The organism is Pseudomonas sp. Con_6 (assembly GCF_059379395.1).
The window spans coordinates 3147697-3609069 of sequence record NZ_CM182011.1; the positions used below are offsets into that span (position 1 = coordinate 3147697).

General features: G+C 63.8%; 386 protein-coding genes and 11 pseudogenes (2 of these 397 cut by a window edge). 187 read left to right on the forward strand and 210 right to left on the reverse strand.

Features of this window, described 5'->3' with window-relative positions:
- From AC5QPF_RS14045 to AC5QPF_RS14060, 4 genes are all read right to left on the reverse strand, one after another.
- On the reverse strand, window positions 1–46 hold the 5' portion of the coding sequence (locus AC5QPF_RS14045; RefSeq protein ID WP_494964171.1) for an FAD:protein FMN transferase. Its footprint begins 920 nt before the window's first position; the window shows 46 of its 966 coding nt (coding positions 1–46); the start codon lies at window positions 44–46; the stop codon falls past the left edge of the window.
- Complete coding sequence (locus tag AC5QPF_RS14050; RefSeq protein WP_494963796.1) at window positions 36–2216, reverse strand: PepSY domain-containing protein; 2181 nt, start codon at window positions 2214–2216, stop codon at window positions 36–38. The genes AC5QPF_RS14045 and AC5QPF_RS14050 overlap by 11 nt, the downstream gene beginning before the upstream one ends.
- 26 nt (window positions 2217–2242) lie before the next feature.
- Window positions 2243–2713 (reverse strand): DUF2271 domain-containing protein, encoded by a 471-nt coding sequence (locus tag AC5QPF_RS14055; RefSeq protein WP_494963797.1) that lies wholly within the window; start codon window positions 2711–2713, stop codon window positions 2243–2245.
- Window positions 2714–2804: 91 nt separating this feature from the next.
- Complete coding sequence (locus tag AC5QPF_RS14060; RefSeq protein ID WP_494963798.1) at window positions 2805–3128, reverse strand: PepSY domain-containing protein; 324 nt, start codon at window positions 3126–3128, stop codon at window positions 2805–2807.
- A gap of 131 nt (window positions 3129–3259) precedes the next feature.
- Here AC5QPF_RS14060 and AC5QPF_RS14065 point away from each other — a divergent pair, with 131 nt between their 5' ends.
- The 3 genes and pseudogenes from AC5QPF_RS14065 to AC5QPF_RS14075 all read left to right on the forward strand — a co-directional run bounded on the left by AC5QPF_RS14065 (window position 3260) and on the right by AC5QPF_RS14075 (window position 5987).
- Entirely contained in the window at window positions 3260–3919 is a 660-nt protein-coding gene (locus AC5QPF_RS14065; RefSeq protein WP_489079307.1) for a response regulator transcription factor, read from the forward strand.
- Window positions 3916–5277: an ATP-binding protein gene (locus tag AC5QPF_RS14070; protein ID WP_494963799.1), complete on the forward strand. Its 1362-nt coding sequence runs from the start codon at window positions 3916–3918 to the stop codon at window positions 5275–5277. Before AC5QPF_RS14065 ends, AC5QPF_RS14070 begins: the two co-directional genes overlap by 4 nt.
- 90 nt (window positions 5278–5367) lie before the next feature.
- Window positions 5368–5987, forward strand: a pseudogene (locus AC5QPF_RS14075) (tyrosine-type recombinase/integrase).
- A 155-nt stretch (window positions 5988–6142) separates the two neighbouring features.
- Here the strand turns inward: AC5QPF_RS14075 and AC5QPF_RS14080 are convergent.
- From AC5QPF_RS14080 to AC5QPF_RS14090, 3 genes are all read right to left on the reverse strand, one after another.
- Window positions 6143–7357: an MFS transporter gene (locus AC5QPF_RS14080; protein ID WP_494963800.1), complete on the reverse strand. Its 1215-nt coding sequence runs from the start codon at window positions 7355–7357 to the stop codon at window positions 6143–6145.
- A 238-nt stretch (window positions 7358–7595) separates the two neighbouring features.
- Window positions 7596–8606: a proline racemase family protein gene (locus AC5QPF_RS14085; protein ID WP_494963801.1), complete on the reverse strand. Its 1011-nt coding sequence runs from the start codon at window positions 8604–8606 to the stop codon at window positions 7596–7598.
- A 3-nt stretch (window positions 8607–8609) separates the two neighbouring features.
- On the reverse strand, window positions 8610–10178 hold the full coding sequence (locus AC5QPF_RS14090; RefSeq protein WP_494963802.1) for an L-serine ammonia-lyase, iron-sulfur-dependent, subunit alpha: 1569 nt from the start codon (window positions 10176–10178) through the stop codon (window positions 8610–8612).
- Window positions 10179–10324: 146 nt separating this feature from the next.
- Here AC5QPF_RS14090 and AC5QPF_RS14095 point away from each other — a divergent pair, with 146 nt between their 5' ends.
- Complete coding sequence (locus AC5QPF_RS14095) at window positions 10325–11362, forward strand: helix-turn-helix domain-containing protein (protein WP_494963803.1); 1038 nt, start codon at window positions 10325–10327, stop codon at window positions 11360–11362.
- A 259-nt stretch (window positions 11363–11621) separates the two neighbouring features.
- Here the strand turns inward: AC5QPF_RS14095 and AC5QPF_RS14100 are convergent, their stop codons facing one another.
- Both AC5QPF_RS14100 and AC5QPF_RS14105 read right to left on the reverse strand, forming a co-directional pair.
- A complete protein-coding gene (locus tag AC5QPF_RS14100) occupies window positions 11622–12071 on the reverse strand; it encodes a GNAT family N-acetyltransferase (protein WP_494963804.1) in 450 nt (149 codons plus the stop codon).
- Between the two features lie 45 nt (window positions 12072–12116).
- Complete coding sequence (locus tag AC5QPF_RS14105) at window positions 12117–12608, reverse strand: DUF1543 domain-containing protein (RefSeq protein ID WP_494963805.1); 492 nt, start codon at window positions 12606–12608, stop codon at window positions 12117–12119.
- A 181-nt stretch (window positions 12609–12789) separates the two neighbouring features.
- On the opposite strand from AC5QPF_RS14105, the gene AC5QPF_RS14110 reads away from it, so the two are divergent.
- The 3 genes from AC5QPF_RS14110 to AC5QPF_RS14120 are packed head-to-tail and all read left to right on the forward strand — an operon-like array spanning window position 12790 to window position 14943.
- The gene (locus AC5QPF_RS14110) at window positions 12790–13137 is read left to right on the forward strand and encodes a metalloregulator ArsR/SmtB family transcription factor (protein ID WP_494963806.1); all 348 of its coding nucleotides are present in this window, start codon (window positions 12790–12792) and stop codon (window positions 13135–13137) included.
- A gap of 21 nt (window positions 13138–13158) precedes the next feature.
- Window positions 13159–14442 (forward strand): arsenical efflux pump membrane protein ArsB, encoded by a 1284-nt coding sequence (locus tag AC5QPF_RS14115; RefSeq protein WP_494963807.1) that lies wholly within the window; start codon window positions 13159–13161, stop codon window positions 14440–14442.
- A 27-nt stretch (window positions 14443–14469) separates the two neighbouring features.
- Complete coding sequence (locus AC5QPF_RS14120; protein WP_494963808.1) at window positions 14470–14943, forward strand: arsenate reductase/protein-tyrosine-phosphatase family protein; 474 nt, start codon at window positions 14470–14472, stop codon at window positions 14941–14943.
- A 41-nt stretch (window positions 14944–14984) separates the two neighbouring features.
- Here AC5QPF_RS14120 and AC5QPF_RS14125 read toward each other — a convergent pair whose 3' ends face one another.
- The 3 genes from AC5QPF_RS14125 to AC5QPF_RS14135 all read right to left on the reverse strand — a co-directional run bounded on the left by AC5QPF_RS14125 (window position 14985) and on the right by AC5QPF_RS14135 (window position 17196).
- Entirely contained in the window at window positions 14985–15818 is an 834-nt protein-coding gene (locus tag AC5QPF_RS14125; RefSeq protein WP_494963809.1) for a helix-turn-helix domain-containing protein, read from the reverse strand.
- Window positions 15819–15820: 2 nt separating this feature from the next.
- Window positions 15821–16039, reverse strand: a complete 219-nt coding sequence (locus AC5QPF_RS14130; protein WP_494963810.1) for a hypothetical protein — start codon at window positions 16037–16039, stop codon at window positions 15821–15823.
- 83 nt (window positions 16040–16122) lie between these two features.
- Entirely contained in the window at window positions 16123–17196 is a 1074-nt protein-coding gene (locus AC5QPF_RS14135; protein ID WP_494963811.1) for a zinc-binding dehydrogenase, read from the reverse strand.
- A 195-nt stretch (window positions 17197–17391) separates the two neighbouring features.
- Here AC5QPF_RS14135 and AC5QPF_RS14140 point away from each other — a divergent pair, with 195 nt between their 5' ends.
- A complete protein-coding gene (locus AC5QPF_RS14140) occupies window positions 17392–18318 on the forward strand; it encodes a universal stress protein (protein WP_494963812.1) in 927 nt (308 codons plus the stop codon).
- Between the two features lie 28 nt (window positions 18319–18346).
- Here the strand turns inward: AC5QPF_RS14140 and AC5QPF_RS14145 are convergent, their stop codons facing one another.
- On the reverse strand, window positions 18347–18895 hold the full coding sequence (locus AC5QPF_RS14145) for a GNAT family N-acetyltransferase (RefSeq protein ID WP_494963813.1): 549 nt from the start codon (window positions 18893–18895) through the stop codon (window positions 18347–18349).
- A 183-nt stretch (window positions 18896–19078) separates the two neighbouring features.
- Between AC5QPF_RS14145 and AC5QPF_RS14150 the strand changes: the two genes are divergently transcribed.
- Entirely contained in the window at window positions 19079–20005 is a 927-nt protein-coding gene (locus AC5QPF_RS14150) for a universal stress protein (RefSeq protein WP_494963814.1), read from the forward strand.
- Window positions 19996–20217 (forward strand): annotated as a pseudogene (locus AC5QPF_RS14155) (MBL fold metallo-hydrolase); the annotation flags it as partial. The gene AC5QPF_RS14150 and the pseudogene AC5QPF_RS14155, both read left to right, overlap by 10 nt.
- Window positions 20218–20254: 37 nt before the next feature.
- Here the strand turns inward: AC5QPF_RS14155 and AC5QPF_RS14160 are convergent.
- Window positions 20255–20818, reverse strand: a complete 564-nt coding sequence (locus AC5QPF_RS14160) for a GNAT family N-acetyltransferase (RefSeq protein ID WP_494963815.1) — start codon at window positions 20816–20818, stop codon at window positions 20255–20257.
- 248 nt (window positions 20819–21066) lie between these two features.
- On the opposite strand from AC5QPF_RS14160, the gene AC5QPF_RS14165 reads away from it, so the two are divergent.
- From AC5QPF_RS14165 to AC5QPF_RS14210, 10 genes are all read left to right on the forward strand, one after another.
- Entirely contained in the window at window positions 21067–21492 is a 426-nt protein-coding gene (locus AC5QPF_RS14165) for a YeeE/YedE family protein (RefSeq protein ID WP_494963816.1), read from the forward strand.
- A gap of 1 nt (window position 21493) precedes the next feature.
- Complete coding sequence (locus tag AC5QPF_RS14170) at window positions 21494–21913, forward strand: DUF6691 family protein (RefSeq protein ID WP_494963817.1); 420 nt, start codon at window positions 21494–21496, stop codon at window positions 21911–21913.
- An 86-nt stretch (window positions 21914–21999) separates the two neighbouring features.
- Window positions 22000–22677, forward strand: a complete 678-nt coding sequence (locus tag AC5QPF_RS14175; protein WP_494963818.1) for a thermostable hemolysin — start codon at window positions 22000–22002, stop codon at window positions 22675–22677.
- Complete coding sequence (locus AC5QPF_RS14180; RefSeq protein WP_494963819.1) at window positions 22667–24130, forward strand: AMP-binding protein; 1464 nt, start codon at window positions 22667–22669, stop codon at window positions 24128–24130. Before AC5QPF_RS14175 ends, AC5QPF_RS14180 begins: the two co-directional genes overlap by 11 nt.
- 8 nt (window positions 24131–24138) lie before the next feature.
- Window positions 24139–24819, forward strand: a complete 681-nt coding sequence (locus AC5QPF_RS14185; protein ID WP_494963820.1) for an iron-containing redox enzyme family protein — start codon at window positions 24139–24141, stop codon at window positions 24817–24819.
- Window positions 24806–25612 carry an SDR family oxidoreductase gene (locus AC5QPF_RS14190; RefSeq protein WP_494963821.1) on the forward strand — a complete coding sequence of 269 codons (807 nt, stop codon included), beginning with the start codon at window positions 24806–24808 and terminating at the stop codon, window positions 25610–25612. The genes AC5QPF_RS14185 and AC5QPF_RS14190 overlap by 14 nt, the downstream gene beginning before the upstream one ends.
- Window positions 25609–26250, forward strand: coding sequence for a hypothetical protein (locus tag AC5QPF_RS14195; RefSeq protein WP_494963822.1), 642 nt, complete (start codon window positions 25609–25611; stop codon window positions 26248–26250). The genes AC5QPF_RS14190 and AC5QPF_RS14195 overlap by 4 nt, the downstream gene beginning before the upstream one ends.
- A gap of 2 nt (window positions 26251–26252) precedes the next feature.
- Window positions 26253–26915 (forward strand): response regulator, encoded by a 663-nt coding sequence (locus AC5QPF_RS14200; RefSeq protein WP_494963823.1) that lies wholly within the window; start codon window positions 26253–26255, stop codon window positions 26913–26915.
- Complete coding sequence (locus AC5QPF_RS14205) at window positions 26912–28276, forward strand: ATP-binding protein (protein ID WP_494963824.1); 1365 nt, start codon at window positions 26912–26914, stop codon at window positions 28274–28276. Before AC5QPF_RS14200 ends, AC5QPF_RS14205 begins: the two co-directional genes overlap by 4 nt.
- A 149-nt stretch (window positions 28277–28425) precedes the next feature.
- Window positions 28426–30330, forward strand: coding sequence for a sigma 54-interacting transcriptional regulator (locus AC5QPF_RS14210; protein ID WP_494963825.1), 1905 nt, complete (start codon window positions 28426–28428; stop codon window positions 30328–30330).
- 43 nt (window positions 30331–30373) lie between these two features.
- On the opposite strand, the gene aldA is transcribed toward AC5QPF_RS14210, so the two are convergent.
- The 3 genes from aldA to AC5QPF_RS14225 form a co-directional block, all read right to left on the reverse strand.
- Window positions 30374–31807 (reverse strand): aldehyde dehydrogenase, encoded by a 1434-nt coding sequence (gene aldA / locus AC5QPF_RS14215; RefSeq protein ID WP_494963826.1) that lies wholly within the window; start codon window positions 31805–31807, stop codon window positions 30374–30376.
- A 26-nt stretch (window positions 31808–31833) separates the two neighbouring features.
- Window positions 31834–33984 (reverse strand): PQQ-dependent dehydrogenase, methanol/ethanol family, encoded by a 2151-nt coding sequence (locus tag AC5QPF_RS14220; RefSeq protein WP_494963827.1) that lies wholly within the window; start codon window positions 33982–33984, stop codon window positions 31834–31836.
- Between the two features lie 338 nt (window positions 33985–34322).
- A complete protein-coding gene (locus AC5QPF_RS14225; RefSeq protein WP_494963828.1) occupies window positions 34323–38414 on the reverse strand; it encodes an SNF2-related protein in 4092 nt (1363 codons plus the stop codon).
- 254 nt (window positions 38415–38668) lie between these two features.
- Between AC5QPF_RS14225 and AC5QPF_RS14230 the strand changes: the two genes are divergently transcribed.
- From AC5QPF_RS14230 to AC5QPF_RS14245, 4 genes are read left to right on the forward strand one after another with little or no spacing between them, the layout of a single operon-like run.
- Window positions 38669–39592, forward strand: coding sequence for a metal ABC transporter solute-binding protein, Zn/Mn family (locus AC5QPF_RS14230; RefSeq protein ID WP_494963829.1), 924 nt, complete (start codon window positions 38669–38671; stop codon window positions 39590–39592).
- Window positions 39589–40503 carry a manganese/iron ABC transporter ATP-binding protein gene (locus AC5QPF_RS14235; protein ID WP_494963830.1) on the forward strand — a complete coding sequence of 305 codons (915 nt, stop codon included), beginning with the start codon at window positions 39589–39591 and terminating at the stop codon, window positions 40501–40503. The genes AC5QPF_RS14230 and AC5QPF_RS14235 overlap by 4 nt, the downstream gene beginning before the upstream one ends.
- Window positions 40496–41356, forward strand: coding sequence for an iron chelate uptake ABC transporter family permease subunit (locus tag AC5QPF_RS14240; RefSeq protein ID WP_494963831.1), 861 nt, complete (start codon window positions 40496–40498; stop codon window positions 41354–41356). Before AC5QPF_RS14235 ends, AC5QPF_RS14240 begins: the two co-directional genes overlap by 8 nt.
- On the forward strand, window positions 41353–42198 hold the full coding sequence (locus AC5QPF_RS14245) for an iron chelate uptake ABC transporter family permease subunit (protein ID WP_494963832.1): 846 nt from the start codon (window positions 41353–41355) through the stop codon (window positions 42196–42198). Before AC5QPF_RS14240 ends, AC5QPF_RS14245 begins: the two co-directional genes overlap by 4 nt.
- 9 nt (window positions 42199–42207) lie before the next feature.
- Here the strand turns inward: AC5QPF_RS14245 and AC5QPF_RS14250 are convergent, their stop codons facing one another.
- Genes AC5QPF_RS14250 through AC5QPF_RS14260 form a run of 3 tightly spaced genes read right to left on the reverse strand, consistent with a single transcriptional unit; the run spans window position 42208 to window position 44708 of the window.
- Window positions 42208–43890, reverse strand: coding sequence for a sulfatase-like hydrolase/transferase (locus AC5QPF_RS14250; protein ID WP_494963833.1), 1683 nt, complete (start codon window positions 43888–43890; stop codon window positions 42208–42210).
- Between the two features lie 15 nt (window positions 43891–43905).
- A complete protein-coding gene (locus tag AC5QPF_RS14255; RefSeq protein WP_494963834.1) occupies window positions 43906–44442 on the reverse strand; it encodes a cytochrome b/b6 domain-containing protein in 537 nt (178 codons plus the stop codon).
- Window positions 44442–44708 carry a PepSY domain-containing protein gene (locus AC5QPF_RS14260; protein WP_494963835.1) on the reverse strand — a complete coding sequence of 89 codons (267 nt, stop codon included), beginning with the start codon at window positions 44706–44708 and terminating at the stop codon, window positions 44442–44444. The genes AC5QPF_RS14255 and AC5QPF_RS14260 overlap by 1 nt, the downstream gene beginning before the upstream one ends.
- A 147-nt stretch (window positions 44709–44855) precedes the next feature.
- Here AC5QPF_RS14260 and AC5QPF_RS14265 point away from each other — a divergent pair, with 147 nt between their 5' ends.
- The 3 genes from AC5QPF_RS14265 (at window position 44856) to AC5QPF_RS14275 (ending at window position 48163) form a co-directional block, all read left to right on the forward strand.
- Complete coding sequence (locus AC5QPF_RS14265) at window positions 44856–45521, forward strand: response regulator (protein WP_494963836.1); 666 nt, start codon at window positions 44856–44858, stop codon at window positions 45519–45521.
- Window positions 45518–46891, forward strand: coding sequence for an ATP-binding protein (locus AC5QPF_RS14270; RefSeq protein WP_494963837.1), 1374 nt, complete (start codon window positions 45518–45520; stop codon window positions 46889–46891). Before AC5QPF_RS14265 ends, AC5QPF_RS14270 begins: the two co-directional genes overlap by 4 nt.
- A gap of 210 nt (window positions 46892–47101) precedes the next feature.
- Window positions 47102–48163, forward strand: coding sequence for a type III secretion system effector protein (locus AC5QPF_RS14275; RefSeq protein ID WP_494963838.1), 1062 nt, complete (start codon window positions 47102–47104; stop codon window positions 48161–48163).
- A gap of 16 nt (window positions 48164–48179) precedes the next feature.
- On the opposite strand, the gene AC5QPF_RS14280 is transcribed toward AC5QPF_RS14275, so the two are convergent.
- From AC5QPF_RS14280 to AC5QPF_RS14295, 4 genes are all read right to left on the reverse strand, one after another.
- Window positions 48180–48956 carry a methyltransferase domain-containing protein gene (locus tag AC5QPF_RS14280; protein WP_494963839.1) on the reverse strand — a complete coding sequence of 259 codons (777 nt, stop codon included), beginning with the start codon at window positions 48954–48956 and terminating at the stop codon, window positions 48180–48182.
- A gap of 166 nt (window positions 48957–49122) precedes the next feature.
- Window positions 49123–49482 (reverse strand): cupin domain-containing protein, encoded by a 360-nt coding sequence (locus AC5QPF_RS14285; protein WP_494963840.1) that lies wholly within the window; start codon window positions 49480–49482, stop codon window positions 49123–49125.
- Window positions 49479–50072, reverse strand: coding sequence for a GNAT family N-acetyltransferase (locus AC5QPF_RS14290; RefSeq protein WP_494963841.1), 594 nt, complete (start codon window positions 50070–50072; stop codon window positions 49479–49481). Before AC5QPF_RS14290 ends, AC5QPF_RS14285 begins: the two co-directional genes overlap by 4 nt.
- 208 nt (window positions 50073–50280) lie before the next feature.
- The gene (locus AC5QPF_RS14295; protein ID WP_494963842.1) at window positions 50281–51141 is read right to left on the reverse strand and encodes an alpha/beta hydrolase fold domain-containing protein; all 861 of its coding nucleotides are present in this window, start codon (window positions 51139–51141) and stop codon (window positions 50281–50283) included.
- Between the two features lie 157 nt (window positions 51142–51298).
- Here AC5QPF_RS14295 and AC5QPF_RS14300 point away from each other — a divergent pair.
- Window positions 51299–51405: pseudogene (locus tag AC5QPF_RS14300) on the forward strand (LysR family transcriptional regulator); the annotation flags it as partial.
- Window positions 51406–51683: 278 nt separating this feature from the next.
- On the opposite strand, the gene AC5QPF_RS14305 reads toward AC5QPF_RS14300, so the two are convergent.
- From AC5QPF_RS14305 to AC5QPF_RS14315, 3 genes are all read right to left on the reverse strand, one after another.
- Window positions 51684–52244 (reverse strand): fasciclin domain-containing protein, encoded by a 561-nt coding sequence (locus AC5QPF_RS14305; RefSeq protein WP_494963843.1) that lies wholly within the window; start codon window positions 52242–52244, stop codon window positions 51684–51686.
- A 73-nt stretch (window positions 52245–52317) separates the two neighbouring features.
- Complete coding sequence (locus AC5QPF_RS14310) at window positions 52318–53022, reverse strand: anti-sigma factor domain-containing protein (protein ID WP_494963844.1); 705 nt, start codon at window positions 53020–53022, stop codon at window positions 52318–52320.
- A complete protein-coding gene (locus AC5QPF_RS14315; RefSeq protein WP_494963845.1) occupies window positions 53019–53660 on the reverse strand; it encodes a sigma-70 family RNA polymerase sigma factor in 642 nt (213 codons plus the stop codon). The genes AC5QPF_RS14310 and AC5QPF_RS14315 overlap by 4 nt, the downstream gene beginning before the upstream one ends.
- Between AC5QPF_RS14315 and AC5QPF_RS14320 the strand changes: the two genes are divergently transcribed.
- Entirely contained in the window at window positions 53659–53859 is a 201-nt protein-coding gene (locus AC5QPF_RS14320; protein ID WP_494963846.1) for a hypothetical protein, read from the forward strand. The genes AC5QPF_RS14315 and AC5QPF_RS14320 overlap by 2 nt on opposite strands.
- A gap of 233 nt (window positions 53860–54092) precedes the next feature.
- Here AC5QPF_RS14320 and AC5QPF_RS14325 read toward each other — a convergent pair whose 3' ends face one another.
- The 3 genes from AC5QPF_RS14325 to AC5QPF_RS14335 form a co-directional block, all read right to left on the reverse strand.
- On the reverse strand, window positions 54093–54389 hold the full coding sequence (locus AC5QPF_RS14325; protein ID WP_494963847.1) for a helix-turn-helix domain-containing protein: 297 nt from the start codon (window positions 54387–54389) through the stop codon (window positions 54093–54095).
- Between the two features lie 314 nt (window positions 54390–54703).
- Window positions 54704–55081 carry a DUF4440 domain-containing protein gene (locus tag AC5QPF_RS14330; protein WP_494963848.1) on the reverse strand — a complete coding sequence of 126 codons (378 nt, stop codon included), beginning with the start codon at window positions 55079–55081 and terminating at the stop codon, window positions 54704–54706.
- 87 nt (window positions 55082–55168) lie between these two features.
- Window positions 55169–56083, reverse strand: coding sequence for a LysR substrate-binding domain-containing protein (locus AC5QPF_RS14335; protein WP_494963849.1), 915 nt, complete (start codon window positions 56081–56083; stop codon window positions 55169–55171).
- Window positions 56084–56301: 218 nt separating this feature from the next.
- On the opposite strand from AC5QPF_RS14335, the gene AC5QPF_RS14340 reads away from it, so the two are divergent.
- From AC5QPF_RS14340 to AC5QPF_RS14365, 6 genes are all read left to right on the forward strand, one after another.
- Window positions 56302–57324 (forward strand): zinc-binding dehydrogenase, encoded by a 1023-nt coding sequence (locus tag AC5QPF_RS14340; RefSeq protein ID WP_494963850.1) that lies wholly within the window; start codon window positions 56302–56304, stop codon window positions 57322–57324.
- Between the two features lie 509 nt (window positions 57325–57833).
- Window positions 57834–59231, forward strand: coding sequence for a hypothetical protein (locus AC5QPF_RS14345; protein ID WP_494963851.1), 1398 nt, complete (start codon window positions 57834–57836; stop codon window positions 59229–59231).
- Window positions 59232–59302: 71 nt separating this feature from the next.
- Entirely contained in the window at window positions 59303–60949 is a 1647-nt protein-coding gene (locus AC5QPF_RS14350; RefSeq protein ID WP_494963852.1) for a VRR-NUC domain-containing protein, read from the forward strand.
- Window positions 60946–63204, forward strand: coding sequence for a helicase C-terminal domain-containing protein (locus AC5QPF_RS14355; RefSeq protein ID WP_494963853.1), 2259 nt, complete (start codon window positions 60946–60948; stop codon window positions 63202–63204). Before AC5QPF_RS14350 ends, AC5QPF_RS14355 begins: the two co-directional genes overlap by 4 nt.
- Before the next feature lie 95 nt (window positions 63205–63299).
- Window positions 63300–64937, forward strand: a complete 1638-nt coding sequence (gene pgm / locus AC5QPF_RS14360) for a phosphoglucomutase (alpha-D-glucose-1,6-bisphosphate-dependent) (RefSeq protein ID WP_494963854.1) — start codon at window positions 63300–63302, stop codon at window positions 64935–64937.
- 261 nt (window positions 64938–65198) lie between these two features.
- The gene (locus AC5QPF_RS14365; RefSeq protein WP_494964172.1) at window positions 65199–67586 is read left to right on the forward strand and encodes a UvrD-helicase domain-containing protein; all 2388 of its coding nucleotides are present in this window, start codon (window positions 65199–65201) and stop codon (window positions 67584–67586) included.
- Between the two features lie 95 nt (window positions 67587–67681).
- Here the strand turns inward: AC5QPF_RS14365 and nhaB are convergent, their stop codons facing one another.
- Entirely contained in the window at window positions 67682–69184 is a 1503-nt protein-coding gene (gene nhaB / locus AC5QPF_RS14370; RefSeq protein ID WP_494963855.1) for a sodium/proton antiporter NhaB, read from the reverse strand.
- Between the two features lie 153 nt (window positions 69185–69337).
- Here nhaB and AC5QPF_RS14375 point away from each other — a divergent pair, with 153 nt between their 5' ends.
- Both AC5QPF_RS14375 and nudC read left to right on the forward strand, forming a co-directional pair.
- Window positions 69338–70150 carry a crotonase/enoyl-CoA hydratase family protein gene (locus AC5QPF_RS14375; protein ID WP_494963856.1) on the forward strand — a complete coding sequence of 271 codons (813 nt, stop codon included), beginning with the start codon at window positions 69338–69340 and terminating at the stop codon, window positions 70148–70150.
- Between the two features lie 25 nt (window positions 70151–70175).
- Window positions 70176–71006 carry an NAD(+) diphosphatase gene (nudC, locus tag AC5QPF_RS14380; RefSeq protein ID WP_494963857.1) on the forward strand — a complete coding sequence of 277 codons (831 nt, stop codon included), beginning with the start codon at window positions 70176–70178 and terminating at the stop codon, window positions 71004–71006.
- Here nudC and AC5QPF_RS14385 read toward each other — a convergent pair.
- The 5 genes from AC5QPF_RS14385 to AC5QPF_RS14405 all read right to left on the reverse strand — a co-directional run bounded on the left by AC5QPF_RS14385 (window position 70974) and on the right by AC5QPF_RS14405 (window position 75037).
- Window positions 70974–71753 (reverse strand): TSUP family transporter, encoded by a 780-nt coding sequence (locus tag AC5QPF_RS14385; protein ID WP_494963858.1) that lies wholly within the window; start codon window positions 71751–71753, stop codon window positions 70974–70976. The genes nudC and AC5QPF_RS14385 overlap by 33 nt on opposite strands.
- A gap of 150 nt (window positions 71754–71903) precedes the next feature.
- Window positions 71904–72671: an SDR family oxidoreductase gene (locus AC5QPF_RS14390; protein ID WP_494963859.1), complete on the reverse strand. Its 768-nt coding sequence runs from the start codon at window positions 72669–72671 to the stop codon at window positions 71904–71906.
- Window positions 72672–72694: 23 nt separating this feature from the next.
- Entirely contained in the window at window positions 72695–73762 is a 1068-nt protein-coding gene (locus AC5QPF_RS14395) for a phosphotransferase (protein ID WP_494963860.1), read from the reverse strand.
- Between the two features lie 193 nt (window positions 73763–73955).
- A complete protein-coding gene (locus AC5QPF_RS14400; RefSeq protein WP_036995189.1) occupies window positions 73956–74273 on the reverse strand; it encodes an SCP2 sterol-binding domain-containing protein in 318 nt (105 codons plus the stop codon).
- Between the two features lie 53 nt (window positions 74274–74326).
- A complete protein-coding gene (locus tag AC5QPF_RS14405; RefSeq protein ID WP_494963861.1) occupies window positions 74327–75037 on the reverse strand; it encodes a histidine phosphatase family protein in 711 nt (236 codons plus the stop codon).
- A 198-nt stretch (window positions 75038–75235) separates the two neighbouring features.
- Between AC5QPF_RS14405 and sohB the strand changes: the two genes are divergently transcribed.
- Window positions 75236–76255 carry a protease SohB gene (gene sohB / locus AC5QPF_RS14410; protein ID WP_494963862.1) on the forward strand — a complete coding sequence of 340 codons (1020 nt, stop codon included), beginning with the start codon at window positions 75236–75238 and terminating at the stop codon, window positions 76253–76255.
- Between the two features lie 99 nt (window positions 76256–76354).
- Here the strand turns inward: sohB and AC5QPF_RS14415 are convergent, their stop codons facing one another.
- A complete protein-coding gene (locus AC5QPF_RS14415; protein ID WP_494963863.1) occupies window positions 76355–76849 on the reverse strand; it encodes a DUF934 domain-containing protein in 495 nt (164 codons plus the stop codon).
- The gene (locus tag AC5QPF_RS14420; RefSeq protein WP_494963864.1) at window positions 76833–78491 is read right to left on the reverse strand and encodes a ferredoxin-like domain-containing protein; all 1659 of its coding nucleotides are present in this window, start codon (window positions 78489–78491) and stop codon (window positions 76833–76835) included. The genes AC5QPF_RS14415 and AC5QPF_RS14420 overlap by 17 nt, the downstream gene beginning before the upstream one ends.
- 219 nt (window positions 78492–78710) lie before the next feature.
- Here AC5QPF_RS14420 and AC5QPF_RS14425 point away from each other — a divergent pair, with 219 nt between their 5' ends.
- Complete coding sequence (locus AC5QPF_RS14425; protein ID WP_494963865.1) at window positions 78711–79787, forward strand: substrate-binding domain-containing protein; 1077 nt, start codon at window positions 78711–78713, stop codon at window positions 79785–79787.
- A 281-nt stretch (window positions 79788–80068) separates the two neighbouring features.
- On the opposite strand, the gene AC5QPF_RS14430 is transcribed toward AC5QPF_RS14425, so the two are convergent.
- On the reverse strand, window positions 80069–80284 hold the full coding sequence (locus AC5QPF_RS14430) for a DUF2970 domain-containing protein (RefSeq protein WP_494963866.1): 216 nt from the start codon (window positions 80282–80284) through the stop codon (window positions 80069–80071).
- A 115-nt stretch (window positions 80285–80399) separates the two neighbouring features.
- Window positions 80400–84107, reverse strand: coding sequence for a methionine synthase (gene metH / locus AC5QPF_RS14435; RefSeq protein WP_494963867.1), 3708 nt, complete (start codon window positions 84105–84107; stop codon window positions 80400–80402).
- A 159-nt stretch (window positions 84108–84266) separates the two neighbouring features.
- Here metH and AC5QPF_RS14440 point away from each other — a divergent pair, with 159 nt between their 5' ends.
- A complete protein-coding gene (locus AC5QPF_RS14440; protein WP_494963868.1) occupies window positions 84267–86567 on the forward strand; it encodes a fatty acid cis/trans isomerase in 2301 nt (766 codons plus the stop codon).
- A 169-nt stretch (window positions 86568–86736) separates the two neighbouring features.
- Window positions 86737–87321 carry a Fe-S biogenesis protein NfuA gene (gene nfuA, locus AC5QPF_RS14445; protein WP_494963869.1) on the forward strand — a complete coding sequence of 195 codons (585 nt, stop codon included), beginning with the start codon at window positions 86737–86739 and terminating at the stop codon, window positions 87319–87321.
- A 139-nt stretch (window positions 87322–87460) separates the two neighbouring features.
- Here the strand turns inward: nfuA and AC5QPF_RS14450 are convergent, their stop codons facing one another.
- The 11 genes and pseudogenes from AC5QPF_RS14450 to paaA all read right to left on the reverse strand — a co-directional run bounded on the left by AC5QPF_RS14450 (window position 87461) and on the right by paaA (window position 101402).
- Window positions 87461–89926: a TonB-dependent receptor domain-containing protein gene (locus AC5QPF_RS14450; RefSeq protein WP_494963870.1), complete on the reverse strand. Its 2466-nt coding sequence runs from the start codon at window positions 89924–89926 to the stop codon at window positions 87461–87463.
- Between the two features lie 59 nt (window positions 89927–89985).
- Window positions 89986–92220, reverse strand: a complete 2235-nt coding sequence (locus AC5QPF_RS14455; RefSeq protein WP_494963871.1) for a TonB-dependent receptor domain-containing protein — start codon at window positions 92218–92220, stop codon at window positions 89986–89988.
- 178 nt (window positions 92221–92398) lie between these two features.
- The gene (gene paaZ, locus AC5QPF_RS14460; protein ID WP_494963872.1) at window positions 92399–94453 is read right to left on the reverse strand and encodes a phenylacetic acid degradation bifunctional protein PaaZ; all 2055 of its coding nucleotides are present in this window, start codon (window positions 94451–94453) and stop codon (window positions 92399–92401) included.
- A 32-nt stretch (window positions 94454–94485) separates the two neighbouring features.
- Window positions 94486–95712 carry an OprD family outer membrane porin gene (locus AC5QPF_RS14465; RefSeq protein ID WP_494963873.1) on the reverse strand — a complete coding sequence of 409 codons (1227 nt, stop codon included), beginning with the start codon at window positions 95710–95712 and terminating at the stop codon, window positions 94486–94488.
- 28 nt (window positions 95713–95740) lie between these two features.
- Window positions 95741–97309, reverse strand: a pseudogene (locus AC5QPF_RS14470) (cation acetate symporter); the annotation flags it as partial.
- Entirely contained in the window at window positions 97300–97608 is a 309-nt protein-coding gene (locus AC5QPF_RS14475) for a DUF485 domain-containing protein (RefSeq protein ID WP_494963874.1), read from the reverse strand. The pseudogene AC5QPF_RS14470 and the gene AC5QPF_RS14475, both read right to left, overlap by 10 nt.
- A gap of 112 nt (window positions 97609–97720) precedes the next feature.
- On the reverse strand, window positions 97721–98797 hold the full coding sequence (gene paaE / locus AC5QPF_RS14480) for a 1,2-phenylacetyl-CoA epoxidase subunit PaaE (protein ID WP_494963875.1): 1077 nt from the start codon (window positions 98795–98797) through the stop codon (window positions 97721–97723).
- Between the two features lie 21 nt (window positions 98798–98818).
- The gene (paaD, locus tag AC5QPF_RS14485) at window positions 98819–99352 is read right to left on the reverse strand and encodes a 1,2-phenylacetyl-CoA epoxidase subunit PaaD (RefSeq protein WP_494963876.1); all 534 of its coding nucleotides are present in this window, start codon (window positions 99350–99352) and stop codon (window positions 98819–98821) included.
- Window positions 99339–100106 (reverse strand): 1,2-phenylacetyl-CoA epoxidase subunit PaaC, encoded by a 768-nt coding sequence (gene paaC / locus AC5QPF_RS14490; RefSeq protein ID WP_494963877.1) that lies wholly within the window; start codon window positions 100104–100106, stop codon window positions 99339–99341. The genes paaD and paaC overlap by 14 nt, the downstream gene beginning before the upstream one ends.
- Window positions 100106–100387, reverse strand: a complete 282-nt coding sequence (gene paaB, locus AC5QPF_RS14495; RefSeq protein WP_330077913.1) for a 1,2-phenylacetyl-CoA epoxidase subunit PaaB — start codon at window positions 100385–100387, stop codon at window positions 100106–100108. Before paaB ends, paaC begins: the two co-directional genes overlap by 1 nt.
- A 25-nt stretch (window positions 100388–100412) precedes the next feature.
- Entirely contained in the window at window positions 100413–101402 is a 990-nt protein-coding gene (gene paaA, locus AC5QPF_RS14500; RefSeq protein ID WP_494963878.1) for a 1,2-phenylacetyl-CoA epoxidase subunit PaaA, read from the reverse strand.
- Between the two features lie 202 nt (window positions 101403–101604).
- Here paaA and AC5QPF_RS14505 point away from each other — a divergent pair, with 202 nt between their 5' ends.
- Together AC5QPF_RS14505 and AC5QPF_RS14510 are read left to right on the forward strand one after the other, a co-directional pair.
- Window positions 101605–102180: an NAD(P)H-dependent oxidoreductase gene (locus tag AC5QPF_RS14505; protein ID WP_494963879.1), complete on the forward strand. Its 576-nt coding sequence runs from the start codon at window positions 101605–101607 to the stop codon at window positions 102178–102180.
- 3 nt (window positions 102181–102183) lie between these two features.
- Window positions 102184–102765 carry a TetR family transcriptional regulator gene (locus AC5QPF_RS14510; RefSeq protein WP_494963880.1) on the forward strand — a complete coding sequence of 194 codons (582 nt, stop codon included), beginning with the start codon at window positions 102184–102186 and terminating at the stop codon, window positions 102763–102765.
- Between the two features lie 111 nt (window positions 102766–102876).
- Here AC5QPF_RS14510 and paaK read toward each other — a convergent pair whose 3' ends face one another.
- The 6 genes from paaK to paaF all read right to left on the reverse strand — a co-directional run bounded on the left by paaK (window position 102877) and on the right by paaF (window position 109026).
- Window positions 102877–104196, reverse strand: a complete 1320-nt coding sequence (gene paaK / locus AC5QPF_RS14515) for a phenylacetate--CoA ligase PaaK (RefSeq protein WP_494964173.1) — start codon at window positions 104194–104196, stop codon at window positions 102877–102879.
- Between the two features lie 73 nt (window positions 104197–104269).
- Window positions 104270–105481, reverse strand: a complete 1212-nt coding sequence (pcaF, locus tag AC5QPF_RS14520; RefSeq protein ID WP_494963881.1) for a 3-oxoadipyl-CoA thiolase — start codon at window positions 105479–105481, stop codon at window positions 104270–104272.
- Window positions 105478–105918, reverse strand: a complete 441-nt coding sequence (gene paaI / locus AC5QPF_RS14525; RefSeq protein ID WP_494963882.1) for a hydroxyphenylacetyl-CoA thioesterase PaaI — start codon at window positions 105916–105918, stop codon at window positions 105478–105480. The genes pcaF and paaI overlap by 4 nt, the downstream gene beginning before the upstream one ends.
- The gene (gene paaH, locus AC5QPF_RS14530; RefSeq protein ID WP_494963883.1) at window positions 105911–107428 is read right to left on the reverse strand and encodes a 3-hydroxyacyl-CoA dehydrogenase PaaH; all 1518 of its coding nucleotides are present in this window, start codon (window positions 107426–107428) and stop codon (window positions 105911–105913) included. The genes paaI and paaH overlap by 8 nt, the downstream gene beginning before the upstream one ends.
- A gap of 4 nt (window positions 107429–107432) precedes the next feature.
- Complete coding sequence (paaG, locus tag AC5QPF_RS14535) at window positions 107433–108224, reverse strand: 2-(1,2-epoxy-1,2-dihydrophenyl)acetyl-CoA isomerase PaaG (RefSeq protein ID WP_494963884.1); 792 nt, start codon at window positions 108222–108224, stop codon at window positions 107433–107435.
- Between the two features lie 31 nt (window positions 108225–108255).
- The gene (paaF, locus tag AC5QPF_RS14540) at window positions 108256–109026 is read right to left on the reverse strand and encodes a 2,3-dehydroadipyl-CoA hydratase PaaF (RefSeq protein WP_494963885.1); all 771 of its coding nucleotides are present in this window, start codon (window positions 109024–109026) and stop codon (window positions 108256–108258) included.
- Window positions 109027–109262: 236 nt separating this feature from the next.
- On the opposite strand from paaF, the gene paaY reads away from it, so the two are divergent.
- Together paaY and paaX are read left to right on the forward strand one after the other, a co-directional pair.
- Window positions 109263–109862 carry a phenylacetic acid degradation protein PaaY gene (paaY, locus tag AC5QPF_RS14545; protein ID WP_494963886.1) on the forward strand — a complete coding sequence of 200 codons (600 nt, stop codon included), beginning with the start codon at window positions 109263–109265 and terminating at the stop codon, window positions 109860–109862.
- 75 nt (window positions 109863–109937) lie between these two features.
- Entirely contained in the window at window positions 109938–110861 is a 924-nt protein-coding gene (gene paaX, locus AC5QPF_RS14550; protein ID WP_494963887.1) for a phenylacetic acid degradation operon negative regulatory protein PaaX, read from the forward strand.
- Here paaX and AC5QPF_RS14555 read toward each other — a convergent pair.
- The 6 genes from AC5QPF_RS14555 to AC5QPF_RS14580 all read right to left on the reverse strand — a co-directional run bounded on the left by AC5QPF_RS14555 (window position 110858) and on the right by AC5QPF_RS14580 (window position 119558).
- Window positions 110858–111952, reverse strand: a complete 1095-nt coding sequence (locus tag AC5QPF_RS14555; protein ID WP_494963888.1) for a diguanylate cyclase domain-containing protein — start codon at window positions 111950–111952, stop codon at window positions 110858–110860. The genes paaX and AC5QPF_RS14555 overlap by 4 nt on opposite strands.
- Before the next feature lie 91 nt (window positions 111953–112043).
- Window positions 112044–112877, reverse strand: a complete 834-nt coding sequence (locus AC5QPF_RS14560; protein ID WP_494963889.1) for a DUF4434 domain-containing protein — start codon at window positions 112875–112877, stop codon at window positions 112044–112046.
- Window positions 112877–116026, reverse strand: a complete 3150-nt coding sequence (locus AC5QPF_RS14565; RefSeq protein ID WP_494963890.1) for an NfrA family protein — start codon at window positions 116024–116026, stop codon at window positions 112877–112879. The genes AC5QPF_RS14560 and AC5QPF_RS14565 overlap by 1 nt, the downstream gene beginning before the upstream one ends.
- Window positions 116023–118197: a cyclic di-3',5'-guanylate-activated glycosyltransferase NfrB gene (gene nfrB / locus AC5QPF_RS14570; protein WP_494963891.1), complete on the reverse strand. Its 2175-nt coding sequence runs from the start codon at window positions 118195–118197 to the stop codon at window positions 116023–116025. Before nfrB ends, AC5QPF_RS14565 begins: the two co-directional genes overlap by 4 nt.
- Window positions 118194–119348, reverse strand: coding sequence for a non-hydrolyzing UDP-N-acetylglucosamine 2-epimerase (gene wecB / locus AC5QPF_RS14575; RefSeq protein ID WP_494963892.1), 1155 nt, complete (start codon window positions 119346–119348; stop codon window positions 118194–118196). Before wecB ends, nfrB begins: the two co-directional genes overlap by 4 nt.
- A gap of 84 nt (window positions 119349–119432) precedes the next feature.
- A complete protein-coding gene (locus AC5QPF_RS14580) occupies window positions 119433–119558 on the reverse strand; it encodes a hypothetical protein (protein WP_494963893.1) in 126 nt (41 codons plus the stop codon).
- Between the two features lie 193 nt (window positions 119559–119751).
- Here AC5QPF_RS14580 and ilvA point away from each other — a divergent pair, with 193 nt between their 5' ends.
- The 5 genes and pseudogenes from ilvA to AC5QPF_RS14605 all read left to right on the forward strand — a co-directional run.
- Window positions 119752–121266, forward strand: coding sequence for a threonine ammonia-lyase, biosynthetic (gene ilvA, locus AC5QPF_RS14585; RefSeq protein ID WP_494964174.1), 1515 nt, complete (start codon window positions 119752–119754; stop codon window positions 121264–121266).
- Between the two features lie 79 nt (window positions 121267–121345).
- Window positions 121346–122494: an L-threonine dehydrogenase gene (gene yiaY, locus AC5QPF_RS14590; RefSeq protein ID WP_494963894.1), complete on the forward strand. Its 1149-nt coding sequence runs from the start codon at window positions 121346–121348 to the stop codon at window positions 122492–122494.
- A 178-nt stretch (window positions 122495–122672) separates the two neighbouring features.
- Window positions 122673–123692 (forward strand): HTH-type transcriptional regulator GntR, encoded by a 1020-nt coding sequence (gene gntR, locus AC5QPF_RS14595; RefSeq protein WP_494963895.1) that lies wholly within the window; start codon window positions 122673–122675, stop codon window positions 123690–123692.
- 198 nt (window positions 123693–123890) lie between these two features.
- Window positions 123891–124520, forward strand: a pseudogene (locus AC5QPF_RS14600) (PAS domain-containing protein); the annotation flags it as partial.
- A gap of 162 nt (window positions 124521–124682) precedes the next feature.
- Window positions 124683–125105: pseudogene (locus AC5QPF_RS14605) on the forward strand (methyl-accepting chemotaxis protein); the annotation flags it as partial.
- A 106-nt stretch (window positions 125106–125211) separates the two neighbouring features.
- On the opposite strand, the gene AC5QPF_RS14610 reads toward AC5QPF_RS14605, so the two are convergent.
- The 5 genes from AC5QPF_RS14610 to AC5QPF_RS14630 all read right to left on the reverse strand — a co-directional run bounded on the left by AC5QPF_RS14610 (window position 125212) and on the right by AC5QPF_RS14630 (window position 130662).
- Window positions 125212–126408 (reverse strand): MFS transporter, encoded by a 1197-nt coding sequence (locus AC5QPF_RS14610; RefSeq protein WP_494963896.1) that lies wholly within the window; start codon window positions 126406–126408, stop codon window positions 125212–125214.
- 60 nt (window positions 126409–126468) lie between these two features.
- Complete coding sequence (locus AC5QPF_RS14615) at window positions 126469–127518, reverse strand: heme-dependent oxidative N-demethylase subunit alpha family protein (protein WP_494963897.1); 1050 nt, start codon at window positions 127516–127518, stop codon at window positions 126469–126471.
- Between the two features lie 16 nt (window positions 127519–127534).
- On the reverse strand, window positions 127535–128503 hold the full coding sequence (locus tag AC5QPF_RS14620) for a 2Fe-2S iron-sulfur cluster-binding protein (protein ID WP_494963898.1): 969 nt from the start codon (window positions 128501–128503) through the stop codon (window positions 127535–127537).
- Complete coding sequence (locus tag AC5QPF_RS14625; RefSeq protein ID WP_494963899.1) at window positions 128500–129105, reverse strand: dimethylamine monooxygenase subunit DmmA family protein; 606 nt, start codon at window positions 129103–129105, stop codon at window positions 128500–128502. The genes AC5QPF_RS14620 and AC5QPF_RS14625 overlap by 4 nt, the downstream gene beginning before the upstream one ends.
- Window positions 129106–129237: 132 nt before the next feature.
- Entirely contained in the window at window positions 129238–130662 is a 1425-nt protein-coding gene (locus tag AC5QPF_RS14630; RefSeq protein ID WP_494963900.1) for an aminobutyraldehyde dehydrogenase, read from the reverse strand.
- A 228-nt stretch (window positions 130663–130890) separates the two neighbouring features.
- Here AC5QPF_RS14630 and AC5QPF_RS14635 point away from each other — a divergent pair, with 228 nt between their 5' ends.
- Together AC5QPF_RS14635 and AC5QPF_RS14640 are read left to right on the forward strand one after the other, a co-directional pair.
- Complete coding sequence (locus tag AC5QPF_RS14635) at window positions 130891–131637, forward strand: FCD domain-containing protein (protein WP_494963901.1); 747 nt, start codon at window positions 130891–130893, stop codon at window positions 131635–131637.
- Between the two features lie 47 nt (window positions 131638–131684).
- Window positions 131685–132434 (forward strand): PDC sensor domain-containing protein, encoded by a 750-nt coding sequence (locus tag AC5QPF_RS14640; protein WP_494963902.1) that lies wholly within the window; start codon window positions 131685–131687, stop codon window positions 132432–132434.
- A 129-nt stretch (window positions 132435–132563) separates the two neighbouring features.
- Here AC5QPF_RS14640 and AC5QPF_RS14645 read toward each other — a convergent pair whose 3' ends face one another.
- From AC5QPF_RS14645 to AC5QPF_RS14655, 3 genes are all read right to left on the reverse strand, one after another.
- Window positions 132564–135806 carry an ATP-binding protein gene (locus tag AC5QPF_RS14645; protein WP_494963903.1) on the reverse strand — a complete coding sequence of 1081 codons (3243 nt, stop codon included), beginning with the start codon at window positions 135804–135806 and terminating at the stop codon, window positions 132564–132566.
- A 7-nt stretch (window positions 135807–135813) separates the two neighbouring features.
- Window positions 135814–136428: a response regulator gene (locus tag AC5QPF_RS14650; RefSeq protein ID WP_494963904.1), complete on the reverse strand. Its 615-nt coding sequence runs from the start codon at window positions 136426–136428 to the stop codon at window positions 135814–135816.
- Between the two features lie 287 nt (window positions 136429–136715).
- Window positions 136716–137270 carry an eCIS core domain-containing protein gene (locus AC5QPF_RS14655; protein ID WP_494963905.1) on the reverse strand — a complete coding sequence of 185 codons (555 nt, stop codon included), beginning with the start codon at window positions 137268–137270 and terminating at the stop codon, window positions 136716–136718.
- Between the two features lie 152 nt (window positions 137271–137422).
- Here AC5QPF_RS14655 and AC5QPF_RS14660 point away from each other — a divergent pair, with 152 nt between their 5' ends.
- The gene (locus AC5QPF_RS14660) at window positions 137423–138052 is read left to right on the forward strand and encodes a LysE family transporter (protein WP_494963906.1); all 630 of its coding nucleotides are present in this window, start codon (window positions 137423–137425) and stop codon (window positions 138050–138052) included.
- Between the two features lie 47 nt (window positions 138053–138099).
- On the opposite strand, the gene AC5QPF_RS14665 is transcribed toward AC5QPF_RS14660, so the two are convergent.
- Complete coding sequence (locus AC5QPF_RS14665; protein WP_494963907.1) at window positions 138100–138666, reverse strand: TetR family transcriptional regulator; 567 nt, start codon at window positions 138664–138666, stop codon at window positions 138100–138102.
- 92 nt (window positions 138667–138758) lie between these two features.
- On the opposite strand from AC5QPF_RS14665, the gene AC5QPF_RS14670 reads away from it, so the two are divergent.
- Entirely contained in the window at window positions 138759–139490 is a 732-nt protein-coding gene (locus tag AC5QPF_RS14670; RefSeq protein ID WP_494963908.1) for an SDR family NAD(P)-dependent oxidoreductase, read from the forward strand.
- A 30-nt stretch (window positions 139491–139520) separates the two neighbouring features.
- The gene (locus tag AC5QPF_RS14675; protein WP_494963909.1) at window positions 139521–140123 is read left to right on the forward strand and encodes a DsbA family protein; all 603 of its coding nucleotides are present in this window, start codon (window positions 139521–139523) and stop codon (window positions 140121–140123) included.
- Between the two features lie 32 nt (window positions 140124–140155).
- Here the strand turns inward: AC5QPF_RS14675 and ampC are convergent, their stop codons facing one another.
- Window positions 140156–141292, reverse strand: a complete 1137-nt coding sequence (gene ampC / locus AC5QPF_RS14680; protein ID WP_494963910.1) for a class C beta-lactamase — start codon at window positions 141290–141292, stop codon at window positions 140156–140158.
- 142 nt (window positions 141293–141434) lie between these two features.
- On the opposite strand from ampC, the gene AC5QPF_RS14685 reads away from it, so the two are divergent.
- The 3 genes from AC5QPF_RS14685 to AC5QPF_RS14695 all read left to right on the forward strand — a co-directional run bounded on the left by AC5QPF_RS14685 (window position 141435) and on the right by AC5QPF_RS14695 (window position 143568).
- Window positions 141435–141752: a DUF2388 domain-containing protein gene (locus AC5QPF_RS14685; RefSeq protein ID WP_330074804.1), complete on the forward strand. Its 318-nt coding sequence runs from the start codon at window positions 141435–141437 to the stop codon at window positions 141750–141752.
- Between the two features lie 88 nt (window positions 141753–141840).
- Complete coding sequence (locus tag AC5QPF_RS14690) at window positions 141841–142287, forward strand: SRPBCC domain-containing protein (protein ID WP_494963911.1); 447 nt, start codon at window positions 141841–141843, stop codon at window positions 142285–142287.
- Between the two features lie 81 nt (window positions 142288–142368).
- Complete coding sequence (locus AC5QPF_RS14695) at window positions 142369–143568, forward strand: MFS transporter (protein WP_494963912.1); 1200 nt, start codon at window positions 142369–142371, stop codon at window positions 143566–143568.
- 3 nt (window positions 143569–143571) lie between these two features.
- On the opposite strand, the gene AC5QPF_RS14700 is transcribed toward AC5QPF_RS14695, so the two are convergent.
- On the reverse strand, window positions 143572–144042 hold the full coding sequence (locus AC5QPF_RS14700) for an FAD/FMN-containing dehydrogenase (RefSeq protein WP_494963913.1): 471 nt from the start codon (window positions 144040–144042) through the stop codon (window positions 143572–143574).
- 53 nt (window positions 144043–144095) lie between these two features.
- On the reverse strand, window positions 144096–144896 hold the full coding sequence (locus AC5QPF_RS14705; protein WP_494963914.1) for a helix-turn-helix domain-containing protein: 801 nt from the start codon (window positions 144894–144896) through the stop codon (window positions 144096–144098).
- Between the two features lie 82 nt (window positions 144897–144978).
- Here AC5QPF_RS14705 and AC5QPF_RS14710 point away from each other — a divergent pair, with 82 nt between their 5' ends.
- Entirely contained in the window at window positions 144979–145941 is a 963-nt protein-coding gene (locus AC5QPF_RS14710; RefSeq protein WP_494963915.1) for a bile acid:sodium symporter, read from the forward strand.
- A gap of 128 nt (window positions 145942–146069) precedes the next feature.
- On the opposite strand, the gene AC5QPF_RS14715 is transcribed toward AC5QPF_RS14710, so the two are convergent.
- Genes AC5QPF_RS14715 through AC5QPF_RS14725 form a run of 3 tightly spaced genes read right to left on the reverse strand, consistent with a single transcriptional unit; the run spans window position 146070 to window position 149623 of the window.
- Window positions 146070–147359: an MBL fold metallo-hydrolase gene (locus AC5QPF_RS14715; protein WP_494963916.1), complete on the reverse strand. Its 1290-nt coding sequence runs from the start codon at window positions 147357–147359 to the stop codon at window positions 146070–146072.
- Entirely contained in the window at window positions 147356–149092 is a 1737-nt protein-coding gene (locus AC5QPF_RS14720; protein WP_494963917.1) for a gluzincin family metallopeptidase, read from the reverse strand. Before AC5QPF_RS14720 ends, AC5QPF_RS14715 begins: the two co-directional genes overlap by 4 nt.
- 51 nt (window positions 149093–149143) lie before the next feature.
- Complete coding sequence (locus AC5QPF_RS14725; protein ID WP_494963918.1) at window positions 149144–149623, reverse strand: GNAT family N-acetyltransferase; 480 nt, start codon at window positions 149621–149623, stop codon at window positions 149144–149146.
- A gap of 196 nt (window positions 149624–149819) precedes the next feature.
- Between AC5QPF_RS14725 and AC5QPF_RS14730 the strand changes: the two genes are divergently transcribed.
- From AC5QPF_RS14730 to AC5QPF_RS14745, 4 genes are all read left to right on the forward strand, one after another.
- Window positions 149820–150452: a LysE family transporter gene (locus AC5QPF_RS14730; protein ID WP_494964175.1), complete on the forward strand. Its 633-nt coding sequence runs from the start codon at window positions 149820–149822 to the stop codon at window positions 150450–150452.
- Between the two features lie 18 nt (window positions 150453–150470).
- Window positions 150471–151370, forward strand: a complete 900-nt coding sequence (locus tag AC5QPF_RS14735; protein WP_494963919.1) for an alpha/beta fold hydrolase — start codon at window positions 150471–150473, stop codon at window positions 151368–151370.
- A gap of 96 nt (window positions 151371–151466) precedes the next feature.
- Window positions 151467–152339 (forward strand): pirin family protein, encoded by an 873-nt coding sequence (locus AC5QPF_RS14740; RefSeq protein ID WP_494963920.1) that lies wholly within the window; start codon window positions 151467–151469, stop codon window positions 152337–152339.
- A 310-nt stretch (window positions 152340–152649) separates the two neighbouring features.
- Window positions 152650–152913: a DUF1652 domain-containing protein gene (locus AC5QPF_RS14745; protein ID WP_494963921.1), complete on the forward strand. Its 264-nt coding sequence runs from the start codon at window positions 152650–152652 to the stop codon at window positions 152911–152913.
- A 4-nt stretch (window positions 152914–152917) separates the two neighbouring features.
- Here AC5QPF_RS14745 and AC5QPF_RS14750 read toward each other — a convergent pair whose 3' ends face one another.
- On the reverse strand, window positions 152918–153205 hold the full coding sequence (locus tag AC5QPF_RS14750) for a hypothetical protein (protein WP_494963922.1): 288 nt from the start codon (window positions 153203–153205) through the stop codon (window positions 152918–152920).
- Window positions 153206–153395: 190 nt separating this feature from the next.
- Here AC5QPF_RS14750 and AC5QPF_RS14755 point away from each other — a divergent pair, with 190 nt between their 5' ends.
- The 8 genes from AC5QPF_RS14755 to AC5QPF_RS14790 all read left to right on the forward strand — a co-directional run bounded on the left by AC5QPF_RS14755 (window position 153396) and on the right by AC5QPF_RS14790 (window position 161210).
- Window positions 153396–154181, forward strand: a complete 786-nt coding sequence (locus AC5QPF_RS14755; protein ID WP_494963923.1) for an SDR family oxidoreductase — start codon at window positions 153396–153398, stop codon at window positions 154179–154181.
- 10 nt (window positions 154182–154191) lie between these two features.
- Window positions 154192–154656 carry a MaoC/PaaZ C-terminal domain-containing protein gene (locus AC5QPF_RS14760; protein ID WP_494963924.1) on the forward strand — a complete coding sequence of 155 codons (465 nt, stop codon included), beginning with the start codon at window positions 154192–154194 and terminating at the stop codon, window positions 154654–154656.
- Between the two features lie 10 nt (window positions 154657–154666).
- Entirely contained in the window at window positions 154667–155869 is a 1203-nt protein-coding gene (locus tag AC5QPF_RS14765; protein ID WP_494963925.1) for an acetyl-CoA C-acyltransferase, read from the forward strand.
- 206 nt (window positions 155870–156075) lie between these two features.
- Window positions 156076–157050 carry a YCF48-related protein gene (locus AC5QPF_RS14770; RefSeq protein ID WP_494963926.1) on the forward strand — a complete coding sequence of 325 codons (975 nt, stop codon included), beginning with the start codon at window positions 156076–156078 and terminating at the stop codon, window positions 157048–157050.
- An 80-nt stretch (window positions 157051–157130) separates the two neighbouring features.
- On the forward strand, window positions 157131–158345 hold the full coding sequence (locus AC5QPF_RS14775) for a helix-turn-helix transcriptional regulator (RefSeq protein WP_494963927.1): 1215 nt from the start codon (window positions 157131–157133) through the stop codon (window positions 158343–158345).
- 88 nt (window positions 158346–158433) lie between these two features.
- Entirely contained in the window at window positions 158434–159834 is a 1401-nt protein-coding gene (locus AC5QPF_RS14780) for a DUF1329 domain-containing protein (protein WP_494963928.1), read from the forward strand.
- Between the two features lie 124 nt (window positions 159835–159958).
- Window positions 159959–160999: a Rieske 2Fe-2S domain-containing protein gene (locus tag AC5QPF_RS14785; RefSeq protein ID WP_494963929.1), complete on the forward strand. Its 1041-nt coding sequence runs from the start codon at window positions 159959–159961 to the stop codon at window positions 160997–160999.
- A 37-nt stretch (window positions 161000–161036) separates the two neighbouring features.
- Entirely contained in the window at window positions 161037–161210 is a 174-nt protein-coding gene (locus AC5QPF_RS14790; protein WP_494963930.1) for a hypothetical protein, read from the forward strand.
- A 64-nt stretch (window positions 161211–161274) separates the two neighbouring features.
- Here AC5QPF_RS14790 and AC5QPF_RS14795 read toward each other — a convergent pair whose 3' ends face one another.
- The 4 genes from AC5QPF_RS14795 to AC5QPF_RS14810 form a co-directional block, all read right to left on the reverse strand.
- Window positions 161275–161724: a hypothetical protein gene (locus AC5QPF_RS14795; RefSeq protein ID WP_494963931.1), complete on the reverse strand. Its 450-nt coding sequence runs from the start codon at window positions 161722–161724 to the stop codon at window positions 161275–161277.
- Between the two features lie 106 nt (window positions 161725–161830).
- The gene (locus AC5QPF_RS14800) at window positions 161831–163021 is read right to left on the reverse strand and encodes a DUF8534 domain-containing protein (protein WP_494963932.1); all 1191 of its coding nucleotides are present in this window, start codon (window positions 163019–163021) and stop codon (window positions 161831–161833) included.
- 79 nt (window positions 163022–163100) lie between these two features.
- Window positions 163101–163562, reverse strand: a complete 462-nt coding sequence (locus tag AC5QPF_RS14805; RefSeq protein WP_494963933.1) for a VOC family protein — start codon at window positions 163560–163562, stop codon at window positions 163101–163103.
- A 148-nt stretch (window positions 163563–163710) separates the two neighbouring features.
- Window positions 163711–165333, reverse strand: coding sequence for an aldehyde dehydrogenase family protein (locus AC5QPF_RS14810; protein WP_494963934.1), 1623 nt, complete (start codon window positions 165331–165333; stop codon window positions 163711–163713).
- A 138-nt stretch (window positions 165334–165471) separates the two neighbouring features.
- Here AC5QPF_RS14810 and AC5QPF_RS14815 point away from each other — a divergent pair, with 138 nt between their 5' ends.
- A complete protein-coding gene (locus AC5QPF_RS14815) occupies window positions 165472–167718 on the forward strand; it encodes an EAL domain-containing protein (protein ID WP_494963935.1) in 2247 nt (748 codons plus the stop codon).
- Window positions 167719–167791: 73 nt separating this feature from the next.
- On the opposite strand, the gene AC5QPF_RS14820 is transcribed toward AC5QPF_RS14815, so the two are convergent.
- Entirely contained in the window at window positions 167792–171886 is a 4095-nt protein-coding gene (locus tag AC5QPF_RS14820; RefSeq protein WP_494963936.1) for a dermonecrotic toxin domain-containing protein, read from the reverse strand.
- A gap of 124 nt (window positions 171887–172010) precedes the next feature.
- Between AC5QPF_RS14820 and AC5QPF_RS14825 the strand changes: the two genes are divergently transcribed.
- Window positions 172011–172199, forward strand: coding sequence for a hypothetical protein (locus AC5QPF_RS14825; protein WP_494963937.1), 189 nt, complete (start codon window positions 172011–172013; stop codon window positions 172197–172199).
- Between the two features lie 18 nt (window positions 172200–172217).
- Here the strand turns inward: AC5QPF_RS14825 and AC5QPF_RS14830 are convergent, their stop codons facing one another.
- The 16 genes from AC5QPF_RS14830 to AC5QPF_RS14905 are packed head-to-tail and all read right to left on the reverse strand — an operon-like array spanning window position 172218 to window position 190115.
- Window positions 172218–173024: a ChbG/HpnK family deacetylase gene (locus AC5QPF_RS14830; protein WP_494963938.1), complete on the reverse strand. Its 807-nt coding sequence runs from the start codon at window positions 173022–173024 to the stop codon at window positions 172218–172220.
- On the reverse strand, window positions 173006–174160 hold the full coding sequence (locus tag AC5QPF_RS14835; protein ID WP_494963939.1) for a GNAT family N-acetyltransferase: 1155 nt from the start codon (window positions 174158–174160) through the stop codon (window positions 173006–173008). The genes AC5QPF_RS14830 and AC5QPF_RS14835 overlap by 19 nt, the downstream gene beginning before the upstream one ends.
- 1 nt (window position 174161) lies before the next feature.
- Window positions 174162–174851: a GNAT family N-acetyltransferase gene (locus AC5QPF_RS14840; RefSeq protein WP_494963940.1), complete on the reverse strand. Its 690-nt coding sequence runs from the start codon at window positions 174849–174851 to the stop codon at window positions 174162–174164.
- Between the two features lie 46 nt (window positions 174852–174897).
- Window positions 174898–176817: a hypothetical protein gene (locus AC5QPF_RS14845; protein ID WP_494963941.1), complete on the reverse strand. Its 1920-nt coding sequence runs from the start codon at window positions 176815–176817 to the stop codon at window positions 174898–174900.
- Complete coding sequence (locus tag AC5QPF_RS14850; RefSeq protein WP_494963942.1) at window positions 176814–178121, reverse strand: oligosaccharide flippase family protein; 1308 nt, start codon at window positions 178119–178121, stop codon at window positions 176814–176816. Before AC5QPF_RS14850 ends, AC5QPF_RS14845 begins: the two co-directional genes overlap by 4 nt.
- Complete coding sequence (locus AC5QPF_RS14855) at window positions 178118–179119, reverse strand: polysaccharide deacetylase family protein (protein WP_494963943.1); 1002 nt, start codon at window positions 179117–179119, stop codon at window positions 178118–178120. Before AC5QPF_RS14855 ends, AC5QPF_RS14850 begins: the two co-directional genes overlap by 4 nt.
- 10 nt (window positions 179120–179129) lie before the next feature.
- Window positions 179130–180266, reverse strand: a complete 1137-nt coding sequence (locus tag AC5QPF_RS14860) for a glycosyltransferase (RefSeq protein WP_494963944.1) — start codon at window positions 180264–180266, stop codon at window positions 179130–179132.
- Window positions 180259–181224 carry a glycosyltransferase gene (locus AC5QPF_RS14865; protein ID WP_494963945.1) on the reverse strand — a complete coding sequence of 322 codons (966 nt, stop codon included), beginning with the start codon at window positions 181222–181224 and terminating at the stop codon, window positions 180259–180261. Before AC5QPF_RS14865 ends, AC5QPF_RS14860 begins: the two co-directional genes overlap by 8 nt.
- Window positions 181221–182591, reverse strand: coding sequence for an O-antigen ligase family protein (locus AC5QPF_RS14870; RefSeq protein ID WP_494963946.1), 1371 nt, complete (start codon window positions 182589–182591; stop codon window positions 181221–181223). Before AC5QPF_RS14870 ends, AC5QPF_RS14865 begins: the two co-directional genes overlap by 4 nt.
- Entirely contained in the window at window positions 182588–183685 is a 1098-nt protein-coding gene (locus tag AC5QPF_RS14875) for a glycosyltransferase (RefSeq protein WP_494964176.1), read from the reverse strand. The genes AC5QPF_RS14870 and AC5QPF_RS14875 overlap by 4 nt, the downstream gene beginning before the upstream one ends.
- Window positions 183670–185235 carry a GumC family protein gene (locus AC5QPF_RS14880; RefSeq protein ID WP_494963947.1) on the reverse strand — a complete coding sequence of 522 codons (1566 nt, stop codon included), beginning with the start codon at window positions 185233–185235 and terminating at the stop codon, window positions 183670–183672. Before AC5QPF_RS14880 ends, AC5QPF_RS14875 begins: the two co-directional genes overlap by 16 nt.
- 18 nt (window positions 185236–185253) lie before the next feature.
- Window positions 185254–186279: a polysaccharide biosynthesis/export family protein gene (locus tag AC5QPF_RS14885; protein WP_494964177.1), complete on the reverse strand. Its 1026-nt coding sequence runs from the start codon at window positions 186277–186279 to the stop codon at window positions 185254–185256.
- Window positions 186280–186303: 24 nt separating this feature from the next.
- Window positions 186304–186951, reverse strand: a complete 648-nt coding sequence (locus AC5QPF_RS14890) for a CpsD/CapB family tyrosine-protein kinase (protein ID WP_494963948.1) — start codon at window positions 186949–186951, stop codon at window positions 186304–186306.
- Between the two features lies 1 nt (window position 186952).
- Window positions 186953–187699, reverse strand: coding sequence for a sugar transferase (locus AC5QPF_RS14895; RefSeq protein WP_494963949.1), 747 nt, complete (start codon window positions 187697–187699; stop codon window positions 186953–186955).
- Between the two features lie 2 nt (window positions 187700–187701).
- Window positions 187702–188766 (reverse strand): NAD-dependent epimerase/dehydratase family protein, encoded by a 1065-nt coding sequence (locus AC5QPF_RS14900; protein WP_494963950.1) that lies wholly within the window; start codon window positions 188764–188766, stop codon window positions 187702–187704.
- The gene (locus tag AC5QPF_RS14905) at window positions 188763–190115 is read right to left on the reverse strand and encodes a nucleotide sugar dehydrogenase (protein ID WP_494963951.1); all 1353 of its coding nucleotides are present in this window, start codon (window positions 190113–190115) and stop codon (window positions 188763–188765) included. The genes AC5QPF_RS14900 and AC5QPF_RS14905 overlap by 4 nt, the downstream gene beginning before the upstream one ends.
- Before the next feature lie 396 nt (window positions 190116–190511).
- Between AC5QPF_RS14905 and AC5QPF_RS14910 the strand changes: the two genes are divergently transcribed.
- From AC5QPF_RS14910 to AC5QPF_RS14935, 6 genes are all read left to right on the forward strand, one after another.
- Window positions 190512–192212, forward strand: coding sequence for a sulfatase-like hydrolase/transferase (locus tag AC5QPF_RS14910; RefSeq protein WP_494963952.1), 1701 nt, complete (start codon window positions 190512–190514; stop codon window positions 192210–192212).
- Between the two features lie 216 nt (window positions 192213–192428).
- The gene (locus AC5QPF_RS14915; RefSeq protein WP_494963953.1) at window positions 192429–193616 is read left to right on the forward strand and encodes an acyl-CoA dehydrogenase family protein; all 1188 of its coding nucleotides are present in this window, start codon (window positions 192429–192431) and stop codon (window positions 193614–193616) included.
- Between the two features lie 52 nt (window positions 193617–193668).
- Window positions 193669–194691, forward strand: a complete 1023-nt coding sequence (locus AC5QPF_RS14920) for a 2Fe-2S iron-sulfur cluster-binding protein (RefSeq protein WP_494963954.1) — start codon at window positions 193669–193671, stop codon at window positions 194689–194691.
- Window positions 194691–196301: a FadD3 family acyl-CoA ligase gene (locus tag AC5QPF_RS14925; protein ID WP_494964178.1), complete on the forward strand. Its 1611-nt coding sequence runs from the start codon at window positions 194691–194693 to the stop codon at window positions 196299–196301. Before AC5QPF_RS14920 ends, AC5QPF_RS14925 begins: the two co-directional genes overlap by 1 nt.
- An 86-nt stretch (window positions 196302–196387) precedes the next feature.
- Window positions 196388–198025, forward strand: a complete 1638-nt coding sequence (locus AC5QPF_RS14930) for a DUF1302 family protein (protein ID WP_494963955.1) — start codon at window positions 196388–196390, stop codon at window positions 198023–198025.
- A 61-nt stretch (window positions 198026–198086) separates the two neighbouring features.
- Window positions 198087–199310 carry an oxidoreductase gene (locus AC5QPF_RS14935; protein ID WP_494963956.1) on the forward strand — a complete coding sequence of 408 codons (1224 nt, stop codon included), beginning with the start codon at window positions 198087–198089 and terminating at the stop codon, window positions 199308–199310.
- A gap of 169 nt (window positions 199311–199479) precedes the next feature.
- Here AC5QPF_RS14935 and AC5QPF_RS14940 read toward each other — a convergent pair whose 3' ends face one another.
- A complete protein-coding gene (locus tag AC5QPF_RS14940; RefSeq protein WP_494963957.1) occupies window positions 199480–200460 on the reverse strand; it encodes a ribonuclease T2 family protein in 981 nt (326 codons plus the stop codon).
- Between the two features lie 117 nt (window positions 200461–200577).
- Window positions 200578–201411 (reverse strand): alpha/beta fold hydrolase, encoded by an 834-nt coding sequence (locus AC5QPF_RS14945; protein ID WP_494963958.1) that lies wholly within the window; start codon window positions 201409–201411, stop codon window positions 200578–200580.
- 233 nt (window positions 201412–201644) lie between these two features.
- Between AC5QPF_RS14945 and AC5QPF_RS14950 the strand changes: the two genes are divergently transcribed.
- The 5 genes from AC5QPF_RS14950 to AC5QPF_RS14970 all read left to right on the forward strand — a co-directional run bounded on the left by AC5QPF_RS14950 (window position 201645) and on the right by AC5QPF_RS14970 (window position 207224).
- The gene (locus AC5QPF_RS14950; protein WP_494963959.1) at window positions 201645–202379 is read left to right on the forward strand and encodes an SDR family oxidoreductase; all 735 of its coding nucleotides are present in this window, start codon (window positions 201645–201647) and stop codon (window positions 202377–202379) included.
- Window positions 202380–202388: 9 nt separating this feature from the next.
- A complete protein-coding gene (locus tag AC5QPF_RS14955) occupies window positions 202389–203162 on the forward strand; it encodes a glucose 1-dehydrogenase (protein ID WP_494963960.1) in 774 nt (257 codons plus the stop codon).
- The gene (locus AC5QPF_RS14960; RefSeq protein WP_494963961.1) at window positions 203162–203797 is read left to right on the forward strand and encodes a nuclear transport factor 2 family protein; all 636 of its coding nucleotides are present in this window, start codon (window positions 203162–203164) and stop codon (window positions 203795–203797) included. Before AC5QPF_RS14955 ends, AC5QPF_RS14960 begins: the two co-directional genes overlap by 1 nt.
- 125 nt (window positions 203798–203922) lie before the next feature.
- On the forward strand, window positions 203923–205137 hold the full coding sequence (locus AC5QPF_RS14965) for a hypothetical protein (protein ID WP_494963962.1): 1215 nt from the start codon (window positions 203923–203925) through the stop codon (window positions 205135–205137).
- 119 nt (window positions 205138–205256) lie between these two features.
- Window positions 205257–207224 carry a M66 family metalloprotease gene (locus AC5QPF_RS14970; protein ID WP_494963963.1) on the forward strand — a complete coding sequence of 656 codons (1968 nt, stop codon included), beginning with the start codon at window positions 205257–205259 and terminating at the stop codon, window positions 207222–207224.
- Between the two features lie 6 nt (window positions 207225–207230).
- Here AC5QPF_RS14970 and AC5QPF_RS14975 read toward each other — a convergent pair whose 3' ends face one another.
- Both AC5QPF_RS14975 and AC5QPF_RS14980 read right to left on the reverse strand, forming a co-directional pair.
- Window positions 207231–208430 (reverse strand): acyl-CoA dehydrogenase family protein, encoded by a 1200-nt coding sequence (locus tag AC5QPF_RS14975; protein WP_494963964.1) that lies wholly within the window; start codon window positions 208428–208430, stop codon window positions 207231–207233.
- Window positions 208427–209599: an acyl-CoA dehydrogenase family protein gene (locus tag AC5QPF_RS14980; RefSeq protein ID WP_494963965.1), complete on the reverse strand. Its 1173-nt coding sequence runs from the start codon at window positions 209597–209599 to the stop codon at window positions 208427–208429. The genes AC5QPF_RS14975 and AC5QPF_RS14980 overlap by 4 nt, the downstream gene beginning before the upstream one ends.
- Before the next feature lie 243 nt (window positions 209600–209842).
- Between AC5QPF_RS14980 and AC5QPF_RS14985 the strand changes: the two genes are divergently transcribed.
- From AC5QPF_RS14985 to AC5QPF_RS15040, 12 genes are all read left to right on the forward strand, one after another.
- Window positions 209843–211831: a M66 family metalloprotease gene (locus tag AC5QPF_RS14985; RefSeq protein ID WP_494963966.1), complete on the forward strand. Its 1989-nt coding sequence runs from the start codon at window positions 209843–209845 to the stop codon at window positions 211829–211831.
- A gap of 107 nt (window positions 211832–211938) precedes the next feature.
- Entirely contained in the window at window positions 211939–212835 is an 897-nt protein-coding gene (locus AC5QPF_RS14990; RefSeq protein ID WP_494963967.1) for a VOC family protein, read from the forward strand.
- Window positions 212836–212839: 4 nt separating this feature from the next.
- Complete coding sequence (locus AC5QPF_RS14995) at window positions 212840–213715, forward strand: CoA-transferase (protein WP_494963968.1); 876 nt, start codon at window positions 212840–212842, stop codon at window positions 213713–213715.
- 37 nt (window positions 213716–213752) lie between these two features.
- Complete coding sequence (locus AC5QPF_RS15000; protein WP_494963969.1) at window positions 213753–214550, forward strand: CoA-transferase subunit beta; 798 nt, start codon at window positions 213753–213755, stop codon at window positions 214548–214550.
- Window positions 214551–214567: 17 nt separating this feature from the next.
- A complete protein-coding gene (locus tag AC5QPF_RS15005) occupies window positions 214568–215479 on the forward strand; it encodes an enoyl-CoA hydratase (RefSeq protein ID WP_494963970.1) in 912 nt (303 codons plus the stop codon).
- Complete coding sequence (locus AC5QPF_RS15010; protein ID WP_494963971.1) at window positions 215476–216579, forward strand: nitronate monooxygenase; 1104 nt, start codon at window positions 215476–215478, stop codon at window positions 216577–216579. The genes AC5QPF_RS15005 and AC5QPF_RS15010 overlap by 4 nt, the downstream gene beginning before the upstream one ends.
- Window positions 216576–217328 carry an enoyl-CoA hydratase family protein gene (locus AC5QPF_RS15015; protein ID WP_494963972.1) on the forward strand — a complete coding sequence of 251 codons (753 nt, stop codon included), beginning with the start codon at window positions 216576–216578 and terminating at the stop codon, window positions 217326–217328. The genes AC5QPF_RS15010 and AC5QPF_RS15015 overlap by 4 nt, the downstream gene beginning before the upstream one ends.
- Before the next feature lie 162 nt (window positions 217329–217490).
- Window positions 217491–218636 (forward strand): acyl-CoA dehydrogenase family protein, encoded by a 1146-nt coding sequence (locus AC5QPF_RS15020; RefSeq protein WP_494963973.1) that lies wholly within the window; start codon window positions 217491–217493, stop codon window positions 218634–218636.
- A 9-nt stretch (window positions 218637–218645) separates the two neighbouring features.
- A complete protein-coding gene (locus tag AC5QPF_RS15025) occupies window positions 218646–219704 on the forward strand; it encodes an acyl-CoA dehydrogenase family protein (protein WP_494963974.1) in 1059 nt (352 codons plus the stop codon).
- 3 nt (window positions 219705–219707) lie between these two features.
- Window positions 219708–220859: an acetyl-CoA C-acetyltransferase gene (locus tag AC5QPF_RS15030; RefSeq protein ID WP_494963975.1), complete on the forward strand. Its 1152-nt coding sequence runs from the start codon at window positions 219708–219710 to the stop codon at window positions 220857–220859.
- A gap of 16 nt (window positions 220860–220875) precedes the next feature.
- On the forward strand, window positions 220876–221754 hold the full coding sequence (locus AC5QPF_RS15035) for an SDR family oxidoreductase (RefSeq protein ID WP_494963976.1): 879 nt from the start codon (window positions 220876–220878) through the stop codon (window positions 221752–221754).
- Between the two features lie 119 nt (window positions 221755–221873).
- Complete coding sequence (locus AC5QPF_RS15040) at window positions 221874–222488, forward strand: hypothetical protein (RefSeq protein WP_494963977.1); 615 nt, start codon at window positions 221874–221876, stop codon at window positions 222486–222488.
- 159 nt (window positions 222489–222647) lie between these two features.
- On the opposite strand, the gene AC5QPF_RS15045 is transcribed toward AC5QPF_RS15040, so the two are convergent.
- The gene (locus tag AC5QPF_RS15045; protein ID WP_494963978.1) at window positions 222648–223799 is read right to left on the reverse strand and encodes an acyl-CoA dehydrogenase family protein; all 1152 of its coding nucleotides are present in this window, start codon (window positions 223797–223799) and stop codon (window positions 222648–222650) included.
- Between the two features lie 16 nt (window positions 223800–223815).
- Window positions 223816–224901: a 3-hydroxyisobutyryl-CoA hydrolase gene (locus AC5QPF_RS15050; protein WP_494963979.1), complete on the reverse strand. Its 1086-nt coding sequence runs from the start codon at window positions 224899–224901 to the stop codon at window positions 223816–223818.
- A gap of 340 nt (window positions 224902–225241) precedes the next feature.
- Between AC5QPF_RS15050 and AC5QPF_RS15055 the strand changes: the two genes are divergently transcribed.
- Window positions 225242–226423, forward strand: coding sequence for a porin (locus tag AC5QPF_RS15055; RefSeq protein ID WP_494963980.1), 1182 nt, complete (start codon window positions 225242–225244; stop codon window positions 226421–226423).
- A 171-nt stretch (window positions 226424–226594) separates the two neighbouring features.
- On the opposite strand, the gene AC5QPF_RS15060 is transcribed toward AC5QPF_RS15055, so the two are convergent.
- Together AC5QPF_RS15060 and AC5QPF_RS15065 are read right to left on the reverse strand one after the other, a co-directional pair.
- Window positions 226595–226957, reverse strand: a complete 363-nt coding sequence (locus tag AC5QPF_RS15060) for an MmcQ/YjbR family DNA-binding protein (protein ID WP_494963981.1) — start codon at window positions 226955–226957, stop codon at window positions 226595–226597.
- A complete protein-coding gene (locus tag AC5QPF_RS15065) occupies window positions 226950–227858 on the reverse strand; it encodes a LysR substrate-binding domain-containing protein (protein ID WP_494963982.1) in 909 nt (302 codons plus the stop codon). The genes AC5QPF_RS15060 and AC5QPF_RS15065 overlap by 8 nt, the downstream gene beginning before the upstream one ends.
- 121 nt (window positions 227859–227979) lie before the next feature.
- Here AC5QPF_RS15065 and AC5QPF_RS15070 point away from each other — a divergent pair, with 121 nt between their 5' ends.
- Window positions 227980–228591 (forward strand): NAD(P)H-dependent oxidoreductase, encoded by a 612-nt coding sequence (locus AC5QPF_RS15070; RefSeq protein WP_494963983.1) that lies wholly within the window; start codon window positions 227980–227982, stop codon window positions 228589–228591.
- 97 nt (window positions 228592–228688) lie between these two features.
- Window positions 228689–229720: an alpha/beta hydrolase family protein gene (locus tag AC5QPF_RS15075; RefSeq protein WP_494963984.1), complete on the forward strand. Its 1032-nt coding sequence runs from the start codon at window positions 228689–228691 to the stop codon at window positions 229718–229720.
- On the opposite strand, the gene AC5QPF_RS15080 is transcribed toward AC5QPF_RS15075, so the two are convergent.
- Both AC5QPF_RS15080 and AC5QPF_RS15085 read right to left on the reverse strand, forming a co-directional pair.
- Entirely contained in the window at window positions 229714–230904 is a 1191-nt protein-coding gene (locus AC5QPF_RS15080) for an MFS transporter (protein WP_494963985.1), read from the reverse strand. The two genes, AC5QPF_RS15075 and AC5QPF_RS15080, sit on opposite strands and share 7 nt — an antisense overlap.
- A 135-nt stretch (window positions 230905–231039) precedes the next feature.
- A complete protein-coding gene (locus AC5QPF_RS15085) occupies window positions 231040–232626 on the reverse strand; it encodes an ABC-F family ATPase (RefSeq protein WP_494963986.1) in 1587 nt (528 codons plus the stop codon).
- 140 nt (window positions 232627–232766) lie between these two features.
- On the opposite strand from AC5QPF_RS15085, the gene AC5QPF_RS15090 reads away from it, so the two are divergent.
- The 3 genes from AC5QPF_RS15090 (at window position 232767) to AC5QPF_RS15100 (ending at window position 234287) form a co-directional block, all read left to right on the forward strand.
- Window positions 232767–233099, forward strand: coding sequence for a hypothetical protein (locus AC5QPF_RS15090; protein WP_494963987.1), 333 nt, complete (start codon window positions 232767–232769; stop codon window positions 233097–233099).
- The gene (locus tag AC5QPF_RS15095) at window positions 233096–233560 is read left to right on the forward strand and encodes a hypothetical protein (RefSeq protein ID WP_494963988.1); all 465 of its coding nucleotides are present in this window, start codon (window positions 233096–233098) and stop codon (window positions 233558–233560) included. The genes AC5QPF_RS15090 and AC5QPF_RS15095 overlap by 4 nt, the downstream gene beginning before the upstream one ends.
- Before the next feature lie 439 nt (window positions 233561–233999).
- On the forward strand, window positions 234000–234287 hold the full coding sequence (locus tag AC5QPF_RS15100; RefSeq protein ID WP_494964179.1) for a hypothetical protein: 288 nt from the start codon (window positions 234000–234002) through the stop codon (window positions 234285–234287).
- A gap of 118 nt (window positions 234288–234405) precedes the next feature.
- On the opposite strand, the gene AC5QPF_RS15105 is transcribed toward AC5QPF_RS15100, so the two are convergent.
- The 4 genes from AC5QPF_RS15105 to AC5QPF_RS15120 form a co-directional block, all read right to left on the reverse strand.
- Complete coding sequence (locus AC5QPF_RS15105) at window positions 234406–234915, reverse strand: flavin reductase (protein ID WP_494963989.1); 510 nt, start codon at window positions 234913–234915, stop codon at window positions 234406–234408.
- Between the two features lie 60 nt (window positions 234916–234975).
- The gene (locus AC5QPF_RS15110) at window positions 234976–236004 is read right to left on the reverse strand and encodes a methionine synthase (RefSeq protein ID WP_494963990.1); all 1029 of its coding nucleotides are present in this window, start codon (window positions 236002–236004) and stop codon (window positions 234976–234978) included.
- 28 nt (window positions 236005–236032) lie between these two features.
- Entirely contained in the window at window positions 236033–237016 is a 984-nt protein-coding gene (locus AC5QPF_RS15115; RefSeq protein ID WP_494963991.1) for a putative oxygenase MesX, read from the reverse strand.
- Between the two features lie 255 nt (window positions 237017–237271).
- A complete protein-coding gene (locus tag AC5QPF_RS15120; RefSeq protein ID WP_494963992.1) occupies window positions 237272–237556 on the reverse strand; it encodes a hypothetical protein in 285 nt (94 codons plus the stop codon).
- Window positions 237557–237764: 208 nt separating this feature from the next.
- On the opposite strand from AC5QPF_RS15120, the gene AC5QPF_RS15125 reads away from it, so the two are divergent.
- Together AC5QPF_RS15125 and AC5QPF_RS15130 are read left to right on the forward strand one after the other, a co-directional pair.
- Window positions 237765–238256, forward strand: a complete 492-nt coding sequence (locus AC5QPF_RS15125) for a GNAT family N-acetyltransferase (protein WP_494963993.1) — start codon at window positions 237765–237767, stop codon at window positions 238254–238256.
- 55 nt (window positions 238257–238311) lie between these two features.
- Window positions 238312–238482, forward strand: a complete 171-nt coding sequence (locus tag AC5QPF_RS15130; protein WP_494963994.1) for a hypothetical protein — start codon at window positions 238312–238314, stop codon at window positions 238480–238482.
- A 13-nt stretch (window positions 238483–238495) separates the two neighbouring features.
- On the opposite strand, the gene AC5QPF_RS15135 is transcribed toward AC5QPF_RS15130, so the two are convergent.
- Together AC5QPF_RS15135 and AC5QPF_RS15140 are read right to left on the reverse strand one after the other, a co-directional pair.
- Window positions 238496–238723 (reverse strand): hypothetical protein, encoded by a 228-nt coding sequence (locus tag AC5QPF_RS15135; protein WP_494963995.1) that lies wholly within the window; start codon window positions 238721–238723, stop codon window positions 238496–238498.
- Between the two features lie 86 nt (window positions 238724–238809).
- Entirely contained in the window at window positions 238810–239307 is a 498-nt protein-coding gene (locus tag AC5QPF_RS15140; RefSeq protein WP_494963996.1) for a DUF3016 domain-containing protein, read from the reverse strand.
- A 77-nt stretch (window positions 239308–239384) separates the two neighbouring features.
- Here AC5QPF_RS15140 and AC5QPF_RS15145 point away from each other — a divergent pair, with 77 nt between their 5' ends.
- On the forward strand, window positions 239385–240065 hold the full coding sequence (locus AC5QPF_RS15145) for a metallophosphoesterase (RefSeq protein ID WP_494963997.1): 681 nt from the start codon (window positions 239385–239387) through the stop codon (window positions 240063–240065).
- Here AC5QPF_RS15145 and AC5QPF_RS15150 read toward each other — a convergent pair.
- Window positions 240062–240862 (reverse strand): alpha/beta fold hydrolase, encoded by an 801-nt coding sequence (locus AC5QPF_RS15150; RefSeq protein WP_494963998.1) that lies wholly within the window; start codon window positions 240860–240862, stop codon window positions 240062–240064. The genes AC5QPF_RS15145 and AC5QPF_RS15150 overlap by 4 nt on opposite strands.
- A gap of 190 nt (window positions 240863–241052) precedes the next feature.
- On the opposite strand from AC5QPF_RS15150, the gene AC5QPF_RS15155 reads away from it, so the two are divergent.
- The 5 genes from AC5QPF_RS15155 (at window position 241053) to AC5QPF_RS15175 (ending at window position 246937) form a co-directional block, all read left to right on the forward strand.
- Window positions 241053–242027, forward strand: a complete 975-nt coding sequence (locus AC5QPF_RS15155; RefSeq protein WP_494963999.1) for a zinc-binding dehydrogenase — start codon at window positions 241053–241055, stop codon at window positions 242025–242027.
- On the forward strand, window positions 242024–242959 hold the full coding sequence (locus tag AC5QPF_RS15160) for a LysR substrate-binding domain-containing protein (RefSeq protein WP_494964000.1): 936 nt from the start codon (window positions 242024–242026) through the stop codon (window positions 242957–242959). The genes AC5QPF_RS15155 and AC5QPF_RS15160 overlap by 4 nt, the downstream gene beginning before the upstream one ends.
- Window positions 242960–243074: 115 nt before the next feature.
- Window positions 243075–243596, forward strand: coding sequence for a sigma-70 family RNA polymerase sigma factor (locus tag AC5QPF_RS15165; protein ID WP_494964001.1), 522 nt, complete (start codon window positions 243075–243077; stop codon window positions 243594–243596).
- Window positions 243593–244423: a FecR domain-containing protein gene (locus tag AC5QPF_RS15170; protein WP_494964002.1), complete on the forward strand. Its 831-nt coding sequence runs from the start codon at window positions 243593–243595 to the stop codon at window positions 244421–244423. Before AC5QPF_RS15165 ends, AC5QPF_RS15170 begins: the two co-directional genes overlap by 4 nt.
- Window positions 244424–244501: 78 nt before the next feature.
- Window positions 244502–246937: a TonB-dependent siderophore receptor gene (locus AC5QPF_RS15175; RefSeq protein WP_494964003.1), complete on the forward strand. Its 2436-nt coding sequence runs from the start codon at window positions 244502–244504 to the stop codon at window positions 246935–246937.
- Between the two features lie 158 nt (window positions 246938–247095).
- On the opposite strand, the gene AC5QPF_RS15180 is transcribed toward AC5QPF_RS15175, so the two are convergent.
- Complete coding sequence (locus AC5QPF_RS15180; RefSeq protein WP_494964004.1) at window positions 247096–248001, reverse strand: LysR family transcriptional regulator; 906 nt, start codon at window positions 247999–248001, stop codon at window positions 247096–247098.
- Between the two features lie 84 nt (window positions 248002–248085).
- On the opposite strand from AC5QPF_RS15180, the gene AC5QPF_RS15185 reads away from it, so the two are divergent.
- A complete protein-coding gene (locus AC5QPF_RS15185; RefSeq protein ID WP_494964005.1) occupies window positions 248086–249009 on the forward strand; it encodes a nitrilase-related carbon-nitrogen hydrolase in 924 nt (307 codons plus the stop codon).
- On the opposite strand, the gene AC5QPF_RS15190 is transcribed toward AC5QPF_RS15185, so the two are convergent.
- The 3 genes from AC5QPF_RS15190 to AC5QPF_RS15200 form a co-directional block, all read right to left on the reverse strand.
- Window positions 249006–249485, reverse strand: a complete 480-nt coding sequence (locus AC5QPF_RS15190) for an OsmC family protein (RefSeq protein WP_494964006.1) — start codon at window positions 249483–249485, stop codon at window positions 249006–249008. The genes AC5QPF_RS15185 and AC5QPF_RS15190 overlap by 4 nt on opposite strands.
- Before the next feature lie 216 nt (window positions 249486–249701).
- Window positions 249702–250829, reverse strand: a complete 1128-nt coding sequence (locus AC5QPF_RS15195) for an HlyD family secretion protein (RefSeq protein WP_494964007.1) — start codon at window positions 250827–250829, stop codon at window positions 249702–249704.
- A complete protein-coding gene (locus tag AC5QPF_RS15200) occupies window positions 250826–252481 on the reverse strand; it encodes an MFS transporter (protein WP_494964008.1) in 1656 nt (551 codons plus the stop codon). The genes AC5QPF_RS15195 and AC5QPF_RS15200 overlap by 4 nt, the downstream gene beginning before the upstream one ends.
- 311 nt (window positions 252482–252792) lie before the next feature.
- Between AC5QPF_RS15200 and AC5QPF_RS15205 the strand changes: the two genes are divergently transcribed.
- Together AC5QPF_RS15205 and AC5QPF_RS15210 are read left to right on the forward strand one after the other, a co-directional pair.
- A complete protein-coding gene (locus AC5QPF_RS15205) occupies window positions 252793–253869 on the forward strand; it encodes an MBL fold metallo-hydrolase (protein WP_494964180.1) in 1077 nt (358 codons plus the stop codon).
- A 148-nt stretch (window positions 253870–254017) separates the two neighbouring features.
- A complete protein-coding gene (locus AC5QPF_RS15210) occupies window positions 254018–255397 on the forward strand; it encodes a diguanylate cyclase (RefSeq protein WP_494964009.1) in 1380 nt (459 codons plus the stop codon).
- Here the strand turns inward: AC5QPF_RS15210 and AC5QPF_RS15215 are convergent, their stop codons facing one another.
- The 4 genes from AC5QPF_RS15215 to AC5QPF_RS15230 all read right to left on the reverse strand — a co-directional run bounded on the left by AC5QPF_RS15215 (window position 255398) and on the right by AC5QPF_RS15230 (window position 258201).
- Entirely contained in the window at window positions 255398–256117 is a 720-nt protein-coding gene (locus AC5QPF_RS15215) for a TorF family putative porin (RefSeq protein ID WP_494964010.1), read from the reverse strand.
- On the reverse strand, window positions 256032–256958 hold the full coding sequence (locus tag AC5QPF_RS15220) for a phosphatase PAP2 family protein (RefSeq protein ID WP_494964011.1): 927 nt from the start codon (window positions 256956–256958) through the stop codon (window positions 256032–256034). Before AC5QPF_RS15220 ends, AC5QPF_RS15215 begins: the two co-directional genes overlap by 86 nt.
- Before the next feature lie 4 nt (window positions 256959–256962).
- Window positions 256963–257652, reverse strand: coding sequence for a lipopolysaccharide core heptose(II)-phosphate phosphatase PmrG (gene pmrG / locus AC5QPF_RS15225; protein ID WP_494964012.1), 690 nt, complete (start codon window positions 257650–257652; stop codon window positions 256963–256965).
- A gap of 234 nt (window positions 257653–257886) precedes the next feature.
- Window positions 257887–258201, reverse strand: a complete 315-nt coding sequence (locus AC5QPF_RS15230; protein WP_494964013.1) for a DUF7693 family protein — start codon at window positions 258199–258201, stop codon at window positions 257887–257889.
- Between the two features lie 273 nt (window positions 258202–258474).
- On the opposite strand from AC5QPF_RS15230, the gene AC5QPF_RS15235 reads away from it, so the two are divergent.
- Both AC5QPF_RS15235 and AC5QPF_RS15240 read left to right on the forward strand, forming a co-directional pair.
- On the forward strand, window positions 258475–259494 hold the full coding sequence (locus AC5QPF_RS15235; protein ID WP_494964014.1) for a hypothetical protein: 1020 nt from the start codon (window positions 258475–258477) through the stop codon (window positions 259492–259494).
- A gap of 70 nt (window positions 259495–259564) precedes the next feature.
- Entirely contained in the window at window positions 259565–260665 is a 1101-nt protein-coding gene (locus AC5QPF_RS15240; protein WP_494964015.1) for a metal-dependent hydrolase, read from the forward strand.
- 58 nt (window positions 260666–260723) lie between these two features.
- Here AC5QPF_RS15240 and AC5QPF_RS15245 read toward each other — a convergent pair whose 3' ends face one another.
- The 11 genes from AC5QPF_RS15245 to AC5QPF_RS15295 all read right to left on the reverse strand — a co-directional run bounded on the left by AC5QPF_RS15245 (window position 260724) and on the right by AC5QPF_RS15295 (window position 278457).
- A complete protein-coding gene (locus AC5QPF_RS15245; RefSeq protein WP_494964016.1) occupies window positions 260724–261881 on the reverse strand; it encodes an alginate O-acetyltransferase AlgX-related protein in 1158 nt (385 codons plus the stop codon).
- The gene (locus tag AC5QPF_RS15250) at window positions 261881–263296 is read right to left on the reverse strand and encodes an MBOAT family O-acyltransferase (protein WP_494964017.1); all 1416 of its coding nucleotides are present in this window, start codon (window positions 263294–263296) and stop codon (window positions 261881–261883) included. Before AC5QPF_RS15250 ends, AC5QPF_RS15245 begins: the two co-directional genes overlap by 1 nt.
- An 18-nt stretch (window positions 263297–263314) precedes the next feature.
- Window positions 263315–263980 carry an alginate O-acetyltransferase AlgF gene (locus AC5QPF_RS15255; RefSeq protein WP_494964018.1) on the reverse strand — a complete coding sequence of 222 codons (666 nt, stop codon included), beginning with the start codon at window positions 263978–263980 and terminating at the stop codon, window positions 263315–263317.
- Window positions 263977–264636: an SGNH/GDSL hydrolase family protein gene (locus AC5QPF_RS15260; RefSeq protein WP_494964019.1), complete on the reverse strand. Its 660-nt coding sequence runs from the start codon at window positions 264634–264636 to the stop codon at window positions 263977–263979. The genes AC5QPF_RS15255 and AC5QPF_RS15260 overlap by 4 nt, the downstream gene beginning before the upstream one ends.
- A 21-nt stretch (window positions 264637–264657) precedes the next feature.
- Window positions 264658–268656: a cellulose synthase subunit BcsC-related outer membrane protein gene (locus AC5QPF_RS15265; RefSeq protein WP_494964020.1), complete on the reverse strand. Its 3999-nt coding sequence runs from the start codon at window positions 268654–268656 to the stop codon at window positions 264658–264660.
- Window positions 268632–269828 carry a cellulose synthase complex periplasmic endoglucanase BcsZ gene (gene bcsZ / locus AC5QPF_RS15270; protein ID WP_494964021.1) on the reverse strand — a complete coding sequence of 399 codons (1197 nt, stop codon included), beginning with the start codon at window positions 269826–269828 and terminating at the stop codon, window positions 268632–268634. Before bcsZ ends, AC5QPF_RS15265 begins: the two co-directional genes overlap by 25 nt.
- Window positions 269829–269831: 3 nt before the next feature.
- Window positions 269832–272126: a cellulose biosynthesis cyclic di-GMP-binding regulatory protein BcsB gene (gene bcsB, locus AC5QPF_RS15275; protein WP_494964022.1), complete on the reverse strand. Its 2295-nt coding sequence runs from the start codon at window positions 272124–272126 to the stop codon at window positions 269832–269834.
- Window positions 272123–274348 (reverse strand): UDP-forming cellulose synthase catalytic subunit, encoded by a 2226-nt coding sequence (gene bcsA / locus AC5QPF_RS15280; RefSeq protein ID WP_494964023.1) that lies wholly within the window; start codon window positions 274346–274348, stop codon window positions 272123–272125. Before bcsA ends, bcsB begins: the two co-directional genes overlap by 4 nt.
- Window positions 274345–275382, reverse strand: coding sequence for a cellulose biosynthesis protein BcsQ (gene bcsQ, locus AC5QPF_RS15285; RefSeq protein WP_494964024.1), 1038 nt, complete (start codon window positions 275380–275382; stop codon window positions 274345–274347). The genes bcsA and bcsQ overlap by 4 nt, the downstream gene beginning before the upstream one ends.
- 589 nt (window positions 275383–275971) lie before the next feature.
- Window positions 275972–277963, reverse strand: a complete 1992-nt coding sequence (locus tag AC5QPF_RS15290) for a U32 family peptidase (protein ID WP_494964025.1) — start codon at window positions 277961–277963, stop codon at window positions 275972–275974.
- 113 nt (window positions 277964–278076) lie between these two features.
- On the reverse strand, window positions 278077–278457 hold the full coding sequence (locus AC5QPF_RS15295; protein ID WP_494964026.1) for a Rid family hydrolase: 381 nt from the start codon (window positions 278455–278457) through the stop codon (window positions 278077–278079).
- 140 nt (window positions 278458–278597) lie between these two features.
- Here AC5QPF_RS15295 and AC5QPF_RS15300 point away from each other — a divergent pair, with 140 nt between their 5' ends.
- Entirely contained in the window at window positions 278598–278840 is a 243-nt protein-coding gene (locus tag AC5QPF_RS15300; protein ID WP_494964027.1) for a hypothetical protein, read from the forward strand.
- Window positions 278841–278910: 70 nt separating this feature from the next.
- The gene (locus AC5QPF_RS15305) at window positions 278911–279090 is read left to right on the forward strand and encodes a hypothetical protein (protein WP_494964028.1); all 180 of its coding nucleotides are present in this window, start codon (window positions 278911–278913) and stop codon (window positions 279088–279090) included.
- Here AC5QPF_RS15305 and AC5QPF_RS15310 read toward each other — a convergent pair.
- From AC5QPF_RS15310 to AC5QPF_RS15330, 5 genes are all read right to left on the reverse strand, one after another.
- Complete coding sequence (locus tag AC5QPF_RS15310; protein ID WP_494964029.1) at window positions 279064–279744, reverse strand: methyltransferase domain-containing protein; 681 nt, start codon at window positions 279742–279744, stop codon at window positions 279064–279066. The genes AC5QPF_RS15305 and AC5QPF_RS15310 overlap by 27 nt on opposite strands.
- Before the next feature lie 19 nt (window positions 279745–279763).
- On the reverse strand, window positions 279764–280429 hold the full coding sequence (locus tag AC5QPF_RS15315) for a M24 family metallopeptidase (RefSeq protein ID WP_494964030.1): 666 nt from the start codon (window positions 280427–280429) through the stop codon (window positions 279764–279766).
- Window positions 280430–280538: 109 nt separating this feature from the next.
- On the reverse strand, window positions 280539–281078 hold the full coding sequence (locus AC5QPF_RS15320; RefSeq protein ID WP_494964031.1) for a YbhB/YbcL family Raf kinase inhibitor-like protein: 540 nt from the start codon (window positions 281076–281078) through the stop codon (window positions 280539–280541).
- 45 nt (window positions 281079–281123) lie between these two features.
- Window positions 281124–282431: an MFS transporter gene (locus AC5QPF_RS15325; protein WP_494964032.1), complete on the reverse strand. Its 1308-nt coding sequence runs from the start codon at window positions 282429–282431 to the stop codon at window positions 281124–281126.
- Between the two features lie 236 nt (window positions 282432–282667).
- Window positions 282668–283993: an MFS transporter gene (locus AC5QPF_RS15330; RefSeq protein WP_494964033.1), complete on the reverse strand. Its 1326-nt coding sequence runs from the start codon at window positions 283991–283993 to the stop codon at window positions 282668–282670.
- A 160-nt stretch (window positions 283994–284153) separates the two neighbouring features.
- On the opposite strand from AC5QPF_RS15330, the gene AC5QPF_RS15335 reads away from it, so the two are divergent.
- Both AC5QPF_RS15335 and AC5QPF_RS15340 read left to right on the forward strand, forming a co-directional pair.
- Window positions 284154–285251 carry a sugar diacid recognition domain-containing protein gene (locus AC5QPF_RS15335; RefSeq protein ID WP_494964034.1) on the forward strand — a complete coding sequence of 366 codons (1098 nt, stop codon included), beginning with the start codon at window positions 284154–284156 and terminating at the stop codon, window positions 285249–285251.
- A 257-nt stretch (window positions 285252–285508) separates the two neighbouring features.
- Entirely contained in the window at window positions 285509–286648 is a 1140-nt protein-coding gene (locus AC5QPF_RS15340) for a glycerate kinase (protein WP_494964035.1), read from the forward strand.
- A gap of 63 nt (window positions 286649–286711) precedes the next feature.
- Here the strand turns inward: AC5QPF_RS15340 and AC5QPF_RS15345 are convergent, their stop codons facing one another.
- From AC5QPF_RS15345 to AC5QPF_RS15375, 7 genes are all read right to left on the reverse strand, one after another.
- Entirely contained in the window at window positions 286712–287653 is a 942-nt protein-coding gene (locus AC5QPF_RS15345; RefSeq protein ID WP_494964036.1) for a tyrosine-type recombinase/integrase, read from the reverse strand.
- A 76-nt stretch (window positions 287654–287729) separates the two neighbouring features.
- Complete coding sequence (locus AC5QPF_RS15350; RefSeq protein WP_494964037.1) at window positions 287730–289490, reverse strand: hypothetical protein; 1761 nt, start codon at window positions 289488–289490, stop codon at window positions 287730–287732.
- 79 nt (window positions 289491–289569) lie between these two features.
- Window positions 289570–290298 carry a hypothetical protein gene (locus AC5QPF_RS15355; protein WP_494964038.1) on the reverse strand — a complete coding sequence of 243 codons (729 nt, stop codon included), beginning with the start codon at window positions 290296–290298 and terminating at the stop codon, window positions 289570–289572.
- Window positions 290299–290390: 92 nt separating this feature from the next.
- Entirely contained in the window at window positions 290391–292547 is a 2157-nt protein-coding gene (locus AC5QPF_RS15360) for a TonB-dependent siderophore receptor (RefSeq protein WP_494964039.1), read from the reverse strand.
- Between the two features lie 75 nt (window positions 292548–292622).
- On the reverse strand, window positions 292623–293042 hold the full coding sequence (locus tag AC5QPF_RS15365) for a DUF2946 family protein (RefSeq protein WP_494964040.1): 420 nt from the start codon (window positions 293040–293042) through the stop codon (window positions 292623–292625).
- A gap of 69 nt (window positions 293043–293111) precedes the next feature.
- A complete protein-coding gene (locus AC5QPF_RS15370; RefSeq protein WP_494964041.1) occupies window positions 293112–294470 on the reverse strand; it encodes an ATP-binding protein in 1359 nt (452 codons plus the stop codon).
- Window positions 294467–295189: a response regulator gene (locus AC5QPF_RS15375; protein WP_494964042.1), complete on the reverse strand. Its 723-nt coding sequence runs from the start codon at window positions 295187–295189 to the stop codon at window positions 294467–294469. The genes AC5QPF_RS15370 and AC5QPF_RS15375 overlap by 4 nt, the downstream gene beginning before the upstream one ends.
- Window positions 295190–295367: 178 nt before the next feature.
- On the opposite strand from AC5QPF_RS15375, the gene AC5QPF_RS15380 reads away from it, so the two are divergent.
- The 5 genes from AC5QPF_RS15380 (at window position 295368) to AC5QPF_RS15400 (ending at window position 301324) form a co-directional block, all read left to right on the forward strand.
- Window positions 295368–297701 (forward strand): TonB-dependent siderophore receptor, encoded by a 2334-nt coding sequence (locus tag AC5QPF_RS15380; RefSeq protein ID WP_494964043.1) that lies wholly within the window; start codon window positions 295368–295370, stop codon window positions 297699–297701.
- Window positions 297701–298381: a Fe2+-dependent dioxygenase gene (locus AC5QPF_RS15385; RefSeq protein ID WP_494964044.1), complete on the forward strand. Its 681-nt coding sequence runs from the start codon at window positions 297701–297703 to the stop codon at window positions 298379–298381. Before AC5QPF_RS15380 ends, AC5QPF_RS15385 begins: the two co-directional genes overlap by 1 nt.
- Before the next feature lie 92 nt (window positions 298382–298473).
- Window positions 298474–299505 carry an ABC transporter substrate-binding protein gene (locus AC5QPF_RS15390; RefSeq protein WP_494964181.1) on the forward strand — a complete coding sequence of 344 codons (1032 nt, stop codon included), beginning with the start codon at window positions 298474–298476 and terminating at the stop codon, window positions 299503–299505.
- Window positions 299506–299513: 8 nt separating this feature from the next.
- Complete coding sequence (locus AC5QPF_RS15395) at window positions 299514–300563, forward strand: iron chelate uptake ABC transporter family permease subunit (RefSeq protein ID WP_494964182.1); 1050 nt, start codon at window positions 299514–299516, stop codon at window positions 300561–300563.
- Window positions 300560–301324: an ATP-binding cassette domain-containing protein gene (locus AC5QPF_RS15400; RefSeq protein WP_494964045.1), complete on the forward strand. Its 765-nt coding sequence runs from the start codon at window positions 300560–300562 to the stop codon at window positions 301322–301324. The genes AC5QPF_RS15395 and AC5QPF_RS15400 overlap by 4 nt, the downstream gene beginning before the upstream one ends.
- Window positions 301325–301429: 105 nt before the next feature.
- Here the strand turns inward: AC5QPF_RS15400 and AC5QPF_RS15405 are convergent, their stop codons facing one another.
- The 4 genes from AC5QPF_RS15405 to AC5QPF_RS15420 all read right to left on the reverse strand — a co-directional run bounded on the left by AC5QPF_RS15405 (window position 301430) and on the right by AC5QPF_RS15420 (window position 306228).
- Entirely contained in the window at window positions 301430–303055 is a 1626-nt protein-coding gene (locus tag AC5QPF_RS15405; RefSeq protein ID WP_494964046.1) for a methyl-accepting chemotaxis protein, read from the reverse strand.
- A gap of 229 nt (window positions 303056–303284) precedes the next feature.
- On the reverse strand, window positions 303285–304580 hold the full coding sequence (locus AC5QPF_RS15410; RefSeq protein ID WP_494964047.1) for an FAD-dependent oxidoreductase: 1296 nt from the start codon (window positions 304578–304580) through the stop codon (window positions 303285–303287).
- A gap of 28 nt (window positions 304581–304608) precedes the next feature.
- The gene (locus AC5QPF_RS15415) at window positions 304609–305031 is read right to left on the reverse strand and encodes a Rid family hydrolase (RefSeq protein WP_494964048.1); all 423 of its coding nucleotides are present in this window, start codon (window positions 305029–305031) and stop codon (window positions 304609–304611) included.
- Between the two features lie 63 nt (window positions 305032–305094).
- Window positions 305095–306228: an ornithine cyclodeaminase family protein gene (locus AC5QPF_RS15420; protein WP_375547431.1), complete on the reverse strand. Its 1134-nt coding sequence runs from the start codon at window positions 306226–306228 to the stop codon at window positions 305095–305097.
- Window positions 306229–306508: 280 nt separating this feature from the next.
- On the opposite strand from AC5QPF_RS15420, the gene AC5QPF_RS15425 reads away from it, so the two are divergent.
- Together AC5QPF_RS15425 and AC5QPF_RS15430 are read left to right on the forward strand one after the other, a co-directional pair.
- Window positions 306509–306997 (forward strand): hypothetical protein, encoded by a 489-nt coding sequence (locus tag AC5QPF_RS15425; RefSeq protein WP_494964049.1) that lies wholly within the window; start codon window positions 306509–306511, stop codon window positions 306995–306997.
- A gap of 51 nt (window positions 306998–307048) precedes the next feature.
- Entirely contained in the window at window positions 307049–307738 is a 690-nt protein-coding gene (locus AC5QPF_RS15430) for a helix-turn-helix domain-containing protein (protein ID WP_494964050.1), read from the forward strand.
- On the opposite strand, the gene AC5QPF_RS15435 is transcribed toward AC5QPF_RS15430, so the two are convergent.
- The 13 genes from AC5QPF_RS15435 to AC5QPF_RS15495 all read right to left on the reverse strand — a co-directional run bounded on the left by AC5QPF_RS15435 (window position 307715) and on the right by AC5QPF_RS15495 (window position 322365).
- Entirely contained in the window at window positions 307715–308614 is a 900-nt protein-coding gene (locus tag AC5QPF_RS15435; RefSeq protein ID WP_494964051.1) for a sterol desaturase family protein, read from the reverse strand. The two genes, AC5QPF_RS15430 and AC5QPF_RS15435, sit on opposite strands and share 24 nt — an antisense overlap.
- Before the next feature lie 183 nt (window positions 308615–308797).
- Complete coding sequence (locus AC5QPF_RS15440) at window positions 308798–309847, reverse strand: hypothetical protein (RefSeq protein WP_494964052.1); 1050 nt, start codon at window positions 309845–309847, stop codon at window positions 308798–308800.
- Window positions 309848–309904: 57 nt separating this feature from the next.
- Window positions 309905–312262: a hypothetical protein gene (locus tag AC5QPF_RS15445; RefSeq protein ID WP_494964053.1), complete on the reverse strand. Its 2358-nt coding sequence runs from the start codon at window positions 312260–312262 to the stop codon at window positions 309905–309907.
- A 10-nt stretch (window positions 312263–312272) separates the two neighbouring features.
- Complete coding sequence (locus AC5QPF_RS15450) at window positions 312273–313406, reverse strand: hypothetical protein (protein WP_494964054.1); 1134 nt, start codon at window positions 313404–313406, stop codon at window positions 312273–312275.
- Complete coding sequence (locus AC5QPF_RS15455) at window positions 313385–314830, reverse strand: alkaline phosphatase family protein (RefSeq protein ID WP_494964055.1); 1446 nt, start codon at window positions 314828–314830, stop codon at window positions 313385–313387. The genes AC5QPF_RS15450 and AC5QPF_RS15455 overlap by 22 nt, the downstream gene beginning before the upstream one ends.
- On the reverse strand, window positions 314820–316019 hold the full coding sequence (eboE, locus tag AC5QPF_RS15460; RefSeq protein WP_494964056.1) for a metabolite traffic protein EboE: 1200 nt from the start codon (window positions 316017–316019) through the stop codon (window positions 314820–314822). Before eboE ends, AC5QPF_RS15455 begins: the two co-directional genes overlap by 11 nt.
- Window positions 316016–316900: a TatD family hydrolase gene (locus tag AC5QPF_RS15465; RefSeq protein ID WP_494964057.1), complete on the reverse strand. Its 885-nt coding sequence runs from the start codon at window positions 316898–316900 to the stop codon at window positions 316016–316018. Before AC5QPF_RS15465 ends, eboE begins: the two co-directional genes overlap by 4 nt.
- Window positions 316901–316946: 46 nt before the next feature.
- A complete protein-coding gene (locus tag AC5QPF_RS15470; protein ID WP_494964058.1) occupies window positions 316947–317684 on the reverse strand; it encodes an EboA domain-containing protein in 738 nt (245 codons plus the stop codon).
- Window positions 317681–318568, reverse strand: a complete 888-nt coding sequence (locus AC5QPF_RS15475) for a UbiA family prenyltransferase (protein ID WP_494964059.1) — start codon at window positions 318566–318568, stop codon at window positions 317681–317683. The genes AC5QPF_RS15470 and AC5QPF_RS15475 overlap by 4 nt, the downstream gene beginning before the upstream one ends.
- On the reverse strand, window positions 318565–320433 hold the full coding sequence (locus AC5QPF_RS15480; protein WP_494964060.1) for a 3-dehydroquinate synthase: 1869 nt from the start codon (window positions 320431–320433) through the stop codon (window positions 318565–318567). Before AC5QPF_RS15480 ends, AC5QPF_RS15475 begins: the two co-directional genes overlap by 4 nt.
- 309 nt (window positions 320434–320742) lie before the next feature.
- Window positions 320743–320907, reverse strand: coding sequence for a hypothetical protein (locus AC5QPF_RS15485; protein WP_494964061.1), 165 nt, complete (start codon window positions 320905–320907; stop codon window positions 320743–320745).
- The gene (locus AC5QPF_RS15490; protein WP_458977061.1) at window positions 320900–321568 is read right to left on the reverse strand and encodes a GntR family transcriptional regulator; all 669 of its coding nucleotides are present in this window, start codon (window positions 321566–321568) and stop codon (window positions 320900–320902) included. The genes AC5QPF_RS15485 and AC5QPF_RS15490 overlap by 8 nt, the downstream gene beginning before the upstream one ends.
- 62 nt (window positions 321569–321630) lie before the next feature.
- Window positions 321631–322365: an SDR family oxidoreductase gene (locus AC5QPF_RS15495; RefSeq protein WP_494964062.1), complete on the reverse strand. Its 735-nt coding sequence runs from the start codon at window positions 322363–322365 to the stop codon at window positions 321631–321633.
- A gap of 172 nt (window positions 322366–322537) precedes the next feature.
- On the opposite strand from AC5QPF_RS15495, the gene AC5QPF_RS15500 reads away from it, so the two are divergent.
- The 4 genes from AC5QPF_RS15500 to AC5QPF_RS15515 all read left to right on the forward strand — a co-directional run bounded on the left by AC5QPF_RS15500 (window position 322538) and on the right by AC5QPF_RS15515 (window position 327197).
- Entirely contained in the window at window positions 322538–323569 is a 1032-nt protein-coding gene (locus AC5QPF_RS15500; protein WP_494964063.1) for an extracellular solute-binding protein, read from the forward strand.
- Between the two features lie 57 nt (window positions 323570–323626).
- On the forward strand, window positions 323627–324682 hold the full coding sequence (locus AC5QPF_RS15505; protein ID WP_494964064.1) for a phosphotransferase: 1056 nt from the start codon (window positions 323627–323629) through the stop codon (window positions 324680–324682).
- Window positions 324679–326001, forward strand: coding sequence for an aminotransferase class III-fold pyridoxal phosphate-dependent enzyme (locus AC5QPF_RS15510; RefSeq protein WP_494964065.1), 1323 nt, complete (start codon window positions 324679–324681; stop codon window positions 325999–326001). The genes AC5QPF_RS15505 and AC5QPF_RS15510 overlap by 4 nt, the downstream gene beginning before the upstream one ends.
- 224 nt (window positions 326002–326225) lie before the next feature.
- Window positions 326226–327197: a DNA-binding protein gene (locus AC5QPF_RS15515; protein ID WP_494964066.1), complete on the forward strand. Its 972-nt coding sequence runs from the start codon at window positions 326226–326228 to the stop codon at window positions 327195–327197.
- Window positions 327198–327200: 3 nt separating this feature from the next.
- Here AC5QPF_RS15515 and AC5QPF_RS15520 read toward each other — a convergent pair whose 3' ends face one another.
- Window positions 327201–327704, reverse strand: coding sequence for a GNAT family N-acetyltransferase (locus AC5QPF_RS15520; RefSeq protein ID WP_494964067.1), 504 nt, complete (start codon window positions 327702–327704; stop codon window positions 327201–327203).
- Between the two features lie 110 nt (window positions 327705–327814).
- Between AC5QPF_RS15520 and AC5QPF_RS15525 the strand changes: the two genes are divergently transcribed.
- Window positions 327815–328006 carry a hypothetical protein gene (locus AC5QPF_RS15525; RefSeq protein ID WP_494964068.1) on the forward strand — a complete coding sequence of 64 codons (192 nt, stop codon included), beginning with the start codon at window positions 327815–327817 and terminating at the stop codon, window positions 328004–328006.
- A gap of 2 nt (window positions 328007–328008) precedes the next feature.
- Here AC5QPF_RS15525 and AC5QPF_RS15530 read toward each other — a convergent pair.
- Window positions 328009–328227, reverse strand: a pseudogene (locus AC5QPF_RS15530) (TOBE domain-containing protein); the annotation flags it as partial.
- 490 nt (window positions 328228–328717) lie between these two features.
- Between AC5QPF_RS15530 and AC5QPF_RS15535 the strand changes: the two are divergent.
- Window positions 328718–329446, forward strand: a complete 729-nt coding sequence (locus AC5QPF_RS15535; protein ID WP_494964069.1) for an enoyl-CoA hydratase-related protein — start codon at window positions 328718–328720, stop codon at window positions 329444–329446.
- Between the two features lie 117 nt (window positions 329447–329563).
- Here the strand turns inward: AC5QPF_RS15535 and AC5QPF_RS15540 are convergent, their stop codons facing one another.
- Together AC5QPF_RS15540 and AC5QPF_RS15545 are read right to left on the reverse strand one after the other, a co-directional pair.
- The gene (locus AC5QPF_RS15540; protein WP_494964070.1) at window positions 329564–330862 is read right to left on the reverse strand and encodes an MFS transporter; all 1299 of its coding nucleotides are present in this window, start codon (window positions 330860–330862) and stop codon (window positions 329564–329566) included.
- Window positions 330859–331842 carry a flavin reductase gene (locus AC5QPF_RS15545; protein WP_494964071.1) on the reverse strand — a complete coding sequence of 328 codons (984 nt, stop codon included), beginning with the start codon at window positions 331840–331842 and terminating at the stop codon, window positions 330859–330861. Before AC5QPF_RS15545 ends, AC5QPF_RS15540 begins: the two co-directional genes overlap by 4 nt.
- A gap of 201 nt (window positions 331843–332043) precedes the next feature.
- Here AC5QPF_RS15545 and AC5QPF_RS15550 point away from each other — a divergent pair, with 201 nt between their 5' ends.
- Window positions 332044–333465 carry an aldehyde dehydrogenase family protein gene (locus AC5QPF_RS15550; RefSeq protein WP_494964072.1) on the forward strand — a complete coding sequence of 474 codons (1422 nt, stop codon included), beginning with the start codon at window positions 332044–332046 and terminating at the stop codon, window positions 333463–333465.
- Between the two features lie 17 nt (window positions 333466–333482).
- Window positions 333483–335135: a methyl-accepting chemotaxis protein gene (locus AC5QPF_RS15555; protein WP_494964073.1), complete on the forward strand. Its 1653-nt coding sequence runs from the start codon at window positions 333483–333485 to the stop codon at window positions 335133–335135.
- A gap of 208 nt (window positions 335136–335343) precedes the next feature.
- On the opposite strand, the gene alkB is transcribed toward AC5QPF_RS15555, so the two are convergent.
- From alkB to AC5QPF_RS15570, 3 genes are all read right to left on the reverse strand, one after another.
- A complete protein-coding gene (alkB, locus tag AC5QPF_RS15560) occupies window positions 335344–335994 on the reverse strand; it encodes a DNA oxidative demethylase AlkB (protein ID WP_494964074.1) in 651 nt (216 codons plus the stop codon).
- 40 nt (window positions 335995–336034) lie between these two features.
- Complete coding sequence (locus tag AC5QPF_RS15565; protein ID WP_494964075.1) at window positions 336035–337384, reverse strand: SPFH domain-containing protein; 1350 nt, start codon at window positions 337382–337384, stop codon at window positions 336035–336037.
- A gap of 115 nt (window positions 337385–337499) precedes the next feature.
- Complete coding sequence (locus AC5QPF_RS15570) at window positions 337500–338405, reverse strand: LysR substrate-binding domain-containing protein (protein ID WP_494964076.1); 906 nt, start codon at window positions 338403–338405, stop codon at window positions 337500–337502.
- Between the two features lie 109 nt (window positions 338406–338514).
- On the opposite strand from AC5QPF_RS15570, the gene AC5QPF_RS15575 reads away from it, so the two are divergent.
- Entirely contained in the window at window positions 338515–339123 is a 609-nt protein-coding gene (locus AC5QPF_RS15575) for a LysE family transporter (RefSeq protein ID WP_494964077.1), read from the forward strand.
- Between the two features lie 25 nt (window positions 339124–339148).
- Here the strand turns inward: AC5QPF_RS15575 and AC5QPF_RS15580 are convergent, their stop codons facing one another.
- Window positions 339149–339316 (reverse strand): DUF6026 family protein, encoded by a 168-nt coding sequence (locus AC5QPF_RS15580; RefSeq protein ID WP_494964078.1) that lies wholly within the window; start codon window positions 339314–339316, stop codon window positions 339149–339151.
- A 196-nt stretch (window positions 339317–339512) separates the two neighbouring features.
- On the opposite strand from AC5QPF_RS15580, the gene gnd reads away from it, so the two are divergent.
- From gnd to AC5QPF_RS15600, 4 genes are all read left to right on the forward strand, one after another.
- Window positions 339513–340493, forward strand: coding sequence for a phosphogluconate dehydrogenase (NAD(+)-dependent, decarboxylating) (gene gnd / locus AC5QPF_RS15585; RefSeq protein WP_494964079.1), 981 nt, complete (start codon window positions 339513–339515; stop codon window positions 340491–340493).
- Complete coding sequence (gene zwf / locus AC5QPF_RS15590; protein WP_494964080.1) at window positions 340490–341992, forward strand: glucose-6-phosphate dehydrogenase; 1503 nt, start codon at window positions 340490–340492, stop codon at window positions 341990–341992. The genes gnd and zwf overlap by 4 nt, the downstream gene beginning before the upstream one ends.
- Before the next feature lie 338 nt (window positions 341993–342330).
- Entirely contained in the window at window positions 342331–343908 is a 1578-nt protein-coding gene (locus AC5QPF_RS15595) for an AMP-binding protein (protein WP_494964081.1), read from the forward strand.
- A 20-nt stretch (window positions 343909–343928) separates the two neighbouring features.
- Complete coding sequence (locus AC5QPF_RS15600) at window positions 343929–344357, forward strand: MarR family winged helix-turn-helix transcriptional regulator (protein WP_458977036.1); 429 nt, start codon at window positions 343929–343931, stop codon at window positions 344355–344357.
- Here the strand turns inward: AC5QPF_RS15600 and mobA are convergent.
- From mobA to AC5QPF_RS15615, 3 genes are all read right to left on the reverse strand, one after another.
- A complete protein-coding gene (gene mobA / locus AC5QPF_RS15605; RefSeq protein WP_494964082.1) occupies window positions 344343–344939 on the reverse strand; it encodes a molybdenum cofactor guanylyltransferase MobA in 597 nt (198 codons plus the stop codon). The genes AC5QPF_RS15600 and mobA overlap by 15 nt on opposite strands.
- An 85-nt stretch (window positions 344940–345024) precedes the next feature.
- Entirely contained in the window at window positions 345025–348147 is a 3123-nt protein-coding gene (locus AC5QPF_RS15610; RefSeq protein WP_494964083.1) for a multidrug efflux RND transporter permease subunit, read from the reverse strand.
- 11 nt (window positions 348148–348158) lie between these two features.
- Window positions 348159–349334: an efflux RND transporter periplasmic adaptor subunit gene (locus AC5QPF_RS15615; protein WP_494964084.1), complete on the reverse strand. Its 1176-nt coding sequence runs from the start codon at window positions 349332–349334 to the stop codon at window positions 348159–348161.
- 155 nt (window positions 349335–349489) lie between these two features.
- On the opposite strand from AC5QPF_RS15615, the gene AC5QPF_RS15620 reads away from it, so the two are divergent.
- The 11 genes from AC5QPF_RS15620 (at window position 349490) to AC5QPF_RS15670 (ending at window position 364046) form a co-directional block, all read left to right on the forward strand.
- Window positions 349490–350191: a response regulator gene (locus AC5QPF_RS15620; protein ID WP_494964085.1), complete on the forward strand. Its 702-nt coding sequence runs from the start codon at window positions 349490–349492 to the stop codon at window positions 350189–350191.
- 9 nt (window positions 350192–350200) lie between these two features.
- Window positions 350201–351502 carry an ATP-binding protein gene (locus tag AC5QPF_RS15625; protein WP_494964086.1) on the forward strand — a complete coding sequence of 434 codons (1302 nt, stop codon included), beginning with the start codon at window positions 350201–350203 and terminating at the stop codon, window positions 351500–351502.
- 310 nt (window positions 351503–351812) lie between these two features.
- The gene (locus AC5QPF_RS15630) at window positions 351813–352295 is read left to right on the forward strand and encodes a CS1 type fimbrial major subunit (RefSeq protein ID WP_494964087.1); all 483 of its coding nucleotides are present in this window, start codon (window positions 351813–351815) and stop codon (window positions 352293–352295) included.
- 108 nt (window positions 352296–352403) lie between these two features.
- The gene (locus tag AC5QPF_RS15635) at window positions 352404–354911 is read left to right on the forward strand and encodes a TcfC E-set like domain-containing protein (RefSeq protein ID WP_494964088.1); all 2508 of its coding nucleotides are present in this window, start codon (window positions 352404–352406) and stop codon (window positions 354909–354911) included.
- On the forward strand, window positions 354911–356089 hold the full coding sequence (locus tag AC5QPF_RS15640) for a hypothetical protein (protein WP_494964089.1): 1179 nt from the start codon (window positions 354911–354913) through the stop codon (window positions 356087–356089). Before AC5QPF_RS15635 ends, AC5QPF_RS15640 begins: the two co-directional genes overlap by 1 nt.
- 21 nt (window positions 356090–356110) lie before the next feature.
- Window positions 356111–356842, forward strand: a complete 732-nt coding sequence (locus tag AC5QPF_RS15645) for a fimbrial biogenesis chaperone (RefSeq protein WP_494964090.1) — start codon at window positions 356111–356113, stop codon at window positions 356840–356842.
- A 154-nt stretch (window positions 356843–356996) separates the two neighbouring features.
- Entirely contained in the window at window positions 356997–357623 is a 627-nt protein-coding gene (locus AC5QPF_RS15650; RefSeq protein ID WP_494964091.1) for a response regulator, read from the forward strand.
- Window positions 357624–357628: 5 nt separating this feature from the next.
- Window positions 357629–361249, forward strand: coding sequence for a transporter substrate-binding domain-containing protein (locus AC5QPF_RS15655; RefSeq protein ID WP_494964092.1), 3621 nt, complete (start codon window positions 357629–357631; stop codon window positions 361247–361249).
- 117 nt (window positions 361250–361366) lie between these two features.
- Complete coding sequence (locus AC5QPF_RS15660) at window positions 361367–362536, forward strand: EAL domain-containing protein (protein WP_494964093.1); 1170 nt, start codon at window positions 361367–361369, stop codon at window positions 362534–362536.
- A gap of 104 nt (window positions 362537–362640) precedes the next feature.
- Window positions 362641–363108, forward strand: a complete 468-nt coding sequence (locus AC5QPF_RS15665) for a YbjN domain-containing protein (RefSeq protein WP_494964094.1) — start codon at window positions 362641–362643, stop codon at window positions 363106–363108.
- On the forward strand, window positions 363105–364046 hold the full coding sequence (locus tag AC5QPF_RS15670; protein WP_494964095.1) for a peptidylprolyl isomerase: 942 nt from the start codon (window positions 363105–363107) through the stop codon (window positions 364044–364046). The genes AC5QPF_RS15665 and AC5QPF_RS15670 overlap by 4 nt, the downstream gene beginning before the upstream one ends.
- A gap of 144 nt (window positions 364047–364190) precedes the next feature.
- Here AC5QPF_RS15670 and AC5QPF_RS15675 read toward each other — a convergent pair whose 3' ends face one another.
- Entirely contained in the window at window positions 364191–365513 is a 1323-nt protein-coding gene (locus AC5QPF_RS15675) for an MFS transporter (RefSeq protein WP_494964096.1), read from the reverse strand.
- A 238-nt stretch (window positions 365514–365751) separates the two neighbouring features.
- Here AC5QPF_RS15675 and AC5QPF_RS15680 point away from each other — a divergent pair, with 238 nt between their 5' ends.
- The 10 genes from AC5QPF_RS15680 (at window position 365752) to AC5QPF_RS15725 (ending at window position 376892) form a co-directional block, all read left to right on the forward strand.
- Complete coding sequence (locus AC5QPF_RS15680; protein WP_494964097.1) at window positions 365752–366834, forward strand: oxidoreductase; 1083 nt, start codon at window positions 365752–365754, stop codon at window positions 366832–366834.
- On the forward strand, window positions 366831–368666 hold the full coding sequence (locus tag AC5QPF_RS15685) for a long-chain-acyl-CoA synthetase (RefSeq protein WP_494964098.1): 1836 nt from the start codon (window positions 366831–366833) through the stop codon (window positions 368664–368666). Before AC5QPF_RS15680 ends, AC5QPF_RS15685 begins: the two co-directional genes overlap by 4 nt.
- The gene (locus AC5QPF_RS15690) at window positions 368659–369717 is read left to right on the forward strand and encodes an MBL fold metallo-hydrolase (protein ID WP_494964099.1); all 1059 of its coding nucleotides are present in this window, start codon (window positions 368659–368661) and stop codon (window positions 369715–369717) included. Before AC5QPF_RS15685 ends, AC5QPF_RS15690 begins: the two co-directional genes overlap by 8 nt.
- Before the next feature lie 39 nt (window positions 369718–369756).
- Window positions 369757–371406, forward strand: a complete 1650-nt coding sequence (locus AC5QPF_RS15695) for a DUF1302 family protein (protein ID WP_494958766.1) — start codon at window positions 369757–369759, stop codon at window positions 371404–371406.
- Between the two features lie 52 nt (window positions 371407–371458).
- Window positions 371459–372670: a thiolase C-terminal domain-containing protein gene (locus AC5QPF_RS15700; protein ID WP_494958767.1), complete on the forward strand. Its 1212-nt coding sequence runs from the start codon at window positions 371459–371461 to the stop codon at window positions 372668–372670.
- Between the two features lie 2 nt (window positions 372671–372672).
- Complete coding sequence (locus AC5QPF_RS15705; protein ID WP_494958768.1) at window positions 372673–373614, forward strand: OB-fold domain-containing protein; 942 nt, start codon at window positions 372673–372675, stop codon at window positions 373612–373614.
- Window positions 373615–373663: 49 nt separating this feature from the next.
- The gene (locus AC5QPF_RS15710; RefSeq protein ID WP_494958769.1) at window positions 373664–374239 is read left to right on the forward strand and encodes a flavin reductase; all 576 of its coding nucleotides are present in this window, start codon (window positions 373664–373666) and stop codon (window positions 374237–374239) included.
- A gap of 180 nt (window positions 374240–374419) precedes the next feature.
- The gene (locus AC5QPF_RS15715) at window positions 374420–375088 is read left to right on the forward strand and encodes a PAS domain-containing protein (RefSeq protein WP_494958770.1); all 669 of its coding nucleotides are present in this window, start codon (window positions 374420–374422) and stop codon (window positions 375086–375088) included.
- A gap of 10 nt (window positions 375089–375098) precedes the next feature.
- Window positions 375099–375887, forward strand: a complete 789-nt coding sequence (locus AC5QPF_RS15720) for a PhzF family phenazine biosynthesis isomerase (protein WP_494958771.1) — start codon at window positions 375099–375101, stop codon at window positions 375885–375887.
- Between the two features lie 102 nt (window positions 375888–375989).
- On the forward strand, window positions 375990–376892 hold the full coding sequence (locus tag AC5QPF_RS15725) for an SDR family oxidoreductase (protein ID WP_494958772.1): 903 nt from the start codon (window positions 375990–375992) through the stop codon (window positions 376890–376892).
- A gap of 82 nt (window positions 376893–376974) precedes the next feature.
- Here AC5QPF_RS15725 and AC5QPF_RS15730 read toward each other — a convergent pair whose 3' ends face one another.
- Both AC5QPF_RS15730 and AC5QPF_RS15735 read right to left on the reverse strand, forming a co-directional pair.
- On the reverse strand, window positions 376975–378093 hold the full coding sequence (locus AC5QPF_RS15730; protein WP_494958773.1) for an aminotransferase: 1119 nt from the start codon (window positions 378091–378093) through the stop codon (window positions 376975–376977).
- 125 nt (window positions 378094–378218) lie between these two features.
- Window positions 378219–378833 carry a PAS domain-containing protein gene (locus tag AC5QPF_RS15735; protein WP_494958774.1) on the reverse strand — a complete coding sequence of 205 codons (615 nt, stop codon included), beginning with the start codon at window positions 378831–378833 and terminating at the stop codon, window positions 378219–378221.
- 133 nt (window positions 378834–378966) lie between these two features.
- Between AC5QPF_RS15735 and AC5QPF_RS15740 the strand changes: the two genes are divergently transcribed.
- Window positions 378967–379566: a DUF4142 domain-containing protein gene (locus tag AC5QPF_RS15740; RefSeq protein WP_494958775.1), complete on the forward strand. Its 600-nt coding sequence runs from the start codon at window positions 378967–378969 to the stop codon at window positions 379564–379566.
- A gap of 61 nt (window positions 379567–379627) precedes the next feature.
- On the opposite strand, the gene AC5QPF_RS15745 is transcribed toward AC5QPF_RS15740, so the two are convergent.
- The 4 genes from AC5QPF_RS15745 to AC5QPF_RS15760 form a co-directional block, all read right to left on the reverse strand.
- A complete protein-coding gene (locus AC5QPF_RS15745; RefSeq protein ID WP_494958776.1) occupies window positions 379628–383749 on the reverse strand; it encodes a CheR family methyltransferase in 4122 nt (1373 codons plus the stop codon).
- Between the two features lie 113 nt (window positions 383750–383862).
- A complete protein-coding gene (locus AC5QPF_RS15750) occupies window positions 383863–384093 on the reverse strand; it encodes a hypothetical protein (RefSeq protein WP_494958777.1) in 231 nt (76 codons plus the stop codon).
- Between the two features lie 70 nt (window positions 384094–384163).
- Entirely contained in the window at window positions 384164–385684 is a 1521-nt protein-coding gene (locus AC5QPF_RS15755; RefSeq protein WP_494958778.1) for a DHA2 family efflux MFS transporter permease subunit, read from the reverse strand.
- A gap of 46 nt (window positions 385685–385730) precedes the next feature.
- On the reverse strand, window positions 385731–386381 hold the full coding sequence (locus tag AC5QPF_RS15760; protein WP_494958779.1) for a TetR family transcriptional regulator: 651 nt from the start codon (window positions 386379–386381) through the stop codon (window positions 385731–385733).
- Window positions 386382–386609: 228 nt separating this feature from the next.
- On the opposite strand from AC5QPF_RS15760, the gene hflK (AC5QPF_RS15765) reads away from it, so the two are divergent.
- The 4 genes from hflK (AC5QPF_RS15765) to AC5QPF_RS15780 are packed head-to-tail and all read left to right on the forward strand — an operon-like array spanning window position 386610 to window position 392578.
- Window positions 386610–388580 carry an SPFH domain-containing protein gene (hflK, locus tag AC5QPF_RS15765; protein ID WP_494958780.1) on the forward strand — a complete coding sequence of 657 codons (1971 nt, stop codon included), beginning with the start codon at window positions 386610–386612 and terminating at the stop codon, window positions 388578–388580.
- Window positions 388577–389605, forward strand: a complete 1029-nt coding sequence (hflC, locus tag AC5QPF_RS15770) for an SPFH domain-containing protein (protein ID WP_494958781.1) — start codon at window positions 388577–388579, stop codon at window positions 389603–389605. Before hflK (AC5QPF_RS15765) ends, hflC begins: the two co-directional genes overlap by 4 nt.
- Window positions 389598–390626: an SPFH domain-containing protein gene (gene hflK, locus AC5QPF_RS15775; RefSeq protein ID WP_494958782.1), complete on the forward strand. Its 1029-nt coding sequence runs from the start codon at window positions 389598–389600 to the stop codon at window positions 390624–390626. Before hflC ends, hflK (AC5QPF_RS15775) begins: the two co-directional genes overlap by 8 nt.
- Window positions 390627–390640: 14 nt before the next feature.
- Entirely contained in the window at window positions 390641–392578 is a 1938-nt protein-coding gene (locus AC5QPF_RS15780; RefSeq protein WP_494958783.1) for a heavy metal translocating P-type ATPase, read from the forward strand.
- Window positions 392579–392592: 14 nt separating this feature from the next.
- On the opposite strand, the gene AC5QPF_RS15785 is transcribed toward AC5QPF_RS15780, so the two are convergent.
- Together AC5QPF_RS15785 and AC5QPF_RS15790 are read right to left on the reverse strand one after the other, a co-directional pair.
- A complete protein-coding gene (locus AC5QPF_RS15785) occupies window positions 392593–393498 on the reverse strand; it encodes a LysR substrate-binding domain-containing protein (RefSeq protein WP_494958784.1) in 906 nt (301 codons plus the stop codon).
- Window positions 393499–393575: 77 nt separating this feature from the next.
- On the reverse strand, window positions 393576–394190 hold the full coding sequence (locus AC5QPF_RS15790) for a methyltransferase domain-containing protein (protein ID WP_494958785.1): 615 nt from the start codon (window positions 394188–394190) through the stop codon (window positions 393576–393578).
- A 128-nt stretch (window positions 394191–394318) separates the two neighbouring features.
- On the opposite strand from AC5QPF_RS15790, the gene AC5QPF_RS15795 reads away from it, so the two are divergent.
- The 4 genes from AC5QPF_RS15795 (at window position 394319) to AC5QPF_RS15810 (ending at window position 398639) form a co-directional block, all read left to right on the forward strand.
- Window positions 394319–394540, forward strand: coding sequence for a PA3715 family protein (locus AC5QPF_RS15795; RefSeq protein WP_494958786.1), 222 nt, complete (start codon window positions 394319–394321; stop codon window positions 394538–394540).
- Between the two features lie 352 nt (window positions 394541–394892).
- Window positions 394893–396146: a tyrosine-type recombinase/integrase gene (locus AC5QPF_RS15800; protein ID WP_494958787.1), complete on the forward strand. Its 1254-nt coding sequence runs from the start codon at window positions 394893–394895 to the stop codon at window positions 396144–396146.
- Window positions 396147–396157: 11 nt separating this feature from the next.
- Entirely contained in the window at window positions 396158–397678 is a 1521-nt protein-coding gene (locus AC5QPF_RS15805) for a tyrosine-type recombinase/integrase (protein WP_494958788.1), read from the forward strand.
- Complete coding sequence (locus AC5QPF_RS15810) at window positions 397665–398639, forward strand: site-specific integrase (protein WP_494958789.1); 975 nt, start codon at window positions 397665–397667, stop codon at window positions 398637–398639. Before AC5QPF_RS15805 ends, AC5QPF_RS15810 begins: the two co-directional genes overlap by 14 nt.
- On the opposite strand, the gene AC5QPF_RS15815 is transcribed toward AC5QPF_RS15810, so the two are convergent.
- Both AC5QPF_RS15815 and AC5QPF_RS15820 read right to left on the reverse strand, forming a co-directional pair.
- Window positions 398614–399782 (reverse strand): IS3 family transposase gene (locus tag AC5QPF_RS15815; RefSeq protein WP_494958790.1). Its coding sequence is split into 2 segments (ribosomal slippage): window positions 398614–399521 and window positions 399521–399782, totalling 1170 coding nucleotides; the frame shifts between segments, so codons are not numbered across the junction. The genes AC5QPF_RS15810 and AC5QPF_RS15815 overlap by 26 nt on opposite strands.
- Before the next feature lie 346 nt (window positions 399783–400128).
- Window positions 400129–400410, reverse strand: coding sequence for a helix-turn-helix domain-containing protein (locus AC5QPF_RS15820; RefSeq protein ID WP_494958791.1), 282 nt, complete (start codon window positions 400408–400410; stop codon window positions 400129–400131).
- Between the two features lie 1585 nt (window positions 400411–401995).
- On the opposite strand from AC5QPF_RS15820, the gene AC5QPF_RS15825 reads away from it, so the two are divergent.
- The 4 genes from AC5QPF_RS15825 to AC5QPF_RS15840 all read left to right on the forward strand — a co-directional run bounded on the left by AC5QPF_RS15825 (window position 401996) and on the right by AC5QPF_RS15840 (window position 416662).
- Window positions 401996–408259: a hypothetical protein gene (locus AC5QPF_RS15825; RefSeq protein WP_494964183.1), complete on the forward strand. Its 6264-nt coding sequence runs from the start codon at window positions 401996–401998 to the stop codon at window positions 408257–408259.
- Between the two features lie 2 nt (window positions 408260–408261).
- Complete coding sequence (locus AC5QPF_RS15830; protein WP_494958792.1) at window positions 408262–411039, forward strand: DISARM anti-phage system protein DrmE domain-containing protein; 2778 nt, start codon at window positions 408262–408264, stop codon at window positions 411037–411039.
- A 9-nt stretch (window positions 411040–411048) separates the two neighbouring features.
- The gene (locus AC5QPF_RS15835; protein ID WP_494958793.1) at window positions 411049–414609 is read left to right on the forward strand and encodes a helicase-related protein; all 3561 of its coding nucleotides are present in this window, start codon (window positions 411049–411051) and stop codon (window positions 414607–414609) included.
- Window positions 414610–414715: 106 nt separating this feature from the next.
- Window positions 414716–416662, forward strand: a complete 1947-nt coding sequence (locus tag AC5QPF_RS15840) for a hypothetical protein (RefSeq protein WP_494958794.1) — start codon at window positions 414716–414718, stop codon at window positions 416660–416662.
- Between the two features lie 128 nt (window positions 416663–416790).
- On the opposite strand, the pseudogene AC5QPF_RS15845 reads toward AC5QPF_RS15840, so the two are convergent.
- The 3 genes and pseudogenes from AC5QPF_RS15845 to AC5QPF_RS15855 form a co-directional block, all read right to left on the reverse strand.
- Window positions 416791–416964, reverse strand: a pseudogene (locus AC5QPF_RS15845) (IS5/IS1182 family transposase); the annotation flags it as partial.
- 34 nt (window positions 416965–416998) lie between these two features.
- A complete protein-coding gene (locus tag AC5QPF_RS15850) occupies window positions 416999–418897 on the reverse strand; it encodes a caspase family protein (protein WP_494958795.1) in 1899 nt (632 codons plus the stop codon).
- A complete protein-coding gene (locus AC5QPF_RS15855; protein WP_494958796.1) occupies window positions 418897–419517 on the reverse strand; it encodes a hypothetical protein in 621 nt (206 codons plus the stop codon). The genes AC5QPF_RS15850 and AC5QPF_RS15855 overlap by 1 nt, the downstream gene beginning before the upstream one ends.
- Window positions 419518–419941: 424 nt before the next feature.
- On the opposite strand from AC5QPF_RS15855, the gene tnpB reads away from it, so the two are divergent.
- Both tnpB and tnpC read left to right on the forward strand, forming a co-directional pair.
- A complete protein-coding gene (gene tnpB / locus AC5QPF_RS15860; RefSeq protein WP_256587665.1) occupies window positions 419942–420301 on the forward strand; it encodes an IS66 family insertion sequence element accessory protein TnpB in 360 nt (119 codons plus the stop codon).
- An 18-nt stretch (window positions 420302–420319) separates the two neighbouring features.
- Window positions 420320–421852, forward strand: a complete 1533-nt coding sequence (gene tnpC / locus AC5QPF_RS15865; RefSeq protein ID WP_494958797.1) for an IS66 family transposase — start codon at window positions 420320–420322, stop codon at window positions 421850–421852.
- Window positions 421853–422278: 426 nt separating this feature from the next.
- On the opposite strand, the gene AC5QPF_RS15870 is transcribed toward tnpC, so the two are convergent.
- Together AC5QPF_RS15870 and AC5QPF_RS15875 are read right to left on the reverse strand one after the other, a co-directional pair.
- Window positions 422279–423295, reverse strand: coding sequence for a hypothetical protein (locus AC5QPF_RS15870; RefSeq protein ID WP_494958798.1), 1017 nt, complete (start codon window positions 423293–423295; stop codon window positions 422279–422281).
- A gap of 306 nt (window positions 423296–423601) precedes the next feature.
- Window positions 423602–427252, reverse strand: a complete 3651-nt coding sequence (locus AC5QPF_RS15875; RefSeq protein ID WP_494958799.1) for a YobI family P-loop NTPase — start codon at window positions 427250–427252, stop codon at window positions 423602–423604.
- A gap of 661 nt (window positions 427253–427913) precedes the next feature.
- Between AC5QPF_RS15875 and AC5QPF_RS15880 the strand changes: the two genes are divergently transcribed.
- Together AC5QPF_RS15880 and AC5QPF_RS15885 are read left to right on the forward strand one after the other, a co-directional pair.
- Window positions 427914–429116, forward strand: coding sequence for a M48 family metalloprotease (locus AC5QPF_RS15880; protein WP_494958800.1), 1203 nt, complete (start codon window positions 427914–427916; stop codon window positions 429114–429116).
- On the forward strand, window positions 429104–434560 hold the full coding sequence (locus AC5QPF_RS15885) for a WGR domain-containing protein (protein ID WP_494958801.1): 5457 nt from the start codon (window positions 429104–429106) through the stop codon (window positions 434558–434560). Before AC5QPF_RS15880 ends, AC5QPF_RS15885 begins: the two co-directional genes overlap by 13 nt.
- A gap of 150 nt (window positions 434561–434710) precedes the next feature.
- On the opposite strand, the gene AC5QPF_RS15890 is transcribed toward AC5QPF_RS15885, so the two are convergent.
- Genes AC5QPF_RS15890 through AC5QPF_RS15910 form a run of 5 tightly spaced genes read right to left on the reverse strand, consistent with a single transcriptional unit; the run spans window position 434711 to window position 440505 of the window.
- The gene (locus AC5QPF_RS15890) at window positions 434711–435415 is read right to left on the reverse strand and encodes an NAD(P)H-dependent oxidoreductase (RefSeq protein WP_494958802.1); all 705 of its coding nucleotides are present in this window, start codon (window positions 435413–435415) and stop codon (window positions 434711–434713) included.
- A gap of 9 nt (window positions 435416–435424) precedes the next feature.
- Window positions 435425–437059 carry a nickel ABC transporter ATP-binding protein NikE gene (locus tag AC5QPF_RS15895; RefSeq protein ID WP_494958803.1) on the reverse strand — a complete coding sequence of 545 codons (1635 nt, stop codon included), beginning with the start codon at window positions 437057–437059 and terminating at the stop codon, window positions 435425–435427.
- 2 nt (window positions 437060–437061) lie between these two features.
- Window positions 437062–437889, reverse strand: a complete 828-nt coding sequence (locus AC5QPF_RS15900) for an ABC transporter permease subunit (RefSeq protein ID WP_494958804.1) — start codon at window positions 437887–437889, stop codon at window positions 437062–437064.
- A gap of 3 nt (window positions 437890–437892) precedes the next feature.
- Entirely contained in the window at window positions 437893–438852 is a 960-nt protein-coding gene (locus tag AC5QPF_RS15905) for an ABC transporter permease subunit (RefSeq protein WP_494958805.1), read from the reverse strand.
- A 51-nt stretch (window positions 438853–438903) separates the two neighbouring features.
- Complete coding sequence (locus AC5QPF_RS15910; protein ID WP_494958806.1) at window positions 438904–440505, reverse strand: ABC transporter substrate-binding protein; 1602 nt, start codon at window positions 440503–440505, stop codon at window positions 438904–438906.
- Window positions 440506–440687: 182 nt separating this feature from the next.
- Here AC5QPF_RS15910 and AC5QPF_RS15915 point away from each other — a divergent pair, with 182 nt between their 5' ends.
- A complete protein-coding gene (locus AC5QPF_RS15915; protein WP_494958807.1) occupies window positions 440688–441128 on the forward strand; it encodes an Rrf2 family transcriptional regulator in 441 nt (146 codons plus the stop codon).
- A gap of 114 nt (window positions 441129–441242) precedes the next feature.
- Here the strand turns inward: AC5QPF_RS15915 and AC5QPF_RS15920 are convergent, their stop codons facing one another.
- Together AC5QPF_RS15920 and AC5QPF_RS15925 are read right to left on the reverse strand one after the other, a co-directional pair.
- Window positions 441243–441995, reverse strand: coding sequence for a class II aldolase/adducin family protein (locus tag AC5QPF_RS15920; RefSeq protein WP_494958808.1), 753 nt, complete (start codon window positions 441993–441995; stop codon window positions 441243–441245).
- A gap of 61 nt (window positions 441996–442056) precedes the next feature.
- Window positions 442057–443100 (reverse strand): extracellular solute-binding protein, encoded by a 1044-nt coding sequence (locus AC5QPF_RS15925; RefSeq protein WP_494958809.1) that lies wholly within the window; start codon window positions 443098–443100, stop codon window positions 442057–442059.
- A 205-nt stretch (window positions 443101–443305) separates the two neighbouring features.
- Here AC5QPF_RS15925 and AC5QPF_RS15930 point away from each other — a divergent pair, with 205 nt between their 5' ends.
- From AC5QPF_RS15930 to dapA, 3 genes are all read left to right on the forward strand, one after another.
- Window positions 443306–445258, forward strand: a complete 1953-nt coding sequence (locus AC5QPF_RS15930) for an oxidoreductase (RefSeq protein WP_494958810.1) — start codon at window positions 443306–443308, stop codon at window positions 445256–445258.
- Window positions 445259–445303: 45 nt separating this feature from the next.
- Window positions 445304–445909: a cupin domain-containing protein gene (locus tag AC5QPF_RS15935; RefSeq protein ID WP_494958811.1), complete on the forward strand. Its 606-nt coding sequence runs from the start codon at window positions 445304–445306 to the stop codon at window positions 445907–445909.
- A 344-nt stretch (window positions 445910–446253) separates the two neighbouring features.
- The gene (dapA, locus tag AC5QPF_RS15940) at window positions 446254–447120 is read left to right on the forward strand and encodes a 4-hydroxy-tetrahydrodipicolinate synthase (RefSeq protein WP_494958812.1); all 867 of its coding nucleotides are present in this window, start codon (window positions 446254–446256) and stop codon (window positions 447118–447120) included.
- 29 nt (window positions 447121–447149) lie between these two features.
- Here dapA and AC5QPF_RS15945 read toward each other — a convergent pair whose 3' ends face one another.
- The 5 genes and pseudogenes from AC5QPF_RS15945 to AC5QPF_RS15965 form a co-directional block, all read right to left on the reverse strand.
- Window positions 447150–447644, reverse strand: a complete 495-nt coding sequence (locus tag AC5QPF_RS15945) for a CZB domain-containing protein (RefSeq protein ID WP_494964184.1) — start codon at window positions 447642–447644, stop codon at window positions 447150–447152.
- Window positions 447621–447881 (reverse strand): annotated as a pseudogene (locus AC5QPF_RS15950) (methyl-accepting chemotaxis protein); the annotation flags it as partial. The pseudogene AC5QPF_RS15950 and the gene AC5QPF_RS15945, both read right to left, overlap by 24 nt.
- Window positions 447882–448396: 515 nt before the next feature.
- A complete protein-coding gene (locus AC5QPF_RS15955) occupies window positions 448397–448954 on the reverse strand; it encodes a putative natural product biosynthesis protein (RefSeq protein ID WP_494958813.1) in 558 nt (185 codons plus the stop codon).
- 64 nt (window positions 448955–449018) lie between these two features.
- Window positions 449019–449405, reverse strand: a complete 387-nt coding sequence (locus AC5QPF_RS15960; protein WP_494958814.1) for a DUF2946 family protein — start codon at window positions 449403–449405, stop codon at window positions 449019–449021.
- Between the two features lie 44 nt (window positions 449406–449449).
- Window positions 449450–450358 carry a helix-turn-helix domain-containing protein gene (locus tag AC5QPF_RS15965; protein WP_494958815.1) on the reverse strand — a complete coding sequence of 303 codons (909 nt, stop codon included), beginning with the start codon at window positions 450356–450358 and terminating at the stop codon, window positions 449450–449452.
- Between the two features lie 244 nt (window positions 450359–450602).
- On the opposite strand from AC5QPF_RS15965, the gene AC5QPF_RS15970 reads away from it, so the two are divergent.
- The 3 genes from AC5QPF_RS15970 to AC5QPF_RS15980 all read left to right on the forward strand — a co-directional run bounded on the left by AC5QPF_RS15970 (window position 450603) and on the right by AC5QPF_RS15980 (window position 453482).
- The gene (locus AC5QPF_RS15970) at window positions 450603–450986 is read left to right on the forward strand and encodes a DUF2946 family protein (protein ID WP_494958816.1); all 384 of its coding nucleotides are present in this window, start codon (window positions 450603–450605) and stop codon (window positions 450984–450986) included.
- A gap of 85 nt (window positions 450987–451071) precedes the next feature.
- Window positions 451072–452988, forward strand: a complete 1917-nt coding sequence (locus tag AC5QPF_RS15975; RefSeq protein ID WP_494958817.1) for a TonB-dependent receptor domain-containing protein — start codon at window positions 451072–451074, stop codon at window positions 452986–452988.
- 56 nt (window positions 452989–453044) lie between these two features.
- On the forward strand, window positions 453045–453482 hold the full coding sequence (locus tag AC5QPF_RS15980) for a copper uptake system-associated protein (protein ID WP_494958818.1): 438 nt from the start codon (window positions 453045–453047) through the stop codon (window positions 453480–453482).
- A 194-nt stretch (window positions 453483–453676) separates the two neighbouring features.
- On the opposite strand, the pseudogene AC5QPF_RS15985 reads toward AC5QPF_RS15980, so the two are convergent.
- Window positions 453677–454068 (reverse strand): annotated as a pseudogene (locus AC5QPF_RS15985) (5'-nucleotidase); the annotation flags it as partial.
- Window positions 454069–454221: 153 nt separating this feature from the next.
- On the opposite strand from AC5QPF_RS15985, the gene AC5QPF_RS15990 reads away from it, so the two are divergent.
- Window positions 454222–454665 carry a GNAT family N-acetyltransferase gene (locus AC5QPF_RS15990; RefSeq protein WP_494958819.1) on the forward strand — a complete coding sequence of 148 codons (444 nt, stop codon included), beginning with the start codon at window positions 454222–454224 and terminating at the stop codon, window positions 454663–454665.
- A gap of 225 nt (window positions 454666–454890) precedes the next feature.
- Here the strand turns inward: AC5QPF_RS15990 and AC5QPF_RS15995 are convergent, their stop codons facing one another.
- Together AC5QPF_RS15995 and AC5QPF_RS16000 are read right to left on the reverse strand one after the other, a co-directional pair.
- Entirely contained in the window at window positions 454891–455466 is a 576-nt protein-coding gene (locus tag AC5QPF_RS15995; protein ID WP_494958820.1) for a hypothetical protein, read from the reverse strand.
- Window positions 455467–455544: 78 nt separating this feature from the next.
- Window positions 455545–456462, reverse strand: a complete 918-nt coding sequence (locus tag AC5QPF_RS16000) for a LysR substrate-binding domain-containing protein (protein WP_494958821.1) — start codon at window positions 456460–456462, stop codon at window positions 455545–455547.
- A 105-nt stretch (window positions 456463–456567) separates the two neighbouring features.
- Between AC5QPF_RS16000 and AC5QPF_RS16005 the strand changes: the two genes are divergently transcribed.
- Window positions 456568–458313: an amidohydrolase family protein gene (locus AC5QPF_RS16005; RefSeq protein WP_494958822.1), complete on the forward strand. Its 1746-nt coding sequence runs from the start codon at window positions 456568–456570 to the stop codon at window positions 458311–458313.
- Window positions 458314–458414: 101 nt separating this feature from the next.
- Window positions 458415–459146: a TorF family putative porin gene (locus tag AC5QPF_RS16010; protein WP_494958823.1), complete on the forward strand. Its 732-nt coding sequence runs from the start codon at window positions 458415–458417 to the stop codon at window positions 459144–459146.
- Window positions 459147–459152: 6 nt separating this feature from the next.
- On the opposite strand, the gene AC5QPF_RS16015 is transcribed toward AC5QPF_RS16010, so the two are convergent.
- From AC5QPF_RS16015 to AC5QPF_RS16025, 3 genes and pseudogenes are all read right to left on the reverse strand, one after another.
- Complete coding sequence (locus tag AC5QPF_RS16015) at window positions 459153–459770, reverse strand: dTMP kinase (RefSeq protein WP_494958824.1); 618 nt, start codon at window positions 459768–459770, stop codon at window positions 459153–459155.
- A 3-nt stretch (window positions 459771–459773) separates the two neighbouring features.
- Window positions 459774–460013 (reverse strand): annotated as a pseudogene (locus tag AC5QPF_RS16020) (hypothetical protein); the annotation flags it as partial.
- A gap of 109 nt (window positions 460014–460122) precedes the next feature.
- A protein-coding gene (locus AC5QPF_RS16025) for a hypothetical protein (protein WP_494958825.1) crosses the window boundary here: on the reverse strand, window positions 460123–461373 show its 3' portion. Its footprint extends 90 nt past the window's final position; 1251 of the gene's 1341 nt are visible here — the last part of the coding sequence; its start codon lies off the right edge, out of view; it ends in the stop codon at window positions 460123–460125.

Here is a 461373-nt window from a genome sequence, read left to right on the forward strand (position 1 = left end):
CCATGGTTTCGCCGTTCAGGCTATAGCGCTGCAGCTCAGTAAACATCTTCACGGTAGCGTCCTTGTGCCTTGAGGGTCAGCACGCTGAGGTTAAGAGGCGCCAACACTTCATCAAGAGCCAGCATCACACCCTTGGCCATTTCGCGACTGCCGCATACCAGCACCTGGGCACCTTTTTCAATCAAACGGCGCAAGGCCAGGGCATCGCTGATAAGTCGGTCTTGCACGTAGCTGCGGTCCTGAGCCTGAGAAAAGGCGGCGCGCAATGCCGTCAAGCGGCGGTCTGACAAGTATTGGTTGAGCTCAGGTTCATAGAGGAAGTCCGAAGCCGGGTTGCGTCCGCCCCAATACAAGTGCATTGGATGTCGGGCCTTGTTGTTGCGGATAAAACCGGCCAGAGGACCGATACCGGTACCGGCACCGATCAGGATTACCGGTTGCGTGCCCGATGCCGGACGAAATTGTGGGTTGGGCTGGATGAAAGCGTTGATCTGAGCGCCGATATCCAGGCCATGAAGAAACCCCGAGCACAGGCCACCGTTGTGTTTACGGACACAGATCTCCAGCACGCCGTCCTGGGAACCGCTGGCCAGCGAGTAGAATCGTGGGATCGGGCTGCTCGGGGGCAGAATTCCTACCAGATCGCCGGCCAGAAAGTGAGGCAGTTCACCGCCAGCTTTGAAGCGCAGAACGTGGGTCGGTGCATTCACTTGCTCACCATAGGCAATCCGTTCTATCAGCTCCAATGAATGGGTCTGCGGCTGCTGCGGTGTATGAACCAGGGCCAGCTCCTGCCCCAACACACCGCTCAACGCCTGGCCCCAGCGCGCGAACTCCTGAGGGGACTGTCGGTTGACGGTTTCCAGCGCCAGCAAGGGGGAACCACCGGCCTGCAACATTGCATCGTGGACTTGATGGGCGTACTGACAGAACTGAGCGAATTGACGATCGCCCAGGCCCAGCACCGCAAAGGGCAGGCCTGGCTTGAGACCGGTTTTGGCGAGCCGCGCAAGGAACTGCGAAGCCGAGGCCGGCGCATTACCGTCACCGTGGGTTGCGGTGAGGACGAAAACGCGCTGGGCGTTGCGGTAATCGCCCGCCCATTCATTCATCGCTGCGCTGTGTACCTGATGCCCCTTCTGGTGCAAGGCGTCGTGCAAGGTTTTGGCAAAACCCCAGGTGCTGTTGTTTTCACTGCCTACCAGAATCACGCTGTTCGCGACCTGAGCAGGGCAGTTGTGGCGGATTGCCGGGCCAGCACTGCGGCGACGCCACCATAGCAGCACGCCGGTCACGCTCATCAACGGTACGCAAAGAGCGCATAGCCCGAGCGACAGGCCCAGCCACCAGAGGCCTTCTCCCGTATGTAATTGGTAGATTGACTCATAGAGGTTGTGCATCGAGTCGTAGGCTTGATAGGACAGCCAGGCGCCACTGGCCTGGTCAACGTAGCCTTCGCCCTGGGCCGTGCGCAGTGAAAACACATCTTGAGGGTTGTCGGGGCTCGGGTAGACCAGCTCACGCAGGTCGTTCAGGTCGGTGGCCTGCAAGGCTTGCAGCTTGTCCACCGGCAAGGTCGGGCCGGCGCTGACGTGGGTGGGGAAGGCGGGTTCAGGTTGACTGCCGTCGGCGATCACCCCAAAAGTGCTGGCAGACATGTAGATCCCGCTCAATGCCGATAGCAAAAGCCCGAGCAAGGCCAGTCGCCCGACTTCAGCATGCCAGCGCTGGCTGAACGTGCCCCGCAGCGGCCGCAGCAGGTTGTGCCAGCCACCCAGGCGCCGGGCCAGCAGTAGCGCGCCGGACACTGACAGTACCAGCATGAACAGAGCACCAACACCCGACACGCCATGGCCTGGAGTGCCAAGGAACAGTGAGCGGTGCAGGTCTTTCACCCAGCGGGAGAACGCGGATGGCTCGTAAGGGGCCAGACCTTGTCCGGTCAGTGGATCGACCTTTTCCGCCCCGGCTTGGCCGTTCTGGTTGTAGTAGACGATCACCGTGCCGGACGCGGAACGCTTGATCTGCTCCACGCCGGTAAAGTGCTTGGCAACGCGCCCGGCCAGTTGGCCGACGTTGAGCTCTCCGGGAGAAGTGGATGTGTTGTGCAGACGGTCCATCGTTGGCTCGACAGCCAGGATTGCGCCGCTGATGGCCAATACCATGACCAACAGGGCGGCGATCAGGCCAGGAATGGAATGGAATTGACGAAGCATGTTCAGCCTCCAGACGGTGGCGAGTGCTACAGATCGTAAGTAAAGGCGTCGACGTAGGCATTGCCGGTCGCCGGCTTGCCTGAGCCCGTAGACGTCAGGGGTACGCTGACATCGCCGCGGGCATCTCGTTTGTCCTCGACGGCGCTGTCGATGCGGATCTGATACCCGGCGTCAATCAGGGTGTCTGCCAGTTCCACGCTGACTTTGAGCGTGTTCCCACTGCCGACGCTGGCGCCGCTGACTCCGTCGAACTCGCTCGGGCTCATCCCGCTGCCACGGGCCCAGTCGCCGAGGTGTTTGTAATATTTGGCCTTCTTCCCGGCCAGCCAGAGGGTTTTCTGGTATTGGCCATTGGCGTCGGTTACGTAGATCGCCAGGTACGCCTCGTTGCCGCTGTAGTTCTTGAGCTGCGTGGTCAAGGTCACTTCCCGGGCCTGCGCCAGCGACGGCAGGGTAATGGCGCCGACGAGGCAGATTGCTGCGATGATTTGTTTCATGAAGGTGTCCTCTTGATCGTTACGTCGAGAGCCTGAACCTGCTTGCTGACAACAACCTGAAGCGCAGGAAAACGCAGCGGCAGGTCAGGTGTCATTCGGTGGGCAGCCTGCCGAGGTAATCCTTGACCTCGCCGTCGCTGCGGAAGTGGATCTTGAGTGTGTGCAGGCGCAGCGATGCCGGTGAATAGCTGGCTTCGATGTCATTACCTTTGCGGTCCAGGCCCTTGAGCTCGTAACAACCGTCGTCGACCTTGATGCGCTGCACGTTCCAGCCATATTGCCGCTCTACCTGTTGACGCAAGATTTCGCGAGGTTGCCATTCGCTCATCGGGTCGCTGCAGTCGTCGCCGGCAAAGGCGTAAGCGCTGAGCAGAAGGCTCAACAACGTCGCACTGGCAATAAAAACCGATTTCATGATCTTTCTCCTGCCGGATCGGCGTCTGTGGCATACCCTAAGGTGCGTTCCTGACAACCAGCTGAATCTTCAGATTCATCTCAGGTCAGGTGGTTAAGGTGCGGCGCGACAGTCATCACAGGAGGTGTCGAATGCGGGTTCTATTGGTCGAGGATGCCTCAGGCTTGGGCGATGCGGTGCGTGAGCAGATTGCCGACGACGGCCACGCCGTCGATTGGGTACAGCGGCTGGACCACGCCCGCAACAGCGTCCGCACCACGCCTTACGATCTGATTCTGCTCGACCTGATGCTCCCGGACGGGCGCGGGCTGGACTTTTTGCGTCAACAGCGGTCGGCAGGGGACGTGACTCCGGTGATTATCCTGACCGCCCAGGATCAGATATCCGATCGTATCGCTGGCCTCAACGCCGGTGCCGACGACTACCTGGTTAAACCGTTCGATCTGTTTGAGCTCTCGGCTCGTGTGGCGGCGGTGGCCCGGCGTTATAGCGGCAACCCTAATCCACAGATCAAACTCGGAGACTTGCAGGTCGATATGAGCGCCCGCACGGTACAACGTGGCAGTGCGACGGTGGACCTCACTGCGCGGGAGTGGGCGCTGTTCGAGGCATTTGTGCAACGCCCGAGCGCGCTGCTGTCCAAGTCGCAACTTGAAGAGCGGCTGTACGCCTTCGGTGCCGAAATCGAGAGCAATACCATCGAGGTCTACATCAGTCGTCTACGTAAAAAACTCGGGCGTGACCTGATTGAAACCGTGCGGGGCATGGGCTACCGGTTGGTATCTGCATGAGACCGTCCTCGAGTCTGCAAAAACGTCTCGGTCTAGGGCTGACACTGGGTACGACGTTGCTCTGGCTGGTTGCGACAGTCGGCGCCTGGCTAGTGGTGCAACATGAGTTGAACGAGGCGTTCGACAGTGCGCTGGAAGAGACCGCACAGCGCATCCTGCCTTTGGCTGTGCTGGAGATCAGCAACCGGGACGAGCCACGTACTGCGCAACAGGTCGCGACCCTGAAAATGCACAAGGAATACCTGACGTACCTGGTACGTGATGCCAAGGGCGAGATTCTGATGCAATCTCACGACGCCAACCCGGGGATTTTCAATCAACGACCGACGGAAGGCTTCACCACTTCTGAAAAGTACCGGTTGTATGGCGCCAGTGCATTGCGCCAGACGTTGTTCATCGAGATAGCCGAACCGCTCGCTCATCGTCGTGAAGCCGCAAGGGAGGCCTTGTTTGCTTTGCTCTTGCCTTTAATGGCGTTGGTTCCTGTCAGCCTGTTGGGTACCTGGTTGTTTGTGCGTTTCAGCCTGCGCAGTGTGCTGGCTTACCGGCGCGCCATTGAGGCGCGGGGTGTGGGTGATCTGTCGCCAATCAAGGTGGAGTACTTGCCAGCAGAAATCGATCCGTTGGCTGAGGCGGTCAATCACCTGCTGGAGCGCTTGCGCAATGCGCTTGAGGCTGAGCGCAGCTTTACTGCCAACAGCGCACATGAACTGCGTACACCGCTGGCATCGACTCTGGCACAGATCCAGCGATTACATCACGAAGCGCCTGAAGGCCCGTTGCGAATGCGTGCGCAGAAGATCGAGAGCTCATTGCGTGAGCTTTCGCGGCTTTCGGAAAAGCTCATGCAGTTGGCCAAAGCTGAGGGCGGCGGCCTGCTGTCTGAAACGCCACAAGACCTGATCCCCTTGCTTGCTCATGGAGTGGAGGAGTGGAACCAGCGCAGCGGACAGCGCGTTGAATTGCAGTTGCCAAGCCAGACCGGCGTGTACTCGATCATTGATCCGGACGCCTTTGGCATTCTGTTGCGCAACCTGATTGAGAATGCTCTGAAATATGGTGCAACGGACCAGCCGGTCGAGGTCAGTCTCACCGAACAGGCACAACTACGGGTTATCAATAGCGGCCCGGTGGTGCCGCAGTCGGTACTAGAGCACCTTACCGAGCGATTTGTGCGCGGTCATAGCGAGATCAGCGGTTCAGGGCTGGGCTTGGCGATTGTCAAAACCATCGTGCAGGGGGTAAACGCCAGGATGACGCTTTGCTCGCCGGCAGCAGGCCGACCGGATGGGTTCGAAGTCTGTATCTGGCTACCGCTTGCCCCATTGGACACATGGCAGGGATTCTCCAGAACCTAGGTGGGGTTGGCGATTACCGTCTGTTTCGGGTCGTTAGCGACCGCTGCTCTGGCTCACCATCCTTGTCCTCCCACACGTGGAGGATTTGCCATGAGCATCATCGCAATCTGCGGCCGTCAGCCCTGGAACAAAGGAAAATTGGTCGGGCAGAAAGCCCCGCTCCGACTGAGAGATATCTGGGCTATCCGAGTAAGGCTTCAAATTGGAGAGAGAACCCGTGACCTGGCTCTCTTCGATCTGGCCATCGACAGCAAGCTACGAGCCTGCGATCTGACCAAGCTTCGCGTACGCGACGTTGCTCATGGGGAGCACGTGTCATCGCGAGCGATAGTGATGCAGCAGAAAACTCAGCGGCCCGTGCAGTTTGAGATTACAGAGCAAACGCGGCTGGCCCTACAGGCCTGGATACATCAAGCCCATCTCCACAGCGAGGATTGTCTTTTTACAAGCCGGCTACACGCCTCAGCGCATCTCTCCACCCGGCAGTACGCCCGAATCGTCAAGCGTGGATAAAAGCTATTGGCCTTGATCCAGCCATGTACGGCACCCACACGATGAGACGTACGAAGGCATCACTGATCTATCGCAGGACGAAGAACCTGAGAGCAGTTCAGCTCCTGCTCGGTCATACAAAGCTTGAAAGCACGGTGCGATACCTAGGTATTGAGGTCGATGACGCATTGGAAATGGCGGAGCAGACGGAGGTCTGAAAGCGTATAGCGACGGTCGAGATATGACCGTCGCTAACCGACCCTCAACTGCCCTTCACGAAAGAATGAAATCGGCCAAAAGCAGACATTACCGCTGCCTGCTTCTGACCCCGACTTAAGCGCTTCCCCTGGCCGGGGGCATCACACGCGTTGCTTCAAGCCCGTGCAGGCTCCGGCGCAAACGCTTGGCAGATCACCCCGCCCAGCACCAGCGCACCAATACAGATGCCCAGCGTTGCTTGTACGCCGTGGGTCTCCATCACGATAGGCAGCAGGAAGGTCCCGCCCGCTGCACCCAGCCGGCTCATGGCCACCGAGAAGCCAATCCCTGAAGCCCGCAATTCAGTCGGAAACAGCTCGGGCAGATAAGCATACTCAAGCACCGTACACCCCGACATCACCACCGCGAACGCCGAGAACAACACCACTGCCAGCAACGGTGGCATGCCCGCCCACAGGGTTAGCACCAGCAGCACGGCGGCGCAGAAGTAGAAGCTGCCGATCAGGAAAGCACGACGGCTGATCTTGTCGACAATCCAGAACCCGGCCAGGATGCCGACGAACAGGAAGATGTTGTAGATGATCGAGCCCGCCTCGCTATTCTCCACCTTGATTGCTTCCAGCACCCGCGGAATGAACGTGCCTAGTGCAAAGAACGGTATCACCTGGCAGAAGTAGAACGCAGCGCCCACAAAAGCGTTCTTGCGCCATGTACGGCTGAACAACTGCGCCCAACCGGCCTTCTTCTGTACGGCGCTTTGCTCCGGCAGTGCAATATCGGTGCCCATGTGCTGTTCGACGATGGCCTGCGCTTCCTCCCGGCGACCCTTGGAGATCAGCCACAGCGGCGATTCAGGCGTGCCCATGCGAATCAGCAGAGTGACCGCAGCCGGAACAAAGCTGCTGGCCAGAGCCCAGCGCCATGCGCCTTCCCCCATGTTTTCTATTAGCACACCGGCAAAGTAGGCGAACACAAAGCCCGCTACCCAGGCAATCATCACGGCGCTCATGATACGACCGCGATGGCGCTTGGGTGCCAGTTCGCTGACCAGCGAAAGGCTGACCGCGTAGTCGGCGCCAATCGCCAGCCCTAGCACCAGGCGCAACGCCAGCAACTGCTCAGGGGAAGTGACGAAGAATTGCAGCACCGCAGCAACGGCGAACACCCAGATCGTCAGGTTGTAGATGCCCTTGCGGCCGATACTGTCGACCACCGAGCCGGCCAGCAAGCTGCCGAACAGAATACCGAGCAGGGAGCCAGCGGCAATCAAGCCTGTCCAGAAATTGTTCAGGTGCAGGTCACCGGCGGCCATGCTCAGGGCGATGCCGATCATGCCGATGATGAAACCATCGGTGAACTGGCCGCCCATGCCGCCGGCAATCGCCTTGACGTGTACGCGCCGCAGCGGCGCGTCATCGAAGGGGATCGAGCCGGGTGAAACGGAATCCGAGTATCCAGTAACGACTGTACTCATGGTGTGCCTCGCTGTTTTTATAGTTGGCGTCGGGTCAAAGGGTGTGGATCGGTTTTTCAGGGTTGAGCGAATCCGTCGCCCGGTCACAAGGCCGGCCTGGCAGGTGGTCGTGCTGCGTGTAAGTGGTGGCTATCTAGTCGGCATCCGGCCCCCAGGTGTCTGAGAGCACGTAGCCGCAGGCGTAGGGGTCTTTGGTATCTGCCCAGTATTTCTCGTGGGAGTAGAGCCAGGCCCTGCCGCTGATTTCATGGGTGATGTTGCCGCTGAGGGGTTCGGCCTCCTCGACGATCCGGCACTCGAACGTGCTGCCGATCAGGCTGTGGAAGGTCACGGGCTGGTTCAGTGCCACCAGGCCACGTCGGTGCAGGGTCGCCAGCCGTGCACCGCTGCCGGTGCCGCAAGGTGAGCGGTCGACGCGGCCGGGATGGATGATGTTGCAGTTCAGCCGTTTGCCGTCCTCGTTGTCGGTGAACATCACGTATTCGATCTTGCAGGTGCCCATTTCCGGGCGCTGCGCGAGGTGAATCTGCTCCCGGGCGGCTTGCTTGATGACGGCGGCCAGTTCAACCAGCCGTCGCGCCGCCTGCTTCACCAGGCGCACGCCTAGTTGCTCGGCCTCGACCAGCACAAAGAAGCAGCCGCCATAGGCCACATCCACGTTCAGTTGCCCAAGGCCGGGCACCTCCAGTGGGTGGTCCAGGTGCTCGACGAAGCTGGGCGCCATCTTCACCGTTACCCGTTCACACTTGCCGGCGCGGCACTCGGCCCGCGCCTCCACCCGCCCGGCCGGGGTCTCGATCACCACCGTGGTAAGCGGTTCGTGCATGACGATCGTGCCCATTTCCAGGGCGGCGGTGGCCACGCAGATGCAGTTGGAACCAGACAGTGCGTGGGCGCCGTCGGGCTGCAAGGGGATGAACGCGATGTCCGCCGAAGCATCCACCGGTTCAAGCAGCAGGTTCACGGTCATGTTGGCCGAACCGCGAGGTTCGAAGAGGCAGCGCCGGATCAGGCTGTCATCCACGTGATTGAGGTAATCCATCTTTTCGCGAAGTGTGTGTCCGGGAATAGCGGGTGCGCCCTTGATCAGCACCCGGCCAATTTCGCCTTCTGCGTGTACGCCCGCCAGTTCAATGATTTCCATGCTTCAGGCTCCCAGGTTCTTGACAGCGACCAGGCGCAGCGCCGAGGGCGTGGTCGCGCAACCGCCGCGCGCCGTGCAGCGCAGGTCGGGGTGCATCATGTTGCCTACCTTCACGGTCTGCTCGACCAGTTCATCGAAGGGAATGACCGCATCGAAGCCGCCCAGTGCCGCAGTACTGGCACTCCACGCATGGCCTACGCCGGCGATGTTGCGGGCGTGACAGGGGATCTCCACTTCGCCACCCACCGGGTCGCAGATCAGGCCCAAGGTGTTCATCAGGCAGATGGACGCGGCGGCGAGGATCTGCGCCGGCGTACCACCGAAGTAGTGAGTGATGCCGGCCGCCGCCATGGCTGCCGAGGTGCCGGTTTCCACGGAGCAGCCGCCCGTTTCTGCGGCGTAGGAGCCGCGCACCGCGAACAGCGCGCCAATCAGCGCCATCACTTTCAGGCTGTCGCTCAGCGCATGGTCGCTGGCTCCGAGCGCGCGCAGTGCGTGCAAGCAACCGGGCACGATTCCGGCGCTACCCGCGGTGGGCGCAGCGCAGACGACGCCGCGGCTGGTGGTTTCTTCCATGGCCGCCAGTGCGCCGGCGATCGCGGTCTTGAGGAAGCTGGTTTCCAGCGGCTCCGGAAGAGGGGTGCGGGAAAATCGGCGGGCCGTCGGGCGCAGGTATTTCATGCCGGCGCTGTCTTCCTTGGCCAGGCCGGCGTCCACCGAGGCGGCCATCAACTGCACGCGTTCATCGAAGCGCTGCTGGACGGCTGCCAGGTCCAGCCCGAGCCGGCCGCATTCGTAAGCCATCGCATAATCGGCCAGGTCAGCGTCCGCAGCTATACGTTGCAGCAGTTCGCTGGCGCCCAGCAGGGTACGTTCGCGGTTGTACACCACTTCCTGGGTGGGGCTGGCCAGGCGCACCCTGCGCAGGCCAGCCAGCCCGCGCAGGTCGGCGAGCATCCGGGCCGATGGCGCGACGGTGAGGGCGTAGAGCCTCATGCCTTCGAGCGCGCGCTGCTCCGCAACCTGCGCGCCTTCAAGGTAGGGCAACAGGTCGCCTGTTGCCGCAACTTCGTGTTCGACAATCAACGTGTACGCGGCGCCGTCCACATTGATGTGCTGGCCATTGAGGTGGGTAACCAGAAATGTGCCGCCGCCGAGCGACACGCCCTCGAACACATCGGTGCGTTCCTGGGCATGGATGCCAGTGACGCAGACGTGCAGATCGACCCGGTTCGGATGGTCGTTACGATCCAGCGGCCCAATGCGGATGGCGAACTCGAAGTCTTCCCCTCGGCAAGCGTGTTGCAAGGCCTGCCTGTACGCTTCGGAGGTGATCGCCACGCCCGCCAGCCCGGCCGCAAAGCCTTCATCGCTGCCCTGGTTGTTGTATACCTCGGCGAACGAGCCAGAAGGGTCAAAACGGATGACCACCGATTTCAACCGCTCCCCAGGGCCGAGCGCCAGTTCCCGCACGGTTCGGCCAATCATGTAGGGTGCGGCAGAATGAGAGCTGGAGGGGCCACGCATCACGGGGCCGATGACGGTATTGAGCAGGCTGATGTCTTGGGTCATGAACGCTTCCAGGGGTGCGGTCTTGGATTTATGGCCGGGCTCAGGCTTGCCCGTTGAAAAATCATAGGGGGGAAGGTTGCGGCAGAATGAGTACACAGCCGACATCAGCAGGTATTATCCGGACATCAGGTATGAGGATGCTGACGATGGACACCCCCAAGGTGAATTTCCCCTCTCCGGTGGACGATCATCTGCCGAGCGTGAGCGTGCCTGGCCTGTCGGTGGGGTTTGTGCTGTTGCCGGGTTTTACCCTGATGGCGTTTTCCGGCTTCGTCGAGGTATTGCGGCACGCGGCCGACAAAGGCGACAAAAGTGATCAGGTACTGTGCCGCTGGAGGTTGATGGCTGCCGACCGGTCCATGCTCAAGGCCAGTTGCGGGCTGGAGGTACGGCCGGAGGCCGCGCTGGAGGACCCAGCGCAGTTCGACTACATCGTGGTAGTGGGCGGGCGAGTGCCGCGGCCTCTGGACTATGATCGCCGGGTGCTGGAGTACTTGCGCGCAGCCCAGGCGAGCGGAGCGGTGGTGGTGGGGGCCTGCACCGGTTCCTTTGCATTGGCCAAGGCGGGGTTGATGGACGCCGTGCACACCAGCGTTCACTGGTATCACTACAGCGAATTCCAGGAGTACTTCCCCTGCTCGATCCCCGTGACCGATGAGATATTCATCGTCGACAAAGGCATCATCACCTGCGCGGGTGGCACATCGACAATGGATCTGGCGCTTTATCTGGTCAGCCGGCATTGCGGCGTTGACCGCGCGACGAAGAGCCTGAGGCACCTGATCTCGGACCAGATGCGCGGGGCCAACCATCCGCAGATCCCCTTGCTGCATTCGGACTCGAAGGCCTTTGCGCTAGACGGTAAGGTGCGCAGGGCAGTGTTCCTGATGCATCAATATATCCGTGCGCCATTGTCGATTGCGGAAATTGCCGAGAAAGCGAACATCGGTGAGCGGCAACTGTCGCGTCTGTTCACCAAGCACCTTGGAGTGACACCTTCGGAATATTACCGGCGAGTCAGGCTGGAGCAGGGATGCTGGTTGCTGGAAAGCACGGCGAACCCGGTGACGCAGGTGGCGTATGAGACCGGGTTTACTGACTTGTCACATTTCAATCGGCAGTTCTCTCAAGCGTATGGGATGCTGCCCTCGCAGTGGCGGGACCAGGTGCGTGCTCCGTTGTAGCGAGCTGACAATCCCGGACGCAGCATAAATACCCTTTTAGGCGGCAAAGGAAATGTCTTTTGTTGTAAGCGCGGGCGGGCATCCAGGCTTGGAAGGAAAGGCCAGGTTCATGCGTTGCCAGGATGAATGGAGAGGCTGCTTTCGATTCATAGCATTGCGTCCCAATGTCAGCTTTGGGTCGTGAGTGGCCCTCCAAGAAGGGCCGCTATGGGTCGATTGCTGCCCTTTCGAACATTCGCTTTGGGTCGAAAACACCCCCTCAGCTGACCCGTCGCCTCTCCATCGGCTGATAGACCAGCCCGGCGAACTCGCCGACATCTCCCGCCAAGGCAAAACCGTACCGTTCATAAGCGGCCACTGAAGACAGTGAGGCGCGTACCGTCAACACATCAGCGCTGACGTGCTCAAGGGCGGCATTCATCAGGCGCGTGCCAATACCGCGACGCTGCCAGGCCGGTGCGACGAACAGCATCGCCACGTGACGCCCTTCCTTCAGTTCGATCAGCCCGGTCAGTGCTCCGTCTGCGATACAGACCAGCATCAGGTTGTCACCTGCCATTCGTTCGGCAAACGCTTGCTGCGCGGCCACTTTGCCGAAGGTTTCCACGCCTTGCGCGGAAAGCGAGGGCGCCACTGCCAGCCTGAACGCTTCCAGACACAGGGCGCTGGCGTCCGGGAGGTCATCGTCAGTCATCTTGCGTATCTGCATGCTTGTCGTCCGTGAGTCGAGTGGGGGGGCTGAACGATCTTCTCGTCAGATCAGGATGTAATCGCTGTGCTGCACGATCCCACGATGTTCGCCTTCGACCAGGTGCACATACCGTCCGGCCACCAGGTCGACGGGGAGGCAATCGTCCACATCGAGGACCGCGTCGGTGTGGGGTTTCAACCAACCTGCACCCATGCGTTGCTTGCCCAGCTGCTTGGCCGTGGCTTTATCAGGCGCGATCACCAGCAGGTAGCGATGTGCTTCGCCGAACACCTGCCGCTCGTATCCGCCGAGATTCAGGAAGAACAGGCGCATGGCCCCAGGTGCAGGAGCGGCCTGGCTGAATTCGATGCGATAGCCCTCGACACCGTCGACTTCCAGCCAGGAATCGATGTGTAGTCCCTTCGGGCTGCCGAACCAGTCGGCGCGCAGTTGTGGGTAGGTGTGTTCCAGCGAGTCGGCCTGGGCGAACAGCACGTCGTGGACTTCGATGCTGGCGCGAGGATGGCGTCCTCCCAGCATGACAACGTAGAGCATGGAATGTCCTGCGGTTTCAAAAGGGGTGTAACGGGGCGCATGTTAACAGGGGCTGAGACTGGAACGCCCACGGGAGTGTTCACGTCAGCCGGGACTGCTTCCCGAGCAACGCTGAGGGAGGCTTCTTGCATGAATATATGGATACCCATATATTTGTTTTTCCATATGTTTCGGTACTGCCATGATCACGCCACCCGAAGTCTTCAAAAGCCTGTCCGATGAGACGCGCGCTCGCGCCACCCTGCTGATCGCCAGCCTGGGAGAACTCTGTGTGTGCGAACTCATGTGCGCGCTGGCCGACAGTCAACCCAAGATCAGCCGCCATCTCGCGCAATTGCGCAGCAATGGCATGTTGCTGGATCGCCGCCAGGGCCAATGGGTGTATTACCGCCTCAATCCGGAATTGCCGGCCTGGGTCCACGAGATGCTGCAGGTGACCTTGCAAGCCAACGCGCAATGGCTGGCTGACAACGCCCTGCGACTGAAGTGCATGGATGGCCGCCCCGTTCGTGATTCCGCCTGCTGTTGATCACTACTCAACGAGATGTTCATGCTGGTAGCTCTTGCTGTATTCGTCTTCACCCTCACACTGGTCATCTGGCAACCCAAAGGACTTGGGGTCGGCTGGAGTGCTTCCCTGGGGGCGTTCATTGCCCTGGCGGTCGGTGCCGTTTCCCTGCAGGACATCCCCACCGTGTGGGCGATCATCTGGAATGCCACCGCCACCTTCATCGCCGTCATCATCATCAGCCTGCTGCTGGATGAGGCCGGTTTCTTCGAGTGGGCCGCGCTGCATGTCGCGCGCTGGGCAAACGGCAGTGGCTACCGTCTGTTCGCTTTCTGCGTGCTGCTCGGCGCCGCCGTTTCGGCGCTGTTCGCCAACGACGGTGCGGCGCTGATCCTCACGCCCATCGTCATGTCGATGTTGCTCGCACTGCGCTTCTCGCCCGCCGCGACGCTGGCCTTCGTCATGGCCGCCGGCTTCATTGCCGATACAGCGAGCCTGCCACTGGTGGTCTCCAACCTGGTGAACATTGTCTCGGCCGACTACTTCGGCCTGGGCTTTGCCGAATACGCCTCGGTGATGGTGCCGGTGAACCTCGTCAGTGTGATGGCGACCTTGCTGGTGCTGTTCCTGTTTTTCCGCCGTGATATCCCGCAGCAGTACGCGATCGCTGCGCTGAAGAAGCCGAGTGAGGCGATTCAGGACCGCGCCACCTTCAAGGTCGGGGGTGGGGTGCTGCTGGCGTTGCTGGTCGGCCTGTTTGCCCTGGAGCCGCTGGGCATCCCCATCAGTGCGGTGGCCGCCGTCTGCGCCGTCGTTCTGTTTGCCGTGGCCGCACGCGGTCAGCGCATCTCGACCCGCCGTGTGCTGCGCGAGGCGCCCTGGCAGGTCGTGGTCTTTTCGCTGGGCATGTACCTGGTGGTGTACGGGCTGAAGAACGCCGGCCTCACTGATCTGCTCACCCAGGTACTTGACCGGCTCGCCCAAGGGGGACTGTGGAGCGCGGCCATCGGTACCGGGTTGATCGCCGCGCTGTTGTCCTCGGTGATGAACAACATGCCCAGTGTGCTGGTCGGTGCCTTGTCGATCCAGGCCAGCGGAGCCGAAGGGCTGGTGCGCGAAGCGATGATCTACGCCAACGTCATCGGCTGTGACCTGGGCCCGAAAATCACGCCCATCGGCAGCCTTGCCACGTTGCTTTGGCTGCATGTGCTGGCGCGCAAAGGTGTGCGCATCACCTGGGGTTACTACTTCAAGACCGGCCTCCTGCTGACCCTGCCGGTCTTGCTGATCACGCTTTCGGCCCTGGCTCTGCGCCTGAACCTCTGACGTCCGCCATCAACCAAGGAACCTTCCATGCGAGTCCTCTTCATGTGCACGGCCAACAGTTGCCGCAGCATTCTGTCCGAAGCGCTGTTCAACCACCTGGCGCCGGCGGGTTTCGAGGCGATCAGCGCGGGCAGTTTCCCCAAGGGCCGGGTGTTGCCCCGCAGCCTGAGCACGCTCGAGCAGGCCCATGTTTCGACCGACGGCCTGTACAGCAAGGGCAACGATGCCTTTGCGGGCAATCCACCCGATATCGTCATCACGGTGTGCGACAAAGCTGCCGGCGAAACCTGCCCGGTGTACTTCGGTCCGGCGTTGAAGGCGCATTGGGGGCTTGAGGATCCCTCTGAGGAAGTGGGTGACGAGGCGTCGGTCGACGCTGCCTTCCGCGCTACCCTGGCGCGGATCGAGTCGCGCTGCGTGGCGTTCTTCGCACTGGCCTTCGATCACCTTGATCGCGAGCAACTCCAGCGCGAGCTGAATCGTATTGGCGAACTGCCGTGAGCGGAGCGCTGGACGAGGGACGGCCCGCCCGCGCCACCATGTCATTGCCAAGGCTCAGGGTGTCGGACATGACGTCCTGATGGGGCGTTTGCGCTCCCAGTCGGGGCCCCTAGCTCAATCGCCATCAATGCCGGCAGGTCGAGTATTTCCACCAGCCGGCCGCGGAGCTCGACGATGCCCTGGGCACGCAGGCGAGCGACGCACCGGCAGACGGTTTCCAGGCGCAGGCCAAGGTAGGACGCCATGTCCTCGCGGGACATGCGCAACACGAAGCCATGGGCCGAGTAACCACGGCGGACGAAGCGTCTGGACAGCCCCATCAGAAAGCTGGCCAGCCGTTGTTCGGCGGTCAGGTTGCACAACATCAGTACACGTTCGTGCTCACGCACGATTTCCCGGCTCATCAAGCGGTTGAGGCTTTGCTGGAGGACCGGGAAATCCCGGGCCAGGGCTTCCAGGCGGCGATAGGGGACAGGGCAGACCTCGCTGTCTTCCAGGGCGATGGCGTCGCAGACGTGGCGATCGGTGGCAATCGCATCCAGGCCAAGCACGTCACCGGGCATCCAGAAGTTGATCACCACCCCCTGGCCTTCGGGGGTAGTCAGGCTGGTCTTGAAACTGCCGCAGCGCACGGCGTAGAGCGTGGTCAACGCATCATTGGCGTTGTATAGCGCGGCGCCCTTGCGAATTCGCAGGCGAGGACCGATCAGCGTTCCCAGGCAGCTATTGTCGTGCACGGGCAGGCCGGTGGGCAGGCACAAGCCGTTGACCCGGCATTCCCTGCACAGGGTCGCCAGCGGCTTGAAGTGGATCGGAGGGGGCATGGTCGACGAAGCGGGCTCCTCCAGCAGCGTGACCTTCAGTTGACCAGGCATCTTCAGGACTCCTTCGTATATCGAAGAAGAGCCCAAGCGGCCACGCCCGTGCGGGTCGTACTATGCGCCAGCATGTCCGGCGAATGCGGCGCGTCAAGGCGTGCGTTGAGCCGTTCGACGAACTGCTCGGCCTCGGTGGACGAGTTGAAGCTTACCCGCCAGTCATCCATGCGGACCCACCAGCGGTTGTGTTCGGTGTGCTTCTCGACGTAGATGTTCATCGGCGCCTCCAGAACATGCAGGGACAAGACAACTGCAGATCAATGCAACGCGAAGGCGTCCCTGCCGGTCAGCGGAGCGAAGTTCAGGGCGTGATCGCCACTTTCATCACGCCATCGCGCTGGTGGGCGAACAGGTCGTAGGCAGACTCGATGTCGTCAAGGCGGAAGCGGTGCGTCACCAGCGGGGAAACGTCGACCCGGCCACTTGAGACCACCTCCATCAGCCGGCGCATGCGTTCTTTGCCGCCAGGGCACAGGGTGGACACGATGCGGTAGTCACCCAAGCCTGCGGCGAACGGCCCCAGGGGAATGCTCAGGTCGGTGCTGTACACCCCCAGGCTGGACAGGGTGCCGCCCGGGCGCAGTACCCGCAGCGCCGATTCGAAGGTGGCCTGGGTGCCCAGTGCCTCGATCGCCACGTCGACGCCTCGGCCATCGGTGAGCGCCATGATCTGATCCACCACGTTGCCTTGCCTGAAGTCGACGATGTGGTCGGCGCCCATGCGGCGGGCCATGCTGATCCGTGCGGCGACGGTATCGATGCCAATGATGGTGGTCGCGCCGAGCAGCCTGGCACCGGCGACCGCGCAGAGGCCGATCGGGCCCAAGGCAAACACGGCCACTGTGTCGCCAAGGGTGACGCCGCCCCGTTCGGCGCCGGAAAAGCCGGTGGACATGATGTCGGGGCACATCAGTACCTGCTCGTCGCTAAGCCGGTCGGGAATGGGCGAGAGGTTGGCCATGGCCTCAGGCACTCGAACGTATTCGGCCTGGCAGCCATCGATGACGTTGCCGAACTTCCAGCCGCCGATGGCTTTGAAGCCATGCCGGGTGCCTGCACCGTCCTGGGAGGCGCAGCCGCACAGGCAGGCAGTGCTGTGGCCGCTGGGGGTGATCGCCCCGGCAATCACCCGCTGTCCCTCATGGAACCCTTGAACCTGTGCACCAAGCTTTTCGATCACGCCCACCGGTTCATGGCCGATGGTCAGGCCTTTGGCCACCGGGTATTCGCCGCGCAGGATATGCACGTCGGTGCCGCAGATCGTGGTGGTGGTGATACGGAGCAAGGCATCCAGCGGGCCAATGTCGGGTATGGGCTTTTCGTCCAGCACGATACGGTTCTTGTCGACGAACACCGCTGCTTTCATGAGGACCATGACATGCCTCCGGGGCCGGGATTGTGGTTGCCAGGGGACAGCGTGCGCCCTGCATGCCTCGAAACCTTGATCCGGGTCAAGCCTGCGCGGCATCGGACATACCGTTGGTCTGCAGGGCTCGAGTTGATAAACATCAAGTCGGCAGAACACGGGCGACAGATGCTTGGGGAAGTATCGCAACCGTAGAGGTGTGCCATGGAAACCCCGCAAAGACTGCTACTGATCGCCTCGCCGCTGATGCGCCGAACCCCGGTCTACGACCGTGCCGCCGCGCTGGCCAAAGCCAAGGGCATGGCGCTGCACATCGTGGCGTTCGACTACCTCGAAGGGCTCGCTACGGCGGGCCTGGTGAATGACCAGGCCCTGGCGGCGTTGCGCGACGGGTATGTGCGGCAACACCGCGAGTGGCTCGAGTCCCAGGCGCTGCCGATGCGGCGCACGGGTATTACGGTGACCACCGAAGTGGTGTGGGTACTGCACCCCTTGAACGAGATCCTGGTGCACCTGCGCGAGCAGCCGTTCGCCATGCTGATCAAAGCGTTCGAGCATGAGTCGTGGTGGATGCGCGCCATGTTCACTTCACTGGATATCCAGTTGTTGCGCGAAACCCGCATCCCGTTGCACCTGGTGCACCAGGCCAGCCATGCCTTGCCGCGCAGGATCCTCGCTGCCGTGGACCTGTCCAGGCCCGAAGATCAATACGAAGGGTTCAACGACCAGATCATCAGCGAAGCGCTGAAACTGGCATTGCAGTGCAATGCTCACGTCGATTTGCTCTATGTCTACGACCTGGGATCGATGTACCTCGACGCAGCAGGAGGCCGGGAGCCTTCGTATCTGTTCGACTCCAATCTCGCCCGGACCCTTCATGAAGCCCAGGGCGAAGCCTTCCAGGCGCTGGCCGAGCGCAACGGGATTGGCCGCGAGCAACGGCACATGCGGGTCGGCGATCCGGCCAAGGTCCTGGCGTTGTTCATGGAAAGCAACGAGATCGATGTGCTGGTGATGGGCAGCTATCACCATCGTGGCATTGGCGGGTTCATCGGCAGCACTGCGGAGCGGGTGATGCATCGGTTGTCCAGCAGTGTGCTGGTGGTTTCGCCCGAGCATTCCCAGGGGTGAAGCGCAAGGCCCGCAAGGGCCTTGTCGTTCAAGGGCGCAGGTCCAATTCGTGAAGGATCTCGCTGACGTCGCCGCCCAGGTAATGCCAGGTGAACCCCAGCCCCTTGGTCAACCGGTGCATGGCATAGTTGTTGGCCAGGTCCCTGGAGATCATGCATTCATAGCCATTGCGTCGGGCTGCCGCGATCAGGTGTTGCATCAGCCGCCTGCCCAAGCCTTTACGTTGCCATTGCTCATTGACTGCCACGGCACATTCGCATCGCTGTCTGCCGGGAATACCGGCATAACGGCTTACGCCGATCTGGTGCAATTTGCCGTCTGCATGAGCCAGCGCGACGTAGGCCACGCGCTGATGGTCATCGACAGGCATACCGGATGGATCCAGGTCAGGGAAGCCACCACTGAGCCCAGCGATCAAACGAAAACGTCGAGCCTCATAGGCAATCGTGCTCAGGAAATGCTGGTCCCTGTCGTGGTCTTCATCGCGCAGGGGGCGGATCAGCACTGGCGAGCCGTCATCAAGGCGTTCCACCCGGTGGTCACATGCTTGCGGCTGTTCGGTTTGCTGACGGTTCATGTTGTCTCCCGGTGATCCGACCCGTGCCTGGTGCAACCGTTGTAACCCGGCCTCCCGATACGGTTCTGACAATCGTCAAGTTCAAGCCGGGTGGTGGCTTTCTGATCTGCATCAAGCGCCGTCGGTCGATGCACGGAATAGTGCTTGCATCACACACCAGTGGCGCACGCCCGGAGGTTCACCATGGGTCAATATCGACAACTGCTGGTGTTGCTCACCGACGTCAACCCGCATTCCGCCGCGCTGCGCAGCGCCCTTGCCCTGGCCCATGTCAGCGGTGCCCGCGTGCATGTGTTGGGGCTGTTCGAGCCTTGCGAGGAGCACTTGCTGCGTGAAGAACGGCTGAGCAACGCTGAGATCGAGCGCCAGTACGGCCAGTATCGTGTTCGACTGGCGGAATGGGGCGAGCGCCACCGTGGCAGTGGCGTCACACTGACGGTCGACACCTTGAAAGTCGACGATCTGTGCAGCGAGGCTATCGACTACATCAGCCAATTGCAGCCCGATATGGTCATCAAAGACAGTGAGGCTGCCTCTACGCTACGCCGGCTGTTCGGCAGCCCGCTGGACGTTGCCTTGATGCGGGGCTTCAAGGGCATGGTCCAGTTCGTCCCGAAAGCGGCCGTCTCGTTACCCCGACGCATCCTCATTGCTGTGGATACAGCGTTCAGCGAGACACCAACCGTGCAAGAGCACTTCAATCGTGGACTGATCCGTGCCGCCCGGGCATTGGCCTTGCAGTGTGATGCACAACTGCACCTGCTTTCGGCCTATGACCTGACCGGAGTCATTGCTGCCGATGTGAATGTGACCGAGGCATGGCTCGGCGAGCTGCGTGAAGCAGTGCGGGAGCCCTTCAACGAGCTTGCCGATGCAGAAGGCGTTGCGCCCGATTGCAGACACTTCATTGAAGGCAGCCCGGTGCAGGTGCTCCGTAAGCAGGTTTTCGCCCTGGAAATCGATACGCTCGTGATGGGCGTCGAGCAGCCCAAAGGACTGGCCAAGCTGCTGGGCGATACCACCGAGCGTATCGTCAGCCATCCACCCTGCAATGTGTTGACGGTACACCCGGACGAGGCCGGAGCGTGGGAACCGCAGTCATGCAACTGACCTTTTTGGGTGGCACTGGCACCGTCACAGGCAGCAAGTTCCTGTTGACCCATGGCGGTACGCGGTTTCTGGTGAATTGGGCGCCGTTATCTCCTGCCTTGCGGGCGCTGAATGCCGTGGTGCTGACCCACGCCCACCTCGACCACAGCGGGTACCTGCCGGTATTGGCGCGCGAAGGCTTTCGTGGGCCGATCTCTGCCAGTCCGGGGACGTCGCCGCGCCTGGGGGGGCTTGCACGGCGGTCGCAGATCAAACCAGTGCGAGGCGGTGGATGACCTGGCTCGGGTCATCCGGATCCCTGGCTGTGGTGAAACCTGCCGCCTTGGCCAGGTCACGCATGGGCTGGTTGGCTGCGGAGTCAATCGAGTACATCTGCTGGAAGCCTTTGGCCCGGGCATGATCGGTCAGGTGCTTGAGCAGCAATCGGCCCAGTCCGTGATGTTGCCAACTGTCGAGGACCGTCACGGCGCACTCGCAGGCGGCGTTGTCGACAGCGGCATAGCGAGCGATACCCACTTCCTGCAATTCGCCGTTCTCGTGGGCAAGGGCGATGAAGGCGGCCTGGCGGTTCTGGTCGACCTGCATCAGCTGATCGAGCATGGCTTTGCCGGGCTCCTTGACCTGGCAGAGGAAGCGAAAGTGCCGCGACTGGGGGGAGAGCCGTTCGATGAAGTTCTTTTCCCGTTGCCGGTCCTTGGCGCGTAGCGGTCTGACCAGCACGTGGGTGCCATTCTCGAGGGCTTCGATCCAGTGCTCGCCTGCGGGCGTCGGAAACTGGGGAGAGGGTAGGGGGGAAGTCTCGGTGGGAGTCATTGCGATTTCCTCGACATCGATTGACCAGGGAGCACCAGTGTCGGTGGTGGACCTGGAACGGGTTTGATCATTGTCAAGAAACGGCCCGACACCGATGTTCCATCCGGGCGATGACGGAAAGGGAGCACGCGAGTGCACTTATCTGGAGGGTGGCACTATCATCGCCACGTCCTGCCCAGCCTGCTTCTCCAAAGCAGGTGCCTGGGGCTGGGCAGAGGTTTGGCCTGCGTATTCGATAAGGAGTCAGCATGAACGATTTCACCCCATGGTCGGCGTTGGCTGGAGGCGCCATGATCGGTTTGGCGGCCGGGCTGTTCGCCGTGGCGAACGGGCGTATAGCCGGGATCAGTGGCCTGCTCGGCTCGTTGTTGCAACGCAGCGAAGACGGGCGCGGGGAGAAGGTGTGCTTTTTGCTCGGGATCATCGCCGCGCCGCTGTTGTGGCACCTGTTCTCGACGTTGTCCCCCGTCGATTTCGCGGCCTCGCCCTGGCTGCTCATCAGCGCCGGCTTGCTGGTCGGTATCGGCACACGCTACGGCAGTGGGTGTACCAGCGGCCATGGGGTCTGTGGCCTGTCGCGGTTGTCGCCGCGCTCGGCGGTGGCGACGCTCTGTTTCATGGCGGCGGGGTTCATCACCGTCTATTTCCTTCGGCATGTACTGACAGGTGCCTGATATGAAGCGGATCAGTGGTTTCATGGCCGGGGTCCTGTTTGGCCTGGGCCTGTTGCTGTCCGGCATGGCGAATCCGGCCAAGGTCCTCGGTTTTCTCGACATCGCCGGGCAGTGGGACCCGTCGTTGGCATTGGTCATGGTCGGGGCCATCGGCGCTGCTTTCCTGCTCATGACCTGGGCCCGGCGACACGCCGTGGCATTGCTCGGCGGGAAGATGCGGTTGCCAGAGCGACGTGATATCGATCGCCGGCTGGTAGGCGGGAGCCTGGTCTTCGGTGTTGGCTGGGGGCTGGCAGGCGTGTGCCCGGGTCCGGCACTGGTGCTGCTGGCTGGCGGATTCTGGCAAGCCTGGCTGTTCGTGGCGGCGATGCTGGCTGGCATGCTGCTGGTCAATGCCGTGGAGGCGCGCCGGCGGAGTTGAGATCCCGCCTCGGTCCGGCGCTCTTCAGACTCCCTTCAGATTCACCATCGATACTCCCCCCGACCAACCCAATCGGGGGGAGATCCATGATTCAAAGCCTTTGGAGCAGCCTGCTCCCATTGCCTATCGGCACCCATGCTGACCATCACGCCCGCTTGTCCTTGCATCTGTGGGACGATCCCGGCCGGGGTGAGCTCGAGCACTTCATTCATCGATGCTTCGCTGATGTACACCAAGCCGATGTCCACCATTACTTGCCGGAATTGCTGGCACTGCGGGACAGCCACGGACAACTGATCGCTGCGGCGGGCATGCGCCCGGCCAGCAGTGGCCCGTTGTTTCTCGAACGTTACCTGGACGAGCCTCTGGAACACGCCATCTCACGTGTGGCGAACGTGCCCAAGGCGCGGGAGTGCATGGTCGAGGTCGGCAACCTGGCCTCACTCAGCGCCGGCAGCGCGCGGATCATGATCACTGCCGTGACGTGGCTACTGGCGACGCGCGGCCTGGAATGGGTGGCGTTTACCGGGGCGGCCACGCTGATCAACAGCTTCCAGCGCCTGGGGCTGGTGCCCACCGTGCTGGCGCCGGCCGATCCTGCGCGGCTGGACGAGCCTGCCGGACAGTGGGGGCAGTACTACGCCCAGCACCCGCAAGTGTTCGTCGGTGAGATTCATCAGGGTTTCGAGCGACTCAGCACCGCGGGTGTGTTTCGCCGCCTTGGTTTCCCGGCTCTGGGCGAGGAGACCGGCCATGCCGCATGAACTGGAGCGCTTCCAACAGTTGCTGCTCGCTCATGGGCGGGAGCACGGTGATGCCCTGGCCGTCGAGGGCGCCAACGAGCGATTCACCTACAAGCAACTGCTCGCCGAGGTGTGGAAACGGGCGCAGGACCTGGAGGCGCGACCGCCAGGTGTGCTGGTCATGGTGCTGGATAACGGCCCTGAACTGTTGTTCTGGGACCTGGCGGCACTGGTCTCGCGCCGGGCCTGTGTGATCGTGCCGACGTTCTTCAGTCCGTCGCAGGTGCAACATTGCGTCGAACAGTGTGGCGCACGCCTGGTGCTCTGCCAGCAGGCCTGGGAGGGTACGTTCAGCCAACTGGGCTTCATCGGGCAGGACGGTTTCTGGGTGCGCGAACCGGACGCTCCGGTGACGCTGCCTGAAGGAACCGCCAAGATCACTTACACGTCCGGTAGCACGGGGACGCCCAAAGGCGTGTGCCTGGGCGCGGACACCATGCTGCGGGTTGCCCATGAACTGGAGCAGGCCAGCCGGCCCACCGAGCCCCGGCGCTACCTTGCGGTACTGCCACTGGGCGTATTGCTGGAAAACCTGGGGGTCTATGCGGCACTGATGGCAGGGGCCAGCGTGCTGCTGTATCCCCAGGCGAACCTGGGCATGGGCGGCGCCAGTCAGGTCGATTTCCGGCGCTTGCTGGGGGCTATCGCCCTGAGCGGGGCGCAGAGCCTGATCCTGGTTCCCCAACTGTTGATGGGGCTGGTCACGGCCATCGAGCGAGGACTGACACAGGTCGGCCCGCTACGTTTCGTCGCAGTCGGTGGGGCACGGGTGTCGCCCAGCCTGCTGGCACGGGCCGAGGCCGTGGGCTTGCCGGTGTTCGAAGGCTATGGGCTGTCGGAGTGTGCATCGGTGGTGGCGCTCAATCGGCCGGGGGCAGTGCGCCCGGGCAGCGTCGGCCGGCCATTGCCCCATGTACAGGTGCGCATCGCCGAGGACGGCGAGGTTCTGGTCAGCGGCTCGGTGCTGCTCGGCTATCTGGGCGATCCGCCCGCACCGTCGACCTGGTGGGCGACCGGCGATCTCGGGTACTTCGACGAGGACGGCTACCTGTACCTGAACGGGCGCAAGAAACACCAGTTCATCACCAGCTTCGGACGCAACGTCAACCCTGAGTGGGTGGAAGCCGAGCTGACCCAGGGCGGCGTGATCGCCCAGGCGTTCGTCCAGGGTGAAGGACTGCCGCACAACCTGGCCTTGCTCTGGCCGCTGGACCCGGCGTCAAGCGATGAGGCCATTGAACAGGCCGTGCAGCGCAGCAATGCGACATTGCCCGACTACGCCAGGGTGCATGCCTGGCGGCGCCTGCCCAGTCCCCTGAGCGTCACCGATCACACCCTGACCGCCAACGGGCGGCTGCGCCGCGAGGCCATTGTGCAGCGTTATCACTCCCTTTTGTCCGACATTCCGTCGTGAGGTTCGCCATGTCTTTTTTCGACACCCTTCAGTTGCAAACCGCCCAGGAACGCCAAGCCTTGTTCGCCGTGCCGGTGATCCGCGAGGCCCTGGTCGGCCAGGTCAGCCGGGACAGCTACATCGCCTTCCTCACGCAGGCCTACCACCATGTGCGCCATACCGTGCCGCTGATGATGGCCTGCGGCGCGCGCCTGCCTGCACGCCTTGAGTGGCTGCGCGGTGCGGTGTGCGAATACATCGACGAGGAGTATGGCCACGAACAGTGGATCCTCAACGATATCGGGGCCTGTGGCGGCGACTGGGAAGCGGTGCGGGATGGCCGGCCGGCGTTGTCCATCGAATTGATGGTGGCTTACCTCTACGACCTTATTGCCCGAGGTAACCCGGTGGGGTTGTTCGGCATGGTCAACGTCCTGGAGGGCACCAGCATTGCCCTGGCCACCCACGCTGCCGGTTCGATCCAGACCAGCCTGGGGCTGCCGGATACCGCGTTCAGCTACCTGAGCTCCCATGGCGCCCTGGACCAGGGCCATATGGTGACCTACAAGGGGCTGATGGACCGCCTGGACGACGTCGACGATCGCCGCGCGGTGATACATGCCGCCAAGGTGGTGTACCGCTTGTATACCGAGATGTTCGAAGGCCTGCCACGTGCGAGCCAGGCGCAGGTGCAGCATGCGCTTGTCTGAATCGGTGGTGGTGCTGACCGGTGCCAGCGGTGGCATCGGCCTGGAGCTCGCCGAGCAGCTGTGCGCGGCTGGCGCCCGGGTGCTGGCGGTGAGCCGGAGCTTGGGTCAGTTGGCGAGCCTGATGAGTCGTTACCCGAATCGGCTGCACTGGCAGACCGCCGATCTGCGTACCCCGCAAGGTCGTGAACAGGTCGTCAGCCGGGCACGCGAGATCGGCGGGATCAATGTATTGATCAACGCTGCCGGAGTGAACCGCTTCGCCTTGCTCGACCACCTTGACGAGCACGCGCTGGACGAGTTGCTGGACATCAACCTGAAGGCACCGTTGCAACTGACCCGCGCTTGCCTGCCGCTGCTGCGCGAGCAACCCAAGGCGCTGGTCGTCAATGTCGGCTCCACCTATGGCTCCATCGGCTACCCCGGCTATGCGACCTACTGCGCCAGCAAGTTCGCCTTGCGAGGCTTCTCCGAAGCGCTGCGCCGCGAGCTGGCCGACACCACGGTGGATGTCCTGTACGCCGCGCCACGGGCGACCCGCACGGGCATGAACAGCAGTGCCGCGAACGCACTCAACCAGGCCCTGAAAGTCGGCATGGACGACCCTGCCGATGTTGCCCGGGCCGTGCTTGCGGCCGTGCAGTCCGAGCGCAGCGAACTTTACCTGGGATGGCCGGAGAAGCTGTTCGTCAGGATCAACGGCATGCTGCCCGGCGTGGTCGATCGCGCGCTGCGCAAGCAACTGCCTGTCATTCGCCGCTACATCGGCAGCCATTCCAAGGAGTCAAGCAAATGAAGCGCCTGATTATCGCCAGCCTGCTGGCCTTCGCCCCGTTCACCTGGGCACTGGACCAGCCTGCAACCCAGCGCCTCAGCGACATCCAGCTGCGCTGGGCGCAGATCCAGTATCAAATGCCGAAAGAACGCCGGGCCGATGCATTCGAAAAGCTTGCCGGCGATGCCAGCCTGTTCGTTCGCCAGTACCCCGGTACGGCTGAACCCTTGATCTGGGAAGGCATCATCAACAGCAGTTGGGCAGGCGCCGTTGGCGGCCTGGGGGCGTTGGGCAAGGTCAAGGCGGCCAAGGCCAGCCTGGAGGCGGCGATGAAGCTGGATGCCAATGCCCTGCAAGGCTCGGCCTACACCAGCCTGGGCACGCTGTATGACCAGGTACCTGGCTGGCCGATCGGTTTCGGTGATGCAGACATGGCCGACCAGTTGTTGCGCAAGGCGCTGCAGATCAACCCCGAGGGTATCGACAGCAACTACTTCTGGGCCGATCATCTCTACCGGCACAAGCGCTACGCTGAAGCCAGCGCCGCCTTGCACAAGGCGTTGCAGGCTGCACCGCGGCCAGGGCGTGAACTGGCCGACCAGGGCCGGCGCGGCGATATCAATGCTTTACTCTCCGCCATCAAGGACAAACAGGACTGATCATGAGGCTGCTGCTGGTTGAGGACGATATCGCGCTGGGAGAAGGCATCTGCGACGGCTTGCGCCAGGAGGGCTATACCCTCGACTGGCTGCGTGACGGTGCCAGCGGCTTGCATGCGTTGCAGCATGAAACATTCGACCTGGCGATACTGGACCTTGGCCTGCCACGACTGGATGGCATCGAACTGCTTCGGCGGGTCAGGGCCGGTGGTGACAGCTTGCCGGTGCTGATCCTCACGGCGCGGGACGCTCTGGAGGACCGCATCACGGGGCTGGATGCGGGTGCCGATGACTATCTGGTCAAACCCTTCGACCTGAACGAACTCAAGGCGCGCTTGCGCGCCTTGCTCAGGCGCAGTGCCGGGCGTGCCAAGGTGTTGATCGAACATGCAGGGGTGGTGCTCGATCCCGCCACCCAACAGGTCCACTACCAGGACAGCGAAGTCATACTGACGCCGAAGGAATACCAGCTGTTGCATGAGCTGCTGGCCCAGCCCGGCAAGGTTTTCACCCGGGAGCGCCTGACCCAGTTGCTCTACGGTTGGGACGAAGAGCCTGAGAGCAATACGCTTGAAGTGCACATCTACCATCTGCGCAAGAAGCTGTTCAACGGCCTCATTCGCACGGTGCGCGGGATCGGCTATCTGGTCGAGGTCAAGGCATGAGCTCGCTGCGCCAGCGTACACTGTGGCGGGTGATGCTGTTATTGGTGCTGGGCAACGGCCTGTTGGCGCTCTACAACTACCACGACAGCCGCCATGAAATTAACGAGGTGTACGACGCACACCTGGCCCAGAACGCGCGGTTGTTGCAGGGCGTGATGAGCATGCCGGTGCAGAATGGCTCCCGGGACGCGATGTACCAGGCGTTCAACGCGGCACTGAACCAGGCCGGTCATCATCGGATTGGCCATCCTTACGAGAGCAAGCTGGCTTTTCAAGTGTGGGGGGAGGGGGGCGTGTTGCTCGTCCATACCGCGAGCGCTCCCCGGTTCGCGGCGCCACCGACTGCCCCGGGGTTCTCCGACTTTTCCAGTGACGAGCAGCAGTGGCGTGGTTTCGTGCTGCCGGTGCCGGAACAGCACTGGACCATCTGGGTGGGAGAGCGCGACGACGTGCGTTTCGACCTGATCGACCGGATCGTGCGCCATACGTTGTTCCCGTTCCTGCTCGGCAGCCTGGCCCTGGTGGTGCTTGTCTGGGTGGCGATTGGCTGGGGTTTGCGCCCGTTGCAGAACATGGCCGCGGTGATCCGCGCGCGTCATGCCGAATCCCTCGATCCCTTGCACCTGGCGCCGCTGCCCGCGGAGCTAGAGCCCATGCAGGCGGCGATCAACCGGCTGCTGGCGCAGATCGACGACCTGTTGCAGCGTGAACATCGCTTCATTGCCGATGCCGCCCATGAAATGCGCACGCCATTGGCGGTATTACGCCTGCACGCCCAGAACGCGCTGGAGGCCGTTAACGAGGCGGAGCGGCACAAGGCGCTGGGTTTTCTGATCGGTGGGGTCGACCGGTTGACCCGGGTGGTGAACCAGTTGCTCACGCTGGCTCGTGTCGAGCCCCGACTGGGGCAGCGTCCGGCGGCCGAGGTCGACCTGGCGGAGATGGTCACCGACACCCTGGCCGAGCTGACGCCCTGGATACTCGATCGCGGGCTCGAGCCCTCGCTGGATATTGGCGAGGGCGATCACCACCTGGCTGTCGATGCCTGTGCGCTGACCATTGCCTTGCAGAACCTGGTGTCCAACGCGGTGGAGCACTCGCCTGCGGGAGGACGGATAACCGTGTTGCTCAGGCGCCTGGACAGGTGCTTCGAACTGATCGTCGAAGACGAAGGACCGGGTATCGCAGAGGCGGAGATTTCTCGCGTGTTCGAGCGCTTCTACAGCCGCAACAGCCCCAATGGCGCCGGCCTGGGGTTGTCCATCGTCACCACCATCATCGACCGTCTCGGTGGGCGTGTTCACCTGCAGAATAGGCCTGGCGGGGGGATGGCTGCGACCTTGTCGTTGCCTTTGGCTTGAGCCGGTGACCCTGAAGGGCGGCTAGTCAATGGTCATGGCGCTCTCCCGCTCCAGGGGCTATCTTGAGCCCCTGGCGGCCACGCGCCGCCGCGCCCATAACAAGATCGCCGTGCCACCGCTGCGAAGTGGCACGCTATAGGGAGCCTTTCATGACCCGGCCCGGCACACAGACCCATCCGAGCGAACTCGCTGCCTTCGTCGCCGAACATTTCCCCGGCCGGGGGATCCGTCCGGACCGGGTGATCGCCCAGTCCTGGTATCGCAGTGTCATGCAGCACGGGCTCGATCCCGCCACTGCCACCCGCCTGGATATCCTCTGCGCTGACGATATCCGCCGTCACCAGGAGCAGCACCAGCAGTACCTCGACATTGCCAGCCAGGGCGTCAGCGGCCTGGCCCGTCGCGTGGTGCCGGCGGGTTTCGCAGTGCTGCTGAGCGACGCCCACGGCATCACCCTGGATGCCCGCCTGCCGCGCCAGCACGACCCGTATATCCGCTCCGGCCTGGTGGTAGGCGCGCGCTGGGACGAGTCCATCGCCGGGACCAACGGCATTGGCACCACCCTGGCGGCAGCCGAGCCGCTGATCATCCATCGCGAGGAACACTTCCTCACCGCCAACGCCCGTCTGAGCTGCTCCGTCGCGCCGATCTTCAATGCCCAGGGCCAGTTGCAGGGCTGCCTGAATGCCACCTGCCTGGACAGCGACGGCCCCAAGGAAAGCCAATACCTGACCCTGCAACTGGTGATCCTCTACGCCCGCCTGATCGAGAACGCCCACTTCCGCCAGAGCTACCGCGATCGCCTGACGCTCTCGCTGAAGCCCATCGACGAGATCGCCGATCTGGCCAACGAGCAATTGCTGGCGGTGGATGAAAACGGCCGAGTGATCGGCGCCAACCACGCCGCGTTCAGCGCTCATGAGCGGGCTGACGGTCGTAGTCTGCTGGGCACAGCGATCGAGCAATTGTTACCGATGGGTGTCGACGAATTGCTGCGCCTCACCCACGGCGGCGCCCGCGGTCTGCGCTTGCGCGCCTCGGAGGATGAAGCGCTGCTGGATGTCAGCCTGCGCAGTCCCTCGGCCCTGAGCCGGCCGGCCCCGGCATCAAGATCCGCGCCCAGGGCGCAGCGGCCACGTCACCCCGATCTGGATCGACTGGCCGGCGCCGACCCGCATTTGCAACAGACAGTGCGCCGCTTGCGCAAGGTCATCGACAAGGACATCGCCATCCTTGTCACCGGCGAAACCGGCACCGGCAAGGAAGCCTTCGCCCGTGCCATCCACCAGGCCAGCGCGCGCCAGGCCGGGCCCTTCGTCGCGCTCAATTGCGCGGCGATCCCGGAGAGCCTGATCGAGAGCGAACTGTTCGGTTATCACGCCGGTAGTTTTACCGGTGCTGGCAAGAAGGGCATGAAGGGCAAGCTGGAACTGGCCAATGGCGGCACGTTGTTTCTCGACGAGATCGGCGACATGCCCGCGCACCTGCAGACCCGCCTGTTGCGGGTGTTGGCCGAGCGCGAGATCTCACCGTTGGGCGCGCCGGCGCCGGTGGCGCTGGATATCCAGGTGGTTTGCGCCACGCACCAGGATTTGCAGGGGATGTTGCGGGAGAAGGATTTTCGCGAGGATCTGTTCTACCGCCTCAATGGCATGACGCTGCATCTGCCGCCGTTGCGTGAGCGTAGTGATCGGGGGCAACTGATTGACGGGCTGCTCGACAGCCTGGATGAAGGGCAGGGCATGCAGCTGACTGCGCAGGCCCGCCAGTGTCTGGTGGATGCGCCGTGGCCCGGGAATATCCGGCAACTGCTCAATGCCTTGCGTTATGCGATGGCGTTGGCGGAGGAGGGGATCATTGATCTGGATTGCCTGCCGGCTGAACTGTTGCAGGGTGCTGTACCGGACGCACCGCAAGGTTCGGACCTGGTGACGGTGTTACGTCGTCATCGCTGGAACATCAGTGCGGCGGCGGCCGAGTTGGGCATTGCGCGCTCGACGCTTTATCGGCAGATGAAAAAGCAGAACCTGGTGCAGCCCAACGATCGTCTGTGAACCGGATTGGGGCTGCAAAGCAGCCCCAAAAGCCAGCTGATCCTCAAGCCTGGATATACACCACATGGGTATGGGTGTACTCATACAACCCATGCTTGCCATCCGCTCCGCCGATCCCCGACTTGCGCGTCCCGGCATGGAAGCCCTGCATGGCTTCGAAGTTCTCCCGGTTGATGTAGGTCTCGCCAAAATCCAGCCCGCGGGTGGCGTGCAGGGCGGCACTGAGGTCGCGGGTGTAGATCGACGAGGTCAGGCCATATTCGCTGTCATTGGACAAGGCAATGGCTTGGTCCAGGTCGTCGACGATCTGGATCGGCAACACCGGCCCGAAGATCTCCTTGCGCATGATCTCCATGCCTGCCGAGCAGCCTGCCAGCACCGTCGGCTGGTAATGGAAACCCTGGCCCAGGTCGGCCACCGCGCCACCGGTGATTACCTGCGCGCCTTGCCCGGTGGCGGTACGGACCATCTGTGCGACCTTGTCCAACCCTGCCTGGTTGATCAGCGGCCCCATGTCCAGCCCGCTCTCAGCCAGCGGGTCGCCATAGCGGGTGGCGGCCATGGACGCGGCGATGCGCTCGATGAACGCATCGGCCACCTTGCGCTCGACATAGACCCGCTCGGCGCAGTTGCACACCTGCCCGGTATTGATCACCCGGGAAGCGGTGATGGCCTTGACCGCCAGCTCCAGATCGGCGTCGGCCAGCACGATAGCGGGTGCCTTGCCACCCAGTTCGAGGTTGAGCTTGGTGATGTTCGGTGCGGCGGCGGCCATGATCGCCGAGCCGGTACCGACGCTGCCGGTGAAGCTGACCAGGTCGATGCCCGGGTGACGACTCAGGGCGTTGCCGACCGTGGCGCCGGTACCGCAAACCACGTTGAACACGCCGGTCGGCAGGTCGGTCTCGGCCACCAGGCGGGCGAACTCGAAGCAGTTGATCGGGGTTTCTTCGCTGGGCTTGATGACGATGGTGTTACCGGTCAGCAGCGCCGGCGCCATCTTGCGCGCGATAAGGAAGAACGGGAAGTTCCACGGCAGGATCCCGGCCACCACTCCCAGCGGCTTGCGCAGCAGGAAGATGCTTTCGCCGGGCCGGTCGCTGCTCAGCACTTCGCCTTCCAGGCGCCGGGCCCACTCGGCCATATAGTCCAGGTAGTCGGCGGTAAAGTTCACCTCGACCCGGGCCAGCTCCAGCACCTTGCCCTGTTCGGCGGTGATGGTCCGGGCCAGGCGCTCGGCATGCTCGCGTACCTTGGCGGCGATCTTGCGCAGATATCCGGCGCGTTCGATGGCCGGGCGCGCAGCCCAGGCCTTTTGCGCCTGGCGCGCCGCGGCGATGGCCCTGTCGACATCGGCGTCGTTGCCTTGGGGCACGCGCCCGAGCAACTGGCCGTTGGCCGGGTTGCGTACTTCGAGATGCTCGTCGCTGGCGACGAAGGCATTGGCAATGTAGTTCTGGTAGAGGCTTTCACTCATGTCCGCGTCTCTCTTGTCGGAGGGGGTTAGTGCTTGCTGCTGAACTGTTTCCAGGCGTCGCCTTCGCTGACCAGGTCGTGGGAGCGCTTGATCAGGTATTGGTGGATCTGCTCGACCTGCTGGGGCGTGAAGGCATCGGCGAAGGACGGCATGCCGTCGGGTACACGGCCGCCATAGAGGATGCCGAGGAACATCTGGTGCTTCTCTGCCGTCAGCTTGCGCAGGTCGGGCAGCACGCCGCCGCTCACCGCGTGGATGCCGTGGCACTGCGAGCAGTAACCGTCATACAGCTTGGCGCCGGCCTCGATGGCCGCGACGTCGCTGCTCAGCGGTGGTGGCTTCGGCGTGTCGGGACGTGGCGCCGGTTCCTGCAGCTTGGCCGTGCCGCCGATCTTGTAGGTCAGCACCTGGGAGAACGGCTGCACCCCGGCCCGCAGCGACAGGGCGCCGGCAAAGGTGGAGAAGGCGCCGCCCCAGCCGGCCATGAAGGTCACGTATTGCTCGCCGTCGACTGTGTAGGTGATCGGCGCCGCCATCACGCCACTGGCCGCCGGCTGCTCCCAGAGTTTCTTGCCGCTGTCGGCGGCGTAGGCGATCACCCGGCCATCGGCGCTGCCTTCGAAGACCAGGTTGCCTGCGGTGCTCAGGGTGCCGCCGTTGAAGATGGTGACGTAGGGCACTTCCCAGGCCGGCTGCTGCTTGACCGGGTCCCAGGCGATCAGCTTGCCGGACCAGGTCTTGGCCATGTCCAGCAGGCCGTCGACGTTCTCCGGCATCATCCCGGTACGCAGGCCCAGCTGGTACATGCTCTTGAACGGGTTGCGCGCGGGCGCCTCGGGGATGTGCTCGTAGTAGGCCGACATGATGTGGGCCGGGATGTAGACCAGGCCTGTATTCGGGTTATAGGACATCGGCTGCCAGTCATGGGCGCCCCAGAAGGCCGGGGTCACCAGCTTGCGCTTGCCGTCCTTCCAGTAGGCGGCGCCTTCATCATCGAAGATCGGCCGGCCGGTCTTCATGTCCATGCCCTTGGTCCAGCTCTGCGGCACGATGCCCTTGGCCGAAAGCAACTGGCCGGTGGCGCGGTCGATCACGTAGAAGAAGCCGTTCTTCGGCGCCTGCATCAGCACCTTGCGCGGTTTGCCGTCGATGGGCAGCTCGGCGAGGATCATGTGCTGGGTCGCGGTGTAGTCCCAGGCGTCGCCGGGGGTGGTCTGGTAGTGCCAGACGTACTCGCCAGTATCGGCGTTCACCGCGACGATGGAGGACAGGAACAGATTGTCGCCCTTGGCCTGGCTGCGCCATTTAGGGTCCCACAGCGAGCCGTTGCCGACGCCGATGTACAGCAGGTTCAGCTCCGGATCGAAGGCGAACGAATCCCAGGCCGTACCGCCACCGCCCTGTTCGACGAAGGCGTCGCCGTGCCAGGTCTTGGCGGCGATCTCCATGCCTTTGCCTTCCGGCGGCAGCTTCGGATCGCCGGGCACGGTGTAGAAGCGCCAGGCTTCCTTGCCCGTCTCGGCATCGTAGGCGGTGACATAGCCACGCACGCCGAACTCGGCGCCGCCGTTGCCGATCACCACCTTGCCGTTGACCACCCGCGGCGCGCCGGTGATGGTGTAGCTGCGCTTGTGGTCGGCCCGGGTGTCGACCGACCAGGCGCGTTGCCCGGTCTTGGCGTCGATAGCCTCCAGGCGTCCGTCCAGCACGCCGACGTAGACCTTGCCCTTCCACACCGCCACGCCGCGGTTGACCGCGTCGCAGCAGGCTTCGCCGGCGCGGTTGCGGTCGGATTGCGGGTCGTACTTCCAGATCAGCTTGCCGTTGCGCGCGTCCAGCGCGTAGACCACGGAGAAGGGGCCGGTGGTGTACATCACCCCGTCGACCACGATCGGCGTGGCTTCCACGCCGCGGTCGAGGTCGAGCTTGTAGCTCCAGGCCAGGCCGAGCTGGCCGACGTTCTGGTCGCTGATCTGCTTGAGGGGGCTATAGCGCTGTTCGTCGTAGGTACGTCCGGTGCTCATCCAGTTCCCGGGTTCCTGGTCGGCGGCGATCAAACGCTTGGCGTCGACATTGGCGGGGGTTTCGCTGGCCTGGGCGGGGACGCTGGCCAGGCTCAGGAACATTGCGGCAGCCAGGCATTTCAGGGGAAGGGAGGCGGGGCCAATCTGTCTCATGGGGTCGATCCTGTTCTTATTAGTGGCGAGGTCGGTTCGCTTCGCAACGGGACAGGAGCAACGGGTGTGCCAGGGCGTGACAACAGGGCTGGAGCCCTTTGAAGGCGGGCGCTGGCGTGTTAAGCAAGCGAGCAGGGCGGGGTGTGGCAAGCGCTACAGGTGTTGCATCGGGCGCTACAGTGGCGGGACAGATGGAGCGCGTCATTCCATAGGTCGAATGATCGACGCGGACCCTGTTGGCGCGGGTTCACCGGATCGCCGGACCGCCGCGATTGCGTCGATGAATTCACTATCGCAATCGCGGGTGAGTCCGCTCCCCCAGAGTGTGCGTAGAGCCGCTATTGCGCGCCAGCGAGCAGCGCCAACAACGCATCGGCATCCAGCTTGGCGCTGACTTCACCCCCCTCCAGCAGACTGTCGGCCAGGTCCCGCTTGCGCGAATGCAGCGCGACGATCTGCTCTTCGATGGTGTTCTCGGCAACCAGCCGGTAGATGGTCACGGGGCGCTGCTGGCCGATGCGATAGGCGCGGTCGCTGGCCTGGTCTTCCACCGCCGGGTTCCACCAGGGGTCGAGATGGATCACATAGTCGGCGGCGGTCAGGTTGAGGCCGCTGCCGCCGGCTTTCAGGCTGATAAGGAATATCTCGCCTGCGCCCGCCTGGAAGGCGTTGACCCGGCTTTCCCGTTCCTTGGCAGGCACGCTGCCGTCCAGGTACTGGTAGGCGATGCCTGTTTCATCGAGCCATTTACGCACGATGTTCAACTGGTCGACGTACTGACTGAACACCAGAGCCTTGTGGCCATTGTCCAGCAACTCTTCGGTGATCGCGGTAAAGGCCTGAAGCTTGCTCCCTGGCAGATCCGACTCTGGCACCACCAGCGACGGGTGGCAGCAGAACCGGCGCAGGCGGGTGATTTCCGTGAGGATCTGGAAGGACTTGCCGGTCCCGGGTGCCATCTCGGCGACATTGCTGACCGCTTGCTGGCGAAGGGCTTCGTAGAGATGAAACTCCTCGTCGGAAAGCGGCACCTTGTAGGTGATCTCGGTGCGGGCGGGCAGTTCGTCGAGTACCTGGCTTTTCAGGCGGCGCAGGATGAAGGGCTGGATAAGCGTCTTGAGTGCCCGCCGGGCGGCGGCATCGCCCTGTTCGATCGGCGTGGTGAAACGGCTGTTGAAGCTGTCCTGGCTGCCGAGCAGCCCCGGATTGATGAAGCGGAACAGGTTCCACAGCTCGCCCAGGTGGTTTTCCACCGGGGTACCGGTGGCGATCACACGGAAATCGGCCTGCAAGGCCATTACAGCCTGGGAGCGTTTGGTCTGGGCATTCTTGATGGCTTGGGCTTCGTCCAGCACGATGCTGTGCCAGTGAGAGGCGGCGAAGGCTTCGCTGTCCTGCTGCAACAGGCCATAACTGGTGATTACCACATCGCCGGGACCGAGGTCAGCCAGATTGCGCGCTTGCTGATACAGATGCAGTTTCAGGTGCGGGGCGAAACGCCGGGCTTCAGCCTGCCAGTTGAGGGTGACCGAGGTCGGCGCCACCACCAGTTGCGCCCCCCCTGCGGCGCGCTGCAGCAGCAGGGCCAGGAGCTGTACGGTCTTGCCCAGACCCATGTCGTCGGCCAGGCAGGCACCGACGCCCCATTCGGCCAGGCGGGCCAGCCAGACGAAGCCTTCATGCTGGTAGGCGCGCAGATCGGCTTGCAGGGTACGGGGTAGCCGGGGCTGATAGTCACGCAGCGACTCCAGTTTTTCCACGTGCGCCTGCCAGCTTTTATCGGCTTTGAATTCGCCCACCTCTGCGGCCAGCCCGGCCAGCAGCGGTGTGGTCAAGGGACTGAGGCGAAGGCCCTGGTCCGTGACCCGGTCAGCCACGCGCGCCAGTTCCTCCAGGCGCTTGCGCAGCGTGTCATCGAGCGCCAGCCAGTCGCGCTCGTCGAGCTTGAGGAAACGGCCGGGACTGGCCTTGAGCAACTCCAGCAACTGGCGCAGTTGCAGCACCTTGCCGTCGTCGAAGGCGACCTCGCCTTGCAGGACGAACCAGTCACCCTGTTTGCGCAGACCGAGCTTGAGCGCGTCCGGCTTCAGGCGGCCCTTGATGCGCATGCGTTCGCCTTCCGGCCAGACGCAGTGCAGCAGGTTGCCGTCCACCGCATGCAGTTCGCCAAGCACCTGCAAGGCATCCTGGGGCTGGTCCAGCTGCCATTCCTGGCCATCGCTGTTGGCGTTGGCGAGACCGGGGCAGGCATCCAGCACTTGTTGCAGAGCCCGGCGTTCGCCCGCTAGGTCACGGGAAACCTGCAACGGCTTGCCGTCGCGCTCGCCGAGCACGTTTTGCGCGCCGTGGCCGGGGCGGAACCAACTGCTCTCGGCCAGGGGGCGCACCAGCAGTTGCAGGCGCAGTCCTTCGGCAAGCGGCAGCAAATGTGCGTACAGGCGGGTATCGGCGGGTTCTTGCTCGAGGTGCACCGCGAGTTCCGGCAGGTCCGAATGGATCGGCAGCAGCGGGGCGATGGCGCTGACGGCCTCGAGCAACTGCGCTTTCCCCGAGGGCGGTACGTTCAGTCCATCGCCGATGATTTTGGCGATGTGACGCAGGTCGCTGTTGACCGAGTAGATCAGCAGGCGAGTTGGCGTTTGCGGGTGCAGGTAATAGGTGTCGGCGGTGGCGATCCCCTGTGGCTCGAGGTGAAGATGGATCTGCCCGTTCCGCGTCTCGAGGTGCAGGCTGGCGTGGCCTGCCTGGAGGTCGACAGGCACGTCCGGGGCGTCGTGCCAGAACAGCGCCGGATGACCGATCAGCCTGGGCAGGCCCACGCCGAGCGGCAATTCGTAATCGGCGCTGGAGTAGTAGGACTGGTTGGCCTGGATCATGCTGATCGCCTGGCGGTCCTGCTCGCAGAGAAAGTCCATGCTGTCGCCTTCCTCCAGCAGGCGTTTCAGTGCCACGGGGCGGCCTTTGCTCCATACGCCCTTGGTCCCGAGTTTCTGTTCGCGGGGTTCGAGCTTGCTGGAGTAACTGTGGGGGTTCAACAGCCACGCCAGGCGGCTGGTCTTCTTGCCCGTCGTGGTGGCCTGTGCACTGGCGGGCTTGAGCTGGCTGAGGGCGCTGAGGGCGTGCTGCCAGGCTTCCTGGCGCTGGAGCAGCGAGACCAGGGGTTTCAAACCGGCGTGCTGGTGGAGGTCATCGAGGCGCCGTGGCACGTCGAATTGCACTGCGATCAGGGCATCGAATTCCGCTGCCAGCCAGGCGTAGTCCTGCTCTACGAGTACACCCCGGTAGTCTTCCAGCGCCGTGCGCCAGCTGTGCTCGCGTGCAAAAGGCGTATCCAGCCAGTACAAGGCCAGGGCGAGCAGCAGGCCATCCAGTCCATTGAGCTCGGCCGGACGCAGGTACGACAGCTCCGGCTTATTGCCTTGCAATTGCTCGAACAGCTTCAGGAGTACGCCATAGGCCCTGCCGTAGTTTTCTTTTTCGCCGAGCACCAGTGCCTGCTTGAGTGCGGCGTGGTGCTGGCTGTCGTTCTCGGCGATCAGCGCCAGGCAATACAGGGCGTTGAGCAGTGGTGGCAGGTCGATCTTGCGTTTCTTGGTCTCCCGGCGTTGATGGGTGAGCCAGGCCCGCAGCAGTTGCAAGGCTTCATGGGGTTGGCCGGCGAGCATCCGCTGCACGGTCTGGACGATCAGCGAATAGTCCTCTTCGCCGTAGTCCTGCATCACCTTCCAGTCGGCGCGCCAGAGTGCCTGCTCGATCAATTGCAGGGCCAGGCCGGGGTTCGGCGCGATGGTCATTTCCTCTTGGGCCAATGCATAGCTGCCGCTGGCCGGGCCCAGGACCAAGTTGGTCAGGAGAAGGTGATCCTCCAGCAGCATCCCGCGCACCGTGTCGTCCAGGTAGCCGAATACCTGGATACCGGCTGGATCGGACTGCAAAAGCTGCATGGGGTGCTGGGCGGCCCATTCTTTCATGGACAACACGTGGGCCGTCATGTTCAGTGAGTGCTCCACTCGGCGGCTGTCGCCGTTGAACAGGTCCAGCCAGAGCTCCTGTACTGCCCTTGGCTTGCCAGGTACCTGCCATTGGGTAAGCGGGGGCAAGCTGTCGCTGATCTGCTGCAGTCGCAATGGTCCATCGGCGTCGTTCAACAGGCTCAGCAAAACGCTATTGCGCCGTTGCGGGGGCACGATGAAATATTGCCCTTCGCGACGCTCTTCCACTTCGACCCAGCCTTGCTCCTGCAGCCACTCCAGCTCCGCAGGCAGGGTGTTGGCGTCAAGCAGCCTGCCCTTGTCGTTGCGGATCTCCAGGGAGCGCAGCAACTTGGCCAGCGAGGTTTTCCCTTTGCCTGGGAATGACATTGCCAGTACGTAGAGCAGGGTCTTGCAGTGGTCGGGCAGAGCGTTGATGTTGAGCGGGGTGGCGGACATCCTGAGCCTCGGTGGGAACATTCTGGGCACGGCGGCATTGTTCGAGCCGGCTTGAGGCGGCCTAGTTTCTTAAACTTGGCAGCGGTTTGTCGAGCGCTGCCAATCCTCATGGGGTTTGCCATCCCCGTGACGGCTCTCCATACTCCGATACACAAAGCCAATTGACAGAACCCCGGCCTGATCCGGGTTCTGGATAAAAATGGCATCTCCACCGTGAACCGGCCGTTTCCTCTGACTTCAAGCGGAAGTGACGGATGTTCGATACAAGCAAGTCCCGTTCAGTGTCAGCGCACCTGCTAGGCGTTATGCTCAGTGTGCTCCTGCTCGCCGCGCCGGCTGGCGCTGCAGAGCCGTTCAAGGTCGTCACCACCTTCACCATCATTGCGGACATGGCCAGGAACGTGGCCGGTGATGCCGCGGTGGTGGAGTCCATCACCAAGCCCGGTGCAGAAATCCACAACTATTCCCCGACCCCGGGCGACCTGCGTCGTGCCCAGGGCGCCCAGTTGATCCTGTGGAACGGCCTGGGCCTGGAGCTGTGGTTCGAGAAGTTCTTCCAGCGCCTGGACCAGGTGCCCGGCGCGGTGGTCTCCGAGGGTATCGAGCCCATGGGCATCACGGCCGGCCCCTACACCGGCAAACCCAACCCGCATGCCTGGATGTCACCGCGCAACGCCGGGATCTACGTCGACAACATCCGCGACGCGCTGGTGCGCCATGACCCGGCCCATGCCGAGACCTACACGCGCAATGCCGAGGCCTACAAGGCACGGATCGAGGCCACTACCGCGCCGATCCGCGCCCGCATCGAGCAGATCCCGCCCGCCCGGCGCTGGCTGGTCAGCAGCGAGGGCGCGTTCTCCTACCTGGCCCGTGACTTCGGCCTGAAGGAGCTCTACCTGTGGCCGATCAACGCCGACCAGCAGGGCACGCCGCAGCAGGTACGCCAGGTCATCGATACGGTACGGGCCAACAGCATTCCAGCCGTGTTCAGCGAGAGCACCGTCTCTGACAAACCCGCGCAGCAGGTGGCCCGCGAGACCGGCGCTCACTATGGCGGTGTGCTCTATGTCGACTCGCTGAGCACCAGCGACGGTCCGGTACCGACCTACCTCGACCTGCTGCGGGTGACCACCGAGACCATTGCCAGCGGCCTGAGCGAGGCGAAAACCCCATGAACCCTCTCAGTACGCCCGCCGAGACTCGCGCCATGAAGGCCGCAACGCTTGAGCCCGGCATCGTCGTCAAGGGCGCGACGGTGACCTATCGCAATGGCCACACCGCGCTCCAGGACGCCAGCTTCGAACTGCCCCACGGCACCATCACGGCGCTGGTCGGCATCAACGGTTCGGGCAAGTCGACCCTGTTCAAGGCCATCATGGGCCTGGTCCGCCTGGCGGCAGGTTCCATCAGCGTGCTGGGCATGCCGGCCGAGCAGGCGATGCGCAAGAAGCACACGGCCTATGTGCCGCAGGCCGAGGAGGTCGACTGGGATTTCCCGGTACTGGTCGAGGATGTGGTGATGATGGGCCGCTACGGCCATATGGGCCCGCTGCGCATCGCCCGTCGCGCCGATCATGAGGCTGTGAATGCCGCCCTGGAGCGGGTGGACATGAGCGCGCTGCGCAAGCGGCAGATCGGCGAGCTGTCCGGCGGCCAGCGCAAGCGCGTGTTCCTGGCCCGGGCGCTGGCTCAGGACAGCCGCATCATCCTGCTCGACGAGCCGTTTACCGGCGTCGACGTGAAGACCGAGGACCAGATCATCCAACTGCTGCGCGAACTGCGCGAGGAAGGCCGGATCATGCTGGTGTCGACCCACAACCTGGGCTCGGTGCCGGAGTTCTGCGACCGCGTGGTGCTGATCAAGCGCACGGTCCTGGCCCATGGGCCTACCGACGAGGTCTATACCCGGGACAATCTGGAGCGGGCGTTCGGCGGCGTGCTGCGGCATTTCGCGCTGATCCAGGGCAGTGAGCAACTGCAACCGGGGGTGAGCGTGTTCAGTGACGACGAGCGCCCGCTGATCCTGCGCGACGGTGTGCCGGCCCGTCGGCAAGACGACAGCGATAACGAGGCCCACCGTGATTGAACTGCTGCTGGAACCTTTCGCCTACGGCTACATGCGCAATGCCATGTGGGTGTCGGCGCTGGTGGGCGGGGTCTGTGCCTTCCTGTCCTGTTACCTGATGCTCAAGGGCTGGTCGCTGATCGGCGATGCGCTGTCCCATTCCATCGTCCCCGGTGTGGCCGGCGCCTACATGCTGGGCTTGCCGTTTTCCCTGGGGGCTTTCTTCGCCGGAGGTTTGGCATCGGCGGCCTTGCTGTTCCTGCAGCGCCGGACCCGGCTCAAGGAGGATGTGGTGATCGGCATGATCTTCACTTCGTTCTTCGGGCTCGGCCTGTTCATGGTGTCGCTGTCGCCCACTTCGGTGAATATCCAGACCATCGTGCTGGGCAACATCCTGGCGATCACCCCCGGCGATACGTTGCAACTGGCGATCATCGGCCTGGTGACCCTGGCCGTGCTGCTGGCCAAATGGCGCGACCTGATGCTGACCTTCTTCGACGAGAACCAGGCCCGCGCCATCGGTATCCGGCCTGAGCGCCTGAAGCTGCTGTTCTTTGCCCTGCTGTCGGCCTCGACTGTCGCGGCCTTGCAGACGGTGGGCGCCTTCCTGGTCATCTGCATGGTCATCACCCCCGGTGCCACGGCCTACCTGCTGAGCGACCGCTTCCCGCGCCTGCTGGTGATCGCCGTCGGTATCGGCACGCTGACCAGCCTGGCTGGCACCTATATCAGCTACTACCTGGATGGTGCGACCGGCGGGGTCATCGTCGTGCTGCAGACCCTGGTCTTCCTGCTGGTCTTCGTCCTGGCGCCCAAGCATGGCGTGCTGGCGGCCCGGCGCCGGGCACGGCACGCACTGGAGGTGGCGTCATGAGCGTGATCGAGCTGCTGCTGGAGCCGTTTCGCTTCGACTTCATGGTCAATGCCCTGTTCATCGCCGTTCTGATCGCCATCCCCATGGCGCTGCTGTCCTGCTTCCTGGTGCTCAAGGGTTGGGCGCTGTTGGGCGATGCGATTGCCCACGCGGTATTCCCGGGCGTGGTGATCGCCTACATCGTGCAGATCCCCTATGCCATCGGCGCGTTCCTCGCGGGGATCTTCTGCGCCGTTGCCACGGGTTTTCTCAAGCAGAACAGCCGGATCAAGCAGGATACGGTGATGGGCATCGTGTATTCGGGAATGTTCGGGCTGGGGCTGGTGCTCTACCTGAAGATCGAGTCCAGCGTGCACCTGGACCATATCCTGTTCGGCGACATCCTGGGCGTCAGCCGCGAGGACATGGGGTTGTGCGCCGCCATCGCCTTGCTGACCGCGGTGGTGGTCGCGACCAAGTGGAAGGACCTGATGCTGTACACCTTCGACGCCATTCAGGCCCATGCGGTCGGGCTGCGCACCGGCTGGCTGCATTACGGGCTGCTGTGCCTGATCTCGCTGGCCGTGGTGGGGGCTCTGAAGGCCTCCGGGGTGATCCTCGCCGTTGCATTGCTGATCGCGCCTGGTGCCATTGCGGCGCTGATCACCCGGGAGCTACGGCAAATGCTGTGGGTTTCGCTGGTGATCGCCATCGGCAGCGCCTTCCTTGGGGTGTATCTCTCGTTCTTCCTCGACAGCGCCCCGGCGCCCACGATAGTGCTGCTGTTCGCGGTGCTGTTCATGGCCGCGCTGGCCTATCAATCGGTTGGTCGTACGGCCGAAAAAGCACCGCCGGTTGCATGACAGCGCGGCTCACAATTTCTGCTCGCACCGCCTCTGGTCTGCTGCCAGCAACCATTCACTCAACTGCACCGGGGGCAGATGCACCAGTCCCCGGTCGGTCTCGCACACCGGCTGGATGAAGTTGTCGCTGAACAGCAACTTGCCATGGACGAAATGCTCGTCCTTGCGCAGGTTCGGGTTGTCGATCCGCGTGCCCAGCCGTGCTGCCAGCCACTTGCCGATTTCGTAATGGCTGATCCAGCGCTCCGGTGTCAGCGCGTCCATGGCCTGGCGCGGCGCTTCGCGACTGAGCACGATTACCGGTACATCGCTGACCTCCGGTACCAAATCGTTGTGCCCCCATTTACCGTCCTCGCCCAGACGCTGGCCATGGTCGCCGGTGATGACCAGGTAGCGCTCCCCTTCGAGACGGTCGAAGCGCGCGATCACTTCTTCCAGAAGGCCATCGAGGTAGTGGATCGAGTTGTCGTAAGCATTGGCCTGACCTTGCGGCCCCTGGTCCGGCCAGGGCCGGATGCCGTCCTGATGCACGTAGTTCTGGGCGTAGGGCAGGTGGGCGGTACGCAGGTTGAGCACGACGAAATTGCGCTGGCCGAACCGCTGCTGGTCGAGGATGTCCAGCAGGGCATGGTCCTGGCGCCGGAGGAAGCGCAACGGATGATCCTCGCGGGTGATCGAGACATCCAGGTAGCGGCTGCCAAGATGGGCCAGCAGGCGTGACTCCTGGGACGAAATCCAGTGGGTGCGCATCCCGGCCTCGCGGGCGAAGCGGAACAGGTTGACCTGGCCTTCACGCAGCAGGTGATCCTGGCCCGGCTCGCGGATCGGGTTGAGCAGGTAGGGCAGGCTGACGTCGGTGGCCACGCCCGCGGAGACACCCGGCCGCACCAGGGCGTCGGGGTGTTCGGCCAGGTAGCGTTGCAGTTTCGGCGTGGTCTGGCGGTCGTAGCCGTAGACGCCCATGCGCTCGCTGCGCAGCGAGTCGGCCACCACCAGCCAGACATGCTTCGCGGTGCTGGGAGTCGGGCTGAGCCGATAGGGCGCGAAGGGCGCCGTCGGCAACGCGGTTTCGGTCTTGAAGGCCAGGCGCATGGCCCAGGCGGAAAAGGCATTGAGGCTGTTGTGCAGGCCGCTGCGGGTCGGGCCGGGGGTGAAGGAGTCGAGGTTGCGGTAGGTGGCGCGGTAGGGCTTGGCCAGCAGCACCAAGGCAATCAGCACCAGGGCCCAGCGGCTCGCGGGCAGGTCGACCCGACCGGGCAACCGCCAGTGCAGGGTGATCAGCAGCCCATAGGGCAGCAGCACGCTGAACGCCGCGCTCCAGTGCTGGCCCAGGCTATGGCGGGCGGTTTGCAGCACTTCACCGGGTTCGTGCAGCAGGCCGCGGATATCGATGGCGCTCAAGGGTTCGCCGAAGAAGCTGATGTTGCCCAGTTGCAACAACTGCATCACCGCGAACAGGCCAAGAATCGCTACCACCACCACGCGCAGGTTGCACAGCCACAGGGCCAGGCAGAATACCCACAGCCCGGCGACCCAGCCGCCTTCCAGCTCGGCGCGGTTGTTGCCGGTGAACAGTTGCTGGAGAAAGTCGTCGGCCAGCAGCAACAGGCAGCTCAGGCTGGCCAGCGCGCACAGGCGCAACCAGGCGCCGCTGCGCTCGGAGCGGGGCCGCAGGGTCAGGGACATCAGCATGGAAAGGTCTCGAGATCAGGAGGGTATACGGCGCCGGCGGCGTCCGGTGAGCATCGACAAGGGCAGGTTTTCCCGCAGCCGCAGGCTTTCCACCACGGCGGCCAGCAGGTGGACGCAGACCAGGGCCAGCAAGGTATCGGCCAGGTACGCGTGCAGGTCCATCGGCCAGTCGGCGCCCCACAGGGCATCGACTTCCTCGGCTAGCCAGCCGGTAAGGCCGAGCCCGGCGATACAGCACAGCATCAGCAGCATCACCAATGCGCCGATTGGCGAGTGGCCGAGGTGGTGACAGGGCTGGCCTTGCCACAGGGCCCGGGCGTGCCGGGCCAGGCGCGCCGGTGTTGGCCAGAAATCCGCCCAGCGTGCGCTGGCCGGCCCGACGAAGCCCCAGAACATCCGCAGCACCAGGCAACCGATGGCGTAGTAGCCGAGCCACTGGTGCCAGTCGCCGCCTGCCTCGTTGAAGAAGTAGTTGGCGAAGAACACCGTGGCGAACGACAGGTGGCACAAGCGCAGCAAGGGGTCCCAGAGCTGCACCATGACCCTTTGCATCAGCCCTTGACCTCGCTCTTGACCACCTTGCCGGTGACCGGGTCATGGTAGATCTCGACCTTGCGGCCTTCCTTGTCGAAGCCGTAGATCTCGTAGCAGTTGCCCTGGGTCACCTTGAACTTGTTGATCTTGTAGCCCTGTTCCTTGAGTTGGGCCTGGAACTTGTCCTGGTCCTGCCAGGTGCTCTTGTCGGCGGTGCTGCACTGAGTGGCGGCGAGGGCGCTGGAGCTGCCCAGCAGCAGGGCGATGGCGAGGAGGGTACGCATGGGATCGACTCCGATCGGGATGTGGGAAACGCACCATGCGCCGCGAGTCTTAATGCCAGCTTAGTGAGTCATGCCTGGTTACATTTTTCCCGGTAAAGGCTTCCCTCCAGGGCCCATGATGGCGCCCTCGACTGGAGACCCCGACCCATGCGCGTACTGCTGGTGGAAGATGATCAGGCCCTGGCCCAGGGCATTCGTACCGCCCTGCGCGGCGAGGGCTATACCCTGGACTGGCTGGCCGATGGCCTTGAGGCCGAACGCGCCCTGCGCGCGGAAACCTTCGACCTGGTGCTGCTCGATCTTGGCCTGCCGCGCCGCGATGGCCTGCAATTGCTGCGCAGCCTGCGGGCCGATCCCGAGGCGCAGGTGCCGGTGCTGGTATTGACCGCCCGCGATGCCACCCGCGACCGTATCCAAGGGTTGGATGCCGGTGCCGACGACTATCTGGTCAAACCGTTCGATGTGGACGAGCTCAAGGCCCGTATCCGCGCCTTGTTGCGGCGCAGCCAGGGGCGCGCCCAGCCGCTGATCGAACATGCCGGGGTCAGCCTCGATCCGGCGCGCTTCGAGGTGCGTTACCGCGACCAGCCGGTGACCCTGACGCCGATGGAGTTCCAGTTGCTGCACCAGTTGCTGGCCCGTCCCGGCACGGTGCTGACCCGTGAGCGCCTGGCGGAGATGCTCTACGGCTGGCAGGAAAGCGGCCCCGGCAATACTCTCGAAGTGCTGGTGCACAACCTGCGGCGCAAGCTCGACAGCGGGCTGATCCGCACGGTGCGCGGGGTCGGCTATCTGGTCGAGGACACGCCATGACTGCGATCCGCACGCGAATCCTGCTGCCCACGCTGTTGCTGGTGCTGCTGGGCAGTCTTGCGCTGGTGCTGAGTGTGTCGCGGGATAACCACCGGGATATCGAGAACGTCTACGACGCCCAACTGGTGCAGGCCGCCCGGGTCTTGCAGGGCCTGTTTCGGCAAATGCCCGAGGGCAAGGACTGGCAGGACGTGCGCATGGCACTGGAACAGGCCATGGACCTGTCCGGCACGGATATCCTCAGCCATCCCTACGAGATCAACCTCGCATTTCAGGTCTGGAGCAGTGACGGGCGTCTGCTGATGCGCTCGGCCGATGCGCCGGTACTGGAGGCGCCGCCGAGCCTGGGTATCCATGACCTGTTGTATCAGGGGCAGGACTGGTGCGGGGTGCTGCTCGAAGACCGCCAGCGCGGATTGTTGATCTGGGTGGGGGAACGCGATGACCTGCGGCAGGACCTGATCCAGCGCCTCGCTGACCAGGCTCTGACCCCGGCGCTGATCGGCATTGCGCTGCTGGCGGCGGCGATCTGGCTCCTGCTGGGCTGGGGCTTGCAGCCGTTGCAGCGCCTGGCCCGGCATCTGCGGGCGCGGCCGGTGGACAGCCTTGAAGCGCTGTCGCTGGACAAGCTGCCACCGGAACTGGCGCCGATGGCCCAGGCGCTCAACCATCAACTGCAGCAGATGACCCGCCTGCTGGAGCGCGAGCGGCGCTTTATCGCCGATGCCGCCCATGAACTGCGCACGCCGCTGGCGGTGCTGGCGATTCATGCCGGCAATGCGCGCAATGCCCGGGATGAGCAGGAGCGGGATGAAGCGCTGGGCTTCCTTGAACAGGGCGTGGCCCGAGCTACTCGGCTGGCCAGCCAGTTGCTGACCATGACGCGGCTGGAGCCTTTGACCCAGAACCGTCAACGTGTGCGCCTGGATGCCCTGGCGCGGGAAGAACTGGCGCAACTCGCGCCGCTGGCGTTGCGTCGGCGGGTGGATCTGGTGCTGGACGAGCAGGGTGAGTGCCATCTGTACGCGGATCCCACGAGTGTCACCGTGATGTTGCAGAACCTGGTGGTTAATGCCTTGCAGTTCAGTCGGGCGGGAAGCGAGATCACGGTTGAATTGCGCCAGCGCGAGGGCGATGTGCAATTGCAGGTGCTGGATCAGGGGCCGGGGGTGGAGGCGGATCGGCTCGAGCGGTTGAGTGATCGGTTCTACAGTGCCAACAACCCCGGCGGGGCGGGGTTGGGACTGTCAATCGTGGCGCTGGTGGTGGAGCAGTTGGGCGGCGGGCTGGAGTACTTCAACCGGGTTGGGGGTGGGTTTGGGGTGAGGGTCAGGCTGCCGGCTGCGGTGTCACGCAGGGAACAGTTCTAACGAGCGACTTGGCCCCTGTGGGTTTACCCGCGATCGGCGGCGCAGCCGTCGTAAACCCTGAGTCCCGCGTTTGCCTGACACACCCGAATGAAGCGATTCTGGCTCCCCCTGTATTGACCGTTGGGCCAGCGCCGTCTACAACCATCGGTGTCCTGGATAAACGATGTTATTTCGCCATCCTCATGAGCTCTCACCTGCAAGGACGCAACCATGGTGCAGACAGTCGAATACTGGCGTGAAACCGATCAGTCCTGGCAGCCGGGTCCGCCGGGGATTGCGGTGGTGACGGCTGACGACAACTACATCGGCAACCACCCGGTGACCGGCGCGGCACAGTTCATGACCTTTCCCGCGACGTTCCGCGGCCTGGTCGGCAATGCGCTACGCTACATCCATGCAACCCCGGCGGGTCGGCACATTCTGCTGCCGTTGTCGGCGGCCAGCGTGGTTTCGATCCTGCCGTCGCAGGGGGGCAATACCGTGGCGACGCGAGGCGGTGGAGCGATGAATCTGGTCGCCGAGGAACTGACACCGGCGAGCATGATCGGCGGCGTCACCCAGACGGCGCTCAATCGCATCAATGTGCCGCACTATGCCCAGGCGAGTTGGCTGACCCATATGATCAACAGCTCTCCCGAGCTGCTGCTGGATGCGGTGCCGGGCGCCGGTACGGGGTTCTTCGCCCGGTTGGAAAAGGCCCGTCAGTACGCCAACCAATGGGGGCTGTTGGCCGACCGCCGCTACCTGCGCTGGACCAGTTCCAACGAGGGCTACTTCAATGACCAGACTCTGGGCCGCTCGCTCGACGCAGGGGGCTACAACATCGGCATCACGCTCCATGAAGTCGCCGGCTGGATTGCCGGCAATCCACTGCCTGCACGGCTGTCGCAACGGGCGCAGAACCATGCGCTGGTCGCGACCCTCGCAGCGCTGCGTGATGTTTCACCGTCCGCCAATGGTGCCGAATCCGTGATCGGCTGGAACCCCTATGCCAGCAATCCGCTCAATCTCAGCCGGCCGCCCGCCATCGGTCTGGCCCATGAGCTGATCCACGCCTATTACAGCGGCCTGGGCCAGCAGCTCGGGCGTGATTTCGGGCACCCCAGCACGGTGCTGTTCGAGTTTCTCTGCGTCGGCCTCGGGCCGTGGGATGAGGCGCCGATTTCGGAGAACGGTATTCGCCGGCACTGGTATTCCCATGCGGTGCCGTTGATGGGGCCGGGGGAGAAGCAGAGTCGCAAGGCGATGCCGAAAAGGATCAAGTATCTGTGATAAGTCTGTCTCTTTTCTAAGCACCGCCAAGCCGATGGCTGAGATACGCCTGGGTCTGATAGGGAAACGCGATGCTTTCCTGCCCCCGCAGCGCCGGATGCGTCTGGATGAGTTCGTGCAATTGTCGGGTCACCTCGGCCTTGTCCGCTGGCGCCAGGCTGGCGATGAAACTGACCGACAGAATGCGGTTCATGATCACCGTCTCAGGGCTGCCGACATGGCTGTGCTCGAAGCACGTCAGTTCAGGCGCCGAGAAGCCCGAGCCATCGAATGGGTCTCGCCATTGGCCCTTGTGAAAACGCGGTGCATTGCCCTCGTAAGGGGTGATGATCCGGGTAATCGCCGCAACCCAATCGACCGACTCGTCCCGCACGTTCCACACCAGCCCCAGGCGGCCGCCAGGGGTGAGCACCCGATGGATCTCCGCCAGTGCCTGGGCATCCGCGAACCAGTGGAACGCCTGGGCGCAGAGCACCACGTCGACGCTTGCTGTGGGTGAGGGGATGGCTTGGGCTGTTCCGGCGAGCACCTCGATGCCGGGCAGGCTTTTGGCAAATTCCCGGCGCATCGCGTCAATGGGTTCGACGGCGATCAGCCGGTCAGTCAGCGGTTTCAGCAGGGCGGTGAACTTGCCGGTGCCGGCGCCGAGGTCCAGCACCCGGGTTCGCTGGTCGATCAGCAACTTCTGACGCAGCCAGGAAGACAGGGCCTCGGGATAGGTGGGGCGGCCCTGGGTGTAGGTCTGGGCCTGACTGGAGTATCCGGTCTGCGCGGCGTCATGAACGGGAGGCATGGCGGTGGATCCTGGTATGGCTGGCGGTCAGCGGAGTATAGAAACCATGCGTGGGAGTGATGATGAAGATGTTCCGTTTGGTTCCCGTGCCTGCCAACGCACCTCGAGGCCCTGACCAGGAAAGTCAGGGCTCCCGCGCTGCGCTCGATGGAGCGCAACTCCGTGCCTAGTTCGCGGGCAAGAGGATCACGAAGTTCTTTTTCATGTCTTCCAGCACCGTCCATTTGCCCTTGGCGCCCGGTTCGATAATGAACGTGTCGCCAGCGGCCAGTGTGACCGGGGCACTGCCCTCGAGCTCGATGACGCAGCGTCCACTCAGGACATGGCAGAACTCCCAGACTTTGTAGTCGATGCGCCATGCACCGGTGCTGGCTTCCCATTCGCCGGAAATGCGGCCTTGCTGTTCGTCGTGGTAGTACTTGGAGGTCAGCGTGTGAGGGTCGCCCTCCACGACGGCTTCAAAAAAGGGAAGGTCGCGTACCGGTTGGATATCCAGTTCGCGGAACACGGTCAGTTTCTGGGTCATGGTCTTTTCTCGAGTACGTTATTGGTAGGGCGATACATCAAATAGGCGTCACCGGTGACGGCCAGCATCGGGTGCGGAACGATCTGGCAGGTTTTAACGATCTGGAAACCGTGACGTTCGTAGAAGCGACGTGCACCGTGGTTTTCGGCGTAATCGATCAGGCATAGCCCATCCAGGCCAAGGTCGTCGGCGCGCTGCTGGGCGTGGCGAAGAAACTGGACACCTAGCCCCTGGCTGCGCCAGGCCTCATCCAGGGCCAGGCTGGAGATGTACAAGGTGTCGGGGATTTCCATGTCGGAGTAAGGCGCGAGGACTGGGTCGGTCTCGATAGGCCTGTCTGGGGTTTCGCGCAAGGTATAGCTATGCATCATGCCGATGACGCGGCCTTCGGATGTGGCCATCAGGCAGTTCTTGTAGGAGAAGTCGCCCTGTTCCCTGGCATAGCGGGAGGCGCCGACACTCAGCAGTGATTCTCCAGGTGCGGCGAGCTTGCTCCATATGTAATCGGCCATGCCCTCCGATGTCAGTTGAAAAAAACGCGCAATATCGTGCGCGTCCGAGGCTTGAGCGGGTCTGAAGTCGATAGGCATGTGCGGTGCTTCCGGGGATCGGCTGGTTTTTAGGGATTACGCCTTGGACAGGGTGCAGGGTAGGCGGTTTGAACGGTTGCCATCTTGCTCTGGGCGACACCGTCAGGACGACGTGCGACGTTGCCGCCATGCTCGAATGCATGTGGTTGTAAAGGTCTCAGGCCTGGGGAATCGATCGTGAAACTGCTGCACCAGCCATCAACGAAACTCAATCTTGCCCATGAATGAACGCCACGACCTCATCCAGGACCGGCGCCAGCCATCGCATAGGGCGGGAGAATGCTGCAATCAATGTCCCGTGCCCCGGCCTGGAGAAATAGAGCTCGCGCACGGGCACACCCTGCTCCCGCAAACGCCGGGCCATGCCCCCGGTGTTGCGCTCGGGATTGACCAGCGTGTCGTCCTTCGCGGCTATCAGCAGCGCCGGGGGTGACGCGGCACTGACGTGGTTGATCGGTTGGGAGTCGGGTGGCGAATCCGGAAAGAAGAAAATCGGTTTCACCCCCGGATTTGTGACGGGTAGAAAATCGTAGGGCCCGGCCAGACCGATCCAGCCGCTGAGCATCGAAGGCTCCATGTCCATCGCGGCCAGCCATTTCGGGTCCAGCGCAATCATCGCCGCGTTGTAGGCGCCTGCGCTATGGCCCATCACATAGAGTCGCGCTGGATCGCCGCCGTATTGGCGGATGTGTTTGCGTGTCCAGCCCATCGCTTGCGCACTGTCTTCCAGAAAACCCTGATAGTGCACCTGCGGATAAAGCCGGTAATCGGCGATCACCGCTACGATACCTCGTGCTGCCAGCGCCTCGCCGACAAAGCTGTAGTCACTGCGCGAACCGCTGTTCCAACTGCCTCCATAAAAGAACACCACCACTGGCACGTCGGCTGCGAGATTGACAGGCGTGTAGACATCCAGCCGGTTCCGCGGATCGTTACCGTACTTCAGGTCAGATGCCTTGTTGACAGTGTCTCCCGGGGTGAGGAGGTTTAAAACCTTCAGAGGCGAACAGCCCAGCAACAGGCCCAACAGCCCGCCGACAACACATAGGCGCAAGACTATTCTGATCATGGTTCGCTATCTACAGTGGTGTGGTTTTAAGACTGTGGGCTTGAACAAGAATTCAGCTCTAGACTGACTGCTGTGCACAAGCCGCTTTTTGTATGCGCCGCCCCCGCCAGGGAAGTCGCCGGAAAACCCAACCCCGTATTGATCACCGCCCCCCCAGCGGCGGGGCGACCTTATATCGCTGTTGCAAGCCTGGAATCCCGGTGATCGAGAACCGATTCACGCGGTTTTTGTTGGGGCCCGGCGATGCCAGCGTGGGTGCGGTTAGTCGATCCTGCGGCAACGCTCGTCCGGCCTACCACCCTGCAGTCCTGCTGAAAATCAACAGCTATGGCTATCTCAACCGGGTCTGCCGACAGTTCGTGATGCGCATCAGCTATATGGGCCGCTGACGCGGCCCATATAGCATAAGGCTATGCGCGCTCTGGCCTGCTGATACCACAAACAGTCAGCCCGACCATGAGTTTTCGATGTATTTACTGCCTTTTCACACAGTCTGTGCCCATCGCGCACATTACCCAAAATACCCGCCATGGCCGATATCGTTATTTGGGCATCAGTACCGTATCAACCACATGAATCACGCCATTGGCCTGCATCACATCGGCGATGGTGACCGCGGCCTTGCCGCCCTTGGCGTCCATCACCCAGAGCTTGCTGTCGTGGAGCACGACGGTCAGTGGCTCACCCTGAACGGTTTTGAGCACGACCTTGCCGCCATGTGCCTTGGTGTCGGCCATCAATTGCTTGGCGGTCAGGGTGCCGGGCACCACGTGGTAGGTCAGTATCTTCGTCAAGTCCGCCTTGTGTTCTGGTTGCACGAGAGTATCGACTGTACCCGCTGGCAGCTTGGCGAAGGCTTCGTTGGTCGGTGCAAAGACGGTGAACGGACCTTTGCTGTTGAGGGTGTCCACCAGCCCCGCCGCTTTGACCGCAGCCACCAGCGTGGTGTGGTCTTTGGAGTTCATCGCGTTTTCGACAATCGTCTTGTTCGGGTACATCGGCGCGCCCCCGACCATTGGCGGGCTGGCGGCGAAAGCAGGGGATGCGGCCAGGCAGAGGGCGGCCAGACAGGTCGCCGTAATGCGTTGAAGAAGGCTAAGCATGATGCGTCTCCTCGATTCTTTGGCCTTCGGATGAAGGTGAGGAATATACGGAGCGGCCGCCGGCACGGATGCATCACAATGACGATATTTTTCCCTGGGCGATGATCGGTCCGGTCGGAAGCCCGGTCGGCGAACCGTTCAGTGGTTCTAGCGAGACCGCCAGGACTGCACCGTCGGTGAACGCACCCACCAGTCCCGACGGTACGGCCAAGGCGGCAGCAGCGTTGGCCGGCAGCAAGCCGAGCGAGCGCGGTGTGCCGTCGCTACCGATTAGCCAGACCTGGGCACTGCGGTCTTGCCAGGCGGTGTTCCGCGTCGGAACGAACAGCACAGTGGAACCGCCGGGTTGAACGGTCGCGGCGAACAGCGTGATACCGTCGTTCTGCAGCAGGCGGGCCAGCATCGCTGGCGGCGCGGCGGGTGGTGGCCGGACGAGCGTGATAACACTGGCCAGCAGGCAGGCCGCCAGTGCCGCCGAAGTCCAGCGCCAGAACCCGAGGCTACGCCACCAGACGTCTCGTTCGCGCAGCGGCGGGCCACTTGCCGGGAATAGCTGCGTCTCGATCGCCTGCCAGACATGCGCCGAAGGACTGGCCTCGGGCAACCGGTCGAACCAGCAAGCAAAGTGAGACTGCCATGCGGCGATCGCCCTCCGGACATTGGCGTCCCGGGTCGCCAGGCTCTCGATCTGGGCACGCTCCTCGGTACTGAGTACGCCCAGCACGTATTCGGCAATCAACTGATCGCGTTCATCTGGCGGCAGGCCGTGTCCGCTCATAGGCCTAGGCACCCACGCAAGCGCAACAAGCCGCGACGGATCCAGCTTTTCATGGTGCCCAGCGGGATGCTGTGGCGTTCAGCCAGTTCGGCATACGAGCAGCCCTCGAAAAATGCCACACGGATGTAGCGCTGCTGGTCCTCCTCCAGAGTCGCCAGGCAGCGGTCGATCGCGTTGCCCTGACGTTCGCGCTCAACGCTGTCGATGACCTCATCCTGGGCAACCCATTGCGCGACACCGTCGAGTGGTTCGTGAACATGCCGGGCGCGTCGCCGGTCGATGGCCTTGTGCCGGGCGATTGTCGCAAGCCAGGTGTAAGCGCTGGCTAGCCCTGGGTCGAAACTGGACGCCTTGAGCCAGATGCTGGTGTAGGTCTCCTGCAGCACTTCTTCAGCCTCGGCGCGATTGCCCAGGTAGTACAGACAAATTCCGAACAATCGGCCCGAAGTGGCCCGGTACAACGCCTCGAAGGCCAACCGGTTGCCGCCACCGCAAGCCAGCAGAAGGACATCCTGTGCCTGGGCTTCGGTTTCTTCGGCAGTGGGGTCCGTCGTATTCGGTCTGATAGGCAAGGGGCTGTCTCCTGCGGCGCGCTCAATCACTTTAGCCCGCTTTGCCAGCGCTGCGCGGCCGGTCATGGCGAAATTATCCTCTTTTCCTGCAAGCCTCGTGCTGTCTAGTCTTGATATAGGTTTACACCTGTTGCTGGCGCTTTTGGGCTTTGGGCGGGCGACCGCGAAGATTGCTGGGGTGCTTGATGAAAGGATTGCTGCTCTGGCGAACGACGGGCGTTTGCGGATTGCTGATGGGATGGTGATTCCGGCAGCTTCGTCTTGACCCGATATCGTTAGGGTGATGTGAGCCAGAACCTATTGGTGTCAGTTGGGCTCAAACATCACGCGCAGGCTGCAACCTCCACATGTCACTAACTGTCGATCGCGGAATTCCAGGCTTTTCACCCATAGCTTTCTGTGTCAGCCCTTGCCGCTTGCATTCCTGAACCGCCGCCAGCTTACGAAGCCTCTCACTCGTCCGCGAATTCAAAATCTCGCCAGAGACATGGCCAGACATCAGTTCGCCTCCGCCTGATGCCTCGAACGATTCCACCTCTTCCTGAACCAGGGGCGACACATCAGCACAGGAGCAATGCCATCCCGCAACGCCACACACAACGCAAGCAAAGTAACCGGGCTTACCTGCAACGCCTTCGCCAGCTCATCAAACTTGTTCAACGTCGGCGAAGACTTCGCACTCTCCATCAACCAGAGATGCTTGCGGTCACTGGCATCCCCCAGATCCTGCTGGGACAAGCCTTTGACCGCCCTGACCGAGCGCAACACGGCTGCCAGTTCCTTGCTCAATGACATCAGCTTCCTCCCCAAAAGCGAGGATGTAGCCATGCTGCAATGTCCGGTACGACGGCATATATTCCTCATTCCGGATATTGATTGGCATGTCCGAGCAAATGCTGGCGGTACCCGATTTCAGCCGAGTCGCCTGATCTGGATGCCTGATCCTTCAAATACAAGAGGTGCGGAGCAGGGACGTCCGCCAATCCAGAGAGAGCACTACATGAATAAGGACGAGATCGCGGGATGGCCAATGCGCTGATCGAGGATGTCGCGCATTCAATGATGGTGGCGGAGCAGGCTTGAACAGGTCTTGTGCGGCGTCAGATAGCTCAAGCCGTCCAGGTTTCATGCAAGTGGCGCCACAAGACACGTTCTCCTTCCAGGCTGAACAATGCCGTCGAGATTCTTTTCTTCTCACTCTGCTCAGGGATTTGGTGCGTTTCCTGATACCGAATCACCGCTCCTTCCGGCCACTCCGCCAGGGTTTCCATGTCACTGACCTCGATAGTCAATCCTGGCTGGCTGCCGGCGCGCTGGTTGAACAGGGCTGCTAATTGCTCCAGGCTCACTTGAACCCCGGCGGGAGTGATCATCGAGAAGTCAGGATGGAAGCGCTGGAGCATGGCCTCAGTCCGGCGCTCCCCCTTGGCGAAGGTCGCTTCGATCAGAATATGGAGGTCAATGACTTCCTGCATGTAGCCGTTCATATCGTTTCCTTCAAGAAGACGGTCAACGGTGGCCTGACGGTGCGGGGGAGCTGCCACGCGGGCGGTACTCGATCTTCCGGAAACCCATCACAAACTATCCGGATCCCCAAAGAACATCTGAATCCGCGACCTCAACCACTTCTCCCCCGGATCATTATCCTGCGCCCCCCGCCAAGCCATATGCAGCTCGAACGTCCGCGTCTCCAGCGGCAGTTCCTCCGCCCGCAACCCACCCGCAGCAGTGAGGATATCGGCAGTGTAATCAGGCACCGTCGCCACAATATCGGTCCCGGTCAACAAGCTCCCCAACCCGTTGAACTGCGGCACCGCCAGCACCACATGCCGCTGCCGCCCGACCTTGGCCAGTTCCTCATCGATAAACCCGCTCAGATCTCCTGCAAACGACACCAACGCATGCGGCCGCTTGCAGAAGTCATCCAGGCTCAACGCCCCCGGCACGCTATCCGCCCGCAGCAGCTTCGGCATGCTGCGCCGCAGTACCTTGCGCTTGGCATTGGCCGGCAGGTCATCGGTATAGCTGACCCCCACGGAAATCTCGCCGGAAGCCAGCAGGGTAGGCATCAACAGATAGTTGACCCGTCGCACCACCAGCACCACCCCCGGCGCCTCCGCACGCACCCGCTTGAGCAAAAGCGGCAGCAGGGCGAATTCGGCGTCGTCGGAGAGGCCTATGCGAAACACTGCCGTACTCGTCGCTGGATCAAAATCCGCAGCACGACTGACCGCCGTAGAAATGGAATCCAACGCCGGAGACAGCAGTCCAAAGATCTCCACCGCCCGCGCCGATGGCTCCATGCTGCGCCCGGTCCGCACGAACAGCGGATCATCAAACAACGTCCGCAGCCGCGACAAGGCAGCACTGATCGCCGGCTGCCCAAGAAACAGCTTCTCCGCAGCACGGGTCACGCTGCGTTCATGCATGAGGGTCTCGAAAACGATCAGCAGATTGAGATCGACGCGGCGCAGGTCGTTACGGTTCATCGGCTTCGCTTCGCTGGCGGTGTGGGGCAAGGGATGAATCTTACGGACAAAGGCGTTACCCTGCATCGGTTATGTGGCGGTAGGCCAGTGTACGACAAGGCCCCGGGCATGAGCCCAATCGATGACAGGCATGTCGACTATTAATGACCACTGATGGTCTAACCGTGAAAGCCCCGATAGAGTTCAGGGCATTAGAGGTTCACTAGGCGAGGTTTGCGATGTCCCGCATGATCCGTATCCACAAGTTCGGTCAGGCCGAGGTGCTCAAGATAGAGGAGTTGCCAACGCCCGCGCCGGCTGCCGGGGAAGTGCAGATTCGCGTCCAGGCGATCGGCGTCAGTTGGTATGACGTGCTCTGGCGGCAGAATCTGGCACCGTCCCAGGCGCGTCTGCCGGCCGGTATCGGCCACGAGATGGCAGGCGTGGTGACGGCCGTGGGCGAGGGCGTCGAGGACCTGGCCGTTGGTGACAAGGTCGCCAGCTTCCCGGCCACCAGCCCCAACGAGCATCCGGTGTACGGCGAAATCATCGTCCTGCCGCGCACGGCGCTGACCCGTTACCCGGATATCCTCACACCGATCGAGGCCAGCGTGCACTACACGCCGTTCCTCATGGCGTACTTCGCTTATGTCGACCTGGCTCGGGCCAAGGCTGGGCAGACTGCGCTGATCACCGATGCCAGCCACTGCGCCGGGCCGTCCTTCGTGCAACTGGGCAAGGCCCTGGGCCTGAAGGTGATCGCTGCCACCCGTAACGCCGAGGAGCGCGAGCCGCTGCTCAAGCTGGGCGCCGACAAGGTCATCGTCACCGAGGAGCAGGATCTGCTCATGCAGATCAACAAGATCACCGACAACCGTGGCGTCGACATGGTCCTCGACGGCCTGGGCGGGCCGCAGATGTCGTTGCTTGGCGATGTTCTCGCGCCCCGTGGCAGCCTGGTGCTGTACGGCCTGCAGGGCGGCAACCAGACGCCATTCCCGGCCTGCGCGGCCTTCCAGAAGAACATCCAGTTCTTCGTTCACTGCATCAGTAACTTCACCGGCAAGCCGGAGCTGGGCATTACCCAGGACCAGGTCGCGCTGCATCGCGCCCTGCGCGATATCAACCAGTTCACGGCAGACCGCCAACTGCTGCCGCAGATCATCCAGGTCTATCCGTTCGAGCTGGCGGTAGACGCCCACCGGCATATGGACGAGTGTCCTTGCGGCGGTCGTGTGGTGCTGGAGCTGCCCGACGCCTGACGCACTTTTCCGGCGTATCCCACCAAACCCGAGAGCTCTCTCGGGTTTTTTTGTGAATTTTGCCTTCTGAAATTTCAGAAATTTCCTATTAGTCTTATAGGGACTAAGGACATTGCTTGGGCTATGTTGTTGCTGTCGGAAACAAGGTACTTCGCCGTCTGGAGAATTACCCGGGGCCAAGGAAAAGTGCCTCGGTCTTCGTGGCATGAACCTGTTCGCCGATAGAGAAAGTGTTCTGTCTGCCGTCGTCTCAAGGAGCGAGATATGTTCGTGGAATTACCCGATCGAACCGGGGCCCTGACTGTGCGGGTTTGCGCGGTCCCCGGGAATGCCCCGCCGTGGGCTCCTACAACTTGTCAGTTGGCTCTGTAGGAAAGTAAGAAGTTTCCTGCAAATACAAACGAGGCGCTGAAAATACAGGCGCTGAATGTTTCGATAACTACGCAAATTCACTTTTGCGGGTGGTCCGCAAGTTTTTATTGATTGCGACAAATATCAGGGAATTGAATATGGGTGCGATTCACGACCAAGCCATGCAGTACGTCTACCAGCAAGTATTGCAGCGGGTGCTCGAACGGATGACCCAGGGACAGCGCGCTTCTCTGCAACTGCTGGTCCAGCGTCTGCTGGTGATTGCTGGCGGGCTCGATTGCATCGGCGGGTTGAAGGTGATGCTGGTGCACACCGGCAGCCAGGACAGCACCCAGAGCCTGGCCTTTCTGCGCGCCGCGCAACTGACCCTGGCGGCGCGCTCGCCCGGCACCTTCAACCTGCGCATCGCCGCCGCCCGGCACAGCGACATGCCGGCAGTGGTGCTGAGCAATATCGAGCGGGCCTTCGCTGCGCTGGTGGTGCACGACGATCCGCGGGTCGAGTTGCTGATGCTGGAAGACGGCCAGGTGCGGCCCTTCGACGCCCGCCAGCCGATCTCGCGCCAGCAGCAACAGGCTGATCGTCATGCCGTGCTGATGGTCGGGCATCTCACGGCGGGCGATACGCAGATGTCCCTGGGCCATCGGCAATACCTCGACCTGGCCGACCTGCATCGCCTCGGTGCTTCCTGGGATGGCGGGGTGGATGTGTTGATCAGCGGTGAACCGATCCTGCAGCGCAAGCGCTTTCTTGCCACGGCGTTGCGCATGATGCGCGCCGCCGGGGTGTCGCGGGTGCGTCCTCTGGAAACCTTCCCGCGGACGCTGTTCGAGGTGGTGACGGCGATCCGCGAGGAGTACCGGCTGCCGCAGCCGGTCGAGGCGGCCACGGAAGCGCCCGCCTTCGAGCCTCGGGTGCGTCTGCCAAGGGTCATCGCCATCGACGACCTGACCCACGACCCGGCCTGTGGTCACGGCCGCCTGCTGGCCGAACTGCTGCGTTACGAGCATGACGAGTGGGCGTTCGGCTTTCCCCGTAATGAGGTTGGCAATCCGCTCTTGCGCGCGCACCTGCAAGGGTTGCGCCGGGAATTCATCGAGGAGGGCTGCTATCAGGATGGCCTCGATGGCTGCCTGCAACGCAGTGAGGAGGCGATGAAGCGCCAGCAACTGCCGTCGGCCTTGCGCGAGCAACTGCTCGGGCCCTGGCAGAAGGGCGAGGACCTGCAGCAGGTGAGACGCCTGGCCGGGGATTTCGCCTCCCAGGCCTGGGGCATCAGCGAGACGCAACTGGTGTGCCTGCTGTTCGCGCCGATCGTCAGTCAGGGCAGGGGGCTTGAAGCCTTCCTGCGCCGTTGCCACCCGGGCATGCTGGTGGCGCTGCCGTACCTGCACAAGGCGCTTCAGGGTCATCCTGCCACTGACCCGGTGATCCAGTGGCTGACTGGCACCAGCGGCCTGCCGATGGCCACCCTGCAAACCCTCTACCGCCGCACGCCATTGATGACGCCTGCTACCGAGCCGATCGACCACTGATCCCCCACGGTTGCCAATCGGGCTTATCTGTATGTATAACCAGTGTCCGTTTTCCCCTGGTTATGCGCCCCGTGATCGCCGACTCCCTCAACGACCCGTTCTATTACCTGCACAACTTCCGTCAGGTGCTGGATTGGCTGCGCCTGCGCTACAGCGACCTGCTGGACGACGAGGAGCGGGCATTCATCGAGGGTTTCGAGGGGTTGCCGCAACCGAGCCAGGCCCTGCTGGTGCGTATGGTGATGCGCAAGGGCGTGCTGTTCCGCGGGCGGCGGCTGGCCTATGACGAGATTGGCCCGACCGCAGTGGCGATGGTGCCGCTGCTGGAACTGGGTTGGGTCGATAGCGAAGCGCTGCTGGGGCTGGATGAGTTGTTCCAGCTCCTGCTGAAGGACGAAATCAGCCGCTGCTTCGCTGCCCACCTGAGCCGCCCGAAGGCCGCCAAGCACGAGCTGTTCGAGCAGTTGCAAGCGCTCTTCCCCGAGCCGCGCCCGCTGCGCGACTGGTGGCCCGAGTGCGACGAGGCGATCTACGCGCTGCGCCAGCAGGCGGTATGCGACCGCCTGCGCCTGCTGTTCTTCGGCAATCTGTACCAGGACTGGTCCGAGTTCGTGCTCGCCGACCTTGGCCTGCTGCGTTACGAGCAGGTGGACTTCGGCAGTGACTCCCGGGCCCTGCGCGAGCGCGCCGATGTCGAGTTGTGCCTGGCCCTGCACGCTTGCGCCGAGCAGATGGAAGGCGAAGTGGATGTCGAGCGGCTGCTGGGGCGTCTGGAAGGCCTGGGTACCGCCAACCCCTGGCTGGAGCGGCGCCGGGCGAAATTGCAGTACCAGCTGGCCTACCTGTGCGAGCGCGCCGGTGACTGGTCCCGAGCATTGACCATCTATGCCGCCTGCGCCCACCCACAGGCCCGCGAGCGACATATCCGCGTGCTGGAGCACAGTGGTGACTACCAGGTAGCACTGAAACTGGCGACCCTCGCCGCCGAGCGTCCCGGCAATGCCGCCGAAGCCCAGGCCCTGACCCGCATCCTCCCGCGGCTGCGGCGCAAGCTGGGCGGCCCGCCACAGCCACGGCGCAAGGCCCAGGCCGTCAGCCGCCTGGACCTGACGCTGCCGGCCGACTGGGCCGGGCTTGGCGTCGAGCGGGCGGTGCTGGTGCATTTCGAGCTGCCGGACGCGCCCGTGCACTACGTCGAGAACACCCTGTTCAACAGCCTGTTTGGCCTGCTGTGTTGGCGGGCCATCTTCGCGCCGCTGCCGGGCGCCTTCTTCCACCCGTTCCAGAGCGGCCCGCAGGATCTGCTGGACGCCGGCTTCCACAGTCGCCGCGCCGAGCTGTTCGCCGATTGCCTGGGGCAACTGGACGATGGCCGTTACCGCCAGACCATGCGCGATACCTATACGGCCAAGCACGGCCTGCAATCGCCCTTCGTTTACTGGGAACTGCTCACCCCCGAGCTGTTGGCGCTGGCCCTCGACTGTCTGCCGCCGGCGCACCTGAAGCAGTGCTTCCTGCGCCTGCTGGAGGATATCCAGGCCAACCGCGCCGGCATGCCCGACCTGATCCAGTTCTGGCCCCGGGAAAAGCGCTACCGGATGATCGAGGTCAAAGGCCCGGGTGACCGCCTGCAGGACAACCAGTTGCGCTGGATCGAGTTCTGCACCGCCCATGGCCTGCCGGTGGATGTCTGCCATGTACAGTGGGCCGAGGCATGACCTACAAGGTGGCGGTGCGCAGCCTGTGCGAGTTCACCGCCAAGGTCGGTGACCTGGACCTGCGTTTCACCCCGTCGCCCACGGCCCAGGAAGGCATCGCCGGCCATCGTCGGGTGGTTGGCCGGCGCGGCGAGGGCTATGAGGCGGAAGTGGCACTGGAAGGGCGCTTCGGCGAGCTGGAAGTGCGCGGACGTGCCGACGGTTACCAACCGGCCAGCAACTGCCTGGAAGAGATCAAGACCCACCGCGGCGACCTCGCCAGCCAGCCGGACAACCACCGGCAACTGCACTGGGCTCAGGCCAGGGTCTATGGCTGGCTTATGTGCCAGTCACGCGGGCTGGCGTCGATCAAGCTGGCGCTGGTCTATCTGGATGTCGACAGCGACCAGGAAACCCGTTTCGAATGCAACGCCGGCGCTGCCGAGCTGGAAGCCTTCTTCGACGACCAATGCCGGCGCTTCATCCAGTGGGCCGAAGCCCAGTCGAGGCGCCTGACGCAGCGCGATGCCGGCCTGAATGCCCTGGGCTTTCCCTGGCCGTCCTTGCGCAAGGGCCAGCGCGAGCTGGCGGAAACCGTGTACAAGGCTGTCAGCACCGGACGCTGCCTGATGGCCCAGGCCACCACCGGCATCGGCAAGACCCTCGGCACCCTGTTCCCGTTGCTCAAGGCCATGCCGCGCCAGGCGCTGGACAAGGTCCTGTTTCTTACCGCCAAGACGCCCGGTCGTGCGCTCGGCCTGGATGCCGTGCGCCAGGTCATGGACGCCAGCCCGGAACTGGCCCTGCGTACCCTGGAACTGGTGGCCCGGGACAAGGCCTGCGAGTACCCCGGCACCGCCTGCCATGGCGAAGCCTGTCCGTTGGCGAAAGGCTTCTACGACCGTTTGCCTGCAGCCCGGGAAGCGGCGATGAAACGGTCGCTGCTGGACAAGGCGCAGGTGCGCGAGGTGGCGCTGGCCCATGAGGTCTGCCCGTATTACCTGGCCCAGGAGCTGGCGCGCTGGGTCGATGTGCTCGTGGCCGACTACAACTACTACTTCGACCAGAGCGCCTTGCTCTTCGGCCTGGCCCAGACCGAGCAGTGGCGCCTGGCCGTGGCGGTGGACGAGGCGCACAACCTGGTGGAGCGGGCGCGGCAGATGTACAGCGCCAGCATCGACCAGGGCCAGTTGCAGGCCTTGCGCCGTGCACCGCCGGCAGGCATGGCCAGCGCCCTGCAAAGCCTCAATCGCGAGTGGAATCGTCTCTATAAAGACCAGATTACGTCGTACCAGGCCAGTAACGAGCTGCCGACGGCGTTGCTCAAGGTCTTGCAGCGTTGCGTCGGGCTGGTCCAGGACCTGATGAACCGCACCCCGCAGGCCGTGGACCCGGCGCTGTTACAGTTCTTCTTCCAGGCTTTGCAATTCACCCGGCTGGCGGAGGTGTTCGATGAGCATTTCCTGTTCGATATCAGCCTGCGCGGGGCAGGGCGCAAGCGCCTGGCCAGCCTGTGCCTGCGCAACGTGGTGCCGGCGCCCTTGATCGGTCCGCGCATCACCGCGGCGCGCAGTGTCGTGCTGTTTTCCGCCACCCTCAGCCCCCGGCATTTCTACGCCGACGTGCTGGGCATGCCCGCCGATACTGCCTGGCTGGAGGTGGACTCGCCCTTTGTCGCCGAGCAACTGAAGGTGCGCATCGTCAGCGAGGTGTCGACCCGCTACCAGCATCGCCAGGCTTCGTTGGCACCCATCGTCGAGCTGATCGCCCGGCAATACTACGAGGAGCCGGGCAACTACCTGGCATTCTTCAGCAGCTTCGATTACTTGCAGCAGGTGGCGACATTGCTGGCCGAGCGCCACCCGGCCATCACCCACTGGGCCCAATCCTCGGGAATGGACGAGGAGCAGCGTCAGGCCTTTCTCGAGCGTTTCGTCGAGGACGGTCGCGGCATCGGTTTCGCCGTGCTCGGTGGCGCCTTCGCCGAGGGCGTGGACCTGCCGGGCACGCGCCTGATCGGCGCCTTCATCGCCACCCTCGGCTTGCCTCAGGTCAATCCGGTGAACGAGCAGCTCAAGCAACGCATGGCCAGCCTGTTCAGCGCTGGTTTCGACTACACCTACCTCTATCCCGGGGTGCGCAAGGTAATCCAGGCGGCCGGGCGGGTGATCCGGGGGACCGAGGATCGCGGCACGGTGCTGCTGATCGACGACCGCTTCGCCGAAGCCCGCGTGCGACGCATGTTTCCGTCCTGGTGGGCACCGCAGAAGAATTAAATTTCATGTGGGAATCTTCGCCGTCGCCAGACAGTCGAAGTGCCAGTAAACTGTCGTGTTTTCATCACCCTGAAATTCCATTCTTGAGGTTTTGCATGAAGCTCAGTCCTCTGGCGGGCAAACTGGCCCCGGCCTCCGTGCTGGTCGATATTCCCCGCCTGCTGACCGCCTACTACACCGGCCAGCCCGATGCCTCGGTCGCGACCCAGCGGGTTGCCTTCGGCACTTCCGGGCATCGCGGCAGCTCCCTGGACCTGAGTTTCAACGAGCACCACGTCCTTGCCATCAGCCAGGCCATCTGCCTGTACCGCCAGGCCCAGGGCATCGACGGCCCGCTGTTCATCGGCGCCGACACTCACGCCCTGTCGACCCCGGCGGCGGCCAGTGCCCTGGAAGTGCTGGCGGCCAATGGCGTCGAGGTGATGTTGTCGAGGGACGACGAATACACGCCGACCCCGGCGATTTCCCACGCCATCCTCTGCTACAACCGCGGTCGCACCAGCGGCCTGGCCGATGGCATCGTCATCACCCCGTCGCACAACCCGCCGCAAAGCGGTGGCTTCAAGTACAACCCGCCCAACGGTGGCCCGGCCGACAGCCATGTGACCAAGTGGATCGAGGCCAAGGCCAACGAACTGCTGGCCGAGGGCCTGAAAGGCGTCAAGCGCCTGCCTTACGAGCGGGCGCTGAAAGCGTCCACCACCCATCGTCATGACTATGTAGGCTCCTACGTCGCCGACTTGGTCAACGTCATCGACTTCGACGCCATCCGCGGCGCCAACCTGCGCCTGGGCGTCGATCCGCTGGGCGGCGCCGGGGTGCGCTACTGGTCGGCGATCGCCGAGCATTACAAGCTGAACCTGGAAGTGGTCAACGACGCGGTCGACCCGACTTTCCGCTTCATGTCCGTGGACTGGGACGGCCAGATCCGCATGGACCCGTCCTCGCCGTACGCCATGCAGGGCCTGATCGGCCTGCGCGAGCGCTTCGACGTGGCCTTCGCCTGCGACCCGGATCATGACCGCCACGGCATCGTCACCTCGGCCGGGCTGCTGGCGCCGAACAACTACCTGGCGGTGGCCATCGACTACCTGTTCCAGAACCGTCCGCAGTGGCGCGCCGATGCTGCGGTGGGCAAGACCGTGGTCAGCAGCGGTCTGATCGACCGTGTCACCGCGCGCCTGGGCCGTCGTCTGTACGAAGTGCCGGTGGGCTTCAAGTTCTTTGCCGACGGCCTGTTCGACGGCTCCCTGGGCTTTGGTGGCGAGGAGAGTGCGGGGGCGTCGTTCCTGCGCCTGGACGGCAGCGTCTGGAGCACCGACAAGGACGGCCTGATCCCGTCGCTGCTGGCTGCCGAGATGACCGCCCGTACCGGTCGCAACCCGGCCCAAGCCTATGCCGCGCTGACCGCCGAGCTGGGCGAGCCGTTTGCCACCCGCGTCGAGGCCAAGGCCAATCCGCAGCAGAAGGCCCTGTTGAGCAAGCTGGCGCCGGAGCAAGTGAAGTCCACCGAGCTTGCGGGTGAGCCGATCGAGCAGATCCTCAGCCATGCGCCGGGCAATGACCAGGCCATCGGTGGCCTGAAGGTGATGACCGCCAACGGCTGGTTCGCTGCGCGGCCGTCGGGCACCGAGGACATCTACAAGATCTACGCCGAGAGCTTCGTCGACGATGCGCACCTGCAGCGTCTGGTGGCCGAGGCGCAGGAACTGGTGGACAACGCGATCGCCTGACGGATCGCATACCTTGTGGGAGCGGGTGAACCTGCTCCCACAGGGGTCGCACTGCGCTTGAGTACGTCGACTCTCAGCTCTCTCCGCTAATCCCCTGATTTTCCAGACAATCACCACTGTCCCAGCGCCCCCGAATGGGGTAAAACTTCCGGCTCCTGTGTTTCCCCAGCCGGAGTCGGTGTGTCAGACAAGCTTCCCCCGCAACCCCAGGATCTCACCCCGCCAGCCCAGCTTCCGTGGCTCAGGCGCGTGGCCGCGCGCATGCTCGGCCGTGGCCTCAACCGCCTGAGTGCCCAGCACCGCGATTCCTGGTTCCAGGGCCACGCCAGCGGCCAGCGCACCGGCCATGCCGACGGCCTGCGCGAGGGCTACGAGCAGGGCCGTGTCGACGGCTACGAGGCCGGGCGTCAGGTCCTGGTGATCCGCGATACCCGCCCCGATGCCCATTCTGTGCCCGGCCTGGACGACAGTCTGTTCGACGACTGGCGCCTGCCGCTCACCGCGGAGTTGAAGAAACGCTTCAAGGCCGATGTCGCCCAGCGCCTGCCGGCCCATGCCCAGCCCAGCGCCGCACAGTGGAAGATGATCTTCAGCGAAACCCCGTCCACCTGCGTCATCGCCGGCGCCGGGGCGGGCAAGTCGACCTCGCTGGTGCTGCGCATCCTGCTGCTGCGCCATTACCTGGGCTACGAGCTGGATGCGATGACCGTGGTGACCTTCACCCGCGAGTCGCGCAAGGACTTCATCGCCCGCCTGCTGCAGGTGTTCAGCCAGTGGCAGGTGCCGCTGACGCCCGTGCAGGCGCGGGATCTGGTGCGCACCTTCCACTCGCGGATCCTGCCGCTGGTGCGCAGCCTGCCGGGTTTCAGCCAGGTGCGCGCCTTCGAGACCCTGGGCAGCGAGCTGCCGGCAGGGGCGGAGGCCGATGCCGAGAGCAACCCGTTCGACCTGCGCATCAACGACGCCCAGCGCCAGCAGCTCAATCTCTGCTACCGCGACCTGCTGCGCGTCAGCCCGCGCTTCGCCGAGCTGATCGGCGGCCTGCGCCGGGAGGCGGTACAGCTCAAGTCGCTGGAGCGCGATCACCCGGACGTGCAGAAGCGCGTCGCCGTGACCCAGCTCTCCGCCACAAGGGACGAAGAGCTCTGCGATACCATCGAGGACCTGTGGTTCCGCGCCGGCGTCTGGCCGATCAAGGGCATCGAGCCAAGTCGCGAGACCGTCGAGATCAACGGCAGCCAGTTCCATTTCCACGGTCATATCGCCGAGCTGGACGCCTGGGTGGTGCTTGGTTTCGATCCGGGTGAAAACCAGAACTACAAGCGCCCGGGGGCCAAGCTGCCAGTGTGGGCGGAGTGGGTGATCAAACGCACCCTGTTTCAAGCTTTCTGCGATAAGCCTGTGATTTGGTTGGGAAATTATGCAGAGGCAAGGCGTCTGACTGCCTCCTTGGCGGGCGACGCGGTGGCCGGCCCGGGCTTCGACTACAAGGTCAAGGGCGAGCTGGCGGCGGTACCCCTGCTGGACGCTTTCGTCGCGGCGGCGGGCTTTATCGAGAACCTTGGCCTGGATGTCAGCGTGGCCGTGCAGGGTATGAGTTTCCCCTCGGGCGATACCGACGGGCTGTTCTTCGAGGCCTTGAGCCTGTACTGGAAGGCTCTGGAAAGCCACCTGCTGGCGCAGTCACCGCCGGTGATGAGCTACAACCGCATGTTCGCCCTGTTCGGCGAGAACAACCCGGAGAACCTGCAACTGCTGCCGGACCCGCTGCTGCGGCCGCTGGCACACCTGATGATCGACGAGTTCCAGGATGTCTCGCCGCAGATCGTCTCCTGGCTGCGCGCCAGCCTGCGCGAGATCCGTCGGCGCGGGCCGGCGTTGAATGTCGGGCGCAAGGCACAGCACTCGTCGCTGCTCTGCGTGGGCGATGACTGGCAGTCGATCTACGGCTGGCGCGGCAGTTCGCCGAAGTACTTCATGGAGTTCGCCACGGCCTTTCCGGCGCCGTCCAACACCCGGGTGATGCTCACCGACAACTACCGCAGCCACCAGCACATCATCGATGCTGCCGAGCACATCGTGAAATCCGCGCCCTCGATCAGTGGCAAGAAGGCCAGGGCGGTCGGGCCGGCTGCCGGGGAGTGTTGTCCGGTGCAGGTGCGCGAGCGTGACGAGGTAGCCCTGGCGCAGCAGGTGACGGAGCACTACAACCGAGGTGACTCGGTAATGATCCTGTTTCGAAAAAGTTCTGATAAGTCATTGATATCAATGCATATTCAATCAATTATTAATGTTGATTCTAGATTGCCGCATGGGCAGCGTCGGCTGAAACAGCTGACCTATCACAGTGCCAAGGGGCTGCAGGCGGATGCGGTGTTCATGCTTGGGGACTGCCAGTACGTGACGCGCTCGCCGTACAAAAACCAGGCCTACCGGCTGGCCGGTCTGGGCAGGAATGGCGATCCGGAGGCGTTCGATACGGCGCAGAAGGAAGAGATTTTGCGCCTGGCCTATGTGGCGATCACCCGGGCGGTGCGGTACTGCTACTGGCATGTGGAGGTGCCGGGTGGGGAGCAGGCCAATCTGCCGCGGGCTTCGGTGCAGGTGGATGGGAAGAAGGTGTTCTTCGAGGATCTGCGCCAGGCTTGAGGGCCTCATCGCGGGCAACGCCCGCTCCCACAGCGGTCTGCATACCCCGCGGACCTCGTGGGAGCGGGCGTTGCCCGCGATAGGCCCTCACTGGTTCACAACCAATAGGTCACAGCCCACCAGCCCAGCCCGCCCATGACCACGGTGTATGGCAACGCCATCCACACCATCCGCCCATACGACAGCCGGATCAGCGGCGCAATCGCCGAAGTCAGCAGGAACAGGAACGCCGCCTGGCCATTCGGCGTTGCCACGCTCGGCAGGTTGGTGCCGGTATTGATCGCCACCGCCAGCGTCTCGAAATGCTCGCGGCTCATGCCGCCATTGAGGAACGCCTGCTTGACCTCGGTGATGTAGATGGTGGCGACGAACACGTTGTCACTGATCGCCGACAGTAGCCCGTTGGCAATGAACAGCATGCCTGGCTGCTGGTCCGCCGGCAGCGCCAGCACCCACTGGATCAGCGGAGTGAACAGTTGCTGCTGGTGAATCACCGCAACCACGGCGAAGAACACCACCAGCAGCGAGGTGAACGGCATGGCGTCCTGGAACGCCCGGCCCAGACGATGCTCGTCGGTGATGCCAGTGAACGAGGTGATCAGCACGATCACCAGCAGGCCGATCAGGCCCACTTCGGCGATATGCAGCCCCAGGCAGACGATCAGGATCAGTGCCGCCAGGCCCTGCACCATCAGGTTGGCGCGTTGCTGGGCGGTGCGCTGGGCATCGTCCTCGGCGGCGTAGGCGGCCAGCACCTGGCGCACCGCATCCGGCAGCAGGGTGCCGTAGCCGAACCAGCGCAGCTTCTCCAGCAGCACGCAGGTGACCAGGCCTGCCACCAGCACCGGCAGCGACACCGGGGCAACCTTGAAGAAGAACTCCTGGAAGTGCCAGCCCATCTCATGGCCGATCAGCAGGTTCTGCGGCTCGCCCACCAGGGTGCACACGCCACCCAGGGCGGTACCGACGGCGCCGTGCATCAGCAGGCTGCGCAGGAAGGCGCGGAATTGCTGGAGGTCTTCCCGGGCCAGGTCGGCGATGGCCTGGTCGCTGTCGATCTGCGCGTCACCACGGGGATTGGTCCCGGACGCGACGCGGTGGTAGACCGCATAGAAACCCACCGCTGCGCTGATGATCACCGCCGTCACGGTAAGGGCGTCGAGGAAGGCGGACAGAAACGCCGAGAGAAAACAAAATATCAATGACAACAAAGGCTTGGATCTTATTCCTAATAAGATGCGCGAGAATACGAACAGCAGCAGCTCCTTCATGAAGTAGATCCCGGCCACCATGAACATCAGCAGCAGGATTACCGGGAAGTTGTGCTGCAGTTCCTCGTACAGCGCATCCGGCGTGGTCAGGCCGAGCAGCAGCGCCTCGGCCATCAGCAGGCCGCCGGGCATCAGCGGGTAGCATTTGAGCGCCATGCCGAGGAAGAAGATGAACTGCACCACCAGCACCCATCCGGTGACCACCGGGCCCAGGGTCGCCAGCAACAGTGGATTGAGCAGCAGGAACAGGCACACGATGGCCTTGTACCAGCGCGGTGAGTGCCCAAGGAAATTGTGGGCCAGAGCGCCGGGCAGGGAGCGGGGCATGAAGATGTTTCCTAATAATTCAAAGACCTGCGCACGGTGCCGTAAGCGGCCTGCAAGATCAAGGAAAGTCAGTCCCGGTTTTGGCAAAAGCGCGGGCTGTGGGGTGCGATATAGTCCGGGACTACTTTCCCTCCCTGCTCAAGGAGCGTCGCCGTGACCGACTACACCGCATTCAAGGTCGAGCTGTCGAACAACATCGCCCACGTCCAGATCAACCGCCCGGAAAAGATCAACGCCATGAGCGCCGCGTTCTGGAGCGAGATCGTCGAGATCTTCCAGTGGATCGACGAGACCGACGCGGTGCGGGTGGTGGTGATCAGCGGCGCCGGCAAGCATTTCTCCTCCGGCATCGACCTGATGCTGCTGGCCTCGGTGGCCAGCGAGCTGGGCAAGGATGTCGGCCGCAACGCCCGCCTGCTGCGGCGCAAGATCCTGCAGATGCAGGCCTCGTTCAATGCCGTGGACAACTGCCGCAAGCCGGTGCTGGCGGCGATCCAGGGCTACTGCATCGGCGGCGCCATCGACCTGGTGGCGGCCTGCGACATGCGCTACGCGGCCGCCGACGCGCAGTTCTCGATCAAGGAAATCGACATGGGCATGGCCGCCGATGTCGGCACTTTGCAACGTCTGCCGCGTATCATCGGCGACGGCCTGCTGCGTGAACTGGCCTACACCGGGCGCAGCATCGACGCGGTGGAAGCGCAGCGCATCGGCCTGGTCAACCGCGTCTACGACGACCATGCCGCGCTGCTCGATGGAGTCTTTGCCATTGCCACCGAAATTGCGGGAAAATCCCCGATTGCCGTGGCCGGCACCAAGGAGATGCTCAGCTACATGCGCGATCACCGGATCGACGACGGGCTGGAGTACATCGCCACCTGGAACGCCGCCATGCTGCAATCCACCGACCTGCGGGTGGCGGTTGCCGCCCACATGAGCAAACAGAAGCCGGAGTTCGCCGACTGAGGTGAATGGCTAAGGATAAGGGAACATGTCAGCGCGCTGGACCACTGCGGTACTGGATACGAATGTGAGCGGCGGCCTTGTGGTCGTGCGCAGCGCCGAAGGATTCATGGTGGACGCCAGCGGCGCGCTGTTCCCCCGCGACTGGTTCAAGCGCCAGGAGCCGGATATCCGCTTCGAGCATGGCATCGGCCATTTCGACGGGCAGCCGGTCTACCTGATCGAGCTGCACGGCAGCCAGGCGCTGCCGGGCTGCAGCTGGCGCGGCCTGCGCCAGTTCATGCTGGAAGGCGACTTCGACACCTACACCATCCTCGGCTATGCCGCGCAGATCTCCACCTGGGCTCGCGAGCACCGTTTCTGCGGCAGTTGCGGCCAGCCGATGCGGCAGATCCACCGGGAGCGGGCGATGTACTGCGAGCCCTGCGACCTGCGCAGCTACCCGCGGATCTCGCCGAGCATGATCGTGCTGATCACCCGCGGTGATGAAATCCTCCTGGCCCGTTCGCCGCGCTTCGTCACCGGGGTCTACAGCACTCTGGCGGGCTTTGCCGAGCCCGGGGAGTCGGCGGAGGATTGCCTGGTGCGCGAAGTGCGCGAGGAAGTGGCGCTGGAGGTACGCAACATCCAGTACGTCGGCAGCCAGTGCTGGCCGTTCCCGCACTCGATGATGCTGGGCTTCCATGCCGAGTACGCCGGTGGCGAGATCGTCATGCAGCCCGACGAGATCGAGGATGCCCAGTGGTTCCGCGTCGACGCGCTGCCGCCTCTGCCCGCCGGGCGCTCCATCGCCCGCTACCTGATCGACCTCTACGTGGCCCGGCGCTTAGGCCTGGCCGAACCAGTGCTGCCACGCTAGGCGCACGGTCAGGGCCAGTACCACGGTGATGAACACCGGCCGGATGAACTTCGCACCGCCACTGATGGCGGTGCGCGCGCCGAAGAAGGCGCCGACCATCAGCGAAGAGCCCATCGCCAGGCCTACCGCCCAATCCACCTGACCCGAGAAGATGAACACCGACAGCGCAGCCGCGTTGCTGACGAAGTTCATGCTGCGCGCCACGCCGCTGGCCTTGACCAGGTCGACGGGGTAGAGCAGCAGGGTGCTGACGGTCCAGAAGGCACCCGTACCCGGGCCGGCGACGCCGTCGTAGAAGCCCAGGGTGAAGCCCTGCGGGGCCTGCCATTTCTTCTTGATCGGGATATTCACGTCCAGCGGCGCCTTGGGCGTGCCGCCGAACAGCAGGTAGATGCCGCAGGCGAAGACGATCACCGGGAGCATCTTGTTCAGCCATTCGGCCGGCAGGTAGTGAGCGATCACTGCGCCGATCAGCGCGCCGATGAAGGTGCCGACCAGGGCATGGCGCCATTGCGCCGGGTGGAACAGCTTGCGCTTGTAGTAGGTAAAGCCTGCGGTGGCCGAGCCGAAGGTGGAGCTGAGCTTGTTGGTGCCCAGCACCAGGTGCGGCGGCATGCCGGCGGTGAGCAGGGCAGGCGTGGTCAGCAGGCCGCCACCGCCGGCGATGGCATCGATGAATCCGGCGACGAAGGCAACTGCGGCGAGAATGGCGAGGGTGGTGAGGTCAACGCTGAGTTCGAAAGGCATGGGGGATTTCTTGTGCGACAGGGGCTGGCGAGAAGGGCTCGCCGGAAGCGGGATATGGTACGCCTGTCGTCGGGTTTTGTGTGGCTCTTGAGGGCCCTATCGCTGGCAAGCTGGCTTGCCAGCGATAGGGCCCTCAAGTTCAGCGGAGAATCAGGACAGGAACCCCCCATCCACATTCAGCGCCACCCCGGTGGTATAGCTGGACGCATCGCTGGCCAGGTACAGCACGGCTCCCGCCATCTCCTTCGGATCCGCCACCCGCTTGAGCGGGATCTGCTGCAGCGCGGTATTCAGGATCGCATCGTTCTTCACCAGCGCCGAGGCGAACCTGGTGTCGGTCAGGCCCGGCAGCAGGGCATTGCAGCGGATGCCGAACGCCGCGCATTCCTTGGCGAAGACCTTGGTCATGTTGATCACCGCAGCCTTGGTCACCGAGTAGATGCCTTGGAACACGCCCGGCGACACGCCATTGATCGAGGCGACGTTGATGATGCTGCCGCCACCGTGCTCGCGCATCAGCTTGCCGGCTTCCACCGACATGAAGAAGTAGCCACGGATGTTCACGTCCACGGTCTTCTGGAACGCACTCAGGTCGGTGTCCAGCACGTTGCAGAACTGCGGGTTGGTCGCGGCGTTGTTGACCAGGATGTCCAGGCGCCCGAACTCCTCGCGGATCCGCGCGAACACCGCGGTGATCTGCTCCATCTCGCCGATATGGCAGGCAATCGCAGTGGCCTTGCCACCGGCGGCGATGATGGCCTCGGCGACCTGCTGGCAACCGTCCAGCTTGCGGCTGGAGACGATCACATGGGCACCCTGCTGCGCCAGCAGGTGGGCGATGGCCTCGCCGATGCCGCGGCTAGCCCCGGAAACGAAGGCGATCTTGCCGTCGAGGTCGAACAGTTGGGTCTTGGACATGGTGGATTCCTTGTTGTCGTTATTCAGAGGGCGGACGCGTCGATGACCTTCAAGCTCATGTGCTCCAGCAGCTTGTTCATGTGGATGAACTGGGCGAAGCGCTTGTCCTGGGTCTGGCCATGGAAGAAGCGGTAGTAGATCTGCTGGACGATCCCGGCCAGGCGGAACAGACCGTAGGTGTAGTAGAAGTCGAAGTTGGCGATCTCGATCCCGGCACGCTCGGCGTAGTAGTCGACGAACTGGCGGCGGGTCAGCATGCCCGGGGCATTGGACGGCTGGCGGCGCATCAGTTGCACGGGGGCCGGGTCGTCTGCCTCGATCCAGTAGGCCAGGGTGTTGCCCAGGTCCATCAGCGGGTCGCCGAGGGTGGTCATCTCCCAGTCCAGCACGCCGATGATGCGCATCGGGTTGTCGGCATCGAGGATGACGTTGTCGAAGCGGTAGTCGTTATGGATGATGCCCGGGCGCGGGTGGTCCGCCGGCATCTTCTCGCGCAGCCAGGCGATCACCGCTTCCCAGCGCGGTGCGTCGGGGGTCAGGGCTTTCTCGTAGCGGCTGGCCCAGCCTTCGATCTGGCGCTGCACGTAGCCTTCGGGCTTGCCCAGGTCGGCGAGGCCGACGGCGTGATAGTCGACCTGGTGCAGTTCCACCAGGCGGTCGATGAAGCTCTTGCACAGCGCTTCGGTGCGCGCGGCGTCGAAGCCCAGCGCCGGCGGCAGGTCGGAGCGCAGGATGATGCCCTTGACCCGTTCCATCACATAGAACTCGCCGCCGATCAGCGATTCGTCGGTGCAATGCACGTAGGCCTTGGGGCAATAGGGGAAGCCGGCGTTGAGCTGGTTGAGGATGCGGAACTCGCGGCCCATGTCATGGGCGGACTTGGCCTTGCTGCCGAATGGCGGGCGACGCAGGACGAAGTCATGTTCCGGGTAGGTCACCAGGTAGGTCAGGTTCGAGGCGCCGCCCGGGAACTGGCTGATGACGGGCGTGCCGCTCAAGCCCGGGATATGCGCCTTCAGGTACGGATCGATCAGGGCGGGATCGAGCTCCTCGCCGGGGCGGACCTGGGTGGACTGATCGGTGAGCGTCATGCTTTTCCCTTATTTTGGTAGCCATGGAACATTGGCTAATCTAATTCTCGCGTCCAGACCTGCCAAGCGCCGTCACGCCTTATTGGCGCGGGTGTTGCCGGTCGATCAACGCACCTGATGCCACGCATTCATCGGGCGAAAAAAAACCGAAGCAGGGGACCGGCTTCGGTTTTTTTCGTCACGGCAGTGTCGCTTACGCCGGGAACAGCTCGCTGAGCTTCATCGACAGCATCATGTCGCCTTCGACGCGCAGCTTGCCGCCCATGAAGGCCTGCATGCCGTCGGTCTCGCCGCTGACGATGCCTTTCAGGGTTTCGCTGTCCAGGACCAGGGTGCAGTTGGCATCGGCGTTTTCGCCTTCCTGGATTTCGCAGGTGCCATCCTTGACGATCAGGGCGTAGTGCTTGTCTTCATCGGTGATGTTGAAACCGAAGACCAGGTCCAGGCCAGCAGCAGCGGCCGGGTTGAACTTGGCTTTCATGGCTTCTACGGCTTTGGCGACATCGCTCATGGTGTTTTCCTTGTTGAGTGGTTTCAGTGACGCAGGGTCGTTATCTGCCGGATTCATCGCCAGGTGACGAGATCCGGCACCCTCAGCAGCCGCACGTGGGCTTGGCTGTTGAAGGAGGCCAGGGTCACCTCGCTGCCGCGGAACTTCAGCTGGCTGAGCGAGGTGTTGATGATCTGCCAGTTCAGCGCGAAGGCCTGGCTGGGGCTGACGCCGGTGATGCGGTGGAGCAGGGCGGCGATGGTCCCGCCCGAGGTGAAGATGGCGATGTTGTCGCCGCCGGCAGCTTGCTCCAGCACCCGGTGCAGGCCGGCGCCGGTGCGCTGGACGAAGGCTGCCCAGCTTTCCAGGCCGTCGCGGTCATGCTGGCCGCCGTGCCAGCGCTGCACGATCAGCGCGAACAGGCGCTGGAACTCGGCGCGGTGCTCGCGGGCGTTGCGCAGGATATTCAGGGCTTCTGGCTCGTCCGGCAGCAGGCCTGGGAGCAGGGCGCGAATCACCGCGTCGGCATCGAATTCGTTGAAGGCGGCGTCGGTGTCCACTGCGGGTACGGCGACACCAGCCTCCTGCATGGCGTGCAGGGTCAGGCGTGCGGTGTCCTGCTGGCGGCGCAGATCACCGGCGACACAGCGGTCGAACTGCACGCCAAGCTGGACCAGGTGTGCACCGAGGGCTTCGCTCTGGCGCATGCCGATCGACGAGAGAACGTCGTAGTCGTCGCAACCGAAGGAGGCCTGGCCATGTCGTATCAGGTAGATGCTGCCCACGTCGTACGCCTGGGTGAGAAGGATTGGGCGAGGTTAGGTTGCCACCGACCCAGTGTCAACGAAAAAACATACAAGCGTTTGAAAAGAGCGTTTGAACTGTTCTGTCAGACATTTCCTATGCTGGCAGGGGCAGGTTACCGTCGGTATGCTTGACTATCGTTTTCGCGCCATGAGGGCGCAGGTCAGTAAGGAGTTATCGTGGAGTTTCTTGCAGAGTACGCAAGCTTTCTCGCCAAAACCGCCACCCTGGTGATCGCCGTACTGGTCGTGCTGTCGGCCATCGCCGGCATGCGCGGCAAGGGCCGGCGCAAGGCCGGCGGGCAGTTGCAGGTCACCCGGCTCAATGAGTTCTACAAGGACCTGCGCGAGCGCCTGGAGTCGGGTTTGCTGGAGAAGCACCAGCTCAAGGCCCTGCGCAAGCAGCAGGCGAAGGAGCAGAAGAAGCTGAAGAAGGCACCGGCGGACGACAAGCCGCGGGTCTTCGTGCTGGATTTCGATGGGGACATCAAGGCCTCGGCCACCGAGAGCCTGCGCCATGAAATCACCGCGCTGCTCAGCCTGGCCACGGCCCGCGACGAGGTGGTGCTGCGCCTGGAGAGCGGCGGCGGCATGGTTCACAGCTATGGCCTGGCTGCCTCGCAGCTGGCGCGCATTCGCCAGGCCGGGGTGCCGCTGACCGTGTGCATCGACAAGGTCGCCGCCAGCGGCGGCTACATGATGGCCTGTATCGGCGAGCGCATTGTCAGTGCGCCGTTCGCCATTCTCGGCTCCATTGGCGTGGTGGCCCAGTTGCCCAACGTCAACCGCCTGCTGAAGAAGCACGATATCGATTTCGAGGTGCTCACCGCTGGCGAGTACAAGCGCACGTTGACCGTGTTTGGCGAGAACACCGAGAAGGGCCGGGAGAAGTTCCAGGAAGACCTGGATGTCACCCACCAGTTGTTCAAGGATTTCGTGTCGCGCTACCGACCGCAGTTGCATATCGACGACGTGGCGACCGGTGAGGTGTGGCTGGGCGTGGCGGCGCTGAACAAGCAACTGGTGGATGAACTGAGGACCAGTGACGAGTACCTCAGTGAGCGGGCGCGGGAGTCGAACCTGTATCACCTGCACTTTGCCGAGCGCAAGAGCCTGCAGGAGCGGGTAGGGCTGGCGGCCAGCGGGGCGGTGGAGAATACCGTGCTGGGGATCTGGAGCAGGATCAGCCGCTGGCGGTGATCTTTAGGGCCTCATCGCTGGCTTGCCAGCGATAGGGCCCTCAAGAACGAAAAAGCCCCGTCAGACTGACGGGGCTTTTTCATTTCAGCGGTCGAACGATCAACGCCGACGGAACAGCGGCAGCGGCTCGTCGGTGGCGGCCTGGTAGGTCACCGAGAAGTCCTTCAGGCTTTCCAGCGCATCTTCCGGGCTTTTGTCGGCACGGATGGCGAAGGCGTCGAAACCGCAACGCGCCAGGTAGAACAGCTGGTCGCGCAGCACGTCGCCGATGGCACGCAGCTCACCGGTGAACTTGTAGCGATCCCGCAGCAGGCGCGCATTGGAGTAGTTGCGCCCGTCGGTGAAGGCCGGGAAGTTCAGAGCGATGACCTGGAAATTGGCGACGTCCTCGCCGATTTCCTCGGCTTCCTCGTCGCTGTCCAGCCACACGCCCAGACCGCCGTCACGGGCTTTCAGGGCATGGGCGTGTTCACGCCACAACTGCAGTGGAACGATGTAGTCGTCGCAGTTGGTCAATTGGTCCAGGGTCACGTCCTTTGGCAGCAGGTGCCAGGTTTCGTCGACGATCTGGTTGTTCTTAATGATTCGCTGCATAGACGCGCTCCTTGAAGGGGTCGATGCCGATACGCTGGTAGGTGTCGATGAAACGCTCGTCTTCGGTACGTTTTTCAACGTAGACGGAGATCAGTTTCTCGATCACGTCCGGCATGGCGTCCTGGGCGAAGGACGGGCCGAGGATCTTGCCGAGGCTGGCATCGCGGCTGGCGCTGCCACCCAGGGAGACCTGGTAGAACTCCTCGCCTTTCTTGTCCACGCCGAGGATGCCGATATGGCCGACGTGGTGGTGACCACAGGCGTTCATGCAGCCCGAGATGTTCAGGTCCAGTTCGCCGATGTCGAACAGGTAGTCCAGATCGTCGAAGCGGCGCTGGATGGATTCGGCGATCGGAATCGACTTGGCGTTGGCCAGCGAGCAGAAATCACCGCCAGGGCAGCAGATGATGTCGGTCAGCAGGCCGATGTTCGGAGTGGCAAAGCCGTGTTCACGCAGTTCCAGCCAGAGGGCGTGCAGTTCGGACTGCTCGACGTCGGCGAGGATGATGTTCTGCTCGTGGGAGGTGCGCAGTTGGCCGAAGCTGTAGCGATCGGCGAGGTCGGCGACCTTGTCCAGTTGCTTGTCGGTCAGGTCGCCCGGAGCGACGCCGGTAGGCTTGAGCGACAGGGTCACGGCCACGTAGCCCGGCTTCTTGTGCGCCAGGGTGTTGCGCACGCGCCAGCGGGCGAAGCCCGGGTGCTGCCGGTCGAGTTCGGCCAGCTGTGCGTCGAGGTTGTCCAGGGCCTTGTAGTCCGGGTCGACGAAGTGCTTGGCAACGCGCTGCACTTCTGCCTCGGTCAGGGTGGTCTGGCCGCCGCGCAGGTAGACCATCTCGGCCTCGACCTTCTCGGCGAAGACTTCAGGGGTGAGGGCCTTGACCAGGATCTTGATCCGCGCCTTGTACTTGTTGTCACGGCGACCGTAACGGTTGTACACGCGCAGGATGGCATCGAGGTAGCTGAGCAGGTCCTGCCACGGCAGGAACTCGTTGATGAAGGCGCCGACCACCGGGGTACGGCCCAGGCCGCCACCTACCAGGACGCGGAAGCCCAGCTCGCCGGCTGCGTTGTGCACCGGCTCCAGGCCGATATCGTGCACCTCGATGGCTGCGCGGTCGCTCTTCGAGCCGTTGATGGCGATCTTGAACTTGCGTGGCAGGTAGGCGAATTCCGGGTGGAAGGTGGTCCACTGGCGGACGATCTTGCACCACGGGCGCGGGTCGATCAGCTCATCGGCAGCGACGCCGGCGAACTGGTCGGTGGTGACGTTGCGCAGGCAGTTGCCGCTGGTCTGGATCGCGTGCATCTGCACGGTGGCCAGCTCGGCAAGGATCTCCGGGATGTCTTCCAGGGCCGGCCAGTTGTACTGGACGTTCTGCCGGGTACTGATATGCGCGTAGCCCTTGTCGTAGTCGCGAGCGATCTTCGCCAGCATGCGGGTCTGGCGCGCGGTCAGCTGGCCATACGGCACGGCGACCCGCAGCATCGGGGCAAAACGTTGGATATAGAGGCCGTTCTGCAGTCGCAGAGGGCGGAATTCTTCTTCGCTCAGCTCTCCGGCCAGATAGCGGCGGGTCTGATCCCGGAACTGCTTGACGCGGTCCTCGATGATCCGCTGATCGTACTCGTCGTATACGTACATAGGGGTCCTGTTCTCAAGCTGCTTGCAGCTAATCGCGCGCACGGCCGCGCACTCCGGATGCGGAGCCGGGGAAAGATAGCAGGTTGCATTTATGCGCAAAAGTGATGTTTTTGCATATGAAAAGAACGATTTGGACTAAGTGAGATTGGCTTGCGTTTGTTCGGCATTTAGGAGCGTCTGGTTATAATCCGCGGTTTTATCCCGCAGGAGCATTAGCACATGCTGAGGGCCTTGACGCTGTGCTTGAGCCTGCCCCTGGCAGCAGGGGCGCAAGCGGCATCGGTGGTGTTTCTCAACCCGGGCTATTCCAACGAAACCTTCTGGGTGGACTACAGCCGCTTCATGCAGGCCGCCGCGAAAGACCTTGGCATGGAACTGAGGGTGCAATACAGCGAGCGTCGTGCCGATCTTGCGCTGCGTCAGGCCCGCGCCCTGTTCGCCAGTCCGCAGCGCCCGGACTACCTGGTGCTGGTCAACGAGCAGTACGTCGCTCCGGAAATCATCCGTCTGTCCCAGGGCAGCGGCGTCAAGCTGTTCCTGGTGAACAACGCGCTGACTCCCGGGCAGACCGAACTGATCGCCTCTCATCCGGAAAGGTACCCGCCGATCCTCGGCACCCTGACTGGCAACGATGAACAGACTGGCTATCAGATGCTCAAGGAACTGCTCGCTGCATTGCCGGACGCGGAGCATGGCCAGCCGATCGAGCTGCTGGCGTTCAATGGCATCAAGACCACTCCGGCCGCACGCTTGCGCGAGCAGGGCCTGCGCCGGGCCCTGGCGGAGCATCCCGAGGTGCGTCTGCGCCAGGTGGCACAGGGCGCCTGGCGAGACGACACGGCATACGCCCAGGCTAAGCAATTGGTCGAGCGCTATCCGCAGGTGCGTCTGGTCTGGGCGGCCAACGACGAAATGGCCTTCGGCGCGATGCGCGCCTTCACAGAGGCGGGTCGCGTCGCAGGCAAGGACGTGCTGTTCGCGGCGATCAACAGTTCGCCGCAAGCCTTGCGTGCGCGGATCGATGGCCGTCTCAGCGTCTTGATGGGCGGTCACTTCTCCCTTGGTGGCTGGGCCATGGTGTTATTGCATGATGATGCGCTGAAACTGCCAATCGCTCGCGGCGACCAGGCCCGCCTGCAGGCACCGGTCCTGCTCTCGATCGACCCCGAGCGTGCGCGGCGGTGGCTTGCGCTAGAGAAGGCGGGTGATTATGGGCTGGATTTCCGTCGTTTCAGCGCCGAGGGGCAGAAGAGCGATTACCGCTATCCGTTCCTCAGCGCGCCTGTCGACTATTGAAAGTCCCTGCTTGAGCAAAGGACATTGCTGAACTTAACTGCTCAGGGTGTGCATTCCCATAACCACTACAAAAGAGGCGATGCAATGGGAAACCCGACCAAAACCGGCAAGACGGACAGCAGTGTGGACGCTTGGGCAATTCTCTGCCTGATCGTGCTCGTGGTCGTGACCGCCGTGTACTGGGTCAGTCACCAGTGATGGATCACCCAGACTGAGCAGCAGTAAACCGTGACCTGAAACGAAAACCGCCCGCGGCATGGACCCCGCGGGCGGTTTTCGTTTCAGCGAGCAGTAAGGTGCATGGCGAGCTGGACCAGGCCATAGAGCACAAGGATGAATACCAGGGTGAAGGCGGTGCCCATGGCGATGAAGTGCGAGGGCTTGCCATGGGTGAAGTCGCGGGCGCGGTTCTTCCCGGACTGCACGCCGAAAGCGGCGGCGAGGACGCTGTGCAGGAGTTGCCAGAAGGTCGGGGGCTTGCCTTGAGGGTCTTCCATGGGCTGGGCTCTCCGGGGATGGTTTGTCCAGAGTCTAGCCTGTGGATTTGATGTTGTTCCTGATGGCCTCATCGCTGGCTTGCCAGCGATGAGGCCATCAGCAGCTACCGAGAAATCAGTTCTCGTACCCGAGGTTAGGCGCCAACCACCGCTCGCTCACCGCCACATCCTGCTGCTTGCGCGCGCTGTAGCTTTCGATCTGGTCCTTCTCCACCTTGCCCACCGCGAAGTACTGCGCCTGCGGATGGGCGAAGTACCAGCCGCTGACCGCCGCCGCCGGGAACATGGCGAAGTGTTCGGTGAGGAACACGCCGCTCGGTCCGGTCTCGCCGATGGCGGTGCCGTCCAGCAGGCGGAACAGGGTTTCCTTCTCGGTGTGGTCCGGGCACGCCGGGTAGCCCGGGGCAGGGCGGATCCCCGAGTACTGCTCTCTGATCAACGCCTCGTTGTCCAGGTGCTCGTCCCTGGCGTAACCCCAGTAATCCTTGCGCACCTGCTCGTGCAGCCATTCCGCGCAGGCCTCGGCCAGGCGGTCGGCGAGGGCTTTGACCATGATCGAGCTGTAGTCGTCGCCCTTGTCCTGGTAGGCCTTGGCCACTTCCTCGGCACCGATGCCGGCGGTGGTGATGAAGCCGCCGACATAGTCGGTGACGCCACTGTCCTTCGGCGCGACGAAGTCGGCCAGCGAGAAATTCGGCTTGTTATCCGGCTTGATGGTCTGCTGGCGCAGGTGGTGCAGGCGCGCCAGCGGCTGGCTGTCGGTGCCGTAGACCTCGATATCGTCGTCCGCCACCTGGTTGGCCGGCCAGAAGCCGAACACGGCGCGGGCGCTGATCAGCTTCTCGTCGATCAGCTTGGCCAGCATCTGCTGCGCATCGGCATACAGTGCGGTGGCCGCTTCACCCACCACTTCATCGGTGAGGATGCGCGGGAACTTGCCGGCCAGGTCCCAGGAAATGAAGAACGGCGTCCAGTCGATGTACTCCGCCAGTACCTTGAGATCGATGTTCTCCAGCACCTTCACACCGGTGAACGACGGCTTGACCGCCTGGTAGCCAGCCCAGTCGTACTGCGGCTTGGCGGCGATGGCCTGGGCGTAGCTCAGGCGCTCGGTGCGGGCGCTGCGATTGGCGGTGCGCTCGCGGACCTCGACGTACTCGGCACGGGTCTTCTCGACGAAGCCTGGCTTGAGCTCCTTCGACAGCAACTGGGTCGCCACGCCCACCGCTCGCGAAGCGTCGGTGACGTAGACCACCGCGTCGTTGCTGTAGCGCGGCTCGATCTTCACCGCGGTGTGCGCCTTGGAGGTGGTGGCGCCACCGATCATCAGCGGCAGGTGGAAGTCCTGGCGCTGCATTTCCCGGGCAACGTGGACCATCTCGTCCAGTGACGGGGTGATCAGGCCGGAGAGGCCGATGATGTCGCATTTCTCTTCGCGGGCGACCTGGAGGATCTTCTCCGCCGGCACCATCACCCCGAGGTCGACGATGTCGTAGCCGTTACAGCCCAGGACCACGCCGACGATGTTCTTGCCGATGTCATGCACGTCGCCTTTCACCGTGGCCATGAGGATCTTGCCCTTGGCTTCCGGTTTGTCGCCTTTTTCCTCTTCGATGAAGGGGATCAGGTGCGCTACGGCCTGTTTCATTACCCGGGCGGACTTCACCACCTGGGGCAGGAACATCTTGCCCGCGCCGAACAGGTCGCCGACCACGTTCATGCCGCTCATCAGCGGGCCCTCGATGACCTCGATCGGCCGTGCGCACTGCTGGCGGCATTCCTCGGTGTCCTCGACGATGAAGGCGGTGATGCCCTTGACCAGCGCGTGTTCCAGGCGTTTTTCGACCGGCAGCGAGCGCCATTCTTCGGTTTCCACTTCCTTGGCCGCACCGCCGCCACGGTAGTCGTCGGCGATCGCCAGCAGCGCGTCTGTGCCATCCGGGGTACGGTTGAGCACCACGTCCTCGACCTTCTCGCGCAGCGCGGCCGGGATCTCGTCGTAGATCTCCAGCTGGCCGGCGTTGACGATACCCATGGTCAGGCCGTTCTGGATCGCGTGATAGAGGAAGACCGAGTGGATCGCCTCGCGCACCGGGTTGTTGCCGCGGAACGAGAACGACACGTTGGACACGCCGCCCGACGACAGGGCGTAGGGCAGGTGGTCGCGGATGTAGGCGCAGGCTTCGATGAAGTCCACGGCGTAGTTGTTGTGCTCCTCGATGCCGGTGGCGACGGCGAAGATGTTCGGGTCGAAGATGATGTCTTCCGGCGGGAAGCCCACTTCGTTGACCAGGATGTCGTAGCTGCGCTGGCAGATTTCTTTCTTGCGTGCGGCGGTGTCGGCCTGGCCGACCTCGTCGAAGGCCATCACCACCACGGCGGCGCCGTAGCGCTTGCACAGCTTGGCGTGATGCTTGAAGGACTCGACGCCTTCCTTCATCGAGATCGAGTTGACGATGCCCTTGCCCTGGATGCACTTCAGGCCGGCCTCGATCACTTCCCATTTGGAGGAGTCGATCATGATCGGCACCCGGGAGATGTCCGGCTCACCGGCGATCAGGTTGAGGAAACGGACCATGGCTGCCTGGGAGTCGAGCATCCCTTCGTCCATGTTGATGTCGATCACCTGGGCGCCGGCCTCGACCTGCTGCAGGGCAACTTCCAGGGCCTCGGTGTAGTTTTCCTCGCGGATCAGCCGGGCGAACTTGGCGGAACCGGTGATGTTGGTACGTTCGCCGACGTTGACGAACAGCGAGTTGCGGTCGATGGTGAACGGCTCAAGGCCCGACAGGCGGCAGGCCTTGGGGATATCCGGAATGGCCCGCGGCTTGTACTTGGCCACCGCTTCGGCGATCGCCTGGATATGGCCCGGGGTGGTGCCGCAGCAGCCGCCGATGATGTTGAGGAAACCGCTGGCGGCGAACTCCTCGACCACCACGGCCATTTCTGCCGGGGTCTCGTCGTATTCGCCGAAGGCGTTGGGCAGGCCGGCGTTAGGGTGCGCCGAGACGTGGGTGCCGGCCTTGTTCGACAGTTCTTCCAGGTATGGACGCAGGTCCTTGGCACCGAGGGCGCAGTTCAGGCCGACGGAGATGGGATTGGCGTGGCGCACCGAGTTCCAGAAGGCTTCGGTGGTCTGGCCCGACAGGGTGCGGCCAGAGGCGTCGGTGATGGTCCCGGAGATCATGATCGGCAGTTCGATGCCGTCGTCTTCGAACACCTGCTGCACGGCGAAGATCGCCGCCTTGGCGTTGAGGGTGTCGAAGATGGTCTCGATCAGGATCAGGTCGGCGCCGCCCTCGATCAGGCCGCGGGTGGCCTCGATGTAGTTTTCCACCAGTTCGTCGAAGGTGACGTTGCGGTAGCCAGGGTCGTTGACGTCCGGGGAGATCGAGCAGGTACGGCTGGTCGGGCCGAGCACGCCGGCGACGAAGCGCGGACGGTCCGGGGTTTCCAGGGTCTTGGCGTCGGCCACCTGGCGGGCGATGCGCGCGCCCTCGACGTTGAGCTCGTACACCAGCTCTTCCATGTCGTAGTCGGCCTGGGAGATGCGGGTGGCGTTGAAGGTGTTGGTTTCGAGGATGTCGGCGCCGGCGTCCAGATAGGCCTTTTCGATGGCGGCGATAACGTCCGGGCGGCTCAGCAGGAGCAGGTCGTTGTTGCCCTTCACGTCGCTTGGCCAGTCGGCGAAGCGCGTGCCACGATAGTCGCCTTCCTCCAGACGGTAGCTTTGGATCATAGTACCCATGCCGCCATCTAGAATCAGGATGCGCTCTTTGAGTGCTTGCTGAAGTGCTTGGAAACGAGCGCTGCGGTCAGACATTGGAACTACCTGGGTCAGACAAAGACGAAAGTGGCGGGATGATAACAAAGCTGCGCGCTTTTTAGACGCACAGCACATTTACATGAATTTCATTCATGTTGGCACCGCGGCCCACCAGTAGAATCGTGAAAAGCCTTTTGGAACCAGGACATACGGCACATGGTGCATCGCTTGATTGCCGGCGCCTTCGCTCTGCTCATCAGTAGCGCGGCGCTAGGGCAAGCCCCCCAGAACTCCCCGACGATTTCCTATACCCGGGACATCCAGCCGATCTTCACCGAGAAGTGCGTGGCTTGCCACGCCTGCAACGACGCGGCTTGCCAGCTCAACCTGGGCAGCGCCGAGGGCGCCAGCCGCGGCGCCTCGAAAGTGCCCGTGTACCAGGGCGACCGCAGCCAGGCCGTGACGCCGACCCGCTTGTTCTACGACGCCAGCGGTCCCGCGGCCTGGCAAAAGCTGGGCTTCAGTTCGGTGCTCGATAGCCGCGGCAGCCAGGCCGCGCTGATGGCGCGCATGCTGGAATTGGGGCATGCCAAACCCTTGGTGCCGAACGCGAAGATCCCCGACAACATCGTCCTCGGCCTTAACCGCGAAAACATGTGCCCGCTTCCTGGCGAGTTCGACGCGTATGCCAAGGCTCACCCCCAGGAAGGCATGCCGCTGGCGGTGACCGGCCTGACCGACGCCCAGTACCAGACCCTGCAACGCTGGCTGGCCCAGGGCGCGCCGGTGGAGCAGGATCCGTTACGCCCGAGCGCGAAGGAAGCGGCGCAGATCGCCGATTGGGAAGCGCTGCTCAACCGCCCGGGTTCCACCGAGGCGCTGGTAGGACGCTGGTTGTACGAGCACCTGTTCCTGGCGCACATCTATTTCGTCGGCGGCGAGCCGGGGCATTTCTTCCAGTGGGTGCGCTCGCGCACGCCCAGTGGCCAGCCCATCGACCTGATCGCCACGCGGCGACCCAACGACCCGCCGGGTACCGACTTCTACTACCGCCTGATGCCCGTGCAGGGCGTGATCGTGCACAAGACGCATATCACCTACCCGATGGGCCCGCAGAAGCTCAAGCGGGTCAAGCAATTGTTCTACAGCGGCGACTGGCATGCCGAGACTCTACCGGGCTATGGCCCGCGCCACCGGGCCAACCCGTTCGAGACCTTCGAGGCGATCCCGGCGGTGGCGCGTTACCAGTTCATGCTGGACAACGCCGAGTACTTCGTCCGCACCTTCATTCGCGGCCCCGTGTGCCGGGGCCAGATTGCCACCGACGTGATCCGCGACAACTTCTGGGCGCTGTTCCAGGAGCCGGCCCATGATCGCTATATCACCGACGCGGCCTATCGAGCCCAGGCCACGCCATTGCTGGCCATGCCCGGACAGATCGACGACGTTGGCAGCATTCTCACCTTGTGGCACGCCTATCGTGACAAGCGCAACGAGTACGAAAGCCTGCGCCGCGACACCTACGCCGACCTGCCGCCGCCAAGCTGGTCCACTCTGTGGGCTGGCAACGACAACGCGCTGCTGACCATCTTCCGCCACTTCGACAGCGCCTCGGTGACCAAGGGCCTGATCGGCGACGTGCCGCTGACCATGTGGTTGTTCGACTATCCATTGCTGGAACGCACCTACTATCAACTGGCGGTCAACTTCGACGTGTTCGGCAATGTTTCGCACCAGGCGCAGACACGGCTGTACTTTGACCTGATCCGCAACGGCGCGGAGGTCAACTTCTTGCGCCTGATGCCGGCCAGCAAGCGCGGCGCTGTGTTGAGCAACTGGTACCAGAACAGCGGCAAGGTAAAGATGTGGATGGACTACGAGGAGATCGACACCAGCACGCCGAGCGCACTGAAGCTCGACCTGCACCACCCGGTGCGTGATTTCGGCCTCAAGCTGATCGAGCGCAGCGGCAGCCTGAACGCAGCGCCAGACCCGATCAACCGCTGCACCGGCGCGTATTGCTCGCGTCCGCAGATGAGCGAGGAGTTCCGCGATGTCGAGCAGTCGCTGAGTCGCCTGGCGTCGCGGCCGGCGGCGGGGCTCAAGGTGATCAATCAGTTGCCCGAGGCGACCATGCTGCGCATCGAGGGGCAGGGCGGCAAACGCCAGGTGTACAGCTTGTTGCGCAACCGGGCGCACAGCAACGTGGCTTTCATGCTGGGCGAGGCGTATCGCTACCAGCCGGGGCTGGACACCTTGACGGTGGTGCCCGGGGTGCTGAGCAGCTACCCGAACTTCATGTTCAATGTACCGGCCAGCGATGTGCCGGAATTCGTCGAGGACCTGGAGGCGGCCCGGGACGACAAGGACCGCTTCGAGCGCATTGTCATGCGCTGGGGCGTGCGCCGCAGTCACCCGCAGTTCTGGCAGTATTTCCATGACCTGGACCGCTATATCCAGGAGACCGACCCGGTAGAGGCGGGGGTGCTGGACATGAACCGCTACGAGAACCTCTGAGAAGCGGCTGCAAGTTGCAAGCTACAAGCTGCAAGAAAAAGCAGGCACGCCGGGGTCTGCGCTTTCTTTTGGCTTGAAGCTTGCGGCTTTCTTTTCCCGACTCAATTGCTAGGACTTTGTTCGCCGCCGCGCATGGCGTAAACTGCCGACAAGTCTGTGAGGAAATTCCATGAGCGCCATAACCATTACCGACGCCGCGCACGATTACCTGGCCGATCTGCTGTCCAAGCAGAACACCCCAGGAATCGGTATTCGTGTCTTCATCACCCAACCCGGCACCCAATATGCCGAAACCTGCATTGCCTACTGCAAGCCAGGTGAAGAAAAGCCGGAAGATACCGCGCTGGGCCTGAAGAGCTTTACCGCCTACATCGATGCCGTGAGCGAACCCTTCCTCGACGACGCCGTCGTCGATTACGCCACCGACCGCATGGGCGGCCAGCTGACCATCAAGGCGCCGAACGCCAAGGTGCCGATGGTCAACGACGACAGCCCGATCAACGAGCGGATCAACTACTACCTGCAAACCGAGATCAATCCGGGGCTGGCCAGCCACGGTGGCCAGGTCAGCCTGATCGACGTGGTCGATGATGGTATTGCCGTGCTGCAGTTCGGCGGCGGCTGCCAGGGCTGCGGCCAGGCCGACGTGACCCTGAAGGACGGCATCGAGCGGACCTTGCTCGAACGCATTCCGGAGTTGAAGGGCGTGCGTGACGTGACCGACCACACGCAGAAAGAAAACGCCTACTACTGATCAAGCAGGCGAACAAAAAGCCTGAATGTACCGCGAACCCTGTGGGAGCGGGTTCACCCGCGATTGCTTTAGTGAATTCTCCATCGCAATCGCGGGTGAACCCGCTCCCACATGGTACGTGTCGCCAGGATGGTTTCAGTCAGAAGTCATAGCTCACGCTCGTGTAGTAGAACGCCCCCTGCGCCCCCTCAGGCGATGTGATCGAATACTTCGGCACGCCATACAGTTGAGCCCCTTTCAACTTGTCCGGATGGCTGTCGAACAGGTTGATCGCCCCCACCGACACTTTCAGTCCCAGATCGAAGCGATAGCTCAGGTCCAGGTCCGTCACCCATTGCGGGCTGAAGGTCTGGTCCAGCGCCGGGTTGCTGGCGTTGAGGCTTTTCCACTCGCCGTAGCGACGCTGGGTAACGGTCAGCCCCCAGTTCTCGTAGAGCCAGTTGGCGCTCAGGGTCAGCTTGTTTTCCGGGCTGCCGTGCTCGATCAGGCCCTGGGTCGCCCGGCCGACGATCTGCTCGCCACTGATCCCGCCGACATCGCGCAGATCGGTGATCCGCGTGCGGGTCTTGGCGAAGCCGGCATTCAGGTCCAGCCGGCCATAGGCCGCGAGGTCCAACTGGTACTGGCCGCTCAGCTCGATGCCGTCGGTGCGGGTGTCGGCGATATTGGTGTAGAACGCAGCGCTCTGAATGTTGGCGTAGGGCGTGCCGGCGAAGATCGGCCCGACCACGCTGGACGGCAACTGGTCGGAAAGGGTGATGCGGTTGTCGATATCGATGCGGTAGGCATCGACGCTCAAGGAGGCATTGCTCAACGGCCGCCAGACCAGGCCCAGGGAGTAGTTGGTGGATTCTTCGGGCTTCAGCGCCCGCCCGCCCAGCAGCGCCGCTTCCGGGCTGTCGGCGCGCAGGGTGCGCTGTTGCACCTCGACCCAGTTGCCGCTGCCCGACGGCTGTTCCACCACCTGCACGCTGAACGATGACAGCCCGCTTTGCACCAGCGACGGTGCGCGATAGCCGCTGCTGATGCTGCCGCGTGCAGCGATCTCGGGCGTGAAGTCATAGCGCAGCGACAGCTTGCCGTTGGTGGTGTCACCGAAGTCCGAATAATGCTCGGAGCGCACCGCCAGGCCAGCCTGGAACTTGTCGGTGATCTGGCCTTCCAGGTCCAGGTAGGCGCCGAAGACCTTGCGCTCCAGCTCGGCGGCGTCGACGTTGGTGATGCCCGAGTAGTAGCCGGGTATCCGCCGCCCGGTCACCGGGTCGAGGGTGTTGAACAGCGCGCCGTTCTGCCAGCCAGCGGCCTCGCCAGCGCTCAGGCTGTAGTTTTCCTTGCGCCAGGCCAGGCCGGCGGAAACCGTCAGCGGCTTGGCCAGCAGGTCGGTGGGGAAGTCACGGACCCAGTCCAGGGTCAGGTTGCTCTGCTCGTTCTCGCGCTTGCCGGTGTAGATGTTGTACGGGCTGGCCGTGCCCCAGCTGGGGTTGATCGCGTCACGGTCGGTAGACTCGAGGGTGTCGTTGCCGTAGTTGGCGGCCAGGTCGAACTTGCCCAGTTGCTCGTTCTCGTAACGCAGGCCGCCGGTGACGGCGTAGTCCTCCAGGGCATAGCGGGTGATCGGCAGGCGCCCGTCCGGGTAGCGCGACAGGGCGACGCTGCCGTAGTTGCTGCGCAGGGTGGTGGGTGGGTCGAAGAAGCCCTCGGCGTCGGTGTTCTTGTGCCCGTAGGTGGCGAAACCATAGGCGGTCAGGCCGTCGCCGACGCCGATCTCGCTGTTGGCGACGAAGTTGTACTGGTCGGACACGCCACCCGAGCCCCAGCGCCAGGTGCGGTAGCGGTTGTTCTGCTCGCGCGGCGTGTTCACGCTGGTGTCGCCGGGATAGAAGATGCGGTTGTCCGGGTTGGTATCGCTGGCCGGGTCCTGGTTGCCGGCGTCGAACGACAGGGTGAGGAAGCCGTCGTTGGGCAGGGCGAAGCCCTTCCAGCCGCTGAGCTTGCGTTGCAGGCCATCGCCCTTGTCGTAGCCTCCGAAGCGGTAGCCGATGCTGCCGCCGTCGTCGTTTTCCTTGAGCACGATATTGATCACCCCGGCGATGGCGTCGGAGCCGTACTGCGCGGCAGCGCCATCGCGCAGGATCTCCACCCGCGACACCGCGCTCAGCGGAATCAGGCTCAGGTCCACCGCCGCCGCGCCGCGGCCGTTGGCCAGGCTCTGGCGGGTGACGTTGGCGCTGCTGTGGCGGCGCTTGCCGTTGACCAGCACCAGTACCTGATCCGAGGCCAGGCCTCGCAGCGAGGCGCCCTGGGCGATGGAGCCGGCGAAGGCGCCCTGGGGCGACTGCGGGAAGCTGAACGAGGGCGACAGGGCGGTCAGCGCCCCGGACAGGTCGCGGGCACCGGTTTCTTCAAGGCGCTCGGCACTGAGGACATCCACCGGCGCCGCGCTTTCCAGCGCTGTCACGTCGCTGCGGCGGGTACCGACCACCACCACGGTGTCGAGTTTGTCGCTTTTGGCGCCACTGGCGGCCTCGTCGGCCTGGACGACGGGCACGGCAAGGCTGCCGATGACCAGCGCGATGGCGCCGGCCAAGGGATCAAGACGGAACATGCAAGGCTACTCCTGTAACACGGAAGGGGGCCGGCGCCGCGTGGCGTCGGCTGGCAGGGTCAGAACCGGCTGGTGACGCTCAGACCGACGGTGCGCGGGTCGCCGTAGGTGATCACGTACTGCCCGGCGGTGCCGTTGGGCCGGCCGTGGACCTGGTAGCGGCGGTCGGTGAGGTTGTTGACGAAACCGGTGACACTGAGCTTCTCGTCGGCGCTGAACCAGGTCAGGCGGCTGTTGGCCAGGGTGTAGTGGGGCTGGTTGAGCGGGGCGTCGGCGCTGCTCTGGCGGTCGGCAAGGAAGTATTCCTTGTCGCGGAAACTGACGTCGCCACCGGCCACCAGCTTGCCGGGGATGTCCAGCGGCAGGGTGTAGTCGCCGCCCAGGGATACCACGTAGCGCGGCGAACGGACGAAGCTGTTGCCGCTGTAGTCGGCGGTGACCGCGCCGGTGTTGGGGTTGGTGTTCTTGAAGTCGGTGTACTCGGTATCGAGGAACGACAGCGCCGCGCGCAGGTGCAGGCGATCGGTCGGCTGGCCCTCGATCTCCAGCTCGGCGCCCTTGACCTTGCCCTTGGCACCGTTGGTCAGGGCAGTGGTGAGGATGCCGCTGTTGACCGTCAGCAGGTTCACCTGGATGTCCTGGTAGTCGTAGTAGAAGACGTTGGCGTTGACCGTCAGGCGATGGTCGAACCACTCCGACTTCAGGCCCAGTTCATAGGCATCCAGTTCTTCCGGATCGACCGTGGTCAGCTGCGCCAGGCTGGTGGACAGGCCGGTGTTGAAGCCGCCAGAACGGAAGCCGTGGGCGTAGCGGAAGAACACCCGCAGGTTGTCGTTGATGCGGTATTCCGGGGTCAGGTCGTAGGTCCAGGCGTCCCAGCGCTTGCTCTCCTCGCGGCTGCCGTTGCTGCCGGCGGCGGTCAGCGGGATCAGCGGGCCCTTGGCGGTGGCGCGGGTCAGCTGGGTGAGGTCGAGGTCGATGTCCTTCTTCTCGGTGGTCCAGCGCAGGCCGCCGGTGACCGTCAGGTTGTCGGTGAAGTCGTAGGCCAGGTTGCCGAACAGCGCATAGCTGTCGGTGCGGTGGGTGTAGTCGAGGTTGCGGTAGTCCACGGTGCCGCCGGTCTGGTTGGAACCGGTGCCGTTGGGCGTCGGGCCCGGGATGATGCTGCGCACCGAACTGTTGTCCAGGGTCTCGTGGAAGTAGTGGGTGCCGAGCATCCAGCGCAGGGTTTCCTGCTGCGACGAGGCCAGGCGGAATTCCTGGGAGTACTGGTCGTAGGTGGCGTCGCTGTCGCTGGCGCCGTTGACTTCGTACGGAGTGTAGTCGGCGTCGGTCAGCGACTGGTTGCGGATATGGTCGTAGGCGGTGATCGAGGTCAGGGTGTAGTCGCCGAGGTTCCAGTTCAGGGTCAGCGAGGTGCCGCTGTGGTCCAGCTTGTAGTCCTCGTCGGTGTTCAGCTCGATCTTGCGCCCGTGCGGACGCTCGTAGCCGACGTTGTAGTAGCGGCCCAGGGTCAGGGAGCCGCTGCTGCCGTCGCCCTTGAACTCGCGGCCGTGGATCTTCAGCAGGGCTTCCAGGTCTTCGTTGACCTTGGCCAGGAACTGCACGCGCACGGCCTTCTTGTTGACGTCGCCGTAGGTCTGGTCGTTGGTCAGGTTGTGGGTGAAACCGTCCCGTTCCTCGGAGTACAGCGACACCCGGCCGGCCAGGCGGTCGTCCACCAGCGAGCCGCCGATGGCGCCATTGAGGATGCGCTCGTTCTTGCTGCCGAAGCCGATGGTGCCGTAGCCGTCGGTGTCGAAGGTCGGCTTTTTCGAGATCACGTTGACCGCGCCGGCGGTGGTGTTCTTGCCATACAGGGTGCCTTGCGGGCCGCGCAGGATCTCGATGCGTTCCAGGTCGAACAGTGGGCCGCCGCCGGCCACCGGGGCGTTGAGGTAGACGTCGTCGGCGTAGATGCCCACCGGGTAGACCGTGGCCGCGCCGGTGTCGCCGGTGCCGAGGCCGCGGATGTACCAGCGCGGGCGGCCGTCACCGTCGGGGTTCTTGGCCGAGGCGTTGGGAATGAAGGTGGTGATGTCGCCCATGGCGCGCACGCCGTCGGCGGTGATGTTGGTGCCTTGTACGGCAGAGACGGCTACAGGGACTTCCTGCAGGGTTTCCTCGCGGTGCTGGGCCGTGACCGTGACGGTCTTCAGGGCCGGCGTGGCGGTGTCTTCGTCGGCGGCGTGGGTGGGGCCGGCGAGCAGCAGGCTGAGGCCGATACCCTTGGCGATTGGATTGAGTTTGAACATGGTTGCTCCTCCCCGAGCAGTGCTGATGCAAAGGGTAGAGCAGGGTTTGTGCCATGTTTTCAAGCTGTTGATTTATATGAATAAATCAGGATTTTTGCAGCCGCTGTGCTAGTTGCGCAGCAAGTGGATGGTGAATGCTTGCTGCTACAGCAGCAGGTCACAAGCACAGCGGTCTGCGTCAGCCTTCTTTTTTGACGACGAGGGTCAGGATGTCATAGCTGGCCACCAGCTCCCCAAGCTGGTTGGTCACCTCCACATCCCAGGCCACCACCCCTTGTGGAATGCCCTGCGGGCTCTTCTTGCCCTGGTCGATCTTGCGCTTGCAGGTCAGTCGCGCCTGGATGGTGTCGCCGATCCCCACCGGGTTGATGAAGCGCAGGGTGTCCAGGCCATAGTTGGCCAGTACCGGCCCCGGTGCGGGGCTGACGAACAGCCCGGCCGCCGCCGACAGCACGAAGTACCCATGGGCGATACGCTTGCCGAACTGCGACTCCCGCGCCGCGATCTCGTCGAAGTGCATGTAGAAGTGATCCCCGGACAGGCAACCGAAGTTCACCAGGTCCGCCTCGGTCACCGTGCGGCGGTGGGTCAGCAGCGATTCGCCGATGCGCAGGTCCTCGAAGTGGCGGCGGAACGGGTGTACTTCGGTTTCGATCACCTCGGCGCCACGCACGTACTCGCCCGTCACTGCCATCAGCATGCTCGGCGAACCCTGTACCGCAGCGCGCTGCAGGTAGTGCTTCACTGCACGCAGCCCGCCCAGCTCTTCACCACCCCCGGCACGACCCGGACCACCATGCTTGAGTTGCGGCAACGGCGAACCATGACCGGTGGATTCGACAGCCGCCTCGGCATCCAGCACCAGCAGCCGACCATGCCACGCTGCCGCCACCGGGATTGCCTTGGCCGCCACGGCGCGATCGGCCGTGACCAGGCTCGCCACCAGGCTACCCTTGCCACGGGCGGCGAGCACCAGTGCTTCATCCAGGTCGTCATAGGTCATCAGCGTGCTGACCGGCCCGAACGCCTCGATATCGTGGGCACCGCCTTCGGCATGGGCATCCCGCGCCAGGAGCAGGGTCGGGGCGAAGAAGGCGCCATTGGCCACGCCCTCGCCACGGGGTTCGAAGCCATCGCTGGCGCCGAACAGCTGGTCGCAACTGCGCAGCAACTGTTCGACACGTTCGCCGACATCCGCCTGCTGCGCATGGGAAGCCAGGGCGCCCATGCGCACGCCTTCCACCGACGGATCACCCACCACCACCTTGCTCAGGCGATCCCGCAGGCGGGTCGCCACTGCATCCAGGTGCCGCGCCGGAACGATCGCCCGGCGGATCGCCGTGCATTTCTGTCCGGCCTTGGTAGTCATCTCCCGTGCCACTTCCTTGATGTACAGCTCGAATTCCTCGCTGTCCGGGCTCACGTCCGGGCCGAGGATCGAGCAGTTCAGCGAGTCGGCCTCGGCGGTGAAGGGCACGGAGTTGCGGATCAGGTTGGGGGTGACCCGCAGTTTCGCCGCCGTGTCGGCCGAGCCGGTGAAGGTCACCAGGTCCTGGCCGTCGAGGCGTTCCAGCAGGTCGCCGGTGCTGCCGATCACCAGTTGCAGCGCGCCCGCCGGCAACAGGCCGGACTCGTCCATCATGCGCACCACGGCCTCGGTCAGGTAGCTGGTGGCGGTGGCCGGCTTGACGATGCAGGGCATGCCGGCGAGGAAGGTCGGCGCGAACTTCTCCAGCATCCCCCAGATCGGGAAGTTGAAGGCGTTGATATGCACCGCCACCCCGGCCCGTGGCACCAGGATATGGCTGCCGGCGAAACGGCCCTGCTTGCCCAGCGGGATCGCCGGGCCTTCGTGCACCAGGTTGCCCGACGGCAGTTCGCGGGCGCCGATGCCGGCATAGGAGAACAGCGTGGCATTGCCGCCCTCGATATCGATCCAGCTGTCGGCGCGGGTGGCGCCGCTGTGGTGGGACAGGGCGTAGAGCTGCTCCTTGCGCTCGGCGAGGTACAGGGCCAGGGCCTTGAGTCGCGCCGCGCGCTGCTGGAAGTCCATGGCCATCAGCGCCGCACGACCCTGCAGGCGGCCGTGGTCGAGGGCTTCGGCGAAGTCCAGGCGCTCTTCGTGGGAATGAGCCAGGACATGCCCGTCAAGGGCGCTGCGCAGGGACTGGGCGCCGTGCTGGCCGATCCAGCGACCGGCGATGAAGCTTTGCAAGGTAGGGGCAGCAGACATCGTGTGTCCTCCGATTCTTGTAGGGGGCGCTGTTACCACAGCGCCAGGGTGTAGCCGACGATCAGGCGGTTCTCGTCCAGGGCATTGGTCAGGCCGTTGCCGGAGCGGAAGGTGACGTTGCGCCAGCGCAGGCTGACGTTCTTCAGCGGGCCGCTCTGGATCACGTAGGCGAGGTCGGTGTCGCGTTCGCGCTCGCGGCCGTTGTCGATGCCGGCGGCCTTGGCGTGGCGGCCGTCGGTGTAGCGGGTCATGAACGTCAGGCCGGGGATGCCGAGGGCGGCGAAGTCGTAGTCGTAGCGTGCCTGCCAGGAATCCAGGCCGGCGCGGGTGAAGGTGTTGTAGGTGACCAGGTTGACCGTGTACGGGTCGCCGCCGTTGAGGAACGGGAAGGCGCTGTCACCGGACATCTGCTGGAAGGTGCCGCTGAATTTATGCGCACCCATGGACAGGGTGAACATGCCGTTGAAGTTGCGGTTGTCGATGCGTCCGGCGCGCTCGGCGCCGTCGCCGCGGCTGTCGAACCAGCGCAGGTCGCTGCGCAGGCTCAGGCTTTCGCCCAGGGGCAGGGTGTGGACCAGGCCGACGTACTGCTGGCGGTAGATGTCCTGCAGCTTGGCGTAGTAGTAGCTGACGCTGAGCTGAGGGTTGAAGGCGTAGCTGCCGCCGCCGAAGTCGAAGTGGTCGCTGCTGGCCGCGCCGTAGCCGATATCGTCGTTGCTCGACGAATCCCGCAGGTTGGCCTTGGTCAGGCGCCCGCCGTTGAAGGTCAGGCCGTCGATGTCCTGGCTGGTCAGCAGGCCGCCCTGGAAGGTCGAGGCCAGCAGGCGGGTGTCGTTGTAGGTGACCACCGGCAGCAGCGGCTGCAGGGTACCGAGGCGCAGCACGCTTTTGGACAGGCGCACCTTGGCGGTCACCCCCAGCTCGCTGTAGTCGTCCGCCGGCTCCAGGCTGTTGCGGCCATAGGGCAGCAGGCCGGTGTTGCGCCGGTCGCGGCTGGAGTCGAGCTTGATGCCCAACTGGCCCATGGCATCGACGCCGAAGCCGAGGGTGCCGTCGGTGAAGCCGGACTCCAGCTTGGCGGTAAAGCCCTGGGCCCATTCCTCGGCCTTGGACTGCGGCGCGTTGTCCTGGCGGAAGTCGCGGTTGATGTAGTGGTTGCGCAGTTCGATCTTCGCGTGGCTGTCCTCGATGAAGCCGGCCATGGCCGGGGCGCAAGCGAGGGGCAGGGTGAGCCCGGCGAGAAGGCGAATGGGGTTCATTGTTGTTATTCCCGAGTCGTCGTTGTGATTAGTGTTTGCTGGCGCCGGCAGCGCCGATGCCGGTCATGGAGCGGATGAACTGGGCGAGATAACGGCCGCGTTCCTCGCTGGCCTGGGCCGAGCGGTCGGTGACCGAGAAGACCCAGGCACTGAAGAAGGCCACGCTCATGGAGAACAGCGCCGGGTTGCTGTAGGGGAACAGCGCCTTGTCGTGGTGCAGGACGTTGACCCAGACCACCGGGCTCAGCACCAGCAGGATCACCGCCGACACCAGCCCGCCCAGGCTGCCGGCCACGGCGCCACGGGTGGTCAGGCCTTTCCAGAACATCGAGAGGAACAGCACCGGGAAATTGACCGAGGCGGCGATGGCCAGCACCAGTCCGGACAGGAAGGCGATGTTCTGCGACTCGAAGAGCAGGCCGAGGATGATCGCCAGTACGCCGATCACCAGGGTGGCGATGCGCGATACCCGTACTTCTTCCTGTTCGCTGGCCTGGCCCTTGCGCACCACGCAGGCATACAGGTCATGGGATACCGCCGAGGCACCGGACAGGGCCAGGCCGGCGACCACGGCGAGGATGGTGGCGAAGGCCACGGCCGAGATGAAGCCGAGGAACAGGTTGCCGCCCACGGCTTGCGCCAGGTGCACCGCGACCATGTTGCCGCCGCCGATGATCGCGCCGCTGGCGTCGCGGTAGGCAGGTTCGGTGCCGACCATGACGATGGCGCCGAAGCCGATGACGATCAGCAGCAGGTAGAAGTAGCCGATGAAGCCGGTGGCGTAGAACACCGACTTGCGCGCTTCCTTGGCGTCGCTGACAGTGAAGAAGCGCATGAGGATATGAGGCAGGCCGGCGGTGCCGAACATCATGCCCAGGCCCAGGGATATCGCGTCCACCGGGTTCGACAGCAGGCCGCCCGGGGCCATGATCGCGGTGCCCTTGGCATGGACGGCGGCGGCGCTGGCGAACATCGCCTCGGTGCTGAAGCCGAAGTGCTTGAGCACCATGAAGGCCATGAAGGTGGTGCCGGAGAGCAGCATCACCGCCTTGATGATCTGCACCCAGGTGGTGGCGAGCATGCCGCCGAAGGTGACGTAGAACACCATCAGCACGCCCACCAGGATCACCGCGTACAGGTAGCTGATGCCGAACAGCAGTTCGATCAGCTTGCCGGCGCCGACCATCTGCGCGACCAGGTAGAGCAGGGCCACGGTCAGGGTGCCGAACGCCGAGGTCAGGCGCACCGGGGTCTGCGACAGGCGATAGGAGACCACGTCGGCGAAGGTGTACTTGCCCAGGTTGCGCAGGCGCTCGGCGATCAGGAACAGGATGATCGGCCAGCCGGCCAGTACGCCGAGGGCGTAGAGCAGGCCGTCGTAGCCGTTGAGGAACATCATCGCCGAGATACCGAGGAAGGAAGCGGCACTGATCATGTCGCCGGCGATGGCGAGGCCGTTCTGCATCCCGGTGAGGCCGCCGCCGGCAGTGTAGAAGTCGGCGGCGGAGCGGGTGCGCAGGGCAGCCCAGCGGGTCACGCCGAGGGTGAACAGCACGAACAGCAGGAACATGCCGATGGCGGTCCAGTTCATTGTGCGCACTCCTGCTTGACCTTGTCGTTGAGCGGATCGAGGACGTTGTTGGCGCGGTACACGTAGATGCCGGTCAGTCCGAAGGACACCAGCACGATCAGCACGCCCACCAGCATGCCGACGGTGGTGACGCCGCCACTGAGGGACTGGCCCAGGGTGCTGGGGGAGAAGGCCACGAGCAGGACGAAGCCGTAGTAGATCACCAGCATGGCGGCGGTGAGGCTGCCGTTGAGGCGTCGCTTGCGCTGCACCAGTTGCTGGAAGTCGGGGTGGTTCTGGATGGATTCGATATGACTGGGGGTCATGGGTGTGCGCTCTCTTGATCTTGTTGTAGTTGTTGTGTCGTTCACGCTTGGAGTGTTGCTGTGTTCTTTCGGGCCCTATCGCTGGCTTGCCAGCGATAGGGCCGGTCCTGCCTCAGAGCTGATCGAAGTCCAGCACCACCCGCTCGCTCACCGGGTAGCTCTGGCACGACAGCACATACCCGGCTGCCACCTCGTAGTCCTCCAGGGCATGGTTGCTGTCCATCTCCACCTCGCCCTCGATCACCTTGCACTTGCAGGTCGAGCACACCCCGGCCTTGCACGAATAAGGCAGCTCGGCACCGATGGCGTTGCCGGCATCCAGCACGCTCTGGCTGTTGCGTGGCAGTTCGAAGGACAGGGCGCGACCATCGCTGATCACGGTGACCTGGCTCACCGCCGCATCCACCTGCCGCGCCGCCTCGCGGGCCTGGCGCCGGGCTTCGTTGCCGGCGGCGGCGAACAGTTCGAAATGGATGCGCCCGGCGTCCATGCCGCGAGCCTTCAGGGCATCGCGCACGGTCTCGGTCATTTCCTGCGGGCCGCAGATGAACGCGGCCTCCAGGCCCGCCACATCGACCCAGCGGCCGAACAGGCGCTCGCACTTGTCGGCGTCGATGCGGCCGTTGTACAGGTCGATGTCCTGCTGCTCGCGGCTGAACACGAAGATCAGGTTGAGGCGCTGCAGGTAGCGGTTCTTCAGGTCTTCCAGCTGCTCGCGAAACAACGCCGAACCACTGGCGCGGTTGCCGTAGAGCAGGGTGAAGCGGCTGTCCGGTTCGGCTTCCAGGGTGGTCTTGACGATGGACAGGATCGGCGTGATGCCGCTGCCGGCCGCCACCGCCAGGTAATGACCTTGGCGTGCCGGATCGAGGGGCACGTGGAAGCTGCCGGACGGTGGCATCACGTCGAGCACGTCACCGGCGTTCAGCACCTCGTTGGCGAAGGCGGAGAAGCGCCCGCCGGCGACCTTCTTCACCGCCACCCGCAGCTCACCGTCGTTGATCCCGGTGCAGATCGAGTAGGAGCGGCGCACTTCCTCGTTGTCCAGTTGGGTACGCAGGACCAGGTACTGGCCCTGGGTAAAGCGGAAGGTCTCGCCCAGCTCGTGTGGCACATCGAACAGGATCGACACGGCATCGCGGGTCTCGCTGCGCACTTGCTTGACGGTCAGGCTATGGAACTGGCTCATGGGGAAGTCTCCAGCAAGCGCTCAGATGCACTTGAAATAATCGAAGGGCTCGCGGCAATCGAGGCAGCGGTAAAGGGCCTTGCAGGCGGTGGAACCGAACTCGCTGAGCAACTCGGTGTGCACGCTGCCGCACTGCGGGCAGGCGATCTGGCCCGATTCACCCAGCAGGCTGCGCTTGCTCGCACTGCCCACCGGCGCGGCGATGCCATAGGCACGCAGGCGCTCGCGGCCGCCGGCGCTGATCCAGTCGGTGGTCCAGGCCGGGCTCAGTTGCCGGGTCAGCATCGGCGCGGCAAAACCGGCCCGTTCCAGGGCCTGGCGGATGTCCTGCTCGATCACCTCGGTGGCCGGGCAGCCGGAGTAGGTGGGAGTGACCACCACCCGCAGGTGGCCGCCGTTCCAGTCCAGGTCGCGGACGATACCGAGGTCGACCACGCTGACCACCGGCACTTCCGGGTCCATCACCTGTTCCAGCACCGTCCACGCCTGGCTCAGGTCATCGGCCCGGGGCGCGCGGGCGCCGCGGTCGCTGGCGATCAGCTCACCAGGTTGCATCGGGATAGGCTCGCGGCAGGCACTGCATTTCCGCCAGCAGCAGGCCCAGGTGCTCGCTGTGCAGGCCCTGGCGACCGCTGAGGTAGAAGTGGCTGGCCGGTTGTGGCACCGGCAGGGTGGCGCGCTCGAAGGTCTCCTCGACCTGGCGCTGCCAGGCCAGCGCCACCTGCTCCGGATTGCCGATGATCCCGGCCTGGAACAGGCGCTGCTCGACCGCGTCGGCATCCACCAGCTCGACGGTGAAGCGCCACACCTGGGGCAGGGCGGCCATCATGCGCTGGCGGCTTTCTTCGGTGCCGTCGCCCAGGCGCTCGACCCACTCGCCGGAGCGGCGCAGGTGATAGGTGACTTCCTTCAGCGCCTTGGCCGCGATGCCCTGGATGCGTTCGTCGCTGGAGTGGCTGAGGCCCTGCAGCACGGCGAAATGCCAGGCGTCGTAGAAGAACTGCTTGATGATGGTCACCGCATAGTCGCCGTTGGGTTGCTCCACCAGCAGCAGGTTGCGGTAGGCGCGCTCGTCGCGGCGGAACGCCAGGTGATCGGCATCGCGGCCGTCGGCGCCCAGCTCGGCGGCATATTCCAGCCAGTTGCGCGCCTGGCCGACCAGGTCGAGGCCGACGTTCATCAGCGCCAGTTCTTCTTCCAGCGCCGGGGCGCGGCCGCACCACTGGCACAGGCGCTGGGCCTGGATCATGGCGCTGTCGCCCAGGCGCAACAGGTACTGGATCAGGTCGCCGTTCTCAGGAGCGCTCATCACATGTGCCCCACTTCGGCCGGCAGCTCGTAGAAGCTGGCGTGGCGGTAGATCTTGTCTTCGGAGGGGGCGAACAGCGGGTCCTTGTCGTCCGGCGACGAGGCGGTGATCAGCGCCGACGGCACCACCCACAGGCTCACGCCCTCGTTGCGCCGGGTGTACAGCTCGCGGGCGTTTTCGATGGCCATGGCGGCGTCGGCGGCATGCACGCTGCCGACATGCTTGTGGTTGAGGCCGTGCTTGCTGCGCACGAATACTTCGAACAGGGTCCATTCGGACATGGCGGTATCTCCGGTCAGGCGACGCTCAGGCGGCGTTCTTGTTGGCTTTCTTGCGGGCGTGGGCGACGGCGGCCGCGCGTACCCAGGCACCGTCCTCGATGGCCTGGCGGCGGGTGGCGACCCGCTCCAGGTTGCACGGGCCGTTGCCCTTGAGCACTTCGTAGAACTCGTCCCACTGGATCGCGCCGAAGTCATAGTGGCCGCGCTCGGCGTTCCACTTCAGATCCGGGTCGGGGGCGGTGCAGCCCAGCAGCTCGAGCTGCGGCACGGTCTGGTCGATGAAGCGCTGGCGCAGCTCGTCGTTGCTCTGGCGCTTGATCTTCCAGGCCATGGACTGGGCGCTGTTGGGCGAGTGTTCGTCGCTGGGGCCGAACATCATCAGTGATGGCCACCACAGGCGATTGATGGCGTCCTGGACCATGTCCTTCTGCGCCTGGGTGCCCTCGCGCATCATAGTCAGGAGGATTTCGTAGCCCTGGCGCTGGTGGAAGCTCTCTTCCTTGCAGATGCGGATCATCGCCCGCGAGTAGGGGCCGTAGCTGGTGCGTTGCAGCACCACCTGGTTGACGATCGCCGCGCCATCTACCAGCCAGCCCACCGCGCCGACATCGGCCCAGCTCAGGGTCGGGTAGTTGAAGATGCTGGAATATTTTGCTTTTCCGCTATGCAGTTTTTCAATTTCCGTATCGCGATCGGCGCCCAAGGTTTCCATGGCGCTGTACAGGTACAGACCGTGCCCGGCCTCATCCTGGATCTTCGCCATCAGTTGCAGCTTGCGCTTGAGCGACGGGGCGCGGGTGACCCAGTTGCCTTCCGGCAGCATGCCGACGATCTCGGAGTGGGCATGTTGGGAAATCTGCCGGATCAGCGTCTGGCGATAGGCATCCGGCATCCAGTTCTTGGCTTCGATCTTGATCTCGGCATCGATCCGCTCCTGGAAGGCGCGTTCCTGCTCGGACATCTCTTCGAGGGTCTTCAGGCGCTTGACGCCGGTTTCGACCAGTTGTGCGTACATGTGAGTCTCCCGCCTTTTTGTCGTGGGGGCTTGGGCGTGGAGACAGTTATAAGTGATACAAAATCAAATATCAAACACAAAAATTGGTGTCGTGATTGGTTTTTGTATCGGATTGCGGGTTTACGCGGGGGACTTGTTTTATGTACTAAAAGCAACCTACTGTTGGTACATAGTGCTTTCAGCCAATCCGCAGGAGTCAGCCATGCATGCCTTGATCGTCGTTGCCCATCCGGATCCCCGGTCCCTGACCCATCGCGTCGCCCTCGAACTGACGCAGGGCATTGGCGCGGACCACAGTTTCGAGATCGCCGACCTTGCCGCCGAAGGCTTCGACCCGCGCTACAACCCCGACGACCTGGCGCTGTTCCGCGAGCGGGCGGTGGTGCCGGCGGATGTGCTGGCCGAGCAGGTGCGTATCGATCGTGCCGACGCCCTGGTGCTGGTCTATCCGGTGTACTGGTGGTCGTTCCCGGCGTTGCTCAAGGGCTGGATCGATCGGGTCTTCAGTGGCGGCTGGGCCTACGACGAGCAGGAGCGCGGGCTGTTGCAGCGGCTGCCGGTGCATCTGGTGGCGCTGGGTGGTGCCGGGCCGCGAACCTATGACAAGCACGGCTATGGCGTGGCCATGCATACCCAGATCGAGCACGGAATCTTTGCCTACTGCGGCGCGCGGGTGGCATCCTCGGCGCTTTTGACCCAGGCGGACGAAGCGTTTCCGCAGGGGCATTTCGAGGCGGCGCGGCGTATTGGCCGCGAGTTGTTCAGTCACAGGAGTTGAAACATGGTCGACACCCGCAAGCGCCTGACCCGCGAGCAGCGTCTTGAGCAGTTGCTGGAGGTTTCCCGGCAACTGATTGCCGAGGAGGGCACCGATGCCCTGAGTCTCGGGCGCCTGGCGGAGGCGGCGGGGATTACCAAGCCTACGGTGTATGACCATTTCGGGACGCGGGAGGGTTTGCTGACGGCGTTGTACCGGGATTTCGAGACGCGGCAGAACCTGCTGATCGATGCGGCGATGGCGGCGGGCGAGGCCAGTCTGGAAGGCAAGGCGCGGGCGATTGCCGATAGTTATGTCGAGTGCGTGCTGGCCGAAGGGAGGGAGATTCCCGGGGTGCTGGCGGCGCTGGAAGGCTCGCCGGAACTGGCGCGGTTGAAGCGGGAGTGTCAGTTGGAGTTTCTCGGTAAATGTCGGGGCGTGCTTGGGCCGTTTGCCGGGGAGCTGTCGACGGCGGGGCTATGGGGAATGCTTGGGGCGGCGGATGCCCTGTCCGGCGCGGCGGTGGCCGGGGAGATATCCCTGGAGCAGGGGCGTGAAGAGCTGTTCCAAGTGATTGTCAGCCTGGCTTCGCGTAGTCAGCAGTAGACCGCAGACCCTGTGGGAGCGGGTTCACCCGCGATTGTGGCAGTGAATCCACCACCGCAATCGCGGGTGAGCCCGCTCCCACAGGAGTCCAGAGTCAGTCTCTGGATTGAGTCAGGCTGTCTGCTTGCGCTTGTCATACACATGACAAGCCTTCCCCTCCGATCTCTTGATCGAATACGCCGGCTGCAACACGATCCGCGAACTGATGCCGATATGGGTCTTGATATGCCGGCTCAGTTCCGCGCACACCTCTTTCTGCTGCGCCTCGCCAAAATGCTGGTGCTCGCCGCGCAACTCCACATGGATATCGATGCTGTCCAGGTTGCCGTTGCGATACAGGTGAATCTCGTAGCACTCGGCAAGCTGCTTGACCTTGAGCACCTGCTCCTCGACCTGGGTCGGGAACACATTGACCCCACGGATGATCAGCATGTCGTCGCTGCGCCCGGTGATCTTGTCGATGCGCCGCATCGGCCGCGCCGTCCCCGGCAGCAGGCGGGTCAGGTCGCGGGTGCGGTAGCGCACCATCGGCAGGGCTTCCTTGCTCAGGGTGGTGAATACCAGCTCGCCCAGCTCGCCATCCGGCAGCACCTCGCCAGTCACCGGGTCGATGATCTCCGGATAGAAATGGTCCTCCCACACCGTCGGCCCGTCGCGGCTCTCGGCACATTCCATGGCCACCCCCGGCCCCATGATCTCCGAGAGGCCGTAGATGTCCAGCGCACTGATACCCATGCGCGCCTCGATCGACGCGCGCAGCTCCGGGGTCCACGGCTCGGCACCGAAGATGCCCAGGCGCAGGGCCAGCTGGTGTGGGTCGATGCCCTGGCGCTCGATTTCGTCGGCCAGGTTGAGCATGTACGACGGCGTGACCATGATGATGTCCGGCTGGAAATCGCGGATCAGTTGCACCTGCTTCTCGGTCTGCCCGCCGGACATGGGGATCACCGTGCAACCCAGGCGCTCGGCGCCGTAGTGCGCGCCCAAACCGCCAGTGAACAGGCCGTAGCCATAGGAAACGTGGACCTTGTCACCCTTGCGTCCGCCAGCGGCGCGGATCGAGCGGGCCACCAGGTCGGCCCAGGTGTCGATGTCCTTCTGCGTGTAGCCGACCACCGTCGGCTTGCCGGTGGTGCCGCTGGAGGCGTGCAGGCGCACGATCTCGTGCTGCGGCACGGCGAACAGGCCGAAGGGGTAGTTGTCGCGCAGGTCGTTTTTCACGGTGAAGGGGAACTTCGCCAGGTCGTCCAGGCTGTTCAGGTCCGACGGGTGTACCCCCAGTTCCTCGAAGCGCTGGCGGTACATCGGCACGTTGTGGTACGCGTGGTCCAGGCTCCAGCGCAGGCGTTGCAACTGGTGGGCGCGCAGTTCGTCGACGCTGGCGGTTTCCATCGGGTCGAGCACGGAGGCGGGGGACATCTGCATGTTCATGGATTCACTCTGCATGTTGTTCTTGTGAGTGCATGGCGCCAAGCATAACCCGGCGCCCGGGAGCGTTCTGTATTCAGTCGTCGAGACGTTCGATCACCATGGCCAGGCCCTGGCCGACGCCGATGCACAGGGTGCACAGGGCATAGCGGCCCTGGCGGCGTTCCAGTTCGTGCAGGGCGGTGGTGACCAGGCGCGCGCCGCTCATGCCCAGCGGGTGGCCGAGGGCGATAGCGCCGCCGTTGGGGTTGACCCGTGGATCGTCGTCGGCCACGCCAAGTTCGCGCAGTACGGCCAGGCCCTGGGCGGCGAAGGCTTCGTTGAGCTCGATGACGTCCATGTCGGCCAGGGACAGGCCGGTCAGTTCCAGCACCTTGCGCGTCGCCGGCACCGGACCAATGCCCATGATCCGTGGTTCCACCCCGGCGCTGCTCATGGCCACGACCCGGCCACGGGCCTTGAGGCCATAGCGCGCGGCCACCTTGCGGCTGGCCAGGAGCAGGGCGCAGGCGCCGTCATTGACGCCTGATGCGTTGCCGGCGGTTATGCTGCCGCCAGCACGGAACGGGGTGCCGAGACGTTGCAACTGTTCCAGGGTGGTGTCGGCGCGGGGATGCTCGTCCTGCTCGACCACCTTGGCCGGCCCCTTGCGCTGCGGGATCTCCACCGGAGCGATCTCGGCGGCCAGGCGCCCATTGGCCTGGGCCGCCACAGCGCGCTGCTGGCTGCGCAGGGCGAAAGCGTCCTGGTCGGCACGGCTGATATTGAACTGCTCGGCCACGTTCTCGGCAGTCTCCGGCATGCTGTCGATGCCGTAGTGCTGCTCCATCAGCGGGTTGACGAAGCGCCAGCCGATGGTGGTGTCGAACAGTTCGGCGCTGCGCGAGAAGGCGGTTTCGGCCTTGCCCATCACCAGCGGCGCGCGGGACATGGACTCGACGCCGCCAGCCAGCACCAGCCCGGCCTCGCCGCAGCGGATCGCCCGCGCAGCCGCGCCCACGGCCTCCAGGCCAGAGGCGCAGAGCCGGTTCAGCGTCACGCCGGGCACGCTCACCGGCAGTCCGGCCAGCAACGACGACATGCGCGCCACGTTGCGGTTGTCCTCGCCGGCCTGGTTGGCGCAGCCGTAGAACACCTCGTCCACTTCGTTCCAGTCCACTTGCGGGTGGCGCTGCATCAGGGCGCGTAGCGGCACCGCGCCGAGGTCGTCGGCGCGCACGCTGCTGAGGGTGCCGGCATAGCGGCCGATAGGCGTGCGCACGGCATCGATGATCAGGGCGTCGTTCATTTCAGGGTCTCCTCGGCGAGCACGCTGCCGCGTATCTGGTAGGACTTGCCGCGAAACAGCGCGATCAGCTGGCCGTGCTGGTTCTCGATGCGCACGTCGTAGACGCCGGTGCGCTTGCCCCGGCTCAGTTCGTTGCAGCGGGCGGTAAGGGTGTCGCCGGCGAAGGCCGGGGCGATGTAGTCGATGCTGCAGCCCTGGGCCACGGTGGCGTCGTTATGGCTGTTGCAGGCGAAGGCGAAGGCCGAGTCGGCCAGGGCGAAGAGGAAGCCGCCATGGCAGGTGTTGTGCCCCTGCAACATGTCGGCGCGCACGCTCATGCCCACCGTGGCGCTGCCCGGGCCGCTGGCCAGCAGGCGCATGCCCAGGCCCTGGCTGGCGGCATCGCGGTCGTAGAGGGCCTGGGCGCAGCGGCTGGCCAGATCCAGACGGTCATTCATGAAAGGTCACTCCTTCGGCCAGTTGCCGGCGCAGTTGCAGGGAGGGGCGGTAGCGTTCTTCGCCGTAGACGGCTTGTAGATGGCCGAGCACGCCGACCAGTAGTCCGCTGCCGAGCTGGTCGGCCCAGGCCAGCGGCCCGCGCGGGTAATTGACTCCGGCGCGCATCGCCAGGTCGATATCTGCTGCCGAGGCCACGCCTTGCAGCAGGGCGTCGGCGGCTTCGTTGGCGAGCATGGCTACAGTGCGCAGTACGCACAGGCCCGGGCTGTCGCGCAGCGGGGTGACGGCGATGCCGACGTGGGCGAGCAGGGCGACCACCGGGTCCACGGCCTGCCGCTCGGTGCCGGCGGCCCAGGCCAGGCCCAGGCGGGTACAGCGCTGGTAGTCCAGGGCCAGGTCCAGCAGCACCAGGTTGTCCAGGCCTTCTTCGGCGCTGCGTTGCGCGGCGAGACGGCCATCGCTCAGGGCCACCGTGGCCGCGCCGACCCGCAGCAGGCCACGGCCGGCGCGGTGGCTCACCTTTACGCCAGCAACTGCCAGACGATCCAGCAACCCCCGCAGCGCACCGATTTCCCCTTCGACGATCACGTCCGGTACGGCGGCATTGCTCTGCAGGCTGACCGCGGACGGCCGTTCGGCGCCTTCGCGGTAGTCATAGAAGCCGCGCCCGCTCTTGCGCCCGAAGTGCCCGGCGTCCACCAGTTCCTTCTGGATCTGCGACGGCTGGAAGCGCATGTCCTGGTAATAGGCGTCGAACACCGAGCAGGTCACCGCGTAGTTGACGTCATGGCCGATCAGGTCGGTCAGCTCGAAGGCGCCCATGGCGAAGCCGCCGGCCTCGCGCAGCAAGGCATCGAGGTTGGCGCAGTCGGCCACGCCTTCCTGCAGCAGGCGCAGGCTTTCGGCATAGAACGGCCGGGCCACGCGGTTGACGATGAAGCCGGGCGTGGAGCGGGCCAGCACCGGTTTCTTGCCCCAGGCTGCGGCGGTGGCGAGGACGCACTCCGCCACGGCGGTGTCACTGGCCAGTCCCTTGATCACTTCAACCAGCGCCATGACCGGCGCCGGATTGAAGAAGTGCATGCCCACCAGCCGCTCCGGACGGGCCATGCCGGCGCCGAGGCGGGTGATGGAGATCGACGAGGTGTTGCTGGCGAGGATGCAGTCGTCGCGGCAGATGGCTTCCAGTTGGCGCAGCAGGTCCTGCTTGATCTCCAGGTTCTCGACGATGGCTTCGATCACCAGGCCGGCGTCCGCCAGTTGTTCCAGATCGTTCACCGGCTCCAGTGCGTTCAGGCAGGCCTCGCGGGCACTGGCGGCCAGCTTGCCGCTGTCCACGCGCCGCGCCAGTTGCTTGCCGATGCCGTCGATGGCCTGCGCCGCCGCGCCCGGACGGTTGTCATAAAGGAAGACCCGGTGCCCGGCGCTGGCCGCGACCTGGGCGATCCCGGCGCCCATGGCGCCGGCACCGATCACCGCGACTGCCACATTGGTATTCAGTGCGCTCATCGCCTCAGTACCCCTTGAACGCCGGCGTGCGTTTTTCCATGAAGGCGGCGACGCCCTCGCGGTAGTCCTCGCTGCGCCCGGCCAAGCGTTGCAGGTCGCGCTCCAGGGTCAGTTGCTGCTCGAACGTGTTGTCCTGGCTGGCGTGCAGGCTGCGCTTGATCAGGCCCAGGCCGTAGGTGGGCTGGGTCGCCAACTGGCGGGCGAGGGCGATGGCCTGGTCGCGTAGCTCGGCATCGTCCACCACTTTGTAGATCAGGCCCCATTCCAGTGCCTGTTCTGCTGTCAGGCGTTCGCCCAATAGCGCCAGCGCCTTGGCCCGGGCCATGCCCACCAGCCGTGGCAGCGCCCAGGTGCCGCCGGAGTCGGGGATCAGGCCGATCTTGCAGAAGGCCTGGATAAAGCTCGCCGAACGCGCGGCCAGGACCAGGTCGCAGGCCAGCGGCAGGTTGGCTCCGGCCCCGGCGGCTACGCCATTGACCGCACAAATCACCGGGATCGGCAGTTCGCGCAGGGTACGCACCAGAGGGTTGTAGAAGCGCTCGATGGACAGGCCCAGGTCGGGCATCTCTGCCCCCGGCGCGACATTGCGGTCGCTGAGGTCTTGTCCGGCGCAGAAGCCGCGGCCTTCACCGGTGAGCAGGAGCACGCGCACCTCGGTGTTGTTCTGCACCGCTTTCAGGGCCTCGCGCACCTCCTGGTGCATCAGAGCGTTGAAGCTGTTCAGTTGCTCGGGACGGTTGAGGCTCAGGGTGGCGACCCCGGCCTCGATGGAAAACAGGATGTGCTGGAAGCTCATAAGGCTGCTCTCGGCGTACGGGTAGGCGGGCTCAACGGCCCAGGAATTCGGCAGGACGCTTGTCCTGGAAGGCACGGATGCCTTCGTTACGGTCGGCGGTGCCGGCCAGCAGGGTGAAGGCGTGGCGCTCGAAGCGCAGGCCGCTGGCCAGGTCAACGTCCTGGGCCTTGAGCAGCGCTTCCTTGGCCAGGCGCACCGCCAGCGGGGCCTTGGCGGCGATGCGCTGGGCAACCTGCAGGGCACGCTCGACGGTGAGCTCGGGCGGCGTGATCTCGCTAACCAGGCCAGCGTCCAGGGCGCGGCGGGCGCCGATGGCTTCGCCGCTCAACACCATCTGCATGGCCAGGGACTTGCCCACCGCCCGCAGCAGGCGTTGGGTGCCGCCGGCGCCGGGCATGATCCCCAGGTTGATTTCCGGCTGGCCGAACTGAGCGTCTTCACCGGCGATGAGGATGTCGGCGTGCATGGCCAGCTCGCAGCCACCGCCCAAGGCGTAGCCATTGACCGCAGCGATCAGGGGTTTGGGGAAGCGGGTGATCTGTTGCCAGTGGGCCTGGCGCGGGTCGTCGAGCATGCCCACCAGGTCGCGCTCGGCCATCTCGTTGAGGTCGGCGCCGGCGGCGAAGGCTTTGCGGCTGCCGGTGAGGACCACGGCGCGGACCTGCGGGTCGTCGGCGCAGTGTTGCAGTTCGGCGGCCAGTTCACCGAGCAGCTCGGTGGTGAGGGCGTTTAGTGCGTGCGGACGATGCAGGGTGATCAGGCAGACGGCCTGATGGGCCTGCACCACAAGGGTGTTCGGCATGACGGCTTCCTCGCAAGGCGCACCGGCTCGCAGGCCGGCGTTTTTGTTGGACGGGCTCGATGGCCGTTTCGCCAGAGTATAGGCATAATGCGATACAGAAAAACAATGATGAAAAAGAAAAATGTGTCTAATGATCGATTGATCTGTCGGGGAAACCGCGTTATTCCTTGGCTTCTCAAGGATTTTATGTATTTCTTGAATCTGCCTGTTGCGTATCGTTTTCGAGGGAAATTGTCATGACTTGTTACAGCATCGATGGCCTGACCCCGGTGGTTCATCCCACCGCTTATGTGCATCCGTCGGCGGTACTGATCGGCGACGTGATCATCGGCCCGCATTGCTATGTCGGGCCGCTGGCGGCGTTGCGCGGCGACTTCGGGCGGATCGTCCTGGAGGAGGGCGCCAACCTGCAGGACACTTGCGTGATGCACGGCTTTCCCGCCAGCGACACGGTGGTCGAGCGCAATGGTCATGTCGGCCATGGCGCGGTGCTGCATGGCTGTCGGGTCGGCGAGGACGCACTGATCGGCATGAATGCGGTGGTGCTGGACAACGCCCATATCGCCCCGCGCTGCATCGTTTCCGCTGGTGCCCTGGTCAAGGCTGGCTTCCATTGCGAGGCGCAGTCGCTGGTGCTGGGCTCACCGGCCAAGGTCACCCGGCGCCTGAGCGACGACGAGGTCAGCTGGAAACAGACCGGTACCCGCGCCTACCAGCAACTGACCCGGCGCTGCCTGGAGTCCATGCACGAATGCCAGCCACTGAGCGAGATCGAAGCCGGCCGCGGGCGCTACCGCGACGACGCGGTACGCCCGAAAGTCCCGGGCGGCGCCTGAACCGCCCGTGTGCCCGGAGCATGGTCATGCTGCGGGCGCGCGGGTATATTCCTTCCTTTTCCGACCGGAACGCCTATGTCGTCCCTCACCCCGCTGGACCACCTGATCGAGCGCTTCCAGCAGCAGACCCCGATTCGCGCCAGTTCCCTGATCGTCACCCTTTACGGCGATGCCATCGAACCTCGTGGCGGTACCGTGTGGCTCGGCAGCCTGATCCAGCTGCTCGAACCCATGGGCATCAACGAACGGCTGATCCGCACCTCGATCTTCCGCCTGACCAAGGAAAACTGGCTGACCGCCGAGAAGGTCGGACGGCGCAGCTACTACAGCCTGACCGGCACCGGCCGGCGGCGTTTCGAGAAAGCCTTCAAGCGTGTCTACGCGGCCAACCCGCCGGCCTGGGACGGCTCCTGGTGCCTGGCGTTGCTGACCCAGTTGCCCCAGGACAAGCGCAAGGAAGTCCGCGAGGAGCTGGAATGGCAGGGCTTCGGCGCCATTTCCCCGGGCGTGCTGGGATGCCCGCGCTACGAGCGCGCCGACGTCAATGCCACCCTGCAGGATCTGGGCGTCCAGGAAGACACCATCCTCTTCGAAACCACCGCCCAGGACGTACTGGCCTCCAAGGCCCTGCGCATGCAGGTGCGCGAGAGTTGGAAGATCGATGAACTGGCCGAGCACTACAGCGAGTTCATCCAGCTGTTCCGCCCCTTGTGGCAGAGCCTCAAGGAGCAGGACACCCTCGATCCCAAGGCTTGCTTCCTGGCCCGGGTGCTGTTGATCCATGAGTACCGCAAGCTGCTCCTGCGTGACCCGCAATTGCCCGACGAGCTTCTGCCAGGTGACTGGGAAGGCCGTGCAGCGCGTCAGTTGTGCCGCAACATCTACCGGTTGATCCATGCGGCTGCCGAACAATGGCTGGAAGCCGCGATGGAGACCGCTGATGGCCCGCTGCCGGAAGCGGGGGCGGCGTTCTACAAGCGATTTGGCGGGTTGGTCTAGACGATCGACACCGGCTCGCGCCACAGCACATAGCGGTCCTTGCCCGCGTGTTTGGCGTCATACAGCGCGGCGTCGGCACGGGCGAGAGCGGTGCTCAGGCTGTCGCCGGCGTCCATGCGGGTCAGGCCGATGCTCACCGTCACCGGGTGCTCGCCCGGGGTCTCGCGCACCAGCGCACACAGCGCGGCGACCCGCGCTTCGGTGGCGGCCTGGTCGAGGCCCCAGAGGTAGATGACGAACTCCTCGCCACCCAGCCGCGCATAGACGAACTCGCCCATGCTCGCGCGGATATTGGCGGCGATCCGTTTGAGGACCACGTCGCCGCTGTCATGGCCGAACTGGTCGTTGACCTTCTTGAAATTGTCGACGTCGATCATCGCCAGGTAGCGTCCCGGGCTTTCGCCGCCGTCGTTCATATGGCGCTCGGCCTGGGCGACGAAGGAGCGGCGGTTGGGGATCTCGGTAAGCACGTCGACGTAGGCCTGGTCCAGCAGCAGGCGCGACATGTGGAAGTTCTGCAGCTTGGCCTGGCGCAGCACGATGTAGCTGTGCAGGGTCAGGCCGGTGATGAAGGCGACGTAGCTGATGATCATCAGGCCGCGCAGGTCGTAGGGTTCGGTGCCTTCGGCCTGGAACGGGTTGAGCAGCAGCCAGGTGATCAGCGCGGAGGCGAAGAATGACCAGCGCCGCACCGGCAGCACCGAGATGGAATAGAGGATGCTCGATGCGGCCATGATCAGCCAGCCGGCCTGGAAATCCTCCGGGGTGCCGTCCACCACCAGGCGCACGGCGAAGGCCATGAGGCTGACGAAGAGCAGGTTGAGCAGGCTGAACTGCCCGGCATTGCGCACGAACAGCAGGACCACGGTGAGGATGCCCATGCAGGCCAGCAGTGCCACCGAGCGCCAGGTGAAGCCCTGGGTGCCGACGAAGCTCACCAGCAGGTCGAAGATCACCCAGATGGCGATGCTCAGGCAAAAGATCAGGATGCAGAAGCCGCGCAGGCGCTCGAAGTCGTGCTGGCGGAACTCGGCGCGCACGACGGGGGATGGGAGGTGCTGGCGGACCTGGGCTTCGATGGTCTTGTACATGTCTGTCCTGAGTTCAGTTCTCTTCAGACCGCCGCGGACCCTGTGGGAGCGGGTGAACCCGCTCCCACAGGGTCCGCGGTGGCTTCCAGGGCTATGGCGCGCTGGGCAATACCTTCGCCCACGGCCGGTAGTTCAGGGCGAACACCGCTTCGGCATGGCACCCGGCCCCGGTTCCCGGCTGCATCGGCACCGCCCGAAACGGCTCGCCGTCCTTGCTCACCTGGCGAAACGCCTCGCGGATGATCCCCACCTCGCAGGGTAGCGCCGCCGCATACTGCTGGCGGACCAGCACGGGCAAACGCCCGGTCCCCGCGCCATCCTGCCACCAGAGCATCAGCTTCAATCCGGCCAGTTGCCCGAACCAGCCCGCCTGAACCCCCGGCGCCAGCTTGCCGGCGGTGAACGCACTGAGGTGCAACGGTGCATCCAGCTTGCGGTTGAATTCCTGCAACTGGGTGAACAGCGCCGCCCGCCGGTCCTCGGCCTGGAAGTGCAGGTCGTCCAGTTCCATCGGCAGGTACCAGCCGGCGACCGCCAGGTTCCAGGTGCGCACCTCGCGCTGCTGGGCCAGCGATTCGCCCAGCTGGGCCTTCCAGTAAGCGGCCAGGCCACTGCTGTCCAGTTCGTCGATACGGGTGTAGTACGCACTGTCCAGATGCAGCCCGACGATCAGCTCCAGACCCTGCTCATGGGCCAGGCGCAAGCTGTTGGCCAGCCAGCCATCGGCCCCACCGAAGCGCTCGTCGCCATAGCGCGTCCATTGCACGATCAGGGTCCGCCCGCCATTGCGCACGGTATCGCGCCACAGCTGGCGCCATTGCTCGGCACTCAGCCCGGCATCGCGGGTCAGTGGTTGATAGATAATGCGCTGGTCGGCCAGGGCCGGCAGGCAGGTGAACAGCAGCAATAGCAGAATCCGGCGCATCAGAAGGTCAGCTCCACGCCCAGCAGCACGCCGTTGGCGCGCTCATATAGATTTCCGCCCAGGGACTGCTGGTACTCGGTACGTACCTTGAGCGAGCCCCGGTAGGCGTTGTAGCGGTCGTCGTCGAACCACCATTGCCAACGCAGGCCGATCCCGGCGCGCAGGTCCTGGCGCCAGTCGTTGCTCGGGTCCTGGCTGCCGAATTCGATGAAGCCGTAGGGCATGACGGTCTGCGGCGAGCGGGTATCCAGTTTCCAGGTGTGGCCCTGCTGGTAGCGCGACAGCCACTGGTGATCGCCAGCGCGGGTCCACCAGGCGGCGTCGAGGTAGAGGAAGCGTTCGTTCCAGTCGTCTTCGTCGACCCGCCAGTCGGCGCGGTAGTCGCCCTGGTCGAAGAACGACGCCGTGGCGCGCAGCAGCAGGTCGTTGCTGCTGTTGGCGTGGCTGCGCAGGTCGCGCCAATTGCCGCCGACCCTGGCCGGGCTGAGCAGTTGGCCAAGGCTCAGGCCGTCGTAGTGCGCGTCGTCAATCTGGCGCTGGTGATACAGCTCGGCGTAGAGGTTGAGGTTGGCCTGACCCAGGGGCTTGTAGCGCAGGCCGACGCCGGTACCCATGCTCTGCGCATAGTCGCTGCGCCCACTGCCGCCGAACAGCACGCGGCCGTACACCGACAGGGTGCTGCCGTTGCGGCTCGGTTCTTCGCCGAGGGCGTGGTCCCACATGGCCATCTGCACGTTCTGCGAATGGGCGCGGCGCTGGGTGCCGACGCCGTTGTCGCGGAACACGTCGTTGGTCGAGGTGCCGGCCGGCGACCAGGTGCTGGTAAGGGTCACGGTGTCGCGCCGCGACAGCGCTTCGTGGGCGCGGCGCTGACGGTACTTGCGCGCTTGGAGGCTGCCGTATTCGTCGTCGCCGTCCACCAGGTCCTGCTCCACGTCGAGCACCCGGCGCAGTTCCTGGCGGGCGGCAGCGCTATCTTCCACTTCGTCGTAGCGCCAGGCCAGGGTCTCGCCCAAGCGATAGTCCTCGGGGAAATCGCGGGTGGCGCGCTCCAGGTAAGGAATCGACTGGCGCCGCTGGTCCTTGCCCTTGGAGCCTGCCAGGCGCATGCCGTAGTCGGCGCGATAGCGCGGATTGTCCGGGGCCAGGCGCACGGCTTCGGCCAGCCAGGCAGTGCTTTGTGACAGGTCGCCGTTGCGCTGGGCGAGGATCGAGGCGTCGTAGTAGTGCTCGGCCCGCGGCTGGCGTTGCAGGGCCTGGCGCTGCCGTTCCAGCGCCAGGTGCAGGTCGCCGCGGCGTTGGGCGATGCTGGCGCCCAGTGCGCAGTCATCCGACGCCGGGTGGCCGGCGGCCTTCCAGTGCTGTTCGGCGCGTTCGGTATTGCCGGCGTTCAAGGCGCTACGGGCAGCGGTGAGGCGGGCGTTGTCGGTCCATTCGGCGGCGGGCAGGTGGTCGAAGATCCGGGTGGCGCCCGGAGAGTCGCCGGCGGCTTCGAGGGCGTAGGCCAGGGGCAGGCGGCTGCCACGATCGCCCAGGCGCTCGGCGGCCTGGTAGTAGACCACCGCTTCACCCGGGCGCTCGGGCATGGCGCAACGTCCGAGGGCGCGCAGTTGGCCGACTTCGGTGGGCTCGCCGGGAATCCCCGCACGCACCGCATCGCACTGGCCCGCTTCGGCGAGCCGGGCGAGGAGCAGGGCGCGGCTGGCGGCGTCGACCCGTGGTACCAGGCTGCTGATGCGCCGGGCGTCCAGTGGTGCGTTCGTCTGGCTGTAGAGCCCGGCCAGGCGCTGTAGCAAGGGCGCGGAAAGCCGGCCCTGATGGCGGTCGTAGGCTTGCTCCAGCAGGCTCCGCGCGGTGTCGTTGCGTCCGGCCTTGAGCATCAGGTAGGTGGCCTGGTCCAGCGCGGTCAGGCTGCCGGTCTGCCGGTAGAGATGCTCCCAGGCCGCGCTGGCATCGCTGCCACGTCCGCTGTGCTGCAACAGTTCGGCACGTTGCTGGAGGATCGACGGGGTCTGTGGCTGGGCAGCGAGCCAGGCCATGACCTGGTCGTTGCGACCTTCCTCGCGCCAGACCTCCAGCAGCCGCTGCTGCCGTACCGCGTCCCACGGCGCAGGCAGGCGCTGGGTTTGCAGGAGGTCGGCGGCATGCAGACGCTGGGCCAGGATCAGCCAGGTCTTCGGGTCGTCCTCGGCACGGCATTCGCGCAGTTGTTCCAGGGCATGTTGCGGGGCGTTGCGCGACAGCCATTCGGCAGTGTCCAGGCAGGGCTTGCCGAGGTCGTTGCTCAGTTCCCGCACCAGCACGCCGTCTTCGCTCTGGCGTGCCAGTTCCAGCAGTTGTTCGCGGTGCTGCGGCTGGTCGCGGTCGGCTTCCGGGAGGCTTTGCAGCCAGCGCCGTGCCTGTTGTTCATGGCCCATGGCGACAGCACGGTCGACCATGGCCAGGCGCGTGTCGCGCGCGGCTTCCTCGGAGGGTGCCTGTTTGAGCAGCGCCTGCAGGGGGGCGTCGTCGAGACGTTGCACATAGGCATTGGCCAGACGTTGCCAGTCGTCTTTGTTGAGTTGCCCGCTGGCGGCAAGAGGGGCCAGTTGTTGCACGGTTTCGTCCCAGTCACCGACCTGTTCCGCCCAGGTCGCCCGGGACTGGCGCAGGATGTTGTCGTCGTGGGCCGGGCGCAGCAGGTTCAGCCAGTCCAGCGCCCGCTGTGGCCCATAGTGCTTGCCCAGGCTCAGGCTGTAGGCCTGGCGCAGGCGAATGCGCTGGTTGATCTGGCTGGCGTTCATCCAGCCTTCGACCACGTCGGCCGAGGGCGGGTCTTCCTCGATCCGGGTGAGGCGCAATTCCAGCAGGACGTCGCTGTCCTGGCCTTGCGCCTCGGCCATCTGCTCGGCTTCCTGGTAGCGGCCCTGGTGGGCGATGGCCTGGATCAGCAGGGCGCGGGCCTCGTCGTTGTTGGGCACCCGCTCCAGCAGGTAGCGGGTCAGGCGCTCTACTTCGGCCCAGTTGTCCTTCTTTGCCTCGCGATAGCTGCGATCCATGTACGGGTAGCTGCGGAAACGTTCGAAATCGGTCATTGGCACGGCCACGGCCTGGGCACCGCAGAGGCACAACAGCAGGCTGGTGGCGGCCAGCGGCAGGCGCGTGCTCATGCCACCTCCTGGATGATCCGGTGCGCGGCCTCTTGCTCGGCGGCCTGTTCGGCCAGGGCTTCCTGGAGGATTTCGCGGGTGATGATGCCGCGCTCGATCAGGTAGTCGCCGAGGCTGGTCTGTTCTGGATGGAAATCGATCATGACCTGGTTGAACAGGGTCGCCGGGACCATGCCGCGGGTTTGCAACAGGGTGCCGAGCAGGACCTGGTGATGGCTGACTCGCTCGATCAGTTCGGCATCGTCCTGGTGCCGTTCGAGTACCGCGAGCATTTCCCGGGTTTCCTCCTTCTGCCAGGGGCTGGGGTAGTTGTAGCGCAGGCCGAGAGTGACCCGGCCCTGCGGGGCCAGGCGGCAGCTCACCGGGCGCTTGAGCTGGCGGCTGATGGCGCCAAGGGACACCTGGCTGACTGGACTTTCGCTGGCCAGCACCAGAGTTTCGCCTTCCACGGCCACGGGCAGCACGCCGTAGTGCACGGCGAGATGGCGCGGCAGTTGCGCGATCAGTTGCGGATCGATCCGGAACGGATTCAGCGGCGCCCAGGGGATATCCAGTTGTTCGGCCAGAGTCTCGACCAGTTGCTCGCTACTGATCAATCCGCGTACCAGCAGTTCGCGACCGAGACGGCGGCGTTCCGGGGTAGTGATCGCTGCTTGCAACTGTTCCTCGGTGAGCAGGCCTTTCTCGATCAGGCGCCGGCCCAGCGGCGTGCGTGCCGGGGCGGCGAGAGCAGGGAATTCGTGGGTGGTCTTGTCCCAGGCCACTCGCCGCGAATCGCCCATTTCCAGGACCTGACGCAGGGCGCGGACGTTGGCGAAGAAGTTGACGAAGTTGCTCCACATCATCCGCGGCGCCGACAACAGGCCCTGGAAGATCCCGTAGTAGCGGGTGACGAACCAGCCGCGCTGGAACAGGCGATTGACCAGCAGGAAGCCGTTGAGCCAGAGCAGGGTGCTGAGCAGGGCGCTGTCGGACAGGATGGACGGGAAGCGCCAGGCCTCGGGGAAGACCACGGTGATCAGCCACATGCTTAGCAGCACCAGTAGCAGGAGGTTGACCAGGAAGCTCAGCAGGTAGGCGAACAGGCCGCGGCGGTCGCGCCAGAGGAAGTAGTTGAGCGCACCCTTGCGGCTCCAGCCGAGGTTGGTGGTGCCCTGGAAGACGATACCGACGATCCACCGTGACTTCTGCCGGATCGCATGCTGCCAGTCCCGAGGGAAGTGCTCGCGCACGCAGATCACCTGGGAGAACGCCCGGCTCATGCCTGGCACCCAGGTCTGCGGCAGGGCCAGTTGCGGGTCGCTGATGGAGTAGCGGGCGAAGATGCACTTCATGCCTTTCTGCTTCAGGCGAAAGCCGATGTCGTAGTCCTCGGTCAGGCTCTGCACGTCGAAGGCGATGCCGTCGCCGTCTTCCAGCAGGGCGCCGATGGCGCGGCGGCTGAAGCAGGTGCCGACCCCGGCACTGGGCACCTGGCCGGTCAGGGCCTCGCGGACGATGACGTCCTTGCCGTGGTTCTCGGCGAACTCGTCGACATAGTGTCCGGCGGTGAAGCCCTGCCACTCGGGGGCGAAGGGGTAGACCGGGATCTGGATCATGTCCTTGTTCGGCAGCAGGTAGTTGTACAGGCGCAGTTCCATCGGCGAGATCACGTCCTCGGCGTCATGCAGGATGAAGCCGGCGAACTCGATGCGCGCGTCGCGCTCGAAACGCAGGATGGCGTCGATCACGTTGTTCAGGCAGTCGGCCTTGCTGGTCGGGCCGGGGCGGGCGCAGACCACCTTGTGCACATTGGGATAGTGCAGGCACACGGCGTCGACATCGGCCTGGGTCTGCGGATCGTTGGGGTAGGTGCCGACGAAGATCTGGTAGTTCTCGTAGTCCAGGGTCGAAGCCGCCAGGCGCGCCATCTCGCCGACCACGCCGACCTCGTTCCAGGCCGGGACCATGATCGCCAGAGGCTTTTCCTTGGCCTCGAACAGGCGCTTCTCGTCGGCGCGCTCGTGTTTTTCATAGATGCGGAAACGCCGGATCAGCTTGCGCCCCCAGTAGACCAGATCGATGAACAAGTCATCGAGGCCGAGGAGGAACATCAGGCTGGCGAGGATGATCGCCAGCCACTTCAAGCCGAACAGGATGTAGGTGAGGACATCGACCCAGAACAGGCTCATGCGGCGTCAGGTCCCTTGGTGTTGTCCTCCAGCCAGCGCTGCAGGCGCTCGGCGATGCGATCGCTGGCGTGGCCGTCGCCCACCGGGAAGAACACCTTGCTCATCCGCGCGTAGACCTCCGGGTCATCGAGCAGGTGGCGGGTTTCCCTGACGATCCTTTCCGTGTGGGTACCCACCAGCATCACCGTGCCACCCTCCAGCACCGCCGGACGCTCGGTGACCTTGCGCAGCACCAGCACCGGCTTGCCCAGGGCCGGTGCTTCTTCCTGGACACCGCCGGAGTCGGTGAGGATCAGGTAGGCGCGGTCCATCAGCCAGACGAAGTGCTGGTAGTCCTGGGGTGCGATCAGGTGGATGTTGGGCTGGTTGGAAAGCACCGAGTACACCGCCTTCTGCACCTGCGGGTTGAGGTGCACCGGGTAGACGAACTGCACGTCCGGGTAGCGCAGGGCCAGTTCCGCGAGGGCCAGGCAGATGCGCTCGAAGCCGGGGCCGAAATTCTCGCGGCGGTGGCCTGTGATCAGGATCAGGCGCTGGTCGTTGCGCAGGGTCGCCAGCGGCGAGTCGGCGGCAGGATGCCAGGCCGTGCTTTTGAGGTGTTCGCGCATCCACAGCAGGGCGTCGATCACCGTGTTGCCGGTGACCTCCATGTGCTCCAGCGGCACGCCTTCACGCAGCAGGTTGTCGCGGGCATCCTTGGTCGGCGGGAAGTGCAGGTCGGCGATGACCCCGGTCAGGCGCCGGTTGGCTTCTTCCGGCCAGGGCTGGCGCAGGTTGCCGGTGCGCAGGCCGGCCTCGACATGGCCGATGGGAATCTGCCGGTTGAAGGCGGCGAGGGCGGCGATGAAGCTGGTGGTGGTGTCGCCGTGGACCAGCACGATGCGCGGCTTGAACCGCTCGTAGGCGGCATCGATATGGGCCAGCAACTGTTGCGAGAGGCTGTTGAGGGTCTGGTTCTGGGTCATCACCTGGAGGTCTTCGTCGACCTTCAGGCCGAAATCCTGGAGGACCTGCTGGAGCATTTCCCGGTGCTGGCCAGTGGAGCAGATGTTCAGGTCGATGCCGGGCCATTCACGCAGGACCCGGGCCAGTGGCGCCATCTTGATCGCTTCCGGACGGGTACCGAAGACCATCATGACTTTATACGGCATTCCTTCGCTCATGGTCCGGCCTCTCAATTGAGTGAGTCATACGCGGGGTGCATGGGTGCAGGATTTAGATACAAGCAGTGGAGTTCACCCTTGTCCAATCAGGGGTGGGCTTTTTTGGTGCAGGCTTGAAGGCTTTGCGACGGCGTTCTCGGCAACTTTTTGAATCAATCGTTGACTTGGCAAAAACGTTTCGCTAGTTTCGATCTCCATGAATACCTTCCCGCACTTGCCAACCAGCAGCATTATTACCGCCATTATCGGATTGGCGGGCTAGCTGGCACTTGCACCGAACCCGCCCTGGAGGCGGGTTCTTTCTCTCGACTCCTGGGCTCTTTGAAAAAACCAGGAGTTACCGATGACCAGCCTCACCGCTTGCCCCACCGCACCCGTTGGCGCCCCGAATCTGCTGTCGGATTACGTGCGGCGGATTCTCTCCGCTCCGGTGTATGACCTGGCCATTGAAACGCCCCTGCAGCCGGCCCGTGCCCTGTCGGCGCACCTGGGCAACCAGGTGCTGCTCAAGCGCGAAGACCTGCAACCGACCTTTTCCTTCAAGATCCGCGGTGCCTACAACCGCCTCAGCCAGCTGACCGCCGAACAGCGCGCCCGTGGCGTGATCACCGCGTCCGCCGGCAACCACGCCCAAGGCGTGGCCCTGGCGGCCCGCGAACTGGGCATCACGGCGACCATCGTCATGCCGGAAACCACCCCGGCGCTGAAGGTCGAGGGCGTGCGGTCCCGCGGTGGCCACGCGGTACTGCACGGCGATGCCTTCCCCCGCGCCCTGGCCCATGCCCTGCACCTGGCGCAGCGCGATGGCGCCACCTTCGTGCCGCCGTTCGACGACCAGGACGTGATCGCCGGGCAAGGCACCGTGGCCATGGAAATCCTGCGCCAGCAGCCGGGTGCGCTGGATGCCATCTTCGTCCCGGTGGGCGGCGGCGGGCTGATCTCCGGGATCGCCGCCTACGTCAAGTACCTGCGTCCCGAGGTCAAGGTGATCGGTGTCGAACCGCAGGATTCCAACTGCCTGCAGGCCGCGCTGGCCGCCGGCGAGCGGGTGGTGTTGCCGCAGGTCGGCACTTTTGCCGATGGCGTCGCGGTGGCGCAGATCGGTGCCCATTGCTTCGAGATCTGCCGCCATTACGTTGACGAGGTGATCACCGTCAGCAGCGACGAGCTGTGCGCGGCGATCAAGGACATCTACGACGACACCCGCTCCATCACCGAACCGTCCGGGGCTCTGGCCGTGGCCGGGATCAAGAAGTACGTAGCGGCGCGCGGCGTCAGCGGGCAGACCCTGGTGGCGATCGACTCGGGGGCGAATGTCAACTTCGACCGTCTGCGCCATGTCGCCGAGCGTGCCGAGCTGGGCGAGCAGCGCGAGGCAGTGATCGCGGTGACCATCCCTGAGCGTCCAGGCAGCTTCCGCGCCTTCTGCCAGGCCCTGGGGCGGCGTCAGATCACCGAGTTCAACTACCGCTACTACCCGGGCAAGGAGGCGCGGCTGTTCGTCGGCGTGCAGACCCATCCGGTCACCGACCCGCGCGTGGCACTGCTCGAGAGTCTGCGCGAACAGGGCTACGAAGTGCTCGACCTGACCGACAACGAGCTGGCCAAGCTGCATATCCGCCACACCGTCGGCGGCCATGCCGGGCCTGGGGCAGACGAGCGCGTGCTGCGCTTCGAGTTCCCAGAGCGCCCGGGGGCATTGCTGGGCTTCCTGGAAAGCCTGGGCAAGCGCTGGAACATCAGCCTGTTCCACTACCGCAACCACGGTGCCGCCGACGCCCGTGTGTTCGCCGCCCTGGAAGTGCCGGAGGACGAGCGCGGCGACCTGCCGGGCCTGCTCGATGCCATGGGCTATCGCTACTGGGACGAGACCGATAATCCGGCGTATCGCCTGTTCCTCGGCTGAGGTTGCCCTGGATCAACACGGGCTGTTCATGGTCAGCGGATTCTGGAGATACCGAGATACGCCAGATGAGGTACCCGCCATGAGCAGCACATTTTTCATTCCCGCCGTGAACATCATGGGCATCGACTGCCTGGAGGAGGCGCTGAACGCCATCGTCGGCCACGGTTTTCGCAAGGCCCTGATCGTGACCGACGCCGGCCTGGCGAAAGCCGGGGTGGCCGAGCGCATTGCCGAGCAACTGGCGGTGCGCGATATCGATTCCCGGGTGTTCGATGGGGCCAAGCCCAACCCGAGCATCGCCAACGTCGAGCAGGGCCTGGCGATGCTGCAACGGGAACAATGCGATTTCATCGTTTCCCTCGGCGGCGGTTCACCCCATGACTGCGCCAAGGGCATTGCCCTGTGTGCCACCAATGGCGGCACCATCGCCGACTACGAGGGTGTCGACCGTTCGGCCAAGCCGCAATTGCCGCTGGTGGCGATCAACACCACTGCCGGCACCGCCAGCGAGATGACCCGCTTCTGCATCATCACCGACGAGGCGCGCCACGTGAAAATGGCCATCGTCGACCGCAATGTCACGCCGATTCTCTCGGTCAACGACCCGGCACTGATGGTCGGCATGCCGAAATCGCTGACCGCCGCCACGGGCATGGATGCCTTGACCCACGCGGTGGAGGCCTACGTGTCCACGGCGGCGACGCCGATCACCGATGCCTGCGCGTTGAAAGCCATCGAGCTGATCAGCGCCAGCCTGCGCCAGGCCGTGGCCGACGGCAAGGACCTGCAGGCGCGGGAGGCCATGGCTTATGCGCAGTTCCTGGCCGGGATGGCGTTCAACAATGCCTCGTTGGGGTATGTGCATGCGATGGCGCACCAGTTGGGCGGGTTCTATGACCTGCCGCACGGGGTGTGCAATGCGGTGCTGCTGCCCCATGTGCAGCGCTTCAATGCCCGGGTTTGCGCGGCGCGGCTGCGGGATGTGGCGGGGGCGCTGGGGGTAGAGATCCGCGGGCTGGATGCGGAGCAGGGCGCCAGTGCGGCTATTGCGGCGATCGAGGGGTTGAGCCGGGATATCGGGATTCCGGAGGGGTTGGCGGTGCTGGGGGCCAAGGTGGAGGATGTGCCGATCCTGGCGGCCAATGCCCTGAAGGATGCCTGTGGGTTGACCAATCCACGGCCGGCGAGCCAGGCAGAGATCGAGGCGGTGTTCAAGGCGGCGTTCTGATCTGCGGTCTGCTGGCGACTCAGCTGGCCTCATCGCGGGCAACGCCCGCTCCCACAAGGATCGGTGTCGCCGCGGACATTGTGGAAGCGGGCGTTGCCCGCGATGAGGCCCCCCAAGGTTGCCAGTGTGCCGGGTGGCCACTAACCTACGCGGTTTCCCCGCTTGCGCCCGAGACCCCATGACCCGCACCGGCTCCCGTACCACCGGACGTCCCACCCTCGCCGAAGTCGCCCGGCTTTCCGGTGTCTCGCCGATCACCGTGTCCCGCGCCCTGCGGGGCGTGGCCACGGTGGCCCCGGAGCTGGTGGAGAAGGTCAAGGCCGCCGCCGCCGCGCTGGGCTACGTGGCCAACCCCGCCGCTCGCGCCCTGGCCTCGGCGCAGAGCCAGTCGGTGGTGGTGTTGATCCCGTCGCTGTCCAACCAGCTGTTCGTCGAAACCCTCGACGCCATCCATGATGTGCTGCGCCCCCGCGGCCTGGACGTGCTGATTGGCAACTACCACTACGACGCCGCCATCGAAGAAAGCCTGATCCGCAACTACCTGGCCTACCAGCCACGCGGCCTGCTGCTCACTGGCCTGGAGCGTAGCGATGCCGCGCTGCAGATGCTCGACGCCAGCCGCGTGCCGCGCGTGCACATGATGGAACTGGACAGCCAGGACGGTGCGGTTTGCGTCGGTTTTTCCCAGCAGGACGCGGGCTACACCGCTGCCCGCCACCTGCTGCAGCGCGGCCGTCGTCGCCTCGGCTTCATCGCCGCCCAGCTCGACCCCCGCGTGCTGCAACGCGCCGAAGGCTTCCGCCGGGCCCTCGGCGAAGCCGGGCTGCATGACGCCAGCCTGGAGTTGATGGTCCCTCAGCCGTCTTCCATCGCCCTTGGTGGCGAGCTGTTCAGCCAGTTGCTGGCGCGTCACGGCGACATCGACGGGATCTTCTTCTGCAACGACGACCTGGCCCACGGCGCCATCTTCCAGGCCCAGCGCCAGGGCATCCGGGTGCCGGAGCAGGTGGCCATGGTCGGCTTCAACGACCTGCCGGCCTCGGCGCATATGGTTCCGCGCCTGAGCTCGATCCGCACGCCGCTGGCCGCCGTCGGTCAGCACGCGGCCCAGGCGCTGCTCGACCTGCTCGATGGCAAGAGTCGGCAGAACGCCCCGCGCGACCTGGGCTTCGAGCTGATGATCCGCGAAAGCAGTTGAACATCAGCCGATAAATGGTGCTGGCAACAGGCTTGCTAGGCGCTTTGGCCCATCTATGCTGAGCACAATTCCGCCAATGGAGTGTGCGTAACCATGTTCGACTCCCATCGCAAATCGGATCTGGCAGAAATCGAGCGGTGTAATCGGGCGCTGGCTGAAGCCAACGCAAAAATGGCAGCGATCAGCCGTTCCATGGCCATGATCGAGTTCAGCCCCGATGGAGTAGTACTCGACGCAAACGAGCATTTTTGCAAAGCCATGGGCTACGGCATCGACGAGATCCGCGGCCAGCATCACCGGCTCTTCTGTGAAGATGCCTATACCAAGACCGAGGAATACCGTCAGTTGTGGCGCGACCTGGCCCACGGCCAGCCGCGCAGCGGCACCTTCCTGCGCCTCAACCGCAAGCACGAGGAAATCTGGCTGGAGGCCAGCTACATGCCGGTGCTCGGCGAGCATGGCGCGGTCACCAGCATCATCAAGGTGGCCAGCGACATCACCCAGCGGGTGGTGCATGAACATGAGGCCGACTGCCTGCTCAACGCCATCGGCCGCTCCATGGCGGTGATCGAGTTCACTCCGGAAGGACGGGTGATCACGGCCAACGAGAACTTCCTCAACACCATGCACTACCGCCTCGACGAGGTGATCGGCCAGCATCACAGCCTGTTCTGCCACAAGAGCGAGAGCGAATCGCCGGCGTACAAGGCGTTCTGGGCATCGCTGAACCGCGGCGAATACCATTCGCACCGTTTCGAGCGGGTCAACAAGCTGGGGCAGATGGTCTACCTCGAAGCCTCGTACAACCCGATCTTCGACACCAAGGGCCGCTTGTACAAGGTAGTCAAGTTCGCCAGCGACATCACTCATCAGGTCTGCACCCAGCAGTCCGCCGCCGAGGCTGCCCATGCCACCTCGGTGCAGAACGATGCCTGCGCGCGCAAGGGCTCGGAGGTGGTGCAGCAGACGGTGCATGTGATCGAGGAGATTTCCCATGATCTCAATGAGGCGGCACGCAACATCGATGCGGTGAATCGTCAGTCGGAACTGATCGGCCAGATTGTTCTGACCATTCGCGGGATTGCCGACCAGACCAACCTGCTGGCCTTGAATGCGGCGATCGAAGCGGCGCGGGCTGGTGAACATGGGCGGGGTTTCGCCGTGGTGGCGGAGGAAGTGCGCAACCTGGCGGCGCGAACCAGCAAGGCGACCCTGGAGATCGTCGAAGTGGTGCGGCAGAACCATGATCTTTCGCTGAATGCGGTGGCGAGCATGCAGTCCAGCCTGAGCCGTACGGGGCTGGGGGTGGAGTTGGCCAATGAGGCGGGGGAGGTGATCCTGGAGATCCAGCAGGGTTCACGGCATGTGGTGGATGCGATCAGCCAGATCAACTCGACCCTGCAATTGCATTAGTGTCTGTGCGGGCCTCATCGCGGGCAACGCCCGCTCTCCCAATGTCCGCGGCGACGCCGAACCTTGTGGGAGCGGGCGTTGCCCGCGATGAAGCCAACACGGTCGATCAGACCGCAGCAGCCAGCTGCGCCACCACATGCTCCCGGCGAATCCGCGCCAGCGGCACGCTCACCAGCGCAAGAGTCAGCACCACCGTCACCGCAATCCCCCAGGCTGCCAACGTAAACCCACCCAGAGAAATCAACCCACCGGAAATCGCCGGCCCCACCGCCAGCCCCAGGCTGAGGAAACTGCCGGCCGCCGCCACCACCCGACCTTCACGGTCCAGTTCCGCCGCCAGTCCGGTCAAATAGCTCAGGGCATAGAAGTAGGTGACGCAGATGGTCATCACGCCTGCCGTGTACAGCGTCTTCGAGTGTTCGCCCAACACATAGCTCAGGCTGGTGGCCCCGGTCAGCAGCACCGCGAGGATCACCGGCGTGCTCATGCCGAAGCGCTTGCCGATCATGGCGGCAAGCAGCGGACCGATCAGGCCGACCACCGACTGTACCGACAGCAACACGCCCAGTTCATCACCGCTGTAGCCCACCATGGTCCCGATCCGCTCGACGAACGCCCAGCCCATGGTGTCGCGGGCCTGGAACACGAACATCGCCAGCATCATGCAGATCGCCGGCAAGGTCAGCAGCACATTGCCCTTGCCACCCGTCGAAACCACCAGCGTCTCCACCAGCGGCGCGCGCTGAGCCATGGCCGGGATCGCCAGGAGCATCACGGCCATGGTGCCAGCCATGGCGTAGTACAGCCCGGGCAGGCCATACAGCGCCATGACCTTGGCGTAGCCGAGCATCACCACGATCATCAGCAGCACCGAAAGCACGTTCATATGTCCGGCGATACGGTCCGGCTGCTTGGCGCTGGACACCGCGGCATTGCCACAGGCCAGGGCCAGGCCGGCACCGATACCGGCGACGCAGCGCACTGCGGCCAGCACATAGAGGCTGTCGACATTGGCGCTGACCAGGTTGGCGGCGACCGCCAGCAGGGTGCCGGCGATGGCCAGGGTCCGCCGTGGCGCACGGCCCATGAGCGGCGCAACCAGCAGCGAAGCGAGCATGGTGAAGCCGAATTCCGCCGACATCAGCAGACCGGCCTGGGCTTCGTTCAATTGCAGGTCATGGATGATCGCGCTGATCAGGAACGGCAAGGCCCACAGGCCCAGCAAGCCGACACCGTAGGCGGACGCCGCTGCGGAGAACACCAGGCTCCAGCTCTCGGGGAGGAAGTGACGTATTGTTTTCATTGTGGTTTTCCCGGGGTTGCACGCAAAAAAGCGCGCCATTATCGGCGCGCTGGTTGAGATTTACTGCTGACTTTCGTCGACTGGCGTCCCGTCGTCGTATTGCGACAGCCAGGTCACCATGGCATCGCGGTAACGGGTGAAGCCCTTGTAGTCCACCAGTTCCTGGTCCAGGTCACGAATGACCCGGTGCATGCGCTTGGCCCATTGCGGGGCGAAGTCGGCCAACTGCTGCAGGCTTACCAGGTAGGTGCGCACGGGGAACAGCACGGCGTTGCTGCGCGGCAGACGGTGCAGCGGTTGTAGCTCGATGCGCAGGTTGACCAGCTCGCCGGCGTTCTCGGCGGTTACCGTGGTGCGGTCCGGGGCCCAGTCCGGCAGGGTCTCTGCGGAGGTTTCCAGGCGCGGGTTGACGGTGATCGACCAGTTGGTGCGACGCACCGGGTGGCCCGGACGCAGGCGCAGCAGGAACTTCAGCGCGCGCTGGAGGATGCCCATCTCGTGCAGCTTCGGCACCGGGCCGTGAAACTCCATGAAGCTCATGCCGAGGTTGAAGCGCAGCGAGTAGTCGGCGCGCTGGGTGGCCATGCCGGCACCCATCACCAGGGTGTCGTCGCGCTCTTCGAGGAGGATGAACTCGCCCTGAGCCTGGCGGGTGATGTACTCCATCGGTTCCATCGGCAGGGTGCTGGCGTCGCCGAACACGAAGCGGTCGTCGATGCCCAGCGGGCGGTTGATCCAGTGCCATTGGCTGCCGTTCTTCTCCAGGCTGAAATGCTCGGGAAAGTCGCGGGAGTACGACTCCATCAGCAGCTCCAGCAGGTCCCACTGCGCTTCCATCATGTGCGGCAGGGCGGCGTAATGGATGCCCGGCTGGCTTTCGAGGATCTGCGCTCGGTGATGGCACTCGGAAATGTAGTGCTCGTCGATATCGAACTGGGCGCGCAGGGCGCCGCTGCCGAACGGCACATGGGGCTCGACGTTCATCGAGTACATGTACTGGTCTTCCGGGTAGGGGAAGGGCAGGCGCAGCACCGCCTCGCGGCTGTTGGCGTAGGTGAAGCCCTGGGTGTCGAGGTCGGCGTAGCTTTCGATCGGTTTGAATACGGTCATTTGTTGTTGTCCTGTCTCAGAGGTCCACGACCAGGCGGCTGCAGTTGGCCCGGGATACGCACGGCATGAATTTGCGCTTGCTCAGCTTGTCTTCCTCGCTGAGCCAGTCGTCGCGGTGGTCCAGCTCGCCCTCGACGTCAAGCACTTCGGTCTCGCAGTAGCCGCAGGCGCCGCCACGGCACAGGTACGGCACCTTGTAGCCGGCCTGCTCGGCGGCTTCGAGCAGCGATTGCTCGGCAGGCACCTCGATGGTCACGCCCTGGCGCGCCAGGGTGACGCTGAACGGCTGGCCGCTGGAGCCCTGTTCGACGAAGCGCTCGTAATGGATATGGCTGTCGGTCCAGCCGAGGGCGTGGGCGCTCTCGATGGTGTCGTCGATCATGCTGTCCGGGCCGCAGACGTAGACGTGGCTGCCCAGCGGACGACCGGCGAGTATCGCGGGGATATCCATGCGCGTGTCTTCGCCTTGCACGTAGAGGTGCACGCGGGAACCGTACTTTGCCTGCAGCTCGCGGCCCAGGGCGATGTGTTCCGGGCCGCGCACGGCCAGGTGCAGTTCGAACATGGCCTTTTTCAGGTCCAGCTCTTCCAGCTGCGAATACACCGGTGTGATGCCCACGCCGCCGGCGATGAACAGGTGCTGGCGGGCATGCTTGGCCAGCGGGAACAGGTTGGCCGGCTGGAGGATTTGCAACAGGTCGCCTTCCTTCACCCGGTCGTGGATGAAGCGCGAACCGCCACGCCCGTCGGCCACCCGGCGTACGGCGATCTGGTAGACGCTGGAGTCGTACGGTGAGCTCATCAGCGAATAGGCGTTGCGGTGGGTCTTGTCGCCGTCTTCGAGGACCACCACCACATGGCTGCCGCCGGAGAAGGCGGGCAGGTGGCTGCCGCTCGGGTCGACGAAGGTAAAGCGGGTGATTTCCGGGGTCAGTGGCTCGATGCGCGAGACGCGCACGCTCAAGGTGCCGTTATGGGTATTCATGTGTCGAGTTCCTCGGCGGCAGGCATTTCACCCGGGACTTCGCCATCGGCCTTGATGCCCTGGAAGGCGGCCAGACGGCGGGAATAGTGGTCGCGCACCACCAGCTCGAGCTGGCAACCGGGACAGGTGAAGACGCGGTGGGTGACGTTTTCGGTGTAGGTGTCGCAATGCGCGCACCAGACCCGGCGGACCAGGGTGCCGCTGTGTTCGCGCAGCACCTCGTCGCGATTGAGATCGACCGCGTTGGCGGCCTGCATGGCGGTGCCGATAAAGCTTTCCGAGCCGCTGAGGTACAGGCGCAGGCCCATCTGCGCGGCGCCCAGGCGCTCGCGCAGGGCGGCGATCAGGGCCTGGTTGCTGGGGAACACTTCGAGGCCGTCGGCCTGGACGGTCAGGAGTTCACTGAGGTGGTTGTGTCCGGAGAAGGATTCGGTGGAGTAGAGCAGGGCGCTGTGCTGGCGCTGTTCGGCGGACATGTCCGCGATCAGGCGCAGCATTGCCGCGCCGCCGCTGCCCTGGCCCGCGACCAGGTGGCGCAGGCCACCCGTCATGGGTTGCAGCCGGTCGTAGACCGGGCGGCTCTTGATGCCGGTGATAAGCATGATCGGACCTCGTAAGTCGCCGTCCCGGCGAAGCGGGACGGTCATGGCGGTCAGCGCTAGCGCTTTGGCCATATTGCCTATGGTTTTATATGTTTTGTTTCGGTTGCCATTAGGGCGTTTTCATCAGGTAAATCAGTGCTTGAACATCACGTGCCGGACGCAGGTGTAGTCCTCCAGCCCATACATCGACATGTCCTTGCCATAGCCGGACTGCTTCATGCCGCCATGGGGCATTTCGCTGACCAGCATGAAGTGGGTGTTGACCCAGGTGCAGCCGTACTGCAGGCGTGCGGCGAGGCGGTTGGCGCGGCCGACGTCGCGGGTCCAGACCGAGGAGGCCAGGCCGTAGTCGGAGTCGTTGGCCCAGGCCAGGGCCTGCGCTTCGTCGTCGAACGGGGTGATGCTGAGCACCGGCCCGAACACCTCGCGCTGGACGATCTCGTCGTCCTGGCGGGCATCGGCCAGCACGGTCGGCTCGAAGAAGAAGCCGGGGCCGTCGACCCGCTGGCCGCCGGTGATGACGCGGATATGCGGCTGCGCCTTGGCGCGATTGACGAAGCCTTCGACGCGCTCCAGGTGGTCGCGGGTGATCAGCGGGCCGAGCTCGGTCTGCGGATCGTCCTGCTGGCCCATGCGCAGGGTCGAGACCGCCGAGCCCAACTGCTCGACGAACTGCTCATAAACGCCACGCTGTACGTACAGGCGACAGGCCGCGGTGCAGTCCTGTCCGGCGTTATAGAAGGCGAAGGCGCGGATGCCCTCGACGGCCGCGTCGATATCGGCGTCATCGAAGATCAGCACCGGGGCCTTGCCGCCCAGTTCCATATGGGTACGCTTCACGCTGCTGGCAGTACTGGAAATGATCCGCGCGCCGGTAGCCACCGAACCGGTCAGCGAGACCATGCGCACCTTCGGATGATTGACCAGCGGCTCGCCGACGCTTGGGCCGCAGCCGAAGAGGATATTGACCACGCCGGCAGGGAACAGGCCGGCGATCAGTTCTGCCAGGGCCAGGGCGGTCAGCGGGGTCTGCTCGGACGGTTTGAGCACCACGGTGTTGCCAGCGGCGAGGGCAGGAGCGAGTTTCCACGCCACCATCATCAACGGGTAGTTCCATGGCGCGATGGAGGCGATCACCCCCAGCGGGTCGCGGCGGATCATCGAGGTGTGGCCCGGCAGGTATTCACCACCGGCCGAACCCGACAGGCAACGGCTGGCACCGGCGAAGTAGCGGAATACGTCAGCAATGGCGGGGATTTCGTCGTTCAGCGCGGCTTGGTAGGGCTTGCCGCAGTTCTGTGACTCCAGGCGTGCCAGGTGCTCGGCATTGGCCTCGATCAGGTCGGCCAGCTTGAGCAGCAGGTGCGCACGTTCTTTCGGCGGGGTCTGCGCCCACCCGTCGAAGGCCTGGTCGGCGGCCTGCACCGCGGCGTCCACCTGGGCGCTGCTGGCTTCGGGAATCTCGACCAGCACAGCGCCCTCGGACGGGTTGTATACGGCGTAGGGGGCACCTTGGCCATCGACCAACTGGCCGTTGATCAGGAGTCTGGTTTGCATTGCGTATTCCTGCTTGGAGTTATTGATGAATACAGGTGCGCTGGATCAGGGAGCCTGCGCAAGGCTTAAACATATAAAACCATATCTTAAATTTGCTTGCTAGCCTGAAAAGACAGAATTGGCGTAACCATAAGGTCATAAGGCGCTACCAAGCGGACTGTGCTTCGCTATAAGATGCGAAACCGAATTTTTAGTCCGAGCCCGTCAGGTGCTCGATAGGGAGAGGCAATGACTGCCCTGGACAGTGCACGTAACACCGCGTTCATCCGCCTGCGCCAGGAGGGGCGCACCGATGAAGTGGCCCGGCGCCTGGTGGAAGCCATCGAACTGGGGCTGTTCGCTGAAGGCCAGCAGTTACCCAGCGAATCGGAGCTGGCCCTGCAACTGGGGGTGGCCACGGTGACCCTGCGCGAGGCGCTGGTGGTGCTGCGCCAGCGTGGCCTGATCGAAACCCGTCGCGGGCGCAATGGCGGCAGCTTTGTCTGCGCCCCGGTGGAGTTGCCCGAGGCCTTGCTGTTACAACGCCTGCGTGACATGAGCGGGCCAGACCTGCGCGACCTCGGCGACGAACAGACAGCAATCTCCGGCACCGCCGCACGCCTGGCGGCCAAGCGCAGTTCGCCGGAACAGCAGGCACGTATCGCCCATCATATCGAGATGTTGCGCCAGGCCGGCTCGCGCCTGGGCCGGCACCGCGCCGATGCGCGTTTCCATATTGAAGTGGCGGCGGCCGCACAATCCCTGCGCCTGACCCACGCGGAGATGCGCCTGCAGTCGGAGGTCGGAGAGCTGTTGTGGATGGAGGCGGCCGGGGGCGGCGATATCACCCTGGTCGAGCAGGAACACCAGGCGATTCTCCAGGCGCTGGTCGCCGGTGATTCGGTATTGGCCGGAGCTCTGGCCGAAGCCCACGTCAATCGGGGCATCAAACGGCTGATCAGCCTGCGCCTGGAATTGCTGGCCGAGGCCGAGTGACGCAGCAACCCATAAGAAGAAAAGCCGAACCTGTGTGAGGTAATGCCATGTTTGCTCCGAGCGACAACGCTTCCTTTTCCGCCTGTGCGCAGCAGTTGGACAGTACCCTGGGAAGCATCTTCAGCCAGGTCCGTGAGCTGGTGGAAGAAACCCGTTCCCTGTGGGAGCGGGTCCTGGCCGAGGGCCGCCAGCCCGTGGCGCGGGACCTGGCCTTGCTGCGTCCTGCCATCGACCGGCAGTTGCTGGCTACCGGAGCCTTCGGTTGCGGTGGCGGGGTGATTGTCGAGCCCAAAGGCCTGGCCGACCGTGAAATGCATCTGGAATGGTGGTACCTGGCGGACGCCGGCAAGACCCTGCCGTTGCGTCCCAACTTCGACCGACGCCGGGAGAACTATTACGACTACACCGAGATGCCCTGGTACCGGCGCCCGCGGGATACCGGCAAGTCTGTGGTCGAGGGGCCATACGTGGATTTGTACGGCACCAACATGTACGTGCTGACCTTCACCATGCCGATCCTGGTGCAGGGCCGGTTCATCGGGGTGGCGGGGCTGGACCTGTCGCTGCACAACCTGGAGCGCCTGCTGGTGCGCAGTTTGATGAAGCTGGACCACGAGGCAGTGCTGCTGTCGGCGGACGGGCGGGTGATCGCCTCGAACACGGCGAACTGGATGGTGGGCGACCTGGTGGCGACGTTGCTCAATACCTTGCAGCTGGATGAGATCCGGTTGACCTTGTCGGAGTCGGAGACAGGGTGGTCGCTGGTGCGGTTGCCCGGGTTGCGCAAGCCGGCCTGAGGTTTTTTGCCAGGCATGCCGGCCTCATCGCGGGCAATGCCCGCTCCCACAGGGTTCGGTTTCGCCGCAGACATTGCGGGAGCGGGCATTGCCCGCGATGAGGCCATCAGGTTCAGCAGAGCATCCGGATCAATCCCCGGATGCCAGCCGTTTCAACAATCTTTCCAGACTCCCTTCCAGTGCTTTCTTCAGCCTCTGCAGCTCCTGGTGCCCGGCATTCTCCGCACATCCCTGCTCCAGCGCATCGCAGTGGGCAACCAGACCCCGCGCCTTGAGCATCTTCATCCCCCCGCGAATCCGATGGGCCAGGGCCTTCAGCGCCGGCCTCGGCGAGTCCGGCCCCAGCGCCCGCAGCGCGGCGAGGTCCTGCTCGGTGCTGTCGACCAGTTGCGCCACCAGGCGCTGGATCAACTGCGGATCATCCCGTGTCAGATGACGCAGTTCATCCAAATCGAACCCGCTGTCGTCTTCCTCAACCACGACCAATCCGCCCAGGTGACTGCGCAGCGCTCGCAACCCGATGGGCTTGAACAGGCAGTCATCCATGCCCGAAGCCAGGCAACGCTCGCGTTCCTCGGCCTGGGCGTTGGCGGTCAGGCCCAGGATCAGGCAGCGCCGCCGCTGGCCAGCGGCTTCCTCGGCACGTACCGCCCGGGCCAGTTGATGCCCGTCCATCCCGGGCATGTTGCAGTCGGTGATCAGCACATCGAAATCCCCGTCGCGCCACAGCTGCAGTGCTGCGGCCCCATCGCCGGCCTGGCTGACCCGGTGTCCGAGCACATGTAGCTGCTTCTCCAGCAGCATCAGGTTAGCGGGATAGTCGTCCACCACCAGGATACTCAGGGCCACCGTGCCGGTCGGGGTGTCCGCCCCGTTCAGCGTGGCGGCCTCCAGCGCGCCGGCCCAGGGCAACTGCAAGGCCACTTCGGCACAGGTGCCGTGCCCCGGTTCGCTGGACAGGTGCAGGGTGCCGCCCATCAGCTCGCACAAGGTCCGGCTGATCACCAGACCCAGCCCGGTACCCTGGCGTTCCGGCTGGCGTCCGGCCTGGGCGAAGGGGCTGAACAGCCGGGCCTGATCGTCCGCGCTGATGCCGATGCCGCTGTCTTCCACCAGCAGCCGGACCCGTGCGCCGTCCGCCCGAGCCTCCAGCCGCAAGCTGATGCGTACCTCTCCCTGCTCGGTGAACTTGATTGCATTGCTCAGCAGGTTGGCCAGTACCTGGCGCAGGCGCAGCGGGTCCACCGACAGCGGTCGCGCCGGCGCTGGCAAGTCCAGCCGCAGCGCCAGGCCCTTGAGCCGTGCGCTGCTGTCGAAGACCCGCGCGGTGGCGCGGATCAGCTCGTGCAGATCGGTCGGTTGCGGCGCCAGGGCCATGTGCCCGGATTCGATTCGGGCGATGTCCAGTACATCGCCGATCAGCTGCAGCAACCCGCTGGCCGAGTCGAATGCCACCTGCAAGGAGGTCTGGTCGACACGGCCCTGTCCGGCATCCTTCACGGCCAGTTCCAGCAAGCCGATCACCGCATTCATCGGCGTGCGGATCTCGTGGCTCATGGTGGCGAGGAAGGTGCTCTTGGCGTGGTTGGCGCTGTCGGCCTGTTCCTTGGCCTGGCGCAACTCGTCCAGGAGGCCCTCGCTGATCTTCAGCTGGCGTTGCAGTGCCTGTTCCGCTGCCTCGCGCTGGGCGACCAGACGCCGCAGGTTGCGGTTCCACAGCACCACGGCAAGGATCGTCAGGCCGGCGACCACAAGAATCTGCAGCACCAGCCCGCGGTAGTTGCGCCACGGGTTGTCGCTGATCAGCGCGTTGGTACGCCAGCGGTTGGCGAGCTGGGTCATTTCGTCCGGCTCGATGCTCAGCAGGGTCTTTTCCAGTATGGCGTGCAGCGTGTTGTCGCCGCGGGCCACGGCGAAGGCCGCAGTGGCCGGGCTGTCGTCGAGCAGTGCGGCAATGCGCAGACGGTCCTTGAACAGCCGGCTGATGAAGTAGGCGGCGTTGATCTGGCTACTGATCGCCGCGTCGGCCCGGCCCCGGGCGACGTGCTCCATCAGCGCCAGCGGGTCGTCTACCTCTACCAACTGGATGCCGGGATGTTCGCGGCGCAGGGTCTCGGCGTACGGTGTGCCGCGGATCAGTGCCAGGCGCTTGCCCTCAAGGTCTGCGGCGGTGTCCGGGGCGTCCGGATGGATAGTGGTGACCAGCACCCGCGGCGTGGTCAGGTACGGGCGGGTGAAGGTCAGGCTGCGCGCGCGCTCGCCGCCGTAGGGCAGGGCGCCGATCACATCGGCCTCGCCGCTTTCCACGAGATGGATCATCTGCGCCACGCTCTCGGCCTCGATGATCTGGAAATGCAGACCGGTGCGCAGGCTGATCTGCTCCAGCAGGTCGGCGGTGATGCCGCGAAACTGCTGCTTGTCGTCGAGGAAGGTGAGGGGCGCGAAATACTTGTTGATCACTACCCGCACGCTGGGATGCTGGCGAATCCAGGCCTGTTCCTCCGCCGCCAGGTGCAGCGCGCCGCGGTTCAGTAGCGGGCTGTTGAGGCCGCTGCTCCAGCGCCGGGCGACATTGATCCGGTCGCTTTCGGAAAGGCTGGCCAGGGCCTGGTCGAGAACCCGCAACAGGGTGGTGTTGTCGTGCTCCAGGGCGAAGCTGAAGGAAGAGCGCAGCGGTTTGACGTACCAGGCGATCTGCACGCTGTCGCGGTAGTGGTTGCCGATCAGGTAGTCGGAACTGATGGCGTCGCCGATGAAGGCGTCGGCATCGCCCTGGGTCAGGGCCGATAACGCGGCCATGCTCGACGCGTAGAGTTGCAGGGTCGCACGGGGGTAGACCTGGCGGATGCGCTCCACGGGCAGGTAGTGATCGACCATGGCCAGGCGCACTCCGGCCAGGTCGTCGCCGGGGCTGCGCGGCTTGCCCACCAGTGTGGCGATGATCGCCTGGTCGTCGGCGTAGGGCAGGCTCAGCAGCAGTTCGCTGTTGGCGCCTTCGTAGCCGTTGGCGCTACCCAGCAGGTCAATGTCGCCGCGTTGCAGGGCCTTGATCGCGGCGTGACGATCGGGAAAGTGGCGTACTTCAAGAGGAATCTTCAGTTGCTCGCTGATCAGTCCGGCGTAGTCGGCGGTGAGGCCTTCGTAGTCGCGCTGGCTGACGTTGATGTCGAGCGGCGGATAGTCCGGTGCCGAGGTGCCCAGGCGCAGGACCTGCTTGCGCTCCAGCCATTGCCGGTCGGCAGTGCTTAGATGCGGTGGCGCGCTGCTGCTCAGGGAGCGACCGAGCAGTTCGCGGGGCGCAGCGTCGTCCATCGGCAGGGCCGTGGGCGCCAGCAGAAGCAGGCTGCAGGCGATCAGCAGTCGAAGCGTCATCGGCGCCTTAGATCATTTCGTAGCGGTTGGCCAGGTCCAGCAGTTCCGCCAGCGAGCGAACCTGAAGCTTGTCCATGATGCGGGTCTTGTAGGTGCTGATGGTCTTCGAACTGAGGATCATCGCCTCGGCGATCTCGTGGTTGGTGGCGCCTTTGGCCAGTTGCCGCATCACCTCGAACTCACGGTTGGACAGGCGATCGAGGCGATCGCTCTCCGAGTGCGCCCGGGGCGTCAGGCGCAGGGCGTCGGGCAGGTAGGAATAGCCACTGAGCACCGCCCTGAGCGCGCCGATGAGGATCTGCAAGTCTTCGTCCTTGCGCACGAACGCCGAGGCGCCGGCCTCGATGCAGCGTTTGGCGAAAAGGCGTGGCGGCAGCCCGGTGAAGACCATGATTCGCGGCGGCGGGTCGAGGGCGCGCAGGCGCTCCAGTACGCTGAGGCCATCGAGGCGAGGCAGGCCGAGATCGAGAATGACCACGTCGGGGTTGTGTTCCTGGCTCATGCTCACGGCACTGACGCCATCGTGGGCTTCGCCGACCACTTCGTAGCCTTCGCGCTCCATCAGCAGGCGGGTGGCAAAACGTACGGTGGGATGATCGTCGACGATCAGGATCTTGTGCATCGCTTGGGAACTCCTGCATCAGGAATGGATTTTTCCCGAGTCACTCAGGAGGGGAAACCGCCGCTTCAGACGGGCCGCTCACGATACGTCGAATCAGGTTCGATGAGTACGCAGAGTATAGAGCTGTGGAACAATTCAGGCTGATTAGATGAATAGTCCTACAAGATGTGCTCAAGGTCCTTCGGTAGGACACAGCCCCTGGGTTCAGGGTGGCCGGGTGCTTGGCTGACAAGATGGCGGGAATCATGCTGACGGACAGGGGCCTGATTCCGTGGGAAAAGCCCTGTTCAGTGCCCGGCAATGCGCCCGCCCGGTGCCAGACGCAAAGCCTTGGCCACTTCGGCCTGAATCGCGTAGGCCGGTGCTTCCACCGCCTCGTAGTTTTGGGTGTAGCGCGTGGCGAAGCCTTGCACACCCCATTCCTGGTATTGCTGCACATGCTTGAGTTCATGGGCCCAGAGGGCGACGTTGTCGCGGGCGTCCTCGGCAGTGCGGAAGACGATCACATCGACCAGTGTCACCGCGGCCACATCGGGGTTCTGCAGGAAAGCGCTGGCGGCATCCAGTTGTTGCGAGTCGCCCACCTGGTAGCGCGCGGCGTCCAGTACCTGGAAGTCGTACCAGGGCTCCAGTTGCGCGCGTATATCCAGGGGGATCGGCTCGACGCCCTTGGCCAGCGCGGTGTCCCGTGACAGCGTGAGCCAACTGGCGAGACCGGAGGAGGCCATGCGTGCGACATTGTCGAGCAGGGTGAACAGGTCGTCGGGCTGACCCTGGGTGGCGGGGGCCGGGGCGACGAGGCCCAGGCAGAGCAGCAGGGCAGTGGTGGCGCGGATAGACATGAAACTCCTGCCGATCAGGCGAGTGACGCAATGGATGGGCAGTTTGACCGGTATTTCGCGGTTTGGTTGGCGGCCCGCAAGAATTTCCTGCAGGACTTGAGACGCGGCGGTTGGACAGGCATCCTTCGCGCTTTGATCTGCCTGGAGCCGTCATGGACGCCTCAACCCTGCTGCTTTACGTCATCGCCGCCAGCGCGGTGATGGTCACCCCTGGGCCGGCAATGCTGCTGGCGCTGAACAATGGCGCCAGCCACGGCATGCGCGTGGCCGGCTTCGGCATGGCCGGGGCTATGCTCTCCGACCTGATCCTCATCGCGGCCGTGGGTTGTGGCCTGGGCGCGTTGCTGCAGGCTTCGGAGCATCTGTTCAGTCTGGTGAAATGGGTCGGCGCAGGTTACCTGCTGTATCTTGCGGTGGTGCTTTGGCGGGCGCCGGTCAAGGCGTTGGGGGTGAGTGGCTCGGCGATGGGAGTCAGCGGGCGGTCGACTTTCCTGCGGGCGCTGATCGTCGGGTTGTCCAACCCCAAGGGGTTGCTGTTCTTCTCGGCGTTCCTGCCGCAGTTCATCCGCCCGGAGCAGCCGGTGTTGCAGCAGTACGTGATCCTCGCGCTGGTGACAGCGTCGCTCGATTGCCTGGTGATGATTGTCTATGCCCTTGGCGGGCGGCATGCAATGCGTGCGTTTTCAGCGCGGGTCATGCAATGGATCAACCGTGGTTGTGCGGGCATGCTCGCGGTGTTGGCGGTGGGGCTGAGCCTGTACCGGCGTAACGACCTGCATTGAACCTGGGGCCGCTTGCGGCCCTTTGCAAGCAGCCCCAGCAGTTTGTCTTACGGCGTCTGTTCCAACGCCTTCTGCAAGAACCCCCGGCTGGCCTCCAGCACCGCTAGCTGAGTCTCTTCCCCCGCCAGCATCCGCGCCACCAGCAAGGCACCCACGCACTGGCACAGCATTGCCCAGGCCAGGCTCTCGTCAGCCAGGGTGCTGGCCCACGCCTGGTGCAAGGTCACCAGCCAGTGTTCTGCTTCTTCACGCACGGCGATATCCGCCCGGGCAATTTCCGCCCCCAGGGTCGGGATCGCGCAGCCATTTTGCGGATTGTGCAGATGGGCCAGGCTCAGGTACTGGTCGAGACAGCGCTGCAGTTTGTCGCGGTTCAGTTCACCTGACTGCGCGCGCAGGTTGATGTAGCTGTTGGACAGCTCCTGGCGGACGATCTCGCTGAACAGGTCGTCCTTGGACGGGAAATGGTTGTAGAAGGCGCCGCCGGTAAGGCCGATGGCCTTCATCAACCCGGCCACCCCGGTCGCGGAAAAGCCACCCTGCTTGGCAATGGCGCCGCTGCTCTGCACCAGCTTCTGCCGGGTCTGTTCCTTGTGTTCGGTGGAGTAGCGCACCTGCAAATCCTCGATGACCACGCTTGACGAATGTGCGGATCATAGCATAGCGTTCGTTTACTAAACGATCATTCATCAATGAGGCGACACCCATGACCGAGAACAACAAAGTCGTACTGGTGATTGGCGCCGGCGATGCCACCGGGGGTGCGATAGCCAAGCGCTTTGCCCGCGAAGGCTATACCGCCTGCGTGACCCGGCGCAGCGTCGACAAGCTGCAGCCGCTGCTCGACGAGATCCGTGCCGAGGGCGGCCAGGCCCATGGCTTTGGCTCCGATGCGCGTAAGGAAGAAGACGTGGCGACGTTGGTGGAGCAGATCGAAAGCACCATTGGTCCGATTGAAGCCTTCGTCTTCAATATCGGCGCCAATGTGCCGTGCAGCATCCTCGAAGAGACCCCGCGCAAGTACTTCAAGATCTGGGAGATGGCCTGCTTCGCCGGCTTCCTCACTGCCCAGGCGGTGGCGCGGCGCATGGTACAACGCGAGCGCGGCACCATCCTCTTCACCGGCGCCACTGCGGGCTTGCGCGGCGCCGCCGGATTCGCTGCGTTCGCCGGGGCCAAGCATGGTATCCGCGCGTTGGCGCAAAGCATGGCGCGAGAACTGGGGCCACGGAACATTCATGTCGGCCATGTGGTGGTGGACGGTGCTATCGATACCGCCTTCATCCGCGACAGCTTCCCCGAGCGCTACGCACTGAAGGACCGGGACGGCATCCTGAATCCCGAGCATATCGCCGACAACTACTGGCACCTGCATGCCCAGCCGCGGGATGCCTGGACCTTCGAACTCGACCTGCGTCCGTGGATGGAGCGCTGGTAAGTCACTCCCTCAGCAAAAGGACCTGATGCAATGAGCAAGACTGTCGAATTCTTCTTCGATCTGGGCAGTCCGGCCAGCTACCTGGCCTGGACCCAACTGCCGTGCCTGTGCGCCGAGCACGATGCACGCCTGGTGCTGCGGCCGATGTTGCTGGGCGGGGTGTTCCAGGCCACCGGCAACAGCTCGCCGGCGATGATCCCGGCCAAGGCGCGGTACTTCTTCGGCGACTTGCAGCGCTATGCCCGGCGGTACGGGGTGCCGCTGAAGTTCAGCGAACATTTTCCGATCAACACCTTGGGGTTGATGCGTGCGGCGATCGGCGTGCAGATGCGTGAGCCCGAGCGTTTCGAGGCCTGGCTGGCGGCGATGTACACGGCGATGTGGGGGCAGGGGCGCAACCTGGGGGATGTGCAGGTGGTGGCCGAGGTGCTTGAGGACGCCGGATTCGATCCGCAGGGCTTCGCGGCGCTGGTGGGCGATCCCGAGGTGAAGGCGGCGCTGAAGACGGTGACCGAGGAGGCGGTGAGCCGTGGAGTGTTCGGGGCGCCGACGTGTTTTGTCGGGAGTGAGATGTTCTTTGGGCAGGATCGCCTGGAGTTTATCGTCGAGGCGCTGAAAGTCGGGGACCGCTAGCGCGAAGGCCTGCGGAGCAGTCCCCGAGGACGTTACCTGGCCTGGTCCAGCGCCTCGAACAAGCGCCAGGCCAGCTTCACCCGCTCGGCATTCGGATAGTTCTTGTTCGCCAGCAACACCACTCCACGCTGCAGGTCCGGCACGAAGGCCACATAGGCACCAAATCCGTTGGTGGCGCCGGTCTTGTTCACCCAGACCTTCGATTGCGGCGCCAGCGCAGGCTTCAGCGCCGTCGCCGGGGTTCCTTCCAGCGCATAGCGGTTGTCATTGCCATCGATCAAGTCCTGCAAGGCCAGCGGGTAGTCGTACTGCTCCCAGACCAGGTCCTGGGTCATCGTGCCGCGCTGGAAGTGACCGCGGCGTGTCTCATCCAGTGCCTGCTTGAGCGGCGGCGCCAGTTCTACCCGGCCCAGGTTGGCCTCGACGAAGCGCAGCATGTCACGGCTGCTGCTCTTCACCCCGTAGGCCTCGTCGGCCAGTACCCCGGGATTGACCCGCACCGGTTTGTCGTTTTTGTCATAGCCCCAGGCATAGGACGCCTGCTGGTCTGGCGGAATGTGCACGAACGTGTGCTTGAGCCCCAGCGCCGGCAACAGTTGCTCCTGCAAGGCCTTGGCATAGGGCGTCTGCAGGCGTTTCGCGGTGATCACCCCGAGCATGCCGATACTCGGATTGGCATAGGCGCGCCAGCTGTCGGGCTGGTGCTGTGGCCTCCATTGCTTGAGCCAGGCCAGCAACTGAGTGTCATTCTGGATAGCATCGGGCAGTTGCAGGGGCATGCCGCCATTCGTGTGGGTCGCCAGATTGATCAGGGACAGCGCGCCGAACGGTGTGTCCGCCAGCGCCGGCAGGTAGTCGCCCACCTTGGCCTGCAACGACAGCTTGCCGTCGATCTCGGCCCTGGCCGCCAGGCTGGCGCTGAAGGTCTTGCTGATCGAGCCCAGTTCGAACAAGGTGTCGCGGCTCACCGCCTGGCCGCTGGCTTTGTCGGCAACGCCGAACTCATAGAAATACTGCTTGCCGTTGTCGGTCATCGCGATGGCCAGGCCAGGAATGTCGTTGTCACGCATCACCTGCCGGGCAGCGTCGCGGACCTGGCTGTCGAGATCGGGACCGGCCCAGGCGAGGAGGGGGCAGGTACACAGCAGGAGCAGGGTAGGGATGCGCATGGCAGGACGTCCGGGTCAGAAAAAGACATGCACCCTAGCAGAGCCGGCTTTATAACTGCCAGGGAACTACCGCCCATCCAAATGAATCCTAGACTGAGTAGTACCTGACTATTTCATTTCAGGCTGACCGGAGGATTCCGTCATGCGGCGTACATTGCTCGTTTCTTCATTGTTGCTTTGCCTGCCTTTTGGCTCGGCCCTGGCCCGGGTGGATGCTGGTGATGTCGCCACCTCGGCAGGTGTCTCCGCCTCGCTGTACTCGACCTTCAAGGATGACAAACGCATCATCCCGGCACGTGACGAGGCGTCCAGCTTCGTCGCCAGCGGCGGTGCAATCCGCGGCGCCTATCTGGAAGCGGTACTGCAGAAAGTTCGTGCCGACAACCCCGGCCTGCAGGCCTCCGACGAAGAATTGGCGCGGGCGATCCTGGTCAGCGATCACTTCGGCGACGAACGCTGACAACCTTTGCGCAAAGGGCGGACGGCTGGACGTGAAGGCCAGGCTGGGCTTGAATGCAAATGCCTGAGTAATTCACAAGGATAATCACATGACCAGCAATACCGTCCGCCTGCACCGTGTCTTCAAGGCACCTGTAGAGCGGCTTTACCGTGCCTTCCTCGACGCTGATGCCATGGCCAAATGGCTCCCGCCTCACGGCTTCACCTGCCATGTCGACCACCTCGATGCCCGGGTCGGGGGTACCTACAAGATGTCGTTCTGCAATTTCTCCGCGGGTCAGCGCCACGGATTCGGTGGTGAGTACCAGGAGCTGCTGTTGAACGAACGCATCCGCTATACCGACCGTTTCGACGATCCCAACCTGCCAGGCGAAATCACCGCCACCATCACCTTCAAAAGCGTGTCCTGCGGCACGGAAGTGCATATCGTTCAGGAGGGCCTGCCGGACGTTATCCCGCTTGAAGGCTGCTATCTCGGCTGGCAGGACTCCTTGAACCAGCTAGCCAATCTCGTGGAGCCAGAAATCCCGGGCTGATTCGAGGAGTAGAATGGGGTCGCGTTAAAGTTTTGTTACTGTTTTAATGATTGGATCCAATTTCCAATCGACTCGATCCCCATGCACGATGCCCAGCCGGCCGCCGCTCGCGCTGCCACCGAAGCCTCTCCACGCCGCCGCGCCTTGCTGGCGGCGTGTGGTGCCCACGCCGTCAACGATGGCCTGACCGACCTTATCTATGTCTTGCTACCGATCTGGCAGGTGCAGTTCGGCCTGAGCTACGCCCAGATCGGCCTGATGCGCGGCGCCTATTCGGCGACCATGGCCGGCTTCCAGTTGCTGGCCAGCCGCGCCGCCCGCCGTTTCGGTCGGGAAATCCTGCTGGTCGGCGGGACCGCACTGGTGGGCGTGGCGTACTTGCTGGCCGGGCAAGCGGGTGGCCTGATCGCCTTGATGGCGGCGTTGGTCCTCGGTGGGCTGGGGGCCAGTACCCAGCATCCGCTGGCCTCGTCGCTGGTGACCGATACCCATGAACCGGGTCGCCAGGTCAAGCAGGCGCTGTCGCAGTACAACTTTGCCGGCGATATCGGCAAGACCTTGATCCCGGCATTGGTGGGTGTGTCGCTGACCGTGATGAGTTGGCGCCTCAGCGTGACCCTGGCCGGAGTACTCGGCTTGCTGGCGGCACTCGCGATGTACTTGCTGATTCCGCGCCATGTTGATCGACACGCCACGGCGGCGGGCAAGGCCGGCGTCGGCGAGGGCAGCGGTTCGGCCAGCGGACTGCGTGCGTTGCTTGCCACCGGGTTCCTCGACAGTGCGGTGCGCATGGGCTTTCTCACCTTCCTGCCGTTCCTGCTCAACGACAAGGGTGCCGGCACCGCCGGTATCGGCCTGGCGCTGACCCTGCTGTTCATCGGCGGAGCCTTCGGAAAGCTGATCTGCGGTTATCTCGGGGCGCGCATCGGCCTGCTCAAGACCGTCTGGCTCAGTGAATCGCTGACCGCAGCGCTGATCGTCGCTGCGGTGTTCCTGCCGCTGAATGCGCTGATGATGCTGCTGCCGCTGCTGGGTCTGGTGCTGAACGGCACTTCATCGGTGCTATACGGCGTGGTTCCGGAGCTGGCGGCGCCGGGGCGTCGCGAACAGGCATTCGCGCTGTTCTATACCGGCACCATCGGCGGCGGCGCGCTGGCGCCCATCGTCTTCGGGCGCCTGGGAGACGTCAGCGGAGTGCCGCTGGCGCTGATGGCACTGGCGGCGACCCTGCTGTTGACCTTGCCGCTGACCTGGTACGTCGATCGCGGCCTGCAGGACTGATCCTCAGTCTTGGGGAAGGGCGGCGAGGGCCTTGCGCAGCGCCTCGGCATCGTTGAACGATTGCTTCGACACCACGCTGCCGTTATCCAGTTGCAGCCATTGCACCTGGCCTGGCGCGACAGCGTAGTGCGGCACTACCTTGCCCTCGCGGTCGAGCACTACGCGGTAGCCGTAGTCGCGCATCTTGGGAATGGCAAACAGCTTGCTGATCAGCGATGGCATGCCCTGGATATCGGCGATGAAAATGCCGTGGCGGGCTTCCAGCCAACCCTTGGGCTGCTCGGCCAGGGCGGCTTTGACCAGCTTGGCGCCGTCCATGTCGCCCGCAGCCAGCAGCACCTTGGTGCTGGCGTCGAGGGTGAAGGGCTGATCGTGTTGGTCAGAGAGGGTAAAGGGCGTCAGGTGCTCGCCGACTTCGGCGGCGTTGGCCATGAAGGGCAGCAGGCCCAGTAGCAGTACGCAGGCAGCTTTCACGTGTCGATCCTGATGTCGTTATCGGGGGATGCAGCATAGCAAGTGCTTCTGGTTCAGGCATGCGGCACGCTGCCGCCCCGGCCCAGTTCGCCCGGCGACAGGCCGAACAACTTGCGAAAAGCTGCGATAAAGGCGGACAGCGAGTCATAGCCACAGGCCAGAGCCACATCGGTGACCCGCTCACCGCGTTCCAGCGCGGGCAACGCGCTGACCAGGCGCATGCGCTGGCGCCAGGTGCGGAAGGTCATCCCGGTCTCCTTGAAAAAGCGGCGACTCAGGGTCTTTTCGCTGATGCCAGCCTTGCTCGCGGCGTCGCCCAGGCCGATGCTGGCGTGCGGACGTGCCTGGGCCTTGCGGCACAACGCTCGCAGGCATGGGTCGCGGGGATGCGGCAATACCAGGTCGAGTTCTGGTGCCAGGCGCAGGCGGTCCACCAGCACATCGGCCAGGCGTCCATCGGCACCGTTCAACGCGTACTCCACCGGCAGGTCACCGAACGCGCGGATCAATTCGCGCAGCAAGGGGTCGACGTCGAGTACCCGGCAGCCATCGCCGGGCCACAGTTGTAGCTCCGGGTCAACATACAGGCTGCGGATACAGGCGTCCGCCGTGCTTTCGACACGATGGGCGACGCGTGGCGGGATCCACACGGCCCGGTGCGGCGGAACCACCAGACGGGCGTGGTCGGTGTGGACCTGGAGAATCCCGTGCAGGGCGTGGGAGAGTTGCCCCCAAGGGTGACGATGACGGTAATCCAGGGCGATGTTGGGCAGGCTGGCGCGCTGGCCGTAGAGGAGGCGAGGCAGGCTGGCAAGATCGTCCAGGCGGACCGGGTTCTGTCCATTTGGCGACATTGTTGGAGTTCTGGCGTTAGTCGGAAAGGTCGCAACACCTTATCGTCTCTGCCATACCCCTACAACAAGCCGGAAACGCGCAATGAAACACCTTCGATTACTCTTCGACAATTTCACCCTGGCCCTGCTCGCAGTGATTGCAATCGCCACCTGGTTGCCGGCGTCCGGTAATGGCGCGGCGTTCTTCAACGGTCTGACGCATGCCGCCATCGCGCTGCTGTTCTTCCTGCACGGCGCCAAACTGTCGCGTGCGGCGGTGATCGCCGGGGCCGGGCATTGGCGCCTGCACCTGCTGGTATTCGCGTGCACCTTCGTCCTGTTCCCGTTGCTTGGCCTGCTGCTCAAACCCTTGATCCTGCCATTGGTGGGCGATGCCCTGTACCTGGGCGTGCTCTATCTGTGTGCCTTGCCGGCCACGGTGCAATCGGCGATTGCCTTCACTTCCCTGGCTCGTGGCAATGTCCCGGCGGCGATCTGCAGCGCGGCGGCGTCGAGCCTGCTGGGGATCGTGCTGACGCCGTTGCTGGTCGTGCTGCTGATGGGCGTGGAGGGCGATAGTGGCTCGCAAACGGACGCGGTGCTGGCGATCGTCCTGCAACTGCTGGTGCCGTTCGTGGCCGGGCAACTGGCACGGCGCTGGATCGGCGACTGGGTGGCGCGCAATGCCGGCTGGCTGAAATCGGTGGACCAAGGTTCGATCCTGCTGGTGGTGTACACGGCGTTCAGCGATGCGGTGGTCAGCGGATTGTGGAACGCGGTACCGCCTTCGCGGCTGCTTGGGCTGGCCCTGGTCTGCTGCGTGCTGCTCGCGTTGGTACTGTGGACCACCGGCAGGCTGGGGCGCTGGCTGGGGTTCAGTGTCGAAGATCGCATCACCATCCTCTTCGCCGGTTCGAAGAAGAGCATGGCCACCGGGGTACCGATGGCGCAATTGCTCTTTGCCGGGAGTGCGCTGGGAGCATTGATTCTGCCGCTGATGCTGTTTCACCAGATTCAGTTGATGGTGTGTGCAGTGTTGGCGCAGCGGTATGCGGTGCGGGACTGAAGAGATCCAGATCGACGCGGACCTTGTGTGCGGGTTTACCGGACGCCGGACCGTCGCGATTACGATGGTGAATTCACTACCTTAATCGCGGGTATACCCGCTCCCACAGGGTCGACAGCAGTGGGGGTTTACAGGTCGAGGATCACCTCGTCATACAACACATCCGGCGCCAGCCGATGGGTGTCGTGCAGGTCGGAGTCCTTGTCCAGTTCGTTGAGAAGAGGCACCCGCGGCACCTCGGTGCCACTGCTTTCGTGCTTGCCACCGTACTGGCCGGGCAGGGTGGAGAGCACACTGGTCAGGCGCCCGGCGGTCTTGCTCGTGCCTTTCTTGCTGAAACCGTTCCATAGCGACTTGGGCGTGGCGTTGAGGCTGCCGTGATGCCCGACCTTGTACAGGTCCACCGAACCCAGCAGCGCGACCACGTCCGGCTGGTCCAGGGCGTAACGCCAGTTCTCGATCTGCGCATCGCCGGGAAATAGCAGCTTCTTGCCGCCGGCTTCGAATAGCAGGATCAGGCTGGTGTTGTTCATTGCCTTGTCCAGTGCGGTGACGATGGACAGCCATTGGTCACCGCGGGCCTTGCGCACCCGGTTGGCGATCCAGCGGGTGCTTTGTGGCAGTTTGCTACCGCGTTCGTGGGGCGCCTCGGGGAACGGTGAGGCCGCGGCCTCGGTTCCGGCACTGGCGTCCGGGCCGAACAGCAGGTCGGGTTGGCGCAGCCAGTATTGCGGGTCGCTGCGTGCCTGGCGGCGCACTTTGGTGCTCTGGTTCACCGTGGGCGGACCGAGCACCCGGCTGGCGATGCCCGGGAGTACCTCGGCCAGCGGGTCCTCCGTGCCGAAATGGGCATAGACGGCCCTGGCACCAGGGCGCTGGCCCATAGCGATCAGGTTGTTCACCGCGGCCTTGTTGGCGATGTTGTTCTCGCCCAGGAAACCCAGGCGTCGGGTCAGGTCCGGAGCCAGGCCTTTGGGGCGGGCGTCCAGGTGTCGTGTCAGCTTCAGCGCGACCTGGTTCATTCCTGCCAGGGCCTGGACATGGGCGCTGGCCAGCGGTGCGGTGGCATCTTCCGGCAAGTCCGGTTGCTCGGTCCAAGGCTGCAGAACCACGTCCGGCTCCAGGGCCCGGATGATGTCTCCCGGGCCCTTGCCATTCTTGGTCGGCGCAAAACCGCTGATGTGGTCGGCATGACGGTGGGTGGCGACCAGCACCTGCAGCTTGCCGGCGCACTTGTCCTTGATGTCGCTGGCAATCTTGAGCATCTGCTCGGCCTTGTTGACCCCGTCGGGCATGCCCACGGTGCCGAAGTCGATCAGGACATGGCGGTTGATTCCATCCGGGTAGACGAAGCGCAGCAGGAAACAATCGCCGAAACCGACCTGGTAGGCGAACAGATGCAAGCGGATCGGGCTCATGCTTGCACCTCCGGGTCGATCGCGGGCGCCTGCATGACACGGGCGCGGTGGATGCGTGTGAGATCGGCCGCGGAACCCGGGGCTGTGTCGTCGCTCTCCGGCCCGTATAACCATTCCAGGCGGCGCACCTGCCAGCGCGCATCGTTCAACGGGCGCTGGATGTAGTACTTGATCCGCCCGTACTGGTCGAAGATCAGCGTGCCGGCACCATACACGGTCACTTCTGCGGTGGTCTTCAGCCAGTCGGGGCGCGGCTCGCCGAACACCGAGCGGAACTCGGCGCCGAACAGGTTGACCCGGCTGGTGAACTCGCAGACCGTCTCGCGCAGGATGAAGCCGTCCGGTCCGAAGCGCAGGCTAGGGCGCACCGAGATCACTTCGGTGTAGGCGCGCTCGTCGATGTTCAGCACGTCGCGGTTCTCCCAGAGAAAGCGGAAGACTTCGCTGCTGTCCCGCAGCATCGAGTCGAAGTGGCTGTTCTGGTAGCGCACCTTGTCGTTGTCGGCGAAGGTCAGCCAGCAGCCTTGCTCGTCGGTGCGTGCGGCGGGAACTTCGATACCGTAGGCGGCGAAGGTATCGCGGATGATCTGCCGATAGCTGTAGCGTGAGTCGTCCGGCGCCACTTCGGCATCGACGGTAAGCAGCGCCGCGAGGAAGTCGCCGAACTCCAGGTCCAGCGGTGGCGAGTAGTCCAAAGCGCGGATGGCGATGGTCAGCAACTGGTCGGCGGCCTTGGCGCCTTCGTCGATCACTGCGTCGAGGCTGTACAGGTTGTCGCCGAAGGTACCGAGGGACTGGCGCCGCGCTACCCAGAGTTCAAGCATGCTGCGCAGCATGGCGGCGGCGAATATTTCACCGCGGCTGTGTGGTTCGTCATATTCGACACTGCTCAGGTAGTCCTTGGACGGTGTCTTTTGCACCGAACGGCGCAACGGGTTGGCGCGCAGCCCGGTCATGGCCTGGCCGAACTGCTCGCCGATGCCGAACAGCAGGGTTTCGGCCAGGGCATCGATGCTCAGCGAGGCGCCGTCGATCAGGCGTACACCGTTGACCTGATGGATTTCGACGCCGCGGTAATGGGTCAGGGCGAACTCGACGACTTCGCGCAGGGAAAACACCGAGAGTAGTGCCACCACATCGGCGAAGCCCTCATGGAACGCCGCCTGGTCCGGGCCGGAGGCGCGCATGAAACCGGCACGCAGGCCGTCGAGGATGGCGTGGGTGGTTTCGTGGGCGACGATGTCGTGGGACAGGCAGGTGAACACCCAGTCCTGGTCTTCGTCCTGGAAGTAGCCGAACAGCAGGGCGCGATCTTCTCGGGAGTAGAACGCGTTGGCCTCGACGAAGGCGTGGGGCACCACATGCAACTGGTGACCGTCGAAGCCCCACGCCACCCGCCGCCCCAGGGCCAGTTCGAAGCGCGCCAGCGTTCGCATCACCACCGCGTAGACCTGCTGGCAGTGAAAGTTCGGTTGCCCGAGCAGGCGGGCATCCGGTGGATCGAAGGGGTCCACCGCTTTGTCGTCCTGTGCCTGCAGGTAGCGATGCGGGCGGTAAAGGCGATTGGCCGAGGCGTCGAAGTCGACCACCTTGACCCGGTAGCCGGTGGGGCCGTCGGCCAGGTGCTCCAGGGGCAGGTTGACCCTGGCGAAAAGGGGCACGCCCGGGGCGCTTTCGATGGCCGGATCCTGGGCGATGATGGTGAAGGTCTGGATCGTTGCTTTCACTGCCATGTGAGGGATCTCCTTGTGTTCAGTCCGTTGCAGCTTGCGCCATGGCGCGCTTCAATCGTTCGCGAAAGCGCGCAGGACTTCTCCTTCCATGCGGTAGCGCACCCACTCGGCCTGGGGCTCGGCGCCCAACGATTTGTAGAAGTCGATGGCGGGCTGGTTCCAGTCAAGCACGCTCCATTCGAAGCGACCACAGTCGTGTTCGCAGGCCAGTCGGGCGAGGTGGCGCAACAACAGTTTGCCCGCGCCGGTACCGCGGGCCTGGGGTGTCACGTAGAGGTCTTCGAGGTACAGGCCGTTGCGGCCGAGCCAGGTGGAATAGCTGAAGAAGTAGACGGCGAAGCCGATGGCTTGGCCGTCGCGCTCGCAGATCAGCGCCTTGGCGCTGCTGTCGGCGCTGAACAGGCTGCGCCGGATATCGTCGAGGCTGGCCACCACTTCGTGGCGGGCGCGCTCGTAGTCGGCCAGTTCGGTGATGAAGGCGAGGATTTGCGCGGCGTCTTCGGGGCGGGCAGGGCGGATCTGTGGAGACATGAAGGGTATCCGGTGGGGCGAGGGTGGCGACATCGTAGTCCAGATTACTGCTGGCTGTAATTGGGGGGGCAGGACCCTTGGCGGTGCATGCATTACAGTGTGGTGTACTTGAATAATTAATCAGAACTGTACTGGTTGAAAATCGCACTTTCCCGGTAGGGTTTGAACACAACGAAAACGCTCCGCCCCACCAGGAATACCCGCCATGCTGCTCACCTCCCTGAACCTGCTTTCAGCCTTCGTGCTGTTCGCCTTCGTCTCCTCCATCACCCCCGGTCCCAACAACACCATGCTGCTCGCCTCGGGGGTCAATTTCGGCGTGCGGCGTACCGTGCCCCACGCGCTGGGGGTGAGCATCGGTTTCATGGTCATGGTGCTGGCGGTAGGGCTAGGGCTGGGCGAGGTGTTCAAGGTCTATCCGGCGATCTACAGCGTGCTGCGCTATGCCGGTGCAGCCTACCTGCTGTACCTGGCCTGGAAGATCGCCACCTCCGGCCCGATGGCGGCTAGCAATCCGGAAAGCCGCAAGCCACTGAGCTTCCTCGGCGCCGCGGCCTTCCAGTGGGTCAATCCGAAGGCGTGGGTGATGGCGGTGGGGGCGATCACCACCTACACGCCGGCCCAGGGTTACCTGGTCAATGTGATCGTCATTGCCCTGGTGTTCTGCCTGGTCAACCTGCCGGCGGTGTGCGTCTGGGTGATGTTCGGCAGCGCCTTGCGCCGCTTCTTGCAGGATCCCCGTTGGCTTCGGCTGTTTAACCTGCTGATGGCGACCCTGCTGGTGCTATCTCTGTATCCGCTGCTGTTTGTAGAATCGGGGTTTTCCTGATTCCCGCTGCGAGCTCCGATGGAACTGATCCCCTGGTCGCATGACTGCGCCGAACACTTCACCCTGCGTGGCTGGCGTTCGCCGGCCAGTGGCAAGCCGTTGTTGCACTTCCTGCATGGCAACGGCTTCTGCTGCCTGGCTTATCAGCCGCTGCTGGAACGTCTCGCCGAGCATTTCGACCTGTGGCTGAGCGATGTCCAGGGCCATGGCGACAGTGACCATGGCGGCCGCTTCGTCGGCTGGAACCGCAGTGCCGAACTGGCTCTGGAAGCGTTCGGCGCTGGCCGCGGGGAGTACGGCGAGGTGCCGTGCTTCGCCGTCGGCCACAGCTTCGGCGGGGTGCTCACCGGCCTGATGCTCGACCAGAAGCCGCAACTGTTCCGGCGCGCGGTGCTGCTCGACCCGGTGGTGTTCAGCCGCTCGATGATCGGCGTCATGGGCGTCGCCAGCTGGTTCGGCATGCACCGCCGCCACGGTCTTGCGCGCAAGGCGGCGACCCGGCGCAGTTACTGGCCGGACCGCCAGGCCGCCCATGAATCGCTGCAGGGTCGCGGGATCTTCAGAGACTGGAGCGAGGCGGCGCTGCAGGCCTACGTCGACCATGCCATCGGTGAATGCGGCGAAGGCGTGGTACTGAAATGCCGGCCCAGCCGCGAGGTGGAAATCTTCAGTTCCTTCCCGCAACGCATGTGGGCCTCGCTGTCCCGGGTGCAGACGCCGACCCTGGTGCTGCACGGCGAGCAGACCTATCCCTTCGTGCCGCTTTCACTGGCGCGCTGGGCCCGGCTCAATCCGCGGGTCGAGCCGCGCAAGGTGGCTGGCGGACACTGCTTCATGCAAGAGGATCCGGCGGCCTGCGCGCAGCAGATCGAAGCCTGGTTGCTGCCCGAGGCCGAAGCGCAGTTCAAATCGGCCTGATCGTTCCATCAATGGAACGGTGAAAGCGCTTTTTGCCCTCTACCGCCCTTTTCGTTGCATGGGTATCGTGGTTCCCATGCAACGAGGAGGTTTCTCATGAAGAAGATTCAAGGCATCTACAAGGCGCCGCCGGCTCACTGGGTCGGTGACGGCTTCCCGGTGCGCAGCCTGTTCACCTACGACGACCTGGCCCGGCACATCAGTCCGTTCCTGCTGCTGGACTATGCCGGGCCGCAGCATTTCGAGCCGACCAGCGCCCGTCGCGGTGTCGGCCAGCATCCCCATCGCGGTTTCGAGACGGTGACCATCGTCTACCAGGGCGAACTGGAACACCGCGACTCCACCGGCGCCGGCGGCCTGATCGGTGCGGGCGACGTGCAATGGATGACCGCCGCTGGCGGAATCATCCACGAGGAGTTCCATGCGCCGTCGTTCGCCAAGCGCGGCGGCATGCTGGAAATGGTCCAGCTCTGGGTCAACCTGCCGGCCAGGGACAAGTCCGCGCCGGCGGGCTACCAGACCTTGCTCGATGCGGACATTCCGCGGGTAGCGCTGGCCGACGGGGCGGGTAGCCTGAGGGTGATCGCCGGTGAGTACCTGGGACGGCGTGGCCCGGCCCGCACCTTTACCGAGATGGATGTCTGGGACCTGCAGCTGGGCGCGGGCAAGTCCGTAACCCTGGCCGGCGGTGAAGGGCGCAATGCGGCGCTGGTGGTATTGCGCGGCAGCGTACGGGTCAATGGCGGGAATGCCGTGGGCGTGGCGCAACTGGTGCTGTTCGAGCGTGGCGGCGATGAGGTACTGATCGAGTCCGACAGCGACGCCAAGCTGCTCTGGCTCAGCGGCGAGCCACTGGACGAACCGATCGTGGGCTATGGGCCGTTCGTGATGAACAGCCAGGCGGAGATCGTCCAGGCGTTCGATGACTTCCATGCCGGGAAGTTTGGGCGGATGCACGGAGAGGCTTGATTCCGCGGCGTCCCCATCGCGGGCAACGCCCGCTCCCACAAGGACCGCATGCACCGCGAAATCTGTGGGAGCGGGCGTTGCCCGCGATGAGGACGGTATGACCAGACCTTTCGTCCGAAGTTGTCCATACCCATCTGAACCCGACCTGTCCCAGCACTCTCCCTATCTCAGGACGTACAGGTTCCGACGGCATGCGGTCATGTTCGGGCTCAATGGTGCAAACGCTTGCAAATAGCATTTATCCATTGGATTCCGGAGCCGGGCAGGTTCTGACTTGGACGGCCATCCTTGTCATCCGGAGGGTTGAATCATGCCAATGCACGGAGTGTGCGATCTTGAACTGCGACAACTGATCGAGGGTGCGTTCCTGCCCGACCATTGTCAGGTGAGCTGCGGCGACGGCCTGTCGTTGACCCTGCATTTCCCAGCCGACGCCCGGCGCGCGGCGATGACCGTGAGCGATATCCAGCTCGGCACGCTGCCGGATTGCCGGGCGCTCGCCGATCTGGTGGCCCGGGTACGCCAGCAGCGTGAGCAGCAGCATCCCATGCCGCACCTGATGACCGGCCGCTGAAGCCTTACTGAAGTTCCAGACGCAGCTGCAAGCTGCCGTCATGACACTGCCGGGACGATTGCACGATGCCCCGGCAGGTGTGTCCGCGCCAGGTGAACACCAGCGTATGCGCATGCTCCAGCCGCGGCGGCAGGGGCGGTGTGACCTGCAACTGCACGCCAGGCTTGCCATTGATATTCAAGGCTTCCAGTTGCACCTGGCACTCGGCGCTCTGGGTCGAGACGCCGAACAGGGTGTCGCGGGTGAAATCGATCTGCAGGGGCTGCGGGCGAGGGGCGATAGCCGCGGGCATGGGGATTCACCTCCTTTTGAACGATCAGATGCGGGCTGATGGAGGTTAGACCACGCCGTCAGTTTTTTTCTTCAAAAGATTTCAGCCAGCGTCCATGGGCGCGAAACCGCGCCATACCCCGTTTTGACGATGTGCCTCCGGCCCGCCCGCCGTATACCTGAGCGGGTTATTTCCCCTGGAGGCATTCGCAGTGAGACAAGCACCCCCCTATGTACCCGGTCACCAGTTGCTGGCCGGCAAGTCGGTCCTGATCACCGCTGCGGCCGGTGCCGGCATTGGCTATTCGGCGGCCCGGCGCAGTGCCGAGGAAGGTTGCCGGGCGCTGATGATCTCCGACATCCACCCGCGCCGCCTGGAAGAGGCGGTCGAGCGGCTGAAGGCGGAGACCGGTTTGAACGCTATCCACGGCCAACTGTGCAACGTCACCGTTGAACAAGAGGTACAGGCCCTGGTGGCAGCCGCCGAGCAGAAACTCGGTGGCGTCGATGTGCTGGTCAACAACGCCGGTCTCGGTGGACAGAGGGCCGTGGTGGAGATGAGCGACGAGGAATGGTCGCGGGTCCTCGACGTGACCCTCACCGGCACGTTCCGCATGACCCGCGCCATGCTCCCGCACATGCAGCGTCGCGGCGCCGGCGCCATCATCAACAACGCTTCGGTGCTCGGCTGGCGGGCGCAGAAGGAACAGGCCCATTACGCCGCAGCCAAGGCCGGGGTGATGGCGCTGACCCGTTGCAGCGCCCTGGAAGCCGCCGAGCACGGCGTGCGCATCAATGCCGTGTCGCCTTCCATCGCCCTGCATGACTTCCTCAAGAAAGCCTCCAGCGAGGAGCTGCTGGCCAGCCTGGCCGGGCGCGAGGCCTTTGGCCGCGCCGCCGAAGTCTGGGAAGTGGCCAATGTGATGATGTTCCTTGCCAGTGACTATGCCTCCTACATGGTCGGCGAAGTGCTCTCCGTCAGCTCGCAACAGGCCTGAGGACTCGCCCATGAACCATGTCTTCAGCAGCGCCCGGGCCCTGCTCGATGCCGAGGGGCTGGACCTCGGCCACACCGACTGGCTGCCGGTCAGCCAGGAACGCATCGACCTGTTCGCCGAAGCCACAGGCGATCACCAGTGGATTCACGTCGACCCCGAGCGCGCCGCCAGTGGCCCGTTCGGCGCGTGCATCGCCCACGGCTACCTGACCCAGTCCCTGGCCAACCTCTTTCTGCCGCAACTGATGGCTCTGGAAAACATGGCCATGGGCGTCAACTACGGCTCTGACAGGGTGCGCTTTCCAGCGCCGGTGCGGGTCGGATCGCGGGTGCGCGGGCACGGCGTGATCCTGCGCGTCGAGGAAATCGGCGAAGCAGTACAGGCCGTGGTCCGCGTCAGCGTCGAGATCGAGGGCGAAAGCCGCCCGGGCTGTGTGATCGACACCATCAGCCGCTACACCTTCAATCCCCTTTGAGTGAATAGTCATGAATGAAGTCGTAATCGTCTCGACGGCGCGCACCGCGCTGGCCAAGTCCTTCCGCGGATCCTTCAACGATACCGAGGCCCCGGTGCTCGGCGGCCATGTGGTGCGCGCTGTGGTCGAGCGCGCCGGGATCGAGGCTGCAGCGGTGGAAGACGTGATCATGGGCGCCGCTGTGCAGCAGGGCACTCAGGCCTACAACATCGGTCGGCTCTGCGCCTATACCGGCGGCCTGCCGGACAGCGTGCCGGGCATGGCCCTGGACCGCATGTGCGCCTCGGGCCTGATGAGCATCGGCGTGGCGGCGAAGAACATCCTCGCCGGCGAGATGAGCATCGCCATCGGTGGTGGAGTGGAGTCGCTGTCGCTGACCCAGACCAGGCACAAGAACACCTACCGCGCCCAGTCGCAGGCGGTGCTGGAAGTGATGCCGACGGCCTATATCCCGATGCTGGAGACTGCCGAGATCGTCTCGCGGCGCTACGGCATCAGCCGCGCCGCCCAGGATGAATACAGCCTGCAGAGCCAGCAGCGCACGGCGGCGGCGCAGCGGGCCGGGCTGTTCGACGAGGAGATCGTGCCGATCGAGGTCGAGCGCCTGCTGTTCGACAAGGACGGCCAGCCTGCCGGCCATGAGCGGGTGCGGGTCGAGCGTGACGAGTGCAACCGGCCCAGCACCCGTCTGGAGGATCTGGAGGCGCTCAAGCCGGTGTGGAAGGACGGCAAGTGGGTGGAGCAGGGCGAGTTCATCACTGCCGGCAATGCCTCGCAGTTTTCCGATGGCGCGGCGGCCTGCCTGCTGATGAGCCGGGAGGAGGCCCGGCGCCGCGGGCTGACGCCGCTGGGGATCTACCGCGGGATTGTCGTGGGTGGTTGCGCGCCGGAGGAAATGGGCATCGGTCCGGTGGTGGCTGTGCCCAAATTGCTTGCGCGGCATGGCCTGCGGGTCAGTGATATTGGTCTGTGGGAGATCAACGAGGCATTCGCCTGCCAGGTCCTGCATTGCCGGGATGCCCTGGAGATTGCGCCGGAGCGGTTGAACGTCAATGGCGGGGCCATTGCCATCGGGCACCCGTTCGGAATGTCCGGGGCGCGGATGGTCGGCCATGCACTGCTGGAAGGGCGGCGGCGCGGGGTGAGGTTCGTCGTGGTCGCGATGTGCATTGGCGGCGGGATGGGCGCGGCGGGGTTGTTCGAACTGCCTTAGAGCAGTTGCAAGTTTCAAGCTGCAAGTGGCAAGAAAGAGCTGTCCGCGGCGCCGCTGCTTTAGCTTGTAGCTTGAGGCTTGCAGCTAACCCATTTGGACGATGCCCGCCATGACCACCCGGTCGGATGATCCTCCGACAACCAAGAACAAGAGGATCACCCGATGAAGCCTGCACCGTGCCTGCGTCACTCGCCCGGGAGCCCGTCATGCGCAATCTGATCGGCTACCTCATGAGCGCCATCGTCATCGCTGCTGTGGCCTTCGCCTTCGCCCCCCGCCAACCGCCGGCCCTGGCCGCCACCGAGATCAACGCCGACCGGGTCCAGGTCAACGCCTTGCTTGCCGATGGCCCGCAACTGCTCGGCGTCGGCGAACGTGGCACCATCCTGCGCAGCGAGGACGGTGGTCTGACCTGGCAGGCCAGCCAGGTCGCCGGCGGACGCGCCGCAACACTGACCGCTGTCACCGCCCTCGGCCCCGGCCTGCTGGTGGCGGTCGGGCACGACGGCTGGATCCTGCGCTCCACCGATGGCGGCCTGAACTGGCAGGAAATCCGTTACGACGCCGAACTCGGCGAACCGCTGCTAGGCGTGTGGAGCGGCGATGGCCGGCACGTGGTCGCCTACGGCAGCTATGGCAAGTACCTGGAATCCAGCGACGCCGGCGAACACTGGACGGCCCGGGAAATGCCCGGCGACGGCGCCCATTTCAATGGCCTGGACGGCGGCAGCGATGGCCGCCAGATGCTGGTCGGCGAACAGGGCCTGGTGCTGCGCTCCAGCGATGGCGGTCAGCACTGGCAAAGCCTTGATCCCTTCTACAACGGCTCGCTGTTCGGCGTGGTCCGCCTGTCTGCCGAGCGCTGGCTGGCTTACGGCATGCGCGGGCACGTGTTCATTACCCGCGATTTCGGTGACAGCTGGCAGCGCGTCGACGTCGGCAGCAATCAGCCGATCTACGGCCATGCGTTGCTGCCGGGCAACCAGGGTCTGGTGCTGGTCGGTGCCGGCAGCCGCCTGATCCGCCTCGATGCCAGTGGCGCGGTGCAGGACCGCTCGCAGCGCCAGGGCCTTGGCACCCTGACCTCCGCCGTAGTGCTCGGTGCCCGGCACCTGCTGGTCGCCGGCGAACGCGGCGTCTATCAGGGCAGCGACGCCGGGGCCCTTGCCGCTGCCCGCTGAAGCCTGCTATCACGCCGCACGTCACCACCATAACAACAATGATGCGGGCGCCGGCAGGCCGGGCCCGCGGGGGACTGACCATGCACACCACGATGCCCAACGCCCGGGTCCTGGAAGAGATGGGGCTGGCGCTGGCTGATTATGAACACCTGATTGGCACCATCTACGAAGCTGCGCTGGACACGCGGCGCATGACCGAGGCCCTGCAGCAGCTGCGGGCGCTGTTCCAGGCCAACTTCGTGACCCTGATCCTGCGAGTGGCCGACGAGCCCTTCCTCTCGCCGATGATGGTCGCCGGGGATATCGAGCTGGGTGAGGGCGGAGTCAATCACTACGCCTACTACGCCAAGTCGACGCTGTTCGACAAGCTGCCCACGGACCGGGTCTTCACCATCGACGACCTGATGAGCGAGGCCGAATGGCTGAATTCGTCGTTCTACCTGCTGTACTGCGAGCCCTACGGCTGCCATCAGATGCTCGGTGTCGATATCAGCATGCCCGACGGCGGTGTGCTGCGCCTGCGCATCAACCGCCAGCGCGAGCAGGCGCGCTTCGCCGAGGCCGAGCGGGCCATGTGCGCGATGCTCATGCCACACCTGCGCCGGGCGCTGCACATGCATTCGCTGCTGGACCGCAGCGAGTCCCTGGGCAGCCTCTACAGCCAGACCATCAGCCGCCTGGCGGTGGCCACCATCGTTCTCGACGAGAGCGGCAGCGTGCTGCAGCTCAACCCTGTGGCGCGGGAAATCCTCGACAGCAACGACGGCCTCAAGCTAGTGGGCGGGCGTCTCGAAGCCACCTATCCCAGCGACAACCGCGAGCTCAGTCGCCTGGTGCGCAACGCCTTCACCCGGGCGCGACAGGGCGAGGGCGACAGCGTGGGCGCCGAGGCCATGTCGGTGTCGCGGCCCTCCGGGCAGGTCAACCTGGGGGTAGTGGTGGAACTGATACCGTCCCAGGAACTGCTCGACGGCAAGGGCAAGCCGACGGTGATGGTCTATGTCCGCGATGCGGTGGGCAAATCCTTGGTGAGCAACGTGGTGACCTCGCAGCTCTACCACCTCACCCCGGCAGAAACCGCGCTGGCCCTGGAGCTTGCCAACGGTCTGTCGCTGGAGGAAGCCTCGGAGCTGCTGAACATCCGCCGCAACACGGCGCGGGCACACCTGCGGTCGATCTTCTCCAAGACCGGCGTGCGCCGACAGACCGAACTGGTGCGGATCATGCTCAACAGCGTGGTCGCCCTCGGCCAGGCGGGCTCCTTGCCGCTGCCGGCGAGCGCGGCGGGCGGGTAAAAATGCGTTAGTCCGCACGGACGATGCTGCCGGTTCCAGCCCCTGCCGATACTGGGCTCCCGCTATCGGTAATCCAAGGAGAACAACAATGACCGGCAGTATCCTGGCCCCCCGTTGCCTGACCGCGTGGACGCGCCGCGCCACCCTGGCGGCAGCCCTGGGCAGCGTCTTTATCGTCACGGCCCAGGCCGCCCCTGAAGACGTAGCGCGCCTTGGCAGCGAACTCACCTGCCTCGGCGCGGACAAGAGTGGCAACGCTGACGGCAGCATCCCCCCGTACTCGGGCAAGTGGCTGGGCGTGCCGCCCCAGGTTGACTTCAAGGGCACCGGCAACCATCCGGTCGATCCGTACCCGGACGAAAAACCGCTGTTCGTGATCACCGCGAGCAACCTGGCGCAGTACGCCGACCAGCTCTCCGACGGGCAGAAAGCCCTGTTCAAGCTGTACCCGGCCACCTTCCGGATGCCGATCTACCCCAGCCACCGCGACTTCCGCTACAACGACGCGGTGTGCCAGGCGACCAAGGAAAATGCCGCCATCGCCAAGCTGGTGGACGACGGCGAAGGGGTGGTCGGCAAGACCGGTGGCACGCCGTTCCCGGTGCCGCGCAGCGGCCTGGAATTGCTGAAGAACGCCTCGACCTTCACCTTGCGGGCCTGGACCGAGGAGTACATCTCCGATAACGCCTACGTGCTCAAGGACGGCAACATCAACTGGGGCCGCGTGCACTCGCGCAACCTGGCGCCGGCGCTGGAGCCGGGCAAGATCGGCGACACTACCGGCAACTCCTCCTTCTACCTCAACGAGACCCTGCTGCCGCAGCGCGACAAGGGCGAGATCAACACCGGCACCGAGTTCTGGAACGACAAGACCGAGCCGCGCCAGGCCTGGCGCTACGACCCGGGCACCCGTCGTGTGCGGCAGTCGCCGGGCTACGGCTTCGATATGTCGTTCCCGGGTAGCGGCGGTTCCATCACCGTCGACGAGGTGCGCCTGTTCAACGGTTCCGGCCAGCGCTACGACTGGAAGATCGTCGGCAAGCGCGAGATGTACATCCCCTACAACGCCTACCGTCTGCACTCGCCAAACCTGAAGTACGCCGAGCTGCTGACACCGGGGCATATCAACCCCGAGGCCATGCGCTATGAGAAGCACCGCGTCTGGGAGCTGGAAGGTACGCTCAAGCCCGGTTATCGCCACCTGTACGGCAAGCGCAAGCTGTACATCGATGAAGACACCTGGTTCCCGATGCTGGCCGACAACTACGACAACCGTGGCGAGCTGTGGCGTACCTCGATGGTCAATTACTACTACGCCTACGAGACCCAGGGCCAGCAGGCCGGGGTAGGGCTGTACCACGACCTCAATGCCGGCAGCTACCTGGCGTTCAACCTGATCAACGAGCAGCGCAATGGCTACCAGTTGAACAAGCCCGGCTTCAGTCCGAAGGACTTCGGGCCTGAGGCCGCTCGGCGGTTCGGCCAGTAAGGAACCTGTGGGGGGGCACCGGCCTAGTCCAAATGAAGGATGAAGACCGTGCCCTTCCTGCCCAATCATGCCCTCCATGAATTCCCCCCTTTTTCTTGGGGACTAGCCGAGGAACAACAACAAAATGACCAAACTCGCAGAAATCTCCCTCGACAGCGCCCAGCGCACCCATCGCTATGCCCGTGGCTGGCACTGCCTGGGGGATGCGGCCGACTACCGTGACGGCAAGCTGCACACCCTGAACATCTTCGGCACCCGCCTGGTGGCCTTCGCCACCAGCGAAGGCGCCATCAGCATCCTCGACGCCTACTGCCCGCACATGGGCGCCGACCTGTCCCAGGGCACCATCGAGAACGACCGCGTGGTCTGTCCGTTCCACCACTGGAAATACGACACCGTCGGCAAGTGCGTGGAAATCCCGTACTGCAAGCGCATCCCGCCGAAAGCCAAGACCCGTGCCTGGCTGACCTGCGAGGAAAACAACCTGCTGTTCATCTGGAACAACCCGCAAGGCCAGCCGCCGAAGGCAGGCGTGGTCATCCCGCACCTCGATGTGATGGACAGCGACGAGTGGATCCACGAGTGGAACATCGACACCATGCTGATCGAAACCAACCCGCGGGAGCTGGTCGACAACCTGGTGGATGCCCAGCATTTCGGCCCGGTGCATGGCACCCCGACCAAGTTCTTCTCGAACATCTTCGAAGGCCATATCGGTCACCAGATCTTCCACGGCGACTCCGAGCGCCTGGGCGGCGACCTGATCGCCGAATCGGCCTACTACGGCCCGGCGACCCACTTCACCCACCTGAGCTCGATGTTCGGTGACGTGCGCATCCACGCCATCCTGCTCAACAGCCACGTGCCGGTGGGGCCGAACAGCTTCGAGCTGCGTTTCGGCTGCATGGTCAAGCGCGTGCCGGAGTGGAGCGAGGAGCAGAACCGCGAGGTGGCCAGGGCCTACGTCCAGAGCAACCGGGATTCGTTCTACCAGGACGTGGATATCTGGAAGCACAAGATCCGCATCGACAAGCCGGTGCTGGCCGAGAACGACGGGCCGGTGTACCAGTTGCGCGAGTGGTACGAGCAGTTCTTCACCGATGAAGAGCAGGTGCCGGCGAGCATGGCTGAGCGGCGTGAATTCGTGACTGTCGACGAGCGCTGATCCCCAGCAGCCAACCCGCATCAGGAGAAAGCCGACAATGAAAACAAAAAGCCTGCTTGCCTATTGCATTCCTCTGTTGATCCTCGTGTCCGTGGTGCTGACGGTGCTGCTTTCGGTGCCGGCGGAGCCGCTGAGTATCAAGGCCTGCCGGCAGTTGCCGGGGTGTGTGGCGGTGGTACCGGCGTTTCAGGGCTGGCCGAGCATGCGCTGAGCACAGTTCTCAATCATGACGCGGACCTTGTGGGAGCGGGTCCGCGTCGTTGCTGATTGCTGGGTTACTGACCGCCACCAGATCCGGTGCCAGCTCCCGTGCCGGTGCCCGAACTGCCCGTACCGGAGCCACCCATCCCGCGACCTTCGCCGCCCATGCCGGTTCCTGCGCCAGGGGCTGAGCCGGTGCCTGATCCACCGGTACCGGATCCGCCCATACCGGAACCACTGCTGCCGGTTCCGTTACGCTCGGTGCCGGGTTCCGACCCGGTGCCATTCATCAACGTTTCCGGCCGTTTGCTGCGGTCGGTTCCATCCGTGGTCGCGCCTCCCTGGCGCCCCGGATCACTGCCCTGCATGCGCGGATCGGTGCTGCCCGGCGCGGGAATTTCCGGGGGCACGCCCGAACCCATGCCAGGCGTGGTCGGGTTGGGATTGGTCGGCCCGGTGTCGGCAAGTGCATGGCCACCCAGCAGTGCGCTGAACACCAGGGCGGCAAGCGCTGTACGCTTCATGGTCAAACTCCTTTTTCGCGTGAGATACCTGTCATTGGGCCGCACCTGCCCGGGCAGGTGCGATCAGGTTCTCTCCCGCGGCGACCAATGGCGCTTCGCTATATCCCTATTCCCGCCCACGCATGAAGAAGCCCGCCACGTACTTGCGGAAGGTGTCCAGGCTCTTGAAGTCGGCATAACGGCGGAAGTTCTCCACCTCCGGCTCCGGACCCTGCGGCTGCTCGGTCAATGACACCGAGAGCACCCGGTCCTGGTCCGAACTCAGCACCAGCTCGTCCATCACCTGGCCACCGATCACCGGGCGGCGCATGGTCACCCGCACGCCCTTGCTGGCCATCCAGTCGATCAGCGACACCAGCATCTTCAGCGGTTCCCGTTCCTCGTCGCGATACACCGGGAACAGGTGCCCGCGAGACAGCACCGGCACGCTGGCGACATGGATCAGTTCGTAGAAATGGCTGCCGGCGCTGGCCGGCGAGTAGATGGCCAGGGCCAGCAGCGGGCCCGGGGTGCGGCTGCCGCCCCAGAGCAGATGGTGACCCTGGAAGTCGAAGCCGTCCTCGCTGCGTTCGTTGAATACCTTGCGCCCCTTGATCTGGCTGACGCAGTCCAGCAGCAGGCCATGGCGGCGGTGGTTGCCGAATACCGTGGACTCCCGCAGGCGCGCCTTGAGCATCATCATGTGCTTCATGTCCAGGCGGGTTTCCAGGTAGTTGCTGGCCGGTACCCGCTCCATCAGCGGATAGCGCCCGGCAACGCCGCGCAACTCGGCGAACTGCGCGGTCAGGTCCTTCTTCAGGTGGGTGGCATAGACGTTGAGGCCGCTGGCCTCGATCCAGGTCAGCAGCAGCGAGAGCAGGCGATGCTGTTCGCGCTTGTCGCCGCTGCCGTTGCCCGATGCATTTTCCTCACTGGCACGGCGGAAATCGCCGATCAGGCGCAGCGGCGCATCCGGGGCGAGCCAGGCGGCGGGCGGGATGTCCTGGCTGTCCTGCTCGCCGGCGTCGCGCTCGTCCTTGATGAAGGGACAGTCGGCAGCGTGCTCGGCGGTACCGGGGTTGTTCTTCAGGAACAGGGTGCCGGTGTGGCTGTTGAGGGTGACGTTGAGCACCGGCATGGCCTTGGCCTGGCAGTCGCAAGCGAGCCAGTGGCCGGCGGCGCGGACCTTCATCAGCAGCTGGTTGGCCTGCAGCAACCGCGGGCCTTCCAGGGTGCCGCGGTTGAAACCGCGCAGCAGGTCGTCTTCGGCGGGGGTGAGGCTGCGCACCAGGGCGGCGTTCTTTTCGATGATTCGCATGGATGTCCTTAAGAGGCTGCTTCGCAGCCATCGCTGGCAAGCCAGCGATGGACCGCAACATTACCTCAATTTACGCCGATCAACCGCCGAACAGCTTCGCCGCCCGCGCGCGGATCTCTTCGACCGACAGGTCTTCCTTGTGCGTGGAGATGAACCACAGGTTGCCGAACGGATCCTTCACCGAGCCGCTGCGGTCGCCATAGAACTGGTCCTGCACGGCGCTGACCTCGGTGGCCCCGGCCTTGAGCGCCTGGGCATGGCGGGCATCGACGTCCTCGACGTACAGGTGCAGGCCCACCGAAACACCGGGCTGCGACTGGCTGGCCACCAGGGAGGCCTGGTCGCAAGGTTCGGCGAGCATGATCGAGGAGTCGCCGATCTTCAGTTCGGCATGGCCGATGCGGCCGTCAGGGCCTTCGAGACGGAACAGCTCTACCGCGCCAAAGGCCGCTTTGTAGAAATCGATGGCCTTGTGGGCGTCCTTGATGCCCAGGTAGGGGGTGATGCTGTGTGCACCTTCGGGGATGGGTTTTGCTGCCATTTGCATGTTCCTCCTGTAACGAGCCAACGGACAATCCCGGCGCGATGCGTCGGGCGTAGACCTGTATATTTGTACAGGAATGACGAATGCGCAAATCGAATTGCGCATTCGCTGGACAGGCGGGCATCGGCAGGGCCCGAACGGCGCTTCAGAAGATGTAGTCGGTGGTCAGGAAGCTCGATTCGCGGTTGCGGATGATGTCGCTGATCAGTTCCTTGTTGGCTTCCTGGAAGCGTGTGGCCACCAGGGTGCGGATGGAGAAGGTGCGCAGCGCGTCATGCACCGACAGGGTGCCTTCGGCAGAGTTCTTGCGGCCATTGAACGGGAAAGTGTCGGGACCGCGCTGGCATTGCGCGTTGATATTGATGCGTCCGACCTGGTTGGCGAAGGTGTCCACCAGCAGCCCGATGTCCTTGGAGTTGGTGCCGAACAGGCTGAGCTGCTGGCCGAAGTCGGAATCCAGCACATAGTCGATTACCGTCTGCAGGTCGCGGTACGGCACCACCGGCACCAGCGGGCCGAACTGTTCCTCATGGTAGACGCGCATCGCCGGGTTCACCGGGTAGAGCAGGGCGGGGTAGAAGAACGAGCCGCGGCTCTGCCCGCCGCCTGGGTTGAGCACCTTGGCGCCATGGCCCAGGGCATCGTCCACCAGGCCGTTGAGGTAGTCGATCTTGCCTGGCTCCGGTAGCGGCGTCAGGCCGACGCCCGGGGTCCAGGGCATGCCCGGCTTGAGCGCGGCCAGCCTGGTCTGGAATTTCTCCAGGAAGGCGTCCACCACCTGCTCATGGACGAACAGGATCTTCAGCGCTGTGCAGCGCTGGCCGTTGAACGACAGTGCGCCGGTAATCGCCTCGTTGACCGCGTTGTCCAGGTCCACCTCGGGCAGCACGATGCCGGGGTTCTTCGCGTCCAGGCCAAGGGCAGCGCGCAGGCGGTGCGGGCGCGGATGAAGTTTTTTCAGGTCGCTGGCGGCCTTGTTGGTGCCGATGAAAGCGAACACGTCGACCTTGCCGCTGGCCATCAGCGCGCTGACGGTCTCGCGGCCACGGCCATAGATAACGTTGATCACCCCGGCCGGGAAGCTGTCGCGGAACGCTTCCAGCAGTGGACGAATCAGCAGCACGCCGAACTTGGCCGGCTTGAACACCACGGTGTTGCCCATGATCAGCGCCGGGATCAGGGTGGTGAAGGTCTCGTTCAGCGGGTAGTTGTAGGGACCCATGCACAGCGCCACGCCCAGCGGTGCGCGGCGGATCTGGCCGAGGGTGTCCTGTTCCAGCTCGAAGCGGCTGGAGCGGCGATCGAGCTCCTTGAGCGCGCCGATGGTGTCGACGATGTAGTCGCAGGTGCGGTCGAATTCCTTTTCGGCGTCCTTGAGATTCTTGCCGATCTCCCACATCAGCAGCTTGACCACGGCTTCGCGCTGCTGGCGCATGCGCCCGAGAAAGCCCTCGACATGACGGATGCGTTCGGCCACGCGCATGGTCGGCCAGGCACCGCGGCCCTTGTCGTAGGCATGCACGGCGGCATCCAGGGCAGTCAGGGCGGTGTCGGCATCCAGCAGCGGCGCGCTGCCCAGCACCACCTGCTGCTCGCTGCCGTCCGCCTGTTTCAGCCAGACCGGACTGCGCACCGTGGCCAGCGGGCCATGCCAATGGCGCAGTTCGCCATTCACCAGGTAGTCGCGCTGCTCCAGCGGTGCGCCCAGGCGATACGCCTCAGGGATTTCTTCGGCAGTGGGAAACAGCGAATCCAGCAAACGATCCATGGCACGACACCTCTTTTTCTTTGAATGGGTGAAACGTTTCAGTCGAGCATAACGCCGGCCGATAAAAAAAAGCCAGCCTGCCTCAATATTGTTTTGCCATCGCCGATAGCCTTAAAAACGGACGCAAGCAGCCGGCGTATGACGACAAGAATCCTTGCCCTGCAACACCCCCCTCGCCACTTCCCCACCCGCGTGCGCTCCACCGCTTATCGTCTGTTGCCCATCGGTTTCGCCGTGATCGGCATCGGCCTGTCCGTTGCCCTCGGCCGGCTCGATGTGCAGCGCGAGGAAAGTGAGTTGATCGCCACCGCGAGCATGCGCCTGTCGGGCATTCGCGCCGGGCTGGAGGCACAGATGCGCTCGGCCTTCGGTGAGACCGAAGGGATCGCCCAGTTGCTCAGTGCCGATGGTGACATCTCTACGACGCATTTCCATGACATGGCACGTCAGGCCATGGAGTCGGTGTCCTATATCCGCCATATCTCCCTGGCGCCCAACGACGTGATCGCCGATGTCTATCCACTGGACCGCAACCAGAGCGTACTGGGTCTCGACTACCGCGTGCTGCCGTCCCAGTATCCGTTGGTGCGCCGGGCCCGGGACAGCCAGGAAGCAGTGCTGGCCGGTCCGGTGCAGCTGTACCAGGGTGGCGATGCGCTGATCTATCGGCGGCCGGTATTTCTCAAGGGCCACAAGGGGGTACGCCTGTACTGGGGCAATGTTTCGGTGGTGGCGGACATTGGCAGCCTGTTGCGCGCCGCCGGGGTCGTCGAGGATTCGACCTTCCGCCTGGCCTTGCGCGGCGGCGATGGCGAGGGCGCGGCGGGGGCGATGATCTGGGGCGAGGCGGCGCTGTTCGAGGATTCCGCCGTGACCCTCAATGTCGACGTGCCAGGTGGCACCTGGCAACTGGCGGCGGTGCCGCGTGAGGGCTGGTCGTCGATGAGCCTGTTCGGCTCGCCGCTGTTCCTCTTCGCGCTCTGCACCACGGGCCTGTTCAGCATTTTCGTCGCCCAGTTGAACCGCAGTAACCGGCTGATCAACCAGCGCAACGCCGAGCTCAAGCATTCCCAGGCCCAATTGGAGCGTCTGGCCCATTACGATGCCATCACCGGATTGCCCAACCGGGTGTTGTTCCTGCGTCGCCTGGAACAGGCGCTGCAGACGCCACGTCCGCAGATGGCCGTGCTATTGCTGGATATCGACGGCTTCAAGCAGGTCAACGACAGCCTGGGTCATGCCCTTGGCGACCTGCTCCTTGAGCAGGCCGCCCAGCGCCTCGGTGCGGGTATCGGCCTGGACGACACGGTCTGCCGTCTGGGGGGCGACGAGTTCGCTTTTATTCTCACCCGCGCCGAGAACCTGGACTACGTGGCCAAGGTGGTAGATGGCCTGCTGCGTGCCTTGCAGCGGCCGTTCGACCTGAAGGGCAATGCCGCCCTGGTCAGTGGCAGCATCGGCATTGCTCTGTGTCCCGACCACGGAGACAGCAGCGAAAGCCTGATGCGCCACGCCGACACTGCGATGTATGCGGCCAAGGAAAGCGGGCGCAACGCCTGGCGCCTGTACCACGGCGACATGACCGCGCGCCTGCAACAGCGCCTGGGCATGGAGCGGGCCCTGCGCCGGGCCCTTGAGCAGCAGGAGTTCGAACTCTGGTACCAGCCGCGCATCGACCTGTTCAGTGGTCGCGTCGAAGGCGCCGAAGCGCTGTTGCGCTGGCGCGATCCGCAGCACGGGCTGGTTTCGCCAGGGGACTTCATTCCCCTGGCCGAGCGCACCGGGCTGATCATCCCGTTGGGTGAGCAGGTGCTGGAGCTGGTATGCAGGCAGGTTCGCCAGTGGCGTGACCGGGAAATGCTCCCCGGTCCGATCGCCATCAACGTTGCAGCCTTGCAGATCGAGCGCAGCGACTACGTCGGCAGCCTGACCGCAGCGCTGCAGCGGCATGGCCTGGAACCGTCGTTACTGGAGGTGGAAATCACCGAGAGCCTGCTGATGGAAAGCCAGCAACATGCCTGTGAAGTCCTTGCACAGTTGCAGGCCCTGGGCGTGGCGACGGCGGTAGACGACTTCGGCACCGGCTACTCGTCGCTGGCTTACCTCAAGGCCCTGCCGATCAACCACCTGAAGATCGACCGGGCTTTCATCAAGGATCTGCCCCAAGGTGAAAATGATGTGGCGATCACCCGGGCGATCATCGACCTGGGACACGCTCTGGGCTATCGGATCACTGCCGAGGGCATCGAGACCCATGCCCAGCATCAGTTCTTGCGCAATGCCGGCTGCGACCATGGCCAGGGTTACCTGATCGGTCGGCCGATGCCGGCGGAGCGTTTCGAGCATTGGCTGGCGGGGGAGCGTTTCACTGCCGTGCAATATTGATCTGGCCCAGTGAAGAGGGGCAGATCCCGATGCCTGTGGGGGCGGATGAGCCCGCTCCCACACGGCTTTTCCATCACCACTGGATCTGGGTGCCCTCAGCGATACTGCGGGTCAGGTCGTCCAGCAGCCGCTGGCGCTCGCGTTCCAGTTGCCGACGCAAGTGGTTGGCTTCGTTGAGGTAGTCGCCCTCACTGAGTGTGTGCTCGGCATCCAGCAGTTGTGCGTTGGCCTGTTCCTGCAACTGCTCGAACTGAGCGTGGTAGCGCTGTTCCAGGTGGCGGCTCCAGAACGCTACGACCGGTTCGCCATCGGGCCCTTCGGACAGAATCGCATCGCGTCCGATGGCCGTGGTGCCGTCGATCAGCCGCAACTGGCTGCGAATCGCGCTGGTCCATTCGCCACTCAGGTGCAGCGCCTCTGCTTCGGCGCTCTCCAGGTTGAGCTGTTCGCTGGCGGTCGGGCTGATGCGCAGACGCAGATGCGGATCGTTGGCCAGGCGTTGCAGGGTCAGGACACGCAGGGCTTCGAATTGTTGCGGCGTGACCTGTGGCAAGCGTGCCAGCAACGCCTCGTCAAGGGCCTGGCAGCGTGCGCTGTTCACGGCCACTCGCAGGTAGTGTTCGGTCTTCAGGCGCGGGGTGGCGAAGGGCTCCGGCGCCTGCAGGTCGGCACTCAGCTCGAAGCGCAGCAGCTTGCTGGCATCGAAACGCAGTGCTGAGGCCCGGGCCCGCGGACTCGACTCCAGCCAATGCAGCATGAACCACAGGCGCCGCCGGGTGGTTTGCGGCGCGGCCTCATACATCGGTTCGTCGGCAATGCTGCGCAGGTCGCGACGGTACTGCACGGGCAACTGACGGCTCAGACGCTCCCAGCAGGCCAGGGTTGAGGGCTCGGCATTGAGCATCAGGGTGGTGTAGTCGTCCTCGGCCACCATCAGGTCGATGCCTGTGGCGTTGTAATGCGCCTCGATCCGACTTAGCGTTTCTGCATCCAGCGTATTGTGTTCCAGGCTCAGCGCCCGTTGTGCCGAGGGGGGCAGTGTGCGCTCCAGGGCGACCGGCAAGCGGGTGATCTGGTTCGACGACAGGTCCAGGTGTTCCAGATGCTGCATGCCCGCCAGGTCTTCAGGCATGTGCCGTAGCGAGGTGTCGAACAGGCTGACTTCGCGAAGGTTGGGGGCATCGCTGAGGCGCGGCGGGGTTTGCAGCGGATTGCCGGACAGGTTCAGGTGATCCAGGTCCGGGTACTGCGCCAGGGCTTCCTGGGAGATGGACGACCAGGTGATGTTGTTGTCGGTCAGTTCCAGAATCCGCAATTGCGATCCCAGGCCCGCGGGAAGATGGCGCAGCTCCAGGGCGCTGGCCCAGAGCGTTTGTAAGGGCGGCAATTGCTGGATCAACAGGTGCGGGATGTTACGCAGTGGGTTGGCACTCAGGTTCAGCGCTTGCACATGGGCGAAATCCCCGCCCAGGTGCGGCAGGCTGTCGAAGTCGTGGTCTTCGAGCCCGATCGCGGAAAGGTCCAGTTCTGCCGGATTCTCCAGGTTGCGTTGCCAACTGCGCAGCAGGCGATCCCGCGCCACCGCGCGCAGCGGAAGCTGGTCGGCCCATTGGCCGAGGGTGGTGCGCAGGTATTCGTACTGCTGTTCGAGCCCGCGCAGTTCGACATGAGGCTGCAGGCCGGCGTCGTTCCAGGCTTGCACGGCCTCGCGTGCCTGGGCATCGCTGGCCCGCGGGTACAGGCGCCGATAGCGCGCCAGCAGCGGGTTGGCCACGGTGCTACGCGGCGCATAATGGGCTGGTGGTGGAGGTGGTGTATCGAAGCCGCCAAGCAGGCGCCCGTCGTCATGCCAGCTTTCGCGCACGGCGGACCAGACCCAACTGCGGATATGCCCGGGGTGCGCCAGGGCGTGTTCGACGATGCGGTCTTTCAGATTGGCCATGTCGCTGCCCAGCTCCGGCACCACCTGCCGTATCGCCTCGAACAGGTCGCTGACCGTTGCCTGGACCTCTTCGCCGAGCACGGCGCGGTAGCCGTCCGCCACCTTGAGGATCAGCCGGGAATCCCCGGCGAAGCGATCGCCAGCCCGTTCACGCAAGGGCCCCGAGCGATCGCCGACGCGCAGCTCGAGCGCGCATTCGCTCGGCCAGCCTGGCTGCCGGGGCAGGCTGAGCAACGCCAGGCGCTCGCTGTCCGGACCGCAGCGCTGTGGGCGGTAGAGGCCTTCCAGAGCATTCTCCAGCGGATCGTCGGCCACAGTGCCGGCGCGCAACCGCTGCAGGGTCTGCAGCAGGCGCGGCGGTGTGGGGGCGTGCGTGAGGTAAACGTCCAGCAATGCATCGCGGTCGACGCCACTGATGCGGCTGGCGAGTTCCAGCTCCGCGTCGCTGTAGTCCGCCACCTTGGCGCCCAGGCGCCGCAGCAGGGCCTGGCGCGACCACTCCAGCGGGTATTCGTGGCTGCCATGCCAGGCGCCGTCGCCGTTGGTTTCCAGGTTCGGGCGCAGCGCCGCCGGATCGTCGGGGTGCGCGATGCTCCAGCGCTGACCGTCCGCATGTGGCTGTACGGCGACATGGCCCTCGCCGATCGGGGCATAGTGGCGTTCGCCGGCCACCAGCAAGCCGGGTTCGATGTGCCGGGCTTGGGCCGGCGGTTCGACATGATAGGGCTTGAGGTCGCCATTCCACAGGCGCGTGCTGCCGTCCGGACGCACCACTTCGATCAGCTTCGTGCCGATCTTGCCGGCGTAGTGCAGGGCTACGCCTGTCGCCACGGCAGTGCCGATATCCACCGCCACAGCCTTGGCGTGATCCAATGCGCCGTCGATGTCGCCTTGTTCCCAGGCCTCGACCCCTTCGTAGACCTCACGGAGGATCTGGGCAGCAAAGACCATCATCATCAGACCGCTTGCCGCCGGGATGAAAAAGGCCGCGACCCCGAGCAGGTCCAGTCCCAGGGACTCCCAGTACTGCAGGCGGCGCTGGCGCGCGGCTTCGTCGACATCGGCGCTGGGCACTGCGAGGTGGCGGGCTTCGTTGAGCAGGCGACGATGATGACGGTCCTGCAGGTAGCCAAACAACTCGTCCTCGATGACGGACTCGTGCCAGTGCAGGTCGGTGTACGCCGGGGCTTTCCAGGGGCGGTCGCGATCGGTTGCCAGGGTCTGCCCGGTCAGGTTGCGCTGCACGACACTGGCGAAGTGCTCGACGTGGTCTTGCTGGATATAGCCGAAAAAGCGCCGGCGCAGGTCGGGCTCGCACAACAGGCGCAAGACCGCGCCCTGGCACTCGGCGAGGGTGGCATGCCGGCTCAGGGCCTGGGGCATGCCGGGCAGGTAGAGGAACACCGCCTGGGCGTCAGCTTCGCTGCGCATCAGGAAGGCATCGAGGACATCCACTGCGAACAGGCTCAGGCGTGTGCAGTGCGGAGGGCGGCAAGTCGCGGGGTCGTCCAGCAGACGCTGCACGGGCGGGTAGTCGTCAAGGCCGCGCATGCGCGCGACCAGCAGGTCCAGTTGCAGTTGCTCGCGACGGCTGCAGATCGACAGGCTGCGGACCAGCGGGCGGCCAAATATGCTGTCCAGATGCTCCTGATAGCGCTGGCCGAGGTCGAGGTCATGGCATTGCTCAGCGAACTGCGCGGCGGTGAAGGGCAGGCGGTTGAAGTGGTAGCGTGTCCAGCCATTGATCGTACTGGTGGTCATCGGACCATCGATCGCCACGGTTTCCGGCTGCAGTTCCGGGTCCTTCTCGAAATTCTGCAGCGCGGCCTGCAGCAATGGCTCGATGCTGTGGGTGAGCTCGGTGGCCATCGATGTCCAGCTCCAGTCCCGGCTGAAACGCACGAAATGGGTTTTGCGCAGGTCATCACAGCGCATGCCATAGCGCTGGTGCAGACGCTCTATCAGCAGCGGCTCGGCAAAATCGGCCGCGTTGCGAAGATCGGCCGTGGCCCGGGCCAGGGCGAAGGACAGGTTGCGGTTGCGTTGCTGGCTCTGACGCAAGGCTTCTTGCAGCGACGGGTGGGCAGCATGTAGCCAGGAGCAGTTGCTGTAGTTTTCCTGGTGCTGGATACGGGCGATCTGTCCGGGCTTTAGATCACCGAGCCAGCGCGGCAGGCGTTCCTGGACCAGCAAGTCGTGGGCGGAGGGAGAAGGGGTCGATGACATTCGGTTGCACTCCATGTGAGGGAGTGCAAGGACATCGTGTCCCGCAGCTGCTGCGGTGGCACATAGTTATCCCGGGTCGGGGCTATAGTTACAAACGCCCATGAACTTGCCGAGGAGCGCGACCATGGCCTTGATCAGTCGCGAAGTCTGGTGGTACGAGCCGCCCAAACCAGGGCAGACCGAAGCGGATCTGCACTGGGGATTCCTGGAAGTCTACAGCGGCGGAGAGACACGTTTCGTCGACCAGCGGCCCACCGACCAGCAGATGGCGGAGCGCAAGAGCTGCCGGAATTTTCCAGCGCAGGATGAGTAGTCGCAGGCTTGCCTGCGACTACCACCGGGTGGCGGCCGGCGTTGCCCGCGATAGCGTCCGCCCGGCCAACGCGCCATAGCCGATCCGCTGTACCCCCGGCAGGCGCTGCTCCAGCAGTTCCATCAAGGATTCTCCTCGCTCCAGATAGGCATCGCCGAAGTCCGCGCACCCCAGCGCGCTGGGATGCACCACCACTTCCAGTACTCCGGCCTGCGGCGCTAACCCGTCACGCAGGTCCACCGGGGTGCACACATGGTTCGCACAGCTCCCGGCCAATTGGCGCAGGCGCCGGTTCAACAAGGTCTTGAACGCCCGCTTGCCGGTGCCGATATTGCGCCCCAGATTGCGTGCCAATCGTACCGGCACCCCTTCCCGTGCAGCGAAGCGGGCGACAATCTCGCCAATCGGCCAGACATTGTGCACATGCTGGTGCGAGTCCAGATGGCTGGGCAGCAAGCCCAGGCTCAGGCAGTGCTGCCACTGCGCGGCCAGTTCCAGCTCCACCGCCTGGCGTGTGCGTCGGCTCAGCCACAGGCACTTGCGCGACAGACTGAACTCGAACTCGCCGGCTTCGTTGCACAACGCCGGCTCTTCGAGAACTGCCTCGCTCAATGGGCGGCCATGGCTGAGGTTGAAATGCAGTCCGACCCGCCCGCGCAGCAGCGGTTGCTGCCGGGCCAGGGCGCAGGCGTTGCGGAACGCCGGCATGTTGGCCATGGCCGTGGCCGAGCTGATCAGGCCGCTCTGAAAGGCCCGCAGGATCACCGCGTTGGTGGGCTCGTTGAGGCCGAAATCATCGGCGTTGACTATGACCTTGAGGGACATTGCGCGGCTCCTGCAAGAGGGGGGCGAGGGGCGACCCGGGTGGGTGCCGGGGCCTTGGCCGGCGGCAGCCAGGGCCGCACGCGTCGCCACAGGCGCAGGGCCAGGCCCAGGCACAGGCCGGACAGGCGCCAACTGTAGAAACTGTGGCGCAAATGCTCGACCTGGCCGGTCATGCGCTCATGCAACTGATGGCTGGAGTTTTCAAGGCTGACCCGCGAGGCGTCGATCCACTGCCAGCCATCGTCCAGCCCCCAGTCGATCCACTCCTGCAGCAACGCCCGACCGCTGCCGAGTTCGGCGTGGGCCGGCAGGAACGCCAGGTTGTAGTCGTAGAGCCGGCCCCGTTCCAGCAGGCCGAGGCGGTAGCTGATGCATTCGCCGTCCAGCTCCAGTACCACCAGGCGCAGGCGGTTCTCGGCGGCGAGGCCGGTCATGGCCTGGAACATCCAGGCCCGCGAGTGTGGCGTGCTGAAGATGCCGACACCGTCGTCGCCTTTCCAGCTGGCGTCCTCTACAGCGGCGATGCGTTGCAGCCATTCAGCGATATTGTCGGCATCCGCGACCACCCGGCGTACCTGCGCGCCACAGGCGGCGATGCGTTTGCGGGCGCGGCGCAGCTTGTAACGCGGGTCGCCACTGACTTCCTGGCGGTCGGCGATGCTCAGCCAGTGCACGGGCACGTTGCAGGCGCGGCGGCATTCGTGGGTCGAACTGCGCCAGCCCCAGTGCCGTAGCCAGGGCTCATCGGCGGTGACTTCGTTGAGTTGCAGCAGGGCGTGGGGCAGGTGCCGGCGGATCTCTCGCAGCACCAGCGGCGCATCCTGCTCGGCCAGGTCGATCAACAGGCCGACCCGGTCGCTCAACGGCCAGCCAAGGTGACGCAGCACCACAAAGCCCGGCAGCCCGGTGCGCAGCGGCATGCGCAGCAGTGGCAGGCACAGGCACAGGCGCTCGCCGTCATGGCCGAGCAGTACGTGAAGGCTTTGCCCGGGGCGCAACGCCGCTTCTGCGGCGCGCAGCCAGGCCAGGCCATTGAACGGCGTACTCTGCGGCAGGCGCTGGCGCAGTGCTTCGTACTCGCTCACGGGAAAGGCAGGGGTCGACAGCGAGGTCAACCAGCTCAAGCGCAGCCCCATCTCAGGCAGCCCCCACCGGCGTCGGCGCCACCGCCGGCTTGCGCAGCGCGGCCAGGCGCGAGCCCTCGTAGCGGCTCTGGCGGTAGAACTTCCAGCGCCCGAACAGGCAATAGACATGGGTGATCCGCCCCAGCTCGGTATAGCCCATGCGCAGGTGCAGCTTGAGCGCCGGGATATTGTGGCTTTCGCAGACGTCCACCACCTTGTCGCACCCTTGGGCGCGCATGGCCTTCCACAGGTCCAGCTGCAGGTCCACCGACAGCGTGGTGCCCCAGTAGGCACGGGTCAGCTCACCGCCGAACTCGAAGAACTCGCCGGGCTTGACCGGGAACCAGCAGCCGTAGAAGTGATGGTCGTGGTAGTCCTTCGGGCAGCCCCAGATGAATGCCACGACGTGGCCTTCGGGGTCGCGGTGGATGATCCCGGTGTGACCTTCCAGGACCATATCGCGCATGGTGTCGATGCGGTCTCCGAAGTGACGGGCGAAGGCATGCACGTTTTGCAGGGTGGTCAGCTCGCTGTGGGTCGGCGGGCTGGGCTTGAGGTTATGCGGGGGAACGGGGCTGACCAGGTCGCGCTCCATCCAGAGCAGTTCCCAGTGGAAGAACACGTAGCGCCGGAAGGCGGTGTTCAGGGTCGCGCGCAGTCCTTTGTGCCGGAGGTGGTTTTGCAGCTGGGTCAGTACACGCATGATTGCCTCCTGGATCGGGCAAGGCGGGTGGTCCGGCGCGTCGGGTTCATGACGCGCTCCAGCTCAGGGCGAACAGGGTTCGTCCCGGCAACTCGAAGCCGAACTGCCCGCCGCGACAGGCCAGGTCGGCCTTGCGTGGCTGGAGATCGGGTCCGAAGAAGGTCAATTCGGGTCGTGCCGGGCATTGCCGGGCACCGGCAGCGAAACGCACCTGCTGGCGGCGTTCGCTCTTGTTCACGCCCAGCAGGCTGCGCTGCGGGCCGCGGGCCATGGCCAGGGCGTCGAGTTCGAAGGCGTCGTTGTCCAGTTGCACGACTTCGTCCAGCCAGTGCTGTTGGATGAACTGCTGGGCCAGGCCCACCGGTTTGAGCACGAACTCCCGTGGGCCAGGCACCTGCAGCATGCCTTTGGGGTATTCCGGCTCGTCGGCGGCCTGGAACCAGTTGAGCATGTCCAGCAGACCGTCGGCGCTGGCATTGATCGCCACCGAGGCCCACCACAGGGCACCGTCGAAGCCGTTCTGCTCGTACAGGCTGAGGGTGGAGCCGCTGGACAGGTTGGTCTGGTCCAGCAGCAGCGCCTTGCGTGGCCGACCGCGTTCGTTCAGGCCGACCAGGGCGGCGGCCTGGCGCACCTGGTCGCGGTAGACCCGGGTTGCCAGCAGGTCGCGAACCATCCACTCGTGCCAGGCCAGGGCGTCGACCCGCGGGCCGAATTCGTCCAGCAGGCGTTTCGCCCAGTCCAGGCCGCGGCGCTCGGCGCTGTGCTCGGCCAGCGGACCATTGACCAGCCGCGAACTGGCCGGCAGGGCAATGCGCACCCCGGCTTCGCGGGCGCCGGCATAGTCCTCGACCTGTTGCAGGCGTTGCGCGAAGAAGGTGCGGAAGTCTTCGTAGCGGGCGTAGTTGAGGTTGGGTTCGTCGGCGAAGGCGATGTAGTGCCGGCCCGCGCCGCCCAGTGCCACGCTGGCCGCCAGCCAGGCCTCGAGGCCCTGGCGGCTGGTGCTGTCGTCGCTGAGGTCGGCGCGCCGGCCCGTGGCGGCGAGCAGGGTGATGTCGTCGGCGATGCCGAAGCGTTTGCGGTACAGGCGGCGGAAGGCGTTTTCATACTCGGGCTGGCGTGCCAGCACATCGACGAAACTGTAGAACCCCGCCGCCTGCGGTCGCAGGGCATCGAGCACGGTATGGCTGGCAGGGGGCGGCAGCAGGTATGGCAGGTTGAGACCGAGTTTTGCGGTCGGGCCCAGGTGCCGGGTGCCGAGGCGCAGCTCGACCTGGCCGGGCTGTTCGTGCAGCGGTTGCAGGTCCTCGACCCGACGTGCGAACAGGTTGGCCGTGCCGTCGAGCCAGAACGCCGCTTTGCCGCGCCCCTGCAATTCAAGGCGCCACACCTGCGGCTGCTGGCTGACTGGCAGGGCCGTCTGTTCGTACTGCCAGTAGGCCGGGTGCGGCACCAGGGTCAGGCTCAGGCGCTTGCCGTCGGCGACGCGCACCGCGCTCAGCCCGCTGACGCCGCCATGGTACTTGCCGGCCAGCAGCGCTTCTTCGCCAGCGCCGACGCGGAAGTAGAAGACGCTGTCGGTCTCCACTTGCAGACTGAAATGCACCCGCGCCGGGGCGAATTGCGCTTGGGTACTGTCGCTGAAAGCCGGACGATAGCGGCGGAAGCTGTAGCCAGGAATCTCCAGGCGATAGCTGCCGTGCCCGCTGGACAGTGGCCATTGCTGCTGGCCGCGGACTTCCCGGGCGGCGATGTCGCGGCGGGCGGCGAGCCGGCCCTGGCCGTCCAGCAGGAACACCTGCTCCGGATTGGCCTGTGCCTGCCAGGCGCCGACCCAGTCCAGGCGCAGGGTATCGCTGCGACCCGGGGTCAGGTACAGGGCGCCATCGCGGATATCCGGCCAGCGCTGTTCGGCCGCGCCAGCCAGGCCGCTGAGCAGCAGGAGGGCAGGCAGCAGGGCCTTCATCCGGCGACCCTCCCGGGCAGCATGCGGCGCAGTGGCAGCAGGTCGGCAGGCAGGACGATCAGGGTGCGCCACCAGGCCACGCCGCTGAGCCGGCAGTACAGCACCAGCATGGCCAGGGTCACCACCAGGTAAGCGATGGATGAGGCCAGCGCCGCGCCGACGATGCCGTGACTCGGGATCAGCACGACATTGAGCAACAGGTTCAGCGCCGCGCCGACACCCATCATCAGCGATACGCTGCCGGGACGGTTCTTGCCCAGCAGGTCGAGGCGCAGGATGCTCGCGTAGCACAGGCCGAACAGCCCCGGCAGCAGCGCCAGCAGGGCCGGGTAGGCAGGCTGGTAGGCGGCGCCGAACAGGGTGACGATCAGCCATTCGCCGATCAGGGCCATGCCCAGGCAGGCGCCGAGCATCACCGTGGCGGTCAGGCGCAGGGCCAACGGCGTGATGTGTGCCATGCCTTCGTCTTGTTGCAGCAAGCGTTTCATCAGCGGCGTGGTCACCGCCTCGGGGACGATCAGCAGCAGTTCGGCGGCAGCGGTGGCCATGGCGTAATGGCCCAGCGCGGTACTGCCGAGCAGGGCGCCGATGAACAGGTAATCCGAGCGCAGGATCACCTGCTGGAACAGCAGGTCGGGATGGCTCTTGGCGCTGTAGGCCAGCAGTTCGCGCTGGCCGCTGCGGTCCCAGCACAGGCGCAGTTGCCGGCCACGGCGCAGCCACAGCAGGCCGAGCACCACCACCAGGCCCAGGCCCAGCAACCAACTGGCCAGGGCCGCGGACAGCGCGGCCTGCGGCCAGAGCAGATAGAACCCGAGGAACAGCACGAGTGGTACCAGCGACTCGCTCAGGCGCAGAGCATTGAAGGCGCCGACTCCGCCGGTGGCGTTGTGCAGAGTCAGCAGGCCGCTTTTCAGCACGCTCAGGGGCACGGCCAGTAACAGCAGCCAGGCCAGCAGGCCAAGCTGCTCGGTGACTTCCAGCTGGATGCCGAAACCGTGCAGCACGGCAAGGCAGGCCAGGGTCAGCAGGCCGGCCAGCAGGCAGCCGTAGACCAGCACCTGGGTCAGCAGCAGACCAAGGTTGCGCTGCTGCGCCGCCTGGTAGCCGATCGCACTGTTGAGGCCGCCGCTGGTGGCCGCAGCGATCAGGTCCGGCAGGCTGCTGAGCAAGGCGAACAGGCCACGCTCGCTAGGGCCCAGGAGACGGGCCAGAAGCACGTTGCGCAGCAGGCGCAGGGCAATCATTGCCAGCTTGGTGCCCATGCTCAGGGCCAGGTGGCGCAGGTAGTGTCCGCGGCTCATGGATTGCCTCCACGACTGATGCGCCAGGCCAGCAGCGAGGGCCGGCTGGCGTTGCGCTGGCTGACGCCGATGCGTGGCAGCGCCAGCGGGTCATCGCTGCTCTGGCAGAGCCCGGCGCGGGTGCTCAGGGCCCAGGGGTAACGGTGCGCGGCGAGACGCTGGCGCACCCGCAGGTCATGGTCGCCGTTAGGGTAGCAGTACACCGGTAGCGGGTTGCGGCAGCCTGCAGCCAGGGCGTGGTGGCTACGGCTGATCTCGTCTTCCAGGCGATGGTCGTCGAGGCCCGGGAGCAGGGCGTGGCTAGCGCCGTGGGGACCGAAGCTGATCAGCCCGGAGTCTTCCAGCTGGCGCACCTGGTGCCAGTCCAGGGCCTGGGGCAGCGATTCTGCCGGGCAAGCGTCGGTCAGCAGGTGCAGGGCCTGTGGGGCCAGGCTCTTCAGGCTTTGCAGGTAATGCGCCAGGGCCAGGCTACGGGCTCGCGGTGCGTCGTGCATGAAGTAGGCGGCGGGCAGCGGACGACCGACCCGGCGCAGTTTTTCGATCATTTGGTGCCGTGCCGGCTCGCCATGACTGCCCCACAGGGTCTCGCCGAGGCTTTCCCACCAGAAGCGCTGGCGGCTGCCGATGAAGTCGGTGGAGAGGAAGATGCTTGCCGGCATCTCGTAGCGTTGCAGCAGCGGGAAGGCGTGCAGGGCGTTGTCGCGCCAGCCGTCGTCGAAGGTCAGCGCCACCCGCGGCCGCTTGCCGCTGCCATGGCCTTGCAGCAGGTCCAGCAGCGGCAGGCAGTCGAAGTGTTGGCGCAGCCAGCGCAGCAGGCGCTCGAAGGCTTGCGGACCGACGCACAGCTCGTTGCGGTGTGGCAGGGCGGCGGCGCGGTCATCTGGCAGCACCCGGTGCAGCATGAGGATCAGCCCGGCGCCGCGCAACTGGCGACGCCCGGTCGGGGAGTTGAGGTAGACCCAGCCACGGGCGCGCTTGATGGAGGTCTTGATCGGCATGGTCCTGGCCTCAGCGATTCTGCTCGGGGTTCCACTGCCGGTAGCTGTGCCCGCGCAGGAACTGCCACAGGCCGACGCTCATTCCCGCCAGGGTCACCAGCACATAGGCGGCCAGGCGAAACGGTTTGGGCAGGCGGTGCCCGGTGTCCAGCAGACCGGCCAGGCCGATGGCATAGCCCAGCAGTTGCAGGGTGCAGGTCCACAGGTAGAACACCGGGCCGTCGAGCAGGCACAGGTTGCTCAACAGCAGAGGCACCAATAGCAGCGGGGCCAGGCGGCGCAGCAGCTTGTGGCTGATCAGGGCGATGGCGTACAGGCCGTGGCGGCGTGGGTCGAGCAGCTCGCTGCGTGCAGCCAGGCTCTGCAGGCCGCCGACGGTGACCCGCTGGCGCCGGCGAAACTGCTTGCCGGCTTCGTCGACGCCGCAGTCCAGGACCAGCGCCTCGGGCACATAGACGATGCGCTGGCCGGCTGCGGGGGCACAGGTGCTGATGAAGAAGTCGTCGTTGACCTGCTCCGGAATCGCCTCGAACAGCTCGCGGCGCAAGGCCAGCAGAGCGCCGTCGGCGGAGACCATGCAGCCGTTGCGGTTCTCCACCCGGCGCACCCAGCCTTCGTAGTGGCGGTACAGGCTGTCGCCGAGGCTCAAGCCCTTGCCGGGGCGGGGAATGATCATCTGCCCGGCGCAGCCGCCGACGCCGGTGATGGCCAGCGGCTGCAGGAGGTGGCGCAGCGTGTCGTCGGCCCATTGGTTGTCGGCGTCGGTGAATACCAGAATCTCGCCGTGGCACAGCTCAACCGCGCGGTTGAGCGCGGCACCCTTGCCGATCCGCGGCAGGTCGAGGACCTGGATGCACGGCTCACCGACACTGCGCGCACACGCCACGGTGCGGTCGCTGGAACCGTCGCTGGCGACGATGATCTGCAGGCTGGCGGCCTCGTAGTCCTGGTTCAGCACGCTGCGCAGTTTCTGCTCGATATGGCGCTGCTCGTTGTGCGCGGCGATCACCACGCTGATCGTCAGCGGGCGGGGCTCGCCGGCAACGGGCTGGCGGCGCAAGGGTGCGATCAGGGTCAGTAGCAGCGGGTAACCCAGCCAGGCATAGAGGGGCAGCAGCAGGCACAGCCAGAAGATGAGTTCAGCCACGGGCAGGCCTCCGGGCGGTCAGGTTGAACAGGCTCATGACGAAGGCCATCCCGGCCAGATGCAGGCGGATGAAGTGCAGCCCCCAGAGCTGCACGGTCAGCCACGTGTCACGGTGTTTCAGGCTTTGCCGCAGGCTCAGGGCCAGGGCCGGCAGGCTGGCGATCAGCACCAGCAGCAGGCTCAGGTGCGGGAAACCGTCGAGCAATGCCGACAGGGCCATGGCATCCAGCACCCAGGCGCCCAGCGACAGCGCCGGGAAGCGCAGCAGGCGCAGGCTCACGCCATGGCTGCGCAGCAGCTGCAGGTGACTGCCCTGGCGCCACATTTCCTTGCCCAGCCATTCTTTCCAACTGCCTTCGTAGCCCCAGTGCAGCACCACCGGGTAGCGCAGTACCGCCAGACGGGCGCCGGCTTCGTGCAGGCGTAGGGTGAAGTCCTTGTCCTCGCCGCTGCGCAGGCTTTCATTGAAGCCGCCGACGGCGTCGAACCAGCGGCGGGGCATCAGCAGGTTGGGGCTGGGCAGCCATTGCTGGCGTTGTAGCAGGTCGCCGGCGCGCAGGGTGCGGCGCTGCCAGGCGATGGCGAACCAGGGCGCCTGGCCCGGGGTGTCGCAGTCCAGGGCGAAGATGTCGGCGCGGTCTTCACGGTGCAGGGCCAGCAGACTGCTCAGCCAGGTGCGGGGCACTTCGATGTCGGCATCGATGAACGCCAGCCAGTCGCAGTCGCAGGCCGCCGCGCCACGGTTGCGCAGGGCACCGATGCTCAGGCCCGGCAGGCTCAACACCTCGGCGCCAAGGGCGCGGGCGATGCGCGGGCTGTCGTCGCTGGAACCGTTATCGACCACCACCACCTGGAACGCGACCCCGGCTGCTTGCGCAGCGGCGCCCACGGCCTGCAGGGTACGGCCTATATGCCGGCTCTCGTTGAACATCGGGATGACAATACCGACCCGGTTCATGGCTGCACCACCCGCTGCTGCACGGCTTCTGCCTGGCGGCGCAACACGGCTGACAAGGCCAGCATGATCCACAGGTACTTGTGGTTCGGCGCGCTGAGGAACATCAGGAACAGCCCCAGCGACAGCATGCTCATGCTCAGGTGGGTGAGCAGGTCGGCATGGGCCACGTCATGCTGCTGCAGCCAGGCGCGGCGGGCCATCCAGAAGTTGCGCAGGCCCAGGAGGATCAAGCCGACAAACAGCAGGCCTCCGGGAATGCCGATCTCGCTGAACAGTTCCAGGTAGGTATTGTGGGCGCGACGATACAGGTCAGTGATCTTGCGGTTGGCCGAGAAGGCCTTGGCGTAGCCGGTGTTGGCATAGTGCAGGGGAAAGGTGCCGGGGCCGGAACCGAGTAGCGGGTTCTCGCGGATCATCTTGCTGCCGACCACGATGTACGAGGCGCGGCGGCCCAGGGAGTCGTCCTCGTAGGCGTTGACCCCGGACTTGAGCACGCTGAGCGACTGGATGCGCTCGATGTACTTGGCCGGCATCACCGCGACTGCCGCCGGCAGCGCCAGGGCCAGGGCGAGCATGACCAGGCCGAGGTGACGCGGGCGGATGCGGGTCAGGTGCAGGCGGTAGTGGTACAGGCCGATGCCCAGGCTGATCAGCAGTACCACCAGGCCGGAGCGCGATTCGGTGCGCGTCATGCCGGCCAGGAGCAGGGTGGCGCAGCCCAGCCAGAGCACCTTTTGCCACAGGCCGCGGCTGTTCAGCAGCAGCCAGATGGCCTGGGGCACGGCGAAGGCGATCAGCATGGCGAACACGTTGGGGTCGTCGAGCAGGCCCTGGGCGCGGCCCTGGTCCTGGTATTTGACGGAGAACATGGCCAGGGCGCAGGTGGCGGAGACGCTCAGGGTCACCAGGCGGGCCAGTGCCGCCAGGTTGAGGTCGCGGCCCACCAGCAGGGTCATGACGAATACCAGCAGGCCGATCAGCAGCTCGCGCAGGTGCTGTGCCGACTGCAGCCAGCTTTCGCTGAGCCAGAAGCTCAGGCCGTAGCAGGCGAGGAAGGCCAGCAGCAACGGCCACAGGTTGCTGCGCAGGCGCTGGCCGTCGAGCTTGCCGCTGGCCAGCTGTAGCACCAGGATCAGCGCCAGGCCGGCGCCGATCACCTTGCTGGCGGACAGGTCGCTGTCCTTGAACAGGCCTTCGAACGGCACCAGGGCAGCGATGGCCAGCAGGCCCCAGGCCGGGCGGCGCCACAGGGCCAGGACACCGACCAGGACGAACACCGCACCTGGCGCCAGGTACGGCCAGGGGCTGACCAGCAGGGCCACGGCGGCGAGGCCGAACAGCCCGATCAGGGACAGGGGCAGGATCATGCGCGGACCTCCGTGACAGCGCCCAGGTAAACCTGGGCCCAGCGTTGGGCCAGGGTGGGCAGGTGGTAGCGTTCCCGTTGGGTATGGCGGGCCTGGGCGATCAGCTCGTCGGCCTGGGCCGGGTCGTCGATCAGTGCGGCCAGTTGCGCGGCCAGTTCATCCACCGCCAGCGGTCGGGCCAGCAGGCCGCTGCGCCCGTGCTCGATGACATCGGGGATGCCACCGACGCCAAAGGCCACCACCGGCACGCCGTCCTGCATGGCTTCCAGAAGAATCATCGGCGTGCCTTCGGTGCGCGAGCTGATCACCAGGGCGTCGAGGCGGCCCATCCAGGCGCGCATGTCGTGCTGGAAGCCCGGCAGGCGGATTCGCTTGCACAGCCCGGCGGCCTCGATCCGTGCGCGCAGGGCCGGCAGCTCCGGGCCGTCGCCAAGCATCACCGCGTGCAACTGCGGGTAGCGCAGGCATAGCGGGATCAGCGCGTCGAGGAACAGGTCGGGGCCTTTCTCGCTGCTCAGCCGACCCACGTAGCCGGCCAGCCACTCGCCGTTGCCGGGAGCGCGGGACAGCGGTTGGACGCTGTCCGGCAGGCCGTTGGGAATCACCCGGATCTTGCTGCCGGCCACGCCGGCGTCACGCAGGATGCGGGCGATGCTCTCGGCGACGCAGACCACCTTGTTCACCAGCGGCGAGCGGCACAGTTGCAGGGTCAGCCAGGTGTACAGGCGCTGCTTGTGGCTGCGCGGGGTGAAGCCGTGCTGGGTCGATACCAGGGGCATGCCCCAGAGCAGCGAGGCCAGGCAGCCGAACAGCAGGCCGCGGAAGTTGTGCGCATTGAGCAGCGGGCGTACCTCCTGCCCGCCGCGCAGTGCCGCACGCAGCCCCGTCACCCCGGTGCAGCGCTGGCAGTCCACCCCAGCGTCGCGAAAGCGCGCCAGCAACTCGTCCGGTGCTTCGAGAAACACCACCCGATGCTGCCCGGGCGTGGCCCGGCAGTGGTCCAGCAGCATGCGCTCGGCGCCGTAGAATCCCCCGCTGTTGAGCAGGTGGACGATCGGCTGGCACGGGGCTGCGGCGTTCAATTGCGCACCCAGTGCCACAGGCGTGGCAGCGACCACTGCTTGTGCGGGTTGGGCAGTTCCGGGGTCTGGTCGTTGATCACCAGCAGCACTGGCAGGTTCAGCTCGTGGCCGATCTGTGCCGGATGTTTGAAGCGATGATCGAAGAACTCGCGGACATAGACCAGGGCGATGGCGAACAGCAGGCCGGTGAGCAGGCCGAACGGGATGATCAGGCCCGGCCGCGGGAACGCCGCTTCGGTCGGCTGGTACGGCGCGCTGAGGATGCGGGCGTTGGACAGGTTGTCCAGCTGGCCCTGGCCGCGGCTTTCTTCATAGCGCTGGGTGTAGGTGAAGAAGGCCTTGTGCAGCGCATCGATCTCGGTGTCGAGCTGGCGCGCCTTGCTCTGGGTTTCCTGGAGCTGGTGGATGCGGCCCTTGAGGTCGGCGATGCGCGCGGTCTTCTGGCCGATCACTTCCTGGACCACGGTCAGGTCTTTTTCCCGTTCGCTGATGCGGTTGGCCACCACCTTGAGGAACTGCTGGCGGGTCCGGGTGATCTGGTCGCGCTGGAGTTGCATCGGCTCGCTGTTGGGCTGGAAGATCGCCACGTCATTGCCGTAGCGCGACACCTGGGTGGTCAGTTGCTCGCCCAGTTGCTTGATTTCGCGGTCTTCGAAAGCAACATTGTCCACTGTGGTGGTGAAGGTGAACGGGAAGCTGTAGTCGTTCATCTTCGCCGAGCTGGCGCTGGCCAGGGCCGTCTTCAGGTAGTCGAGCCAGCGTTGGCTTTGCAGCAGGCGATCGCGGTACAGGTTCAGCGCCTGTTCCTCGGTGTTGATCGCGTTGAGGCGGAAGGTGATCTCTTCCTTGGGATCGGACGAGCCGTTGGCTTCCAGCAGGGCCAGGCGCTTGCTTTCCAGGTCGTCGAGACGGGTCTGGTACTGGAGTTTCTTCTGTTCGTAGAAGGATTCCGGCAGCTCGTTGGATTGCAGGTCCTGGCGGTTCTTCAGGTAGTTGTCCAGCAGTCGGGCGACGAAGGCAGTGCCTTGGGCGGGATCGGCGAAGCTGTAGTTCACCGAGATCACGTTGGAGCCTGGCAGGGTGTCGACCTTGAGGTTTTTCACCGCCTGTTCGGTCATGGCGTCGAGCTCGCTGTCACCGGCTGAGGCCACCTTGAGGCCCAGGGCGGTGCGCATCGGGTCGATCACATGCTCGTGCAGCGGGCCGAATACCCAGCGGTCGAACAGGCCGGGCTCCACTGTGTATTTGCCCTCGCTGCGCAACTGGCTGATGGTCTGGCGGATCAGGGTCGGCGAACGAAGGATGTTGCTCTCCGTCTCCATGTCCGCCAGGGAGGGCGGGATGAACTTGTCGGTTTCCTGGGCCAGGGCGGTGTTGGTGTCACTCTGCGACAGCTTTTTCGACTGGACGATGACTTCTGCGCCGATATCGAAGCTTTGCCGCAGCACCAGGGGCAGGAGCAAGGCGATCACCGCGAAGGCGAAGAAGATCCGTTTTACCAACTGCCGGTTGGCGAAGAAGATGCGGAAGAATTCGTGCAGGTAGTTCTCTTTGGGATTCATGTCGCCGTACCCCTGAGGTCAGTTAGTGCTGCCTTTGTTGTCCACGCGGTAGCTGAAGCCGAAGTTGACGCCTTGGAACAGCACCACGTCGGCCAGTTGCCGGGCCAGTTCGCCGGCACTGGCCAGCTTGGTCTTGGGCACGTAGAGCATGTCGTCTGGCTGCAGGTAGGCCACCTGGGCAGCGCTGGCGTCCAGGGCCTGGTCGACGTTGTAGCGCACGGCGTTCACCTGGTTGCCGTTGCGCCGCATGATCACCACCGAGTCCAGGCGCGCCTTGATGCTCGGTCCGCGGGCCAGGGTCAGGGCTTCCAGCACCGAGACCGGACGGCGGATCGGGTAGGCGCCGGGCTGGCCGACTTCACCCAGCACATAGATCTCATTGACCGCGGTGGACTTGAGCATCACGTCCACGCTCATGCGCCCCGGCAAGTCGGCGTAGCGCTTGTTGAGGAAGGTTTCCAGCTGGGTCACGGTCATGCCCTGCAGGGGTACCGAGCCGACTTCCGGGAAGTTGGCGCGACCGTCGCTGTTTACCGTGATTTCCCGGCTCAGGCCGGTGGCCGGGTGGTTCAGTGCACTTTTCAGGTTCTGTTCGTTGGTCAGCGGGCTGATCACCTGCACGGTCAACTGGTCGCGGTTGGGCTGGAACAGGCTCTTGTTGCGGTAGGCCTGCTGGATTGCGGCACGGGCCTGGTCCGGGGTCATGCCTGCCACTTTCACCGAGGTGTTGGCTGCTGGCAGCTCGATGCTGCCGTCGGGCAGCACCAGTTGGTTGCCATTGAGCGAGCCGGCGGAGAGGAAGTTGAGGCCGACGGTATCGCCGGACTGGATACGGTAGGCGTCCGAGCCGGCCGTGCTGATATGAAAGATCACATCCAGCACGTCACCGGGGCGCAGCGCCTGCTCCTGGCTGGTCAGCTCGCTGGCCTGGGCATTGGCTGGCGGCGCGGTCAGGATCTGCACCGGCATCTGGCTGGTTTCCTGGGTGCTGGTGCAGGCCGCCAGCGGCAATAGCGCGAACAGGGCGATCAGGGTGGTTCTCATCATTGTTTCCCTCGCGTGATCGGCTCAGAGGTTGTTGTACAGCCACTTGGGCATGTAGTAGCGGCGCCGGTTGAACACACTGCCGATCAGCAACGCGCCGGCCTGGACCAGGCGCTGGCTGGCGGCCTGGGCCACTTCGCGGCGGGTGTCCTCGGCGTTGATGACCAGGATCACGCCATCCACCAGGGGGCCGATTACCAGGCTGTCAGCACCGGAGTAGATCGCTTCGCCGTCGATCACCACGAAGCGGTAGTCGCTGGCCAGGCGTTGCAGCAGGGTGCGCAGCACCTCGGGATCGAGGCGTTCGCTGCCGCGCCGGTGCACACCAGCGGGCAGCACGTCGAAGCTCTGGTCGGAGAGGCGCACGATGCAGTCCTGCAGCAGCGGCGGGGTCTCGTCATCGAACAGCAGATCGTGGAAACCGCGCAGCTTGGCCAGGCCCAACTGCTGGGTGAGGTTGTTGGTGTCGTTGCTGGCGTCCACCAGCAGTACCGACCCGCCGCTCAACTGCGCCAGCTGGCTGGCCACGGCCAGGGCGCTGGTGCTGGTGCCACTGCCGCGGTTGGCGGCGGTGATCAACAGCAGGCGTCGATCCTGGTCGAGCACGGTGGAGGTCAGGTTGCTTTCGCTGGGGGTCGCGATACTCATGCTTCTCGAAGTAGAACCGTCCATCTCAACTTGCTCCGTGGCCAGTGAAGACTTTGAAGGGGGTCTTGAGCAGGATCTTCAGGTCCAGGCTCAGGCTCTGTTCGGCGATGTAGCTGAGGTCGAGCTCGACACGCTGGTCGAAGTCGATGTCGCTGCGCCCGGAGATCTGCCAGAGGCCGGTCATGCCGGGGTAGATGCTCAGGCGGGCGAGGTGGCTGTCCTTGTAGCGGTAGGCATTGAACGAGGTTGGCCGGGGACCCACCAGGCGCATGTCGCCGCGCACCACGTTGAACAGGTTGGGTAGCTCGTCGAGGCTGCTGCGCCGCAGCCAGCGGCCGATCCGGGTGACCCGCGGGTCGTCGTCGATCTTGAAGTCGATGGACTGGGCGCCGTGTTTGTTCAGGTGGCGCAGGGACTCCTTCAGCGCCTCGGCGTTGGCCACCATGGTGCGGAACTTGAACATGCCGAAGCAGCGTCCACGGTAACCGGTGCGCCGCTGCACGAAGAACACCGGCCCCGGGCCGCTGGCCTTGACCAGCGCGGCGAGCACCAGCAGCAATGGCGAGAGCAGGAGGATGAGCAATACCGCACCGAAGGCGGCGACACAGCGATTGGTTCGTGACAGGGTCCAGGGCCGACCGCCGAGGCGCCCGGTGAACCAGCCACGGCCTTGCTTGTGCACGGCCGAGTCGATGCGCATGCGGTGCTTGGGATCCATGCGTTTGTCCTGGTACAGCGCCTGTACCTGGGCGTCTTGGGGTTGTCCGGTCATGTCTACCTCCGAACTGCAGCGGGCGTGGCCCGGTTACCCTGCGCTGGCGTCCCGAGCAGCGGCAGGTAGTGATCGAAGAACCAGGCGGCGAAGCGCCCGAGCCCGTCGTCGAGGGTGATCCGTGGGGTGAAGCCGGTGGCGGCGGCGAGGTCGGCGGCCTCGGCGCAGGTGTCGAGCACGTCACCTGGCTGCAGGGGCAGCAGTTCCAGGTCGGCCTTGCGGCCCAGGTGCTTTTCCAGCAGGGCGACGTAGTCGAGCAGGGCCACCGGGCGTTGCCCGCCGATGTTGTACAGGCGCCAGGGCGCGTGGCTGCTGGCCGGATCCGGTTCGTAGGCATTCCACTGCGGGTTGGCCTGCGGGGCCAGGGGAATCAGGCGCACCAGGCTCTCGACGATGTCGTCGATGTAGGTGAAGTCGCGCTGGTGCTGGCCATGATTGAACAGACGCAGCGGCCGGCCCTCGTGGATCGCCGTGGCGAACTGCACGGGCGACATGTCCGGACGGCCCCAGGGGCCATACACGGTGAAGAAGCGCAGGCCGGTGGCGGGAATGCCGAACAGGTGGCTGTAGCTATGGGCCATGGCCTCGTTGGCCTTCTTGCTGGCGGCGTACAGCGACAGTGGGTGGTCCACGGCGTCGCTTACCGAGTAGGGCACCCGTCGGTTGGCGCCGTACACCGAGCTGGACGAGGCGTACAGCAGGTGCTGCACCGGATGGTGGCGACAGCATTCGAGTATGTTGAGGAAGCCGGCAAGGTTGCTGTCCAGGTAGGCCCGCGGGTTGTCCAGTGAGTAGCGCACCCCGGCCTGGGCGGCCAGGTGCAGGACCACGTCCGGACGTTCGCTGGCGAACAGGCGGTCGAGGGCCTCGGCGTCGACCAGGTCGAGGATCCGTGGGCTGAACTCGCCGGCCTGCTGGCGCACCCATTCGACCCGCGCCACCTTCAGCGCCGGATTGTAGTAGGCGTTGAAGTTGTCCAGAGCGACCACCTGATGCCCGTCGTGCAGCAGGCGCAGGGCGCAGTGGGCACCGATGAAGCCAGCTGCGCCGGTCACCAGCACTTTCATGATGCCGGTACCTCGGGCACGACATGGCGCAGGCCGATGCCGCAATAGTCCAGGCCAAAGGTGGCGACCTGGTCAGGGTTGTACAGGTTGCGGCCGTCGATGATCAGGCGCTGGCGCAGCTTCTTTGCCAGCAGGGCGAAGTCCACCACGCGAAAGTTCTTCCACTCGGTGCAGATCACCAGGGCATCGGCATCTTCCAGGGTGTCGTCACGGGTGGCGCAGAGGTGCAGGTCGTTGCGGTAGCCATAGATGCGCCGGCATTCGGCCATGGCTTCCGGATCGAAGGCATGCACCGTGGCGCCTTCGGCCCACAGCGCTTCCATCAGGTAGCGGCTGGGGGCTTCGCGCATGTCGTCGGTGTTGGGTTTGAAGGCCAGGCCCCATAGCGCCACCGACTTGCCGGCCAGGCTCCCGGGGAAATGCTGGCGCAGCTTGCTGAAGAGGATCTGCCGCTGGCTGTCGTTGACCTCGCTGACGCATTGCAGCAGGCGCAGCGGCATGCCGTTGTGTTCGGCGGTGTGCAGCAGGGCGCGCAGGTCCTTGGGGAAGCACGAGCCGCCAAAGCCGCAGCCGGGATAGATGAAGTGGTAGCCGATGCGTGGGTCGGAGCCGATGCCCTTGCGCACCGCTTCGATATCGGCGCCCAGGCGTTCGCTGAGATTGGCCAGTTCGTTCATGAAGCTGATGCGCGTTGCGAGCATGGCATTGGCCGCGTACTTGGTCAGCTCGGCACTGCGGTTGTCCATGAACATGAGCTTTTCGTGGTTGCGGCAGAAGGGCGCATAGAGTTCGCCGAGCTGGTCCTGGGCGATGGCGTCGCAGGTGCCGACAATGATCCGGTCGGGGCGCAGGCAGTCGGCCAGGGCGCTGCCTTCCTTGAGAAATTCCGGATTCGAGACCACCCTTGCCTTGAGGTTGAGCTTGCCGAGGCGGTCGAGGGTTTCGCGAGCCAGTTGCGCCACCTGGTCGGCGGTGCCCACCGGTACCGTGGACTTGATGATCAGGGTGCGGTCGGCGTCCATCAGCTCGGCGATCTGCCGGGTCACGCCGAGGACGTGAGAGAGATCGGCGGCGCCGTCCTCGTCGGGCGGCGTGCCGACGGCGATGAACACCAGTTCGGCATGGGTCACTGCGTCGCTGGCCTGAGTGCTGAACAGCAGGCGGCCATCGCGGATATTGTCTTCGAGCATGGCCGACAGGCCTGGCTCATGGATCGGCGGCACGCCCTGGCGCAACTGGCTGATCTTGTGCGCGTCGACATCCACGCACAGCACCCGGTGTCCGACGTCGGCCAATGCGGCCGCCTGTACGAGCCCAACGTAACCAGTACCGAAAACGCTCACGTCCATTCGGGGATGCCTCGCATGGCGTAATGGGGGTGTAACAGAGATGTGTCTTCGGTATAGCGCAGGCCGGGGAAAAAGTGTCAATGGAATGGCATGTTTCGTTGAACTTACAGCGGGAGATCGACAAGTCTTTTTGCTATCAACTCGTTGTCAATCCGTACCTTAGCGGCAAAACATACTGGCAAATCGCCGGGTGGTTTCCCGATTAACGGTCGAAAGCCTCGCTATATAAGGCTTCTGCTGAATCGCGCGGAGTTATTTAGCAACCCCTTATTTGGTGTTAATCCATAAATATCGGCGTCAAAAAATCGCCATTAAATTGGCGATTGATAGCTGGAAAGACCGTCGCAAGCTGGCTACCTTTCGAAGATCCCCGGTGGTCGAAGGCGGAATCATTCGATGCGCGCATACCTCAAGAGCCTGCTACTGATCGCCTATCTGGCCTGTTTCCACGAGGCCATTCTTGAGCGCCTGCAGGCCCTGGGGATCGGTGTGGCGCTGGTGTTGTACCTCGGTGTGTTTCTGGTGCTGGCTGCGGGACTTTGGCTGGCGGCGCAGATTCGCCAAGGGTGGCTGCGCTGGCTGCTGGCCCTGGCGTTCTGCATCAGTGCGGTGTTTTTCGATGCTTATGCGCGGATCACCGCCACTTACCTGACTTACAGCGCCTTCATCTCGTTGGTCTATTCCGGTGGTTTCATCCAGGAGGCCTTCGCCCAGTACCACAGCGCCATTCTTCAGGCGCTGGCCCGGGGCCTGTTGCTGCTGTTCGGCATCGGCTTGCGGCCCGGCGTCCGGCCCCATTTGCCGCGGGTCGTGCCTTGGGCCACGCCGCTGTTGGGCCTGCTGCTGCTGACCGGGATCCTGTTCATTCGCGCCGGGGAGGGCGCTCGCGGTTTGCCGGTGATGTACACGCCGCTGGCCTATCTCAATCTGCTGGCCTACGAGAGCCTGCACGACCGTGTCGGGGTGCGCGAGCCGGTGCGCCTGCCCCGCAGCGGGCCGGCCATGGCCAGGGACATCGTGCTGCTGATCGATGAAAGCGTGTCTGGCAACTACCTCGACCTGAACACCCCGCAAGGCGTGCCGACGCCACTGACGCGGCCACAGCCGGGGCTGAAGATCTTCAACTACGGCTACGCCGCGTCTATCGCCAACTGCAGCGCCGACACCAACGTCACCCTGCGTTATGGCGGCACCCGCGCCGACTACCTGCGGATCAACTCGACCCAGCCGTCGATCTGGCAGTACGCCCACCAGGCCGGGTTGGCCACGGTGTACATCGATGCCCAGCGTAGCGGCGGCAACCTGCAGAACCTGATGACCGACACGGAAAAGCGCGATATCGACCGCTTCATTCAGTTCGACGACACCCCGGTGCTGCAGCGGGACATGGCGGTGGCGGCGAAGCTGGTGGAACTGCTTGCGGATGGCAAGCCGCAACTGATCGTGGTGAACAAGGTGGGGGCGCATTTCCCGGTCCACGACAAGTACCCGGACGATTTCATGAACTGGCGTCCGGCCTTGCCTCGCGGGCAGTACGCCGATGTCACCGACACCGGCAGCCGCGACGGTTTTTCCGGCAGTCCTGACGACTGGGTGCTGTACCGCAATGCCTATCGCAACACCCTGGCCTGGAATGTCGGCGAGTTCTTCAACCGTCTGTTCGCCGGGGCGGACCTGAGCCAGGCAGTAGTGATCTACACCTCGGACCATGGCCAGGACCTGCACGAACGGGGCAATCCGGGTTTGAACACTCATTGCGACAGTGATCCGGTGATCGAGGAAGGGCTGGTGCCGCTGGTGGTGATCCAGGGGGAAGGGGTCAAGGCTGTGGACTGGCAGGCAAACCTGGCAGTGAATCGCGACCGCTCGAGTCACTACAACCTGTTCCCGACCTTGCTGCAATTGTTCGGTTATGACCCGGCGGCGCTCCAGGCGACGTATGGCCGCCCGTTGAGCGTGCCGACTGAAGACGACTTCACCTTCAACACTCGCTTCAACGCGCGGTTGGGGGCGAGCCCGGTGTTCAAGCATATCGACCTGGGGCAGGTGGTGGTGCCCGACGGCAAGGCGGGGTCGATGGTGGGTAGCAGGGAGTAATGCTTCCAGCCTGCGGCGTGGACTCAATGGAGGACGACTCGCCGGACCGCCGTTGCAACAGGAGGCGTCGAGCGGGCGCCTTTCGATCAAGGGGGGCGCGACAGTACCCGAGTCTTGCCCCCTCCAAACCCCGCCTAGTCCGCTTTGACGATGATTCCCCCCACCAGCAATCCGATGATTCTCCCCAGCTTGCCACCCGATCCGGAGAATCGAACGATGTACAGCACCCGAGACAAGAACGAAGAAGAAATCGAGCTGCTCGACCGGGCACGCCGCCTGGTGCCGCTGCTCAAGGAACGCGCCGCCCAGGCCGAGCGCGACCAGCGGGTGCCGGACGAGAGCATCATCGAACTGCAATCGGCTGGCTTGCTGCGCGCCCTGCAACCCCGCGCCTTCGGCGGCTACGAAGTGGACCCGCGGACCTTCTTCGAAATCCAGATGACCCTCGCCGAAGGCTGCATGTCCACCGCCTGGATCTACGGCGTGATGGGTGTCCATCCCTGGCAACTGGCGCGTTACCCGATCGAGGCGCAGCGCGAGGTCTGGGCCAATGACCACGGCGCACTGATCGCCTCCACCTACATGCCGGCCGCCAGGGTCACCCCGGTCGAAGGCGGCTACCGCATCAGCGGCCGCTGGGGCTTCTCCAGCGGCAGCGAGCACTGCCAGTGGGTGTTCCTCGGCGGTATCCTCCCGGCCGACGGCGATTTCACCAGCGAACACGGGACCTTCCTCCTGCCCCGCAGCGACTACCGCATCGAACGCAACTGGGACGTGCTCGGCCTGCGCGGCACCGGCAGCCACGACATCGTGGTCGACGACGTCTTCGTCCCGGCCCACCGGGTGCAGCGCACCAACAACTGGCGCATCGAGGCCACCCCGGGCCGCCTGGTCAACACCAACCCGATCTACGCCATTCCCTTCGCCCAGGTGTTCTCCCGCGCCGTGTCCACCTCGGCCATCGGCGCCCTGCAAGGGGCGATCAACGAATTCCGCGCCAACGCCGCCGCCCATATCGGCAAGCACGGCGCCCGCACCGCCGACGACCCGGTGGCGCAGATCGCCGTGGCCGAGGCCGCCATCACCGTCGATGCCCTCAAGCTGGTGCTGTACCGCAACTACGAACACCTCATGGACCTGGCCCGCAAAGGCGAGTACCCGGACACCGAGACCCGCCTGCTGTACCGCTACCAGTCGTCCTACGTGACCAACGTCTGTGCCGACCGGGTCAACGACCTGCTGCGCAGCATGGCCGCCTCGGGTCTGTACAACAGCAATCCGGTAGCGCGGATCTTCCGCGACCTGCACCAGGCGCGCGGGCATATCGCCAACAACTTCATGGCCTACGGGCGCAGCTTCGGCGCGGTGCAACTGGGCCTGCCCAACCCGGACCCGTTCGTCTGAGCCCCTCCGCCTGCCCGTCGCCGCACGGGCAGGCCGCACCGAGTACCGAACCATGAATGACTATCTTGCCCTGCGCGTGGCGCGGGTGATCGAGGAAACCGCCGATGCCCGCTCGCTGGTGTTCGACGTACCCGAGCATCTTGCCGAGCGCTTGCGCTATCGACCGGGCCAGTTCCTGACCCTGCGCGTACCTTTCGACGGCGGCTGGCTGCCGCGCTGCTATTCGCTGTCGAGCACGCCGCTGCTGGACGAGCCGCTGCGGGTGACGGTCAAGCGTGTGCGCGACGGCCGTGCCTCCAATTGGCTGTGCGAGGAACTGCAGGAAGGCCAGCAGTTGGAAGTGCTGCCACCGGCTGGCGTGTTCGTGCCGCGTTCGCTGGACGACGACTTGCTACTGTTCGGCGGCGGCAGCGGCGTCACCCCCGTGCTATCGATCCTGCGTTCGGCGCTGCTGGCCGGGCAGGGACGGATCCTGCTGGTCTATGCCAACCGCGACGAACGCTCGGTGATCTTCCGTGACGAACTGCGCCAGCTGGCCAACGCCCATCCGCAGCGCCTGCAGGTCATCCACTGGCTGGACGCGATCCAGGGCGTGCCGTCCAGCGCGCAGCTGGCCGAACTGGCGCGGCCCTTCGTCGATGCCCAGGCCTTCATCTGCGGGCCCGGTCCGTTCATGGACGCCGCAGTCGAAGCCCTGAAGAACCTCGGCATGCCCAACGCCCGGGTCCACGTCGAGCGCTTCGTCTCGTTGCCCGGTGAAGGCGAGATACCGGCGCAGATGGCCAGCGAGGCCGCAGTCGCGGCCGAACTGGCGGTGCGCCTCGACGGCGAGGACCACCAACTGGCCGTGGGCAGCGGCGAAACCGTGCTCGCCGCCATGGAGCGCGCCGGTCTCAATCCGCCCAGCGCCTGTCGCATCGGCGGTTGCGCCTCGTGCATGTGCACCCTGGAAAGCGGCGAGGTCGAGCTGCTGATCAATGACGCCCTGGATGCCGGTGAACTGGCCGAAGGCTGGATCCTCGCCTGCCAGGCCGTGCCCACCAGCGCGCAACTGCGTATCCGCTTCCCCGAATGATGAACGAGCCCATGACCGATCCGAGCCTGAATGCCCCTGAAGTGCCCGGCAGCATTGCCCGCCTGCTGTTTGCCAGCGCCCGCCGTTTCGCCGGGCACGCCGCCATCGAGGAGGATGGCCAGCGCCTGGACTACGCCGACCTGCCCGAGCAGGTCATGACCCTCACTCGTGGCCTGATGGCCCTTGGCATCCAGGCCGGCGACCGCGTCGGCCTGTGGGCACCGAACAGCTGCCAGTGGATCCTTGCCGCGCTGGGCATCCATTGCGCCGGCGCCGTGCTGGTGCCAGTCAACACGCGGATGAAGGGTCAGGAGGCCGCCGATATCCTCGAACGCAGCGGTTGCCGCGTGCTGTTCGTGCAGCGCCGCTTCCTCGATGTCGACTATGTCGAGTTGCTGGCGCCGCACCGGCCCACCAGCCTGGAGCACCAGGTGATCCTGGACGCCGACAGTGCGACCGACACCCGTGACCTCGGCTACCGTCAGTTCCTTACCGGTGCTCTGACCATCGAGACACTCACCGCCGAACGCCGTGCCCTGTCCATCGGCCCCGAGGCCATGTGCGACCTGCTGTTCACCTCTGGCACCACCGGCAAGCCCAAGGGCGTGATGAGCGCCCACGGCCAGAACCTGCGGGCCTTCAGCGAGTACGTGCGGGTGATTGGCCTGGTGCCGGGGGACCGCTACCTGATCGTCAACCCGTTCTTCCACGCCTTCGGCTACAAGGCCGGCTGGCTGACTTGCCTGATTGCCGGGGCGACCATCCTGCCTCACGCCGTGTTCGACCCGGACGCAGTGTTCCAGCGTATCGCTCACGAGCGCATCAGCGTGCTGCCGGGGGCGCCGACCCTGTACCTGTCGCTGCTGTCCCATCCGCGCCTGGCCGAGACCGACCTGTCCAGCCTGCGCATCGCCATTACCGGCTCGGCGAGCATCCCGCCAAGCCTGATCGAACGCATGCGCCACGAACTCGGCTTCAGCGTAGTCACCACCGCCTACGGCCTCACCGAATGCGGCGGCCTGGCGACCATCTGCGACCCGGCCGACTCGGCAGAAATCATCGCAGGCACCAGTGGCCGGCCGTTGCCGGGCACCGAGGTGAGCATCCGCGACCCGCACAACCACGTCTTGCCCACCGGCGAAACCGGGGAAATCTGCTTGCGCGGCTTCCACGTCATGGGCGGCTACTTCGAGAACCCCGAGGCCACCGCCGAGGCCATCGACACCGATGGCTGGCTGCACACCGGTGACGTCGGCCGCCTCGACGAACACGGCAACCTGGTGATCACCGACCGCCTCAAGGACATGTACATCGTCGGCGGCTTCAACTGCTACCCGGCGGAGATCGAGGCGGCGCTGATCGCCCATCCGGCCATCGCCCAAGTGGCGGTGATCGGCATTCCCGATGCGCGCATGGGCGAGGTGGGCTGTGCCTGCGTGGTGCTTCGAGAGGGGCGAGAACTGGAGGAGGGCGAACTGATCGCCTGGAGCCGCGAGCGCATGGCCAATTACAAGGTGCCGCGGCGGGTGAGGCTGTTCACGGCCTTGCCGCTGAACGCATCGAGCAAGGTGGCGAAGAACGAACTGCGTGCCCTGGTGGCCAACGGCTGAGTTTCACCAAACGGACGATGTGCCCTTGCCGGCGCTGTTCCAACCTGCGCTGGCAAGTCCGAACAACAACAAGAAAGGAGAGGAGCATGTCATTGCATCATCGGATCGCCCGGCACACCCCGCTGGCCCTGGCCGTCACCCTGGCCAGCGGTGCGGCCAGCGCCGGACCGAGCTTCGAGCTGGGCGAGGACACCACCCTGGACACCTCGCTGACGGTCAACTACACCGCCTCGATGCGTACCGCCAAGCCGGCCCACCAGTACCTGAACGACCTCAACAATGACGACGGCACGCGCAATTTCAAGCGCGGTGCGCTGATCAACAACCGCGTCAGCCTGTTCGGTGAGCTGATGCTCAAGCACGACAACCTCGGCGCGGTGTTGCGCGGCAGCCACTTCTACGACGACGTCTACCACCAGCGCAACGACAACGACTCGCCGGAAACGGTGAACAAGATCGGTCGTGCCGACGGTTTCAGCGACGACACCCGGCGTCTCAGCGGCAGCAAGGCAAGGCTGCTGGACGCCTATGTCTACGGCAACTTCGATATAGGCGAGACCCAGTACCTGTCGGTGAAGGCCGGCCGCCACCTGGTGGCCTGGGGCGAGAGCCTGTTCTGGGCCAACATCAGCCAGGGCCAGGCGCCGGTGGACGCGACCAAGTTCAACGTGCCCGGCACCGAGGCCAAGGACTCCTACCTGCCGGTGGGGCAGGTCTCGGCGTCCTGGTCGCTGAACGAGGACCTGGCCCTGGTCGGCTACTACCAGTACGAATGGGAGAAGACCCAGCTCAACCCGGTGGGCGACTACTTCGGCAGCGATACCTTCGGCCCCGGTGCCGAGTTTTACCGCCTGGCCCCGGGGGTGATCGCCAATCTGCCAGACCAGAGCTTCACTGCGGTCAACTACGCTGGCGAGCTCAAGCCAAGGGACAGCGGCCAGTGGGGCCTCGGCGTGCGCTACCGGATCACCGAGAACACCGAGGTCGGCCTGTTCCACTACCGCTACCACGAGCGCATCGGCTCGTTGTTCTTCGACTTCAGCGGTACCACCCAGTACTCGTCGCTACCGCGTCTGGCACGGCACAGCACAGTGGATGCCGCGCCGCAGTACCGCCTCGGTTACTTCGAGGACGTCAAGCTTAACGGCATCAGCTTCAGTTCGAAGGTTGGCGATTCCGTGCAGTACGCCGGCGACCTCAGCCTGCGCGACGGCGCTTCGGTATACCTGGACAACGGCGCACCGACCCGCGGCAAGATCTGGCAGGGCAACCTCAACGCCTCGTACATCCTCGGTCCGAGCTTCCTCGCCCAGCAGACCACCTTCATGGGCGAAGTGGTGCATCAGCGTATCCAGGATGTCGACAAGCTGGTGGTGACGGGCGGCGGCCCGGGCGTGGATGGGGTCTACGACAACTTCGAGTCGAAGACCCAGACCCGCGGCTCGACCCTGCTGGGTATCGGCGCCTACATGGACTACCCGTCCATCGCCAACGGCCTGGACCTGACCACCAAGGTGGTCTGGACCCAGAACGTCGACGGCAGCGCCTACCAGGGCCTGGGCCGGGACGAGAAGCGCCTGACCGTCGGCGGCGACTTCAAGTACCTGGGCAACTTCCAGGTCGGCCTGACCTACGTCGCCTACCTCAGTTCGCCGGATGTCGCCCAGGGGCGGCTGATGGCCGACCGTGACTACCTGTCGTTCAACGCCAAATACACCTTCTGAGGCAGACCGGCCACGTCCTGGCGACGTGGCCGGATTCCTTGCCCAACCGTCGAGGCCTGTCATGCAATCCACCCCATCGCCGTTCAGCCCGGTCCGCATCGGCCCGCTGACCCTGAGAAACCGTTTCATCAAGGCCGCTACCAACGAGGGCATGAGCGCCGGCGGCGTGCCGTCGAAGCAACTGGCGCTACTGCACGGCAACCTCGCCGATGGCGGCGTGGCCCTGACCACCGTGGCCTATTGCGCGGTGAGCAAGGATGGCCGCACCTTGCCCAACCAACTGATCCTGGAACCGGCCAGCCTGCCGCACTTCAAGGCGCTGACCGATGCCGTGCACGCCAAGGGTGGCTTGGCCAGCGCGCAGATCACCCATGGTGGCTGCTTCACCTTCATCCGCGAGCGCTCGACCAAACGACCACTATCCGCCAGTGGCGGCTTCAACAAGATCGGCATGATGAGCGGCATGTTCTTCAAGCAGGCCATGACCGAAGCGGACATGCAGCAGGTGGTCCGCGATTTCGCCCAGGGCGCGCGGCTGGCCCGCGAGGCCGGTTTCGATGCGGTGGAGATCCATATGGGCCACGGCTATTTGCTTAGCCAGTTCATTTCGCCGCTGTACAACAAGCGTCGCGACCAGTACGGCGGCAGCCTGGAAAATCGCCTGCGCTTCCCGCGCCGGGTGCTGCGCGCGGTGCTCGATGCGGTGGGCCAGGAGATGGCGGTGATCTGCAAATACAGCATCACCGAGGGTGCCCGCGCCGGAAACACCTCCGACGATGGCGCCAGGGTCGCGCGGATGCTGGAAGAAGAAGGTGCGCACCTGCTGGTACTGAGCGCGGGGATGAACGCCGAGTCCATCACCACCATGTTCGGTTCGTCGTTCCCCAAGGAAAATCGGGTGCAGCAGAAGAACCCGGTGATCGCCCTGGCCATGGCCATCCAGCGCATGACTGATCCGGTGGTGGAATTTCGCGAACTGTATCTGCTGGAGCACGCACGCAAGGTGCGGGCGGCGGTGAAGATGCCACTGGCGTACCTGGGCGGGGCGCAGAGCCTGGGCAGTATCGAGCAGGTGATGAGCGAAGGCTTCGAGCTGGTGGCCATGGGGCGGGCGTTGATTGCCGAGCCGGGGTATGTGAACAAACTGGCCAATGGCGAGGGGCGCAGCAACAAATGCACGGCGTGCAACCGTTGCGTGGCGATGATGTATACGCCAGGTGGGACCTCGTGTGTGCTGGGGGCGCCGGGGGATGCACAACTGAACCGGATGCCGGCAGCGGGGTAGGCGCCCCCACAGGATTTGCGGCGAGCCGGAATTCTGCGGCTGGCAGTGATCCTTGTGGGAGCGGGCGTTGCCCGCGATAGCGTACAGCTTGTACAACACCTTCGCCGGTGCCGGCCTCGTTGCTGGCAAGCCAGCTCCCACAAGGGTTGATGTTCAACCATGGTTTCGTTTATGAGCCACTGGCCTCGATGCGGATCCTGTCTCCCCGACACTCACTGCGATCACCGGCCCGGCTGGACAGGAACGCCTGGCCAATCACTCCCTTGATCGAGCGCTCGCCCTTGAAGTCCTTCGGCAACGCTACCCGGACTTCCTTCAGGTAGTCGCCGCTGCAAACCAGCAGCACATTGTTCTGCACGTCCTTGTTGCCGAAATCCGCGGCCAACCGGGCATAGAACTGTGCCTTCGACACCTCGCCACCGGCGTTGTCGCGGATGTAGGCACCGGCAGGGGAGTCATTGAACGACTTCACCAGGTCAACGGCAAAGCGGAAGTAGGTGTCATCGTCCATGGCCGTCTGGCAGACCCCGTGTTTCTTCCATTCGTGATTGCCGAATTGGGTGCTGTAGTTGAAGTTGGGCATCCACGGCTTGATGTAGTCGACGGTGGCGGCACTCAGGTCCAGCGCAGGGCCTTGGCACTTGCCGTAGTCGATCCCGCACGCCTTGCGGTTCGGCCACAGGCCGTGGAGGGTGAAGTGGTTCACTTTCAGTTCGCCCTCGCGCATCGCCTGGCATTCCGGCTTGGCCGGGCCGCCGCGGTCGTGTTCACAGAACCCGGGCTGCCAGGTCACGGCGAGGACGTGGCTGTCGTATTGGTCGGGCATGCGGCAGACCTGGTTGCCCGCCGCCGAGACCACCAGCCCGTCGACCTTGCCGCAGTCGGCGGCGATCCAGCGCAGGTCCTTCTTGCCGCGCCCGACATCGACCCGGATCCACTGGTATGGCTCGCGGTTGACCTCGGCGATGGCGAAAGCCTGCCCGGGTTGGACCGAGAGCTCGCCGGGGTTGCTCCTGTTCTTGAATGATTGAAAGGCTTCGCACTGCTGCGAAACCGTGAAGGTACCGGCGCTCGCGTCGACGGCGAGGGCGCTGTCGACGTGCGACAGGGTGAAGACGCTGAGTGCACAGATAATGGCCAGGCGATCCATGGCGGTGTCCCTTGTAGGCGGGTTTCGATGCGGCGGGAGATTACCCTAGTCGCCGCTGGATGGCGCCTGGAAAGCCTGCCGCAAGCGGGTTTTCACCCGCTTGCGGAGCAACACGACTCAGCCGAACCGGAGGAATTCCAGGCAACTGCGGTTGAACAATTCCCGATGCTCCACCTGGACCCAGTGCCCGCACCGGTTGAGCACGATGAACCGTGCCTGTTTCGCCCCGTCGATGATGCGCTGCGCACCGCTCACCGGGTTGAAATTGTCGTTGCTACCCCAGAAACCGAGGATCGGACACTGGATCTCGCCGAGACGGCTCTCCATGTTCGGCACCATCATGGTACTGAACAGGTTCTTCGGCTGGGTCACCGCCACCGCCACCCGCTCCTGCAGCAGGTCTTCCGGAAGGATCGACGGGTCGAACAGCTGCAGGCTCATCATGCTGCGCATCTGCGCCATGCCGATGGGCCCGGCGTTGAACAGGCTGACCATGCGCAGGATGCCAGGCATCTGGAAGTAGGTTTCCCGCTCTTCCACGCCCCCCGGCGCCAGCAGGATCAGTTTTTCCGCCAGCGGCGGTTGGCGCAGCGCCAGACCGAGGGCAATGGCGCCCCCCAGGGAATTGCCGAGCAAGGTACAGCGCGAGACGCCAATACCTTCGAGGAACGCACCAACGCAGTCGACGAAGAAATCCAGGTTGTACTGCACGTCCTCGGGCTTGTCCGAGCGACCGAAACCGGGCAGGTCGAGAAGGATGTTGCGGTAGCCCGCAGCGACGAACTCCGGGTAGTTGCCCTTGAAGTTGCTGAACCCGCTGGCCCCCGGACCGCTGCCGTGCAGCCAGAGCACTACGGGGCCTGTCCCTTCGTCCAGGTAATGCAGGCGCAGGCCGCTGGGCAGGGTCTGGTAATGGCCGACAGGCAAGGGCAGGTCTAGGGATTGATTCACGGGGATTCTCCAGGTCCGGGGATGGGCGCGCAGACCGGCCGGGCGAGGTGGATGAGCGAAGGGGTAAGCCTCGCCCGGGCCGATATGCGCCTGGTCATCCTCACCCCTGTGCTTGCAGATGGCATCGTCCGTTCAGACCACTAGTCCCGTTGGACGATGCCCGTCGCCCCTGTGCGTCCAATGATGCCGGGGACGGTCCGTGGTCCACGGGTCGCACATCCAGGGAGAACACTATGAAATTGCACAACAAGGTGGCCTTCGTCACCGGTGCCGGGCAGGGCATGGGCCAGGCCATCGTGCGTCGCTTCGTCGCCGAAGGGGCACGAGTGGTCGCGGTGGACCTCAACCGCGAGACTCTCATCGCAAGCCTGGCCGACCTCGGCGATCAGGTACTGGCGCTGGCCTGCAACGTTGCCGACAGCGCCTCGGTGGCCGACGCCATGGGTCAGGTCGAGGCTCGCTTCGGTGGTCTCGATATCGTGGTCAACAATGCCGGTGTGGGTGCCCTCGACAGCTTCCTCGATACCCCGGACGACAGTTGGGCGCGCGTGATCAACGTCAACCTCGGCGGCACCTTCCTCTGCGCCCGCGAAGGTGCGCGGCTGATGCTCAAGGGTGAACGAAAAGGCGCGATCATCAACCTGTCCAGCACCGCCGCCCTGACCGGCGAGGGCCCCAGCCACTACTGCGCGTCCAAGGCCGCGGTGATGGGCCTGACCCGCTCCATCGCCCGTGAGCTGGCAGCCAGCGGCATCCGCGTCAACACCCTGGTGCCAGGGCCGACCAACACCCCGATGATGGCCGGTATCCCTGACGAACACATGCAGGCCCTGCTGAAGAACGTGCCCTTGGGGCGCATGTGTGAAACCGACGAGATCGCCCGGGTCGCGGTGTTCCTCGCTAGCGAGGACGCCAGCTTCATGACCGGGCAGAACATCGCCGTCAACGGTGGCATGGCCTTTATCTGAGGAGTTCACATGAGCAAGCGTCTGCAAGGAAAGATTGCCTTCGTCACCGGTGCCGGCTCCGGCATCGGCGAAGCCACCGCCCTGCGTTTCGCCGAGGAGGGCGCCGTGGTGGTGCTCTGCGGCCGCCGACCCGAACCACTGCAGGCTGTGCAGGAGACCATCCGTGCCCGAGGTGGTCAGGCGGAAATCGCCGTGGCGGATGTCAGCGACGAGGTGGGCTATGTCGCGGCCCTGGAGGACACGGCCAAGCGCCATGGCCGTCTCGATATCCTGGTCAACAATGCCATGGCCTACACCTGGGGCGGCATCGATGGCATGAGTACCGCTGACTGGCATGCCAACTTCAGCACTACCGTGGACGGCACCTTCTGGGGCACCCGTACCGCCATGCGCCTGATGCAGGGCAACGGTGGTGGCGCCATCGTCAATATCGCCTCGATCTGCGGCCTGTTCGGCACGGCCTGGATGGCCGGCTACTCGGCGGCCAAGGCGGCGGTGATCAACTTCAGCCGGGCGGCCGCCAGCGAGGGCGCTCCCCACGGCATCCGCTGCAACGTGGTGATTCCGGGGGTGGTCGATACCCCGGCCACCGCCGGCATGCTCAGTGACGGCAAGGCGCGCGCCAATACCGAGAAGGTCATCCCGATGAAGCGGGTCGGCCTGCCGGTGGAGCTGGCCAACGCCATCCTGTTCCTGGCCAGCGACGAAGCTTCCTATGTCACCGGAGCCAGTCTCAGCGTGGATGGCGGGCGCAGTTCCGACCTGTACACGGTGCTGGACTGATGAACATGGACGACACATCGCTGCTGCAACGCATCGACCGTCTGGAATCCCTCGACGCCATCCGCCAGCTCGCCGGCAAGTACGCCCTGGCCCTGGACATGCGCGACATGGACGCCATGGCCAACTGCTTCGCGGCCGACGTTCGCGTCGGCCGCGAGCTGAGCGGCCGCGCGCACCTCAAGGCGTGGCTCGACGAAACCATGCGCAAGCAGTTCCACGGCACCTCGCACCACCTGGGTCAGCACATCATCGAGTTCAGCGACCCGGACCATGCCACCGGCGTGGTCTATTCGAAGAACGAGCACGAGACCGGCCCCGAGTGGGTGATCATGCAGATGCTCTACTGGGACGATTACGAGCGCATCGATGGTCGTTGGTACTTCCGCCGGCGCCTGCCGTGCTACTGGTACGCCACGGACCTCAACAAGCCACCGATCGGCGGCCTGAAGATGCGCTGGCCGGGACGCGAGCCCTATGCCGGGACCTTCCATGAGCTGTTCCCGTCCTGGGATGCGTTCTGGGCCCAGCGGCCGGGCAAGGACGAACTGCCGCAGATCGCCGAGCCTGCTCCCCTTGAGGGCTTCCTCAGGACGATGCGGCGCGGTGCCGGGGATCCGAAGATCCGCGTGCGTTGAGCGAGCCAGGCCCTCGACCGGCCTGGTTGCTGGCGTACCTGGTATTTCTGTCAGTTGTGACCCAGCGGTACGGATGCTCGAATGGCATTCCATGCGGCTGGGCAAATCGACGGAGGCACCAGGCAATGATTTCCCACGCAACCCGCGACATCGACCTGAAACTGTCGCAGTACGACCTCTACCCACCGCTGTTGGCCAGTGCGCCGGCCGCGGTGGTCATCAGCACGTCCCAGCCACCTGGAGAACACCTCGACTTCGACTTCACCGTCGATGGCGAGGTGGTCGAGGTGGCGGGCATCCGGTTGCAGGCGGGAAGCAGCGGCGGGGTACTGCTGCTCGACCGCGCCTTCATCGCCCAGTACGGCGGTGTCTGGCCGGTCGTGGTACAGATCTCGGCCTATCGCGATGGCCTCAAGCTAGACAGTGCGACCCTGATGTTGCATGACACTCGCGTGCTGCAGGTCCACCGCAGCGAGGTCAGCCTGATGCCAAACCCGGCCAGCATCCCGGTGGAGGAAGACCTGCTGGTTCAGGTCAGACCGTTGTTCTTCGACATCGACGGCGTGCAATTACCCGGCGCAGAGATGTTCTGGGAGGTGCTGTTGCCGGGTTCCGCGCAGGGCGTGACGGTCGAAGGCGGGAACCTGCGGATTACTAGCCTGGCACAGGTGGGAGAGGTGGCGGTGTCGGTGAGGGAGCGATCGGGTGTTGAAAGCCGTGTCGACCTGACCCTGGAGCCCCCGCAGGATATTGGTCTAGGGTTGTGGCCGAGCAATCTTTATCCGCCGCTGAATAGCAGTTTTGCCGGGGTGATCGAGGTCCGCGCCGAGCAATCGCTGGAGGGCGTGAGCTTTTCTGCCACGCTGAACGGCCAGGGTGGCTCGCATCCCGGGTTCTCCGTGCTTTCGATCGGTGGTGGCTGGTTGCTTTATATCGAGCAGCACTTCATTGGCAGTTACCAAGGCAGTTGGCCGATCGAAGTCAAGGTGCGTGCCACGCGCAACCAACAGCTCGTAGGTATTGCCAGCGGCTGGCTGCACGACACGCGCCAGATGGTCTGCACCCGCGTCGACCTGGAATTCACTCCCGCAGACACGGTACAGATCCCGTCGAGCGGCGAGCTTCTGGTGATCGCCGCGCCACGGTTCTATGACGAGAACGATATCAGGTTGCCGCACAACGAACTGCAATGGGGCGCAAAGATACTCGATCCGATGCCGGGGGTGATCACGGTCAAGCACTTGTTGTACATCGGTCCGGACGCCAGGCCGGGGGCCTATCGCATCGCCATTCTCGGTCCCGAGGGGTTGAACCGGGCAAAGGTATTGACGCTGGTCTGACCAGATATCCACCTGGTATTTCTGTCAGTTGTGGAGGGCGCGCGAGGGGTGTTCGAATTGAACCGCGCCCGCCTGATACGTGGGGCGTACCCTTCCAGCGTCTCCCCGAGGCCAGCTGAATGAATACGATCAATACCCCCCTGTATTTCAATGAACGTGTCCTGGGCAATGACCTGACGGGCGAACTGAGCGGAACCGTGCTGTTCGCCCAGGCGTCGGTGCTGCCTTCCCGAGCTTCGCCGATTCCGGGGGATGTACAACCGCGTCTGGTGGGGCGGCGAGATGCCCTGGTCTTGTTCAAGCCCACAAGCGGCAGTCGCCCGTTGAGAATCCAGTTGAAGATAGGAAGCGATCAGACGGCGTGGGTTACGGTGGGCATGAACCCACCGGAGAAGCTACCACCCGTGACCGAGCGAGACAGCGACAGCGAGTACGCGAGGATTGCCTATGGCGAGCAATTCTGGAGCGCGGTGGTGTCTGGCGAGCTCATCCGGCCGGGCAACGACCTGGTCTTCGAGGCCGACGGGCGTTTCGGTACCTACAAGGACTTGAACGTTGGCGCACCGAGCGAACTGCTGTTGCACACCATCGACATCGGCATGCTGACGCCGTATCGCAGCGTGTTCACCGATACCTTCACACCCGAGTTGCAGCGCGAGTATTTCCAGACGCTGCCCTGCAGCCGCCTGATCGTCAACCAGTACGAGCCGATTCATTTCCAGTTCATCGAATTTGCCAACGGCACGGCCTACCACGACCATTCTGCGGGCGAGGGCGGCTATCAGAGTGGCGACATGCGCGAGCGAATCGGCAAGCAGCTGGTGTCGCTGGGGATCAACAATGCCAACCTGGGCATCCATGCCTCGCCCGGCAGTGGCGAGGGCGGCCTGAACAAGCATTTTGTCGTCGCTCAGCTAGCCGCCCACACGTCCGTTGGCAATTACATCAATGGCCGTGTGATCCATGGCGGCTCCGGCGGCGGCAGCATGGTTACGCTGCAGAACATCGCCGGTAACGAATTCAGTCATGAGTTGGGCCACAACTACGGGTTTTCGCACGATCCAGGCGGTTTCGCCGGCTCGGTGCATCGTGCTGCCGATGCGCTTAATTCTGCATGGGGCTGGGACAGCGACAAGAATGTCTTCATTCCCAATTTCCTGAAGAACAGGACCGACCAGGATCAGTGCCATGGTGGGCAGTGCCAGCCTCCCTTTCATGGCCACAGGTACGGGCGTGACTCGATGAGCGGCGGTGCTCCGATGTATCCCGCGACCAACCGGTATACCCAGTACACCCCCTACGTCCAGACGCACACGCAGCGGTTCCTGGAAAACCAGGCCGTGTTCAGCGACAGTTCGCCCACCGGTTTACTGAAGTGGGACGAAAGCGCCAGGGCCATGCAACCTTGGAGCGAGTCGCACCTTGCCGGCGCGGATGAATGGGATCTTGCCTCCATGACCGCATTGTTCTCCCGCTACCGGCGCGTGGAAGTCGACCTGCACGACGGGGCCTGGGCACAGAACATCCATTTGCCCAACGGCTCTGTGGTGGGGCGAGGCAAGGAAGTGCAGATCATCCACCGTGCTACCAAAAGCAGCACCCTGCACCTCAATGGCCGACAGATCGAACTGAAGCGGGGAGACGTGCTGCGCTATGAGTCCACCGGAATCCTCAACCTCTGGGTCCAAGTCGAGGTCTTCTCCAGCAATGTGACACGCAAGCCCGACCAGCAGGGCGTGGCAGTCGCCACCGTGCTGGGTTTCTATGACCCGGAGGTCGAGCGCGGGGGCATCGTTTACCCGGCGCTCCATGCGGCCTACGGGATGACCTATGCCGGTGAACCGAGTGAGATTGCCCTTCAGGCCAGGTGCTATGCCATGGTGACGGGACAGAGCGGTGAGCGACTGTTTTTCGTGCTGGCGTCAACGCGGATGAACAGGGCTGAGCTCAATCGCTTCCATATCAACATCCCGCAAGCCTTCAAGCCGATGTTCATCCATATCTTCTGCGATGGCGTCCAGAACGCTTCACGGAGTATCGATCCCCCGAACGGGACCGCCCGTGTGACCATCACGGGCGGATCCTGACCGCGCTCAGCGCGACACGTTCACCCGCGGCTCCCTGGGCATGCCCAGGGCCCGCTCGGCGATCAGGTTGCGCTGGATCTCGTTGCTGCCGCCATAGATCGTGTCCGCGCGGGTGAACAAAAACAGCGACTGCAGCCTGTTCAGTTCATAAGGGGCGGCGTCAAGGATCTCTGCCTGCGGGCCGAGCACATCCATCGCCAGCTTGCCCAGCTCGGCATGCCAGGTGGACCAGGCCAGTTTGTAGATCATCGCCTCCCGGGCCAGTTGTCCGTCCTGCGGGCCGGAGAGCATGCGCAGCGAGTTGTAACGCAGCACCTTGAGGCCGGCCCAGGCACGGGCGATGCGCTGGCGCAGCAGCAGGTCGCGGCTGGCGCCGTTGTCCCGGGCGATGCGGATCACTTCGTCGAGTTCGTTCTGGAACTGCATCTGCTGGCCCAGGGTCGAAACGCCGCGTTCGAAGCCGAGCAGGGCCAGGGCGATCTTCCAGCCATCCCCTGGTGCGCCGACCAGGTTGGCCATCGAGGTGCGTGCCTGGTCGAAGAACACTTCGTTGAACTCGCAGGTGCCGGTCAGTTGCCGGATCGGCTGGACGCGAATCCCGTCCTGATGCATCGGCACCAGCAGGAACGACAGGCCATGATGGCCGCTGCTGCCGGGCTCGGTGCGGGCGAGGACGAAGCACCAGTCGGCTTCGTGGGCCAGCGAGGTCCAGACCTTCTGTCCGCTGATCAGCCAGTATTCGCCGCTGTCGTCCAGCCGGGCACGGGTCTGCACGTTGGCCAGGTCGGAGCCGGCGCCAGGTTCGGAATAGCCTTGGCACCAGAATTCCGTGCCGGCGAGGATCCCCGGCAGCAGGCGACGCTGCTGGTCCAGGTTGCCGAACGCGGCGAGGGTCGGGCCGACCAGGCCTTCGCCGATATGGCCCATGCGTCCTGGACCACCGGCACGGGCGTACTCTTCGTGGAAAATCACCTGTTGGCTGATGCTCAGGCCGCGTCCGCCGTGCTCAAGGCTCCAGCCGATCCCGGTCCACCCGCCGCTGGCCAGCTCGCGCTCCCAGGCCTTGCGCTCTTCAGGAAAACTATGTTCGTCGCCTGGCCCGCCGCGAAAGCGCAGGGCTTCAAAGGGACCGCACAGGTGCTGGGTCATCCAGCGGTTGATTTGCGCGCGGAAGGCTTCGTCCGCGCTGCTGAATCCGATTTTCATGGCTTTCCTCCCAGCAGGTGTGCGGCCAGGCGTTCAGCATGCCAGGCTGGTGTGCCCAGCCACTGTTCGCTGGCCCGGGCACGTTTGAAATACAGGTGCGGGTCGTACTCCCAGGTGAAGCCGACGCCACCATGCAACTGGATGGACTCGGCGCTGCAGTGGAAGAACGTCTCGCTGGCATGGATCTGCGCAGTGGCTGCGGCCATCGGCAATTCCATCGCCAGGTTGCGGTCGCCGTCGGCGGCCAGCCGTTGGGCGGCCACGCAGGCGCCGTACCAGGTGGCCGAACGGGCGCACTCCAGCTGCAGCATCATGTCGGCGCAGCGATGCTTGATCGCCTGGAAGCTGGCAATGCTGCGTTTGAACTGCTTGCGTTCACTGATATAGGCGAGGGTCAGGTCCAGGCTTTGCTGGGCGCCGCCCGTCTGCTCGGCGGCCAGGGCGATGGCGGCGACGTCCAGCACATCGCGCAGCAGCGGCCAGCCCTGACCGGCGGGATGGAGCAACTGCGCGTCGGCGGCCTGTACGTCCTGCAGTTCGATCCGGGCCAGGCGGCGGGTCTGGTCGAGGGTGGGCAAGGCCTGACGAATGATGCCGGGCGTGGCGGCGGGCAGGGCGAACAGGTTGATGCCATCCTCGCCGTGGCTACCGGGCGCCCGCGCGGCAACGATCAGCAGGTCGGCCTCGGTGCCGTCGGTGACGTAGGCATAGCTGCCCGACAGGCGATAGCCGCCAGCGTCGGGGTGGGCGAGCACCTGTACGTTGTCTGCGCCCATCCCGCCTTGGCAGGAAAAAGCCAGGGTAGCGCGGGTTTCGCCAGCGGCGATCGCCCCTAGCCACTCGGCTTGCAACGGCGGGTTATCGGCCAGTAGCAGCGCCGGAGTCGCCAGGCAACTGGTGGCGAACAGCGGCGAGCTGAGGAGGAAGCGGCCACACTGCTCCAGCAACAGGGCCAGTTCGACAAAGCCCAGCCCCATGCCACCGTGGGTTTCGGGCACCAGCAAGGCCGGCCAGCACAGCTCCTGGGCAATGCGTCGCCAGAGATCAGGGTCGTAGCCATCGACCCGCGTCATGCTTTCTCGCACCGCCGGCGAGTCGCTGGCCTGGGTGAGAAAACGCTCAGCGCTGTCGCGGATCATCAATTGCTCTTCGCTAAGGGCGAACTCCATCGGATCGGTCTCTGTGTCTCGGTTGATGGGGCAGTGTCAGGCGCAACGGCGGCAGGCGAATCCTTGGAACGGACTAGTCTTGATGCCGACCTCGAGCGCCTGGCTAGCTGCAGATCCTCAACCTGGCAACTGACAAAAATGCCAGTCAGCGCGTGTGCCTTGTTATGGGAAATGGGTCTGAGCAGGCCACGGCGCTGAATTAGGCTCATTAAGAGGCGCGCACGCGCACGAGTGCTCATCCCCATGACTGTCGAGACCGCTACCATGTCTGCAGCAGACACTATTGTCTTCAACGATCAGCCCCTGAAAAACGATCTGCATGGCTCGCTGCAAGGCAGTGTGCTGTGCGCCCAGACCAGCATCTTGCCGTCCAGGGCTTCGGCGTTACCCGACGATGTTCAGCCGCGACTGGTAGCCCAGCGCGACACGCTGGTGATGTTCAAGCCCCTGGGCAGCGAGACCTTGCCCTTTGTAACACTCCAGGTGGTCGCTGCCGACGGTGCCTTGCTGTACAGCGCGCCCATGGACCCGCCCAGTGCATTGCCACCGGCGCCAGACAACGTAACGTCCGGCGGCAAGAAGATCATCTATGGGGACCCGTTCTGGAGCTACCGGCTGCCCTGGGCCTGCATCGTGCCCGGCATCCGCCTGTTGTTCGGATCGGCCTTGCGTTCCGGCTACTACCACGACGTGAACGTCGGCGCTCCCGGCGAACTGGTGCTCCACACCATCGACGTGGGCATGCTGACTGCCCCCCAGGCAGTGTTCAATCCGACCTTCACGGCCGATATCCAGCGCCAGCTCTTCCAGCAGTGGCCTTGCAGCCGGCTGGTGGTGAACCGCTACGAGCCGGTGCACCTGACAGAGGTCATGTTGCCGGACGGCACCCTGTACACCGAACGATCCACCAGTGCTGAGCCGGCGGATGACACCCACGGCGACATGCGTAACCAGGTCGGCAGGGATCTGGTTGCGCAGGGCATCAACAACGCCAACCTCGGCATCCATTCCTCGCCCGGCGCCGGCGACAGTAAACTGAGCAAGCACTCCGCCGTCGCCCAGATCGCAGCCCATAGCTCGGTTGGCATGTATAACGAAGGCCGGGTGGTGCATGACCGCAGCGCCAGTGGCGGCCTTATTTGCACCAAGGACTGTAAGGGGTCTCCGTTCAGTGGCCTGGTGAGCATGGCCATGGGCTTGCGGAATTCGAACAGCTTCAAGGCATCGGTCCACCGCCCCGCCGGAAGCATCAATTCCACCTGGGGCTGGGACAGCGAGAGGAATGTGTTCCTGCCGAACTTCGATCCCGCAGAGAACAACGAGGTGAGGAACTACGCCGGCGAATGCCAGGAGCCTTTCCATGGACACCGCTTCGGTATCGATCCGCTGGCGGGTGGGTTTGCGCTTAATCCGACGACCAACCGCTACGCGATGTGGACGCCATACATGCTGAACCAGCTGCAGGGCTTTTTAGAAAGCAAGGTGGTGTTCGACAAGGCGTCGAACACCGGCTATTCGCGGTGGAACGAGAAGACCAGGAGCATGGAACCCTGGGCGGAATTCAAATGCGTCTATCCGCCCAGGTACACGCTGGACGAGCCCGCGCTGCGCGACTGGCTGGCACAGCATCGTCTGCTCGAGGTGTCCATGTGGAACCAGCACTTCACCAAGGATGTCCACGTGCCTGCGGCCAGTGCCGAAAACAAGGGGCGGGGGGTGCGCTTCGTGCACCAGGCTTCCTTCGACGGCTATGTGCATATCAATGACGAGGTCGTGAAGATCGTCGATGGGGACGTGCTGAACTTCGAGTCCAACGGTTCGACATGGAAGCGGGTGGACGACTTCTCGTTCAATGTCGCCCGCGAGCCGGAAACCCTGGGTGTGCCGGTGTCCACGATCGTTGGCTACTACGATCCGCAGGGTAGTCTGCGTGACTATTTCTACAGCGCGCTGCACGGGGGCTACGGCAACGTGTTCAAGCCTGACCGGCCCGTGGAGACGAAACTCGCCAAATGCTGGGTCGAGGTGCGCAATGCCAAGGGCCAGACCCGGGGCTACGTGCTCAGGTCGGAGCGGGGTGAGGCCAAGGTGATGAACCGGGTGCACATCAACGTGCCGCAGAGCTTCGGCGCCACGACGGTGACCCTGTACCGCGATGGCAAGGCAGTGTTGACCCGGAACCTGGCCAAGCCCGCCGGCGGCAGTGGGGTGACGATCAACGGCTGCGCCTGACGGGCACGGGCCCGACCGATCCGCGTAGTCTCAACGGACGATGATGCCTTTGGCGGCGCTTAGCACAATGACCTCGATACCGCATTCCGTCATCGAGGACCAAGGGCATGATCGAGATTCGTGGGTTGAGCTATTTCGTCGCGCAGTGCGAAAACCTCGGCCAGTGGCAGCGTTACGCCGAGGACGTGCTGGGTATGCAGACCCTGCCAGCACCACACGGCGGGCTGTACGTGAAGATGGACGAGCGGCCGTTCCGCGTGCTGGTGGTCGAGGGCGATGCGCCGCGTTACCTGGCGTCTGGTTGGGAACTGGCCTCGGAGCAGGCGTTCAACGCGGCCCTGAAGCATCTGGACGGGCAGAGCGTCGAGTGGCAGCCCGGCAGCGCCCGGGAAATCGAGCAGCGCGGCGTCCAGGCGCTGGCGATCGTTACCGACCCCTCCGGCAACCGTCATGAGCTGAGCTGGGGCCATCGCTCGGACTGTCAGCCGTTCATTTCGCCCCAGGGCGTGCCGCGCTTTATCACTGGCGACATGGGCCTGGGCCACACGGTGCTGCCAGCGCCGAACTTCGACGCGACGCTGAGTTTCGCCCGCGATGTGCTCGGCTTCGGCCTGTCGGACATCTTCAATTTCCGCCCGGATCCGTCGGCACCGCCGGTGCGCATCCACTTCCTGCACTGCGCCAATGCCCGCCACCACAGCCTGGCCCTGGCCGAGTACCCGGTGCCGTCCGGCTGCGTGCACGTAATGGTCGAGGTCGACTCGATGACCGAGGTCGGCCGCGCCCACGACCGCCACCAGGCCAACGGCGTGAAGCTCTCCGCCACCCTCGGCCAGCACCTCAACGACCGCATGACCAGCTTCTACATGCAAACCCCGTCCGGCTTCGACCTGGAGTACGGCTACGGCGGCCTGCAGGTGGACTGGGCCGAGCACTCGGCCTTCGAGTTCACCCGCGTGAGTATCTGGGGCCACGACTTTTCCGTCGGCCAGCAAGGAGCCTGAATCGATGAATAAACAACTGACGGCCGCCGCGGCGGTGGCACGGCTGCGCGACGGCATGACCATCGGCTTCGGTGGCTGGGGGCCGCGGCGCAAGCCGATGGCGATCGTCCGCGAGATCCTTCGCTCGCAGGTCAAGGACCTGACGGTGGTTGCCTATGGCGGCCCGGAAGTCGGCATGCTCTGCGCCGCCGGCAAGGTGCGCAAGCTGGTGTTCGGTTTCGCCACCCTCGATGCGATCCCGCTCGAACCCTATTACCGCAAGGCCCGCGAGGCCGGCGAGCTGGAACTGATGGAGCTGGACGAAGGCATGTTCCAGTGGGGCCTGCGCGCCGCCGGCATGCGCCTGCCGTTCCTGCCGACCCGCTGCGGTCTGGCCACCGATGTGGCGCGGCTCAATCCCGGGATCAAGGAGGTCCGTTCGCCCTATGACGACGGCGAGGTGCTGCTGGCCATGCCGGCGCTGAACCTTGACGTGGCCTTCCTCCACGTGAATGTCGCCGACCGCCTGGGCAATTGCCTGGTCACCGGTCCCGATCCGTACTTCGACCACCTGTTTGCCCGGGCGGCGCAGGAATGCTTCGTGTCCTGCGAGGAAATCGAGGAGCGCCTGGCCCTGACTGCGGAGCAGGCAAGGTTCAACACCTTCGAGCGCTACCTGGTGACCGGTGTGGTGCATGCGCCGCTGGGGGCGCATCCGACTTCGTGCCCGAGCGACTACGGCTGGGATCTGGAGCATCTGAAGCGGTATGTCGCCAGTGCTGGCGAGGAGGAGGGCTGGCAGCGGTACGTCGAAACCTATGTAACCGGTGGCGAATCGGTCTACCAGGAGCAGAACGGCGGCCCTGCACGAATGGCTTCACTGCCCTTGCCCGTTTTCTGAGAGCGACGCGAACCCTGTGATTCATGAGGAACCAAGAATGTCCGCCACCTGTGATTTCACCCTCGCCGAACTGCTGATCGTCGCCGCCTCCGAGGCCTGGCGCGGCAATGGCGAGGTCATCGCCTCGGGCCTCGGCGTCATCCCGCGCCTGGGCGCCAGCCTGGCCAAGCTGACCCACAGCCCGGAACTGCTGATGACCGACAGCGAAGCCTTCCTGGTCGAAGAACCGGTGCCCCTGGGCCCGCGCGGCGACTTCGAGCCGCGCTACGCCGGCTACCTGTCCTTCGAACGGGTCTTCGAATGCGTCTGGGGCGGGCGGCGCCACGCCATGATCGGCCCGACCCAGATCGACCGCTGGGGCCAGACCAACCTGTCCTGCGTCGGCGACTACCACAAGCCGAAAACCGCGATCCTTGGCGTGCGTGGCCTGCCGGGCAACAGCATCAACCACCTCAACTCGTTCTTCGTGCCCAGCCATAACACCCGGGTGTTCGTCAGCGGCGAGGTGGACATGGTCTCCGGCGTCGGCTTCAAGGCCGAGCGCTGGCCGGAAGGGGCGCGCCGCGACCTGATGGATATTCGCCGGATTGTCAGCGACCTCTGCGTCATGGACTTCGACGGCCCGGACCGCGCCCCGCGCGTGCGCAGCCTGCACCCGGGGGTGAGTTTCGAACAGGTCCAGGACAACACCGGCTTCCCGCTGCTCAAGGCCCCGGAGTTGGCTGAAACCGGGCATCCGACCGCCGAGCAACTGGACATCATCCGCCGCCTGGACCCTCACGGCCTGCGCGCCAGCGCCCTGAAGGGCAATCCGCCCGGCATTCGTGCCGCCTGAAGACAAGGACCGCGACCATGCACAACAGCGACAGCGAATTCGTCGTCCGCGAGGACAGGTCGGCCTACGAGACCGACACGCCGGTGCTCTACAGCGTCGCCGAGGGCATCGCCAGCGTCACCCTGAACCGGCCCAACTTCAACAACGCGCAGAACTCGCAGATGACCTACGCCCTCGATGCCGCCCTGCGCCGGGCGGTGGATGACGATGGGGTCAAGGTCATCGTCCTGCGCGGCGCCGGCCGGCATTTCTCGGCGGGCCACGATATTGGCACGCCGGGTCGCGATATCGACAAGCCTTTCGAGCGTGCCCACCTGTGGTGGGACCACACCAACAAGCCCGGCGGCGAGCAGCTGTATGCACGCGAACAGGAGGTCTACCTGGGCATGTGCCGGCGCTGGCGCGAGTTGCCCAAGCCGACCATCGCCATGGTCCAGGGCGCCTGCGTGGCCGGCGGGCTGATGCTGGCCTGGGTCTGTGATCTGATCGTTGCCAGCGACGACGCGTTCTTTCAGGACCCGGTGGTACGCATGGGCATTCCAGGGGTGGAGTATTTTGCCCATCCCTACGAGCTCAACCCGCGTATCGCCAAGGAGTTTCTCTTTTGCGGCGAGCGCATGAGCGCCGCGCGTGCCTACCAGATGGGCATGCTCAATCGCGTGGTGCCGCGTGATGAACTGGAAGACGCCACCTATGCCATGGCCGCTAGCATCTCCTGTCAGCCACGCATGGGCCTGGCTTTGACCAAGCAGGCGATCAATCATGTCGAGGACCTGCAGGGCAAGCGCAGTGCCATGGACGCGGCCTTTGCCTGGCATCACTTCGCCCATGCGCACAACGAACTGCTGTCCGGCGACAAGCTCGGTGGCTTCGATGCCAAGGGCATGGTGCGGGCCAACAAGCAGGCGGCGGGAGGCGAGGGCGCATGAGCGGCTGGTTGAACACGCCATTGACCGACGCCCTGGGCTGCCGGTACCCGATCGTGCAGACCGCCATGGGCTGGGTCGCCGATGCCAACCTGGTGATCGCCACCACCCATGCCGGGGGCTTTGGCTTCCTCGCCGGGGCGACCATCGCCGCTCATGCGCTGGAAGGCGAGATCCGCAAGGTGATCGATGCCACCGGCGGCAGCGACTTCGGCCTCAACTTCCATATGTTCCAGGACAACGCCGCGCAGTGCGTCGAGCTGGCCATTGCCTATCGGCTGCGTGCGGTGAGCTACGGCCGCGGGCCGGACAAGGCGACCATCGCCCGCTTCAAGGCCGCCAGGGTGCTGTGCATTCCCACGGTGGGTGCGCTCAAGCACGCGATCAAGGCCCAGGAACTGGGCGCCGACCTGATCACCATCCAGGGCGGCGAGGGTGGCGGGCATACCGGTGGCGTGCCCAGCTCGATCCTGCTGCCCCAGGTGCTCGATGCCGTGAAAGTGCCGGTGATCGCCGCCGGCGGCTTCGCCAACGGCCGTGGCCTCGCTTCGGCCCTGGCTGCCGGGGCGGCGGGCATTGCCATGGGCACCCGTTTCCTGATGACCCGGGAATCGCCCACGCCCGCCGCAACCCTGGAGCGCTACCTGAAAGTCAACGACCCGCAACAGGTGCGGGTCACCACCGCGGTGGACGGCATGCGCCACCGCATGATCGAGAACCCCTTCATCAACCGCCTGGAGAAGGCCGGCCCATTCGGGCGCCTGCGTATCGCCCTGGGCAGTGCCTGGCAGTGGAAACAGCATACCGGCATGAGCCTGGGGCATATGGCCGGGGTGTTCCTGCGCTCGCTGCGGGAGGACCCGGCGGCCTTGTCCCAGGTGGTCATGGCGGCCAACCAGCCGGTGCTGCTGCAGCGCTCCATGGTCGACGGGCTGCCCGACGAAGGCATCCTGCCCAGCGGCCAGGTGGCCGCGGCCATCGGCGAACTGCTCAGTTGCCAGCAGGTGATCGAAGGCATTGCCCGCGAGGCCGAACAGTGCCTTGACGCTCTGGCCGCGCGCCGTGGCGTCCCTTATTCCGTTCCTCTTGGAGAAGCCCTGTGAACCAGGCATTCAGCACGCAACTCGAGCAGGGGATCGCCGAACTGGTGATCGCCAAACCCCCGGTCAACGCCCTCGACAGCCAGGAATGGCAGGCCCTGGCCCGGGAGATCGACAGCCTCGGCGCCAATCCCGAGGTCCGCGTCATCGTCATCCGTGCCGAAGGCCGCGGCTTCTGCGCCGGCGTCGATATCAAGGAGCTGGACGCCCATCCCGAGCGCATCGTCGAGGTCAATGCCGGCAACTACAACACCTTCAAGGCGGTGCACCGTTGCCCGGTGCCGGTGATCGTCGCTGTGCACGGTTTCGTGCTCGGTGGTGGCATCGGCATCACCGGGGCGGCGGATATCGTCGTCGCTGCCGAGTGCGCCACCTTCGCCTTGCCGGAGGTGGACCGTGGCGCCATGGGCGGCGGTGCACACCTGCAGCGCCTGTTTCCGGTGCAGAAGGTTCGCTACCTGTTCTTCACCGGGGAAAAGATCGGGGCCCGGGAAGCCATGCAATACGGCTTCATCGAGCGCCTGGTGAGCAAGGAGCAACTGCGCGAGACCGCCCTGGACATCGCTGCGCGCATCGCGGCGAAGAGCCCGGGGATGATCCGCATTGCCAAGGAGGCACTCAACGGCATCGAGGACGGCAACCTGGAAGACAAGTACCGCTGGGAGCAGGGCTTCACCCTGCAGGCGTACACCAGCCCGGACTCGGCGGAAACCCGGCGGGCCTTCGTCGAGAAACGCGAAGCGAAGTTCTGATTCCCAGAGTGCACCGCGAACCCTGTGGGAGCGGGTTCACCCGCGATTGCGAGGGTGAATTCACCGATGTCATCGCGGGTAAACCCGCTCCCACAGGGTCCGCGGTGCACAGGGGATCGCGTCGAACCATCTGTTAGTCAAGTTTTGGTCCAAGAGGGCGCCATGCAACTGACCTATACCCCCAAGCAACAAGCCTTCCGCGCCGAAGTCCGGGCCTGGCTGGCCGACAATCTGCCGCCCGAGCCGCTGGCCAGCTACGACACCCGCGAAGGCTTCGAACAGCACCGCGCCTGGGAGGCGAAGCTCTTCGACAGCCGCTGGTCCATGGTCATGTGGCCTGCCGAGCTGGGCGGGCGCGGCTGCGACCTGATCGAATGGCTGATCTTCGAAGAGGAATACTACGGCGCCGGCGCACCCATGCGGGTCAATCAGAACGGCCAGTTGCTGCTCGGCCCGACCCTGATGGAGTTCGGTACCGATGAGCAGAAAAAACACTTCCTGCCGCGCATGGCCGCCAGCGTCGACATGTGGGCGCAAGGCTGGTCCGAGCCCAATGCCGGATCGGACATGGCCGCGATCACCAGCAAGGCGGTGCGCGATGGCGATCACTACGTGATCAATGGCCAGAAAACCTGGTCGACCCGGGCCATCTTCGCCGACTGGTTGTTCGGCCTGTTCCGCAGCGAACCCGGTTCCACTCGCCATCATGGCCTGTCATTCCTGATGGTGCCGCTCGACGCGCCAGGCGTGAACATCCGACCGATCAAGGCGCTCAACGGCAAGGACGCCTTCGCCGAAGTGTTCTTCGACGACGTGCGGGTACCGGTGGGCAACCTGATCGGTGCCGAAGGGCAGGGCTGGCACGTGGCGATGGCCACCGCCGGCTTCGAACGCGGCCTGCTGCTGCGCTCGCCGGCACGCTTCCAGCACACCGCGCGCAAGTTGGTCGAACTGTTCAAGGCCGAGCCTGAGACCGCCGAGCGCGACCCGAGCCTGCGCGATGCGGTCATGGAGTGCTGGATGGGCGCGGAGGCCTACGCGCTGTCCGCCTACCACACCGTCGGCCGTCTTGGCCGGGGCGAGCAGATCGGCGCCGAGTCGAGCGTCAACAAGATCATCTGGTCCGAGCTCGACCTGAAGATGCACGAGACCGCCATGCGCCTGCTGGGCGCCCGTGGCGAGCTGCGCGATACGCAAGGCGGCTGGCTGGAGGGCTTCCTGTTCGCCCAGTCCGGGCCGATCTACGCCGGCACCAACGAGATCCAGCGCAACATCATCGCCGAGCGCATGCTCGGCCTGCCGAAGTAAGGAGAGGCCATGGACTTCACTTTCAACGATGACCAGCTCGCCTTCCGCGAGGCCATCAGCCGTTTCCTGATGACCGAGGCCGCGCCGGAGATGCTCCGCGAGATCTGGGAAACCGACGCCGGCCGCTCGCCGGACCTGCGCAACAAGATCGCCGCCCAGGGCCTCACTGCTCTGTCGATCCCGGAGGAAGACGGCGGCCTGGGCATGGACGACATTGCCTGGGCCTTGATGACCCAGGAGCTGGGCTATTACGCGATTCCCGATTCCCTGGCCGATACCGCCTATGTCGCCGTCGGCCTGCTCGCCGGGCTGGCCCCCGGGCATCCCGCGCGCAGCCGCCTGCTGCCACGCATTGCCGAGGGCAGCCTGCGCCTGGCCATCGGTCATCCGGTCAATCCGTTGGTCAGCGACGCGCATCTGGCCGAGGTGCTGCTCCTCTGCCATGGCGACCAGGTGCACTTGCTGCCACGGGCGGCGGTGGAAGTGCAAAGCCAGGCGAGCATCGATGCTTCGCGGCGCCTGGGGCAGGTGAGCTGGAATCCCACGGCGGCGACCTTGCTGGCCGGTGGCGAGCAGGGCCGGGCGTTGCAGACGCAGTTGTTGGACCGCGGAGCCCTGTCGGTGGCCGGGCAGTTACTGGGTTTGGCCCAGCGCATGCTCGACCTGTCGGTGGACTACGTGGCCCAGCGCAAGCAGTTCGGCAAACCGATCGGCAGCTTCCAGGCGGTCAAGCATCACCTGGCCGATGTCGCCCGGTATATCGAACAGGCCAAGCCTGTGCTTTACCGCGCTGCCCACGGCCTGGCCCGGGGTGATCTCTCGGCGTCGCTGTGGGTCTCGCAGGCGCGCCTGGCCTGCTGCGAAGCCAGCTGGATCGCCGCGCGCAAGGGCATCCAGGTGCATGGCGCGATGGGGTACACCTGGGAGGTCGACCTGCAGATGTTCATGAAACGTGCCTGGGCCCTGGATGCGGCCTGGGGTGATCGCGGTTTCCACAAATCCCGTGTCGGCGCCTACCTGTTCGCCGATGGCGCCCGGCTGGGGCCGGGCCATACCTTCGAGGACTGATCCATGCCAGAGGCTTATATCGTCGACGCCCTGCGCAGCCCTACCGGCAAGCGCAAGGGTGCCTTGTCCGAGGTGCATGCCATCGACCTCGGCGCCCAGGTGCTCAAGGCCCTGGTGCAACGCAACGCGATTCCGCCGGAAGACTACGACGACGTGATTTTCGGCTGCGTCGACACCATCGGCGCCCAGGCCGGTGACATCGCCCGCACCAGTTGGCTGGCTGCCGGCCTGCCGCTGACGGTGCCGGGCACCACCGTGGACCGCCAGTGTGGCTCGTCGCAGCAGGCCGTGCACTTCGCCGCCCAGGCGGTGATGAGCGGGACCCAGGACGTGGTCGCCGTCGGTGGCGTGCAGACCATGACCCGCATCCCGATTTCCTCGGCGATGCTGGCCGGGCAGCCGCTGGGCTTCCCCGATCCGTTCTCCGGCAGCCGCCTGTGGCGTCAGCGCTTCGGCGAGCAGCCGGTGGACCAGTTCTACGCAGCGCAGCGCATCGCCGATCACTGGCAGATCAGCCGCGAGCAGATGGAAACCTTCGCCCTGGAAAGCCATCGGCGTGCACTGGCGGCGCAGGAAAGCGGGCGTTTCGCCCGGGAGATCGTCGCCTGCGAGGGCTTGGCCGAGGACGAGACGCCACGCCAGACCAGTCTGGCGAAGATGGCCGAGTTGCAGCCGGTGGATCCGCGTTTCCCGTCGATCACCGCCGCAGTGTCGAGCCAGACCTGTGATGCCTCGGCGGCGCTGCTGGTGGTCTCGGAAGCGGCGCTCAAGCGCTACGACCTGACGCCGCGGGCACGTATCCATCACCTGACGGTGATGGGCGACGACCCGATCTGGCACCTCACCGCGCCCATTGCCGCCACCCGCCGTGCCCTGCAGCGCGCCGGGATGCGCATGGACGACATTGACCGGGTCGAGATCAACGAAGCCTTCGCCTCGGTGGTGATGGCCTGGGCCAGGGAACTGGACTACGACCCGGCGCAGACCAACGTCAATGGCGGCGCCATCGCCCTCGGCCACCCGCTGGGCGCCACTGGCGCGCGGCTGATGACCACGCTGCTCAACGAACTGGAATGCAGCGGCGGTCGTTATGGCCTGCAGACCATGTGCGAAGGCGGCGGCCAGGCCAATGTCACGATCATCGAACGTCTTTGAAGCAAGGAGTCACGCAATGCCTATCTGTAATGGCCGGACGGTGATCATCACCGGCGCCGGCGGCGGTCTCGGCCGCGCCTATGCCCTGGCCTTCGCGGCCGAGGGTGCCAATGTCGTCATCAACGACATTCGTGCTGAAGCGGCGGCGGATGTCGCCGGGGAAATCGTCGCCAGCGGTGGCCGGGCCATCGCCAACAGCGACGACATCACCACCCTCGACAGCGCCCAGCGCATCGTCGATGCCGCCCTGGCCGTGTTCGGCGAGGTGCATGTGCTGGTCAACAATGCCGGGGTGCTGCGCGATCGCATGTTCATCAGCCTGTCCGAGGAGGATTGGGACCTGGTGATGCGCGTGCACCTCAAGGGGCATTACTGCCTGGCGAATATCCTCGGCCGGCGCTGGCGCGACCTGGCCAAGGCTGGCACGCCGGTGGCGGCGCGGATCATCAACACCAGTTCCGGTGCGGGCTTGCAGGGTTCCATCGGCCAGTCCAACTACTCGGCGGCCAAGGGTGGCATCGCCGCGCTGACCCTGGTTCAGGCGGCGGAGCTGGCGCGCTATGGCGTCACCGCCAATGCCCTGGCCCCGGCGGCGCGTACGGCGATGACAGAAAGCGCGATGCCCGATGTGGTCAAACGCCCGGAAGACGGCAGTTTCGATGCCTGGGCGCCGGAGAATGTCGCGCCGTTGGTGGTGTGGCTGGGTAGCGAGTTGTCCTGGGAGGTGACCGGGCAGGTATTCGAGAGCCAGGGCGGTCGGATTTCGCTGGGGGATGGCTGGCGGACCGGGGTGACCCGGGACAAGGGGGCGCTGTGGCGGGTGGAGGAGGTGGGTGAGGCAGTGAGTGCCATCCTGGCCGAGGCGCCGCAGGCGCAGAAGGTGTGGGGCAGTTAAGCAACGCCCTTCTGCAAAGGATCGGGGCGACCTGGTATTTCTGTCAGTTGTTGGATTTACCTCCCGCTGTTTGAATCGAGCCATGAACAGACGCTATCTCACAGCAGGAGTGCAACACCATGAGCAAAGAAAACCAGCAACCCCGAATCGGTCTCGGACTCTCCGAAACCGAGGCATATGCCCCTCTGAAGGGCGATAAGAAAACGATCCTCGTCAGTACCCGGATTCGCGACGAAGCCGTCAGGTTCGATTTCACCGTCAACGGCCAAAGCGCAGACTTTCCCGGGATACGGCTGGAAAGGTACTACCAGTCTGCGTCGCTGATCATCGACAAGGCCTTCATCCAGCAGTACAGCGGCGCCTGGCCCGTCACGGTCGAGATCGTGGCCAGCCAGGACTCGTTCGAAGATCGCGCGACTCTGACGCTGTTTGACACACGTACCTTGCGGGCTGATCGGGTGGCGCTGGCCGTCATTCCTGAGCGCTTGACCATTCCCCTGGGCAATGACTTCGTGGAGGCGCATGTGCAGCGTCAGTTCTACGATGCCAACGATTTTCCACTGCCTTTCGACGAGATCAGCGAGACGATCGAGTTGATCCCAAGCGTACCCGGTGTGGAACTGAATCGCGTCATGATCAGGGTCAGTTCAATGCCTCACGCCGACAAGGTCAATGTCCGGGTGTCAGGGCCGGATGGGGTTAGCGCAGACGCAACGCTGACGCTGGTCAGGTGATCTCGAGGGCTGGATGAACTCCCACAGATGCCGCGTCGCTCTTGAAGCCGGTTGCGAACCTGTGGGAGTAGCGATCAGGACGGCATTCACGATGAGGTTGTAGGCGCGGACGCCATCGCGGGCAAGGCCCGCTTCCACAAGGTGGGCGTTGAGCCACAACTACAACGGATAGTTTTTCAGCTCGCGAGCGATCAACATCCGCTGGATCTCGCTCGACCCTTCGTAGATCTGCGTGATCCGCGCATCCCGGTAGTACTTCTCCACCGGGTAATCCTCCAGGTAGCCATACCCGCCATGCACCTGGATCGCCATCGAGCACACCCGCTCGGCCATTTCCGAGGCGAACAGCTTGGCCTGCGAGGCCTCGCTCAGGCACGGTTTGCCCGCCGTGCGCAGCCGCGCTGCATGCAGGATCAGCAGCCGTGCGGCATTGACCTGCACCTGCATGTCGGCCAGCAGGTTGGCGATGCTCTGGTGCTCGTTGATCGGCTTGCCGAACTGGATGCGCTCGCGGGAGTACACCAGCGCCGCCTCGAACGCCGCGCGGGCGATACCCAGGGCCTGGGCGGCGATGCCGATGCGACCGCCTTCGAGGTTGGAGAGGGCGATCGCCAGGCCCTTGCCGCGGGTGCCCAGCATGTTCGCTTCAGGAATCCGGCAGTTGTTCAGGGTCACGGCACAGGTATCGGAGGCACGGATGCCCATCTTGTGCTCGCTGCGGTCGACCACGAAGCCCGGATTGTCGGTGGGTACGAGGAAGGCCGAAAGGCCTTTCTTGCCAGCGTCCGGGTCGGTCACGGCGAAGACGATGGCCAGCCCGGCGCGCCTGGCGTTGCTGACAAACTGCTTGGCGCCATTGATCACCCAATGGCCGTCCTTGAGTTCGGCGCGGGTGCGCAGGTTGTGCGCTTCGGAACCGGCCTGGGGCTCGGTCAGGCAGAAGCAGCCAATCACCTCGCCACTGGCCAGGCGCGGCAGCCAGGCCTGTTGCTGCTCGAGCGTGCCGTAGGCCAGCAGCGGGCCGCAGCCCACCGAGTTGTGGATGCTCATCAGCGCGCCGGTAGCACCATCGCCGGCGGCGATCTCTTCTACGGCCAGGGCATAGGCGACGTAGTCGGTATAGCTGCCGCCCCAGTCCTCGGGGACGACCATGCCCAGCAGGCCCAGTTCGCCCATCTTCGCCACCACGGCGCTGTCGATCCAGCCGGCCTGTTCCCAGGCCCTGGCATGAGGCGCGATCTCGCCACGGGCGAAGTCGCGGGCCATGTCGCGAATCATGATCTGTTCTTCAGAAAGTTCCAGGTCTTGCATGTGCGTGCTCCGGCCCTCAGAGGCCTTCGAAGAATTGCTCGACGCGCGGGCGGTCGAGGTCGGCTACGCGGGCGGGATTCCAGCGCGGCTGCTTGTCCTTGTCGATCAGCAGGGCACGCACGCCTTCGATCAGGTCGCCGTGTTCGAACCACTGCCGGTCCAGGTGCAGTTCCATCTTGAAGCAGTCTTCCAGGCTCTGGTGCCGGCCCCGACGAAGCAGCTCCAGGGTCACCGCCATCGCCAATGGCGAGCGGGTATCCATCAGGTCGGCGGTCTTCAGTGCCCATTCATGACTCTCGGCCACGGTCACGCTGCGCAGTTGTTCGACAATGCTGGCGATGTCCGGCAGGGCAAAGAAATGGTCGATGGCCGGACGCAGGTCGGCCAGGGGCGGGTTGACCAGGGTCTGGCTGCCGAGGCGGGCGAGGGCGCCTTGCAGGTCCTTGAGCGGGTATTCACCCCAGCTCAACTGGTCGAGGTCGTGGTCCAGGGTGGCCAGCTTGTCGCTGTCCAGATACCAGTCGGCGAGCCCGCAGTAGAGTGCGTCGGCGGCCTGGATCTGGACGCCGGTGACGCCGAGGTAGATGCCCAGTTCACCCGGAATGCGTGACAGAAAGTAGCTACCGCCGACATCCGGGAAGTAGCCGATGCCCACCTCCGGCATCGCGAGGCGACTGCGTTCGGTGACTACCCGCAGCTCGGCGCCCTGGGCCAGGCCCATACCGCCGCCGAGGCAGAAACCGTCCATCAGGGCGACGATGGGCTTGCGGTAGTGGTGGATGAACAGGTCGAGGTCGTATTCCTCGACGAAGAAGTCCCGGTGCAGGGTTGCACCGCTTTTGTAGCTGTCATACAGCGAGCGGATATCGCCACCGGCGCAGAAGCCCTTCGGGCCTTCGCCGCGCAGGACCACGGCACGGATGTCCGGGTCGAGGGCCCAGGCTTCGAGCTGCACGCGCAGGTCGCGGACCATCTGCAGGGTCAGGGCGTTGAGCCCGGCGGGGCGGTTGAGGGTGAGGTGGCCGATATGGTTGCGGACGTCGGCCCGTACCTGAGCGCTGTCCGCTTCGGAAGTGGCTGGTGCTTGAGCTTGCGCGGTCATCGCTGTCTCCCTGCTTTGTTATTGATTTTCCACGTGAATTATCGCGGTGTGGACTAAGGGTCAAGGATCGCCCGGATCGTATCAGTGCAAATTTGCCGAACTCAATCGGCAAAATCGCAGTGGCAATCTGCATTTTTGCATGGGCAACCCCGACCTTCGGTCGTGCCTTTGACACTTTAGCCTTGTGACCCGCAGGCACAGGGGATTAGTTCCCAGGGCTGCCGCACCCCGCGCCCCGGCCAAAGCAGCGCCAGCTTGGGTCCAAGGCAGCGTAGGGCAGGGCGCGCAGCCTTTCGATAATCGCCTCCGACAACCGTCCCCACCGTTCGCGGAGAGCGTCATGCACAAGAATAAGAATGCCAATGCCCGTTTCCTGCCGTTGTTGGCCGGCCTCGCCACTGTCGGGCTGGTCCCGCTGGCCCAGGCGGAAATCATGCTGTACGACAAGGATGAAACGACCTTTTCCACCGACGGCTACATCAACGCCTTCTACGTCAACAGCGACGTCGACCGTGACGGCGACCAGTACGATCGCCGCCAGTCCCGCGTGAAGATGGGCTTTCTGCCCAACTACCTTGGCTTCAACATGACCAAGCAGATGGGTGACCTGAAGCTCGGTGGCCGCGCGTCGTTCTGGGTGACCATCAACGACAGCGAGCAGAACGGCACCGACACCGCCATCGACGTCCGCCAGTTCTACGGCACCGTAGCCAATCCCGAGTGGGGTGAAGTGCTGATCGGTAAAGACTTCGGCCTGTTCGCTCGCTCCAACATCCTTCTCGACGAACTGCTGGCCGGTTATGGCCAGGTCAGCGACACCCTTGGCCTGGTGGACGGTGGTGGCGTGTCGTTCGGCAATATCGGCAGCGGTTATCCGTATCCGTTCCCGTCCTCGCAGATCACCTACCGTACCCCGGTGATGGACGGCTTGCGGGTCGCCGTGGGCATCCTCGACCCGGTGGACACCAACGACAGCAGCGCGATGGGCAAGGCCTACCAGAAGAACCCGCGCACCGAGAGCGAGGTCACCTACCAGTTCGACCTTGGCGGGGCGAAGATCTACAGCTGGATCAACGGCAGCTACCAGACTTCTGACAACACCGACCACAACGTCGACAGCGTCACCTCCAAGGGCCTGGGCTATGGCGTGCAGGCCAAGATGGGCGCCTTCTCGCTGACCGGCTCGGGCTTCACCGCCAAGGGCATCAACCCGTTCTTCACCAACAACGCCGGGGAAGCCACCCTGCGCGAGGTGGACAGCAAGGGTTATCTGATGCAGGGCTCGTACACCTTCGGCAAGAACCGCCTGGCGCTGTCCTACGGCAAGACCAAGGATGACGGCAATGGCGCGGTGAATACCGGTGCCGACTACGAAACCCGTGGCATCGCGCTGTTCCACACGATCAACGACAACCTCAAGCTGGTGGCCGAGTACAACCAGTTCGAGATCAAAGGCCACGAAGGCAGCGCACAGAACGAAGATACCGACACCCTGGCATTGGGTGCCGTCCTCACCTGGTGAACCCCACCCACTGCGGGGCAGGGGGCTTTTCCGGCAAGGCGCATCCTGCCGGGGAGGCCTTCTGCCCTGTGGTGGTCTTTCGGGCCTCATCGCCCACAGGGGGCGAGTGCACCGCTTACCTTGTGGGAGCTGGCTTGCCGGCGATGAGGCCCTGCAAAACAGCAAGGATCTTCAGTCGAGCAGCAACCCCACCTGCACCCGCTTCGGCAATTTCCCTACCACCAGCTGATGCGACCGCTTCAGCAAATCCTCCAACGCCTCCCGCCCCAACGCATACGGTCGCGCTACACTGACCCAGTGCGCCCGCGCCAGATACGGCGCCGGCTGCACTCCCGGCATATCCACGTAGCCAAGGAACAGATCCTTGTCGACCTTGAACGACAAGCCCGCACCCGCCAGGTCCATCACCGCGAACATCTTGTTCCCGGCCACGGAAAACACCCGCACGCCACCCCACTTGTAGTCTTCCTGCGCGCCGGGTAGCGCCAGGCAGAAGGCTGCGACCTGTTCTTCACTGAGGTTTTTCTCAGACATAACGCTCTCCACATTCTTCGAAAGACGCTACCAGGTGGTCGATCCATGCCCGTACCGCTGGTAGCACGCCACGCCGGTGTGGATACACCGCTTGCAGGTAGCCGCTGGGCATCGACCAGTCCGGCAACAGGTGCACCAGTTCGCCGCTGGCCAGTTCCGCCTCGCAGTGCAGCAGGGGCAGGGCAGTGAAGCCGAGACCGGCGAGAACGGCAGCCTTGCGCACGACGAAGTCGTCGATGCCCAGGCGCGCTTCCACGGCAATGTCCTCGCGCTGGCCTTTGGCATCGGACAGGCGCAGGTGCACCAGGCGGTCCGCTTCCACCGCGCCCAGCGCCGGCAGGGCGGCCAGTTCCGACGGATGTCGGATCGGATGCTGGTGGGCGAAGGCCGGCGAGGCCACCAGTTGCATTTGCGCGCGGTTGAGACGACGGGTAACCAGAGCCGGGTCCTCGTCGCCCAGATCACGCACGCGCAGGGCGACATCGATACCTTCGGTGATCAGGTCGACCCGGCGATTGACCAGGATCATCTCCAGCTGGACCTGCGGGTACAGCTCCAGGAAGCGCGTGATGACCCCGGGCAGGAACTCGTGAGCCAGGCCTACCGGACTGGAGACCCGCAGGCGTCCGCGGGGCTCGCTGGTCATGCTGGCCACCACTTCGTCGGCCATTTCCGCCTCCAGCAGCATGGCCTGGCAATGCCGCAGGTAGCGCTCGCCGACCGCAGTCAGCTTCAGTTGCCGGGTAGTGCGCTGCAACAGGCGGGTGCCGAGCCGCTCTTCCAGCTCAGCGATACGCCGCGACAGACGCGACTTGGGGATGCCCAACTGACGCCCGGCGGCGGCGAAACCGCCGGCTTCGACGACACGGGCAAAGTAGAACAGGTCATTGAGGTCTTGCATGATTGTTCCATGGGTGGGACGAACTAACGCAATTTTGCGATCTTATCAGCTATTGGTTATGCCGTTAGGATTCTCTCCATCGTGATCGCCGACCAGCGGTCCTCATTCAAGGAGAGCACCCATGAAACTGCTTCACATCGACTCCAGCATCCTCGGCGACAATTCGGCCTCGCGCCAACTGAGCCAGCAAGTGGTCCAGGCCTGGCAGGCCGCCGATTCCTCGATCGAAGTGGTCTACCGTGACCTCGCTGCCGACGCCATCAGCCACTTCTCCTCGGCGACCCTGCTGGCCGCCGGCACTCCGGAAGAGGCCCGCGATGCGGCTCTGGCCCACGAAGCGAAACTGAGCGCGCAAACCCTGCAGGAGTTCCTCGATGCCGACGCCGTGGTGATCGGTGCACCGATGTACAACTTCAGCATCGCCAGCCAGCTCAAGGCCTGGATCGACCGTGTTGCCGTTGCCGGCAAGACCTTCCGCTACACCGAAGCCGGCCCTGAAGGCCTGTGCGGCAACAAGAAGGTGATCGTAGTCTCCACCGCCGGCGGCCTGCATGTCGGCCAGCCGACCGGTGTCGGTCACGAGGACTTCCTCAAGGTGTTCCTTGGCTTCATCGGTATCACCGACATCGAATTCGTCCGCGCCCATGGCCTGGCCTACGGTGAAGAACCACGCAACAACGCCATGCAGGCGGCCCAGGCGCAGATCGCCAACGAGCTGTTCGCGGCGGCGTAACTGTCAGCAGTTTCATCCAGCTTTCATCCGTGCCGATCTGGCCCGCTCTATGCTTGGCATAGGGTGGGTCACGCCATTTGTGTCAGGGTGAAACAAAATGCAGGTTCTACGGACGTTCTTGGTGCTGTGTGCGTTGGGTTGCAGCTTGCTGGTGCAGGCTGAGCCGGCGCAGCACTGGAACGTTGGTCTGCACCGCATGAGCATCCCCGATCCGCTGGATGGCCAGCCGATGCAGGTGCTGGCCTTCTATCCGTCCACGGGCGAGCCCCATGTCCGTCGTATCGATGGCTACCGCCTGTACGTCGCCGCCGAAGCGCCGGTGGTGATGGGGCGCTTCCCCTTGCTCGCGCTTTCCCACGGTAACACTGGCACGCCAATGGCCCTGCACGACCTGGCCAGCGCCCTGGCGCGGCGTGGTTTCGTGGTGGTCGCGGCGGTGCATCCCGGCGACAACAACAAGGATCACAGCCGTCTCGGTACCATCAGCAACCTCTATGGGCGTCCTTTGCAGATCAGCGCGGCAATTACTGCCGCCCTCGATGATCCGCTGCTGTCGCCTTATGTCAGTGGCGACCAGGTCGGCATGATCGGCTACTCGGCCGGGGCGGAAACCGCGCTGATTCTTTCTGGAGCACGTCCCGACCTGCAGCGCCTGCGGCGTTACTGCGAGGAGCGTCCGCTGGACGCCGATGCCTGTTCCCGGCATGGCGAAGTGATAGCCGATCGCGATGACCTGCTGCCCGAGCCCGACCCGCGGATCCGCGCCTTGCTGCTGATGGCGCCATTGAGCCTGAGCTTCGGGCGCCAGGCGCTGGCCGAGGTGCAAGTACCGTCATTGATCTACAGCGGCGACCACGACCAGTTGCTGGCCGTGGACAAGAATGCCGAGGCCCTGGCGCGCAAGCTGCCGGTCACCCCCAACTACCGCAGCCTGCAAGGGGCAGGGCACTTCGTGTTCATGTCGCCCTGCGACGACAACCAGCGCGCGCGTATGCCGGCGTTGTGCAACGATCCCGATGGGGTTGATCGGGTCGGTATCCATATCTCGCTGCAGTCCGAGGCCACGCGCTTCTTCAACCGCGCCCTCGGTGTTTCCAGTCGCGCCGGTCTGCACACCGCTGATCAGTGAGTGGCGGTGCGGCGCAGCAGCGTCAGGACAAGGCCGACGCCCAGCAAGGAGAGCAGGGCGGCGACGCAGAAGATCCAGGCGTAGCCCAGATGAGCAGCGACAAAGCCCATCACCGGCCCTGCGATCGCCAAGGCCAGGTCAAAGAACACCGCATAGGCCCCCAGTCCGGCACCGCGGCTGGTTGGCGGTACCTGCTTGATCGCTTCCACGCCCAGCGCCGGATACACCAGCGACAGGCCGAAGCCGGTCAGCCCGGCGCCGACCAGCGCCAATACCGGCGACGGTGCCAGCCAGAGGAGCGCTAAACCCAGGGTCTCCACGGCCATGCAGGCGATGGCTACGCGATAGCCGCCCCACTGGTTGACTGCGTTGACGAACAGCAGCCGCGACACGATGAAGCAGATGCCGAAGGCGGTCAGGCACCAGGCCGCGCCGGTCCAGCCGCGCTCCAGGTAGAAGAGGGTGACGAAGGTGGTCAGGGTGCCGTAGCCGATCGAGGCCAGGGTCAGGGCCAGGCCGCACGGTGCGACGCGGCCGAAGGCGGCCCAGAACGGCAGACGTTCGCCGCGTACCACCGGCAGCGACGGCTGGGTGCGGATCACCAGAAGGGCGATGACGGCCATCAGCGTCAGGGCCACGCCGATGCTCCAGAAGCCTGTCTCGCCAGCCAGGATCACCCCCATTGGCGCGCCGATGGCGATCGCGCCGTAGGACGCGATGCCGTTCCAGCTGATCACCCGCGCCGTGTGTTCAGCGCCCACCTGGCCAATGCCCCAGCTCAGGGTACCGACGCCAATCAGTCCCTGAGCGATGCCCAGCAACACCCGGCCGGCCAGCAACAAGGCCAGGCTCAGCAGTGGTGCGTCGATCACCAGTGCCGATCCCCAGGTCAGCACGCCGGCGCCGACGATGCCGAACAGGCCGTAGGCGATGCTGCGGCGTGTCCCCAGGCTGTCCGCCAAGCGTCCGGCCATGGGCCGGCTGAGCAGGGTCGAGAGGTACTGGATACCGATCACCAGACCGGCCACGACGGCGCTGTAGCCCAGCACATCGTGGACATGGCTGGGCAGCACCGCAATCGGCAAGCCGATGCAGATGAAGGCGATGAAGGTATAAAAGACGATCGAGAGGATCTGCAGGGTGACGGAGAGCGACGAGGGTGAAGCGGAGGGTGCAGCAGACATGGGGTTTCGTTCGCAGGCCAGCGGTTGAAGGCTTACATGATGGCTGCGCGCGGGAATAAAAGAAAGCAGGCTAACGAATTAATCGACAACGAGCCGGGCCGGTCCCAGCATGTGGGACGGCCCGGCTCGCATTGATCAGACCACTACGCCCTGGCTGCGCAGGTAATCGTCGTAGGTGCCGCTGAAGTCCACCACACCATCCGGGCTCAGCTCGATGATGCGGGTGGCCAGGGACGAGACGAACTCGCGGTCGTGGCTGACGAAGATCAGCGTGCCCGGGTAGTTTTCCAGGGCCAGGTTGAGGGCTTCGATGGATTCCATGTCCAGGTGGTTGGTCGGTTCGTCCATCACCAGCACGTTGGGCTTCTGCAGGATCAGCTTGCCGAACAGCATGCGGCCCTGCTCACCACCGGAGATCACCTTGACCGACTTGAGGATCTCGTCGTTGGAGAACAGCATGCGCCCGAGGGTGCCGCGGATCACCTGTTCGCCCTGGGTCCACTGGCCCATCCAGTCGAACAGGCTGACATCGTCCTCGAAATCGTGGGCGTGGTCCTGGGCGTAGTAGCCCACTTCGGCGCTCTCGGTCCACTTCACGCTACCGGCGTCCACCGCCATCTCGCCCACCAGCAGGCGCAGCAGGGTGGTCTTGCCGATACCGTTCGGGCCGATCACCGCGACGCGCTCGCCGGCTTCGACGGTGAAGCTGAAGTTCTTGAACAGTTGCTTGTCTTCGAAGCCCTTGGAGACTTTCTCCACGGTCACCGCCTGGCGGTGCAGCTTCTTGGTCTGCTCGAAGCGGATGAACGGGCTGACCCGGCTCGATGGCTTGACCTCGGCCAGCTGGATCTTGTCGATCTGCTTGGCGCGGGAGGTGGCTTGCTTGGCTTTCGAGGCGTTGGCCGAGAAGCGGCTGACGAAGGTCTGCAGCTCGGCGATCTGGGCTTTCTTCTTGGCGTTGTCGGCCAGCAACTGTTCGCGGGACTGGGTAGCCGCGGTCATGTACTCGTCGTAGTTGCCCGGGAACAGGCGCAGTTCGCCGTAGTCCAGGTCGGCCATGTGGGTGCAGACCGAGTTCAGGAAGTGACGGTCGTGGGAAATGATGATCATGGTGCTGTTACGCGCCGTGAGGATGTTTTCCAGCCAGCGGATGGTGTTGATGTCCAGGTGGTTGGTCGGCTCGTCGAGCAGCAGCACTTCCGGATCGGAGAACAGCGCCTGGGCCAGCAATACGCGGAGTTTCCAGCCTGGAGCGACTTCGCTCATCGGGCCGAAGTGCTGTTCCAGCGGGATGCCCAGGCCGAGCAGCAGCTCGCCGGCACGGGATTCGGCGGTGTAGCCGTCCATCTCGGCGAACTCGGTTTCCAGCTCGGCGACGGCCATGCCGTCTTCCTCGGTCATTTCCGGCAGTGAGTAGATGCGATCACGCTCGGCCTTGACCTTCCACAGCTCCTCGTGGCCCATGATCACGGTGTCGATCACGGTGAACTGCTCGTAGGCGAACTGGTCCTGGCGCAGCTTGCCGAGGCGGGTGTTGGGCTCGAGCATGACCTGGCCGGCGCTCGGTTCCAGGTCACCGCCGAGGATCTTCATGAAGGTCGACTTGCCGCAGCCGTTGGCGCCGATCAGGCCGTAGCGGTTGCCGTTGTTGAACTTGACGGAGACGTTCTCGAACAGGGGTTTTGCACCGAACTGCATGGTGATGTTAGCGGTGGAGATCAAAGGGGTTACCTATCAATAACTTACGTGGCTTCGTCGCAGCTGCGGACCCATTTCGGACCAATCCGGAGCTTTGCGAGCGCCTGCCAGTCGTTGGACGAGTTGATCCAGCGTGCAGGCGCCGATGAAGGCATCTGTACGCCATGCCCGAGCTGTTGGGCGATGAATGCGGGGTTGAGACCAGACATTGGCGCGCATTGTCGCATAGGTATGACGGCAGTTGTATGGCGGTTGACGTCGTATCTCCGCTTCTTTCAGGACTGGGATCCGTTGGCGGCGCAAAATCGGAGGTCGACCCCGCTCTGCAGCGCTGCCGGGATCTGGACGCTGACCCTTCCAGCACAGATCGAGACGGCCTGTGCTGGCTTGATCAGGGTAAACCTGCTGTCTATAGTCATTTCGCGCGCTTGACCGTCAAGCTGCGCATGAGGTTTTTCCTCGCCAATGGAATGTTCAAAAACATGGAGTTGTTATGAAGACATTATTTTCAAGTGCTGCGCTTGTTTCATTTTTCATGCTCGCTTCTTCGCAAGTCATGGCCTCGCAGGACTACACGGTGCACTTCAAGAATGCGAGCAATCAGACGAAGTACGTGAAGCAACTCAACAGCCAGTGCATGCACAGCCCGAAGAATGGCAGTACCTACACCGTTCCGCCTCAGGGAGAGGTCACGGTACCCATGACTGACTCGAATAACGCCGCTGGCGCTTGTACCAATGGGGTGAAGGACATCAACTGGGCTGTGGATGACAATCAAAGCTTCAGTGTCGCCAATTTGACTTTCAAGCATCAGAAGATCAGCGGCACCTGGTATACGAAGGTCAGTACTTCTTTTGGGTTGCCGGCAACTATCACTTGCAATAACAGGGACTGTTCAGCAAATGGCTCTCCCGGTGTTTCCGGGCAGCCTTCTCCTATTGTTATTACGTTTCACTGATAGTCACTAACCCCTGGACAGCTCTTGCGGGTGAACCCCGGGTCAGCCTTTTATCCCAACTGGCTCGACGCGATCTCCTGTAGGAGCTGGCTTGCCTGCGAACGACTGCGTAGCGGTCCCCAAACCTGTCACACCGGAACATCTGGATGAACCTGATCGATCAGGCGCGGTGAATCCAGGATCTCGTCGGCCTGGGGCTCGTGCTGGATGGGTTTGGGACCGCTACACGGTCCTTCGCAGGCAAGCCAGCTCCTACAGTCACCGTGCGATCTATCGGAGCCCCCGAGCGGTGTAGTTGGGGTTCAATAGGAGGAGCGATATGGTTGAGAAAACCAGAAAGCCGTGGGGTTATGCATCCGTCACCCTGGTACCCACTGGCATAGGGTTCGTGATGAGCGGACTGCTGACAGATCAGCCTGCATTCATCAAGGAGCGTGTGATGAAACGATTAATGCTATTTGTTTTCCTGGCGGCATCGGGCTTGGCCCAGGCCGGTATTCCGCTGGTGAATGCAACCTGTCCCGGAAACATCGAGGTGCACGCCGACAAGGGCGGTCCGATTTACATCAATGGCAAAGAGGGCAAGCTGAAGAAATTCAACGAGAACTACTTCGAGGCGAAAGGCAGCGGGGTGACGATTTCGCTGTCGGTCAACCCGGACGGTTCTCCGGCCGTTTCCTACAGCGGGAAGAATCGCGCAAACGGGATTTGCCAGGTGAAGGAATAAGGCTGCTGAGGCGCTGGCGGACAGATCGATATAGTTCGGCAAGAGTGTCAACCTCTCCGATACAGGCCTAACCGATCTCGACTCAGGCACCTTCACCTGCTGAGCGGTACCGTGCTACTCACCCCGCGCAGCAGGCGGCAAGGTTGCGATATTGCCCCTTGAAATACAGCAACGGTTGCTCAGCCGCCGCTTCCTGCAGCTTCAACGCCTTCACCTCGCCAATCACGATCAGATGATCGCCCGCCGCATGTTCAGCATGAATCTCGCAATCCAGCCAGTGCAGGCTGCCCGCGATGATCGGGTTGCCCAGCGGCGATGCCTGCCATTCCACGCCGTGCCACTTGTCCGTGCCCTTGCGTGCGAACTGGTTGGAGATACCCACCTGCCCACCGGACAGGATATTGACCAGGAATCGGCCCGCCTGGCGGATCTTCGGGTAGCTCGCCGAGTTGCACATCATGCTGAAGGACACCAGCGGCGGACTAACCGACACGCTGTAGAACGACTGGCAGGTGAAGCCGATCGGCTCGTCCTCGACATGGGAGGTAATCACCGTGATGCCGGAGGCGTAGTGCCCGAGCGCTTCGCGAAAGCTTACTGGCTCGATGGCAGTACTGGAACGTGACATGACAGGTCCTGAATATCAGATAGCGTTCTGGGGCCGCAGAGCGACCCCGATTGGCTTGCGTCAGCCCAGAAGTTCCCGGCGAACGATCTCTGCACCAGCACTCAGGGCATTGAGCTTGCCGCGAGCCACGTGGCGGGGCAGGGGCGCCATGCCGCAGTTGGTGCACGGGTAGAGCTTGTCGGCGTCGACGAACTGCAGTGCCTTGCGCAGGGTGTCGGCGACTTCCTCGGGCGTCTCGATGGCATGGTTGGCCACATCGATGGCGCCGACCATGACCTTCTTGCCACGAATCAGCTCGATCAGGTCCATGGGCACATGGGAGTTGTGGCATTCCAGCGAGATGATATCGATGCTGGATTTCTGCAGCTTGGGGAACGCCTCTTCATACTGGCGCCATTCCGAGCCCAGGGTTTTCTTCCAGTCGGTATTGGCCTTGATGCCGTAGCCGTAGCAGATATGCACGGCGGTTTCGCATTTCAGGCCTTCGATGGCCCGTTCCAGGGTGGCGACGCCCCAGTCGTTCACTTCGTCGAAGAACACGTTGAAGGCGGGTTCATCGAACTGAATGATGTCCACACCTGCCGCTTCCAGTTCCAGGGCTTCCTGGTTGAGGATCCTGGCGAATTCCCAGGCCAGCTTCTCGCGGCTTTTATAGTGGGCGTCGTATAGCGTGTCGATCATGGTCATGGGACCCGGCAGCGCCCACTTGATCGGTTGGCTGGTCTGCTGGCGCAGGAACCTGGCATCCTCGACGAACACCGGTTTCTGCCGGCTCACCGCACCCACCACCGTCGGCACGCTGGCATCGTAGCGATCACGAATCCGCACGGTTTCGCGCTTTTCGAAGTCGACGCCGCTGAGGTGTTCGATAAAGGTGGTGACGAAGTGCTGACGGGTCTGTTCGCCATCGCTGACGATATCGATCCCGGCGTGTTGTTGCTCTTGCAGGGACAGGCGCAGCGCATCCTGTTTGCCCTCGATCAACGCGTCATCCTGCAGTTTCCAGGGCGACCACAGGGTCTCGGGTTCGGCCAGCCAGGAAGGTTTCGGCAAGCTGCCGGCAGTTGAAGTGGGAAGCAGTTTTTTCATTTGAAGAAGACCTTGTGTTCGGGCGGCGTCAGGCAGCGTAGTGGGCGGACCACTGCTCGAGAATGGCGTGGTAGGGCTTGATGAAGTGCTCTTCGGCGAACTGGCCTTGCGCGATGGCCAGGCGGCTGCGTTCTTCCCGGTCGTAGACGATGCGGGTCAGCGAGTAATCCTCGTGCTTGAGGCTCGGCTGATAGGATTTGCCAGCGGCGGAGTTCGCGTTGTAGATCTCGGGGCGGTAGATCTTCTGGAAGGTGTCCATGGTGCTGATGGTGCTGATCAGCTCGAGGTTGGTGTAGTCACCCAGCAGGTCGCCGGCAAAGTAGAACGCCAGCGGCGCCGCGCTGTTCGCCGGCATGAAGTAGCGAACCTTCAGGCCCATCTTGGCGAAGTATTCGTCGGTCAGCGAATACTCATCCTGCTGGTACTCGACACCCAGTACCGGGTGGCAATTCTCCGTGCGGTGATAGGTCTTGCTGCTGGAAACACTGAGGCAGATCACCGGCGGCTTGTTGAAGTGTTCCTTGTAGGTGCTGGAGTTGACGAAGCTCTTGAACAGCTTGCCATGCAGCTCACCGAAGTTTTCCGGAGTGCTGAAGCCGGCGCGGTCCTTGTTGTGCCCGAGCAGCAGTACGCTGAAGTCGTAGTCGCGCACATAAGATGAGAAGTTGTTGCCGATGATGCCTTCGATGTGCTCGCCGGTTTCGCGGTCGACGATGTTGGTCTTGAGGATTTCGATCAGGGGCAGGGCATGCTCATTGCGCTCGCTGCCGATGTTCATCTCGACGGAAATGATCTCGAGTTCGACGCTGTAGCGGTTGCCTTTCGGGTTGTCCCAATGGGCCAGGGTGTTGAAGCGATTGTCGATCATGCGCAAGGTGTTGCGCAGGTTCTCCTGGCGGCTTGCGCCCCGGGCCAGGTTGGCGAAGTTGGTGGTGATCCGGGTGTTTTCCGCGGGATGGTAGTTCTCATCAAAGCTGATGCTTTTAATGGAAAAGGTAAATTCTTTACTCATGTAATTGGCTGCCCAGGTGGTTCGAGACCAAGCCTCATGTGTTTGGACTCGGCTCGAAAGTCGCGAGATGATCGGTAGTTGAGGCCTATTCTATGCGGGGCTCTGCATGAGAAAAATTGAATTGGTCTCAAAGGATCTTTAGCCGTGCTCATGATGGCGTGCCCGGGGGAAGGGCCTAGGGATACCGAGATAGACGGCTCGCAGCCTGGCAGCGGGGTGTACTTGAACAACCAGCGTTGGGCCGACGCGCAAGTTTCAATCCAGCTGCGTGACCAGCAAACGCCCCTCGTTCATCCGCGCCCGCTCGCTCCACGACGCGATGTGGCTGGCCTTGTTCCAGCGCACTTTGCTGATGCCGCTGTCCGCAGCACGGGCCATGGCATCGTCGACGCAGCGCAAACCCACGGTGGCCCCGGCGCAGGTGCCGTCGATCAGCAGCGCGGCTTTCCAGGCTTCCAGCCAGTTCATGCCGTTGCGGTTGGTAACCACGACCTTCTTCAGGCCGTTTTTCACATAGTGGATCTCGTACTTGTCCTGCATGGCCCGTCCCTGGGTAGCGATTGCTTCAAATGCGAAATATTATCATCAAGTGCTGATCATGGGTATTCGCAACAGGTCTTGCGTCAACCCTGAATGCCCCGTTCCAGAGCTGCTTTCACCAACACCGCAGCGCTCGTTTACAGGCCTGGATCAGTGTAGTTAACTGGCGAGCCGTGGCCAGTGGCCATGTCTGCCGAGGTGAATGACCGTGACCCTGAGTTTGCGCCCCGTCGAGGCCCGCGATATCCCTGTCCTGTGCACCTTCGCCCAGTCCGCTGACGAGGCGTTCTTCTTCTTTCCCAAGTGCACCTGGCCCGTGACGCCCGAGCAACTGGCCGCCGCCATCGCTCAGCGCAGCGATTCGTCGGTGGTAGTCGAGGGCGACGAGGTCCTGGCCTTTGCCAATTTCTACCAATGGGAGCAGGGCGGTACCTGTTCGCTGGGCAACGTCCTTGTGGCACCTGCTGCTCGCGGCCGGGGGGTGGCGCGTTACCTGGTGACGCAGATGATGGGGGTGGCGCGTCAGCGCCATCAGGCCCGGGAAATGAAAGTGTCCTGCTTCAACCACAACACTGCTGGCTTGCTCCTGTACCCGCAGCTGGGTTTCGTCCCGTTCGGCATCGAGGAGCGCCGGGACCAGGAGGGCAAGCGAGTCGCCCTGGTGCAGATGCGGCAATGCCTGCTGCCGTTGACGGCTTAGGCGCAAGCGCCTATACAGGCGCCGTTATTTCGCATCGCAACGCAGGAAACAAGCCATGACCGATGAAGACGATATCCACGAACCCGAGCACGACCATCTGCTCGACCGTGAATTTCACGATGATGACGGTGAAGAACACGCCGATCCGATGTTCGATGACGTCGAGGACGAGGAAGAGGAGTACGGCCTGGATGTGCTGGACGACGAGGACCACGAAGACTGGTGAATCGTCGTCCGCCTCAGTGTCGGAAGCGCGGCAGCGGCCTATCCAGCGACAGGGTGGTGAGGGTGCGTTTTACCATCACCTCGTCGGCTTCCACCGCCCTCAGGCTTTCGCGGATCTTGCCGGCAGCGGGCAGGTCGCCCTGGCTGTCGATCCAGTCGGCGATGTCCTTGCAGGCACTGGCCAGGCGGTCCTGCCGATGGTTGATGAGGGTGAGCAGGGTTTGAATGTCTTTGTCGGACATGACTCGTTCCTCCTGTAAGCGATTTCAGTGTAGCAGTGCCCCGGCAAACTGGCGGCGTGCCAGCCGTCGGCCTGCCGGGGTGCTGACTACTGCTTCACCAGGTCGCGGACCCAGTCGTTCAGCATGGCCTTTTCCGCGTACAACGGGTCGCTTGCGCCGCGGCGGCCGGGACGTTGCAGGTAGAACTTGTCGTCCACCCGGGCATCGGCCTGCCTGAGCACCTGGCCTTGTTGCTGAAGGCTGTAGTGCAGATCGATGCTGGGCCAGGTGATATCGCGCATGAAACGTACCGAGTACGCGTTGGTCTGCCAGGGCTCGTAGCGGCCGGCCAGGTCGATATCGCGGATATCGATGCGCAGGGTCTGGCCGTCGCGCAGGTAACGGCTACCCAGGGTTTCGAGGTAGGTACGCAGTTGCTTCATGACTTCCTCGTCGGCACCACGCTGGTAACCTTCGCCGCGCAGACTGGCGTCGCGGAATTTTTCCGGATGGATGAAGTTGACCTCGACATGAGGTGCCGCCGCCTGTGCCATGCTGGTGCTGAGCAGCATGCAGCAGGCGACGAGCGTCAGGACCGGGCGCATGATGAACCTCCGGAAGCAGGGTGGGAGAAGATCCAGTGTACTCCCGCCAACCGGTGTTGCAGAGCAGGAGCAAGGTCATGAGCGGTGTCATTCATGTAGCGCGCAACACCCGTGGACGCGACCTCGCGGTCGGTGATGTCCATGGACATTTTTCCCGGCTGCGCGAGGCGCTGGAGCGGGTCGAATTCGATCCCGTGCGCGATCGCCTGTTCAGCGTCGGCGACCTGGTGGATCGCGGCCCGGAGTGCGAGGACGTGCTCGACTGGCTGGACCAGCCCTGGTTCCACGCGGTGCAGGGCAATCACGAGGCCCTGGCGATCTCCCATGTCCGCGGCGAATGGCTGGACTACAGCCAGTACCGCGCGGCAGGCGGAGGTTGGTTCCTTGATCTTGACGAGGCAAGCCAGGCGCGTTTTGCCGAGCGTTTCGCGAAACTGCCGCTGGCGCTGGAAGTGGACACGGCGCAAGGGCCGGTCGGTCTGTTGCATGCCGACTGCCCGCTGCTGCGCTGGCGCGACCTGCTGCCGTTGTTGCGCGAGTCACCGATTCCGGAACAGATCCGCGAGGTCTGCCAGTGGTCGCGCCTGCGCCTGAAGGACGAGAACGAGCGCGGCGTCGACGACCTGCGCGCGCTGTTGGTAGGGCATACCCCGGTGCGCGAGGTCCGAGTGCTGGGCAATGTCTGGCATATCGACACCGGCGGCTGGTCCAAGGGGCATTTCACCCTGCTGGACCTGGCCCGCCTGGAAATCGTCTAAAGCACCTGGTGCAGGAAGGCCTGCACCAGGTCCAGCACACGCTGCGGATCTTCGCGGTGCGGCACATGATGGCAGCCATCGAGAATCACTGTCCGACCGTTGTCGCCGGCGAGCGCGGCGATTCGCGCCGGTTGCGCCGGCGAACCGTATTCATCGAGGTCGCCGTGGAGGGCCAGGGTCGGGCAGTCCAGGGTCCCGGCGGTGCTAGCCAGGGTCCAGTCGCTGAAGGCCTCCGATAGCCAGGTTTCGGTCCAGGCCTCCAGTACCCATTGCGCCTTGTCGCCGTGGTATTTCGCCAGCCGCTCCAGTTGACCAACCTCGCTGAACTGCGCCTTGGCCAGGCGTATGCCCTCCAGCGTGAGTGTCTCGACGCAGGCCTGGGCCGACTCCGTGATCAACGCTACGCAATCCGCGCCATGGCGTGCTGCGCAGACGCTGGCCATGGCACCGCCGACGCTATGGCCAAAGGCGATGAAACGCTCGATGCCCAGCGCCTTGCGCAGCAGCGGGAACACGTTGTCCGCCTCGTCGCCGATGAAGCCCAGCGGCAAGGGGCCGGGATGGCGCGTCGAGCGACCGAAGCCAAGGCGGTCGTAGGCCACCACCTCCAGGCCGCTGCGCAGGCACAGTTGCTCGGGAAAGTCGCGCCACAGTTCGACGCAGCCGAGGGAGTCGTGGAACAGGACGATGACCGGCTGGCGCGGGTCGGGCCGCTCGGGGAACCAGCGACGGGCATGCAGCGTGCCCCATGGCGTGGGGATCGAGGCCACTTCCGTAGCGATGGGCGATGACGACATAACGACTCCGATTCAGGGCAAGTCGCTGACAAGTAACAAAACCTTTCCGCGACTGCAACGGGAACAGGTACGACAGTGCCAATCCAATTGCTGCATTTTGTGCAGCAATGAACTGCAGATCCGCTATCTTGTTGCTCATTGCTGCACTTCACATACTCACTGCCATTCATGAACAGGCAGGAGAACGGTAATGACCCATGCAATACGCTTGAGCCGCACAGGTGGACCGGAAGTGCTCGCCCTGGAGACGGTAGACACCGTTGCACCCGGGCCCGGCGAGGTCTGGCTGGAACAGGAAGCCATCGGCGTGAACTTCCTCGATGTCACCCAGCGCAAGGGCGCGGTGCCCGTGCCGTTGCCGGGTGGTCTCGGCCTGGAAGGGGCCGGGCGCGTGGCACGGGTCGGTGCCGGAGTGAGCAATGTCGCGGTGGGCGATCGGGTCGCCTATGCCACCGGGCCGCTGGGCGGCTATGCCAGCGCCCGGCTGTTTCCTGCCGAGCGACTGGTGAAGCTGCCGGACGGGGTGTCGGCGCAAGATGCAGCGGCCGTATTGTTCAAGGGCATCACCGCCCACTACCTGCTCACGTCCACCTACCCGGTGGGGCCGGGCACCACGGTACTGATGTACGGCGTCGCGGGAGGGCTGGGTTCGCTCATGGCGCCCTGGGCCAAGCACCTGGGCGCCTTCGTCATCGGCGTGGTGTCGCGCCAGGCCAGCGTGGAGAAGGCCCGTGCCCTGGGCTGCGACGAGGTGCTGGTGTTCGATCCCGAGACCCTGGCGGCGCAGGTGTCCCGCATCACCGGCGGGCGCAAGGTGGACGTGGTCTACGATCCGATCGGCCGGGTGTCCTTCGAGGCTTCGCTGGACAGCCTGCGCCCGCGCGGTCTGATGGTGTCCTTCGGCGCGTCCAGCGGTGCCCCGGCGCCGGTGGAGATGGCCACCCTGAACAGCAAGGGCTCGCTGTTCATCACCCGGCCTTCGCTGGCCGCGCATACCGCCACGGCTGCCGAGTACCAAGCGCGTGCCGCGGATGTGCTGGCGGCGCTGCAGGCAGGTATCATCCGCGCGCAGATCTGGGGGCACTACCCGCTGGCCGAGGCGGCCCGGGCCCATGCCGACCTGGAATCCGGACGATCCTCGGGAGCGATCATTCTCACGCCATGAACCTCGATGTGCTGGACAACCCCCACAGCGATGAAATCGCCGCCTTCCTCGCCGTCGCCGCGCAAGGCTCCTTCGTCGCTGCCGGACGCCTGCTGGAGCGTCATCCCACGGTGATCTCCAAGCGCGTTGCGGCGATGGAGAAACGCCTCGGCGTGCGCCTGGTCGAGCGCTCGACCCGCCAGGTGCGCATCACGGTGGTGGGCGAGCAGTTGGAGCAGCGCCTGCGCGCCGCCCTGGGCATGATCGCCGAGGCCGAGCAGCAGGCGATTTCCGGCGCGGCGGAGGTGCGCGGGGTGTTGCGCCTGGCCCTGCCTGCGGCGATGGGGCGGCTGTGCATTGGCCCCCTGCTGCCGGAGTTCCTCGAAGCTCATCCGCAGGTGTCGATCGTCGCCGACTACAGCGAGCGGCTGGTGGACATCATCGACGAGGGCTTCGACCTCGCCATCCGTATCGGCGAGCTGGAGGACAACCGGCTCATCGCCAAAAAGCTCTGCGATCACCGGCGCATTCTCTGTGCTTCGCCGGCTTACCTGGAGCGGCATGGCGTGCCGCAGGCGCCGGCGCAACTGGGCGAGCACAACTGCCTGCGTTTCAGTGGGCTTGCGTCGTTTCCGCAGTGGCGGATGTATGCCGGGGAGCGGCAGGTCAGCGTTACGCCCAGGGGCAATCTGACGGCCAATGACAGCGAGTCCCTGCTTGCTGCGGCCCGTGCCGGTGCGGGGATCCTCGGGGCGGGAGAGTGGTTGATGAGCCGTGACCTTGCGGCTGGGACGCTGGTTCGGGTGTTGCCCGAGTGGCAGCTGGATCCTACCGGTGGGGTGTACCTGGTACGGCCGTCAGCGCGTTTCCCGGCGGCGACGGTGCTGGCGTTCAAGCAGTGGATCGAAGCACGGTTCGACCCGCTGCCGCCCTGGATGAAACAAGAGTCTTGAAAACGACGCGAACCCGCTCCCACAAGGTCCGAGTAAGGCTTTTAAAATATGTTTCAAATGAAATGTATTCGCATTTATACTCCTGCACCGCCGTCCCTCCAGGCTACTCCTCCCCATGCAGGCCGATCCCCCGAAACTTTCGCTGCTGTCGACCCTGGTCCGTCACTACGACGAACTGGTGGAGCACGTGCGTCGGCGTTTCGGCGAGCGAGGTTTCGCCCGCGAGGTGGTTCACGATGTCTGCGTGCAACTGCTGGAAAAGCAGGAGAAGGAGGGCGTGCGCACACCGTTGGCACTGCTGCGCAAGATCACCCATGACAACGCCGCCAGCCGCTACCGGGGCGAACGCCGGCGCCAGCGCTGGATCGTCGCGGTGGAGGCGTTGCCCGAGGTGGACGCGCAACTCCCCAGCCACGAGCGCCAGCTGGATGCCAGCCAGACCCTCGACCGTCTGGTCCGCGCCATCGAAGGCTTGCCGCCGCGTTGCCAGATGGTCTTCGTGATGCACAAGATCCACGAACTGCCCCAGGCCGAGGTCGCCGAGCGCCTGGGCATTTCCCTGAAAACCGTGGAAAAGCACCTGCGCCTGGGCATGGCGGCCTGCCGTGAATACCTGGGCAGCGAGGTGTCGGCATGAGCACCAAGCCCTCGCGTCCCGGCAAGTTCGCCGAAGAAGACCAGGCCATCGCCGACCTGCGTGAACAACTCAAGCAGCGCTTCCCGATGCCCGAGCCCAAGCCGCGCGGAAAGGCTGGCACCGTGACCCGTGCCGGCCTGCTGTCCCTTGCGCTGCTTGCCGGGGTGCTCTGGCTCGATCCGGCTTACCGCAGCGAGCATTACCTGACCCAGGTTGGCCAACGCCAGACCGTGCAACTGGCGGACGGCAGCACGATCCTGCTGGATGGCGCCAGCGAGCTGGAGGTCAACTGGCACCTGCGCAGTCGCCAGACCCGGCTTGCCCAGGGCCAGGCTCTGTTCGAGGTGGCGCCGATGTTCTATCGCCCGTTCCTGGTGGGGGCGGGGCCGGCATCGGTGCGGGTGGTCGGCACGCGTTTCAATGTCGATCGCCAGCAGGACGGCGTGCGGGTCAGCGTGGCCGAGGGCCGGGTCGCGGTGCGGGCGGGCGGAGCATCCAGCCTGCTGGAGCCGGGCCAGCAGATTCGGGTGCAGAACGGCCGCCTCGGCACCCTGGCGAAGATCGAGGGTGCCGAAGTCGGCGCCTGGAAGGACGGCCAACTGCTGTTCGAGCGCACGCCGCTGCGCGAGGTGCTGGAGGTGATCCAGCGCTATCACGACAAGCCGTTGCGCCTGGTCGATCCGGCGCTGGGCAGCCTGCCGGTCTCCGGGGTGTTCGACAGCGCCCGTGTCGACCGCTTGCTCGGCCTGTTGCCGGGCATCCTGCCGGTGACCGTCAGCACCGCCGCCGACGGAACCGTGCTGGTGGCGCCACGCGGGAAAAAATAATTTCACGGACAGGGTAGGGTTGTGTGCTGCGAGCGGCGGCTATCTCCATGACCCCCTTCATTTCCTGGAGAGCCTTACGTGAGTCAGTCCCTGTTGCGCGCGCCATTGCCCCTGTCGTTGCTGGCCGCCGGCCTGTTGTCCAGCCCGTTCGCCCTAGCCGGGTCGGCACCCGTCGAGTTCGATGTGCCGGCGGCGTCACTGGAGAAATCCCTGGGTGCCCTGGCACGCCAGGCCAACGCGCAGATCCTGTTCGCCAGCGATATCACCAGCGGCAAGACGGCCCCGGCGCTCAAGGGCCGCTACACCCTGGAGCAAGCCCTGCAACGCCTGCTGGGCAACAGCGGCCTGAGCGCCGAGGAACGCGACGAGCACACCTTCGTCGTGGTGCCGGACGGGGCGCCAGCGCCGGGCAGCGCGGCCGGCGCCGTGGAACTGTCGAGCCTGGAGATCACTTCGTCGCGCACCCGCAGCGATGTGGTACCTCAGGCGCGCCAGGTCAGCGTGCTCGAGCGCGAGCAGCTCGAGCAATTGAGCCGGGGCTCGGACAGCCTCGCCACCGTGCTGGCCAAAGCCGTTCCGGGCATGGCTGACTCCAGCCGTACCGTCACCGACTACGGCCAGACCCTGCGCGGGCGGACCATGCTGGTGTTGGTGGACGGCGTGCCGTTGAACACCAACCGCGACTCCTCGCGCAACCTGGCCAATATCGACCCCGAACTGATCGAGCGGGTCGAGGTGATCCGCGGCAGCAGCGCGATCTACGGTGCCGGCGCTACGGGCGGGATCATCTCCATCACCACTCGCCCGGCGGGTGGCGAGAATCGTGCACAGACCACCTTCAATGCCGTCTCGCCACTGAGCCGGCTGGGACGGGATGGCCTGGGCGGGCAACTGCAGCAGCACTTCTCCGGTTCCGAGGGCAAGGTGGACTACGCCTTCGACTTCGGCGCCCGGCATATCGGGGCCTCCTATGATGCCAACGGCCATCGCATCGCCCCGGAGCCGAGCCAGGGCGACCTGTTCGACTCCAACACCTACAACATCGGCGGCAAGCTTGGCCTGCGCATCGACGACGAGCAGCGCATCCAGCTCTCCGCCAGCCACTACAACGCCGAGCAGGACAGCGACTACACCGCCGACCCGCGGGTCGCCAGCCTGCCTCCGGGATTGGTAGCGGCGCAGCCGTTGTCAGGACTGTCCCTCGACGAGCAGAACCAGATCAAGAACACCTTGCTCAACCTGGAATACGCCCATGCCGACGTGCTTGGCGGCACTCTCAATGCCCAGCTCTACTACCGCGACTATTTCACCCGATTCACACCGTTCGATGCCCGTGGCGTCGCCACTCGGGGACGCAATGTCGACCAAGTGATGCAGAACAGCGAAGTGTTCGGCAGCCGCGTGACCCTGCGCACGCCGCTGGGCCAGGCAGGGGATACCGAACTGCTTTGGGGCGCCGACTTCAACCACGAGCGTAGCGACATGCCGATCGACATCTTCGACCCGCGCCAGTACGACGCCAGCGGCGGGCGGGTCTACGACAAGATCGGCCGGCTCACCTACATGCCCGACCTGACCACCCGCAGCCTCGGCGGCTTCGCCCAGTTGCAGCATCGCTTCAACGAGCACTGGTCAATGGAAGGCGGGGTGCGCTACGAGTACGCCACGGCGCGTTATGACGACTTCATTCCGCTGTCGGAATCCACGGCGGCGTCGCCTGCGACTGTGGTCGGTGGCGAGGTCAACTATGATGCGCTGCTGTCGAACCTAAGCCTGACATGGTCGCCGGTGACCGGGCAGGAGATCTACGCCGCGTTCAGCCAGGGCTTCCAGTTGCCGGATATCGGCGTGCAATTGCGCAACGCCCGGCGCGGCTTCGACATCGACTCCTCCAACCTGGAGCCGGTGAAGACCAACAACTATGAGCTGGGCTGGCGTGGCGGGCTGGGCGAGCAGACCCAGGCGACCCTGGCGGTGTTCTACACCACCTCCAAGCTTGGGGATGTGCAGAGCTTCAACAACGGGCTGATCCTTACCCGCACCCAGGAGCGCATCTATGGCGTCGAGGGTAGCGCCGACTGGTTGAGCACGGACGAACGCTGGGGCGCCGGTGGTACCTTCAGCTGGCTCAAGGGCCGGGAGAAGCCGGATAACGGCGGCTGGCGGGACATGACCGGCTACCGCATCCCGCCGCTGAAGGTCTCGGCCTATGTGGAGTACAAGCCTGATGAGGACTGGAGCCACCGTGCCCAGCTGACCTGGTTCGACAGTGACGACTATCGCCTTGATGGCGTGGCCAGCTTCGGGCGACGCAAGGTCGATGGTTATACCACGGTGGATCTGGTCAGCCAGTATCGGATCGGGGTGGATGACCGGGTCAGCGTGGGTATCCAGAACCTGTTCAACCGTGACTACTACCCGCTGTACAGCCAGTTGATGCGTAACAGCACCAATACCAGCCACCTGCCAGCGCCGGGGACGGTGTTGACGGTCGGGTATACGCACGACTGGTAAGTCATGCGGGCTACGGCGGTGGCGAAACCAGGTCCTGCACGGATTCTGTGGGAGTCCACCCAGCCCGCCGGACTGCGCTGTCGCGCAGAGAACTAGACCGCGGCGCACTTGTGGTCTGGTTCGCTGCGTGGGTGGACTCCAACAGAGTCCCCGCAAGCTCAGGGAGCTTCATACCCGGCCACCACCTCACCCACCAGTTCCAGCACCAACTGGATCGCCGGATCCCGCCCACTGTCTCCCCGCCAACCCAGCTCCACCGCATAGCGCGGCAGCTCGATCGGACACGGCAGGCACAGCAGGTTCCCGAACCGAGCCAGCGCCCGTGCAGCATGAGTGGGCAAGGTGGCGATGCTCTCGCTGCCCTGCAGCAACGCCGGCAACGCAGCGAAGTGAGTGGTAGAGGCCTCGACTCGACGACTCTGTCCCAGCGCCGCCAGCGCTTCATCAACTACGCCGACATAACCGCCGGACGACACCAGCACATGCCCTCGGCGCAGGTAATCCTCCCGGTTCAACGGCCCTGGAATCGCACTGACACAGCTGTAGCCGCCGCTACCCAGCACGCGCCGACCCAGGCTGCGCGAGGCGATCACCCCAGCAGTCAGGCTCAGATCGATCTGTCGCGCCATCAACGCATCCGCCGCGAGCATGCTGTGGGTCTGCTTGAACAGCAGGCGCAATCCGGGTGCTTGCTCCCTGGCCAGGTCGATCAACTGCCGGCCGATGGCCAACTCGTGATCGTCCGACAACCCGAGCGCAACCGTCCGCCCCTGGAAGTTGGCCGTGGCGCCACTCACCAGCATCAGGCTCTGCCGGCACTTCTCCAGCGCCGCCGCGATCACCGGACGCAATTCCTCGCTTTTCGCCGTCGGTCGCAACCCGCGCCCGGTGCGTTCGAACAGATGATCGCCATACACCAGACGCAACCGTGACAAGGCCGCGCTGACCGCCGATTGGGTAATACCCAGGCGAATCGCCGCACGTCCGGCGCCGCCTTCCTCGTAGAGCGCTTCGAAGACTTTCAGCAGGTTGAGGTCCAGTGACCAGATATCGATTTGACTCATATCAGATGGGGCCTGCACTGAATTGATTGATAACGCGAGCGCCGCGACTATGCCTCAATCATCCACGACATGCGAGACAGCCCCATGCCTACCTCAATCGTTGCCGCCCTGCAGATCGGTTCCCGCCCGGAGGGCAAGGCCGCCACCCTGGAGGCGATCCTTGCCTATGAAGCGCGTATCAAGGCTACCGGCGCCGGGTTGGTGGTCATGCCCGAAGCCTTGCTCGGCGGCTATCCGAAGGGCGAGACCTTCGGCACCTACCTGGGTTACCGCCTGCCGGAAGGACGCGAGGCCTACCAGCGCTACTACGAAAACGCCATCGACGTCCCGGGTGCCGAGACCGAGGTACTGGCCGGCCTGGCCCAGCGTACTGGCGCCCATCTGGTGCTCGGGGTGATCGAGCGCGACGGCAATACCTTGTACTGCACCGCGCTGTTCTTCTCGCCGGAAGAGGGACTGGTCAGCAAGCACCGCAAGCTCATGCCCACCGGCACTGAACGTTTGATCTGGGGCCAGGGCGACGGCTCGACGTTGCCGGTACTGGATACTCCGCTGGGCAAGCTGGGCGCGGCGATCTGCTGGGAAAACCACATGCCGCTGCTGCGCACCGCGATGTACGCCAAGGGCGTTCAGGTCTGGTGTGCACCGACGGTGGACGAGCGCGATGTGTGGCAGGCGTCGATGCGCCATATCGCCCATGAAGGCAGGCTGTTCCTGGTCAGTGCCTGCCAGGTGCAGCCATCGCCAGAGGCGCTGGGCATCGAGGTGCCGCATTGGGACAGCCAGCGTCCGCTGATCCAGGGCAACAGCGTGATCGTCGGGCCGCTGGGCGAGGTGCTGGCCGGGCCGTTGCGTGGCGAGGAAGGGTTGATCAGCGCCGAGATCGATCTGGAGGAACTGGTACGCTCCCGCTACGATTTCGACGTGGTCGGCCATTACTCGCGGCCAGACGTGTTTTCGCTGGTGGTGGATGAGCGGGCCAAGCGTACTGTTGAGTTTCGCCGCTAGGCGTCGGCGGGGATGATTTGCGGTTCGTGACTGACCGGGAAGTTCACCGAGCGGGCGATGAAGCACTTCTGGTGGGCCAGGTGGTGCAGGGAGCGGGCCTTGTCCAGGTCCGTTGTCGCCGCCACGGTCACCTTGGGCCGCAGCACCACCGAGGTGAACTGGCCGGCGCCGCTGGCTTCCTCGGCCATCTGGCCTTCGGCCTGGTCCTCGTAGGCCAGCACCATGATCCCGGCCTCGGCGCACAGACCGAGGTACCAGAGCTTGTGGCAGGCGGAGAGAGAGGCCACCAGCAGGTCTTCCGGGTTCCAGCGCGCCGGGTCGCCGCGGAAGGCCGGGTCGGAGGAGCCGGCGATGGCGGGCTTGGCACCGGCCTCGATCAGGTGATCGCGGCTGTAGCCGCGATAGGTGGAAGTGCCGGTGCCCTGGTTGCCGGTCCAGGTGACGCTGACGGCGTAATGATGCTTGTGCTCGGCCATGGGGATTCGTCCTGAATACGCTGGGAGGGATCGAGGTTACGCGGGTGCTGGCGATAGCGGAACATGCAGGGCCGGAAACGAGTGAGTGCATGGGGGCAATGCCAGGCTTGACGGCCTCATCGCGGGCAACGCCCGCTCCCACAGGGTTTGCGGTGCACGCGGTCCTTGTGGGAGCGGGCGTTGCCCGCGATGAGGCCAGTATTGACACAACAAACTTCACTCCCGGGTATCGATACTCACCACCACCGACATCCCCGGCCGCAGGCCCTTCGCCTCCGGCTGGTCCGGGTCCACCGTGATCCGCACCGGTATCCGCTGGGCGATTTTGACGAAGTTGCCGGTTGCGTTGTCCGCCTGCAGCAACGCGAACTCGGAGCCAGTGGCCGGTGAGATCTGCTGCACATGCCCGCGCAGCTTCAGGTGATTCAACGCATCCACGGTGAACGTCGCCGCCTGGCCAATCCGCACGTTGGCCATCTGTGTCTCCTTCAGGTTGGCAATCACCCACAAGGTATCCGGCACCAGCGCCATCAACTGCGCACCGGAGTTGACGTAGGCCCCCAGGCGCGTGCCGATCTGCCCGAGCTGGCCATCCCGGGGGGCGGTGACCCGCGTATTGTCCAGATCGATACGGGCCAGTTCCACCGCGGCCTTGGCATTCTCCACCGCCGCTTCCAGGGCCGCACGGTTGACGATCACCGTCTCCCGGTCTTGGCGGGCGATGTCCAGCGCGGCCTTGGCCTGCGCCAGACTGGCCACCGCAGCCGCATGGCTGGCACGGGTGACATCGAACTCACGTCGGGATACCGAGCCATCGCTGACCAGGTCCTGGTTGCGCCGCAAGTCGGCATCGCTCTTGGCAGCCTGTGCTGCCGCATCGTCAATCGCCGCCTGGCGCTGGGCAATCACCGCCTCGGCGCTGTTGCGCTGCTGCAGGTTGTTGGCCAGTGCCGCCCGTTGCTGCTGCAACTGGGCCTGTGCCTGGGCCAGACGCTGGGTGTAGATACGGTCGTCGAGGCGTACCAGCAGGTCGCCGGCCTTGACGAACTGGAAGTCGTGCACCGGCACCTCGACGATATAGCCGGCCAACTGCGGGCCGATGATCGTCACCTGGCCACGCACCAGCGCGTTCTCCGTGCTTTCGATGGCACTGCTGAACGGCGGCAGGCGCCAGGCGTAGAGCACCACGAGGATGCCGACGATGGCCACGGCAGCGAAGCTCAGGCTCGACAGCAGACGCAGGCGTCGCGAGCGTACCGGGCTGGTGGGTTCGCTGGGCGGCGGCGTGCCTTCCGGGGTTTCGGCGAGGGCGGTGGTGGTGGTCGAGGGCGTTTCCTGGGTCATCGGCTCGGCGCGTCGCTTGGGGTGGAGGTGATCGCAGCCTGGCGGGCAAGATGGCGCAGGCGCAGGCTACGGATGAAGATCCAGATCATGGTCAGCACGGCGATGCTGCCGATCAGCATGAAGACATCGTTATAGGCGAGGATGTTCGCCTCGCGGGTGGCCGCATTGGCCAGCAGGCGCAGGCCCGCTTCGGTGCGCAGCGCAGGGTCGGCGATGATCCCGGCATAGCCCGCGCCGCCGCCCTGGATGCGGGCGTTGACCAGCGGTTCCAGGCCCGTGAGACGTTCCACCAGGTAGCTGGAGTGGAACTTCTCGCGCACGGTCTGGAAGGTCCCGAGCAGGGCCGCGCCGAGCAGGCCGCCGAGGTTGTTGCAGATCCCGAACATCACCGAGAAGCTCACCAGGTTTCGCGGGTTGGCGCGCACGTGGCTGATGCCCAGGGCCATGCTTGGGCCGAGGAAGAAGGTGCTGCCGAAGGCCAGCAGGAACTGGCTCAGGTACATCTGCGCCGGGCGGGTCAGGTTGCTCGACGCGCTGTCCATGAACGCGCCGGTGGCCATCGCCGCCAGGGAGATGAACAGGGGCAGGATCAGGTGTTGCGGGTTGATGGTCAGGGCGCTGGTGGCCAGGCCGGCCGCCGCGCCGAGCAGCATGATCCAGTACAGGCTGCGCAACTGCTCGCTGCCCAGGTTCAGGGCCTGGAGAAAGCCCACGGCGCCGGTGGATTGCTCCGAGGTGACCATGCGGATCAGCACCACGCACAGGGCCAGGCGGATGATCGCGCCGCTGCCCAGCCAGCGGGTCATCAGCAGCGGGTTGGCGCGGTTGTGCTCGATGGCCAGGCCGCTGAACACCAGGGCGATGGAGGAGGCCAGGGCGACGCCGATCCATGGTGCATCCAGCCACCAGTCGATGCGCCCCAGTGACAGCACGGCGCAGAGCAGGGCCGTACCACTGGCCATCAGCGAGAAGGTCAGGAAGTCCAGCGGCTCGAAAGTCTTGAAGCGGTCCCCGGGTGGCAGCTTGAGCAGCAGGACGCAGCCCAGCGCGGCCAGGGCCAGGCCCAGCTCGAACAGGTATAGGCCGCGCCATTCGGCGATCTGCAGCAGGTCTTCGGAAAACACCCGGGCCAGCGGTACTGCCAGTTGCGAGGCGCCGAGGCCGAGGACCATGGCCTTGAGGCGCCACTGTGCCGGGAAAGCCTGGATCATGTAGTACAGACCCAGGGAACTGAGCGCCGCGCCGACCATGCCATGGGCCGCGCGCACGGCGATGGCGGAGTTGAGGTCGTTGACGAACAGGTGAGCGAAGGTGACCAGGGCGTAGAGCACCAGGAACACTTCGGTGAAGGCGCGCAGGCCGAATTCCTGGCGGAATTTCACCAGCAGCAGGTTCATCGACACGTTGGTCATGACGAAGGCCGCCGGCAGCCAGGCCATTTCCGCGGTAGTGGCGCCCAGGGCGCCTTGCAGGAACGGCAGATTGGCGGTGACCAGGGCATTGCCCAGTCCGCCGGTGATCGCCACCAGCAGGCCGACTGCGCCATAGGCCAGGCGCTTGCCTGGCGCGTGCAGCGGCGTCGAAGGCGAGCCGGGCAGGGCGGGCTTTTCGTGGGGCAGCCATTGGCGGGGGGCGTATTTGTCGGTTGGCAAGGGTGCAGATACCTGGGGTGCTTGGGGAAAACTGTACGCGAGGTGCATTAGGAAGAACATCCGGGCTGGATGTTGTCTGGGCTGGCCTCATCGCGGGCAACGCCCGCTCCCACAATGTTCGCGGCGGACATGGGACCTGTGGGAGCGGGCGTTGCCCGCGATGAGGCCCTTGGCATCGACCCGATTGCCTGATCCTCTCGGCCTATTGTCCGATCCACGCAATTCATCCCCGTTCACTTGAATCACCGCCCAACCGGCGTAGATTGGAAAATCCTTTCCCCCAAGGACACCGAACCTTGAAACTCCCAGCGCTGCTGCGTGCACCGATCGCCGACCATGACCATTCGCCCCAGGCCCGGCAGGGACGCTTTCACAACCTCACGCCGCGCCCGGCCGATTCGCCCGAGCCCGACGCCAAGGTGATCTGGAACCTGTTGTTCAACAAGCCGCGCTTTACCGTGCCGCGCGTGGCCCTGCCGGTGCAGCGCCTGAGCCGGGCCGACCTGGAGGCAGCCGCCGATGGCAGCCTGTTCCGCCTCGGCCATTCGACCCTGCTGTTCAAGCTCGAAGGCGGCTGGTGGCTGACCGATCCGGTGTTCTCCAAGCGCGCCTCGCCGTTCTCCTTCGCCGGGCCCAAACGTTTCCACGAGCCACCGGTCACCCTTGCCGAACTGCCGCCGATCCGTGGCGTGATCCTCTCCCATGACCACTACGACCACCTCGACCGCGCCACCATCAAGGTCCTGGCGCCCAAGGTAGAGCTGTTCGTCACTCCGCTGGGTGTGGGTGACCGTCTGTTGGCCTGGGGCGTGCCGGCGGCCAAGGTGCGCCAGTTCGACTGGTGGCAGGGCATCGACGCCGGTGGCCTGCACCTCACCGCCACCCCGGCGCAGCACTTCTCCGGCCGTGGCCTGCGCGATGGCAACTGCACCCTGTGGTGCTCCTGGGTCATCGAGGCGCCGAACCTGCGCCTGTTCTTCAGCGGTGACACTGGCTACTTCGATGGCTTCGCCGAGATCGGCCGGCGCTTCGGTCCGTTCGACCTGACGCTGATGGAAACCGGCGCCTGGAACGAGCACTGGCCCTACGTGCACATGCACCCGAAGCAGACCGTGCAGGCGCACCTCGACCTGGGCGGGCGCTGGCTGCTGCCGATCCACAACGGCACCTTCGACCTGGCCATGCACGCCTGGTACGCCCCCTTCGAAACGGTGCTGGAACATGCCGCCGAACAGGGCGTCAGCGTCACCACACCGGGCATGGGGGAACGTTTCGACCTGTATGCACCGCAGCCGGGCAAGCGCTGGTGGCGCGAGCCGGTGGCCGCGGAACAGTTCGCCGCCAGTAAGGCCACCCCGTGTCGCCGCTGCCTGCATGAAGGGCGCTGATCGACGGCAAGGCGGTACTTCAAAGACATTCATGTTCGTCGTGCAATAGAATGCACGGCTGGCGACGCAGCATGCCTCGCCAATGCAGAACGCCCCTTCGGTTGCGAAGGGGCGTCACGTTTTCTGCCGGACTGAAAATAGGCCAAACATGCCCAGCGTTTCTCCAGAACTACAAGCCAGGGAATGGCACAGCCTGGTTGCGCAATTCCCTCGCGCCTTGACCGAGGCTTTGCAGCGCCTGGTCGAGACCCACAAGGTCACACTTGCCGCGCGTTTCTACGAACACATGCTGGCCGACCCGAATGCCTCGCTGATCCTCTCCCATGAAGAAGTGAAGAGCCGCCTCGGCAGCTCGATGCAGGCCTGGCTGGTCAAGGTCTACTCGGCCTGCGCCGAGGACGATTTCCTGCCCCTGGTGGCCTTGCAGAAGCAGGTCGGCGAAGTCCATGCGCGCATCGACGTGCCACTGCACCTGGTGCTCAGCGGCGCGCGCTACCTGAAGAAGCAGCTGTTCCAGCTGATCGTCGAGCAGGGCTGGTCGGCCGAGGACCACGCGCGGATCCTGCGCTTGTCCAGCGAGTCCATGGACCTGGCCATGGAGATCATGAGCCACGCCTACAGCCGCTCCCACGACCGCAATTCGCGCAACGAAGAAGGCTACCGGCTGTTCTCGGTGCTGCAAAACATCACCACCGAGCGCGAGCGTCAGCGCGGCGCCTTGCTCGACTGGGAGAACAGCCTGATGTTCGACCTGGTGATGGGCTCCAGCGGGGTCAACCTGCCGCGCCTGGCCGCCTCGGACTTCGGCCTGTGGTTCCGCCACAAGGGCGCCTATGCCTTCCAGAACACCAAGGAGAGCGAACAGATTCTGAGCATCATCCGCAGCATGGACGACGAGTTGCTGCCAATGTTCCTTGCCGCCGAGGAAGGGCAGCGCATGAGCCTGCTGCGGGAGATCCGCGACCAGACCAAGAGCCTGATGTTCAACCTCGACAGCCTGTTCAACACGGCCAACGAACTGGAAAGCGGCCGCGACGTGCTCACCCGCATGCTCAACCGCAAGTTCCTGCCGGTGGTGATTGGCAACGAGATCAGCATCGCGCAGAAGACCGCACAGGGTTTCTCGGTGCTCTCGGTGGACATCGACCGCTTCAAGTACATCAACGACACCTTCGGCCACGATGCCGGCGACCTGGTGCTGCAGCAGACCGCAGAAATCCTCGGCAGCCACAGCCGCGCGGGGGACTACGTGTTCCGCATGGGCGGCGAGGAGTTCCTGATGATCCTGGTGGACATCAACAACGCCAATGCGGTGAAGGTCGCGGAAAAACTGCGCCGCCAGGTGGAGGCAGAACCGCTCAGCCTCACCGAGGGCCGCCGCCACCGGGTGACGGTGAGCATCGGGGTCGCCACCTACAACGGTCACCCCGACTACCAGCACCTGCTGCGCCAGGCCGACCAGGCCATGTACCAGGCCAAGCAGGGCGGACGCAATCGGGTAGTGTCCTGGGACACGGTGGCCGGCTGATCAGAAAAAGCTGCGCTGGGCCTTGAAGGTGATCATGCCGTCGCAATAGGCGTTGATCCCGGCGTAGGCCGCGCAGCCCGAGCCGCTGAGGTCGGAACTGCTGTAGATCAGGTCCAGGTCCAGGCCCAGCCAGGGCCGCGATAGTTGCAATGACCAGTCGCTGAAACCCTGCACCTGGCTGCCATCGCTGATGGTGAAGGGCGTGCCGAGGCGGTGGTGGGCGACCTTGAGGGTGATGCCCGCGTCCAGCAGCGGCAACTGGCCGAGGTCGGCGAACAGGGTGCCGGTGCGGTTGTCGGGGTTGTTGCGCAGGGCACCGCCGAAACGGCTGCCGAGCAGCGACAGGCCGCCGTACAGGGCGTAGCTGTCGCCGCCGGCGATGTTCGGCAGGCTGTAGTGGATCAGCCCGACCTCGTAGCCAAGGCTGTCGTTGAAGCGTTGCTTGAGGCCCAGGTAGCTGTCCAGGCGTAGGGTCGAGGCAGGCGTCAGGCCCATGCTCGGTGCGTACTGGCCAAAGTACCAGCCACTGGCGTGACTGACGTCCAGGCCACCATGGAAGGTGCCGACGGGGCTGGGTGAAATCAGCCCCTGGGCCATGCTGCGGGAACTGCCGGTTCCCAGGCGAAAGTCGAAATCACCCAGCTGGCGCTGGATCTGCTGGGCCGTCACGGCCTGGCTGCACACGCTGGCTGCCAACAACAGGAGAAGCTGCCTGGTCATGTTCTCTGCCCTGGAAAGCTTGCACTAGAGCGGCAGAGGATACCCGTGTGGCGTGCTCGGGGAAACCTTGGGGGGCTTGCAGGGCCTGGCGACCATAGAACAGCAGCGCCATCACGAAGCTTGCCAGCCAGACGAAGATTCCCGCCCAGAAGGTGTGCGACATGTAGTGCCAGCCCTGCAGCACGCGAGTGGTGCCGTAGATGCAGCCGATAACCAGGATCGCCACCAGCAGCTTGCGCGCATGCACCCAGCGATGACGCAGGGCGACGAAATACAGGGCGAGCAGGGTGAAACCGCTGGAGGCGTGACCGCCTGGCCAGCAGCGGCCATCACCGGCCTTGTTCCACAGTGAGAAGTTGGAGAACCACTCCAGGTGCGGCTTGTCGCCGCCGTACAGGGTGGTCTCGACCGGGCAGTACACGCCGGTATGGCTTTTCAGGTAGTGGATGATCGTGGTGCTCAGGGCAAAGGCTGCCACCACGAACAGCAGGTCGCGGCGGTAACGCGTGGTGAAACGCAGTACCGGGGCAATTCGGGTTTTGTCCAGTACGCCCGTGGCGCGTGGAAAACGGCTCAGCAGCGGCCAGAGGAATGACAGCAGGCTGCCGATGATCGCCAGTTCGCCGGTCCAGTCCGGCAAGATGCGTGGCCACTTGTGGGTCAGCTTTTCGAACTGGTGGTCGTGCAGGTAGATGAACTGATGGCTGACCGGATCCAGCAGCAGGTCGCTGATCAGCCGGTCCAGGCGAGTCAGGTCGAACAGCAGGAACACGGCGACCGCCAGCAGCAGCGGCACGCCCAGGTTGATCAGGTAGAAGTCCTTTCGTGACGTTGCTTGCATGCGTTCAGTTCCCTGCACTGGCGACGATCTTGCGCCATTCGTTGGCATTCATCTGGCCAAGGATCCGCGCCTTGCCCTGTTTGTCCATGGAGATGAACAGTGCGCTGGCATACTCGGCCTCGCGCTCGCCACCGGGGACTTTCAACTGCCGCTCGACATGGTCGATGCAGCCGCTGTGGGTCACCAGCACCAGGTTGTAGTCGGGACGCTTGTTCTGCAGGGCGGCCTTGGGGAAGGAGGAATCGCATTGGCCGATCCAGTCACGGATGACGATGGCCTTGCCGAAGATGAAGTGCGCGGTCTGCTGGGTACGCACTTCCGGGCTGGCGAGGATGTCGGTGTTTTCCAGGCCGAGGCGCTGCAGGCCGTTGCCCACTTCGAGGGCGGCCTGGCTGCCGGACTTTGTGATGCCGGTCGGGTCGTCCAGGCAGGGATTGCTGGAGCGGTCGCAACGTTCGGCATGGCGGATCAGCACGATCACCTTGCCCTTGGCCCATTGCGCATAAACCCCACTGTCGAGCAACTGTTGCTCACTACCCAGGCTCATGACGTGTGTCCTCGTGGAAAGCCACGCACCCAGCGCGGCCAGGATCATAAGGGCACAGAGGCCCGGAATCAGCACCTTGAGCGAAGGGAGACGACGTCGCTTGGGACGGGAATGGATCACGGGGTTGTGGATGGCGCCTTGCAGCATTGCTGTCACTCCGGCAGACAGAACGGGAATGAGCGCACTCTAGGGAGCAAGGCGTTGGTGACTGGTGAAGCAGATGTCAAAAATATCTTGAAACAGATTGTTTCATCTTTTTTGTGGTGAGCTTGAGGGCCTCATCGCGGGCAACGCCCGCTCCCACAGTGTTCGGTGTCGCCGCGAACCTTGTGGGAGCGGGCGTTGCCCGCGATGAGGCCCGGAAGGTCAAGAAAGAATGGATCAGAGAACCCGCAACATCCCCTCGACCTGCTGCCTCTCCCACTGGCTCATGAACTCCACCGGGTTGGTCCCGTAAGGATGCGCTGCATCATAGATATAGGCAGCGCCGTCAGGGTCGTAGCAGCGATCGCAGTAACCGAGGCCATCGCCATCGTTATAGAGGGTGAATACCCAGCCATCCACTTCAACGGTCAGCAGTCCGTTGCGGACGTCCGACCAGCTTTGCTCGCCGATCCGTCGCAGTGGACGGATTCCCTGGGCGATGTCGCGGAGAATCTGGTAGGCCTCGCGGGGAGTCAGGGCAGTACTGTTCAAGATGGATGCTATCTGGCGGAATTCGTCGGCTAGGGTACAGCAGGCATTTGCCGAATTCACTCGCTATCGCGTGCCCGCCGTCCCTTTCAGATGCCTTCCTCCAGCAGACTGGCAGCCCAGGGTGCGATGATCGCCGTGGAGTGCAAGCTTTTCAATCAAGCTGAGTGGTCATTCGGGTGAAACAATCTTTATGAAGTTGCACAGGCGCATGGATTAAATTGTTGCGGTGTGAAACTTTCGTAAGTTGGATGTGAATACTAAAGGGAAGTTTCAATGAAAACTGTCGGCTGGCTTTTGCTTGCCCTGTTATTCATCGGTCGTGCCGCGTTCGCGCAGGGTTGTGGGCAGGCGGCCGGTACCGATTGCCTGCGCGGGTTCGACCTGCCGGACGCAGCCGGTCGCCTGCAGTACTACAGCTCGCGGGATCCGGACGACGGCGCCATGCCGCGTGCGGCGCTGGTGGTGTTGCACGGTCATCCGCGGGATGCCAATCGCAGTTTCCGGGCGGGTCTGGACGCGGCCCTGGCGGCGGGACAGTTGTCGGAAACCTTGGTGATCGCGCCGCTGTACCAGGTCGGGGAGGCGGCGCACTGCCACTTCCCGGGCGTGCCGGCAGCCAGTTCCGGCGACGCCTTGTGGACCTGCGCCAGTTGGCTGGCTGGCGAGCCTTCCCTCGGTGCGCATCCGATTTCGTCGTTCGCGGCCCTGGATGCCCTGGTGGTGGAACTGGTGCGGCAGTGGCCTGGACTGCGACAGATCACCCTTGTCGGCTTTTCCGCAGGCGCGCAGATGTTGCAGCACAGCGTCGGCTTTGCCACGGCGCCGCCGGCGGGTGTCGGGGTGCGCTATGTGATCGCCGATCCCGGTAGCTGGCTGTATTTCGATCCGCAGAGGCCAGTGGCCGACGGCGCGGGCTATGGCTTCAGTCTTCCGGTGATGCGCTGTCCGGGATACAACCGCTGGAAATACGGCACTGACGGGCTGCCAGCCTGGTTGCCGCACAGCGCCACCGAGGCCAGGACCCGTTACGCCACGGCGCGGGTCGACTACCTGCTCGGCGAGCGTGACGACAGCGCGGCGAAGGGCACCGCCTACCGGGTACTCGACAAGTCCTGTGCGGCGCAGTTGCAGGGAGCGTTCCGCTTGCAGCGGGGACTGGCCTACAAGGCCTATGAGCAGGCGCTGCTCAAGCCGGTGCAGCCACGGCGGCTGGTAGTGGTGCCGGGCTGCGGGCACGACATGACCTGTGTATTGACTTCGCCAGCAGCACGGGACGTGCTGTTTCCACGCTGAGCGTACACCGGTGTTTTCCGGCCAGCCGCTGCGCTAGCATCTGCTCTTTGCCATCCTCGAGGGGAAGCCATTGGATTCATTGACCCAGGCCGTATTAGGCGGCGCCATCCAGGGCGCAGTGCTTGGCAAGGTGCAAGGGCGGCGTGCGCTGCTCTACGGGGCCGTGCTGGCGACCCTGCCGGACCTCGATGTAATGATCCGCTATGCCGACCCGGTGTCGAGCATGACCTACCACCGCGGTTTCTCCCATTCGTTGTTTGTCCTCACCGGCCTCGCGCTGCTGCTGACCTGGCTGACCCTGCTGGTGGTCCGTCGCCGCCGTCCCGATGCCGGCTACAGTGGCCCGCGGCTGTTTCTCGGTCTGTGGCTGGTGCTGATCACCCATCCCTTGCTGGATGCCTTCACCGTCTACGGCACACAGCTGTTCTGGCCCTTGCAGCCCACGCCACAGAGCTGGGCGGCGGTATTCATCATCGATCCGCTGTACACCGTGCCGTTGCTGTTGGGGGTGATCTACGCGGCGGTCAGGGGCATGACCGATCGCGCGCGTCTGCTGCTCGGCGGCCTGCTGCTGTTCAGTTGCGCCTATCTGGGCTTCGGCCTGTTGTCGAAGAATATCGCCGAGCAGCGTTTCCATGCCGCGCTCAATGCCCGGCAGATCCAGGTCACGCAGTTGCGCGCGGTGCCCATGCCATTCAATACCTTGCTCTGGCGGGTGATCGCCAAGACGCCGGAGGGCGATTACTACGAGGGCGTCAGTGGCCTGTTCGACGAGGATCCGCCGGAGTGGCAGCGCCAGTCACTGAACCTGGACGCGGGCAGGGTGCTGGAAGGTACGACGTTGCATGAGCGGCTGCGCTGGTTTACCGGCGATTGGCTGCGCTATGACGTGGTCGGCGACGCTCTGGTGGTCAGTGACCTGCGCATGGGCATACCGGGGAGCTACACCTTCCGTTTTCGCATGGCGGGGTGTGACGGTCAGGGGCGCTGGACGCCGCAGACCCCCACGGCGTGGCCGGGCGCCGGGGTGGATTCACTGCGCGATGGCGAGGCGCTGGAGTTGATCTTCAGGCGGATCGTCGATCAGCAGCCGCCGTTGCCGTTGGCGCAGTGGCGTGAGAAGTACCTGGCGGGGCCGGCGCCGGTGGCGGGGTGTGGCGTGGGAGACTGAGCGGTTTAGCGCTGTGGGAGCGAGCAAGCTCGCTGCCACGACACCTTGCTTGTCCCCTTTAATCCGCCAGCCCGACATTCCCGCCATACACCGTCTGCAGATCCCTTTCCGGAATCTCCCACACCACCAGCTTCGGCGGCGTCTGCGCAAAGGCCGGGCTGCTGAAGTAGGCCTTGGCCGCTCCGGAAAACTCCCCGCCATCCTTGGCAAAGTTGCCCACTGGCGCCCTCAGCGCCTGCTGCAGGAAACCGACGAAGTTCGAATTGCGCGAGAACGAGGTGCCAATCAGCGCCACGTTGGGCAGGTTGTCGTCGCCGAACAGATCATCAAGGTTGTCGCCGCCGGTATCCGCATCCGGGGTGTGTTCGCTGATGGTCGAAGCGGCCACCTGCTCCTGGGCCGGTTGCAGGCGTGCCGGCAGCCATTCCAGGCCGGCCAGGCGCACCAGGTCACCGGGTCGCGGAGACGGTGCACCCTGGCTGATGTCAAAGTCGCGGCTCGGCGTGGCCTGGAAACCCAGGCCGGCGATCTTGCCCGCGATCGCCTCGGCGGCGGCATGAGCGCCGGCTTCGCTCCAGTGCGTGTCGAGGCGCAGGAAGGCCTCGGCCCCCAGCGGTTGCAAGGTGGGCGCGAGATCCACAACGGCTACGCCAGAAGCCTGCAGCAGCGCTGTCCAATCTCGTACCCGCGCTTCCAGGCTGGCCGGACGCGGCAGCGCGCACAACTGGCTGGCGGCGATACGGCTCTTGTCCGGCACCACGCTTACCAGCAGTTCGATACCGCGTTGCTTGAGCCGATCACGCAAGGCGACCACGGCGGCGGCCTTGGCCTGCGCATTCTGCGCTGCGTGCCGGTTGATCTTCAGTTCGTCGTTGATGAACAGCCAGCCCGGGCAGCCCTCGCGCACCCGCGGCCCGGTATCGCCGAGCAGAAGCCAACTGCCGCCGCGCTCCAGCTGCGCGGCATGTTCCGCCAGCGGCGCCTTGGCCAGTTCCTTGGCAATGCGGTGGGTGATCTCGCCTTCCAGCACCTGGTCGTTGGACAAGGCCTTGCCCGGCAGCAGCTCCAGCTTGCCGCTGAAGGCCAGCCAGCCACAGGACAACAGCCCGGTGGCAAGGAAGGTGGCGAGAATGGCACCCGCCAGCGGGCTGGTGCGCAGGGCAATGTCGCTGGGCGGTGTCGGCGCCGTGGACGGCGGTGGGGTCTTGGTCGTCATCAGAACTGGAAGTACAGGAAGGGCACGGCGTCACGGCTGGCGATCAGGGAGAACGCCAGGAGGAAGCCAGCCACGGGCCAGAGGGCAGCCAGCATCGCGTACAGCGCGCTGTGACCATAACGTTGTTCGACACGCACCTGATACAACGGCGCGATGACACAGAACACCCCCAGCGCCGCCGCCAGGGCATGCACCGGACGCACGCTGGCGGCCAGGGCCTCGCCGAGGGCGAAGCCGTGCAGGCCGAACTGACCCGCGTACATGGCCATGGCCGTGGTGAAGTCCGGCGCGCGGAACAGCGTCCAGGCCAGGCACACGAACAGCAGGGTCAGGGTGTGCGACAGGGCCTTGGGGATCGTCGGCAGGCTGGAGCGGTTCCAGGCCCGGTCGACGCACAGCGCCACGCCATGGGCGGCGCCCCAGAGCAGGTAGTTCCAGCTGTCGCCGCCGTGCCACAGGCCGGCGATAGCCATGGTCAGGAACAGGTTGCGGTAGGTGTTCCAGGTGCCGAAGCGGTTGCCGCCCAGAGCGATGTACAGGTAATCACGCAACCAGCTGGAGAGTGACAGGTGCCAGCGCCGCCAGAAGTCCTGGATGCTGCTGGCCAGGTAGGGCCGGTTGAAGTTTTCCGGGAAATGGAAGCCCAGCATCAGGCCCAGGCCGATGGCCATGGCGCTGTAGCCGGCGAAGTCGAAGAACAGTTGCAGCGAGTAGGCCAGGCAGCCCAGCCAGGCGTCGAGGAACGACGGATTGTCGAGGTGGAAGGCGATGTCCACCAGCGGCGACAGGGTATCGGCGACCAGCACCTTCATGCACATGCCGATCATGAAGCGCCGTGCGCCGAGGGAGAAGTTCTGCCAGTTGAAGTAGCGCTGGTTCAGCTCGCGGCGGACCCAGTCGTAGCGAATGATCGGTCCGGCGATGGAGTGGCCGAACATCGAGATGTAGGTGGCGAAGTTCACCAGGCTGCGCTCCACCGGCACGGTATGCCGGTGCACGTCCACAAGGTAGGAAATCGCCTGCAGCACGATGAACGACAGCCCCGCCGGCAACGCCACGCGCTGCCACTCCAGCGGCAGGTAGCCGTAGTGGGTGATCAGCTCGCTATAGGTCGCGGCGAGGATATTGGCGTACTTGTACCAGCACAGCACCAGGGTGTTGAACACGATCAGCGCCGCCAGCAGGCGCACCCGCCCGCGTCCGTCCTCGCGGCTGCGGTCCACCAGCAGGCCGCCGGCCCAGGCGATCACCGTCAGTACCACGTGCAGCAGCAAGAACAGCGGGCTCAGCCAGCCATAGAACAGCCAACTGCCCAGCAGCAGCACGACGTTGCGTCCGCGCGCCGGGCTGAGTGCATAGACCAGCATGAACAGCGGCAGGAACAGCGTTAGGAACTCGAGCGAGGCGAAAACCATGGTGCGGCGGACGTCCTGTCAGTTGGCCAAGGTGTCGGTGGTGCTCAGCAGGCGCGGACCTTCGGCACCCGGCAGGAGCATGACGCTGTAGCGCTCGCCGGCCTTCAGTTCGCCCAGGTCCAGCGGCTTGCCGACGTTGGCGTTGGCGCACACCAGTTGCACCGACAGCTTCACCGGGTTGATCGAACGGCGCTGTACGCTGCCGTCGGCGGCGTCCTTGAACAGGTCGGCCGTGCGCCCGGCCGGACGCAGCGCGGCGCCCTGGCAGGCCGGGTCGAGGCTGACGAAGGCCAGCGAGGCCTTCAGCGCGTTGAAGTCGTCCGGTTGCTCGCGGACCACGCGCTGGGCGATCTTGCCGCCGTCATCGAAGGCGAACACCGTGGCGAACTCGCCCGGTGCCACCTGCAGGTCCAGCGCGGCGTTTTTCCCGTCGCGCGAGAGGGTGCCTTTGATCGCCTTGTTGGCCGGCACCTGCAGGTAGTCGGAGACCTGGCGGGCGTCGTTCAGGTCGAGGCTGGCCTTGGAGCCGCTGGCTTCCATCTTCAGCGCGCCCGGGGCGACATTGACGAAACGCAGGAAGGCCGAGTCCTCGCTGGGACCGGTAGGGTACAGCGCGACCTCGGCACTGGCAGCCGTGGCCAGGGCCAGCAGGGGCAGGGCGATCAGCCCGCGCACGCGGCTCATTTCTTCGCTCCCTGGACCGCCGGGGTTTTCAGCAGGGCATCGGTGATCGCCTTGCTCCAGCTGGCGTAGCCCATGGAGGTCAAGTGCTGGCCGTCGATGGTGGCCCACTGGCCCTGCTTGGAGAAGGCCAGGGAATCGATGTAGTCACACGGCGCGACGTTGCTGGCGAGGAACTTCGAGGTCATCTCGACGCGGGCATAGGTCTTGCCGTACTTGCCGCCTTCGGTGCCCCAGCTCGGGCCGACCCACACGCACTTGGCGCCGCTTTCCTTGATCGCCTTGGTCAGGGCGGTGGTCTGCTGCCAGGCCCAGGTCTTGGGGAAGGCCGGCTTCTTGTAGTCGGCCATGGTATCGCCCATGACCACGACCACCAGGTCCGCCTTGTCGGCGGCTACCAGCTGGCCGACCGGCTGGGTGGTGGCCTTGTTGCCCAGGACCACGGCCCGGTCCTTGTTGCGGCGTTCGGCGCCGCCGCATTCGCCGGGGACGCTCTGCGTCCAGTCGCCGGCCTTGGAGCCGCAGACACCGAGGGTGTGCACCTGCGCGCCTTGCTGGACCATGTTGTCGTGCAGGCTCTTGATCAGGTAGTCCGGTGTTGCCAGGTGGCTGTCGCCGATCATCAGGATCGTCAGGCCAGCGAGTAGGGAAGCAGCCATGTTGAAATCTCCTTGTCTGGCTTAGTTCGAATAGGGGGAACGGTAAGGACTGACGGGCAGGGGCATGGCCCCGCCGGCGTCGTCGAACAGGTAGCGCAGGTACAGGCCACCGGTGAACTGGCGATAGTCGCGGGCGTTGTCGACGCCCAGGCTGCCGCCGAAGAAGAATCCGTCGCCGAGGCGATATTCGCCGCTGGCGTTCAGCGAGTAGCCGATGCCGGTCTTGTTCTGCTCTTCGTAGCGGGTGTAGACCACACTGCCCGGGTTGTTGGCCATGTATGTCGTGGCCAGGTTTTCCAGGGCAGACTGGGCACCTTTGTCGCGGTAGTAGGGTGCGCCTTCCTGCTCGATATGCTGCACGCCAAGGGAGCTCTGGATCTGGTAGCTCCAGTCCGCGCCACGCTGAGCCCAGGCAAAGGGCACGCCAATCGAGAAGAAGGTCTGCGGGCTGAAATAGCCGCCGTTGCCGTAGGTGAAGAAGCTCTGGTTATCGGCGTAGCTCGATGCCGAGAGGCTCAGGCCACCGGTGAGGCGGGCGTCCTGGTTGTTCAGCAGGTACCAGTAGATGCCGCTGCCCAGTTCGTGGCGTTCGTTGTCGTCGACATGCTCGCCGGTCAACTTGGCCCAGCCGGCGTAGGCATAGGCGCCGAAGCGTTGGTTGTCATAGCTGACCTGGCCGCGCAGGCCGTTGGCGGTGACGCCACCCCATTGCACGCCGGTACGGGCATCGCGGGCACCGGCGAAGGACAGCAGGCTGTCGGTCATGGCCCGGCGCGACAGGTTGAGGTTGTAGCGGAAGTTGCTGTTCTCGGCGAACGGCCGGTCGAGGCTGATGCCGCCGACCATGCTGGTTTCACGGAAGCCCATCGGCGTGGTGCCGATATCGGTCTTCAGGCCCAGGGACGGCTTTTCATAGGCCACGGCGAGACCGACGCCGGCATCCTTCTGTGAGCCGGCGCTGTCGTTCAGGAGGGTGTCCATGTCTGCCAGCTGGCCCGCCAGGTCCTGGGCCAGGACCGCCTCGCCCTGGGCCGCGGTGAAGCCACCGAAGCGCGGAGCACTGCCACTGGGGGCGTGGAACTGTCCGGCATTCAGCGACACCGGGGTCACCCGGACAGCCATGCGGTCGTCGCCGATCGGGAAGCTGATCTCCAGCGGCGTCTCGACATCGGTGATCTTGCTCAGGCCGCCTTCGCCGTTGTTGCCGCGAATCGTCGCGCCCTGCTTGATCTGCGGGCTGCGGGTTTCACGCAGGCTGGCCAGCTCGGTCTCGATGGCCGCCCGCGGGTCCGGGTTGACCACCGCGCGCTCCGGCTCGTCCACCGGCACCGCGCGGCGGCGTTGCCCAGGTTCGTCGTCGCGGCTGGCGAGCAGCACCGGTTCGTCGAAGCGTTCCTCTTCATGCACCTTGCTGGCGGCGGCGCGAGTCTTGCTCTGCACCCGCGCAGGCTCGGGAATCTCGTTCAGGGCCACGTCGCCCAGGCGCGAAGCCTTGCGCTGGCCCGGTTCGCCAACGAAGGGGTTGGCGGCGATGGCCTGGCCGAACGGGTTGTCGACGAACTCTTCCTTCGGCGCTTGCAGGGCCAGGGCCTGGGCATAAAGCTCCTGGGCCCGGCCGAGCTTGCCGCGGCTTTTATACCAGGCCGCCGCGGTGGTCAGTACTTGCGGGTTTTCAGGCGCCAGCTCAAGGCCGCGCTCGATGGACTTTTCCGCCAGGCCTGGCTGGCCGTTCTGCTGGTAGGCGATGGCCGCACCCATCTGCACATCGGCATTGTCCGGCTGGCTGGCCAGCAGCGGCTGGAACAGGTCGACGGCCTTCTGCGGCTTGCGGTTGTCCAGGTACATGCGCGCCAGCGACGACACCGCCTGGGCATCGTCCGGGCGCTGGGCCAGGGCCGGGGCGAGGGTGTCGTAGGCGGCGACCAGGTCGCCTTTCTCGCGCAGCAGGTCGGCCTGGCGCACGGTGTACTGGAACAGCAGATCGTCGTAGCTGCGCTGCTCGCCGGCACTCAGCGGCAGGCTGCGGGTGTCGCGCAGGATCTGACTGACCTGGACATCGTCGCCGGCCTTGAGCAGGGCACCGCCATAGGCGATGCGCAGGGCCGGGCTCGGCTTGCTGCTCTGGGCAATGGCATTGCGCAACAGGGCTACCGCGCGGTCGGTGTAGCCGATGTCGATATAGGCACCGGCCAGGGCCGCGTACAGGTCCGGGCTGCCGCTCACGCCGCTTTCGGCGCGTTGCAGCAGGCTCAGGGCCTGGGTGCGCTTGCCTTGCTTGGCAAGGCTCGAGGCCTGGCTGGCCAACTGGCGTAGTTCGATCTCGTCGGCCAGATTGCGCATCGCGGCACTGCGCTGGCTGGCGGGAATGCGCGCGAGCAGTTGTCCGGCTTTCTGCCATTGCTGCTGGCGGCTGGCAAACAGCGCGCCGGCATACAGGGCGTCGGGCTTGTTCGGGTTGGCCTGGACCAGTTCGTCCATGGTTTGCCGGGCCTTGTTCGGTGCGTCGGCCTTCAGGTAGAGCTCGGCGAGGTCGGAGCGCGTCCACGGGTTTTGCGGATCGTTGCGCACCGCGTCTTCCAGGGCCTGGCGTGCGCCGGGCAGGTCACCCCGGCGCTCGGCGTCCTTGGCCTGGCCGACGGCGATGGCCGCGCGCAACTTGCCCAGGTCGCCAAGGCGCTCGCGCTGGGCGTCGCTGAGGTTGTTCATCAGGCGCTGGGCTTCGCCGAGTTTGCCGTTCTGTGCCAGTACGCTGACCAGCCCGCGCAGGCCGTCGGGCTGCCCGGCGTCCAGGGCCAGGGCTTGGCGGTAGGTAGATTCAGCGCGTTCGAACTGGCCTTCGGCGGCCTGCAGGTCGGCCAGGTTGAGCAGGCCCTGGACTTCCCTTGGGTTGCTGGCGATGGCACGTTGCAGCCGTTCGCGGGCCTTGTCCGGATCGCCGTTTTCGCGGGCGGCGGCGGCTTCGTCGAGCAGGCTCCAGTAGCGGTTGGCCTGCAGGGCAGCCTGCCAGCGGCTGCCACCCCCTTGCTTGATGGCCTGGCGGAACAACGCGTCAGCATCGGCCAGGCGCTTCTGGCGCTGGCGCACCAGACCGAGACCACCGAGGGCGTCGGCGTCCTGCGGGGCTTCGCGCAGACGCGCCTGGAACGACTGCTCGGCGGCGACCAGGTCTTCGCCTTCCAGGGCCTTGAAGCCGCGTTGCAGGTGCGGGTTCTGCTGGTAGGTGGATTGCGCCTGGCGCTGGCCGGTGCGCATCTGCTCGCGGACTTCCTCGTCGTCCGGGTAGACCTTGAGGTACTCCTCGAACAGGGCCATGTCGGCCTTGCTCCCGCCCAGCCACGACAGGCCCTGGCGCCAGGCTTCCACGGCCTGGCTGCCGATCGCCGGATCGTCACGGAACGAGGCCAGGCGACGCAGGCCGTCGGCGCGGGTGCTTTCGTTGCTCAGCAGCAGCTTGGCCAGGGCCAGCTTGACCCGGCGGTTGTCGCCTTCCTGGCGCAGCAGGCGTTCCAGGCCCTGGCGCGCTTCCTGCCAGCCGCCTTCGGTGTAGCCGAGGGTGCTGTAGAACTCCAGGGCGAGGTCGCCTTGCGGGGCCTTGCCGTCGAACAGACCGCGGTAGGTATCCACGGCTTTCTCGCCTTCGCCGGACTCCACCTCGACCCGCGCCTGGTTGAGACGCTCGCCACTGGCCTCGCCGTGCAGGCGGATCTCCTGTTCCAGCAGCAAAGCCTGGCGCGAATCCGGGTGGGCGGTCTGCAACTGTTGCAGATAACGCTTGGCAACGTCGGGACGCTTGCCGTCCAGCTCGATCAGGCCGAGGTTGTAGATGGCATCGGCCTGCTGCGGCTCGATCAGCAGCAGCTTGCGCCAAGCCTCGCTGGCCCGCGCATTGTCCTTGCGCGCCTGCCAGTACTGGCCCTGTTCGAGCAGAGCCTTGCCGTTCTCGCTCAGTTCGGCGTGGGCGCCGTTGTGGATCAGCGCGGCCAGCAGGCCGACGGCTAGGGTTTGGCGGCGCGCGCGCATGAAGTCTCCCAGAGAGGTTGCAGCTTCCCGTCGGCGAGGAAGCGGTAGTGCTCATCCATGTAGCCAAGGGCGAACAGGCTGAGGACCACGTCGTAGTAAGGCGGTTGGCGTAGTTGAACGGCGGCAGGGCTGAAGCTTTGCGCCATCAGTGTGTCGACCCGCGCGCGCTGTTGCTCCACCAGCCACGGTTGCTGGCGGGCCTTGAGGTAGGGCAATAGCGCCGCAGAGAAGCCGTAGGGGCCGTCGCCGGTGCTGGTGTTGCTTTTCACCTGAACTTTTTCCGGCGGTGTGCCTTGGGTCGCCACGCTCTGCGACATACCGCCGAGGCTGTCGAGGATCGGTTTGGCCAGTGGCTCGCTGGTCGGCGTGATGCCGGCCCACAGGTAGGTGCGGATGGCGTCGTAACTGCCCAGCTCACCCTTGACCGGGTCGACCACGAACAGCCCGGTGCCGGGACCGGTGCCGCGATAACCGACCCAGTCGGCGACATAGCCGTTATGGCTGCCGTTCTTCATCAATGTGGCGGTGGACTTGGCGATCTCGTTCCACGGTCCTTGCGGATCGGCCAGGGCCAGGCGCCGCAGCACCGGCACCGGCAGGTAGCTGGGATTGAGGTGCCAGAAATGATCAGGCTTGGCGAAGCCCTGGGCGCCGGGCAGGAGCATCTTGCCCAGTCCCGGCAGATCGGCGACCTCCCGGGCCTTGATGTTGTCCAGCAGCAAGGTCGCTTCCTTGGCGTAACCGTCGTCCTTCCACAGCCGCGCCGCTTCGAACAGCGCGTAGGCGAACCAAAGGTCGGCGTCGGAAGCCGAGTTGGTGTCGAGCAGGCGCCACTGGCCTTTGTCGTCCTTGCCCCACCACCAGCCCGGCAGGTTGTTGCCGATATCGCTGCCGGCCAGGTTGTTCTTGGCCCAGGCCCACAGGCGGTCGAAGTTGTTGCGGTCGTTGGCCACCAAGGCGAAGAACATCCCGTAGGACTGACCCTCGGACGAGCTGTGCAACTGTGGTGTGCTGGCATCCAGCACGCGGCCATCCGGCTGGATGAAGTGCTGGGTGAAGTTCTGCCACAGCGTCCAGTCGGCCACGCCGCAGGCGTCGGCGGCCTGGCTCGTTGCCGGCAGGAGGCAGGCAACCAGCGCGGCGGCCAGTAGGGGGGGCTTGAACAGGTCCATGGGTCAGGCGTCCTTGAGCCGGCGACGGGCCACGGCCCGCAGCGAGAAGTAAGCAGCCAGGCTGACCAGGGCGATGCCCGCTACGGTCAGGCCGAGTAGCAGGAACACGTGGCGCGAGAGCAGCCACTGCAGGTACTTGAACGGGCCGAGATGGCCGACGTAGTAGGACTCGTCGGCGACCAGCGACTGGATGTTGTGGCCCTTGATCACCGCCAGGCTGCCTTGCAGGGCCTGGGTGTAGCGCTCGCCGCCGATCAGGGCGTCGGTGATTTCTCCCAGTTGTTGCGCTTGCGGGCTGCTCAACAGCACCACGCTGCGCCCGCTCTTGAGTGGCGATTCGAAGCCGCTGACCCAGGACGCGCCGTTGTCGCCGCTGAGGGTCAGGGCGCCGCGGGCCTTGCGCAGGTTGGCCACCGGATCGGGGCTGATCCACTCGCGCAGGCGCAGGGGCAGATCGGAAAACTCGACATAGCGCTTGTTCTCCACGGTCCGGCTCGGCAGGTGTTCGGCCCAGGCTTCCAGCAACGGCTGGTTGGCTCCGGAAGAGAGCACCAGCAGGTCTTTGTCGGCCAGCGCCGCGACCCCGTCGGCCTGGGCCACGCTGACTGCGGTGGCGGGGTAGCCGGTGGATTCGCCGAAGCGCCCAAGCACGGTCAGGTAGGCGTTCCAGTCGGCCGGGCCGGCGCCATCGGGAAGAATCACGGCGGTCTGTGACAGATCGGCCATGCGCGTGAAGGGGAAGCCGCTGTCCTTGAACACGCCGAGGTTGGGCATGGCCATGAAGTGGTCATAGCCGCTCAGGTCCAGGGTCGAGTCCGGGTCGATGGCACCGCGCATGTTGTCGATGATGATGTCGCCGCATTCGCCCTGCTTGATGTAGTCGTACATGAAGCGGAACTGCAGGCGCGACTGCAGCGCCACCGCGTCCAGCGGCAGCAGCATGCTGGCCTCGCGTACCAGGCTGTCGTCCTTCTTCAGCGCCGCCAGCAGGCTTTGCGCGGCGCCCATGCTCTGTACCGAGGTCAGGTTCATCGAGCGGATGAAGCGGTCGTTGAAGCTGACTATCAGCGACGAGTTGGTCGAGGTCTGTTGCGGCGTATAGCGGTACTTGAGGTTCAGACGGGCGCCGTCTTCACGCCAGTTGAACAGGTCCGGCGGCAGGCGCACCGGCACGGTGATCATCGCTGGGGCGTAGCCAGACACGCTGAGCTGGCGCGGCTGGATCAGTTCGCCGAGGCGTACCGGGCGGTCGGTGGGCAGCCAGTTGGGAGCGTCGTAGGGTTTGCGCGGGACCAGGATGTCGACGGCGTCGACCTGCACGCTCTGCCCGGACAGGTTGCGGCTGCCCACCACCAGGGCGGTGGCGGCGCGCTTGATCTCGTCGCTGTCGCGACCGGCAATGACCAGCAGCTTGCCGAAGCGGTCGTTGGGATTGCTGACCACGGCCAGGGACGGGCCCTGTACCGCTGGCAGGTCGAGACCGTCGAGGTGGCTGGCCTGGCTGCTGTTGACCAGGAGAATGCCGTTGCCCTTGGCCGGCAGGTGCTGCAGCTCGCTGGAGAAGCGCGCGCCACGATAGCTGGCCAGGGCGCCGAGCCATGACGACACCGCTCCGGCGGCTTCCAGCACGGTATTGTCCGGTGCTGCGGCGAACACGAACGGCAACGTCAAGGCGCGGCGATCGCGCGGGTCGAAGAATGGCAGGGGCAGGGCGGCCAGGTCGTTAGGCAGCTCGACCTGGGAGACCTGGATACTCAACTGGCTATCGCTGCCGATCTTGGCCCACAGGCTGGAGTGCAGCGGGTCCTCGCACTGCATGGTGTAGTGGCCGACCAACTGCACGCTGAGCCGGTTGAACTCGGTGATCAGGTACGGCGGGATCTCCACCGTCTGCTTCTGCACGGAACCGGCGGTTTCTTTCGGCAGTGGCAGGCTGGCGGCAACTTCGTCGTTGACCATGATATTGATCTGCGAGAGATCGCTGAGCAGCGCCGGGGAATAGCTGTACTGCAGGGTGAGCTGGGCCCCGGTCACCACCTCGTCGGCACGCATGTCGAAGTTGACCGTGTCGGACGAGTCGATGCCGCGCAGGCTCATGGTGTAGTCCTTGCCCAGTTCCTTGAAGCTCATGCGGTAACCGCCGGCATCGGCAGCCGGCGTCGCGGTGACGTCGGCAGGCACGACCGCGGCCGGGCTTTCCTCGGCATGGACGGCGTGCGCGCTGGTCAGCAGCAGGGCACAGGCAAGCAGTGTGCGCGGACCGCGCAGCGGATTGATCCAGGTGGCCGGTACGGTCATGGGGTTTCCAATACGGTTGCGGTGTTCGGGGTATCGCTCTTGCGCCGGTAACGGCGGTGACGCAAGGCGGCGAAAGTGGCCTGGGCCAGGTCGTACATGCCACGCATGCCGACCTTGCTCACGGCGTGCAGGGCGTGCAGCGGGGTGTCGACCTTGCTGCCGCCCCAGGTCGAGGCCCAGGTGTCGGCACGGGAGAAGGTCAGGCGAACCATATCGCTCTGCTGGCGCAGGGTCAGCGGCTTGAAGCGCATGCCGGCCATGCCGCCGCGGGAGAACATCACCCGCGCTGGTAGCTCGCAGGCTTGGCCCTGGCGGTGCAGGGTGACGGTGAGCTCGCTGTCCTTGTCCAGCACCAGGCCTTCCGGCAGCTTCACGCCGACGCCGCTCTGCGAGAAGTCGAGGGTGGTACTGTCGAATTCGCGACCGTCAGCCAGGGTCAGGCGCACCGGCAGTTCGGCATGCACCCGCGGCTCGGTGCGAACCTGGCGGGTTTCACTGGCCACTGCCACGGCAGCGCTGGTCATGATCACGTTGTACAGGGTCCAGCCGAGGTTGATGACAATGGTCACCACGGCGTCCGGATCGCCGATGACCAGCTGGACCACGCCGCAGACGATGCCGATCAGGTTCAGGGTCAGCAGGATGATGTAGGGCCGGGCCAGCTTCCAGTCGAAGTAGTCCTTCTCGATGATCCCGCCCTTGTCGGTGACGTTGAAGCCGCCGATCTTCGGGTTGATCAGGGCTACCAGCACCGGGCGCATGATGTACCAGGCCAGTACCGACTCGTAGACCTCGTTCCAGAACGAGTGGCGGAAGCGTCCCTGGATCCTGGAGTTGGTCAGGCTGGCGTGGAAGATATGCGGCAGCACGTAGGCGGTGATCATCATCGCCGAGGCATGGAAGATCTTCGCGTCGAAGATCAGGTAGGCCAGGGGCGCGGTGAGGAATACAAGGCGCGGCAACCCGTAGAAGAAGTGCAGCATGGCGTTCACGTAGCAGACCCGCTGGCCGAAGCTCAGGCCCTTGCCAGTGAAGGGGTTGTCAGTACGGAAGATCTGCGCCATGCCCCGTGCCCAGCGGATTCGCTGGTTGATGTGGCGTGACAGGCTTTCGGTGGCCAGGCCCGCCGCCTGGGGGATGGCCAGGTAGGCGGTGTTGTAGCCCTTGCGGTTGAGCTTGAGGGCGGTGTGGGCGTCTTCGGTCACGGTCTCGACCGCCACGCCGCCGACTTCCAGCAGGTGGGTACGGCGGATCACCGCGCAGGAGCCGCAGAAGAAGGTGGCGTTCCACAGGTCGTTGCCGTCCTGTACCAGGCCGTAGAACAACTCACCCTCGTTGGGCACCGAACGGAAGGTGTTGAGGTTCTTCTCGAACGGGTCCGGGGAAAAGAAGAAGTGCGGGGTCTGTAGCAGCGACAGCTTGGGGTCGGCGATGAACCAGCCCATGGTCACCTGCAGGAACGAGCGGGTCGGCACGTGGTCGGCGTCGAAGATGGCCACGAACTCGCCGTCGGTGACCTTCAGCGCCTCGTTGAGGTTGCCGGCCTTGGCGTGGCGGTTGTTATCGCGAACGATGTAGTTGACCCCGATCTGCCGGGCGAACTCGCGGAATTCCTCGCGGCGGCCGTCATCGAGGACGTGCACCCGCAGCTTGTCCCGCGGCCAGTCCATGGCCTGGGCGGCGAGTACCGTGAGTTTGACGATGCTCAGTTCTTCGTTGTACGTCGGAACGAACACGTCCACCACCGGCCATTGTTCCGGTGGCAGGGTCAGCAGCTTCGGCCTGCGCTGGAGCGGCCAGGCGGTCTGCAGGTAGCCGAAGGCGAGGATCACCAGGGCATAGGTCTCGGCGGCGACCAGGCCGTAGCCGAAGAACATATCCAGCCAGTTGTCGAAGCCCAGGGTATCGGTCAGGCGCCAGTAAACGTAGCGCAGGGTGGCGATCAGCGACAGGCTGATCATCGCCAGCACCGCCAGGCGCCCGGGAACCTTGCGCAGAATCAGCAGCAGGCCGAAGCACAGGCCGGCAAAGGCGAACTGGCGCTCCAGATCCAGCGGCGCGGTGACCACGGCGACGAGCAGGAGCAAGCCGAGCACTGCGGTGAGGATCTTCAGGGTGAGCTTGAGGCCGTTTGGCAGGGCTTCCATCCGGGCGAGCCAGGCCTGCGCCCGCGCTCCCCTGGACGTCGGCAAGGCCGGCGTCGGTTTGAGTTGTGCGGTCATGAGGCGCTGGTTTCTTCGCGGTGCTGCTCGATTCGTTGGGCCAGGTCGGCGGCGACGCTGCGCAATGCCTGGCAGGCGGGGCTGTCGACCGGTTGCTGGAAGGGGTCCTGGTCAAAGGCCAGGGCTTCACCGAGTTGGTGGTCGAGCGGTACGGCAGCGAGCCATTGGTTGCCCAGTTGCTGGCGCAGGACTTCGCTCATGTCCTCGCTGAGCGGATTGCGCGGGTCCACCTGGTTGACCAGGAAGGCGCAGTGGCTGACGGGCAGCGGCGCGAGCCAGCTTTGCAGCTTGTCGAGGACAAGATAGGAGGCGGCATCGGCCAGGGTCACGGCCAGCACCTGGTCGGCGATCGTCAGCACCGGGTGCAGCCACGGCGACGCGCCGCTGGGGGTATCGATCAGCAGCAGGTCGTCCTTGCCCAGGTCGAGGTCGGCCAGTTGTTCCAGCAGGAACGTCGGGTTGCTTGCCAGTTGTGCTTCGAAGGCGCGCTGGTCGGCGGCGTTGCTAGGACCGAAGGGCAGGCAATCGACGCCGCTGGCGCTGTGGCAGATCACTTCACTCCAACCGAGGTCATTCAACCGGGCCTGGTTGATGCCGGCGCTGGCGCGGGGCAGTTGCAGATGACTGACCAGGGCATTCTGCGCATCGAGATCGAGGACCAGGGTCCGCCCGGCGGGACGCTGCAACAGTTTGCCGAGTGCGGCGACCAGGGTGGTCTTGCCGACCCCGCCCTTGGCCGAGAGCACGGCGATCACCCTGGCTTGTGGACGTGGTGCCGATTGCGTGCGCAGCGCACGGTCGAGGGCACGGCGGTTGTGGGCTTCGGCCTGGGCGCGGCGCTCGTGGGCGAGGGCCCGGAGGCGTTCGCTCAGGGAGCCCGCGGGTGCGTCCGCAGGGGCTGCGACCGCGGCTGCAAGCGGTGCTGGAGCGGGAAGCGGGGCGCTCGGAGACGGCGCGGCAGCCTGCATGGGCACGGCGGCTACGGGGGCGGGCGGGCGCTTGAGCTCGACCAGATTCCTTGCAACGGCTTTCACTGGCGAATTTGGCTCGGCAACGGGCGTCGCCGGCTCGAGATACTCGAACTCAGTGTTTATTTCCTTATAACTGTCAGCACTTGCTCCGAATCTGTGGAACAAATTTCCAATATCGTCTGCTTGACTCATATATGTACTTCCAGCCTACGGCTATCTGGACTACAGAAGGGCAGATAAGGACTTCCAAGTGCGTAAGGGTGTGATATCAAAATAACTGTGTCAATAAATTGTGTATTTACGGTTGCCGTTCGCGGATTGTGCTGACAGCAAAAATAAAGCGCCTAATTTTTGACTTTATTCTGAACCGCTCTAACTCGGCCTGCTTCCATGGCTTCGGCCGTGAATCCCAAAAGTTGAGTAGGAATCAAGGGTTTTCCCTACAGGAAAATCAAGGGGTTGCCCTGAGGTCTTGTAGGAAAAAGCGTACAGATGATAGCAAGATTTCCTACAATTTGCGCAAATGGGCGCTTGTTACCGGTCGGATGGCCGGGAGGAAGGCAGGCGTAACGCCATCACTGTGGGAGCTGGCAGGCCAGCTCCCACAGTGATGGCGTTTACAAAGCAGGCAAGAAAAATGCCTGAAGGCGCCTCAGTGAGGCGCGCGAGGAATGGTCTTCAGCAGGTCTTCGGCACTGATATGCCCGACGACGGCGCTGCCCGGCTGCGGCAGGTCGAGAATATGACCCTTCATCTTGCCGATCACATGCATCTCGCAAGGCTTGCAATCGAACTTCAGGGTCAGCACTTCATCGCCATGGACCAGTTGCATCGGCGCCACCTTGGTGCGCACACCCGTCACGCCCTTGGCCTGTTTCGGGCACAGGTTGAAGGAGAAGCGCAGGCAGTGCTTGGTGATCATCACCGGCACTTCGCCTGGCTCTTCGTGGGCCTCGTAGGCCGCGTCGATCAGTTCGACACCGTGACGGTGATAGAACTCGCGGGCCTTGTGGTTGTAGACGTTGGCCAGGAACGACAGATGTGACTCCGGGTACACCGGCGGCGGCGTGGTTTCCGCCTTGCGGCCACCACGCGGGTGGGCCGCCACACGGGCCTCGGTCAGAGCCTCGATCACTTCGCGGCGCAGGGCCTTGAGCTGCGAGTTGGGAATGAAGAACGCCTGTGGTGCGTCCAGTTCGACCGCGTCGGCATGGTACTGGGTGGTGCCCAGTTGGCCGAGCAGGTCGTGCAACTGCTCCAGCGCCTGCTCAGGCTTGTTGGCAGCACCGAACGGACCGTCCAGGCGTGCACTGGCGCTGATGCCTTCCTCGCTGGTGGCCGTCACTTCCAGGCCGTCCTCGCGCAGGCGGGCGAGCCAGGACAGGCCGATGCGGCGCTCGGCCGAGGTCTTCTGCAGGGCTTGCTGCCAGTTGTGGTCGAGGTTGCGGCTCAGTGGATGGTTCGGTCGCAGCTTGTATAGGCCGTCCGGCATCTCGTTGGGCTCGACGCGGTAGCGGTAGCGCTTCTCGCCGTCTTCCTCGAACTCGCCCTTGGGCTCGGCGATGTTGGCGCGGAAACCGACCACTTCGCGCTTGACCAGCACGTTGAGGCCGTCACCGTTGGACAGCGGCTCATGGGTGACCACCTGCATATCGCGCTTTCCGACTTTCTCCACGGTGCCCACCAGCAGGCCGGTGAAGGTCGGCGAGTCGAAGGCGCCGATGTCGATCTTGCGCTCGCTGACGAAGTAGTCGGTGCTGCCGCGGTGGAAGGTCTTGTCCGGGTCGGGAACGAAGAAGTGCGCGGTACGGCCGCTGGAGGCGCGTGCCAGGTCCGGGCGACCTTCGAGGATGTTGTCGAGCAGTTGGCGGTAATAGGCGGTGATGTTCTTCACATAGCCCACGTCTTTGTAGCGACCTTCGATCTTGAACGAGCGCACGCCAGCGTCCACCAGGGCGGCCAGGTTGGCGCTCTGGTTGTTGTCCTTCATCGACAACAGGTGCTTCTCGTAGGCGATCACGCCGCCTTTTTCATCCTTCAGGGTGTACGGCAGGCGGCAGGCCTGGGAGCAGTCGCCGCGGTTGGCGCTGCGTCCGGTCTGCGCGTGGGAGATGTTGCACTGACCGGAGAAGGCCACGCACAGCGCGCCGTGGATGAAGAACTCGATCGCCGCGTCGGTTTCGTCGGCGATGGCGCGGATTTCCTTGAGGTTCAGCTCACGGGCCAGCACCAGTTGGGAAAAGCCGGCCTGGTCGAGGAATTTTGCCCGGGCCAGGGTGCGGATATCGGTCTGGGTGCTGGCGTGCAGTTCGATCGGAGGGATGTCGAGCTCCATGACGCCCAGGTCCTGGACGATCAGCGCGTCGACGCCGGCATCGTAGAGCTGGTGGATCAGCTTGCGTGCCGGTTCCAGCTCGTTGTCGTGGAGGATGGTGTTGATGGTGGTGAAGATCCGCGCATGGTAGCGACGGGCGAACTTCACCAACTCGGCAATCTCGCTGACTTCGTTGCAGGCGTTGTGCCGCGCGCCGAAGCTCGGGCCGCCGATGTACACGGCGTCGGCGCCATGCAGGATGGCCTCGCGGGCGATGGCGACATCGCGGGCAGGGCTGAGCAATTCCAGGTGATTCTTGGGCAAGGACATAGTGTTTTTTTAGGCTTTGGCACGGTCAAGGCGCGCATTGTAGCCGCGAAATGTCCTACGGGCATCCCAATGCTGCCCGATGGCGGTCCCGCAGGGCGCGGGACCGCGGTCTGTCAGGCCTTGGCGGCCATGGCGGTGACTTCCACCTTCATGCCTTCGACGGCCAGTTCGGCCACGCCGACGGCGGCGCGTACCGGCCATGGGCTGCTGAAGAAGCGCTGGTAGACCTCGTTGAACGCCGGGCGATCGGCCATGTCGGTGAGGTAGATGGTCAGGTGCAGGACCCGGTCCATGGAGCTGCCGGCCTTTTCCAGGGCCACTTTCAGCGCCAGCAGGGTGCATTCGCTCTGCGCGGTGATGTCGCCCAGTTCCAGGCTGCCGTCGGCGCGGGTGGGGATCTGGGTGGACATGAGGATGCCGTTGAACGCGGTGACGTCGGAAGAGATCGACTCGGGATCCGGGTCGGGGATGTAGGTGATGTCCTGGTTGGCCATTGGGGTCTCTGTAAGGGTGGGTGCACGGCCGGACAGTGTACGGGGTGTGTTGCGTTCAAGCGAATGAGGCCCGCACGGATTGAACGTCATTCACCTGCAAGGGCTCTGAACTCATAGGCACCGCAACGGGACACACGACCATGAACGACAAACCCCATCGTCCGGAACTCCAGGCCTGGCACGCCATGCTGCTGGACGACGGCTACCGTCTTGACTCCCCGGATGCCTGGCACGGCAGTCTGTTGCAGGGCGCCGAGGAACTGCTGAGCAGCGGCGTGGTGGACTGGGACGAATACATGGCGCTCAAGGCGCTGGCCAACGGCGGCCATGCCCGCGCCCTGGAAGATGCCCTCGATGCCCGCTTGGCGGACCCCGACGCATGAAGCCGCAAGGAGACGTGAACGATGAGCGAGTTCGATGAGCCGGGCGATGTCCGGCGCCTGCAGTTCCACGATGACGGCGCCACGCGGGCAGGAGGACTACGATATCCAGCGCCCTGGCAGCGCCAGCCAGGCTGATTCGAAAGCGCGGATCGCCCGGGTCGCCTTGCCCGAGGCCGATCCGGTGGCGGCCCCCGACGGTCCGTTGATGAGCGCCTGGGGTGTCTCAGGCGACGCGGGCGGTGAGTACTAGCGAGGCGGGCTTGCCACTGACCGGGTGCAGCGGCTCGCCGAGGCTGTCGAGGCGCAAACCGCTTTCAGTGAGTAGCCCCACCCAGCTTTCCAGGGTGCGGAAATACCACGGCGCCGGGTCACGGAAGGCAGCATCGAAGCCGGCCCAGGAGCCTTGTCGCCAACCATCGGCGTAAAACGCATCACCGCAGGCGACATGCGGATGAAGCGTCTGGATTACCAGATGGCCGTCGCGCTTCAGCACCCGTGGCAGGCTCGCAATCAACTGGCCCAGTTCCTCTGCACCGAACAGCGAGAAATTGCACGCCACCAGGTCCACCTGGCGCGTGGGCGGCTGCTGGCTGAACGTGGCGTAGTCCAGGCACTGGTAGTCGCCCGCCGGGTCTGCCGCCCGTGCCGCGTCCACCAGGCTCGCGGTGGCGTCCACGCCCCAGGTGCGTATGCCCCAGCCATGCAGGGCCCGGCACAGCCAGCCTTCGCCGCAGCCAAGGTCGAGCACGTTGTGTGGACGGCAGGCGTCGATGGCGGCGAGCATGGCCCGGTCGGTGACCAGGCGGCGACTCTCGATCTGTGCCTCGCGCACGGCAGTGATCCAGGGTTCGGCATTGGTCTGCCAACTGGACAGGATCAGCGCTTCGGAATCGTCGTCGGTCATCGTCAGAGCCTCCCCGGGGTCAGGCCAGCAAGTCTTCGTAGAACGCCCCGTACGGCTTGCTCGGGTGGGCGATCTGGATTTCCAGGATCCACAGGCCTTCGCTGGGCTGCTCCGTGTAATCACCGAGGTCGCCGGCGCGGTAAATGGCGTGGGGGAAGTCGCTGACGCGGTGGCCCTTGATGTCCAGGTTGAGTTTCCAGCCCATGGCCTGGGCCTGTTCATTGGCGAAGTCATACAGCTCGACGCCGCTGCAGCCGGTTTCCCGCCAGTGACTTTCGACGCGCTGATAGAGGGTTTTCGCCGCGGCGGCGCAGGCGATCATCTCCGGGTCGTTGCCGACCGCGAAGGTGGCACCGGCGTCGCCTTCATGGCCTTTCCAGACGATGCCCATGTCGATGAAGAAAATGTCGTTCTCACCCAGCACCGGGTCGCCGTCGGAGCGCTGGTTGAACCCTTTGAGGGTGTTGGCGCCGAAGCGCACCAGCAGCGGGTGCCAGATGCGTTCCATGCCCAGTTCGCAGAGGATCTGCTTGCCCAGCTTGGTTGCTTCGGTCTCGGTCATGCCGGGACGTATCACCGCGGCGATGGCGTCCACGGCGTCCCAGGTCCGGGCCTGGGCGTATTTCATCAGGTCCAGCGCGTAGTTCGCGCCGGTGGCTTCCTTGGGGTACACGGCGGTGGTCATGGGGCTCTCTTCTATGAGGGGCTCTGGGGATGCTTCGCTGTAGAGGATTGTATATAGCGGTGGCGAATTGCAATAAATAGTTACATCGGCGTCGCTCCCACAGGGATCTTCAGTGTCCGTACAGGCCCACGAGGCTCATCCCACCCAACGCATGCCCCTGCAACGCTTTGAGCAACCCCTCCCGATCCAGGCCCTCGGGCAGGCTGCCGGGCGCCAGATCAGTGGCGATCAGCGTCAACGCATAGTGATGGGGATTGTCCCCGGCCGGCGGGCAGGGACCACGGTAGGCGGTATCGCCGCGAACGTTCCTGCCCAGGGTGAAACCTTCGCTGGCGCCTTCGACCAGTTGCCCCTTGGCCGGATCGATGTTGTAAGCGACCCAGTGTGACACCCCGAGCCCCTTGGCCCCGTCCGGATCGAACATCAGCAGGGCCACCGAGCGCGTCCCCTCGGGCAGGTTCGACCAGCTCACCTGCGGCGACATCTGCTGGCCCTTGCCGCAATTGGCGTCGGCACCGATCTGCGAAAGTGGAATGCGTCCGCCGTCATTGAACGCGGTGGAGTGGATCGACAGCGGCGCCGCATTCACGGCGCCGGTCAGTGCCAGCAGCGCGACCGCGCCCGCCAGCGAAGGGAATCTTCTGTTCACTGCGGTTCTCCTTCGAGCATCTCCGGGAACCGCAGTGTAGACGTCTTACTCGACGCCGGCGCGGGGCGTCGGCGGATTCACCGCGTGCTCGCCCATTTCCGGGACGGGCGGGTGCTCCAAGGCCGCGTGGCGCAGGTCGTCGGTCACCCGCAGCTCGGCACCGGTCGGCGAGAAGGTCGCCGACGGCACGAATGGCGCCGGGTTGGCTGGCACCGGGCGCTTGCCGCGACGCCACAGGAAGAAGCCGACCATGCTCAGGTTGATCAGGGCGAAAGACCAGAACAAGCCGTCCTGGCCGTAGCTGTTCATCGCCGGCGAAATCGCCAGCGGGCTCAGTGCCGAGCCCAGCGAGTTGATCAGCAGCATGCCCTGGATCATCGGCACCAGCGCTTCCACCGGTGCCCGGTCGGCGGCGTGGCTGACCGACACCGGATAGACGGCGAACACACCGCCACCGAGCAGGAACAGCATCGCCGGCAGCAGCACCGAAGTTGGCGGCAGCAGCAGGATGATTACCGACAGCACCACGCACAGCAGACCGAGGGCGATCAGCACGTCCTGGCGGTCCTTGCGGTCGGACCAGCGGCCCACCGGGTATTGCAGGAGCATGGCGCCGAGAATCACCCAGGCCATCATGTTGCCAACTTCGCCGACATCCAGGCCGATGCGCTGCAGGTACAGCGGCAGCAGGGTGTAGACCGCGGCGATGGCCACGCCGGAGCCGAAGCAGCCGACCAGGCCGGTGGGGGTGACGCTGAGCAACTGCCGCGGCCGCAGCGGCTCGACATGTTCCAGGATCGGCGAAACCCGCGGCAGGATCACGATCGGCAGCACCGATAGCGCCGCCAGCATGCCGGCGACCATGAAGGGCGCGTTGCCGCCCCAGCCAGCGATTTCGCCGAGGGCCGCCTGGCTGAGCACGCCGGCGCCATAGAAGGAAATCATGTACAGCGCCAGCAGACGGCCGCGGGCCTTGGTGTCGCCGGCCATCAGCAGCCAGCTCTCGATCACCAGAAACACGCCGACGGTGGCCCAGCCATTGATCAGGCGCAGCACCATCCAGCCCCAGGTGTCGACGAACAGGCCCTGGGCGAGGATGGTCACGGCGATCAGCGAGGCGAAGCTGCTGTAGGCGCGGATATGGCCGATGCGCAGGATCAGCCGGTCATTGAAGATCGCGCCCAGGGTCAGGCCGATGAAATAGGCCGAGGAGACGAAACCGATCATGGTGGCGGATTCGCCGGACTCGCCCAGGCGCAAGGTGGTCAGGGAAGACAGGAAACCGTTGCCCAGGGCCATGATGAACAGGCCGAGCAGGGGTGCCAGCGCCATCGCCAGCAAACGCGGAGACATACGTACCTCAATAGTGGGGTTGAATAGCCGTCAGACACCCTAGGTACGCGCGCGCATTCAGCCGGACCATTGCGGGCCGGTGCTGTTCATTGTTGGGGTTGTCGCTGCTCGATGCGGTGAGGCGAAAAAGGGCGCGGAATTCTACTGGGTTTCCGGGGTGCGCCAACAGATGGGGAGGGGTGCGGCGAAGCGTCGCAGCAGGAGCTGGCAAGCCAGCTCCTGCGAAACGGCGCAGATCAGGCGTTGGCGGCGACGCCACGGCCCTGGCGGGAAACCCGCAGCGCCACCAGGCCGCCGACCACGATCAGGCCCGCCAGCGAGTAAAGCGCCGCGTCGGTGGAGCCGGTCTGGTCCTTGATCCAGCCCACCAGGTACGGGCTGAGGAAGCCGGCCATCTGCCCGACCGAGTTGATGATCGCCAGGCCCGCCACGGCGGTGCCGGCGCTAAGCAGGGCAGTCGGCATCGGCCAGAACATCGGCAGGCCGGTGAGGGCGCCCATGGTGGCGATGCTCAGGCCGAGGATGGCGATCACCGGGCTGTGGGCGAAGTTGACCGCGATCAGCAGGCCGACGGCGCCCATCAGCATCGGTACCACGAGGTGCCAGCGGCGCTCGTTGCGCAGGTCCGCCGAGCGACCCACCAGGAGCATGAACACCCCGGCCAGCAGGTACGGGATCGCGCTCAGCCAGCCGATCAGCAGGGCGTCGGCGAAACCGAGGCTCTTGATGATCGACGGCAGCCAGAAGTTGATGGCGTAGACGCCGCTCTGGATGCAGAAGTAGACGAAGCCGAAGGTCCAGATCAGCGGATGGGTGAGCACCGAGAGCAGGCTGTCGCTGACAGTCTGCGGCTTGCTCGCCGCATCGGCGCGCAGGTCGGCGTCTACCGCCGCGCGTTGCGCCGGGCTCAGCCAGGCGGCCTTGGCGAAGCCGTCGCTGAGCAGGAACACCGCCATGCAGCCGAGCACTACTGTGGGCAGGCCCTGGATCAGGAACATCCACTGCCAGCCGGCGAGGCCGCCTTGCCCTGCGGCGAAGTGGTTGAGGATCCAGCCAGAGAATGGGCCGCCGAGCAAACCGGAAACCGGGATCGCCGACATGAACAGGGCCATGATGCGCCCGCGACGCTGGGCCGGGAACCACTGCGAGAGGTACAGCACGATGCCGGGGAAGAAACCGGCTTCGGCCGCGCCGGTGAACAGGCGCAGCACATAGAACTGGGTCGGCGTGGTGACGAACAACAGGCAGGTCGACAGCGTGCCCCAGGTAATCATCATCAGCGCGATCCAGCGTCGCGGGCCGAAGCGGTTCAGCGCCAGGTTGCTGGGCAGGCCGCAGAGCACGTAGCCGATGAAGAAGATCCCGGCCCCGAGGCCGTAGATGGTTTCGCTGAACTTCAGGGCGTCTAGCATCTGCAGCTTGGCGAAGCCAACGTTGACCCGGTCGAGGTAGTTGAACAGGTAGCAGACGAAGATGAACGGGATCAGCCGCAGGGTGATACGCCGGTACAGCGCATCGCGGTCGATGGCATGGCCTTGGTCAGGGGCAGGGCTGGATGACATGATTCTCTCTCTGTTGTTATGGTTGTGCGGCATCCCGCGTCGAGGCGGGCGCTGTTGAAAAGTCTCGGCGAGCGCGCGATGCCTGTCTTTGTGCCATTGCACGGCATTTTTGTCGTGCTGTTGTGCCATCGCCCAACCCGTAGACCCTCAAGGACCCCCCATGTTCGAGCTGGATCATGACCTGGCGCAGGATATCGTCGACCGGGCGATGGCCATTCTGCCTTTCAACGTCAACGTCATGGACAGCCAGGGCCTGATCCTCGGCAGCGGCGAGCGCCAGCGTATCAATACCCGGCACGAGGGCGCCCAACTGGTTCTGGCCAACGAGCGCATCGTCGAGATCGACGATGAGGCAGCCAAGTGCCTCAAGGGCGTACAGCCGGGGGTCAACCTGCCGTTGATGCTGGATGGCCGGCTTATCGGCGTGCTGGGTATCACCGGCGAGCCGCAGCAATTGCGTACCTATGCGGAGCTGGTGCGGATGACCGCCGAGATGCTCCTGGCCCAGCGTCACCTGCAAGTTGAGCAGCAATGGCGACGCCAGCGTTGTGACGACCTGCTGGCCTTGCTGCTGGGCGGCAGCGGCGACGCCCCGCGCCTGGTGGACGAGGCCCGGCAACTGGGCCTGAAGCCGCAATTGCCGCGAGTGCCGTGCCTGTTCGAGCTGGACGAGGGGCCCGGGGCGGAAGCCCTGTCGGTTTGGTTGATGCAGCGCTATCCGGACAGCTGGTGCGTGAGTCCGGCGCGGCAGTCGCTGCTCTGGTGTCGCCCGGCCGGGCTGGCCGTGGATGAAGGCAAGGCGCTGGACAAGATCGAGACTCAGGGCTGGCACGTGCAGCGTCTGGCGGTGGGCGGCGTGGCCGACGGCGTGGAGAGCTTGCGCCGTGGTTATCGGCGGGTGCGCGACCTGCTGGCCTACGGGCGCGAGGTGCTACCGGGCGAGCGCCTGCTGACCCTGGCGCGCTATCGACTGCCGGCGTTGCTCTGGCGGCATCGCCAGGACGATGCGCTGGATGAACTGCTGGAGCCGTTACAGCGGATTCGCGCCAAGGATGTCAGCGGCCAGTTGCTGGCGACCTTGCGCGCCTGGTGCAGCCATGACGGTCAGAGCCAGGCCTGTGCCGATGCCTTGGGTATTCATCGCAACAGTCTGAGATACCGGCTGGAGCGAGTGGGTGAGCTGAGCGGGGTGGATCCGCTGCGGCTGGAGGGGATGCTCAGCTTGTACCTGGGGTTGCAGTTGTTGCCTGCCGAATAGCCGGTGATCTCTCGGACCTTATTGCTGGCAAGCCAGCTTGCTCCCACAGGTACAGCATCGTTCTTGGGGGCAGTGGAGATCCTTGTGAGAGCTGGCTTGCCAGCGATGAGGCCCTCAGCCACACCACCTGAAATCGCATCTCCCCGTGCCCCCATTGTCCAACTGACCAAACAACCCACCCCCGATCTTGTGCACTGGCCAGAAGCCCGCCCTGCCGACAACTGGCAGCATGCAGGCATCTGCAACAGGAGCCTCACATGAAAATCGTCATCGCCCCCGACTCGTTCAAGGACAGCCTCAGCGCCGAGGGGGTGGCCGCGGCCATTGCCGGCGGGATCGCTGCCGTCCTGCCCCAGGCCGAGCTGGTGTGCTGCCCCATGGCCGACGGCGGCGAAGGCACCATGGACGCCATCGTCGCAGCCTGCCATGGCGAAGCCCGCAGCCTGCCGGTGCGCGGTCCGCTGGGACGTGAAGTCGTTGCACAGTGGGGCTGGCTCGGCGAATCCCGCACCGCGATCATCGAGATGGCCCAGGCCAGCGGCCTGCAACTGCTCGGCCTGGATGAGCGCGACGCCTGCCGCACCAGCAGCTACGGCACCGGCCAGCTGATCGGCGCGGCCCTGGACGCCGGCGCCGAGCGCATCATCCTGGCCATCGGCGGCAGCGCCACCAACGATGCCGGCAGCGGCATGCTCCGCGCACTTGGCCTGCGTACCTTTGACGCCCAGGGCGCGGAACTGGAGGAGGGCGGCCTGGCCCTGTGCAAGGTCGCCCGCGTCGATGCCAGTGGCCTCGATCCGCGTCTGGCCAGTGTGCGCCTGGAAGTGGCGGCGGATGTCGACAACCCGCTGTGCGGTGCGAATGGCGCCTCGGCGATCTTCGGACCGCAGAAGGGTGCGAGTCCCGAGCAAGTGGAACTGCTCGACCACGCCCTGGGGCATTTCGCCGATCATTGTGCGCAGGCCTTGGGCCGTGATGTTCGCGATTTCCCGGGCTGCGGCGCCGCCGGCGGCATGGGCTTCGCCGCCAAGGCGTTCCTCGACGCGCAGTTCCGTCCGGGGATCGAGGTGGTGGCCGAGCTGGCCGGGCTGGAAGCGGCGGTACAGGGCGCTGACCTGGTGATTACCGGCGAAGGACGTTTCGACGCCCAGACCCTGCGTGGCAAGACGCCATTCGGCGTGGCCAGGGTCGCCAAGCGCCATGGCGTGCCGGTGGTGGTGCTTGCCGGAACCTTGGGCGAGGGTTATCAGAAACTCTATGGCCATGGCATCGACGCTGCCTTCGCTATTGCCAGCGGCCCGATTACCCTGCAAGAGGCCTGCGCCAACGCCGCCGAACTGCTGGCGGCACGTGCCGGTGACATTTTGCGCCTCTGGCAGACCGCCAGGCGACGTTAAGCCTTGCGCGGCCCCTGTGGGAGCTGGCAAGCCAGCTTCCACAGGGGCCGCGTTGCCTCGAAGTCATTCGATCTGTCTGGCAAGCGTCGGCAGCTCCAGTTCGCCAAACGACGCACTGGCGTCCACATAACGCAGCGCCGACTTCACATCCCGCCAGCCCACATGACTCATCAAGGCCTTGGTGTCCCAGCCGTTGCTGCTCGCCCAGGTCGCAAAGCCACGGCGCAACGAGTGCGCACTGTAGCTCTGCGCCGGCAGACCGGCACCGGTGAAGATCCGCCGCAGCAGGGCGATCAGGCTGCCGCTGTTCAGCGCCTCTTCGCCGAGATTGCCCCAGCGGTCCAGCTTGCGGAACACCGGCCCGCGGGCGATCCCGGCCACCGTGATCCACTCCACATAAGCCTGCACCGGGCACAGGCTCTTCAGCGCCGGCATGCGGTGGGTCACCCCGCGTCCATGACGGTCGCCCTTGCTTTGCGACAGGTACAGCTGCATGCCGCCACCGGCCTGGGCCTGGATATGCTCGACCCGCAGCCGCGCCAGTTCATCGCCGCGAAACCCACGCCAGAATCCGATCAGCAACAACGCCGCGTCCCGCCTGGCCCGTAGCAGATCGGGCAGGCACTGCTCGCGCTCGGCGACGGCGGCGCACTGCTCCAGATGCCCGATGGTGCGTTGCAGATGCTCCAGGGTCAGCGGCGCGGCCTGGCGTTCCTGCACCGGGTGCACGGCGCGGATGCCCTTGAGCATCTGCCGCACCAGCGGTGCCTTGGTCGGGTCGGGAAAGCCCTGGCTGACATGCCACTGGCCGAGGGCGGCCATGCGCTGGCGCAGGGTATTGATGGAGTGCTCGCCGGCGAAGTCCGCCAGGTAGCGGGCGATGCTGTCGGCGGTGGCGGGGAGGAAGCCGCCCCAGGTCACCTCGAAGTGCTCGATGGCGGCGCGGTAGCTGCGCCGCGTGTTGTAGCGGACGGCGGCCTGGAGGTAGTGATCGATCGTGCTCATGGGCGAGAGCGTACTCCTCGACGACGCGTCGCGACAGCCCGCGTTGGCGCAGCACAGGGGGCTTCAGCTCGGCGTGTCAGACGCGCATGATGTAGTACAAGGCGTAGTAGCACGGCACGATGTCTATCACGTTGCCCAGCCCTGTGTTGTAGATCTTGATCGGGTGACTGTGCAGGCCCTGCTCGTCCGTGTTGAAAGTAAAGTTGGAATCGGTCAGCTTCGAGTCGGTCAGCCCCTGCCCGCCACCTGATTCGGTCTCGAAGCCGCGATGGTCGACCGTCGAACTGTGGTGGTGTATGCCGTCCTGGCCCAGCACGGCTTCATGGTCATGGGGCGGTAACTGATCGACGCGCAGGTACAGCTTGCCACCGCCCGTGCTTCGCGGCGGATACATGCCGCTTGCCTCTGCTCCGACGACGAAACGCCCGGACAGGTCCGGCGTGCCGTTCTGGCCGTTGCACAGGGCCCAGCCCGCCGGGACCTGGTTGGCATCGCCATACCACAGGATGATCGTGCGCCGCGGCATGAAGCCGGGCGCGGGCGAGTAGAGCCTGACCTTGATCGATTGTGCGAGCTGGTCACCCGTCACCGCATGCACCGCAGTCAAGGTATAGATCGTGGTGCTTTCCAGTTGCACATCGACGTGGTCGCTGAAGCGTGGCACCGCGATCTTGCGGGCGTATCCGCTGTTGCTGATGCTGACGTAGCCGGCGTTCTCGACGGTGAAATCCAGGCGCGAGGTGCCGGGGGCGAGCGGGTTGTCGAAGTGGTCCGGGGTGGCGCTCAGGCTGATGCGCAGCGGATCGACCTTGAGGATCTCCACCGCGTAGTAGCCGTCGTTGTAGCCGGGAATGTTGCGGTAGCTGATGTAGGCATAGGTCAGTCCCGCCGGCAACTGGCTGTCGATGCCGGTAAGGTCGAAGGCGATGGTCGCCTGCTGCCCGGTGCCGAGCACGTTGCCGCCGCCGTTGGCCGATGGCTGCATGACCCAGTACGGCTCGCTGCCCTGGGTTTTCTTCACCACCGGTTCCCAGGCGTTGCCGAAGTCATTGCGGATGTTCAGCTCGATGCCGCTGGCCAGGGCCAGGGTGGTCAAGGCACCGGCCTCGTCGCCGTAGACCAGGGTCAGCTGGAACGCCGGTTGCTGCTCCCAGCTGGCGGCCCCGGGCACCAGCGGTTCCGGCAGCGGGTTGGTCAGGTACAGGCACAGCCCGGTGTCGGGCGTATTGGTATAGAGGGTGTTGCTGCCGGCCAGGCCGACCAGCAGGGCGAGGGTCTTCTTTTCCTTGCTCGGCGCATTCAGCACGTGCACCGTCAGGATCTGGTTCACGGGGTTCGACCCGCCCTTCAGCCCGGAGACGCCTTGCAGTTGCAGGCTCATGTTGCGCGTATTGGGTGTGGCGGCCAGGACCCGTTCCAGGGCGAAGGCCAGTTTCGTGCCCGAGCCGAAATTCACATCCTCGGTGGGCGCAAGCACGCAGTAGGTCTTGTTCAGATCCTTGAAGTACTTGTAGTCCCACGCCACGCTGCCCTGGGCCACCCATTCGATCGCCTCGATCTCCTCGTTGCTCAGCAAACCGTCGAAGAACACATACAGCGCCGATTGCCCTTGGGGCAGCTTGCCGTGGGCAGCGGGCGTGCCCTTGTGCAGCCAGCCATTGCCGCCGGAGAGGTTGTCCAGGCTGAGGATGATCTGGTTGAAGGTCGGCGAGGCGGTCAGGTAGACCGATGACGTGCCGTCGAAGTTGGTCCAGGAGCTCGCCTCGATAGGGACAGCGCCCTTGCGATCGAGCGCCGCCCGCGCGGCGCTCGACCTTGAGAACGCTGCAAGGCTCAAGGCAGGCACCTGGGAGCCTTGATGCGGTTTTCCGCCAAGCTTGCCGCGCTCCTGTAACTACCCGCAATGACTCAGCTCACTACTTCTGCGTCCACGGCGCATATTCCAGTGCCACCCGGCCGACCCCCTGCTTCTGCGGGTTCGCACCGATCCCCGTAACCTGGCTCAGGTCAAGCTTGCTGCAGGCTTCGTTGAGCCGGCCTTGCAGCGCGCCATCCAGCTTGAAATCCGCCGGTCGCGTGCTGTTCGGGCGCAGGTCCACCAGGCAGCCGAGGCCATTGGTCTGGAAGTGGATGACCGCGATCCCCACGCTGTCCACGCGCTCGGTGTCGAGCAGATGCTCGCGGAAGAAGCGTCGCTGCGCATTGCCGGTCTTCCAGCGATCGGCGCTCAGGTCGTTGAATACCACCTGCACCGGTGCGACCACCTCGAGCTGGCCGTCCTCGTTGTACAGGCCATCGGGCGCCGTAGGGTAGATGGCGCGCAGGCAGCGCTCCTCGATGAACCGGGCGAACGCCTTGGGCTCGGTCCGGGTCAGTTCGATGGGCAACTGCTTGTCGACGTCGGGGCGGGCCCTTTGTGCCTTGCAACTGGTGGCCCGACCCAGGCGGTTGACGGTAATGCGCAGGGCGGCCACGCCGACCATTTGCTCTTGCACATCGCTGGCGATGCTTCGATACAGCGCGGCCTGAAACTTCTCCTGGAATTGCACCCTGGCCTTCGGATCGACGTCGGGCGGGGAGTATTTCAGCGCGCAGCCCGAGATCAGGGCGAAACTCAGCAAAGCGAAGGGAAGGAACTTCGACACGACACATCCTTGTTCAAGCATTCGACAGGGCGCGCAGGATAGCAGGGCCAATAATACAAATGCATCCCATTCCCGCACACCCCGCAGTGCACTCAGTACTTCCAGTCCACCGCCACTTCCAGGCTGCGCGGCTCACCCACGTAGTACTGGGTATTGCTCTGGTGGATGAAGCGCGCATACACCTCGTCGGTCAGGTTGCGCAGGCGTGCACTGACCTTGGTGTGCTTGTCCAGGTCATGGCTCATGGACAGGCCATAAAGCGTGTACGACGGCACCCACATGCTGTTCGCCGTATCCGCGTACACCGATGCCACGTAGCGCGCATCGGCGCCCACCTGCCAGCCCGGCGCGATGTCGTAGGTCAGCCACAGGTTGGCGGTGCGCTCGGGAATGTTCACCGGCGTCTTGCCGGCACGGGAATACACCGTGCCGCCGATGTTCTCGTTGAACGCGTCGTACTCCGCCCGGACCCAGGCAAAGTTGCCGGACGCCAGTAGCTGCGGGGTGACCTTGAACGACGCCGCCAGCTCGATGCCGGTGGAGGTCTGCTGGCCGGCCTGCTCGGTGACGTTGGGCTGGGTCGAGGAGGGCACCGAGATGTTCTTGCGCACGATGCGGTAGGCCGCTGCCGTGGCAGTGCCGCGGCCCTCGAGGAAGTCCAGCTTGCTGCCCACTTCCACCTGGCGGCCACGGCTCAGGTCCAGATCACCGACCTGGCCGATCGAGGCGCTGGTGAGGGTGCCGCCCGGTGGTTCGGCCGAGGTGCTGTATTGGGTGTACAGGCTGACGCTGGAGGTCAGGTCGTAGACCAGGCCCAGGCGCCCGGTGAGGGCGTCCCAGCGTCGGTCGAGTCCGGTGCGCGCAACGTGGTCGACCACCTCGAAGTCGAGATGGTCGTAGCGCAGGGCGCTGACCAGGGCCAGGCGGTCGGTCAGGCGGGTACGGTTCTCGACGAAGGCCGAACGGGTGTCGGTGGTGGTACTGCGGCCCTTGGCGCGGGGTGCGTCCATGCCCGGGATATCGAGGAAATGCCGGGGCTCGAAACTGCCGGCAGCGACCGTGTCGAAGGCCCCTTTGGACAGCGGATAGTTGGTCTGCTGGTTGCGGTTGTAGTCCAGGCCGAAGGCCCAGTCGCTCGCGAGGCCGAAGATCTCGCCCAGGTGGGTCAGTTCGAGGCGGTTGCCATTCACTTCCTGGTCATGACGCTGGCGGTAGCCGCCGGAGCGCTGCACTGCGCTGTTGTCGGCGTTATAGCGGTACACCTCCAGATTGCGGTAATCGCGCTGGCCGTCGTAGTGGTAGAAGGTGTTGCGCAGTTGCGTGTCGTCGTTGACGCGATAGTCGGTGATCGAGCGCAGCCAGCGGGTGCGCTGCTCGTAGCGGCCGTCCTCGACGTTGTAGTTGTCGAAGCGCGTGTGCCTGTCGATATGCAGGGTGCCGGACAGCGGGCGCAGCACCGGGGTGCCCCAGTACGGACTGTCTTCCTTCTCTTCCAGGTACTCGATGGCCAGGGTGTGGGACAGCTGCTCGTTGATATCGCTGAGCAGGGAAAAGGCCAGGTTACCGGCGTTGTTCTCCTGGCGATCGATATAGCCGTTGCTGCCGGTGCGACTGTAGTCCAGGCGCGCGTAGTGACGGGGTCCGGGGCCGTCGTTGAGCTCCTGGTTCACGCCGATGGCGGTTTCCCAGGTGTCGTAGCGGCCGTAGCTGACCCGGCCTTCGAGGCTGTCGGCGTCGCGGCTGGCCAGTTTGGTGACCATGTTCAGGCTGCCGCCCACCGCGCCGCTGCCATTGAGGAAGGACGACGGGCCGCCAAGCAGTTCGACCCGGTCGTAGATCCATGCGCCCACCGGCCGCCCGGCAGCGCCGTACTGGACGTTGATGCCGTTGAACAATTGGGCGATCTGCGCGCCGTTGAAGCCGCGGTAGGCGACATAGCCGCCCCAGCCCGGTGGCGCCGAGGCGTTCACCCCGGGCAGGGCGTTGGCGGCGTCCTGGAAGTTGCGTGCGCCGATGCGCTCCATGGTCGCGCGGTCGGCGATGCTGACCGAGGCCGGGTTTTCCCGTGGGCTCAGGTGCAGGCGCGAGCCGCTGTCGAGCGGTTTGTCGAGGTCGAGGCGGGTGCCCTCGGTGGGTGTGTCGCTGGCGGCGCTCACGGTGCTGGCGGGCAGGGTGAGGCTGTCGTCCTGCGCCCAGGCGCAGGTAGTCGCGCTGCTGATCAGCAGCGCCAGGGTGGTCAGGCGAAACATGCAAGTGCTTCCTGGTCAGGATTCGATAGGCTCGCGACGGCCTGCCTCGGGCAAGGCAGGGCGGACGCGGCGATGTCAGATCACGGCGAGGACAGCGGGGGAGGCGCGGGGATTGAGGCGCGGCCATTGCTCGCGGGGCAAGGGCAGCAGGTGGCTGTGGCCGAGCAGCAGGGTCTCGGGCCAATAGCGCGGGAACAGGTGCCTGAAGTAATCGCCGGGCAGGGCGGCGTGACCGGCGTGGCCACAGCAGCAGTCGCCGCTTTGCACCTTGCTGCTGGTCTGGCCGTCGAGTTCGGGCATCGCCGCCTTCAGTTGGGCCAGCAGGGACTTGGGCAGACTCTGGATGCCGTGGAGGGTACAGAAACTGCCAAGGATCAGTGACTGATTGTCGACGGTGGGCGGACGCAAGGCACGGTCCAGCGGCGTGGCCAGCAGGTTGAACAACACTGCGAAGCCTGCGAGCAGGATGATGTGGGTGCGTAGGCGTGACAGCATGATGGCCCTTTGGTGAGGCGGGCATTCAGCCGGATTTTGTCTTTGTTTTCAAGGGCCTCATTGCAAGGGCTAGCGCGGAAGCACCAGGCTCACCACCAATCCTCTACCTTCGCGCTCCGCCAGCTCCAGCGTCCCGCCATGGGCACCGACGATGCTCGCCGCAATGCTCAACCCCAACCCATGCCCGCCACCACTGCGCGACGGATCGCACTGGTAGAAATGCTCGAACACCCGCTGCCGATGCTCCGGTGCAATCCCTGGCCCGCGATCGGCAACCCGGATCAGCACCTGCGAATCCTCATCGACCACCTCGATATCGACCGGCCCGGGCGCATGGCGCCGGGCGTTGTCCAGCAGGTTCTGCAAGCAGCGGCGCAAGCCTGCGGGATGGGCGGGCAGCGGTCGCGCGCTGCCGTGGATCCTGAGCGTGCCCCCCAGATCCTGGAAATCTGCCTGCAACCCCTGCAACAACGCATCGACCGCCACCGGTTCTCGCGCCTGCTCCAGTTCGCCGTTGCGCAGGAAGTCCAGGCTGGCGGAAACCATGTCTTCCATATGCCCGAGGTCGTCGCGAAACCGCTGGCGCAGCCCCTCGTCCGGCAGCAACTCGGCGCGCAGGCGCAGGCGGGTGATCGGCGTACGCAGGTCATGAGACACCGCAGCGAAGAAGCGCGTGCGCTCGGCGATGCTGTCGATCAGCCGGCGCTGCATGGCATTGAAGGCCTGCGCCGCCTGGCGCACTTCCAGCGGCCCCTCCAGGCTCAGCGGCGGGCGATGGATGTCGCGGCCCAGCGCTTGCGCCGCTTCGGCCATCTGTTTCAACGGCCGCAGAGCCAGACGTACCGCCAGCAAGGCCACCAGGACCACCGCGAGAATCCGCAACAGATAGATGCGCAGGATGTAGTCGAACACCAGCGAACTGATCGAGCCGCTGCTCCAGCCCTGGCTTTCCGTGGCCTGGAGGAACAGGGTATTGCCATCTGGCAGGTTGACCCCGACGCGGATGCGCACGCTGGCCTGGTCGCCGTCGAACAAAGTGGTCGGCCCCGCCGGCTGTTCGCCGCCACCCAACAGTTCCAGGCAATACAGATGCAGGTTGGCCGCCTCGCCGCTGCGTTCGCTGACCAATTGGCGCAGCAGGGTTTCATACATCGGATCGCTGTCGGACTGTTCCGGGGCCTGCTCAAGGCGTTGCCAGCGCGGCGACTCCAGGCTCTGCAACAAGGTGTCGACGTGCCCGGGATCCTGCTTCGCCACCTGCATCAGGTCGGCGATCCGCGCCGCCATCAGCCGCAGCGGAATCTCCAGCACCTGGGTCTGGCGCACTTCGTGCCAGATGCTGCTGGTCAGCAACTGCGAGGTGAGCATGCCGCCCACCAGGATCAATACCAGGCGCCCATGCAGCGAACGCGGCCAGAAACGCTTCATTCGCTGTGCACCGCGTCGACGGTGAGCATGTAGCCCTCGTTGCGCACGGTGCGGATCAACGCCGCGGCCTTCGGTGCATCGTCCAGGTGCTGGCGCAGGCGGCTGATGCACACGTCGATGCTGCGGTCGTAGGGCATGCGCTCGCGCTCGAACACCTGGCTGAGCAGGAAGTCCCGGCTCAGCGGCCGGTTCGGGTGCTGCAGCAGCAGGCGCAGCACCCGGTAGTCGGAGTTGCCCAGGCTAATCACCAGCCCGGCGGGGGAGCGCAACTGGCGGGTAGTGGTTTCCAGTTGCCAGCCGGCGAAGCGCAGGTGCCGCGCTTCGTCCATCCGCGCGCGCTCTGGAAAGCTGTGGGCGCGGCGCAGCACCACCTTGATCCGCGCCAGCAGCTCGCGCGGGTCGAAGGGCTTGCCCAGGTAGTCGTCGGCGCCCATCTCCAGGCCGACGATACGATCCACCAGGGTGCCGCGGGCGGTGAGCATGATCACCGGGATATTGCTGTGCACGCGCAGGTCGCGGCACAGGCTCAGGCCGTCCTCGCCGGGCAGCATCAGGTCGAGCACCACCAGGTCGACCAGCTGTTCGTCGAGGCGCCGGCGCATCTCCCGGCCATCCGCCGCCACCGAGGTCCGCAGGCCGGCTTCATCCAGGTAGGTGGAGAGCAACTGGCGGATCTCGGGATCGTCGTCGACGATCAGGATATGGTCGGGCTGGGACATGGAAATGCTTCTCAAGTTGAATTGGCGCACTTTACACCCGTCTGGGTGAGGCAAATGTAATGGAATGTGTTGGCGGGCGATGGACGGCCTGGCCATTACATTTCCAGCGAAAGTGCTATCAGACGGCTGGATAGAATCCGGGGATACAAATACGACTGATTTACTTTAAGGAATAGCCATGTCCAACCTCTCCCCCCAGCGCCTGCCGTCGACGCTGGCCCCGGCTTTCGGCCTGCTGGTCGGCGCCTGCGTCACCCCGGCCCATGCCGAGGCCCTCGATTTGCCGGCCACCCAGGTCAACGGTAAGCAGTCTTCGACCTACAAGGTCGATGAAGTCACCTCGGCGAAGATCACCACGCCACTGCTCGATGCGCCGCAATCCATCACCGTGGTGCCCAAGGCGGTACTGGAAGAGCAGAACGCCCAGAGCCTGCAGGACGTGCTGCGCAATGTGCCGGGCATCACCTTCATGTCCGGCGAGGGCAACCTGGGCTGGGGCGACCTGTTCTCCATCCGTGGTTTCGCCGCCGAACAGAGCCTGACCGTCGATGGTGTGCGCGACGCCGGCATGTCCAGCCGCAACGACACTTTCAACCTGGAGCAGGCCGAAGTGTTCAAGGGCACCGGTTCCGTGGAATCCGGGGTCTCGGCGGTGGGCGGCAGCGTCAACCTGGTGAGCAAGCGCGCCCACCTTGGCGACGCCGGGCAGCTGTCCGCCGGTATCGGCACCGACAACTACAAGCGGCTGACCGCCGACATCAACCGCCAGCTCAACGAGACCACGGCGGCGCGAATCAATCTGATGAAGCACTACAACGCGGTCTCCGAGCGCGATGAAGTGGACTACGACCGCTGGGGCATCGCCACCTCGTTCGGCTTCGGCCTGGGCACCGACACTCGCCTGTGGCTCGATGCCTTCTACCAGAAGGACAAGAACACCCCGGACGGCGGCGTACCGATCCAGCGCGGCACCCATGGCGACCGCATGCCGGGGGTGTCCCGCGATGCCTGGTACGGCGACTCCAGCCTGTACACCCAGCGCAGCGAAACCCGCTCCCTGACCGGCCTGATCGAGCACGATTTCAATGATGACGTGACCCTGCGCAACCAGCTGCGCTGGCAGCAGACCGACAACTGGGCGGTGCTGTCCCCGGCGCGTTTCATCGCAGCCAATGCCGACGGCAGCCGCACCTGCACCGACACCCGCTGCGCCAGCCTGGGCTATGTCGGCCTCGGCCCGTTGAGTTCGATCAACGGCATCAACGCCTACACCCAGTACGCCAATAGCAACGGCACCGGCTACGGCATCCTGCGCGGCAGCGACTTCGGCCTGTCCAAGCGCTACGAGATCTTCGACAACCAGACCGACCTGCGCTTCAACCTCGACACCGGCGGCATCCACCATGAGGCGGTTACCGGCGTCGAGGTCTACCGCGAAAGCTACGGCGGCCTGCACAAGACCATGGACATACCGGACGGTTCGATGTTCTTCGACCTGTCCGATCCATCCCATCACTTCGCCTCGGTGTCCACCGACAAGGGCTACGGCGACCCGCGCAGCGTGGTGAAGAATGCGGCGGTCTATGCCTCCGACACCCTGACCCTCGACCCGCAATGGCAATTGCTGCTGGCCCTGCGTTATGACCGCTGGCAGGCCGACAGCGAGCGATCCACCGGCAACAGCAGCAGTCGCGACGACGCTATCGGCGGTCGCGCCGGTATCGTCTACAAGCCATTGCCCAACGGCAGCGTCTACCTGTCCTACAGCGAGGCGGCGCAGCCCTCGGCCATTGGCGCCACCACCAACAACCAGATCTACGGCGCGGCCAGCACCGAGGACTATAAGCCGGCCAAGTCCAAGACCTACGAACTGGGCACCAAGTGGGAACTGTTCGACGAGCGGCTGAACCTGAATGCCGCGATCTTCCGCACCGAGCTGGAAGACAGCTGGGAATACAGCGAGGGCGAGACCTCTCCGGTGCGCGCGCTGCCGGCCAAGCGCGTCGACGGTATCGAACTGGGCCTGCAGGGCAATATCACCGACCGCTGGTCGGCCTACGCTGGCTTCTCGGCGATGAAGAGCCGCCAGACCAAGGGCGCCAACAAGGGCGAGGAAGCCAAGAACGTTCCCGACCTGACCGCCAACCTGTGGACCAGCTACCAGCTCACTGACAACCTGGGCCTGAGCTACGGCGCCGACTACGTGGGCCGTCGCCGCTACAGCGACAACAAGTACGTCGGCGGGTTGAACAACAACAGTGCCTACGCTTCCGGGCCCTCGGGCGTGTACACGATCTATACCCGCGACCACGAGAAGGCGCCGTCCTACTGGCTGCACAGCATTGCCGCCCGCTACAAGGTGGACAGCCAGACCACGGTCAACCTCAACGTCAGCAACCTCTTCAACAAGTTCTACTACAGCCGCGTCGGCGCTTCCCTGGACGGCTTCCAGCTGTACGGCGTGCCCGGTGCCGGCCGCACCCTGACCGCCAGCGTGGACTACCGCTTCTGATGCTGATCGAAATCGACCGCCTGTTCAGCGCCGCGGAGCTGGACGACCTGCGCCGGCAACTGCTGGCGCAACCCTGGATCGATGGCAAGGCCACGGCGGGCGTGCAGTCCGCCCTGGCCAAGCGCAATCGCCAACTGGACGAGGACAACCCCCTGGCCCGGCAACTGGGCGAGTTGATCCTGCGCCGGCTTTCCGACAACCCGCTGTTCATGTCGGCGGCGCTGCCCAAGCGCATCTATCCGCCGTTGTTCAACCGCTATGGCGAGGGCGAGGGCTTCGGCTTCCACGTCGACAACGCCATCCGGGGGATCAAGGGCGTGCGTGAACGGGTGCGTACCGACCTCTCGGCGACCCTGTTCCTGGCCGAGCCGGACAGCTACGACGGAGGCGAACTGCTGATCCGCGACACCTTCGGCGAGCGCAGCGTCAAGCTGCCGGCCGGGCACCTGGTGCTGTACCCGGGCAGCAGCCTGCACCGGGTCGAACCGGTGACCCGTGGCGAGCGGCTGGCGGCGTTCTTCTGGATCGAGAGCCTGGTGCGTGAGGACAGCCAGCGCAGCTTGCTGCTGGACATGGATGTGGCGATCCAGCGCCTGACCGGGCAGGGCGCCGACCAAGGTTCGTTGCTGGAGCTGACCGGGGTCTACCACAACCTGCTGCGCCGCTGGGGCGATAGCTGAGCCCTCAAAAACCATTGATCGAAGGTATATCCGTGAAACGTCAACTAGCGTCATTGCTTCTCCTGCTCGGCCTCTGCCTCGGCCAGTCGGCCATGGCCATCGAGGTCACCGACGTCCTCGGCCGCAAGGTCGAGATCGACCACTCGCCACAACGCATCGTCCTCGGCGAAGGCCGGCTGTTCTTCGCCCTGGCCTTGCTCGACCGCGACAACCCGTTCCAGCGGGTGGTCGGCTGGCAGAACGATATGCGCCTGCTTGACCCGCATACCTATGAGGTCTACGCGCAGAAATACCCGGGCATCGCCAAGCTGCCGCTGATTGGCCAGGCTTCGGAGCAGAGCGTCAGCGCCGAGCAGATCCTGGCCCTTAAACCGGACCTCGCGGTCTTCAGCATCGCCGGCGAAGGCCCGACCCAGCACAGTCCGGTCGCCGACCTGCTGGCCAAGGCCGGGGTGCCGGTGCTGTTCATCGACTTTCGTGTGCACCCGATCCGCAATACCCGGGTCAGCCTGGAAGCTATCGGCCGGTTGCTCGGCCGCGAGCAGCAGGCGCAGGAATACCTGGGCTTCTACGACCGCCATCTCAAGGCGGTGACCGATCGCGTCGCCACTCTCGACGACAGCCAGCGCCCCAAGGTCTTCCTCGAACTGCTGGCGGGTGTCTGGCAGGCGCCAGGACATACCACCGGCAAGAGCGGACTGGGTAGCCTGGTGACGGCGGTTGGCGGCCACAACATCGCCGCTGACGTGGTGCCAGGAGCGCTGGGGGATGTCAGCGTCGAGTATGTGCTCAAGGCCGATCCCGACGTTTACATCGCCACCGGCAACCGTGCCCCGGGCGTACTGCTGGGTGCCGGGGTGCCACTGGATACCGCGCGGCAGAGCCTGGAAAAGATCACCGCGCGCCCGGAATTCGCGCCGCTGCGGCCGATCCAGGCGGGCCAGGCCCATGGCTTGTGGCATGACTTCTACAACTCGCCGTTCAATATCCTCGCGGTGGAAGCCATGGCCCGCTGGATCCACCCGCAACTGTTCGTCGACCTGGATCCGGCGCGCACCTTGGGCGAGATCAACGGCATGCTCAAGGTCGGCCTGGACGGCCAGTATTGGATCGACGCCAAGTGACGGTATTGATGGAGCAGGGCGCCACGCTGGCCGCGTGGCGCTACAAACGGCTGCTGTGGCGGCGCACCCTGCTGGTCTTAGGACTGGCCGGGGTGCTCGGCCTCTCGGTACTCGGCGATCTGGCCAGTGGCGCCTCAGGCATGAGCCTGGGGCGTCTGCTTTCCGGGCTGTTCGATCCGGCCGCGTTGAGCGCCACCGAACAGGTGATCATCTGGAACGTGCGCCTGCCATACGCGCTGATGGCAGTGCTGGTAGGGGCCGCCCTGGCTCTGGCGGGCGCCGAGATGCAGGCGATCCTCGACAACCCGCTGGCCAGTCCCTTCACCCTCGGCGTGTCCTCGTCGGCGGCGCTTGGGGCGTCGCTGGCCATCGCTTACCCGCTGGGCGTGGCCTGGCTGGAGCCGGGGGTGCAGATTCCGTTGATGGCCTTCGTCTTCGCCTGCCTCTCGGTGCTGCTGTTGCAGTCCATGGCCAGGTTGCGCGGGGCCGGGGTGGAAAGCCTGGTGCTGTTCGGCATTGCCCTGGTGTTCAGTTGCAACGCCCTGGTGTCCTTGTTGCAACTGCTGGCCACCGAGGACGTGCTGCAGCAACTGGTGTTCTGGACCCTGGGCAGCCTGGCCCGGGCCAACTGGCAGAAGCTGGGCATGCTTGCCTTGGTGGTGGCGGTGGTCTTGCCGTTTTCCCTGCGCGCGGCACCGGCCCTGACCCTGCTGCGCATGGGCGAGGAGCGGGCACGCAGCTTTGGCGTGGACACCCGGCGCCTGCGAGTGGCTTCGCTGTTGCGCATCAGCCTGCTTTCGGCCACGGCGGTGGCTTTCGTCGGCACCATTGGCTTCATCGGCCTGGTCGGCCCGCATATCGCCCGCCTGCTGGTAGGGGAGGACCAGCGCTTCCTGTTGCCGGCCAGTGCCCTGGTCGGGGCCTTGCTGCTGTCGCTGTCGTCGATCGCCAGCAAGCTGATCCTGCCCGGGGTGATCGTGCCGGTGGGCATCGTCACCGCGCTGGTGGGTGTGCCGATTTTCGTGGTGCTGGTGTTCCGGCGGGGGAGAAGGTTGTGAGCCTGCTGATCAATGAGGTATCGGTGAGCTATGGCGCGCGGCGCATCCTCCAGGGTGTGAGCCTGCCGGCCTTGCCAGCGGGTAGCCTGGTGGCGCTGGTGGGGCCGAACGGTGCCGGCAAGTCCACCTTGCTTCGTGCCCTGGCCGGGCTGGAGCGTATGACCGGCGCGCTGGGGCTGGATGGCGTGGATGTGACACGGCTGGGCTTCGCCGAGCGCTCGCGGCGCTTGGCCTACATGCCTCAGCAACTGCCACCGGGGATTGCCCTCGGGGTGCTGGAAAGTATCGTCGCGGCGTTGCGGGTCGGTGGTGGCGAGGATCTGCTCGGCACCGCGTTCATGGCGTTGCGGCGCCTGGGAATCGAGCATTTGGCGGAGCAGTCGCTGGACAGCCTGTCCGGCGGCCAGCGCCAGTTGGTGGCGCTGGCCCAGTTGCTGGCACGGGATCCGTCGGTGCTGTTGCTCGACGAGCCCACCAGCGCGCTGGACCTGCATTACCAGTTGCGGGTGATGGATGCAGTGCGCGAGCGGGTGGTGTCACGCAAGTTGCTGGCCGTGGCGGTGCTGCACGATATCAACCTGGCGGCGAGTCATGCCGACTGGCTGGTGGTGTTGCACAAGGGCCGGGTGGTGGCCAGCGGGGCGCCGGAGGAAGTGCTGACGCCGGGGTTGCTGGCCGAGGTGTATGGGGTGCAAGCGCGGGTCGAACGTTGTTCGCGGGACAGGCTGCAGGTACTGGTGGATCGGGCCTTGCGAGGCTGAACACTGTCCCCTGTGGGAGCGGGTTCACCCGCGATTACGGTGGTGAATTCACTACTGCAATCGCGGGTGAACCCGCTCCCACAAGGTCGGCGGAGTGCTTTGAAACTACACCTTGAACTGCGCCACCATCCCGTTCAGCTCGACCGCCAGCCGCGACAGGTCCTGCGCCGCCGCACTGGTCTGGTTGGCCCCCGCCGAGGTCTGCATCGACAGATCCCTGATGTTCACCAGGTTGCGATCCACCTCGCGGGCCACTTGCGCCTGCTGTTCCGAGGCACTGGCGATCACCAGGTTGCGCTGGTTGATCGAGGCGATGGCTTCGGCGATCACCTCCAGTGCCTCGCCAGCGGCCCGGGCCACATCGAGGGTACCGGTGGCGTGCCCCTTGCTGCTCTGCATGGCTTCCACGGCGCGGCCGGTGCCGGTCTGGATTTCGGCGACGATCTGCTCGATCTCGCCGGTGGACTCCTGGGTCCGGTGGGCCAGGGCCCGCACCTCATCGGCAACCACAGCGAATCCGCGGCCCGCTTCACCGGCCCGTGCCGCCTCGATGGCGGCGTTCAGGGCCAGCAGGTTGGTCTGGCCGGCAATCGCGCCGATCACGTCCATGACCCGGCTGATCTCGTTGGCGCTGGCTGCCAGTTTCTCGATATCGCCGGCAGTGCCGGTGACTTCGCCCACCAGCAGCTGGATCGACTGCAGCGCCTGGTTGACCTGGTCACGGCCATCGCGGGTGGTCTGGTCGGCTCCCTTGGAGGCGTCGGCGGTGCTCACTGCGTTATTGGCCACTTCTTCCACGGCGGCGGTCATCTGGTTGACCGCAGTGGCGGCCTGTTCGATTTCCGCGCTCTGCTGCTGAAGGCCGCGACTGGTGTCTTCGGTCACAGAATGGAGTTCTTCCGAGGCCGAGGCCAACTGGTCCGAGGAGGCGCTGATCCGCGCCAGGGTCGAGCGCAGGCTGGCTTGCATACGATCCAGGGCGCCGAGCAGCAAGGCCGGTTCGTCCTGGCCTTCGGCACGAATCTCGCGGGTCAGGTCGCCGGTGGCAACGCGCTCGGCCACCGCCACGGCATCGGCCAACGGCACGACGATACTGCGGGTGAGCAGGGTAGCGATGGCCACCAGGGCTGCCATGATCAGCACCAGGGTACAGGTGATCAGCAGGAAGGATTCCGCCGAGGCCTCGGCACTGCGTTGCGCCGCGTTTTCCGCGCCGTCGACGTTGTACTTGACCAGGTCGCGCAGCGCCGCCTGCATGGCGTCGGTGGCATCCCCCAGGGGACCGTTGATCAACTGTCGGGCGTTATCGAGGCGGTTGTTCAGCACCGCGTCGGTGACGTCGCTCTGAATGGCGGTGTAACGCTGCTGCGCGCTGATGAAGGCGTTGAACAGCCTGCGATCCTTCTCTTCGAAGATGGTTTTCTCGTAGGTGTCCAGCGGGCCTTTCAAGCTTTCGTTCAGTTGCTCGGCGCGCTTGAGGGTGGCTGCGCGGGTCTGCGGCTGATCTTCAAGCAGGCTGCGCATGGTGATGGCCCGTACCCGGTTGAGGTCGGTACCGACCTGGCCCAGGGACACCACGGAGGGCAGCCAGGTCACCCGCACCTCGGTGGAGGCATTGTCCATCTGCCGGGTCTCGTACAGCGAAACCAGGCCGAGGGCCAGGACCAGAAGGCCGAGCAGGGTGAACATGCTGGCGGCCCGTTTGCCGATTTTCATTTGCCGGAACTGCATGGGTACTCCTTGGGGAAAAAGCTGGCAGTCAGAGAGGGACCGCCCGGTCACACAACGTCGTACCCCTAGGCAATGGGTCGATGCGTTTGTGCCTTTCTTCGATGATGTCAGTTAGACATCGTTCCCCAAGATTACCCCGTAACAATGAATAGATGTTTCAAATCAGTGATTCGATTCAGCCCCTTACGCCAGAGCCCTAGCGTTATCCCCTAGGGCTTGGCGGCACGTCTCAGGCCAGGCGCTCGAAACGATACGGCGCCGGGTCGATGATCGGGGTTTCCCCGGATACCAGATCCGCCGCCAGATGGCCCGCTGCCGGCGAGGTGCCAAAGCCGTGACCGGAGAAACCGGTGGCCAGGGTCAGGCCGGGCAGGGCAGCGACCGGGCCGATCACCGGGTTGGAATCCGGCGTCACATCGATGGTGCCGGCCCAGGCCTGGGCGATTTCCGCCTTTTCGAACACCGGCCAGGCCGCGCGCAGGTTGCGCAGGGCGTCGCCGTTGAGGGTGGTGTTGGCCGCAGGATCGGTGACCCGGACCTTTTCGAACGGGCTGACGGCGTCGGATTTCCAGCGACGGGCCAGTGACAGGTCGTCGAGGAAGTACTTGCCGAGGGAAATCTTCAGAAAGTCACGCTGCGCCTTGAGCTGTGGCAGGTAGCGGCGGCCGAGCAACAGGTGGTCCAGGGTCAGGAAGGCGTCCAGCTTGCCGCGCTGAGTGATGATGAAACCGCCGTCCTTGTGCTTGCGGAAGGAGAAGTCCGGCGCGCCGACGGCGGTCTCGGTCGGGCCTTCCATGGGCTGGGTGCGCAGTACCGAGCACACCAGCGGCAGGGTCGGCAGGTCGATACCGTGGTTGCCGAGGAAGCGCCGCGACCACAGGCCGCCGGCCAGCAGCACCTGCTCGCAACGGATTTCGCCGCGCTCGGTGACCACGCCGCTGACCCGTCCGCCGCTGGTCTGCAGGGTACGTACCGCGCAGTTCTCGATGATCACCGCACCCAATGCCATCGCCTTTCTGGCAATGGCGCTGGATGCCTGGGTCGGCTCGGCACGAGCATCGGACGGGGTGTAGATCCCGCCTTTCCAGTCACCCTTGCCGCCAGGCACCTTGTCGGCGATTTCCCGCGCGCTGAGCAGGCGGGTATCGAGGTTCAGGTGCTCGACGCTCTTCAGCCAGCTGGCATGCATGTTCATCTGCGCTTCATTGCGCGCGATGAACATGATCCCGGCCTGGCGGTAACCGACGTCCGCACCGACCCGCTCCGGCATCTGCGCCCACAGGCGGTCCGCCGCCAGGGCCAGCGGAATGTCGTCGGCGTGGCGGCTGGTCTTGCGCACCCAGCCAAGGTTGCGCGACGACTGCTCGCCGGCGATGCGGCCCTTTTCCAGGACCACTACCGGGATATTGCGCTCGGCAAGGGTCAGGGCAGCGGTAAGGCCGATGATGCCGCCGCCGATGATCACCACGGTGGTCGCGGGCGGCAGCTGTTGCTGGGTCTGTACGGGGTCGATGGTGGGCGACATGGGGAACTCTGCGTGGCGGGTCAGCGGGTCACTGGCCGAGGTTGATGTAGACGGCTTCGGCTTTCGAGGCGCCGCGGTAGGCGGTGACTTCCAGCTCGACCTTGTAGACCGTGGAGCCCAGCGGCGGGCAGGTCACGGTGCTGGCTGGGTCGATACCGCGGAACTTGCCGCCGATGAAGTCCATTACCTTCGGCACGTCGGCCGGGTCCTGGATGAACACGCGGGAGCAGACCACGTCGGCCAGGCTGGCATCGACGGCGGCCAAGGCGCGTTCGATGTTGGCGAACACCTGTTCGGCCTGTTCGATGACGTCTTCCGGGATTTCCTTGGTGTCCGGGTTGCGCCCGGCGGTGTTGGACACGTAGATCCAGTTGTCGACCACCACCAGCCGCGAGTAGCTGGCCTTTTCTTCGAAGATGGAGCCGCTTTTCACCTTGACGATCTGGGTCATGGGTAATACCTCGTTTGTCTGTTTGAGTCATGCGGCGCGCCGAGCGCCGCAACAAGAAGCGGATCAGCTGAGGACTGGGGTGTCCCACAGGTTGAGCTTGACGCCGATGCCCAGCTCGACGGCCTTGCGGTACACCACGGTGCCCCAGGCCAGGTCTTCCACCGGCATGCCGCCGACCGACATCAGGATGATTTCCTCGTCGTTCAGGCGACCCGGCGCGTCGCCGGCGATGATCTTGCCGATGTCTTCCACCTGTTCGGCCTGGAGCTTGCCTTCGGCGATCATGTCCATGTAGCGCACGCCCACCAGCGGCACGTAGTTGTGCGCAGGCTTTGGCAGTTCCTCGTACCAGGCCTGGTACAGGCCGGTGTTGTCGACCACCTTGCGGATATCGTGCTGCTCCATGCCTTCACAGATGCTGCACGGGGCCGGCATGGCCAGGAAGGCGCCGGGCTTGACCCATTCGCGGCGGACCAGCGGGTACTTGCTCGGATCGCCCACTTCACCGGTGCTGCAGTAGGTGACCAGGTCGGAGTCACGCACGACCTCTTCCAGGCTGTCGACGATCTTGATGGTGGTGATCTGCGGGTAGGTTTCCTTGACCCAGGCGACGAAGCTGTCGAGGCTGCGCTGGCCACGGCCCTTGATCTTGATGGTGTCCACCTGCGGGCAGGCGGCCATGAACGCGGCGACGGTGGTCTTGCCCATCACGCCCGGGCCGAGCAGGCCGATGACTTTCGAATCCTTGCGCGCCAGGTGGCGGGCGCCGACACCCGGGATCGCCCCGGTGCGGTAGGCCGAGAGCAGGTTGGCCGACATGTAGGCCAGCGGCGCGCCACTGTCGGCGTCGTTGAGGGTGAACATCAGGATCGAGCGCGGCAGGCCTTTTTCGCGGTTGGCGATGTTGGAGCCGTACCACTTGCAGCCGGAGGTGCGGAAGTTGCCGCCCAGGTAGGCCGGCATGGCCATCATGCGGCGGTCGGCGGTGGGCTTGGGCATGTGCGGGAACGGCGAGTTCTCCGGGAAGGTGATCATCGCGCCGTGGGAATCGTTGTTCGGCCCGGCCATGCGGTAGTCGCCCTGGTAAAGCAGTCCGAACATTTCCTCCATGGTGTCGACGCAGGCCGGCATGTCGGTGACGCCAGCGCGGATCATGTCCTGCTCGGAAAGGTAGATGAAGTCGATTTTGGTAGTCATGGCGGTCTCGCGATGCGCCTGGGGGCGCATTGAATGGCGTTGTGTTTGTTGTCGACGAGGACGGGCTGAGGTCTCTGCAACGCTGCTTGCGCAAACGTTCAGCGGGACTGGGGAGCAGTTTTACTAACGAGCGGTAGGCTGTCTTGAGCGTGCGCGCCATGGGGTTTGACTGTGCGTGACATGGTGGGTGTGGCTTATGGCCATTATCGGGTACCATTCGCGCCGGCGGCGGACCAAGGCCGCTCGCCAGGAAGCACCATTACCAACAGGAAGTTTTTGCATGAAGAAGGCTTATCTGGCTGGCTTGGCATTGATGCTGGGCAGCAGCGTTGCAGTCGCAGAATTGCCGGTACGGGACCCGGCGACTGTCTGTCCCTACCTGGAGCAGGAAGGGTTGATGGCAGGAGAGTGGAAGGTCACCGGCCCCACGGAAGGGTTCTGCCAGAGTTCGATCAAGTACACCGACAAGGTTCGTCAGATCGACCCGGTCTATTACATCGCCCGGGGCGACGCCCAGCAGGCTCACATCCTCAGTGTCGTGGCGAACATAACGGGTGACAACGCGCATTCCGCACCGATCCTCTTCCTGCGCCAGGCCGCGCATACGCTCAGCAAGAGGGTGACCGGCAAGCGCTTGCCAGGGAATATCAGTGAGTCCATCGGCTCGCAGAAAGGTGGCGCGACGGCGACGGTGGAGGGGGTCAACGTCAGGGTCGTGCGTACCGAACGCGCCGATGGCGGCTTCGACATGGCTGTGCATTTCGAATAGGGTTTGCGATCACTGGCCGATTCGCTTGCGAATCGGCTTTCGGAGCGTGTATTGACCGACATCCCGTTCCCCCGGTTCTGGCAAGGGCAGCTCTGGCTGGGCACCGACCACTGCCTGATCTCCGGCTATGCCGGGCAGACCGGCAGTCACTCCCACTATCCCCACCAGGTGCTGATTGCCCGGACCGGGGAGGTCGAAGCCATCATCGACGGCAAGGCCGAGCGCGGTCCGCTGCTGTTGATCGAGTCGGGCCAGGATCACGCCATCCTGACCGGCGAGCAGTCCCTGCTCAGCCTCTATGCCGAACCACTGGCGTTCGAACTGCCCATGCTGCGCGAGGTATGTGCGGGTTGTAGAGCGGAGGCCGAACATTTGATCGCCGCTTTGTCGCACCTGCCGCGTCGCGCCCTGCAACCCCGACTGGCCAAGGCGGTCCGGCGCATCCGCCAGCTCGATGCCGATGCTTTACCGGCAGCCGAACTCGCGAGTGCAGCGGCTTTGTCCCTCAGCCAGCTGGAGCGCCTGTTCAGCGGCGAGCTGGGCGTCTCCGTGCGTCGCCTGGTGCTGTGGCAACGCCTGCGCCTTGCCCTGCAACTGGCGCTGTCCGGCCACAGCCTGACCAGCGCCGCCGCCACGGCAGGCTTCGCCGATTCCGCCCATCTCTCCCGCACTATCCGCCGTCACTTCGGCATTCGTGGTGACCACACCTTGCGCCATCTACAGCTGCGCGTGATCGGCTAGGGCATCGCGCAAGCCCGGTGGCAGCACGGCCGGCGGATGGCTGGTCTGGGGCCCGACGAAGGGTTGCAGCAACTGCTCGGTGTAGGCCACTGGATAGTCAGGGCAATCACCGATGCCCAGGTCGTCATCGGCCAGTTCGTAGCCCGGAAGGTGCAGCGCCGTGCCCAGCAGCCGGTCCCAGCCACTGAAGAACAGGGCGAAATTCACGTCGCCGTTGCTGCCGTACTTCAGGTGATGCAGGCGATGTACGGGGGCCCAGGCGAACACATGGCGCAGCGCGCCCAGGCGCATGTCGACGTTGCTGTGCTGCAACAGCAACTGGATGGAAATGGCGAAGGCAAGCAGCGCCGTGGTTTCCTGCGGCAGTCCGCACAAGAGCAGGGGCAGGGTGCCGCCGAGGGCTTCGAGCAGTTGGTGCAGCGGGTGCTTCATCAGGCCGTTGAAGCCGTAGAGGCGGGTGACGCTGTGGTGCACGGCATGCAGGCGCCAGAGCAGGGCGCTGCGATGGCTGCCGTAGTGCACCAGGGTGATGCCAAGGTCGGCGATGGGGATGACCAGCAGCAGTTGCCCGGCCAGCGGCCAGTGGCTGGGCCAGATGCCGAGGTTCGGCAGGAAGGGCGCGACCAGGGGAAGGGCGGTGACGCTGAGGATGTTCAGGGATTCGTTGACGCTGGCGTGCAGGACGTCGCGGGGGGTGTCCTTTTGTGGCTGGTTCCAGAAGGGGCGATAGGGCCACAGGCGCTCGCAGGCGGCGCTGACCGCGATGGCCGCCAGCAGCAGCGGCAACAGCCAGGCGAAGCTTGCGCCGAGGCTGGCCAGGGTTGTTGCCGTGCCGATGAAACCGAAGAAAAACAGAGGACCGTACAGGCTGCGCATTTCGCTGCTCCATGAATATTGGAGCGCTGAGTGTCGGTCTGTCCCCGTAGTACGCGCTTGAACGAACAGCGCAATTGCCTGGGTTTACTCGGACCCTGTGGGCGGTTTACCCGCGATTGCAATAGTGAATTCACCACCGCAATCGCGGGTGAACCCGCTCCCACACGGTCCCTGCTAAATCAGTCAGAGCTGTACTCGGCGCAGTTTGCCGGTCAAAGGCAGGACACCGCCCTCTGGCAGGGGCAACAACCGCCCCGACAACCCCATGCCTTCACTGACCACCACCCCACCCGGCACCAGGCACAGGTTGGACGGCGTATCCAGGTCACGGGCCAGCACGCGCACCTGGGCGGTTTGCAGATTGCATTCCAGCAAACGCCCGCTGAAGCGGGTAAACCCGCCATGCCGCGGCTCGCCGTTCCACTCGGCGGTCAGCGGCTGTTGCAGGCTCTCGCAGAGCTCCAGCACCAGCACCTGCCCCTGCGGACCCAGGGCCAGCCCGGTGGGCAGTTGCAGCCCTGCGATCACGCATTCGATCTTGCCGCTGCCCGGCCAGACGCGGATCACCTGGCCGGCCTTGTCAGCAAAATCCACGCCCTTGCGACCCGGTTCGCCATGCAGCTCACCGGAGAACAGGCTGATCAGCACGGCATCCGTCGCCGGCTCGTACACCAGGGTAACGGGCACCGCTTCCTGGCCCTGGTCCAGGTCCGGCAGTTCCACCAGCACCTGCTCCTCCTGGCCCGGGCGCAATTCCACCAGCTGGTTGGTATCCGGCTTGACCGCCAGCCAGCTGCGCCGGGTCGGGTGGTAGCACAGGGCATTGAGATTGCCCTGACTGTGGCACACCGGCTCGGGCGGGCTGTATTGCAGGTCGAGCAGCTTCGAACCTTCGACGTAGTCGGTCTGGCTGACCAGCCAGCGCCCGTCACCGAAAGCGATATCCGACAGCCCCATGATTTCGTCCCGCAGCATGCGGGCTTGCATGTTCATGGAGCGGAAGCCTTGTGCCACGGTTTGCCGTGGCAACCAGGCGCCGGGCTTGTCGGGGTCGGGACGAAGCCGGCTGATGCGGCCACTGAACGGCTCCCCCGGCTGGCCCGAACCGGCCTCGGCCAGCAACAGGCTGTGATCGTCCTGCCAATGCACGCCGCGCGGATTGAGCAGGCCTTCGGCGATGATCGAGGTGGGGCGCAGGTCCTCGCGGACATGCGCAGCAATATGAAGGGGCATGAGTCTCTCTCCGTGGACAGATGCCGGGTGACCGCGAGGTCACCCGGCGCTCCTGTTTCAGATGCTCGCGTAGTCGCTCATGCTGAGCGGTTGCGGTGGGTAGTTGAGTTTCACCAGCTTCTTCGCCCACAGCTCGAGGATCGCCCGACGGCTCTGCGGCAGGTCGCGGGTGATCGGCATCGCCAGGGTGCTTTCCAGCTGGTACTCCTTGCTGATCAGGACGATGAGCTGGTCGACGGCACCTTCGATCCGCGACAGCGAGTTGAGCGGCATGTATTTGTCCATGATCGGGTAGAGGTAGTAGAACGGCTCCAGGATCCGCGGGTAGATGAAGGTCTCCCAGATCTGCTGGCCGCAATCGGGGTTCTGGTAGATGGCGTTCCAGGCATTGACGAAGTCCTCCTGCATCTGCGGCTCTTGCGGCAGCACGCGGACCGGGGCGAGGAAGTCGGCGTAGGTCTGGAAATAGCTGAAGCTGAACGGAATCCTCGGTGACTGCCCGTTCTCGTCAAGGAAGAAGCGCAAGGTCGGGAAGCCGGCCGCCACGGCGGTCATGCTCAGAGTGGCGATGCCGTTGGCGTCGGTCTGGATCTGCGTGTAGCTGTATTGCACCGTGGTGCCCTGCAGGGCGCCTTGCGCCTGGATCGCGCCGCCGAACGACAGGCAGGGGCTCAAGGCCACCGCGCCAGGCGTGGTCAGGTAGTCCTGGTAGCTCACCGCTTGCATGCCCGAGGAGCGCACGGCGGGCCGGCTGGCGACGAGTTGGCGGCCGCTGCCTTCGTTGACCTGCTGGGCCACTGCCGGCATGTCGTCGAACTGCGGCAGCACTGCGCTGTTCTTGCTGCGATCGTCCGGGTAGTCGTCGAACAAGGTGAAGTTGGCCTGGTTGCTGAAGGCCAGGTAGTAATCCGAGGTTCCCACCAGGTACGGGTTGTTGTACTCCGCCACCGTCAGCACGGTGCCTTCCGGTGCCGGCAGGCCGTCGTACTGCACCATGATCTGCAGGGTGCGGGTATCGCCGACGTCGATGAAGCTGCCGCTGTCCACCACCTCGGCGGTCCACATCTGCTGGATTGCGACAGTGGTCGGCGTTGTGCCCTGCAGTTGCAGCTCCAGCGAGCCGCTGGCCAGCAGCTTCTGCTGGTCGGTGTTGAGCGGCAGGTCGAGGATGCCGGAGCGCTGGACGAACTGCGACTGCTTGTAGTCGTCGAAGCCGAAGCTGCCCAGCGAGGTGAAGCGGGTGCCCTGGCGCACGCCGATCTGGAAGCTGCCAGCATCGAATTTCTCGGCATCCGGAACCGGCGCCGCCTTGTCGAGCGGGTAGAACGGGAAGCCGTTGAGCAGGTCCAGGGACAGGGTGTCATCATGTGCCTGGACCGAGATGACCCCCAGCGTCTGCGACTTGTCGGGCTGTCCGGGTTGCTTGAGCGGGATTTCCGTGACCGGGTACAGGCGGCGCCCGCCCGGTGAGGTCGGGTACTCCCCGGGCAACCACAGGCCCAGGGTGCCGGAGGTGCGGCTGTAGGCGGGGTTGAAGAAAATGCTGCCGACGTTGTCCAGGCCCTTCTGGTACATGTCCTGCACCTGGGCCATGTCCAGCGGCGCGGTGGAGTGGGTATTGATCGGCGGGTAGTTGTTGAAGATCCCGTTCTTGTCGTAGCAGGTCAGGTAGGAGGAGAAGCGCAGCATCAGGCCCTGGGCGCCCTGTGCCTCCATCTGTTGCTGGAGGTTCTGCAGCAGGTCCGAGCTGCCGAGGGCCCAGGTCAGGTTCTCTTTCGGGAAGCAGGTCTGCCAGGTGGCGGTGACATAGAACAAGCCGCCCAGCTTCGCCCAGTTGAAGTTGAGGAAGCGGTCGAGCATGCGGTACTGGCGCTTGGCGATCAGGCCGCACTGGTCGTTGCCCAGCACCAGTTTGTCGAAATACAGCGCGGTGAAGGTGTTCTGCCAGGGACTGACGTCGACGAAACGCGCCGGGGTCGGGGCGGTGCTGCCGAAGGGGTTGCCGTACAGGTTGAAACTCTGGTTGATCAGCGGGTCCTGGCTGACGTAGACGCCACCGGGGAGTTCACCGCCGCGGATGATCGACTGGATGTCGTTATAGCTGACGGTACCGCAGGCATTGTCGCCGAACAGGTCCCACTCCGCCGGAATCAGCGTCGGCGGGCTGTTGGAGACGTTGCCCGGCACCTGGGTGACGTAGTCGGGCGCCTCGTGCAGCACCCGCGGGGTGATCAGCCATGGCATCAAGTAGGTGTCGGCATTCTCCGGGGTGATGTTGTAGTACTCCAGGAACGGCCAGTTCAGCTCCATCTTCACCGCGTCGTACAGCGGATAAGTGTCGTTGTTGTTGCCGGTCGGCGGGTTCCAGAACATGTGGCCGTCGAGGTAGATGCGGGGGTAGTTCAATACGCTCATGTCGTTCTCCTTAACGTTGCCACTGGGCGCGTTTCAGCGACCAGACGAAGTCCAGTCGGTTGTAGCCGGCAAACTCCGATTCCGGCACCAGGGATGTCGGGTAGACGATCCCGTCCTGTTGTTTCAGGGCGAAATTGAAGTAGCCCTTGTCCTTGGAGTACGCCGCCGTGTCGTGGCAGGCGAAGCACGAGGACTGGCTCTGGAAGGCCGATTCGAGCTGGGAGTTGGCAAGCAGGGTGGGATTGGTCTGCAGTTGCGTGCCGATCAGCTCGTACTGGGACAGGTTGGCGTAGATCCCCTGGAACTCGCTGTTGACCGGTTGCGCCGCAGTGGTCGGCCCGGTGCTGTTGGTCATCGGCGTGGGCGGAATCGCATTGGTTACCGTGTACTTGGGGTTGTTGCGGTTCTCGAAGGTGGTCCAGACCCAGCCCGACACCAGCTTGTTGATGACGTGCAGCGCGCTGAGCGCGGCATAACCGACCTTGTAGCTGCCGTCCGTGTCCTGGTACCAGGCCTGGGCGATGTAGTACTTGTCGTTTTCCAGCGCCGTCTTGAAGGCCGTGTCGTTGCCGATCCACAACCAGCCGGCCTTCAGTTCCCAGGCGTTGGACGGGAAGGACAGGTTGCCGGTCAGGGCGGCCTGGCCATTCACGTTGTAGACCTTCTGGTCGACGATGTAGTCGAAGGTGCCCTCGCTCATCAGCAACTGGAAGCGTACCGGCTTGCCGCGTTCCTGCTCAGGCACTGCGGTACCGCCCATCTCCAGGATCAAGCCGTCGACCTGTTGCACGGCGTTGAGGTTGTGGAACGCGCGATTCAGGTTCATGCCCTGAGCCGTGGCCGCGTCCAGCACCGCCTGCGGTGGCGGCACGTTCTGGCTGTAGGCGCCGGGTGCGGCGCCATTTTTCAGGTAGACCTGGTCCGAGGGTTTCAGGGTTTCCCAGACCCGGTCCAGGCCATTGGCTGCCGGCTGGTTCAGACAAGCGAACCAGTTCCAGCTCAGGGTTTCCGGGCTCTGTGTCAGCTCGGCCCGGGCTTTGCTCAGGTCGCCGCCGAAGTCGAGGAAGTTGTTGCAATCGAAGGCCTCAGCCTGGGCCAGTCCGGCCAGTGTACTGAGAACGGTTATAGAGATGGCTCGCCGCATGTAAGCTCCTTGGCTTTGGCCAGGTCGGTGTAGGACTGCCCCAGGAAGTGTTCCAGGAGCAGTTGTTTGACCTCTGTCACCGCGAGGCGCGGTGGCAACGGCAGGTCGCAATCGGTGATGAGCAGCGGTCCGTGCTGCTCGCTGGCCGGGGCACGGCCATGACTGCCGCGGACCAGCCCGCTGTCTAGCGGAATCAGGTCCATGTAGTAGCGAAAACCGAGCTTCTTCTGCAGCAGGCGGCGCGCCACCTTCAGCATGGGGAAGCGGATGGCCGGGTCGACGAACAGCTCCACCGGGTCGTAGCCGGGCTTGCGGTGGATATCCACGGTTCGGGCGAAGTCGGGAGCCTTGGCGTCGTCGAACCAGTAGTAGTAATCGAACCAGTGGCCGGGCGCCGCCACGGCGACCAGTTCGCCGCTGCGCGGGTGGTCCAGCTGAAGGGCGCGCTGTTCCTGTGTGTCCAGCACCTGCTCGATACCGGGTTGCTCCTGCAGCAGCGCCTTGACCCGGGGGATGTCATCGGCTCGTTTCACGTAGACGTGGGCGATCTGGTGGTCAACCACGGCAAAGGCCGCACTGGCTCCCGGGTCGAGTAGCTCCCAGGTCAGCGACTGGCGGACCTGCAACAAACCTTCGGCGCGCAGTACCCGGTTGATCGACACCGAGCGCTCGACGGCCTCGATGCCATATTCGGAGAGCAGCATCACCGCCGCGCCTTCGGCTCGGGCAAAGTCCAGCAGGCGTCCGACCTCGTGGTCGATGGCCCGCACCTCATCGGCGATCGACGGGTGATCGGGGCCCACCCGCTGCAGGCTGTAGTCGAGGTGGGGCAGGTAGACCAGTTGCAGGTCGGGGCGGTTGAGCTGGAACTCCAGCAGGGCGCAGTCGACGATCCAGCGGCTCGATGCGATGCCGGCTGCCGGGCCCCAGAAACCGGGGAAGGGAAACTCACCGATCTGCGCTTCGATCCGCTCGTGCAGGCCGGGCGGCGACGAGTACAGGCCGAACAGCTTGCGCCCGTCCGCCGGGTAGTGCGGACGCGGGGTGATGGAGGCGTCGACGTCGGCGTACATGTTGTACCACCAGAACAACTGGCTGCAGCGAAACCCCGGCAACTCGCGCTGCAAGGTGTGCCAGACCTTCTCGCCCTGGATCAGCGCGTTGGGTTGCAGCCAGAAGCGCACTTCGGCCTGGTCGCGCAAGTACCAGCCGTTGCCGACGATGCCGTGACCGGAGGGCGGCAGGCCGGTGAGGATCGAGGCCTGCACGGTGGAAGTGACAGCCGGGAAAGTCGGTTGCAGGCTGGCCATCTTCGCTGTCTGCAACAGCGCGTTGATATGCGGCGTCGCGGGCCCTAGCAACGACGGGGTCAGACCGACCACGTTGATCAGCAGCAGGGGCTGGCGGGTGCGTTCAGCAGGCATCGGCAGGCACCTCCCGTGCGTGTTCCGGCAACAGGTGCCTGGCGCGCAACTGGGTTTCGAGCCACTCCAGTTCGGCAGCGATGCCGCGCAACTGGGCCTGCTCGTCGGCGGGCCGCAACTGCGCGGGCAGGACGCCCCAGCTGTAGGTTTCCACTTCCAGCACAGGGCGAAAGTCCTCGTGTTCGGCCAGGTAGTCGAAGGTCTGCATCAGGGCGCCCTGGCTGCCACTGAGTTCAGGCAACAGCAGGTGCTCGCTGAACAGCGGCACATGGAAATGAATGCGCAGCTCGGGGTAGCGCCCCGGCTGCCGGGCGCAATCGTTGAGGGCGGCCGGCAGGTCCGGCCAGTGGGCATCGCGGGCTTTGACCTGATGCAGATAGGTGGTTTCGCAGAAGCTGCCCAGCACCTTGAGAACCTCTGCGCAGCGTTGTTCGTCCCCGGTGGGCAAGCGGCAGATCAGGGCGTTGGAGAGCTGGATCTTGCCGATAGGCACCCCGGCCCGGCGGATCCGCGCCAGCGACTGGTAGCAGTCCTCGAACATCACCGCCTGGTGGCAGACGTCGAAGCATAGCGCCAGGTAGGCATGGTTCGGATCGCTGTCCTGCCAGTGCCGGAAGAAGGCGATGGCCTGGTCGGTGTTCTCCAGCACGCAGTCCGGTTCCATTTCCAGGCAGAACACGATCTTCCTGCCGGTCTCCCGGTGCAGGCTGGCGAGGCCGACCGTGAGCTGGCGCAGCTGGTCTTCGGCGCGCTGCTGCAACAGCGGACTCCAGCCGGAGGCATAGCCCAAAGGAACGGTGGAGATCACTCCTTGCTGACAGTCGAGGGGCAGGGCCTCGGCCAGGATCCGCGCCAGCTCCAGGCTGTAGGCCAGGCGTTCCGGCATGCTCCAGTCGGGCAGGTAGACCTCGGCCTTGACCGCTCCCTCATGAAAGCGCCCATAGGGAAAGCCATTCAACGAAGTCAGACGCAGCCCGGTGTCATGCAGCAGGTCGAGGAACTGCGCCCGCGCCGCCGGCTGTTGCAGCTCGGCGGCGGCGCGGGCGCAGATCCACAGGCCGCTGTCCTGCTGCGCCAGCCCACGCAGCCGGCGCACGCCCTGGAAGTGCCGTTCGATGGAAGAACGCAGCCCGGCCAGGTCATGGGCCGGGTGCACATTGCTGCAATAGCCGAGCTGCGCGGCCTTCATTTGACCACCGGGTCCTGGCCACGCAGGGCGGAGTTCTCCTGCCACTGCTTGCGCTGGTCGATGGGCAGCGGCTTGCTGACCAGGTCCTTGTCCAACTGCTGGCTCTGGGCGAAGAAGTCCACCGGGTTATGGAACAGCACCTGCTCCACCTGGGCCTCGGTGAAGCCGGCGGCGAGCATGGCCTGGCCGGTTTTCGGCACTTTCAGCGGGTCGCTGATGCCCCAGTCGGCGGCGCTGTTGACCACCATTTTGTCGGTGCCGTACTGCTTGAGCAGGGCCACCATGCGCTCTTCCGACATCTTGGTGTTGGGGTAGATGGAGTGGCCGCGCCAGCAGTCGCTGTCCAGCACCAGCGGCAGGGTCAGCTCGTTGAGGTGATCGATGATCACCATGTTTTCGTCGATGCCGACTTCGCGGATCACCGCCAGGGTGCGCTTGGTGCCGCCGATCTTGTCGCGGTGCGGGGTGTGCACCAGCACCGGCAGCCTGAACTGCCGGGCCAGATCGAGCTGGGCGGCAAAGAAGCGGTCTTCCTCGGGGGTGATGTCGTCGTAGCCTATTTCCCCCACGGCCACCACGCCGTCCTTCACCAGGAAGCGCGGCAGCACATCGAGCACCTCTTGGGCGATCCGGAGGTTGTTGGCTTCCTTGGGGTTGATCCCGATGGTGCAGAAGTGATGGATGCCGAACATGCTGGCGCGGAAACGCTCCCAGCCGAGCAGGGTGTCGAAATAGTCAACAAAACTGCCGAGGCTGGTCCGCGCCTGGCCCTGCCAGAATGCCGGTTCGATTACCCCGGTGATGCCAGCGGCCGCCATGTTCTGGTAGTCGTCGGTGGTGCGGCTGACCATATGGATATGCGGATCGAAGTACTTGGGCATGGGTAGTTCCTCATCAAGGCAGAGTGTCGTATGAGTGGGGTTTCGTTCAGTGGCTGGCCAGGTGCTCGTGCCATTCCTGTGGCAGGCGCTGCTGCTGGTACAGGCCTGCCAGGCGTTGGCGTTGCGCAGCACTGAGCAGACCGAAGGCGATCAGCCTCGGCAGGCTGGGGGATACCGTGCGGGCGGCGGCCAGCTGTTCATCCAGCAGGTCGAGGGCCAGTTGGTTGAGGGTGACGTCGTGGCGCTGCGCCAGGTCGATCACCCGCCCGCTATCCAGTCCCATGCCCAGCGCCTTGAGCAGCAACTGGTGAAAGGCCCGTTCCGGGTAGTGACGGGACGGGTAGGGCGTATCAAGGGCGAGGGCAGCGAACACCTGGGGATTGCTGGTACGGCCTGCCAGCAACGCCAGGTCCAGGCACTGGCCACGGCTGTCGAGCCAGTCGAGTGCCTTGAGCAGGACGATCTTTTCCTGGTCGTCGCCCCATAGGAACAGCTGGTTGAGTAGCGGCACCTGGGCCTCGCCGGCCTGCTGTTCGACCACTTGGGCCAGCAGCAGTGCGCGGGCCAGTTGCACGGTGCTCCAGCCATCCGTGCCGGCTTGGTCACGCAGGTGGCGTTTGCACTGGCTGATCAGCACGGCGGCCTTGATCGCCTCGGCGGTCTGAGCCAATTGCTCCCGTGCCTGTTGCCACCAGTGCAGTTCGTCCGGGTCGAGTTGCCGGGCCAGGTCCTGGTGCCGTTCAGCCAGGCACTCGTGGCGCATCTCGAGCGAATCCATGCTCATGTCGGTTTGATCCAGCGCTGGAAGTGAGGAAGCAGGAAGAACACCAGGACGCAAAACAGGCTGCCCAGTGGCTGGTCGGCTACGGCCATGACCAAGGCATCGAACAGCGGCAGCGCCGCCAGCCCTGCGCCGATGAAGGCCCGTACCTGGCGCTTGTGTGGATTGGCCAGATGCAGCCGGTAGTGCCAGCCCAGCCAGCCGAGCCACAGTGCGAGCACCGGCCAGAACCACAGGTTGCCGGCGTACAGCGCCAGGGCCATCGGGCTGAGCATCAGCAGCACGGGCAGGCGGCTGATCAGCTGGTTGCGGTGTTCCTGGCGGGCCAGGTAGGTCAGGCCGCTGATATACACGCCGAGCAACGCGGCGCAGAGCCAGATGGGCCCTGGCGGTATCGCCAGGCTGGCCGCGGCGGTGAGGTACAGCGCCGAGCGACAGGCGCCCATCAGCCAGACGCTATGGGCATGCTTCTTGTGCAGCAGGTTGTAGCCGAAGATGCAGCCCACCAGCAGGATGACGCTACCTAGCAGCCAGTGCGGCTGTTCGATCATCTTGCTCAGGAGCAGTGCCGAAACAGCGGCCAGCGCCAGCAACAGCACGCTGGCGAGGCGCACTTGCTGGCGGCTGACCAGGCCAAGGGTGATGGGCCGCGGGTTGTTGTGCTGTTCATCCCAGTCGGCATCGAGCAGGTCGTTGAGCAGCATGCCGGCCAGGTACAGCAGCGACAGTGTCACCAACAGCAACACCCAGACCAGCGACGACGGCGGCGCCAGGGCCCCGGCGCTGCTGGCCAGCAGGGCCGCGGCCAGGGTGTTGGTCCAGACGGTCGGCAGGTTGGAGATACGGCCGAGGGTCATCCAGGTCTTGGCTTGAGGCATCTGGCTCATGGCGTGCAGCCCTCGTTCAGGGCCGCTGACAGGGTGCCGCGGGACGACAGCCGCAGCAGGGCTTGTTCCATCAGGCGATCATCGATTTCATGCAGGTCGATCGAGCCACCGATGCGGTTGAGCATGGGAATGGACAGTTGTCCGCCGAGGTGCTGACGGAACTCTTCCAGTCCGAGCAATACCCGCGAACGACCTTGTGCGTCCTTCAGGCTGAGCTCAGACGGGCAGAGGTTGAAACCTAGCCTGGTAAGCAGGTCCATGACGCGCTCGGTTTCGGCATCACTCAACAGGCCCAGGGCATTGGCATACAACCCGTCAAGGGCCATGCCCACCGCTACCGCCTCGCCATGGCGCAGGCGGTGCTGGCTGAGGTTCTCCAGCTTGTGCGCGGCCCAGTGGCCGTAGTCCAGCGGTCGGCCGTTGCCGCGTTCGAAGGGATCGCCGGCACCTGTGATATGGGCCAGGTGCAGCTCCGCGCAGCGGCGGATGGCATGGCGGCTGGCGGCATGCTCGAAGCGGGCGAGGGCGTCGGCCTGCTGCTCCATCCACTGGAAGAAGGCCTCGTCCTTGATCAGCGCCACCTTGACCGCCTCGGCCAGCCCGGCGATCTGGTCGCGGCGGCCCAGGCTGGTGAGCAGCTGGAAGTCGTTGATCACGGCGCTGGCGGGGTAGAAGGCGCCGAGCAGGTTCTTCTGGCCGAAGGCGTTGATGCCGTTCTTCACCCCGATTCCCGCGTCGTTCTGCGCCAGTACCGTGCTCGGCAGGCGGATCAGGCGGATGCCGCGGTGGAAAGTGGCACAGGCGTAGCCCACCGAATCCAGCAGGGCGCCACCGCCCATGGCCAGGACGTAGCAGTGGCGGTCCAGGCCGTGTTCGAGCATGTCGCGGTAAAGCTGCTGCAGGACCTCGGCGGTCTTGCTCAGCTCACCGGCCGGCACGGCGATGGGTGGGGCTTGCAGGTGCAGGTCGGTATGCGCCGCGAACCAGGTGTGGATCTGTGCCGCCAGTTGTGGATTGCACTGCAGCAGGTGCTCGTCGGCGAATATGAGTACCGTCACCCGGCCGTGTTGGTCTGCCGTGAGTTGCTGGTGCAGGCAGGGATTGGCCAGGTCGAACAGATGATCGGTGAACACCACCGGATAGTCGTAGCTGACCTCGAAGCGGCCGCGCAGCAGTTGTTCCGGCGTCTGCCGCAGGCGTTTGAACAGGCTGTAGCCGGCGATGAACAGCCCTGGCAGGACCATGCTCGCCAGCAGTGTCACCAGCAGCGCATTCTGCTCCACCAGATAGCTGCCTATGGCGCTGTAGGCCAGGGCCAGGCCGGCATTGGCCAGGGTGGTCACCACCACGAAGGCGCGCAGCGGATAGCGCTGCATGCCGGCGGCCACCACCGAGGTTTCCGCCAGCACCGGCACGCCGCGCAGGCAGACCAGCGACAGGGTGCCGAGTTTGTAGGCCAGTTGCCCGGGCTTGCGCTGGTGCAGGCCGAGGCGGCCGGAGAGCACCCGGAAATAGCCGGCGCCCAGGGCATAACCGAGGCAAGCGCCGAGGCACAGCCCGATGAAGATCACCAGGTAACCCGCGAGACCGCCCAGTGTTGCCACGGTCAGTAGTGCCACGATGCTCGACGGCACCGGCAACACCACGTCGAGGGCCAGCAGGGCGATCACCAGCAGTGCCAGGTAGAACTTCTGGGCCGGGGTGTTGGGGAGGTACAGCTCTAGTTGGGCGAGCAGGTTCTCGATCTGCTGTTCGAACAACAGAAAGCTGGCGATCACCAGCGCTACGAAGCAAATCAAAGACACCCAGAAATAATCGGCAGGCCCTCGTTTCGAGAGCACGCCAAGCCAGCGGCCGCGCATCATCAAGCATCCCTCTTGATATTTTTTTGACTGATATCCGTTTCAGCTTTTACAGACTGATAGTTGTTTTTTTGAGGGAGTGAGGTGTCTTTTGAGTGATAGTGTTTTGATGGCACCTCATCAGGTCACTCAGAAAACTTAGACGGTCGTTGTGTTTTTGCAAGGTGGGGCCTGAGAGGAATTTTCTGTGGGCATGGACTGCCAGCCAGCGCGCGATCGGTGTGGGGGATTCACCGGAACGCCGGACCGTCGCGATCGACGGAGAAGCCGTCGTAAAACCTGAGTCCCAGATTCACCTGACACACCTGGGATTCAGAGTTTATGGCCGCTTTGCGGCCAATCGCGGATGAGTCCGCTCTCGATCCGGTCATGCCCCCATGCGCCCGCCATCGAATAGGCGACGCCGAGCATCGAGGCATGGCTGAGCATCACGCCCTTGGGGAAAGCAGCGTCGTTTTTCCCGTACGGCTCAGTCATGTTCCAACTGCACGTACTCCAGCATCTTCTGGCTGCCGTCAAGAATGTCGGCGCAGATCGCCTCACGTGCAGCCGGCCCGTCCTTCTTCTTCAGCGCGGCAAGCACTTCCCAGTGGTGATCGATGGCCATGCGTTCGTTGAAGCTGCTGTAGGCCCGGGCAATCAACGGCCCGGTGCGCATCCACAGACCATCCAGCAGGCTGGACAGCACCGGCATGCCGGCAATCTCCGTCAACGCGTAGTGAAATTCATGGTTGTGGGTGAGGGCGGAGGCGAGGTTGTTGTCCTGGATCGCGGCCAGGTTGTTGCGGATGCAGGTTTCCAGGCGTTCGAGCTGCTGCGGGGTCACCCGCGACGCCGCCGTCTCCGCCGCCAGGCCTTCCAGTGCCAGGCGGATGCTGCGGATTTCCAGGTACTGCCCGGAGGTCAGCATGGGGACGCGGATATCCCGCGGCGTCTGCAGTACCAGCGCCTGTTCCTTGGCCAACTGGAGGATGGCGTCGCGCACCGGCGTGACGCTGGTCCCCAGTTGCTCGGCCAGGTCACGGATGCGCAGCCGGTCGTTGGGCTGGAAGCGGCCGGTGATCAGCGCTTCACGCAGCAGTCCGTAGATGCCGCTGCCCAGGTAGGAGTGCTTCAGGTTCTCGATGGGGTAGTTCATTGCGTGCTCGTGTGCGACCCGGCAGGGGGAGGGGATCCGTCCGCGCGGGATTATCGAACAACTTAGACATGTTGCCCACCATTCACATGGATCTCGGCGCCGTTGACGTAGGACGCGCCCTGGGTACACAGGAAGTGCACCAGGGCGGCCACTTCCTCGGGCTTGCCCATGCGTTTCATGGGAATCGAGCGCTCGACGATCAGCTCGGTACCGGCGGACAGGATCGAGGTATCGATCTCGCCGGGTGCGATGGCATTCACCCGCACGCCATGGGCGCCGAAATCATGGGCCATTTCCCGGGTCAGCGCTGACAGCGCGGCCTTGGAGCAGGCGTAGGCCACGCCGGCGAAGGGATGGACCCGCGAGCCGGCGATGGAGGTGACGTTGATCACCGAGCCCTTCGCCGCCTTCAACTCTTCGAACAGCCCCCGCGCCAACAAGGCCGTGGAGAACAGGTTGACGTTGAACACGTTCAGCCAGGTGGCGTAGTCGCAGTCCAGCACACCAAGCCGCGCGCCCTCCGGGCCTTTGGGTGAGATCCCGGCATTGTTCACCAGTGCGTCCAGGCGTCCGCCGATTTTCTCGCGGATCTCCGCAAGCCGCTCGTGCACCTCTTCGATATTGCCCAGGTCGAGATGAATGTGGTTCGCCAGCCCTTCGGACCAGGGGCAGCCTTCGCCCAGGTCCTGCCGGGACGCGGTGAAAACCCGCCAGCCGGCGGCGTTGAAGTGTTTCACGGTGGCGTGGCCAATACCGCGGCTGGCGCCAGTGAGGAGCAGGGTGCGTTGGTCGGTCATGGGGGAGTCCCTTTCATCTGGTGACTGGAGCATAGCTTAAAAAATATGATGCATCATATCCTGAACATGTTTAAATGAGCCCACCCGAATGAGGGTCTGTTTGCTGCCACTAACAAGAAAACTGCCATCCCTTTGAAGCTGCCCCCTGACCGTGGCTCACCTGGAGAGACGCATGCACAAGAAAATCGCAGCCGTACTGATGCTTGGAACCCTTGCTGGATCGCTGAACGCCGCTGAAAAGCTCACCGTGGTTTCGTTTGGCGGCAACAACCGCCAGGCGCAGGAAAAAGCTTTTTACCAACCCTTCACCGCGAAGAACGCCACGGCCATCACCGCCGACGACTACAACGGCGAGATGGCCAAGATCAAGGTCATGGCTGACACCGGCAAAACCAGCTGGGACGTGGTGGAGGTCGAGTCGCCGGAGCTTATCCGCGGATGCGCCGAGGGCTTGTTCGAGCCGCTGGACTGGGAGCGTATCGGCAAGAAGGACGATTTCATTCCGGCGGCAGTCAGTGACTGCGGGGTCGGCATCTTCATCTGGTCCACCGTGCTCACCTACGATCCGAAGAAGTTCGACGCCGCCCCGCAAGGCTGGGCCGATTTCTGGGACGTGAAGAAATTCCCGGGCAAGCGCGGCCTGCGTCGCGGCGCCAAGTTCACGATGGAGTTCGCCCTGCTGGCCGATGGCGTTGCCAAGGAGGATGTCTATAAGGTGCTCGGCACCGATGCGGGTGTCCAGCGCGCATTCAAGAAGCTCGACGAGATCAAGTCCAGCGTGCAGTGGTGGGATTCCGGGGCGCAGCCGTTGCAATGGCTGGCGGCGGGCGACGTGGTCATGACCTCTGCCTACAACGGCCGGGTTACCTCGGCGCAGGCGGAAGGGCAGTCGTTCGCGATGCAATGGAATGGCAGTCTCTATGATCTCGATCATTGGGCGATCGTGAAGGGCAGCAAGAAAAAGGAACTGGCCGAATCGTTCATCGCCTTTGCCAGCGAGCCGCTGCAACAGAAGAACTTCGTCGAGGCCATCCCCTACGGCCCGAGCAACAAGAATGCGATGGGCCTGGTCGACAAGGCGGTGGGTGAAAAGCTGCCGACGGCCCCCGAGAACCTGAAGAACGCCCGCGCCACGGATGCCGAGTTCTGGATCGACCACGGCGAAGATCTGGAAGAACGCTTCAACGCGTGGGCGAACAAGTGAGAGACCGGGCGCCCGCGTGGACGCGGGCGCCCATTGTGAGTGTGAGGAACCTGGTTTATGCCGCTTGAAAATTCAGTGATTGATGACAGCTTGCTGGAAGTCGCACCCGCGCAGGTCAGTGACCTGCAGGCGGGCGCGGTGCTCCAGCAGTTCTTTGGTTTCAGCGGCAGGCTGGAAAAACTGGGCGGGGAACGCGACCTGAATTTCCGCGTGGTCCTGTCCGATGGCTCGTCCCGGCTGCTGAAGCTGTCCCACCCGCTGGAAAACCCGCAGGTGGTTGACTTCCATAACCAGGCCATGCGCCGGATCGAGGTGCGTGATCCCGGGCTGCCGGTGCAGCGCGTCCACCCGGCGCTTGGCGGCGCGTACACGACCTGGGTCGAGATCGATGGACAGCGCATGCTGGCGCGGCTGCTGTCCTTTGTCGACGGGCTGCCGTTGCATCGGATGAAGTACACCAGCCAGGCGTTGCGCCGGGATATCGGGCGCTCCCTGGCACGCCTCGATGTTGCCCTGGAAGGCTTCGATCATCCCGCAGCCGGTCACGTGCTGCTGTGGGACATGCAGCATGCCGAGCGCTTGCGGCCGCTGCTGGCACACATCGCTGAGCGTGACGGACGCGAGCTGGTGGAGCAGGGTCTCGACTGTTTCGAATCCGCGGTCTTGCCGAGGATGTCGGCGCTGCGCAAGCAGGTCATCCACAACGACATGAATCCGCACAACCTGATCGTCGATGCCGATGATCCCGATGTGCTGCGCAATATCCTTGACTTCGGCGACATGGTGCAGGCGCCCCTGGTCAACGAAGTGGCGGTCGCGGCCTCGTATCACCTTGGGCAGGTCGGCGATGTGCTGGAGCCTGCGCTGGACGTGATCGGCGCCTACCACCAGCACAACCCGCTGACCAGCGATGAAATCGCGTTGCTTCCGGAGTTGCTGGTCACGCGCCTGGCCGTGGCCCTGTGCATCAACTCCTGGCGTGCGGAACTGCACCCGGAAAACCGCCAGTACATTCTGCGCAACGCCCAGCGTGCATGGGCCAACCTGAGGGCGATGTCCGCTCTATCGCGAGCGGAAATCGAAGAGCGGATTTCCCGGGGACTGACTGCATGAGCATGATCAATGGTTTCACCGCGCAAGACGCCGCGCGGCTTTCGGAAAACGAGCGCCGCCTCATCGAACGTCGCGAGCGCCTGCTGGGCCCGGCCTACCGACTGTTCTACGAGCATCCGCTGCATACCGTGCGTGGCGAGGACGTCTGGCTGTTCGACGAGCAGGGGCGCCGCTATCTGGATGCCTACAACAATGTTGCGTCCATCGGTCACTGCCATCCGCGGGTGGTGGAGGCGATGTATCACCAGTCCCGGCAACTGAATACCCATACCCGCTACCTGCAGGAAGGGATCCTCGACTACGCCGAACAGTTGCTGGGGACCTTCAATGGAGACCTGGAGCGGGTGATGTTCACCTGTACCGGCAGCGAGGCCAACGACCTGGCGCTGCGTATTGCCAGGCAGTACTCCGGCGGCACGGGCGTCATCATCACCCGATTCGCCTACCACGGCGTGACCGGGGATATCGCCGAGCTGTCGCCATCACTCGGGCCCGCCATGGTGTTGCCGGCGCATGTGCGCACGGTGCGTGCACCGGATGCCTATCGTCTCGGCGCGGAACATGTGTCGTCGACCTTCGCGGCTGATGTCCGAGCGGCGATCGAGGACATGAAGGCCCACGGCGTCCGGCCTGCGGCGATCCTGCTGGATGGCATCTTCTCCAGTGACGGCGTGCTGCCAGGTCCCGCAGGTTGCATTGCCGAGGGCATCGCGGTCGCTCAGGCCGAAGGGATGCTTTATATCGCCGACGAGGTCCAGCCGGGCTTTGCCCGTACCGGGCTGAACATGTGGGGCTTTTCGCGGCACGCCGTGCGGCCGGACATCGTCACGCTCGGCAAGCCCATGGGCAATGGCCAGCCCATCGCCGGGATCGTCGGGCGTGCCGAGGTGGTCGATCACTTCGGCAGGAACATGCGCTACTTCAATACCTACGGCGGCAACCCGGTGTCCTGTGCAGCCGGCAAGGCGGTGCTGGACGTTATAAAGGAAGAGAATCTGCAGCAGCGCTCCCACGATATCGGTGGTTATCTGCTCGAAGGCCTGTCCGGGCTTGCGCAGCGTCATGAGCTCATCGGCGATGTCCGGGGGGCGGGGATGTTCCTCGGTGTCGAGCTGGTCAGCGACCGGACCACCCGGCAGCCCGCCGCCACGCAGGCGCGCAAGATAGTCAATGCGATGCGCGAGAACGGCGTGCTGATCAGTGCGGCGGGGCCGCTGGAGAACGTGCTGAAGATACGGCCCGTGCTGACGTTCACCCGGGAGCATGCCGATCTGCTGATTCAGGCGGTCGATACGGCATTGCACGCTATCCGCCTGTAAGCCGCCACTTCATTTCCTCTTCATCGCGCCCGGCCACTTTTGTAGCCGGGCGCGTGCGTTTGTACACCTCTCCTGCGACTTCTACCCACCTCGAGCGGCTATCAAATTTGATAAGTCGTGATTATTTGATCTTATATTTCAATGATTTCATTATTCTCAATTGACTAAACTGGTATGTAAATACAGAATACGTACCACATTACGAAATTGCAGGAAAACGCAACATGGCCCGTGGTGGTATCAACAAGGCAGTCGTGCACAAAGCCCGTCAGGCGATCCTGGCCCGGGGCGACAACCCCAGCATCGACGCGGTGCGTATTGAACTCGGAAACACCGGCTCGAAAACCACCATTCATCGCTACCTGAAGGAACTGGAGATCCAGAAGCCGCCAGCCACCACCAGCGTGCCGGACCTCAGCGAGTCCATCAGCGGTCTGGTACGCAATCTTGCCGAGCAGTTGAAGGAGGAGAGCGACAGCAAGGTCGCCGAGGCGCAGAAGTCGTTCGATGTGGAACTGGCGGGCCTCAAGACCCAACTGCAGGAAAGCCAGCAAGCTTTGGCGGCGGCACAGCAGCAGTTGCAGATCCAGGGCGCGGCGCTAGCGGCGGAATCTGCCGAGCTGGCCACCACCCGCAGCACCCTGCAGAGCGAGCACACGCGCAACGCCACCCTGAGCCAGGCGGTCGGCGAGCTGAATGTGCGCCTGGCCGACAAGGACGAGCAGATCGCCTCGCTGGAAGACAAGCACCAGCACGCCCGCGATGCCCTGGAGCACTACCGCACCGCAGCCCGCGAACAGCGCGAGCAGGACCAGCGCCGTCACGAGGCGCAGGTGCAGCAGTTGCAGGTGGAACTGCGCCAGATGCAGCAGACGCTGATCGTCAAGCAGGACGAAACCACGCGCCTGAACCGCGACAACGAGCGCCTGCTGGTGGAGGCGCGGCATATCCAGCGCGAATCGCAGCAGCTCAAGGACCAGGTCGAGCAGCATGCTCTCGAGGGTCGCACCCTTAGCGCCAATCTGGCCCAGTCCCAGGGTGCCCGCGAGGAGCTGCAGCGGCAGAGCCAGGCGCTGGTGGCACAGCTGGAGCAGGTCAATGGCGAGCGCCGCCAGCTGGGCAAGCAGGTGAAGCAGTTGGAGGCCGACCTGGAAACGCTGCGTCAGGCGCAGCAGCAGGCGCCGGCAGCCGAGTAAGGCTCAGAGCGCCTTGTGCATGGCGCAGCGGTCCGGCAGGCCCAGGGCTTGTTCGTGCTGCAGTTGCTGGCGAAGCGTTTCACCGGCCTGCGCGTCATCCAGGCGCTGGAAGCCCAGGCGGGCATAGAAGGGTGCATTCCAGGGAACGGTGGCAAAGGTGGTCAGGGTCAGCGCCTTGAAGCCTGCGTTGTGCGCCCATCGTTCAAGGTGCACGAGCAATGCACGCCCCAGGCCACGGCCCTGACTGGACTGGGCGACCGACAATTCTTCGATATGCAGCGTGCCGTCCACCGCACTGGCGCAGACAAAACCCAGCGGCTGGTCGTGCTCGTCCACGGCCAGCCAATGCAATCCGCCGGCGATGAAACCCAGGTGCTGCTCAGTGCTCAGCACATCGTGCCCGGCCAGCCAGGCCAGGTTGTCCAGGGTGAGGAACGACTGCGCAGCCGAGCGCTCGATGGCGGGGAGCAGGGCGGCGTCTTCCGGGCGGGTGGGGCGGATGGTCATGGAACTCTCGAATCGGTTGCAGGCAGCACACCTTACCCGTTGATCGGCTGGCCGGCACTCGGTGGCCCGGGATCTGTTCGAAACAAGGACAGCCAACGGAGGTCATTGCCATGAACACTACACCCGAACCCCATGACGACCCGCTGTGGAAGGACCCACTGGCCAATCCACAGCGCGAGCATGATCCGGTCACCGATCCCAATGTGAACGGTGATCCGAAGCGGCCGACCGAATCCGGCGATATCGAGCATGAACCGCTGGAACCGGATCAGCCGACGCCGCTGTCGGACGAGCGCAGGTAGTGTCAGGCCGGCACGCCGAGGATGATGTGCGAGGCCTTGATGACGGCAGTTGCGCTCACGCCGGCTTTCAAGCCCAGCTCCTGGACGGCATCGCGGGTGACGATCGAGTACACCTTGGTCCCGCCGGCCGGTTCCAGGGTCACTTCGGCATTGACGGCGCCTGGGCGCAGCTCGCGGACCTTTCCTTTGAACACATTGCGGGCGCTGACTTTCATGGGGCTCTCTCCGTAGGAATGAAAAAACCTGACCAAGATGTCAGGTTTCGATGTATAGATGGAACCATGGCGAGGGTAGTCGGTGTTCATCTGGAAGGGTCGACGCGAATCTTGTGGGAGCGGGTTCACCCGCGATTGCAATAGTGAATTCACCACCGTAATCGCGGGTGAACCCGCTCCCACAAGTCCCCGCTGACGGGCATCAAAAAACGCCCGCAAATTGGATGGGGCGCTTGTGCGCCGTGCTACCCCGGGTGACCAGACCCGGTCGCTGAATTTGCAGCGACCGGCGAAGCCTAGGCACCGATGTCCACGAGCGCAACGCTTTAGAAGGCGCGGAAGTATGATTGGGAAATTGCCTACAAGAAAGTCGGAAATACACGGAATTTCGTAGCCATATGCAACACCTTTTCTGAAGCGCCTACTCAATCCGGACGATTCCCGACCCCGTCCAGACCGGTTATTGCTACCCGTCCAAAAACCGGCGAGAGCACCCATGACCGACCTCCAGACCCGCGAAGATTCCGGCGTCCTGATCATCACCTTCGCACGCGAAGCCAAGAAGAACGCTATTACCGTGGCCATGTACCAGACCCTGACGCAAACCCTGCAACGGGCGGCGGACGACCCGGAGATTGCCGTGGTGCTGTTCCATGGTGGCGAGCAGGCTTTTTCTGCCGGCAATGACCTGGCCGATTTCCTCAGTCAACCGCCGGACGGGCTTGATGCGCCGGTGTGGCAGTTCCTGCGGGCACTGGCGGGGTTTCCGAAGCCTTTGGCGGCGGCAGTGTGCGGGGTTGCGGTCGGTATCGGTACGACCTTGCTGCTGCACTGCGATCTGGTTCATGCCGGCAGCAATGCGCGATTCAGCTTGCCGTTCGTGAACCTCGGGCTGTGTCCGGAGGCGGGTTCCAGTCTGTTGCTGCCGAGGTTGTTCGGGTATCAGCGGGCTGCCGAGGCGTTGTTGCTGGGCGAGCCATTCAACGCCGAGACCGCAGCACGAGCCGGGCTGGTTAGCAAGGTTCTGGAACCGCACGAGGTGCTGGAAAGCGCCCTGGCCCAGGCGCGGAAGATGGCGAGCAAGCCGCTGCAGGCGTTGATCGAGACCAAGCGGTTGCTGAAAAGAGGGGATGTGGTGGAGCGAATCGACGAGGAAGCGCGGGTCTTTGCCCGGATGCTGCAGGCAGGTGCGGCCCAAGAAGCTATAGCCGGTTTCAGGCGCTGATGCTGTTGGGGCCGCTTTGCGGCCCTTCGCGACGGTTCGGCGCCCCGACAAGCTCGCTCCCACAGGTTTTATGTCGAGCCAGGATGTTGCGGCTGGCAGTGATCCTTGTGGGAGCGTCTAATTGACCTGCCGCGAAGTCCGCACCAGCAAGAACACCGCCCCCAGCACCGGCAAACTCACCAGCAACAACGCATACCGCAACGAATCCTGCCCGGCCACGCCCATCAATCCATCACTGAGCAACCCGGCCAGCAGCGGCCCGACGCCAATCCCCAGCAAGGTACTGACAATGGTCTGCAACGCCATCGCCGTCCCGCGTCGGTTAGCCGGCACCAACTGAGTCACCAGGTTGTACGACGGCGCCACCCACCACACCGCGAAAAAGCTGTACAGCGCACACCAGAGCATAGCCACCGGCACCGGCAAGCTGCCGAGATGGAAAAGCAGGGTATCCGGCCACAGCAGATAGCTGGCCAAGGCCGCCATGGCGGTGATATGGCCGATGATCGGAATGGAAAACTGCCAATGCCCGTCCCGCCGGCTCAGGCGATCACTGAGCCAGCCGCTGAACAATCCGCCAATCCCCGCCGCCGTCCCGCACACGACGCCAGCCAGCAACCCCGCGTGCTGCAGCGACAACCCATGGGAGCGCACCAGGAAACTGGTATTCCACATGGCGATGGCATAGGAACTGAGGGTGGTCAGGCCGCCGGCAAGAATCAGTTGCCGATAGGCCGGCAACTTCCACAGCCCACTGGTCTCGCGCAACAACCCTGGGGAGGGCGAGGGCACATGCGCCGTCAGGTCCCAGCGCCCACGCTGCGGGTCACGCACGACGAACGCCAGCGCGGCAGCGAACACCAATGCCGGCAAGCCCAGGGCAATGAATGCGAAGCGCCAGCCGTACTGTTCGACCACCCAGGCGCCCACGCTCAACCCGATGATCGAGGAAAAGGTCGGCGCCGCCGTGAAGCAACTGATAGCGAAGGACCGCCGCTGCGGCGGATACAGGTCGGCAATCAGCGACAGCGAGGCCGAGGTGGTCGGCGACTCGCTCACCGCCACCAGCATCCGCGCCACGGCCAGCAGCACGAAGCTCCCGGCCACGCCGCAGGCCATGGTCGCCAAGGCCCAGAGCAGGCAGGACGCGGCCAGCAGGCGGGTGCGCGACAGACGATCCACCAGGCGCCCCGCCGGCAAGCCCATCACCGCATACACGGCAGCGAAGGCCAGCCCGGAGATCAACCCCATGGCCGTGTCGCCGACGCCGAACTCGGCCTTCACCGGCTCGATCATCACCGCGAGGATCTGTCGGCCGACGAAGTTGTCGGCAAATACCATGGCCAGCAACAACAGCAGACCATGGGCGCGCCAGCCTACCGGGGCGGCGGACAGTGCCGGCACGGCGGCGCTCATCGCGGCGCCCAGAGGTCGGGCAGGCCGGGGTCGCTGACCACGATCAGGCGCTTGAGCAGCACCTTCAGCGCCTGGGCATCGGCCTGGCCAAGCTTGGCGGTGAGTTCCTGTTCCACCACCTTGGCCAGCGCCACCTGTTGCAGCGAAGTCTCGCGGCCCTTGGCGGTGAGGACGAAGCGCAGGTCGTCGCCTTCGCCCTCGATCGCCACCAGTTCCTGGCGTTCCAGGAAGCGCATGCCGGCCAGGGTCACCACGTGCCCGGTATAACTGACGAAGGTGTTGATCTCGTCGAGGTCGAGGTTGTCGCGAATGCACAGCACCGCAAGGATGAAGAACGCCTGTTCGTCCAGTTGCTGGTTGCACAGCAGCTTGCGCAGCAGGTCGAGGGCCTGGTAGTGACCGCGCCCGAGCAGGTAACCGAGCAGGTCCTCGGTGTAGCTGCATTCCGGTGGCGGTGGCGTGGTAGCCAGGCGCAGCTCGTTGCGCGGCTTGCGTGTGGTCAGGGCGTACTGGCCGCTCTGGAACGCCAGCGGCGCGCGGTCGCTGTGGTCGAAGGCGAGCACTTCGCCGACGAAGATCACATGGTCGCCGCCTTCGTACTGGAACGCCGTACGGCACTGGAAGCGCGCGGTGCAGTCCTGCAGCAGTGGCGCTTCGCTGATGCCGCGGTCCAGCCCCACTTCGGCGAACTTGTCCTCGCCCTGAGTGGCGAAGCGCCCGGAAAGGCGTTCCTGCTCGGTGGACAGCACATGCACGTTCCAGTGCTTGCCGCTGCTGAACACCGGCAGGCTGCGGGCCTGCTTGGACAGGCTCCAGAGCACCAGCGGCGGGTTCAGCGATACGGAGTTGAAGCTGTTGGCGGTGATGCCCACCGGGGCGCCGTCCTCGCCCTGGGTGGTGATGATGGTCACGCCGGTGGTGAAGGTACCGAGCGCCGCGCGGAAGGCCTGGGGGTCGAAACCGAGGTGTTGTGTTGCCATGACTGGCCTCATGCAGTGGTTTTTCAGGAGGCCAGTATTGGGCGCGGCAGCAGGCCGGACATCGTCTCAACGGACTAACGCTTTTGCCCGGTCCTCGTCCGATCGGACGACGCGCGGCGGGGATTGCGTCGGCAACGTGGGCCCTGCGCATCGGGCGCTACAAGAGCCAACACAACCGGCCATATTGCCAAGGAGCCAAGCATGAGTTCATCGATCCTTTCGTCACTGCTGGAACGCCAGAAATCCGCTTTCAATGCTGCGGGAAAGGTGGACGCCGCCACCCGCCGGCGGCGCATCCAGCAGGTGATCGACCTGTTGGTGAACCATCACGCCGTTCTGACTGAGGCGATGGACGCGGATTTTGGCGGTCGTCCGGCCGGTTTTTCCCTGATGAACGATATCCTCGGCGCCCTGGCTTCGCTGAAACACGCCCGCACCCATCTGGAGACCTGGATGCAGGACGAGCCCCGCGCGCCGTTCCCGCCCTATGACCAGTTGGGCGCCGAAGCCTGGGTCATGTACCAGCCCAAGGGCACGGTGGGCATCCTCGGTACCTGGAATGCACCGCTGTTTACCCTGTTCAGCCCGCTGGCATCGGTGCTGGCGGCGGGCAACCGGGCGATTCTCAAGCCGTCGGAAGTGACGCCGCGTACCGCCGAGGTGCTTGCCCGCCTGTGCGCCGAACACCTCGACCCGCTGGAAGTGGCGGTGGTGACTGGCGATGTGCAACTGGCCGAGGCCTTTACCGCGCAGCCTTTCGATCACCTGGTCTTCACCGGCAGCACCGCTGTCGGCCGCTCGGTGATGCGCAATGCTGCGCAGAACCTGGTGCCGGTGACCCTGGAACTGGGCGGCAAGTCGCCGGTGATCGTCTCGACCAGTGCCGACCTCGACCAGGCCGCCTTCAGCATCGCCGTGGCCAAGGCCACCAACGGCGGGCAGATCTGCATCAACCCGGACCTGGTGTACGTGCCACGGACCTTGCTCGAACCCTTCGTTGCCGCGATGCGCACGGCCTACGCCAGTCTGCATCCGACCATTGCCGGCAACCGCGATGTGGTGGCGGTGGTCAATGCACGGCACCTGGCCCGGGTCGAGGGCTATATAGAAGACGCTCGTGCCCTGGGTGCACGGATCGAGTCCCTGCCGGAGGAGATGCCTGTTGGCGAACACGAACGCCGCCGCCCGCTGCGCCTGGTGATCGATCCGCCAACCCAGAGCCGGATCCTGCAGGAGGAAATCTTCGGTCCGGCCATGGTAGTGCTCGGCTACGACGACCTCGGCGCGGTAATCGACAAGATCAATGCCCGACCGCGCCCCCTGGCCTTGTATTACTTCGGCCAGGACGCCGACGAGCAGCGCCGGGTGCTGGAACACACGGTCTCCGGTGGCGTCACCCTCAACGACGTGATGATGCACGCGGCGATGCACGACGCGCCCTTCGGCGGTGTCGGTGCCTCTGGCATGGGTCATTACCACGGCCGCGAAGGCTTCCTCGAATTCAGCCATATGCGCACGGTATTCAAGGCCCCCAGCCATGACCCGCGCCGCGAATGGGGCCTGTTGCCGCCGTATGGCGAGCATTTCCAGGCGGCCATGCTGTCGATGCTGACCTCCGACTGAGCCGGCGAGGAATCACTGTGTTCAAGTCCATCACCATTGCCCAGCGCCTGTGGCTGTGGGCGCTGCTGGCCACCGCGCTGTTCGTCGCTGCGGTCGGTTTCGGCGTCTATGGCCTGCAACAGGCGCGCGACAGCCTGCGTACCCTTACTGAAGACAACCTGGCGACCCTGCTGACCTTCGGCGAGATCCAGCACCGCCTCGACGAAAGCCGGCGTCTGGCCCTGCTGGCCGTACTGCATGACCCGGACGGACCGCTGATGGCGGCGTTCGACCGGTCGGTGGAGGTCACCCTGGGCAGCATCGACGCCAACAACCGCAAACTGGCCCAGCGCTGGAGCGAATACCGTCAGCGCAGCCTGAGTGCGGAAGAGCAGGCCGCGGCCGACGCGTTCGACGCGCACTACGGCAGCTGGACCGAGGAACTGGCGATCCTCATGGAGTCGCTGCGCGCCGGGGATTTCCGCCTGCCGGGGATCATTTCCTTCCTGCGCGTGGCCGAACCCGCCGGCAGTGCCGCCGGAGCCGAGCTGGGCAAGTTGCAGGCCCTGCAGCAGGCCGCGGCGGAGCGTGCCTACGAGGCGGCGCAGCAGCGTTATCGCGCCACCGTGCTGGCCTACCTGCTGCTGGGTGTGGTCGGCGTGGTGGTCGGCAGCGCGACGGCGATCACCACCCTGACGCGCCTGCGCCGCGCCTTCAGCCAGGCTGCCAGCAGCATGCGTGCGATTGCCGCCGGTGACCTGGCGCAGCCGGTGCAGGTGCACGGCAATGACGAGTTCGCACGGATGCTCGGCGATATCGCCGCCATGCGCGACAGCCTGCATGGCCTGATCTCGCAGATGCGCGAACTGGTGCAGCGGGTCAGCCGCGAGGCTGCGCACCTGGCCGAGTCGGCGGAGCTGGCATCCCAGGCGACACAGCAGCAGGCCGAGGCGGTGCGCGGGATTTCCAGTGCGGTGGAGCATCTGTCCGGGTCCATTGGCGAGGTGGAAAGCCATGTCGGCGTGTCCCGCGAGATCACCCAGCATTCGGCGGGGCGATCGGGCAAGAGCGAGGGTTTCATCCGCGACATGGCCCAGGAAATGAACCGCATCAGCGACGTGATCAGCGACACCGCCGTGCATATCCACGAGCTGGAAGCGTTCTCCGACGAGATCAGCGACGTGCTCGGGGTGATCCGCAATATCGCCGAGCAGACCAATCTGCTGGCCCTGAATGCAGCGATCGAGGCGGCCAGGGCAGGGGAGCAGGGGCGTGGTTTCGCCGTGGTCGCCGACGAGGTACGCCTGTTGGCGCAGCGAACCGGGCGCTCGATCGGCGAGATCGACCTGACGGTGCAGCGTATCCAGGAGGGTACCCGTGCCGTGGTCGACGGCATGGGCCGGGTGGTGCTGCGGGTGCGTGAAGGCGTGAGCCTGGCCCATGAGGCGGGGGATTCGGTGGCGCAGATTCGCAGTGGTACGGATGATGTGATCCGCAGTGTCGATACCATTGCCACGGTGATCGACGAGCAGGTTCGGGTGACCCGGGAGATGGTGCTGCGGGTGGAAAATGTGTCGGCGGGGACGGGGGCCTTGTCGGCGAGCGCCGGGCGCAGTGCGGTGGCGGCGGCGGACCTGGAGCAGTTGGCGCGGGCGCTGGATCAGTTGTCGGCGCGGTTTACGGTGGTGTGAACTGTAGGAGTCCCCGAGATCGGCGTGGGAGAGGATTCATCCGCGATCGGCGGCAAAGCCGTCGTAAAACCTGAGTCCCAGGTTTTCCTGACACACCCGGGATGCCGGTTTTATGGCCGCTTCGCGCCCAATCGCGGATGAATCCGCTCCCACACCGTCCCATGCTAAATGAATGAGTTATGTGTTGATCTATGAGAGCGCGTCATCTTCAACCCGCCTTGCGCAGCGTGAAATTGATCCGCCGCGGCCCCAGCAGGGGATGGTGTCCATCCTTGAGCGGGAGGATGCCATGGAACCGCAGGCGATCCTCGCCACCCCACACCATCACGTCACCATGCTGCAATGCCACCCGCGCCGTACGCTCGGCGCGCTCATGCCCGCCAAGCAGGAAGGTAGCAGGCAACCCCAGGGACACCGAGACGATCGGCTGGCTGAAATCCCGTTCGTTGCGGTCCTGGTGCAGGGTCAGGCGGTTGCCGGGCAGGTAGCTGTTGATCAGGCAGGCATCCGGGGTGAAGTCGGCGAAACCGGCGCTCTCGGCGGCGGCACGGGCAAGTTCCAGGAAAACATCGGGCAATGCCGGCCAGGGTTGTCCGCTGAGGGGATCGACGGGGCTGTAGTGGTAGCCCTGCAGGTCACTGATCCAGCCGAGGCTGCCGCAGTTGGTGACGCGAACGGAAATCGTCCGGCCACCAGGGGTGGTCATGTTGCGGAAGGGAGCGGCCAGGACGATTTCCCGCAGAGCCGGCAGCAGATGCTCTACCCGGTCCAGAGCGAAGCCCGGGAGCAGGGCAACCTGGTTGCCGAGCCACTGGGGTTCGCCTGCTGGGGCGCTGAAGAGGTCGAGTTCGGTTTGCATGGTCGGATATTACTCCGCCGCATGCCGACCCTGCCAATGCCTACCGGGTGTTGAGGTCCAGGGCCAGATCCCGCGCCGCCTTGCCCGCCAGCACGCTCATCAGCTTGCTCATTTCGTCCTGGCGTCCGATACCGGCCTCGCCGCCGCCCATCATCACCGACGGCACGGGAGCCTTGGCTGCCGCCTCGGCCCAGGCCCGATTGATCCATACCAAGGCATCGAGTTTCGCCTGCAACGCGCCGTCAGCCTTGATGGCAACTTCGCGGGCGTGGGCATCGGCCTCGGCGGTGATCCGGGTCGCCTCGGCGGTGATGCGGGCTTTGTCACGCAGCAGCTCGGCGGTCTTCTTCTCGATTTCCGCTCGCCGCTGTTCGCGCTCGGCATTGATCAGCGTGAGTTGTTTCTCGGTTTCCGCCTCGGTGGTCCGTTCAATCTGCTGACGCAGGCTTTCCTGGCGCTTGGCCTCGACATCCTTGGCACCGCGGGCGGACACCAATTGCTTCTCTTCTTCTTCCTTGAGCCGGTTCTGCCGCGCCACGGCCAGTTCCGCCAGGGCCTGCTGCACCCTGACCATGCGCTCCTGGTACTGCGGGTTGGGATCGATATGGGTCACCCTGGCATCCACGACATCCACCCCGAACAGGCGAAACTGTTGGGGCTTGCGGATTTCCTGGCCGCTCTCGTCGCGCAGCTTCTCGATAACGAAGCGGGTGGAGTGGTTGTCGCCATATTGTCCCTGCTCGGTGCCGGCCTGGAGGATGGCCGTCTGCGCAGGCGAGCTGTCGCGCTGCACGCGTACCTCCTTGCGCTTGGTCAGGTACAGGCCGTTGCGCAGCTGGTTCTCGAACTCGGCGCCGAACTGGTTGCGGTCGCCGGCGTAGTAGTCATCGGCGCTCATCAGCGAGGCGGTGGCCTGCAGGGTTTCCTTGACCGCCGGCAGGAGCGCGCGCTGCATGAAGTTTTCCGGGGTGCGGTATTCCTGGGCGATGGTCAGGAAGGCATCGCCGGTGGGCAGGCGGAACTGGGTACTGAACTCGGCCTTGGCGTCGACGTTGCCCAGGAACACGATGGGCAGCGTGCCCTGGGTTACCGAAGGGTGGCGGCTGCCATCGTCCTGGGTATCGACCTGCAGCGCCGACTGGACACCGATCGTGCGCTTCCACACCGTACTGCGGCCAAACCATTTGGTGGCATAGCCGACATCCTCGACCACCTTCTCCTCACCGAAGATCGTGCGCACATGGGCCATATGGCCGGCTTCGTTGTAGAAAAACACCTGGTTGAACAGCGCGGCGACGGTGCCGAGGGCGATCAGCGGGACGGCAACGAGGACGATGACCTTGCGGCTGATGCGCGGAAATGGAGTTTCCGGTAATGCAGGGATTTGCATGAATGCCTCCTTCAATGGAAGCGGCCATGCTCAATGGGGAAGCCTTCCCCCCGCAATGAGGCGATTCACAGTGGCTTGTACGATTTTTCCGAGATTAATCAAGGAGATGTCGACTTCAAGCAGGAAGCTCCACCTCCGGCCGCTGCTCCAGCAGAAACGCCCCCAACCCCAGGATCGCCTCCTCCCAGGCACTGCCCTCCGGCCACACCAGGTAATAGCCATCCCCGGTCATCACCGCCTCGTGGAACGGCAAGCCCAGTCGCCCATCCCGCAGGTGCGGGCCGATCAGCGCCAGATCACCGATCGACACCCCGTGCCCGGCCATCGCCGCCGCCATGCCCTGGTCCAGGGTGTCGAAGCACACGCCACGGTTCAGCTCGATTTCACCCATCAGGCCACTGCCTTCGACCCAACGCCGCCAGTCGCGGCGGTCGGCGGAAGGATGCACCAGCGCCATCCGCCCCAGCCACGCCGCATCCCAGGGCCCATCGCCCAGCAACGAGGGCGCGCAGATCGGGATCAGCCATTCCTCGAACAGCTTCTGGCTCTTCACCCGCTCGCCGAACTGGCCGTTACCCAGCAGCACCGCGCAATCGTAGGGCTCACTGGCGAAATCCACGCTGTCCTGGTCCATCCACACGCTGGAAAGCTGCACCACGGTTCTGTCCTGCGCCTGGCGAAAACGCTCCAGGCAACCCAGCAGCCAATGCATGGTCAGGGTAGACGGTGCTTTCAGGCGCAATTGCCGCCCGGCGCCGCGAAACGGCTGGCAGGCCTGTTCGATCAGGCTGAAGCCGGCGTTCAACTGCCGGGCCAGGCGTTGCCCGGCATCGGTCAGGCGCAGGCGCGGGCCGTGGCGTTCGAACAGGCGGCAGCCCAGATGGCTTTCCAGGCTGCGGATATGCCGGCTGATGGCGCTCTGGGTCAGGGACAGTTCTTCGCCGGCACGGGTGAAGGAGCAGGAGCGGGCGGCAACCTCGAAGGCGCGCAGGGCATACAGCGGGGGCAGGCGATCGGCCATGGCGAAGGCTCATCATGAGTTGGAATCATAGTAGGCCAGCGCTTTTTGCGTTTTTCAAGGCGCCGTCTGCTGCGCAGAATGCGCGGACTCAACGCTTCGAGAGCCCACCATGAACACACCTCTGCTGATCGCCTACCTGGGCGCCGTCATCCTGTTGATTGCCACCCCGGGACCGGTGGTGCTGCTGGTGCTGGACGCCGCCAGTCGCTCCGGCACCAGCAGCGCAGTGCGCACGGCATTGGGGGCGAATGCCGCTTCGCTGATCCTGGTCGCGGCGGCGGCGGCCGTGCTGGCCGGGACCCTGGCGCTGAGTCCGCAGGTGCTGCAATGGGGCGCACTGGTGGGCTGCCTGTTCATCGGCTGGCTGGGTTTCAGCGGTTTGCGGGAAACGGGGGGCGGGGAGGTGACCGGCACGGTCAGGGCCAATGGCTGGTGGCAGGGTTTCCTGATCGGGATTTCCAACCCCAAGGACATCCTGTTCTTCGTCGCGCTGTTTCCCCAGTTCATCCCGGTGACGGCATCGTTCAGTACCAGCATCGGCCTGCTGGCACTGCTCTGGCTGATCGTCGACCTGAGCATTCTGGCGCTGTACATCGGCTTGATGCGGCATTCGCTGGCGCAACGCTACAAGGCGGGGATCGCGCGGCTGTCGGCGTGGATGCTGTTGCTGCTGGCGGCGGTGGGCGTGGTGTACTGGTGTCGCGTGCTGCTGGCCTGAACCAGCAGCGGCAGGGAGGAAGGCTTCAGCGTGCGGCGGGATGGCGCTGCGGCTGGGCCTGCTGGAGCAGGAGATTGAGGCGCGCCACTTGTTCCTTGAGGTCGTCGCGTTCCTGCTTCAGGCGTTGCAGCTCGTCACGACGAATCGAGACGTAGAGCGTCTGGGGCGGGCTGGCGGAGATCAGGGTTTGCATTGCGCACCTCACGAATGGCTGTCACACAACTGAAGCGTAGACGCTTGACGGGGCGCGATTCTGAATTCTTTTTTCCAATGAGGGAACTTTTTTATTGGCTGCTGTCTTGCCGTTTGTCGTGAAACCATCGCTGCCGCCCACTGGACTAACCTTGTGGACCTGACGCGACATTTCATCCTTCGAACGGAGCATCGGCATGCAACTGGGAATCGTGGGGCTGGGCCGCATGGGCGGCAATATTGCAAGACGCCTGATGCGCAACGGTCATCAAATGGTGGTGAACGACCGCGATCAGGCGGCCATCGACACGCTGGTGACGGAAGGCGCGCAAGGGGCGAAAAACCTGGCGGCGCTGGTGCAGCAACTGGCCAAGCCACGGGCGATCTGGGTAATGCTGCCCGCCGGTGAGCCAACCGAGCAGACCATCGCGCAACTGGCCGACCTCCTGGAAGCCGACGACGTGATCATCGACGGCGGCAACACCTTCTACAAGGACGATATCCGCCGCGCCGGCGAACTGGCCGGGCGCAAGCTGCACTATGTCGATGTCGGTACCTCGGGCGGTGTCTGGGGCCTGGAACGGGGTTATTGCATGATGATCGGCGGCGAACAGGCGGTGATCGAGCGACTCGACCCGCTGTTTGCCAGCCTGGCGCCGGGCATCGGCAACATCCCGCGCACGAAAGGCCGCGACGGCGAGCCGGGGCGTGCCGAGCAAGGTTATATCCACGCCGGACCGGCCGGGGCCGGGCACTTCGTGAAGATGGTGCATAACGGCATCGAGTACGGGCTGATGCAGGCCTACGCCGAAGGCTTCGACATCCTGCGCGGCAAGGCCAGCGAGGCGCTGCCAGCACAAGAGCGCTACGACCTTGACGTGGCACAGATAGCCGAAGTCTGGCGTCGGGGCAGCGTGGTCACCTCCTGGCTGCTGGACCTTGCCGCCGACGCCCTGGCAGCAGACCCGGACCTGGGCCACTACAGCGGTTCGGTGGCCGACAGCGGCGAAGGTCGCTGGACCATCGATGCCGCGGTGGCGCAGGGGGTACCGGTGCCGGTGCTGACCAGCGCGCTGTTTGCCCGCTTCCGCTCGCGGCAGCAGGAGGGCACCTATGGCGACAAGCTGCTCTCGGCGATGCGCTTCGGTTTCGGCGGCCATGTCGAGCGTCCCGAATGAATCCATACAATGTCGAAACCGCGCCACCCTGCACCTTGTTCCTGTTCGGCGCCAACGGCGACCTGGTCAAGCGCCTGTTGATGCCGGCCCTCTACAACCTCAGCCGCGATGGCCTGCTGGACAAGAACCTGCGCATCGTCGGCGTCGATCACAACGCTGCCACCGGCGCCCAATTCGCCGAGCGCCTGGAAGCCTTCATGCGCGAGCGCGACAAGGGCGCGGCGGAAGGCGCGCAATGCCTCGATCCGAAACGCTGGGCCCGGCTGGCCAAGCGCATCGACTACCTGACCGGCGATTTTCTCGACCCGGACACCTACCAGGCCATCAGCAAGCACATCGGCAAATCCCGCAACGGCAACGCAATTTTCTACCTGGCCACCGCGCCGCGTTTCTTTGCCGAAGTGGTGCAGCGCCTCGGCGATGCGGGGTTGCTCACGGAAACCGAGGGGTTTCGCCGGGTCGTGGTGGAGAAGCCATTCGGCTCGGACCTGGCCAGCGCCGAGCTGCTCAACGCCTGCCTGCTGCGGGTGATGAACGAAAGGCAGATCTACCGGATCGACCATTACCTGGGCAAGGAGACGGTGCAGAACATCCTCGTCAGCCGTTTTTCCAACGGCCTCTTCGAGGCTTTCTGGAACAACCACTACATCGACCATGTGCAGATCACGGCGGCGGAGACTGTCGGCGTGGAGGAGCGCGCAGCGTTCTACGACCACACCGGCGCGCTCCGTGACATGGTGCCGAACCATCTGTTCCAGTTGCTGGCGATGGTGGCCATGGAACCGCCGGCCGCCTTCGGCGCCGATGCGGTGCGCAGCGAAAAGGCCAAGGTCATCGGCGCCATTCGCCCTTGGTCGAAGGCCATGGCGCTCAAGAACTCGGTGCGCGGGCAGTACAGCGAAGGCAAGCAAGGCCGCAAGAAGCTCAAGGGCTACCGCGACGAGCCTCGGGTCGCGGCTGGCAGCCAGACTGAAACCTACGTCGCCTTGAAGGTCATGATCGACAACTGGCGCTGGGTCGGTGTGCCGTTCTACCTGCGTACGGGCAAGCGCATGAGCGTGCGCGACACCGAGATCGCCATCTGCTTCAAGCCGGCACCTTATGCGCAGTTCCGCGACAGCGATGCCGAGCGGCCCAAGCCCAACTACCTGAAGATCCAGATCCAGCCCAATGAAGGCATGTGGTTCGACCTTCAGGCCAAACGCCCCGGGCCGGCGCTGGCCATGGAGAACGTCGAGCTGGGTTTCGCCTACAAGGACTTCTTCAAAATGCGCCCGGCCACTGGTTACGAGACCCTGATCTACGATTGTCTGATCGGGGACCAGACCCTGTTCCAGCGCGCCGACAACATTGAAAACGGCTGGCGCGCGGTGCAACCGTTCCTCGATGCCTGGAAGGAGGGTGGCGAGGTGCATGCCTATGCCGCTGGCGAAGATGGCCCGGCCGCCGCAGACGATCTGCTCGCCCGTGAGCGACGAGTCTGGCACAGTCTTGGCTGAGTGACGCTGGACGGCCACCCATCTGGATAGGTCGCAAACTGCTTCTGACTGACTGTACAGCCCGCCATGCGCGGGCTGTAGCTATTTCTTGGCGCCATTTATTCGCCGCAATGGCAACTGGCTATATTCCTTCGAATGGGGCAATCTTGTAAAAAAAACGGACTAAGTTCACATTTCGGTGCGCATTCGCCCCGTTGGGTCTTTACTTTTTATACAAACCAATGAAGGTTTTATTGCATGGGAAGCGTCTTGACGGATACCAGGACAAATGGTGTCAAAGAACCGGCGCTCGGTGACGGTGTTGCTGTCCATCCCACTACGATCCAGGTGGCTGTGCCATGAATCGACGGGGCGGCATGCGCCAGGTGCTGGATCAATGCAATGGCCTGTATCCCGGCAAGACGGCGATCGTCTATGCCGGCGAGTCCTATACCTATGCTCAACTCGAGGATGCCAGCCAGCGCCTGGCCAGAGGCTTGCGCAGCTTGGGTCTGCGTCGCCAGGAAAACGTGCTGTTGTGCCTGGGCAATCGCATCGAAACGGTCTGTGCCTTCTGGGGCGTGCTAAAGGCTGGCGGGGTGGTGGTCAATGTCGACCCGCTGGTGCGGCGTGCGCATCTGGAGCATGTCATACGTGACAGCCAAGCCTCGGTCCTGATCACCACCAGCGCGGTGCTGGCCGGCTTGCCCAGCAGCATCGCTGCCTTGCCTCACCTGCGGGCCATCGTATTGCTCGATGGCGAGCCGGATGCCTGCGCTACCCGAACCTTCGAAAGTCTGCTCGGCCAGGACGAACAGGACGCTGCGCCGATACCGGTCCGGGAAGACGACCTGGCGGCTATCTTCTACCCGGACGAAGGGCCTCAGGTGCCCCGCGGGGTGATGGTCAGCCAGCGCAACATGCTGGCGGCGCTGGACTCGCTGCGCAGTAATCTGGCTTACGAAGTCACTGACAACATCCTGTGCTCCCTGCCATTGTCCACGGACTACGGTCTGTATCAGATGCTCATGGCCGTGGATGCCGGGGCCACCCTGGTACTGGAGAAGACGTCCAACGTGGCGCTTTCCCTGATGGACAGCATCGAGCGGCACCAGGTCAGCGTGGTGCCTTTCGTGACCAATACCCTGACGTTCCTGCACGAACATGCGACCCGACGCGGCATTGCCTTCCCCGGCGTGCGCTTGGTCACCAACGGCGGAGCGGGGTTGCGGCGGCGACAGATATCAAGGATGAACAGCCTGTTCCCCAATGCCCGGATCTGCACCCTGTACGGCCTGCCCGAGTGCAAGTGCTGCGCCTGCCTGCCGCCCGAAGATGTGGTTGGCAAGCCCGGCAGCATCGGCATCGCCGTGCCGGACACCGAGGTGTGGCTGATCGATGATGAAGGACAGCGGGTCGAACAGCCGCAGCGCCTGGGACAACTGGTCATTCGAAGCGCGTCGGTGACGCCCGGCTACTGGCGCGACCCGGTGACCACGGCAGAACGGCTCAAGCCCGGTATCGAGCCGGGAGAGGTCGTCCTGCACACGGGCGAACTGTGCAGCCGTGACGAGGATGGCTACCTCTATGACCACGGCAGCCTTAGTCACCTGATTCGCTGCGATGGCGTGCGGGTCAACCCGCTGGATGTGGAACAGTTCCTGCTCGCCCTCGATGGTGTGCGGGACGCCGCGGTGGTTGGCATCGACGATGCCGAACGCGGTCAGGCCCCTTGGGCCTTTGTAGTGGTGGAGCCCGGCCAGCGGACAGTGGATGTCGGCGAGCTGCTGGAGCATTGCCGGACTGGCCTCGCCAGCCGGCAGGTACCGGTGGGCATCACGTTAAAAACAATATTGCCCAGCACGGGCAGTGGGCGAGTGGATCTCGTCTTGCTGCAGGAATGGGCACGCAACGAGCAAGCAGCGGTGGCCGAATGATCGCCACCCGAGAGACGCCTATGGAAGAACCAACCTTCGATTTCGACGGAATGCTGTGTTTCACCCTGTATTCCACCGCCAATGCCATGGTCCGCGACTATGGCGAACCGTTACGCCGGCATGGCGTGACCTACCCGCAATTGCTGGTACTGATCGGTTTATGGGGTGAGGACGACATGTCCATCAGCTCCCTCAGTGCGGTAACCCTGTTCGACCTCGGCACCCTGACGCCGATCATCCGGCGCCTGAGTGACGCCGGTTTCATCACGGTCTATCTCGATCCGGGCGACCGGCGCCGGCGCAAGGTGCTGCTCACCGACAAGGGCAAGGCGTTGAAGCTGGAAGCGGCGCAACTGCTCGACTGCATGAACGGCAAGCTCGGCCTGGAGCCGCAGAACCGCCAGCAGATGCTCGACACCTGCCGACAGATACGCTCACGACTGCGCTGAGGCACCATCGTCGAGGTACTCCGGGGTATTGAAGTTCGCCAGCCGGGGATCGTCTTCGGCGCACTCCAGGGCCAGCAAGGGCCCGCCGCGCAACACCCACGACAGACTGCGTTCGCCACTTTCCCAGGCGGCTGAAAGTGTGGGTGTCAGTGCGCGCGGGATCAGGCTGAACATCGGTTGCCAATGGCCGGCCTGGCGCACCATGACCGGAGTATGTGGGTCGTGGGCAAGGGCCAGGAGGGATTCCAGCAGCGCCCGGTCAACCTGCGGAGCGTCACAGGCCAGAACCAGCAGCCAGTCGTGGCGGGCGGCGCGCAGTCCGGCAAGGACGCCGGCCATCGGTCCTGGGAAGTCCGTCTGTTCGTCCTGCACAAGCTGGTCGGCGTAGGGCCGGTAGGCATCGACATTGCGGTTGCAGGAAATGATCAGGTCGTCGGTGAGGGGGCGCACGGTGCGTTGCAGGTGCGCCACCAGCGGTTCGCCTCGCCAGAGGAGCAAGCCCTTGTCCCGCCCGCCCATGCGCTGGCCGCGGCCACCGGCCAGGATCAGGATGGAGCAGGGGGGGAGTGCAGGCTGGTTCATTGGCATCGAGCTTGAGAAGTAAAGAGCGTCACCTTCCCATGGTGGTTGGCAGGTTTCAATTGTGTTGTTGCTGATGGCCTCAAGATCAGCCATCAACCTGCGCGGCAGCCTCGGCCTTCCTGCGCTGATACCCGGTCACCCGCATCACCACCACGAAGAACACCGGCACGAACACTACTGCCAGCGTCGCGCTGAGCATCCCGCCCACCACACCAGTACCGATGGCCTGCTGGCTCGCCGAACTGGCACCGGTGGCGATGGCCAGTGGCACCACGCCGAGGATGAAGGCCAGCGAGGTCATCACGATCGGCCGCAGGCGCAGGCGCGCCGCCTGTACCGTGGCGTCCACCAGGTCATGGCCCTGGTCCACCAGGCTCTTGGCGAACTCGATGATGAGGATGGCGTTCTTCGCCGACAGACCGATCAGGGTGATCAGGCCCACTTTGAAGAACACGTCGTTGGGTAGCCCGCGCAAGGTCACCGCCAGCACCGCGCCGAGAATCCCCAGTGGCACCACCAGCAGTACCGAGGTCGGAATCGACCAGCTCTCATACAGCGCCGCCAGGCAGAGGAACACCACCAGCAGCGACAGGGCCATCAGCAGCGGTGCCTGGCTACCGGACAATTTCTCCTGCAGGGACAGACCGGTCCATTCCAGGCCGAAGCCCAGCGGCAGCTCGCCGACCAGGCGCTCGATCTCGGCCATGGCCTCGCCAGAACTGTGTCCCGGGGCCGGCTCGCCACTCACCGCGATCGCCGGATAACCGTTGTAGCGGGTCAGTTGTACCGGGCCCGAGACCCATTGGGCACGAGCGAAGGCGGCCAGCGGGACCATCTTGCCGCTGCTGTTGCGTACATGGATCTGCAGCAGGTCTTCGACCTGGCTGCGGGTATCACCTTCGGCCTGTACCACCACCCGCTGCATGCGGCCCTGGTTGGGGAAGTCGTTGACGTAGCTGGAACCCACCGCTGTATTGAGCACCGTGCCGATATCGGCGAAGGACACGCCCAGCGCATTGGCCTGCTTGCGGTCGATTTCCAGCTGCACTTGCGGGCTTTCCGCCAGGGCACTTTCGCGCACATTGACCAGCACCGGGCTCTTTTCTGCGGCCGCGAGCAACTGGTCGCGGGCGGCCATCAGCCGGGCATAGCCGAGGCCACCCCGGTCTTGCAGGCGGAACTCGAAGCCGGTCGAGGTGCCCAGGCCATCCACTGGCGGCGGCAGCACCGAGTAGGCGATGGCGTTCTTGAACTGGCTGAAGGCGATGGTCGCACGCTCGGCGATGGCCGCGGCAGCGTCATCGGCGGCGCGCTCCGACCAGTCTTTCAGGGTGGTGAACACCAGCGCAGCGTTCTGGCCGTTGCCGGAGAAGCTGAAGCCAAGGATCACCGTAGTATTTCCGACTCCCGGCTCGGCGGCGTTGTGCGCCTCGATCTGTGCTGCCACACCCTCGGTACGCTCGCGACTGGCCCCTGGTGGCAATTGCACGTCGGTGATGGTGTAGCCCTGGTCTTCGGTCGGCAGGAACGACGATGGCACCTGGCTGAAACTCATCACCAGCGCGCCGAACAGCAGCGCGTAGAGCAGCAGGTAGCGCCCGCTGCGGGCGATGGCATGGATCACCCAGCGCTGATAGCCGTTGCTCAGCGCCTCGAAGCGCCGATTGAACCAGCCGTACAAGCCGCGGCGCTCGTGGTGCTCGCCCTTGGCTACCGGCTTGAGCAGGGTGGCGCACAGGGCCGGGGTCAGGCTCAGGGCAAGGAACGCCGAGAACAGGATCGATACCGCCATGGACATGGAAAACTGCTGGTAGATCACCCCCACCGAGCCGCTCATGAACGCCATCGGCAGAAACACCGCCACCAGCACTACGGTGATGCCGATGATGGCCCCGCTGATCTGGCCCATGGCCTTGTGCGTCGCCGCCTTCGGCGACAGGCCTTCCTCCATCATGATGCGCTCGACGTTCTCCACCACGACGATGGCGTCGTCCACCAGGATGCCGATGGCCAGGACCATGCCGAACAGGGTCAGGACGTTGATCGAGAAGCCCAGGGCGAGCATGGCGGCGAAGGTGCCCATCAGCGCCACCGGCACCACCAGGGTGGGGATCAGGGTGTAGCGGATGTTCTGCAGGAACAGCAGCATCACCAGGAACACCAGGATCATGGCCTCGCCCAGGGTATTGATCACCTGGGTGATAGAGACCTTGACGAAGGGCGAGGTGTCATAGGGAATGTCGTACTTGGCGCCGGGCGGGAAATAGCGCGACAGGTCGTCCATCTTCTCGCGCACCAGGGTCGCGGTCTGCATGGCGTTGGCGCCCGGCGACAGCTGCACACTGAAAGCAGTGGCGGGCTTGCCGTTCAGACGGGTGCCGAACTGGTATTCCTGACTACCGATTTCGACCCGGGCGATATCGCCGATGGTCACGGTAGAGCCGTCCTGATTGGCGCGCAGGACGATGGCGGCGAACTCCTCAGGCGTCGACAATTGTCCTTTGACCAGCACGTTGGCGGTGATTTCCTGGCCGGAACGGCCCGGCAGGTCGCCGATGCTGCCCGGTGCAACCTGGGCGTTTTGCGCAGTGATGGCGGCGTTGACATCCTCGGGGGTGAGGTTGAAACCGATCAGTTTGCGCGGATCGATCCAGATGCGCATGGCCCGCTCCGAGCCGTACAACTGCGCCTTGCCCACACCGGGCAGGCGGCGGATCTCGTTCATCACGTTGCGGGCGAGGAAGTCGCTCAGGGCGGTTTCGTCCAGCGCCGGGTCGTCGGCGCTGAGGGTCACCAGCAGGAGGAAACCGGTGGACACCTTTTCCACCTGAAGGCCTTGCTGGGTTACGGCACGGGGCAGGCGCGACTCGACGATCTTCAGGCGGTTCTGCACGTCCACCTGGGCCAGTTCCGGGTTGGTCCCCGGTTCGAAGGTAGCGGTGATGGTGGCGCTGCCCAGGCTGCTCTGCGAGGAGAAATACAGCAGGTGGTCGGCACCGTTGAGCTCCTGCTCGATCAGGCTGACCACGCTTTCGTCCATGGTCTGCGCCGAGGCACCGGGGTACACCGCGTAGATCTCGACCTGCGGCGGGGCGACGTTGGGATACTGGGCCACCGGCAGCTTGGGCAGGGCCAGGGCGCCGGCGAGCAGGATGAACAGGGCGACCACCCAGGCGAAGATCGGGCGTTCGATGAAAAACTGCGGCATGAGTCAGGCCCTCACTGGCCGGTGGTGTTCTGGACGACGGGCGGTTTGGCCGATTCGCGGGCGGTGACCTGAACCTGGTCGCCGGCCTTGATGTGTTGCAGGCCTTCGGTGACCACGCGCTCGCCCGGGTTCAGACCGGCACTGACGATCCAGCGGTTGTTCTGCGCGGCACCGAGCACCACTGGGCGCTCGACGACACGCTGCTCGCCATCCACCACCAGCACCCGTGGCTGGCCAGCGCTGTCACGCAGGATTGCCTGTTGCGGCACGCTGATGCCCTGAGGCTGCACCGCCTGTTCGACTCGCACGCGGATGAAGCTGCCAGGCAGCAGGTCGAGATCCGGGTTGGGAAACTCGCTGCGCAGGGTGATCTGGCCGGTGCTCTGGTCGACGGAGATATCCGAGAACAGCAGCTTGCCGGGCAGCGGGTAGGGCGTGCCGTCGTCCTGGATCAGGGTGACCTTCGCCTGACCCTGGCCGACCTGCTGCAGCTCGCCGGCGCGCTGGGCGCGGCGCAGGGCGTTGATCTCGCGGGTCGACTGGGTGACGTCGGCGTGGATCGGGTCCAGTTGCTGAATGGTGGCCAGCGCCGTGGTCTCGTTCTGGCCCACCAGCGCACCCTCGGTGACCAGGGCGCGGCCGATGCGTCCGGAAATCGGCGCGGTCACCGTGGCGTAGCCCAGGTTGAGCCGGGCGCGCTCCACCGCCGCCTTGGCCGCCGCTACGTCGGCATCAGCCTGCATCGCTGCGGCACGGGCGTTGTCGCGGTCCTGGCGGCTGACGGCGTTGATCGCGATCAACTCGGCGTAGCGCTGGTCCTGCAGCCTGGCCTGGTAACGGGTCGCCTCGGCCTTGGCCAGGGTTGCGCGGGCGCTGTCGTAGTCGGCCTGGAACGGCGCCGGGTCGATACGGAACAGTACGTCGCCCTGTTTCACGTCGCTACCCTCGCGATACTCGCGCTTGAGCACGACCCCGGCGACCCGCGCCCGTACCTCGGCAATGCGTGGTGCCTGGATGCGCCCGGACAGCTCGCTGCTGATCGCCAGCGGCTGGACCTGCACGGTTTCCACCGAGACGTTGGGCGTGGGCGCTTGCGCGTCCTCCGGGGCCTGGCCATCGCCACAGGCGCTGAGCAGGAGGAGGGCGGCGGCAAGGGGGAGCAGACGAGCGGGGCTTGAGGGAAACATACGCTTCTTCCATAAATGACCGTTGCATGTTACGCAGCCGCGCTGCAAGCGGCTGTGAAGCTGTGTAGAACGTCTGTTAAAAAGTGTAAGGAAACACCTTCTTACCTTTCCGGGTTCTATATCCTGCCGACTTTCCCTGTCCTCCAAGTCAAGTCATGCCCAACATCCTCCTGGTCGAAGACGACTGTGCCCTGTCCGAGCTGATCGCCAGCTACCTGCAACGCAATGGTTTCAGCGTGAGCGTCATCGCCCGTGGCGACCTGGTGCTGGAACAGGTGCGCCGCGACAAACCCGACCTGGTCATCCTCGACCTGATGCTGCCGGGCCTCGACGGCCTGCAGGTGTGCCGTCGCCTGCGCGGCGAATCGCAGACCCTGCCGATCCTCATGCTCACTGCCCGCGACGACAGCCACGACCAGGTCCTGGGCCTGGAGATGGGCGCTGACGACTACGTGGCCAAGCCTTGCGAACCGCGGGTGCTGCTGGCCCGGGTGCGCACCTTGCTGCGACGCAGCAGCGTTGCCGAGCCGCACCTGGAGAGCGATCGTCTGCTGATCGGTGCGCTGTACATCGACCTGGCCGAGCGCACCGTGACCTGGCGCAGCCAGCCGGTGGAGCTGTCCAGCGGCGAGTTCAACCTGCTGGTGGTGCTGGCACGCAACGCCGGCACGGTGCTCAGTCGCGACCATATCCTCCAGCACCTGCGCGGCATCGAGTTCAACGGCACCGACCGTTCGGTGGACGTGGCCATTTCCAAGCTGCGACGCAAGTTCGACGACAATGCCGGCGAGGCGCGCAAGATCAAGACGGTGTGGGGCAAGGGCTACCTGTTCAGCCGCGTGGAATGGGAGGTCTGAGGCCGGGCCATGCTGAAGATCCTCGTTCGCCTCTACCTGTTGACCATCGTCACCTACGCCGGCGCGCTATTCCTGGTGCCGGAGCTGATCCTCAACGCCTTCAACGAGCGCTATGTCGCTTACAACCTGGAGCAGGCGCGGGGCGTGCAGAATCTGATCGTCAAGCAGTTCAAGCGGGTACCGGAAAGCCAGTGGCCGCAGGTGGCACAGGAGCTTGCTGCGGATTTCGCGCCGTTGGCCATCGAACTGATGCCGCGCAGCAACGTGCAGTTGACCGGCGCCGAGCGCCAGCGCCTGGATGGCGGGCAGAACGTAGTGCGCCTAGGCGACTGGGGCTACTACGAGACGGCCATCGCGCCGTTGAGCGAGCGCTGGCTGGTGGAACTGCGCAACCCGCCGGACCCGTTCGACATCAACCTGCTGTCCTGGGGCATCACCGTGCTGATCGGCGCGGCACTGCTCGGTTGCCTGCTGCTCTGGCTATGGCCGCACTGGCGCGACCTTGAGCGACTCAAGGCCACCGCGCAATTGCTCGGACAGGGGCACCTGGCCGAGCGCACGAACATTTCCCCGCGCTCCAACATCGGCGCCCTGGCGGCGGTGTTCGACACCATGGCCCAAGACCTGGAACAGTTGCTGACCCAGCAGCGCGAACTGCTCAACGCGGTGTCCCACGAGTTGCGCACGCCGCTGACCCGCCTGGATTTCGGCCTGGTGCTGCTCTACGACGAACTGCCGGCGGCCAGCCGCAAGCGCCTGATGCAACTGGTCGGGCATGTGCGAGAGCTGGATGAGCTAGTGCTGGAGTTGCTGTCCTACAGCCGCTTGCAGACGCCGGGGCAGATCGTCGAGCGGGTCGAGGTGTCGTTGCTTGAGTTCGTCGACAGCATCCTTGGCAGTTTTGCCGAGGAACTGGACGGGCGCGGCATCTGCTGGGAGGTGCGTGGTGGTGGCGACCTGCGCTTTGCCCTGGACCCACGGATGACTGCCCGCGCCGTGCAGAACCTCATCCGCAACGCCATGCGCTATTGCGACCGTCGCCTGCTGCTGGATCTGGGCCAGGACGGGCAGGGCAACTGCCTGATCAGCGTCGAGGACGATGGCATCGGTATTCCCGAGCTTGAACGCGAGCAGATTTTCCAGCCGTTCTATCGCCTGGACCGCAGCCGCGATCGTGCCACCGGTGGCTTCGGCCTGGGGCTGGCGATCAGCCGGCGGGTGATCGAGAGCCAGGGTGGGCAGCTCAGTGTCGGTGAGTCGGTGCTGGGTGGGGCCAGGTTCAGCATCGTTCTGCCGCGGCGGGTTGCCTGAGGCTCGTTGTCATTCTTTCGGACCTCATCGCGGGCAACGCCCGGTCCTACTGGATTCGCGGCGCTGCGGTCCTTTACACCCCCAAAACCTCCTTCCGCCTATCCCACCCCCCATCAGGTAGTCCCCAATCCCCTTTCGACGGACGACGGTGGGAAATTTCCTCGTCTCGCTGGGACATGTCTGATGTAAGCCATTTCCCCGGTCGCGAATAATCCGCCTCGCTCACCGAGACATCTGCCAGTCACTCGACGTTCGCCGATGTTCCTGTGAGTTCAGTGGATTTTTCGCCACCTATACAAGGAAACTGGTAATGAAATACAGCATTCTCGCCCTCCCGATGGCTCTGATGATGGCGGCAGGCAGCGCACTGGCAGCCGACCCAATCGAGAAGCAGGTGACCATCACCGCCACCATCCCGACCGAGAGCTTCTACGTCGAGCCGGTCGGCGGCAACTGGATGAACGAACCGCAGGACATGGCCTGGAACTCCTTCCAGCAAACCCTGCAACCGATTCGCAAGCAACTTCAGGTACGCAGCACCACCGGTCCGATCTCGGCCTACCTGCTCAACCCGGCAACCATCACCAGCGGTGCCGACACCATCGGCCTGGATGTCAGCGTAGCCGGCAAAGCCCTGACCCTGACGTCGTCCGAGGTCATCAGCAAGGACCAGGCTGCACCAGGCGCCATCGTCGGCTTCGAGGTAGCGGCCCAGGCCGCTGGCGCCGGGGGCTACACCCCGGGTAACTACCTCGGCGTAGTGAACATGATGTTCGAAACCACCACCGAGTAAGCCTCCGGGCACGTTGCTTTCTCCCTTTCCGATCGTCCCCGGTCCGGCGCTCCCCATGTCGCGCCGGGGGTGATTGGTGCAGTCTCCATTTGCGACGAGCAATCACACATGTCTCTTGCGACATCCATACGATTGGCGGTGGGCTGCTGCGTGGCCTCCGTCTGGCTGACCGACGTCAGCGCCAGGGAAGAGACAGGGCAAGCCACTCAGCTCGGCATCCTCAGACAGGCCGAGGGATTGCCCAAGGAATTCAACGACCACTTCTTCGATGTACCGCTCGCCGTGCGCGTCGATCTCGATGGCCGCCTGCTGGGCGAGGCCATGGTGGTCCTCAGCCGCGACGAGCGCGTGCAACTGCTGGAATTCACCGACACCCACGAAAGCCAGGAGCCAGACACCGTGCGCCAGCGCTGGGGCGAGGTGCTGCAGGCAGGCCAGGCCCTGGGCAACTGCGTCAGCGCTTGCCCTCAGGATCTGGTGGCGGTGCATTACAGCCTGGTCAACTCGCAGCTGTCGGTCCTCACCCGGCATGCCGAGCGCGATCAGCAGGCCGCCTGGCACCACTTGCCGGAGCAGGGCAGCCTGGGTGCGATCCTGCGCAATCAACTCAATCTCAGCCGTGACGGCCAGAATACCGTCGGCCGCTACGCCCTGCGTGGCCAGGGCAGCCTCGGCAACTGGACCACGGTGGCCGAGGCTCAGGTCGACCGCAGCAACGATGATCGTCCGCAGACCCGCCACCGGGTCGACGAACTCTACGCCGAGCGTGTCCACGAAGACCGTTTCTATCGCCTCGGCTACTTCACGCCGGGGCTCCAGGGTCTCAGCCGCCAGCCGCGCCTGCTCGGCAGCAGCCCGGATACCACGGTCGGCCTGATGTTCGGCAGCAGCGACAGCCTGGCGGTGAACAACGGTACGGCCAGCGCAACGCCTATCTATGTCACCCCCAACCGCCCGGGGATCGTCGAGATCTACCGCAACGAGCAGTTGATCAACAGCCAACCGGTGCAGCCTGGTCTGCAGGCTCTGGATACGCGGGTACTGCCAGGCGGCATCTATGAAGTGGAGGTGCGCCTGGTGGAGGACGGCCAGGTTACCTCGCGCAGCCAGGAATTCATCTACAAACCGAGCAACTGGAACAACACCGACTCGCCCTGGCGCTACAACCTGTACCTCGGTCGCCAGGACGAACTGCTCAGCAACTGGGAGGACGACGACTACGGTGGTCTGGCCGCCGGCGTCATCGGCAACTACCTGCTGCACCCGCGCATGGTGGTCGGCCTCTCCACCCAGCGTATCGACGGTCAGATGCAATACGGCACCTCGCTGGATTGGGACGTCCTGGACCGTTTCAAAGTGTTCGGCAACCTGTTTCACACCGACGAACAAGGCAATGGCTACGACCTGCAAGGCGTGTGGAACCATGATTCGGGCAGTTTGGTCCTCAGTCACAGCCGCTCATGGCTGGAGTACCCGCGGGCTTACCGCCTGGAGAACCAGGATCTGCCACGGATCCGCGAGGTCCGCCAGACGTCGCTGTCTCTCAGCCAGCGGGTCACTCGCAAGAGCACGGCGACCCTGCGCCTGAGCCAGAGCAGCGGCAACAACGGCGGCACCGGGCTGGACCTGGGCTGGTCGCAGTACGGCCAGTTGATGGGCTCGGACGCCAACTGGCGAGTAGCGTTGTTCGACCGCCCGGGTAATTTCAGCAGTGGCAGCCAGCGCAACCGTGGCGTCACCTTCAGCCTGAGCATGAGCCTGGGTGGTCCGGGACGGCGCATCAACGGCAGCTTTGGCACGCGCACCTCGCGGGACGGCGGGCGTGATCTGAATGCCTCGCTGACCTACCAGCAGGACCTCGATCACGGCACCTTCCGCTCGCTGGCCGGCACCCTAAATGCCGACCGCTACGGCGCGGCATTCGCTGCCAATACCCAGTTCGAGAACCAGGCGGTGTACGGCGACGCCTACCTGCAGAACTCCTCCTACAACAACGAGATCAGTGGCGGCCTCAACCTGGAAAGCACCCTGGCGTTGGGGGGCGGCAAGCTGGCCTTGAGTGGCCAGTACCTGCCCTACGAGGCCGGGCTGATCGTCGATGTCGAATCGGACCTCGACAACCTGCGCCTGCGTGTCGACGACCTCGACGGTCACAGCAGCCTGTTGCACCCCGGACGCAACGTGATTCCGGTGAACGCTTACCGCTCCGGCAGCGTGCAACTGGACTTCGAGGACGGCGCCGTTCCGGCGGCGGTGATTCAGCCGTCCTCGCTGAGCTATCACCTCAACCGTGGTGGCGTGGACTACCGGGTCCTGCGGGTGATGCGCACGGTGACCGTGCTCGGGCGCCTGCTGGATGTTCACGGCAAGCCGCTGCGTGGCGCCATGGTGATCAACCACGCCAGCCGTAGCGTCAGTGAAGCCGACGGTTTCTTCGCCGTGGAAATGAGCGAATCGACCCCGACCCTGGAAATCCGCCAGGGCGGCCAGCGCCTGTGCCTGCTCAGCCTCAACGCCGGCGCCCAGCGCCAGGACGATGTATTGCTGGTGGGCGATCAGGTATGTACCCCGGACAGCCTTGCCGGCACCGATCAATCCGCAAGCGGAGACGCCTGATGTTACGCAATGCCTATCTGCTTCGTGCCGCACTGGTGGTCCTGGCCCTGTACTGGGCACCGCCGCTGGACGCGGCGCAGGTGACCATCACTGCCCAGTACCGTGGCGGCACCGAGTTCACCAACACCACGCCGCAAGCGGCCTTCTGCGGTCGCTGGCCGCATTACTGCAATGGCGTGGAGACGGTCGGTATCCCGATCACCTACGACAAGCGCACGGTCAACGAAGCAACGGACCCGCGGGACAACTACTACATCAAACTGCCATCCAGGCGTTCGGTCACGGTCATCAACGACCACACCGGGGAGTCCTATACGCTGACCTTCGAGATGTTCGCGGTCAGCCAGTACGTCGCCACCACAGGCGGCCAAAGCCCGGTGTTCACCTTGTATGTCCGGGGCGGCTGCAGCTATCTGTACACCCTGGGGGCAGGTAACTGGGCTTCCTACCTGTGGAACGTCAGAACCCCGCCCAATCCCGACGGTTGCTATCCCATCGGCAGTCCCGGCGGCGTCGGTACCGAACGCCACGTGCAAACCCGGGACTTTGGCGTGGCCTACCGTCTGAGCATGCCTTCGCCGCTGAAGATGAAGCAGGGGCTCTACCGTGGACAGATCAGCTACAGCGTCGGCGCCGGTGGCGATTTCGACTTCGGCAACGATGTGAGCAACCTCAGCGACACCAGTCTTACCGTCAACTTCGAGCTGGATGTCGTCCACGCCTTCGTCATCGACTTCCCCAATGGCTCCGACCGGGTGGTGCTGGAGCCGCCGGGAGGCTGGACCCAGTGGCTGAACAATCGGCGCCTGCCGGAGCGCCTGTACCGCGACCTGCCGATGCGCATCTGGTCGTCCGGTCCCTTCACCGTGCATACCCGTTGTGAATACAACCTTGGCGGGCGCTGCGCGATCCGCAACCCGGGCAACGAGCACCAGGTGCCGGTGCAGGTGGCGCTGACCCTGCCCACGGTGATCCAGCATAACGGTCAACCGGTCAACCGCCTGCCGCTGCCGGTAGGCGAGGCCGAGGCGGTCCTGCTGGAGGCCATGGCACCGGCGCTGAACCGCACCGCGAGCCTGCATTTCCAGGTAGATAAAGCCGGCGTGGCGGAAATGACCCGCTATCCCGGTGCCCGCTATGAAGGCGACGTAACCATCGTCTTCGATGCCAATTTCTGATCATTGCTCAGGAGCGACACCATGAAAACCTTGTTGGCCGGGATGCTCCTGGCTTTGTTGGCAGGCACTGCGCACGCCGCTCCACAGATCAACGTCGGCGGCCTCTACGACTACCTCGAGGGCGGCTCCAGTACCTTGCTCAAACGTGTGCGTAACCTCGGCGACACCACGGCCTTCGTCAAGGTCAGTGTGGTCGAACTGATCTACGACGGCCGCGGCCAGGTTCGCGAAGTGTCCCATGATGACCTGCCGGTCAGCGAAAGGCCCCTGATCGCCAGCCCGGCGCGGCTGATCGTACCCGCCAGCGGTATGCAGGCGGTGCGCCTGCTGTACCGCGGCGAGCGCGCAGACGAACGCTACTTCCGCCTGCGCTTCATTCCGGTCCTGCCGGAGCACGGGGATGGCTTCGCGATCAGCGATGAAGAAGCGCAAGCGTACGAAGCGCAGCTCAAGGCCGGAGTCAACATCCTCGCCGGCTACGGCTCGCTACTGTTCATCCGCCCGCAGGAGACCGCATTCCGTACCGAGATCAGCGAGCGGGAAGACCAATTCACGGTGCTCAACAACGGCACCGCCACCGTGGTCCTCGACCATTTCAACGACTGCAACCTCAGTGGCAACCAGTGCGCGGTGGCCACCAAGCACCATATCCGCCCTGGGCTGGAGCGTCCGTTCAGTCGCGCTCCAGGGCGGGTCTATCGCTTCGAGCTGATCGAAGGTGGAGAGCGTCGGCGGGTCGAGATCAAGGGCTGAAGTGCACGCTCGGAAATTTCCTTCGCTATCGCGGGAATCGTCCGGTGCACATGTGCCTAGCCGGCAACCGATACTCCTGTGGAGAGAGTGGTGGCTTTTTGATGGCATCGCTCGTGCTCCTCGACAGGTACGTCATCAGAAAAGTGAGGGATTCATGTACAAAGCCATGATCGTGGACGATCACCCGTTCATCCGCGCCAGCGTGCGCATGCTGTTGCGCCAGGAACAGTTCGATGTCGTCGCCGAGGCGGACAACGGTGTCGATGCCATGCGCCTGATCCGCGAGTACGAACCGGATATCGCCATTCTCGACATCTCCATCCCGCGCATGGACGGCCTGGAGATCATCGCCCGGGTCAAGGCCGCCCATATGAGCATGAAGATGCTGGTCCTGACCTCCCAGGTTCCGGGTTACTTCTCCTTGCGTTGCATGCGTCTGGGCGCTTCGGGGTACGTTTCGAAGAACGACGATCTCAGTGAGCTGCGCAAGGCGATCATGGCGATCATGTCCGGCTATACCTATTTTCCCGAGATTTCCCTCAGCTCGGTGAACCGCTACGACTGCCAGGCCACCGAGACCCAGCGCATCGAACGACTCACCGACCGCGAACTGCTGATCCTCCAGCAATTGGCCCGCGGCCTGAGCAACAAGGCCATCGGCGAGATCATGCTGCTCAGCAACAAGACCATCAGCACCTACAAGACCCGTCTGCTGGAAAAGCTGCGCGTCACCTCGCAGGTGGACCTGGCCGACCTGGCCAGGCGCCACTCGCTGATCTGACCGTCGTGCGGCACCACAGCGGGCTGACCTGGCTGCTCGTGCTCTGCCTGTGGCTGTGCAGTACCCTGGCTTGGGGCGAGGCACCGAGCTTGCTGGGGCGTTCCAGCCTGGCCGAGGATCTGCGCCTGAACCTCGACGTCGACGACCGCAACTGGCTGTGGACGCGCAATGTCTTGTGGCTCGGCGTAAGCCGGCCGGACCGGGTTCCGTTCGACATCACCACGACCGGACGCGACTACGAGGGCCTGACCGCCGACTACGCGGGGTTGCTCGGCGAGTTGCTAGGGGTCCAGGTGCGTGTGCGGCGCTATACCACACGGACCGCCGCTCTGGCAGCGCTCAATCGCGGCGAAATCGACCTGCTTGGCACGGCCAACGCCGACGAGGCGGCCCGTGGCGGCCTGCTGCTGTCGCGCCCTTATGCAGAAAATCGGCCGGTGTTGGCCAGCCGCAGCGAGGAGGGCGGCATCCCTGACCCGCAGCGCCCCGGGATCCGCCTGGCGATGCGTGAAGGCTACCTGGCCGAGGGCCATGCCCGGCAACTGTTCCCGCAGGCACAATTGATCCTCTATCCCTCGGTCCGTAATGCGCTTGGCGCAGTAGCGTTCGGCCAGGCCGACCTGTTTCTCGGTGATGCCCTGGGCACTCATTACCTGTTGCAGACCAGCTACCTGACGCAGTTGCAACTGTCGCCCACCGACTTGTTCGAGGACCGTCACTACGGCTTCGCCCTGAGCCCCGCCAACCTGCGCCTGAAGCGCCTGGTCAATCAGGCGCTGGCGAGCATTCCGGAGCAGGTCCGCCAAGACATCCGGCAACGCTGGAGTGCCGGCACCAGCACCCTCATCGCACCGCCGCGGCTGGACCTGAATCCTGCGGAACGCCGCTGGCTGGAGCTTCACCCGCGGGTGCGGGTCGCCATCGACGAGCAGTTCCTGCCCGTCAGCTATCGCGACGACCAAGGCGTGTTCCGCGGCATCAGCGCCGATCTGCTGGAGCTCATCGCACAACGCAGCGGGCTGAGCTTCGACATCGTCGACAGCGCGGGCTTCAACGACAGCGTGCGGCGCCTTGAACTGGCTGAAGTCGACTTGCTGGCCGCCGTGCCGTTCAGTCTGGGGCGCCAGCAACAGGTGGGGTTCACCCGCTCCTGGCTGAGCAACAGCCTGGTGCTGGTCACGCCGGAGCGATCAGCCGTGGACAACCTGGAACAATTGGCCGGCAAGCGCCTGGCGATGGTCGAGGGCAGCGTGCTGGAGGACTACCTGCGCGAACAACACCCGCGCGTCCGTGTGCTGTGGAGCAGCGGTCCGCAGGAAGCTCTGGAACGGGTCGCCAGTGGCGAGGCGCATGGGGCGGTGGTCAGCCTGGTCGGCGCGCGCTACACCATCGCCCGGCAGTTTCGCGGGCAATTGCGCATCCGCGCGGCGCTACCGGTGCCCGCCATGCACTTCGCCTTCGCGACCCGTCGCGGCGCTGGCGAACTGCTGTCGGTCATGAACAAGGCACTGTTGAGCATCTCGCCACGGGAACTGGACGAACTGACTAACCGCTGGAGCAGCGAAGTCATCATCACCGACAGCTACTGGCGCAAGTATCGCGGCATGATCCTGCAAGGCCTGTTGATGGCCGGGGGGCTGTTGTTCCTTGCGGTGTACTGGATTCGCGGGCTGCGCCGCCAAGTGCGCAGGCGCCTGCGGGCGGAACGGGAACTGAGCGACCAGGTGGAGTTCATGCGGGTGATGATCGACGGTACACCGCACCCCATCTACGTCCGCAACCGCGACGGCCTCCTGCTGACCTGCAACGTCAGCTACCTGGAAGCACTGGACGTGCCTCTTGAAGCGGTGATCGGCCAGACCCTGCCGGAATGGCTGATCGGCGCGGCCCAGGCCCGGCAGTGCCGCGAGGCCTATCGCCAGGTCATTGCCCAGGGCGCTTCGGTGGTGGAGGACCGGGAGTTGGTGCTGGCCGGGCGGCGCATGACCATCTACCACTGGATGCTGCCGTATCGCGGCAGCGACGGCGAGGTAGCGGGGCTGATCGGTGGCTGGATCGATATTTCCGAACGTCAGCAGCTGTACCACGCCGTGCAACTGGCCAAGGACGACGCCGAAGCGGCCAACCGGGCCAAAACCAACTTCCTCGCCACCATGAGCCACGAGATCCGCAACCCGCTGAATGCCTTGCTGGGCATGCTCGAACTGGCCTTGCGCAAGTCCGACGACGGCCTGCTCGACCGTTTGGCCCTGGAAGTGGCTTCCGGCGCGGCACGGGGTCTGCGCGACCTGGTCGGGGACATCCTCGATATCACCCGTATTGAATCAGGCCACCTGACCCTGTCGCCGCAGCCGGTCGACCTGTATCGGGAAGTGGAAAGCACCGTGCGCCTGTTCGAAGGCCAGGCCCGGCAGAAACGCCTGCAACTGAAGCTGGACATGGATGGCCATGGCTCGCTGCAGGTGCTGCTGGACCCGCTGCGTTTCAAGCAGGTGCTGTCCAACCTGATCAGCAACGCCATCAAGTTTACCGATGAAGGCATGGTCTGCGTGACCCTGGCCGTTGAAGTCGGTCACGAGCGGGTCGGGCTGCATCTGGCGGTGGAGGACACCGGGGTCGGCATCCCCGCCGACGAACTGGCCCAGCTCGGCAGCCCGTTCCGCCAGGCTAGCAACAACCAGCAAAGCGCCCGCAGCGGCTCTGGACTGGGCCTGAGCATCAGCCATGCGCTGTGCGCGATGATGGGCGGCGAGATGCAACTGGACAGCACCCTGGGCGCCGGCACCCGGGCCCAGTTGCGGCTCGACGTGCCACGCCAGGTGCCGTCCGAGGCTGTACTGGCCAGCTTGCCACAAGCCATCGCCGACACCGTCACGCCGCTGCATATCCTGGTGGTCGATGACTACCCGGCGAACCGTCTGCTGCTGCAGCAGCAACTGAGCTTCCTGGGCCATCGGGTGGCCACCGCCGCCAATGGCCATGAAGGCCTGCGCACCTGGTTGCGTCAGCGCTTCGACGTGCTCATCACCGACTGCAACATGCCCGGCATCAATGGCTACGCCTTGACCCGGGCGGTACGCGAGGACGAGCGACGCAAGGGCAAACCCTCGGTGCTGCTGCTCGGCTGCACCGCCAACGCCCAGCCGGAGGAGCGCGTACGCTGCCTGCAGGCGGGTATGGACGATTGCCTGTTCAAGCCACTCAACCTCAAGGAACTGGCCGCCAAGCTGGGCGCCTGCGAGCAGCGCCCACCGCTGGCTGGGCAGACGGTAGACAGCGAACTGGGCGAAGGCCTCGACTTGTCCAGTTTGCATCAGCTCACCGGCGGCGACGCGAAGGCGATCAAGGATCTGCTCATGGACCTGCTGACCAGCAATCGGGAAGACCTCGCGCAGTTGCTCGCGTTGCATGCGGACAATGACCTCGGCGGCCTTATCGACCTTGTCCACCGGATCAAGGGCGGGGCACGGATCATCAAGGCGCGCTGGTTACTGCAGGCCTGCGAAAGCTTCGAACAGGCGTTCCAGGACAGCCGCCCGGGACTGGCGCTCGATCCGCTGGTGGACAACCTGCACCAAGCCATGGCGGCGCTGGCCGATCGTCTTGAACGGTTCTGCGAGGGCTAGCGTCGGAGTTTTCCGCCGAAGGCTGGGAACCCTCCTGATTCATCCGCCCAGCAGTCGTAGCACCATGTTGACTGGACCTTAGCGAGGGAAGCGGTTGTGCCGGCCAAGTCTTTACGTGTGTTGATCCTTGAAAACCAGTCGTTCCAGCGTGCCATCGCGGTGAAGATCCTCGGCCAGTTGGGCTGTCGGGAGGTGTTCGAAGCCTCTGGCGGCAGCGAGGCGATCACCTTGCTCGAACGCATCGGCCCGGTCGACGTGGCGATCTGCGACGTACGCATGGAAGGCATGGACGGGCTGGAGTTCATCCACCGGGCGGCAGAATCGTCGTTGATCGGCGGGGTGTTGGTCAGCAGCGGCCTGCATTCCGAGGTACGCCGGGCCATCACCCAGTTGGTCACGCGCCTTGGAGTGAGCTTTCTCGGCGATGTCGGCAAGCCATTGCACCTTGACAGCATGCGCCTGGCGCTCGATCGCGTACGAGCACCGCTGGCATTGTCATTGCCCGCGCCGGTGGCCGGGGCACTGGTCAATGAAGCGGACATTCGCCGGGGTTTGTCCTACAAGGAGTTCATTGCCCACTACCTGCCGCGCTGCGACCTGACCAATGGCGACATCCGTGGCGTCGACGTGGTCGTCCAGTGGCGGCATCCAGACAAGGGCATCCTTGCCGAGAACCAGTTCATGCCAGTGGTGGAGCGCTGCGGATTACTCGACGACATGCTCGTGGTGCTGCTGGAACAGGGCCTGGAACTGCAGCGCACGGTCATGTCGGAAGGCCAGGTGCTGCGCCTGTCCTTTGCCCTGCACCTGGCGCAACTGGGCAGCCGCGGGCTGACCAGGCGGATCAAGTCGTTGATGCAGTTCCACCGTTCGGTGGGGCAGGGCATCGGCTTCGAGCTGGCCTTCAACGGTGCGCTGGAGCCCTCGGTCATGCATCTGGAAAGCCTGATCCGCTTGCGTATGCTCGGTTGCGGCCTGGGCCTTGGCGAGTTCGGCGGTCATGGCGGATCGTTCCTGCGATTGAGTCAATTGCCGTTCAATGAGGTCAAGACCTCAAGCCAGCTCATGCATGAACTGGACAATCAGCCGCGCAACCGCTCCGCGCTGCGGGCCAGCCTGGCCATGGCCACAGGGCTGGGCATGAACATCACGGTGGCCGGGGTGGAGAACGCCGAGCAACACCTGTTGCTCATGTCCATGGGCTGCACACTCGGCCAGGGCCGTTATCTCGCGCCACTGCTGGGTCGTGATCAACTGCTCAAACGGTTGGGCAGCGTTTGTCGCTGACAGCAACGGACAGAAGGTTTGTACGCGCGCTATCCCCGATGCCATCAATGTGCTACAAATTTCGCTTTAACTTCAGGCTTTTAACCACGCAAGGAAGGTGACACATGACTGCCAATACGCTGATCGAAACCGTAAGTGCCGATTCCCTGACCAACCTGCTGCAAGACGCCGGCTACCGCGTCAACCGCACCGAGCAGAACGCTTTGGTCCAGTTGCTCAGCGCGAGCCAGGGCGTAGGTTACGCGGTACGTTTCGGCAATCGTGCGGTGGAAGAAGGCCAGTTCCTCGATTTCACCTACAGCTGCGCGCTGCGTATCCAGGGCGATCTGCCGGAAGGCCTGGCCAACCTGTGGAACGCTTCCCGTCGTTACGCGCGCCTGTCGGTGCAGGGCGAATTCCTGGTCCTGGAAAAGGATGTGATCGTCGCTGACGGCGTAACCCAGAAACACCTGCAGGGTTCGCTGGTCCTGTGGGACCGCCTGCTGCAGGAGTTCATCGTGTTCCTGCGTGACTACAGCCGCAACATCGCCGCCGCGCAAGAAGCCGCCGCCCAAGCGGAAAGCGCTTCGTGAGTCGTCGCAAACTCTGGGCTGGTGCCGGTGCACTGGCCGTCCTGGCGGTTGCGGTGACGCTGGCGCTGCGACCGGGTGCAGACCCGGTCGCAGCCAGCCGCTCGCCGGAAGCTGCACAGAGCGGTGATGCCCTGGCTCGCCTGGGTGAGCAGAAGGTCGATGCCGGTGAGCTGAAGGCGCTGTTCGCACAGTTGCCGGTACAGGCCCGCGAGCAACTGCGCAATGACCGTCCGGCCCTGGAAACCTGGATTCGTGCACGTCTGGCGGAAAAGGCCCTGTATCAACAGGCCGAGTCCAAGGGCTGGTCGAAGCGTCCGGAAGTGGAAGCGCAGACCAAGGCAGCGGTCGAGCAGATCGTCCTGCGCAGCTACCTCAACAGCGTGACCGAGGTGCCGAAGGACTATCCGAGCGACGAGGAGCTGAAACAGGCCTACGAGAACGGAAAGGCGTCCTTCCAGGTGCCGGCGCTGTATCGCGTCAGCCAGATCTTCCTCAACGTACCGGACGAAGGGGCGCTGGAGTCGGTGCGCAAGCAGGCCCAGACCCTGGCCAAGCGGGCCCAGGCCGAGGGTACGGACTTCGCCGAAATGGCGCGGACCTACTCGCAGGACAATGGCAGTGCGACCCGCGGCGGCGACACCGGTCTGCAACCGCTGACCCAACTGTTGCCGGAAGTGCGTGGCACCGTGGCGAAGATGAAGGTGGGCAGTGTCAGCGAGCCGATCCAGAGTTCGCTGGGCCTGCACGTCATCAAGCTGACCGAGCTGCAACCGGCGCGGAGCGCGACCTTCGAGGAAATGCGTGCCCAGCTGCGCGATGCCTTGCGCAATCAGCGCCAGGAGCAGGCAGCCAAGGCGTATGTCGAGGGGATGTTCAACAGTGCCACTCTGAGTATCGATGGGGCGGTGTTGAACAAGGTGATCGAGGCCGAGCGCTGAGATCCCTGAAAGGGCCACTTCGGTGGCCCTTTTCTTTTGTGGTGTCAGGCCTGGCCTCATCGCGGGCAACGCCCGCTCCCACAAGGACCGCGTACACCGCCGAACCCCGTGGGAGCGGGCGTTGCCCGCGATGAGGCCCTCGGATCAGACCACCACCGCCCGACCCACCGCGACATCCCCCCGCAACTGCCGCCGATACCCCGGCAACGCCAGCCCCAGGAACAATGCCGCCAGCACCAGCATCCCCACCGAAGCCGCCAGCGCATAACGCAGCGACTCCCCACCCAGCGTCCCCACGAAGAAATCACTGAGCAGCCCGATCAGCAACGGCCCGATCCCCACGCCCAACAAGGTCATGGACATGACGAAGATCGCCGTGGCCTGGGCCAGCCGCGTCGCCGGGAACAGATGGCTGATCGCCCCCAGGCACGGCGTTGCCCACCACACCCCGAAGAATCCGAAGGCACTGTAGAACAGGAACGCCTGCGGCACCGGGATGCTGCCGATATGGAAGGCGATGCCCTGCGGCCAGAGGAAACAGGCGAGGGCGAACGGAATGCTGAGCAAGGTCCCCAACAGCGGCACGCCAATCTGCCAACCCACGTCGCGCCGCGCCAGGCGGTCGGTGAGCATCCCGCAGACCAGGGTGCCAATGGTCGAACCGGTTCCGCCCACCACGCCGACGAGAAAGCCTGCTTCCTGCAGGTTCAGGCCATGGGAGCGGATCAGGAAGCTCGGGCTCCAGGTGCCGATGGCATAGCCAGCAATCGCCGCTGCGCCACCCGTCAGCACCAGCCAGAGGAAGGACGGCATGCGAAACAGCTCCAGCAGCGTCTTCAGCCAGCCGTCCTGCGCGGCGGCCAGGCGCTCCGCCGGCGCCACCACGGGTTTCGGCGCACGCACGGTCAGTAGCAGGACCAGCCCGAGGAAGATCCCCGGCGCCCCGATCAGCAAGAACGCATAGCGCCAGCCATGGTGCTGGGCGATCCAGCCACCCAGGCCGAGACCGACGATGGCCCCCAGGCTCGATCCCAGCATCAGCACTGACAAGGCCGTGGAGCGGCGCTCCGCCGGGTACAGGTCGGAGACCAGCGCCACCGACGGCGCCGTGCCGCCGGCTTCGCCCACCGCCACGCCGATGCGTGCCAGGACCAGGGTCAGGAAGTTGCCGGCCATGCCGCAGAGCATGGTCATCAGGCTCCAGGCCATGCAACTGAAGGCGATCACTGGCTTGCGTCCGATGCGGTCGGATAGCCGCCCCAGGGGGAAGCCGAACACGGTGTAGAACACCGCGAAGGTCACCCCCGAGAGCAGGCCGATGCCGGTATCGGAAATGCCGAATTCGAGCTTTACCGGCTCGATCAGGATCGCCATCAACTGTCGGTCGATGTAGTTGAAGACGTAGATGCTGGCAAGCACCAACAGCGCGTAGTGGGTGCGCCAGGTGACGGGTTTGGAAGAGTTCACTGCGCTGCTCCGGTTCTTGTTATGTGAGCTCGATCGTCGGCGCATCCGGCACCCGCTTCATCGTCCGTTCAGACCATTTTCCCCGCCCGTTGAAAGGCGTTCGGAACGATACCGGACGGCGCAAAACTAGTCTTGTCGGACGATGTTTGCGCCCCGTTCGCCGTCAATCATGCAGCTCATGTCCGAGGTTGCGGCAGGCCCGTCAGCCCGGAAAACAACAAGAATCGAAGGAGCTGACATGAGCATTCTGTTCGAGCCGGTGCGCCTGGGCGAACTGCAGCTGGCCAACCGCATCGTCATGGCCCCCATGACCCGCAGCCGGGCCGATGCCGGGGCGGTGCCCGGCGCCGAGATGGTCGAGTACTACCGCCAGCGCGCTGGCGCCGGGCTGATCGTCGCCGAAGGCACCGCGCCGTCGGCCAATGGCCTGGGCTACTGCCGCACCCCGGCGATCTACAGCGCCGAGCAGATTCGCGCCTGGCGTACCGTCACCGAGGCGGTGCATGGCGAGGGCGGCCGTATCGTCCTGCAACTGATGCATGTCGGCCGCGCCGCCAGCCGCTTCAACAAGCCGCAAGGCGCCGCCACCGTCGCGCCTTCGGCGATCCGTGCGCAGACCCAGGTGTTCAGCGATGCCCAGGGCATGGTCGATACCGATACCCCCGAAGCCCTGAGCCTGGAAGGTATCGCTGCCGTGATCGGCGAGTACCGCCAGGCCGCGCTGAATGCCCGCGAAGCCGGGTTCGACGGGGTAGAGCTGCATTGCACCAGCGGCTACCTGCCCATGCAGTTCCTCGCCTCCGGCAGCAACCAGCGCAGCGACGCCTATGGCGGCAGCGCGCAGAATCGTGTGCGCTTCGTTGCCGAGACCGTCCAGGCGATGGCTGGCGTGATCGGTTCGGGTCGCGTGGCCGTGCGCATGTGCCCGGGCAATCCCTACAACGATATTCACGACGACGACCCGGCAGGGACCGCCATTGCCCTGTGCCAGGCCCTCGAGCCCTTGTCGCTGGCCTACCTGCACGTGATGCGCTCACCGGTCAGCGGCCTCGATGCCTTCGGCCTGGCCCGCCAGCATGCCGGACAAAAGCTGATCCTCAACGACGGTTTCGACGGCGACTCGGCCCGCGCCGCGCTGGAGGCGGGCGAGGGCGTGGCGGTGTCCTTCGGCCGGCATTTCATCGGCAACCCGGACCTGGTCGAGCGTCTGCGTCGCGGCCGGCCCCTGGCCGGCTTCGACCGCAAGACCCTGTACACCGTCGGCAGCCGTGGCTACACCGACTACCCGACCTTCAGCCAGGCGCTGGAGGTGACCCCATGAACCTGCCCGCCAGCCTGCTGGTGCCACGGGAACAGACCCAGGCATTGCTCGACCGCCGTTCCGCCGCCAGCGCACAGATCAAGCCGACAGACCTCTACACCCTGGCCGACCGCCTGGAGCAGCAGGCCGACCGTTTCCCCGCGCGCCCATTCCTGATCTACGGCGAGGAAGTGCTGAGCTACGGGGAAATGGACGCCCGCGCCAACCAGATGGCCCATACCTTCTACGCCAAGGGCCTGCGCGCCGGCGACGTATGCGCCATTGCCATGGAAAACCGCCCGGCGTTCTTTAGTTCCTGGTTCGGCCTGGTCAAGCTGGGTGTGGTGGTGGCCTTCATCAATGCCCAGGTCAGCGGCAAGCCGTTGCTGCATGCCCTGGCCACCACCGGGGCCAAGGCTCTGGTGATCGGCGAAGAATGCCTGGGCAACCTGCTGCACACGGAAAACCTGCCGAAATTGTCCTACTGGCTGGTGCCGGATGCGCAAACCCCCTGGCAGGGCGACATACCGGGCCTGGTCGACCGCCAGTTCGCCAGCCGTCTCGACAGCGCCCCGCGCACGACCTTCCCACGGGATATCCGCGCCCATGTCGAGGCGCAGACGCCGACCCTGCTGATCTTCACCTCCGGCACCACCGGCCTGCCCAAGGCGGCGCGCTACAGCCATATGCGCTGGATGTCCTCGGGGGACGTGATGGAAGTCACCCTCGATGCCAACTGTGAGGACGTCTTCTACTGCTGCCTGCCGCTGTACCACGGCGCCGCCGCCACCTCGGTGACCTCCACCGCGCTGCGCGCCGGGGCCAGTATCGTGGTGCGGCGCAAGTTCAGCGTCAGCGAGTTCTGGCACGACGTGAACCGCCACGGCATCACGGTGTTCCAGTACATCGGCGAGATCTGCCGCTATCTGCTCAATCGCCCCGAGCAGCCCGGCGAGCGCCAGCACAGCCTGCGCTGCATGCTCGGCGCCGGCCTGACCCCGGAATCCTGGCAACGCTGGATCGAGCGCTTCGGGCCGATACAGGTGTTCGAGGGCTGGGGCGCCACCGAGGCCAACACCGCGCTGATCAATGTCGACAACTACCCGGGCTCCTGCGGCCGCGTGCCGGACTGGGCGCGCACCAACCTGAAGCTGATCCGCTACGACATCGAGAACGACTGCCACCCACGGGACGAGAACGGCTTCTACCAGCTCGCCGAAGTGGGCGAGGTCGGCGAGGCCATGGGCTTTATCGTCGACCACCCGGAAATCGGCGGCGGACGCTTCGAGGGCTATACCTCGGCCGAAGCCACCGAAGGCAAGATCCGCCGCAACGTGCTGCGCAAGGGCGATGCCTACTGGAGCTCCGGCGACCTGCTGCGCGAGGATGCCAATGGTTACTGCTATTTCGTCGACCGCATCGGCGACACCTTCCGCTGGAAGAGCGAAAACGTGTCGACCCAGGAAGTGGCCGATGCCCTGAGCGATCTGCCGGGGCTGGAACTGATCAATATCTATGGCGTACAGGTGCCGGGCCATGAAGGCCGCGCCGGCATGGCTGCGGTGCTTATGCAGACGGGGCAGGCGTTCGATCCGCAAGCGCTGTATACCCTGACCGAGGCCCGCTTGCCACGCTATGCCGCGCCGGTGTTCGTGCGGGTCAGCGCGGCGGCGGACCTGACCAGCACCTTCAAGCTGCGCAAGGTCGACCTGCAGCGTCAGGGCTACAGCCCGACAGCCTGCGCCGATCCGCTGTATATCCGCGACGAAAGCACCCGCAGCTACCAGCCCTTGTCGCTGGAACTGCTGCAACGCCTGGAACTGGCGCCTTTCGCGGTCGCCAATCATGGCTGAGCTCGAGATCAACGGCTTTGAGCTGCGCGACGGCCTGCGCTATCCCTGGCCGCAGGCGCCGGACAGCGGCCAGGTACGCGAAGTGGCGGACGGCGTGCTGTGGCTGCGCATGCCGCTGCCGTTCCGCCTCGACCATATCAACCTGTACCTGCTGCGCGATGGCGACGCGTGGGTGGCGGTGGATACCGGGATGAACACGGCGCAGACCCGCGAAGTATGGGACGCAGTGCTCGCCGGTCCCTGCGCCGGCCTGCCGCTGCGGGCGGTACTGTGCACCCATTTCCACTCCGACCATGCCGGCGTCGCCGCCTGGCTGGCCGAGCGCTTCCGTTGCCCGGTGCTGATGAGCGAGGCCGAGTACCAGTCCCTGTACGTCAAGGTGCCGGAAGGCGACCAGCCGGGCTGGGACTTCCTCGACTACTACGCCAAGGCTGGTTTCAGCGCGGAGCAGGCCGGCGAGATGTACCGGACCATCCAGAACGGTCATTTCCGCCCGCTGCACTTCAACAGCTACCGGCGCCTGCGCGAAGGCCAGTCCCTGCGCATCGGCGAACGGGACTGGCAGGTGGTGGTGGGACGCGGGCATTCGCCGGAACACGCCTGCCTGTACAGCGCCGCCGACGGCCTGCTGATTTCCGGCGACCAGGTGCTGCCACGCATCACCTCCACGGTGGGGGTGCACGCCACCGAGCCGGACGCCGATCCGCTGCGCGACTGGCTGGCGTCCATCGAGCACCTGCGCAGCGTGCCCGACACGGTGCTGGTGCTGCCGGCCCATGAACGGCCGTTCCGCAACCTGCATGCGCGTCTCGACCAACTGGCGGCCCATCACCAGGCGCACCTGGCGCGGCTGCTGGAAGCTTGCGACGCACCGCGCAGTGCCCTGGAACTGATGGCCGTGCTGTTCCCGCGACTCGCCGGTCGATTCGACGAACTGATGGCGCTGGGCGAAACCCTGGCCCATGCCAACTACCTCATGGCCCAAGGGCTGCTGCTTCGTGAGGAGGACGGCGCCCTGCATCGCTACCGGCGCCGTGCCCACCTCGCTTAAACCCGGCGGCCGCCTGGGCCGCCCAACAGGAGAGTCAGTGTGATCGATAACAACAAGAAAACGCCTGGCCTTGGCTTGAGCGCGCTGGCCACGGCCATCGCCCTTGCGTCTACCGCGGCCTGGGCCGGGGAGACCATCGAGCTGGACGACGGCACCACCATCGACTGGTCGGTGACCACCAGCTACGGGGTCGGCATGCGTCTGGGCAAGCAGAGCGATCGCCTGCTGGGGGCCAACGCCGACGATGCCAACCGCAACTTCGACCGCGGCGCGCTGACCACCAACCGCATCGGCGCCCTGGGCGAGATGATCCTGCGCAAGGACAACTACGGTGCCGTGGTGCGCGCCAGTACCTTCTACGACGACGTCTACCACAAGGGTAACGACAACGACTCGCCGGCCACGGTGAACAAGAGCGGCGACAACGACGAGTTCACCAGCCGTACCCGCTACTACAGCGGCGGCCGCACCCGCCTGCTGGACGCCTACGTGTTCGGCGGCTGGCGCTTCGACAACGACACCATGCTCGACGTCAAGGCCGGGCGGCATATCGAGTCCTGGGGCGAGAGCCTGTATTACCCGGGGGTCAACGGTGTGCAGAACCCGTCCGACGCGGTCAAGGCGTCGCAGCCCGGGGTCGAGGTCAAGGAAGTGCTGCTGCCGGTGGGCCAGGTGTCGGCGTCGTTCCGTCTCAATCCGCAGATCACCTTCGGTGCCTACGTGCAGTACGAGTGGAAGGGCACTGAGCTGCCGCCGGTGGGCAGCTACCTGTCCAGCAGCGACGTGATCGGCCCGGGCCGGGAGTTCCTCATCACCCCGACCGGCCGGGTCGCCTACAAGGGCACCGACGAACCCCGCGACAGCGGCCAGTGGGGCGTGCAAGTGCGCTTCCGTCCGGTGCCGGCGATCGAGATGTCGCTGTTCCACGTCAACTACCACGACAAGAACCCGGCCACCGCCCTGATCGGCTACGACCCGGTGCCGGTGGGCGGCGGGCTGTATGCCTTTGCTGCCAACGGCTACAAGGTCAAGTACTTCGAGGACATCAAGCTCACCGGCATCAGTGCTTCGACCAAGATCGGTGAAGTGCAGATCGGTGGCGAATGGTCTTACCGCGACGGCGCGCCGATCATGGTCAACACCGGCCTCGGCCCGGTCCCGGCGCGGGGCAAGGGCCAGCAGATGCAGCTCTCGGCGATGCGCGTGCTGGGCGACCGGCCGTGGGCCAGCCAGACCACCCTGACCGGGGAAATCATCCATGTGCGCGCCGATAGCGTCGATGCCACCTCGGCGGCGCCCAACCTGCAAGGCGTGAACCTGTTGCCGTCGCTGAGCGGCATGGTGGGGGAATCCGATGACTACAGCTACAAGACCTCATCCGCCTGGCGCAGCCGCACGGCCAGCGCCTACACCCTGGGCGCATCGTTCAGTTATCCGGGGGTTTTCCAGGGCTGGGATCTGGAAGTGCCAGTGCGCTTCTCCAACGTGTTCAGCGGCTCGACGCCCATGTCCGGGAGCATTTCCGGGGTGCAGGGCGACCGACGCATCAGCGTAGGCACCACCTTCAAGTACCTGGGCAACCTGGAAGTCGGCCTCAACTACACCGGCTACCTGGGCTCGCCCGACCCGATCAAGCGGCCGTTCGCCGACCGCGACTACGCCACCTTCTCGATGAAGTACAGCTTCTGATCTCAACCTTCGACATGACACCCGGGCCATGGGGCCCGGGCTGGGAGGAAACATGGGCCTCAAAGGGCACGCGGCCATTGTTGGCACCGCGCAATACAAGCCGGAGAAGTACGCCACGGCGCCGAAGATGTTCCACCTGGAGCAGGTCGCCGACCTGGCTGCTCGCGCCCTGCGCGATGCCGGGCTGAAGGCGCAAGACCTGGACGGCCTGGTGATCAACGGCCCGCAGTTTCACGAAGCTTCGGTGTTCGTCCCGGCCATGGCCGCGGAATACCTCGGCCTGCGCCTGAATTTCGCCGAGGTGGTCGACCTCGGTGGTTGTACCTCGGTGGGCATGGTCTGGCGCGCTGCCGCAGCCATCGAACTGGGCCTGTGCCAGGCGGTGCTGTGCGTGCTGCCGGCGCGCATGGCGCCGCTGGGGCCGGACGAAGACCCGGGCTGGATGGCCCGGGCCATGCGCTTCGGCGGGCACAGCACCGCGTTCGGTGCGCCGGAAGCCGAGTTCGACCTGCCGTACGGGCACATGGGGCAGAACACCGGCTACGCCATGATCGCCCAGCGCTATGCGGCGCAGTACGGCTACGATCCGCTGGCCATGGCCAAGATCGCCGTGGACCAGCGCACCAATGCCCAGGCCAACCCGGAAGCGATGTTCTTCGGCCAGCCACTGACCGCTGAACAGGTCTTGGCGAGTCGCATGGTCGCCGACCCGCTGCACGTGCTGGAGATCGTCATGCCGGTGGCCGGCGGCGCGGCGATGATCATCGCGTCGAAGGAAGTGGCGGCGCGGGCGCGCAAGCGTGCGGCCTTCGTCACCGGATTCGGCGAGCACCTGGCGTTCAAGTCGCCGTCTTACGCCGCCGACATGGTCCACACGCCGATCGGCCCGGCCTCGCAGCGGGCCTTCGCCATGGCCGGGCTGAAGCCTGCGGACATGCACGCGGCACAGATCTACGACTGCTACACCATCACCGCCTTGCTGACCCTGGAAGATGCCGGTTTCTGCGGCAAGGGCGAGGGCATGGCTTTCGTTCGCGAGCACGACCTGACCTTCCGCGGCGACTTCCCGATGAACACCCACGGCGGTCAGCTGAGCTTTGGCCAGGCCGGCTCGGCCGGGGGCATGTCGCAGGTGATCGAGGCGGTCACGCAGATTGCCGGCGCGGCCGGCGAGCGCCAGTTGCCGCGCTGCGACGATGTCTATGTTTCCGGCACCGGCGGCGTGATGAGCGAGCAGGGCGCATTGATTCTTCAGGGAGCTTGAGCATGTCCAACAACAAACCGATGCCCGTTGCCACGGAAATCTCCGCGCCGTTCTGGGAAGGGCTCAAGGCCCGCCGCCTGTTGATTCAACAGTGCAATGCCTGTGCGCACTGGGTGTTCTACCCGCGCCGGCACTGCCCCCAGTGCCTGGCCCATGACCTGGCCTGGCGTGACGCGCAGGGCGGGGCGACGCTGTACAGCTTCACCCTGACGCGGATTCCCACCTTGCCGGACTTCGCCGACGAGATGCCCCAGGCGCTGGCGGTGGTGGAACTGGCTGAAGGCGTGCGCATGAACACCACCCTGGTGGGCCTGGAGGAAGACGAGATTCGAGTCGGTATGGCCTTGCAGCCAGTGTACGCCGAAGTGGACGCCAAGGGCCGGCGTCTGCTGCGCTTTACCGGCGTGGACAAGGACGCAGCGACGTTCGAGTCGCTGCCGGGGCTGGAGCCGGTGGTCGAGGCGCAGGTTTGCTCGGTGCCGAAGATCGACTTCAACGATGCCGCAGCCTTGCAGGCGCTGGTCAGCGACAGCTTCAGCGAATGGAGCAATGTGATCGTGGTCGACCAGGCACTGATTGATGCCTTTGCCCAGTTGTCCGGGGATGACTACTGGATTCATACCGATCCGCAGCGGGCGCGGTTGCAGAGTCCGTTCGGCGGCACCATCGCCCATGGCGCGCTGGTGCAGGTGCTGCAATCGCGGATGAAGCTGCAGTTGGGCTTCGAGATCACCGGGTTCAGTACCCAGATCAACTACGGCTCGGACCGCCTGCGCTTCCCGGCGCCGGTGCCGGCGGGGTCGCGGATTCATGCGCGGGCAAGGGTGAAGAGCGTGGAGTTGCTGGGGCGCGGGACGCAGTTGACGCTGGAGATCAATATCCATGTGCTGGGGCAGGAGCGGCCTTCGGTGATCAATGACCTGGTGATTCTGTATCGCGGTTGAGTCAGTATTGGGACCGCGAAGCGGTCCCAGTCCAGTCCCCGAGGTCCCCATGTCCCCCCACTTCCAGCCCGTCGACCTGAAGAAAGCCTACCGCCTGCTCAACCACGGCCCTACCGTCCTGGTCTCCGCCAGCCACGCTGGCACCGACAACGTCATGGCCGCCGCCTGGGCCTGCGCCCTGGACTTCGATCCACCCAAGGTCACCGTGGTCATCGACAAGATCACCCGCACCCGCGCGCTGGTGGAAAACAGCGGCTGGATGGTGCTGCAGGTGCCCAATGCCGCGCAGGTGCAACTGACCCACCAGGTGGGCAGCCACAGCCTGGCGGATGCGCCGGACAAACTCCGCCAGGCCGGTGTCGAGCTGTTCCGCGTCGAGGGTTATCCGGCGCCGCTGGTGGCAGGTTGTTCGGCCTGGCTGATGTGCCGGGTGATCGACGAGCCGCACAACCAGGCCACCTATGATCTGTTCATCGCCGAAGTGGTGGCGGCCTGGGCTGATGACAGGGTATTCGTGGATGGGCATTGGGTGTTCGAGAAGGCGGATCCGGCATTGCGCAGCTTGCACTATGTGGCGGGTGGGCATTTCTATGCGATCGGGGAGGCGCTGGATGTACAGGAATAGTGGGTGTTCTTGAGGGCCTCATCGCGGGCAACGCCCGCTCCCACAAGGTTACGCGGCGCATGCGGTTCCTGTGGGAGCGGGCGTTGCCCGCGATGAGGTCATCAAGCACACAGAAGATGTTTTGTTGAAATTTAAACTTCCTGTTGATATTTTGCCTGTCCAGCCACCCCGGACAGCCCCATGCCTGAACGCCAACTGGTCCTCGACGTCCTCCACGCCACCGTGCGCATGCTCGGCACAGTGCTGGGCCGCACCACCGAAGTGGTCCTGCACGACCTGACCTGCCCGGAACACTCGGTGCTGGCCATCGTCAACGGCCACCTCAGCGGTCGCCAGGTCGGCAGTCCGATTCTCGCCGGGCCGCGCCACGACCGCGGCTTCGATGCGGTACTGCACGCGGCTCTGGAACAGAACAGCCAGGCCCCGGTGGTGATCGGCAACTACCCGACCCTCGGTCACGACGGCAAGGCCTTCCGCAGCGCGACCGCAGTGTTCCGCGACAGCGCCGGCGAACCCTTCGCCAGCCTCTGCGTGAACACCGATCTCAGCGGCATCGCGGCAGCCCAGGCCTGCCTCGAACAACTGCTCGGCACCGCAGAAGAACCGGCCCCCGCCCCCCGCGAGTCAGCGGACCTCGAACAATTGATGACCCGCATCATCGACAGCGCCCTGCAGGACGCCCGTCGCCAGGGCGTGCGCTTCGGCAAGGCGCAGAAACTTGATGCCGTGCGGCAGATGCACGATGGTGGCCTGTTCATCGTCAAGGGCGCGGTGGAAAAAGCCGCCGCGGCCCTCGGCGTCAGCCGCTACACGATCTACAACTACCTCGAAGAAATCCGTAACGGTTAAGGATATCGCCATGCAACTTCCGATCTATCAGGTCGATGCCTTCAGCGACCGCGTGTTCGGCGGCAACCCAGCGGCGATTTGCCCGCTGGAGCACTGGCTTGACGACGCCACCCTGCAGCGTATCGCCGAAGAGAACAACCTCTCGGAAACCGCCTACTTCGTCGCCGAAGGGGAGGGCTACCGCCTGCGTTGGTTCACTCCGGGCGTGGAAGTGGACCTGTGTGGCCACGCCACCCTGGCCGCGGCCTGGGTGCTGTTCAACGAGCTGAAGGTGGATGTGCCGGTGCTGCGCTTCTTCACCCGCAGCGGCGAATTGCGGGTCAGTCGTGACGGTGACCAGCTGTCCATGGATTTCCCGCAGAAGTACCCGCAGCCCGCCACGCTGCCAGAGGGCCTGGCCGAAGCCCTGGGTTGCCGGATCGATGCGCTGTACCGCAGCGACGACTACATCGTGGTGGTCGACAACGAACAGATCATTGAAGGCCTGCAACCGGACTTCGCTGCCCTGGCCCGCTATGACGTGCGCGGCGTTGCCGTGACCGCGCCAGGTACGGACTTCGATTTCGTCTCGCGCTGGTTCGGCCCGCAGGTGGGAGTGAACGAGGACCCGGTGACCGGTTCGGCGCATACCTCGCTGGTGACCTATTGGGCCGAGCGGCTTGGCCAGCACAGCTTCAGCGCGCGTCAGGGCGGGGCGCGCCGTGGTCAGTTGCGCTGCGAGCTGCGCGACAACGGCCGGGTGATTCTCAGCGGTCAGGCCTGCTTGTATCTGCGTGGCACCCTCTACCTGGCAGATTGACCGCCGGTCGGCAGCGACCCCGGCGCAGACAAACCTTCCCGGGCCGCGTGTCATCGAACCTCACAGAAGCGCTTGAAGTTCCGTTCTGTGGAGGTGTTCCCGATGTCGAAGAAACGCGATCAGTTCAGCATGCAGAATCCGCTGACCCAGTACCCTCAGCCGCCGTTTCCGGCCCAGGGCCAAGTGGCGCCGGGACTGGATGCGCGGATGAAGCCGGAGCCGGATCACGGCGAGAAGACCTACGTCGGCTTCGGTCGCCTGGCCGGGCGCAAGGCGTTGATTACCGGTGCCGACTCGGGGATCGGTCGCGCCGTGGCCATCGCCTTTGCCCGCGAGGGCGCGGATATCGTGCTCAACTACCTGCCCCTGGAACAGGCTGATGCCCGCGAGGTGATCAAGCTGATCGAGGCGGAGGGGCGGCGGGCCATCGCCATGCCTGGCGACCTCAAGGACGAGCAGTTCTGCAAGGACCTGGTGGACAAGGCCCATGAGCAACTCGGTGGCCTGGATATCCTGGTCAACGTCGCCGGCAAGCAGGTGGCACGCAAGGAGGTTGCGCATGTCAGCAGCGAACAGTTCGACGCGACCATGAAGACCAATGTCTACGCGCTGTTCTGGCTGTGCCAGGCGGCCGTGCCGTTGATGCCGGTGGGGGCGACCATCATCAATACCGCGTCGATTCAATCGTACCAGCCGTCGGCGACGCTGCTGGACTATGCCACCACCAAGGCGGCGATCGTCGCGTTCACCAAGGCATTGGCGAAGCAAGTGGTGGAGCGGGGAATCCGGGTCAATGCGGTGGCGCCGGGGCCGATCTGGACGGTGCTGCAGCCCAGTGGCGGGCAGCCAGCGGAGAAGATCCCGCATTTCGGCGAACAGGTGCCGATGAAGCGGCCGGGGCAGCCGGCGGAGTGTGCGCCGTTGTATGTGCTGCTGGCGTCGCAGGAGTCGAGCTATATCACCGGGGAGGTGTTTGGAGTGACCGGGGGGAATCCGACGCCTTGAGGTGAATGGTTCTGGGGCCGCTTTGCAGACCTTCGCGAGCAAGCTCGCGAAGGTCTGCAAAGCAGGCCCAAAGCCAGACGACTCAGATCTCGCGCAGGAACTGCGACACCTGCGCCAACCCTTCCTTCATCACTTCGGCATTGTTGGCATAGCCAATCCGCACATACCCCTCGATATCCAGCGCGCTACCCGGGGTGAACATCACCCCCTTGGCTTCCAGCAACTTCACACAGAAGTCCCGCGACGGCATGTCCACGTCGATCTTCAGCAGCGCCGTGGTCCCGGCTTTCGGCCTGACGTAACTGACCCGTGGCTCGTTGGCTACCCAGGCATCGAGCAGCGCCAGGTTTTCACGGGTAATGGCATGGGCCCGCGCCAGGATATGCGCACGATGCTCCAGGGCGATGGCGGCAAAGTGATCGTCGAGCATGCCGACGCTGATGGTGTTGTAGTCGCGGTGGATCGACACGGCATGGATCAGTTCCTGCGGTCCGACGACCCAACCCAGGCGCAGGCCGGCCAGGGAGAAGGTCTTGGACATGCTCGCGGTGCTGATGCCTTTCTCGTACAGGTCGGCGATCGACACGGTGAAACCGTCGCCCTGCTGGTCGGTACCGCGATAGACCTCGTCGCACAGCAACCAGGCGTCCACTGAACGGGCGATGTCGACGATGGCTTCGAGCATGTCGCGGTTCATCAGCGAGCCGGTAGGATTGTTGGGGTTGTTGAGGGCAATGAGGCGGGTATTGCCGCGAACCATGCCGCGCAGTTCTTCCAGGTCGGGAAGGAAGGCGTTTTCCTCACGTAGGCGCAGGATCGACACCTCGGCACCGTAGCTTTGCGGAATGGAATAGTGCTGCTGGTAGGTCGGTGCCACGGAGATCACATGGTCGCCTGGCTCCACCAGAGTCTCGTGGACCAGGGCGTTGGCGCCGATGGCGCCGTGGGTGACGGTCACGTTATGCCGCTGCTGCTTGTCGTACAGCGAGGCGATCAGGTCGCGCAGACGGTCCGAGCCTTCGATGGCGCCGTAGGTCATTTTCATCGGCAGCAGCTCATCGAGAATGCTGTCGCGCTTGCCGGCGAAATCCAGCAGCTCGGCGATGGTGATGGACTCGACACAAGTTTCCGCAAGGTTGTAGCGGCACGCGTTCTCGTAGGCGTTCATCCAGATTTCAACGCCAAATTCCTTGATTTTCATTGAACTATCTCGTGTTCCTGAAGTGGATTGGGAGGCGTGCTGACGATGCGCGGCGTCAGGCAGCAGGTGTACCCGGGCGAGATAGTTATAGCCCGAAAATCTACGGTAGACAAACAGTCTCTTTGCTAAGTCTGTTGGCGCAGGGCCTTGACCCACTTGTATACCGTGGCCCGTCCCATGTTCAGGACGTTGGCAACGTAGTCGGCTGCGTTGCGGCCGTCGAAGGCGCCTTCGGCGTACAGCGCCTCGATCAGCACGCGCTTGTCCTTCATGCCGAGGGTAGCGAGCGCCAGTTGCCGCTCGGCCAGCCAGGCGTGGAGGAAGGTGTTGATGCGCTCCTGCCAGTCATCGCGGAACAGCGCCTCGGGCTGCGGGAGCAGCCGGCTGACCTGGAAGAAGGCGTTGAGGGCGTCACGGGCCTGGTCGAGCACGGAGAAGTTCAGGTTGATGCACAGCAGTGCCTCGGCATGGCCGTCGTCGTCCCGCAGCACGCTGGTGATGGAGCGGATCTTCTGGCCGTTCCAGTTGAGCTTCTCGTATGGGCCAAGGCTGGAGACCTCGTCGAAGTCGCCGGGCAGTTCGTCCAGGGCCGAGTCGTCGCCGAGCTGGCGCTTGGAGAAGTTGTTGGCGATATGCACCACGGTCTGGCTGTGCAGGTCATGGACGATGACTTCGGCATGGGGGAAGAGCAGGGTGGCGATGCAGTCGGCGATGGTCTTGTAGTTGTCCAGTTTTTTCATGGGTGACGGCAGCGTCCGTGATTGAGGCGCCCATGATAGCCCTCCCGCAAAAAAGATGAACCTCGGCGCAAGCCTCCAGCTCAGAACAGGTAGTGGTAGCACAGAACCCTGGAACTGAAGAGAGGATTCAATGATGAACACACTGTTGCGTAGCGCGGGCTTTGCCCTGGCATTCACCCTGGCGGGCGCGGTACACGCGGCCGAGGACGCCGACGATTTCGTCGAGGATGCGTCGGCCAAGGGCGTCGCCGAAGTGGAAGCGGCCAGGCTGGCCCAGGAGAAAGGCACGGCGGCCGACGTCAAGGCCTTCGCCGAGATGATGCTCAAGGACCACGGCAAGGCCAACGAAAAGCTGAAGTCCATTGCCGCGAGCAAGAAACTCGAGGTCTCCAGCGATGCCGACCTGATCGACAAGGCCAAGGCGATGATCCTCGAACTGCGCGGCGCCAAGTCGTTCGACCAGGCCTATGCCAACAACCAGGTCAATGCCCACGAGGCGACCATCAAGCTGTTCGATGAGTACGTCAAGGACGGCAAGGACGCTGAACTGCGCGCCTTTGCGGAGGAAACCCTGCCGACCCTGCGTACCCACCTGGAGAAAGCCCGGGCGCTGGCCCATGCCCACGGCGGCAGCTCGGTCGATCCGGCGGCGACCACCCGCGATGCCACCGACCCGGTGGTGTATGACAAGGATGGCAAGCCGATGACGCCGAAGGACCATGCCAAGCCCTGAATTCAATGATCCAGCAGGGACCCGTGGGAGCGGGGGAGCCCGCTCCCACGGCGAGTTGTGGTTATCGCTCCAGCACCGAATTCACCGTCTGCTGCAGTACCTCGAACGATACCGGCTTGTCGACATGGGCATTGAACCCGGCCTTGAGCGCCTGATCCTTGTCCTGGCTGGCGCCGAAGCCGGTCAGGGCGATTACCGGCAGCTCGGTGAAGCGGCTGTCGCGACGCAGGCGGCCGATCAGCTCCAGGCCATTCATCACCGGCATGCCCAGGTCCGACAGCACCAGGTCGAACTGCCCACCCGTTTCCAGCCGCTCCAGCGCCTCGGCGCCGTTGCAGGCCAGGGTCACCTCGGCACCTTCCAGCTCCATCAGGGCCTTCATGATGTTGAGGATGTCCTCGGAGTCGTCCACCACCAGCACCTTGAGACCCAGGAAGTCTCCCGGCGCCTGGTCCAGTTCCTCCGTCACCGGCTCATCCTCGCGGCTGTAATGCGGCAACCAGACGCTGAAGGTGGCACCACGCCCCACGCCCGCCGACTTCGCCTCGATCCGCCCGTGGTGCGCCTCCACCAGCTCGCGCACCAGCGCCAGGCCGATGCCCAGCCCGCCACGGTTCTGGCCATGACGGTGCTCCGGCACCTGGCCGAACATGTCGAAGATCAGCGGCAGTGACTCGGCCGGGATACCCTGGCCATTGTCCTGCACGTCCAGGCGCACCTGCGGGCCTTCGTCCACCAGGCGCAGGCAGACGCATCCACCCGCCGGAGTGAACTTCAGCGCATTGTTCAGCAGGTTCCAGATGATCTGCTCGATGCGCACCGGGTCGGCGTCGATCACCAGCGGTTCCCGGGACTCGCCCGGCAGCTCCAGTTGGATCTGCACCTGCTGGCTCGCGGCATCGCCCTTGGCCACCCCGGCGATATCGCCGAGCAGTTGCTGGACCAGCACCGGGCCACGGTTGAGCTTGAGCTTGCCGGTGTTGATCCGCGACAGGTCGAGCAGGTCGTCGATGATCCGCGCCTGGCTGCGTACCGCACCGAGGATGGTGTCCACCGCGCGGCCGGCCAGGGCGTTGCCGCGCACCAGCGGCAGGCGCGCCATCAGTTCGCCGTTGAGCTGGATCAGGTTGAGCGGATGCTTGAGCTCGTGGGACATGACCGCGAAGAATTCGTCCTTGAGCTTGCTGGTGGTGCGGCTCTGTTGCAGTTGCCAGACCTGCTCGGACTCCTGGCGCTTCTTGTCGGTGATGTCCCGGCCGATCTTGGCGAAGCCGTGGGTACCGTCGCACAGGGCGTTGGTCACGCCGCTGCAGAAGAAGCGGCTGCCGTCCTTGCGCTGCAACCAGCGTTCGTCGTCGGCACGGCCATCCTTGCGCGCCAGGCGCAGTTCTTCCTGCAGCACGCCATTCTCGCGATCCTCGGGCAGGAAGATCAGCTCGGCGGAGCAGCCCAGCACCTCGTCCTCGCGGTAGCCGAAGGTGCGCTCGGCGCCGCGGTTCCAGGTGGTGATCAGGCCTTGGGCATCCATGGTCAGAATGATGAAGTCCTGGGTGCTTTCCGCAGCCAGGTGCAGGCGTTCCTCACCCTCGCGCACCCGTTCCTCGGCCTGGCGCCGCTCGCTGATGTCGATGAAGGTCAGCACCGCGCCGTCGATCAGGTCCTCGGTGGTGCGGTAGGGCAGCAGCCGGGCGATGTACCAGCGGCCGTCGTTGCTCGGCACCTCGCATTCGATGATGCGCAGCGATTCGAAGGCCTCCACGGCGTCCGCGGCCATGGTCGGGTAGTCCAGGCGGTGGGTGATGTCCAGCAGCGAACGGCCGGTGTCCGAGGGGATGATGCTGAAGATCTCGGTAGCCCGCGGCGTGTACGACTTGATGCGCATGCGACGGTCGACGAACACCGTGGCGATATCGGTGGAGGCGATCAGGTTCTGCAGGTCGTCGTTGATCTTGCCGGTTTCCTCGACCTTGCTCTTGAGCTCCTGGTTGACCGTGATCAGCTCTTCGTTGATCGACTGCAGCTCTTCCTTGCTGGTTTCCAGCTCCTCGGTGGTGGAGCGCAGTTCCTCGTTGATCGCCTGCAGTTCTTCATTGGAGGCCTTGAGTTCCTCGGTGGAGGTCTCGGACTGCTCGACCGTGGCCTGCAGTTGCTCCTTGGTCCGTTGCAGCTCGCCTTCGAGCTGCGACAGCACGCTGTCCTTGCCATCGTCACGCGGGCCCTTGACCTCGGCACTCATGGTTTCCTCGACCTCGTCGAACAGCACCAGGACGAAGTCGGCATCCAGGTCGCGGAACGGCCGGGCGACCATGTTCACGTAGTAGTTGCGCCCGTCGCGTTCCAACTGCACGCGTCGCGCTTCGATGCTCTTGCCGGTCTGGAAGGCCTGGAACAGCGCGGTGCGCAGCTCCAGGCGCAGTTCCGGCAGCACCTGGGTCAGCAGGTTGTGCGACGGCTCGCCGCCGACATGGCGCAGGAAACGCCCGGCGCGATCGGACATGTGCACGATGTCCGAGTCCTGGTTGACCACCACGCTGGGCGGCCCGTATTGCTCCAGCACGCGCTGGTGCACCTCGGCGAAGGACACCTTGCGCCGCTCCAGGCTGCGCTCGATGTTCGGCAGGGAAAAGCCGGTGAAGGCGTTGAGGGGCAGGGTAGGGGTCGGCCGGCCGAGGCTGGAACTGGCCTTGGCGCGGTAGATGCGGTTCTTCTTGTCCACCGGGGTGAACAGGTCCAGGCACACGTCCGCCGACTCCGAACTGCCGAGGAACAGGTAGCCGCCGGGAGCGAGGGCGAAGTGGAACATCTGCAGGATGTCCGCCTGTACCTGGCGGTCGAGGTAGATCAGCAGGTTGCGGCAGCTGATCAGGTGCAGCTTGGAGAACGGCGGGTCGCGCAGCAGGTTGTGCAGGGCGAACAGCACCCGCTCGCGGATCTCCTTCTTGACCCGGTAGTGGGTCTGCTCCTTGGCGAAGTGCTGGCGCAGCCGCGCCGGCGGGATATCGGTGACCACCGCCTCGGGGTAGACCCCGGCACGGCCGACGCCGATGGCATGCTCGTCGATATCGGTGGCGAACACCTGGAACTTGTGGGTGCTGTGGCTGAAATCCAGGTGGTCGGCCAGCAGCATGGCGATGGAATAGGCTTCCTCGCCGGACGAGCACCCCGCCGACCAGGCGCGTACGGTGGGATCGGTTTCGCCGGTGAGGTCGAACAGCCGCGGGATGATCTCGCGCTCCAGCGCCTCGAAGGACTCGCGGTCGCGGAAGAAGTTGGTCACGCCGATCAGCATGTCGTCCAGCAGGGCGCTGGCTTCGTCGGTGTTGACGTTGAGGAAGTCGCGGTAGGCCGGCAGGTCGCTGAGGCGATTGACCTGCATGCGCCGTTCGATGCGGCGCAGCACGGTGGCGCGCTTGTAGTGCTTGAAATCGTGACCGGTGCGGGTGCGCAGGATGATGATGATCTCCCGCAGGGCGGCATCGGCGGCGCGCTCTTGCTCGGCGGTGTCGGGGTTGTGCAGCGGCGGCTCGATTTCCTCGCCCAGGGGCAGTTCGATGCGGCGCATGTTGTCCCACAGGTCCACCAGCTTCTGCGGCATGTCTACCACGGGCATGACGAAGTCCACCTGGCCGGTGGCGATGGCGTTGCGCGGCATGCTTTCGTACTCGGCATCGTCCAGGGACTGGGCCAGGGTCACGCCGCCCTGTTCCTTGACCCGTACCAGCCCGGCGCTGCCGTCGTTGCCGGCGCCAGACAGGACCACGCCGATGCTGCGATGGCGGTGGGCATCGGCCATGGTGCGGAAGAACACATCGATGGCGATATGCCGCGGCTGGCCGCTGGGGCGTTCGGTGACGCGCAGGTAGCCGTCGAGCATTTCCAGCTGCTGGGCGGGGGAAATCAGGTAGACGTGGTTGCACTCGATCGGAGTTGGCTGGGTCACCTGGCTTACCGGCATCCGCGTGACCTTCTGCAGGATGCGGTCGGCGCTGCTTTCGTGTTCGGCGGACAGGTGCATCACTACCACGAAGGCCATGCCGCTTTCGTTGGGCATCTGCTCGAAGAAGCGCAGCAACGCGCCAAGGCCGCCGGCGGAAGCGCCGAGGCCGACGATGGGGAAGGGCAGGAAGCTGGGGAGCGAGGTATAGGGCGTCTGGGCCTGTAGCGTCTCGTCGGGTGTGTTCATGTTCGGGTGCTCTGCTGACGCATGTTGGCCGGACTGGTAATGCAGGAGACAGGCAGATTGCTGCCGTCCTGGCGCAAGGGCGAAACTTTACCGCATAAATCGCCGTGCCGGGCTCAAAGGCGCGGTCTGGCGGCGAGCTTCGCGCGAACCTGGTCGAGATCGTCCTCGATGCTGTTCAGCTGGAGTTGCAGCTGGGCAGTGGCCTGGGTCATGTGGCTGACCTGGGCTTGCAGGCGCTTCATGCTGTCCAGGTGCGCGTTGATCGCATCGCCCAGCTGTGCACCTTGCAGGAGGTGCCTTGTCCGGTGGGGTTCGTCTTGCGTGGGGTAAACAGGCAAGCGCATCGGAGTTTCCTTGGCGGATTGGCGTTCTATTCAGTTATCGACTGTGGCGATGGGAGGAAAGTTGCCTCGTTCAATCAGATATCGGCAACGCCTTGCGCAACGGCACCTCCTGCAACAACCAGGACAACCCGAACGCCACCGCCGCCACCCCGCAGGCCACCAGGAACACCCCATGCATCGCCCCGGAAAACGCCAGCAGGTACTCCTGCTGCAACGCCGCCGGCAAAGCATGCACCGCCGTTGGCGACAGCGTGGCCGGTGCCCCTGCGGCCGTGGCGAAGTCACCCGACAACCGCGCCACCAGGGCATGGGAAAACAGCGCGCCGAACACCGACACCCCGATGGACCCGCCAATCGAGCGGAACAGCGTCGCCCCTGATGTCGCCACGCCCATATGGCGCAGTTCCACGCTGTTCTGCACCGCCAGGATCAGCACCTGCATGACCATGCCCAGCCCGGCGCCGAGCAGGCCCATGTACAGATTCATCAACACCATCGGCGTGTCCAGGTCCAGCCGGCTGAGCAGCCCCATGGCGATCACCTGCAACGCCGTGCCGAGGATCGGGAACACCCGGTAACGGCCCCAGCGGCTCACCAGCCTGCCGGTAATCGCCGAAACCACCAGCAGCCCGCCCATCAACGGCAGCATCTGCAGGCCAGCACCGGTCGGCGAGGCATCCTTGACCACCTGCATGTACAGCGGCAGGAAGGTTACCGCGCCGAACAACGACACGCCGACCATGAAACCGATCAGGCTCGCCAGGACGAAGGTGCGGTGGCGGAACAGATGCAGCGGCATGATCGGCTCGGCAGCGCTGCGCTGTTCGATGACGAAGCCCACCAGTCCGATCAGGCCCACCAGCGTCAGGCAGATCATGTCCAGCGAGGTCCAGGCCAGCAGGTTGCCGCCAAGGCTGGTGATCAGCACCACCGAGGCCAGGGCCAGGGTCAGGAAGAACGCGCCGAAGTAGTCGATGACGTGCTTGACCTTGGCCACGTGCGGACGGAACACCGCACCGATCACCACCAAGGCGACCAGGCCCAGGGGCAGGTTGATATAGAAGATCCAGCGCCAGGACAAATGCTCGACGAGAAAGCCGCCGGTCAACGGTCCGACCACCGTTGCCAGGCCGAACACCCCACCGAACAGCCCCTGGTAGCGCCCGCGCTCGGCCGGCGGGATGACATCGCCGATGGCCGCCATGGCCACCACCATCAGGCCACCACCTCCGAGCCCCTGCAGGGCACGCAGGACGATCAGCTGGGTCATGTCCTGGGCCATGCCACACAGCGCCGAGCCCAGCAGGAACAGGATGACCGAGACCTGCAGCACCCGCTTGCGCCCGTACAGGTCGCCGAACTTGCCGTACAGCGGCACCACCACGGTGGAGGCCAGCAGGTAGGCGGTGACCACCCAGGACAGCCAGCGCAGGCCGCCCAGCTCACTGACGATGGTGGGCAGGGCCGTGGACACGATGGTCTGGTCCAGGGCGGCGAGGAACATCACCAGCAGCAGGGAGCCCAGGAGCAGGGCGATCGGCGGGTGGCCGTCGCGCTCGCCGGTGGAAACGGTCTCGGAAGTCGATTGCATGACGTTGACCTGAAAGGAAATAAGGATTGGCTGCGTCCTGTGTTGTTCAGTCGCCATTGCCTTGGGCATGGCGCCGGCCCGCGTCGTGCAGGCCGGCCAGTGCGAAGCCGTAAAGCTGCGCGGCAACCGCGTCGCCGGGCATGTCGAGGATCTCCCGCAGTACCCCGGAACCACCCCGCGGACCAATCAGCAACATCGCCCAGGGCGCGGTGACGCAGAGGATGCAGCGGGTCAGGGCCGGGTCGTCGGCAGGAATCCCGCTGATCTCGCTGAACAACGCCTTGAGCAGGGACAGGCGCAAGGGGGCGTTCGCCCGCAAGTGCGCCTGGGCCTGCGGGCTCGGCGTGAGGATTTCCGCGGCCAGCACCCGCAGATGCCAGCTGTCGGCGCCCCGGCCGGCCTTGCGCACCACCAGTTCGATCAGTTCGCGCAGCTTGTCCGGAGCCGCCTGCGAACTGCTGCTGATGCGCTGCAGGTCGCTGAGATCGAGGAAACGCCGGCGAGCTTCATCGAGCACGGCCAGGTACAAGCCGTTGCGGCTGCCGAAGTGATAGTTGATGGAAGCAAGGTCCACTTCGGCCCTGGCCGCCACCGCCTTGTTGCTGGTCTCGCCCTGGCCGTGGGCGGCAAACAGTTCGCCGGCGGCTTCGAGAATGCGGATGCGGGTCGCTTCGCCGTCTTTGCGGGGGGTGGCCATGGTCAGGCTCCGGGTAGGGAAATCATTGCAGGATGTTGCTTCAGCTTAAATCTAAATTCAATTTAAATTTAACGACTGCGACGAACGACCGAGCAGGAATGGCCAGCTGGATGAATACCGTAAATCACCTCAAGTCAATGCACGAATATTTCACCTGTTTCGCTATAACGTAACCTAATGTTTCACCTATAGTTTATGGCATTCACTTACCGGGGTTTGCGCAAGTCCATGAGTTTCAGTCCAGGCACCACGGATCCGGAGTTCACCGATACACCGCGTTTCCAACAGTCCCTTCTTCATTCACGACAATTGGCCCGTGTGGTCCAGCTGTCGGCGTTAGCAGCCTTGCTGCTATGGCTCGGCGCGCTGTTCATCGGGGTGTTCAGTCCTCTGAGCCATTGGGTGCCCTTGCTCGCCATCAATGCCGCGACCTTGCTGCTGCTGGCAGCGGCGGGGCGCTCGGCGTGGACGGTGAGCAAATGGCGCGCCGAAGCAGTTGGTCAGACTGCGGCATCCCTGGCGTTATGGCGCAAGGGTGCGACCGCCGAGGATGACGATGAGCCCCTGAGTGTTATCGAGCGTGGTCTGTTGCGTCTGGGACTGGCCGTCAAGGTCCAGTTGCAGCGCCTGGGCTTCGAGGCGTTATGGCTTGCCGGTTTGTCGCTGCTGGCCTTGATCGTCGTCGCGGGCGCCTGGCGTCTTGATCTGCCGGCGCCGGTCGCAGCAGGCGAGGGCGGTTGGATCGCCGTGGCGCTGCTTGCGCTGTCAGCCTTCGGGCTGGTGGTGATGGAGCGCCATCTGAACGGTGAAAACCCCGCAGTGTGGCCCGAGGCGGCGGCGCTGGGCGCGATCCTCCGGGTGGTGATCGCGGTCCAGGTGCTGTCGATCGCCTGCCTGGCCCTGGCCGACGGCGAGCGGCTGTGGCCGGCGCGGCTGGCGGTGCTGCTCGGGATACTGCCGGGCCTGCTGGCCCTGGAACTGATGATCCGCGCGGTGTTGTCGGTATTCACCCCGCAACGACCGCAACAGGAGCCGCCACTGGTCGCCCGCAGCCTGGTGGCCGGCTCGCTGCAGTGGCCGCCACGGCCGCTGGCGTTCCTGCGTGTCGAGCTGCACCAACGCTTCGGCATCGACCTGCGGCAGATCTGGGCCTTCGACTTCATGCGTCGTGCGTCGCTGCCGGTGCTGGCGCTGGTTGCCGTGGTCGGCTGGTTGCTCACCGGGGTGAGCGAGGTGGCGCTGGACAAACGCGGCATCTACGAGCGCTTCGGCAATCCTCAGGAGGTCTGGCAGCCGGGCCTGCATGTCGGTTTGCCCTGGCCGTTCGGCAAGGTGCTGAGCGTCGACAACGGTCAGGTCCACGAACTGGCCACCTCGGGCGATGCGGCACTCTCCGACCCGCTGGCCGACGCCGAAGGCCCGGCGCCGGCAGCGGCCAACCGCCTGTGGGACGCCACCCACGTCAGCGAGAACGCCCAGGTCATCGCCGGGGCCAGCGGCGGTCCGCAGAGCTTCCAGATCGTCAACATGGACGTGCGCTTCATCTATCGCATCGGCCTGGACGATGCCGCCGCGCTGGCGGCGACCTACCACAGCACCGATGTCGCCGTGCTGGTGCGCAGTATCGCCAACCGCGTGCTGGTCCGCGACTTCGCCAGCCGCACCCTGGACGGCGTGCTCGGTGCCGAGCGAGATAGCATCGGCAAGGACGTCGGCAAGGCGGTGCAGGCCGACCTGAACCGTCTCGACAGCGGGGTGCAAATCCTCGTCACCTCGGTGGAAGCCATCCATCCGCCGGCCGGCGCGGCCAATGCCTACCACGGCGTGCAGGCGGCGCAGATCACCGCGCAAGCCCTGATCGCCCGCGACCGCGGCAAGGCTGCCGAGCAATCCAGCCAGGCCCGGCTCAATGCCACCGCAGTGACCGACAAAGCCAGTGCCAGCGCCCGGGAAACCGATGCCAAGGCGCGTATCGCCGAACTGCGCTTCGGTGCCGAACGCAGCGCCTGGCAGCAGGCCGGACAGGCCTTCCTGCTCGAACAGTACCTGGAACACCTGGGCAAGGGCCTGGGCAAGGCCAGCAGCCTGATCATCGACCACCGGCTCGGCGCCGGGCAGGCCCCGACCCTGGACCTGCGCAGCTATTCATTCCCCCTGGAGCCGACTGCGGCCCGACCTGACCAGGAGCGCCCCCATTGAGTCACGCTCACCACGATCACGCCCCTGACCACGACTGCGGCCATGATCATTCCCACGACCACGCGCATGACCATGAGCATGAACAGCCGGCCGGCCCGGCCTGGCGGCGGTACCTGCTGGCGGCGCTGCTGGTGCTGGCGATGCTAGCCACGGCCTGTTTCGTCCAGGTACGCACGGGCGAAGCCACGGTGGTGACCCGTTTCGGCAATCCTGCGCGGGTGCTTATCGAGCCGGGCCTTGCCTGGCGCTGGCCGGTGCCGTTTGAAGCCACGGTGCCGGTGGACCTGCGCCTGCGCACCACCTCCAGCGGCCTGCAGGATGTCGGCACCAAGGACGGGCTGCGCATCATCGTCCAGGCCTATATCGCCTGGCAGGTGAGTGCCGATCCGCAGAGCATCCAGCGCTTCATGCGCGCGGTGCAGAACCAGCCGGACGAAGCCGCACGGCAGATCCGCACCCTGGTGGGTTCGGCGCTGGAAACCAGCGCCAGCGGGTTCGAGCTGGCCGACCTGGTCAACGTGGATGCCAGCCGCGTGCGTATCGACGCCTTCGAGCAACGCCTGCGCGAACAGATCGCCAGGCAACTGGCCGACACTTACGGGGTCAGCGTGGTGCAGGTGGGTATCGAGCGCCTGACCCTGCCCAAGGTGACCCTTGAAGCTACCGTCGACCGCATGCGCGCCGAGCGCGAGACCATCGCCACCGAGCGCACCGCCGAAGGCAAGCGCAAGGCCGCCGAGATCCGTTCCGCAGCCGAACGCGACGCACGCATTCTCGAAGCGGAGGCAGGGGTGAAGGCGGCGGATATCCAGGCGCAGTCCCAGGTCCAGGCCGCGCAGATCTACGCCAAGGCCTATGCCGGCGCGCCGGAACTGTACAACCTGCTGCGCTCGCTGGATACCCTCGACAACCTGGTCAATCCCGGCACGCGCCTGGTTCTGCGCACCGACGCCGCGCCATTCCGCGTGCTGGTAGACGGTCCGCCGACGCCGACCGCCAGCCGGGCAGGGCGCGAGCATGAGTAACCGCGAGCAGGCGCCGGCCACGCCGTGGTTCCAGGCCGGGCGCATCGGCTTCATCGCCTTGTACGGCGTGACCTTGCTGGCCGCCGTTGGCTGGCTGTTCGGTAATGTCCGCGAAGTCGGGCCGGAAAGCCGCGCGGTGGTTTTGCGCCTGGGCGCGGAAAACCGTATCCAGAACGCTGGCCTGCTGCTGGCCTGGCCACGCCCGTTCGAACAGGTGCTGATGCTGCCCTCGGCAGGACGGGTGAGCGAGCGTCGGGTCGAGTTGCTGTTGCGCTCGGAGGCGGCGGTCAAGGCCGATCGTGACGCGACCCTGGCCGGCGACGCCAGCGCCGGCTCCGGTTATCTGCTGACCGGCGATGCCGGCATCGTGCAACTGGATGTCCGGGTCTTCTACCAGGTCAACGAACCCTATGCTTTTACCCGCCAGGGCGGGCATGTCGAGCCGGCGCTGGATCGCCTGGTGGAGCGCAACGCGGTGAAGATCTGCGCCTCGCGCGACATGGACGCGATCCTGGTGGCGCGGCCGGAGCTGGTCGGTGCCGATTCCCAGGTGGCCGAGCGCCGCGAGCGCCTGCGCGGTGACCTGCAGCAGGGCATCAACCAGAGTCTCGCGGCGTTGAAGGCCAACGGCACCGACCTCGGTATCGAAGTGGTGCGGGTGGATGTCCAGTCGGCGTTGCCACAACCGGCGGTCAACGCCTTCAACTCGGTGCTCACCGCCAGCCAGTTGGCCGAGCAGGCCGTGGCCAGCGCGCACAACGATGCGGCCCGGCAAACCCAGCAGGCCACGCAGAACGCCGATCGTACCGTGCAGGTGGCCGAGGCCGAGGCCCGCGAGCGCCTGTCCCGCGCCCAGGCGGACACGGCGACCATCGCCGGTCTGGCACAACAGAACGACCCGGGCCTGATGCTGCGCCTCTATCGCGAGCGGGTGCCGGCAATCCTGTCTCGTGCCGGCTCCGTCACCACCGTCAATCCCGAGGACAGCGGCCGCCTGATCCTCGATGGCCCGAAACCCTGAACCGCAGGAACTCCATGAGCGCTCATCACCATCATGGCCACGGCCATCACCACCACGGCCATGTGCACCTCACCGCCGGCCTGCTGTCCCGTGACGAACGTCGCCAGGCCGCGCGGCAACTGACCCTGGCCATGATCGCCCTGGGCCTGCTCGGTCTCGGCCTGGCCTGGCGCTGGCTGGCCCCGGGGCAGGACAGCGTGGCGCAGATCCTCCTCGGTATCGCCTCGCTGCTGGTGGCGGTACCTGTGCTGCGTTCGGCCTGGCACAGCCTGCGCCACCCGAGCCTGCACGGCATCACTGACCAGTTGATCGCCCTGGCCATGCTCGGTGCCTGGGCCACCGGCGACCTGGCTACCGCGGCGCTGCTGCCGATCATCATGATCCTCGGCCACGTGCTCGAAGAACGCAGCGTGCTCGGCTCCCAGGAAGCCATCGAGGCCCTGGGCCGCCTGACGCGCAGCCAGGCCCGCCTGATCGGCGCCGACGGCCAGGTGCGCGAAGTCGACAATGCCAGCCTGCAGCCGGGCGACCTGGTGGAAGTCCGCGCCGGCGACCGGGTACCGGCGGACGGCCGGGTGGTGGAGGGCCAGGCAAGCCTGGATACCGCGCCGATCACCGGCGAGGCCGTGCCGCAGGAAGTGGGGGTGGGTAGTGATATCCACGGCGGCGCGATCAACCTCGATGGTTTGCTGCGGGTCCAGGTCAGCCGTGTTGGCGACGACTCGACCCTGGGCAAGGTGATCGCCCTGATGCAGCGCGCGGAACAGGCCAAGCCACCGATCACCCGCCTGCTGGAGCGTTATGCCGGGCGCTATCTGCTGTTGGTGCTGCTGATTGCCGCTGCCACCTGGTTCATTACCAGCGATGCACAGGCCATGCTCGCCGTCCTTGTCGCGGCCTGTCCCTGTGCGCTGGTGCTGTCAGCGCCGGCTACCGCAGTGGCGGGGATCGCCGTGGCCGCGCGGCACGGCATCCTGATCCGCGGTTCGGCATTCCTTGAAGAGCTGGCCGACCTGTCGTCGCTGGTGATCGACAAGACCGGCACCCTGACCCATGGTGCCCTGCATCTGCGACAGATCCTGCCGGCCACGCCGGATATGGCGCAGGAGCAGATCATCCAGCTGGCCGCCGGTCTTGGCGCGGCCAGCAGTCACCCGGTCAGTCGTGCCCTGGCGAGGCTGGTGCCCCATGAGCAGCAGTTGCCTTTGAGCGAACTGCACGAGCGCCAGGGGTTCGGTGTGGTCGCCCGCACTTCGCAAGGGGAAGCGGCTCTGGGGCGTCCCGAGCTGTTCCAGCAACTGGGCATGCTGATCCCGGCCATTCCCGAACATGACGGTCCGATCGCCGGCCTGGCGCTGAACGGGCGTTTCCTGGCCTGGCTGCTGCTGGCCGACAACGTCCGCCAGGAAGCGCCGCAAGCCATGCAACAACTGCGCGAACTGGGCCTGCAACGGCAACTGCTGCTGACCGGCGACCGCCATGGCGTGGCCGAAGCGGTGGCCGCGCAGACCGGGATCAGCCGGGTCGTGTCCCAGGCCTTGCCGGAGGACAAGCTGCACCAGGTCAACCAGGAACTGCAGGCCGGCTTCCGGCCCATGGTGGTAGGGGACGGCATCAACGATTCCCTGGCACTCAAGGCCGGCGTGGTGGGGGTGGCCATGGGGGCAGGGGGCGCGGATATCGCCCTGGCTGCGGCGGATATCGTGCTGATCAACGGCGATCTGCGCCGCCTCGCCACCTGCGTGCGCCTGAGCCGTGCCTGCCGGCGTACTTTGCAGTGGAACGTACTGATCGGCCTTGGCTGGACCGTGGCCATCGTGGTGGCGGCGGCGTTCGGTTTGCTGGGCGCCGCAGGTGCGATGATCGCTGCGGTGTTGCATAACCTCAGTACGCTGCTGGTACTGGGCAATGCCGGGCGTTTGCTGCGCTATGACGAAACGGAAAATGGGTAGCGCCGAGCTTGTGATCAGCCTGCGGCCATGTGCTCCACGATCATGCTGCGCAACCAACGCTCGCCCGGGTCGTTGTCAGTGACCTCACCCCAGACCATGGCCAGTTCCGAGGTAGCGATGGGGAAGGGAGGATCGTCGGCACGCAGGCTGCTGCCTTCGATCAGCGCCGCAGCGGCAAAGTCCGGAACGCAGGCAAGCAGTTCTGTCCCCGGCAGGATCGAGCGCAAGCCACTGAACTGCGGCACGGCGAGTTTCACCCGGCGTGTCCGCCCGACCCGTGCCAGGTCGTTGTCGATGTTGCCGCACAGATCCCCGGAAAACGACACCAAGGCATGCGGGCGCTCGCTGAAATCATCCAGGCTCAGGGGAGCGGGGCGGTCGTCACCGCGCAAGACCTTCACCGCCATGTCACGCAGCTTGCGGCGCTTGGCATTGGCCGGCAGGTCGGTGGTGTAGCTGACCCCGACGGAAATCTCGCCGGAAGCCAGCATCCCCGACATCAGCAGGAAGTTGACCCGCCGAACCACCACGACCACCTCCGGCGCTTCCTCGCGGATCTGCTTGAGCAGTTGCGGGAACAGGGCGAACTCGGCGTCATCGGAGAGGCCGATACGGAAGGTGTCACGGTTGGTCGCCGGATCGAAGTCGCGGGCGCGGCTGACGGCGCTGGAAATGGTGTCCATTGCCGGTTGCAACTCGCGCAGGATCGCCAGGGCGCGCAGGGTGGGCTCGAAACCGCGGCCGTTGCGCACCAGCAGCGGGTCGTCGAACAGATCCCGCAAACGGGCGAGGGCAGAGCTGACCGCCGGCTGTCCGAGGAACAGCTTTTCAGCAGCGCGGGTGAGGTTGCGTTCGAACATCAGGGTCTCGAAGATCACCAGCAGGTTCAGGTCGATGCGGCGCAGGTCGTTGCGGTTCATGCGGGTTCCTTTTCCAACGACTTTGATATAACTCAACTAAATAGTCATTTAGCGTAGTTATAAATAAGAGTGATAATTCAAGACGGGAGGGCGTGGCACAGCCAGACCGTCAGGCCGCCGCTCTGTGGATCCTCGACGACATGCTCCAGTACCTCGAACCCGTGCCGCTGTAGCAGATTCACGTACTCCTGTGGGTCGAGACTGGCGTGGTAAAGCGTCTCGCCCTCGAACTCGCCGAGGGCTTCGCCCAATCCGGTACCGCTGGTAAACATCAATAGCGCACCAGGTGCCGCATGGCGCTGGAACGACGCGAACATCCCGCGCTGATCGTCGGGGTGCAGGTGGAAAAAGCTGTTCCAGGCCAGGATACCTGCGAACTGACAGTTCAGTTCAAGGGTGCGCATATCGGCGTGAACCCAGGTGTGTTCGGCAAAGCGCTCGCGACACAGGGCGATCATTTGCTGGGAAGAATCCACGCCAGTCAAGGCATGACCAGCCTCGATCAGAAAACCTGCAACAGGCTGGCCGGCGCCACAGCCCAGGTCCAGAACGCTCGAGGATGGCGGCAACAACGAACGGAAACGCTCGATCCATTTGCGGTCGGAGAAATGCTTGTGGCGCAGGCGATCCCATTGGCTGGCGTGACGATCGTAGAGCCCGACGATGTGGCTGGCGGAGGGGTGATAAGGCATGGATCGTGGTCCCTGATGCCTGCTTGGCGGAATCTGTGAAGTCTGCCGTTGCTCGTCTACTATGGCAAACCTTCGAAGGAATGAGCCATGTCCATGCGTAGATTTGCCGTATTCTCCGGGCATTCGGAGTGCGCATTGGCCACGAAGGCTCGTCGCGGGTCAATCCATTCAACAAGGAGGCCCTCAAGCTGTATGTGCTTGAAGGCTCGCAACTGCGACAGGTCATGAGTGATCTGGTGGTTGGCCAATTCCCCGGAGAATGGGACGGCAACTGCGCCGGCGAATTCAATCAAACAAAACGCACGCTAACCATTGGCAAACCCGGTAAGGACGGGTTCGCCAATGGTTAGCGAGAGGTCGACTGAAAGTCACAGCGTCGTCAAAGGTGAAAACGACTGCGAAGACATCAACGGCGCGTCGACGAGTGCAACACATACGCTGGAGTACGGCGGTAGCAAGTACGCAGTCCCCAAGGGATTGTTGGATTGGTGAGGTAGGCCTAGCTGAAATCTGGCCTCCACTGGTTGGCAACGGCCGGTACGAATGTTCGCATAATGTATATTATGTTAAACGACAGGCTATGTCATGGATGTTCATGAGTTGCCTAAGCCTCTGATTCGACAAATCGGTTTCTGACGTCCAATCTCACTACGGGCCATGTCCTTCGTGTTCATGGCGAGTCATTGAATGAGGTGGCTGCCGATGAAGCTGATTCAATGCCGTTTCTCCTCAGGTCAGCGTGTACCGCTGCTCGTGCAGACTGGAGATGTGGAGCCTTTGCCCATACTTGTCCCGTTCATCTACGTTCAACTCAAGCTCAGGCATCGGTCATACAACACCGCAGCGGCGCACCTGCGCGCGATCCAGGCTTTCTACATCTATGCCAAAAGCCGTGACGTCAATATTGATGACACTATCTTGGCCTGCCACTTCGAGTCGATTCTGGCTTTACTGGATGGTTACGCCATCTGGCTCCAAAGCGGCCGTCAAGCCGACAACCTGGTTGGTCGAATCGGCAAAGCTGCAACGGCACCTTTTCCGCAGATTGATCCGCGTACCCGTGACCAGTACTTGCGGTTGCTGAAGCAGTACCTGTCCTGGTGCGTGACCCGTTACATTCCGCGCGCCCGTCAGAACTCAACCGCCGTGGCTAACATCGAAGTTGTATTTGCCGATGTCGCTGACGTCATTGAGCGACGCTTTGAGAGCCATATCCTCAATGCTCGACCAAACCGCACTCGTTATCGAAGCCTGACAGATACTCAACTCCAGATTATTCGCACACTGATTCGCCCGGGCGCCGCGGAGAATCCGTTTCCGGAACGACTACAGTTGCGCAATTGGCTAATGATTGAATTACTACTGGAGACTGGTATCCGTCGCGGAGAGCTTCTGAAGCTCTACACCACGGATATCAATCAGGGTTCTCAGCATGCCTATGTCAGCATCAATGATCGCGAACATGATCCCGGCGACCCGCGAGCTGAAGAGCCTGCACTGAAAACTCACGGGCGGACGGTAGGCATCTCTGCGCAGTTGTATGAGGTCTACGAGCGCTACATCCAGGGTGAACGGCGCCCCCTGCGTGACGGCAAGCCTATGAAATTGCTGTACCGCTATTTGTTCATCTCTGACCGAGGCCGCCCGCTGTCGATCCGCGCGTTGTCTAACGTCCTTGATCGGCTATTTTTGACTATTGAATTGGCTCATCCGGGGTTGTTGCCTACACTTTCCGCGCATGACTTTCGCCACACTTTTGCCGACCGCTTTTTGGCTTACCTAGTCGAGAGGCGTGGGCATGACCTAGAACGGGCGACGGACGAACTCCGACGAGTCTGCGCTTGGTCTGAGACTTCGACGATGCCACGCCGATATGCAAGTCGTTATCTAGCCGAGTCGGCCAATCTCCACAATGCCCAGCGTGCCTCAGCAGCCTGGAGCCGGCTTGACAGTTAGGGAGGTTCGCCGTGACCAAATCAGCCGATCAAGAACACGCGTCACCCTCCTCCTCTTTTCCGACCTACGTGTTCGAGGGCCCGGCTCAGGTTGCGATTCGAACTCGCACCACTGACCAGCCAAGATACGTCGATACCCGGATGCGGGTGTGGACGTGGTACGACGGTGGAGTCGCGATGAAAATGGATTGGGCTGCACTCCAATTGAATTCGGAGCTAATCGAAATTGGCAAAGGTTTTATGGCCTATGCACTTGAGAAATATGCTCCTCGAACTGCGGTAATGTTCGCAGATACCCTATGCTTTTTATCTGGCACAAATCTCGCGACCGGACTTCCTTGGTCCCCCAATAAACTGGTCACTGCTCTCGAGGAACTCAAAAAAACGAGGACGGTACTTATAGGATTTCGACGGTTTTACCGATGGGCAATGGATAGAGGAATCAATGGCTTCGATCCAATTACCTACTTAAAAATCAAGGATGTGAAATCAGATCGAGTTGACCCGTATGCGCGAATTTTTCTCTCGCAGTCTGGTTTGGACCTCGATGAGGAAGTTCGACTACTCAAGCGCATTGATCGAGAGGTTTCGCCTATTTCTTGGGAAGAGGCCCAGCTCAATATAGTACTTCACTTAGGTTTCGAGCTTGCACCACGCGCAATTCAATTCCACTCGCTTGACATCGCGGATTTTGAGTTCATTGAAAGTGCTGGTCATGAAAGGTACTACACCCTGTGGCTACCCATGGCTAAAAAGGTCGGCCAGCGCAGGCCTGAGCGACGGCCCCGCAAAGTCACCTCCCGACTGGGTGAAAAAATCTCACGCCACATCTCGGAAATCCAACGCCAATTTGGCGGCAACTGTGGACCATTATTTGTTAATCCTAATGGAAAACGTCTGTCAGTTAACGAAATCGTTATAGGTCTTAAACATGAGCTGCGTGAAGCAGGGATAGATAAGCCTAACCAGGTAACTATGTTGTTACGTCATCACCTCGGGCAAGGTTTGGCTGACCAGGGAACACCGGCGGACATGATTGCCGAACTTCTTGGCCACAACAGCACAGTAGCGGCGCGCGCTTACGTCACGGCAACTCCCAACATTGCCCGGATCAAAGAAAAAGCACTCGGCAAAAGTCCCGCCTATCAACGCATTATGCGCAGTCTCTTGACCGGGGAAGTCGTGCAGCGCCGTGATACTGTTGCCGAAAGAGCGATCCGTGGCGTGATCGACACACAGTACATTGGGGACATCGGTGCATGCGTCCTCCCGGTTCATACACACTGCCCCTACAATCCCGTCTACGCCTGCTACACCTGCAAGAAGTTCCACCCCTTTGCTGACGGCCGCCATGAGCAGGTAAAAGAGGCGCTGCAACGAGAAGCGCAACGATTCATAGACATCGCGGAACAAGCCGGAGATCTCATTCAGAACCGGCCCCTCGCCCAGCATCAGACGACCATCTTGGCGGTAAGCGCTACGATCGAGCGCTGCCGGAAACACATGGAGGATTCCGCAGATGACGCAGTCTAGGGCAAGGAAGAGTCTCGAAGGCTTCATCAAACAGGAACAAGTGGTTTTTCGGTCGCTACCGATTAAAACCCCTTGGGAGCTAACGCTATGGTCGGTCGAGCATTGGCTGCCGCAGCGCTTAAAGCAACAGACCATAACCTTTGAAACTCACCGACAGTCGTTGGAAAAGAACGGCTATTCTGTTCCTCCTAAAGCTGCCCTCCCCTTGGATTTCCAGGATTTTTGCAAGGCATTAATCGTATACCTTCAACGCACCCGAAACCTGAAGTTTTCGATGGTCGCGGCCTACAATATTGCCGTGCGCCGGCTTTACAATCCGTTGTTTGAACGACGCGTATCCGACCCTACGCAGTTGACGCGGGGTGATTTTGACCGCGTCGTAGAATTTCTCCGCGTGAGTGGCTACAAGAATTTTTACGACGCGGTCTCTCATCTTCAGGTAATAGCGGACACGATCGATAAACTGCAATTAACCGAGACCTCCATCCACTTCGCACATGATGTAAAGCCAGAGAAACTCCGCCACGAGTATATCTCATTGCACGATCCTGATCGTGCGGTAAAACAGCGTAAATCTGATGATAGATTGCCTTCTCGTGAGGCGATGGAAGCATACGCCCTATGTTCGAACAACCCTCTCAGTGACGGCGAAGAAATTTTGCTGCGCGTGATAGATTTATTGATTGCGACTGGACAGCGAGGTAACGAAGTAGCAGTCATCCCCTATGATTGTTGGGTTGAGAGGCCGATCAAAGGGAGTACAGGAGAGGTCGTTGTAGATGCCAATGGTAAGCCTCTGGTCGAATGCGGAATTAGGTACTTTGCGGAAAAGCAATTTCAATCCCGTGTTCATTGGTTGGCTGAAAGCGACGTTCCCTTAGCCAGGCGAGCGGTAGAGAGATTGAAGACGCTAACCGAAGAGCAACGTGTAGTGGTCAACAATTCCCGGACACAGAATTGAGTTTTTCTTCTGCCACAGCCGGCGGTACGAAGCCGTTGTGCTGATGCGGCCTTGTCCAGTTGTACCGCTGCATGAGGTAGCGCCCGATATCCTGCTCGGCCAACGCTACCGTCATGTAACCCACCGTCGGTACCCATTCCGTCTTCAAGCTGCGAAACAGTCGCTCCATGGGCGCGTTGTCGTAGCAGTTTCCACGTCGGCTCATGCTTTGAGTTATCCGATAGCGCCACAGCCGCTGGCGGAAACTACGGCTGGCATATTGGCTGCCTTGGTCACTATGAAATAGCACGCCTTGGGGCCTGCCACGCATCTCGTACGCCTTGTCCAGCGCCTTGATGACCAACTCGGCATCCGGCTTGGCAGACATCGCCCAGCCCACCACCCGGCGGCTATACAAGTCCAGGACCACCGCCAGGTAATGCCATCGACCCTGCGCCCAGATGTAGGTGATGTCGCCGCACCAGACCTTGTTTGGCGCTGCCACCGTAAACTGCCGATCAAGAACATTGGGAATATCGAGACGCTCAACCGTGGCCCGCTTGTACGCATGAGAACCGGGCTGCTTGCTGATCAAACCCTGTTCCTTCATCAGGCTTCGTACCTTGAAACGTCCCACTTCAACACCCTCATCCCGGAGCATGGCGACGATACTGCGGCTGCCCGCAGAGCTGCGGCTCTGGCTGAACAGCTCGTTGATACGGCTGCGCAGGCCCATACGACGAACATCGATACGGCGGCGTCGGGCCAAGTGCGCGTAATAACAGGATCGAGGTATTTCGAACACTGAGCACAACAGTTGAACAGGGTAGTGCTTTGCCAACTGCCGAATCGACTTCAACGTCTGCGCCCGTGTTCCTCGGCCATCAAGAGCGCAGTGGCCTCCTTTAAGATTTTCTTCTCAAGCTCCAGGCGGTTGATGCGGGCCTTGAGCGCCTGGATTTCCTGCTGCTCCGGCGTCATCGCTTTGCTGGACGGGGTCACACCGTTTCGCTCGGCCTGAAGCTGGTTGACCCAGCGACGCAGCGCCGACTCTCCTATATCAAGCGACCTCGCGGCCTCGGCATGACCGTAGCCTTGGTCGAGCACAAGGCAGGCAGCTTCGCGCTTGAACTCGGGGGTGAAAGTACGTCGTTGTCTATTCATCGAACACCTCTCTGGGGCGAGCATTCTCGCCTAAGTGAGTGTCCGAAATCATTAGGCCACTACATGCATGCCTAAAGACCTGTTTAGACATGCACCTGAAATGGTCCTTCAAGCAGCAAAGGATGAGGTCTGCGGTGTCGTACACGGTTGAAATGCTAGATTTGCGTGACACCTCTGACGTGAGTTGCTCGACCCAAGCTGATACCTACTATCATCGTCTTTGGTCGAGGCCACCAAGATGTATACGGGCGCAGCGGGCATGACGCATCTGCTGTAGACACTCTCCGCCTAGGGACTTCTCAGGATCACCTAGCCCGACCTAGATATCTGCATACTCCAAAGCCGTCTAATTGGGCCGTTGACTTATTCCAAGTCTGACCTGCCCGGCAAGCACATCTACATCAAGCTCAGGATCAGCGACTAGGAAAGCTTCGATAATAAGAGCGAGCGGATGAATTTCCAGTCGGCCGGCCAGCTCAACAACCTTTTCCAAGGTGACTGCTTTGGTGCCTCTCTCGAGACAGCTCAGATAGGTTCTGCTGCTGACAATTGCGAAATCCTCCTGAGTCAGACGCTGTCGTTTACGGGCGTTTCGTAGCGCAATGCCAAACGCTTGCTTGACGTCCATTATCATTCCTCGCAAAAGGAACGATGAAGCCTTCTTGAGCCCTATAGGACTACAACCTATAGTGTTCACTTGTCGTTAGCCGTAGCCTCAGCGCCTCGCGCGGCTCATTTCTTGAGATCTTGAGATCGAGGGAGGGTGCTTTTATATGCAGTCGCACAGTTCACATGCTTGCCCCCCATCGTGGAGACCCCTGTGATCCTCCTTTTTGATCCCGAGCAGAAGGAAGTACGAGCCTCGACCCATTGTGAAATCGAAGGCCTTTGCTTTTTCGTATCGATCAGATGCATGCACACGGGGCAGGAGAACCGCGCTGCGGTGGTGAGCTGTGCATACGAGCTCCGCCACTATTTGGAGGTGGCCAAGGATGTTGAAATCCATCGAGTTCAGATGGCGTGCCCACCTTCCATTACGGGCCAATGCCAATGGACGCTCTCTGAGCTTGAGAGCGTAATCATCTATTCAGGCGTCGATACCGATGAGAGCGCTGTGGTCTACAGAACGAAGTCTGGTGTTTTAAAGCTGGGTGATCTCGATCTGCGAAAGAGAAAAAAATCTCGCATCCTCTATTCGAACCATGCGCTCGCAAATCGTATTGCTGAGGCCAGCGAGCGAAGGTCCTCAATAACGGAACTTAGCCTTTACTCAGCTCTCTGGGCCTCATAGGTGTGATCGGAGCGCCCCATCGCCAGCCCGGCAATATCAAATCGCGAAACGCTTGAGATTCACGCTAATCGATTTGTGCTCGGTCGGAGATGGCGGCGTTCACGGGCTATGCGAATGGTCTTTCACTCTTCGGTACGCGCCAGAGCGTGAAAGGCCTTGAATTTCCACGGGTGATGATCATCCTGATTGGGTGAAGAAAAGAGCTGCTCGCAAAGCGTTTTTTCAATTCCTGGAGCTAATCATTTTTTAATCAAATTTCGAAACTGCTCATCACCGCGAATGGTGATCTCGAGAATTGGAAGATACGGACCGTCACTTTCATTAAATTTAAAATCCGGAAGCGGTGGTTCAGGTGACCCATCACCCCAGAAGCTTGGATGCCCTTAAAGCCTAACGCGATTAGAAAAATCAGTGAGGTTCTCAAGGGTGAAAACGGCGAGTTAATCCATTGCAGGCCGACTCCAGGGACAAGGTGTAAAGGCCAGCAAACACCGCAAAGAACTCGCAAATACAGGCCCGACGAACTGACCGCGCCATGGCTAGTCGGAAAGCCCCTCGTGTAGTAGCTTTAAGCTATCACAGTGGGTATGTGTATCGCCCTCGTTTGCGCTCTCAACCCGCTGACCCCCTCGGGATGCGTGTTCCGAAGCTGGGCAGGTAAGCCATCAATTTCATCCGATATGGATATCAAATGCAAAATTTGATTTTTACTGTAGACGTTGACCGCTCTCTGATTGATCAGTTCTCCTCCGATGGTCTTGGGTTCCCTGATCGAACGATGTTGGATCCCGAGACCGGCGAGCCTGATTCGTCTGTGCTTGAGCATATGATTGGTATGACCCGTGCAGTCCGCCGGCGGGAACAGGCGAATGTGAAGCCTGGCTATCGGGTGATGGACTTCCAGAAAACGTCTATCGGGCGCTTGAAGCTGCTGCTCAAGGACATGTACAACGCTCAGCAGCGCTTGCTAAAGAAATCGAAGAGCATTGAGGGTTTCCGAAGCTGGGAAAGGCTGATCTTCAACAAAATCGACGAGACATGGCCCGATCCGAAGGGGCCAGTTGTTGATCGGTTCAACAACCTGTCCCAAGAAGATCAGGAAGCCCTGGAAGGCATGCTTGAGTCGCGCCTCACGTGGATTGAAAGCGCCAAAAAGTGGGATGCAGCTCTGCGTGAGTTTGTTCAAGGCCGCTCGTATATCAAGCAGTTCGGTGGTCTGGTCGGGCTGGTGCTTGACCAACTGGCGAACTGGAATGCCTTCAGCGAAGAGGAGCGAAGCGCACTTGCCGACGGTGCCTACGCGGTTGCAACGCCCTTCGGAAACGACTTGCTGGGCATCTTCATCACTCTTCAGCCCGAGTTGATGGAGCACTACTCAACGCTGCTCAAAGATGAAGCGAGAGCAAGGCAGATCGGCGAACAACATTTGCTGGATGAAGCGGAGGACGATCAGGCTATCGGCCCCCCCGAGGTTGACGCCCCGTTGAGCCTGTTTGGACTGTACAGCGAATTGTTCCAGCTGGCTCAACAGGCGAAGACGGACTCAGGAAATCTCCACTACGCAGAGCAAATCGAGGCGCTCATCACCGCCAATCTTCCCCGCCTCAAACAGGAGTATGCGCTGAGCGAAGACGCGGTTCGTAGGATTCTCGCGGAATGCATCGATGTTTTGATCAGTATCGGTAGTGATCTTTCACTCCAGTATTTCCAAGACGAATCGTTCCTGAACGCCTTCAGAATGGCTTGGCTGGAATACTTCAACGAGCGGCTTCAGGGAGAGGTCGCTGATAGTTTCCTGGTCGACTTGACCGAGGAGCGAGAAACAGAATCGACCGGCATCAAGACCCGTCTGCAAGAGGCAGAAGCGGTTACTGCCCAAATCGAGAGCGACCTTTTAAATTTCAATGAAAAGCTCAAGGTGGCTAACTTTCGCGAAAAAAGTGAGCTGCGCAGCAACATTGCCGAAGCAGAAGAGTCTCGGGTCAAGATCAACAGGCAACTTCAGGAGGTTGAACAGGAAGGCTGCGACCTGCTGCTGCCACCAGGTTATCGTCTTGAAACACTGGATGTAGACGCCCGTGATGTCTTACTCACACCGGGGATTTATCACCTGTCGGCCAAGGCAGCGATTGAGGCCTGGTCGAGTCAACAGCCAATCGCAGCGGCTATTGCTGAGCACTCTCGTCCAATGGAGATCGAGCCTGAGCAGCAACCTTGCGAAGCCTTGACTTCGCCTACTTCTGCGGAATGCACGCCAGATGTTGAGGCGACGCTCGACTTGCGACTCGGCGAGGCTGTACCGGAGGTAGAAGCGAAGTCGGTAATCGAGCCAGAACCGATCTGTGACGGAGGTGATGAAGGCTCTCAGCAGCCCGTCCCAATTCAACCAGCTCAAGTTGAAGCTGATGATGACCACACCTCTGAACCGGAAGTTGATACTGAATCACCTGCGGAGCCTGACGAACCTGTCTCGCCTGATCTGGCGGAGGATGAGGTAAATGTCTCGCGGTTTTTCAATAAGCCAACGGAAGCCATAGACCGACTCGAACATTGTCAGCAAACGATGGATGTTCTACCCGCGATCGCCGTTGAGAACATCGCGTTACTCTGGCTCAAGCGTGGTCACCTGCCGCTGGCTAGCAAGACATTGGAAATCGCAGGGCGAATGGGGCTTGCTGGTGACCTGCTGTCGCTGCCGCTCGTGCAAGCGGCTTATCATGGCATGCACGTCTGGCGAGGAGACTCGGCAACCGTCACTCGGGTTCAGCAGCAGCTGCACCAGCTGTCTTCAGAAATCATTGAGAGCTGGAGCTATCGGCGCCCTGGAGGCCGCGTAGTTCCCTACTTGGTGCTCGCCGCTACCCTGCAGCCCACGCTGTTCTGCGGGATGATGACTAATGCCTCACGCTTGCTCGCCTCCGTTGCCGGCAGCTTTGATGGGCCTGTCGCCAAGCTGATTGATGAGGTCGTTAGCTTCTCCAGTCACAATATCCGCTTGGACGTCGACACCTTGCGGGAGCAGCCTGCCAGCAACGACAAGGACGTGCGTGAGAAGCTCGCTGCGCGCCTGGTTGAGTGGCAAGACCGCATCCAAAACAAACAGACAGGCTGGGCACCTGCTCGTAAAGCGATGAAAGAATGCCTGGCGCGTGACGATTTTGAGTCGACCTATCAAAGTATCATCAGAGACGATGCATCGCGGCTGGATGAGGTGCGAGCTTTTGCTGACATATACCGCGACAAGGATGAGCAGTCGCGCCTAATGACGGCTGAAATCCATAGAATGATGAACGAAAGCACTGCCGCACCTCAGATCGAAGGCAATGCTCGAAACTGGTTCCTGCGTTCAATCGATGAGATCGTCAACGTCGCTGACCTGTGGGTCGAAAACCACAGTTTACTTGGACAACGCACCAGCGAAGTCACCAAATTCGCACCTCGCCTGCTCACTATGCTCGCGGCAGCTTCAGCTCATTTGGAACAACGATTCCAGAGCACCGAAGACCCAGAGCACCAGGCAGGTTTGCTGCTCGCCATTACAGTGCTCCAACGCATCAGCAGAGTTGGAGAACGTCATGAGGAGATCATCTGGGAGGCCTCGCGGATCAATGGCTGGCTACAGTGGCCTACAGAGTGGCTGGCCACCAGCACTGACGACGACGCCCGTGTCCAACTAACGACGCTCATGGAGTTACTCGACCAGGGCTTGAGTGAACTGGCGCTCGCCGACGAGGCGCTGAAACGCAAGAACTTCCGGCACGCCCTTCTTCTGACGCTCAACCACCAAGATGCTAACAAGGGTTCGAAGGCGGACAGCATTGAGGCAATCAAGCGTTTGTTCCTCGAGGAAGTTCATCGTTGCAACATACGAAGCGATCAGATGCGGGGGCTGCTGGACAACGCCAACATTGCATCCTTGATTGATGACGAACGCCACTACCAATTGTGCGGCGAATTGGAGCATCTGCAGGATCAGCTCAAAAGTCTGCGAGCGTTAGACGACCTCAGCGAAATTCACAGCAGCCTGGACGACCTCGAATCCGGCGTAGTGAATAAATTCACGGCCAAAAAAGAGCAGCTTGAAGCTGCATTGGAGGCCTTGGTTAACCAGGCTCTGGTTGACCGCGGTGCGGACTGGGTTCCCGCTACATGGCTGGAGCAGATCCGAGCGGCGCTCAATACCCACGATACGACCGTAGCGGAGGAGATGCTTGAGCATCTCAAGCACTCCTTGGACAAAGGAGAGCCGCTGCAGAGTAATACCGAGTCTGGAACAGAACTCCTCAAGCGCTTCCTCACGCTTGAGCCCCAGCTCCATAAGCTGTTGAGTGGGAATCACAATCCCCGAGAGGTTGTCCGTCAGCTTTCCGGAGCTACCGTAGAGGGTTTGTCTCTGGACAGCTTGCCCAACCACTTCAAGCTAGCCCTTGAAGGTTTGATCGACTTGCGTCGCCGGGTCAAGACACTGGATAAAGCGGCCTACGACGAATTGGTGCACGTCCTAACCGCGCTGGGTTTAGAGGCTGTCAATCCAGTTTTCAGCAATGCTGTTGCTCAACGAGCAGGCTTTTCTGCACGCAGCCGCATCGCGCAACTTACCCTGAACGTGAAGCGCCACGACACGGGCCGCGGCATTGTGTTCTTCAGCGAACGATCCGATGAACAGCCCATCAACGTATTGCTTGGGAATGGCGAGTGGACGATGTCGGAACTCAAAGCACTGCTCACCGAGCAGACCCAGTTCCTTCACGACCGCACAGTGTTTATCTCAGCCAAAGAGCTGTCGAACGACGAGCGTAATGAGCTGGCCAAGTTCACCAAGCAGACGAAGCATGTGCTGCTGCATGTTGATCCTGTCTTGTTGACCATACTCGCAGGACTTGGCGTATCGGATCACCAGCGACTCAAGACATTCCTGCAACTGAGCTTGCCCTGGACGTTCAGCAATCCGTACACCGGCAACCAGATGCAGCCAGCGCCGCCCGAAATGCGGTACGGACGCCAGAATGACATCAAATCATTGACCACGATGCGCAACGGCGCCGCCATGATCTTTGGTGGTCGTCAGTTGGGTAAAACGACGTTGCTCAATGAGACGCAACGCCGCTTCAACAACCCTGATCAGCGCCATCATGCGTACCTCTATCAAATCGACGGCGATCTGGATCGGGCAAACCTGTCTGGCAATGAGCTGGACAAGCATCGTTATCGTGTTTGGCAGCTGATCTACCAATCTGCAGTTAGCAGCGGACTGGTGAAGAAGTCATTCCCTTCCGATGCTGACGGCATGGTGGATGAACTGAGAGCGTACTTCTCCAGGGATAACGCCGACGCGCTCATGGTATGCCTCGATGAGATCGACCTGATTCTGGGGCTTGATGCAGCGAATGGCTTCCGCATTTTCCGGGAGCTGAGTGGCCTGGTGAACAATAGCAATGGCCGGTTCAAGATTGTCATTGCGGGGCTTGAAAACGTTCGTCGTTTCGCTGATGCGCCAAACTACCCCCTGCACCAACTGGGCAGTGCAATCCAGGTCTCGATCATGAGCCCGGCTGAGGCCCTGCAGCTCATTCGCGAGCCGTTGGGCCATCTGGGTTATGAGTTCGAGTCGCCTTTACTGGTAAACCGAATTTTGGTGGAAACGAACCGCCACCCTGGCCTGATCCACATCTACTGCCATGAGCTGATCAAGACATTGAACGCTCGACACAACCGCCGGGTGGGCTCAATCTCCATCAGCGCTGATGACGTTGAGCAGATCCGCAAGGATCCGGGTATTCGACAACTGATCTGCGACCGCTTCGACATTACGCTGAACCTGGATCTTCGCTACAAGCTGATCGCTTACAGCCTGATTTCTCAGAGCACCAACAGCTACTCAGCCAGCCGGGCGAAAGTGGTGGTACAGGAATGGGCACCGCATATCTTCGGGCCGATGACGGACGCACAGTTCGAAGCGTTCCTGGATGAGCTGTGTGGCCTTGGCGTACTCCAGTACATGCGACGCACCGAAGGTGGTAAGGAATACGCGCTGCGCAATGCCAATATTCTAAATCTCGTGGGTGGCCAGAAGGACATCGAGGATAAGTTGCTCGCCGCTGTGGACGCGATCAACGAGAACGACCCGTTGTCAGCACACGCATTCCCACTCAGCGCGACACGCCCTTCACCACTCACGCTGCGTGATGAGAAGCTGCTCATCAGTGAGGAGATTGGAGAGAAGCCTACGCTGGGTGCCATTGAAGCGCGCTCCTCCAATTATTCTGTCGGCATCATCACGGGGTCTGAAGCACTGGGGCTCGAACCTCAGTGGATGGTCGAGTCACTCCTGGCCATAGGCGAGGAGGAGCCTCCGCTGAGCAGCAACCAGAAACCTGGACGCTACTCTCCGCTTCATCGACGTGATACCGAGCTTGGCTCGGCCAGTGAGTTCAAGAAACTCCTCGTAGACGTGATCCTAGAAGTTCAATCGCTGCGCAAAAACATCATGCTCTTCGTGGAGATCACAGGTACGCAACCTGTCAGTACGATGCTGGATCTGCTCGACATTGCTCACGAAGCGCGGCTTAACACCAACGTCAAACGCCATCGCGTTCGCGTCATCTTCCTCATGTCGCCCCGCGCGCTGTGGCAGTGGGAGTCGAACCCACAGCTCACACAAGCTCGCGAAACGATGCAGCCCTTTATCGCCCTGGATATCTGGAAACGGACGGCGCTGGTTCACCTTCTGAACAAGCTCAACCTTGAGAACACGTCGACGTCCACCGACATCTTGGAAAATCACAGTCAAGGCTGGTACTTCTCCTTGGATAGGCTGCTCGCGGCGAAGACTAAGAAAAACGACGTGATGAAGGTAGATGGCTTCGGCCCAGCCTACACACCCTTGCTTCAAGCCAAAGCCAAGAGCATGGAAGAGTTTCTCGGCAAGACAGGCCTGACCGCAGTCAACTGGGCACGCCCGGTGTTGAGCGCACTCTGTGGGCAAGAGCGTTTCGATGAAGAAGACTTTGCGATTAGCCTCTTGTGCCACCATGCGGACATTGACCCGCAGCAAGCCCTGCAGTGGCTGACCCGCTTGCGGCTCGTCATTCCTTGCCCAGGTGGGATGAAGCAAAACGTCTATCGGCTACCTGAAAGCATCAAGGCGGCCCTGCTGATCAAGGCCCCCCAAGAAGCCAAGGCCTAATCATGACCCAGCATACAACTACTACATCTGGGTGGGTGCAGGCCATGCAGGGTGCTTGGGGCGCGGTACCAGCCAGCGAGCTGCTCCAGCCCGGCGCCAATGCTTGGTCACCGCTCAAGTTATCGCCACCCGACGCAGCAGAATCGGCAAGTTTTGCGCTGGCGGGCCGCGCCCTGAAATACGGGAAGTCCGTGGCGATTGCACTGCCTTTAATGGGCGGTGAAGGACTCACGCGACTGATGGTGTACCTGCATCGCATCCGCTGGGATGCCTTGCAGGGTGGCATCCGCTCGCCCTGGCTCAATCCTGGCAACATGGAGACCTGCCCCGACATCGTATTCATCTCCAGGCCTCGCGCCGGGTTCAATGATTTGTCGCGTGTCCCCGCCCTACGTGCCCGGGTGCTCCGGGCTTCCGACCAGAAGCGCAACATGAAATCCGCTTCAGAAACCTTGGTGGTTGATGGCTCGCTGGATGTGATGGAGCTGGTTGAGATGATCGGCAGAGCAAGCAAACCTTTCGTTCTTGTCGTCGACGGGACACGGGGGGGGAATGACAACGCTGCTGCCTTGGACAGCGCTCTGTCCGAGAGCTTCCCTGAGGTTCCTCGGATCACTCTGCTTTCACTGGGTGATAGTGAATCCTTGGACAAGATCCGATCCAATGGAACACTCAGCCATCTGTGGCTGATGCGGCTGGGTGACAAATCCTCACTCACCCGAGATGCCAAGGCTGATACCCAGTTTCAGCTATTGGTCACTGAGGATCGTAGAGCCAATCATGAACTGGCACAGTTGGCAGATCGTTTTTTTGCCTTGCGACGAGATCTTGATCGTAAGGACGTCGTGCTCAAGGAGCGCCTAGCCATCATCGGAAAGGTGTTTCGAAGCCTGAATGAGCTTCCGGTGCCCTTGGCGTTTCTGGAAAGCTCGCTTCAGTCAGCGACCCGTCCAGGCCTCTATCCCGTTCGGTGCTTGGAGCGATGGCTTCAAATCGCCGGCAACGGCAGTTGCTTGTACGGTGAGTCGGATGTTGCTTCGCGCAATTTGATCAAGCAGCTCACCAATGTCCATGAGCTTTTCTCACAATCGGTCACGGGCAAAGCTGGATGGCTGCTGAAACATCTGAGGGCTTCCTTTAGCACGAAGCAGAACACCTTAGTTCTGTGCGGCAGCCCGCATGAGGTTGCTGCGCTGGAAAGTTGGTTCGACAACGAGCTGGACGAAGGATGGAACGCGACCGTTCACATCACGGCGATGGACGGGGTGAAGGCTTATCGACAGTTTCGACGTGCGGTAGACGAAGTCATCATCACCGGCATGCTGTGGCCGAGCCGCCAGCACTGGTTAGCGACGCCCTGTCGCCGAGTGATCATTCCTGCATACGATTACGAGAAGCCCTTTGTAGAACGAATGCTTCATCAATGGTGGTCAAAGCATGGAGTGCAGAGCTGTCCTGACGGTGACAAGCTTGCGCAATGGCAGCTCGCTTGGACTGATCGCAGGTACGAGGATTCTGTAACACAGACGCAAACGCTGGTTTTGGAAGCGGTCAACGTCGCTGACTGCTGCACCTATCCGGCCAAGGAGCGTCAGGTTTCCATTCCGCTTGCGATGGAATTCGATCATTGGCTGGAATTACTGATGGAAGAGCCAGTGGAGCCTTCCACACCGTTGCACTGCGGCGACCCGCTGCTGCCTGACATGATTTGGGTGACCCTTGAAGGTACGCAGTCCGAGATTCCTTGGAGTAAAAACCGCCCCGTGCTTGTGCTGCGCGATGACGAAATTCACCCAACAGTTGCTGAGGAATTGACCGAAGGCGACCAGATCATCCTGCTTCGACATAACGATGAGCGTATAGCCACACAGGAGAAACTCTTCGATATGGTGGCGCTTTCCGAAGGCATGCAGCAGTTCCTGCGCGCAGCTGGGCGCTGGAAAACCATGGTCGACAGCGTCGCAACCCGGCTGACGGTAAAGCAAGTGCAAGCGCAGCTTCGCAAGGAAAAAGTAGAGGTGTGTGACGCTACAGTTGGTAACTGGTACCGGCACAAGGTTTATGGGCCGCGTGACCGAGCGGCAGTTGCAGTTTTCGCACGTCTTTCCGGTGCCAAAAATCCGGAGAGATCCGCTCTACTCATTGCGAATGCCATCGAACAAGTTCGAATCGCACATCAGCAGATTGGCAAGCAGCTTCGTAAAGCGATCCTGGAGCGCGGCAAGGGCGCAACCGCCATTGAAATAGGGGAGTTGACTCTCGATGCCAAAACTTTCGACGACATGATCGAGATTGGCGTGGTGACGTCAATTAGGGTTACGGCCACTCATGTGATGGTTGAGAAAGAGGACGGACTCGTTGACATCGCCAATGAGGTTATTGGCGCTCACCCAGGGCGTATCTGCCTAACCAATCCTGCCATCAAGTCGATGCGCGATTCGGTTTATCGTGATCATAGGAAATTCCGCGCCTGCCTCAAGCTCATGGCCACGAGGCTCTACGAGCACTACAACGACAAAGCTGAACGCTTGCATGACGTACTTAAGCATTTCAAGCAGGAGAGCATTGAGTTTGAGCCGAAGATGTCCCCCGTCACCATGGGGATGTATGCGGACAAACGCCAGTACAAAGGAAAACCTGCGGACATGAACAGACATTTCAGTCTTGGTCGGGCCCGAGATCCGTCACGCACATTGCGTATTCATTTCGATTGGGATTCCGAGGAAAAGCTGCTCGTCATCCACCACGCTGGCAAACACCTGGAAACTACACAATCCTAAGGACGAACCATGGCTCTCAACTACCGAGAAGAAATGGGCCTGACAGCTGCATTTCTAGAAGAGATGCGCCTGCGACTGAGTGACAAGGAAGTCGATGTACTCCCACCAGACGGCAAGCTATATGACGGAATAGAACCGGGCCGTGTCAGCTTGGTTGGTTGTCTCGGCCCAGCTCCTGATCCTAACTATACGGGCCCGCAACCGCCGAATTCGATCGGCATCGTCCTCTTGGTTTCGCCCGATGAAGAGGGTTGGATCGAATGCGAGCTTAGCGGCCAGTTCGACTTGGTACACCGTTACATTCCTGATCTTTGCAGCGTCGAAGCCAATCTGGTGCTCGATGGGGGCTCACCCAAGAGGGCACAAAACCTGCCGATCGCGTTCAAACGGTACACAGTGAGCTTCTCATCCATCAAGCTCGAACTTGATCCTAGCAAGCCCAATGAATGGGTATCTGGAAAGGCAGCGCTTACCGCGATACTAAATGCTGAGCAACAGCGTTGGATTGCTGATCCGCGCGTTATGCGCCGCTGCCATACCAATGCGAATGGGAACGCACGGTTCGGCTTCGACTGGAGTGAGACCGCACTTGCCGACCAGGCAAGCCTGAATCGTACCGTCCTTGAGCAGATCGCCAGCGACCGCAATGCGATCCTGAATTACGTCATCAACCTCAGAGCACGTCTACGCCCTACCCCGTCCGCCTTCGGCGCCAGCGCCGCTGGGAGTTTCCTCCTCGAAGTGTTCCTGGAAAACCAGACAACTACCGACGATGCTCGGACTTTCGGCGTCGACGCCCCATACCTGTTGGATGCCCGTCTGATCACCCGGCTCGTTGCGGGTGAAAGCTACAAGGTGCCTCATCGTCTCCAGCCGGAAGAGTATCGATACCGTGATGATGACGGCCTTCCCGGCTATGGCATTAGCTGCGCAGTAGTACAGGTCGAGAAGAAACTGTTCAAGACAGACGGTATGCCAACCTTCGCTCAGCCGCGGGTTGATGCGCCTTCGCCGGCCGAAGTCGACATGGCCTTCGCGCCTAGCTACGAAATGCTTGCCCGCGACCCGCTCCTGGTGTGTGACAGCTTCCTGAAAACACAGGAGCGCTACCTTGATGAATGGGCAGTACGCATCAGCGCTCTGGAGTCCGCAGGGCTCATGGCGGATAGGGATGTTGCTATTGCAGACCGTAATGCCTTCCAGGAGGAAACCAGCCGCATACGAGACGGCGTGGAGCTCCTAAGAACATATCACGACCTTCGCCGCTGCTTCCAATGGATGAACGAAGCCATGGGCGAAGCCATCAAGATTCAAGGCAAAAGGTTCACCGCATGGCATCTGTTCCAGCTCGGCTTCATTCTTACCCAGATTCGTTCGGTCTACGAGCGGCACGCGACCTCGGCAGAGCTAAGAGGCAGCATGGAGACGGCGGACGTACTCTGGTTTGCCACCGGCGGCGGTAAGACCGAGGCTTATCTGGGTATCATCAGCATGGCGCTGCTCTATGGCCGGATGAAGGGACGTGATTACGGCACGACTGCTTGGCTTCGGTTTCCCTTGCGGATGCTGTCTGTTCAGCAGTTCCAGCGGCTCTCCTACGTGCTGGCTCAGACCAACATGCTGCGCCAGCGCGAACGTCTTGGTGGGTGGCCCTTTACGATTGGCTACTACACTGGCGAAGGCACACCCAACCGCGTCAGCAGCACGTACGGCGAGGACGTGCAGAAAGGCTTCCTGCCTTCATTCAGCGACGAGCGCCTGAAGTCGTACCAGTTTATCTCAGACTGCCCTTACTGCGGCGTCGGCGGCTCTATCCGCATCGCGACCGACATGACACGTGCCCGCATCAAGCATGTCTGTGACAATCCAGAGTGCTGGTCGAACTGCGAGGCCGAACCAGGCGAGCACGGGCAAGGTATCAGGGGTGAGATCGGCATTTATGTTTCGGATGAAGAGTGCTACCGATACCTGCCCTCGGTACTGGTCGGAACAGTGGACAAGCTGGCCGTCATCGGCCACAACCAGCGTTTCGTGAACTTCTTCGGTGGGGCTCGATTCTTCTGTCCTGAGCACGGTTTCACCCAAAAATCCAAGTGCCAGCACCGCCGCATTGAGCAGCGTGGCGAAAAATGGGAAGCCATCGACTGCGGCAACAATACTCGTACCAGCGTGGTCAGGGTGGTGCCCACATCCCCGATGAAAGACCCTGGTTTTTCACTGTTGGTACAGGATGAGCTACACCTGCTTCGCGAATCCTTGGGCAATTTCGATGCTCATTACGAAACCTTGCTCAGCACCTTGCAGATAAGCCACGGCGGTCGCGCACCCAAGGTGCTTTCTGCCACGGCCACCATCAAGGATTTCGACGACCATATCCATCACCTCTACCTGCGCAATGCTGTTCGATTCCCAGCGCCAGGGGTCAACCAAGGCGAGTCATTCTATGCCCGTAAGGCGAAAGATGATGAAACCGGCTCGCAACTGATCCGCCGCTGGTTTGCCGGCATTCTCCCCATCGGTCGCGGACGCGTGGCCATGAAATCCGTAGCTGAAGCCAGCTCCCGCTTCCTCGATCAGGTCGATGATTGGCGAAGCAAACTGGCCGCCGGCGATGCTCGGTTGCTCAAGGCAATGGGGTTGGCCAGCGGGCAGGCTCAGGAAGCCCTGCGCTACATCGAGAAGAACCTGAACACCGATCTCGTTTACGCGAACAGCAAGCGCAGCATCACGGAAATCATGCGGTACATGGAAGAGGTCAACAGCAAGACTGGAGCTGAGCGCAAAGCTCGTTTGCTGGACGGCGAAACCCGGCTCGACATGATCCTCGATGCCATCCGCCACGTCGAAACCAAGGACGCAGATGACACCTGCCGGCACATCATCGCGACCAGCGTTGTGTCACACGGTGTGGACATCGCGGAGCTGAATTTTATGATCGTTGCAGGCTGGCCGAAGTCGACCGCCGAATACATCCAAGCTTCCGCTCGTAGTGGACGTGTGCACCCTGGCATCGTGCTTTGTGTTCTCTCCTCCCACCAGCTGTTCGAGTCGGGCGTTTTCATGAACTTTGGTGACTACCATATCTTCCTGGATCGCCTAGTCGACTCGGTGCCCATCAACCGATTTGCTCCCAACATCATTGACCGAACGCTGCCTGGCGTGATGTCCGCGGTGTTACTCAATTGGGCGCCGCAGCAAAGCTGGGGCGGCGATCTGAGCCATAGGGTCAACGACCTGGTTACGCTGCTTCGAAGCGACCCCGGTAAAGCCGCCGCCGCAGAGATCAAAAAAATCGTGGTCAATGCGCTGCGGATCCCCTCTGCGCTGAACAACACGTTCGACTCCCGCGTCATCGCCGGCTTTGACGCCGCCCTGATCTCGCGTGTCGACAACGCGCTCTTCGAATTGGAACGCTGGCCGGGCAGCAAGAACGACCAGACATTGAGCGAGGCTTTGGGTGACATTTTCGGATATGCCCCTTTCCGCTCGTTCCGCGATATTGAAAACCAGATCTTGATCAAGCCCGTCAACAGCTCGGCTGATGAAGTGCTCATGGCATTGGCTAGGTGAGGTAGGAAGAATGGACAAGGAATATGTGAGCCGTAGTCGTCTTTTCAGGGAAGCCTTTCTCCCTGGAGCCTTTACAAGGCTCCGGAACCAAGCCTACGGGCGAGTCATGGGTATCCTGAATAACAGCGGATCGGCGCTCGAGGGCGTTGACAAGGAACAGCTGCGTGAAGCCGTCCTGACGTTTGTGCATGACTGGGAAAGCGCAGGAGGTCAAGTCGACCCGACCTTTTTGACGGCTGCGGAAAAAAAGCGACTGGAGATTCAATCGCCTTCCGAGATATTCGTCTCGCCCGCGCCGCTGATCCTCTCGTGCAAGCGATGCCGTGTTGTGGATTTTTATGATTCGAAAGAGCCCGACGACCGGACACTGTCCAAGATGCAAGCTCGAATCCGGATGCACCATGGCCGCAGCTTCATCCCGTGCAAACGCCCAGATTGCTCAGGCGAGATGATCCAGCTGCCTTACGTTTCAGTGCACCGATGCGGGTTCGTGAACCCGGTTCACATTCCACACGCGGCGCGTCGCTCAACCAGTATCGGCTACCGCGATGCCGGCTCGTTCTTCCATTCATCCTTCATCGACGTTGAGTCGGGCGACAAGCTTTCCGGCACTCACCAGGATGATTGCCCCGCGTGCAGCGCCGCGTTCGGAGCCGAGATTCAAAAACGAGGGACACCTCTGACCAGCGGGGAGTCCTTCTATGCCCAGAGCACTCAGTACATCGCCCTGAGTGAGGATAGGGGCAAACTCACTGCTAGCCTGCTGCAGTGTCTGCAAGGTGCTGCAGAAGGCGCTGAGGGCATGGCTCAGGATATCGCCGAGGGCGTAGCACTGACATTGCTTAAAAGAATGTCCGGGCGTGAGCTGGAGCAAAAGCTTTCGCTGATGCTCGCAGCGAACATTGGTGACGCGGATGAGCAAGCAGCGCTGCGCATACTGTTGGAGAGGAAGAAACTTAGCATTACCAAGCTGGAAGCGATGGCTGAAGACAATGAAGACCTGGCCGTCGTGCTCGATTCCGCCCGGAAAGAGGTAGTCCATATCGAGGGTCAGCTGGCAGCGGCTTCTGGCTGTTTCCGTGCAGTTCGCGACTTGGTTCCAGAGCTCACCACGCTGATTGAAATAGTCGGCAATCGGCGCACACTGGAAGCCGTTTTTCTGCCTCACGATGTGCAAGGCAGGACGATCGAGCAGGAAATCCAGGAAACGATCGACATCGCCCAGAAAGATCTGCTCGCAGATCAATGGCGAAGTGTTCAGGAGCGTTACGGCATTGACTCGATCACGCACATACCTGACCTGCGAGTGGTATTGGCCACGCTTGGCTATTCCCGAGAAAGGAGCGCCCCGTCGATCAATCCTGAAGCTCCTCCGGTAATGCTCAACGCCTTCGCCGACCGTGTCGACGAAGCGATGAAGGGTAAGACCTCCATCTACGCGATGTCCGCGAAGACCGAAGCGCTGTGGGTACGTCTGGATCCGCGCAAAGTGCTTCGCTGGTGTATCGACTCGGCGTTCCTTGAATCCCCCAGTGAAGCAGTGCTACAAGACAAAGCAGGTAGCCATGCCTACCTGCTGAGCCACTACCACGTACTGGCAATGCATCCTGGGAAGGCCGCACGGGAAATACCAGCGCGCACGCCTGAAGACGGTGCCCCCTTCAATCTTCTGCATTCGATCAGCCACTCGCTCATGTTGACCGCACGCCGCCATACCGGGTACGACTCCAAGAGCATTCAGGAATACCTGATCCCCATGGATCTATCGGTCGTCCTGTACGTGTCTTCTGTCCAGAACTACACCGCAGGCGGCTTGTTGACGCTGTTCCAGCACTACCTGCAGCCGTGGTTCGATGACGCGAGCATGTTCGCCTTCAACTGCGCGTTTGACCCAGTGTGCACCGACGTCGGTAATGCCTGCAGCGGCTGCGTTCAGATCGAGATTGGTTGCGAAACTTTCAACCAAGGGCTGTCTAGGGCCTATATTCACGGAGGGCCAGCTAACCGCGAAGGCTCGCTGATGATTCGCAAAGGTTACTGGGGCAAGGTCTAAACGATAGTTATGTTGGGCGCAGCGGCATGCGCCCCTTCCCTTCCCGAATCCCGAAGGCCTAGAGGTACCCTTACAAATCGCCCCAGGTTTCCTAGACACCTCCAAACCTCATAGGCTGGCCTAGGGTGTTGCAGACTCCTCTGTGCGCAAGCCATTGAGACAATTGCAGCGAAACTTTTCATGAGCTTGTCATTGCGTACGACGACGCGGCGGTGCTCTTTCAGCCAGCCAAGCATGCGCTCGATCATGTTACACTGCCGTTACTTTGGGCGGCCGAACAGCTTAGGTAACTTAGGGTTAGGCATATTCCTGATAATGCTCTGCCGGCGTGTGCAGTCACTGATCGCTGAGTAAAAACCAGGGCACCCGATTCGGGAAAAGCAATGATGCGCAGATGGCACCTATCCGCGTTGCTGGGTCCCGAAGCGATAGGTCGTTATCCATTTGCGGTTTGCACACCTTCGCCCAACGCTCAGCAACATCTGCCACCGTCCAAACCTTGTGGCCGATCTGGAACACATGGTTAATGCCATTAGGAACGAAGGGCTGGCTGAACTCTAGGTAGCTTTGCGGGATGAAAATGTTGAGATGCGCGTGATCGAGACTCGCCAGGTTGTGATCCAATTCCTCCTCCAGCGAGTGTCGCTCACTAATGAGCAGGACAAGTGCCAATGTTTCAGAGGGTGAGTTGCTCAAGGGTTTCAAAGCAGTTGAATCCTTGTCTGCGCGAGCCTTGAGATACGCGTACACATCCACTGCCGGCAGTAGGGGCCGGGCAAGCCGACCCTCATGCTCAACAAGCGCATTGATCAGCGTGCTGACGACCAATTCTCCAAGGCCATTAAGGTCATCGGTTTTGATGGCTGTAAGGAACGCTGCCCAGTACGGTGCTTCGTCTTCGCTCATGCCAGCACACGTGCATGCGTAGTGCTCCAGCAGAAGGACGCTCAGGTGCTCCAGTGCTTCTCTAAGTGGAGCGTCACTGATGCCGAGCTCCCGAGCCAGGTGTATCGCTGCGCCGGCCCAACCCAAAATCCGCGATATGCGCTGCGGAAGGTAGAACAGGTCGGGAATGCCATGGCGGCACAACGAGCCGGGGTTATCACGAAGTTTACGGACGATATCGCAAAGCAGGTGCTCAACCTCTCTTACGATCTCGTGGGCAAGCCCCCCCATACAGTCGCGCGCGGTGCTGTCCTTTGGGGACGACTGAAGGAGCAGAGCCACACACGTCGCGCTCAGCTCTACCCGTGAGAAGCTATTGGCGTGACGCCCCGTGCTCTTCTCCAATGATTGCCAGATTCCGCCAATGAAAGCCCCGACTGAGTTGGGTATGGCGGCCAAGCGATCAACGAATTTGGTGAGGATAGGAAATAGCTTTTCCGGAGTGAGCTCGTGCTCCGGGGCGAACATGAGCGTGTAGAGCTCGGCAGAATGACTGCTGATGGCTTGTCCAGCTGGGGATGCGGGTAAAATCCCAGTGAGCCCCAGCAACGAGGATGTTGGGTTGTCGGTAGCATGCGGATTGCCAAACAGTGGCATGTGACCGTAAAGGTTGACGCCCCATACGGATGGCATTTGCCCTCCGCAGGTCTGCTCTGCCACATACTGTGCAGCGGGTCGGCCTATATCCACCAGATCGAGCATACTTGCCCGAGAACCTGTGTCGATCTCTCCATCCAGTACCTTGAGCAACGCGAGGGTTCCGTACCCACCATTACCGGTCTCGCCGGCGTACTGATCTGCCGCAGACGACACAAAAAATGAGACGCCGAATGTCTTGGCCTTACCGATCACTTCAGGCTTCAGCAGGATGCCCAAGTTGGAAACTATGCCGCCGGCGTTGCAGGCATCGATGATGACGTTACAGTGCGCAGCTTTGAGCTCGTTGAAGTATTCGAACAGACGACTGAGGGCAAAGCCAGTGGTTGAAAGTCGATCAACTCGGGTGTCGCTCAGGCACAGGAAATAACTGTCATTGGCTTCTCCGCCATGGCCCGCGAAGAAGAACGTGAAACTCTCAATTTCATCGTACCGGTCTTGGATATCAAGCAGCGCCGCGTCCAGTTGATGCCGGGCCGGAGAATTAAGCATATAGGCGTCCGCTGGCTGGATACTGCTCAATGGCCCCTTGGAAAGCGCGGTATGAATAGAAAGCGCGTCACGCTCCGCCCCAGAAAGACTATTGAGGGACTGATAATCGTCACAACCAATGCACAACAAAACCTTGGCCATCACTGCTCTCTGCTACGAAATTTGGATTTGCGCTCGGCTTCCTCTGCCAACGCCTGGGCGGTTTTCAGCTTCTTGATCTCTTCTATCCTCGCCAGCAGTGCGGGTTCTTGGAGCGAAGGGTCAGAGTGGAGGCGTTTGGCAACGCTGGGGTGCATACGAAACTCTGGAAGCGATACTTGACCATCCCGATCCACCGAGTATTCGACTTGCTCGATGGCCTTGAGCATCTGTTCGCCCAAGCTCCCTGTGGAGCCATCAATGACGTTGCCGCTCTCTTCGCACGTATCTGAGATCATCTGGTAAAACGCTTTGGCAAAGCTGTCCGCCATGCTGTTGGAAATCTCATCGACTGTGCGCTCAATGACGTCGAGCCGGCCTTCCATGATGTCCTCGAAGCGCAACCTTGTTTCGTGCTCGATCGTCTGCATCTGGTCGACGCGGTCAGGGGCGTAGCTGTGATGTGACTGCCACGATCCCCCGTGGCTGAAGCGCTGGACCTCATCGCTGCCACCCACGTGTCTGCGCGCTTGATCAAGCCTCTCCCCCGTAGCGTTCATGAACGCTTTCATGACGAGCTCGGCCTGCGCATCAAACGGGAAAGGATGGGCTTTATCCTTCATGTCTCACTCCTCATTGATCTAGCTCGGGGCCATACTGCGTCGCGCGGCAGCCAGTACCACGCAGCCACTTCTGCCTCATAACCTGCATGATTAGCAAACACGCTGATGGCACACACTCCTGCAATTGCCTAGGTAAGAGATGGCGATTGTATGGCATGTTAGCTGATTTCAAATGCGAGTCTATTGCACGTGATGTCAGTGAGCGTGAACAGGCCCCGCTTGCATAGAGACCTCCGAGCCTCATAATTGAGGCTACTGAGAGGTGACTTGACAGTTAGAGAGGTGACTTGACAGTTAAGGAGGTTGTCGTGATTGAATCAGCCGATAACGAAGAAGCATCGTAACCGCTCCATGAACCCCACATTCAAAGCCCCTGCCTGAACCCGGATGCTGTGCTCCCGATTTCTTTCTGGAGCCCGCAGCCATGATGCGCCCCGACGCCAAAGTCGAAAAAGTCTACCTCTACCCCAAGCCCGTCGACTTTCGAAAATCCATAGATGGCTTGGCCGCTCTGGTCGAACTCGATATCAAGGTGGCGGTATTCGACCCCGTGCTTTTCGTCTTCCTCAACAAACCGCGCAACCGGGTGAAAATACTGTATTGGGAGCGCAACGGCTTCTGTCTTTGGCTTAAGCGCCTGGACTCGGAGCGATTCAAAACATCACCCGATCCTACCGACGAGGCCATCGTCCTGACCGTGCAGGAGCTTAACTGGCTGCTCGACGGTTTTGACCTTTGGCGCAATCGTCCACACCAGGTTTTGACGCCTCGATACGTCGCCTGATTCGGTATAATCCGCGGCATGATTTCCATGCCCGAAAACCTCCCCGACGATCCTGTTTTGCTCAAGCAACTGCTTGAGCAGATGATCAACGAACGCGCGTCTGACAAAGGCAAGATCGTTCATCTCGAAGAGGAAGTTGCGCTGTTGCGCCAGCGCCTGTTCGGACGCAAGTCCGAGCAGACAAACGACTCGGCGACGCCGCAGTTGCCGCTGTTCAATGAAGTGGAGAGTCTGACCGAACCCGTCGATGAGTCCTCGGACGAAGAAGCTGTTGCACCCACCAAACGTCGTGGCAAACGCAAGCCACTGCCGGCCGATTTGCCACGCATCGAAATCGTCCACGAACTGCTCGAACATGAGATGACCTGTGCGTGTGGCTGCCGCAGACACGCCATTGGCGAAGAAGTCAGCGAGCAGCTCGAAATCGTCCCGATGCAAATCCGCGTCATCAAGCATATTCGCAAGGTATATGGCTGCCGCGATTGCGAGTCGGCGCCGGTAACCGCAGACAAGCCCGCCCAATTGATCGAAAAAAGCATGGCCAGCCCCAGTGTGCTGGCCATGCTGCTGACCACCAAGTATGTGGATGGCTTGCCACTTCATCGTTTCGAAAAAGTGCTGGGCCGCCATGGTGTCGATATTCCGCGTCAAACCTTGGCGCGCTGGGTGATTCAGTGCGATGAGCATTTCCAGCCGCTATTGAATTTGATGCGCGAGAACCTGTTGGGCAGTCGCATCATCCACTGCGATGAAACCCGGGTGCAGGTCTTGAAAGAGCCTGGTCGTGAACCCAGCAGCCAGTCCTGGATGTGGGTGCAAACCGGCGGACCGCCTGATCGGCCAGTGATCCTTTTCGACTACGCCACCAGCCGAGCGCAGGAGGTGCCGACGCGCCTGCTTGAGGGCTATCGCGGCTACGTCATGACCGACGATTACTCCGGCTATAACGAATTGGCTGCGCAGGAGGGTGTCGAACGTTTGGGTTGCTGGGCGCATGCACGACGTAAGTTCGTTGACGCGCAAAAAGTACAACCCAAGGGCAAGACCGGCCGGGCAGATATCGCGTTGAACCTGATCAACAAGCTCTACCGAATCGAGCGTGATCTGAAGGACGCGAACGATGATGACCGCAAACTGGGCCGCCTGGAGCATAGCCTGCCGGTGTTGGCTCAGTTGAAGATCTGGATGGAGAAGACACAGCCCCAAGTCACCAGCCAGAACGCGCTGGGTAAAGCCATCGGTTATCTGGCCAGCAACTGGAGCAAGTTGGAACGCTACGTTGAGCATGGCTACTTGCCGATTGACAATAACGCTGCAGAGCGTGCAATCCGCCCGTTTGTGATCGGCAGAAAGAATTGGTTGTTCAGCAGCACGCCCAAAGGCGCAACGGCCAGTGCTCAACTTTATAGCTTGGTCGAGACGGCCAAAGCCAACGGCAAAGAGCCTTATGCATGGCTGCGTCACGCATTGGAACGCCTGCCCCAAGCGTCCTCAGTGGAAGACTTCGAGGCGCTCCTGCCGTGGAACTGTACGCCGCGATCGCATAGCTGATCGCACTGCGATCTTTGGTCTGGTGTGGTTTATGGAGCGCTTACGAAGCATCACCCTGCTCCTCTCCTCCAGCCTACGAGTTCAAGGGACCGGCCCATGTTGCCATTCGAACTCGCACCAATGACCAACCAAGGTATGTCGATACTCGATTGAGCGTTTGGACGTGGTACGACTGCGGAAAGGCTATGAAAATAGATTAGGATACACTCCACCTGAATCCGGACCTCGTGCAAATCGCTAAAGCATTCGTGGCCTATGCACTGGAAAAGTATGCACCTGTAACGGCATTCAAAGCATCCGGTGTGTTCGAACGACTAGCTGAAAACGACATCTCAGCGAAATTTCATTGGGCGCGACGGAAGGCAGCCAACTCCTGTGGCATGTTTTCTCCGAATAAGGCCAGCGCGCCATGCGCGGGGTGCTAATTCAACCTGATATTTCAACTCCCAGAGGTTGAGGCGATGCGCAATAGACATATTGGCGAGCCTGCGCGACGCACTGACTATTATATGTTTGAAGTGCGGATGCTTCATTTTTAACCAACCTAATCTTTCGCCTACCTTTGTTGTCAAAACTATTAATTTCATTTTGATCGGAAGTGAGCTGTGATATATGCGTAAAACCCACGTAAAGAAACGAATTGGCCGATAGATTGAATCCGTGCCGCACCCAGGCAGGGAAGTGCAAGGAGGGTACAATGGCGCCCGTATCAGGCAGTAACACTTGCCCTTTCGTACTCTCATCGTCGTAGAAGTATATCTCAAAATTACATAAGAATTTTGGCTCCTTGAAGTACTCCTTAATCATGCCGTCAAATAGGTTTGGCTCGTCTCCTCCCATGTCGATTGAGATAAAAAATAGCCCTTTCAGCCACTTCCAGTAATCGTCACTAGAAATTCCCAGCTGATTGCAAATGTGCTGCTGGTGAGGTTTATTGTCACTTATTATTCTCAAACAAATTTCGAACATTCGTCCGTCTAGTGGCCAAAGTGACTCTGACTGCTGGAGAATTCGAAGGGTTTTCTTAATGTTATAAGGATTCCTGAATGAGTTGTACTGCTTTGTGATCAGTATGTACAAAAGGTCATTATTCAGAGACTTGTAGTCTTCTTGCGTGATGCCTTCAGGATAAGAGGCGGCGAATCTCTCTAGCCTTTTGGTGGCGACTGATATTTGAGTTTCATATTTTTTGAAAATCTCTTCAAAATTGTGGCGTATCACTTTATCCTCGACCTGAAAGCTGTAAAGGTCATCTATAGATAGAGTGTTTTCGATTTTGACAGTTTTTTTCTCAAATGGTCGAACAATAAATTTTTCACGATCCAGCACTTCAAAGCAATACATTTTCTGCTTGCTTTGCGGTGCAGCCGGATTCATAGCATTCAATCGCTGCTCCGTTTGCGATAGGAAATGCTGGTTCCTTGTACTGTTACCGAGCTTCACGCGCTGACCTCATAGTTGCTTAATATACGATCCATCGCTCGCAATGGCGATTAGCTCAAATCGCTTCTCAACAATTCTTCCGTTAAAGCCGACTGCGCTTAAAAATTTCTAGGACGCCACCAGAGTGTCGATTTCTCACCGCTCATAGTCTATACGGCCTGCTGCTGGAGCGCCGAGGTTAGCAGAGACAGCAATGGAGTGGCTATATGGTGAATCGCCCCTGGTTTCGTAGACACTCCAAGCCTCACAGACCGACCGAGCTCCAGGCTTATGCGAAGGTGGACGGAATAGCGATAAAATGACGGCTCAATTACGTTTGCTCCAAACCACAATCCGTTCGGCTTCAGGTTTAACGGCCCCCACAAAACCTCTTGCAGCAAGTACATCGATCAGTCGGCGATCCACATCATGAACCGGGAAATTCACGCGCCTCTTTTTGAGTAAAGCCTGATACTCCTCCCCCGCGAGTGGTAACACTTCAGCTACTTCTAGCCAACTGCAGCCCATTGAGAGAGCATGGATCAGTATGTTGATCCGTTGCTCTCTAGAAAGCGCCCCAGTCGGGAGCAGCCTCAGCATCGTCGGAAGGTAGGCCACCGGGAATCGCAATCCATCACGTGTTGCGCGATCACACACCCTAGCCAATGCCTCAACGGCAGCTTCGCATGTGTCATAGGCATCGCCAGGAATGCCCGACCATATCTCGATATCTTCAGCTGTCGAGCACACTTCTGCCTTGCTCAGCTCAAGGGCCAACGACACCGGTAATGCCGACATGTCCATCTGTTCTCGGGCAAGGCTCCACCGGCGGATGAGGTAGGCGCCTAGATACGTGAACGCATGTTCGGCAATGAACGCCCTGATGTCTGCCCGGTACTCGACCATGTCACTATTGACGAACATGATCCACCGGTTGCGAGGCGTCGCGGTGTCCATGACAACGCCTGGGCTCAATACGACCTTCGAGAGAAGCGTGCGAAGGGTTGCATTGTCGATTTGCGGCGCGCGAATGAGGAAAGTCTGCAAGCCATCGTTGCGATTCGCGTCCTGCCATAATTCTTCAGCCAGGTCTTGAGCGTTGTGCTTGAGGAAATCTACGAATGTAACCAGTGCCGACTCACCCAAATCGACGAAGTCTTCGGATTCTTTATCAGCTACAAGCGCCCGATTGAAGCAAGTCCAAGCCGCATCACCAACAGGGTGAACACGTCCCGCCATCAGGATCTTCGCCCATAACGAGGTCGGTACCGCGTCAAGGTCAGTCACGCTGCAAGTTGTCTTCTCGAGCAATACCTCCAGTGTGTAGGGTTCGCTCTGGCAAAGTCCGAGTAAGGCCACGAGCGATTCAGGTGTCTCTTCGAGCACCCCATCTTGGTTTACGAGCTGCGCCACAAAACCGTCCGGATCCTCCTCGATCATGCTGTCCAGGCCAGTAATTTCCAGCTTGCTGAGCCGTTGGTACGTTACCCTGTCGCTCTGATTACCCGGATCCAGTGTCTGGCAGAGCAACTGCAGCATTTTGAGGTTCAGTGCCAAACACCCCCACTCTACCATTTGGCGCAGATCTGCAGCCGTGGCACTCGAATCAAGGTTCGAGAATTGCGCCGGCAGCTCCCTGACCCACCTCCATCCGCTCTGGTTGCTCGCAATCTTCGCGGCGACAACCGATGCCTCACGAAGCTCACTGATGGCCTTCCGTAGCCTGCGAGGCTTATCGTCAAGTGTTTGCATCTCTTTGGGTGTCAGCACATCCAGAAGCGCAACGAGGAACTGCTGCCTCAAGGTGGGTGCTTTAAACCGATCATGGTTAAGCAGTAAAGGGATGAGGTCGCGGTCTGCGTCATAAATGGATCTTATGAGCGCCGTGGCCTGCAACCGAGGGGTAATTGATGCAACAGCCTCGGCGAAACGCTCTGTGTAATCATGACCACTTCGAAGGATTAAGCGGAGCTTTTCCTTCCTAGGAGCCGCGTCATCCTTGTGCGTGTGTAGTAGCTCATGGATGAGATCGACCATGATTCCGCGCCCGCCATCTACCGACTCCAGATCCAGCTTTCTGACCACAAGCTCCGGATTATGTATTGGGGTGGTTACATCGTACTTCTCACCCCGACCCATTCCCATTATGAGGTTCTTGTCCGATTGGGTGAGTGAGCCCTCATAGAAATAGCCGAGGTAATCGACATAGTCAGTGTCGAAGAAGCCGCGATGAACCAAGAAGACGATGAGTTCCAACCCCGTCAGACGCTTGGCAGCTTCATTGCCGTACCCCATGGATACAGTCTGTCGGAAGCCAGCCGTTTTGAGGCGCTGCACCTTGCTTCGGTTCGTGTCGAACTGCTCATCCAGCTCATCAAGCGAGGTCTGGAAGCGTTCTAGGCGCTCATCGTAACGAGCTGCTTGCAGAGCCTGTTTAGATAGGACGGCTTGTCCGACATCCTGCCAGTGTGAAAACACCATAGGTTGCACGCTCCGGCATGCTACTACTTGGGCGAACACAGAGTCAGATACGAAGTCCAATAGCGTGAAGGTAGTCCCGCCATCTAGCCGAACGTGGTTTGCAGTGGGTTTACCGCCAAGTTTCAAAATCTCAAACCAGACGGACATTCGCAAATGCTCCACGCTTTCGGCCACCTCGTCTTCACGTGCTGCACGCTGATCCTTTAGCGCTTGAGCTTCCGTATCGAGCAATTCTGTTTGAGCTTTTACCCACTTTGCGTAGCCATCAACGACGCCGTAGATCGCGCCCCGCCGCTTGACCAAGTCCGCATAGGCATTAGGGTGCAGGTTTCGAATCGCAACCATGGCAAACAGCTTGTTGGGATCCAGCTCCAGACCGTCGTTAGCCAGTACATTCGCGTAGACGTCATACTCGTTAACGATATTCTTGATCAGCCGCATTTCGTCGATGTAGTAGCACACCGTCTCTATGAGTTTGAGATTCAATCCATCATCGAGCGGTTTGCCGGCCACCTGGCGCGCCTTCATGAGCTCGACCAGCTTTTCCCTGGAGTTCTCGGAGTTGATCACAGGGATGATGGGGATGATGAGGTCGAAGAATTTCGTCTTGTCAGTGACCGTGAACAGCTCATCACGGATGGCGTAGACGAAATGGACAGAACGCCTAACCTGAGGTGATCGCTGGATGATGAAGTTGATCTCTCGCAGCCTGAAGAAGATGTCCTGGATGTCGAAACGATCCAGATCTTCAATGACCACTACGCTGATATCACTGCGCTCGAAGCAATAGAGGATCTCATCGACGTTTTTATGAAGCACCGATCCATGATGAGTCGCCTCAAGCTTGCCACCCTTGAGGGTCAGGCCATCGATGGTGAACAGGGACATGAACTTCAACCCCGAATACAACAGATAGACAGCACCAACGGCCACACCAGCCAATGCCGCAGACTCGGGAAGAACCATCAATCCCTGGATCAGCCATTCCAGCGACACGGTTTTTATCATCGCAAGCTTGGGTACATAGAGCCTCAAGGCGCAGACGGCAAGCACAGTAAACCCGAGGGCGCGCATGCTGATACTGAAGGTTGAGGCTTGGGCTATCCGCTTCAGGCGAGTCTTGGGCACTTTCGCTGCGGGCACCGCGTAGAGCAGTTGCTGGACGATGGTCTCTTCAATGCGATTGATCAGGTCGACATCGGTTGGTCTGTGCTCGCCCCCAGTAGCAGCCGGGCCCTCAGGTTCCGAGTCAGGGTCGGAAGGTTGGCCACTCGGCTGAGGTGTCAAACCCGAGGTGGGTTTGCTGAAGGTCGCTAGGGACACATAGGTGTGGTTGAACTGTGGATGATTGCTGAAGAATGTCTTCAACACGCTGCTCTTACCCGCGCCATAGCTACCTGTGAGCGCGATGTTCAGAACATCGGGGTTTTCCAGTGCATGAAGCAGCTCGCGCTCATACCGGGCCGATCGGCCATCCGTCACAATAATGGGAGTCAAGGGCTCAAAGAACGGGTCAACGTTATCCCCCCCCCTGTGACGGGTAGAAAATACCCTCCACGCAGCTCTCCCTCCAAACACAACTGCTTCCCACGCCAAGCCTAGAAGACTTTTGCTAGCTCCCAGCATCTACCCCGATCTCATGCAATGGCCTTCCGTGTCCCGCTGAGCAGGCGAATGACCGCTAATAGTCCAGTCGATGCAGCATTGACGCTGCAACAAATCCATAGAGGCTATATGCCACATTCGGTCACGAAACACCACGTAAGCGCACCTCTTGCTGAAGTGGAACATAGCTGAACCATACCTGGATGGACGGGTGACGAGACTAATGACGGGAAAGCCAAATCTATGAACAACAATCGATGAACAGATGAGTTCATTTCAGGAGCTGTGAGCTGGTGATTTCGCGCTTTTTTCGCGTTTATGGACATTCGACATCGCCCACTTGTTAAATTATGTTCTTTAAGTATCTAGCCTTTCTACCAACTCCGCGGTGTCCAGATCGATCAGCCATGAAACATGTACTTTCACAAGTATTTTCCCCGCCTCCTAGGTATGCTCCGCGTTTATTGCCGAACACTGATACCGGGATGCCAGCCCAGTCTCTACTGCCCACGCAGTGTATGGAGCCATATCCTCTCAAGGACGTTTGAACACGATGAGTACCCGTGCGCTGGATATCAGCAGCCTGACGCCATTGCCTTACCACCAGCGTGTGGTCGACTACCTGAAAGCCCATGAACCTGCCGTGTGGGAATGGGCCTCGTCCTTGGGTGTTCAGCAGGAACACGCCCAGGATGTACGTGCGCAATTGCTGCGTGACACCTATCGCTTGAGCCCCGAGACCCATCCGCAGGCCTATCAGGCCTGTGATACCGCATTGCAGTGTTTGCAGATCAAGGCACCCGCCACCCTTTACCAGGCTGGCGACGGTGCGATGAACGCGAGCCTGTATTACCTGCCCGATGAGGTGCATGTGGTGTTTTATGGCCCGATTCTTGAGCGTCTGGACGCCCAGGAACTGCTGGCATTGCTTGGGCACGAGCTGGCTCATTACCGACTGTGGTCGGAACACCGTGGCGACTTTCTCACCGCCGAGCGTATTCTCAATCACGCCATGGCCGACGTGAATACGCCACCCAGCCTGGAACAGACGGCACGTCTATATAGCCTGCACACTGAGATCTATGCCGACCGCGGCGCAGCACTGGTGGCCAATGGGTCGGAGGCGTCGATTACCTCGCTGGTCAAGATTCACACCGGCATTGTGAGCGTCGATGCGGCTAGTTACTTGAAGCAGGCCCGCGAGCTGGATGGCAAGGATGCGCAGCTGTCCCGGGGCGCTTCCCATCCGGAGACGTTTTTGCGCTCTCAGGCGGTGGACAGCTGGTGGCAGCAACTCCCGGAGACGGATAGCTGGCTGGATCGCCGGTTGCGCGGCCCCTTGTCACTTAATCGCTTGGATGTGGTCGACCAGGTCGAGTTGACCGCCCTCACCCGCAGCTTTATGGCCCATTTCATCGGCTCCCCGGTGTTGCAATCAGAGGTTGTGCTCAATCAGGTACGCGGTTTTTTCCCGGACTGGAAAGACAATGAAACGCCACTCGACCTGACGACGTTGAATGCCGAGCGCATCGACACCAGCATCCATGAATACCTGCACTTCATCATGCTCGACCTGAGCCTGGTGGACCGTGACTTGAGGGATGAGGCTCTGCTGCATGCCACGCGCACGGCAAAGAAACTCGGCAGCGCCGATGACTTTATCAGCGTGCTCAAGCGCGATATCAAATTACCCAAACGTGAGCTCGACCCGCTCGTTCGCGTGCTTAAAGCGGAGGTCGACACATGGACCCAGTAATTCAACCCGTCACGTTCACTCAATTACTGCAGAGCCACGATGGCGCCGCCGTGCCCATCGACGATGTGTTGTTCCTGACGCTGCCATTGCTACGTCAAGTGGCACAACTTCACGAGCTAGGACGTGTCGCCCAGCTCGGTTATCTCGATGTGCTGCAAGGGCCGGAACGCACACTGCAACTGCGTAATCCTGAGGGTATGCTGCCGCGGCTGTCGCTGGAAGCGATCAAGCAGGTGCAGCCCAATCCGGAATCGGCCCTGAACGTCGTCGGCAAAGTCCGCCTGACCCGGGATTCGGAGAGTGGCGTGGCCATTACCGACCTGCAGGTCCAGGAGGATCTGCATCAGGCTATCGACCACCCGGTGTTCCTTCCGGACCTGCACAGTTGGGAGCATCGCCTCGGGCACCACGATGAGATCACCGACATATTCCAGCTTGGTCAGTTGCTGGCGTGTCTGGCGTGTGGGTTGGATTTTGCCGATATCAATGACCTCAAGACGTTTGCACGGCACCGCCGCAACCTGTTCCAGCTCAATGGCCGGCTCAACCCGGTGCTGGCCAACCTGATCGTCGAGATGACGGAGCTCAATCGCCACGAACGTGCCACGGATGTGGGCTCGCTGGCGCGGCGTCTGGAGTCCTGGCGCGAACAGCCGGCCAGCCTGGATGTCGAGCGTGTGTTAGCCCAGGCTGAAGGCCCGGCGTCGCGTCGTACGGTGGTGCTGGAACATCTGCGCAACCGCTTGTTTGACCTTTCGCGGCGCAATCGCCTGCTGTATTTCCGGTCGACCCAGGCCAACGTCAACTTGACCGTGGCCAGCGTGCCGTTGGTGATGCGCATTGAAAGCATCCGGCCCGAAGCGCTGTGCACCTGGCAGCCGACCTTCGGCGGATTCTCCGAGCAAGTGCTGAGCGGCAAGCCCGTTGGCTTGCAACAGTGGCTGCGCTTTGAAGACCAGACTTGGTTGCAGGCGTCGCTGGAGCGCATCATCCAGGAAACCCGCCGCGACCGCGCCGAGTTCGGTTTCAGCAACCTGCGCCTGGTGGTGGCCTTCATGCGCTGGCACAACCTCAAGGACACGCCTGAAGAACGCATCGTCACCCCGCTGCTTTGGCTTCCAGTGGAGTTGAGTCGCAAGAAAGGCGTGCGTGACCAGTTCGTGTTGCAGTGCGACGAAACCGAGGCCGAATTCAACCCGGTACTGCGCCATCAACTGCGTCAGCTCTACGATATCCAATTGCCGGAAACCGTCGACCTGCAAAAGACTTCGCTGGAAGACATCCACGCCGATATTGCACGCCAGATCAAACTGACCGAGCCCGGCGTCGAGCTACGCCTGCAAAGCAAACCGCAAATCGAGCTGATCCACCAGAAGGCCGTGCAGCATCTGCACCACTTCCAGCGCCGTCGTGCCCGCCAGCGCTTGTCGACACCTTTGGTGAAACCGGATTTCAGCTACGACCGCGAAGATTTCCGTCCGCTGGGACTGCAATGGTTCCAGCAGAAGGTCCTGCCCAGTGAGTTGCCGCTGCGCCTGGCCGTAGGCGCCAAACCTGTGCTGCGCAATCAACATCCTCAGATGGTTGCGAGCAACGCCGAAAACAGTACCTTCGCCTTGCCCGAGAACCAGGGTCATCGCTACGCCTGGGACATCGACCTGACCCAGGTGACCCTGGCCAACTTCAACTATCGCAAAATGTCGCTGGTGCGTGACTATGCGCAGTTGATCGACGAACCGGCGCAGAACGAAGCGTTTGACCGGATGTTCTCCATCGAGCCTCGGGACGTCGAGGTCCAGGCCCCCGACCCTATCCCACTACCCGAACAGTGGAACGTGGTGGCCGGCGACGCGACACAAAATGCTGCCGTCAGCCTGGCCCGCACCGGGCGCAACTTCATTATTCAGGGGCCGCCGGGCACGGGCAAATCCCAGACCATCACCAACCTGATCGCGGACTATGCCGGTCGCGGCCTGCGAGTGCTGTTTGTCTGTGAGAAACGTGCGGCGCTGGACGTGGTATTCCATCGCCTGCAACAAAGTGAGCTGGGCGACTTGTGCTGCCTGATCCATGACTCCCAGACCGATAAGAAAGCCTTCGTGGGTAACCTGCGCGAGTGCTATGAGCGTTGGATCGCCGGCGATGCCCAGTCGCCGCAGTTGCAAGCGCGGCGCGACACCTTACTGGCCGGCCTGAGCCAACAGCTGGGCTTGATCGAGCGTTTTGAACAGGCCATGACGGGCGTGCCGGAGTCTTTGGCATGCTCGGTGCGCGAACTGGTGCGCCATCTGATCGAGCTGCCGCCCGTGGTTGCCGAGCTGCCACCCGAAGCCTTGGAGCGTCTGCCCGAGTGGCGTCATTGGCAGGCCCAAAGCGAGCTGACCGGCCGCGTGTATCAGGCGATCAAAGAGCGTTTCGGTCTCGACAGCTTTGCACGTCATCCTTTCAGCCATTTGGCCTCAAGCCTGATCACCCATGAACATGCGTACGGTCAACTCAAGGCGTTCCTGGATGAAGCCAGTGGGTTGATGGACAGTGTCGAGCTGTTTCTGGAGTCATCATCGAGCCTGCTGTCCGGGAACACTCGCTTGGCAGATGCATGCGCACTGAGCCAGGCCGCCGAGCAGCTGACCAGCGCCAACCTGGCCGCGCACCTCGATCTGCTGGAGCCAGGTTCATCAGGCTCTCAAGCGCTGCATGCCGAACAGGCCGCGTTGCAGGCACTGGCCGTGCGGCAACACAACGCCCGCGAATCCACCCACCACTGGCATGAAAAACTTGCGATGCAAGACACCCTGGCGGCCCTCGAGCTGGCACAGCGGCTGGAAGGCTCGCCGCTGCGTTGGCTACAACCCGCCTGGTGGCGACTACGCGGTGAATTGCGACGACGCTACGACTTCAGCCAGCATGCGATTCGCCCGAGTTTGCGCAGTGTGCTCGATAACCTGGCGGGCGAGCACCGCGCCACGGCCGAATTGCACGCCGAGCAGCAACGCCTGCAAGGCCGTTATGGCATCCCGGACATCGACCTGTTCGTGCATAACCTGCAAGCCCTGCTCCAGCAACTCAGCGCATCACCGCTGTTGCGCCAGTGGGTCGAGAGCTTGCGGGGTAACCCGGACGCCCTCCCCCGCGTGCGCCAGGAAGCCAGCCTACGTCAGCCGTTGGTGCGCCTGGCCGAGCTGGTCGCACAATATTGTGTGTTCGACCCCGCGCCAAGCCTGGGCGAGTTGGCGGAATACCTGCGCGATCTGCGTGAAGAACTCGACGAACTGCCCGACACCCTGCCCCTGCTCAATGAGCTGCACCAGGCCGATCCTGTCTGCCTGGCGGTCGTGCAACAGTACGCCTTGGCGCAACGAGCACTGGATGGCTTGATTGCCCAGGAAAACCTGGCCCGCCTGTACCGCGCCAATCCTCAGCTGGCCCGCTTCGATGGCCCGGCCTTGAGTTTGGCTGCGCGCCAGGTCAGCCAGGCAGAAAGCAACCTGCTCAAAAGCAACGCTCACGTACTCAGCGCCACGCTGCACCAGCGTTTTCTGGAGCATGTGAAGCAATCGGCGATGTCGGTGACGCAACTGGACGCCCAGGCCCGAGAGTTCAAGAAGGCCTACGCCAAGGGTCGCCGTGAACTGGAGCGTGAGTTGGGCAAGACCATGCGCTATCGCTCCATTCGTGAAATGGCCAGTGGTGACAGTGGCCGGGTGATCAACGACCTCAAGCCCATCTGGTTGATGAGCCCGCTGTCAGTGTCCGACACCCTGCCATTGACGCCAGACCTGTTTGACGTGGTGATTTTCGACGAAGCCAGCCAGATCCCCAGCGAAGAAGCCGTGCCGGCCCTGAGCCGTGCGCAGCAGGTGATTGTGGTGGGGGACGAGATGCAGTTGCCACCGACCAACTTCTTCTCCAGCGCCGGCGACCAGGACGATAACGAACTGATTGCCATGGAAGACGGCGAACAGATCGCTATCAACCTTGATGCCGACAGCCTGCTCAGCCAAGCCGCGCGTAACCTGCCGGCGACCCTGTTGGCCTGGCACTACCGCAGCCGCCACGAAGCATTAATCAGTTTTTCCAACGCAGCGTTCTATGAAGGGCGGTTGATCACCATTCCCGACCGTCGTATCGAGCGCCCTGCCCCGGCCCACGCCGCGCTGGACTCCACGGAGACCGAGGCCGTGATCCAAGGTGCCGACACGCTGCTGGAAAGCCCGATCAGCTTCTTGAAGATGAGCGACGGTGTCTATCTCAGCCGCAGCAACCTGGCCGAAGCACGCTATATCGCCAATCTGGTGCGTGAGCTGCTGCAACGCGAGACTGGCCTGAGCCTGGGCATCGTGGCGTTTTCCGAGGCCCAGCAAGGTGCCATCGAGCAGGCTCTGGAAGACTTGGCCAGTAGCGACTCGGCCTTTGCCACACGGCTTGAGCGCGAGTATGTGCGTGAGGATGCGGGGCAATTCAATGGTCTGTTCGTCAAGAACCTGGAAAATGTCCAGGGCGATGAGCGTGATGTGATCATCCTGAGCATCTGCTACGCGCCAGGACCGAACGGCAAGATGCTGATGAACTTCGGCCCGATCAACCAGCGTGGAGGGGAAAAGCGCCTGAATGTGATCTTCAGTCGCGCCCGCAAGCGCATGGCGATCGTCTCCAGCATTGAGTCCGAGGCCATCACCAACACCCACAACGATGGCGCTGCCGCATTGCGTGCGTTCCTGCAGTTTGCCCAGGCCAGTGCCACTGGGGATGCGCCACGCTCCCAGGGTATCCTCGCCAACCTCAATCCAGGCGCCAAGCAGTCCTTTGCCGTCAGCCTGCCCAAGGACCACTTGCGCAGTGCCCTCGCCGCCGCGTTGCGCAAACGCGGGCATTCGGTCCAGGAATATGTCGGGCGTTCGCAGTTCCGTTGTGACCTGGCGATCAGTGACGCCAGCGGCGAACACTTCAGCCTCGGCGTACTGCTGGACGGCAACACCGCAGCGGCCACTGACGTGCGTGAGCGTTACATCTTCCGCCCGACGGTACTGCGCAGTTTCGGTTGGAAAATCATCGACGTGCTTAGCCATGACTGGCTGCGCGATCCAGAGGACGTACTTAATCGCATCGAAACGCTCCTGCGGGGTGAGGAGACCCCTGTGTTGCCAGAACCGGAACAGGTAGCGGACACCGTCGAGATCGAGGCCGAACGGCCAGTCACCACAGAGGCGTCACCCTTGATGCGCGAGTTCACCTTTGGTGAAGGCAACTCCAACAAATTCTGGCGTATCGGCGTCGAGGAGGCGGAGGTGACGTTGAATTTCGGCCGTGTCGGCACCAAGGGGCAGACCTTGATCAAGTCCCTCGACAGCCCTGAACGTGCGTTGCGTGAAGCGGAAAAGCTGATCGCGGAGAAACTGCGCAAAGGGTATCAAGAGCAGTCGGGTTCAATCACCCCGGGGTGAACTGAGTCGGTCCAGCATGAATCAGACAAGCGCGTTCAATCTGAACGCGCTGCAGCGATCCGAAAAAGGGGGTAGCCCCCTAGAGAGCTGTCTCTCATGAACATCAATTTTCGCCTGTGGGCAGGCCGAGTCTGCCTCAACCTGCCATCATCAACGCGGCAACGGATACAACCCCTCATCAAACTCCTCCAACCGCGGAAAACTCATCGGCAAATCATCCGACAACCGTTCCAGCCGCTGCTGATAGCTGCGCAAAAACGCCTTGCGCGCCTCGTCACTGATATACGGCACATGCCACGCCACAAACGGCTCCAGCACCTCGAACCCGACATACGCCAGCGTCCCGCGCAGAATCGGCCGCAGCATGTCCTCCAGCGGCCCATGGATCGCGCCCTCGCCGAACATGTGCTCACGCCCGCCGAGGGTCACCGTCACCAGCGCCCGCTTGCCGGCCAGGCCACCCTGGTCATAGAAGCGCTTGCCGCCATAACACACCCCCGACACCAGCACCCGGTCGATCCAGCCCTTGAGCATCGCCGGCGCGGAGAACCAGAAGATCGGGAAATTCAGCACCAGCAAGTCGGCCCACAGCAGCTTCTCCAGCTCCTGCTGGATATCGGCGGCGATGGAACCGTCCTTCACCCCCAGCCGCTGCTCCAGCGCATATACCAGGTATTCGGGGTTTTCCCGATGGCTGAAGTCGTCGGCACTGGCCACAGGATTCCACCCCATCGCATACAGGTCGCTCACCTGCACGTCATGCCCCTGGGCACGGAAGGTCTCCGCCGCCTGGTCACGCAGCGCGGCAGTAAAGGATCGAGGCTCGGGATGAGCGTGAACGATCAGAACTTTCATGGACAATCCTCAAACCGTCGCCAAAGGGGAAGTGGAGTCACGCGTCGCCAACAGCCGGTCGAGCCAGTCCGGGTCCATCTCCGGTTCGCAGGAGAACAGCAAACCGGTGTAGTCGCGGAACGGCGGGCGGAAGATCGCTTCGCGGCTGCCGTAGTCGACCACCCTGCCCCGCTGCATCACCAGCACCTCGTCGGCAATGGCGCGCACCGTGGCCACATCGTGGGTAATGAAGAGATAAGCCACGCCCAGCTCGCGCTGGATGCGGTCGAGCAGTTTCAGCACGCCCTCGGCCACCAGTTGGTCCAGCGCTGACGTGACTTCGTCGCAGAGGATCAGTTGCGGCTCCGCCGCCAGGGCGCGGGCAATGCAGATTCGCTGCTTTTGCCCACCCGACAGTTCCCGCGGCAGACGGTCCATGTACTTGGCCGGCTCCAGGTCAATCATCCGCAGCAACTCGGCCACCCGCTCGCGCAGCGCCTTGCCCTTGAGCCCGAGGTAGAAACCCAGCGGCCGGCCGATGATGTCGACGATGCGCTGGCGTGGGTTGAGCGCGGTGTCGGGGATCTGGTAGATCATCTGGATGCGCCGCAACTGCTCCTTGCTGCGCTGGCGATAGTCCGCCGGCAGCGGCTCGCCGTCATACAGCACCTGCCCGGAAGTCGGCTGCAGCAACCCGCTGATCAGCCGCGCCGTGGTGCTCTTGCCGCTGCCCGACTCGCCGATCACCGCCAGGGTCTGGCCGCGATAAAGCTTGAGCGACACGTCGTGCAGCACCGGCTGATGGCCATAGCCGGCATCGGTATTGCGCACTTCCAGCAGCGGCTTCTCGTTGCCCGGGCACGCCTTGGCCGAGGTATGGAAATTACGCACCGCCCACAGCGACTGGGTGTATTCCTCCTGCGGCGCACTGAGCATGGTGCGGGTCTGCGCTTCCTCCACCAGGCTGCCGTGGCGCAGCACCATGATGCGGTCGGCCATCTGCGCCACCACGGCCAGGTCATGGCTGATGTACAGCGCGGCACTGCCAAAGGTCTTCACCGCATCGCGGATCGCTGCCAACACTTCGATCTGGGTGGTGACGTCCAGCGCGGTGGTCGGTTCGTCGAAGATGATCAGGTCGGGATGGCAGGCCATCGCCATGGCCGTCATCACCCGCTGCAACTGGCCACCCGACAGCTGATGCGGGTAACGCCGGCCTATGTTTTCAGGGTCTGGCAGACGCAGGATGCGGTACAGCTCCACCGCCTCGGCCTTGGCCTTGGCGCGGTCGATGCCGCCATTGATCACCGCCGTTTCCACGTGCTGGTCGATCAGCCGGTGCGCCGGGTTGAACGACGCTGCGGCGCTTTGCGCGACATAGGCGATGCGCAGGCCGCGCAGCTTGCGCAGGGTCTCGGCGCTGGCCTCCAGCAGCTGGATGCCATCGAAACACACACTACCGCCAGTGATCCGGCAGCCATCGCGCACATAGCCCATCGACGCCAGGCCCAGGGTGGACTTGCCCGCCCCGGACTCACCGATCAATCCCAGCACTTCGCCGCGCTTCAGGGTCAGGTCGATCCCCTTGATCAGCGGGTGCCAGGCGTCTTCGTAGTGGCCTTCGATCTTCAGGCCACGGATCTCCAGCAAGGTCTCATCGCTCATGCTCAGCACTCCTTCAGGCCACTGGACAGGTGCAGCACCCAGTCGACGACGAAGTTCACGCTCACCGTGATCAACGCCACCGCGAGGGCCGGAAGCAGCGGGCTGACATCACCGAAGGTGATCAGCACCGCGTTGTCGCGCACCATGCTGCCCCAGTCGGCGGTTGGCGGCTGGATGCCCAGGCCCAGGAACGACAGGGCGCTGATGAACAGGAAGACGAAGCAGAAGCGCAGGCCGAACTCGGCGACCAGCGGTGCCGCGGCATTGGGCAGCACTTCCCGGCTGACCAGCCACCACAGCCCTTCCCCGCGCAGCCGCGCGGCCTCGACGAAGTCCTGCACCACCACGGTCATCGCCACCGCCCGCGCCAGACGGAACACCCGGGTGGCATCGAGCAGCGCGATCACCAGCACCAGCGAGGTGGCCGTGGTGCCGACCACGCTAAGGAGCAGCAAGGCGAAGATCAGTTGCGGGATGGCCATCAGGATGTCCACCACCCGCGATAGCCCCTGGTCGATCCAGCCGCCCTTGATCGCGGCCACCAGTCCGCACAGGCCGCCTAGCAGGAACGCCAGGGTGGTGGTCAGGAAGGCGATACCCAGGGTATTGCGGGCGCCATAGAGCAGGCGGCTGAACATGTCGCGGCCGAGATTATCGGTGCCCAGCAGGAACTCCGGGCTCCACGGCGCGAAGCCGTCGCCCACCACCTGGGTTTCGCCGTAGGGCGCCAGCAGCGGTGCGAACAGCGCCACCACGACGTAGGCAACAATCACCAGCAGGCCGAACTTGGCGCTCAGCGGTGCGCGCAGCAAAGGTGTGATCAGGCTCATGGTCTACCCCTTCGGATGCATCAGGCGTGGGTTGCTGGCAATCGACAGCACGTCGGCGCCGGTATTGAGCAGGATGTAGGTGCCGGCGAAGATCAGGCTGCAGGCCTGCACCACCGGGATGTCGCGCTTGGCCACCGAGTCCACCAGCAACTGGCCCAGGCCGGGGTAGACGAACACCACCTCTACCACCACCACGCCCACCACCAGGTACGCCAGGTTCAGCGCCACCACGTTGACGATCGGCGCCAGGGCGTTGGGCAGTGCATGCTTGAAAATGATGCGCGACGGCGACACGCCCTTGAGCCGGGCCATCTCGATGTAAGGGCTGGCTAGAAGGTTGATCAGCGAGGCGCGGGTCATGCGCATCATCTGTGCGATGACCACCAGGCTCAGGGTCGCGACCGGCAGCACCGAGGCTTCCAGCACCTCGCCTAGCGGGGCATCGGGCGACAGGCTGGAGATGCCCGGCAACCATTCCAGCTTCACCGCGAACACCAGGATCAGGATGTAGGCGACGAAGAACTCGGGGAACGATACGGCGCTGAGGGCACTGGTATTGAGCAGCCGGTCGAACCAGCTGTTGCGGTACAACGCCGCGAGCATGCCCAGCAGCAGCGCGGTCGGCACCGACACCAGCGCCGCCAGCAAGGCCAGGCTGAAGGTGTTGCCCAACCGCGCGCCGACCAGTTCGGCAATCGGCCGCTGGTTCGCCAGGGAAACGCCCAGGTCACCGTGTAGCAGGCGCCACGCCCACTGTATGAAACGTTGCAGCGCCGGCAGGTCCAGCCCCAGCTGGGCGCGGAACGCTGCCACCGTTTCCGCGGTCGCCGACTGGCCGAGCATGGCCTGGGCGATGTCGCCGGGGAGCATGCCGACGGCGAGGAAGATCACCACCGAGACCGCAAACAGCGACAACAGGCCCAGGGCCAGTCGCTGCACAAGCAGTTTGCCAAGATTGTTCACCGTACAACTCCTCGACTGGATGCAGGGTCAGCCCTTGAAAGCGCTGGCGGATCAGGCTTGCCACCAGCGTTCGATCACCCGCAGGCCGTCCAGCTCGCCGTAGGGGGCGGTGAGCGGACCATGGGCCACGCGGCTGGAACGGGCGGCCACGGAGCTGGCGAACAGCGGCACGATCGCCCCGCCATCGTCGCGGCACAGCGCCTGCATTTCGTTGTACATCTCGCGGCGCAGCGGCTCGTTCATCTCGCCGCGGGCGGCATTGAGCAACTGGTTGAAGCGCGGGTTGTCCCAGTGGGTTTCGTTCCAGGCCGCACCCTTGGCGTAGCCGATGCTGAACATGCGGTCGGCGGTGAGGCTGGAGTACCAGAACGAGGTGGTGAAGGGTTGCTTCATCCAGACATTGGAGAAGAAGCCGTCGGCCGGCTCGCGCACCACGTCGATATCGATTCCGGCCTGGCGCGCCTGCTCCTTGAACAGCACCGAGGCGTCCACCGCGCCGCTGTAGGCGGCATCGGAGGCCTGCAGGCGCACCTTGAGGCTGTCCATGCCGGCCTGGCGCAGGTAGAAGCGCGCCTTGTCCGGGTCGTAGGCGCGCTGCTCCAGCGCCGGGTTGATGAAGCGGTTGGCCGGTTGCAGCGGATGGTCGTTGCCGACCTGGCCGTAGCCGTAGAGCACCGAAGCCAGCAGGTTTTCGCGGTTGATTGCATGCTTGAGGGCCAGGCGCACGTTGTTGTCACGGAACTGCTGGCTGTCGCAGAGCATCGGGAAGGTGTAGTGCTGGGCGCCCTTGGTTTCCTCGATCACAAGCTTCGGGTTGCGCTTGAGCAGGGCCACGGTCTTGAGGTCGACCTTGTTGATCACGTCGACCTTGCCGGTGACCAGCGCGTTGACCCGCGCGGCACCGTCGCTGATGGCCAGCAGCTCGGCACTGGCGAAATGCGCCCTGCCCGGCTTCCAGTAGTCAGGGCTGCGCTCCAGGTCCATGCGCACGCCAGGCTCGAAGGACTTGATGCGGTAGCCGCCGGTGCCGACGCCGGCCTGCCAGTCGGCCTGGCCGTCCTTGGCCGGCATGATCACCAGGTGATAGTCGGCGACCACGTAGGCGAAGTCGGCGTTACCCGCGTGCAGTTCGAACACCACGGTGTCCGGGGCGGAGGCACGCACCTGGGCGACGTCGCCCAGTACGGTCTTGGCCGCAGAGGTGGATTTCTCGCCCAGGTGGTGCTGGATCGAGGCCACCACGTCGTCGGCGCTCAGGCTTTTGCCATTGTGGAAGGTCACGCCCTGGCGCAGGGTGAAGGTCCAGACCTTGGCGTCCGGGCTGGATTCCCAACGCTCGGCCAGCTCAGGGATGGCGGTGCCCTCCACGGAGATTTCGGTGAGGGTGTTGTAGACCGCCGAAAAGCCAATGAAGGTGAAGGTGTCGACCCAGGAGCCGGGGTCCTTGGAGTCGGTGGTGCTGCCCCCTGCCAGGCCCAAGCGCAGGGTGCCGCCCGGTTTCGGCGTCGCTTCGGCGGCCTGGCCGATCATTGGCAGGCCGAGGGAAAAGGCCCCGGCGATGGCCGTCGCAGTGGCGCTGTACTTGAGGAAATCCCGACGCGGCAGGCCGCTGTCGAACATCGCTTGAGGATTCTTGTTGTTCTTATCGCTCATTGCACTGCCCCCTTTTGAACCGTGAAAAATTGTTATTCGGTCAAGCGGATTGCGTCGAAGCTGTTTATTTGTAATTGTTACCGTAACAAATACATTGTCGAACCGACAAGCTGTTTTCCAGCGTCCGATGACGGGCGTTCAACGGTGTAGAATTTGCGTTTTCGCAGGGAGCCCTTTTCTCCATGAGCCAGTCGACCCGACTTATCACGGCTTCGTACATCCTGTCGTTCGTCGCGGCCAACGCGCCGCACAAGCTACGCACCGAAACCATCGCCAAATGGGTGAAGGTGCACCCTACCCGCGTGCGCGGGCTGGTGTCGCAGATGGTCAAGGCCAACATCCTCACCTCGTATCGCGGGGCGCAAGGCGGCGTGACGCTGGCGCGTGCGCCGCAGCAGATCACCCTGCGCGAGGTGTATGACGCGGTGCAGGAAAGTTCGCTGATCGCCGAGAAGATCGACAATCCGTTTGCCGGGCATGAGGATCACTGCAAGGTGTACGAGGTGTTCACCCGGCTGTTTGCGATGCTGGAGCAGAACATGCGGCTGGATCTGGGGACGATTACGGCGGATCAGTTGTTCGTGGCGTTCGATACGCCCAGGGAACTGGCAGAGCTAGGCTGAGCCTGTACAGGCCTGCCCTCATGGAACAGCACATGACTCATTGACTCAGCAGGGACCTTGTGGAAGCGGGGTTACCCGCTCCCACAAGGTCCGCGTCGGGCATGCGGCCCATGTTCAATCGCGATACCCCGGCGCAACCTTGTCCAGCAACCGCAGCAACGCCGCCCACGCCAGTTGCATCCCGTCCGGGTCCGCCAGTTGCCCCTCCCCCAGCGGCCGCCCCGGGTCATTGAACTGCCGCTCGGTATGCGCGCACACCTCATGAGGCGGCAGCACCAGTTTGCCACTGGCCTGCGCCGCCAGCTGGATCTCGCAGGCCTTCTCCAGGTAATACATGCGTATGAACGCCTCGCTCACGCTGCGCCCGACCGTCAGCAAACCATGGTTGCGCAGGATCATTACCGGCTTGTTGCCCAGGTCGGCCACCAGCCGCTGCTGCTCGGCCATGTCCAGCGCTACACCTTCGTAGTCGTGGTAGGCGACCTTGCCGTAGAACTCCATGGACATCTGGTTCACCGGCAACAACCCGCACTCCAGCGCCGCCACCGCGCAACCGGCGCGGGTATGGGTGTGCAGCACGCATTGCGCGTCTTCACTGGCACTGTGGATCGCACTATGGATGACGAACCCCGCCGGGTTCACCGGATAGGGCGAGGGTTCGACGGCATGTCCGGCCAGGTCGATCTTCACCAGGCTGGACGCGGTGATTTCATCGAACATCAGCCCGTAGGGGTTGATCAGGAAATGGTGTTCCGGCCCCGGCAGGCGCACCGAGATATGGGTGAAGATCAGGTCGCTCATGCGAAAGTGCGCGATCAGCCGGTAGCAGGCGGCCAGTTCCTCGCGCAATTGCCGTTCGGATTTCATGGTGTGGGCTCTCAGGCGGTTCAAGAGAGCCGGGCAAGCGTGCCTGCCCGGCGGGTTCAGGTTACTTGCTGGCCCAGGCGTTGAAGCGTTCTTCCAGTTCATCGCCATGGTCGACCCAGAATTCGACATTCATCGCCAGTGCCCCCTCCAGATTCTGCTTCGCGGTGGGCACCCATTTGGCCAGCGCTGGATCAAGCTGCGCCGCCGCCTCGATGTTGGTCGGGCCGTAGGGAATCTGCGCTACGTAACGCACCTGTGCCTCTGGCTGGTTGGCATAGGCGATCAGGCGCTCGGCCTGCTGCACATGTTTCGAGCCTTTGATGATCGCCCAGTAATCCATGCCATACAGGCTACCCGGCCACACCAGCGCGAGCGGGCTGCCATTCTGCGCCGCTGCCGCGATGCGGCCGCTGTAGGTGGACGTCATCACCACGTCACCGGCCATCAGCCATTGCGGCGGCTGGGCGCCAGCTTCCCACCACTGGATGTTGGGCTTGAGCTCGTTCAGCTTGGCGAACGCCCGGTTCACGCCCTCTGGCGTCGCCAGCACCTTGTAGACGTCCTCCACCTTGACGCCATCGGCCAGCAAGGCGAATTCGAGGTTGTACACCGCACGCTTGCGCAGGCCGCGCTTGCCCGGGTACTTCCTGACATCCCAGAAGTCCGCCCAGGAGGTCGGCGCCTGGGCCAGCTTGTCGCGGTCGTAGGCAATCGCCACGCTCCACACCAGCGCCGCCGAACCGCAGTCTTGCGCGGCGTCGGGAATCAGCTGGTCCTTGCGCCCCAGGCGGTTCCAGTCCAGGCGCTCGTACATGCCTTCGTCGCAGCCACGCAGCAAATCGGGTCCTTCGATCTGCACCACGTCCCAGTCGACATTGCCGGTGTCGACCATCACCTTGATCCGGGCCATCTCGCCGTTGTATTCGCTCTGGATCAGCTTGCTCTTGTCCTGGGCACTGAACGGCTGGAAGAACGCCACGTCCTGGGCCTTCTGCCCGGCGCCGCCATAGCCCACCACGACCATGTCCGGTGCCGCCTGGGCCGTGCCCAGGCCGAGGCACAGCCACAACGCGTACAAGCCCGGTTTACGTGCAAAAGCTCTCATCGAAGTACCCTCGTTATTGTTGTTGTGAGGTTCGCCCCTGGAGCGGGGGTGCTATCGAAGCTAGTGCTCGATAAGTAAAAAAACAAGTTGATTTTTTACTGACGGTACACTTTCATGAAAAAACAATGAACGTTTTCCGTAGAGCCAGCCTTGCGGGCTCCAGGAAACAGGGCCAGACAACAATAACAAGCCGGAGCCTGACCGCATGTCGACCGCCTACACGCACCTGTTCGAACCGCTGCAGATCCGCGGCAAGCGCCTGAAAAACCGCATCATGTCCAGCGGACACGACACCTCGATGCCCACCGACAACCTGGTCAACGAGCGGCTGATCGCCTACCACAAGGCCCGTGCCGAAGGCGGCGTCGGCCTGATCGTGTTGCAGGTGGCCGGGGTGCACGACAGCGCCCGCTACACCTCCCACGTGCTGATGGCCACCGACGACACCTGCATCGAAGGCTATCGCCGCCTGGCCGAGGTCTGCCATGCCCACGGCACCGTGGTGCTGTCCCAGGTCTTCCACCCGGGGCGCGAGATCATGGAGTCGGCCGATGGCCTGCTGGCGGTGGCCTACTCCGCCTCGGCGGTACCCAACGAGCGCTTCCGGGTGATGCCTCGGGAACTGGACCAGGAGATGATCGACGAGATCGTCGCCGGCTACGCCGCCGCCGCGCGGCGCCTGCACCAGGCAGGCATCGACGGTGTCGAGGTAGTCGCCAGCCACGGCTACCTGCCGGCGCAGTTCCTCAACCCCCGGGTGAACCGCCGCACCGACGGTTACAACGGCGACCTCGAACAGCGACTGCGCTTTTTGCGGGAAATCATCGCCGCCGTGCGCGCCAGCACTGACGAGCAGTTCATCGTCGGCCTGCGCATCAGCGCCGACGAGCGCGATGCCGAAGGCCTGACCGAAGACGAATCCCTGGCTGCCGTACAAGCCCTGCAAAGCCAGGTGGATTACATCCATATCGTCGCCGGTACCTCGGCGTCGCTGGGCGGCGCCATCCACATCGTGCCGCCCATGGCCATCGAGGCGGCCTACCTGGCCCGGGAAGCCGGTACCTTCAAATCACGCCTGCAGATTCCGCTGTTCGTCACCGGCCGCATCAACCAGCCCCAGGAAGCCGAGCTGATCCTTGCCCGCGGCCAGGCTGATGTATGCGGCATGACCCGCGCGCTGATCTGCGACCCGCAGATGCCGAACAAGACCGACAGCGGCCGCGTCGAGGACGTACGCGCCTGCATTGCGTGCAACCAGGCGTGCATCGGCCATTTCCACCGGGGCCTGCCGATCTCCTGCATCCAGCACCCGGAAACCGGCCGCGAGCAGCAATACGGCCAGCTATCGCTCGCCAGTGTGCGCAAACGCGTGATGGTGGTCGGCGGCGGGCCTGCCGGGATGAAGGCGGCCGCCGTGGCCGCGGCCCGCGGACACCGGGTGACGCTGTATGAGGCCAGCGCACAACTGGGTGGCCAGGTGTTGCTGGCGCAGTTACTGCCCCGACGCAGCGAGTTCGGCGGCGCCAGCACCAACCTGCAGCGGGAAATGCAGCTCGCCGGCGTGGAGGTGGTGCGCAACACCCGGGTCGACCGAGCCCTGGTCGAGCGCGAGCGGCCGGATGAAGTGATCGTCGCCACCGGAGCCGAGCCTTACTGGCCCGCGTTCGAACGTGGCGGCGAACTGCAGGTGGTAGACGCCTGGCAGGTGCTGCGCGACGAGGTGAAGCCCGGCCGTTCGGTGATGGTCGTGGACTGGCGCTGCGACTGGATCGGCCCCGGCATCGCCGAGCGTCTGGTGCGCGCCGGCCATCAGGTGCAACTGGCGGTCAATGGCACCCACTGCGGCGAGAGCCTGCCGCTGTATGTGCGCGACCAACTGGCTGGCGAGCTGCACAAGCTGGGCATCCCGATCACCCCATATGCCCGCCTCTACGGCTGCGACGACAACACCGTCTACCTGCAGCACACCGCCAGCGGCGAGGCGATGATCTTCGAGGACATCGACACCCTGGTGCTCTGCCAGGGCCATCAGCCGGTGGACACCCTGGCCGGGCAGATCAGCGACCTGGTACCGGTGCAGCGCATCGGCGACTGCCTGGCCCCTCGCACGGTCGAGGAAGCGATCCATGAAGGGCTGAAGGTCGCCGCCGGCTTGTGAGCCTGTTTATACTCCGGGACTTTGCACGGCCGACAGGAAAACGCCATGAACCGCCACAAAAGCAAAGCGCCACCAGCGGCCGAGGACGGCGGCAGCACGCCGCAGTTTCTCGGCAGCCGCATTCGGGGCCTGCGCAAACGTCGGAACATGACCCTGGCCGAACTGGCCGAGCGCAGCGAGCTGACCGCCGGCTACATCAGCCAGCTGGAGCGCAACCTGTCCTATCCGTCGATCCCGGCGCTGTTCAAGATTGCCCGCAACCTGGGGGTGACCATCCAGTGGTTCTTCGCCAGCGAAGCCAACACCGCCCCGGAGGATGAAGGCTACGTGGTGCGCAAGAACAGCCGGCTGAGCGTGCACTACGAAGACGGCATCGTCGACCAGTTGCTCACCCCGCAGCCCAATCGCGAGCTTGAGATCCTGCATTCGCGCTTTCCCCCGGGCACTTACAGCGAGGAAAGCTACAGCCATGAAGGTGAGGAAGCCGGGTATCTGCTGTCCGGACAATTCGAGCTGTGGGTGGGTGAGCGGTATTTCCAGCTGAGCGAAGGTGACAGCTTCAGTTTTTCCAGCCAGGAACCGCACCGTTACGGCAACCCTGGTGATGTCGATGCGGTGGTGATCTGGGTGATTACCCCGCCGTCCTTTTAAGCCTGCGACAGGAACAACAGGGGCTGCGCCCATGACCAACGTGATCCGGAATGAACTCAGTCATTGACCCAGCCCACCGGATTTGCGCATTATGCGAGCGCACTTCTTCGCAACGGATCACTCATGATTCTCACCACTGACCTCATGCTGACTGCCAAGGGCCTCTGCGCCCAGGCATGCGCATGCGTGTCCGTTGCCAAGAAATCCAAGAAACAGCCGCTCATTTGACCGGGGCGCTGTCCCGTCAGATGAGCTGACAGGACAGATAGCGCCAGATCTACTCCCCGCTTGATTCCCCTCTTCTCCTCTGACGTCGACCCATCGGTCTCCCTGAGGAGTAATGCATGTCTGATTTCCGCGGTATCTGGGTTGCACTGGTCACGCCATTCCGTTCTGGCGTGGTTGACCACAATGCGCTTCAAGGATTGGCCAGGAAGCTGCTCGCTGAAGGCGTGAGAGGTCTCGTCGTGTGCGGTACCACCGGCGAAGCGGCCGCGATGAGCAAAGATGAACAGCTCGAAGTGCTTGATACGGTACTGGCGGTCGCCCCCTCCAGCCAGGTGATCATGGGGCTTTCAGGGAATAACCTGCAGGAGGTCCTGGCCTTCCAGCAAAAAATCCAGTGTCGCGATATCGCTGGCGTCCTTGTGCCTGCGCCCTGCTACATCCGCCCCTCACAGCAAGGCATCGAGTCATTCTTCCAGGCGGTGGCCGATTCATCATCAGTGCCTGTGGTGCTCTACGACATTCCTTACAGAACCGGCGTGAAGATAGAGCGAGCCACGATCAGACGGATCGTCCAGCACCCCACTATCATCGCGGTGAAAGATTGCGGTGGAGACATCGAAACCACCATGTCCTTGATCAACGATGGGCATGCTCAAGTGTTCACTGGCGAAGACGTCCAGCTATTTACCAACCTGGCCCTGGGTGGCGCGGGCGCCATCTCTGCTTCCGCGCACATCCACGCCAATCGCTACGTTCAAGTGGTGCGGGATATGGATAGAGGTGCTTTCGAAGAGGCTCGTTCCTTGTTCTATCGACTTTTGCCATGGATCCAGTCGGCGTTTGCCGAACCGAACCCGGCTGTAATCAAAGCAGCGCTGTCAGTTGAAGGCCTCATAGCCAATGAACTTCGCGAGCCGATGCAGCCCTGCAGTGCAGTGACCCTGGAACGTGTCCGCTCGCTACTCCCGGCGATCACGCTATAAAAAGAGACGCTGCGCAGCCTGCTGCATTCTCATCTCGAGCCCGTGTGCCGCTCCAGCATGCGAGGCTCGGATGCGTGTGTATGCGCCCCACTCGAGGCCATGTATTCCAGGCATTCCTGCACACTCAGACTGGCCTCCTCCATCTCGGCAACCGCCCTGAGCAACCCTTGCACATCCCCAGCCCCATGCGCCCGCAACGCCACAAACGCCGCCTCATGCACCCGCTTGTGCGGCACCTCCATATCCCGATACCCCGGTAACCCGGAATAGCTCGCCTTCCCTTCCCCCTCGTAATACCACTTGCCCAGCCGGCAATGGGTATGCGCCGCAAAACTACTCTCGGCTTCTGTGGAAATCCCGAACAGCACCTTGTAGACCCGAAACTTGTAAATCAGGTGATCAACCTTGGCCAACTCACAGAAACTGCGCAGCGCTGAAGACGATACCGCCTGCTCCGTCTTGGTCGACATCTCCAGCAACTGCCGCATGGTATCTGCCGCAGCCTGCCCATCCTGGCTGAACATCGCCGAACGCGAGGCCAGCACCGCAATCTGATCACGACTATCAGCACTGTCCTGACGAATCTGACCAACCAGCTGGGTGATATCCGCGGTGGCCTCAGCCGTACGCTTGGCCAGTTTGCGCACCTCATCTGCCACCACCGCGAAGCCCCTTCCTGCATCACCCGCACGCGCCGCCTCGATGGCCGCATTGAGCGCCAGCAGGTTGGTCTGATCGGCAATTTCCCGAATCATCTGCAGGATGCCGCCCACCTTCTGGGCCTGCTCGTCCAGTTGCCCGACCCGCTGCGACGCATCTTGCGAAGATGATGCGAGGGTCTGCAGGTTGGTGGCGATCATGTCGATGGACTGCCGGCTTTCCTGGGTGATGAGCTGGGCCTCGACCGCATGTTGCTTTTCATCGCCCATGCAGCCCGCCAGGCTGGCAAAGGACGACTGGGTCAGTTCCAGGGAGCGGGCGAACGTTGCCAGGTTGGCCGCCAGGTCGACGAACTTGCGACTGTTGGCCTGGCATTCGGCGGCTCGCCGCTCGGCTTCCAGGGTACGTTGATCGGCTGCGGCGAGGTCGGATTCCGCTGCCTGCAATGCTTGCTTCAGTCGTTGCACCTCGGCGCTCTCTTGCGCCTCCTTCTTCCACCACCACACGTGTATCTCCCTCCTGCTGATTGACCATTGAGAACATTGTCTGCTGGAAAGACCACCTCAGCCGTGACCTGCATCTATGTATCGTGGGAAAACCCGGTCGTCCTCCTCTTTCAGCCCGGGATCGGCAACCAGCGCCGGAAGCCCAAGACACCCTTGGCGCACAGCGGACTCCAGGAAAACTCCCAGGGTGGCAGCGGCAGCGTGGCGCTTTGCGCGTCGCTGAAACCGCTGCCGCGTGCGCCGGCCTTCCACTCCACCACCAGACTCGACATAGGCTGCCAGGCCAGAACCAGTCCTCGGGCCTGGGACACATCGGTGCCGCTCCATAGCGCTGCAGCCGCACCAAGGAACGCTTCGATATGCTCTTCGGTGATGCGGGCCTTGTACGGCGAACCCAACAGCCAGCGGCAAACACTCACGTAGTAGGTCCAGTCGACGGCAGGATGATGCCGGTAGGCCCAGATCATGAACTGCCGGAACAGTTCGAGCCCTTCCGGCGGGTCGAGCTTGAGCAGACCCGGGCAAACATCGAACAGGGTGTGCCAGTAGGGCAGCAGGCGTGCATCCAGGTGCACGAAGCTGCGGGCGTTGCTGGGGTAGTCGGGAAACGGCAGGGCGCTGTCGCTCCTGCGCTCGGTCATGAGGACAGCGTTGAAGGCACGAGACATCGCGTGCTCCTGAATTCGGGTAGCCATTGACGGGCCGGCACAGAGGGCCCGCGTTCACGAACGGTCAGGCACTACCTTGAGGAGAGGCGCGAGGGTTGGCCGAAGGCCAACAATAACGGGGTGTTACCCGGAAGCTGACGGCTGGACGTGGCGGGCGAAGATTCGCCCGGCCCAGCAACCAGGCCACCGCCAGGAGGAAGACCAACGCCAGGAACGAAGCCGAACACAGCGGGCAGGAGGCCTTGCCGCTCCACTCATCAGCCGTGGGGGTCAGCAGGTCCTTGCCTTGCAAGCCTCCGATGTCGCTCAGGCTGCAGAACGCACCGCCGATCCCGTTCAGGTTCAGGCCGACGGTCTGCCCGTGGACCAGGCCACAGGAAAACACGTTGAACAGGACGCAGAAGTACAGCGCCCAGGCCACGAGAGAACGGTTGGAGGAAGAAGCGATCATGGCGGCGACTCTACCATTGAAGCCGGTACCATTGAAGCAACCGGTTACGCCGGCTGCGCTGTCCCCGAGCCCATGCCGACACGCCCCTTGGACACCTGCTTCGGCGCGAAACCGAAATACAGGCTGAACGCCGCGCTGAAGTTGCTCGGGTGGCTGTAGCCGACCTTGTACCCGACCTGAGCCACCTGGCAGCCATCCTGCAGCAATGCGAAGGCACGCTGCATGCGCAGGTCCTGGAGCATGCGGTATGGCGTGGTCTGGAACAGTTGGTGGAAGCCTTCGGTAAGCGTGGCCGCGCCGAGTCCGACACGGCGCGCCAATCCTTCCACCGTCAAAGGACGGTCGAGTTCGTCGAGCATCAACTGCCGCGCCTGTTCCAGGCGCTGTAGCCGCGTACCCGGCAATCGCGACTTTATGCCTGGAGCGGGCGCCTGCAATTGCTTCAACTGCACGAGCAGCAGGTTCAGCACATGCAGGTGCATTTCGAGCAGGGGCGCCGGTTGCCGAATCAGGTTCGAGACCAGCGACTGGACATGGCACTGGATATCCGCAGTGCTCGTACGTTGCAGCAGCGGTGCCTCGCCGCGGCTGCCCAGTACGCGCTGACCCTGCTCCGCGCCCATGTATCGGCACAGGGTGCGCTCGCCCAGCAACAGGTAAAGGCCGCTGCCGCCCTCGATGGACTGGCAGCGCAGTGCTTGCGCCGGTTGCTGCAACAACAGCGCGGCGCTCTGTCCAGCCTCGAAGGTCCAGTTGCGGGCCCTGCCGTCCCCATAGCGCAATTGCCCATGCTGCACGAAAACCAGGCACAGCAGCGGCTCGCCGTAGACATCACAGGCACGGTGCAGCCTCGAAGATCCATCGTTGTGCCGGAAGCGCACCAAGAGCAGGTCCGGTTCGATCGCCAGGCAGTCCTGTGCGCTGTCGAACCGGGCAGCGATGACATCCTTCATCGTCCGCGCCTCTCCATGGAATCAGGCACAAGGGGATGCCCCGGCGCCACAGTCGGCGGACTCTAGACCGGATTTGCAGGCGCCGCCCGCACCGCGCCGCTGCGACAATCCGCCACATCCTGTCGGGCTCAACCGCGAACCCGCCATGCAACGGACCACCTGCGGCAGCCTGTCGCACCCAGCAAAACGCCATCAGCCTTGCTAGACTCACGCACCGCACCACAGTGGCCGCCGAGCAAAGGACATGCATCGACCCGCAGGACGCCGTCAAACCCTCGCCTGGATCCTCTACGCCAGCCTGCTGTTCACCCTGCTGCACTGCGGCCTGGGGCACGGCCAGGCGGCGGGTCTGGTGCTGGCCGGTGTCGACGGCGCGTTCTGCAGTCATTCCGGAGCCACGCCGGCACCGGCACCTTTCGATCACTGGCTCGGCGATACCCTCGGCGGCGGCACCTCCCCCGACTGCCCGCTATGCAGCCACACCGGGTTACCGGCCCTGCCCCTGCTGCTGTCCGGCCTGATCGGCGCATTGCGCGTCCTGCTCAGCCCGCTTCCCGCTCGTCCTTACGCCGCACCACGGCATCGCTGGCCACCCGCCAACCCCCGCGCCTCTCCTGCCTTGCACTGATCCTCGTTCAGTACCCCTGCGCCCCAGGCCCACAGCCCGTGGGGAGCGCTGCATCACGACTCCTTGCAACAGGAACACCCAAGGCATGAACAACAAAACCCTCTGCTGCGCCGCAGCATTGGCTCTTTCCAGCGGCACCGTACTGGCCCAGCCTGAAGCGGTGGAACTGGACTCGACCTCGGTCGTCGGCACTTCGGTCATCGAGCAGAACAGCATCGACAGCTTCGCCAGCCGGACTACCACCGTCGGCCGGGAACAGATTCGCGACCTCAACGCCCTCGACCTTTCTTCTGCGCTGCGCCGTACCCCCGGCGTGGTGGTCTCGCGCTTCAATCCGGTGGGCTCGTTCGGCGGCGCCGAAGGTGGCGCGGTGTATATCCGTGGCATGGGGGCCAGTCGCCCGGGCAGCGAGATCAAGACCTATATCGACGGCGTACCTTTCTACATGGGCGTCTGGGGCCATCCCTTGCTGGACCTGCTGCCGATCAATGCCATGGACAGCATCAGCGTCTACAAGGGCCCACAACCACAGAAGTTCGGCAATACCTTCGCCGCCATCGACCTCACGCCGCGGGTCGCCGAACCAGGTGACAACCACCACGGCGAGCTGCAGTTGACCGGCGGTAGCTTCCGCACCGCCACCGAGCAGGCCAGCCTGATCGGCCGCGAAGGAGCCTTCGACTACCTGCTGGCCCAGGGCGCGGCGCACTCAGATGGTGACCGCAGTGACGGCGATGGCCGCCTGAACAATGGCCTGGCCCGCCTCGGCTACCGTCTGAACGACAACTGGAGCACCGGATTGCTGGTGCTGCATGCCAACAACCAGGTCTCCGATCCCGGCCAGAAGGGCCTGCCCGAGACGAAGAACGGTGAGTTCAACACCCGCGGTACCCTCGCCTCGCTGTCCCTGGCCCACATCCACGACTGGGGCGATGGCAGCCTCAAGGTCTACCACAACGAGGGCCGCGGTGCCGCGCTGGACCAGACCGGCCTGGACGGCGACACCATCAGCGACTTCACTTTGCAGGGCCTGCGCTGGGACGAGCGCCTGCGCCCCTGGCAGGACGGCGAGATTGCACTGGGCCTGGATGTCGACGAGAGCAAGGGCGAAGTGCATTTCAAGCGCGTCGCGCCGGCGCCACAGGCCAGGTTCGATGCGCCGACCCTGCGCGTCACCTCACCGCATGTCGCGGTCAGCCAGGCGTTCGCCCTCAACGAAAGCTGGACCCTGACCCCATCCGTGGGCGTGCGCACTTATCAGCACAATATCTTCGACAGCGCCACCGCTCCCCATGCCGGCCTGCTGCTGTCCTCGGGCAACCTTGAATTCCGCGCCAATGCCTCCCGTGGCATCAACTACCCGGGCCTGGAAGCATCGGTGATGTCGAGCCTGATCCCGGCCCTGGGCCAGAGCTGGAAAGACCTCAAGCCCGAGAAGGTCGATCACCAGGAACTGGGCATGCGCTTCAACCCGACCGCCAGCGCTACCCTGGACCTCGCCGTGTTCAAGGACAAGCTGCAAGACCGCTACCTGTTCGCCTTCCCGCCGGCCGTCTCCAGTCCCTCCTACATCAACCTGGGCGACTACGACGTCAAGGGCGCCGAAGCCACCTGGCAACAGCGCTGGAGCGAAAGCTGGAGCAGCTTCGTCGGCTTCACCTGGCTTGACCCTTCGCTCAAGACCCTGCCTTATGCGCCACGCAGATCACTGTCCCTGGGCACCACCTACGAGGTCGGCCCTTGGCGTCTGTCCGCCGATGCGCAATATCAGGAAGACATGTACGTGCTCGCCGAGGAGCGCAGCGCGGGTGCCAGCAACTTCTCCCGGGTCGACAGCTTCACCGTGGTCAACCTGCGCGCCGGCTATGCGCTGCCGGCGCTGGGCAGGGTCGGCGAAGTGTTCGTCGCTGTGGAAAACCTGTTCGACCGCGACTACGCCTACCGCACCAACTACCCGATGCCCGGCACCTCGGCGCAACTGGGTGTGAAGATGGGCTTCTGAGCCCCCAACAGGACGCTGCCGGCATCCAGCCGGCAGCCTTTGAAAGGAAGATCCACATGCAGATGAAAGCACCGATTCTCGCCCTGCTCCTGGCGTGCAGCCCGTTACTGGCGGTTGCCGATGTGAGTAGCGAGCAACAAAGCATCGAGCATCTGATGCGGCACAACTTCGAACGCCCCGACGCGCCGCTGGATGTCGGTCCGGTCACCGTCGAGGGCGATCATGCGGTGGCCGGCTGGTTGCAGGACCAGCGTGGCGGCCGGGCGCTGCTGCGCAAGGGGCCGCAGGGGTGGCGCGTGGTGCTGTGTGCCGGCGACTCGCTGTTGCAGGCGAAGACCTTGCGTAGCGCCGGGCTCGACGAGAAGGCCGCGGTGCAACTGAGCCAGGCGGTGCGCGAGGCGGAGAGTACCCAGCCGGTGGCACGGGTGAAGCAGTTCGCGTTGTTCCAGGGGGTGGTCAAGGTTGAACGTGATGCGGCTCATGGCAATCATTGATGGTGAAGCGTTGCAGGGGCTTCTCGAACCTCGCCATCGCGCTTTGGCGTTCATGGAGCAAAACGTAATTCATTGAGTCAACTCGGCCCCTGTGGGAGCGGGTTCACCCGCGAATACGTCGGTGAATTCACTACCGCAATCGCGGGTAAACCCGCTCCCACAGGGTCAGCGTCCACCTTTCCATGCATTAGCTTCCCTACAATCTGCATCACTGCTTCCGACTCATCACCTGCCAAGACACCATCAAAGTCGAATGCGATGCGCAAGGTATGGTCGTTCTCATCGTCATCAAATTTTGAATTCAGCATCTGACCAGCTGGATGGCCTGCCTTGATTGCTGCCTCTACGTCCTCCTTGTCACCTGACAAGAACAACGCGATATTCAGTGCCGGTATGTACTCATAGGGGGACTGGCCCTGCATGAAAATGGCGCGTGTCATAGGCAGACCATATTGAGGTTTGCCTCCTGAAACTTGCGGTATTTCTCCTCGCCGTCACTCTTGAAGACAGCATCAGATTCACGCAAATCAAAAACGGCACTGGAGGCCACACCGATGACAAGGCGACCGTCTAGCTCGTAAGGCATGCAAATCTCCATATACGATGCTCACACGATGGCAATGTACCATCACGCTTTCACTCCGCGCTAGAAATCGCCATCAACAGCCCATTCACTCATTGGACGATTACACCTCGGCGACTCGTTGCCACAACTCTCCATTCCTTTCAGGAGTCCCACATGCAAATCATCGAATGCACCCTCAAGGACCTGGATCAGGCTGCCGGGCTGTTCAACCAGTACCGGATCTTCTACGAGCTGCCTGACGATCTCGCCAGCTCCTGCGACTTCCTGAAAGCCAACCTGGAGGGCAAGCGCTCGCGGATTTTCCTGGTCCTCGACGATCAAGGCACCGCCCAGGCCTTCGCCCAGCTCTACCCTGCCCTGTGCTCGCTGGCCATGAAGCGTTTCTACTGGCTCTACGATCTGTTTGTTGCGCCTGAAGCGCGGAAGTCCGGCTATGCCCGCCAGTTGATGAACCACCTCACTACCCTGCTCCGTGCCGAAGGTGCCGATCGTATCAGCCTCGACACCGCCACCTCGAACAAGGCGGCCCAGGCGCTCTACGAGTCGCTGGGGTATGTGCGGGAAAGCGAGTTCCTGACGTATCACCAGTATCTTTGACAGGCCGTAGGTCGGGCTCGACTCGGTACCGCGTCGTACAAACAAGGCAGTCAACCATGGCCTGACAGACATAGGCACGTTGCAACAAATGTGGGAGCGGGTTTACCCGCGATGCGCCGCGCGGGCGGCGCTCGATCTGGAGGGCGCTGCAAATCTCAAGACAGGCGCCTGGAAGCCTTGACGCAATGCCCGGACAGGCAGATCCAAATGCTGCGACAAGCCCCCTCAACGCGACGTGGTAATCGTCAACACCTCGGTATAAACCGCCTCAACCTTCTGCCCCACCTTCAGATTCTTCATCCGCGCCTGCAGCCCCGGATCCTCGACCTTGACCACCTTCAGCGGCCCTTCCGGCGGCAGCAGCGTCACCTCGTGGCTCTCCAGGTCGATCTTGTTGACCGTCGAGACGACCTTGACCTGGCGGAATGCCTGGCCGCCCGGGTTCTGGTTGTCCCCGGCTGGCCGAACGGTGCCGGCCTCCTCCGTGATCCTGGGCACGCCGCCCACGTCCTTGTCGAGGGAGTAGGCAACCGCACGGGTCACGTAGATATCGATCTGGTCACCGCTCTTCAAGTTGTGCAGGTTTTTCGCCTGGTCGGACAGCTGCACCGTCACCGGCTTGCCGTTGCGACCTTCCAGGGTGACCTGGTGGCTGGCGGCATCCACCGACAGCACCTTGGTAGTGATATGGCTCTCCAGCGCTTCGCCGCCCAGCGGCAAGTTAGCAGCCTGGCTTACGCCGGCGATGGACAGCAACGAAGCAAAGGCAATAGCACGGGGTACGGAACGAAACGGTTTCATGGACCTACTTCCCTGTGATGGCGGTGGGAGCAAGCATAGTCAGAAAAAACCGACGTCAATCTCCGAGTTCGCGCTGAATCAGTCCAGCCCACGCTGCTGCAGATACGCCGCCAGATAGTCGATGAACGCCAGCACCTTCCCCGTCGCCCGGCGATGACTGGGATACACGGCAAGGATCTTCGGCCCGAAGGCATCCGGATCGATGGCGTAATCAGCCATCAACTGCACCAGGCGTCCGTCGGCCAGGTACGGTGCACCGCTCCACAATGGCACATGGAACAACCCGCCTCCCGCCAGCGCGCTGGCTAGCAGCAGGTCGTAGTTGTCGCTTTCCAGGCGCGGGGCGGTGGGCTGCAGCAGACTCAGGCGCTCGCCGTCCTTTTCCACCCACCAATAAGTGCGGCTCAGAGCCGGATGGCGGTACAGCAGCCAGTCGTGTTGGTCGAGGGTCTGCGGATTGACCGGCAGCGGGTTGCGCGCCAGATAGGCAGGACTGGCGCAGAGCGTCAGGCAATTGCTGCCGACCACCCGCGAAATCAGCCCCGGCAGGTCGTTGTGCCCTTCGCGCAGGGCCAGGTCGTAGCCGCTTTCCACCAGGTCGACGAAATCATCCGACAGATCTACCCGCAGGCGAATCTCCGGGTATTCGCGCAGGAAGCCGGCGCAGACGTCATCGAGAAAGGCCCGGCCGAAGCCCAGCGGCGCGGTGAGGCGCAGCAGGCCGTGCAGGCCATGCTGCATCTGCGCGACCACTTCGCCGGCTTCATGCAGGCGCATGAGCACCTGCCGCGCCGTATCCAGGTAGACGCTGCCGGCCTCGGTCAGCACGGTACGCCGGGTGCTGCGCTCGAACAGGCGCACGCCGAGTTCGTTTTCAAGATGGCTGACGGCCTTGGTCAGGGCCGAAGGGGTCTTGCCCAGTTGCTCGGCGGCACGGCTGAAACTGCCTTGCTCGGCCGTGGCGACGAACATGCTGATGGCGGCGAACTTGTCCATGGTTTTTCCTTTCAGGAAAAAAGCTTTTGCGCGCTTCGGGCGTTCTGCCCGCTTCGCCGAGCCGCTAGTCTCGCCGGCAGACCAAAAAAAACAAGAGGTTCGACCATGAAAGGCTTCACCCCTTCCTTGCTGACCCTGGCACTGGCTTTTGCCTCTGCGGACACCATGGCCGCCGCCGACCTGGTGTTGCTCAACGGCAAGCTGTACACCGCCGACCCCGCCCATCCTGCGGCGCAGGCCATGGCCGTGGCGGACGGCAAGGTGCTCAAAGTGGGCAGCGACGCCGAGATCAAGGCCCTCGCCGACAGCAAGACCCGGGTCATCGACCTTGCCGGCAAGCGCCTGCTGCCGGGCATGATCGACAGCCATTCCCACGCGATCTTCGGTGGCCTGGAACTGTCGGCGGCCAACCTGGACAGCGAGGAAGGCGTCAGCATTGCGGACCTGGAAAAGCGCCTGCGCGGCTGGCGTGACGACGGCACGGCGCAACAGGGCGATGTGCTGCGGGTGGTTGGAGTGAGTTCCACCTACTGGGCCAAGGACGACGAGCTGAACCGCACCTTCAGCCATGGCGAATGGGAAAAAGTGCCGGTGGTGTTCATCGGCAGCGACCACCACACGGCCTGGGCCAACCAGGCCATGCTCGAGCGTGCCGGCATCGACGCGAAACTGCTGGCCGGCTTGCCGGAAGCCGAGCGCGGCACCCTCGGTGCGCGCAAGGACGGCACGCCCAACGGTTTCGCCGTGGACGCCGGCTGGGACCGCATCGCCGCCGCCATGCCGGCGCTGGGCCGCGAAGCCTTGCTCCAAGGCGCCGAGGCGGCGGTGAAATACAACAACAGCTTCGGCATCACCGCCTGGATGGACCCGGCCACCAACGCCGCACCGGGCGAATCGCTGTTCAGCCTCAAGCCCACCGAGCATTCGGTCGGCGTGCTGCCGGCCTACAAGGCCCTGGCCGAGAAAGGCGGCCTGAGCGCCCACGTCGCCGCCCTGCTGGTGGCCAATCCGAAAAGCGTACCGGCTGACCTCGACACTCTGGACAAGGTGCGCCAGCAGTTCCAGGGCGTGCCCAACCTGACCCTGCCCGGCATCAAGGTATTCGCCGACGGCGTGCTGGAGTTCCCGGCGCAGAGCGCGGCGCTGATCGAGCCTTACAGCAACACGCACAAGAACGGTGAACTGCTGATCGACCCGGAGCATTTCGGCGAACTGGTCAGCGCCGCCGACGCCCGCGGCTGGCTGGTGCATATCCACGCCATCGGTGATCGTGCTGTGCGTGAGTCGCTCAACGGCATCGAACAGGCGCGCAAGGACCGCAACAGCGGCATCACCCACTCCGTGACCCACCTGCAACTGGTAAATCCCACCGAATTCGCACGCTTCAAGCCGCTCAACGTGATCGCTTCGATGCAACTGCTCTGGGCCTCCGGCGACGAGTACACCCTGGACATGGTCAAGCCCTACGTCAGCAGCCATGCCTTCCCCTACCAGTACCCGGCGCACTCGCTGCTGGCCAACGGCGCAACGATCGCCGGAGCCAGCGACTGGTCGGTGTCCTCGCCCAACCCGTGGCTGGCGATCCACCAGGCGATGACCCGCGAAGGGCCCAAGGGCGTGCTCAACGCCGACGAGCGCATCGACCTGAACACCCTGCTCCAGGCCTACACCCTCAATGCCGCCCGCACCATCGGCCTGGAACGACAGATCGGCTCACTGACCCCGGGCAAGCAGGCCGACTTCATCGTTCTCGACCGCGACGTGCTCGCCGTGCCCGAGCAGGCACTGGCCGACACCCGCGTGCTGCAGACCTGGTTCGCCGGGCGCGAAGTCTATACCGCCGAACGCTGATCCCCTCTCCGGAAACGCCCTGCCCCCGTGCCGTTGAGTGCTCGGGGCCGGGCGGAGCCTTGCCCGCATCCGCCAGAACAATCACAACAACAGGTACTTTCATGCGCCGCATCCTGCTCCTTGCCGTCACCCTCGCTCCACTCACCAGCCAGGCAGTACCGCTGAGCGACGACTTCAACCTCGATATCGACCTGGCCCTGGTCAGCGACTACCGCAGCCGCGGCATCTCGCAGACCCAGAACGACCCTGCCGCCCAGCTCGGCCTGACCCTCCAGCATTCCAGCGGGCTCTATCTGGGCGCCTGGACCTCCAACGTCGACTTCGGTTTCGGCGCTGCGACCCGCCAGGAAGTGGACTACTACGCCGGCTGGTTCTGGCAGGCCAGCGACGACATCAGCCTGGACCTGGGCTACCTGCAATACCGCTACCCGAAGAACGGCGAGTTCAACCAGAGCGAGTACTACGCCGTGCTGACCGCCTACGGTTTCAGCCTGGGGGCCAATTACTCGGATGACGCCGAGAATCTCTTCGGCCAGTCGCAGGACACCCTCTACAGCTACGTCGGCTACGAGACCCGGTTGCCGCTGGATATCGGCCTGCGCCTGCGCTACGGGCGCATGGACTTCAAAGACCCGATGTTCATGTCCGAGAACGAGCATTTCTCGGATGCCTACCATGAATGGGAGGTGAAGCTGACCCGGGAGCTGTTCGGGGTGACCTGGGGGCTGTCGTACATCGACACCGACCTGTCGAAGGTCGAATGCGCGAGCAGCTACGGGTTCGATGATGTCTGCCAGCCGACGCTGGTCGCCAGCATGGGCAAGAAGTTCTAAGGCGATTCAGCGGGTGGCGCGCAACAATTGGATCTGCTCCATCACCTGCGCTGTCGCTGCTTCCAGGGTGCCTTCGTTGCGGCAGAGCAACCAGCCCTGCTCCGCCACGGCCTGCTCGAACGCCTGGGTACAGGCCACCTGCTCCGCCATCCTGAACATCACCGTGCTGCTCAGGCCGCGTGTCCGTGCCGCCGCCCGAGCCCAGGAAATCTCGGGTTGGGTGACGACGCCGACATGCAGGTCCGGCACCCTGACATCCCGCTCAAGGTTCAGTTGCAGGATCTCGTCGAACGGAACCAGGCGGCGAAATGCGGCATCGGACGGGTACCACCGGTCGATCAGGATGATGCTGCCGGCGGGCTGCCTGGGCAGGACCTCCCGGGAAATCCACGCACGGCTCTCGGCCAGGCGCTGGCAGATCGTCAATTCCAGTTCACGGCTGGGATGGCGGGCGACTTCGTTGACCAGGGCCATGGTCACGGCCCGGCCGGGATCATTGTTGCGCTCGCACAGGCGCACCACCTTTTCGCCAGTGGCCCTCAAGGCCTGGGTGACGGACTCCAGCAGGGTGGTCTTGCCGGTGCCCTTGGGGCCGTCCAGCGAGACGAACAACGGAACACTCATGCTTCACACAACGATCGATTCAATGGACAGGGGGGCAACTCTACCCTGATTTGGCCAGGTCGGTGCTCTCGCCACAGCTCCCCCCCGCAACAACCCCCGCAACCACAAGTGCGCTGGATCCGCCGCAAAGCGCGGATGCCAGAGCAGCGACACGGTGAACGCCTCGGTCGGCACCGGCAGCGCGAAGCTGTGCAGGCCCTGCCGCAGGCTGGCGGTGTGCCGCTGCGGCACGCAGGCGATCAAAGACAGGCAGGCCCGGTGCCTGACCCGCTACATCGAGCGGGCCGGCGACTGGGTGCCGGAGGTACGGACATGAACCGACGACGCTAGCAAGCCCGTGCCCGCACGACACTCAGCGTCCCGACTCCAGCACCTGCTTGCCCAGCCCGTAAGCCGTCCCGCTGATCCCCAGGAAAATCAACCAGGTCGGGTCGAACACCGGATAGCTCAGTTGCTGCTGCACGTGGAAGATCCCTACAACCAGCAGCAGGATGTTCACCACCACCGCCTGGTAGCGATGCAGTTGCTTGCGTTCGTCGAAACCGGTGAGCAGGTCGTACCAGAACCCGCGTGTCGGCACGTAGCCACGGCCGCTGGGGGCATTGCGGTCGGTGACCCAGGACAGCCCCGCCGTACCGACGCTGATGCCGAGCAGGACCAGCAGCGAGCCGTCGATCCGGCGCAGATCCCCGTACAGCAGCCAGAGGAACAGCCCGGTGGCGACGGCGAAGGTGAACCACAGCGCCATTTGCGTGCGGCTGAGGCTGAAGGAGGCACGCACGGGCTGCCAGTCGAGCTTGCGCAGCGCCAGACCGCAGCAGGTGCCGTCGATGTCCGCGGCTGCCACCGACTCGCCGGCGAGGGCTTGATTGGCCAGGTATTCATATTGAGGCGCACTGGCCGGATCATAGGTGGCGTAGCGGGCCTTGAGGTAGTCATCGCGTGTCGTGTCGCCCGCCAACTGCGCCAATGTGACCCGAAGCAACCGGGCGTCCTTCCACCATGGCGGAATCGTTGCATCCGACTCGTCACGCAGGGTGTCCGTCGCTCTGCCGAGATACACGATGGCAACCATCACGAGGGCGACCAGCAGCAGCGCGAACCACAACCTGTATTCGGTGGTGATGCTGACCTCTGTGCCCTGGCCACGCGACGGAATCATCGTCAGCGCGGCATCGTTGTTGGAGCGCCATCCCAGCGCCGCATACAGCTGCGTGGAAGCGAACAGGGCGCCATCGGCATACAGCATCGACCACAAGCGCTGGGTCTCGGGCCCCTGGCGGATCCTGAACCTTAGCTGGACAAACGGATCGACCGTTTCGGAGGCGATCAGCAACGCATCATTCGGCAGGGCCACGCCATTCAGATACAGCACGAACGCCCCGCTCAAGTCCCCATGCGACGCCTGAAAGGCGTTGAAAGCGGTCTTGTCCACGGCAATGATCAGGTCGCCGGTTCCGATCAACGGAGCGGCGTCGGGGTCGATCTTGACGCACTCCGGGTCGCGGCTGCCTTTACCCGTGTTCAACTGCGCGGCCTCGCGCTCGACCGGTTTTCTTTCGAAAAGCTCTGAATCCCTGACCACGACGCATTTTGTCACCAG

Coding starts and splice junctions, on each gene's coding strand:
- AC5QPF_RS14050 (WP_494963796.1), bottom strand. CDS start 2,216: ATGCTTCGTCAATTCCATTCCATTCCTGGCCTGATCGCCGCCCTGTTG.
- AC5QPF_RS14055 (WP_494963797.1), bottom strand. CDS start 2,713: ATGAAACAAATCATCGCAGCAATCTGCCTCGTCGGCGCCATTACCCTG.
- AC5QPF_RS14060 (WP_494963798.1), bottom strand. CDS start 3,128: ATGAAATCGGTTTTTATTGCCAGTGCGACGTTGTTGAGCCTTCTGCTC.
- AC5QPF_RS14065 (WP_489079307.1), top strand. CDS start 3,260: ATGCGGGTTCTATTGGTCGAGGATGCCTCAGGCTTGGGCGATGCGGTG.
- AC5QPF_RS14070 (WP_494963799.1), top strand. CDS start 3,916: ATGAGACCGTCCTCGAGTCTGCAAAAACGTCTCGGTCTAGGGCTGACA.
- AC5QPF_RS14080 (WP_494963800.1), bottom strand. CDS start 7,357: ATGGGCGGCCAGTTCACCGATGGTTTCATCATCGGCATGATCGGCATC.
- AC5QPF_RS14085 (WP_494963801.1), bottom strand. CDS start 8,606: ATGGAAATCATTGAACTGGCGGGCGTACACGCAGAAGGCGAAATTGGC.
- AC5QPF_RS14090 (WP_494963802.1), bottom strand. CDS start 10,178: ATGACCCAAGACATCAGCCTGCTCAATACCGTCATCGGCCCCGTGATG.
- AC5QPF_RS14095 (WP_494963803.1), top strand. CDS start 10,325: ATGGACACCCCCAAGGTGAATTTCCCCTCTCCGGTGGACGATCATCTG.
- AC5QPF_RS14100 (WP_494963804.1), bottom strand. CDS start 12,071: ATGCAGATACGCAAGATGACTGACGATGACCTCCCGGACGCCAGCGCC.
- AC5QPF_RS14105 (WP_494963805.1), bottom strand. CDS start 12,608: ATGCTCTACGTTGTCATGCTGGGAGGACGCCATCCTCGCGCCAGCATC.
- AC5QPF_RS14110 (WP_494963806.1), top strand. CDS start 12,790: ATGATCACGCCACCCGAAGTCTTCAAAAGCCTGTCCGATGAGACGCGC.
- AC5QPF_RS14115 (WP_494963807.1), top strand. CDS start 13,159: ATGCTGGTAGCTCTTGCTGTATTCGTCTTCACCCTCACACTGGTCATC.
- AC5QPF_RS14120 (WP_494963808.1), top strand. CDS start 14,470: ATGCGAGTCCTCTTCATGTGCACGGCCAACAGTTGCCGCAGCATTCTG.
- AC5QPF_RS14125 (WP_494963809.1), bottom strand. CDS start 15,818: ATGCCTGGTCAACTGAAGGTCACGCTGCTGGAGGAGCCCGCTTCGTCG.
- AC5QPF_RS14130 (WP_494963810.1), bottom strand. CDS start 16,039: ATGAACATCTACGTCGAGAAGCACACCGAACACAACCGCTGGTGGGTC.
- AC5QPF_RS14135 (WP_494963811.1), bottom strand. CDS start 17,196: ATGGTCCTCATGAAAGCAGCGGTGTTCGTCGACAAGAACCGTATCGTG.
- AC5QPF_RS14140 (WP_494963812.1), top strand. CDS start 17,392: ATGGAAACCCCGCAAAGACTGCTACTGATCGCCTCGCCGCTGATGCGC.
- AC5QPF_RS14145 (WP_494963813.1), bottom strand. CDS start 18,895: ATGAACCGTCAGCAAACCGAACAGCCGCAAGCATGTGACCACCGGGTG.
- AC5QPF_RS14150 (WP_494963814.1), top strand. CDS start 19,079: ATGGGTCAATATCGACAACTGCTGGTGTTGCTCACCGACGTCAACCCG.
- AC5QPF_RS14160 (WP_494963815.1), bottom strand. CDS start 20,818: ATGACTCCCACCGAGACTTCCCCCCTACCCTCTCCCCAGTTTCCGACG.
- AC5QPF_RS14165 (WP_494963816.1), top strand. CDS start 21,067: ATGAACGATTTCACCCCATGGTCGGCGTTGGCTGGAGGCGCCATGATC.
- AC5QPF_RS14170 (WP_494963817.1), top strand. CDS start 21,494: ATGAAGCGGATCAGTGGTTTCATGGCCGGGGTCCTGTTTGGCCTGGGC.
- AC5QPF_RS14175 (WP_494963818.1), top strand. CDS start 22,000: ATGATTCAAAGCCTTTGGAGCAGCCTGCTCCCATTGCCTATCGGCACC.
- AC5QPF_RS14180 (WP_494963819.1), top strand. CDS start 22,667: ATGCCGCATGAACTGGAGCGCTTCCAACAGTTGCTGCTCGCTCATGGG.
- AC5QPF_RS14185 (WP_494963820.1), top strand. CDS start 24,139: ATGTCTTTTTTCGACACCCTTCAGTTGCAAACCGCCCAGGAACGCCAA.
- AC5QPF_RS14190 (WP_494963821.1), top strand. CDS start 24,806: ATGCGCTTGTCTGAATCGGTGGTGGTGCTGACCGGTGCCAGCGGTGGC.
- AC5QPF_RS14195 (WP_494963822.1), top strand. CDS start 25,609: ATGAAGCGCCTGATTATCGCCAGCCTGCTGGCCTTCGCCCCGTTCACC.
- AC5QPF_RS14200 (WP_494963823.1), top strand. CDS start 26,253: ATGAGGCTGCTGCTGGTTGAGGACGATATCGCGCTGGGAGAAGGCATC.
- AC5QPF_RS14205 (WP_494963824.1), top strand. CDS start 26,912: ATGAGCTCGCTGCGCCAGCGTACACTGTGGCGGGTGATGCTGTTATTG.
- AC5QPF_RS14210 (WP_494963825.1), top strand. CDS start 28,426: ATGACCCGGCCCGGCACACAGACCCATCCGAGCGAACTCGCTGCCTTC.
- aldA (WP_494963826.1), bottom strand. CDS start 31,807: ATGAGTGAAAGCCTCTACCAGAACTACATTGCCAATGCCTTCGTCGCC.
- AC5QPF_RS14220 (WP_494963827.1), bottom strand. CDS start 33,984: ATGAGACAGATTGGCCCCGCCTCCCTTCCCCTGAAATGCCTGGCTGCC.
- AC5QPF_RS14225 (WP_494963828.1), bottom strand. CDS start 38,414: ATGTCCGCCACCCCGCTCAACATCAACGCTCTGCCCGACCACTGCAAG.
- AC5QPF_RS14230 (WP_494963829.1), top strand. CDS start 38,669: ATGTTCGATACAAGCAAGTCCCGTTCAGTGTCAGCGCACCTGCTAGGC.
- AC5QPF_RS14235 (WP_494963830.1), top strand. CDS start 39,589: ATGAACCCTCTCAGTACGCCCGCCGAGACTCGCGCCATGAAGGCCGCA.
- AC5QPF_RS14245 (WP_494963832.1), top strand. CDS start 41,353: ATGAGCGTGATCGAGCTGCTGCTGGAGCCGTTTCGCTTCGACTTCATG.
- AC5QPF_RS14250 (WP_494963833.1), bottom strand. CDS start 43,890: ATGCTGATGTCCCTGACCCTGCGGCCCCGCTCCGAGCGCAGCGGCGCC.
- AC5QPF_RS14255 (WP_494963834.1), bottom strand. CDS start 44,442: ATGCAAAGGGTCATGGTGCAGCTCTGGGACCCCTTGCTGCGCTTGTGC.
- AC5QPF_RS14260 (WP_494963835.1), bottom strand. CDS start 44,708: ATGCGTACCCTCCTCGCCATCGCCCTGCTGCTGGGCAGCTCCAGCGCC.
- AC5QPF_RS14265 (WP_494963836.1), top strand. CDS start 44,856: ATGCGCGTACTGCTGGTGGAAGATGATCAGGCCCTGGCCCAGGGCATT.
- AC5QPF_RS14270 (WP_494963837.1), top strand. CDS start 45,518: ATGACTGCGATCCGCACGCGAATCCTGCTGCCCACGCTGTTGCTGGTG.
- AC5QPF_RS14275 (WP_494963838.1), top strand. CDS start 47,102: ATGGTGCAGACAGTCGAATACTGGCGTGAAACCGATCAGTCCTGGCAG.
- AC5QPF_RS14280 (WP_494963839.1), bottom strand. CDS start 48,956: ATGCCTCCCGTTCATGACGCCGCGCAGACCGGATACTCCAGTCAGGCC.
- AC5QPF_RS14285 (WP_494963840.1), bottom strand. CDS start 49,482: ATGACCCAGAAACTGACCGTGTTCCGCGAACTGGATATCCAACCGGTA.
- AC5QPF_RS14290 (WP_494963841.1), bottom strand. CDS start 50,072: ATGCCTATCGACTTCAGACCCGCTCAAGCCTCGGACGCGCACGATATT.
- AC5QPF_RS14295 (WP_494963842.1), bottom strand. CDS start 51,141: ATGATCAGAATAGTCTTGCGCCTATGTGTTGTCGGCGGGCTGTTGGGC.
- AC5QPF_RS14305 (WP_494963843.1), bottom strand. CDS start 52,244: ATGCTTAGCCTTCTTCAACGCATTACGGCGACCTGTCTGGCCGCCCTC.
- AC5QPF_RS14310 (WP_494963844.1), bottom strand. CDS start 53,022: ATGAGCGGACACGGCCTGCCGCCAGATGAACGCGATCAGTTGATTGCC.
- AC5QPF_RS14320 (WP_494963846.1), top strand. CDS start 53,659: ATGGCGAAATTATCCTCTTTTCCTGCAAGCCTCGTGCTGTCTAGTCTT.
- AC5QPF_RS14315 (WP_494963845.1), bottom strand. CDS start 53,660: ATGACCGGCCGCGCAGCGCTGGCAAAGCGGGCTAAAGTGATTGAGCGC.
- AC5QPF_RS14325 (WP_494963847.1), bottom strand. CDS start 54,389: ATGTCATTGAGCAAGGAACTGGCAGCCGTGTTGCGCTCGGTCAGGGCG.
- AC5QPF_RS14330 (WP_494963848.1), bottom strand. CDS start 55,081: ATGAACGGCTACATGCAGGAAGTCATTGACCTCCATATTCTGATCGAA.
- AC5QPF_RS14335 (WP_494963849.1), bottom strand. CDS start 56,083: ATGAACCGTAACGACCTGCGCCGCGTCGATCTCAATCTGCTGATCGTT.
- AC5QPF_RS14340 (WP_494963850.1), top strand. CDS start 56,302: ATGTCCCGCATGATCCGTATCCACAAGTTCGGTCAGGCCGAGGTGCTC.
- AC5QPF_RS14345 (WP_494963851.1), top strand. CDS start 57,834: ATGGGTGCGATTCACGACCAAGCCATGCAGTACGTCTACCAGCAAGTA.
- AC5QPF_RS14355 (WP_494963853.1), top strand. CDS start 60,946: ATGACCTACAAGGTGGCGGTGCGCAGCCTGTGCGAGTTCACCGCCAAG.
- pgm (WP_494963854.1), top strand. CDS start 63,300: ATGAAGCTCAGTCCTCTGGCGGGCAAACTGGCCCCGGCCTCCGTGCTG.
- AC5QPF_RS14365 (WP_494964172.1), top strand. CDS start 65,199: ATGCTCGGCCGTGGCCTCAACCGCCTGAGTGCCCAGCACCGCGATTCC.
- nhaB (WP_494963855.1), bottom strand. CDS start 69,184: ATGCCCCGCTCCCTGCCCGGCGCTCTGGCCCACAATTTCCTTGGGCAC.
- nudC (WP_494963857.1), top strand. CDS start 70,176: ATGTCAGCGCGCTGGACCACTGCGGTACTGGATACGAATGTGAGCGGC.
- AC5QPF_RS14385 (WP_494963858.1), bottom strand. CDS start 71,753: ATGCCTTTCGAACTCAGCGTTGACCTCACCACCCTCGCCATTCTCGCC.
- AC5QPF_RS14390 (WP_494963859.1), bottom strand. CDS start 72,671: ATGTCCAAGACCCAACTGTTCGACCTCGACGGCAAGATCGCCTTCGTT.
- AC5QPF_RS14395 (WP_494963860.1), bottom strand. CDS start 73,762: ATGACGCTCACCGATCAGTCCACCCAGGTCCGCCCCGGCGAGGAGCTC.
- AC5QPF_RS14400 (WP_036995189.1), bottom strand. CDS start 74,273: ATGAGCGATGTCGCCAAAGCCGTAGAAGCCATGAAAGCCAAGTTCAAC.
- AC5QPF_RS14415 (WP_494963863.1), bottom strand. CDS start 76,849: ATGCAGCGAATCATTAAGAACAACCAGATCGTCGACGAAACCTGGCAC.
- AC5QPF_RS14420 (WP_494963864.1), bottom strand. CDS start 78,491: ATGTACGTATACGACGAGTACGATCAGCGGATCATCGAGGACCGCGTC.
- AC5QPF_RS14425 (WP_494963865.1), top strand. CDS start 78,711: ATGCTGAGGGCCTTGACGCTGTGCTTGAGCCTGCCCCTGGCAGCAGGG.
- AC5QPF_RS14430 (WP_494963866.1), bottom strand. CDS start 80,284: ATGGAAGACCCTCAAGGCAAGCCCCCGACCTTCTGGCAACTCCTGCAC.
- metH (WP_494963867.1), bottom strand. CDS start 84,107: ATGTCTGACCGCAGCGCTCGTTTCCAAGCACTTCAGCAAGCACTCAAA.
- AC5QPF_RS14440 (WP_494963868.1), top strand. CDS start 84,267: ATGGTGCATCGCTTGATTGCCGGCGCCTTCGCTCTGCTCATCAGTAGC.
- nfuA (WP_494963869.1), top strand. CDS start 86,737: ATGAGCGCCATAACCATTACCGACGCCGCGCACGATTACCTGGCCGAT.
- AC5QPF_RS14450 (WP_494963870.1), bottom strand. CDS start 89,926: ATGTTCCGTCTTGATCCCTTGGCCGGCGCCATCGCGCTGGTCATCGGC.
- AC5QPF_RS14455 (WP_494963871.1), bottom strand. CDS start 92,220: ATGTTCAAACTCAATCCAATCGCCAAGGGTATCGGCCTCAGCCTGCTG.
- paaZ (WP_494963872.1), bottom strand. CDS start 94,453: ATGTCTGCTGCCCCTACCTTGCAAAGCTTCATCGCCGGTCGCTGGATC.
- AC5QPF_RS14465 (WP_494963873.1), bottom strand. CDS start 95,712: ATGAACCCCATTCGCCTTCTCGCCGGGCTCACCCTGCCCCTCGCTTGC.
- AC5QPF_RS14475 (WP_494963874.1), bottom strand. CDS start 97,608: ATGACCCCCAGTCATATCGAATCCATCCAGAACCACCCCGACTTCCAG.
- paaE (WP_494963875.1), bottom strand. CDS start 98,797: ATGAGCCAGTTCCATAGCCTGACCGTCAAGCAAGTGCGCAGCGAGACC.
- paaD (WP_494963876.1), bottom strand. CDS start 99,352: ATGCAACCTGGTGAGCTGATCGCCAGCGACCGCGGCGCCCGCGCGCCC.
- paaC (WP_494963877.1), bottom strand. CDS start 100,106: ATGAGCGCTCCTGAGAACGGCGACCTGATCCAGTACCTGTTGCGCCTG.
- paaB (WP_330077913.1), bottom strand. CDS start 100,387: ATGTCCGAATGGACCCTGTTCGAAGTATTCGTGCGCAGCAAGCACGGC.
- paaA (WP_494963878.1), bottom strand. CDS start 101,402: ATGTACGCACAACTGGTCGAAACCGGCGTCAAGCGCCTGAAGACCCTC.
- AC5QPF_RS14505 (WP_494963879.1), top strand. CDS start 101,605: ATGCATGCCTTGATCGTCGTTGCCCATCCGGATCCCCGGTCCCTGACC.
- AC5QPF_RS14510 (WP_494963880.1), top strand. CDS start 102,184: ATGGTCGACACCCGCAAGCGCCTGACCCGCGAGCAGCGTCTTGAGCAG.
- paaK (WP_494964173.1), bottom strand. CDS start 104,196: ATGAACATGCAGATGTCCCCCGCCTCCGTGCTCGACCCGATGGAAACC.
- pcaF (WP_494963881.1), bottom strand. CDS start 105,481: ATGAACGACGCCCTGATCATCGATGCCGTGCGCACGCCTATCGGCCGC.
- paaI (WP_494963882.1), bottom strand. CDS start 105,918: ATGAATGACCGTCTGGATCTGGCCAGCCGCTGCGCCCAGGCCCTCTAC.
- paaH (WP_494963883.1), bottom strand. CDS start 107,428: ATGAGCGCACTGAATACCAATGTGGCAGTCGCGGTGATCGGTGCCGGC.
- paaG (WP_494963884.1), bottom strand. CDS start 108,224: ATGAGCTTCCAGCACATCCTGTTTTCCATCGAGGCCGGGGTCGCCACC.
- paaF (WP_494963885.1), bottom strand. CDS start 109,026: ATGCCGAACACCCTTGTGGTGCAGGCCCATCAGGCCGTCTGCCTGATC.
- paaY (WP_494963886.1), top strand. CDS start 109,263: ATGACTTGTTACAGCATCGATGGCCTGACCCCGGTGGTTCATCCCACC.
- paaX (WP_494963887.1), top strand. CDS start 109,938: ATGTCGTCCCTCACCCCGCTGGACCACCTGATCGAGCGCTTCCAGCAG.
- AC5QPF_RS14555 (WP_494963888.1), bottom strand. CDS start 111,952: ATGTACAAGACCATCGAAGCCCAGGTCCGCCAGCACCTCCCATCCCCC.
- AC5QPF_RS14560 (WP_494963889.1), bottom strand. CDS start 112,877: ATGCGCCGGATTCTGCTATTGCTGCTGTTCACCTGCCTGCCGGCCCTG.
- AC5QPF_RS14565 (WP_494963890.1), bottom strand. CDS start 116,026: ATGAGCACGCGCCTGCCGCTGGCCGCCACCAGCCTGCTGTTGTGCCTC.
- nfrB (WP_494963891.1), bottom strand. CDS start 118,197: ATGAGCCTGTTCTGGGTCGATGTCCTCACCTACATCCTGTTCGGCTTG.
- wecB (WP_494963892.1), bottom strand. CDS start 119,348: ATGCCGTATAAAGTCATGATGGTCTTCGGTACCCGTCCGGAAGCGATC.
- AC5QPF_RS14580 (WP_494963893.1), bottom strand. CDS start 119,558: ATGGAGATCGAAACTAGCGAAACGTTTTTGCCAAGTCAACGATTGATT.
- yiaY (WP_494963894.1), top strand. CDS start 121,346: ATGAGCAGCACATTTTTCATTCCCGCCGTGAACATCATGGGCATCGAC.
- gntR (WP_494963895.1), top strand. CDS start 122,673: ATGACCCGCACCGGCTCCCGTACCACCGGACGTCCCACCCTCGCCGAA.
- AC5QPF_RS14610 (WP_494963896.1), bottom strand. CDS start 126,408: ATGAAAACAATACGTCACTTCCTCCCCGAGAGCTGGAGCCTGGTGTTC.
- AC5QPF_RS14615 (WP_494963897.1), bottom strand. CDS start 127,518: ATGACCGTATTCAAACCGATCGAAAGCTACGCCGACCTCGACACCCAG.
- AC5QPF_RS14620 (WP_494963898.1), bottom strand. CDS start 128,503: ATGAATACCCATAACGGCACCTTGAGCGTGCGCGTCTCGCGCATCGAG.
- AC5QPF_RS14625 (WP_494963899.1), bottom strand. CDS start 129,105: ATGCTTATCACCGGCATCAAGAGCCGCCCGGTCTACGACCGGCTGCAA.
- AC5QPF_RS14630 (WP_494963900.1), bottom strand. CDS start 130,662: ATGCAAACCAGACTCCTGATCAACGGCCAGTTGGTCGATGGCCAAGGT.
- AC5QPF_RS14635 (WP_494963901.1), top strand. CDS start 130,891: ATGACTGCCCTGGACAGTGCACGTAACACCGCGTTCATCCGCCTGCGC.
- AC5QPF_RS14640 (WP_494963902.1), top strand. CDS start 131,685: ATGTTTGCTCCGAGCGACAACGCTTCCTTTTCCGCCTGTGCGCAGCAG.
- AC5QPF_RS14645 (WP_494963903.1), bottom strand. CDS start 135,806: ATGACGCTTCGACTGCTGATCGCCTGCAGCCTGCTTCTGCTGGCGCCC.
- AC5QPF_RS14650 (WP_494963904.1), bottom strand. CDS start 136,428: ATGCACAAGATCCTGATCGTCGACGATCATCCCACCGTACGTTTTGCC.
- AC5QPF_RS14655 (WP_494963905.1), bottom strand. CDS start 137,270: ATGTCTATCCGCGCCACCACTGCCCTGCTGCTCTGCCTGGGCCTCGTC.
- AC5QPF_RS14660 (WP_494963906.1), top strand. CDS start 137,423: ATGGACGCCTCAACCCTGCTGCTTTACGTCATCGCCGCCAGCGCGGTG.
- AC5QPF_RS14670 (WP_494963908.1), top strand. CDS start 138,759: ATGACCGAGAACAACAAAGTCGTACTGGTGATTGGCGCCGGCGATGCC.
- AC5QPF_RS14675 (WP_494963909.1), top strand. CDS start 139,521: ATGAGCAAGACTGTCGAATTCTTCTTCGATCTGGGCAGTCCGGCCAGC.
- ampC (WP_494963910.1), bottom strand. CDS start 141,292: ATGCGCATCCCTACCCTGCTCCTGCTGTGTACCTGCCCCCTCCTCGCC.
- AC5QPF_RS14685 (WP_330074804.1), top strand. CDS start 141,435: ATGCGGCGTACATTGCTCGTTTCTTCATTGTTGCTTTGCCTGCCTTTT.
- AC5QPF_RS14690 (WP_494963911.1), top strand. CDS start 141,841: ATGACCAGCAATACCGTCCGCCTGCACCGTGTCTTCAAGGCACCTGTA.
- AC5QPF_RS14695 (WP_494963912.1), top strand. CDS start 142,369: ATGCACGATGCCCAGCCGGCCGCCGCTCGCGCTGCCACCGAAGCCTCT.
- AC5QPF_RS14705 (WP_494963914.1), bottom strand. CDS start 144,896: ATGTCGCCAAATGGACAGAACCCGGTCCGCCTGGACGATCTTGCCAGC.
- AC5QPF_RS14710 (WP_494963915.1), top strand. CDS start 144,979: ATGAAACACCTTCGATTACTCTTCGACAATTTCACCCTGGCCCTGCTC.
- AC5QPF_RS14715 (WP_494963916.1), bottom strand. CDS start 147,359: ATGAGCCCGATCCGCTTGCATCTGTTCGCCTACCAGGTCGGTTTCGGC.
- AC5QPF_RS14720 (WP_494963917.1), bottom strand. CDS start 149,092: ATGGCAGTGAAAGCAACGATCCAGACCTTCACCATCATCGCCCAGGAT.
- AC5QPF_RS14725 (WP_494963918.1), bottom strand. CDS start 149,623: ATGTCTCCACAGATCCGCCCTGCCCGCCCCGAAGACGCCGCGCAAATC.
- AC5QPF_RS14735 (WP_494963919.1), top strand. CDS start 150,471: ATGGAACTGATCCCCTGGTCGCATGACTGCGCCGAACACTTCACCCTG.
- AC5QPF_RS14740 (WP_494963920.1), top strand. CDS start 151,467: ATGAAGAAGATTCAAGGCATCTACAAGGCGCCGCCGGCTCACTGGGTC.
- AC5QPF_RS14745 (WP_494963921.1), top strand. CDS start 152,650: ATGCCAATGCACGGAGTGTGCGATCTTGAACTGCGACAACTGATCGAG.
- AC5QPF_RS14750 (WP_494963922.1), bottom strand. CDS start 153,205: ATGCCCGCGGCTATCGCCCCTCGCCCGCAGCCCCTGCAGATCGATTTC.
- AC5QPF_RS14760 (WP_494963924.1), top strand. CDS start 154,192: ATGAACCATGTCTTCAGCAGCGCCCGGGCCCTGCTCGATGCCGAGGGG.
- AC5QPF_RS14765 (WP_494963925.1), top strand. CDS start 154,667: ATGAATGAAGTCGTAATCGTCTCGACGGCGCGCACCGCGCTGGCCAAG.
- AC5QPF_RS14770 (WP_494963926.1), top strand. CDS start 156,076: ATGCGCAATCTGATCGGCTACCTCATGAGCGCCATCGTCATCGCTGCT.
- AC5QPF_RS14775 (WP_494963927.1), top strand. CDS start 157,131: ATGCACACCACGATGCCCAACGCCCGGGTCCTGGAAGAGATGGGGCTG.
- AC5QPF_RS14780 (WP_494963928.1), top strand. CDS start 158,434: ATGACCGGCAGTATCCTGGCCCCCCGTTGCCTGACCGCGTGGACGCGC.
- AC5QPF_RS14785 (WP_494963929.1), top strand. CDS start 159,959: ATGACCAAACTCGCAGAAATCTCCCTCGACAGCGCCCAGCGCACCCAT.
- AC5QPF_RS14790 (WP_494963930.1), top strand. CDS start 161,037: ATGAAAACAAAAAGCCTGCTTGCCTATTGCATTCCTCTGTTGATCCTC.
- AC5QPF_RS14795 (WP_494963931.1), bottom strand. CDS start 161,724: ATGAAGCGTACAGCGCTTGCCGCCCTGGTGTTCAGCGCACTGCTGGGT.
- AC5QPF_RS14800 (WP_494963932.1), bottom strand. CDS start 163,021: ATGCGAATCATCGAAAAGAACGCCGCCCTGGTGCGCAGCCTCACCCCC.
- AC5QPF_RS14805 (WP_494963933.1), bottom strand. CDS start 163,562: ATGGCAGCAAAACCCATCCCCGAAGGTGCACACAGCATCACCCCCTAC.
- AC5QPF_RS14810 (WP_494963934.1), bottom strand. CDS start 165,333: ATGGATCGTTTGCTGGATTCGCTGTTTCCCACTGCCGAAGAAATCCCT.
- AC5QPF_RS14815 (WP_494963935.1), top strand. CDS start 165,472: ATGACGACAAGAATCCTTGCCCTGCAACACCCCCCTCGCCACTTCCCC.
- AC5QPF_RS14820 (WP_494963936.1), bottom strand. CDS start 171,886: ATGTCATCGACCCCTTCTCCCTCCGCCCACGACTTGCTGGTCCAGGAA.
- AC5QPF_RS14825 (WP_494963937.1), top strand. CDS start 172,011: ATGGCCTTGATCAGTCGCGAAGTCTGGTGGTACGAGCCGCCCAAACCA.
- AC5QPF_RS14830 (WP_494963938.1), bottom strand. CDS start 173,024: ATGTCCCTCAAGGTCATAGTCAACGCCGATGATTTCGGCCTCAACGAG.
- AC5QPF_RS14835 (WP_494963939.1), bottom strand. CDS start 174,160: ATGGGGCTGCGCTTGAGCTGGTTGACCTCGCTGTCGACCCCTGCCTTT.
- AC5QPF_RS14840 (WP_494963940.1), bottom strand. CDS start 174,851: ATGCGTGTACTGACCCAGCTGCAAAACCACCTCCGGCACAAAGGACTG.
- AC5QPF_RS14845 (WP_494963941.1), bottom strand. CDS start 176,817: ATGAAGGCCCTGCTGCCTGCCCTCCTGCTGCTCAGCGGCCTGGCTGGC.
- AC5QPF_RS14850 (WP_494963942.1), bottom strand. CDS start 178,121: ATGAGCCGCGGACACTACCTGCGCCACCTGGCCCTGAGCATGGGCACC.
- AC5QPF_RS14855 (WP_494963943.1), bottom strand. CDS start 179,119: ATGCCGATCAAGACCTCCATCAAGCGCGCCCGTGGCTGGGTCTACCTC.
- AC5QPF_RS14865 (WP_494963945.1), bottom strand. CDS start 181,224: ATGAACCGGGTCGGTATTGTCATCCCGATGTTCAACGAGAGCCGGCAT.
- AC5QPF_RS14870 (WP_494963946.1), bottom strand. CDS start 182,591: ATGATCCTGCCCCTGTCCCTGATCGGGCTGTTCGGCCTCGCCGCCGTG.
- AC5QPF_RS14880 (WP_494963947.1), bottom strand. CDS start 185,235: ATGAATCCCAAAGAGAACTACCTGCACGAATTCTTCCGCATCTTCTTC.
- AC5QPF_RS14885 (WP_494964177.1), bottom strand. CDS start 186,279: ATGAGAACCACCCTGATCGCCCTGTTCGCGCTATTGCCGCTGGCGGCC.
- AC5QPF_RS14890 (WP_494963948.1), bottom strand. CDS start 186,951: ATGGACGGTTCTACTTCGAGAAGCATGAGTATCGCGACCCCCAGCGAA.
- AC5QPF_RS14895 (WP_494963949.1), bottom strand. CDS start 187,699: ATGACCGGACAACCCCAAGACGCCCAGGTACAGGCGCTGTACCAGGAC.
- AC5QPF_RS14900 (WP_494963950.1), bottom strand. CDS start 188,766: ATGAAAGTGCTGGTGACCGGCGCAGCTGGCTTCATCGGTGCCCACTGC.
- AC5QPF_RS14905 (WP_494963951.1), bottom strand. CDS start 190,115: ATGGACGTGAGCGTTTTCGGTACTGGTTACGTTGGGCTCGTACAGGCG.
- AC5QPF_RS14910 (WP_494963952.1), top strand. CDS start 190,512: ATGCGCGCATACCTCAAGAGCCTGCTACTGATCGCCTATCTGGCCTGT.
- AC5QPF_RS14915 (WP_494963953.1), top strand. CDS start 192,429: ATGTACAGCACCCGAGACAAGAACGAAGAAGAAATCGAGCTGCTCGAC.
- AC5QPF_RS14920 (WP_494963954.1), top strand. CDS start 193,669: ATGAATGACTATCTTGCCCTGCGCGTGGCGCGGGTGATCGAGGAAACC.
- AC5QPF_RS14925 (WP_494964178.1), top strand. CDS start 194,691: ATGAACGAGCCCATGACCGATCCGAGCCTGAATGCCCCTGAAGTGCCC.
- AC5QPF_RS14930 (WP_494963955.1), top strand. CDS start 196,388: ATGTCATTGCATCATCGGATCGCCCGGCACACCCCGCTGGCCCTGGCC.
- AC5QPF_RS14935 (WP_494963956.1), top strand. CDS start 198,087: ATGCAATCCACCCCATCGCCGTTCAGCCCGGTCCGCATCGGCCCGCTG.
- AC5QPF_RS14940 (WP_494963957.1), bottom strand. CDS start 200,460: ATGGATCGCCTGGCCATTATCTGTGCACTCAGCGTCTTCACCCTGTCG.
- AC5QPF_RS14950 (WP_494963959.1), top strand. CDS start 201,645: ATGAAATTGCACAACAAGGTGGCCTTCGTCACCGGTGCCGGGCAGGGC.
- AC5QPF_RS14955 (WP_494963960.1), top strand. CDS start 202,389: ATGAGCAAGCGTCTGCAAGGAAAGATTGCCTTCGTCACCGGTGCCGGC.
- AC5QPF_RS14960 (WP_494963961.1), top strand. CDS start 203,162: ATGAACATGGACGACACATCGCTGCTGCAACGCATCGACCGTCTGGAA.
- AC5QPF_RS14965 (WP_494963962.1), top strand. CDS start 203,923: ATGATTTCCCACGCAACCCGCGACATCGACCTGAAACTGTCGCAGTAC.
- AC5QPF_RS14970 (WP_494963963.1), top strand. CDS start 205,257: ATGAATACGATCAATACCCCCCTGTATTTCAATGAACGTGTCCTGGGC.
- AC5QPF_RS14975 (WP_494963964.1), bottom strand. CDS start 208,430: ATGAAAATCGGATTCAGCAGCGCGGACGAAGCCTTCCGCGCGCAAATC.
- AC5QPF_RS14980 (WP_494963965.1), bottom strand. CDS start 209,599: ATGGAGTTCGCCCTTAGCGAAGAGCAATTGATGATCCGCGACAGCGCT.
- AC5QPF_RS14985 (WP_494963966.1), top strand. CDS start 209,843: ATGACTGTCGAGACCGCTACCATGTCTGCAGCAGACACTATTGTCTTC.
- AC5QPF_RS14990 (WP_494963967.1), top strand. CDS start 211,939: ATGATCGAGATTCGTGGGTTGAGCTATTTCGTCGCGCAGTGCGAAAAC.
- AC5QPF_RS14995 (WP_494963968.1), top strand. CDS start 212,840: ATGAATAAACAACTGACGGCCGCCGCGGCGGTGGCACGGCTGCGCGAC.
- AC5QPF_RS15000 (WP_494963969.1), top strand. CDS start 213,753: ATGTCCGCCACCTGTGATTTCACCCTCGCCGAACTGCTGATCGTCGCC.
- AC5QPF_RS15005 (WP_494963970.1), top strand. CDS start 214,568: ATGCACAACAGCGACAGCGAATTCGTCGTCCGCGAGGACAGGTCGGCC.
- AC5QPF_RS15010 (WP_494963971.1), top strand. CDS start 215,476: ATGAGCGGCTGGTTGAACACGCCATTGACCGACGCCCTGGGCTGCCGG.
- AC5QPF_RS15020 (WP_494963973.1), top strand. CDS start 217,491: ATGCAACTGACCTATACCCCCAAGCAACAAGCCTTCCGCGCCGAAGTC.
- AC5QPF_RS15025 (WP_494963974.1), top strand. CDS start 218,646: ATGGACTTCACTTTCAACGATGACCAGCTCGCCTTCCGCGAGGCCATC.
- AC5QPF_RS15030 (WP_494963975.1), top strand. CDS start 219,708: ATGCCAGAGGCTTATATCGTCGACGCCCTGCGCAGCCCTACCGGCAAG.
- AC5QPF_RS15035 (WP_494963976.1), top strand. CDS start 220,876: ATGCCTATCTGTAATGGCCGGACGGTGATCATCACCGGCGCCGGCGGC.
- AC5QPF_RS15040 (WP_494963977.1), top strand. CDS start 221,874: ATGAGCAAAGAAAACCAGCAACCCCGAATCGGTCTCGGACTCTCCGAA.
- AC5QPF_RS15045 (WP_494963978.1), bottom strand. CDS start 223,799: ATGCAAGACCTGGAACTTTCTGAAGAACAGATCATGATTCGCGACATG.
- AC5QPF_RS15050 (WP_494963979.1), bottom strand. CDS start 224,901: ATGACCGCGCAAGCTCAAGCACCAGCCACTTCCGAAGCGGACAGCGCT.
- AC5QPF_RS15055 (WP_494963980.1), top strand. CDS start 225,242: ATGCACAAGAATAAGAATGCCAATGCCCGTTTCCTGCCGTTGTTGGCC.
- AC5QPF_RS15060 (WP_494963981.1), bottom strand. CDS start 226,957: ATGTCTGAGAAAAACCTCAGTGAAGAACAGGTCGCAGCCTTCTGCCTG.
- AC5QPF_RS15065 (WP_494963982.1), bottom strand. CDS start 227,858: ATGCAAGACCTCAATGACCTGTTCTACTTTGCCCGTGTCGTCGAAGCC.
- AC5QPF_RS15070 (WP_494963983.1), top strand. CDS start 227,980: ATGAAACTGCTTCACATCGACTCCAGCATCCTCGGCGACAATTCGGCC.
- AC5QPF_RS15075 (WP_494963984.1), top strand. CDS start 228,689: ATGCAGGTTCTACGGACGTTCTTGGTGCTGTGTGCGTTGGGTTGCAGC.
- AC5QPF_RS15080 (WP_494963985.1), bottom strand. CDS start 230,904: ATGTCTGCTGCACCCTCCGCTTCACCCTCGTCGCTCTCCGTCACCCTG.
- AC5QPF_RS15090 (WP_494963987.1), top strand. CDS start 232,767: ATGCCCGAGCTGTTGGGCGATGAATGCGGGGTTGAGACCAGACATTGG.
- AC5QPF_RS15095 (WP_494963988.1), top strand. CDS start 233,096: ATGAAGACATTATTTTCAAGTGCTGCGCTTGTTTCATTTTTCATGCTC.
- AC5QPF_RS15100 (WP_494964179.1), top strand. CDS start 234,000: ATGAAACGATTAATGCTATTTGTTTTCCTGGCGGCATCGGGCTTGGCC.
- AC5QPF_RS15105 (WP_494963989.1), bottom strand. CDS start 234,915: ATGTCACGTTCCAGTACTGCCATCGAGCCAGTAAGCTTTCGCGAAGCG.
- AC5QPF_RS15110 (WP_494963990.1), bottom strand. CDS start 236,004: ATGAAAAAACTGCTTCCCACTTCAACTGCCGGCAGCTTGCCGAAACCT.
- AC5QPF_RS15115 (WP_494963991.1), bottom strand. CDS start 237,016: ATGAGTAAAGAATTTACCTTTTCCATTAAAAGCATCAGCTTTGATGAG.
- AC5QPF_RS15120 (WP_494963992.1), bottom strand. CDS start 237,556: ATGCAGGACAAGTACGAGATCCACTATGTGAAAAACGGCCTGAAGAAG.
- AC5QPF_RS15130 (WP_494963994.1), top strand. CDS start 238,312: ATGACCGATGAAGACGATATCCACGAACCCGAGCACGACCATCTGCTC.
- AC5QPF_RS15135 (WP_494963995.1), bottom strand. CDS start 238,723: ATGTCCGACAAAGACATTCAAACCCTGCTCACCCTCATCAACCATCGG.
- AC5QPF_RS15140 (WP_494963996.1), bottom strand. CDS start 239,307: ATGCGCCCGGTCCTGACGCTCGTCGCCTGCTGCATGCTGCTCAGCACC.
- AC5QPF_RS15145 (WP_494963997.1), top strand. CDS start 239,385: ATGAGCGGTGTCATTCATGTAGCGCGCAACACCCGTGGACGCGACCTC.
- AC5QPF_RS15150 (WP_494963998.1), bottom strand. CDS start 240,862: ATGTCGTCATCGCCCATCGCTACGGAAGTGGCCTCGATCCCCACGCCA.
- AC5QPF_RS15155 (WP_494963999.1), top strand. CDS start 241,053: ATGACCCATGCAATACGCTTGAGCCGCACAGGTGGACCGGAAGTGCTC.
- AC5QPF_RS15160 (WP_494964000.1), top strand. CDS start 242,024: ATGAACCTCGATGTGCTGGACAACCCCCACAGCGATGAAATCGCCGCC.
- AC5QPF_RS15165 (WP_494964001.1), top strand. CDS start 243,075: ATGCAGGCCGATCCCCCGAAACTTTCGCTGCTGTCGACCCTGGTCCGT.
- AC5QPF_RS15170 (WP_494964002.1), top strand. CDS start 243,593: ATGAGCACCAAGCCCTCGCGTCCCGGCAAGTTCGCCGAAGAAGACCAG.
- AC5QPF_RS15180 (WP_494964004.1), bottom strand. CDS start 248,001: ATGAGTCAAATCGATATCTGGTCACTGGACCTCAACCTGCTGAAAGTC.
- AC5QPF_RS15185 (WP_494964005.1), top strand. CDS start 248,086: ATGCCTACCTCAATCGTTGCCGCCCTGCAGATCGGTTCCCGCCCGGAG.
- AC5QPF_RS15190 (WP_494964006.1), bottom strand. CDS start 249,485: ATGGCCGAGCACAAGCATCATTACGCCGTCAGCGTCACCTGGACCGGC.
- AC5QPF_RS15195 (WP_494964007.1), bottom strand. CDS start 250,829: ATGACCCAGGAAACGCCCTCGACCACCACCACCGCCCTCGCCGAAACC.
- AC5QPF_RS15210 (WP_494964009.1), top strand. CDS start 254,018: ATGCCCAGCGTTTCTCCAGAACTACAAGCCAGGGAATGGCACAGCCTG.
- AC5QPF_RS15215 (WP_494964010.1), bottom strand. CDS start 256,117: ATGACCAGGCAGCTTCTCCTGTTGTTGGCAGCCAGCGTGTGCAGCCAG.
- AC5QPF_RS15220 (WP_494964011.1), bottom strand. CDS start 256,958: ATGCAAGCAACGTCACGAAAGGACTTCTACCTGATCAACCTGGGCGTG.
- pmrG (WP_494964012.1), bottom strand. CDS start 257,652: ATGCTGCAAGGCGCCATCCACAACCCCGTGATCCATTCCCGTCCCAAG.
- AC5QPF_RS15235 (WP_494964014.1), top strand. CDS start 258,475: ATGAAAACTGTCGGCTGGCTTTTGCTTGCCCTGTTATTCATCGGTCGT.
- AC5QPF_RS15245 (WP_494964016.1), bottom strand. CDS start 261,881: ATGACGACCAAGACCCCACCGCCGTCCACGGCGCCGACACCGCCCAGC.
- AC5QPF_RS15250 (WP_494964017.1), bottom strand. CDS start 263,296: ATGGTTTTCGCCTCGCTCGAGTTCCTAACGCTGTTCCTGCCGCTGTTC.
- AC5QPF_RS15255 (WP_494964018.1), bottom strand. CDS start 263,980: ATGAGCCGCGTGCGCGGGCTGATCGCCCTGCCCCTGCTGGCCCTGGCC.
- AC5QPF_RS15260 (WP_494964019.1), bottom strand. CDS start 264,636: ATGGCTGCTTCCCTACTCGCTGGCCTGACGATCCTGATGATCGGCGAC.
- AC5QPF_RS15265 (WP_494964020.1), bottom strand. CDS start 268,656: ATGCGCGCGCGCCGCCAAACCCTAGCCGTCGGCCTGCTGGCCGCGCTG.
- bcsZ (WP_494964021.1), bottom strand. CDS start 269,828: ATGGACCTGTTCAAGCCCCCCCTACTGGCCGCCGCGCTGGTTGCCTGC.
- bcsB (WP_494964022.1), bottom strand. CDS start 272,126: ATGACCGTACCGGCCACCTGGATCAATCCGCTGCGCGGTCCGCGCACA.
- bcsA (WP_494964023.1), bottom strand. CDS start 274,348: ATGACCGCACAACTCAAACCGACGCCGGCCTTGCCGACGTCCAGGGGA.
- AC5QPF_RS15290 (WP_494964025.1), bottom strand. CDS start 277,963: ATGTCCTTGCCCAAGAATCACCTGGAATTGCTCAGCCCTGCCCGCGAT.
- AC5QPF_RS15295 (WP_494964026.1), bottom strand. CDS start 278,457: ATGGCCAACCAGGACATCACCTACATCCCCGACCCGGATCCCGAGTCG.
- AC5QPF_RS15300 (WP_494964027.1), top strand. CDS start 278,598: ATGAACGACAAACCCCATCGTCCGGAACTCCAGGCCTGGCACGCCATG.
- AC5QPF_RS15305 (WP_494964028.1), top strand. CDS start 278,911: ATGACGGCGCCACGCGGGCAGGAGGACTACGATATCCAGCGCCCTGGC.
- AC5QPF_RS15310 (WP_494964029.1), bottom strand. CDS start 279,744: ATGACCGACGACGATTCCGAAGCGCTGATCCTGTCCAGTTGGCAGACC.
- AC5QPF_RS15315 (WP_494964030.1), bottom strand. CDS start 280,429: ATGACCACCGCCGTGTACCCCAAGGAAGCCACCGGCGCGAACTACGCG.
- AC5QPF_RS15325 (WP_494964032.1), bottom strand. CDS start 282,431: ATGTCTCCGCGTTTGCTGGCGATGGCGCTGGCACCCCTGCTCGGCCTG.
- AC5QPF_RS15330 (WP_494964033.1), bottom strand. CDS start 283,993: ATGTCATCCAGCCCTGCCCCTGACCAAGGCCATGCCATCGACCGCGAT.
- AC5QPF_RS15335 (WP_494964034.1), top strand. CDS start 284,154: ATGTTCGAGCTGGATCATGACCTGGCGCAGGATATCGTCGACCGGGCG.
- AC5QPF_RS15340 (WP_494964035.1), top strand. CDS start 285,509: ATGAAAATCGTCATCGCCCCCGACTCGTTCAAGGACAGCCTCAGCGCC.
- AC5QPF_RS15345 (WP_494964036.1), bottom strand. CDS start 287,653: ATGAGCACGATCGATCACTACCTCCAGGCCGCCGTCCGCTACAACACG.
- AC5QPF_RS15360 (WP_494964039.1), bottom strand. CDS start 292,547: ATGTTTCGCCTGACCACCCTGGCGCTGCTGATCAGCAGCGCGACTACC.
- AC5QPF_RS15365 (WP_494964040.1), bottom strand. CDS start 293,042: ATGCTGTCACGCCTACGCACCCACATCATCCTGCTCGCAGGCTTCGCA.
- AC5QPF_RS15370 (WP_494964041.1), bottom strand. CDS start 294,470: ATGAAGCGTTTCTGGCCGCGTTCGCTGCATGGGCGCCTGGTATTGATC.
- AC5QPF_RS15375 (WP_494964042.1), bottom strand. CDS start 295,189: ATGTCCCAGCCCGACCATATCCTGATCGTCGACGACGATCCCGAGATC.
- AC5QPF_RS15380 (WP_494964043.1), top strand. CDS start 295,368: ATGTCCAACCTCTCCCCCCAGCGCCTGCCGTCGACGCTGGCCCCGGCT.
- AC5QPF_RS15385 (WP_494964044.1), top strand. CDS start 297,701: ATGCTGATCGAAATCGACCGCCTGTTCAGCGCCGCGGAGCTGGACGAC.
- AC5QPF_RS15390 (WP_494964181.1), top strand. CDS start 298,474: ATGGCCATCGAGGTCACCGACGTCCTCGGCCGCAAGGTCGAGATCGAC.
- AC5QPF_RS15395 (WP_494964182.1), top strand. CDS start 299,514: ATGGAGCAGGGCGCCACGCTGGCCGCGTGGCGCTACAAACGGCTGCTG.
- AC5QPF_RS15405 (WP_494964046.1), bottom strand. CDS start 303,055: ATGCAGTTCCGGCAAATGAAAATCGGCAAACGGGCCGCCAGCATGTTC.
- AC5QPF_RS15410 (WP_494964047.1), bottom strand. CDS start 304,580: ATGTCGCCCACCATCGACCCCGTACAGACCCAGCAACAGCTGCCGCCC.
- AC5QPF_RS15415 (WP_494964048.1), bottom strand. CDS start 305,031: ATGACCCAGATCGTCAAGGTGAAAAGCGGCTCCATCTTCGAAGAAAAG.
- AC5QPF_RS15420 (WP_375547431.1), bottom strand. CDS start 306,228: ATGACTACCAAAATCGACTTCATCTACCTTTCCGAGCAGGACATGATC.
- AC5QPF_RS15425 (WP_494964049.1), top strand. CDS start 306,509: ATGAAGAAGGCTTATCTGGCTGGCTTGGCATTGATGCTGGGCAGCAGC.
- AC5QPF_RS15435 (WP_494964051.1), bottom strand. CDS start 308,614: ATGCGCAGCCTGTACGGTCCTCTGTTTTTCTTCGGTTTCATCGGCACG.
- AC5QPF_RS15440 (WP_494964052.1), bottom strand. CDS start 309,847: ATGCCCCTTCATATTGCTGCGCATGTCCGCGAGGACCTGCGCCCCACC.
- AC5QPF_RS15445 (WP_494964053.1), bottom strand. CDS start 312,262: ATGAGCGTATTGAACTACCCCCGCATCTACCTCGACGGCCACATGTTC.
- AC5QPF_RS15450 (WP_494964054.1), bottom strand. CDS start 313,406: ATGCGGCGAGCCATCTCTATAACCGTTCTCAGTACACTGGCCGGACTG.
- AC5QPF_RS15455 (WP_494964055.1), bottom strand. CDS start 314,830: ATGCCTGCTGAACGCACCCGCCAGCCCCTGCTGCTGATCAACGTGGTC.
- eboE (WP_494964056.1), bottom strand. CDS start 316,019: ATGAAGGCCGCGCAGCTCGGCTATTGCAGCAATGTGCACCCGGCCCAT.
- AC5QPF_RS15465 (WP_494964057.1), bottom strand. CDS start 316,900: ATGCCCAAGTACTTCGATCCGCATATCCATATGGTCAGCCGCACCACC.
- AC5QPF_RS15470 (WP_494964058.1), bottom strand. CDS start 317,684: ATGAGCATGGATTCGCTCGAGATGCGCCACGAGTGCCTGGCTGAACGG.
- AC5QPF_RS15475 (WP_494964059.1), bottom strand. CDS start 318,568: ATGAGCCAGATGCCTCAAGCCAAGACCTGGATGACCCTCGGCCGTATC.
- AC5QPF_RS15480 (WP_494964060.1), bottom strand. CDS start 320,433: ATGATGCGCGGCCGCTGGCTTGGCGTGCTCTCGAAACGAGGGCCTGCC.
- AC5QPF_RS15485 (WP_494964061.1), bottom strand. CDS start 320,907: ATGACTGAGCCGTACGGGAAAAACGACGCTGCTTTCCCCAAGGGCGTG.
- AC5QPF_RS15490 (WP_458977061.1), bottom strand. CDS start 321,568: ATGAACTACCCCATCGAGAACCTGAAGCACTCCTACCTGGGCAGCGGC.
- AC5QPF_RS15495 (WP_494964062.1), bottom strand. CDS start 322,365: ATGACCGACCAACGCACCCTGCTCCTCACTGGCGCCAGCCGCGGTATT.
- AC5QPF_RS15500 (WP_494964063.1), top strand. CDS start 322,538: ATGCACAAGAAAATCGCAGCCGTACTGATGCTTGGAACCCTTGCTGGA.
- AC5QPF_RS15505 (WP_494964064.1), top strand. CDS start 323,627: ATGCCGCTTGAAAATTCAGTGATTGATGACAGCTTGCTGGAAGTCGCA.
- AC5QPF_RS15510 (WP_494964065.1), top strand. CDS start 324,679: ATGAGCATGATCAATGGTTTCACCGCGCAAGACGCCGCGCGGCTTTCG.
- AC5QPF_RS15515 (WP_494964066.1), top strand. CDS start 326,226: ATGGCCCGTGGTGGTATCAACAAGGCAGTCGTGCACAAAGCCCGTCAG.
- AC5QPF_RS15520 (WP_494964067.1), bottom strand. CDS start 327,704: ATGACCATCCGCCCCACCCGCCCGGAAGACGCCGCCCTGCTCCCCGCC.
- AC5QPF_RS15525 (WP_494964068.1), top strand. CDS start 327,815: ATGAACACTACACCCGAACCCCATGACGACCCGCTGTGGAAGGACCCA.
- AC5QPF_RS15535 (WP_494964069.1), top strand. CDS start 328,718: ATGACCGACCTCCAGACCCGCGAAGATTCCGGCGTCCTGATCATCACC.
- AC5QPF_RS15540 (WP_494964070.1), bottom strand. CDS start 330,862: ATGAGCGCCGCCGTGCCGGCACTGTCCGCCGCCCCGGTAGGCTGGCGC.
- AC5QPF_RS15545 (WP_494964071.1), bottom strand. CDS start 331,842: ATGGCAACACAACACCTCGGTTTCGACCCCCAGGCCTTCCGCGCGGCG.
- AC5QPF_RS15550 (WP_494964072.1), top strand. CDS start 332,044: ATGAGTTCATCGATCCTTTCGTCACTGCTGGAACGCCAGAAATCCGCT.
- alkB (WP_494964074.1), bottom strand. CDS start 335,994: ATGCAAACCGAACTCGACCTCTTCAGCGCCCCAGCAGGCGAACCCCAG.
- AC5QPF_RS15565 (WP_494964075.1), bottom strand. CDS start 337,384: ATGCAAATCCCTGCATTACCGGAAACTCCATTTCCGCGCATCAGCCGC.
- AC5QPF_RS15570 (WP_494964076.1), bottom strand. CDS start 338,405: ATGGCCGATCGCCTGCCCCCGCTGTATGCCCTGCGCGCCTTCGAGGTT.
- AC5QPF_RS15575 (WP_494964077.1), top strand. CDS start 338,515: ATGAACACACCTCTGCTGATCGCCTACCTGGGCGCCGTCATCCTGTTG.
- AC5QPF_RS15580 (WP_494964078.1), bottom strand. CDS start 339,316: ATGCAAACCCTGATCTCCGCCAGCCCGCCCCAGACGCTCTACGTCTCG.
- gnd (WP_494964079.1), top strand. CDS start 339,513: ATGCAACTGGGAATCGTGGGGCTGGGCCGCATGGGCGGCAATATTGCA.
- zwf (WP_494964080.1), top strand. CDS start 340,490: ATGAATCCATACAATGTCGAAACCGCGCCACCCTGCACCTTGTTCCTG.
- AC5QPF_RS15595 (WP_494964081.1), top strand. CDS start 342,331: ATGAATCGACGGGGCGGCATGCGCCAGGTGCTGGATCAATGCAATGGC.
- AC5QPF_RS15600 (WP_458977036.1), top strand. CDS start 343,929: ATGGAAGAACCAACCTTCGATTTCGACGGAATGCTGTGTTTCACCCTG.
- mobA (WP_494964082.1), bottom strand. CDS start 344,939: ATGAACCAGCCTGCACTCCCCCCCTGCTCCATCCTGATCCTGGCCGGT.
- AC5QPF_RS15610 (WP_494964083.1), bottom strand. CDS start 348,147: ATGCCGCAGTTTTTCATCGAACGCCCGATCTTCGCCTGGGTGGTCGCC.
- AC5QPF_RS15615 (WP_494964084.1), bottom strand. CDS start 349,334: ATGTTTCCCTCAAGCCCCGCTCGTCTGCTCCCCCTTGCCGCCGCCCTC.
- AC5QPF_RS15620 (WP_494964085.1), top strand. CDS start 349,490: ATGCCCAACATCCTCCTGGTCGAAGACGACTGTGCCCTGTCCGAGCTG.
- AC5QPF_RS15625 (WP_494964086.1), top strand. CDS start 350,201: ATGCTGAAGATCCTCGTTCGCCTCTACCTGTTGACCATCGTCACCTAC.
- AC5QPF_RS15630 (WP_494964087.1), top strand. CDS start 351,813: ATGAAATACAGCATTCTCGCCCTCCCGATGGCTCTGATGATGGCGGCA.
- AC5QPF_RS15635 (WP_494964088.1), top strand. CDS start 352,404: ATGTCTCTTGCGACATCCATACGATTGGCGGTGGGCTGCTGCGTGGCC.
- AC5QPF_RS15640 (WP_494964089.1), top strand. CDS start 354,911: ATGTTACGCAATGCCTATCTGCTTCGTGCCGCACTGGTGGTCCTGGCC.
- AC5QPF_RS15645 (WP_494964090.1), top strand. CDS start 356,111: ATGAAAACCTTGTTGGCCGGGATGCTCCTGGCTTTGTTGGCAGGCACT.
- AC5QPF_RS15650 (WP_494964091.1), top strand. CDS start 356,997: ATGTACAAAGCCATGATCGTGGACGATCACCCGTTCATCCGCGCCAGC.
- AC5QPF_RS15665 (WP_494964094.1), top strand. CDS start 362,641: ATGACTGCCAATACGCTGATCGAAACCGTAAGTGCCGATTCCCTGACC.
- AC5QPF_RS15680 (WP_494964097.1), top strand. CDS start 365,752: ATGAGCATTCTGTTCGAGCCGGTGCGCCTGGGCGAACTGCAGCTGGCC.
- AC5QPF_RS15685 (WP_494964098.1), top strand. CDS start 366,831: ATGAACCTGCCCGCCAGCCTGCTGGTGCCACGGGAACAGACCCAGGCA.
- AC5QPF_RS15690 (WP_494964099.1), top strand. CDS start 368,659: ATGGCTGAGCTCGAGATCAACGGCTTTGAGCTGCGCGACGGCCTGCGC.
- AC5QPF_RS15700 (WP_494958767.1), top strand. CDS start 371,459: ATGGGCCTCAAAGGGCACGCGGCCATTGTTGGCACCGCGCAATACAAG.
- AC5QPF_RS15705 (WP_494958768.1), top strand. CDS start 372,673: ATGTCCAACAACAAACCGATGCCCGTTGCCACGGAAATCTCCGCGCCG.
- AC5QPF_RS15710 (WP_494958769.1), top strand. CDS start 373,664: ATGTCCCCCCACTTCCAGCCCGTCGACCTGAAGAAAGCCTACCGCCTG.
- AC5QPF_RS15715 (WP_494958770.1), top strand. CDS start 374,420: ATGCCTGAACGCCAACTGGTCCTCGACGTCCTCCACGCCACCGTGCGC.
- AC5QPF_RS15720 (WP_494958771.1), top strand. CDS start 375,099: ATGCAACTTCCGATCTATCAGGTCGATGCCTTCAGCGACCGCGTGTTC.
- AC5QPF_RS15725 (WP_494958772.1), top strand. CDS start 375,990: ATGTCGAAGAAACGCGATCAGTTCAGCATGCAGAATCCGCTGACCCAG.
- AC5QPF_RS15730 (WP_494958773.1), bottom strand. CDS start 378,093: ATGAAAATCAAGGAATTTGGCGTTGAAATCTGGATGAACGCCTACGAG.
- AC5QPF_RS15735 (WP_494958774.1), bottom strand. CDS start 378,833: ATGAAAAAACTGGACAACTACAAGACCATCGCCGACTGCATCGCCACC.
- AC5QPF_RS15740 (WP_494958775.1), top strand. CDS start 378,967: ATGAACACACTGTTGCGTAGCGCGGGCTTTGCCCTGGCATTCACCCTG.
- AC5QPF_RS15745 (WP_494958776.1), bottom strand. CDS start 383,749: ATGAACACACCCGACGAGACGCTACAGGCCCAGACGCCCTATACCTCG.
- AC5QPF_RS15750 (WP_494958777.1), bottom strand. CDS start 384,093: ATGCGCTTGCCTGTTTACCCCACGCAAGACGAACCCCACCGGACAAGG.
- AC5QPF_RS15755 (WP_494958778.1), bottom strand. CDS start 385,684: ATGCAATCGACTTCCGAGACCGTTTCCACCGGCGAGCGCGACGGCCAC.
- AC5QPF_RS15760 (WP_494958779.1), bottom strand. CDS start 386,381: ATGGCCACCCCCCGCAAAGACGGCGAAGCGACCCGCATCCGCATTCTC.
- hflK (WP_494958780.1), top strand. CDS start 386,610: ATGAGTTTCAGTCCAGGCACCACGGATCCGGAGTTCACCGATACACCG.
- hflK (WP_494958782.1), top strand. CDS start 389,598: ATGAGTAACCGCGAGCAGGCGCCGGCCACGCCGTGGTTCCAGGCCGGG.
- AC5QPF_RS15780 (WP_494958783.1), top strand. CDS start 390,641: ATGAGCGCTCATCACCATCATGGCCACGGCCATCACCACCACGGCCAT.
- AC5QPF_RS15785 (WP_494958784.1), bottom strand. CDS start 393,498: ATGAACCGCAACGACCTGCGCCGCATCGACCTGAACCTGCTGGTGATC.
- AC5QPF_RS15790 (WP_494958785.1), bottom strand. CDS start 394,190: ATGCCTTATCACCCCTCCGCCAGCCACATCGTCGGGCTCTACGATCGT.
- AC5QPF_RS15800 (WP_494958787.1), top strand. CDS start 394,893: ATGAAGCTGATTCAATGCCGTTTCTCCTCAGGTCAGCGTGTACCGCTG.
- AC5QPF_RS15810 (WP_494958789.1), top strand. CDS start 397,665: ATGACGCAGTCTAGGGCAAGGAAGAGTCTCGAAGGCTTCATCAAACAG.
- AC5QPF_RS15820 (WP_494958791.1), bottom strand. CDS start 400,410: ATGGACGTCAAGCAAGCGTTTGGCATTGCGCTACGAAACGCCCGTAAA.
- AC5QPF_RS15830 (WP_494958792.1), top strand. CDS start 408,262: ATGACCCAGCATACAACTACTACATCTGGGTGGGTGCAGGCCATGCAG.
- AC5QPF_RS15835 (WP_494958793.1), top strand. CDS start 411,049: ATGGCTCTCAACTACCGAGAAGAAATGGGCCTGACAGCTGCATTTCTA.
- AC5QPF_RS15840 (WP_494958794.1), top strand. CDS start 414,716: ATGGGTATCCTGAATAACAGCGGATCGGCGCTCGAGGGCGTTGACAAG.
- AC5QPF_RS15850 (WP_494958795.1), bottom strand. CDS start 418,897: ATGGCCAAGGTTTTGTTGTGCATTGGTTGTGACGATTATCAGTCCCTC.
- AC5QPF_RS15855 (WP_494958796.1), bottom strand. CDS start 419,517: ATGAAGGATAAAGCCCATCCTTTCCCGTTTGATGCGCAGGCCGAGCTC.
- tnpB (WP_256587665.1), top strand. CDS start 419,942: ATGATGCGCCCCGACGCCAAAGTCGAAAAAGTCTACCTCTACCCCAAG.
- tnpC (WP_494958797.1), top strand. CDS start 420,320: ATGATTTCCATGCCCGAAAACCTCCCCGACGATCCTGTTTTGCTCAAG.
- AC5QPF_RS15880 (WP_494958800.1), top strand. CDS start 427,914: ATGAGTACCCGTGCGCTGGATATCAGCAGCCTGACGCCATTGCCTTAC.
- AC5QPF_RS15885 (WP_494958801.1), top strand. CDS start 429,104: ATGGACCCAGTAATTCAACCCGTCACGTTCACTCAATTACTGCAGAGC.
- AC5QPF_RS15890 (WP_494958802.1), bottom strand. CDS start 435,415: ATGAAAGTTCTGATCGTTCACGCTCATCCCGAGCCTCGATCCTTTACT.
- AC5QPF_RS15895 (WP_494958803.1), bottom strand. CDS start 437,059: ATGAGCGATGAGACCTTGCTGGAGATCCGTGGCCTGAAGATCGAAGGC.
- AC5QPF_RS15900 (WP_494958804.1), bottom strand. CDS start 437,889: ATGAGCCTGATCACACCTTTGCTGCGCGCACCGCTGAGCGCCAAGTTC.
- AC5QPF_RS15910 (WP_494958806.1), bottom strand. CDS start 440,505: ATGAGCGATAAGAACAACAAGAATCCTCAAGCGATGTTCGACAGCGGC.
- AC5QPF_RS15915 (WP_494958807.1), top strand. CDS start 440,688: ATGAGCCAGTCGACCCGACTTATCACGGCTTCGTACATCCTGTCGTTC.
- AC5QPF_RS15920 (WP_494958808.1), bottom strand. CDS start 441,995: ATGAAATCCGAACGGCAATTGCGCGAGGAACTGGCCGCCTGCTACCGG.
- AC5QPF_RS15925 (WP_494958809.1), bottom strand. CDS start 443,100: ATGAGAGCTTTTGCACGTAAACCGGGCTTGTACGCGTTGTGGCTGTGC.
- AC5QPF_RS15930 (WP_494958810.1), top strand. CDS start 443,306: ATGTCGACCGCCTACACGCACCTGTTCGAACCGCTGCAGATCCGCGGC.
- AC5QPF_RS15935 (WP_494958811.1), top strand. CDS start 445,304: ATGAACCGCCACAAAAGCAAAGCGCCACCAGCGGCCGAGGACGGCGGC.
- dapA (WP_494958812.1), top strand. CDS start 446,254: ATGTCTGATTTCCGCGGTATCTGGGTTGCACTGGTCACGCCATTCCGT.
- AC5QPF_RS15945 (WP_494964184.1), bottom strand. CDS start 447,644: ATGTTCAGCCAGGATGGGCAGGCTGCGGCAGATACCATGCGGCAGTTG.
- AC5QPF_RS15955 (WP_494958813.1), bottom strand. CDS start 448,954: ATGTCTCGTGCCTTCAACGCTGTCCTCATGACCGAGCGCAGGAGCGAC.
- AC5QPF_RS15960 (WP_494958814.1), bottom strand. CDS start 449,405: ATGATCGCTTCTTCCTCCAACCGTTCTCTCGTGGCCTGGGCGCTGTAC.
- AC5QPF_RS15965 (WP_494958815.1), bottom strand. CDS start 450,358: ATGAAGGATGTCATCGCTGCCCGGTTCGACAGCGCACAGGACTGCCTG.
- AC5QPF_RS15970 (WP_494958816.1), top strand. CDS start 450,603: ATGCATCGACCCGCAGGACGCCGTCAAACCCTCGCCTGGATCCTCTAC.
- AC5QPF_RS15975 (WP_494958817.1), top strand. CDS start 451,072: ATGAACAACAAAACCCTCTGCTGCGCCGCAGCATTGGCTCTTTCCAGC.
- AC5QPF_RS15980 (WP_494958818.1), top strand. CDS start 453,045: ATGCAGATGAAAGCACCGATTCTCGCCCTGCTCCTGGCGTGCAGCCCG.
- AC5QPF_RS15990 (WP_494958819.1), top strand. CDS start 454,222: ATGCAAATCATCGAATGCACCCTCAAGGACCTGGATCAGGCTGCCGGG.
- AC5QPF_RS15995 (WP_494958820.1), bottom strand. CDS start 455,466: ATGAAACCGTTTCGTTCCGTACCCCGTGCTATTGCCTTTGCTTCGTTG.
- AC5QPF_RS16000 (WP_494958821.1), bottom strand. CDS start 456,462: ATGGACAAGTTCGCCGCCATCAGCATGTTCGTCGCCACGGCCGAGCAA.
- AC5QPF_RS16005 (WP_494958822.1), top strand. CDS start 456,568: ATGAAAGGCTTCACCCCTTCCTTGCTGACCCTGGCACTGGCTTTTGCC.
- AC5QPF_RS16010 (WP_494958823.1), top strand. CDS start 458,415: ATGCGCCGCATCCTGCTCCTTGCCGTCACCCTCGCTCCACTCACCAGC.
- AC5QPF_RS16015 (WP_494958824.1), bottom strand. CDS start 459,770: ATGAGTGTTCCGTTGTTCGTCTCGCTGGACGGCCCCAAGGGCACCGGC.